Source organism: Pseudomonas sp. LB3P14 (genome assembly GCF_054898045.1).
This window is the reverse complement of the sequence record NZ_CM142714.1, coordinates 5,369,745-5,828,328: the sequence shown is the minus strand read 5'-3', so window position 1 is coordinate 5,828,328 and position 458,584 is coordinate 5,369,745. Positions and strand designations below refer to the sequence as shown.

428 protein-coding genes, 1 other RNA gene, 5 pseudogenes and 1 riboswitch (2 of these 435 only partly in view) are annotated in these 458,584 nt (G+C 59.5%); of the genes and pseudogenes, 184 read left to right on the top strand and 250 right to left on the bottom strand.

The window, feature by feature from the left end; all coding sequences use genetic code 11:
- Positions 1-25: the 3' portion of a DUF1090 domain-containing protein gene (locus tag ACYZT5_RS26670; RefSeq protein WP_462048099.1), read on the top strand. It extends 371 nt beyond the left edge of the window; 25 of the gene's 396 nt are visible here — the last part of the coding sequence; the start codon falls outside the window, past its left edge; it ends in the stop codon at positions 23-25.
- A gap of 68 nt (positions 26-93) precedes the next feature.
- Here the strand turns inward: ACYZT5_RS26670 and ACYZT5_RS26665 are convergent, their stop codons facing one another.
- Entirely contained in the window at positions 94-543 is a 450-nt protein-coding gene (locus ACYZT5_RS26665; RefSeq protein WP_462048098.1) for a c-type cytochrome, read from the bottom strand.
- 128 nt (positions 544-671) lie between these two features.
- Between ACYZT5_RS26665 and mltA the strand changes: the two genes are divergently transcribed.
- On the top strand, positions 672-1,844 hold the full coding sequence (gene mltA, locus ACYZT5_RS26660) for a murein transglycosylase A (RefSeq protein WP_462048097.1): 1,173 nt from the start codon (positions 672-674) through the stop codon (positions 1,842-1,844).
- 62 nt (positions 1,845-1,906) lie between these two features.
- On the opposite strand, the gene ACYZT5_RS26655 is transcribed toward mltA, so the two are convergent.
- The 4 genes from ACYZT5_RS26655 to ACYZT5_RS26640 all read right to left on the bottom strand — a co-directional run bounded on the left by ACYZT5_RS26655 (position 1,907) and on the right by ACYZT5_RS26640 (position 4,763).
- On the bottom strand, positions 1,907-2,293 hold the full coding sequence (locus ACYZT5_RS26655; protein ID WP_462048096.1) for an MAPEG family protein: 387 nt from the start codon (positions 2,291-2,293) through the stop codon (positions 1,907-1,909).
- A 51-nt stretch (positions 2,294-2,344) separates the two neighbouring features.
- Complete coding sequence (locus ACYZT5_RS26650; protein ID WP_462048095.1) at positions 2,345-3,178, bottom strand: EamA family transporter; 834 nt, start codon at positions 3,176-3,178, stop codon at positions 2,345-2,347.
- Positions 3,179-3,273: 95 nt separating this feature from the next.
- A complete protein-coding gene (locus tag ACYZT5_RS26645; RefSeq protein ID WP_462048094.1) occupies positions 3,274-4,161 on the bottom strand; it encodes a formate/nitrite transporter family protein in 888 nt (295 codons plus the stop codon).
- 197 nt (positions 4,162-4,358) lie between these two features.
- Positions 4,359-4,763 (bottom strand): acyl-CoA thioesterase, encoded by a 405-nt coding sequence (locus ACYZT5_RS26640; protein ID WP_462048093.1) that lies wholly within the window; start codon positions 4,761-4,763, stop codon positions 4,359-4,361.
- 197 nt (positions 4,764-4,960) lie between these two features.
- Positions 4,961-5,063, top strand: a riboswitch (S-adenosyl-L-homocysteine riboswitch).
- A gap of 23 nt (positions 5,064-5,086) precedes the next feature.
- Between ACYZT5_RS26640 and ahcY the strand changes: the two genes are divergently transcribed.
- The 5 genes from ahcY to ACYZT5_RS26615 all read left to right on the top strand — a co-directional run bounded on the left by ahcY (position 5,087) and on the right by ACYZT5_RS26615 (position 11,656).
- Entirely contained in the window at positions 5,087-6,496 is a 1,410-nt protein-coding gene (ahcY, locus tag ACYZT5_RS26635) for an adenosylhomocysteinase (RefSeq protein ID WP_077747242.1), read from the top strand.
- An 89-nt stretch (positions 6,497-6,585) separates the two neighbouring features.
- Entirely contained in the window at positions 6,586-7,431 is an 846-nt protein-coding gene (gene metF, locus ACYZT5_RS26630) for a methylenetetrahydrofolate reductase [NAD(P)H] (RefSeq protein ID WP_462048092.1), read from the top strand.
- 219 nt (positions 7,432-7,650) lie between these two features.
- Entirely contained in the window at positions 7,651-8,526 is an 876-nt protein-coding gene (locus ACYZT5_RS26625; RefSeq protein WP_462048091.1) for a hypothetical protein, read from the top strand.
- Between the two features lie 207 nt (positions 8,527-8,733).
- Entirely contained in the window at positions 8,734-9,549 is an 816-nt protein-coding gene (locus ACYZT5_RS26620) for a substrate-binding periplasmic protein (RefSeq protein ID WP_462048090.1), read from the top strand.
- Positions 9,550-9,772: 223 nt separating this feature from the next.
- Positions 9,773-11,656, top strand: a complete 1,884-nt coding sequence (locus tag ACYZT5_RS26615; protein ID WP_462048089.1) for a DEAD/DEAH box helicase — start codon at positions 9,773-9,775, stop codon at positions 11,654-11,656.
- 68 nt (positions 11,657-11,724) lie between these two features.
- On the opposite strand, the gene ACYZT5_RS26610 is transcribed toward ACYZT5_RS26615, so the two are convergent.
- The 3 genes from ACYZT5_RS26610 to ACYZT5_RS26600 form a co-directional block, all read right to left on the bottom strand.
- Positions 11,725-12,318, bottom strand: coding sequence for a YceI family protein (locus tag ACYZT5_RS26610; RefSeq protein WP_462048088.1), 594 nt, complete (start codon positions 12,316-12,318; stop codon positions 11,725-11,727).
- A 32-nt stretch (positions 12,319-12,350) separates the two neighbouring features.
- Positions 12,351-12,902 (bottom strand): cytochrome b, encoded by a 552-nt coding sequence (locus tag ACYZT5_RS26605; RefSeq protein WP_462048087.1) that lies wholly within the window; start codon positions 12,900-12,902, stop codon positions 12,351-12,353.
- Between the two features lie 262 nt (positions 12,903-13,164).
- Positions 13,165-14,925 carry a flavin monoamine oxidase family protein gene (locus tag ACYZT5_RS26600; protein ID WP_462048086.1) on the bottom strand — a complete coding sequence of 587 codons (1,761 nt, stop codon included), beginning with the start codon at positions 14,923-14,925 and terminating at the stop codon, positions 13,165-13,167.
- Between the two features lie 223 nt (positions 14,926-15,148).
- Between ACYZT5_RS26600 and ACYZT5_RS26595 the strand changes: the two genes are divergently transcribed.
- Entirely contained in the window at positions 15,149-16,555 is a 1,407-nt protein-coding gene (locus ACYZT5_RS26595; RefSeq protein ID WP_462048085.1) for an adenosylmethionine--8-amino-7-oxononanoate transaminase, read from the top strand.
- 150 nt (positions 16,556-16,705) lie between these two features.
- On the top strand, positions 16,706-17,425 hold the full coding sequence (locus ACYZT5_RS26590; RefSeq protein WP_462048084.1) for a 16S rRNA (uracil(1498)-N(3))-methyltransferase: 720 nt from the start codon (positions 16,706-16,708) through the stop codon (positions 17,423-17,425).
- A gap of 116 nt (positions 17,426-17,541) precedes the next feature.
- On the opposite strand, the gene ACYZT5_RS26585 is transcribed toward ACYZT5_RS26590, so the two are convergent.
- Together ACYZT5_RS26585 and ACYZT5_RS26580 are read right to left on the bottom strand one after the other, a co-directional pair.
- Positions 17,542-18,444 (bottom strand): transporter substrate-binding domain-containing protein, encoded by a 903-nt coding sequence (locus ACYZT5_RS26585; protein WP_462048083.1) that lies wholly within the window; start codon positions 18,442-18,444, stop codon positions 17,542-17,544.
- Between the two features lie 27 nt (positions 18,445-18,471).
- Positions 18,472-19,722, bottom strand: coding sequence for a D-amino acid dehydrogenase (locus ACYZT5_RS26580; protein ID WP_462048082.1), 1,251 nt, complete (start codon positions 19,720-19,722; stop codon positions 18,472-18,474).
- 107 nt (positions 19,723-19,829) lie between these two features.
- Here ACYZT5_RS26580 and ACYZT5_RS26575 point away from each other — a divergent pair, with 107 nt between their 5' ends.
- Positions 19,830-20,738, top strand: a complete 909-nt coding sequence (locus tag ACYZT5_RS26575) for a LysR family transcriptional regulator (RefSeq protein ID WP_462048081.1) — start codon at positions 19,830-19,832, stop codon at positions 20,736-20,738.
- Positions 20,739-20,743: 5 nt separating this feature from the next.
- On the opposite strand, the gene trhA is transcribed toward ACYZT5_RS26575, so the two are convergent.
- On the bottom strand, positions 20,744-21,361 hold the full coding sequence (trhA, locus tag ACYZT5_RS26570; protein ID WP_282483202.1) for a PAQR family membrane homeostasis protein TrhA: 618 nt from the start codon (positions 21,359-21,361) through the stop codon (positions 20,744-20,746).
- Positions 21,362-21,490: 129 nt separating this feature from the next.
- Between trhA and ACYZT5_RS26565 the strand changes: the two genes are divergently transcribed.
- Positions 21,491-22,411, top strand: a complete 921-nt coding sequence (locus tag ACYZT5_RS26565) for a LysR family transcriptional regulator (RefSeq protein WP_462048080.1) — start codon at positions 21,491-21,493, stop codon at positions 22,409-22,411.
- Between the two features lie 106 nt (positions 22,412-22,517).
- Here the strand turns inward: ACYZT5_RS26565 and madM are convergent, their stop codons facing one another.
- The 9 genes from madM to mdcA form a co-directional block, all read right to left on the bottom strand.
- Positions 22,518-23,282 carry a malonate transporter subunit MadM gene (gene madM, locus ACYZT5_RS26560; RefSeq protein ID WP_134098730.1) on the bottom strand — a complete coding sequence of 255 codons (765 nt, stop codon included), beginning with the start codon at positions 23,280-23,282 and terminating at the stop codon, positions 22,518-22,520.
- A 1-nt stretch (position 23,283) separates the two neighbouring features.
- Positions 23,284-23,700, bottom strand: a complete 417-nt coding sequence (madL, locus tag ACYZT5_RS26555; RefSeq protein ID WP_462048079.1) for a malonate transporter subunit MadL — start codon at positions 23,698-23,700, stop codon at positions 23,284-23,286.
- Positions 23,701-23,761: 61 nt separating this feature from the next.
- Positions 23,762-24,673 carry a malonate decarboxylase subunit epsilon gene (mdcH, locus tag ACYZT5_RS26550; protein WP_462048078.1) on the bottom strand — a complete coding sequence of 304 codons (912 nt, stop codon included), beginning with the start codon at positions 24,671-24,673 and terminating at the stop codon, positions 23,762-23,764.
- Positions 24,670-25,290: a malonate decarboxylase holo-ACP synthase gene (locus ACYZT5_RS26545; RefSeq protein WP_462048077.1), complete on the bottom strand. Its 621-nt coding sequence runs from the start codon at positions 25,288-25,290 to the stop codon at positions 24,670-24,672. The genes mdcH and ACYZT5_RS26545 overlap by 4 nt, the downstream gene beginning before the upstream one ends.
- Positions 25,284-26,087: a biotin-independent malonate decarboxylase subunit gamma gene (gene mdcE, locus ACYZT5_RS26540; RefSeq protein WP_462048076.1), complete on the bottom strand. Its 804-nt coding sequence runs from the start codon at positions 26,085-26,087 to the stop codon at positions 25,284-25,286. Before mdcE ends, ACYZT5_RS26545 begins: the two co-directional genes overlap by 7 nt.
- A complete protein-coding gene (locus ACYZT5_RS26535) occupies positions 26,084-26,926 on the bottom strand; it encodes a biotin-independent malonate decarboxylase subunit beta (protein ID WP_462048075.1) in 843 nt (280 codons plus the stop codon). The genes mdcE and ACYZT5_RS26535 overlap by 4 nt, the downstream gene beginning before the upstream one ends.
- Entirely contained in the window at positions 26,919-27,218 is a 300-nt protein-coding gene (locus tag ACYZT5_RS26530; protein WP_154979540.1) for a malonate decarboxylase subunit delta, read from the bottom strand. Before ACYZT5_RS26530 ends, ACYZT5_RS26535 begins: the two co-directional genes overlap by 8 nt.
- Positions 27,218-28,093, bottom strand: coding sequence for a triphosphoribosyl-dephospho-CoA synthase (locus ACYZT5_RS26525; protein WP_462048074.1), 876 nt, complete (start codon positions 28,091-28,093; stop codon positions 27,218-27,220). Before ACYZT5_RS26525 ends, ACYZT5_RS26530 begins: the two co-directional genes overlap by 1 nt.
- Positions 28,093-29,763, bottom strand: a complete 1,671-nt coding sequence (mdcA, locus tag ACYZT5_RS26520) for a malonate decarboxylase subunit alpha (protein WP_462048073.1) — start codon at positions 29,761-29,763, stop codon at positions 28,093-28,095. The genes ACYZT5_RS26525 and mdcA overlap by 1 nt, the downstream gene beginning before the upstream one ends.
- Positions 29,764-30,382: 619 nt before the next feature.
- Here mdcA and ACYZT5_RS26515 point away from each other — a divergent pair.
- Positions 30,383-30,757, top strand: a complete 375-nt coding sequence (locus tag ACYZT5_RS26515) for a DUF6124 family protein (protein WP_462048072.1) — start codon at positions 30,383-30,385, stop codon at positions 30,755-30,757.
- A gap of 127 nt (positions 30,758-30,884) precedes the next feature.
- Here the strand turns inward: ACYZT5_RS26515 and ACYZT5_RS26510 are convergent, their stop codons facing one another.
- Both ACYZT5_RS26510 and ACYZT5_RS26505 read right to left on the bottom strand, forming a co-directional pair.
- Complete coding sequence (locus ACYZT5_RS26510; RefSeq protein WP_462048071.1) at positions 30,885-31,325, bottom strand: hypothetical protein; 441 nt, start codon at positions 31,323-31,325, stop codon at positions 30,885-30,887.
- On the bottom strand, positions 31,288-31,917 hold the full coding sequence (locus ACYZT5_RS26505) for a nucleotidyltransferase domain-containing protein (protein ID WP_462048070.1): 630 nt from the start codon (positions 31,915-31,917) through the stop codon (positions 31,288-31,290). Before ACYZT5_RS26505 ends, ACYZT5_RS26510 begins: the two co-directional genes overlap by 38 nt.
- Positions 31,918-32,391: 474 nt before the next feature.
- Here ACYZT5_RS26505 and ACYZT5_RS26500 point away from each other — a divergent pair, with 474 nt between their 5' ends.
- Positions 32,392-32,772: a DUF6124 family protein gene (locus ACYZT5_RS26500; RefSeq protein WP_462048069.1), complete on the top strand. Its 381-nt coding sequence runs from the start codon at positions 32,392-32,394 to the stop codon at positions 32,770-32,772.
- Between the two features lie 115 nt (positions 32,773-32,887).
- On the opposite strand, the gene ACYZT5_RS26495 is transcribed toward ACYZT5_RS26500, so the two are convergent.
- From ACYZT5_RS26495 to pilG, 6 genes are all read right to left on the bottom strand, one after another.
- Complete coding sequence (locus ACYZT5_RS26495; RefSeq protein ID WP_462048068.1) at positions 32,888-33,343, bottom strand: chemotaxis protein CheW; 456 nt, start codon at positions 33,341-33,343, stop codon at positions 32,888-32,890.
- The gene (locus ACYZT5_RS26490; protein ID WP_462048067.1) at positions 33,336-39,245 is read right to left on the bottom strand and encodes an Hpt domain-containing protein; all 5,910 of its coding nucleotides are present in this window, start codon (positions 39,243-39,245) and stop codon (positions 33,336-33,338) included. Before ACYZT5_RS26490 ends, ACYZT5_RS26495 begins: the two co-directional genes overlap by 8 nt.
- A gap of 51 nt (positions 39,246-39,296) precedes the next feature.
- Positions 39,297-41,354 (bottom strand): methyl-accepting chemotaxis protein, encoded by a 2,058-nt coding sequence (locus ACYZT5_RS26485; RefSeq protein WP_462048066.1) that lies wholly within the window; start codon positions 41,352-41,354, stop codon positions 39,297-39,299.
- Between the two features lie 138 nt (positions 41,355-41,492).
- Positions 41,493-42,041, bottom strand: a complete 549-nt coding sequence (locus ACYZT5_RS26480) for a chemotaxis protein CheW (protein WP_462048065.1) — start codon at positions 42,039-42,041, stop codon at positions 41,493-41,495.
- 10 nt (positions 42,042-42,051) lie between these two features.
- Complete coding sequence (gene pilH / locus ACYZT5_RS26475) at positions 42,052-42,417, bottom strand: twitching motility response regulator PilH (protein ID WP_007897961.1); 366 nt, start codon at positions 42,415-42,417, stop codon at positions 42,052-42,054.
- A gap of 57 nt (positions 42,418-42,474) precedes the next feature.
- Positions 42,475-42,879, bottom strand: a complete 405-nt coding sequence (pilG, locus tag ACYZT5_RS26470) for a twitching motility response regulator PilG (protein ID WP_008152601.1) — start codon at positions 42,877-42,879, stop codon at positions 42,475-42,477.
- 234 nt (positions 42,880-43,113) lie between these two features.
- On the opposite strand from pilG, the gene gshB reads away from it, so the two are divergent.
- From gshB to ACYZT5_RS26435, 7 genes are all read left to right on the top strand, one after another.
- The gene (gene gshB / locus ACYZT5_RS26465; RefSeq protein WP_462048064.1) at positions 43,114-44,067 is read left to right on the top strand and encodes a glutathione synthase; all 954 of its coding nucleotides are present in this window, start codon (positions 43,114-43,116) and stop codon (positions 44,065-44,067) included.
- Positions 44,068-44,144: 77 nt separating this feature from the next.
- Complete coding sequence (locus tag ACYZT5_RS26460) at positions 44,145-45,044, top strand: energy transducer TonB (RefSeq protein WP_462048063.1); 900 nt, start codon at positions 44,145-44,147, stop codon at positions 45,042-45,044.
- Between the two features lie 215 nt (positions 45,045-45,259).
- On the top strand, positions 45,260-45,832 hold the full coding sequence (locus tag ACYZT5_RS26455; RefSeq protein WP_462048062.1) for a YqgE/AlgH family protein: 573 nt from the start codon (positions 45,260-45,262) through the stop codon (positions 45,830-45,832).
- Positions 45,832-46,269, top strand: coding sequence for a Holliday junction resolvase RuvX (gene ruvX / locus ACYZT5_RS26450; RefSeq protein WP_008007435.1), 438 nt, complete (start codon positions 45,832-45,834; stop codon positions 46,267-46,269). The genes ACYZT5_RS26455 and ruvX overlap by 1 nt, the downstream gene beginning before the upstream one ends.
- A 79-nt stretch (positions 46,270-46,348) precedes the next feature.
- Positions 46,349-46,852 carry a bifunctional pyr operon transcriptional regulator/uracil phosphoribosyltransferase PyrR gene (gene pyrR / locus ACYZT5_RS26445; RefSeq protein ID WP_462048061.1) on the top strand — a complete coding sequence of 168 codons (504 nt, stop codon included), beginning with the start codon at positions 46,349-46,351 and terminating at the stop codon, positions 46,850-46,852.
- Positions 46,853-46,879: 27 nt separating this feature from the next.
- The gene (locus ACYZT5_RS26440) at positions 46,880-47,884 is read left to right on the top strand and encodes an aspartate carbamoyltransferase catalytic subunit (RefSeq protein WP_007939362.1); all 1,005 of its coding nucleotides are present in this window, start codon (positions 46,880-46,882) and stop codon (positions 47,882-47,884) included.
- Positions 47,881-49,152, top strand: a complete 1,272-nt coding sequence (locus tag ACYZT5_RS26435) for a dihydroorotase (protein ID WP_462048060.1) — start codon at positions 47,881-47,883, stop codon at positions 49,150-49,152. The genes ACYZT5_RS26440 and ACYZT5_RS26435 overlap by 4 nt, the downstream gene beginning before the upstream one ends.
- A gap of 117 nt (positions 49,153-49,269) precedes the next feature.
- Here the strand turns inward: ACYZT5_RS26435 and ACYZT5_RS26430 are convergent, their stop codons facing one another.
- Positions 49,270-49,689: an NINE protein gene (locus tag ACYZT5_RS26430; protein ID WP_462048059.1), complete on the bottom strand. Its 420-nt coding sequence runs from the start codon at positions 49,687-49,689 to the stop codon at positions 49,270-49,272.
- A 249-nt stretch (positions 49,690-49,938) separates the two neighbouring features.
- On the opposite strand from ACYZT5_RS26430, the gene ACYZT5_RS26425 reads away from it, so the two are divergent.
- Positions 49,939-50,559 carry a C40 family peptidase gene (locus ACYZT5_RS26425; RefSeq protein WP_462048058.1) on the top strand — a complete coding sequence of 207 codons (621 nt, stop codon included), beginning with the start codon at positions 49,939-49,941 and terminating at the stop codon, positions 50,557-50,559.
- 42 nt (positions 50,560-50,601) lie between these two features.
- Here the strand turns inward: ACYZT5_RS26425 and ACYZT5_RS26420 are convergent, their stop codons facing one another.
- A complete protein-coding gene (locus ACYZT5_RS26420; protein ID WP_462048057.1) occupies positions 50,602-51,636 on the bottom strand; it encodes a type IV pilus twitching motility protein PilT in 1,035 nt (344 codons plus the stop codon).
- A 56-nt stretch (positions 51,637-51,692) separates the two neighbouring features.
- Here ACYZT5_RS26420 and ACYZT5_RS26415 point away from each other — a divergent pair, with 56 nt between their 5' ends.
- The 9 genes from ACYZT5_RS26415 to ACYZT5_RS26375 all read left to right on the top strand — a co-directional run bounded on the left by ACYZT5_RS26415 (position 51,693) and on the right by ACYZT5_RS26375 (position 58,416).
- Positions 51,693-52,373 (top strand): YggS family pyridoxal phosphate-dependent enzyme, encoded by a 681-nt coding sequence (locus ACYZT5_RS26415; RefSeq protein ID WP_462048056.1) that lies wholly within the window; start codon positions 51,693-51,695, stop codon positions 52,371-52,373.
- 51 nt (positions 52,374-52,424) lie between these two features.
- Positions 52,425-53,243, top strand: coding sequence for a pyrroline-5-carboxylate reductase (gene proC / locus ACYZT5_RS26410; protein WP_462048055.1), 819 nt, complete (start codon positions 52,425-52,427; stop codon positions 53,241-53,243).
- Positions 53,244-53,267: 24 nt separating this feature from the next.
- Entirely contained in the window at positions 53,268-53,855 is a 588-nt protein-coding gene (locus ACYZT5_RS26405; RefSeq protein WP_462048054.1) for a YggT family protein, read from the top strand.
- Positions 53,856-54,046: 191 nt separating this feature from the next.
- Positions 54,047-55,186, top strand: coding sequence for a homoserine O-succinyltransferase MetX (metX, locus tag ACYZT5_RS26400; RefSeq protein WP_462048053.1), 1,140 nt, complete (start codon positions 54,047-54,049; stop codon positions 55,184-55,186).
- Between the two features lie 7 nt (positions 55,187-55,193).
- Positions 55,194-55,814 carry a methionine biosynthesis protein MetW gene (metW, locus tag ACYZT5_RS26395; protein ID WP_462048052.1) on the top strand — a complete coding sequence of 207 codons (621 nt, stop codon included), beginning with the start codon at positions 55,194-55,196 and terminating at the stop codon, positions 55,812-55,814.
- Positions 55,815-55,840: 26 nt separating this feature from the next.
- Positions 55,841-56,275 (top strand): DUF4426 domain-containing protein, encoded by a 435-nt coding sequence (locus ACYZT5_RS26390; RefSeq protein WP_462048051.1) that lies wholly within the window; start codon positions 55,841-55,843, stop codon positions 56,273-56,275.
- On the top strand, positions 56,272-56,868 hold the full coding sequence (rdgB, locus tag ACYZT5_RS26385) for an RdgB/HAM1 family non-canonical purine NTP pyrophosphatase (protein ID WP_462048050.1): 597 nt from the start codon (positions 56,272-56,274) through the stop codon (positions 56,866-56,868). The genes ACYZT5_RS26390 and rdgB overlap by 4 nt, the downstream gene beginning before the upstream one ends.
- The gene (hemW, locus tag ACYZT5_RS26380; RefSeq protein WP_462048049.1) at positions 56,865-58,070 is read left to right on the top strand and encodes a radical SAM family heme chaperone HemW; all 1,206 of its coding nucleotides are present in this window, start codon (positions 56,865-56,867) and stop codon (positions 58,068-58,070) included. The genes rdgB and hemW overlap by 4 nt, the downstream gene beginning before the upstream one ends.
- A 22-nt stretch (positions 58,071-58,092) precedes the next feature.
- Positions 58,093-58,416: a DUF3392 domain-containing protein gene (locus tag ACYZT5_RS26375; protein ID WP_090178584.1), complete on the top strand. Its 324-nt coding sequence runs from the start codon at positions 58,093-58,095 to the stop codon at positions 58,414-58,416.
- Here ACYZT5_RS26375 and ACYZT5_RS26370 read toward each other — a convergent pair.
- A complete protein-coding gene (locus tag ACYZT5_RS26370) occupies positions 58,413-58,865 on the bottom strand; it encodes an Lrp/AsnC family transcriptional regulator (protein WP_462048048.1) in 453 nt (150 codons plus the stop codon). The two genes, ACYZT5_RS26375 and ACYZT5_RS26370, sit on opposite strands and share 4 nt — an antisense overlap.
- 306 nt (positions 58,866-59,171) lie before the next feature.
- On the opposite strand from ACYZT5_RS26370, the gene ACYZT5_RS26365 reads away from it, so the two are divergent.
- Positions 59,172-59,696 carry a PLP-dependent aminotransferase family protein gene (locus ACYZT5_RS26365; protein ID WP_462052314.1) on the top strand — a complete coding sequence of 175 codons (525 nt, stop codon included), beginning with the start codon at positions 59,172-59,174 and terminating at the stop codon, positions 59,694-59,696.
- Positions 59,697-59,718: 22 nt separating this feature from the next.
- Positions 59,719-60,318: a LysE family translocator gene (locus ACYZT5_RS26360; RefSeq protein WP_462048047.1), complete on the top strand. Its 600-nt coding sequence runs from the start codon at positions 59,719-59,721 to the stop codon at positions 60,316-60,318.
- A gap of 40 nt (positions 60,319-60,358) precedes the next feature.
- On the opposite strand, the gene trmB is transcribed toward ACYZT5_RS26360, so the two are convergent.
- The 4 genes from trmB to ACYZT5_RS26340 all read right to left on the bottom strand — a co-directional run bounded on the left by trmB (position 60,359) and on the right by ACYZT5_RS26340 (position 62,716).
- On the bottom strand, positions 60,359-61,084 hold the full coding sequence (gene trmB, locus ACYZT5_RS26355; protein WP_462048046.1) for a tRNA (guanosine(46)-N7)-methyltransferase TrmB: 726 nt from the start codon (positions 61,082-61,084) through the stop codon (positions 60,359-60,361).
- A gap of 9 nt (positions 61,085-61,093) precedes the next feature.
- Positions 61,094-61,888 carry a thiazole synthase gene (locus ACYZT5_RS26350; RefSeq protein ID WP_150767690.1) on the bottom strand — a complete coding sequence of 265 codons (795 nt, stop codon included), beginning with the start codon at positions 61,886-61,888 and terminating at the stop codon, positions 61,094-61,096.
- A 60-nt stretch (positions 61,889-61,948) separates the two neighbouring features.
- Positions 61,949-62,149: a sulfur carrier protein ThiS gene (thiS, locus tag ACYZT5_RS26345; RefSeq protein ID WP_007897898.1), complete on the bottom strand. Its 201-nt coding sequence runs from the start codon at positions 62,147-62,149 to the stop codon at positions 61,949-61,951.
- Positions 62,150-62,344: 195 nt separating this feature from the next.
- Positions 62,345-62,716: a DUF423 domain-containing protein gene (locus ACYZT5_RS26340; RefSeq protein ID WP_282383189.1), complete on the bottom strand. Its 372-nt coding sequence runs from the start codon at positions 62,714-62,716 to the stop codon at positions 62,345-62,347.
- 74 nt (positions 62,717-62,790) lie between these two features.
- Between ACYZT5_RS26340 and mtgA the strand changes: the two genes are divergently transcribed.
- Positions 62,791-63,513 carry a monofunctional biosynthetic peptidoglycan transglycosylase gene (gene mtgA / locus ACYZT5_RS26335; RefSeq protein WP_462048045.1) on the top strand — a complete coding sequence of 241 codons (723 nt, stop codon included), beginning with the start codon at positions 62,791-62,793 and terminating at the stop codon, positions 63,511-63,513.
- A gap of 210 nt (positions 63,514-63,723) precedes the next feature.
- On the opposite strand, the gene rpoH is transcribed toward mtgA, so the two are convergent.
- The 4 genes from rpoH to ftsY form a co-directional block, all read right to left on the bottom strand.
- On the bottom strand, positions 63,724-64,578 hold the full coding sequence (gene rpoH / locus ACYZT5_RS26330; protein WP_007897890.1) for an RNA polymerase sigma factor RpoH: 855 nt from the start codon (positions 64,576-64,578) through the stop codon (positions 63,724-63,726).
- Between the two features lie 113 nt (positions 64,579-64,691).
- On the bottom strand, positions 64,692-65,714 hold the full coding sequence (gene ftsX, locus ACYZT5_RS26325; protein WP_282383183.1) for a permease-like cell division protein FtsX: 1,023 nt from the start codon (positions 65,712-65,714) through the stop codon (positions 64,692-64,694).
- A complete protein-coding gene (ftsE, locus tag ACYZT5_RS26320) occupies positions 65,711-66,382 on the bottom strand; it encodes a cell division ATP-binding protein FtsE (RefSeq protein ID WP_008152655.1) in 672 nt (223 codons plus the stop codon). The genes ftsX and ftsE overlap by 4 nt, the downstream gene beginning before the upstream one ends.
- Entirely contained in the window at positions 66,379-67,899 is a 1,521-nt protein-coding gene (ftsY, locus tag ACYZT5_RS26315) for a signal recognition particle-docking protein FtsY (RefSeq protein WP_462048044.1), read from the bottom strand. The genes ftsE and ftsY overlap by 4 nt, the downstream gene beginning before the upstream one ends.
- A gap of 344 nt (positions 67,900-68,243) precedes the next feature.
- Here ftsY and ACYZT5_RS26310 point away from each other — a divergent pair, with 344 nt between their 5' ends.
- From ACYZT5_RS26310 to ACYZT5_RS26280, 7 genes are all read left to right on the top strand, one after another.
- Positions 68,244-69,599 carry a M16 family metallopeptidase gene (locus tag ACYZT5_RS26310; RefSeq protein ID WP_462048043.1) on the top strand — a complete coding sequence of 452 codons (1,356 nt, stop codon included), beginning with the start codon at positions 68,244-68,246 and terminating at the stop codon, positions 69,597-69,599.
- Positions 69,592-71,082: a M16 family metallopeptidase gene (locus ACYZT5_RS26305; RefSeq protein WP_462048042.1), complete on the top strand. Its 1,491-nt coding sequence runs from the start codon at positions 69,592-69,594 to the stop codon at positions 71,080-71,082. Before ACYZT5_RS26310 ends, ACYZT5_RS26305 begins: the two co-directional genes overlap by 8 nt.
- Entirely contained in the window at positions 71,082-71,681 is a 600-nt protein-coding gene (rsmD, locus tag ACYZT5_RS26300) for a 16S rRNA (guanine(966)-N(2))-methyltransferase RsmD (protein WP_462048041.1), read from the top strand. Before ACYZT5_RS26305 ends, rsmD begins: the two co-directional genes overlap by 1 nt.
- Before the next feature lie 126 nt (positions 71,682-71,807).
- Positions 71,808-73,151, top strand: a complete 1,344-nt coding sequence (locus tag ACYZT5_RS26295; protein ID WP_462048040.1) for a M16 family metallopeptidase — start codon at positions 71,808-71,810, stop codon at positions 73,149-73,151.
- Positions 73,144-74,643, top strand: coding sequence for a M16 family metallopeptidase (locus tag ACYZT5_RS26290; RefSeq protein ID WP_462048039.1), 1,500 nt, complete (start codon positions 73,144-73,146; stop codon positions 74,641-74,643). Before ACYZT5_RS26295 ends, ACYZT5_RS26290 begins: the two co-directional genes overlap by 8 nt.
- A gap of 69 nt (positions 74,644-74,712) precedes the next feature.
- On the top strand, positions 74,713-75,729 hold the full coding sequence (locus tag ACYZT5_RS26285) for a hydrolase (RefSeq protein ID WP_462048038.1): 1,017 nt from the start codon (positions 74,713-74,715) through the stop codon (positions 75,727-75,729).
- 4 nt (positions 75,730-75,733) lie between these two features.
- Positions 75,734-76,564: an AraC family transcriptional regulator gene (locus ACYZT5_RS26280; RefSeq protein ID WP_462048037.1), complete on the top strand. Its 831-nt coding sequence runs from the start codon at positions 75,734-75,736 to the stop codon at positions 76,562-76,564.
- Between the two features lie 3 nt (positions 76,565-76,567).
- On the opposite strand, the gene ACYZT5_RS26275 is transcribed toward ACYZT5_RS26280, so the two are convergent.
- Positions 76,568-77,422, bottom strand: a complete 855-nt coding sequence (locus tag ACYZT5_RS26275; RefSeq protein WP_462048036.1) for a sulfurtransferase — start codon at positions 77,420-77,422, stop codon at positions 76,568-76,570.
- Between the two features lie 45 nt (positions 77,423-77,467).
- Positions 77,468-78,139: a TetR/AcrR family transcriptional regulator gene (locus ACYZT5_RS26270; RefSeq protein WP_462048035.1), complete on the bottom strand. Its 672-nt coding sequence runs from the start codon at positions 78,137-78,139 to the stop codon at positions 77,468-77,470.
- Positions 78,140-78,285: 146 nt separating this feature from the next.
- Between ACYZT5_RS26270 and ACYZT5_RS26265 the strand changes: the two genes are divergently transcribed.
- The 5 genes from ACYZT5_RS26265 to ACYZT5_RS26245 all read left to right on the top strand — a co-directional run bounded on the left by ACYZT5_RS26265 (position 78,286) and on the right by ACYZT5_RS26245 (position 83,008).
- Positions 78,286-79,722 (top strand): coniferyl aldehyde dehydrogenase, encoded by a 1,437-nt coding sequence (locus ACYZT5_RS26265; protein WP_462048034.1) that lies wholly within the window; start codon positions 78,286-78,288, stop codon positions 79,720-79,722.
- Positions 79,723-79,747: 25 nt separating this feature from the next.
- A complete protein-coding gene (locus tag ACYZT5_RS26260; protein ID WP_462048033.1) occupies positions 79,748-80,293 on the top strand; it encodes a twin-arginine translocation pathway signal protein in 546 nt (181 codons plus the stop codon).
- Between the two features lie 150 nt (positions 80,294-80,443).
- On the top strand, positions 80,444-82,039 hold the full coding sequence (locus tag ACYZT5_RS26255; protein WP_462048032.1) for a GMC family oxidoreductase: 1,596 nt from the start codon (positions 80,444-80,446) through the stop codon (positions 82,037-82,039).
- 115 nt (positions 82,040-82,154) lie between these two features.
- Entirely contained in the window at positions 82,155-82,634 is a 480-nt protein-coding gene (gene coaD / locus ACYZT5_RS26250) for a pantetheine-phosphate adenylyltransferase (RefSeq protein ID WP_008150570.1), read from the top strand.
- 122 nt (positions 82,635-82,756) lie between these two features.
- On the top strand, positions 82,757-83,008 hold the full coding sequence (locus ACYZT5_RS26245; protein WP_449645762.1) for a YfhL family 4Fe-4S dicluster ferredoxin: 252 nt from the start codon (positions 82,757-82,759) through the stop codon (positions 83,006-83,008).
- 101 nt (positions 83,009-83,109) lie between these two features.
- On the opposite strand, the gene ACYZT5_RS26240 is transcribed toward ACYZT5_RS26245, so the two are convergent.
- The 3 genes from ACYZT5_RS26240 to ACYZT5_RS26230 are packed head-to-tail and all read right to left on the bottom strand — an operon-like array spanning position 83,110 to position 85,141.
- Complete coding sequence (locus ACYZT5_RS26240; RefSeq protein WP_461975152.1) at positions 83,110-83,433, bottom strand: multidrug transporter; 324 nt, start codon at positions 83,431-83,433, stop codon at positions 83,110-83,112.
- 51 nt (positions 83,434-83,484) lie between these two features.
- Positions 83,485-84,297: a bifunctional DNA-formamidopyrimidine glycosylase/DNA-(apurinic or apyrimidinic site) lyase gene (mutM, locus tag ACYZT5_RS26235; RefSeq protein WP_462048031.1), complete on the bottom strand. Its 813-nt coding sequence runs from the start codon at positions 84,295-84,297 to the stop codon at positions 83,485-83,487.
- Positions 84,298-84,325: 28 nt separating this feature from the next.
- Positions 84,326-85,141: an HDOD domain-containing protein gene (locus ACYZT5_RS26230; protein ID WP_462052313.1), complete on the bottom strand. Its 816-nt coding sequence runs from the start codon at positions 85,139-85,141 to the stop codon at positions 84,326-84,328.
- A 232-nt stretch (positions 85,142-85,373) separates the two neighbouring features.
- On the opposite strand from ACYZT5_RS26230, the gene ACYZT5_RS26225 reads away from it, so the two are divergent.
- The 5 genes from ACYZT5_RS26225 to ilvD all read left to right on the top strand — a co-directional run bounded on the left by ACYZT5_RS26225 (position 85,374) and on the right by ilvD (position 92,351).
- Positions 85,374-86,570, top strand: coding sequence for a class I SAM-dependent rRNA methyltransferase (locus ACYZT5_RS26225; RefSeq protein WP_282381575.1), 1,197 nt, complete (start codon positions 85,374-85,376; stop codon positions 86,568-86,570).
- Positions 86,571-86,994: 424 nt separating this feature from the next.
- A complete protein-coding gene (locus ACYZT5_RS26220) occupies positions 86,995-88,074 on the top strand; it encodes a SagB family peptide dehydrogenase (RefSeq protein WP_462048030.1) in 1,080 nt (359 codons plus the stop codon).
- Positions 88,071-89,048 carry a diiron oxygenase gene (locus ACYZT5_RS26215; RefSeq protein ID WP_462048029.1) on the top strand — a complete coding sequence of 326 codons (978 nt, stop codon included), beginning with the start codon at positions 88,071-88,073 and terminating at the stop codon, positions 89,046-89,048. The genes ACYZT5_RS26220 and ACYZT5_RS26215 overlap by 4 nt, the downstream gene beginning before the upstream one ends.
- Entirely contained in the window at positions 89,041-90,252 is a 1,212-nt protein-coding gene (locus ACYZT5_RS26210) for an MFS transporter (protein WP_462048028.1), read from the top strand. Before ACYZT5_RS26215 ends, ACYZT5_RS26210 begins: the two co-directional genes overlap by 8 nt.
- A gap of 257 nt (positions 90,253-90,509) precedes the next feature.
- Positions 90,510-92,351 carry a dihydroxy-acid dehydratase gene (gene ilvD, locus ACYZT5_RS26205; protein WP_462048027.1) on the top strand — a complete coding sequence of 614 codons (1,842 nt, stop codon included), beginning with the start codon at positions 90,510-90,512 and terminating at the stop codon, positions 92,349-92,351.
- Positions 92,352-92,513: 162 nt separating this feature from the next.
- Here the strand turns inward: ilvD and ACYZT5_RS26200 are convergent, their stop codons facing one another.
- A complete protein-coding gene (locus tag ACYZT5_RS26200) occupies positions 92,514-93,569 on the bottom strand; it encodes an HAD family hydrolase (protein WP_462048026.1) in 1,056 nt (351 codons plus the stop codon).
- A 255-nt stretch (positions 93,570-93,824) separates the two neighbouring features.
- Between ACYZT5_RS26200 and ACYZT5_RS26195 the strand changes: the two genes are divergently transcribed.
- On the top strand, positions 93,825-95,216 hold the full coding sequence (locus ACYZT5_RS26195; protein WP_462048025.1) for an L-cystine transporter: 1,392 nt from the start codon (positions 93,825-93,827) through the stop codon (positions 95,214-95,216).
- A 110-nt stretch (positions 95,217-95,326) separates the two neighbouring features.
- On the opposite strand, the gene ACYZT5_RS26190 is transcribed toward ACYZT5_RS26195, so the two are convergent.
- Entirely contained in the window at positions 95,327-95,839 is a 513-nt protein-coding gene (locus ACYZT5_RS26190; protein WP_462048024.1) for a dihydrofolate reductase, read from the bottom strand.
- Between the two features lie 85 nt (positions 95,840-95,924).
- Between ACYZT5_RS26190 and ACYZT5_RS26185 the strand changes: the two genes are divergently transcribed.
- Both ACYZT5_RS26185 and ACYZT5_RS26180 read left to right on the top strand, forming a co-directional pair.
- Entirely contained in the window at positions 95,925-97,304 is a 1,380-nt protein-coding gene (locus ACYZT5_RS26185; RefSeq protein ID WP_462048023.1) for a DUF2868 domain-containing protein, read from the top strand.
- Positions 97,297-98,673: a GTPase/DUF3482 domain-containing protein gene (locus ACYZT5_RS26180; protein WP_462048022.1), complete on the top strand. Its 1,377-nt coding sequence runs from the start codon at positions 97,297-97,299 to the stop codon at positions 98,671-98,673. Before ACYZT5_RS26185 ends, ACYZT5_RS26180 begins: the two co-directional genes overlap by 8 nt.
- Positions 98,674-98,778: 105 nt before the next feature.
- On the opposite strand, the gene ACYZT5_RS26175 is transcribed toward ACYZT5_RS26180, so the two are convergent.
- The 7 genes from ACYZT5_RS26175 to ACYZT5_RS26145 form a co-directional block, all read right to left on the bottom strand.
- The gene (locus ACYZT5_RS26175; protein WP_462048021.1) at positions 98,779-99,336 is read right to left on the bottom strand and encodes a phosphonate degradation HD-domain oxygenase; all 558 of its coding nucleotides are present in this window, start codon (positions 99,334-99,336) and stop codon (positions 98,779-98,781) included.
- Positions 99,336-100,469: a TIGR03364 family FAD-dependent oxidoreductase gene (locus ACYZT5_RS26170; RefSeq protein ID WP_462048020.1), complete on the bottom strand. Its 1,134-nt coding sequence runs from the start codon at positions 100,467-100,469 to the stop codon at positions 99,336-99,338. Before ACYZT5_RS26170 ends, ACYZT5_RS26175 begins: the two co-directional genes overlap by 1 nt.
- 119 nt (positions 100,470-100,588) lie before the next feature.
- Positions 100,589-101,614: a putative 2-aminoethylphosphonate ABC transporter substrate-binding protein gene (locus ACYZT5_RS26165; RefSeq protein WP_462048019.1), complete on the bottom strand. Its 1,026-nt coding sequence runs from the start codon at positions 101,612-101,614 to the stop codon at positions 100,589-100,591.
- Between the two features lie 53 nt (positions 101,615-101,667).
- Positions 101,668-103,392, bottom strand: a complete 1,725-nt coding sequence (locus ACYZT5_RS26160) for a putative 2-aminoethylphosphonate ABC transporter permease subunit (RefSeq protein ID WP_462048018.1) — start codon at positions 103,390-103,392, stop codon at positions 101,668-101,670.
- Positions 103,392-104,468, bottom strand: coding sequence for a putative 2-aminoethylphosphonate ABC transporter ATP-binding protein (locus ACYZT5_RS26155; protein WP_462048017.1), 1,077 nt, complete (start codon positions 104,466-104,468; stop codon positions 103,392-103,394). The genes ACYZT5_RS26160 and ACYZT5_RS26155 overlap by 1 nt, the downstream gene beginning before the upstream one ends.
- A gap of 231 nt (positions 104,469-104,699) precedes the next feature.
- Positions 104,700-105,563 (bottom strand): LysR family transcriptional regulator, encoded by an 864-nt coding sequence (locus tag ACYZT5_RS26150; RefSeq protein WP_462048016.1) that lies wholly within the window; start codon positions 105,561-105,563, stop codon positions 104,700-104,702.
- 16 nt (positions 105,564-105,579) lie between these two features.
- A complete protein-coding gene (locus ACYZT5_RS26145) occupies positions 105,580-107,841 on the bottom strand; it encodes a heavy metal translocating P-type ATPase (protein ID WP_462048015.1) in 2,262 nt (753 codons plus the stop codon).
- An 85-nt stretch (positions 107,842-107,926) separates the two neighbouring features.
- Between ACYZT5_RS26145 and cadR the strand changes: the two genes are divergently transcribed.
- Positions 107,927-108,376 carry a Cd(II)/Pb(II)-responsive transcriptional regulator gene (cadR, locus tag ACYZT5_RS26140; protein WP_046045180.1) on the top strand — a complete coding sequence of 150 codons (450 nt, stop codon included), beginning with the start codon at positions 107,927-107,929 and terminating at the stop codon, positions 108,374-108,376.
- A gap of 120 nt (positions 108,377-108,496) precedes the next feature.
- On the opposite strand, the gene ACYZT5_RS26135 is transcribed toward cadR, so the two are convergent.
- The 3 genes from ACYZT5_RS26135 to ACYZT5_RS26125 all read right to left on the bottom strand — a co-directional run bounded on the left by ACYZT5_RS26135 (position 108,497) and on the right by ACYZT5_RS26125 (position 111,189).
- Positions 108,497-109,468 (bottom strand): thymidylate synthase, encoded by a 972-nt coding sequence (locus ACYZT5_RS26135; protein ID WP_462048014.1) that lies wholly within the window; start codon positions 109,466-109,468, stop codon positions 108,497-108,499.
- Between the two features lie 48 nt (positions 109,469-109,516).
- Positions 109,517-110,323 (bottom strand): prolipoprotein diacylglyceryl transferase, encoded by an 807-nt coding sequence (lgt, locus tag ACYZT5_RS26130; RefSeq protein WP_462048013.1) that lies wholly within the window; start codon positions 110,321-110,323, stop codon positions 109,517-109,519.
- Between the two features lie 83 nt (positions 110,324-110,406).
- Positions 110,407-111,189: a sulfite exporter TauE/SafE family protein gene (locus tag ACYZT5_RS26125; RefSeq protein WP_462048012.1), complete on the bottom strand. Its 783-nt coding sequence runs from the start codon at positions 111,187-111,189 to the stop codon at positions 110,407-110,409.
- Positions 111,190-111,324: 135 nt separating this feature from the next.
- Between ACYZT5_RS26125 and ACYZT5_RS26120 the strand changes: the two genes are divergently transcribed.
- Positions 111,325-112,071 (top strand): NRDE family protein, encoded by a 747-nt coding sequence (locus ACYZT5_RS26120; protein WP_462048011.1) that lies wholly within the window; start codon positions 111,325-111,327, stop codon positions 112,069-112,071.
- A gap of 128 nt (positions 112,072-112,199) precedes the next feature.
- Here ACYZT5_RS26120 and ptsP read toward each other — a convergent pair whose 3' ends face one another.
- Positions 112,200-114,479 (bottom strand): phosphoenolpyruvate--protein phosphotransferase, encoded by a 2,280-nt coding sequence (gene ptsP, locus ACYZT5_RS26115; protein WP_462048010.1) that lies wholly within the window; start codon positions 114,477-114,479, stop codon positions 112,200-112,202.
- A 22-nt stretch (positions 114,480-114,501) separates the two neighbouring features.
- Positions 114,502-114,981 (bottom strand): RNA pyrophosphohydrolase, encoded by a 480-nt coding sequence (locus ACYZT5_RS26110; RefSeq protein WP_095083604.1) that lies wholly within the window; start codon positions 114,979-114,981, stop codon positions 114,502-114,504.
- A 143-nt stretch (positions 114,982-115,124) separates the two neighbouring features.
- Between ACYZT5_RS26110 and ACYZT5_RS26105 the strand changes: the two genes are divergently transcribed.
- Positions 115,125-115,781: a histidinol-phosphatase gene (locus ACYZT5_RS26105; RefSeq protein ID WP_462048009.1), complete on the top strand. Its 657-nt coding sequence runs from the start codon at positions 115,125-115,127 to the stop codon at positions 115,779-115,781.
- A gap of 96 nt (positions 115,782-115,877) precedes the next feature.
- Here ACYZT5_RS26105 and ACYZT5_RS26100 read toward each other — a convergent pair whose 3' ends face one another.
- A complete protein-coding gene (locus tag ACYZT5_RS26100; protein WP_462048008.1) occupies positions 115,878-116,303 on the bottom strand; it encodes a DUF2269 domain-containing protein in 426 nt (141 codons plus the stop codon).
- Positions 116,304-116,342: 39 nt separating this feature from the next.
- Positions 116,343-117,857 carry a threonine ammonia-lyase, biosynthetic gene (gene ilvA, locus ACYZT5_RS26095; protein ID WP_462048007.1) on the bottom strand — a complete coding sequence of 505 codons (1,515 nt, stop codon included), beginning with the start codon at positions 117,855-117,857 and terminating at the stop codon, positions 116,343-116,345.
- 147 nt (positions 117,858-118,004) lie between these two features.
- Here ilvA and rpiA point away from each other — a divergent pair, with 147 nt between their 5' ends.
- Positions 118,005-118,676 (top strand): ribose-5-phosphate isomerase RpiA, encoded by a 672-nt coding sequence (gene rpiA, locus ACYZT5_RS26090; RefSeq protein WP_462048006.1) that lies wholly within the window; start codon positions 118,005-118,007, stop codon positions 118,674-118,676.
- A gap of 119 nt (positions 118,677-118,795) precedes the next feature.
- Here rpiA and ACYZT5_RS26085 read toward each other — a convergent pair whose 3' ends face one another.
- The 4 genes from ACYZT5_RS26085 to ACYZT5_RS26070 all read right to left on the bottom strand — a co-directional run bounded on the left by ACYZT5_RS26085 (position 118,796) and on the right by ACYZT5_RS26070 (position 123,154).
- On the bottom strand, positions 118,796-119,713 hold the full coding sequence (locus ACYZT5_RS26085) for an SdiA-regulated domain-containing protein (protein ID WP_462048005.1): 918 nt from the start codon (positions 119,711-119,713) through the stop codon (positions 118,796-118,798).
- A 162-nt stretch (positions 119,714-119,875) separates the two neighbouring features.
- On the bottom strand, positions 119,876-120,805 hold the full coding sequence (locus tag ACYZT5_RS26080) for an SdiA-regulated domain-containing protein (protein ID WP_462048004.1): 930 nt from the start codon (positions 120,803-120,805) through the stop codon (positions 119,876-119,878).
- Between the two features lie 252 nt (positions 120,806-121,057).
- A complete protein-coding gene (locus ACYZT5_RS26075; protein ID WP_149416311.1) occupies positions 121,058-121,723 on the bottom strand; it encodes a fumarylacetoacetate hydrolase family protein in 666 nt (221 codons plus the stop codon).
- A gap of 36 nt (positions 121,724-121,759) precedes the next feature.
- Entirely contained in the window at positions 121,760-123,154 is a 1,395-nt protein-coding gene (locus tag ACYZT5_RS26070) for an FAD-binding oxidoreductase (protein ID WP_462048003.1), read from the bottom strand.
- A gap of 204 nt (positions 123,155-123,358) precedes the next feature.
- Here ACYZT5_RS26070 and serA point away from each other — a divergent pair, with 204 nt between their 5' ends.
- Positions 123,359-124,588, top strand: coding sequence for a phosphoglycerate dehydrogenase (gene serA / locus ACYZT5_RS26065; protein ID WP_462048002.1), 1,230 nt, complete (start codon positions 123,359-123,361; stop codon positions 124,586-124,588).
- Between the two features lie 63 nt (positions 124,589-124,651).
- On the opposite strand, the gene ACYZT5_RS26060 is transcribed toward serA, so the two are convergent.
- Positions 124,652-125,077, bottom strand: a complete 426-nt coding sequence (locus ACYZT5_RS26060; protein ID WP_462048001.1) for a DUF4399 domain-containing protein — start codon at positions 125,075-125,077, stop codon at positions 124,652-124,654.
- A gap of 134 nt (positions 125,078-125,211) precedes the next feature.
- On the opposite strand from ACYZT5_RS26060, the gene ACYZT5_RS26055 reads away from it, so the two are divergent.
- Entirely contained in the window at positions 125,212-125,799 is a 588-nt protein-coding gene (locus ACYZT5_RS26055; RefSeq protein WP_462048000.1) for a transporter substrate-binding domain-containing protein, read from the top strand.
- Between the two features lie 33 nt (positions 125,800-125,832).
- On the opposite strand, the gene ACYZT5_RS26050 is transcribed toward ACYZT5_RS26055, so the two are convergent.
- Together ACYZT5_RS26050 and ACYZT5_RS26045 are read right to left on the bottom strand one after the other, a co-directional pair.
- Positions 125,833-126,318: a 2-thiouracil desulfurase family protein gene (locus ACYZT5_RS26050; protein WP_462047999.1), complete on the bottom strand. Its 486-nt coding sequence runs from the start codon at positions 126,316-126,318 to the stop codon at positions 125,833-125,835.
- A gap of 2 nt (positions 126,319-126,320) precedes the next feature.
- Entirely contained in the window at positions 126,321-126,953 is a 633-nt protein-coding gene (locus ACYZT5_RS26045) for a 2OG-Fe(II) oxygenase (protein ID WP_462047998.1), read from the bottom strand.
- 108 nt (positions 126,954-127,061) lie between these two features.
- On the opposite strand from ACYZT5_RS26045, the gene ACYZT5_RS26040 reads away from it, so the two are divergent.
- The gene (locus ACYZT5_RS26040; protein ID WP_462047997.1) at positions 127,062-127,814 is read left to right on the top strand and encodes a DUF2059 domain-containing protein; all 753 of its coding nucleotides are present in this window, start codon (positions 127,062-127,064) and stop codon (positions 127,812-127,814) included.
- A gap of 106 nt (positions 127,815-127,920) precedes the next feature.
- Here the strand turns inward: ACYZT5_RS26040 and bipL are convergent, their stop codons facing one another.
- Positions 127,921-128,868: a phospholipase BipL gene (gene bipL / locus ACYZT5_RS26035; RefSeq protein WP_462047996.1), complete on the bottom strand. Its 948-nt coding sequence runs from the start codon at positions 128,866-128,868 to the stop codon at positions 127,921-127,923.
- A gap of 97 nt (positions 128,869-128,965) precedes the next feature.
- On the opposite strand from bipL, the gene ACYZT5_RS26030 reads away from it, so the two are divergent.
- A complete protein-coding gene (locus tag ACYZT5_RS26030) occupies positions 128,966-129,547 on the top strand; it encodes a DUF6436 domain-containing protein (RefSeq protein ID WP_462047995.1) in 582 nt (193 codons plus the stop codon).
- Between the two features lie 108 nt (positions 129,548-129,655).
- Positions 129,656-132,055, top strand: coding sequence for a penicillin acylase family protein (locus ACYZT5_RS26025; RefSeq protein WP_462047994.1), 2,400 nt, complete (start codon positions 129,656-129,658; stop codon positions 132,053-132,055).
- 122 nt (positions 132,056-132,177) lie between these two features.
- On the opposite strand, the gene ACYZT5_RS26020 is transcribed toward ACYZT5_RS26025, so the two are convergent.
- Positions 132,178-133,143, bottom strand: a complete 966-nt coding sequence (locus tag ACYZT5_RS26020; RefSeq protein ID WP_462047993.1) for a GlxA family transcriptional regulator — start codon at positions 133,141-133,143, stop codon at positions 132,178-132,180.
- Positions 133,144-133,360: 217 nt separating this feature from the next.
- On the opposite strand from ACYZT5_RS26020, the gene ACYZT5_RS26015 reads away from it, so the two are divergent.
- A complete protein-coding gene (locus ACYZT5_RS26015) occupies positions 133,361-134,002 on the top strand; it encodes an HD domain-containing protein (protein ID WP_462047992.1) in 642 nt (213 codons plus the stop codon).
- A gap of 116 nt (positions 134,003-134,118) precedes the next feature.
- Here ACYZT5_RS26015 and ACYZT5_RS26010 read toward each other — a convergent pair whose 3' ends face one another.
- The 8 genes from ACYZT5_RS26010 to ACYZT5_RS25975 all read right to left on the bottom strand — a co-directional run bounded on the left by ACYZT5_RS26010 (position 134,119) and on the right by ACYZT5_RS25975 (position 143,379).
- A complete protein-coding gene (locus ACYZT5_RS26010) occupies positions 134,119-135,009 on the bottom strand; it encodes an ABC transporter permease subunit (protein WP_462043749.1) in 891 nt (296 codons plus the stop codon).
- Complete coding sequence (locus ACYZT5_RS26005; RefSeq protein WP_462052312.1) at positions 135,006-135,887, bottom strand: ABC transporter permease subunit; 882 nt, start codon at positions 135,885-135,887, stop codon at positions 135,006-135,008. Before ACYZT5_RS26005 ends, ACYZT5_RS26010 begins: the two co-directional genes overlap by 4 nt.
- 35 nt (positions 135,888-135,922) lie before the next feature.
- Positions 135,923-137,065: an ABC transporter ATP-binding protein gene (locus ACYZT5_RS26000; protein ID WP_008150457.1), complete on the bottom strand. Its 1,143-nt coding sequence runs from the start codon at positions 137,063-137,065 to the stop codon at positions 135,923-135,925.
- Positions 137,066-137,135: 70 nt separating this feature from the next.
- Positions 137,136-138,233: a polyamine ABC transporter substrate-binding protein gene (locus tag ACYZT5_RS25995; protein ID WP_462047991.1), complete on the bottom strand. Its 1,098-nt coding sequence runs from the start codon at positions 138,231-138,233 to the stop codon at positions 137,136-137,138.
- 242 nt (positions 138,234-138,475) lie between these two features.
- Complete coding sequence (locus ACYZT5_RS25990; protein ID WP_462052311.1) at positions 138,476-139,573, bottom strand: polyamine ABC transporter substrate-binding protein; 1,098 nt, start codon at positions 139,571-139,573, stop codon at positions 138,476-138,478.
- Positions 139,574-139,768: 195 nt separating this feature from the next.
- The gene (locus ACYZT5_RS25985; protein ID WP_462047990.1) at positions 139,769-141,133 is read right to left on the bottom strand and encodes an aspartate aminotransferase family protein; all 1,365 of its coding nucleotides are present in this window, start codon (positions 141,131-141,133) and stop codon (positions 139,769-139,771) included.
- 58 nt (positions 141,134-141,191) lie between these two features.
- The gene (locus ACYZT5_RS25980) at positions 141,192-142,550 is read right to left on the bottom strand and encodes a glutamine synthetase family protein (protein WP_462047988.1); all 1,359 of its coding nucleotides are present in this window, start codon (positions 142,548-142,550) and stop codon (positions 141,192-141,194) included.
- Positions 142,551-142,587: 37 nt separating this feature from the next.
- On the bottom strand, positions 142,588-143,379 hold the full coding sequence (locus tag ACYZT5_RS25975; protein WP_462047987.1) for a gamma-glutamyl-gamma-aminobutyrate hydrolase family protein: 792 nt from the start codon (positions 143,377-143,379) through the stop codon (positions 142,588-142,590).
- Positions 143,380-143,657: 278 nt separating this feature from the next.
- On the opposite strand from ACYZT5_RS25975, the gene ACYZT5_RS25970 reads away from it, so the two are divergent.
- The 3 genes from ACYZT5_RS25970 to ACYZT5_RS25960 all read left to right on the top strand — a co-directional run bounded on the left by ACYZT5_RS25970 (position 143,658) and on the right by ACYZT5_RS25960 (position 146,671).
- Positions 143,658-145,034: a glutamine synthetase family protein gene (locus tag ACYZT5_RS25970; RefSeq protein ID WP_458508777.1), complete on the top strand. Its 1,377-nt coding sequence runs from the start codon at positions 143,658-143,660 to the stop codon at positions 145,032-145,034.
- A gap of 224 nt (positions 145,035-145,258) precedes the next feature.
- The gene (locus ACYZT5_RS25965) at positions 145,259-145,891 is read left to right on the top strand and encodes a TetR/AcrR family transcriptional regulator (RefSeq protein WP_462047986.1); all 633 of its coding nucleotides are present in this window, start codon (positions 145,259-145,261) and stop codon (positions 145,889-145,891) included.
- Positions 145,892-145,906: 15 nt separating this feature from the next.
- Positions 145,907-146,671 carry a hypothetical protein gene (locus tag ACYZT5_RS25960; RefSeq protein WP_462047985.1) on the top strand — a complete coding sequence of 255 codons (765 nt, stop codon included), beginning with the start codon at positions 145,907-145,909 and terminating at the stop codon, positions 146,669-146,671.
- A gap of 111 nt (positions 146,672-146,782) precedes the next feature.
- Here the strand turns inward: ACYZT5_RS25960 and ACYZT5_RS25955 are convergent, their stop codons facing one another.
- The 10 genes from ACYZT5_RS25955 to ACYZT5_RS25910 all read right to left on the bottom strand — a co-directional run bounded on the left by ACYZT5_RS25955 (position 146,783) and on the right by ACYZT5_RS25910 (position 157,234).
- On the bottom strand, positions 146,783-146,998 hold the full coding sequence (locus ACYZT5_RS25955; RefSeq protein ID WP_003229256.1) for a TOBE domain-containing protein: 216 nt from the start codon (positions 146,996-146,998) through the stop codon (positions 146,783-146,785).
- Between the two features lie 33 nt (positions 146,999-147,031).
- Positions 147,032-147,838 carry an aliphatic sulfonates ABC transporter ATP-binding protein gene (ssuB, locus tag ACYZT5_RS25950; RefSeq protein WP_462047983.1) on the bottom strand — a complete coding sequence of 269 codons (807 nt, stop codon included), beginning with the start codon at positions 147,836-147,838 and terminating at the stop codon, positions 147,032-147,034.
- Complete coding sequence (gene ssuC / locus ACYZT5_RS25945) at positions 147,835-148,617, bottom strand: aliphatic sulfonate ABC transporter permease SsuC (RefSeq protein WP_462047982.1); 783 nt, start codon at positions 148,615-148,617, stop codon at positions 147,835-147,837. The genes ssuB and ssuC overlap by 4 nt, the downstream gene beginning before the upstream one ends.
- Before the next feature lie 8 nt (positions 148,618-148,625).
- Positions 148,626-149,774 carry an FMNH2-dependent alkanesulfonate monooxygenase gene (ssuD, locus tag ACYZT5_RS25940; RefSeq protein WP_154856029.1) on the bottom strand — a complete coding sequence of 383 codons (1,149 nt, stop codon included), beginning with the start codon at positions 149,772-149,774 and terminating at the stop codon, positions 148,626-148,628.
- 24 nt (positions 149,775-149,798) lie between these two features.
- Positions 149,799-150,764: a sulfonate ABC transporter substrate-binding protein gene (locus tag ACYZT5_RS25935; RefSeq protein WP_462047981.1), complete on the bottom strand. Its 966-nt coding sequence runs from the start codon at positions 150,762-150,764 to the stop codon at positions 149,799-149,801.
- A 101-nt stretch (positions 150,765-150,865) separates the two neighbouring features.
- A complete protein-coding gene (gene ssuE, locus ACYZT5_RS25930) occupies positions 150,866-151,459 on the bottom strand; it encodes an NADPH-dependent FMN reductase (protein ID WP_462047980.1) in 594 nt (197 codons plus the stop codon).
- 282 nt (positions 151,460-151,741) lie between these two features.
- Complete coding sequence (locus tag ACYZT5_RS25925) at positions 151,742-153,103, bottom strand: IS4 family transposase (RefSeq protein WP_462047420.1); 1,362 nt, start codon at positions 153,101-153,103, stop codon at positions 151,742-151,744.
- 110 nt (positions 153,104-153,213) lie between these two features.
- Positions 153,214-153,852, bottom strand: coding sequence for a peroxiredoxin (locus ACYZT5_RS25920; RefSeq protein ID WP_462043737.1), 639 nt, complete (start codon positions 153,850-153,852; stop codon positions 153,214-153,216).
- 295 nt (positions 153,853-154,147) lie between these two features.
- Complete coding sequence (locus ACYZT5_RS25915; protein WP_462047979.1) at positions 154,148-155,530, bottom strand: OprD family porin; 1,383 nt, start codon at positions 155,528-155,530, stop codon at positions 154,148-154,150.
- 360 nt (positions 155,531-155,890) lie between these two features.
- Complete coding sequence (locus ACYZT5_RS25910) at positions 155,891-157,234, bottom strand: OprD family porin (RefSeq protein WP_462047978.1); 1,344 nt, start codon at positions 157,232-157,234, stop codon at positions 155,891-155,893.
- 363 nt (positions 157,235-157,597) lie between these two features.
- On the opposite strand from ACYZT5_RS25910, the gene tauA reads away from it, so the two are divergent.
- Positions 157,598-158,587, top strand: a complete 990-nt coding sequence (gene tauA, locus ACYZT5_RS25905) for a taurine ABC transporter substrate-binding protein (RefSeq protein ID WP_462047977.1) — start codon at positions 157,598-157,600, stop codon at positions 158,585-158,587.
- Between the two features lie 114 nt (positions 158,588-158,701).
- On the opposite strand, the gene argA is transcribed toward tauA, so the two are convergent.
- Positions 158,702-160,000, bottom strand: a complete 1,299-nt coding sequence (gene argA, locus ACYZT5_RS25900; protein WP_462047976.1) for an amino-acid N-acetyltransferase — start codon at positions 159,998-160,000, stop codon at positions 158,702-158,704.
- A 136-nt stretch (positions 160,001-160,136) separates the two neighbouring features.
- Positions 160,137-161,294 carry an acetylornithine deacetylase gene (argE, locus tag ACYZT5_RS25895; protein ID WP_462047975.1) on the bottom strand — a complete coding sequence of 386 codons (1,158 nt, stop codon included), beginning with the start codon at positions 161,292-161,294 and terminating at the stop codon, positions 160,137-160,139.
- 158 nt (positions 161,295-161,452) lie between these two features.
- On the opposite strand from argE, the gene ACYZT5_RS25890 reads away from it, so the two are divergent.
- On the top strand, positions 161,453-162,820 hold the full coding sequence (locus ACYZT5_RS25890) for a CYTH domain-containing protein (protein WP_462047974.1): 1,368 nt from the start codon (positions 161,453-161,455) through the stop codon (positions 162,818-162,820).
- Between the two features lie 126 nt (positions 162,821-162,946).
- On the opposite strand, the gene ACYZT5_RS25885 is transcribed toward ACYZT5_RS25890, so the two are convergent.
- On the bottom strand, positions 162,947-163,411 hold the full coding sequence (locus tag ACYZT5_RS25885) for an Lrp/AsnC family transcriptional regulator (protein ID WP_462047973.1): 465 nt from the start codon (positions 163,409-163,411) through the stop codon (positions 162,947-162,949).
- A 126-nt stretch (positions 163,412-163,537) separates the two neighbouring features.
- Here ACYZT5_RS25885 and ACYZT5_RS25880 point away from each other — a divergent pair, with 126 nt between their 5' ends.
- From ACYZT5_RS25880 to ACYZT5_RS25870, 3 genes are all read left to right on the top strand, one after another.
- Positions 163,538-163,876, top strand: coding sequence for a hypothetical protein (locus tag ACYZT5_RS25880; RefSeq protein WP_462047972.1), 339 nt, complete (start codon positions 163,538-163,540; stop codon positions 163,874-163,876).
- 90 nt (positions 163,877-163,966) lie between these two features.
- A complete protein-coding gene (locus ACYZT5_RS25875; protein ID WP_462047970.1) occupies positions 163,967-165,751 on the top strand; it encodes a GspE/PulE family protein in 1,785 nt (594 codons plus the stop codon).
- Positions 165,752-165,823: 72 nt separating this feature from the next.
- Entirely contained in the window at positions 165,824-166,141 is a 318-nt protein-coding gene (locus ACYZT5_RS25870) for a DUF2388 domain-containing protein (RefSeq protein WP_462047969.1), read from the top strand.
- A 178-nt stretch (positions 166,142-166,319) separates the two neighbouring features.
- Here the strand turns inward: ACYZT5_RS25870 and gcvP are convergent, their stop codons facing one another.
- The 10 genes and pseudogenes from gcvP to ACYZT5_RS25820 form a co-directional block, all read right to left on the bottom strand.
- Entirely contained in the window at positions 166,320-169,193 is a 2,874-nt protein-coding gene (gene gcvP, locus ACYZT5_RS25865; protein WP_462047968.1) for an aminomethyl-transferring glycine dehydrogenase, read from the bottom strand.
- A 193-nt stretch (positions 169,194-169,386) separates the two neighbouring features.
- Positions 169,387-169,770, bottom strand: coding sequence for a glycine cleavage system protein GcvH (gene gcvH, locus ACYZT5_RS25860; RefSeq protein ID WP_462047967.1), 384 nt, complete (start codon positions 169,768-169,770; stop codon positions 169,387-169,389).
- Positions 169,771-169,820: 50 nt separating this feature from the next.
- On the bottom strand, positions 169,821-170,903 hold the full coding sequence (gcvT, locus tag ACYZT5_RS25855; RefSeq protein WP_462047966.1) for a glycine cleavage system aminomethyltransferase GcvT: 1,083 nt from the start codon (positions 170,901-170,903) through the stop codon (positions 169,821-169,823).
- Between the two features lie 156 nt (positions 170,904-171,059).
- The gene (locus ACYZT5_RS25850; RefSeq protein WP_462047965.1) at positions 171,060-172,676 is read right to left on the bottom strand and encodes an ABC transporter permease; all 1,617 of its coding nucleotides are present in this window, start codon (positions 172,674-172,676) and stop codon (positions 171,060-171,062) included.
- Between the two features lie 137 nt (positions 172,677-172,813).
- Positions 172,814-173,818 (bottom strand): extracellular solute-binding protein, encoded by a 1,005-nt coding sequence (locus ACYZT5_RS25845; RefSeq protein WP_462047964.1) that lies wholly within the window; start codon positions 173,816-173,818, stop codon positions 172,814-172,816.
- Between the two features lie 234 nt (positions 173,819-174,052).
- Complete coding sequence (locus ACYZT5_RS25840) at positions 174,053-175,270, bottom strand: 2-octaprenyl-3-methyl-6-methoxy-1,4-benzoquinol hydroxylase (RefSeq protein WP_462052310.1); 1,218 nt, start codon at positions 175,268-175,270, stop codon at positions 174,053-174,055.
- A 9-nt stretch (positions 175,271-175,279) separates the two neighbouring features.
- Positions 175,280-175,375, bottom strand: a pseudogene (locus ACYZT5_RS25835) (tetrameric acyl-CoA thioesterase); the annotation flags it as partial.
- 4 nt (positions 175,376-175,379) lie between these two features.
- Entirely contained in the window at positions 175,380-176,567 is a 1,188-nt protein-coding gene (ubiH, locus tag ACYZT5_RS25830; protein WP_462047963.1) for a 2-octaprenyl-6-methoxyphenyl hydroxylase, read from the bottom strand.
- Positions 176,564-177,898, bottom strand: coding sequence for a Xaa-Pro aminopeptidase (gene pepP / locus ACYZT5_RS25825; protein ID WP_462047962.1), 1,335 nt, complete (start codon positions 177,896-177,898; stop codon positions 176,564-176,566). The genes ubiH and pepP overlap by 4 nt, the downstream gene beginning before the upstream one ends.
- Before the next feature lie 27 nt (positions 177,899-177,925).
- Entirely contained in the window at positions 177,926-178,486 is a 561-nt protein-coding gene (locus ACYZT5_RS25820) for a YecA/YgfB family protein (RefSeq protein WP_462047961.1), read from the bottom strand.
- A gap of 128 nt (positions 178,487-178,614) precedes the next feature.
- Between ACYZT5_RS25820 and ACYZT5_RS25815 the strand changes: the two genes are divergently transcribed.
- The 4 genes from ACYZT5_RS25815 to ACYZT5_RS25800 all read left to right on the top strand — a co-directional run bounded on the left by ACYZT5_RS25815 (position 178,615) and on the right by ACYZT5_RS25800 (position 180,038).
- A complete protein-coding gene (locus ACYZT5_RS25815) occupies positions 178,615-178,824 on the top strand; it encodes a TIGR02449 family protein (RefSeq protein ID WP_003177365.1) in 210 nt (69 codons plus the stop codon).
- Entirely contained in the window at positions 178,821-179,138 is a 318-nt protein-coding gene (locus ACYZT5_RS25810; protein WP_007942435.1) for a cell division protein ZapA, read from the top strand. Before ACYZT5_RS25815 ends, ACYZT5_RS25810 begins: the two co-directional genes overlap by 4 nt.
- Positions 179,139-179,168: 30 nt before the next feature.
- A non-coding RNA gene (gene ssrS / locus ACYZT5_RS25805) (6S RNA) lies at positions 179,169-179,347 on the top strand.
- 85 nt (positions 179,348-179,432) lie between these two features.
- Positions 179,433-180,038, top strand: coding sequence for a 5-formyltetrahydrofolate cyclo-ligase (locus ACYZT5_RS25800; protein WP_462047960.1), 606 nt, complete (start codon positions 179,433-179,435; stop codon positions 180,036-180,038).
- A 34-nt stretch (positions 180,039-180,072) separates the two neighbouring features.
- On the opposite strand, the gene ACYZT5_RS25795 is transcribed toward ACYZT5_RS25800, so the two are convergent.
- A complete protein-coding gene (locus ACYZT5_RS25795) occupies positions 180,073-180,225 on the bottom strand; it encodes a hypothetical protein (RefSeq protein ID WP_008024268.1) in 153 nt (50 codons plus the stop codon).
- Between the two features lie 201 nt (positions 180,226-180,426).
- Here ACYZT5_RS25795 and ACYZT5_RS25790 point away from each other — a divergent pair, with 201 nt between their 5' ends.
- Positions 180,427-180,876 (top strand): EVE domain-containing protein, encoded by a 450-nt coding sequence (locus ACYZT5_RS25790; RefSeq protein WP_462047959.1) that lies wholly within the window; start codon positions 180,427-180,429, stop codon positions 180,874-180,876.
- 116 nt (positions 180,877-180,992) lie between these two features.
- Here ACYZT5_RS25790 and ACYZT5_RS25785 read toward each other — a convergent pair whose 3' ends face one another.
- On the bottom strand, positions 180,993-181,403 hold the full coding sequence (locus tag ACYZT5_RS25785) for a flagellar basal body-associated protein FliL (RefSeq protein ID WP_462047958.1): 411 nt from the start codon (positions 181,401-181,403) through the stop codon (positions 180,993-180,995).
- Positions 181,404-181,553: 150 nt separating this feature from the next.
- Between ACYZT5_RS25785 and ACYZT5_RS25780 the strand changes: the two genes are divergently transcribed.
- Positions 181,554-182,531 carry an NADPH:quinone oxidoreductase family protein gene (locus ACYZT5_RS25780; protein WP_192344986.1) on the top strand — a complete coding sequence of 326 codons (978 nt, stop codon included), beginning with the start codon at positions 181,554-181,556 and terminating at the stop codon, positions 182,529-182,531.
- Positions 182,532-182,593: 62 nt separating this feature from the next.
- Here the strand turns inward: ACYZT5_RS25780 and ACYZT5_RS25775 are convergent, their stop codons facing one another.
- Complete coding sequence (locus ACYZT5_RS25775) at positions 182,594-183,208, bottom strand: energy transducer TonB (RefSeq protein WP_462047957.1); 615 nt, start codon at positions 183,206-183,208, stop codon at positions 182,594-182,596.
- Between the two features lie 326 nt (positions 183,209-183,534).
- Here ACYZT5_RS25775 and glpT point away from each other — a divergent pair, with 326 nt between their 5' ends.
- The gene (gene glpT, locus ACYZT5_RS25770; protein WP_462047956.1) at positions 183,535-184,884 is read left to right on the top strand and encodes a glycerol-3-phosphate transporter; all 1,350 of its coding nucleotides are present in this window, start codon (positions 183,535-183,537) and stop codon (positions 184,882-184,884) included.
- On the opposite strand, the gene ACYZT5_RS25765 is transcribed toward glpT, so the two are convergent.
- The 6 genes from ACYZT5_RS25765 to ACYZT5_RS25740 form a co-directional block, all read right to left on the bottom strand.
- Complete coding sequence (locus ACYZT5_RS25765; protein WP_462047955.1) at positions 184,860-185,528, bottom strand: gamma-glutamylcyclotransferase; 669 nt, start codon at positions 185,526-185,528, stop codon at positions 184,860-184,862. The two genes, glpT and ACYZT5_RS25765, sit on opposite strands and share 25 nt — an antisense overlap.
- A gap of 271 nt (positions 185,529-185,799) precedes the next feature.
- A complete protein-coding gene (locus tag ACYZT5_RS25760; protein ID WP_462047954.1) occupies positions 185,800-186,768 on the bottom strand; it encodes a CDP-6-deoxy-delta-3,4-glucoseen reductase in 969 nt (322 codons plus the stop codon).
- Complete coding sequence (gene ubiD / locus ACYZT5_RS25755) at positions 186,768-188,234, bottom strand: 4-hydroxy-3-polyprenylbenzoate decarboxylase (RefSeq protein WP_462047953.1); 1,467 nt, start codon at positions 188,232-188,234, stop codon at positions 186,768-186,770. Before ubiD ends, ACYZT5_RS25760 begins: the two co-directional genes overlap by 1 nt.
- A 140-nt stretch (positions 188,235-188,374) precedes the next feature.
- Positions 188,375-189,634: a transcription termination factor Rho gene (gene rho, locus ACYZT5_RS25750; RefSeq protein WP_007942421.1), complete on the bottom strand. Its 1,260-nt coding sequence runs from the start codon at positions 189,632-189,634 to the stop codon at positions 188,375-188,377.
- Between the two features lie 248 nt (positions 189,635-189,882).
- The gene (trxA, locus tag ACYZT5_RS25745) at positions 189,883-190,212 is read right to left on the bottom strand and encodes a thioredoxin TrxA (RefSeq protein WP_008150340.1); all 330 of its coding nucleotides are present in this window, start codon (positions 190,210-190,212) and stop codon (positions 189,883-189,885) included.
- Between the two features lie 123 nt (positions 190,213-190,335).
- Positions 190,336-191,040 (bottom strand): FadR/GntR family transcriptional regulator, encoded by a 705-nt coding sequence (locus tag ACYZT5_RS25740; RefSeq protein ID WP_462047952.1) that lies wholly within the window; start codon positions 191,038-191,040, stop codon positions 190,336-190,338.
- Between the two features lie 256 nt (positions 191,041-191,296).
- On the opposite strand from ACYZT5_RS25740, the gene ACYZT5_RS25735 reads away from it, so the two are divergent.
- The 5 genes from ACYZT5_RS25735 to ppx all read left to right on the top strand — a co-directional run bounded on the left by ACYZT5_RS25735 (position 191,297) and on the right by ppx (position 195,883).
- Positions 191,297-192,082, top strand: a complete 786-nt coding sequence (locus ACYZT5_RS25735) for a transporter substrate-binding domain-containing protein (protein WP_462047951.1) — start codon at positions 191,297-191,299, stop codon at positions 192,080-192,082.
- 21 nt (positions 192,083-192,103) lie between these two features.
- Complete coding sequence (locus tag ACYZT5_RS25730; RefSeq protein WP_462047950.1) at positions 192,104-192,775, top strand: amino acid ABC transporter permease; 672 nt, start codon at positions 192,104-192,106, stop codon at positions 192,773-192,775.
- Positions 192,772-193,422, top strand: coding sequence for an amino acid ABC transporter permease (locus ACYZT5_RS25725; RefSeq protein WP_033060645.1), 651 nt, complete (start codon positions 192,772-192,774; stop codon positions 193,420-193,422). The genes ACYZT5_RS25730 and ACYZT5_RS25725 overlap by 4 nt, the downstream gene beginning before the upstream one ends.
- A complete protein-coding gene (locus ACYZT5_RS25720) occupies positions 193,409-194,146 on the top strand; it encodes an amino acid ABC transporter ATP-binding protein (RefSeq protein WP_095126980.1) in 738 nt (245 codons plus the stop codon). The genes ACYZT5_RS25725 and ACYZT5_RS25720 overlap by 14 nt, the downstream gene beginning before the upstream one ends.
- Before the next feature lie 234 nt (positions 194,147-194,380).
- A complete protein-coding gene (ppx, locus tag ACYZT5_RS25715; protein ID WP_462047949.1) occupies positions 194,381-195,883 on the top strand; it encodes an exopolyphosphatase in 1,503 nt (500 codons plus the stop codon).
- Between the two features lie 192 nt (positions 195,884-196,075).
- On the opposite strand, the gene ppk1 is transcribed toward ppx, so the two are convergent.
- Entirely contained in the window at positions 196,076-198,298 is a 2,223-nt protein-coding gene (ppk1, locus tag ACYZT5_RS25710) for a polyphosphate kinase 1 (RefSeq protein ID WP_462047948.1), read from the bottom strand.
- 18 nt (positions 198,299-198,316) lie between these two features.
- The gene (hemB, locus tag ACYZT5_RS25705) at positions 198,317-199,330 is read right to left on the bottom strand and encodes a porphobilinogen synthase (protein ID WP_008150323.1); all 1,014 of its coding nucleotides are present in this window, start codon (positions 199,328-199,330) and stop codon (positions 198,317-198,319) included.
- Between the two features lie 208 nt (positions 199,331-199,538).
- On the opposite strand from hemB, the gene ACYZT5_RS25700 reads away from it, so the two are divergent.
- Positions 199,539-200,171 carry a DedA family protein gene (locus ACYZT5_RS25700; protein ID WP_462047947.1) on the top strand — a complete coding sequence of 211 codons (633 nt, stop codon included), beginning with the start codon at positions 199,539-199,541 and terminating at the stop codon, positions 200,169-200,171.
- Here the strand turns inward: ACYZT5_RS25700 and ACYZT5_RS25695 are convergent.
- Complete coding sequence (locus tag ACYZT5_RS25695) at positions 200,152-201,387, bottom strand: sterol desaturase family protein (protein WP_462047946.1); 1,236 nt, start codon at positions 201,385-201,387, stop codon at positions 200,152-200,154. The genes ACYZT5_RS25700 and ACYZT5_RS25695 overlap by 20 nt on opposite strands.
- A gap of 115 nt (positions 201,388-201,502) precedes the next feature.
- On the opposite strand from ACYZT5_RS25695, the gene elbB reads away from it, so the two are divergent.
- Complete coding sequence (gene elbB, locus ACYZT5_RS25690) at positions 201,503-202,171, top strand: isoprenoid biosynthesis glyoxalase ElbB (RefSeq protein ID WP_462047945.1); 669 nt, start codon at positions 201,503-201,505, stop codon at positions 202,169-202,171.
- A gap of 109 nt (positions 202,172-202,280) precedes the next feature.
- On the opposite strand, the gene ACYZT5_RS25685 is transcribed toward elbB, so the two are convergent.
- The 5 genes from ACYZT5_RS25685 to ACYZT5_RS25665 all read right to left on the bottom strand — a co-directional run bounded on the left by ACYZT5_RS25685 (position 202,281) and on the right by ACYZT5_RS25665 (position 208,053).
- The gene (locus tag ACYZT5_RS25685; protein WP_095126973.1) at positions 202,281-202,736 is read right to left on the bottom strand and encodes a YaiI/YqxD family protein; all 456 of its coding nucleotides are present in this window, start codon (positions 202,734-202,736) and stop codon (positions 202,281-202,283) included.
- Positions 202,737-202,765: 29 nt separating this feature from the next.
- Positions 202,766-204,664, bottom strand: coding sequence for an FTR1 family protein (locus ACYZT5_RS25680; RefSeq protein WP_462047944.1), 1,899 nt, complete (start codon positions 204,662-204,664; stop codon positions 202,766-202,768).
- 149 nt (positions 204,665-204,813) lie between these two features.
- The gene (locus tag ACYZT5_RS25675; RefSeq protein WP_462047943.1) at positions 204,814-205,446 is read right to left on the bottom strand and encodes a LysE family transporter; all 633 of its coding nucleotides are present in this window, start codon (positions 205,444-205,446) and stop codon (positions 204,814-204,816) included.
- 115 nt (positions 205,447-205,561) lie between these two features.
- On the bottom strand, positions 205,562-206,143 hold the full coding sequence (locus ACYZT5_RS25670; RefSeq protein ID WP_462047942.1) for a mechanosensitive ion channel domain-containing protein: 582 nt from the start codon (positions 206,141-206,143) through the stop codon (positions 205,562-205,564).
- Positions 206,143-208,053 carry an ATP-binding cassette domain-containing protein gene (locus ACYZT5_RS25665; RefSeq protein WP_462047940.1) on the bottom strand — a complete coding sequence of 637 codons (1,911 nt, stop codon included), beginning with the start codon at positions 208,051-208,053 and terminating at the stop codon, positions 206,143-206,145. The genes ACYZT5_RS25670 and ACYZT5_RS25665 overlap by 1 nt, the downstream gene beginning before the upstream one ends.
- 50 nt (positions 208,054-208,103) lie before the next feature.
- On the opposite strand from ACYZT5_RS25665, the gene ACYZT5_RS25660 reads away from it, so the two are divergent.
- Positions 208,104-208,568: a TIGR02444 family protein gene (locus ACYZT5_RS25660; protein ID WP_462047939.1), complete on the top strand. Its 465-nt coding sequence runs from the start codon at positions 208,104-208,106 to the stop codon at positions 208,566-208,568.
- Here the strand turns inward: ACYZT5_RS25660 and ACYZT5_RS25655 are convergent.
- Positions 208,565-209,692, bottom strand: a complete 1,128-nt coding sequence (locus ACYZT5_RS25655) for an AlgP family protein (protein WP_462047938.1) — start codon at positions 209,690-209,692, stop codon at positions 208,565-208,567. The two genes, ACYZT5_RS25660 and ACYZT5_RS25655, sit on opposite strands and share 4 nt — an antisense overlap.
- A 192-nt stretch (positions 209,693-209,884) precedes the next feature.
- On the opposite strand from ACYZT5_RS25655, the gene ACYZT5_RS25650 reads away from it, so the two are divergent.
- On the top strand, positions 209,885-210,550 hold the full coding sequence (locus ACYZT5_RS25650; RefSeq protein WP_462047937.1) for an FKBP-type peptidyl-prolyl cis-trans isomerase: 666 nt from the start codon (positions 209,885-209,887) through the stop codon (positions 210,548-210,550).
- 62 nt (positions 210,551-210,612) lie between these two features.
- Here the strand turns inward: ACYZT5_RS25650 and ACYZT5_RS25645 are convergent, their stop codons facing one another.
- From ACYZT5_RS25645 to ACYZT5_RS25615, 7 genes are all read right to left on the bottom strand, one after another.
- Positions 210,613-211,071, bottom strand: a complete 459-nt coding sequence (locus ACYZT5_RS25645) for an Rsd/AlgQ family anti-sigma factor (protein WP_046045098.1) — start codon at positions 211,069-211,071, stop codon at positions 210,613-210,615.
- A 176-nt stretch (positions 211,072-211,247) separates the two neighbouring features.
- Positions 211,248-211,799 carry a disulfide bond formation protein B gene (locus ACYZT5_RS25640; protein ID WP_462047936.1) on the bottom strand — a complete coding sequence of 184 codons (552 nt, stop codon included), beginning with the start codon at positions 211,797-211,799 and terminating at the stop codon, positions 211,248-211,250.
- A gap of 229 nt (positions 211,800-212,028) precedes the next feature.
- A complete protein-coding gene (locus ACYZT5_RS25635) occupies positions 212,029-213,267 on the bottom strand; it encodes a heme biosynthesis HemY N-terminal domain-containing protein (RefSeq protein WP_462047935.1) in 1,239 nt (412 codons plus the stop codon).
- The gene (locus ACYZT5_RS25630; RefSeq protein WP_462047934.1) at positions 213,264-214,418 is read right to left on the bottom strand and encodes a uroporphyrinogen-III C-methyltransferase; all 1,155 of its coding nucleotides are present in this window, start codon (positions 214,416-214,418) and stop codon (positions 213,264-213,266) included. Before ACYZT5_RS25630 ends, ACYZT5_RS25635 begins: the two co-directional genes overlap by 4 nt.
- Positions 214,419-214,434: 16 nt before the next feature.
- Positions 214,435-215,202 (bottom strand): uroporphyrinogen-III synthase, encoded by a 768-nt coding sequence (locus ACYZT5_RS25625; protein ID WP_462047933.1) that lies wholly within the window; start codon positions 215,200-215,202, stop codon positions 214,435-214,437.
- Positions 215,199-216,140, bottom strand: coding sequence for a hydroxymethylbilane synthase (gene hemC, locus ACYZT5_RS25620; protein ID WP_462047932.1), 942 nt, complete (start codon positions 216,138-216,140; stop codon positions 215,199-215,201). The genes ACYZT5_RS25625 and hemC overlap by 4 nt, the downstream gene beginning before the upstream one ends.
- Before the next feature lie 137 nt (positions 216,141-216,277).
- Positions 216,278-217,024 carry a LytR/AlgR family response regulator transcription factor gene (locus ACYZT5_RS25615; RefSeq protein WP_462047931.1) on the bottom strand — a complete coding sequence of 249 codons (747 nt, stop codon included), beginning with the start codon at positions 217,022-217,024 and terminating at the stop codon, positions 216,278-216,280.
- A 461-nt stretch (positions 217,025-217,485) separates the two neighbouring features.
- Here ACYZT5_RS25615 and argH point away from each other — a divergent pair, with 461 nt between their 5' ends.
- Positions 217,486-218,880 carry an argininosuccinate lyase gene (gene argH / locus ACYZT5_RS25610; protein ID WP_010465079.1) on the top strand — a complete coding sequence of 465 codons (1,395 nt, stop codon included), beginning with the start codon at positions 217,486-217,488 and terminating at the stop codon, positions 218,878-218,880.
- 123 nt (positions 218,881-219,003) lie between these two features.
- Here the strand turns inward: argH and ACYZT5_RS25605 are convergent, their stop codons facing one another.
- The gene (locus ACYZT5_RS25605; protein WP_462047930.1) at positions 219,004-219,663 is read right to left on the bottom strand and encodes a glutathione S-transferase family protein; all 660 of its coding nucleotides are present in this window, start codon (positions 219,661-219,663) and stop codon (positions 219,004-219,006) included.
- 126 nt (positions 219,664-219,789) lie between these two features.
- Between ACYZT5_RS25605 and ACYZT5_RS25600 the strand changes: the two genes are divergently transcribed.
- The 3 genes from ACYZT5_RS25600 (at position 219,790) to ACYZT5_RS25590 (ending at position 223,654) form a co-directional block, all read left to right on the top strand.
- Positions 219,790-220,086 (top strand): hypothetical protein, encoded by a 297-nt coding sequence (locus tag ACYZT5_RS25600; RefSeq protein ID WP_282376168.1) that lies wholly within the window; start codon positions 219,790-219,792, stop codon positions 220,084-220,086.
- A 280-nt stretch (positions 220,087-220,366) separates the two neighbouring features.
- Entirely contained in the window at positions 220,367-220,612 is a 246-nt protein-coding gene (locus ACYZT5_RS25595) for a TIGR02647 family protein (protein ID WP_008150272.1), read from the top strand.
- Between the two features lie 195 nt (positions 220,613-220,807).
- Complete coding sequence (locus ACYZT5_RS25590; RefSeq protein WP_462047929.1) at positions 220,808-223,654, top strand: class I adenylate cyclase; 2,847 nt, start codon at positions 220,808-220,810, stop codon at positions 223,652-223,654.
- A gap of 7 nt (positions 223,655-223,661) precedes the next feature.
- Here the strand turns inward: ACYZT5_RS25590 and rnk are convergent, their stop codons facing one another.
- The 3 genes from rnk to cyaY all read right to left on the bottom strand — a co-directional run bounded on the left by rnk (position 223,662) and on the right by cyaY (position 224,760).
- Complete coding sequence (gene rnk / locus ACYZT5_RS25585) at positions 223,662-224,072, bottom strand: nucleoside diphosphate kinase regulator (RefSeq protein ID WP_462047928.1); 411 nt, start codon at positions 224,070-224,072, stop codon at positions 223,662-223,664.
- A gap of 126 nt (positions 224,073-224,198) precedes the next feature.
- Entirely contained in the window at positions 224,199-224,423 is a 225-nt protein-coding gene (locus ACYZT5_RS25580; protein WP_462047927.1) for a DUF1289 domain-containing protein, read from the bottom strand.
- Positions 224,424-224,427: 4 nt separating this feature from the next.
- Positions 224,428-224,760 carry an iron donor protein CyaY gene (cyaY, locus tag ACYZT5_RS25575; protein ID WP_462047926.1) on the bottom strand — a complete coding sequence of 111 codons (333 nt, stop codon included), beginning with the start codon at positions 224,758-224,760 and terminating at the stop codon, positions 224,428-224,430.
- A gap of 239 nt (positions 224,761-224,999) precedes the next feature.
- On the opposite strand from cyaY, the gene lptM reads away from it, so the two are divergent.
- Genes lptM through ACYZT5_RS25545 form a run of 6 tightly spaced genes read left to right on the top strand, consistent with a single transcriptional unit; the run spans position 225,000 to position 229,616 of the window.
- Positions 225,000-225,182, top strand: coding sequence for an LPS translocon maturation chaperone LptM (gene lptM, locus ACYZT5_RS25570; RefSeq protein ID WP_131060735.1), 183 nt, complete (start codon positions 225,000-225,002; stop codon positions 225,180-225,182).
- 9 nt (positions 225,183-225,191) lie between these two features.
- Positions 225,192-226,439 carry a diaminopimelate decarboxylase gene (gene lysA / locus ACYZT5_RS25565; protein WP_462047925.1) on the top strand — a complete coding sequence of 416 codons (1,248 nt, stop codon included), beginning with the start codon at positions 225,192-225,194 and terminating at the stop codon, positions 226,437-226,439.
- A 4-nt stretch (positions 226,440-226,443) separates the two neighbouring features.
- Positions 226,444-227,274, top strand: a complete 831-nt coding sequence (gene dapF / locus ACYZT5_RS25560) for a diaminopimelate epimerase (protein WP_462047924.1) — start codon at positions 226,444-226,446, stop codon at positions 227,272-227,274.
- Between the two features lie 13 nt (positions 227,275-227,287).
- Complete coding sequence (locus ACYZT5_RS25555) at positions 227,288-228,013, top strand: DUF484 family protein (protein ID WP_462047923.1); 726 nt, start codon at positions 227,288-227,290, stop codon at positions 228,011-228,013.
- A gap of 2 nt (positions 228,014-228,015) precedes the next feature.
- The gene (xerC, locus tag ACYZT5_RS25550) at positions 228,016-228,915 is read left to right on the top strand and encodes a tyrosine recombinase XerC (RefSeq protein WP_462047922.1); all 900 of its coding nucleotides are present in this window, start codon (positions 228,016-228,018) and stop codon (positions 228,913-228,915) included.
- Positions 228,912-229,616 (top strand): HAD family hydrolase, encoded by a 705-nt coding sequence (locus ACYZT5_RS25545; protein ID WP_462047921.1) that lies wholly within the window; start codon positions 228,912-228,914, stop codon positions 229,614-229,616. The genes xerC and ACYZT5_RS25545 overlap by 4 nt, the downstream gene beginning before the upstream one ends.
- A gap of 200 nt (positions 229,617-229,816) precedes the next feature.
- Here the strand turns inward: ACYZT5_RS25545 and sutA are convergent, their stop codons facing one another.
- The 4 genes from sutA to glnK form a co-directional block, all read right to left on the bottom strand.
- Entirely contained in the window at positions 229,817-230,140 is a 324-nt protein-coding gene (gene sutA, locus ACYZT5_RS25540; RefSeq protein ID WP_033060690.1) for a transcriptional regulator SutA, read from the bottom strand.
- 103 nt (positions 230,141-230,243) lie between these two features.
- Entirely contained in the window at positions 230,244-230,669 is a 426-nt protein-coding gene (locus ACYZT5_RS25535) for a secondary thiamine-phosphate synthase enzyme YjbQ (protein ID WP_462036863.1), read from the bottom strand.
- A gap of 215 nt (positions 230,670-230,884) precedes the next feature.
- The gene (locus ACYZT5_RS25530) at positions 230,885-232,222 is read right to left on the bottom strand and encodes an ammonium transporter (protein ID WP_462047920.1); all 1,338 of its coding nucleotides are present in this window, start codon (positions 232,220-232,222) and stop codon (positions 230,885-230,887) included.
- A 35-nt stretch (positions 232,223-232,257) separates the two neighbouring features.
- Positions 232,258-232,596: a P-II family nitrogen regulator gene (glnK, locus tag ACYZT5_RS25525; RefSeq protein ID WP_002555808.1), complete on the bottom strand. Its 339-nt coding sequence runs from the start codon at positions 232,594-232,596 to the stop codon at positions 232,258-232,260.
- A 419-nt stretch (positions 232,597-233,015) separates the two neighbouring features.
- Here glnK and ACYZT5_RS25520 point away from each other — a divergent pair, with 419 nt between their 5' ends.
- On the top strand, positions 233,016-233,282 hold the full coding sequence (locus tag ACYZT5_RS25520; protein WP_462047919.1) for an accessory factor UbiK family protein: 267 nt from the start codon (positions 233,016-233,018) through the stop codon (positions 233,280-233,282).
- Positions 233,283-233,687: 405 nt separating this feature from the next.
- Positions 233,688-234,215, top strand: coding sequence for a BRO-N domain-containing protein (locus ACYZT5_RS25515; protein WP_462047918.1), 528 nt, complete (start codon positions 233,688-233,690; stop codon positions 234,213-234,215).
- Positions 234,216-234,267: 52 nt separating this feature from the next.
- Here the strand turns inward: ACYZT5_RS25515 and ACYZT5_RS25510 are convergent, their stop codons facing one another.
- Both ACYZT5_RS25510 and ACYZT5_RS25505 read right to left on the bottom strand, forming a co-directional pair.
- A complete protein-coding gene (locus ACYZT5_RS25510; protein WP_462052309.1) occupies positions 234,268-234,573 on the bottom strand; it encodes a HigA family addiction module antitoxin in 306 nt (101 codons plus the stop codon).
- Between the two features lie 7 nt (positions 234,574-234,580).
- On the bottom strand, positions 234,581-234,859 hold the full coding sequence (locus tag ACYZT5_RS25505; protein ID WP_462047917.1) for a type II toxin-antitoxin system RelE/ParE family toxin: 279 nt from the start codon (positions 234,857-234,859) through the stop codon (positions 234,581-234,583).
- Positions 234,860-235,108: 249 nt separating this feature from the next.
- On the opposite strand from ACYZT5_RS25505, the gene ACYZT5_RS25500 reads away from it, so the two are divergent.
- Entirely contained in the window at positions 235,109-235,291 is a 183-nt protein-coding gene (locus ACYZT5_RS25500; protein WP_462047916.1) for a hypothetical protein, read from the top strand.
- A 161-nt stretch (positions 235,292-235,452) separates the two neighbouring features.
- The gene (locus ACYZT5_RS25495) at positions 235,453-236,946 is read left to right on the top strand and encodes a YifB family Mg chelatase-like AAA ATPase (protein ID WP_462047915.1); all 1,494 of its coding nucleotides are present in this window, start codon (positions 235,453-235,455) and stop codon (positions 236,944-236,946) included.
- A 6-nt stretch (positions 236,947-236,952) separates the two neighbouring features.
- On the opposite strand, the gene ACYZT5_RS25490 is transcribed toward ACYZT5_RS25495, so the two are convergent.
- Positions 236,953-238,167, bottom strand: coding sequence for an aldose 1-epimerase family protein (locus tag ACYZT5_RS25490; protein ID WP_462047914.1), 1,215 nt, complete (start codon positions 238,165-238,167; stop codon positions 236,953-236,955).
- Between the two features lie 268 nt (positions 238,168-238,435).
- On the opposite strand from ACYZT5_RS25490, the gene ACYZT5_RS25485 reads away from it, so the two are divergent.
- Genes ACYZT5_RS25485 through ACYZT5_RS25435 form a run of 11 tightly spaced genes read left to right on the top strand, consistent with a single transcriptional unit; the run spans position 238,436 to position 254,805 of the window.
- On the top strand, positions 238,436-239,755 hold the full coding sequence (locus ACYZT5_RS25485; RefSeq protein WP_462047913.1) for an SrfA family protein: 1,320 nt from the start codon (positions 238,436-238,438) through the stop codon (positions 239,753-239,755).
- Positions 239,756-239,772: 17 nt separating this feature from the next.
- Complete coding sequence (locus tag ACYZT5_RS25480; RefSeq protein WP_462047912.1) at positions 239,773-242,838, top strand: virulence factor SrfB; 3,066 nt, start codon at positions 239,773-239,775, stop codon at positions 242,836-242,838.
- The gene (locus tag ACYZT5_RS25475) at positions 242,835-245,549 is read left to right on the top strand and encodes a putative virulence factor (protein ID WP_462047911.1); all 2,715 of its coding nucleotides are present in this window, start codon (positions 242,835-242,837) and stop codon (positions 245,547-245,549) included. Before ACYZT5_RS25480 ends, ACYZT5_RS25475 begins: the two co-directional genes overlap by 4 nt.
- A 3-nt stretch (positions 245,550-245,552) precedes the next feature.
- A complete protein-coding gene (locus tag ACYZT5_RS25470) occupies positions 245,553-246,569 on the top strand; it encodes a hypothetical protein (RefSeq protein WP_462047910.1) in 1,017 nt (338 codons plus the stop codon).
- The gene (locus tag ACYZT5_RS25465; protein WP_462052308.1) at positions 246,569-248,560 is read left to right on the top strand and encodes a vWA domain-containing protein; all 1,992 of its coding nucleotides are present in this window, start codon (positions 246,569-246,571) and stop codon (positions 248,558-248,560) included. Before ACYZT5_RS25470 ends, ACYZT5_RS25465 begins: the two co-directional genes overlap by 1 nt.
- 10 nt (positions 248,561-248,570) lie before the next feature.
- Complete coding sequence (locus tag ACYZT5_RS25460) at positions 248,571-249,293, top strand: ABC transporter ATP-binding protein (protein WP_462047909.1); 723 nt, start codon at positions 248,571-248,573, stop codon at positions 249,291-249,293.
- A complete protein-coding gene (locus ACYZT5_RS25455) occupies positions 249,277-250,500 on the top strand; it encodes an ABC transporter permease (RefSeq protein WP_462047908.1) in 1,224 nt (407 codons plus the stop codon). The genes ACYZT5_RS25460 and ACYZT5_RS25455 overlap by 17 nt, the downstream gene beginning before the upstream one ends.
- A complete protein-coding gene (locus tag ACYZT5_RS25450; RefSeq protein WP_462047907.1) occupies positions 250,490-252,034 on the top strand; it encodes an SUMF1/EgtB/PvdO family nonheme iron enzyme in 1,545 nt (514 codons plus the stop codon). The genes ACYZT5_RS25455 and ACYZT5_RS25450 overlap by 11 nt, the downstream gene beginning before the upstream one ends.
- Before the next feature lie 46 nt (positions 252,035-252,080).
- Positions 252,081-252,812, top strand: a complete 732-nt coding sequence (locus tag ACYZT5_RS25445) for a hypothetical protein (protein WP_462047906.1) — start codon at positions 252,081-252,083, stop codon at positions 252,810-252,812.
- A gap of 4 nt (positions 252,813-252,816) precedes the next feature.
- Entirely contained in the window at positions 252,817-253,323 is a 507-nt protein-coding gene (locus ACYZT5_RS25440; protein ID WP_462047905.1) for a hypothetical protein, read from the top strand.
- 57 nt (positions 253,324-253,380) lie between these two features.
- Complete coding sequence (locus tag ACYZT5_RS25435; RefSeq protein WP_462047904.1) at positions 253,381-254,805, top strand: vWA domain-containing protein; 1,425 nt, start codon at positions 253,381-253,383, stop codon at positions 254,803-254,805.
- A gap of 141 nt (positions 254,806-254,946) precedes the next feature.
- Here the strand turns inward: ACYZT5_RS25435 and ACYZT5_RS25430 are convergent, their stop codons facing one another.
- Both ACYZT5_RS25430 and ACYZT5_RS25425 read right to left on the bottom strand, forming a co-directional pair.
- Entirely contained in the window at positions 254,947-256,923 is a 1,977-nt protein-coding gene (locus tag ACYZT5_RS25430; protein WP_462047903.1) for a methyl-accepting chemotaxis protein, read from the bottom strand.
- Between the two features lie 182 nt (positions 256,924-257,105).
- A complete protein-coding gene (locus ACYZT5_RS25425) occupies positions 257,106-258,026 on the bottom strand; it encodes a LysR substrate-binding domain-containing protein (RefSeq protein ID WP_462043669.1) in 921 nt (306 codons plus the stop codon).
- A gap of 176 nt (positions 258,027-258,202) precedes the next feature.
- Between ACYZT5_RS25425 and ACYZT5_RS25420 the strand changes: the two genes are divergently transcribed.
- A complete protein-coding gene (locus ACYZT5_RS25420; protein WP_462047902.1) occupies positions 258,203-259,600 on the top strand; it encodes a NorM family multidrug efflux MATE transporter in 1,398 nt (465 codons plus the stop codon).
- Between the two features lie 126 nt (positions 259,601-259,726).
- Here ACYZT5_RS25420 and ACYZT5_RS25415 read toward each other — a convergent pair whose 3' ends face one another.
- Positions 259,727-261,400, bottom strand: a complete 1,674-nt coding sequence (locus ACYZT5_RS25415; protein ID WP_462047901.1) for a putative bifunctional diguanylate cyclase/phosphodiesterase — start codon at positions 261,398-261,400, stop codon at positions 259,727-259,729.
- Between the two features lie 286 nt (positions 261,401-261,686).
- On the opposite strand from ACYZT5_RS25415, the gene rep reads away from it, so the two are divergent.
- Both rep and ACYZT5_RS25405 read left to right on the top strand, forming a co-directional pair.
- Entirely contained in the window at positions 261,687-263,696 is a 2,010-nt protein-coding gene (rep, locus tag ACYZT5_RS25410) for a DNA helicase Rep (RefSeq protein WP_010465157.1), read from the top strand.
- A 56-nt stretch (positions 263,697-263,752) separates the two neighbouring features.
- Complete coding sequence (locus ACYZT5_RS25405) at positions 263,753-264,325, top strand: xanthine phosphoribosyltransferase (protein ID WP_020799401.1); 573 nt, start codon at positions 263,753-263,755, stop codon at positions 264,323-264,325.
- 142 nt (positions 264,326-264,467) lie between these two features.
- Here the strand turns inward: ACYZT5_RS25405 and ACYZT5_RS25400 are convergent, their stop codons facing one another.
- The 6 genes from ACYZT5_RS25400 to dadA form a co-directional block, all read right to left on the bottom strand.
- The gene (locus tag ACYZT5_RS25400; protein ID WP_462047900.1) at positions 264,468-266,393 is read right to left on the bottom strand and encodes an acetyl-CoA hydrolase/transferase C-terminal domain-containing protein; all 1,926 of its coding nucleotides are present in this window, start codon (positions 266,391-266,393) and stop codon (positions 264,468-264,470) included.
- A 135-nt stretch (positions 266,394-266,528) separates the two neighbouring features.
- Positions 266,529-266,954, bottom strand: a complete 426-nt coding sequence (locus ACYZT5_RS25395; protein ID WP_462047899.1) for a c-type cytochrome — start codon at positions 266,952-266,954, stop codon at positions 266,529-266,531.
- A 169-nt stretch (positions 266,955-267,123) separates the two neighbouring features.
- On the bottom strand, positions 267,124-267,672 hold the full coding sequence (locus ACYZT5_RS25390) for a cupin domain-containing protein (RefSeq protein WP_008150195.1): 549 nt from the start codon (positions 267,670-267,672) through the stop codon (positions 267,124-267,126).
- A gap of 127 nt (positions 267,673-267,799) precedes the next feature.
- Entirely contained in the window at positions 267,800-268,873 is a 1,074-nt protein-coding gene (gene alr / locus ACYZT5_RS25385; protein WP_462047898.1) for an alanine racemase, read from the bottom strand.
- 152 nt (positions 268,874-269,025) lie between these two features.
- Positions 269,026-269,379, bottom strand: coding sequence for a RidA family protein (locus ACYZT5_RS25380; protein WP_008150191.1), 354 nt, complete (start codon positions 269,377-269,379; stop codon positions 269,026-269,028).
- Positions 269,351-270,655: a D-amino acid dehydrogenase gene (dadA, locus tag ACYZT5_RS25375; protein ID WP_462047897.1), complete on the bottom strand. Its 1,305-nt coding sequence runs from the start codon at positions 270,653-270,655 to the stop codon at positions 269,351-269,353. Before dadA ends, ACYZT5_RS25380 begins: the two co-directional genes overlap by 29 nt.
- 157 nt (positions 270,656-270,812) lie before the next feature.
- On the opposite strand from dadA, the gene ACYZT5_RS25370 reads away from it, so the two are divergent.
- Positions 270,813-271,301: an Lrp/AsnC ligand binding domain-containing protein gene (locus ACYZT5_RS25370; RefSeq protein WP_003176896.1), complete on the top strand. Its 489-nt coding sequence runs from the start codon at positions 270,813-270,815 to the stop codon at positions 271,299-271,301.
- 118 nt (positions 271,302-271,419) lie between these two features.
- Here ACYZT5_RS25370 and ACYZT5_RS25365 read toward each other — a convergent pair whose 3' ends face one another.
- Positions 271,420-271,773: a YkgJ family cysteine cluster protein gene (locus ACYZT5_RS25365; RefSeq protein ID WP_007894729.1), complete on the bottom strand. Its 354-nt coding sequence runs from the start codon at positions 271,771-271,773 to the stop codon at positions 271,420-271,422.
- A gap of 147 nt (positions 271,774-271,920) precedes the next feature.
- On the opposite strand from ACYZT5_RS25365, the gene ACYZT5_RS25360 reads away from it, so the two are divergent.
- A complete protein-coding gene (locus tag ACYZT5_RS25360) occupies positions 271,921-273,234 on the top strand; it encodes an NAD(P)/FAD-dependent oxidoreductase (RefSeq protein WP_462047896.1) in 1,314 nt (437 codons plus the stop codon).
- 116 nt (positions 273,235-273,350) lie between these two features.
- Here the strand turns inward: ACYZT5_RS25360 and ACYZT5_RS25355 are convergent, their stop codons facing one another.
- Positions 273,351-273,596: a DUF1127 domain-containing protein gene (locus ACYZT5_RS25355; RefSeq protein ID WP_462047895.1), complete on the bottom strand. Its 246-nt coding sequence runs from the start codon at positions 273,594-273,596 to the stop codon at positions 273,351-273,353.
- A 179-nt stretch (positions 273,597-273,775) separates the two neighbouring features.
- On the opposite strand from ACYZT5_RS25355, the gene ACYZT5_RS25350 reads away from it, so the two are divergent.
- Positions 273,776-275,209, top strand: a complete 1,434-nt coding sequence (locus tag ACYZT5_RS25350) for an aminotransferase-like domain-containing protein (RefSeq protein WP_462047894.1) — start codon at positions 273,776-273,778, stop codon at positions 275,207-275,209.
- A gap of 60 nt (positions 275,210-275,269) precedes the next feature.
- Positions 275,270-276,838 (top strand): phospholipase D family protein, encoded by a 1,569-nt coding sequence (locus ACYZT5_RS25345; protein ID WP_462047893.1) that lies wholly within the window; start codon positions 275,270-275,272, stop codon positions 276,836-276,838.
- Here ACYZT5_RS25345 and ACYZT5_RS25340 read toward each other — a convergent pair.
- Both ACYZT5_RS25340 and ACYZT5_RS25335 read right to left on the bottom strand, forming a co-directional pair.
- Positions 276,835-277,980, bottom strand: coding sequence for an MFS transporter (locus ACYZT5_RS25340; protein WP_462047892.1), 1,146 nt, complete (start codon positions 277,978-277,980; stop codon positions 276,835-276,837). The genes ACYZT5_RS25345 and ACYZT5_RS25340 overlap by 4 nt on opposite strands.
- 165 nt (positions 277,981-278,145) lie before the next feature.
- Positions 278,146-279,639 (bottom strand): aldehyde dehydrogenase, encoded by a 1,494-nt coding sequence (locus ACYZT5_RS25335; RefSeq protein ID WP_462047891.1) that lies wholly within the window; start codon positions 279,637-279,639, stop codon positions 278,146-278,148.
- 250 nt (positions 279,640-279,889) lie between these two features.
- Here ACYZT5_RS25335 and ACYZT5_RS25330 point away from each other — a divergent pair, with 250 nt between their 5' ends.
- Entirely contained in the window at positions 279,890-280,252 is a 363-nt protein-coding gene (locus tag ACYZT5_RS25330) for a cupin domain-containing protein (protein WP_462047890.1), read from the top strand.
- 183 nt (positions 280,253-280,435) lie between these two features.
- Here the strand turns inward: ACYZT5_RS25330 and rpmG are convergent, their stop codons facing one another.
- Together rpmG and rpmB are read right to left on the bottom strand one after the other, a co-directional pair.
- On the bottom strand, positions 280,436-280,591 hold the full coding sequence (rpmG, locus tag ACYZT5_RS25325; protein ID WP_007894709.1) for a 50S ribosomal protein L33: 156 nt from the start codon (positions 280,589-280,591) through the stop codon (positions 280,436-280,438).
- An 11-nt stretch (positions 280,592-280,602) separates the two neighbouring features.
- Positions 280,603-280,836: a 50S ribosomal protein L28 gene (gene rpmB, locus ACYZT5_RS25320; protein ID WP_007894701.1), complete on the bottom strand. Its 234-nt coding sequence runs from the start codon at positions 280,834-280,836 to the stop codon at positions 280,603-280,605.
- A gap of 445 nt (positions 280,837-281,281) precedes the next feature.
- On the opposite strand from rpmB, the gene ACYZT5_RS25315 reads away from it, so the two are divergent.
- On the top strand, positions 281,282-282,871 hold the full coding sequence (locus tag ACYZT5_RS25315) for an ABC transporter substrate-binding protein (RefSeq protein WP_462047889.1): 1,590 nt from the start codon (positions 281,282-281,284) through the stop codon (positions 282,869-282,871).
- A 29-nt stretch (positions 282,872-282,900) separates the two neighbouring features.
- On the opposite strand, the gene radC is transcribed toward ACYZT5_RS25315, so the two are convergent.
- Complete coding sequence (gene radC, locus ACYZT5_RS25310; RefSeq protein WP_462047888.1) at positions 282,901-283,575, bottom strand: RadC family protein; 675 nt, start codon at positions 283,573-283,575, stop codon at positions 282,901-282,903.
- A gap of 135 nt (positions 283,576-283,710) precedes the next feature.
- Here radC and coaBC point away from each other — a divergent pair, with 135 nt between their 5' ends.
- The 4 genes and pseudogenes from coaBC (at position 283,711) to argB (ending at position 287,986) form a co-directional block, all read left to right on the top strand.
- Positions 283,711-284,919, top strand: coding sequence for a bifunctional phosphopantothenoylcysteine decarboxylase/phosphopantothenate--cysteine ligase CoaBC (gene coaBC / locus ACYZT5_RS25305; protein WP_462052307.1), 1,209 nt, complete (start codon positions 283,711-283,713; stop codon positions 284,917-284,919).
- A 5-nt stretch (positions 284,920-284,924) separates the two neighbouring features.
- A complete protein-coding gene (gene dut / locus ACYZT5_RS25300; protein WP_462003265.1) occupies positions 284,925-285,380 on the top strand; it encodes a dUTP diphosphatase in 456 nt (151 codons plus the stop codon).
- A 257-nt stretch (positions 285,381-285,637) separates the two neighbouring features.
- A pseudogene (locus ACYZT5_RS25295) lies at positions 285,638-287,041 on the top strand (phosphomannomutase/phosphoglucomutase); the annotation flags it as partial.
- 39 nt (positions 287,042-287,080) lie between these two features.
- A complete protein-coding gene (gene argB / locus ACYZT5_RS25290; RefSeq protein ID WP_109626724.1) occupies positions 287,081-287,986 on the top strand; it encodes an acetylglutamate kinase in 906 nt (301 codons plus the stop codon).
- A gap of 168 nt (positions 287,987-288,154) precedes the next feature.
- Here the strand turns inward: argB and pyrE are convergent, their stop codons facing one another.
- The gene (gene pyrE, locus ACYZT5_RS25285) at positions 288,155-288,799 is read right to left on the bottom strand and encodes an orotate phosphoribosyltransferase (protein WP_007894680.1); all 645 of its coding nucleotides are present in this window, start codon (positions 288,797-288,799) and stop codon (positions 288,155-288,157) included.
- An 82-nt stretch (positions 288,800-288,881) separates the two neighbouring features.
- On the opposite strand from pyrE, the gene ACYZT5_RS25280 reads away from it, so the two are divergent.
- A complete protein-coding gene (locus ACYZT5_RS25280) occupies positions 288,882-289,661 on the top strand; it encodes an exodeoxyribonuclease III (RefSeq protein WP_007934608.1) in 780 nt (259 codons plus the stop codon).
- 170 nt (positions 289,662-289,831) lie between these two features.
- Here ACYZT5_RS25280 and ACYZT5_RS25275 read toward each other — a convergent pair whose 3' ends face one another.
- Complete coding sequence (locus ACYZT5_RS25275; RefSeq protein WP_462047887.1) at positions 289,832-290,200, bottom strand: DUF4870 domain-containing protein; 369 nt, start codon at positions 290,198-290,200, stop codon at positions 289,832-289,834.
- 28 nt (positions 290,201-290,228) lie between these two features.
- A complete protein-coding gene (rph, locus tag ACYZT5_RS25270; RefSeq protein WP_010465211.1) occupies positions 290,229-290,951 on the bottom strand; it encodes a ribonuclease PH in 723 nt (240 codons plus the stop codon).
- 268 nt (positions 290,952-291,219) lie between these two features.
- Here rph and ACYZT5_RS25265 point away from each other — a divergent pair, with 268 nt between their 5' ends.
- The 6 genes from ACYZT5_RS25265 (at position 291,220) to ACYZT5_RS25240 (ending at position 296,525) form a co-directional block, all read left to right on the top strand.
- Positions 291,220-292,083, top strand: coding sequence for a YicC/YloC family endoribonuclease (locus ACYZT5_RS25265; RefSeq protein ID WP_008150145.1), 864 nt, complete (start codon positions 291,220-291,222; stop codon positions 292,081-292,083).
- Positions 292,084-292,095: 12 nt separating this feature from the next.
- Positions 292,096-292,716 carry a guanylate kinase gene (gene gmk / locus ACYZT5_RS25260; RefSeq protein WP_462047886.1) on the top strand — a complete coding sequence of 207 codons (621 nt, stop codon included), beginning with the start codon at positions 292,096-292,098 and terminating at the stop codon, positions 292,714-292,716.
- A 167-nt stretch (positions 292,717-292,883) separates the two neighbouring features.
- The gene (gene rpoZ / locus ACYZT5_RS25255) at positions 292,884-293,147 is read left to right on the top strand and encodes a DNA-directed RNA polymerase subunit omega (protein ID WP_007894670.1); all 264 of its coding nucleotides are present in this window, start codon (positions 292,884-292,886) and stop codon (positions 293,145-293,147) included.
- Between the two features lie 56 nt (positions 293,148-293,203).
- Positions 293,204-295,309, top strand: coding sequence for a bifunctional GTP diphosphokinase/guanosine-3',5'-bis pyrophosphate 3'-pyrophosphohydrolase (spoT, locus tag ACYZT5_RS25250; RefSeq protein ID WP_462047885.1), 2,106 nt, complete (start codon positions 293,204-293,206; stop codon positions 295,307-295,309).
- Between the two features lie 24 nt (positions 295,310-295,333).
- Positions 295,334-295,714 (top strand): RidA family protein, encoded by a 381-nt coding sequence (locus ACYZT5_RS25245; RefSeq protein WP_003229509.1) that lies wholly within the window; start codon positions 295,334-295,336, stop codon positions 295,712-295,714.
- A gap of 70 nt (positions 295,715-295,784) precedes the next feature.
- Complete coding sequence (locus ACYZT5_RS25240) at positions 295,785-296,525, top strand: hypothetical protein (protein WP_462047884.1); 741 nt, start codon at positions 295,785-295,787, stop codon at positions 296,523-296,525.
- Positions 296,526-296,698: 173 nt separating this feature from the next.
- Here ACYZT5_RS25240 and ACYZT5_RS25235 read toward each other — a convergent pair whose 3' ends face one another.
- Entirely contained in the window at positions 296,699-297,556 is an 858-nt protein-coding gene (locus ACYZT5_RS25235; RefSeq protein ID WP_462047883.1) for an SDR family oxidoreductase, read from the bottom strand.
- A 189-nt stretch (positions 297,557-297,745) separates the two neighbouring features.
- On the opposite strand from ACYZT5_RS25235, the gene exbB reads away from it, so the two are divergent.
- The 6 genes from exbB to ACYZT5_RS25205 all read left to right on the top strand — a co-directional run bounded on the left by exbB (position 297,746) and on the right by ACYZT5_RS25205 (position 304,597).
- Positions 297,746-298,717 carry a tonB-system energizer ExbB gene (exbB, locus tag ACYZT5_RS25230; protein WP_462047882.1) on the top strand — a complete coding sequence of 324 codons (972 nt, stop codon included), beginning with the start codon at positions 297,746-297,748 and terminating at the stop codon, positions 298,715-298,717.
- A 6-nt stretch (positions 298,718-298,723) separates the two neighbouring features.
- Complete coding sequence (exbD, locus tag ACYZT5_RS25225) at positions 298,724-299,152, top strand: TonB system transport protein ExbD (protein WP_129439980.1); 429 nt, start codon at positions 298,724-298,726, stop codon at positions 299,150-299,152.
- Positions 299,149-299,898, top strand: coding sequence for a TonB family protein (locus ACYZT5_RS25220; protein WP_462047881.1), 750 nt, complete (start codon positions 299,149-299,151; stop codon positions 299,896-299,898). The genes exbD and ACYZT5_RS25220 overlap by 4 nt, the downstream gene beginning before the upstream one ends.
- Positions 299,899-300,103: 205 nt before the next feature.
- Entirely contained in the window at positions 300,104-301,033 is a 930-nt protein-coding gene (locus tag ACYZT5_RS25215) for a LysR substrate-binding domain-containing protein (RefSeq protein WP_462047880.1), read from the top strand.
- Positions 301,034-301,042: 9 nt separating this feature from the next.
- Entirely contained in the window at positions 301,043-303,118 is a 2,076-nt protein-coding gene (gene recG, locus ACYZT5_RS25210) for an ATP-dependent DNA helicase RecG (protein WP_462047879.1), read from the top strand.
- Positions 303,119-303,196: 78 nt separating this feature from the next.
- Entirely contained in the window at positions 303,197-304,597 is a 1,401-nt protein-coding gene (locus ACYZT5_RS25205; RefSeq protein WP_462047878.1) for an aminoacyl-tRNA deacylase and HDOD domain-containing protein, read from the top strand.
- Between the two features lie 255 nt (positions 304,598-304,852).
- Here ACYZT5_RS25205 and ACYZT5_RS25200 read toward each other — a convergent pair whose 3' ends face one another.
- Positions 304,853-305,242 (bottom strand): hypothetical protein, encoded by a 390-nt coding sequence (locus ACYZT5_RS25200; protein ID WP_008150118.1) that lies wholly within the window; start codon positions 305,240-305,242, stop codon positions 304,853-304,855.
- A gap of 578 nt (positions 305,243-305,820) precedes the next feature.
- On the opposite strand from ACYZT5_RS25200, the gene ACYZT5_RS25195 reads away from it, so the two are divergent.
- Entirely contained in the window at positions 305,821-306,219 is a 399-nt protein-coding gene (locus ACYZT5_RS25195; RefSeq protein WP_134420937.1) for a DUF6124 family protein, read from the top strand.
- A gap of 50 nt (positions 306,220-306,269) precedes the next feature.
- On the opposite strand, the gene ACYZT5_RS25190 is transcribed toward ACYZT5_RS25195, so the two are convergent.
- The 27 genes from ACYZT5_RS25190 to tssA all read right to left on the bottom strand — a co-directional run bounded on the left by ACYZT5_RS25190 (position 306,270) and on the right by tssA (position 338,869).
- The gene (locus tag ACYZT5_RS25190) at positions 306,270-307,601 is read right to left on the bottom strand and encodes an IS4 family transposase (RefSeq protein WP_462046901.1); all 1,332 of its coding nucleotides are present in this window, start codon (positions 307,599-307,601) and stop codon (positions 306,270-306,272) included.
- A 129-nt stretch (positions 307,602-307,730) separates the two neighbouring features.
- A complete protein-coding gene (locus tag ACYZT5_RS25185; RefSeq protein ID WP_462047877.1) occupies positions 307,731-308,276 on the bottom strand; it encodes a hypothetical protein in 546 nt (181 codons plus the stop codon).
- A 13-nt stretch (positions 308,277-308,289) separates the two neighbouring features.
- Positions 308,290-308,844, bottom strand: a complete 555-nt coding sequence (locus ACYZT5_RS25180; protein ID WP_462052306.1) for a lysozyme inhibitor LprI family protein — start codon at positions 308,842-308,844, stop codon at positions 308,290-308,292.
- 286 nt (positions 308,845-309,130) lie between these two features.
- Positions 309,131-310,228, bottom strand: a complete 1,098-nt coding sequence (locus ACYZT5_RS25175; RefSeq protein WP_462047876.1) for a tetratricopeptide repeat protein — start codon at positions 310,226-310,228, stop codon at positions 309,131-309,133.
- Positions 310,225-313,368: a glycoside hydrolase family 19 protein gene (locus ACYZT5_RS25170; RefSeq protein WP_462047875.1), complete on the bottom strand. Its 3,144-nt coding sequence runs from the start codon at positions 313,366-313,368 to the stop codon at positions 310,225-310,227. Before ACYZT5_RS25170 ends, ACYZT5_RS25175 begins: the two co-directional genes overlap by 4 nt.
- Positions 313,365-314,333: a tetratricopeptide repeat protein gene (locus ACYZT5_RS25165; protein WP_462047874.1), complete on the bottom strand. Its 969-nt coding sequence runs from the start codon at positions 314,331-314,333 to the stop codon at positions 313,365-313,367. Before ACYZT5_RS25165 ends, ACYZT5_RS25170 begins: the two co-directional genes overlap by 4 nt.
- A gap of 74 nt (positions 314,334-314,407) precedes the next feature.
- Positions 314,408-316,456: a type VI secretion system Vgr family protein gene (locus ACYZT5_RS25160; RefSeq protein WP_462047873.1), complete on the bottom strand. Its 2,049-nt coding sequence runs from the start codon at positions 316,454-316,456 to the stop codon at positions 314,408-314,410.
- Positions 316,457-316,484: 28 nt separating this feature from the next.
- On the bottom strand, positions 316,485-317,486 hold the full coding sequence (locus ACYZT5_RS25155; RefSeq protein ID WP_462047872.1) for a serine/threonine-protein kinase: 1,002 nt from the start codon (positions 317,484-317,486) through the stop codon (positions 316,485-316,487).
- Positions 317,483-318,211 carry a PP2C family protein-serine/threonine phosphatase gene (locus ACYZT5_RS25150; RefSeq protein WP_462047871.1) on the bottom strand — a complete coding sequence of 243 codons (729 nt, stop codon included), beginning with the start codon at positions 318,209-318,211 and terminating at the stop codon, positions 317,483-317,485. The genes ACYZT5_RS25155 and ACYZT5_RS25150 overlap by 4 nt, the downstream gene beginning before the upstream one ends.
- Positions 318,211-321,735: a type VI secretion system membrane subunit TssM gene (gene tssM, locus ACYZT5_RS25145; RefSeq protein ID WP_462047870.1), complete on the bottom strand. Its 3,525-nt coding sequence runs from the start codon at positions 321,733-321,735 to the stop codon at positions 318,211-318,213. The genes ACYZT5_RS25150 and tssM overlap by 1 nt, the downstream gene beginning before the upstream one ends.
- Positions 321,736-321,748: 13 nt before the next feature.
- Entirely contained in the window at positions 321,749-322,624 is an 876-nt protein-coding gene (gene icmH, locus ACYZT5_RS25140) for a type IVB secretion system protein IcmH/DotU (RefSeq protein WP_149631550.1), read from the bottom strand.
- A 5-nt stretch (positions 322,625-322,629) separates the two neighbouring features.
- Entirely contained in the window at positions 322,630-323,961 is a 1,332-nt protein-coding gene (gene tssK, locus ACYZT5_RS25135) for a type VI secretion system baseplate subunit TssK (RefSeq protein WP_462047869.1), read from the bottom strand.
- Between the two features lie 2 nt (positions 323,962-323,963).
- The gene (gene tssJ / locus ACYZT5_RS25130; protein ID WP_462047868.1) at positions 323,964-324,464 is read right to left on the bottom strand and encodes a type VI secretion system lipoprotein TssJ; all 501 of its coding nucleotides are present in this window, start codon (positions 324,462-324,464) and stop codon (positions 323,964-323,966) included.
- A gap of 5 nt (positions 324,465-324,469) precedes the next feature.
- Entirely contained in the window at positions 324,470-325,666 is a 1,197-nt protein-coding gene (gene tagH, locus ACYZT5_RS25125) for a type VI secretion system-associated FHA domain protein TagH (RefSeq protein WP_462047867.1), read from the bottom strand.
- Positions 325,667-325,683: 17 nt separating this feature from the next.
- Positions 325,684-325,824 carry a type VI secretion protein gene (locus ACYZT5_RS25120; RefSeq protein ID WP_462047866.1) on the bottom strand — a complete coding sequence of 47 codons (141 nt, stop codon included), beginning with the start codon at positions 325,822-325,824 and terminating at the stop codon, positions 325,684-325,686.
- Positions 325,825-325,917: 93 nt separating this feature from the next.
- Positions 325,918-327,438 carry a sigma-54 interaction domain-containing protein gene (locus ACYZT5_RS25115; protein ID WP_462047865.1) on the bottom strand — a complete coding sequence of 507 codons (1,521 nt, stop codon included), beginning with the start codon at positions 327,436-327,438 and terminating at the stop codon, positions 325,918-325,920.
- A gap of 10 nt (positions 327,439-327,448) precedes the next feature.
- On the bottom strand, positions 327,449-330,103 hold the full coding sequence (gene tssH / locus ACYZT5_RS25110; protein ID WP_462047864.1) for a type VI secretion system ATPase TssH: 2,655 nt from the start codon (positions 330,101-330,103) through the stop codon (positions 327,449-327,451).
- 13 nt (positions 330,104-330,116) lie between these two features.
- The gene (gene tssG, locus ACYZT5_RS25105) at positions 330,117-331,124 is read right to left on the bottom strand and encodes a type VI secretion system baseplate subunit TssG (protein WP_462032585.1); all 1,008 of its coding nucleotides are present in this window, start codon (positions 331,122-331,124) and stop codon (positions 330,117-330,119) included.
- Positions 331,088-332,875 carry a type VI secretion system baseplate subunit TssF gene (gene tssF / locus ACYZT5_RS25100; RefSeq protein WP_462047863.1) on the bottom strand — a complete coding sequence of 596 codons (1,788 nt, stop codon included), beginning with the start codon at positions 332,873-332,875 and terminating at the stop codon, positions 331,088-331,090. The genes tssG and tssF overlap by 37 nt, the downstream gene beginning before the upstream one ends.
- 24 nt (positions 332,876-332,899) lie before the next feature.
- The gene (locus tag ACYZT5_RS25095; RefSeq protein ID WP_462047862.1) at positions 332,900-333,172 is read right to left on the bottom strand and encodes a hypothetical protein; all 273 of its coding nucleotides are present in this window, start codon (positions 333,170-333,172) and stop codon (positions 332,900-332,902) included.
- Complete coding sequence (locus tag ACYZT5_RS25090) at positions 333,169-333,513, bottom strand: hypothetical protein (protein WP_462047861.1); 345 nt, start codon at positions 333,511-333,513, stop codon at positions 333,169-333,171. The genes ACYZT5_RS25095 and ACYZT5_RS25090 overlap by 4 nt, the downstream gene beginning before the upstream one ends.
- Positions 333,503-334,327 carry a hypothetical protein gene (locus ACYZT5_RS25085; protein ID WP_462047860.1) on the bottom strand — a complete coding sequence of 275 codons (825 nt, stop codon included), beginning with the start codon at positions 334,325-334,327 and terminating at the stop codon, positions 333,503-333,505. Before ACYZT5_RS25085 ends, ACYZT5_RS25090 begins: the two co-directional genes overlap by 11 nt.
- Before the next feature lie 14 nt (positions 334,328-334,341).
- The gene (locus ACYZT5_RS25080) at positions 334,342-334,842 is read right to left on the bottom strand and encodes a PAAR domain-containing protein (protein ID WP_462047859.1); all 501 of its coding nucleotides are present in this window, start codon (positions 334,840-334,842) and stop codon (positions 334,342-334,344) included.
- Positions 334,843-334,852: 10 nt separating this feature from the next.
- Entirely contained in the window at positions 334,853-335,260 is a 408-nt protein-coding gene (gene tssE, locus ACYZT5_RS25075; protein ID WP_008150080.1) for a type VI secretion system baseplate subunit TssE, read from the bottom strand.
- Positions 335,261-335,272: 12 nt separating this feature from the next.
- Positions 335,273-336,748: a type VI secretion system contractile sheath large subunit gene (gene tssC, locus ACYZT5_RS25070; protein WP_094469955.1), complete on the bottom strand. Its 1,476-nt coding sequence runs from the start codon at positions 336,746-336,748 to the stop codon at positions 335,273-335,275.
- Between the two features lie 28 nt (positions 336,749-336,776).
- Positions 336,777-337,280 carry a type VI secretion system contractile sheath small subunit gene (tssB, locus tag ACYZT5_RS25065; protein ID WP_282376254.1) on the bottom strand — a complete coding sequence of 168 codons (504 nt, stop codon included), beginning with the start codon at positions 337,278-337,280 and terminating at the stop codon, positions 336,777-336,779.
- Between the two features lie 32 nt (positions 337,281-337,312).
- Positions 337,313-338,869 (bottom strand): type VI secretion system protein TssA, encoded by a 1,557-nt coding sequence (gene tssA / locus ACYZT5_RS25060; protein ID WP_462047858.1) that lies wholly within the window; start codon positions 338,867-338,869, stop codon positions 337,313-337,315.
- A 576-nt stretch (positions 338,870-339,445) separates the two neighbouring features.
- Between tssA and ACYZT5_RS25055 the strand changes: the two are divergent.
- The 3 genes and pseudogenes from ACYZT5_RS25055 to ACYZT5_RS25045 form a co-directional block, all read left to right on the top strand.
- A pseudogene (locus tag ACYZT5_RS25055) lies at positions 339,446-339,661 on the top strand (DUF2931 family protein); the annotation flags it as partial.
- A gap of 383 nt (positions 339,662-340,044) precedes the next feature.
- A complete protein-coding gene (locus ACYZT5_RS25050) occupies positions 340,045-340,440 on the top strand; it encodes a DUF6124 family protein (protein ID WP_462047857.1) in 396 nt (131 codons plus the stop codon).
- Positions 340,441-340,631: 191 nt separating this feature from the next.
- Positions 340,632-341,689, top strand: a pseudogene (locus ACYZT5_RS25045) (IS110 family RNA-guided transposase).
- A gap of 507 nt (positions 341,690-342,196) precedes the next feature.
- Here the strand turns inward: ACYZT5_RS25045 and ACYZT5_RS25040 are convergent.
- The 3 genes from ACYZT5_RS25040 to ACYZT5_RS25030 all read right to left on the bottom strand — a co-directional run bounded on the left by ACYZT5_RS25040 (position 342,197) and on the right by ACYZT5_RS25030 (position 344,001).
- Positions 342,197-342,472 carry an HU family DNA-binding protein gene (locus ACYZT5_RS25040; RefSeq protein ID WP_003213368.1) on the bottom strand — a complete coding sequence of 92 codons (276 nt, stop codon included), beginning with the start codon at positions 342,470-342,472 and terminating at the stop codon, positions 342,197-342,199.
- Positions 342,473-342,664: 192 nt separating this feature from the next.
- The gene (locus ACYZT5_RS25035; protein WP_462047856.1) at positions 342,665-343,813 is read right to left on the bottom strand and encodes an NAD(P)/FAD-dependent oxidoreductase; all 1,149 of its coding nucleotides are present in this window, start codon (positions 343,811-343,813) and stop codon (positions 342,665-342,667) included.
- Between the two features lie 17 nt (positions 343,814-343,830).
- A complete protein-coding gene (locus tag ACYZT5_RS25030) occupies positions 343,831-344,001 on the bottom strand; it encodes a rubredoxin (protein WP_033059298.1) in 171 nt (56 codons plus the stop codon).
- A 200-nt stretch (positions 344,002-344,201) separates the two neighbouring features.
- Between ACYZT5_RS25030 and ACYZT5_RS25025 the strand changes: the two genes are divergently transcribed.
- Both ACYZT5_RS25025 and ubiA read left to right on the top strand, forming a co-directional pair.
- Positions 344,202-344,765, top strand: a complete 564-nt coding sequence (locus ACYZT5_RS25025; protein WP_462047855.1) for a chorismate--pyruvate lyase family protein — start codon at positions 344,202-344,204, stop codon at positions 344,763-344,765.
- Positions 344,765-345,655: a 4-hydroxybenzoate octaprenyltransferase gene (gene ubiA, locus ACYZT5_RS25020; protein WP_462047854.1), complete on the top strand. Its 891-nt coding sequence runs from the start codon at positions 344,765-344,767 to the stop codon at positions 345,653-345,655. Before ACYZT5_RS25025 ends, ubiA begins: the two co-directional genes overlap by 1 nt.
- Before the next feature lie 102 nt (positions 345,656-345,757).
- On the opposite strand, the gene ACYZT5_RS25015 is transcribed toward ubiA, so the two are convergent.
- Positions 345,758-346,141 (bottom strand): COG4315 family predicted lipoprotein, encoded by a 384-nt coding sequence (locus ACYZT5_RS25015; protein ID WP_462047853.1) that lies wholly within the window; start codon positions 346,139-346,141, stop codon positions 345,758-345,760.
- Positions 346,142-346,294: 153 nt separating this feature from the next.
- Between ACYZT5_RS25015 and phoB the strand changes: the two genes are divergently transcribed.
- The 3 genes from phoB to ACYZT5_RS25000 all read left to right on the top strand — a co-directional run bounded on the left by phoB (position 346,295) and on the right by ACYZT5_RS25000 (position 349,810).
- Positions 346,295-346,984, top strand: a complete 690-nt coding sequence (gene phoB / locus ACYZT5_RS25010) for a phosphate regulon transcriptional regulator PhoB (RefSeq protein WP_008150066.1) — start codon at positions 346,295-346,297, stop codon at positions 346,982-346,984.
- Positions 346,985-347,059: 75 nt separating this feature from the next.
- Positions 347,060-348,346, top strand: a complete 1,287-nt coding sequence (gene phoR, locus ACYZT5_RS25005; RefSeq protein WP_462052305.1) for a phosphate regulon sensor histidine kinase PhoR — start codon at positions 347,060-347,062, stop codon at positions 348,344-348,346.
- A 123-nt stretch (positions 348,347-348,469) separates the two neighbouring features.
- Positions 348,470-349,810 (top strand): hemolysin family protein, encoded by a 1,341-nt coding sequence (locus ACYZT5_RS25000; RefSeq protein WP_462047852.1) that lies wholly within the window; start codon positions 348,470-348,472, stop codon positions 349,808-349,810.
- Between the two features lie 15 nt (positions 349,811-349,825).
- Here ACYZT5_RS25000 and ACYZT5_RS24995 read toward each other — a convergent pair whose 3' ends face one another.
- The 8 genes from ACYZT5_RS24995 to ACYZT5_RS24960 form a co-directional block, all read right to left on the bottom strand.
- The gene (locus ACYZT5_RS24995) at positions 349,826-350,722 is read right to left on the bottom strand and encodes a peptidoglycan DD-metalloendopeptidase family protein (protein WP_462047851.1); all 897 of its coding nucleotides are present in this window, start codon (positions 350,720-350,722) and stop codon (positions 349,826-349,828) included.
- A gap of 232 nt (positions 350,723-350,954) precedes the next feature.
- A complete protein-coding gene (locus ACYZT5_RS24990) occupies positions 350,955-351,863 on the bottom strand; it encodes a response regulator (RefSeq protein WP_462047850.1) in 909 nt (302 codons plus the stop codon).
- 167 nt (positions 351,864-352,030) lie between these two features.
- Positions 352,031-352,792, bottom strand: a complete 762-nt coding sequence (gene phoU, locus ACYZT5_RS24985) for a phosphate signaling complex protein PhoU (RefSeq protein ID WP_008150055.1) — start codon at positions 352,790-352,792, stop codon at positions 352,031-352,033.
- Between the two features lie 72 nt (positions 352,793-352,864).
- Positions 352,865-353,698, bottom strand: a complete 834-nt coding sequence (gene pstB / locus ACYZT5_RS24980; RefSeq protein ID WP_033059285.1) for a phosphate ABC transporter ATP-binding protein PstB — start codon at positions 353,696-353,698, stop codon at positions 352,865-352,867.
- A gap of 157 nt (positions 353,699-353,855) precedes the next feature.
- Positions 353,856-355,526 carry a phosphate ABC transporter permease PstA gene (gene pstA, locus ACYZT5_RS24975; RefSeq protein WP_462047849.1) on the bottom strand — a complete coding sequence of 557 codons (1,671 nt, stop codon included), beginning with the start codon at positions 355,524-355,526 and terminating at the stop codon, positions 353,856-353,858.
- A 15-nt stretch (positions 355,527-355,541) separates the two neighbouring features.
- Positions 355,542-357,575, bottom strand: coding sequence for an ABC transporter permease subunit (locus ACYZT5_RS24970; RefSeq protein WP_462052304.1), 2,034 nt, complete (start codon positions 357,573-357,575; stop codon positions 355,542-355,544).
- 480 nt (positions 357,576-358,055) lie between these two features.
- Complete coding sequence (locus tag ACYZT5_RS24965) at positions 358,056-359,057, bottom strand: phosphate ABC transporter substrate-binding protein PstS (protein ID WP_462047848.1); 1,002 nt, start codon at positions 359,055-359,057, stop codon at positions 358,056-358,058.
- Between the two features lie 213 nt (positions 359,058-359,270).
- Positions 359,271-360,569: an MFS transporter gene (locus ACYZT5_RS24960; RefSeq protein WP_462047847.1), complete on the bottom strand. Its 1,299-nt coding sequence runs from the start codon at positions 360,567-360,569 to the stop codon at positions 359,271-359,273.
- Positions 360,570-360,931: 362 nt separating this feature from the next.
- Here ACYZT5_RS24960 and ACYZT5_RS24955 point away from each other — a divergent pair, with 362 nt between their 5' ends.
- On the top strand, positions 360,932-361,336 hold the full coding sequence (locus ACYZT5_RS24955) for an acyl-CoA thioesterase (protein ID WP_003177184.1): 405 nt from the start codon (positions 360,932-360,934) through the stop codon (positions 361,334-361,336).
- Positions 361,337-361,393: 57 nt separating this feature from the next.
- Positions 361,394-362,293 carry a D-hexose-6-phosphate mutarotase gene (locus tag ACYZT5_RS24950; protein ID WP_462047846.1) on the top strand — a complete coding sequence of 300 codons (900 nt, stop codon included), beginning with the start codon at positions 361,394-361,396 and terminating at the stop codon, positions 362,291-362,293.
- Between the two features lie 84 nt (positions 362,294-362,377).
- Here ACYZT5_RS24950 and ACYZT5_RS24945 read toward each other — a convergent pair whose 3' ends face one another.
- From ACYZT5_RS24945 to ACYZT5_RS24925, 5 genes are all read right to left on the bottom strand, one after another.
- Positions 362,378-362,914 carry a DUF3299 domain-containing protein gene (locus tag ACYZT5_RS24945; protein WP_462047845.1) on the bottom strand — a complete coding sequence of 179 codons (537 nt, stop codon included), beginning with the start codon at positions 362,912-362,914 and terminating at the stop codon, positions 362,378-362,380.
- Positions 362,915-363,003: 89 nt separating this feature from the next.
- Positions 363,004-363,249: a GlsB/YeaQ/YmgE family stress response membrane protein gene (locus ACYZT5_RS24940; protein WP_027926291.1), complete on the bottom strand. Its 246-nt coding sequence runs from the start codon at positions 363,247-363,249 to the stop codon at positions 363,004-363,006.
- A 107-nt stretch (positions 363,250-363,356) separates the two neighbouring features.
- Positions 363,357-364,439: a 5-(carboxyamino)imidazole ribonucleotide synthase gene (locus ACYZT5_RS24935; protein WP_462047844.1), complete on the bottom strand. Its 1,083-nt coding sequence runs from the start codon at positions 364,437-364,439 to the stop codon at positions 363,357-363,359.
- A gap of 11 nt (positions 364,440-364,450) precedes the next feature.
- Positions 364,451-364,942: a 5-(carboxyamino)imidazole ribonucleotide mutase gene (gene purE / locus ACYZT5_RS24930; protein ID WP_019694319.1), complete on the bottom strand. Its 492-nt coding sequence runs from the start codon at positions 364,940-364,942 to the stop codon at positions 364,451-364,453.
- A gap of 354 nt (positions 364,943-365,296) precedes the next feature.
- Positions 365,297-366,211, bottom strand: a complete 915-nt coding sequence (locus ACYZT5_RS24925) for a LysR substrate-binding domain-containing protein (protein WP_462047843.1) — start codon at positions 366,209-366,211, stop codon at positions 365,297-365,299.
- Positions 366,212-366,391: 180 nt separating this feature from the next.
- On the opposite strand from ACYZT5_RS24925, the gene aspA reads away from it, so the two are divergent.
- The 6 genes from aspA (at position 366,392) to ACYZT5_RS24895 (ending at position 374,473) form a co-directional block, all read left to right on the top strand.
- Entirely contained in the window at positions 366,392-367,816 is a 1,425-nt protein-coding gene (gene aspA, locus ACYZT5_RS24920) for an aspartate ammonia-lyase (protein WP_201184599.1), read from the top strand.
- Positions 367,817-368,283: 467 nt separating this feature from the next.
- Positions 368,284-369,732 carry an alanine/glycine:cation symporter family protein gene (locus ACYZT5_RS24915; RefSeq protein ID WP_462047842.1) on the top strand — a complete coding sequence of 483 codons (1,449 nt, stop codon included), beginning with the start codon at positions 368,284-368,286 and terminating at the stop codon, positions 369,730-369,732.
- A 157-nt stretch (positions 369,733-369,889) separates the two neighbouring features.
- A complete protein-coding gene (locus tag ACYZT5_RS24910) occupies positions 369,890-370,894 on the top strand; it encodes an asparaginase (RefSeq protein ID WP_462047841.1) in 1,005 nt (334 codons plus the stop codon).
- Positions 370,895-371,066: 172 nt separating this feature from the next.
- Entirely contained in the window at positions 371,067-372,059 is a 993-nt protein-coding gene (locus ACYZT5_RS24905) for an AraC family transcriptional regulator (protein WP_462047840.1), read from the top strand.
- A 269-nt stretch (positions 372,060-372,328) separates the two neighbouring features.
- On the top strand, positions 372,329-373,360 hold the full coding sequence (locus ACYZT5_RS24900; protein WP_462047839.1) for a histone deacetylase family protein: 1,032 nt from the start codon (positions 372,329-372,331) through the stop codon (positions 373,358-373,360).
- A gap of 12 nt (positions 373,361-373,372) precedes the next feature.
- On the top strand, positions 373,373-374,473 hold the full coding sequence (locus tag ACYZT5_RS24895) for a polyamine ABC transporter substrate-binding protein (RefSeq protein WP_462047838.1): 1,101 nt from the start codon (positions 373,373-373,375) through the stop codon (positions 374,471-374,473).
- Between the two features lie 15 nt (positions 374,474-374,488).
- Here ACYZT5_RS24895 and pdxR read toward each other — a convergent pair whose 3' ends face one another.
- A complete protein-coding gene (gene pdxR, locus ACYZT5_RS24890) occupies positions 374,489-376,039 on the bottom strand; it encodes a MocR-like pyridoxine biosynthesis transcription factor PdxR (protein WP_462047837.1) in 1,551 nt (516 codons plus the stop codon).
- 90 nt (positions 376,040-376,129) lie between these two features.
- Between pdxR and ACYZT5_RS24885 the strand changes: the two genes are divergently transcribed.
- The 3 genes from ACYZT5_RS24885 to ACYZT5_RS24875 are packed head-to-tail and all read left to right on the top strand — an operon-like array spanning position 376,130 to position 377,898.
- The gene (locus ACYZT5_RS24885) at positions 376,130-376,753 is read left to right on the top strand and encodes an FMN-binding negative transcriptional regulator (RefSeq protein ID WP_462047836.1); all 624 of its coding nucleotides are present in this window, start codon (positions 376,130-376,132) and stop codon (positions 376,751-376,753) included.
- Positions 376,754-376,762: 9 nt separating this feature from the next.
- Entirely contained in the window at positions 376,763-377,209 is a 447-nt protein-coding gene (locus tag ACYZT5_RS24880) for a GNAT family N-acetyltransferase (RefSeq protein WP_462047835.1), read from the top strand.
- A 17-nt stretch (positions 377,210-377,226) separates the two neighbouring features.
- Positions 377,227-377,898: a GNAT family N-acetyltransferase gene (locus ACYZT5_RS24875; RefSeq protein WP_462047834.1), complete on the top strand. Its 672-nt coding sequence runs from the start codon at positions 377,227-377,229 to the stop codon at positions 377,896-377,898.
- Between the two features lie 114 nt (positions 377,899-378,012).
- Here the strand turns inward: ACYZT5_RS24875 and ACYZT5_RS24870 are convergent, their stop codons facing one another.
- Complete coding sequence (locus ACYZT5_RS24870) at positions 378,013-378,912, bottom strand: homocysteine S-methyltransferase family protein (protein WP_462047833.1); 900 nt, start codon at positions 378,910-378,912, stop codon at positions 378,013-378,015.
- Between the two features lie 112 nt (positions 378,913-379,024).
- Here ACYZT5_RS24870 and ACYZT5_RS24865 point away from each other — a divergent pair, with 112 nt between their 5' ends.
- From ACYZT5_RS24865 to ACYZT5_RS24855, 3 genes are all read left to right on the top strand, one after another.
- Entirely contained in the window at positions 379,025-379,846 is an 822-nt protein-coding gene (locus ACYZT5_RS24865; RefSeq protein WP_462047832.1) for an ABC transporter substrate-binding protein, read from the top strand.
- A complete protein-coding gene (locus ACYZT5_RS24860) occupies positions 379,843-380,679 on the top strand; it encodes an amino acid ABC transporter permease (RefSeq protein ID WP_462047831.1) in 837 nt (278 codons plus the stop codon). Before ACYZT5_RS24865 ends, ACYZT5_RS24860 begins: the two co-directional genes overlap by 4 nt.
- A 242-nt stretch (positions 380,680-380,921) precedes the next feature.
- Positions 380,922-383,396 (top strand): autotransporter outer membrane beta-barrel domain-containing protein, encoded by a 2,475-nt coding sequence (locus ACYZT5_RS24855; RefSeq protein WP_462047830.1) that lies wholly within the window; start codon positions 380,922-380,924, stop codon positions 383,394-383,396.
- A gap of 172 nt (positions 383,397-383,568) precedes the next feature.
- On the opposite strand, the gene oadA is transcribed toward ACYZT5_RS24855, so the two are convergent.
- The gene (gene oadA / locus ACYZT5_RS24850; protein ID WP_462047829.1) at positions 383,569-385,377 is read right to left on the bottom strand and encodes a sodium-extruding oxaloacetate decarboxylase subunit alpha; all 1,809 of its coding nucleotides are present in this window, start codon (positions 385,375-385,377) and stop codon (positions 383,569-383,571) included.
- An 11-nt stretch (positions 385,378-385,388) separates the two neighbouring features.
- Complete coding sequence (locus ACYZT5_RS24845) at positions 385,389-386,804, bottom strand: acetyl-CoA carboxylase biotin carboxylase subunit (protein ID WP_462047828.1); 1,416 nt, start codon at positions 386,802-386,804, stop codon at positions 385,389-385,391.
- 190 nt (positions 386,805-386,994) lie between these two features.
- On the opposite strand from ACYZT5_RS24845, the gene ACYZT5_RS24840 reads away from it, so the two are divergent.
- Positions 386,995-387,957, top strand: coding sequence for a LysR family transcriptional regulator (locus tag ACYZT5_RS24840; RefSeq protein WP_462047827.1), 963 nt, complete (start codon positions 386,995-386,997; stop codon positions 387,955-387,957).
- On the opposite strand, the gene ACYZT5_RS24835 is transcribed toward ACYZT5_RS24840, so the two are convergent.
- The 3 genes from ACYZT5_RS24835 to ACYZT5_RS24825 all read right to left on the bottom strand — a co-directional run bounded on the left by ACYZT5_RS24835 (position 387,899) and on the right by ACYZT5_RS24825 (position 392,212).
- A complete protein-coding gene (locus ACYZT5_RS24835) occupies positions 387,899-388,111 on the bottom strand; it encodes a PA3496 family putative envelope integrity protein (RefSeq protein WP_462047826.1) in 213 nt (70 codons plus the stop codon). The two genes, ACYZT5_RS24840 and ACYZT5_RS24835, sit on opposite strands and share 59 nt — an antisense overlap.
- Before the next feature lie 225 nt (positions 388,112-388,336).
- Positions 388,337-389,203, bottom strand: coding sequence for a transcriptional regulator HexR (gene hexR / locus ACYZT5_RS24830; protein ID WP_008156648.1), 867 nt, complete (start codon positions 389,201-389,203; stop codon positions 388,337-388,339).
- A gap of 135 nt (positions 389,204-389,338) precedes the next feature.
- Positions 389,339-392,212 carry an EAL domain-containing protein gene (locus tag ACYZT5_RS24825; protein ID WP_462047825.1) on the bottom strand — a complete coding sequence of 958 codons (2,874 nt, stop codon included), beginning with the start codon at positions 392,210-392,212 and terminating at the stop codon, positions 389,339-389,341.
- A gap of 258 nt (positions 392,213-392,470) precedes the next feature.
- Here ACYZT5_RS24825 and uvrD point away from each other — a divergent pair, with 258 nt between their 5' ends.
- The 4 genes from uvrD (at position 392,471) to ACYZT5_RS24805 (ending at position 396,813) form a co-directional block, all read left to right on the top strand.
- Complete coding sequence (gene uvrD / locus ACYZT5_RS24820; protein ID WP_462047824.1) at positions 392,471-394,654, top strand: DNA helicase II; 2,184 nt, start codon at positions 392,471-392,473, stop codon at positions 394,652-394,654.
- 125 nt (positions 394,655-394,779) lie between these two features.
- Positions 394,780-395,220, top strand: coding sequence for an EamA family transporter (locus ACYZT5_RS24815; RefSeq protein ID WP_462047823.1), 441 nt, complete (start codon positions 394,780-394,782; stop codon positions 395,218-395,220).
- 179 nt (positions 395,221-395,399) lie between these two features.
- Positions 395,400-396,269, top strand: a complete 870-nt coding sequence (locus ACYZT5_RS24810) for a Tim44 domain-containing protein (RefSeq protein WP_462047822.1) — start codon at positions 395,400-395,402, stop codon at positions 396,267-396,269.
- A 136-nt stretch (positions 396,270-396,405) separates the two neighbouring features.
- Positions 396,406-396,813, top strand: coding sequence for an SMI1/KNR4 family protein (locus ACYZT5_RS24805; RefSeq protein ID WP_008156656.1), 408 nt, complete (start codon positions 396,406-396,408; stop codon positions 396,811-396,813).
- Positions 396,814-396,834: 21 nt separating this feature from the next.
- Here the strand turns inward: ACYZT5_RS24805 and ACYZT5_RS24800 are convergent, their stop codons facing one another.
- Positions 396,835-398,598 carry a cation:proton antiporter gene (locus ACYZT5_RS24800; protein WP_462047821.1) on the bottom strand — a complete coding sequence of 588 codons (1,764 nt, stop codon included), beginning with the start codon at positions 398,596-398,598 and terminating at the stop codon, positions 396,835-396,837.
- Positions 398,599-398,884: 286 nt separating this feature from the next.
- Here ACYZT5_RS24800 and ACYZT5_RS24795 point away from each other — a divergent pair, with 286 nt between their 5' ends.
- Entirely contained in the window at positions 398,885-399,367 is a 483-nt protein-coding gene (locus ACYZT5_RS24795; protein WP_074872148.1) for an acyl-CoA thioesterase, read from the top strand.
- 57 nt (positions 399,368-399,424) lie between these two features.
- Here ACYZT5_RS24795 and pdxY read toward each other — a convergent pair whose 3' ends face one another.
- Entirely contained in the window at positions 399,425-400,297 is an 873-nt protein-coding gene (gene pdxY, locus ACYZT5_RS24790; RefSeq protein ID WP_462047820.1) for a pyridoxal kinase PdxY, read from the bottom strand.
- Positions 400,298-400,417: 120 nt separating this feature from the next.
- Between pdxY and ACYZT5_RS24785 the strand changes: the two genes are divergently transcribed.
- Positions 400,418-400,831 carry a DUF3301 domain-containing protein gene (locus tag ACYZT5_RS24785; protein ID WP_462047819.1) on the top strand — a complete coding sequence of 138 codons (414 nt, stop codon included), beginning with the start codon at positions 400,418-400,420 and terminating at the stop codon, positions 400,829-400,831.
- 1 nt (position 400,832) lies between these two features.
- Here the strand turns inward: ACYZT5_RS24785 and ACYZT5_RS24780 are convergent, their stop codons facing one another.
- Positions 400,833-401,804 carry a CobW family GTP-binding protein gene (locus ACYZT5_RS24780; RefSeq protein WP_462047818.1) on the bottom strand — a complete coding sequence of 324 codons (972 nt, stop codon included), beginning with the start codon at positions 401,802-401,804 and terminating at the stop codon, positions 400,833-400,835.
- A gap of 26 nt (positions 401,805-401,830) precedes the next feature.
- Between ACYZT5_RS24780 and ACYZT5_RS24775 the strand changes: the two genes are divergently transcribed.
- Positions 401,831-402,187 carry an NADH:ubiquinone oxidoreductase gene (locus ACYZT5_RS24775; protein ID WP_462047817.1) on the top strand — a complete coding sequence of 119 codons (357 nt, stop codon included), beginning with the start codon at positions 401,831-401,833 and terminating at the stop codon, positions 402,185-402,187.
- 4 nt (positions 402,188-402,191) lie between these two features.
- Here ACYZT5_RS24775 and ACYZT5_RS24770 read toward each other — a convergent pair whose 3' ends face one another.
- A complete protein-coding gene (locus ACYZT5_RS24770; protein ID WP_462047816.1) occupies positions 402,192-402,842 on the bottom strand; it encodes a DUF1826 domain-containing protein in 651 nt (216 codons plus the stop codon).
- Entirely contained in the window at positions 402,842-404,050 is a 1,209-nt protein-coding gene (gene zigA / locus ACYZT5_RS24765; RefSeq protein WP_462047815.1) for a zinc metallochaperone GTPase ZigA, read from the bottom strand. Before zigA ends, ACYZT5_RS24770 begins: the two co-directional genes overlap by 1 nt.
- A 144-nt stretch (positions 404,051-404,194) precedes the next feature.
- Between zigA and ACYZT5_RS24760 the strand changes: the two genes are divergently transcribed.
- Positions 404,195-404,572 (top strand): glutamine synthetase, encoded by a 378-nt coding sequence (locus tag ACYZT5_RS24760; RefSeq protein ID WP_462047814.1) that lies wholly within the window; start codon positions 404,195-404,197, stop codon positions 404,570-404,572.
- Here the strand turns inward: ACYZT5_RS24760 and ACYZT5_RS24755 are convergent.
- Positions 404,569-405,765: an N-acetylmuramoyl-L-alanine amidase gene (locus ACYZT5_RS24755; RefSeq protein WP_462047813.1), complete on the bottom strand. Its 1,197-nt coding sequence runs from the start codon at positions 405,763-405,765 to the stop codon at positions 404,569-404,571. The genes ACYZT5_RS24760 and ACYZT5_RS24755 overlap by 4 nt on opposite strands.
- Positions 405,766-405,851: 86 nt before the next feature.
- On the opposite strand from ACYZT5_RS24755, the gene folE2 reads away from it, so the two are divergent.
- The 7 genes from folE2 to ACYZT5_RS24720 are packed head-to-tail and all read left to right on the top strand — an operon-like array spanning position 405,852 to position 411,959.
- Positions 405,852-406,748, top strand: coding sequence for a GTP cyclohydrolase FolE2 (folE2, locus tag ACYZT5_RS24750; RefSeq protein ID WP_462047812.1), 897 nt, complete (start codon positions 405,852-405,854; stop codon positions 406,746-406,748).
- On the top strand, positions 406,745-407,413 hold the full coding sequence (locus ACYZT5_RS24745; protein WP_462047811.1) for a metal ABC transporter ATP-binding protein: 669 nt from the start codon (positions 406,745-406,747) through the stop codon (positions 407,411-407,413). The genes folE2 and ACYZT5_RS24745 overlap by 4 nt, the downstream gene beginning before the upstream one ends.
- Entirely contained in the window at positions 407,413-408,279 is an 867-nt protein-coding gene (locus tag ACYZT5_RS24740) for a metal ABC transporter permease (protein WP_462047809.1), read from the top strand. Before ACYZT5_RS24745 ends, ACYZT5_RS24740 begins: the two co-directional genes overlap by 1 nt.
- A gap of 11 nt (positions 408,280-408,290) precedes the next feature.
- The gene (locus tag ACYZT5_RS24735) at positions 408,291-409,166 is read left to right on the top strand and encodes a metal ABC transporter substrate-binding protein (RefSeq protein WP_462047808.1); all 876 of its coding nucleotides are present in this window, start codon (positions 408,291-408,293) and stop codon (positions 409,164-409,166) included.
- Complete coding sequence (locus tag ACYZT5_RS24730) at positions 409,163-409,723, top strand: gamma carbonic anhydrase family protein (RefSeq protein ID WP_462047807.1); 561 nt, start codon at positions 409,163-409,165, stop codon at positions 409,721-409,723. The genes ACYZT5_RS24735 and ACYZT5_RS24730 overlap by 4 nt, the downstream gene beginning before the upstream one ends.
- A 2-nt stretch (positions 409,724-409,725) precedes the next feature.
- The gene (locus ACYZT5_RS24725) at positions 409,726-411,063 is read left to right on the top strand and encodes a dihydroorotase (RefSeq protein WP_462047806.1); all 1,338 of its coding nucleotides are present in this window, start codon (positions 409,726-409,728) and stop codon (positions 411,061-411,063) included.
- Between the two features lie 17 nt (positions 411,064-411,080).
- The gene (locus ACYZT5_RS24720; protein ID WP_462047805.1) at positions 411,081-411,959 is read left to right on the top strand and encodes a His/Gly/Thr/Pro-type tRNA ligase C-terminal domain-containing protein; all 879 of its coding nucleotides are present in this window, start codon (positions 411,081-411,083) and stop codon (positions 411,957-411,959) included.
- A 39-nt stretch (positions 411,960-411,998) separates the two neighbouring features.
- Here the strand turns inward: ACYZT5_RS24720 and ACYZT5_RS24715 are convergent, their stop codons facing one another.
- Entirely contained in the window at positions 411,999-412,520 is a 522-nt protein-coding gene (locus tag ACYZT5_RS24715) for a DUF3617 domain-containing protein (protein WP_462047804.1), read from the bottom strand.
- A 132-nt stretch (positions 412,521-412,652) separates the two neighbouring features.
- Between ACYZT5_RS24715 and cls the strand changes: the two genes are divergently transcribed.
- A complete protein-coding gene (gene cls / locus ACYZT5_RS24710; protein WP_462047803.1) occupies positions 412,653-414,092 on the top strand; it encodes a cardiolipin synthase in 1,440 nt (479 codons plus the stop codon).
- 1 nt (position 414,093) lies between these two features.
- On the opposite strand, the gene cfaB is transcribed toward cls, so the two are convergent.
- From cfaB to hflK (ACYZT5_RS24670), 8 genes are all read right to left on the bottom strand, one after another.
- The gene (gene cfaB, locus ACYZT5_RS24705; RefSeq protein WP_462047802.1) at positions 414,094-415,278 is read right to left on the bottom strand and encodes a C17 cyclopropane fatty acid synthase CfaB; all 1,185 of its coding nucleotides are present in this window, start codon (positions 415,276-415,278) and stop codon (positions 414,094-414,096) included.
- Between the two features lie 84 nt (positions 415,279-415,362).
- Positions 415,363-416,151 (bottom strand): HvfC/BufC N-terminal domain-containing protein, encoded by a 789-nt coding sequence (locus ACYZT5_RS24700; protein ID WP_462047801.1) that lies wholly within the window; start codon positions 416,149-416,151, stop codon positions 415,363-415,365.
- Entirely contained in the window at positions 416,142-416,987 is an 846-nt protein-coding gene (gene bufB, locus ACYZT5_RS24695) for an MNIO family bufferin maturase (protein ID WP_462047800.1), read from the bottom strand. Before bufB ends, ACYZT5_RS24700 begins: the two co-directional genes overlap by 10 nt.
- 59 nt (positions 416,988-417,046) lie before the next feature.
- Positions 417,047-417,301 (bottom strand): BufA2 family periplasmic bufferin-type metallophore, encoded by a 255-nt coding sequence (gene bufA2 / locus ACYZT5_RS24690; RefSeq protein WP_462047799.1) that lies wholly within the window; start codon positions 417,299-417,301, stop codon positions 417,047-417,049.
- 118 nt (positions 417,302-417,419) lie between these two features.
- Positions 417,420-419,330 (bottom strand): cation-translocating P-type ATPase, encoded by a 1,911-nt coding sequence (locus ACYZT5_RS24685; RefSeq protein WP_462047798.1) that lies wholly within the window; start codon positions 419,328-419,330, stop codon positions 417,420-417,422.
- Positions 419,327-420,385: a protease modulator HflK gene (hflK, locus tag ACYZT5_RS24680; RefSeq protein ID WP_462047797.1), complete on the bottom strand. Its 1,059-nt coding sequence runs from the start codon at positions 420,383-420,385 to the stop codon at positions 419,327-419,329. The genes ACYZT5_RS24685 and hflK (ACYZT5_RS24680) overlap by 4 nt, the downstream gene beginning before the upstream one ends.
- Positions 420,382-421,416, bottom strand: a complete 1,035-nt coding sequence (hflC, locus tag ACYZT5_RS24675; RefSeq protein ID WP_462047795.1) for a protease modulator HflC — start codon at positions 421,414-421,416, stop codon at positions 420,382-420,384. The genes hflK (ACYZT5_RS24680) and hflC overlap by 4 nt, the downstream gene beginning before the upstream one ends.
- Complete coding sequence (gene hflK, locus ACYZT5_RS24670; protein ID WP_462052303.1) at positions 421,413-423,371, bottom strand: protease modulator HflK; 1,959 nt, start codon at positions 423,369-423,371, stop codon at positions 421,413-421,415. The genes hflC and hflK (ACYZT5_RS24670) overlap by 4 nt, the downstream gene beginning before the upstream one ends.
- 217 nt (positions 423,372-423,588) lie before the next feature.
- Here hflK (ACYZT5_RS24670) and lpdA point away from each other — a divergent pair, with 217 nt between their 5' ends.
- Positions 423,589-424,989, top strand: a complete 1,401-nt coding sequence (gene lpdA, locus ACYZT5_RS24665) for a dihydrolipoyl dehydrogenase (RefSeq protein ID WP_462047794.1) — start codon at positions 423,589-423,591, stop codon at positions 424,987-424,989.
- A gap of 114 nt (positions 424,990-425,103) precedes the next feature.
- On the opposite strand, the gene ACYZT5_RS24660 is transcribed toward lpdA, so the two are convergent.
- Positions 425,104-425,580 (bottom strand): Lrp/AsnC family transcriptional regulator, encoded by a 477-nt coding sequence (locus ACYZT5_RS24660; protein ID WP_074872185.1) that lies wholly within the window; start codon positions 425,578-425,580, stop codon positions 425,104-425,106.
- A gap of 145 nt (positions 425,581-425,725) precedes the next feature.
- Here ACYZT5_RS24660 and ACYZT5_RS24655 point away from each other — a divergent pair, with 145 nt between their 5' ends.
- Positions 425,726-426,355 carry a LysE family translocator gene (locus tag ACYZT5_RS24655; protein ID WP_462047793.1) on the top strand — a complete coding sequence of 210 codons (630 nt, stop codon included), beginning with the start codon at positions 425,726-425,728 and terminating at the stop codon, positions 426,353-426,355.
- On the opposite strand, the gene ACYZT5_RS24650 is transcribed toward ACYZT5_RS24655, so the two are convergent.
- The 26 genes and pseudogenes from ACYZT5_RS24650 to rpmH all read right to left on the bottom strand — a co-directional run bounded on the left by ACYZT5_RS24650 (position 426,356) and on the right by rpmH (position 453,703).
- Complete coding sequence (locus ACYZT5_RS24650; RefSeq protein ID WP_462047791.1) at positions 426,356-428,476, bottom strand: hypothetical protein; 2,121 nt, start codon at positions 428,474-428,476, stop codon at positions 426,356-426,358.
- Positions 428,463-429,655 (bottom strand): annotated as a pseudogene (locus tag ACYZT5_RS24645) (DUF3142 domain-containing protein). The gene ACYZT5_RS24650 and the pseudogene ACYZT5_RS24645 overlap by 14 nt, the downstream one beginning before the upstream one ends.
- 51 nt (positions 429,656-429,706) lie before the next feature.
- Entirely contained in the window at positions 429,707-431,737 is a 2,031-nt protein-coding gene (locus ACYZT5_RS24640) for a 2Fe-2S iron-sulfur cluster-binding protein (RefSeq protein ID WP_462047790.1), read from the bottom strand.
- A gap of 63 nt (positions 431,738-431,800) precedes the next feature.
- Positions 431,801-432,427 (bottom strand): glutathione S-transferase family protein, encoded by a 627-nt coding sequence (locus ACYZT5_RS24635; RefSeq protein WP_462047788.1) that lies wholly within the window; start codon positions 432,425-432,427, stop codon positions 431,801-431,803.
- A gap of 128 nt (positions 432,428-432,555) precedes the next feature.
- A complete protein-coding gene (locus tag ACYZT5_RS24630; protein WP_462047787.1) occupies positions 432,556-433,458 on the bottom strand; it encodes a LysR family transcriptional regulator in 903 nt (300 codons plus the stop codon).
- Between the two features lie 78 nt (positions 433,459-433,536).
- Positions 433,537-435,369, bottom strand: coding sequence for a glutamine--fructose-6-phosphate transaminase (isomerizing) (gene glmS, locus ACYZT5_RS24625; RefSeq protein ID WP_462047786.1), 1,833 nt, complete (start codon positions 435,367-435,369; stop codon positions 433,537-433,539).
- A 1-nt stretch (position 435,370) separates the two neighbouring features.
- Complete coding sequence (locus tag ACYZT5_RS24620) at positions 435,371-436,147, bottom strand: DeoR/GlpR family DNA-binding transcription regulator (protein WP_462047785.1); 777 nt, start codon at positions 436,145-436,147, stop codon at positions 435,371-435,373.
- 97 nt (positions 436,148-436,244) lie between these two features.
- Positions 436,245-437,612, bottom strand: coding sequence for a bifunctional UDP-N-acetylglucosamine diphosphorylase/glucosamine-1-phosphate N-acetyltransferase GlmU (gene glmU, locus ACYZT5_RS24615; RefSeq protein ID WP_462047784.1), 1,368 nt, complete (start codon positions 437,610-437,612; stop codon positions 436,245-436,247).
- A 116-nt stretch (positions 437,613-437,728) separates the two neighbouring features.
- Positions 437,729-438,154, bottom strand: a complete 426-nt coding sequence (locus tag ACYZT5_RS24610) for a F0F1 ATP synthase subunit epsilon (RefSeq protein ID WP_462047783.1) — start codon at positions 438,152-438,154, stop codon at positions 437,729-437,731.
- A gap of 45 nt (positions 438,155-438,199) precedes the next feature.
- The gene (gene atpD / locus ACYZT5_RS24605; RefSeq protein ID WP_462047782.1) at positions 438,200-439,579 is read right to left on the bottom strand and encodes a F0F1 ATP synthase subunit beta; all 1,380 of its coding nucleotides are present in this window, start codon (positions 439,577-439,579) and stop codon (positions 438,200-438,202) included.
- 27 nt (positions 439,580-439,606) lie between these two features.
- A complete protein-coding gene (gene atpG / locus ACYZT5_RS24600) occupies positions 439,607-440,467 on the bottom strand; it encodes a F0F1 ATP synthase subunit gamma (RefSeq protein WP_033059680.1) in 861 nt (286 codons plus the stop codon).
- Positions 440,468-440,517: 50 nt separating this feature from the next.
- Entirely contained in the window at positions 440,518-442,062 is a 1,545-nt protein-coding gene (gene atpA / locus ACYZT5_RS24595; protein WP_150711443.1) for a F0F1 ATP synthase subunit alpha, read from the bottom strand.
- A 21-nt stretch (positions 442,063-442,083) separates the two neighbouring features.
- Positions 442,084-442,620, bottom strand: a complete 537-nt coding sequence (locus tag ACYZT5_RS24590) for a F0F1 ATP synthase subunit delta (RefSeq protein ID WP_462047781.1) — start codon at positions 442,618-442,620, stop codon at positions 442,084-442,086.
- 12 nt (positions 442,621-442,632) lie between these two features.
- The gene (locus tag ACYZT5_RS24585; protein ID WP_008027535.1) at positions 442,633-443,103 is read right to left on the bottom strand and encodes a F0F1 ATP synthase subunit B; all 471 of its coding nucleotides are present in this window, start codon (positions 443,101-443,103) and stop codon (positions 442,633-442,635) included.
- Positions 443,104-443,159: 56 nt separating this feature from the next.
- Complete coding sequence (gene atpE, locus ACYZT5_RS24580) at positions 443,160-443,417, bottom strand: F0F1 ATP synthase subunit C (RefSeq protein ID WP_002555987.1); 258 nt, start codon at positions 443,415-443,417, stop codon at positions 443,160-443,162.
- A 133-nt stretch (positions 443,418-443,550) separates the two neighbouring features.
- Complete coding sequence (atpB, locus tag ACYZT5_RS24575) at positions 443,551-444,420, bottom strand: F0F1 ATP synthase subunit A (RefSeq protein ID WP_462047780.1); 870 nt, start codon at positions 444,418-444,420, stop codon at positions 443,551-443,553.
- 16 nt (positions 444,421-444,436) lie between these two features.
- Entirely contained in the window at positions 444,437-444,844 is a 408-nt protein-coding gene (locus ACYZT5_RS24570) for a F0F1 ATP synthase subunit I (RefSeq protein ID WP_007948092.1), read from the bottom strand.
- Between the two features lie 148 nt (positions 444,845-444,992).
- Entirely contained in the window at positions 444,993-445,865 is an 873-nt protein-coding gene (locus tag ACYZT5_RS24565) for a ParB/RepB/Spo0J family partition protein (RefSeq protein ID WP_462047779.1), read from the bottom strand.
- A 9-nt stretch (positions 445,866-445,874) separates the two neighbouring features.
- The gene (locus tag ACYZT5_RS24560; RefSeq protein ID WP_008155709.1) at positions 445,875-446,672 is read right to left on the bottom strand and encodes a ParA family protein; all 798 of its coding nucleotides are present in this window, start codon (positions 446,670-446,672) and stop codon (positions 445,875-445,877) included.
- Positions 446,673-446,690: 18 nt separating this feature from the next.
- Positions 446,691-447,335, bottom strand: a complete 645-nt coding sequence (gene rsmG / locus ACYZT5_RS24555; RefSeq protein WP_462047778.1) for a 16S rRNA (guanine(527)-N(7))-methyltransferase RsmG — start codon at positions 447,333-447,335, stop codon at positions 446,691-446,693.
- Positions 447,332-449,224, bottom strand: coding sequence for a tRNA uridine-5-carboxymethylaminomethyl(34) synthesis enzyme MnmG (mnmG, locus tag ACYZT5_RS24550; protein WP_462047777.1), 1,893 nt, complete (start codon positions 449,222-449,224; stop codon positions 447,332-447,334). Before mnmG ends, rsmG begins: the two co-directional genes overlap by 4 nt.
- A gap of 550 nt (positions 449,225-449,774) precedes the next feature.
- Positions 449,775-451,145 (bottom strand): tRNA uridine-5-carboxymethylaminomethyl(34) synthesis GTPase MnmE, encoded by a 1,371-nt coding sequence (gene mnmE, locus ACYZT5_RS24545; RefSeq protein ID WP_462047776.1) that lies wholly within the window; start codon positions 451,143-451,145, stop codon positions 449,775-449,777.
- 79 nt (positions 451,146-451,224) lie between these two features.
- Entirely contained in the window at positions 451,225-452,910 is a 1,686-nt protein-coding gene (gene yidC, locus ACYZT5_RS24540) for a membrane protein insertase YidC (protein WP_462047775.1), read from the bottom strand.
- Between the two features lie 2 nt (positions 452,911-452,912).
- A complete protein-coding gene (gene yidD / locus ACYZT5_RS24535; protein ID WP_201115586.1) occupies positions 452,913-453,158 on the bottom strand; it encodes a membrane protein insertion efficiency factor YidD in 246 nt (81 codons plus the stop codon).
- Complete coding sequence (gene rnpA, locus ACYZT5_RS24530) at positions 453,151-453,552, bottom strand: ribonuclease P protein component (protein WP_027926203.1); 402 nt, start codon at positions 453,550-453,552, stop codon at positions 453,151-453,153. The genes yidD and rnpA overlap by 8 nt, the downstream gene beginning before the upstream one ends.
- A 16-nt stretch (positions 453,553-453,568) precedes the next feature.
- Positions 453,569-453,703: a 50S ribosomal protein L34 gene (rpmH, locus tag ACYZT5_RS24525; RefSeq protein ID WP_003213577.1), complete on the bottom strand. Its 135-nt coding sequence runs from the start codon at positions 453,701-453,703 to the stop codon at positions 453,569-453,571.
- Positions 453,704-454,271: 568 nt separating this feature from the next.
- Between rpmH and dnaA the strand changes: the two genes are divergently transcribed.
- The 4 genes in view from dnaA to gyrB are tightly spaced (at most 39 nt apart) and all read left to right on the top strand, a layout consistent with a single transcriptional unit that may run on beyond the window.
- Positions 454,272-455,792 (top strand): chromosomal replication initiator protein DnaA, encoded by a 1,521-nt coding sequence (gene dnaA / locus ACYZT5_RS24520; RefSeq protein ID WP_462032661.1) that lies wholly within the window; start codon positions 454,272-454,274, stop codon positions 455,790-455,792.
- 39 nt (positions 455,793-455,831) lie between these two features.
- The gene (gene dnaN, locus ACYZT5_RS24515) at positions 455,832-456,935 is read left to right on the top strand and encodes a DNA polymerase III subunit beta (RefSeq protein WP_017341709.1); all 1,104 of its coding nucleotides are present in this window, start codon (positions 455,832-455,834) and stop codon (positions 456,933-456,935) included.
- Between the two features lie 20 nt (positions 456,936-456,955).
- The gene (gene recF / locus ACYZT5_RS24510) at positions 456,956-458,059 is read left to right on the top strand and encodes a DNA replication/repair protein RecF (RefSeq protein WP_008007898.1); all 1,104 of its coding nucleotides are present in this window, start codon (positions 456,956-456,958) and stop codon (positions 458,057-458,059) included.
- A gap of 5 nt (positions 458,060-458,064) precedes the next feature.
- Positions 458,065-458,584, top strand: the 5' end (the start) of a protein-coding gene (gyrB, locus tag ACYZT5_RS24505; protein ID WP_462047774.1) for a DNA topoisomerase (ATP-hydrolyzing) subunit B. The gene runs 1,898 nt beyond the window's last position; the window shows 520 of its 2,418 coding nt (coding positions 1-520); it begins with the start codon at positions 458,065-458,067; its stop codon lies beyond the right edge, outside the window.

The window sequence follows — 458,584 nt, the reverse complement described above, 5'->3', positions numbered from 1 at the left end:
CGCACTCGATCAGTTGGATAAGTAAGTCCCCGGCTGAGCGACGGAGCTGATCGTTCCCACGCTCTGCGTGGGAACGATCGATCAGTTCAGGAATCAATGATCCCGAAACTCTTTATGGCACGCACTACAGGCATCTTCGACTTTCTGCACTGCCGGGCCCAGGTTACTGGCCTTGTAAGGCTGAACCTTGCTGGCAATCACCAATTCACCGGTGGCGGCTTCAAGGGTGCGGACCATTTCCTGGAAGCGCGCCTGCTGCTGCCAAACATTGTCCTTGGCGCTGGTGTGATCTTCTTCGCGCACCGGCGGAAAATGTTTCCAGGGTTCATGGGACAACGCGTCGAGTTTCACGGCGCCATCGGCGAATTTCGGACCGTCAAAGGGAATGCGACCACGCAACATGCCACCCAGGTCTTCGCCGGTCTTGAGCATTTGCTTGAAGATTGCCTTGCGCTGACCCAGCGGCGAGTTGGGGTCGACACCACCGCAGGCGGACAGCGTCAGGCAGGCCAGCAATACAACAGAAAGTCTTTTGAGAGTCATGGTGGCTTCAGGTCACGGGAAACGGCGGCCAGTATCCTCGCGTCATCGGCAAAGACCAATAGCCCTATTATCAATACGGGTTGTTTGAGCGCATGGAGCACTCAGGCAACCGGCAAAGGAATTACTCCATGAACAGCCGTTTCAAGGCATGGCGTCACAACCTCGCTTGGACCCTTCCGATGGTGGCCGTGCTTGCGGGCTGCACCGGTGGCGACAACAACAAACCAAAAACCCACGCCCTGGCCACCTACTCCAGCGCCAAGTGGGAAGCGCTTCCGACGGTGTCCGACAACGACCTGGTCGCAGGCTTCGGCTCGTGGCGCAGCGCCTGCACCCGACTCAAAGCCGACCCAGTCTGGGGCTCGACGTGTGCGGCTGCCGCCAACGTGCCGCAAACCGCCAACGATATTCGTGGCTTCCTCAAGCAGAACCTCGACGTCTACGGCCTGCGCGCCGCCAACGACAATCCCAACGGCTTGATCACCGGTTATTACGAGCCGGTCTACCCCGGCAGCCTGACCCAGACCGAAGCGGCGAACATCCCGGTGTACGGGGTACCCGAGGACATGATCATCGTCTCCCTGGACAGCATTTACCCGGAACTCAAAGGCAAACGCCTGCGTGGACGACTCGAAGGTCGGGTGCTCAAGCCTTACGACGATGCGGCAACGATTGAAACCAAAGGGGTCAAGGCACCGGTTGTTGCCTGGCTGACCGACCCAATGAATCTGCAATTTCTGCAAATTCAGGGCTCGGGCCGCATTCGACTCGACGACGGCCGCCAATTGCGCATTGCGTATGCCGACCAGAACGGTCACCCCTATCGCCCCATCGGCCGCTGGTTGGTCGATCAGGGCGAGCTGAAAAAAGAAGAGGTGACCATGGGCGCCATCAGCAATTGGGCCAAGGCCAATCCGACGCGCATTCCGGAACTGTTGGGCAGCAACCCCAGCTACGTGTTCTTCACCCGTAACCCGGACAGCAACGAAGGGCCTCGCGGCTCGCTGAACGTACCGCTGACCGCAGGCTATAGCGCGGCGGTGGATCGCAAAGTGATTCCGCTGGGCAGTCTGTTGTGGTTATCGACGACTAAACCGGACGGTACCGCACTGGTACGCCCGGTAGCCGCTCAAGACACCGGCGGCGCCATTGCCGGCGAAGTCCGTGCGGACCTGTTCTGGGGCACGGGCGATGCGGCCGGGCAATTGGCCGGCGACATGAAACAGCAGGGGCAAATCTGGATGCTCTGGCCTAAAGGCGCAGCCCTGCCTCAAGTGCCGCAAGTGACCGACAAGCTTTAAAAAGCAAAAGACCGCAGCCTGTGTAGGAGCTGCCGCAGGCTGCGATCTTTTGATCTTTCCTTTCAGACCGACACAAAAAAGAAACTGGCAATCAGCCCCATCCCAATGGCCCACATCAGCGACCGCAAAGTCGCCCAGTCCGCCAGGTAGCAAATGATGTACAGCAGCCGGCTGGTGATAAACAACACCGATAGCACATTGACTGTCACCAGCTCCGCGTTGCCGGCCAGGTGCGCAACGATCACTGCAGCCGCAAACGCCGGGGTCACTTCGAAGCTGTTCAACTGGGCCGCATTTGCACGTCTCGCCACGCCTTCGAGTGAATCCAGAAACGCTCGCGGATCATGATTCTGTTTCAACCCGAATTTGCCATTGCTGAACTTGGCGACACCCGTGCACAGGTACGGCAGGCAGATCGCTATCAAAATGCACCACAGAGCAACCGTCATAAAGCAGTCCCTTCTTCAAGTTTTAGAGCGTCGAGTTCCATCAAGGGGCGGTCAAAACTTCATCACCAGCATGCCGATCAGCACCAGCCCACAGGCTAAGAGCCGAGGCCTGCCGAAAGGTTCTTTCAGGTAGCGCATGCCGAACAGCACCACCAGAATCACGCTGATCTCGCGCAATGCCGCCGCTTCGGCAATCGAGCCCAGCTGCATGGCCCACAGCACCAGAGCGTAGCTGAACAACACGCAAAACCCGACTGCCAACCCCAGTCGCCACTGCTCACGCCAGAACAACACGAAGGCCGGTCGCTTGCGCACCAGCGCCAGTAACGGGAACGGCCAGGCGCTGAGTAACGTGACCCACACCAGGTAATCCAGCGGATGCGACCAGCGTCGCAACGCCTGGCCGTCGATGAAGGTGTAGCAGCCGATACACAGACCGATCAACGCCACCACCGGCAGCATCGACCACGGTAAACGCGCACCGCCGCCGCCCTGCCAGAGCAGGCAAAGCATGCCGAACGGGATCAGCAAAATGCCAAAAATCTGCTGGTTCGTCAGCACTTCCCCGGCAAAAATCAGCGTCAGCGCCAGCACCACCAGTGGCGACAAGCCACGCATCAGCGGGTAGACCAACCCGAGGTCGCCGACGCGGTACGCCTGGATCAGCAGATAGCGATAGAGCAACTCGAACGCCGCCGACGCCAGAATCCACGGCCAGATTTCCATGGGCGGCCAGTTGATGAACGCAAGCATCACCGCGACAAACAACATCGCCACGCTGTCCATGCAGGCCACCACCAACAATCGTTCCGCACTGAATTTGATCAGGGTATTCCACGCCGCGTGCAACAGCGCCGCTAGTAACACCAGTGCTGTTGCAAGCACGGCACACTCCTTTATTTATTTTTGTTCCCTTCGGGAGGGCTTGGGCGAGGGGTGGCTCTTGATCTCATCACCGATTTCAGGCCGAGCATCACTGACTACTTTTTGCTCTCCTGTGGGTCGGACTCCGGACCATGATCCGCAGACTTCTTCGGCGGCCCGCTCTCGCTACGAATCTGCGCATGGCTGATCAGCGCGAAGATGAAGCTGCCGCCGATGATGTTCCCCACCAGCGTCGGCCCGGCGAACACCAGCCAGAAATCCTTCCACGGCAACTCGCCGGCGAACACCAGATACGAGACCTCGGCGGAGCCAACCACGATGTGGGTGAAATCCCCCAGCGCCATAAGGTAGGTGATGAGGATGATGATCCACATCTTGGCGCTCTCCATGGACGGAATCATCCAGACCATGGTCGCGATCATCCAGCCCGAAACGATGCCTTTGGCGAACATCTGGCTGGCGCTGTTCTCCATGATCTTGCGACCGATATCGAGGAAAGCCAGATCGGTCTTACTGTCGAAAATCGGCAGATTCAGCATCACATACGCCACCAGCAACGTCCCGCAGAGGTTGCCCACCAGCACCACCGACCACAGCCGTAGCAACCGACCGAAATTGTTCAGTGTGGGTTTGGTCATGATCGGCAACACAGCCGTCAACGTGTTCTCGGTGAACAATTGCTGACGGGCGAGAATGACCGCAAGAAACCCGGCGCAGTAACCAAAACTGGCGATCACCTTGAAGCCTTCGCCGTCCGGCAGTCGGGAATTAAGCAGTCCCATGGCCATCAGCGACAGGCCCATGGTCAGGCCGGCCGCCAACGCCGACCACCACAAGGCGGCGACGCTGCGCTCAAGCTCCTGATCGCCCTGGGTGCGGATGATTTCGTGCAGCACCGCCGCCCGTGGCGGCTGGCTCTTGTCGACGTCGTGCTGTTCTTCAGGCGAGAGGTTCGGGGTCTTGCCGTCTTTTTGCGTGTCCATAAAGCTCCTGAACCTGTGGCGTGTCATGTAGGTACGACACGCGCGGTTCGGAGCTGTTCACTGACCACCGAAACGAAACCGGTTCTGTAGGAGCGAGCGGTGCGGCGTTCCGACTTGCCCGCGAAGGGTTCGCCTCGGTTTTGGCGGTGACGCAAATGACGCCTTCGCCAGCAAGCTCGGCTCCTACAGGGCTCGCATTACTCGTTGATGCCATCATCCTTGAACTGGTCTTGGACGTACTTGATCTCGGTCCGGCCGTGCGGCGCAGGCAAGCCGTCTTCACCCAGATTGACGAAGACAATCTTGTCCACCGTCAGGATGCTTTTGCGGGTGATCTTGTTACGCACTTCGCACTTCAGGGTGATTGAGGTGCGACCGAACTCGGTGGCAGTAATGCCCAGTTCGATGATGTCGCCCTGGCGCGAGGCGCTGACGAAGTTGATCTCTGAAATGTACTTGGTCACCACACGCTGATTGCCCAACTGGACGATGGCGTAGATCGCCGCTTCTTCGTCGAGCCAGCGCAACAGGCTGCCGCCGAACAGCGTGCCGTTGGGGTTGAGGTCTTCGGGTTTTACCCATTTGCGGGTGTGGAAATTCATATTCACTCCTGAGCGTCTTGCCGAATGATGGCGGGCATCATGGCAGAGCCCGACCTAGAGCTCTATTAAGCATCGACTATGTTCTCGATTACCGTTCAGACATTGACCAACAGAAACGCTTTGGAAGTATCGCTCACACGGCTATAATCGCCACCGTTTCAAAACGGTCATCTTCAATTGATACCGTTTCCCGCCACCTGTCCGAGGGGCGCTGCAGCAGGTTCGACCTGTCAGGCTCGGATGGGGCGTTGCTTGACCGTTATCGGTCAGACACTAAACGCACAACGGCGCCCATTCGCATACATTACGAATGGAGGCTCATCATGAGCGCTGTTATCACGCCTGCAGATTTTAACGATTACAAAGTGGCCGACATGTCCCTGGCTGCCTGGGGTCGTCGCGAAACCATCATCGCTGAATCCGAAATGCCAGCCCTGATGGGTCTGCGCCGCAAGTACGCCGGTGAGCAGCCACTCAAAGGCGCCAAGATCCTCGGCTGCATCCACATGACCATTCAGACTGCCGTGCTGATCGAAACCCTGGTTGCCCTGGGTGCCGAAGTACGCTGGTCGTCCTGCAATATTTTCTCGACTCAAGACCAGGCCGCTGCTGCAATCGCTGCTGCCGGCATCGCGGTTTACGCCTGGAAAGGCGAAACCGAAGAAGAGTACGAGTGGTGCCTGGAGCAAACCATCCTCAAAGATGGCGCGCCTTGGGATGCCAACATGATCCTCGACGACGGCGGCGACCTGACCGAGCTGCTGCACAAGAAATACCCGGCGATCCTGGACCGCGTCCACGGCGTCACCGAAGAAACCACCACTGGCGTTCACCGCCTGCTGGACATGCTGGCCAAGGGCGAGCTGAAAATCCCGGCCATCAACGTCAACGACTCGGTGACCAAGAGCAAGAACGACAACAAATACGGCTGCCGTCACAGCCTGAACGACGCGATCAAGCGCGGCACCGACCACCTGCTGTCCGGCAAGCAAGCGCTGGTCATCGGTTACGGTGACGTGGGCAAGGGTTCGGCCCAGTCCCTGCGTCAGGAAGGCATGATCGTTAAAGTCTCCGAAGTCGACCCGATCTGCGCCATGCAAGCCTGCATGGACGGTTACGAGCTGGTTTCGCCGTTCATCGACGGTATCAACAACGGTACCGAAGCAAGCATCGACAAAGCGCTGCTGGGCAAGATCGACCTGATCGTGACCACCACCGGTAACGTCAATGTTTGCGACGCGAACATGCTCAAAGCCCTGAAGAAGCGCGCTGTTGTCTGCAACATCGGTCACTTTGACAACGAAATCGACACCGCTTTCATGCGCAAGAACTGGGCATGGGAAGAAGTGAAGCCACAGGTTCACAAGATCCACCGTACCGGCCCTGGCGCATTTGACGCTCAGAACGACGACTACCTGATCCTGCTGGCCGAAGGCCGTCTGGTTAACCTGGGTAACGCCACTGGCCACCCAAGCCGCATCATGGACGGTTCGTTCGCCAACCAGGTTCTGGCGCAAATCTTCCTGTTCGGCCAGAAGTACGCCGACCTGTCGCCAGCCCAGAAAGCCGAGCGTCTGACCGTTGAAGTGCTGCCGAAGAAACTCGACGAAGAAGTGGCTCTGGAAATGGTCCGCGGTTTCGGCGGCGTAGTGACTCAACTGACCAAGACTCAAGCCGACTACATCGGCGTGACCGTCGAAGGTCCGTTCAAGCCACACGCTTACCGCTACTGATTGGACCCGGCGGGCTTTGCGCCCGCCGATCCTGACCAGGCGGACCGGCCATCACCGGTCCGCCTTTTGCGATTGCAAAGGGTATTCCCATGTCCCAAGAACGTCGCTACAGCTTTGAGTTCTTCCCTACGAAGACCGACGCTGGGCATGAAAAACTGCTCGCCACTGCCCGTCAGCTGGCCACGTACAACCCCGATTTCTTCTCCTGCACTTATGGCGCTGGCGGTTCGACTCGTGATCGCACCCTCAACACCGTGTTGCAGCTCGAAAGCGAAGTCAAAGTCCCTGCCGCACCGCATTTGTCCTGCGTTGGCGACAGTAAGGACGACTTGCGCGGCCTGCTGACCCAATACAAGGCAGCCGGCATCACGCGTATCGTTGCCCTGCGCGGTGACCTGCCTTCGGGCATGGGCATGGCCAGTGGCGAAATGCGCCACGCCAATGACCTGGTTGAATTCATTCGTGAAGAAACCGGCGATCATTTCCACATCGAAGTCGCCGCTTACCCGGAAATGCATCCGCAAGCGCGCAATTTCGAAGACGATCTGACCAACTTCGTGCGCAAGGCCAACGCTGGCGCCGACAGCGCGATCACCCAGTACTTCTTCAACGCCGACAGCTACTTCTACTTCGTCGAGCGTGTACGGGCGATGGGCGTGAACATCCCGATCGTTCCGGGGATTATGCCGATCACCAACTACAGCAAGCTCGCGCGCTTCTCCGATGCCTGCGGTGCGGAAATCCCGCGCTGGATCCGCAAGCAGCTGGAAGCCTACGGCGACGACACCCAGAGCATTCAAGGCTTTGGTGAGCAAGTCATCACCGAGATGTGCGAACGCTTGTTGCAGGGTGGCGCTCCAGGGCTGCACTTCTACACGTTGAACCAGGCCGAACCGAGCCTGGCGGTGTGGAACAATCTGAAGTTGCCGCGTTAAGCGCCGCGAGAGGTAGTTCAAAGGACCGTCCGATTACGGACTGCGACTGCTTGTTATATTTCGACTATCGCTCCGACAGGAGCGATAGCTCGTTTCACGTACGCACCGCTCGTCAGGACTGTCATTTCTGACAGTAGATAAATCCCCATCAGAATTCCACGATTCCGGTGAGCCGTAATGGCTCAACTACCAAGTGGTAATTCTAAAAGGGAATTAACTATGAGCAACGTAACTGCGTCAGACCAAGTGGTGTCTTACATCAATACCTGGGACTATCCAAACTATCTTTCAATAGCACCACAAATCGTTCAAAAAACATTCCCATCGGGAGGAGACCCTCAATTCAATAACGTTGATGGGGTCGGCGGGAATTCGAGCGGCGGGCGCTATTATACGGATACGGCACAAAATAATTATGGAAAACCTGCTGGACACAACCCAAAATCCGAGCTAATTACGTTTACTTCTGGGTCAGATCGATTCGACATCCAGCTAGTCAAGAATGGAAGAAACATCACTTATAGCTCGTCACCAAACGCAACGGTTTACGCCTGGCACGTTCTTTACTCCGACGTCATAGGGGCGGTGGCCTGGAAAATTGGAAGCGCCACCCAGCGTACTATCCCAAGCCCAAAGCCTCCTGAAAAAGTAGACGATGTCTACCTCTTGCAAGAAGATACTGCCCCTACCAATGTTGTCACTAGCACTACGGGCTCACTATCGAAGACCATTCCAGCAAATGAGCTATTTTCGTTTCTAAGGAATGTCCAACTATATTTCAATGGGCCAATCTACCAATTAATCGGTGGCAATCTAGTCCTGACCGACAACATCCGCCAAGACCAGCTTGGATCTTATGGTGGCTATTTCTGCCTAACTTCAGATCTGAACAAACCTTACCCTGATGGGAAGACAGAGTTAGAAATATCCGATGGCTTTTCGCAAGCCAAAGCCACTGTTGTATTCGACCACGACACCACCAACAGTATGGTAACCATAACAATCAACCCCCACACATTCGTACTGTGCGAACTCAGAGACTTAGGTGAAGTTGGCTGGTCTCAATTCCCAAACACACTTTGCGTTGCTCTGTAGACCTGGGCCACTTCACCATCGCAGCGTTGGTGAGCACCGCCCAGTGAGACGAAGGTCTGGCTTGCGCCAGGCCTTTACCGAGTCTACCGGGCACACTTTTCAAATCAGGCCATGCCTCAGGCTGCGATCTTTTGCTTTTAACGCCCGAACCAGAGCTTCTGGATCCCGTTTCTGGCTCTTTCCGGTTTCTCGTCGTAATCTCAAGCCATGCCTTTGATCACGCAGTTACTGACCGTGTTTCTTTTTACTTGCCTGAGCTTCGCCGCTCGGGGCGAGAAGCTGCGCATTGTCACCGAGCCGTGGGCGCCTTACGTGTATGAGGAGGACGGCAAATCCCTGGGACTGGACTACGAAACTACGGCAATTGTCTTCAAACGCCTGGGGATCGAAGTCGAGTGGCAGTTTCTGCCGTGGAAACGCTGCCTGTCGATGCTCGAAACGGGCCAGGCGGATGGCGCGCTGGATATTTTTCACAGCGACGAACGCGACGCCACCCTGCTCTACCCGAGCGAACCGCTCTCGGAAGTCGAATTCGTGATGTTTTACGCCAATGAGCGGCCGCATCCGTTTCACACGCTGGACGATCTGAAAGGCCTGACCATTGGCACCTCTCCGGGTTATCTATACAGCCCGGACTTCCGCGAATCGACGCTGTTCACCCGTGAACCGGCGCCGACCCATGAAGCCAACTTCGGCAAACTGGAGCGCGGGCGAATCGACTTGCTGATCACGGACCGTCGGGTGGGTCAGCACTTGCTCGACGAATTGGGCATCCGCGACAAGATTACCGAGAACCCGACCGTCATCAGCCACCAGAGCCAGTTCCTGGCGGTGCGCCGCAACGCGGGCATGGACTTGTTGGTGCAGCGCTTCGGCGCCGAACTCAAACGCTTCAAGCGCGAGCCTGCGTACGCAGAACTGAGTGCCCGTTATGGTGCCGAGCCGGCAGCCGAGGTGAAAACCACCAGAGCCACCGCCGCCAGCGGAAAAACCGTTGAGCAGCAGGAAAGCGGCGCGCAGTGATTGCTCTGTTATACTCCGGCCTTCCCGCCAGGCTCACGCCCGGACGCTCGGACTTGTTCAAGGCATCTCGACACCGCTACAGCGCAGCTTTTCAGCCCGCGCGAGCACTCCAGACGAGCTTTCAAGGCCCAGCAGGACCGGACGGGATTGCGTTCCTCTTAAACGCCATTCGCGCCAGGCAAGACTCCCATTGGGCCAAGCCCTAACTAGAACAGGATTACTCATGTCCTTTGCTTCCCTCGGTCTCTCCGAGGCTTTAGTCCGCGCCATCGAGGCAGCGGGCTATACCGAGCCTACTCCGGTGCAACAGCGGGCCATTCCCGCCGTGTTGCAAGGTCGCGATCTGATGGTCGCGGCTCAGACAGGTACTGGTAAAACCGGCGGCTTCGCCCTTCCGATTCTGGAGCGGTTGTTCCCCAACGGTCACCCGGACAAATCCCAGCGTCACGGCCCGCGCCAACCGCGCGTACTGGTCCTGACGCCTACCCGCGAACTCGCGGCTCAAGTACACGAGAGCTTCAAGGTTTATGCCCGTGACCTGAAGTTCGTCAGTGCCTGCATCTTCGGCGGCGTCGGCATGAACCCGCAGGTTCAGGCCATGTCCCGTGGTGTTGACGTGCTGGTGGCCTGCCCCGGCCGCCTGCTCGACCTCGCCGGCCAAGGCAGCGTCGATCTGTCCCACGTGGAAATCCTCGTGCTGGACGAAGCTGATCGCATGCTCGACATGGGCTTCGTCCACGACGTGAAAAAGGTCCTCGCCCGTCTGCCGAGCAAACGCCAGAACCTGCTGTTCTCGGCCACCTTCTCCAAAGACATCACCGACCTCGCCGGCAAGCTGCTGCACAACCCGGAACGCATCGAAGTCACGCCGCCGAACACCACGGTCGAGCGTATCGAACAGCGCGTATTCCGCCTGGCTGCCAGCCACAAGCGTTCGTTGCTGGCGCACCTGATCACCGCTGGCGCCTGGGAACAGGTTCTGGTGTTCACCCGCACCAAGCACGGCGCCAACCGTCTGGCCGAGTACCTGGACAAACACGGCCTGAGCGCCGTCGCGATCCACGGTAACAAGAGCCAGAACGCCCGCACCAAAGCACTGGCCGACTTCAAGGCTGGCGAAGTGCGCATCCTGGTCGCCACCGACATCGCCGCTCGCGGCCTGGACATCGATCAGTTGCCACACGTGGTCAACTTCGAACTGCCAAACGTCGACGAAGATTACGTTCACCGTATCGGCCGTACTGGCCGTGCCGGTCGTTCGGGCGAGGCGATCTCGCTGGTGGCTCCGGACGAAGAAAAGCTGCTGAAAAGCATCGAGCGCATGACCAAGCAGAAGATTGCCGACGGCAACCTGATGGGCTTCGACTCCAGCGCTGTAGAAGCCGAGAAACCTGAAGTTCGCGAGCGTCCGGATGTGCGTAACCCGCGCAACCCACGTGGCCCGCGCGGCGACGGTCCGAACGGCACTGGCGGTGGCGGCGGTCGTAAAGACAAAGGCAAGGACAAGGGCGGCAAGGAAAAACCTGCCGCCACTGGCCGTGGTGATCGCCCGGCGCGTGAACACAAGCCACGCGAAGGCACCCCGGCTCGCGAGCAACAGCGCCCGGCTCCTCGCGCCGCTGCTGACCGTGCTCCGGATGAGTTTCTGGACGACGATATCGATAACTTCGGTAACCGCGTCGACTACGTGCCACAGGCCAAACCCGCTCAAGGCCGTGGCCGCCGTCCGGGTGCTCCGGCACAAGGCTCGGCCGCAGGCGTCGGCGCAGGTGCTCCGCGCACCGGCGGCAAGCCTCAGGGTCGCCAAAGCGGTCCGCGCAGCAGCGATGGCGCCACCACTGGCACTCCGCCGGCCAAGCGCAGCGGTCCACGCAACGGCGCTCCACGTGACGGTCAGGCCCGTCGCGAAGAGTCCCGCAACCGCCGCCCGGCCCGCACCGACGATCAGCCGCGTTCGGAACCGGCCGTGCAAAACCCGCGCGGTCCGGCACCGAAGATCATTCACAAGGAGTCGAAAACCGATCGCTTCCCGACACCTGAGCAACTCGATCAACTGCCAGGTCGCCCTCGTGGTGAAAAACCAGCGTTGCTGACTCGCAATCGCTGATTTAGCGCAGTAACAAAAAATGCCCCTGATCGCGAGATCAGGGGCATTTTTTTTATCCGCCGCGAAAGTTACTTCGCTTTGACACCTTCAAACGTAACGTACAACTCGACCGCGTCGGACTGTGGGCCCAGGTCTTTCTGCTTGCCGAAATCGGAACGCTTGATGCTGGTAGTGCCTTCGAAGCCAGCACGGTAGCCGCCCCATGGATCCTTGCCTTCACCCAGGAAGGTAGCCTTGACCACGACCGGCTTGGTCACGCCAAGAATAGTCAGGTCGCCGGTTACATCCGCAGTGTCTTTGCCAGCAGCGTTTTTGCCGGTGGATTTGACGCTGGTGGAAATAAACGTCGCTTTAGCGAATTTGCTCGCGTTCAGGAAATCACCGCTGGCGATGTGCTTGTCGCGCTCAGCGTTATTGGTGAACACGCTGGCGGTGTTCACGTTGAACTCGATCTTGCTGTCTTCTGGCTTGGTAGCGTCGAAGCTGAACTTGCCGTCGATGTCCTTGAAGGTACCGATGATATAGCTGTAGCCCAGGTGGCTGATCTTGAAGTCAACGAAGGCATGTTGGCCTTCTTTGTCGACGACATAGTCGGCTGCCATCACGTTGGCAGACAGCAGAGCAGAACCGATTGCCAGAGCGGCCAGGGTCTTTTTCAACATGCTTTCTATTCCTTTGGAGTCAAGGTTGAACTTCATGCTTTGCGGCCCAGCATTCGCATCAGGGTCGCATCACGATCGATAAAGTGGTGTTTCAATGCTGCCAACGCATGGAGGCCGGAAAAAATTACCAACACCCACGCCAGATACAGATGAATCACACCAGCGGTGTCTGCCTGGTCCGGTAGTCCGGAAACCAATGCAGGGACTTCAAACAGGCCAAACACCGGAATCCCGACACCTTCTGCGGTGGAAATCAGGTAACCGGCAATCATCACAGCGAACAGAGCGAGGTACAGGAACGAATGGCCTAACGTGGCGCCAATGCGCGTCATGCGGCTATAGCTTTCCAGTGTTGGCGGTGGCGGGCTGATAAAGCGCCACAAAACCCGTAGAACCATGACGGCTAACAGCACCAGACCCATACTTTTGTGCAAGTCCGGCGCGTCTTTGCGCCAGACGCTGTAGTAGTCGAGACCGACCATCCACAAGCCCAACGCAAACAGACCGAAGACCGCCAGCGCCACGCCCCAGTGCATGAAAACGCTGATCCAACCGTAGCGCGAAGAAGAATTACGTAGCTGCATTGCCCAATTCCTGTGAGAACTGCGACCAAGACTATCGAGTTATCTATCGAATTAAAGCGGAAAATTTCGCTTTGAAATATCGAAAAATACGATCAAGAGTCTGGAATGGATGAGTTAAGGAAAGATTAAAGACCCCTGTGTAAAAAAACGAAGTCCAACTAAAGAACACCTCCGCCATAAGGTTTATTCGATTCTTAGTATTGGTTTTCTTCGGGCATAAAAAAACGCGACATTTCTGCCGCGTTTTTTTTAATCCCAAAGCTTACTGCGCTTTGGTATCCGTTGCCGGGGTCGCGGCGGGCTTGGCCGCTGGCTTCTTGGCCGGTTCAGCTTTCTTCGCCGGTGCTTTTGCCGGAGCCTTTTTGGCCTCGGTTTTGGCAGCAGGCTTTTTCGCCGGGGCTTTTTTGGCCGGTTCGGCTTTCACCGGTGCCGCTGGTTTCGGTGCTTCGACCGGAGCTGGCGCAGGGGTCGGGACTGGCGTTGGAGCCGGTGCAGGAGCAACCGGAGCCACTGGCTCTGGCGCCTTGACCGGTTCCGGTTTGTCGTCAGAACCACCAAACAGGTTGCTGAAGAAGTTGCCTTTCTTCGCCGCCACCGCGCCGGCGGCCGCAACGGTCGTCGCCGCCGGAACAACCTTCACAGGTTCAAACGACTTGCCGGCCGCCAGGTCTTCTACCTGACTGGCTGCACGCTGACCGGTGCGAAGTGCGCCTTCCAGAGTGCCTGGGTACAACGTGTCAGTGTGTTCGCCGGCAAAGGCTACACGCTGAATCGGACGTTCCCACAGGCGCCAGTACTTGCTGATCTGGCCAGGGCCAAAGGCCAGGTAAGCGCCGCCCATTGATGGGTCGGTGCTGTAGCGGCGGATTTCATAACCGGTGAACGAACCGCGAGCCTGTGGATAAAAGGCGTGCAGACGGATCAGCACCTGATCGACCATCTGCTTGTCGCCGAAGGCCTGCATCACGCGCGCGTTGTCGCCGGACAGGTTGATCACCACGTTGGCGCCGCCCTTCAAAGCCGGCTCAACCCACAACATGCCCAGACCGGTGTTGCTGTAGATCTCACCGGTCATGCGCGCCTTGCTTTCCCATACCGGAGTCTTGAACTTCAGCATGATCTGGTCGCGCCAACCGTAGTTGGTGCCCTTGATCGCGCCCATGTGCTGGGCATCCAGCGACGGGGTCATCTGGATCTTGTTCAGTGCGCGCAATGGCACGGACACGACGACGTAGTCCGCCTGATAGCCAACGCTGCCGACTTTGACGGTGACGCCGTCCTTGTCCTGGGTGATAGCCGAGACCGGGGAGCTGGTCTTGATGGTTTTCAGCTGTTTGACGAAGGCCTGGGCCAACACCGGGCTACCGCCGAGCAGACGCGAAGCGCGCAGGTCACGGTCGGCAACGCCACGATAAACGCGGCTTTGCTGTGCGAAGTACAGCAGCGACAGGCGCGAAGGTTCGTCATAACGGGTACGAATCTGCTGATTCACCAACTGACGTGCCGTGGCCGGCAGATTCAGACGGTCGAGCCAGTTGGCCACGTTGATCTGGTCCAGGGCGAACAGTGTGCTGTTGCCCGCCGGGTTCTGCGGGTCCTCGATCGAGCGCGCCAGATCGTCCAGGGTCTTTTCGTAGCGTTTGAGCGCTTCCGCGGTGGCCGGTTGCTTGGTTGCCAGATCGGCGGCAGTGAAATACTCACCGTCAATCAGGTAGCCCGGGGTCCGCACGAACTCAGGGGCCGGCGTGGTGCCCAGCTTGAAGGTCGAAACGTACTTGTTCAGAACCGGTTGGGTCTTATCGTTGCCGATCCACTCACTGGTGGCCATGCCGGAGCGACCGCCCATGCTCGGTTTGGCTTCCAACAGAGTCACCTGCCAGCCTTTGTTTTGCAGTTCGTAAGCAGCGGTGAGGCCAGACAGCCCTCCCCCGATCACGATCGCCGTTTTATCCTTGGCCAGCGCAGACACGCTGAACAGCCCTAACATCACCAGCGCACAGGCGCGCAGCCAACCAGCAGACATTCAGCGAACTCCGGAAATACACGTAGGAAAAAACGGTTTTGCGAGCCAGACGACTCAAAGAACCGCGAAGAATACGTCAGCCATCAAAACGCCGCCAGCGACGTCTACCGACCTATACAAAGTAGCTCAATCGACACAATGGGTTGTCCCCACGCGACGCATTGCATAGGCTTGCGCGATTGTTTGCCCGCGCACCCAGCGAGCCGCCTCGAGGAGACTGAAAATGGGCCTGAATAATCAGTGGATGCAACGCGATCTCGCGGTGTTGTGGCATCCCTGCACCCAGATGAAAGACCACGAACAGCTGCCGCTGATCCCGATCAAGCGCGGTGAAGGCGTGTGGCTGGAAGACTTCGAAGGCAAACGCTACCTCGACGCCGTCAGTTCCTGGTGGGTCAACGTGTTCGGCCACGCCAACCCGCGGATCAACCAGCGCATTAAAGATCAAGTCGATCAGCTGGAGCACGTGATCCTCGCCGGTTTCAGCCATCAGCCAGTGATCGAGTTGTCCGAGCGCCTGGTGAAGATGACGCCGGAAGGTCTGACCCGGTGCTTCTACGCCGATAATGGCTCGTCCTGCATCGAAGTCGCGCTGAAAATGAGCTTTCACTATTGGCTCAACCGCGGCCAGCCGAACAAGAAGCGCTTTGTCACCCTGACCAACAGCTACCACGGCGAGACTATGGCAGCGATGTCGGTGGGCGACGTGCCGCTGTTCACCGAAACCTACAAGGCCCTGCTGCTGGACACCATCAAGGTGCCGAGCCCCGATTGCTACCTGCGCCCCGACGGCATGAGCTGGGAAGAACACTCGCGGAACATGTTCGCCGCCATGGAACAAACCCTGGCCGAGAACCACGACACCGTGGCCGCGGTGATCGTCGAGCCGCTGATCCAGGGCGCCGGCGGCATGCGCATGTACCACCCGGTGTATCTCAAACTGCTGCGCGAAGCCTGCGACCGGTACGGCGTGCATTTGATCCACGACGAAATTGCCGTCGGCTTCGGCCGCACCGGGACGATGTTCGCCTGCGAACAGGCCGGCATACGCCCGGACTTCCTCTGCCTGTCCAAGGCCCTGACCGGTGGTTACTTGCCGCTGGCGGCCTGTGTGACGACCGAAGATGTCTACAGCGCGTTCTACGACGACTACCCGACCCTGCGCGCCTTCCTGCACTCCCACAGCTACACCGGGAATCCTCTGGCGTGCGCGGCAGCCTTGGCGACGTTGGATATCTTCGAAGAAGACAACGTCATCGAGAACAACAAGGCCCTGGCCCAGCGCATGGCCAGCGCCACCGCGCACCTGGTCGATCACCCGAACGTTTCGGAAGTGCGTCAGACCGGCATGGTGCTCGCCATCGAGATGGTCAAGGACAAGGCCAGCAAAGAAGCCTATCCGTGGCAGGAACGTCGCGGCTTGAAAGTGTTCCAGCATGCGTTGGAGCGTGGTGCTTTACTTCGACCGTTGGGCAGCGTGGTGTACTTCCTGCCGCCGTACGTGATCACGCCTGAGCAGATCGACTTTCTGGCCGAAGTGGCCAGCGAAGGCATCGACATCGCGACCCGGGACAGCGTCAGCGTTTCGGTACCAAAAGACTTTCATCCGGGCTTCCGCGATCCGGGCTGATTGATTAGCGCTCGTTCCCACGTCGAGGCGTCGAACCGTCCGCGTGGGAATGCAGCCAGGGACGCTCTGCGTCCCAAAAAGCGGACGCGGAGCGTCCGGGGAGGCATTCCCACGCAGAGCGTGGGAACGATCAAACTACAGAGACCCAGCATGAGACTGTCCCGCTTCTTTATCGACGCCCCCTTGAGCACTGGCCAACACGAGTTGCCCGAGGCCCAGGCCCATTACATCAGCCGCGTGCTGCGCATGGCCGAGGGCGATGCGCTGCAACTGTTCGACGGTTCGGGCCATGAGTTTCGCGCCACGCTGGCGGAGGTCGGCAAGAAGCGCGTCGTCGTGCAGATCGATGAAAGTTTCGCCGGCCAGGTCGAGTCGCCCTTGCAGATCCATCTCGGCCAGGGCTTGTCACGTGGCGAGCGGATGGATTGGGCGATTCAGAAAGCCACCGAACTGGGCGTTACAGAAATCACCCCGATCTTCAGCGATCGCTGCGAAGTCCGGCTAAAGGACGAGCGCGCCGACAAACGCCTGATGCACTGGCGCCAAGTGGCGATCAGCGCTTGCGAGCAATGCGGGCGTTCACGGGTGCCGGTGATTCATCCACCGCTGCTGCTGGCGGACTGGTTGAAGCAGACTCAAGCAGAATTGAAGTTGGTGCTGCATCCGGTGGCCGAGCCGCTGGTGAGCCATGCCAAGCCTGAGACCTTGGCGTTTCTGATCGGGCCTGAGGGCGGGTTGTCGGAGACTGAGGTTGATCAGGCCAAGGCTGGCGGTTTTCACGCCGCCCGCCTCGGCCCTCGAGTATTACGCACCGAAACCGCTCCCGTCGTGGCATTGGCGGTGGCGCAACAGCTGTGGGGCGACTTCTGACCCATGATCGTTCCCACGCTCTGCGTGGGAATGCAGCCCGTGACGCTCCGCGTCACTGGACGCAGAGCGTCCCTAGAGGCATTCCCACGCAGAGCGTGGGAACGATCTATCAGCAACTACTTCACCGGATCACTCACCGGTTTGGCGATGATTGCTTTCAACTCGCTGGTCATCGGGAATTCCAGGTTCAGGCCCTTGGGTGGAATCGGTTGCTCGAACCAGCGTTGATAGATGCCGTAGATCTCGCCCGAGCTGTACAGATCGGCGAGGGTCGAGTTCACCAACTCGAGAAACTGCGGATCGCCTTTGCGCACCATGCAGCTGTAGATTTCCCGCGACTGCTCCTCGCCGACCACGACCCAGCTATGTGGATCGCGGGCCTTGGCGCGTTCACCGTAGAGCAGCGCGTCGTCCATATAGAACGCCGCCGCCCGACCTGACTGCAACATCTGGAAGGCTTCGCCGTGGTCCTTGGCGCTGATCACGAACATATCGATCTTATGATCGAGGTTGTAGCTCTTCAGAAACCGCTCGTTGGTGGTGCCTGCGGTGGTCACGACGTTCTTGCCGCGCAAGTCGGCGAAGGTCTTGATGCCGCTGTCCTTCGCCGTGAGCAACTGCCCCTTCACGTAGATAAACCCGTAGGAAAACGCTACTTGCTGCATGCGCTCGGCGGTCACGCCGGTGGAGCCGCACTCAAGGTCAACCGTGCCGTTCTGCACCAGTGGAATGCGCGTTTGTGAGGTCACCAGGTTGTACTTCACCTGCAGATTCGGCAGCTCAAGCTTTTGCTTGATGCGCTCGACAATCTTGCTCGCCAGATCCACCGAATAGCCCATCGGCTGCCCCGTGTGGTCACCCACGTAGGAGAACGGCACCGACGCGTCGCGATAGCCCAGCGTGATGCTCTTGGCATTGGCAACCTTGTTCAGCGTGCCGGTCAGCGGCGCTTCGTTGGCCTGGACCTGGCTGGCGAGCAGCAGGCCCAGGGTGCAGCCGATCAACGTGATTTTTTGCATTGTTATTCTCCGTTGTGGGTTAAGCGATTAGCGACGGGCGGCGACGCGAGGTGCGAGGCCGTGCATTTCAATCGACGGAGCGCGCCGGGCGATCAACTCGCTGAGCAACCGGGCGCTGCCACAGGCCAGGGTAAAACCCAGGGCGCCATGGCCGACGTTGAGCCAGAGATTGCGGTACGCCGTGGCCCCAATCAACGGCACGCCGCTGGGGGTGGCCGGGCGCATGCCGGCCCATTCAATGGCGGCGTCGTAATCGCCGGCATTGGGCAGGGTTTCCTGCGCCTGGCGCTTGATCAGCGCCAGACGTTTGGGGTCGAGCGCCGGGTCGAAGCCGACAATGTCGACCATCGCCGCCACGCGCAGTTGTTCACCAATGCGGGCATAAACGATCTTGCGGTTGTAATCGGTGATGCTCAGGTCTGGCGCGCGATGTTCGGCGCGGATAGGCAAGGTCAGGCTGTAGCCTTTGAGCGGATACAGCGGCAGGTTCACGCCCGGCAACGCGAGCGCCGGACTGCGATGACCGGCGGCAATCACCAGTTGCTCGACCAGCAGCACCTGCGAACCCATTTCTATGGCCTGCACCGCGCCGTCCGCGTGGCGAATGCCGGTGACTTTGCGGCCGAGCAAAAACTCGCAACGCCCCGACGCCTGGAGTCGAGCCAGCAATTGCTGGCAGAAACCATGGCAATCGGCGACTTCTTCGTCAGGGGTATAAATCGCGCCCACAAACGGCGCCTCGGCGAGTGCAGGCTCCAGCTGGGCGCATTCAGCCGGCGATAGCACTTGCTGCTGTCGGGGATCAGCCAGACCATGGCGAGCATGCTCGAAACTCGCGGCTTCACGAAACGTCACCAGTTTGCCGTTGCGCCGCCAGTCGAAACCGTCGAGGCGATCTTCGTCGCGCCAACCTTGCAGCGTGGACTGGCTCAGCATCGCCAGACGCAACAGGTGCGCGCCGTTGCGCTGATTCACCGAACGACGGCAGGCCGCCAGGAAGGACGCCATCCAGCGCCACTGCGCCGGGTCCAGGCGTGGACGCAGCTTCAGTGGCGAGTCACCGCGCAACATCCAGCCAAGCGCTTGCAACGGTACGCCGGCATCGGCCAGTGGTGCGACGTAACGGTAGGACAACTGGCCGCCGTTGGCGAAACTGGTCTCGCTGCCCAGCGAATCCCGGGCCTCGATCAGCGTCACGTCGATGCCCTCGCGAACCAGTGCGTAAGCCGTCGTCAGCCCGATGACGCCGCCACCGATGATGCAAACCCGCTGAGCCATGTCTGTCCTTAACCGTTGTTGAAACAGGCTTCAGGTTAGGACCAGGTGACAGACATTGAACAATGCATAAAGATGCCTGACCCATAAACAAAGGTTATGGACTTGCCATGCGACTGCGACACATCGAGATTTTCCAGGCCATTCGCCAGACCGGCTCGGTCAGTGGCGCCGCACAGTTGCTGCACGTATCGCAGCCGGCGGTGAGCAAAGTACTGCAACACGCCGAGCAGCAACTGGGCTTTGCGTTATTCCTGCGGGTGCGCGGGAAATTGCAGGCCACGCCCGAAGCCCTGGAGCTTGAGCGCGAAGTCGATAAGGTCACCGAAAGCCTGCAAGGCGTGCGACGTCTGGCCCAGAGCCTGCGTCGCGAGCCGGGTCACAGCGTTCGGATCGGCGCGATCCCGGCGCTGGCCCTGTCGCTGCTGCCGCCGGCCATCAACGAGTGGACGCAACGCTACCCGGACATCGTTTGCGAGCTGTCCAGCGCCCACAGCCGTGAGCTGATGCAGAATTTGTTGATGCGCGAAGTGGATGTCGCTCTGACCTTGCAACCGCCGGATCACCCGGGCCTGAAGGCGCAGGCCCTGGCCTGCGGAATACTGGTGGCACTGGCACCGACAGGTTACTGGGCCGACGACACTCTGGGCCAACCGCTGCCATTGATCGAATTGGCGGATGCGCCGCTGATCGGTCTGTCCAGCGCCGACCCGCTGGCGGCCAGACTCGACAGCTACCTTGAGGCGGTCGATCCGCCGCCACGGGTACGCATCGCAGTGCAGACCTATTCGCTGGCGCGGGCGATGGTTGAATCCGGTGCCGGGCTGGCGGTGATCGATCCGTTTACCGCGCTCGGCGCGTCCCCCGCCACCACGGCGATTCGACCTCTGGCACCCGCGTTACCGATCACGTTGTATGCGATCACCCGCGCCGACGAACCGCCGCCCCATACCTTGAGCGACTTGTTGCAGGTTTTCAGCCGACGGGCGCAGGCGCAACTGGATCGCTTGATCTCGTAGAGGCTTCAAAGGACATAAAACAAAATCGCCACGAAGTGCAGCAAACTCCCGGCGATCACGAACAGATGCCAGATCCCGTGGGCATGCCGCAAACGATGATCGAGGGCAAAAAAGACAATGCCCACGGTGTACAACACGCCGCCCGACGCCAGCCAGGCGAAACCTGTACTGCCCAACGCCGCCAGTAACGGCTTGACCGCCACCAGGACGATCCAGCCCATCACCGCGTAGATCACGATCGACAGAATCCGCGCTTCCGAACGCGGTTTGATCTCTTGCAGGATGCCGATCAGCGCCAGTCCCCAGACAATCCCGAACAACGTCCAGCCCCACGGCCCGCGTAGCGTCACGAGACAAAATGGCGTGTAGCTGCCGGCAATCAGCAGGTAGATCGAAAAGTGATCGACCTTCTGCATGATCGCTTTTTTGCGCCCTCGCACGCTGTGGTAAACGGTCGAGGCGCTGTAAAGCACCAGCAAGGTAAACCCGTAAATCGCCACGCTGACAATCTTCCACGGGCTGCCGTCCATGCCGGCGATCACCAGCATCCACACCACCCCGACAACCGCTGCCACCGCCCCGACCAAATGCGTCCAGGCGTTCAATCTTTCCCCGTGATACATGTGTTGCTCACCTCAACATTCGTTGCAACATCGCGCAAGGCTCAGGCCTTGAGATTAAAAGCGCAATGTTTCAGATCACAAATTCCCTCATACGTGCACAATCGAGCCATTCGAATAAGAGCTACGCCCATGCTGATCGATGAAGAGTTGACCCTAAAAAAACTCGAGGTGTTCCTGGCCTTCATGCGCACCGGCAACCTGGCCCGGGCTGCCGCCGAGTTGCAGACCAGCAACGTCAGCGTGCACCGGGCGATCCATTCCCTGGAAAGCGCCCTGCGCTGCCCGCTGTTCAAGCACGAAGGCCGCAATCTCACGCCGCTGGAAAGCGCTTATGTGCTGGAAGAACGAGCGCAGAAGTTGATTCAGGACGTGGTCGAAACCGTGCGCCTGACCCGCGAAGCCGCCGGGTTCTCCGCCGAGCGTTTCAAGCTCGGCTCGCTGTATTCGCTGACGGTGAAGACGGTGCCGCAGCTGATCATGGGCCTGAAGATCCGCCGCAGCGAGCTCAATATCGACCTGATCCTCGGCTCGAACTTCGACCTGCTGTACAAGCTCAAGAACATGGAAGTCGACGCGATCCTGGTGTCGCTGGACGAGAGCGTCAACGACCCGGACTGCGAGCAAATCCAGCTGTTTTCCGACGACATCTTTCTCGCCACACCGGCGGATTCAAAGTTTGCCCAACGGACCGAAGTCGACCTTGCCGAAGTGCGCGACGAGACATTCATTACACTGACCCAGGGCTTTGCCACGCACCAGGACGGTAATCGGGTGTTCAAGCAGGCGGGGTTCGAACCGAAGGTGGCGATGCAGGTCAACGACATCTTCACCCTGCTGAGCATGGTCAGCTCGGGCGTGGGTTATGCGTTGCTGCCGGGACGGATTGCGGCGGTGTATGAGAACCGGGTGAAGCTGATTCCGTTGCAGGAACGGTATCGGTTGCAGCAGCACATTGGGGTGGTGTTTTTGAAGGCTAAAGAGCGGGATCCGAATCTGCTGGCGCTTTTGGCTGAGTGTCGGATGTATGCCAATCGCAATGCCACCCAATGATCGTTCCCACGCGCCGCAAAGGAATGAATCAATGGACGCTCTGCGTCCGCTTTGGGACGCGGAGCGTCCCGGGCTGCATTCCCACGCGGAGCGTGGGAACGATCAGTCAGCCGACAATCCCACGAACAATGAAGTACAACAACGAAGGCCCAAGCAAACACCCAAGCCCGGTATGAAACGTCGCCGTCAACGCGCCATAAGGCACCAGCCGCCGATCCGTCGCCGCCAACCCGGCCGTCACACCGCTGACAGTGCCAGCCAACCCGCCAAACACCATTGCCGAGCGCGGGTTATCCAGCCCCATCCAGCGCGCTGCCATGGGCGTGCCGACCATCACAAAAATCGCTTTGATCAACCCGGTGGCAATCGACAACGCCACCACATCCGAACTCGCACCAATCGCCGCACCCGTCACCGGCCCGACGATGTACGTCACCGCACCCGCGCCAATGGTGGTCATGCTGATCGCATCGCGATAACCAAACGCCCAGGCCATGCTCGCGCCGACAATGAACGGCAGGATCGTGCCCAACAGCAGCGCAATCACGCCAATCAAACCGGCCTTTTTCGCTTCGGTGGCCTGCACCTCAAACGCGGTGGCGACGATGGCGAAGTCACGCAACATCGCGCCGCCCATCAGACCGATGCCGGAAAACAGCGTCAGGTCCGCCAGGCCCTTTTGCCCACCGGTCATGGTGCCGCCGACCCAGGCCAGGACAAGCCCAATGACAATGGCAATCGCCGAGCCGTGAATCCGTCCGAACGTCAGGCGCTTGGACAACACCACCGACACCCACATGATCACGCCAACGAACGCGAACGCCGTGACCAGACTGTTATTGGTCAGGCCTTTCTCGATGAGTTCCCACATATCAGCGACCTCCTACTGGCGTGCCAACCGGGGTTATTTCCGCCGGTTCATCGGGCAACGGTTCGCCCTTATGGGTCCGGCTGATCAAGGCAATCGTGCAGCCGCAAATCACTACCGAACCAATCGCCGCCAGCACCGCCACCGGGCCGCCGTGCAGAGCGGTGACGACGTTCTGTTGCGCGGCCATCGCGACCACCACCGGAATGTACATGGCGCCCCAGAAACCGACGCCCATCTCGCAATCCTTGGTCATGCCGCCACGCTTTTGCATCCACAACCGCGCGCAGATCAGCAGGATCATCGCGATCCCGACCCCGCCGACGTTTGATTTCACGCCCAGCAACACGCCGAGCATGTCTCCCAGGATCACCCCTGCCAGCGTACAAATCGCCAACAGCGCCACACCGTAAATAATCATTGTTGTCGTCCTCAAAGTGCATCGTCGAATGTTGTTTTTGTTGTTCGAAGGCCTGAGTGATCTAGAGTTGGCGGTTTCCCTCCTCACGCAACAGCGCCTGCAAGGTATCGAGCCGCGCACCGTCAAAGGCAATGACGGTGCCTTGCTCGAACACCCGGCGCGCCAGCCCGGTCAGCACCGCACCGGGCGGCAGTTCGATCTGTAGACGTACGCCGCGCTCGTAGGCGCTTTGTACCGTGCCGCGCCAATCCACCACGCGGCACATGTTGAACGCCAGGTCGTCGCGCAAGGCTTCAGTGTTGATGACGGGCCGTGCGCGACTGCCGCTCAGGTAGCCCAGTGTCGGTGTTTTCAGCTGTATCTTGGCGAAAGCTTCGGCCAGGGTTTTCGCAGGTGTGTCCAGGAGCGGGCAGTGAGACGGCACGCTGACGGCCAGACGTTTGGCCAGACCTGCACCGCGACCTTTCGCCAACTCGGCCACCGCTTTCATCGCGCTATCGCTGCCGGCAATGACCACCTGGTTATCGGCGTTGATATTGGCCAGGTAAACCGGCATATCGACACTGTGCACCTGCGCCAGCAAGCCTTCCACCGTGGCCAGGTCCAGACCGATGATCGCGGTCATGCCGTAGCCTTGTGGATAAGCCTGTTGCATCAACTCACCGCGCAGGCTCACCAGATGCAGCGCATCGCTGAAGCTCAAGGCGCCTGCGACCACCGCCGCCGGATAGGCACCAATGGACAATCCCGCCACGTAATCCGCCGTCATTAACAACTGACGTGAAGCCGCGACGCCGGCGATCAGCAGGCAGAGCTGGACGGCCCTTGTCGACTTCAACGCCTCGGCGGAGTCCAGCAGCAAAACGTCTTCCCCGAGGACATCACTTGCCTCGATCACTGTTTCCCGAGGCAAACGATGGAGCATGCCCGGCTGCTGCGCACCTTGGCCTGGGAACACCAGCAAGCTGCTCACGCTGCTTGCTCCTGCGGGTTCCAGGGATCGATCACCAGACAGGCCTCGCTGGCATTTTTCAGCAATACCCAGCGTGCAGAACCGGCCCATTCGCGCAGGGCGACGGCGCCGAAAGGTGTCTGCAATTGCATGTCCACCTTGCAGAAAGACGCATCAAACATCCTCAGCATTTCCTGTGCCTGAAAACGGTTCAGCGGTTGCGGTGTGCGCAGGATCAAGTCGAGATCACTGCCCTCGTGCAATGCCTGAAAACCGCTGGCCAATTCAAACCCGGCGCTGCCGCTGACACCCCAAACCCACTCACAGCCATCGAGCATCGGCCGCAGTTGATTGAGGGCGCGCGCTGCCGGCAAATCCCGGTCGATCGAAACATGGCAAAGCGCTTCCGGCCGCACTTGACGCTGGATCGCATCGATCGCCATCGACGTTGCATAACGCTGCTCACGCAAACGTCCACGCACGCCGACCGCGATTTGATCCGCCGCGCTCAACGCACGCCGAACCACAACCGGTTGCCCTGCACTGATCGAGTCGATCACCCACGAAGGTGCGTCCGCAGGCAACTGCTCCGGGGTCAGCCCCCAGAGCAGATCGTGGGCCAGAAACGTGTTCACCACTGTTCTCTCAACAGTTGGCGGACCTGGCTCGACGCCGCGCGGTTGCTCGCGCCCAAGCGGCTGCTCAGGTCTCGACCGCTGGCGGCGACATCGCCAATCGCCTGGTTCAGGCATTCAGCCACGCGTGTCAGATCGGCCGCCGTCGGCTGCTCGATCTGTTCCACCGACAAGGTTTCCCAGAGCAACCCAAGGCTCGCGTAGCTGTCGATGTCATACGCCATCGGCGGCACGCTGGCGGCCAAGGCTTCGAGTTCTTCAACACTGCGCAACGTCACCCGCGCGGCCGACGCCTTGCCCATCGCGTGAACCATCACGCCCGGATCGCGCAAGGCAATCAGCCGATTAGCCTGATACCCGTGAGCCAGAAACGCTCCGGACATCGCCTTGCCCACCAGCAGGCCGATCACTGCATGGCCGGCCAGTCGGGCGCGGGCATAACTGTCCGCAGCACCGGCCAATGCCTGATGAATGCCCAGCGCTTCTTCACGCCGACCGTAGGCCTGACTCGGCACGTCGACGATCGCGATCAAGGCGCGTTTCTGCGGTTTATCCAGATCGGCTGCGATGACTTCATCCACCGCTTTGGCCAGCCCCCAACCTTCCAGCAGACCGACCTCGCCATTGCGAGCGCGGACGAAGCGGTTGTCGGGATCAGCCACCACCGCGATAAACCGAACAGGTTGGTCGCCCAACACACCGTCAGCGACTTTCAACGAAGCCGGCAAACCATCGACCGGTTTGGCGCCCGAACTCAAGGCGTTGAACCAGTTCAAGCCTCTCAGGGAATACGAACTCATGAGCGCTCTCCTTGATACAGATCGCGAACCGTCGCCGGCTCGATTTGCGGCTCGGCGTCCAGACGGGCCAGCCGTTGCAGGAACAGTTCGGCCTGACGGCTGCGTTGTTGCGCAGGCAAACCTTGCTTGAGCAATTCGCCGACCTGCTGCTGAACTTGCGTCACGTCGTCAGCGACAAAACGATCCACCAAACCGCTGGCAAACCGTTGCTCGCCACCGGTCAGGCTCCAGATGAAAGGACGATCACGGGAGTCGTATTCCTCAAGCCCCGCTTCCTGTTCGATCACTTGCGGGCCGTTCAGGCCAAGCCGCGCTTCTTGAGTCACCAGCAAGTAGCTGCACAACCCGGCAGCAATCGACATCCCGCCAAAGCAGCCGACGCTGCCCGCCACCACGCCAACCACTGGCTGGTATTGGCGCAGATCGACAATCGCCGCATGAATATCGGCAATCGCCGCCAGCCCAAGGTTGGCTTCCTGCAAGCGCACGCCACCGGTTTCCAGCAGCAGCACGGCGCGAGTGGGAACACCGTTGCGGTTGTCTTCGGCGGCCAACTCCAGCGCGCCGGCAATCTTCGCCCCGCCGACTTCACCGAGACTGCCACCCTGGAACGCGCCTTCGATGGCAGCGATCACCACCGGCAATCCACCGATGCTGCCCTTGGCGATCACCACGCCGTCATCCGCTTGCGGCACCACACCCTGGCGCGACAGCCACGGCGACATGACACGTTGAAACGGGTCGAGTAATTCGCGGAAGGTGCCGGCGTCGAGCAAGGCCTTGGCACGTTGCCGGGCGCCGAGTTCGACGAAGCTATGTTTGTGCAGGAGATCAGTCATGGCCGATCTCCTCAAAGCCTTGTTCCAGACGCAAGCGCACCACGCCGGGGGTCGCGCCGAAGTCGTGGATATCGATGGCCATCGCCGGTGGGTTCTGGCCGTCGAACATCCGTGCGAACAGATGCTGCCAGCGTTGCTCGGCGCCATTGACCGAGGTCTGCACCTTGATCGTCAGTTTGCCGGCCTGACCCGGTTCGATCAGCACTTCCAGATCGCCCGAGCCGACACAACCCACCAGCGTCCGGCCGCGTGGCGGCTGCCCGGCGGGGAATTCAAAAGATAAGGTTTCCATCAGAAAGCTCCCTGGATGAGGCCGTCGCCAGACTCAATGCGGTCGATGAACAGGCAGGCGGCGAGCAAGTCGGCAGCGCCGCCGGGCGAGGCATTCAACGCGATTAATTGTTGGTCCAGCTCATGCAAGCGCCGGCGACCGGTGAGGCTGGCACTGCCACCCGCGTCAAGCACGGCTTGGGCGCCGAGTTGCATGGTCTGCAGGCCTTGTTCGCCGGCGCGGTAGAGCACGCAGGTGTCGGCCAGTTGGGTCATGATCGCCAGCAAGGCATCGAGTCGGGCGTTCTGCTCGCCATGACCGGCGACGCGGCTGCGTTTGAGGTGTGGCAGCGCGCGTTGAATGACGGCAGGGAAACCGAGTTGCGCTTCTTCGCGGGCACCGCGAACGCCATAACGCTGGGCGACTTGCGCACCGTGGCTCAGAGGACGCGGCGCGTAACGGTCGTCGAGCAAGGCCAGACGTGCAGCACGCAAAGCGATAGAGCCTGCGGCAGTGGATTCGGGTTCCAGTGCAACCGCGGCGACCAACAGACCCAAGGCCCAGATGGCTCCGCGATGAGTGTTCACGCCACCCGTGGTGGCGAGCATCGTTTGTTCACCTTCACGCCCCATCAGCCCGATGGCTTCGCGCAGCGGCAGACCGACTTCGCCAAACTCGATGGCGGCTTGCGCCATTTCCTTGAACGCTGGCCACAGGGACAGCGCCGAAGCGTGCATCAGCCCGAGGTGCAAATCGGTATGTGCACCATTGCCGCGACGGTCGACCAGCGCGGGTTTCGGCGACAGGTCCGCTTCGTCGATCAGCGCGTCCACGGCCAGATCCGCCAGCCGTTCGGCCAACGACAGTGTTTTCGGTTGCAGGTTGAATGCGTGCATTACCAGCTCCTGAACTTGGCGGGCGGGTTGTAGAGGCCACCGGACCACTCCACCAGATCGGCCACGCTTTTAGCCGCAAGCAATTCGCGGGTGGCGTCGGTGCGGCGGATGCCGAGGTCTTCGGGCAAGGCAATCAGGCCTTCGCGGCGCATGCGCGCGGTGTCTTTCGGGTTGTGGCGCAGGCCGATGGCGGTCACCCCGGCGACGGCGGCGATCATTGCCTGACGCTCTTCCAGCGAACGCGCCTTGTACAGATAGGCGATGCCTTCTTCGGTCAGCAGGTGAGTGACGTCGTCGCCGTAGATCATGATCGGCGCCAGCGGCATGCCGCTTTTCTTCGCCACTTCCACCGCGTCGAGGGTTTCGACGAAGGTCGGTTTGCCGCCCTCCTGGAAGGTCTCGACCATTTGCACCACGAGTTTCTTGCCCCGTTCCAGCAGCGCTTCGGGCGCGTCGTCGTGACGCATATCGAGCCAGGCTGGGGTGCCGTGACGACGGCCACGAGGGTCGTGACCCATGTTTGGCGCGCCACCGAAACCGGCGAGGCGTCCGCGCGTCACGGTGGAGGAATGCCCGTCGCCGTCGACTTGCAGGGTGGCGCCGATGAACAGGTCCACCGCGTATTGCCCGGCCAGCTGGCAGAACATCCGGTTGGAACGCAGAGAGCCGTCGCGCCCGGTGAAGAACACGTCAGGCCGAGCGGCGATGTAGTTTTCCATGCCCAATTCGGTGCCGAAGCAATGCACGCTTTCGACCCAGCCGCTTTCGATGGCGGGGATCAGGGTTGGATGCGGGTTGAGCGTCCAGTTGCGGCAGATCTTGCCTTTCAGGCCGAGGGATTCGCCGTAGGTCGGCAGGATCAATTCGATGGCGGCGGTGTTGAAACCGATGCCGTGGTTCAGGGACTGGACGTTGTGTTTTTCGTAGATCCCGCGGATCGCCATCATCGCCATCAACACATGCACTGGCTTGATGTGGCGTGGGTCGCGGGTGAACAACGGCTCGATGTAGAACGGCTTGTCCGCCACCACCACGAAGTCCACCCAGGATGCCGGGATGTCGACACGAGGCAAGTCGCTGACATCGTCCACCAGTTGATTGACCTGGACGATGACGATGCCGTCGCTGAAGGCGGCCGGCTCGATCAATGCCGGGGTGTCTTCGGTGCTCGGGCCGGTGTAGATGTTGCCGGCGCGGTCGGCCATGAAACCGGCCGAGAGCACGACGTTGGGAATCAGGTCCACCACCAGCCGCGCGTAGAGCTCGATGTAGGTGTGGATCGCACCGATTTCCAGCAGGCCGTCTTCCAGCAGCTGGCTGATGCGCAGGCTCTGGGTGCCGGCAAAGGAGAAATCGAGCTTGCGGGCGATGCCGCGTTCAAACAGGTCCAGGTGCTCGGAGCGACCAACGCTGGGCATGATCATGTGCAGGTCGTGAAGCTTCGCTGGGTCAGCCTTGGCCAGGGAGCGGGACAGGAAATCAGCCTGCTTCTGGTTATTGCCCTCCAGCACCACACGGTCGCCGGGCAGAATCAACGCCTCCAGCGCTGCAACGATTTTGTCGGTGGGCAGGACCACACCGTCGGCGAGACCCCGCACCAGCTCGAGACGCCGCTGCTTTTCGCTGCGCCGCCGCGTCCATCGCGAGTCGGGGGATATTGTTGTTGTCATGACCACTCCACGGGTTCGCTGTCGTGGGAGTCACATTAGGAGCGTTGGGTGGGGGCATCAATCAAGCAGAGAGACGGATCGTTACGGCTGGAGTAATGATCGTTCCCACGCTCTGCGTGGGAATGCCTCAAGGGACGCTCCGCGTTCCAGTTCTCGAATGGGACGCGGAGCGTCCCGGGCTGCATTCCTTTGCTGCGCGTGGGAACGATCAGGTCCTGTGGGAGCGGGCTTGCCCGCGAAGGCGTCCTGACAGCCGGCCTGAAATTTGTGTTTAAACATTTGTCCACAGGAGCAGCGAAAGGCTACGCAGTCTGGCGTTACTGCCTACAGCAATGCCGGAACCCGCCGACTGGTGCGGTTTTGCGTTGATCTTTATCGTTTCCGGGTCGCTGCCAATTCAGCGATCGGGTCTGGAAAACCCGAAGAACAGGATCAATGCACATGACATAATGCGGCGCTTTTTTTGCTCCGTAGTTCTAAGTTATGGCGGCTGTGCGTGGGAGACCTTCGGGTCTGCCGGGTTTGATCCTTTCTCGGTTTTTCCAGTCCGCGTACAGCTGCCACCCTTTTCGTCTGGAAAACGAAAAATGGCAGCTCCATCACTACAAGGATCTTTGCCATGTTCAAACCAACTCCCAACCCGCCGGAAACCGACACCGGTTCCGAAGCATCCCTCGAAGCCGAAAAACTCAAGGAAGCCGCCGACCGCGTCTTTTCCTACTACTTCCCACCCCATGAAAAACCGCGCAAGCGCCGCAAGCATCACCTCTTCAGCGTCTCCCCCGACATCGACACCGAAGCCCTTCTGGCCAATGCATCCGAAGACCTGCTGTCCATCAGCGCCATTGCTGCCGATCTGGCGGACGACGTGGAAGGCTCACGCCGCTCTGTAGCCTTGGCGATCAGTCGTTTGACGGACGGTGTGCAGTTATTGGTGGAGCGGGCGCTGGATCATCATGAGACGGCGCAGATGGCGGCTCAGGCCAGGGTTTAGCGCAGAAACCCTTGTCATGATCGTTCCCACGCTCTGCGTGGGAATGCAGCCCGGGACGCTCCGCGTCCCATTCAAAGCCGAACGCGGAGCGTCCGTTGAGGCATTCCTTTGCTGCGCGTGGGAACGATCAGGTCCGCGATGAACTGAAGGACGCCATCTGTTCCTGCACTCGACTCAGAAGCTGTTCAGCACTTTCCAACAACTGCGCCAACAACGCCGGATCTTCATCCATATAACCTTCGTACTCCGCCAGGTTTCGTCGCTCATGACACAGGGCGAATAGCCGAACCTGTACTTTGCCGGTATCAGCGGTATGACCCAGGCATTGGAACACCAGATATCGCTTGTCTGAACGGTAGCCACACAAGCGAAGAGCCGTCAGTGCAAGGGCATGGGCAGCGTTGTAAGCCAGGTCGAAACGACTCGCGAAGGAAAGCGAAGACGTTTGCGCGTCTTTCAATCGATCCACAGCCGAACGCATGAGCCCTTCGCATTCCTTGCGATCCGGCGGCTCGGCTTTCAGTCCACCGCTACGTAACAGGTTTTCCAGGTTCTCGTTGCTGCCCATCCTTGGACTCCAAAGGGTTTCCCCCCATCAGATTGACCTTGTCCTGCTGCGCTACCCGCACGACAAAACTATTTTCAGCCGCCAGTTTTGCGGCCCAATCGTCGGGGGTGTAGAGGGTTGGATTGAGGACGCGGCCCAGTTGTTCCTCCAGAGGCATGAGCCGCTCCATCACTTCACTGTAGTGGAGGCTTTCGCCGATCAGCATGAGATCAATGTCACTGGATGCGTTTGCCGAATCCTTGGCGATAGAGCCGTACACAAATGCCCAAGTGATCTGTTCGGCAAAGGGTTGGAGCGCCTGACGCAGAGGCTCGGCAATACCAAAGGTTTTGCGGGCGATGCCCAGCAGTTCGGCATAGATCGGGCAGTCGGGATTGGCTTGATAGTGGGTCTGGTTGCCCTGACGGGTCATCGTCAGCACGCCTGTCCGCTGCAACCGATCCAGCTCGCGCATGAGACTGCCTTTACCCACTTGAGCCCAGCGGGCGATCTCGTTGGCGTAAAAACTTCGGTCGGGTTTACCAAACAGCAGGCCGAGCACTTTTTGCTGGGTGGTGGTGAACAAGGCTTCACTCAATGACAGGTTTTTCACGGCAACGACCGATAAGTCCCAAAAAAGGAACGATAGGTCCCTTTTTGGGAATCTTCAACCCGCGCAGAAACCTTTGTGGCGACGAGGCTTGTCGGAAGGTCCGACAGCCTGAGGTTTTGTGTTTAAAAGTTTCTCCGCAGGAACGGTGTGAGGCTACGCAGTCTGGCGTCGCGGCCTACAGCAATGCCGGAACCCGCCGACTGGCAGGCTTTTGCGCTGATCTATATCGTTTGTGTGTCGCTGCCAATTCAGCGATCGGGGCTGGAAACCCCGTAAGTAACGGGGCGCAAAAGCGTCCTTCATAACGTATGCTTGCGCACCTTTATTGTGTGCACTCCGTTATGGCGGCTGTGCGCGGGAGACTTAAGTGTCTGCCGGGTTTCTCCGTTACCCCGGGTTTCCAGCCGCGTACAGCTGCCACCTCTTCGCCTGGAAACCGAATGGGCCAGCTTCAACCCTGCACGGAGACTCACAATGTTCAAAGCTACTCCCAACCCGCCGGAAACCGACACCGGTTCCGAAGCATCCCTCGAAGCCGAAAAACTCAAGGAAGCCGCCGACCGCGTCTTTTCCTACTACTTCCCACCCCATGAAAAACCGCGCAAGCGCCGCAAACATCACCTCTTCAGCGTCTCCCCCGACATCGACACCGAAGCCCTTCTGGCCAATGCATCCGAAGACCTGCTGTCCATCAGTGCCATCGCTGCCGATCTGGCGGACGACGTGGAAGGCTCACGCCGCTCTGTAGCCTTGGCGATCAGCCGTTTGACGGACGGTGTGCAGTTATTGGTGGAGCGGGTGCTGGATCACTATGAGGCGTTGCAGATGCAGTTGCGGGATCAAGCCAAGGTTTAGCCGTCAGGTTTGAGGTGAATTGACGGCCGCCTTCGCGGGCAAGCCTCGCTCCTACACGGTTTTGTGCACGCCGCAGATCCCATGTAGGAGCGAGGCTTGCCCGCGAAGGGGCCAGTCAGATCAACCCAGCACTTACGAGCAACTCCTCCAACGCCAGCAAATTCGGCACCTTCGCCACTTGCTCCCCCACCTGAACCGCCGCCTGTTCCAGCGAGCACAACGGCACATCCACATAGCTCAACTGACTATCAAGCTTGTAAGACCGCGGAATTCCCTGCACCAGCAAGGCGATGAATTTCAAATCGGGCCGCCCACCGAGAGCATTGAGAATCACAATCCGCGCCCGTTCACCGATGACGATTTTCTGCCCACACGCCGACTCAAAACTCAGCAGCGGAATCTGCCGGTTCCGCCACGTTACCCGCCCGAGATACCACGGCGGCGTGTCGAGGTCGAAAGCCCCCGGCTGATAGTCGATCAACTCAGCAACAGCGACGTTGGGCAGGATCAGGTTGCGGTCGGCCAACGGCAGCAGCAGGCCGGTGAGGTTGCTGGTGCGGTGCTCAAGCATGGGTTTTGCTCCACAGGGCAATGCTTTCGAGCAGCACCGATTCCTGGTACGGCTTGCCGAGGTAGTCGTTGACGCCGATGGCCATGGCACGGTCGCGGTGTTTCTGCCCGGTGCGGGAGGTGATCATGATGATTGGCAGGTGCTGCAGACGTTCGTCGGCGCGTACCTGGGTCGCCACCTCGAAGCCGTCCATGCGTGGCATTTCGATGTCCAGCAACATCAGGTCAGGCCTGTGTTCTTCAAGCAGCAGCATGGCGTCGACACCGTCCTTGGCGGTCAGCACGTTCATGCCGTGGCGTTCCAGCAAACGGCTGGTGACCTTGCGCACGGTCACCGAATCGTCGACCACCAGCACCAGCAGCGGTTTATGCGGCTCGACCTCCGCCTCCTGAGTCACTGACTGTTGCGGCACACGGGCCTGCATGGCGCGGATCGGCGCCAGCAAATCGAGAATCAGCACCACCCGCCCATCGCCGAGAATCGTTGCGCCGGACAACCCCTGCACCGCCGCAAATTGCGGGCCGAGGCTTTTGACCACGATCTCGCGCGTGCCGGCCATGGAGTCGACTTGCACGGCGATGTGCCGCTCGTTGCACTGCACCAGCAATACCGGCAGCGGCAGGCTCTGGCCCAGCAGTTTCGGGCGGTGGCTGGTTTTCAGCAGTTCGCCGAGGTAGCACAGTTCATAGTGTTGCCCGGCGTATTTGTAGGTCGGCGGATCGAGCCGGTAATGCCCTTCAAGTTCGTTGGGCAGCACGCGAACGATGCCGTCGATGGTGTTAAGCGGGATCGCGTACTGATCATCAAAGCACTGCACCATCAGCGCCCGGTTGACCGACACGGTGAACGGCAGGCGAATCCGGAAGTGCACGCCCTGCCCCGGCACAGAGTCGATGCTCATGCTGCCGCCGAGCTGGCGGACCTCTTCGTGAACCACATCCATGCCGACCCCACGCCCGGAAATCTGGGTGATTTTCTCGGCGGTGGAGAACCCCGGTTGCAGGATGAATTGCAGCACATCGCGGTCGCTGATGTCGCTGTCCGGGGCCAGCAACCCGCGCTTGATCGCCTTGCGCCGCACCGCGTCCAGCGGCACGCCGGCACCGTCGTCGCGGATGTCGAAAATGATGTCGCCGCCCTCTCGCGACAGATCGAGGGTGATTCGCCCCTGAGCCGGTTTACCCGCCGCTATACGCACCTCGGCCGATTCCAGCCCATGATCCACGGCGTTGCGCAGCATGTGTTCCAACGGCGCGGCCATGCGTTCAAGGACATTGCGGTCCATCTCGCCTTCGGCATTGCCGACAATGAATTCCACATCCTTGCCCAGTTCGCTGGAGACCTGACGAACGATGCGCTTCAAACGCGGCAGCATCCGCTCGAACGGCACCATGCGCGTACGCATCAGGCCTTCCTGCAATTCGGTGTTGATGCGGCCCTGCTGTTGCAGCAAGTTTTCCGCGTCCTGATTGCGTCGGTCGAGGGTTTCCTTGAGGTCGAGCAAGTCAGAGGCGGATTCGAACAGCGCGCGCGACAGTTGCTGCAACTGTGAGTGGCGGTCCATTTCCAGCGGATCAAACTCTTCGTAGCCCAGGCGTTCGGCTTCGACTTGCTGGCGGCTGAGAATCCGCCCCTGGGTTTCAGTGTCGAGACGACGCAACTGGTCGCGCATGCGCTCGATGGTGGTTTCCATCTCGCTCAGGGTCACGCGCGCATCGTTAACCTGTTGTTCAATCCGGCCACGGAAAATCGACGTTTCGCCGGCCAGGTTCACCAGATCGTCGAGCAGTTCTGCCGAGACCTTGACCATGTCCGCGCCGGCATCGGGTTGTTGCGGTGCCGGCGGCTCGACTTTCGGGGTAGCGGACACCACGACCGGTGCCGGTGTTTCGGGCACGGCCGGATGACTGAAATTCTTGATCGCGTCGATCAGTTGATCGGCGGGCGGCAATGGCTGACCGGCACGGGTCGCGTCGAGCATCTGAGCCAGTCGGTCGTGGCTGCTTTGCAACAAGTCGAACAACGCGGAGGTGGGTTGCAGCACGCCAGCCGACAGGCCTTCGTAGAGGAATTCCAGCTCATGGGCGAGGTCGCCAATCGGTGCGATTTCCACCATCCGCGCGCCACCCTTGAGGGTGTGCAGGTCACGCAGCAGGGTTTCCACTTCCTGACGATTCGAAGGCTCGGCCTGCCAGCGCACCAGCGCCGCGCCGGAGTTTTCGATGATGTCGAAACCTTCCTCGAGGAAGATATCCAGAAGCTCCGGATCATGGCCCGGCGAATCCTCGGCCCGTGCAGGTTCGACCGCTTCAACAGCGATGACATTGCCCTGGCGAAACGCGCGAATGGCCTCGATCAGCTCGTCCGGATCGCCCAATGGTTGCTGGTTCTGCAACTGATCAAGCAGCTGTGCGAGCCGTTCATGGCTTTGTTGCAGCAGTTGCGCCAACGCTTCGTTGTAGGCGTAGCGGCGGTCCACCAGACCTTCATAAAGGCTTTCCAGCTCATGGGCCAGATCACCGACCGGCTCGACCTCGGCCATCCGCGCGCCCCCCTTGAGGGTGTGTAGATCACGCTGTAACGACAACAATGGCGCGGCGTTGTCCGGGTCGCTCACCCAGCGCTGCAAGGCCTGGCCAGCACTTTCGAGGATATCCACCGCCTCCTCGAGGAAGATCGAAACGATCTCGTCGTCCAACTCAACCTGGGTCGCGTTCTGCGCCAATTCGGCCGTGGCGCTGCCCAGTTCCCGAATACTCAAGGTACGGCTGCCGTCACTGCGAATCAGCCCCATCGCCGACGGATCGAGACTCGCATCCAGCAAACCGCGCAAGGCCCGGACCCGCTCCGGTTGCGGGCTGACTTCCTGGCCCGCGGCCAGTTCGTCGAGCATGTTGATCAGCGCTTCGTGAGCACTTTGCGCCTCGTGGAAAAACGCCTCGCTGACTGCCAGGCTGCTTTCTTCTACCGCACCGTAGAGATCGAGCAACGCTTCGCAAAGCTCATCCACCGGATGCAGGTCAGCCAGGTGGGCGCCTTCGCCCAAGGTGGTCAATTCATCCAGCAGCGCGCTGAGTTCCTGACGCTCGCCGGGATGTTGCTGCCAGCGCTGCAACAGGCTTTCGGCGTCGAGCAGGATGTCCATCCCTTGCGCGAGGAAGTTATTGATCAGTTGCGGATCACGCTTGATGCGCAACCGGGTATTCGGTGCACTCAGGAGGGTTTCCAGACGCTCGGCCAGCAATGCCTGAGTTCGCTCGATCAACGAGCGGGCGCCGGGAATCTCCGCCAGTGGATCAGTCTTGAGCTGCCGTAGCCCGAGACGGAACAGTCCTTCAGCTTCGAGCAACAGTTCGACTTCGTCCAGGTCCAGGGCGATCAGGTGCGCCTTGTACTCTCGGGCCAGATGATCCAGTGGCGTCGCCAGCTCGGCAATCGGCAATACGCCGGCCATGGAGGCGCTGCCCTTGAGGGTATGCAGGGCCCGCTGCAACTCATCGCTGGCCTGCAACGGCACGTGCTCGGCGGCTTGATCGAGGAAGCGGTTGAGGCTGCCCAAGTGGGTTTCGGCTTCGTTGCGGAAGATCTCAAGCAGCAGCGGATCGAGGGCTGCGACGTCCTGTACGTCTTCATCGAGTATCGATTCATCGCCCTTGGCCAAGGCGTGGGCGCGTGAGGCCAATTGGTCGACATCGTTGCGCTGGCGCTGGGCATGGGCAGCAAACTCGGCCACCAGTTCCGGTAGCAGATGCAGCGCATCGCCCAGCAGTTGCTGCACCGCCGGCCCCGGTGGAACGCTGTGTTCCAGTACGCGGTTGAGCAGGTTTTCCATCGCCCAAGCCAGTTCGCCCAGCACCAACGCGCGGACCATCCGGCCACTGCCTTTCAACGTATGGAAGGCCCGGCGCAGTTCGCTCAGGGTCGACTTACTCTCGGGATCGGCCGACCAGCGCGGCAGGTATTCCCGGAGAATTTCCAGGACTTCATCGGTTTCTTCGAGGAAAACTTCCCGCAGCTCATCGTCCACCGGCTCTTCACCGGCGGGTGGCGGCAACAGGCTTCCCGGAGTGGTCAGGGCGGGCGGGTTGACGCAAGACACGGGGCTGGCCAAGACATCGGCCAGTGACTGGACGGTGTCAGGGTCGTCCAGTTCCTGCAGATCCTGCAAGACCTGCGCTTCACTCGGGCTGAGCACATCCTCAAGCACCGGCACCTGCTGCTCGCTGGGGAAAAAGCCGAGTGACGCCAGGCTTTTTTCCGCGACGTCGAGCAACTGTTCACCGGGCGCTTCGGGGTCGTCGCTAAGGCGCTCCAGGTAATACTCGATGCTGGTGACGACGTCGGCCAGGCTGTCCAGTTCCTGCCAGCCGGGGTGATCCGGATCCAGCAGCAGGTGCTCGCGGATGAAGTGGTTGCACGTTTCGATCAGGCTCGCCGCACGGCTCAACGGAATCATCGCCAGCGCACCGCGCACCTGGGTCAGCAAGGCCGGCAGTGGCTGCAAGTGCTGGCGGTCCCAGTCGGCGTCGATGTAGTCGACGATCATGTCCTTGGCCTGTTGCAGGCAGATGCGCGTTTCCTTGATCACGATCTGATGGATCTGTGTCAGGTCGGTGGTCGGCAGGCGGCTTTCTTCCTGGCTTTCCGGCTCGACGGTGCCGACCATGCCGGCGAGGGTTGCTTCGACGTAGAGCAAGGCACCGGCGACGTCCATGAGGATCGCGTCGTTGGGCTCACGCTGGCCTTGGGCGAGGCTCAGCACCACCGCCAGTTGATCAATGATGACCTTGCGTGGCTGGCCGAAACCGAGCACCGCCAGGGTGTCGGCGATTTGCCGCAGTGGCGCCAGCAGGCTTTCGAGGTCCGAGGTGTGTTGGCGGTCACTGCGCACGAACAGGTCCAGGCGCTCCTTGACCCGCACCAGCTCTTCACACAGCGCAGCCAGCACCGAGCGCATGGCATCGCGGTCGGGACCGGCCAGCCGTGCTCGTTCTTCGTCGACCATCGCGCTGTCAGGCAGCGCGTCGTCCAATCCGTAGCGATCTTTCATGGTCAGCATCTGCCCGGTGGGATGTTCGGCCTTGGCAATGTAGAACAGCAAACTCTTGAACAACTCCAGCGGCGCCGGCTGATTGATTCCGGGCATGCCCTGCTCGAGCAGGCGCTTCAGCTCTTTGTCGGCGTCTTTGAACAGACTGCGCAACGCCGGACTGTTGGCGATCGAGCCGCCGCGCATGCCTTCGACCAGCGCCGAGGCGACGTGCCACAACGGGCTCAGGGGTGCGTTGCCGCACAGTCCTTCGAGACGCGTAAAAACCCTGGTCAGATAATCGAGGTTGGTTTCGCCGTCCTGCTCACGCAGCAATCCGACCAGGGCCATCTGCAACATCTGCCGCAACTTGCGCAGCACGTTCGGTAAATCGGCCGGTTCCAGTAGCGCCAGCGACTCTTCGTCCAGTGGCGGCAGGTCCGGCAATTGCGGGCTGAACAGGCTGGTTTCCGACAACAGGCTTTCGCCACGGGCGCTGCGCAGATCGTTGATCAGCGGCAGCACCACCAGCGGCAGGTCGCGACGGGCGCCTTGCACCCGGTCGAGGTAAATCGGCAGCTGCCCAAGCGCTTGCAGCAACAGATGGATCGCCTCATCGCGATGACTGACGCGGCTCTGCTGCAAGGCGGTGATCAGCTGTTCTATCTCTTCGGCGAGCAGCGCCGCGCCGTAGAACTCGACCATCTGCAAACTGCCGTGAACCTGATGGACGCACGCCAGGCATTCACTGAGGGCGTGCGTCGCCTGCGGGTCATCAAGCAGGGTTTCGATGGCCTGATGAGCCACTTTCAGCGTTTCGGCAATCTCGCCTTTGACCCACTCGAGGGCCACATAGTCGTGCCGATCACCCATAACCACTCCGTTCACTGCTCTACTCAAAATAAGCAAACGCTCGCGGGCGCTTCACACTTTATCCGCAGCCTGCGCCTTGGCGGCCGGCAAGGTGAAACCGGACACCGAGCGCCGCAGCTGGCTGGCCATTTTCGCCAGGTTGCCAATGCTCTCGGCGGTGGCGGTGGAGCCGGACGAAGTCTGCGTGGTGATCTGCTGGATCACGTTCATCGTCAGGGAAATCTGACCGGCCGAGGACGTCTGTTGCTGCGCTGCGTTGGAAATACTCTGGATCAACGCTGCGAGAGTCTTCGACACGCCTTCGATTTCTTCCAGGGCCACTCCGGCATCCTGCGCCAGACGCGCGCCGCGCACCACTTCGGTGGTGGTCTGCTCCATGGAAATCACTGCTTCGTTGGTGTCGGTCTGAATCGCTCGCACCAGGGTTTCGATCTGCCGGGTGGCGGCAGACGAGCGCTCGGCCAGCCGCTGGACTTCATCGGCGACCACCGCAAAACCGCGCCCGGCATCACCGGCCATGGAGGCCTGGATCGCCGCGTTGAGCGCGAGGATGTTGGTCTGGTCGGCAATGTCATCGATCAAGCTGACAATGTCGCCGATTTCCTGAGATGACTCGCCGAGGCGCTTGATGCGCTTGGCGGTGTCCTGAATCTGCTCGCGAATATTGTCCATGCCGTGGATGGTGTTGTGCACCACCTCATTGCCCTTGTTGGCGATTTCCACCGAACGCTCGGCCACCGCTGAGGATTCGGCGGCGTTGGCCGAGACCTGGTCGATAGACTGGGCCATGTCGTTGATCGCGGTGGAGGCTTCGGCTATCTGCTGCGCCTGATGCTCCGAAGCCTGCGCCAGGTGCATGGCGGTGGCCTGGGTTTCCTGCACGGCGGCAGCAACCTGGCCAGCGGTGAGGTTGATGGTCGCCACCAGGTCGCGCAATTGGTCCACGGAATAGTTGATCGAGTCGGCGATGGTCCCGGTGAAGTCTTCGGTCACCGAGGCCGTCACGGTCAGGTCGCCGTCCGCCAAGTCTTCGATCTCGTCGAGCAGGCGCATGATTGCGTTCTGGTTGCGTTCATTTTTCTCGGCGGTTTCGCGCAACTGACGATTGGTTTCGCGAACCATCACCAAACCAATGAGGATGATCGACATCAGTGCCAGCAGGCCCAGCACGTAGCCGCCAATGGTGTCGGTGTTGCGCCCGCCGGCCAGGTTTTCGAAACCGCCGGCCAGGTGCGAGGCTTCGTCGAGCAGGGTCTGCGACAGGGTGAAAATATTGGTGGCCGATTCGCGGACCTTGAACAGCTCCGGCGAGGTTTCGAGGATTTCATCCACCGAGCCCGAAACGAATTCGAACAGCTCGGAAATTTCGGTCAACCGCGCGCGAGCGTCACGGTCTTCAACCTGGCTGACCTTCAGTGACGGATTGCCCTGGAGCATGCCGTTGAGCACCTGGCCGAATCGCGCAGCATCGCGACCGAAGGCGTCGGCGGCCTGCTGCGAATTTTCATCACCGGACAACACGGTGTTCACCGCACCGAGAATCCGTTCAGCCAGTAACGATTGACGCTGGGCCATGGCGACCTGTGCGGCCGGGGCACCGCGCTGGAGGAGAATTTCGACGACTTTTTCATACTCGACCTGCAACTGCGGCACAGTTTCGGCCAGGGTCGCGGCGACTTGGTGCAGCGACAGCACGGTCTGTTCGCTGGAGAGGATCGCGTCGGTGTTTTTCAGCAGGCGTTCCCAGTCCAGTTGCACGGCGCGCATTTCCGGGCGCACGCTGGAAGGTGCCGGCGGCAGGCCGGTGGAGGGATCGCCTTTCTTCAAATAGCCCCAGCGTTGGGCAAAGTCATTGCGCGCATCGCTCAGCAGTTTGAACGCCGCAGCCTTGCCGGCAGCGGCTTCGGTGGCGTTCTTGGCAATGCGCTGGGACAGCACGCGCAGCTCACCGGCGTGGCCGATGTACTGTTTATCGTACGTGGCCTGGGTATTGAGGTAAGCGAAGTTGGCAAACAGCAGCATGATGAAGACAATCAGCGCGATGAACAGCGCGATGATCTGCGACCGGCTGCGCGACCCTTCTGGCTTGCCTGTTTTTGCTTTTATCATCGGTCCTCGCCTGTTAACCAACCTTTAGAACCCACCGAAAATCCTTTGTGGGAGCGAGCCTGCTCGCGAAGCGGTGTGTCAGTCGACATCAATGTTGAATGAGCAACCGCTTCGCGAGCAGGCTCGCTCCCACATGGGTCATACCGCTACATACATAAAGCTCTGCGACTGCGCCAATGCAAACGGGCTGAACACCTCCCAGTTCTGCTCGCGCTGAAACCGGCCTTTGATGAACGGTGCAATCGGGCCGCTCAAGGTATCTACCGGCTCCAGACTGTCCTGGGCAAAGTGCTGGAGGCCGAAGACTTCATCGACCATCAACCCGGCAAACACGTCGTTGTGCTCTACCACCAATACTCGCCGCTGCATACGTTGAGTTGACAGTTCATGGCCAAGCTCATTACCAGAAAAGAAGCCGCATAAATCCATGATCGGCAGCAGCCGTCCGCGCAGGTTGGCAACGCCCTTGACCCAAGGTTTGACCCCCGGCAACTGGGTGAAGCGCGGCTCATGCAAGACTTCGCTGACTTCGCCCATGGGCGCGACGTACCAGTGCTCGCCCAGCCGAAAGCCGATGCCACTCCAACTGTCTTGTCGGGTCGGCTGGGACGGCAAGTCCGCCGCCAGCAGACGACAACGCTGGTCGATCTGCAGCAGCAGTTCGAAGGCAGTCAGCGACTCGGTCATGGCCGGACGATCAACCGGCCAGCACGTTGTTCAGGGTCTTGATCAGGGTGTCTTCGTCGACCGGTTTGGTCAGGTAATCCTTGGCGCCCTGGCGCGTGCCCCAGACTTTGTCGGTTTCCTGATCCTTGGTGGTGATGATGATCACCGGGATATGCCCGGTTTCCGGGTCTTTGGTCAGCTGGCGAGTCGCCTGGAAACCATTGAGGCCGGGCATGACGATGTCCATCAGCACCGCGTCGGGTTTTTCCTGACGGGCCAGCGCCACACCGTCGGCACCGTTTTCGGCTTTCAACACTTCATGACCGTGCTTTTCCAGCATGCCGGTCAGTTTGTACATTTCAGTCGGCGAATCATCGACGATCAGAATACGTGCCATGGTCTTCCCCATTCTTGTCGACGCCGGGCCCGCTGGCCGAGCGTCACTGTGCGTGTCCTACTGCGGCAAAACGGCGGCGAAGCCCGGTACATGGGCCTGGATCGCGTTCAGCAGTTCTTCCTTGCTGAAAGGCTTGGTCAAAAACTGGTCGGAGCCGACGATGCGTCCCTTGGCCTTGTCGAACAGCCCGTCCTTGGACGACAGCATAATCACTGGCGTGGACTTGAACGCACTGTTGTTCTTGATTAAAGCGCAGGTCTGATAGCCATCCAGACGCGGCATCATGATGTCGACAAAGATGATGCCGGGGTGATTGTCGGCAATCTTGGCCAGGGCATCGAAACCATCGATGGCCGTGATCACTTCACACCCCACGTTCTTCAACAACGTTTCGGCGGTGCGGCGAATCGTCTTCGAATCGTCGATCACCATGACCTTCAAGGCGCTGGAATGCTGTTCCATAAATGCTCTGCCGTCGCCTTTGCGAATCAAATTGTCCATTTCCGATAACCGGAGGCTCGAAACCCTTGATGTTCAAGGGCCGGCACGATATGGCAGCCTTTTTAGCACAGTCTCCAAATCCAATCTATCGGGCGACTGGCGCGGTGGTTTTTCCTTGACCGGGAACACACTCAGCGCCAATCTGACGCCACTTTTTCGTGTCCATTCGGACCACCCAAATTCGAGGAAAAACCCATGAGCGTTCGCGTCGGGATTGTCATGGATCCTATTGCCAGCATTTCCTATAAAAAGGATAGCTCGCTGGCCATGCTGCTGGCCGCACAGAAGCGCGGCTGGGAACTGTTCTATATGGAACAGAGTGATTTGTACCAGGCCGAAGGTGAAGCGCGTGCGCGGATGCGTCCGCTGAAAGTCTTCGCCAACCCGCAAAAATGGTTCGAACTGGAAGCCGAGACCGACGCGCTGCTGAGCGACCTGGACGTGATCCTGATGCGCAAGGATCCGCCGTTCGACATGGAGTTCGTCTACTCCACTTACCTGCTGGAGCAGGCCGAGCGTGCTGGCGTATTGGTGGTCAACAAGCCGCAAAGCCTGCGTGACTGCAACGAAAAACTGTTCGCCACGCTGTTCCCGCAGTGCACGCCGCCGACTATCGTCAGCCGTCGCCCGGACGTACTGCGTGAATTCGCCGATCACCACGGCGACGTGATCCTCAAGCCGCTGGACGGCATGGGTGGCTCATCGATTTTCCGTCACACCGCTGGCCACCCGAACCTGTCGGTGATCCTCGAAACCCTGACCCTGCATGGCAAGCAGCAGATCATGATTCAGGGTTATCTGCCGGCCATCGTTGAAGGTGACAAGCGCATCCTGATGATCGACGGCGAGCCGGTGGATTACTGCCTGGCACGAATTCCTGCCGCCGGTGAAACCCGTGGCAACCTCGCCGCCGGCGGCCGTGGCGAAGCCAGACCGCTGACCGAGAAAGATCGCTGGATCGCCGCACAAGTCGGCCCGACCCTGCGCGAGAAAGGCCTGCTGTTCGTCGGCCTGGACGTAATCGGCGAGCATCTGACGGAAATCAACGTCACCAGCCCGACCTGCATTCGCGAAATTGATAATGCGTTCGGCACCGACATCGGCGGCCTGCTGATGGATGCCATCGATCAGAAGCTCAAGGCTCGTTGATATAGAACAGCCAAGATCTAACCAACATTGCGTTATCATCCGCGGCCTGTGAAAAACGCGATGTTGGTTTTTTTGTCATGACACTCCCGTCCGATCTGCCCGCTGAACTCGCCCACCGTGGCGTGCGCCCGGCCGATCGCCTCGGTTTTACCCTGTTTCTCGCGGCGCTGATTCACCTGGCCTTGCTGTTGGGCGTCGGGTTCACCATGGTCGAACCCAAGCAAATCAGCAAAACCCTGGAAATCACCCTCGCCACCTTCAAGAGCGAAAAGAAGCCCGAAAAAGCCGATTTCCTCGCCCAGGAAAATCAGCAAGGCAGCGGCACCCTGGATAAAAAGGCGATTCCCAAGACCACCGAGGTCGCGCCTTTCCAGGACAGCAAGGTGCAGAAAGTCACCCCACCGCCGGCGGCCAAGCCCGAAGTGAAGGAAGCGGCGCCCAAGGCAGCCGTGACGACCGTCGCGCCGAAGCCGAAAAAAGCCGCGGCCAAAACCGAAGAACCCAAGCCCGTCACCAAACCCGCAGTGGCTGCGCCGACGTTCGACAGTGAACAGCTGTCCACCGACATTGCCAGCCTGGAAGCGGAACTGGCCAAAGAACAACAGTTGTATGCCAAGCGCCCGCGCATCCACCGCCTGAGCGCCGCGTCGACCATGCGCGACAAGGGCGCCTGGTACAAGGACGAGTGGCGCAAAAAGGTCGAGCGCATCGGCAACCTGAATTACCCCGACGAAGCGCGACGCCAGCAGATCTACGGCAATTTGCGCCTGATGGTTTCGATCAACCGCGACGGCTCGCTCTATGAAGTGCTGGTGCTGGAGTCATCCGGGCAACCGCTGCTGGATCAGGCCGCCCAGCGCATCGTGCGTCTGGCGGCGCCGTTTTCGCCGTTTACCGGGGATTTGTCGGATATCGATCGTCTGGAAATTATTCGGACCTGGAAGTTTGCTCGCGGGGACCGGTTGTCCAGTAATTGACCGATTGATTTGTGGTGATCGGGCCGACACCTTCGCGGGCAAGCCTCGCTCCTACAGGTCATACGCCATTTTCGCGGTACATACTAATCCCGTAGGAGCGATGCTTGCCCGCGAAGAGGCCCTCAAGCAATACCACACCAAAAAGACACCATCGAAGCCATTTCCGACGCATCCCCAGCTTGTCAGTTCGCCCCTCCAACGCCACACTAGCGCTCATGAAGAACGTCAGCCCCAGCTACCTCAAGCATCACTTCCTGATCGCCATGCCTCACATGGTCGACCCGAACTTTGCGCACACCTTGACCTACATCGTCGAGCACACGGCCAATGGTGCCATGGGGCTGGTGGTCAATCGTCCGCAAGACCTCAATCTGGCCGATATCCTCGAGCAACTGCGCCCCGACATCGAACCGCCGGTGCTCTGCCAGCATGTGCCGATCTTCATCGGCGGCCCGGTGCAGACCGATCGCGGTTTTGTGCTGCACCCCACCGGGCAGAGTTATCAGGCTACCGTTGAGCTCGATGAGCAACTGGCCCTGTCGACTTCTCAGGACGTGCTGTTCGCCATCGCCGACGGCGTCGGTCCGGCGAAAAGCCTGATCGCCCTCGGATACGCAGGCTGGGAAGCCGGGCAGCTTGAAGCCGAACTGGCCCAGAACGCCTGGCTGACCTGCCCGTTCGAAGCCGATATTTTGTTCAACACCAGCAGCGAACTGCGCCTGGAAGCAGCGGCCAAGCACCTGGGCGTCAATCTCAGCCTGCTAACCAGCCAGGCGGGGCACGCCTGATGGCCCTGCGCCTGATTTTGGGTTTCGACTACGGCACCAAACAGATCGGCGTCGCGGTTGGCCAGGTAATTACCGGCCAGGCCCGCGAGCTGTGCACCTTGAAGGCACAAAATGGTATCCCCGACTGGAATCAGGTCGAAGCCCTGATTAAAGAGTGGAAGCCTGATGCCGTGGTGGTTGGCCTGCCCCTGAACATGGACGGCACACCGAGCGACATGTGCCTGCGCGCCGAGAAGTTCGCCCGCCGCCTGAACGGCCGCTACAACCTGCCCTTCTATACCCACGATGAGCGTCTGACCACGTTCGAGGCCAAGGGCGAGCGTCTGGTCCGTGGCGGCCAGAAAGGCAGTTACCGCGACAACCCGGTGGACGCCATCGCCGCCGCCCTGCTGCTGCAAGGCTGGCTCGACGAAAACAGCGCACTGTTCGAATCCTGAAGAGCCAGACCTCGTCTCTATTAGCTACAACCCGAGCCACATCCGCCAAGACCCGGCTCGGGCCCAAGAAGGAGCAACCATGAGCCTGCCCAATCCCGCCGAACTGATCAGCCAGATGGCAATCCGTCTCAAAGCACACCTGGAACACCGTGGCATCAGCGAACCGCGTTACATCGGTATTCGTACCGGTGGCATCTGGGTCGCCCAGGCGTTGCTCGATGAACTGGGCAGCGACTCGCCCTTGGGCACCCTGGACGTCTCCTTCTACCGCGACGATTTCAGCCAGAACGGCCTGCACCCGCAAGTGCGCCCGTCCGCGCTGCCGTTCGAGATCGAAGGCCAGGACCTGGTGCTGATCGATGACGTGCTGATGAGCGGTCGGACCATCCGCGCCGCCATGAACGAACTGTTCGACTACGGCCGTCCGGCCAGCGTGACGCTGGTGTGCCTGCTGGACCTGGACGCCGGCGAGCTGCCGATCCGCCCGAATGTGGTCGGTGCGACCTTGTCGCTGGCGGCCCACGAACGCGTGAAGCTGTCCGGCCCGGAACTCAAGCTCGAACTGCAAGACCTCGCCCTTTAATTCGCCCTATTGAGAGTCCCCCTCGCGATGACGCCTCTAGAAACCAAGCGCCCGCTGCAGCTCAATGATCAGGGTCAGCTGCGCCACTTCCTCTCGCTCGACGGTTTGCGCCGCGAGCTGCTGACGGAAATCCTCGACACCGCCGACTCGTTCCTCGAAGTCGGCGCCCGGGCGGTGAAGAAAGTCCCGTTGCTGCGCGGCAAGACCGTGTGCAATGTGTTCTTCGAGAACTCCACCCGCACCCGCACCACCTTCGAACTGGCAGCCCAGCGGCTGTCGGCGGACGTGATCACGCTGAACGTGTCCACGTCGTCGGCGAGCAAGGGTGAAACCCTGCTCGACACGCTGCGCAACCTTGAAGCCATGGCCGCCGACATGTTCGTCGTGCGCCACGGTGATTCCGGCGCGGCGCACTTCATCGCCGAACATGTCTGCCCGCAAGTGGCGATCATCAACGGCGGCGACGGCCGTCACGCCCACCCGACCCAGGGCATGCTCGACATGCTCACCATCCGTCGGCACAAGGGCGGCTTCGAAAACCTCTCGGTGGCCATCGTCGGCGACATCCTGCACTCGCGGGTGGCGCGCTCGAACATGCTGGCCCTGAAAACCCTCGGTTGCCCGGACATCCGCGTCATCGCGCCGAAAACCCTGCTGCCAATCGGCATCGAGCAATACGGCGTGAAGGTCTACACCGACATGACCGAAGGCCTGAAAGACGTCGACGTGGTGATCATGCTGCGCCTGCAACGCGAGCGCATGACCGGCGGCCTGTTGCCGAGCGAAGGCGAGTTCTACCGCTTGTTCGGCCTGACCACCGCGCGCCTGGCCGGCGCCAAACCGGATGCCATCGTCATGCATCCGGGGCCGATCAACCGCGGTGTGGAGATTGAGTCGGCGGTGGCCGACGGCCCGCACTCGGTGATTCTCAACCAGGTCACCTACGGCATCGCGATTCGTATGGCTGTGTTGTCCATGGCCATGAGCGGGCAGACTGCCCAGCGCCAATTCGAGCAGGAGAACGCCCAGTGAAACTCAGCATTCTCGGCGCCCGCGTCATCGATCCGGCCAGCGGCCTGGATCAAGTGACCGATATCCACGTTGAAGCCTGCAAGATCGTCGCCCTTGGCGCTGCGCCGGCCGGTTTTGTCGCCGTCGACACGATCAACGCCAAAGGCCTGGTCGCGGCCCCTGGGCTGGTTGACCTGAACGTCGCCTTGCGCGAACCGGGTTACAGCCGTAAAGGTTCGATTGCCAGCGAAACCCGCGCCGCCGCCGCCGGTGGCGTCACCAGCCTGTGCTGCCCGCCGAAAACCAAACCGGTGCTGGACACCTCGGCCGTGGCCGAACTGATCCTCGACCGCGCCCGCGAGGCCGGCAACACCAAAGTCTTCCCGATCGGTGCCCTGAGCAAAGGCCTGGACGGCGAACAGCTTGCAGAGCTCGTTGCCCTGCGCGATGCCGGCTGCGTGGCCTTCGGCAATGGCCTGGAGAGCTTTCGCAACACCCGCACGCTGTGCCGGGCGCTGGAATACGCGGCGACATTCGACCTGACGGTGATTTTCAACTCTCAAGACCGTGACCTGGCCGAAGGTGGCCTGGCCCACGAGGGCCCGACCGCCAGCTTCCTCGGTTTGCCGGGCATTCCGGAAACCGCTGAAACCGTGGCGCTGGCCCGGGATCTGCTGCTGGTCGAGCAAAGTGGCGTGCGCGCGCACTTCAGTCAGCTCACCAGCGCTCGTGGCGTGGCCCTGATCGCTCAGGCCCAGGCTCGCGGGCTGCCGGTGACCGCCGATGTGGCCTTGTATCAGCTGATCCTGACCGACGAAGCGCTGATCGACTTCAGCAGCCTCTATCACGTCCAGCCGCCGCTGCGCACCCGCGCCGACCGCGACGGCCTGCGTGAAGCTGTGAAATCGGGTGTGGTGTCGGCGATCTCCAGTCATCACCAACCCCACGAGCGGGACGCCAAACTGGCGCCGTTCGGTGCCACCGAGCCGGGCATCAGCAGCGTTGAACTGCTGCTGCCGTTGGCGATGACACTGGTGGAAGACGGTTTGCTGGACCTGCCAACGCTGTTGGCGCGTTTGAGCACCGGACCTGCCGAGGCGTTGCGCCTGCCGGCGGGCAAACTGGCGGTGGGTGGACCGGCGGACATCGTGCTGTTCGATCCGGCGGCTTCAACCGTGGCCGGTGAGACCTGGCTGTCCAAGGGCGAAAACTGCCCGTTCATTGGCCACAGCCTGCCGGGTGTGGTGCGTTACACCCTGGTGGATGGGCGGATTAGCCATCAGGCATAAGCGCAATCTGATCGTTCCCACGCTCTGCGTGGGAACGCAGCCAGGGACGCTCCGCGTCCCAAGAGCGGACGCGGAGCGTCCGGTGAGGCATTCCCACGCAGAGCATGGGAACGATCATCAACGGCTCTGCGCATTGCGAATCGACACCTGATCATTCAGCGTCCAGAAGTCATACAGCACCCCCAGAAAGAACAACCCGCCCGTCACCAGGTACAGCAATCCGCTGATCCACTTCCCCTGATACATCCGGTGTACGCCAAATACCCCAAGAAACGTCAGCAGAATCCACGCCACGTTGTACTCGATAGGTCCGGCGGTAAAACGCAGGTCCGCTTCACGATCCATGGCCGGGATCAGAAACACGTCAATCAGCCAACCGATACCCAATAAACCGAAGGTGAAGAACCAGATCGTCCCGGTCACCGGCTTGCCGTAATAGAAGCGGTGAGCGCCGGTAAAACCCAAAATCCACAGCAGGTAACCGATCACTTTGCTGTGCGTGTCTTGATGCGGAACGGGCTGTTGATAGGTGTTCATGAAGGACCTCGATTCACACGATAGATAAATATTCTTGAATTCTTTGTGACTTTTTTACAGGTGGCCGACGTATGGCAGATGTTACCTTGTCTCCCGTCAAAGCCTTGTGCCACCTGACTTGTGTCCGACAATTGCGTCCATTTGCCGCTAATTTGGTTCCGTTGACCTCAAGTTGAATCGACCAACGGCCTCGGAAGGGACAAAAAAGCTGTTATAAAGTTGCGCGCTAACTTATATGAGCCTTGCCTAATGCGTCCATTTTTCAAGACATGGCTAACCATTTGCCTTTTGATGCCACTGGCCGCCCACGCCACCAATCGTGAGCAACGTCTTCCTAACGTTAATGGTTACACCCAAAAATCCCATGTTTCTGCTCCTTCGAGCAAAAACAAACAGAGCGTAAAACGCTCTCCCCAGCTGAGCAGCAACAAAAGCAGCCTGATACCGCCGATGGCGGCCAAGGAAAGCAGCAATGTGCTGAGCCGTGCAGTTAACGTCCTCGGTACTCCATACCGTTGGGGTGGCAGCAGCCCAAGCAAAGGGTTCGACTGCAGTGGCCTGGTGAAATACGCGTTCAACGACGCTACGTTTGACCTGCCGCGCACCTCCAACGCCATGGCCAGCGGTCATGGGGAGAAAGTCGATCGCAAGGATCTGAAGCCTGGCGACCTGATTTTCTTCAACATCAAGAGCCGTCGGGTCAATCACGTTGCCATCTACCTGGGCAACGACCGCTTCATCCACGCACCACGCCGTGGCAAGTCGGTGAGCATCGACACTCTGAAGAAACCCTACTGGGAAAGCCACTACGTGGTTGCCAAGCGGGTTATGCCTAAAGAGAAGAACGCCATACAGGTTGTTCAGCGCTAACCTGATCGTTCCCACGCAGAGCGTGGGAACGATCAACTTCTTTCAGAAGTTATCCGGCGAACGCGCCTTCTCCCGCGCTTGCTCGCGGCTGATCAACCCCTTGGTTACCAGCTCCTTCAAGCACATATCCAGCGTCTGCATTCCCAGGTTCCCCCCGGTCTGAATCGATGAGTACATCTGCGCCACCTTGTCTTCGCGGATCAGGTTACGGATCGCTGACGTGCCGAGCATGATTTCGTGGGCTGCGATCCGCCCGCCGCCGATCTTTTTGACCAGCGCCTGCGACACCACCGCCAGCAACGACTCGGAAAGCATCGAACGGACCATAGACTTCTCGTCCCCCGGAAACACATCCACCACCCGGTCGATGGTTTTTGCCGCTGAGGTCGTGTGCAGCGTGCCAAACACCAGGTGACCGGTTTCGGCGGCGGTCAACGCCAGCCGAATGGTCTCTAGATCCCGCATCTCACCGACCAGAATCACGTCCGGGTCCTCCCGCAGGGCCGAGCGTAGCGCCGTGGCGAAACTGCGAGTATCACGATGGACTTCACGCTGATTGATCAAGCATTTGCGCGACTCGTGGACGAACTCGATCGGGTCTTCGATCGTGAGGATGTGCTGATGGCGGTGGGTGTTCAGGTGATCGATCATCGCCGCCAGGGTGGTGGACTTGCCGGAACCGGTCGGGCCGGTCACCAGCACCAGCCCCCGCGGAGCTTCGGTAATCTTGCGAAACACTTCTCCCATACCAAGGTCGTCCATGCTCAGGACCTTGGACGGAATGGTCCGGAACACCGCGCCGGCACCACGATTCTGGTTGAACGCGTTAACCCGAAAGCGTGCCACGCCGGGCACTTCAAAGGAGAAATCGGTTTCCAGGTGCTTTTCGAAGTCCACCCGCTGAGTGTCGTTCATGATGTCGTAGATCAGGGCCTGAACCTGCTTGTGGTCCAGGGCCGGCAAATTGATGCGGCGCACGTCGCCGTCGACGCGGATCATTGGCGGCAAGCCGGCGGACAGGTGCAGGTCAGACGCTCCTTGTTTAGCGCTAAAGGCCAGCAGTTCAGTGATATCCATAGCGCTCCCCAATTCCAGTAGAATGCCGCCAACCTTCAGACCGCTGGCGCCTCTTGATGTCCACGATAGCAGACAACATTCTTCAGGTTAGTTCACGCATCCACGCCGCTGCCGTCGCCGCAAAGCGCGACGAAGACAGCGTCCAGTTGCTGGCCGTGAGCAAGACCAAGCCGGCCGAGGCCGTGCGTGAAGCGTATGCCGCCGGTATCCGCGACTTTGGCGAGAACTACCTGCAGGAAGCCCTGAGCAAACAGCTCGAATTGGCCGACCTGCCCTTGATCTGGCACTTCATCGGCCCCATTCAATCGAACAAGACTCGCGCTATCGCCGAGCATTTCGCCTGGGTGCATTCCGTGGATCGTTTGAAAATCGCACAACGCCTGTCCGAACAACGTCCTGCCGATTTGCCACCACTGAACATCTGCATCCAGGTCAACGTCAGCGGTGAAGCCAGCAAGTCCGGCTGCACCCCGGCCGACCTGCCAGCCTTGGCCAATGCCATCAGCGAACTGCCACGCATCAAGCTGCGCGGGTTGATGGCAATCCCCGAGCCAACTGAAGATCGTGCCGCCCAGGATGCCGCTTTTGCTGCCGTGCAGCGCCTGCAAGCCAGCCTGAACCTGCCGCTCGACACACTTTCCATGGGCATGAGCCACGACCTCGAGTCGGCCATCGCTCAAGGCGCCACCTGGGTCCGCATCGGCACAGCCCTGTTTGGCGCTCGTGGTTCTCATTAAATGCATGGTCAGCCATAACGTGGCTGACTCACCTCTCTATAAGGACCTGACATGAGCAAGACTCGTATTGCCTTTATCGGTGCCGGCAACATGGCCGCCAGCCTGATCGGTGGCCTGCGCGCCAAAGGTCTGGACGCCGCGCAGATCCGCGCCAGCGATCCGGGCGCTGAAACCCGCGCCAAAGTAAACGCTGAACACGGCATCGAAGTATTCGCCGACAACGCCGAAGCCATCCAGGGCGCCGAAGTTGTCGTACTGGCGGTCAAACCCCAAGCGATGAAAGCCGTCTGCGAAGCGATTCGCCCAAGCCTCAAGCCGAATCAACTGGTGGTCTCGATTGCTGCCGGCATCACCTGCGCCAGCATGAACAACTGGCTCGGTGCCCAACCGATCGTGCGTTGCATGCCCAACACCCCGGCGCTGCTGCGTCAGGGCGTGAGCGGTTTGTTCGCCACGGCCCAAGTGACTACTGAACAACGCCAGCAAGCTGAAGAGCTGCTGTCGGCCGTCGGCATTGCTCTGTGGCTGAACGAAGAGCAACAACTGGACGCGGTCACCGCCGTTTCCGGCTCGGGCCCGGCGTACTTCTTCCTGCTGATCGAAGCCATGACCGCCGCGGGCGTGAAACTTGGCCTGCCGCCGGAAACCGCTGCACAACTGACCCTGCAAACCGCTTTGGGCGCTGCTCACATGGCCGTGGCCAGTGACGTCGACGCTGCTGAACTGCGTCGCCGCGTGACGTCGCCTGCAGGCACGACGGAAGCGGCGATCAAGTCGTTCCAGGCCGGCGGCTTCGAAGCCCTGGTAGAAAAAGCACTCGGCGCCGCTGCGCACCGCTCGGCCGAGATGGCAGAGCAGCTCGGTCGCTAATCAGCTCTTACAAAGGAATCAATGATGCTCGGACTCAATGACGCTGCCATTTTCATCATCAAAACCCTGGGCAGCCTGTACCTGCTGATCGTGCTGCTGCGCTTCATCCTGCAACTGGTTCGGGCGAATTTTTACAATCCGCTCTGCCAGTTCATCGTGAAAGCCACTCAACCACTGCTCAAACCTCTGCGCCGGGTTATCCCGAGCATGTTCGGACTGGACATGTCGTCGCTGGTTCTGGCGCTGATTGTGCAAATGCTGCTGATAGCGGTCATCCTGCTGTTCAAAGGCTTTATGGTCGACTGGTTGCTTTTGGTGCCTTGGGCACTGATCGCACTCTTCTCGCTGTTTTTGAACATTCTGTTCTACGCGATGATCATCAGTGTGATTCTGTCCTGGGTCGCGCCAGGGAGTCACAATCCGGGCGCAGAGTTGGTCGCTCAGATCACAGAACCGGTACTCGCCCCGTTCCGCCGGCTCATTCCAAACCTGGGTGGTCTCGACATTTCGCCGATCTTCGCGTTTATCGTGATCCAGTTGCTGCAAAGCTGGCTGATCCCACGCATTGCGTACTTTGCCTTCATGCCGCAGGGGCTGCTCGGCCTGGTCTGATCCGGTGTGTGATCGTTCCCACGCTCTGCGTGGGAATGCAGCCCGGGACGCTCCGCGTCCCTTCCAAAGCCGAACGCGGAGCGTCCGTTGAGGCATTCCCACGCAGAGCGTGGGAACGATCATGGGTAGTCGCTTGCTGCTAGGGGCAGCGGTCTTTAGACTTACGCCTCATTTCAACGAGAGCAGGGTCGATGCCAGCTGCCTTCCCCCCCGATTCTGTTGGTCTGGTGACGCCGCAAGTGGCGCACTTCAGCGAACCCCTGGCCTTGGCCTGCGGCCGTTCGCTCCCAGCTTATGACCTGATCTACGAAACCTACGGCACGCTGAACGCCACGGCGAGCAACGCCGTGCTGATCTGCCACGCCTTGTCCGGGCACCACCACGCGGCCGGTTACCACAGCCCCGACGACCGCAAGCCTGGTTGGTGGGACAGCTGCATCGGCCCCGGCAAGCCGATCGACACCAACAAGTTCTTCGTGGTCAGCCTGAACAACCTCGGTGGTTGCAATGGTTCCACCGGCCCGAGCAGCGTCAATCCGGACACCGGCAAGCCGTTTGGCGCCGACTTCCCGGTACTGACCGTAGAAGACTGGGTTCACAGCCAGGCGCGCCTGGCTGATCTGCTGGGCATCAGCCAATGGGCCGCCGTGATTGGCGGCAGTCTCGGTGGCATGCAGGCCATGCAGTGGAGCATCACTTACCCTGATCGCATTCGGCACTGCCTGGCCATCGCCTCGGCACCCAAGCTGTCGGCGCAGAACATTGCCTTCAACGAAGTGGCGCGCCAGGCGATCCTCACCGACCCCGAATTCCACGGCGGTTCGTTCCAGGAAGCGGGCGTGATCCCCAAGCGCGGTTTGATGCTGGCGCGGATGGTCGGGCACATCACGTACCTGTCCGACGACTCCATGGGCGAGAAATTCGGCCGGGGCCTGAAGAGCGAAAAGCTCAACTACGACTTCCACAGCGTCGAGTTCCAGGTCGAAAGCTACCTGCGTTATCAGGGCGAAGAGTTCTCCGGTCGTTTCGACGCCAACACTTACCTGCTGATGACCAAGGCGCTGGACTACTTCGATCCGGCGGCGAACTTCGACGATGACCTGGCGAAAACCTTCGCCAATGTCCAGGCCAAGTTCTGCGTGATGTCCTTCACCACCGACTGGCGCTTCTCCCCTGCCCGCTCGCGGGAACTGGTGGACGCGCTGATGGCGGCCAAGAAAGACGTCTGCTACCTGGAGATCGACGCTCCGCAAGGCCACGACGCCTTTCTGATTCCGATCCCGCGCTACCTGCAGGCATTCAGCAACTACATGAACCGAATTACGTTGTGAGAAAGCCATGAGAGCTGATCTGGAAATCATCCAGGAATGGATCCCCGCCGGCAGCCGCGTGCTCGACCTCGGTTGCGGTGATGGCGAGTTGCTGACCTGGTTGCGCGACCACAAGCAAGTCACCGGCTATGGCCTGGAAAACGACCCGGACAACATTGCCGAATGCGTGGCCAAGGGCATCAACGTCATCGAGCAGGACCTGGACAAGGGCCTGGGCAACTTTGCCAGCAACAGCTTCGACGTCGTGGTCATGACCCAGGCACTGCAAGCCGTGCACTACCCGGACAAGATCCTCGACGAAATGCTGCGGGTCGGTCGCCAGTGCATCATCACCTTCCCCAACTTCGGTCACTGGCGCTGCCGCTGGTACCTGGCGAGCAAGGGCCGGATGCCGGTGTCCGATTTTCTCCCGTACACCTGGTACAACACACCGAACATCCACTTTTGCACCTTCGAAGACTTTGAAGCGTTGTGTCGCGAACGTGAAGCCAGGGTCATTGATCGGCTTGCCGTGGATCAACAGCACCGCCACGGGTGGGCCAGTAAGCTATGGCCTAATCTATTAGGTGAAATCGGTATTTACCGCGTCAGCAGCCCAGGGCTGCAAGACCACAAGGTCGCGGTCTAAGTCACGACACTTCGAGGAGAACGAACATGGGTCGTCTAGCGCTGTTTGTACTTACTGCCTGCCTGAGCGTCACCGCCATGGCCGCTGACGTCATCAAAGGCGAGCGCCAGGAAACCTTTGGCGACGTGACGGTGCACTACAACACCTTCAACTCCACCTTCCTGACACCGGACATCGCCAAAGCGGCCGGGCTGACGCGAAGCAAAAACCAGGGTGTGATCAACGTCTCCGTGCTCAAGGATGGCAAGCCTCTGACCGCTGAAGTCAACGGTACGGTCAAAGACCTCACCAGCCAAAGCGTCTCGTTGAAATTCAAACAGATCACCGAACAGGGCGCTGTCTACTACATCGCGCAATATCCGGTCGATCAGCAGGAAACCCGTACCTTCCAGATCAACGTGAAGAACGGCGATAAAACCAACACCATCAATTTCAACCAAGAGCTTTTCCCCGGCGAATGATGAACTTCACGCAACTCGTACTGGCCAGCCATAACGCCGGCAAACTCAAGGAGCTTCAGGCCATGCTCGGCGAATCGGTGCAACTGCGCTCGATCGGCGAGTTCAGCAGCGTCGAGCCTGAAGAAACCGGCTTGTCGTTCGTCGAGAACGCCATCCTCAAGGCCCGCAATGCCGCGCGCATCTCCGGTATGCCGGCGCTGGCCGATGATTCGGGGTTGGCGGTGGATTTCCTCGGTGGTGCGCCGGGTATCTACTCGGCCCGTTACGCCGACGGCCAGGGCGATGCGGCGAACAACGCCAAACTGCTCGATGTGTTGAAAGACGTGCCGGAAACCGAACGCGGTGCGCAGTTCGTCTGTGTGCTGGCGCTGGTGCGTCATGCCGACGATCCGTTGCCGATCCTCTGCGAAGGCCTGTGGCACGGGCGTATCCTGCCGGCGGCCAGCGGTAAGCACGGTTTTGGTTACGATCCGCTGTTCTGGGTGCCGGAGCGCGATTGCTCCAGCGCCGAACTGAGCCCGAGCGACAAGAACCTCATCAGCCACCGCGCCCGTGCAATGGATCTGCTGCGCCAGCGTCTGGGCTTGAAATGACCCATGAATCGTCCGCGTCGCCGCTGATCTTCGGCGGCGACGCACAATCGCCTCGGGCCGCACTGCCAACGCTGCCGCCCTTGGCGCTGTACATCCACATCCCGTGGTGTGTGCGCAAATGTCCTTATTGTGACTTCAATTCCCACACCGCCAGCCCGGTGCTGCCGGAAGAAGACTATGTGGACGCGCTGCTCGCCGACCTCGATCAGGACCTGCATGCGGTCTATGGCCGTGAGTTGAGTTCGATCTTCTTTGGTGGCGGCACGCCGAGCCTGTTCAGCGCCGAAGCGTTGGGCCGTTTGCTCAAAGACGTCGAGCATCGCATTCCGTTCGCCAGTGACATCGAGATCACTCTGGAAGCCAACCCGGGGACGTTCGAGCAAGAGAAGTTCGTCGCCTACCGGGCGCTGGGCATCAATCGCCTGTCGATCGGCATCCAGAGCTTTCAGGAAGAGAAACTCAAGGCCCTGGGGCGGATTCACAACGGTGACGAAGCGGTACGTGCCGCTGGCATGGCCCGTCAGGCCGGGTTCGACAACTTCAATCTGGACCTGATGCACGGTTTACCCGATCAGTCCCTGGACGACGCCCTGAGCGACCTGCGCCAGGCCATCGCCCTGAAGCCGACCCACTTGTCCTGGTATCAGCTGACCCTGGAACCGAACACGGTGTTCTGGAACCAGCCGCCAACGCTGCCGGAAGACGACACGCTGTGGGACATTCAGGAAGCCGGCCAGGCGCTGTTGGCCGAGCACGGTTACGCGCAATACGAAGTTTCTGCCTATGCCCAGCCCGATCGTCCGGCGCGGCATAACCTCAATTACTGGAGTTTCGGCGACTTCATCGGCATCGGCGCCGGGGCTCACGGCAAGCTCAGCCATCCGGACGGACGCATCGTCCGTACCTGGAAGACCCGTCTGCCGAAGGACTACCTCAACCCGGCCAAAAGCTTCAAGGCCGGGGAAAAAGCCCTGACCAATGAAGAGCTGCCATTCGAGTTCCTGATGAACGCCTTGCGCCTGACGGCAGGCGTTGAATCGCGGTTGTATCCGGAACGCACGGGGCTTGCATTGGAAAGCCTCGCCGAAGGCCGCCGGGTCGCCGAACAAAGTGGCTTGTTGCAGGTCGAACCGTCACGTCTGGCGGCCACCGAGCGCGGACAACTCTTTCTCAATGACTTGCTGCAGACATTTCTGAGCTGATTTCAGCCTTAAGGGAAAACGAATGGATTTGATACTCGACCTGCTCGCCACCGCGTCCCGCTGGAGCCGTAGCAACCTGTCGGAAATCGCTCTGGCACTGGTGGGCTGCCTGCTGGTGTTGTTTGGCGCCGATATCAAAGGCTGGGTCGACCAACGCCTGGGCAGCATCGCCGGCGCCTTGCGCGTCCCGCTGATGGCCCTGCTGTGCATGGTCGGCAGCGGCGTCGCGCTGATCTACGCCACACCGTGGATCATCAAAGGCCTGAGCCAGTTCAACAACTACAGCCTGGCGCCGGTGTTGTTGGTGGTGCTGGTGTTGATTGGCGTAGTAGCCGACCGCCGCTAAAGCGGCGGCAACTTGCGCTCCATCGCTTTGATCAATGACGTATGAGTGGCTGCCATGGGTGCAAAGCGGCTCAGCAGTTCGTCTAGATGGTCGACTGAGCGCAGATACATCACGCAGACAAAATCGTCATCCCCCGTCACCTTGTAAAAGGTGACGCACTCCCCCGTCTCCCTCAGTAGTTGCTCCACCGTTGGCATCTGACCGGGATTGGAGCGCATTCGAACAATCATCTGCAACCGATAACCGACCACCTCGGGATCGACATCAACGCAGTAACCCTTGATAGCCGTTTTCTCCAGATGCCTGAGTCGCTCCCCGCAACTGGGTGCAGAAAGGCCAACCTGCCGGCTCAATGCCTTTACCGACAGCCTGGCATTGCCGCTCAGCACCGTGATGATGATCTTGTCGAGTGGGTCAAGCACCGACTCTTTTTTAATAAGGTTTTTCAAACTGATGGCCTCTCGAAAACGGGTCTATGAAGGTGCACTCGTTAATCTTGTCGCATGCCAATCAAACTCATAGCACGTCGACAGTTCAACTCATACACTCAACAAACCGCCACGCAGTGTTATAGAAAAATACTACACAAAACTCAGAATGAGATGACGAGGTATCAAAATGAAACTTGAGCCCGACGAGAATCTGTTTGCCTGCTATCTTTCAAATCTATTTCCCGAGCATCGGGCATCTACACTTAGAAACAACTTTGCCAGAGATGGCCTTATTAAACTTAATGATATTGTCGACGCAGAACGATTTATCTTAGCCTCTTCCCGACGCTTACTGGCAGCCACCAAATCAATCGGGTTGCCGCGTTGGCGGTGGCAACAACCGAGATAATCGAGTTTGGCAGGGCTTATATGGCCCAAGTGGTAAAAAATGCGCAACGATTGGGCATGGAGTTAAGAAAGCGCGGGTTGAATGTTCTATTTCACGAGCGTAATTATACCGCCACTCACCAGATTGTTTTTCAATCGACTTATCTGGATAGCGCAGCTTATGAAGTAAGACTCTTAGAATCAGCAAATATCATATGCAATAAAACACCACTTAGTTGGGGATTGCCGAAAGACGGCCCTGAAAATCAGAGTGCGATAAGGCTAGGCACCACCGAAATCACACGACGGGGAATGAAGGAGCACCACATGGCGTGGATTGCAGAAAAAATAACCGAAGTCTTGCAACACTCACGCAGCCCTGCCTTGATTGCTCAAGAAGTAGTCGAATTCATGAAAGATTTCAGAACACTCTATTTCTGCCACGACAGCGGTACTCATTGAAACTCCCTTTAAGGTTTCTCCTATGAGCATTCTGACAACTTCGACATTTTCTTTTTTGATAGCAGCCTCCGCGCTACTTGCAAGTCCTGGCCCTGCGACAATGGCTCTGGCGGCTAGCGGCGCGGTTTACGGACTCAAGCGATCGCTCATGTTCTTTTTCGGAATCATGGCGGGTCTCGCAATTTCAATTAGCTTGGTGGCGTCAGGTATCTTCCTACTGATCCAGAAGATTCCGATACTTGCAGCAGGGCTGGGACTGATATCGGCGGCTTACATAGTACTGCTCGCGTGGTCGATTGCTCGAACTCCACCTATCAACAGTGCAACAACGATTGCTGCACCACGATGGGACGCCGGATTTATTATTGGCGTTACCAATATAAAAGCTTATGCCGTCTTTGCGGCATTGCTGGGGGGATTCCCGCTGGGGCTGCCACAATCATGGGACTTGGTATTCAAGATTGCTAGCTGTATGGGGATCTGCATTACGTTTGATTTTCTTTGGCTTTGTTCCGGTAATCACTTAAGACGCTTTTTTATCCGACCACGCTGGAATCGAACACTCAACATTAGCTTTGCTATGTTGATGATATCCAGCGTCGCCTGGTCGCTATTGCTCTGAGATTCAAACTGCACCGGAGCGGACCAGCCGCTCCCGAACATTACGCCAGTTTCTCGAACTTCAAATCCCAAACCCCATGCCCAAGTCGTTCGCCGCGGCGTTCGAACTTGGTGATCGGGCGCTCGGCCGGACGCGGGACGCACTGGCCGTCTTCGGCCAGGTTGCGGTAACCCGGCGCAACGTTCATCACTTCCAGCATGTACTCAGCGTACGGTTCCCAGTCGGTGGCCATGTGCAGCACACCGCCGACCTTCAACTTGCTGCGCACCAGTTCAGCGAACGACGCCTGCACGATACGACGCTTGTGGTGACGGCTCTTGTGCCATGGGTCCGGGAAAAACAGCATCAGGCGATCGAGGCTGTTGTCGGCCACGCAGCGGTTGAGCACTTCGATCGCATCGCAATCGTAGACCCGCAGGTTGGTCAGGCCCTGAGTGAGCACGCCATTGAGTAGCGCGCCAACACCCGGACGGTGCACTTCCACGCCGATAAAATCCTGTTCCGGCGAGGCCGCGGCCATTTCCAGCAGCGAATGGCCCATGCCGAAACCGATTTCCAGGGAGCGCGGCGCCGAACGGCCGAACACCTGATCGAAGTCCACCGGCGCATCGGCCAGGGGCAGCACGAACAGCGGCGTGCCCTGCTCCAGGCCTTTTTGCTGGCCTTCGGTCATGCGCCCGGCGCGCATCACGAAACTCTTGATGCGGCGGTGTTGGCGCTCTTCGCCTTCTTCCGTCTGGATAGGCGTGTCGTTTGATTCAGTCATCAATGGCTCTTACTTGATCAGACCATCCAGCGGCGAGGAGGCGCTGGCATAGAGTTTTTTCGGCATGCGGCCGGCGAGGTAGGCCAAACGACCTGCCACGATGGCGTGTTTCATGGCTTCAGCCATCATGACCGGCTGCTGGGCATGGGCGATGGCCGAGTTCATCAGCACCGCTTCGCAACCCAGTTCCATGGCGATGGTGGCGTCGGAAGCGGTACCGACACCGGCATCCACCAGCACCGGAATCTTGGCTTCTTCAAGGATGATCTGCAGGTTGTACGGGTTGCAGATCCCAAGGCCCGTGCCGATCAGACCGGCCAGCGGCATCACCGCGATGCAGCCGATTTCCGCCAGTTGACGGGCAATGATCGGGTCATCGCTGGTGTAAACCATCACGTCGAAACCTTCCTTGACCAGCACTTCGGCGGCCTTGAGGGTTTCGATCACGTTAGGGAACAGGGTTTTCTGGTCCGCCAGCACTTCCAGCTTCACCAGATTGTGGCCGCCGAGCAGCTCACGGGCCAAGCGACAGGTGCGCACAGCCTCGGTAGCGTCGAAGCAACCGGCGGTGTTAGGCAGGAAGGTGTAGCGATCCGGCGACAGGACTTCGAGCAGGTTCGGTTCGCCCGGGTTCTGGCCGAGGTTGGTGCGGCGCACGGCGAATGTGACGATCTCGGCACCCGAGGCTTCGATGGCCAGGCGGGTTTCTTCCATGTCGCGGTACTTGCCGGTACCTACCAGCAAACGCGACTGGTAAGTACGACCGGCCAGGACGAAGGGCTTGTCGCTACGAACGATGCTCATGGGAAATCCTCTGTTGGGGTGAGGTTCTTGCAGAATTCTGTGCCCTTATGGGCCGGGCGACTAGCCGCCGCCGATAGCGTGAACGACTTCGACTGAATCGCCGTCATTCAGCGTGGTTTCAGCGTGCTGGCTGCGCGGGACGATATCCAGATTGAGTTCGACCGCCACCCGGCGTCCGGTCAATTCCAGACGGGTCAGCAGGGCCGCAACGGTTTCACCGTCGGGCAGTTCAAGGGATTCGCCGTTCAACTGAATGCGCATACCGAATGCCGCCATCATTTTTAGGGGCTGGCATTCTAGCCCGATCAGTCTTAGTGACCCAAGCCATTCGTCTTGTAACACGATCCCGTAGGAGCGAGTGGGCGGCAATCCGACTTGCCCGCGAAGGCGTCGTGTCAGTCGCTGATGATGGTGACTGACACGACGCCTTCGCGGGCAAGCCTCGCTCCTACAGGGTCAGCTCAACCGCCAGGCGGCTAGCCCCAGGCAGAACCAGCCCACCAGAAATGCCAGCCCACCGAAGGGGGTGATGATCCCGAGCTTACTGACGCCGGTCATGGTCAACAGGTACAGACTGCCGGAGAACAGCAGTATGCCGATGACAAACGATGCACCCGCCCACGTGATCAGGCGACCGGGAATCTGTGTGGCCAGCAGTGCCACGCCCAGCAAGGCCAAGGTGTGCACCAATTGGTAGGTCACACCGGTGTGGAAAATCGCCAGGTATTCGGGCGTCAGACGGTTTTTCAAGCCATGGGCGGCGAACGCGCCAAGGGCAACGCCGGTGAAGCCGAAAAAAGCGGCCAGCATCAGAAAGCCACGCAGCATGAAGAACTCCAGTCAGACTCGATTCACAGGGTCTGTATAATGGCCCGCTCAACGGGTTCGGCCAAGCCATCTCTATGCTGCGTTTATTTTTGCGACGATTCACGAAGGCCCTGCTCTGGTTCGCGGGTGGCAGCGTATTGCTGGTGCTGATTTTTCGCGTGGTACCGCCACCGGGAACGGCCTTGATGGTCGAGCGCAAGGTCGAATCCTGGCTCGACGGCGAACCCATCGACCTGCAACGCACCTGGAAACCCTGGGATGAAATCTCCGATGACCTGAAAGTCGCGGTGATTGCCGGTGAGGATCAGAAATTCCCGGAGCATTGGGGTTTTGACTTTGGCGCGATCCAGGCCGCACTGGCCCACAACGAGCTCGGCGGATCGATTCGCGGCGCCAGCACCCTGAGTCAGCAGGTCTCGAAGAATCTGTTTCTGTGGTCCGGCCGCAGCTGGCTACGCAAAGGCCTGGAAGCCTGGTTTACCGGGCTGATCGAAGTGCTCTGGCCCAAGCAGCGAATTCTCGAGGTGTACCTCAACAGCGTTGAGTGGGATGACGGTGTGTTTGGCGCCGAAGCAGCGGCCAGGCATCACTTTGGCGTCGGCGCTCGCTCGCTGTCCCGGCAGCAGGCCAGTTTGCTGGCTGCGGTGCTGCCTAACCCGCGGGTGTGGAGCGCCGGTCATCCAACCAACTATGTCGCACGGCGAGCGGGATGGATTCGACAGCAGATGAGTCAGCTCGGTGGTGATAGCTACCTTGCAGGGCTCAATGATTCACGCCGCGCACCTTGGGCACAGTAGCCGATCTCACTCTCATGAACACTGAAAATCCCCTGTGGGAGCGAGCCTGCTCGCGATAGCGTCAGGTCAGTCGCTAAAAGTGTTGAATGATCAACTGCTATCGCGAGCAGGCTCGCTCCCACATTAGTTTTGTAGTGATTCAGTAAAAGAGGACACAAACAAAAACGCCCCGATCAATGATCGGGGCGTTTTTTATTGCCGGTTCGCAGTTTATGCAGCAATCGACAACTTGAGCTTGTTCATCGCGCTCTTCTCGAGCTGACGAATACGCTCGGCCGACACGTTGTACTTCTGCGCCAGGTCGTGCAGCGTGGCTTTTTCTTCTGCCAGCCAGCGCTGGTAGAGGATGTCACGGCTGCGATCGTCCAGCACTTCAAGCGCTTCGTGCAGGTTGTGGTTCGAGTTGTCGCTCCAGTCAGCATCTTCCAGTTGACGGGCCGGGTCGTACCGGTGGTCTTCCAGATAGTTGGCCGGCGATTGGAAAGCGCTGTCGTCGTCCGCTTCCGCGGCCGGGTCGAAGGCCATGTCATGGCCGGTCAGGCGACTTTCCATCTCGCGCACTTCCCGAGGCTCTACACCGAGGCTTTCCGCCACACGGTGGACTTCCTCGTTGTTCAGCCACGCCAGACGTTTCTTCTGGCTGCGCAGGTTAAAAAACAGCTTGCGCTGAGCCTTGGTGGTCGCGACTTTCACAATGCGCCAGTTGCGCAGGATGAACTCGTGGATTTCCGCCTTGATCCAGTGCACGGCAAAGGACACCAGGCGTACACCCATTTCCGGGTTGAAACGCTTCACGGCCTTCATCAGGCCGACGTTGCCTTCCTGGATCAGGTCAGCCTGAGCCAGACCGTAGCCGGAATAGCTACGGGCGATATGTACAACAAAACGCAGGTGGGCGAGCACCATCTGCCGAGCCGCCCCCAAATCCTGCTCATAATAGAGACTCTCGGCCAGTTCACGCTCCTGCTCCGGCGTCAGCAATGGAATGCTGTTCACCGTGTGCACATAGGCCTCCAGGTTCGCACCCGGGACCAGAGCATATGCAGGTTGCAAAGAATTGGTCATACGAAAAAACCTCCGACTTACCTAACTCGTGCAGTTCAGCACTGCGAAAATTGACCGGAAACCGAAAGACAAGTTCCCATAAACGCTGAAAGGTCAATACGAGCAAAATGATATTACTTAGGCGCAAGCTCCCTCAGGTGGCGTGCGACTGCAATCCATGCACCGATATACCCCAACAGCACCGCGCCAAGCAAGAGCGACAGACCGTCGGCAACTGGCACTCCGGCCAGCGCGAAATCACTGCCGTACAAACCGGCCAGCCCCACCACCGCGTCGTTCAGCCAATCAAGGCCAAACGCCAATACGCCCCAGGAAAGAATCCCCGCACCAAAGCCATAAAGCGCACCCATATACAGAAAGGGCCTGCGCACATAGCTGTCAGTGCCGCCGACGAGTTTAATCACTTCTATCTCTGTGCGGCGGTTTTCAATATGAAGACGAATGGTATTGCCTATCACCAAAAGTAATGCAGAAACCAAAAGCACGGTCAGACCGAAGACAAAACGGTCGCCCAGCTTGAGGATCGCTGCCAGACGCTCGACCCAGACTAGATCAAGTTGCGCCTGTTGTACCTTGGGCAACTCGGATAGTTTTTGTCGTAATGCTTCAAGGGCCGGCTTGTCGACTTCATTCGGCGTCACCAGAACCACGCCTGGCAGCGGGTTCTCCGGCAGTTCCTTGAGCGCCTCGCCCAGACCGGACTGCTGCTGAAACTCTTCCAGCGCTTGATCGCGGCCGACATATTCAGCATCGGCGACGCCGGGCATCCCCTTGATCTGCTCACGCAGCGACTCACCCTCAGCGGGGCTGGCCTCGATTTGCAGGTACAGGGAAATCTGCGCCGCACGCTGCCAGGAACCGCCGAGGCGTTCGACGTTACTTAGCAAAAGTGACAGCCCCATCGGCAAACTCAGAGCAACCGCCATCACCATGCAGGTAAAGAAGCTACCGATTGGCTGCTTGCCCAAACGACGCAAGCTATCGAGCAGGCTGGCGCGATGACTCTCGACCCAGGCGCGAAACAGCGTAGCGAAGTCCGGACCGTCATCATCGTCGCGTTTTTTCTTCTGCGGCTGCGGATCGGCGGCCTTGGGGGCCACGCGCTCGGAAACCTTGGGGCTGCGTGTCGCACTCATACGCCAGCCTCCCCGTCGCCGATCAATCGGCCGCGCTGCAGGGTCAGCATGCGGTGACGCATACGGGCGATCAGTGCCAGGTCGTGACTGGCAATCAGCACGCTGGTGCCCAGACGGTTGATGTCTTCGAACACGCCCATGATTTCTGCCGCCAGACGTGGATCGAGGTTACCGGTCGGTTCATCTGCCAGCAGCAAGGCCGGGCGGTGAACGATGGCACGGGCGATGCCGACGCGCTGTTGCTGACCGGTGGACAAGTCGCCGGGGTACAGATCGGTCTTGTCCGAGAGCGCTACGCGCTCCAGGGCCGAATCCACGCGCTTGGCGATCTCGGCCTTGGACAGACCAAGGATCTGCAAGGGCAGCGCGATATTGTTGAACACCGTGCGATCGAACAGTAACTGGTGGTTCTGGAACACCACGCCGATCTGCCGGCGCAAGTACGGGATCTGCGCATTGCTGATGGTGCTCAGGTCTTGACCGGCCAACAGCAATTTGCCGGTAGTCGGACGCTCCATTGCCAGCAGCAGGCGCAATAAGGTGCTTTTACCGGCGCCGGAGTGGCCGGTCACAAACAAAAACTCGCCCCGACGGACTCGAAAGCTCAGCTCATGCAAGCCGACGTGACCGTTCGGGTAGCGCTTACCGACCTGTTCGAAACGAATCATGAACGCTCCCGCTCGGCAAACAGTGCCTGGACAAAGGGTTCTGCTTCAAAAGTGCGTAAATCATCGATGCCTTCACCGACGCCGATGTAGCGAATCGGCAGGCCAAACTGCTTGGCCAGGGCGAAAATCACCCCGCCCTTGGCGGTGCCGTCGAGCTTGGTCAGCGCCAGGCCGGTCAGTTCGACGGTCTGGTTGAATTGCTTGGCCTGGTTGATCGCGTTCTGACCAGTGCCGGCATCGAGCACCAACAGCACTTCGTGCGGCGCGTCGGCGTCGAGCTTGCTGATAACCCGGCGAACCTTCTTCAGCTCTTCCATCAAATTGTCTTTGGTGTGCAGACGACCGGCGGTGTCGGCGATCAGCACGTCGATGCCACGGGCCTTGGCCGCTTGCACGGCATCGAAGATAACCGAAGCCGAGTCAGCACCGGTGTGCTGGGCGATGACCGGGATCTTGTTGCGCTCGCCCCAGACCTGCAATTGCTCGACGGCGGCGGCGCGGAAGGTATCGCCGGCCGCGAGCATGACTTTCTTACCTTCAAGTTGCAGCTTTTTCGCCAGTTTGCCGATGGTGGTGGTCTTGCCGGCGCCGTTGACGCCGACGACCAGAATCACGAACGGCTTGCTCTGCGAAGCGATTTTCAGCGGTTGCTCGACCGGCTTGAGCATCGCCGCCAGTTCCGCTTGCAGGGATTTGTACAGCGCATCGGCATCGGCCAGTTCTTTACGGGCGACTTTCTGCGTCAGATGCTGAATGATCACCGACGTCGCCTCGACGCCAACGTCAGCGGTCAGCAAGCGGGTTTCGATGTCCTCGAGCAGCTCGTCATCGATGATCTTCCTGCCCAGGAACAGGCTGGCCATGCCTTCGCCGATGCTGGCGCTGGTCTTGGACAAGCCTTGTTTCAGGCGGGCGAAGAAACCGGCTTTGGTTTCTTCGGTACGCGCAGGCTCGGCAGGCGTTTCGACGGGAGCGACAGGTGCGGCGGCAACGGGAGCGACAACCGGTGTGGGCGCGGGCGCTGGAGCTGCCGGAGCAACCGGAGCAATAAATGCAGGGGCGACAGGCTCCGGGACCGCGGGCGCAGGCTCGGCCATCACAACTGGCGCGACAACCGGCTCAACCACTGGCGTTTGAACGGGCTCAGGAGCAAACGCAGTCGGCGCCGGAATCGGCGGCGTTACGTGGGGCGCCAGCTCATCTACGACCAATGCCACCGGCTCTTCCGCCACTGGCAACGTCAGCCACGGCTCGGCAATGGGTGTCAGCGGCACCTGGGCCACGACTTCGGCGACCACATCAGGCTCAGGCTCGGTGACCGGTTGCAGCACCGGCTCGGCAATCGGCAAGACAACCGGGGCGGGCTCTTCTTCTATGGCCGGCGCAGGCGTTGGCTCAGGAAGTGGTTGTGGCTGTTCGACGACGGGTTCCTGCGGCTTTTTGCGCAGCCATCCGAACAGGCTTTTCTTCTCACCAGCCTCAGCTGGGGCTTTCTTGTCGTCGTTGGAACCAAACATGGAGGACGGCTATCTCACGGTAGCGACGCGCCAAAGGGCGCCTCGGCAAATAAATATTCGATGCAGAACAGACTGCGATTGATCCAGCTTGTTCACGCGCAACATTTTGTCGAGGTGCAAACAACACCTCAAAGGTCGACTAATACGAAGGACTGGAACGGCATCGTCGGCGAAAACGCAGAGTTTAGCTGACAAACTCAAAGCTTTAGCCGTAAACCTAAACAACCTGCTGACCGATCAAAGGCCTGATAGGCGTGGCCGCCAGTAAAACGGATCAGTATCCTAGCACCCTCTCGCCCGCCGACGCTAAGACCAAGCGGGCAGCCCCAAAGGTTTAAAAACGAATGAATGCTCTAGCCCGCCGCGCTGCAGGCCTGCTGCTCAGCACAGTTTGTCTGCCCCTCTCGGCCCTGGCTGCCGATCCACAACCCACCCACGAATTCACCCTCGATAACGGCCTGAAGGTCGTCGTGCGCGAAGACCATCGTGCGCCGGTGGTGGTTTCCCAAGTCTGGTACAAGGTCGGCTCAAGCTACGAGACCCCGGGTCAGACCGGTTTGTCCCACGCCCTGGAACACATGATGTTCAAGGGCAGCGAAAAAGTCGGCCCCGGGGAAGCTTCACTGATCCTGCGCGACCTCGGCGCCGAAGAGAACGCGTTCACTAGCGACGACTTCACCGCTTATTACCAGGTGCTGGCCCGCGACCGCCTGGGCGTGGCCTTCGAGCTGGAAGCCGACCGCATGGCCAGCCTGCGTCTGCCGGCCGACGAGTTCGCCCGCGAGATTGAAGTCATTAAAGAAGAACGTCGCCTGCGCACCGACGACAAGCCAATGTCCAAGGCCTATGAACGCTTCAAGGCCATGGCCTACCCGGCCAGCGGTTACCACACGCCGACCATCGGCTGGATGGCTGACCTCGACCGCATGAAAGTCGAGGAGCTGCGCCACTGGTACCAATCCTGGTACGTGCCGAACAACGCCACGCTGGTAGTGGTCGGCGACGTGACCCCGGACGAGGTCAAAACCCTGGCCCAGCGCTACTTCGGCCCGATCGCCAAACGTGATGTGCCACCGGCGAAAATCCCCCTGGAACTGGCCGAACCTGGCGAGCGGCAGATCACCCTGCACGTGCAGACCCAACTGCCAAGCCTGATGCTGGGTTTCAACGTACCCAGCATCGCCACCGCCGAAGACAAACGCTCGGTCAACGCCTTGCGCCTGATCTCGGCCCTGCTCGACGGCGGCTACAGCGGACGTATCCCGACGCAACTGGAGCGTGGCGAAGAGCTGGTGTCCGGCGGTTCGTCGAGTTACGACGCCTACACCCGTGGCGACAGCCTGTTCACCCTGTCGGCAACGCCGAACACCCAGAAAAACAAAACCATGGCCCAGGCCGAAGCCGGTTTGTGGAAGCTGCTTGAACAGCTGAAAACCACCGCGCCGTCCGCTGAAGAGCTGGAACGCGTCCGCGCACAGGTCATCGCAGGTTTGGTCTACGAGCGTGACTCGATCACCAGCCAGGCCACCGCCATTGGCCAATTGGAAACTGTTGGCCTGTCATGGAAGCTGATGGACACCGAACTCGCCGACCTGGAAAGCGTAACCCCGGAAGACATCCAGAAAGCCGCCAAGCTGTATTTCACCCGCGAACGTCTCAGCGTCGCCCATGTACTGCCAGAGGAGACGACTCATGAGTGAGCGTAAAAAACCGCGCCTGGCCCTGATTGGCCTGATCGCTGTCGCATTGATCGGGTCTGCAGCTTTTTACTTCTCAAAGACCGACGAATCCAACGCCAGCGAAGCCCTCGACAAGGCCAAGGCCAGCCAGAAGCTGCAATCGCTGGCAGAACTTGACGGCAAGGCGCCAAGCCACCGCACCCTGGACGTGCAGACCTGGAAAACCGCCGAGGGCGCCAAGGTGCTGTTTGTCGAAGCCCGGGAGCTGCCGATGTTCGACATGCGCCTGATCTTCGCCGCCGGCAGCAGCCAGGATGGCAACGCACCGGGTCTCTCCGTGCTGACCAACGCCATGCTCAACGAAGGTGTAGCCGGCAAAGACGTTGGCGCCATCGCTCAGGGCTTCGAGGGCCTGGGCGCTGACTTTGGCAACGGCGCGTTTAAAGACATGGCCCTGGCGTCCCTGCGCAGCCTCAGCGCCGTGGACAAACGCGAACCGGCCCTGAAGTTGTTCTCTGAAGTCGTCGGCAAACCGACCTTCCCTGCCGATTCCTTTGCGCGCATCAAGAACCAGATGCTCGCCGGTTTCGAATACCAGAAGCAGAACCCCGGCAAACTGGCGAGCCTGGAGCTGATGAACCGTCTGTACGGCGATCACCCGTATGCGCATTCCAGCGACGGCACGGCGAAAACCGTTCCGGCAATTACCGTGGCGCAACTGCGCGCGTTCCATGAGAAGGCCTATGCGGCTGGCAACGTGGTGATTGCGCTGGTGGGCGACCTGTCTCGTGCCGAGGCGCAGGCGATTGCTTCGCAAGTCTCCAGCACGCTGCCGAAAGGTCCTGAACTGGCGAAAATCGCGCAACCGGAGGAACCGAAAGCCAGCATCGGTCACATCGAATTCCCGTCCAAGCAGACCAACCTGATGCTCGCGCAACTGGGCATCGACCGTGACGATCCGGACTACGCAGCACTGTCCATGGGCAACCAGATTCTGGGTGGCGGTGGTTTCGGCACCCGGTTGATGAGCGAAGTGCGCGAGAAGCGTGGGCTGGCTTACGGCGTCTATTCGGGCTTCACCCCGATGCAGGCTCGCGGCCCGTTCATGATCAACCTGCAAACCCGCGCCGAGATGAGCGAAGGCACGCTGAAACTGGTGCAAGACGTGCTCGCCGACTACCTTAAAACCGGCCCGACCCAGAAAGAACTCGATGACGCCAAGCGTGAACTGGCCGGCAGCTTCCCGCTGTCCACCGCCAGCAACGCCGATATCGTCGGCCAACTCGGCGCCATGGGTTTTTACAACCTGCCGCTGAGTTATCTGGATGACTTTATGCGTGAGTCCCAGAGCCTGACGGTCGAACAGGTCAAAACCGCACTGAATAAACACTTGAGCACGGACAAAATGGTCATCGTCAGCGCTGGCCCGACCGTGCCGCAAAAGCCGTTGCCGGCCCCTACTGATAAACCTGCCGAGCAACCGCTCGGGGTCCCGGAGCATTAATGGCCACTCGTCCTAAAAAACCCGTTCACAACGTGCACAACGGCGTGAACCAACTGCGCATCATCGGCGGCGAATGGGGCAGCCGAAAGCTGAGCTTCCCGGATGCCCCGGGCTTGCGCCCGACCCCGGACCGGGTGCGTGAAACCCTGTTCAACTGGCTCGCGCCGTACGTTGCCGGGGCCAAAGTGTTTGATCCGTTCGCCGGCAGCGGCGCGTTGTTCCTCGAAGCCTTGTCCCGTGGCGCGGCCATGGGCCAGGCGCTGGACGCCAGCAACATCGCGGTCGCCAGCATCAAGGAGCATCTGGGCACGCTGCGCTGCACCACTGGCCAGATTCAGACCGCCGACGCCCTGCGCTACCTGGAAACCCAGACAGCGACCGCGTACGACGTGGTGTTCCTCGATCCGCCGTTCAACCAGAACCTGTTGCCGACCGTCTGCACGCTGCTTGAAGAGCGTCAATGGCTGGCCGATGACGCCTGGGTGTATACCGAAAGCGAAAATGCGCCCTCGACGCTGGGATTACCGGCGAACTGGCGCCTTCACCGCGAGCAGAAATCCGGGCGGGTTTACTACGCGCTGTGGCAGCGCACCCTGTAACGCCTCCGCGGCACACTCTATCCAGATGAATGCCCGCTGTGCGGTAACTATCTACCGCACAAAGGCGCATCAAAATCCTCACAGTGGATTACGTAATCTTCGTAAACCACTGAGGACAACACACCCATGGACAACTACCGCAGCAGGATGCTGCTTTTTCTATGCCTGGCCCCGCTGGCGGCACTCGCCGCTCCATCACCCACACACGAATTTGTACTGGACAATGGCCTGAAGGTCATCGTGCAAGAGGATCACCGAGCCCCAGTAGTGACCTCTCAACTCTGGTTCAAGGTCGGATCCATCGACGAAGCACCGGGGCAGACCGGCCTGTCCCATGCTCTGGAACACATGCTCTACAAAGGCAGCAGCAAGACCTGTCCAGGAGAAGCGGCGGCAATTCTTGAATCGCTGGGCGCCGAGGAAAACGCTGCTACCAGCAAACATGTGACCGGTTACTACCAGACGTTGGCCACCCCCTACCTGGACGTCGCGTTCGAGTTGATGGCCGATCTCATGTCGACAGCGCTCTTGAGGACTGAAGACCTGACTCCCGAAATGGCGGTGATTCGGGAAGAGCGTCGCTATCGCGTTGAAGACAGCCCTTATGCGACTGCACTCGAACGCCTCACGACGTTGGCTTATCCCTCCAGCAGCTACCGGACACCAATCATTGGCTGGATGGACGACCTGCACCGCTTGAACGCCGCCGACCTACGCGACTGGTATGAGTCACGCTACGCACCCGGCAATGCCACGCTGGTGATCGTCGGTGACGTCACGCTTGATCAGGTCAAGCCTCTGGCGCAGCGCTACTTCGGCGCGCTCGCCAGACGCCCCGTCCCTCCTGTACTGAAGCCGCTGGAGCTGCCGGAGCCAGGCGAACGGAAACTCACCCTCCATCAACCTGTCCACGCCCCAGAGCTGATCATGGCGTTCAATGTGCCCGGTTTGGCAACGGCAGAGGCACGCCAAACCGTACACGCCCTGCGCTTGATCGAGATGCTGCTGGCGGGCTCCCAAAGCGCGCGACTGCAAAAGCGCCTGAGGCACCAGGAGCCGCTGTTCGCCCATGTCGGTTCCAGCTATGACGTCTACGCCCGCGGCGACAGTCTTCTGGTATTGAGCGCCCGACTCGACGATACGCACTCCGCCAGCCTCGACGAGGCGCAAACGCGAATCTGGCAATTGCTCGACGAACTGCGCACCACACCACCCTCTATCGATGAACTGGAGCGGGCAAGGACTCAGCTGATCTCCCGGCAAATTTATGAACGGGATTCTATCGAGTACACGGCCCAGCACCTGGCCGCCCTGGAGAGCGTCGGTCTGTCCTGGCAATTGATGGATCAAGATGCAGCCGAGTTAAAGAAAGTGACGCCCGAGGACATCCGCCAGGCCGCCGAAACCTACCTGATCCGTGAACGCCTGAGCACGGCCCACGTCCTTGTGGAGAAGAAAAACCATGAATGAATCTACGCACGGTCCTCGGGCTGCAATATTCTGCCTCGCACTGATCTGCCTGCCTGTCAGTCTGATGGCAGCCGATACCCCACCACCCGCGCCAACCGGCTTTCCTGCGTCAGTGCTGCAATCGCTGTTGGAAATCGACACGACCCAATCAACGCCACGCCCATTGACCATCAAGGGCTGGAAAACCAGAGCAGACACCAAAACGCTGTTCATACGCACCTCGGAACTGCCGATGTTCGATATTCATGTCAGCTTCCCCGCCGGCAGTGCCCTTGAAAACGATAAGCCCGGCCTCGCCGGGATGACGTTCAGCCTGCTGAATGAAGGTGTGGAGGGCAAAACTGACCACGCCGCCATCAGCGAAACCTTCGATGGCCTGGGTGCGAAACTCGGGCTGAAACTGGATCAAGAGCGTGCCACCTATTCCTTGCGCAGTCTCAGCGACCCCGAGAAAAGCGCGCCAGCGCTGCATCTGTTTTCACAAATCCTTGGTCAGCCATCCCTGTCCGATGAAGCGTTGGCCAGGGTCAAAAGCGAGCTTCGCGGATTGCTTCAATCACGACAGCAACAGCCAGAGGAGATTGCCTCTTTGCGCCTCCAAGAGCTTCTGGCCCCCGAAACCCCGTACGCGCGTTCGATCTATGGAACCGACGCAGGTCTGGCAACCATCACCCGACAAGCCGTTCAGGACTTTCACCGGCAAGCCTACTCGGCGCGCCAGGCACAAATTACACTGGTGGGTGACTTGACGGTGGAACAGGCTCAGACCATCAGCCTGCAAATCGCCAACGCGCTGCCCGACACACCCGTCAACACCTCCCCAGCCGAACCTTTCAAACCGACCGGCACGGATATGACCAGCCATATCGAGCGTCCGCAGGAGCAAATCCACGTGCTGTTCGGACAGCCCAGCGTGTCGCGCCAACATGAGGACTTCGTTGCGCTGTACGCAACGACGCTGATTTTTGGCAACGGGAGGAACTCCCGTCTGATCACTGAACTGCGGCATAAGCGCGGACTGGTGTACGGCGCCAGCGTTCAGAGCAGAGACTGGGCGGGGAGCGGACTGATGACGATCTCTCTGGATACCAGTCCGCAATTCGCTGACGGCACGGTGGCGCTGGTGAGAACGATGTTCAGCGATTATCTGCGTGACGGCCCCACCCAGGAGGAGCTCGATCATCTCAAGCGCCGATTGGCCAACATGAGCGTTATTGGCAGCGCCAGCAACGAGCAGATCCTTGAGCGTCTGGTCGAGATCAACCGCCATCACTTGCCGCTCGATCTGGAGTTCTTCGTACAGCAAGTGCAGAGACTGACGCTCAAGCAAATCAAGGCCGCATTGAACAAGCACCTGACTGACGATCAGTGGCGAGTGGTCACCGTGGGCCCCACGGTGGAGCAACTGCCACTTGCGCAACCTGCCATTGCGCCAGCCGACACTCCGTCCCAGAGCACGTGTCGCGCTGACGCGAGCTTTGTGGCAAGTTAGGTTTTCATTGAATGCGGCAGCCGCACCTTCGCGCCTGCCGCTTCATGCATCACTCTTTTGAGATTTGCCGTGCGCGCATTATTGCCTCCCACCGGATCCCGTTTTCAATTCACGCCAGCCTTCGGCCTCGGCAATCCGCACTTGCAAACCTTGTGGGGACCGCTGTGGCGCAAAACCACGCACATCGAGCGCCAACGCGAACGCCTGTGGCTTGAAGATGGTGACTTTCTCGATCTCGACTGGCACGGCCCGCACAGCGCCGATGCGCCGCTGGTGCTGGTGTTGCACGGTCTGACCGGTTCTTCCAATTCGCCTTACGTGGCCGGCGTGCAAAAGGCGCTGGGCGCGCAAGGCTGGGCCAGCGTCGCGCTGAACTGGCGCGGCTGCTCAGGCGAGCCGAATCTGTTGCCGCGCAGTTACCACTCCGGCGCCAGCGAAGACCTGGCCGAAACCATCAAACACCTGCGGGCCAAACGGCCGCTCGCGCCGTTGTACGCGGTCGGTTATTCGCTGGGTGGCAATGTCTTGCTCAAACACTTGGGCGAGACCGGCAGCGACAGTGGCGTACTCGGCGCGGTGGCGGTGTCGGTGCCGTTTCGGCTCGATCAGTGCGCCGACCGTATCGGCCAGGGTTTTTCGAAGGTTTATCAGGCGCACTTCATGCGCGAGATGGTGGCCTACATCAAGAACAAACAGCGACAGTTCCAGCATGACGGGCGCGAGGATGGACTAGCGGCATTGGCTGCGCTGGGCTCGCTGGAGAACATGCGCACGTTCTGGGATTTCGATGGCCGGGTCACGGCGCCGCTGAATGGTTTTGCCGATGCCGAGGATTACTATCGCCGCGCCTCGAGTCGTTATTTCCTTGGCGAGATTCGTACGCCGACCCTGATCATTCAAGCGGCCGATGACCCGTTCGTATTTCCTCATAGCTTGCCGCAAGCCGAGGAATTGTCCGCCTGCACTCAATTCGAACTACAACCCAAGGGTGGGCATGTCGGTTTCGTCGATGGCTCGTTCAGGCAACCGGGTTACTACCTGGAACGACGCATCCCGCAGTGGCTGACCGCCGTGGGTCGCGAGTAAGGCCATGGACGTCGATCAGGGCGAATCGATCCGATTCTGGCAAACGGCGCCGTTGGCCGGCGTCGAATTATTGTCCGCGCGCTACATCGAACACCGTTTCGCGCCCCATGTGCATGACGGTTACGTGATCGGCATGATCATGGCTGGCGCCCAGCGCTATCGTTATCGCGGTGCCGAACACCTGGCGGGCAGCGGCACGCTGGTGCTGATCAATCCGGACGAACTGCACACCGGCCATAAAGGCACGGAGGATGGTTGGTTGTATCGGGCGTTCTATCCGGACAGCGGTCAGATTCTGTCGCTGTTGGCCGAGCTGGAACTGCCGACCAACAACTTGCCGGCATTCGGCGCGACGCTGTATCGCGATACGGATCTGGTGAAGGGTTTCTGCCAACTGCATCGTCTACTGGAGAGTCCGTCCACGGCCCTGCAACAACAAACGGTCTGGCGGGAAATGATGCTGTCGCTGCTGCAACGGCACGCGGCCGTGCCGATTGCTGGCAAGCCGGGCAAGGAACATCGGGCGGTGACGCTGGCCAAGGATCTGCTGCAAGCACAATTGGCGACGCCGCCTTCGCTGGATGAACTGGCAGCGGCGGTCAATCTTTCACCCTTCCACTTCGCCCGGGTGTTCCGCCGCGCCACCGGCATGCCGCCGCACACCTGGCTGATGCAGCAGCGCATCGCTCGGGCACGGGCGCTGTTACAGAACGGTTGTTTGCCGCTGGAAGTGGCGACGCAGTTGGGGTTTGCTGACCAGAGCCATCTGAGTCGGCAATTCAAGCAGGTTTACGGCGTTGGGCCGGGAGCGTATCGCAGCGCCCGGCTGTCTTGAGGTTCACTCGCCCTTGGCGATGCCATGCGCAGGATCGTTGATCCACTCACTCCACGACCCGGCATACAACGACCCCAACGGATACCCCGCCAGACACAACGCAAACAGGTTGTGGCACGCCGTCACGCCAGAACCGCAGTACGCCACCAGATCGGTCGGCGAACGATTACCGAGTTTGTCGGCAAAACGCTGCTTGAGCTGATCCGCCGGCAGAAAACGCCCATCGCTGCCCAGGTTGTCAGTGAACGCTGCACATTGCGCGCCGGGAATGTGCCCGGCAATCGGGTCGATCGGTTCGACTTCGCCCTTGAAGCGCGGCAAGGCACGGGCATCGAGCAAGGTCAGCGCGGGCTGGCCGAGACGTTGCTGGAGCTGTTCGGCGCTCAAGATCAGCGCATTGTCCGGCGCCCCCGTGAAGGTGCCACGCTCAATCTCCGGCGCATCAAGACTCAGGGGCAAACCGGCCGCGTGCCAGGCCTTGAGCCCGCCATCGAGGATGAACACGCCGTCACGTTTACCCAGCCAGGCCAGCAACCACCAGGCCCGCGCCGCGTAGGCACCCGGACCGTCATCGTACAAAATCACATCGCTGTCGGCATTGATGCCCCAGGTTTGCAGGCGTTCAATCAAGTCTTCAGGTTCAGGCAACGGATGGCGCCCGGTCACACCCTTGACCACGGTCCCGCTCAAATCACGCTCAAGATCGGCAAAGCTCGACCCGGCGATATGCCCCTCGGCATAACTGCGCTGACCGTAATCCGGGTCTTCGAGGGCAAAACGACAATCCAGAATCACCAGCCCCGGCTGTTCCTTTTTCAGGTCCAACGCTTGTGGGCTGATCAGTTGCGCAATGGGCATAACGGGCTCCTGTGATTAAGGCGGTGCTTGATCCTACTGCACTTTCTATCCCACTTCTTCCAGCGCTTGGGCCAGCGGCACGTAAAACTCCTCGAACAGCGCATTCACCGCGGCGCGAGACTGATCCGTGACAAAACCGGCCTCAAGCACCAGCACCTGATACACGCCGCGTTTAATGGCCTGCTCGCTCAGGTGATTGGAATTTTCACGCGTGGTGCACAGAAAACGCACCCAGGACGTCAGGATGATCCAGGCATTGAGCGTCAGGGATTCAATCTGAACCTTGTCCATTTGCAGGATGCCGGCCTCGACGAAGCCCGCGTAGATGTGCGTGCCATGGATCAGACAGCGTTGGGAAAAACGCCGATAACGGGCGGCCAGCTCCGGATCGCTGTCGAGCAAATGCTCCAGATCGCGGTGCAAAAACCGGTAGCGCCACATGGCAGCCAGCAACTCTTGGAGGTAGACGCGCTTGTCGTCAACCGTAGCGGCGCGGCCCTGGGGCGGGCGCAGGAAGCTGTCCACCAGGCTTTCGTACTCACTGAACAGCACGGCGATGATCGCCTGCTTGTTGGGGAAGTGGTAGTACAGGTTGCCCGGGGAAATTTCCATGTGGGCAGCAATGTGGTTGGTGCTGATACTGCGCTCACCTTGCTGATTGAACAGCTCCAGGCTGTTCTGCACGATGCGCTCGCTGGTTTTGATCCGAGGGGCCATGGCTTGGGCTTTAATTCAGAGGGCGTTGACGGGCATCTTACGACCTATCCGCGAGTGGATAAAACAATGCTGCGTCAGGATGTCATTTGACTTTCTAGAGCATGGACTCTAAAAAGTCTCTTATTACAATAAAACCGGAGCCGCCCATGACTGCTGACATCACCTACCTGCAGAACCTTCAGCAGCCCCTGGAAGAGCTCCAGACCCTGTTCGACGCCCAACGCGCGGCATATGCAGCCAACCCGATGCCGCCCGCTGCCCAGCGCCAGCAATGGCTGAAAGCCCTGCGAGATCTGTTGAGCAATGAGCGTCAGGCCCTGATCGATGCCATCAGCCAGGATTTTAGTCATCGCAGCGCCGATGAAACCCTGCTCGCCGAACTGATGCCCAGCCTGCATGGCATTCACTACGCCAATCAGCACCTCAAAGGGTGGATGAAGGCGTCGAAGCGCAAGGTCGGGATTGCTTTTCAACCCGCGGCAGCCAAAGTCGTTTATCAACCTTTGGGTGTGGTCGGGGTGATCGTGCCGTGGAACTATCCACTGTATCTGGCCATCGGGCCATTGGTCGGTGCGTTGTCGGCAGGCAATCGGGTGATGCTCAAACTCAGTGAGTCGACCCCGGTCTTCGGTTTATTGCTCAAGGAACTGCTGGGCCGAATCTTCCCGCAAGACCTGGTCTGCGTGGTGCTGGGCGAAGCCGATATCGGCGTAGCGTTCTCCAAATTGCGTTTCGATCACCTGCTGTTCACCGGCGCCACCAGCGTTGGCAAACACGTGATGCGTGCGGCGGCCGAGAACCTGACCCCGGTGACCCTCGAACTCGGCGGCAAATCCCCGGCCATCGTGTCTCGCGACGTGCCGCTCAAGGACGCTGCCGAACGCATCGCCTTCGGCAAGACGCTCAACGCCGGGCAGACCTGCGTGGCCCCGGACTATGTCCTGGTGCCGGAAGATCGCATCGGTGCTTTCATCGAAGCTTATCGTCAGGCGGTTCGCGGGTTTTATCCGACCCTGACCGACAACCCGGACTACACCGCAATCATCAATGACCGACAATTGGCGCGCCTTAACGGCTACATCAGCGACGCCACCAGCAAGGGTGCGCTGCTGATTCCGCTGTTCGACCAGGGCCAGGGCCAGGGGCGCCGCATGAGCCACAGCCTGCTGCTCAATGTCAGCAACGACATGATGGTGATGCAGGACGAAATCTTCGGCCCGCTGTTACCGATCGTTCCGTACAAGGATCTGGATCAAGCCTTTGCCTACATCAACCAACGACCTCGTCCGCTGGCCCTGTATTACTTCGGCTACGACAAGCGTGAGCAAAACCGCGTACTCCACGAAACCCATTCCGGCGGCGTGTGCCTGAACGACACCCTGCTGCACGTCGCTCAGGACGACATGCCATTCGGTGGTATCGGCGCCTCGGGCATGGGCCATTACCACGGCCACGAAGGTTTCCTGACCTTCAGCAAAGCCAAAGGTGTGCTGATCAAACAGCGGTTCAATGCGGCGAAATTGATCTACCCGCCGTACGGCAAATCCATTCAAAAGCTGATTCAGAAGCTGTTTATCCGCTAACGATCACCACCGGGTAATAACAATAATGAGCCCAAGTCTGTCCGATACACCCGCGCTGTCACGGCGCGGCTTGCTTAAATTCAGCCTGGGTGCCAGCGCCTTTCTCGCCACCGCCGGTTTGGGAGCGAGCCTCAGCGGCTGCTCGTCGAGCATTCCGGCCAGTGGTTTCGCGATTCTGCGCAGCGGTGACTTGCTGTTTCTGCGGGCACTGATTCCGGTGATGCTCGACGGCGCCGTGGCCGTCGAGAAAATGCCGGCGGCCGTCGATGGCACCCTGCACTGCCTGGATAACAGCCTGAATCACTTGTCGCCGCAAATGCTCAAGCTGACCCAGCAGTTATTCGATGTGCTGGGAATGGCCGTGACTCGCGGGCCACTGACCGGGATCTGGGGCAGCTGGGAAAACGCCAGCAGCGAGGAGATCCGGCACTTTCTCGATCGCTGGGAAAACAGCTCGTTAAGTCTGCTGCGCATGGGCCACAGCTCGCTGCAACAGCTGGTGATGATGGCGTGGTACAGCCGGGCGGAGTCGTGGGCGCATTGCGGGTATCCCGGGCCGCCAACCGTCTGAAACCGTGGAGCCCCCTTCGCGGGCAAGCCTCGCTCCTACAGGACCGCGTATGCCCTTGTAGGAGCGAGCGGTGCGGCGATCCGACTTGCCCGCGAAGGCGTCCTCATGAACACCACTGCATACAAACCATAACAACAAGAGAACCTGAACATGCCCGTACCCGATCCGTTCCGCGAAGGCCTGGCCCGAGGCTGGAAAACCTATAACGGTTCGCAACTGACCCAGGACCTGATCCTCGAAGCGGACGTGGCGATTATCGGCAGCGGCGCTGGCGGCGGCACCACCGCCGAAATCCTCAGTGCCGCGGGCTACAAGGTGTTGCTGATCGAGGAAGGTCCACTCAAGACCAGCAGCGACTTCAACCTGCTCGAAGACCAGGCCTACACCAGCCTCTACCAGGAAGGCATCGGCCGCATGAGCAAGGACGGCGCAATTACCATCCTTCAGGGCCGGGCGGTGGGCGGTACCACGCTGATCAACTGGACCTCAAGCTTTCGCACGCCGGAGCCGACCCTCGACCACTGGGCCAAAGAACACGACGTCAAAGGCCACACGCCGGCCGAGATGGCGCCGTGGTTCGAGAAAATGGAACAACGTCTGGGCGTCGCTCCCTGGATGATCCCACCCAACGCCAACAACGACGTGATCCGCAAAGGCTGCGAAAAACTCGGCTACACCTGGCATGTGATCCCGCGCAACGTGCGTGGCTGCTGGAACCTCGGGTACTGCGGCATGGGCTGCCCGACCAACGCCAAGCAATCGATGCTGGTCACGACCATCCCGGCGACCCTGGAAAAAGGGGGTGAGTTGCTCTATCTGGCGCGCGCCGAAAAACTCTTGATCTCCGGCGACAAGGTCACAGGCTTGCAATGCGTAGCGATGGACGATCGTTGCGTCGCTCCCATGGGCAAGACAATCACGGTCAAGGCCCGGCATTACGTGCTGGCTGGCGGCGGGATCAACAGCCCGGCGCTGCTCATGCGCTCCGAGGTGCCCGATCCGCACAAACGGCTGGGTAAAAGAACTTTTCTACACCTGGTGAACATGTCGGCCGGGCTGTTCGACGAGGTGATCAACCCATTCTATGGCGCGCCACAGTCGATCTATTCCGACCATTTCCAATGGCAGGACGGCACCACCGGAAAAATGTCTTACAAACTCGAAGTGCCGCCGCTGCACCCGGCGCTGGCAAGCACGCTGCTCGGTGGCTTCGGTAAGGAAAACGCCCGGCACATGGAAAACCTGCCTCATACCCACGCCATGTTGGCGTTGCTGCGGGACGGTTTCCACCCGGACAGCCCCGGCGGTCGCGTCGAGTTGCGCGGTGACGGCACGCCGGTGCTCGACTATCAGGTCTCTCCCTATGCCTGGGACGGGTTGCGCCGGGCGTTCCACAGCATGGCCGAGATCCAGTTCGCTGGCGGTGCCAATGCGGTGATGCCAATGCACGTCGACGCTCGCTACGTAAAAACCCTCGCCGAAGCGCGCACGCTGATCGACGGCCTGAGCCTTGAGCTGTATCGCACACGCCTTGGCAGTGCCCATGTGATGGGCGGTTGTGCCATGGGTGAAGAGCCGAAAAACGCCGTGACCGACAGCCTCGGCCGGCATCATCAGCTAGGCAACCTGTCGATTCATGATGGCTCGCTGTTCCCCACCAGCATTGGCGCAAACCCGCAATTGTCGATCTACGGGCTGACGGCGCAACTGGCAACTTCTTTGGCCGAACGTTTGAAAAACCCATGAAAATGGAGAATATTCCTATCGTCTATAGTGCTTTCTTACCCAAAAGGCGACTTGGCCGACCGGGAAGGCTGCGATACCATCCGACTCCCCAACGGACTCCCGCCAGGACGACGCGATGAACCGAGTGTTGTACCCAGGTACCTTCGACCCTATTACCAAGGGCCATGGCGATCTGGTCGAACGCGCCGCGCGCCTGTTCGATCATGTGATCATCGCCGTCGCCGCCAGCCCGAAGAAAAACCCGTTGTTTCCCCTGGAACAGCGTGTGGCGCTGGCCCGCGAGGTCACTAAACATCTGCCCAACGTTGAAGTCGTCGGCTTCTCGACGTTGCTGGCGCATTTCGCCAAAGAGAAGAACGCCAACGTGTTCCTGCGTGGTTTGCGTGCGGTGTCGGACTTCGAATACGAATTTCAGCTGGCCAACATGAACCGTCAGCTGGCGCCGGATGTGGAAAGTCTGTTTCTTACCCCGTCCGAGCGTTATTCGTACATTTCCTCGACGCTGGTTCGTGAAATTGCAGCCCTGGGAGGCGATATCACCAAGTTCGTCCACCCTGCAGTGGCGGACGCCCTGAACGAACGCTTTAAAAAGTAGGAGCTGCCGCAGGCTGCGATCTTTTCCCTTGATCGCGCCCGCGTGCACTGCGGGCGCCAATGCGGCACAATTGTGCGCATTGGTTTATTGCGCCCGGGCCTTGCGCCCTGGCTGGAGTTAGCATGTCCCTGATCATCACCGACGATTGCATCAACTGCGACGTCTGCGAACCCGAGTGCCCGAACGCCGCCATTTCTCAAGGCGAAGAGATCTACGTGATCGACCCAAACCTGTGCACACAGTGTGTGGGCCACTACGACGAACCTCAGTGCCAGCAAGTGTGCCCGGTGGATTGCATCCCGCTGGACGAGGCGCATCCAGAGACTGAAGAGCAGTTGATGGCGAAGTATCTGGTGATTACGGGTAAGGCTTGATTCATTTGGTGCCTGTAAGGGCGCCTTCGCGGGCAAGCCTCGCTCCTACAGGTTTACACGATCCTGTAGGAGCGAGGCTTGCCCGCGAAGCTTTTAAGGCTTCACTCCCGCTGCTCAAACCCTTCCCCGATACACCCCAGACACCGCACGAACGCCGCTTTAGCCGGGTCGACCACCAACGCCTGCCCCGCATCGCCAACGCCGCCACCCAACGCGGTAAACGGCAACGACACCACAAACGCCCCTGCACCGATCACTGTTGCCACGACCAGCAAGGGTCGGGCGATCAGCAAATCGCCGAGCATGGCGTACGCCGGGGGATTCTGGATGGTGTAACGCGGGTCGCCGCTGCCGGTGTTTGCCGCCAGCACTGGCGCGCCGACACTCAGCAGCAACGCGACGACAAGGGTTCGAAACAGGTTCATGACACGGTCCTTCGCTAGGCAGTGAGCACTGACTATAGACCGTATGAGGTATCAGCTCTGACAGCGCGGGCAAAAGACGCTGGCGCGCTGCCCAAGCTTCACCTCCCGCAGCTCCGTCCCGCAGACCTTGCACGGCTCACCGCCGCGGCCATACACAAACAGTTCCTGCTGGAAATAACCCGGCTGACCGTCACCGCCGATAAAGTCGCGCAGTGTGGTGCCGCCACGTTCGATAGCGGCAGCCAGGATGCGTTTGATCTCGATCGCCAACTTCAGATAACGCGCCCGAGAGATGCTCTTGGCCTCACGACGCGGGTCGATACCTGCCGCGAACAACGCTTCGGTTGCGTAGATATTACCCACGCCGACCACCACCGCGTTGTCCATGATGAACGGTTTGACCGCCATGGATCGACTGCGGGACTGCTGGAACAAGCGCTCACCGTCGAACAGGTCGGTCAACGGCTCCGGCCCCAGGCGAATCAGCAATTCGTGGTTAAGCGGGTCGAGGCTCCAGAGCATCGCGCCAAACCGTCGCGGGTCGGTGTAACGCAAGGCCAGGCCGGATTCCAGCTCGATGTCCACATGCTCATGCTTGGCCACCGGCGTGCCAACTTCCACCAGACGCAGATTTCCCGACATGCCTAAATGGCTGATCAGCGTGCCGACTTCGGCATTGATCAGCAGGTACTTCGCGCGTCTTTCCACCAGTACGATGCGCTGACCCGACAGCCGCACATCCAGGTCTTCGGGAATCGGCCAGCGCAAGCGGCGGTCACGCACGATCACCCGACTGACGCGCTGGCCTTCAAGGTGCGGCGCAATTCCGCGGCGAGTGGTTTCGACTTCAGGCAGTTCCGGCATGGTGCTCTCGAATCAGGCTGTGCAACGCTCAGCGGTGAGTGCCAAGGTCGCGAATCGTTTGTTTGAGGGTCTCGAAGTCGTAGTCCGAGAGGCCGACATAATCGAGAACCAAAGGCCCGATGCTGCTCCATTCATGGTCCTCGGTCTGATTGCCCAGTACTCGATAGGACGCACAAATGTGCTCGGCCATCTTCAGGATCGCCAGCAGATTTTTCAGCTGGCTGTTGCGCGACGACTCATCGCTGAAGATCGCCAACGCATTGTGGTGATTGGCGATGGCGGCGGTTACATGCTCCGGCAGTCGCCAGGATTTGGCAGTGTAATAACCCACCACCGCGTGGTTGGTATTGAACACCCGATTCTCAGTGTCCACCACCCGGCATTCAGCGCTGGCGCTGGCATAGGCCTCTTCCAGAACAGTCATGTAGTTGGGAAAGCGCTGGAGCATCAGTGGCACGCCGCAGTCATGGAACAGACCCAGAGCGTACGCTTCATCGCCGGCCTGGGCGCCAATGCGCTTGGCCAGGGTCAGGCAGGTCATCGCCACGTCCTGAGCGGTGTCCCAGAAACGATTCAAGGTGACGATGGTGTCGTCGTTCATCTCGCCCTTGATCGACTGCGCGTTGATCAGGTTGATGATCGAACGGCTGCCCAGCAGATTCACCGCACGCTGAATCGAAGCGATCTTGTTGGTCAAGCCGTAATACGGCGAGTTGACGATTTTCAACAAGGCGCCCGAGAGGCCCGGGTCCTGGGAGATCAGCTTCGCGATCACCTCCAGATCCGGATCGGGCATGTACTGTTCCATCTGCAAATCCACCATGATCTGCGGCTGGGCCGGCACGCTGATGCCTTGCAGGGACTGTTGAATCTGTTCGGAAGTCAGCTCTTGGGCCATAAGTACACACTCTGGGACAGGCGGCGATTCTAACCCTTATAAAGTTGGATCCGACACCTAGGCCGGTGCATCGCCTGAAGTTTCATCAAAGCCCGGCGTTCCTCACCGCATGTCCATCCGCCAAACCGTGGCCTTGCGCAACACGCTATACTCCCGCTCTTTTTTCCGGAGCGACGTCATGTCCCTGCCTAGCCTGCGCCTCAAAGCCAACGCCGACCGTCGCCTGCGAAATGGCCATTTGTGGGTCTACAGCAACGAAATCGATGTAGCCGCTACTCCTTTGCACGGTTTCAAGGCCGGCGACCAGGCGATCCTCGAAGCTGCCGGCGGCAAGCCGCTGGGCATCGTTGCCATGAGCCCGAACAACCTGATCTGCGCCCGTCTGCTGTCGCGCGACATCAAGTTGCCGCTGGACAAGTCGCTGCTGGTGCATCGCCTGAACGTTGCCCTGTCCCTGCGCGATCGTCTGTTCGACAAGCCGTTCTATCGCCTGGTCTACGGCGACTCCGACCTGTTGCCAGGCCTGGTGGTTGACCGTTTCGGCGACATTCTGGTGGTACAGATCGCCTCGGCAACCATGGAAGCTCATAAAGAAGACGTGATCGCGGCCCTGACCCAAGTGCTCAAGCCAAGCGGCATTCTGTTCAAGAACGACTCTGCTGCACGTGATGCCGAAGGCCTCAATCGCTACGTCGAAACCGTGTTCGGCCTGGTGCCGGAGTGGGTCGCGCTGGAAGAAAACGGCGTGAAATTCGAAGCGCCAGTCATCCAGGGACAGAAAACCGGCTGGTTCTACGACCACCGCATGAATCGCGCGCGTCTGGCACCTTATGCCAAAGGCAAACGCGTGCTGGACCTGTATAGCTACATCGGTGGCTGGGGCGTGCAAGCGGCTGCTTTCGGCGCCAGTGAAGTGTTCTGCGTCGACGCGTCGGCCTTCGCCCTCGACGGCGTCGAGCGCAACGCCGCGCTGAACGGTTTCGCCGACAAAATGACCTGCATCGAAGGCGACGTGTTCGAAGCCCTGAAAGAACTTAAAGCCAGCGAAGAACGTTTCGACGTGATCGTTGCCGACCCGCCGGCATTCATCAAACGCAAGAAAGACATGAAGAACGGTGAAGGCGCCTACCGTCGCCTGAACGAGCAAGCCATGCGCCTGCTCAGCAAGGACGGCATTCTGGTCAGCGCTTCGTGCTCGATGCACCTGCCGGAAGACGATCTGCAAAACATCCTGCTGACCAGCGCCCGTCACCTGGACCGCAACATCCAGATCCTGGAGCGCGGCGGTCAGGGCCCGGATCACCCGGTTCACCCAGCCATCGCCGAAACCCGCTACATCAAGAGCATCACCTGCCGTCTGCTGCCAAACAGCTGATTACGCCGGTTTGACGGGGAGCCAACCGGCTCCCCGTTCTATTATCTGTTATTGAACTCTCCAACTTCCTACTCCCGCAGTCTTACTGACTTGCAGGACGTTTCGCGCTGTCTTTTATTTTAGCGGACAGAACTTACAAGATTCATCCAGCCCCAAGATCGATCCGACAAAACTACTAGAACATTCCTACCCAATATCCCCTTGATAAGAACTCATTACAAACTATGATTAAGTTGTCACAAAGGAGTGACGCTCACTATCAATGACAAGGAGTTCAAAACATGAAAGCAATTACTCTGGAAGCCAACAAAATCGCCAACCTGTCTTTTCTGGTTGCTCCAAAAGCCCGCTAAGTAAATAAGACGCTGGGGAGTGCCGGCTACCCAGCGTTTTCTAGAGCACGAACCAGAGTGAGTCGCCGAACATGCAGATCAACCCTTATATATTCATACTTCCTCGCTCGCCGGGCCAAATAGTCTGGGATTACAAAAACCACAAACAGTTCGTATTGAATCTCGAGTATTCAACTCGTCTCGCGCACCTTATCGACAACCCCGAAAAATTCGATAACAACAATACAATAGATATTCAATTCCTTAACGCAGGAATACTCACAACCTCAATACAAGACACTATTGAATGGGGCTGGGATGAACTGTCGAAAATATTTCATATCGGCACCAAAAACATCCCGTGCGAATATGTCCCTCAAGATATTAATGAATGGTCGAGACACTATCTGGACCATTGCGCCGAAGTACTGGCCACCCCTGCCCCAGAGATCAGACTCTCGGAGCTTCCGACAAGCGAGCGGATTACCCTGCCCCAACCTTCCTGCCTGCCGGAAAGCGCACTTGCAAAGACGCTGATCGACCGAAAGACCTGTCGCTCCTTCAAGGGTGACGAGGTTTCTCTCGGCGATGTGAGTACTCTTCTTTATTTGGCCCTTGGCTATCTGCGTGAGCGCGAAAACGATATCGACGAAACCATCGCAGAAGGTCTCGGCGCCCGGCGTAGCAGTCCCTCCGGTGGCGGGCTGAATGCCTGCGAAGGCTTTCTTCATGTTCAAAACGTCAGCGGCCTGAATCCGGGGCTCTACGCCTACCACTCCACCGAACATGCATTGAGCTTCGTCAATCCGGTGCCTGACTCGCCCTTGGGCCAATTGTTGTGTGGGCAGCATTTCATCAACAACCTTCCAGTCGGCCTGTTCATCACCGCCCGCTTCGACAAACTTTGGTGGAAATATGAACACTCACGGGCATACCGAATGGCTTACGTCGAGGCAGGCCATATTTCCCAGACCTTTCAACTGGTGGCCACCGCACTTGGGTTGAGCACCTGGCTGACCGGTGCGTTGGCGGACGATCAGGTCGAAACGTTGCTGGGGATCGAGGACAGCGCCGAACAACCGTTGTTTTTTGTTGGCTGTGGCCAGAGTGACGGACAAGCAATGTGCAAAGAATTGAAAGCGCTGCTGAGCAGCCAAGGCTCACACCAATGACCGAGCCCCGCACAGATGACCTGTCCCTTCCCGACGCCTGGGCCCAGCGCTTCACCCTCGGCGACTGGAACACCCGAGCCTCGGTACGAACCAGCGAGCACACCTATCAATTGCCACCAGATCTGGAACGGCAACTGGAAACACGACACTGGTTCCCGCCGGCCTTCATCCCCTACCTGAATCACCCGGTAATCGAAGCAGCAGGCAGCGCGATCACCCATCGACTATCGGCCAACCATCTGGTGTATTTCCTCGACTACACCACCCGGCTCGAACATCGGATCGTCAACCGCTCCGTAGAAACCATTGTCCACGATGAGCTCGGTGCTTCCATCCCCCGACGAATGAAAACGGCCGCCCTCCAGCTCTATACCGATGAGGGTTATCACGCCCTGTTCTCCAATAGTCTCGCCGAGCAGATAGCCGACCTCTACGGCATGACCCAACGCCCCGTGATGCCGCACCGCATTACCCGACTGAACACCCTGATCGACCACACCCCCGACAGGCATAAGGCGCTGGCCTGGTTTCTCGTCGGCTTCGTGTCCGAGACCATCATTGCCAGGGAACTGCTCGAAGTTTGCCGCAACGTGCTGGTTTCCAGCGTCCAGGAAATGCTCAGGGACCACCTCACCGACGAGGCCCGACACAGTCGTTATTTTTCCGAAGTGTTCCATTACCTGTGGCTGACCCTGAACAGCAGCCAACGCACGTTCGCCGCAAAGCTGCTGGTGGACGTCATCCTGATCTTCTTTGAGCTCGATGAGCGATGGCTGAAGGAAAGCCTGAACAGTGTGGACCTCGGCGAGAATTGCGTCGCAGAAATCCTCAGTGCCTTGACCGGCCCGCAAGCCTGCCTTCAGCGTGCCCGATCGGGTGCAGGCGCGACGCTTCAGGCAATGGAAAAGGCAGGTTTTTTCGACCTGCCTTCCAACCAGCAGCTCTTCGTAAAGGCAGGACTTGTCGATGGATGAAGGAAAATCCGCAGTCAGTGTCAAAAACCGCCGGGCCACGGTCATTTTGTTGATGACCATGACGCTGCTCGGCGTCTTCCCCCTCGATGTGGTGCTCCCGTCCTTCCCCGCTCTTTCTGACTACTTTCAGACCTCACCGTCCGATATTGCCCTGTCCGTCAGCGTGTTCGCCATCAGTCTGGCACTGTCCGTGATATTGGTCGGGCCATTGTCGGATGTGTGGGGACGCAAGAAGCTGCTGTTGGGAGGCATTGTTATCGCGGCAATTGGAGCGGCTGGTTGCATGCTCGCCAGCGACTACCGCTGGTTTCTGGGGTTTCGCATGGTTCAGGCGATTGGTTGCGGCTCATTTTCATTGTCGCAGGCGCTGATACAGGATCTATTCGTCGGTCGTGAACGGGAGCGCATCAGGATCTGGATGGTGACGGGGGGCGGGGTGTTCATTTCAATTTCGCCGCTGCTGGGAACCTGGCTGCAATCGTGCCTTGGCTGGCAAGGCAGTTTTTATGTCTTCATTGCACTGGCGATTGTTGCCTGGCTCGGTGCCTACCGGTTACTCAAGGAAGTCTCGCCTGTCCGCAGCGCAGCACACATGGGGTTTTTCAGTGCTTATTGGCGCTTATGTTCGGATGTACGCTTCATGGGTTACTGGTTGATTTCAGCCCTGGCCTTCGCCTGCCATTTTTCGTTCATCGTTTCTTCGCCCATCATTTTCATGGAGCGTCTGGCGCTCTCGCCGTATGAATTCGCCTGGGCGTTGCTGCTGTATGGCGTGGCATATGTATTCGGCGGAGTATTAGCCAGCGTGCTGCATCGATACCTGCAAGCCAACACCCAGATCATTATCGGCCTGGGCCTGATCGCCGTTTCAGGCGGGGTCATGCTGTGGCTGACTCGCCAGTTCGGTCTTTCTGCGGCGACGGTGTTGATCTCCATGCTGGTTTGCACCATCGGCACCACCATTGCCAGGCCAATCGTCAACTCCAAAGCGATGAGTCTTCACCCGGAGAATGCCGGGGCCTCCACCTCGGTCGGGGCCATGCTGATTTTCATGTTCGGCGGTGTGATCAGCTCGGTGATCAATCTGACGCCCGAAAACCTGACCACGACTCTGGCCCTTGGCTTCCTGACACTGAGTGTTGCAGGACTTGGGGTGAACGCAATGATCAACCACAAGACTCAACAGGCACTCAATACCGGGTGATACGTACCAGTCGTCATTCCGTCCACTCCGTCAGCACTGGATCAACACTTCCCGGCATTCCCTCCTGACGCCAGCCGTGTAGAATCGCGACATTCATCGCCAGTCATCCCCCGGCGGGTTTATGAGCTCAAGCTGAAGCGCGCGGCGATCCCGCAAAGTTATCGGCAACTTCCGGACACACGGCCATTTCTGAGTGTTCCAGACGTCAATAGAAGCTCACTTCCCTTTTGATACCTGTTAGCCGCCCGGAGTGCTTCATGCCTGATTACCGCTCGAAAACATCCACCCATGGCCGCAACATGGCCGGCGCCCGCGCACTGTGGCGTGCCACGGGGATGAAAGATGACGACTTCAAAAAGCCGATCATCGCCATTGCCAACTCCTTCACCCAGTTCGTACCGGGCCACGTCCACCTCAAGGACCTGGGCCAACTGGTCGCCCGCGAAATCGAACGCGCCGGCGGTGTAGCGAAAGAATTCAACACTATTGCCGTGGATGACGGCATCGCCATGGGTCACGACGGCATGCTTTATTCGCTGCCGAGCCGCGAGATCATCGCCGACTCCGTCGAATACATGGTCAACGCCCACTGCGCCGATGCGATCGTCTGCATTTCCAACTGCGACAAGATCACCCCCGGCATGCTGATGGCGTCTCTGCGCCTGAACATCCCGGTGATCTTCGTTTCCGGTGGCCCGATGGAAGCCGGCAAGACCAAACTGGCAAGCCACGGCCTCGACCTCGTCGACGCCATGGTGATCGCCGCCGACTCCAGCGCTTCTGACGAGAAAGTCGCTGAGTACGAGCGTAGCGCCTGCCCGACGTGCGGCTCGTGCTCCGGCATGTTCACCGCCAACTCGATGAACTGCCTGGTCGAAGCCCTCGGCCTGGCATTGCCGGGCAACGGTTCGACCCTGGCCACCCACAGCGACCGCGAGCAGCTGTTCCTGCAGGCCGGTCGCACCATCGTCGAGCTGTGCAAGCGTTACTACGGCGAGAACGACGAGTCGGTGTTGCCGCGCAACATCGCCAACTTCAAGGCGTTCGAAAACGCTATGACCCTGGACATCGCCATGGGCGGTTCCACTAACACCATCCTGCACTTGCTGGCCGCGGCCCAGGAAGCCGAGATCGATTTCGACCTGCGCGACATCGACCGTCTCTCCCGCCACGTGCCGCAGCTGTGCAAAGTTGCGCCCAACATCCAGAAGTACCACATGGAAGACGTGCACCGTGCCGGCGGTATCTTCAGCATCCTCGGCTCGCTGGCCCGCGGCGGTCTGCTGCACACTGACCTGCCGACCGTGCACAGCAAAACCCTGGCCGAAGGCATCGCCAAGTGGGACATCACCCAGACCAGCGACGAAGCAGTGCATCACTTCTTCAAGGCCGGCCCTGCGGGCATCCCGACGCAAACCGCGTTCAGCCAGTCGACCCGTTGGGAAACCCTGGACGACGACCGTGAAAACGGCTGCATCCGCAGTGTCGAACACGCCTATTCGAAAGAAGGCGGCCTGGCCGTTCTCTACGGCAACATCGCGCTGGACGGCTGCGTGGTGAAAACCGCCGGCGTCGACGAATCGATCCACGTCTTCGAAGGCAACGCGAAGATCTTCGAAAGCCAGGACAGCGCCGTACGCGGCATCCTCGCTGACGAAGTGAAGGCCGGCGACATCGTGATCATTCGTTACGAAGGCCCTAAAGGCGGCCCGGGCATGCAGGAAATGCTGTACCCGACGTCCTACCTGAAATCCAAAGGCCTGGGCAAAGCTTGCGCCCTGCTCACCGATGGTCGCTTTTCCGGCGGCACCTCGGGCCTGTCCATCGGCCACGCTTCGCCAGAAGCGGCTGCCGGCGGCGCAATTGGTCTGGTGCAGGACGGCGACAAAGTGCTGATCGACATTCCGAACCGCTCGATCAACCTGTTGATCAGCGACGAAGAAATGGCTGGGCGCCGTGTCGAGCAAGATCAGAAAGGCTGGAAACCAGTGGAAAAACGTCCACGTAAAGTGACCACCGCACTGAAAGCCTACGCCCTGCTGGCGACCAGCGCCGACAAGGGTGCTGTGCGTAACAAGGCAATGCTCGACGGGCTGTAAAACTTAACCGTCGAACACAAAAAACCCCGCCAAGTGCGGGGTTTTTTACTGATCGTTCCCACGCTCTGCGTGGGAATGCAGCCCGTGACGCTCCGCGTCACTGGACGCGGAGCGTCCCTAGAGGCATTCCCACGCAGAGCGTGGGAACGATCATCGTAGCGCTTACTGAATCTCTTCAGGCTTGACGATCACCCAGTTCTTGTCCGCAGTGACCTGCAACCCTTCCTTGGCCTGAGCCGCCGCGTGCTTGGCCATCATGCCGTTAATCTGGGTCATGTATTTGTCTTTGCGGTTGACCCACAAGTGGATGCCACCCTTGGCCACGTCAACATCGTGGAACAGCATGTAACCGTCGCTGCTCGGCGTATCGCCGCCCACGAGCACCGGTTTTTTCCACTCGTCGATGTAGGTCAGGATCGCCGCGTGCTTGCCGGCCATCCAGGTCGCCGGAGTCCACAGGTACGGGGTCAGTTCGAGGCCGAGGTTGGCCTTTTCATCATACTTGCCTGCGGTGATCTGCTTGCGTGCCGTGGTCAATTCGCCGGACTTCGGGTCCTTGAGCAGCAGGCTTACGCCAATGACGTTCTGCGGCTTCACGTTGTAGCCGTACTTCGGATCGGCGGCGACCATCCGCACCAATTCTTCGGAGGCGGCGGTCATCACGTAGACCTCGATGCCGTTCTCCATCAACTTGTTGTAGAGCTCTTTCTGGCCGGTGAAGATTTTCGGCGGGTTGACGTCGAGGTTCTTGACCACGTCGCCTTCGTAATAAGTCGCCGGCACCGGTTTGCCGGAAGCCATCAACTCGTCGACATAGCCCTTGAGCTCCTGGAGAGTGAAGCCTGCGAACACTTGGGCGACCCATGGGTAGCAAACCATGTCGTCGATCTCGCAAAGGCGATAGTAGTAGCTGAACAGGCTTTCCTTGTGGTCGGCGGTGTCTTTGAACGGCATCAGTTTCAGGGAAGGGTCGAGTTTCTCGCGGGTGATCAGGCCTTTGTTTTCCATGTACGGCAGCAACGACTCTTCGAGGTCGTAGCGGTAACTGGTGTTGTCCATGTCGAACACCGCGTAGTTACCTTTGTTGGCGTTGGCCGCAATCATTGCGTCCAGCGCCTTGGCCTGATCGGCTGGCCAATGCTTCAGATCCGTGGCGAATACCTGGCCGGCGAGGCCCAAGCAGAGTGCAGCGACCAGAAATTTCGGTGCGAGCTTCATCGGCATGCTTTCCTTATTAAAAGACCCTGATTCAAAGAGATCGACGCTAACAAATTAATGTGACAGTGCTCGCCTGCCCGCGACCGCTTGCGTCCCTATTGCGCCAGCTGCATCTCTATCAGCGACACTCGCTTATTCCAAAAACGACAGTAATCAGATGTTTTTGATATTAATTCATTAGATATCAAGCTGTTAGGCTTGCCGGTTCGCGGCTGCCCCGGAAGGTAGCCGGTACAAGTCTCTATCGGAGTTCCAATGAATCTGCCGCTGATCCTCAATCTGCTGGTGTTCCTCGCCTTGCTCTTTGGCCTGGCGCAAACCCGTCACACCACGTGGAGCCTGGCCAAAAAAGTCCTGCTCGCGTTGGTGCTGGGCGTGGTGATCGGTGTAGCTCTGCACACCGTTTACGGTGCCGGCAACCCGGTACTGAAAGCCTCGATCGGCTGGTTCGATCTGGTGGGCAACGGTTATGTGCAGTTGCTGCAAATGATCGTGATCCCGCTGGTGTTCGCCTCGATCCTCAGCGCCGTGGCCCGTCTGCACAACGCCTCGTCGCTGGGCAAGATCAGCTTCCTGACCATTGGCACGCTGCTGTTCACCACCGCCATCGCGGCGCTGATCGGCATCGGCCTGACCAACCTCTTCGGCCTGACCGCCGAAGGCCTGGTAGCCGGCACTCAGGAAATGGCCCGTCTGCAAACCATCCAGACCGACTACGCAGGCAAGGTTGCTGACCTGAATGTGCCGCAGTTGCTGCTGTCGTTCATTCCGCAAAACCCGTTCGCCGACCTCGCTCGGGCGAAGCCGACCTCGATCATCAGCGTGGTGATTTTCGCTGCATTCCTCGGCGTCGCTGCGCTGCAACTGCTGAAGGATGATGTCGAAAAAGGTCAGAAAGTGATCAACGCTATCGACACCCTGCAAGCCTGGGTGATGCGTCTGGTGCGTCTGGTGATGAAGCTGACCCCGTACGGTGTATTGGCGCTGATGACCAAAGTGGTCGCCGGCTCCAACCTGCAAGACATCATCAAACTCGGCAGCTTCGTGGTGGTGTCCTACATCGGGCTGGGCCTGATGTTTGTAGTCCATGGCCTGCTGGTGTCGGCGGCCGGGATCAACCCGCTGCGTTTCTTCCGCAAGATCTGGCCGGTGCTGACGTTTGCCTTCACCAGCCGCTCCAGCGCCGCGACGATTCCGCTGAGCATCGAAGCCCAGACCAGCCGTTTGGGTATTCCACAGTCCATCGCCAGTTTCGCCGCGTCGTTCGGCGCGACCATTGGCCAGAATGGCTGTGCCGGTCTGTACCCGGCGATGCTGGCAGTGATGGTCGCGCCGACCGTGGGCATCAACCCGCTGGACCCGTTGTGGATCGCGACGTTGGTGGCGATTGTGACGCTGAGCTCGGCCGGTGTGGCCGGCGTTGGCGGTGGCGCGACGTTTGCCGCGTTGATCGTGTTGCCGGCGATGGGGTTGCCGGTGTCACTGGTGGCGTTGCTGATTTCGGTTGAGCCGCTGATTGATATGGGTCGTACGGCGTTGAACGTCAGTGGTTCGATTACGGCGGGGGCGATTACCAGCAGGATGATGCAGCAGACCGATAAAGAACTGCTGGATGCGGATGAGCATGCGGAGTTGGCTCACGCTTAACCCACTCTGATCGTTCCCACGCTCCCGCGTGGGAATGCAGCCCGTGACGCTCCGCGTCACTGGACGCGGAGCGTCCCTTGAGGCATTCCCACGCAGAGCGTGGGAACGATCTATGCGCGCTCCCAAACCTCGAAGTTGTACGCTGGCTTGTCGCCTTCCGCCGCATTCGGAACATCGGACACCAACTTCCACGCCTTCAAATCAAACTCCGGAAACCACGCATCCCCTTCCGGGCTCAGCGCCACGCGCGTCAAATACAGCCGATCAGCCTGCGCCAACCCCTGCGCATATAACTGCGCCCCGCCAATCAGCATCAGCTCATCGACGCCCTGCTCGTTCGCCCATTCCTGCGCCCGAACCACCGCCGCTTCAAGCGACGGATAAACCTCCGCACCTTCGAGCTGCAGATCCGCCTGACGGCTGACCACGATGTTCAACCGGCCCGGCAACGGGCGACCGAGGGAATCCCAGGTCTTGCGACCCATGATGATCGGCTTGCCGAGGGTGGTGGCCTTGAAGTATTTGAAGTCCCCCGGCAGGTGCCAGGGCATGCTGTTGTCGACGCCGATCACACGGTTTTCACCGAGGGCTGCGATCAGGCTGAGGGGGAGTGATTTAGTCATGCCGGCGAGGATACCAGAGCCTCCCGTAACCCGATAAGCGCCACAGCGGTTATGCTCACCGTTCAATTGAGCGACGGGATGCCGCGTGACGGAACTGACTCCACTGCAAAACCTCTGGCTGACCGAGACGGTGCGCCTGCGCGAAGAACACGCCGGCCCCCTGGATGATCTGGAAGCCAACCGACTGGCCCGCAGCGCGGGCGGCGATCTGCCGACACGCATTCAGCGCCGCGCCCTGTGGCTGGCCGACCGCGATGGACTGAGCAGCGCCCTCAAACATTGGATGCAAGGTGCGCGACTGGCACTGTTGGTACTGGCTGTTCTCGCCGTCGCCAGCGGCGCCGGCCTGGCGTTTGCCGCGCTGGGCGACGGACAAACCCCGGTCAATGTGTTCTGGGCCTTGGGCAGTTTGCTCGGACTGAACCTGATTCTGTTGCTGAGCTGGGCATTGGGCCTGATCTTCGCCGGCGAACACGGCGCCACCCTCGGACGCTTATGGTTGTGGCTCAGCGAAAAATTCGCCCGCGATGCCAAAGCCGCGCAACTGGCCCCGGCCCTGCTGCTACTGCTGCAACGACAAAAACTCAATCGCTGGACAATCGGCGTGCTGGTCAACGGCGTGTGGTTGCTGGCGATGCTCAGCGCCCTGGTGATCCTGTTGATGCTGATGGCGACCCGGCGTTATGGCTTCGTCTGGGAAACCACCCTCCTCAGCGGCGACACCTTCGTCGTCATGACTCAAGCCCTCGGCGCCCTGCCGGCCTTGCTGGGTTTCAATGTTCCGACCGTGGAAATGATCCGCGCCAGCGGTGACGCCGCATTGAACATTGAAAGCGCCCGTCAGGCCTGGGCAACCTGGCTGGTCGGCGTGGTGGTGGTCTACGGTGTTTTGCCACGGCTGTTGCTGGCGCTGTTTTGCCTGTGGCGCTGGAAAACTGGCCAAGCGGCATTGCACCTGGATTTGAACCTGCCCGGTTACGCCCAACTGCGCGAACGGCTGATGCCTACCAGTGAACGCCTGGGCATCAGCGACGCTGCGCCAGAGCAACTGCATCGTATTGAAAAGGGTGTCAGCGACCTGCCAAGCGATGGCGCGCTGCTGGTGGCCATCGAGCTGGACGATCAACGCCCGTGGCCGCCGCCACTGCCGAAAACCGTGAACAACGCCGGCATCCTCGACAGTCGCGAATCGCGGCACAAACTCCTCGAACAGCTGAGCCGCTTCCCTCCTGCCCGACTGGCAATCGCCTGCGATCCGCGACGTTCGCCGGACCGCGGCAGTCTGGCACTGATCGCCGAACTGGCTCGCAGCGCCAGCGCCACCCGCGTCTGGTTGCTGCAAGCACCGCCGGGGGAAGCGCTGGATGCCGAAAGGCTGGGTGACTGGCACGTGGCGCTGCAGCAGCTGGACCTGCCGTTCGCCGATTGCGCGCCGTTGAACTGGCTGGAGACCGGTCATGACTAATCCGTGGACACCGCCCTTGAAACTCGCCGTGGTCGGCCACACCAACGTCGGCAAAACCTCGTTGCTGCGCACCCTGACCCGCGATGTCGGTTTCGGTGAGGTGTCTCATCGCCCCAGCACCACACGACACGTCGAAGGCGCGCGGTTGTCGGTGGACGGCGAGCCTTTGCTCGATCTCTACGACACCCCCGGCCTGGAAGACGCCATCGCTTTGCTCGACTACCTCGAGCGTCTGGAACGGCCGGGTGAACGCCTCGACGGCCCGGCGCGTCTGGCGCGGTTTCTTGAGGGCAGCGAAGCCCGGCAGCGGTTCGAACAGGAAGCCAAGGTGCTGCGGCAACTGCTGACCTGCGACGCCGGTCTCTACGTGATCGACGCCCGGGAACCGGTGCTGGCCAAGTACCGCGATGAACTGGAAGTGTTGGCCAGCTGCGGCAAACCGCTGCTGCCGGTACTGAATTTCGTCAGCAGCGCCAACCACCGCGAACCGGATTGGCGCGAAGCGTTGGCACGCCTCGGTTTGCATGCGCTGGTGCGTTTCGACAGCGTCGCACCGCCGGAGGACGGCGAACGTCGACTCTATGAAAGCCTCGCGCTGCTGCTGGAAAACGCCCGCCCACAACTGGAACGCCTGATCGCCGATCAGCAAGCCCAACGCCAGGCCCGGCAACAGAGCGCGGCGCGGCTGATTGCTGAATTATTGATCGACTGTGCCGCCTGTCGACGCAGCGTAGTCAGCAATGCCGAGCAAGAACAGCAGGCCATCAACGAACTGCGCAAAGCCGTTCGACAACGGGAACAGCGCTGCGTCGAAGCGCTGCTCAAGCTTTACGCCTTCCGTCCACAGGACGCGGCGGCCAGTGATCTGCCGCTGCTCGATGGCCGCTGGGGTGACGACCTGTTCAACCCGGAAACCCTGAAACAGCTGGGCGTGCGAGTCGGTGGCGGCATCGCTGCCGGCGCGGCAGCCGGGGCCGGTGTCGACCTGTTGGTGGGCGGGCTGACCCTTGGCGCAGCGGCATTGGCCGGGGCGATCGCTGGCGGCGCCCTGCAAACCGCCCGCAGTTATGGCAGCCGCTTGCTGGGCAAGATCAAAGGCCAGCGAGAGCTGACCGTCGATGACAGCGTGCTACGGCTATTGGCATTGCGTCAGCGGCAGCTGCTGCAAGCGCTCAATGCGCGTGGGCATGCTGCGATGGACAGCATTCAGGTGGCCACGCCCCAGGACAAAACCTGGCGCGAAGGCAAACTGCCCGAGGCACTGAACAAGGCGCGGGCGCATCCGCAGTGGTCGTCGCTTAATCCGCATCCGAGGCTGAGTCAGGCGGAGCGGCAGGAGCAGGTTGAAGTGTTGGCGCAGCAACTCTGAATCAGATCGTTCCCACGCTCCCGCGTGGGAATGCAGCCCGTGACGCTCCGCGTCACTGGACGCGGAGCGTCCCTTGAGGCATTCCCACGCAGAGCGTGGGAACGATCATGCAGCCAGCAGGCGCAACGCCTTTTCTTTCAAGAGACCAAGATCAATCACCGGCACCGCCATTTCCTTGGCCTGTTCATCCCATTGCCTCATCCGCAAACTGACCGCACACAACGGGTCCTGCTCGAAGGCTTCAGCCTCTTCAGCGCTCATCACCCCGCCCTGATACTCCAGAGTCCGTTGACTGGCTTCGCTCAATCGCTCGTAATACCCAGGCTCTTTGAGCGTCAGGTAACGCTTGGCCTGAACGTGGTATTCCACAAGCCGCGCCATGCGCTCGCTAAAACCTGCGCGGCGTAAATAATCCGCGCCCAACTGCTCGTGACTGACCACGCCAAAGCCGCCCATGTTCTCAGCACTCTCAGCGCAGATATGTCCGATGTCATGGAAGAACGCCGCCAACACCACTTCATCATCGAAACCCTCGGCCATCGCCCGTTCGGCCGCCTGTGACATATGCTCGATCTGCGACACCGGCTCGCCGATGTAATCGCTGTCGCCAAAGCGCTCGTACAGCGCGAACACCTCGGCGATCACTTGCTCATTGCGGTCCATCAGAGGTCTCCCAATAAAGTCGCGACGTTACGTTCAGCCATCGCCGGCCCCACGCTCATGCCGACACCCGTGTGCATCAGAGCCACACTCACACCCGGCATCGGCCGCAGAAACGAAAACGGTCCTGGCCCCCGTGAACCATAGACACCCTGCCAACGCTCGACCACTTGCACCTTGCAGCCCAAAGTCTGCTCGGCCAGTTCGATCATCCAGTCGTCCACTTGCTCGACGTTGAATGGCGAGGGGTCGCTGCCGTAGTGGTGAGAGTCACCGATGATCAACTCACCGTGAGGTGTCGGGCTGATCAGCAGGTGAATGCCGTTTTCATGCAGATGCGGTTCCTCTCGCAGGATTTGCGCCTGCACTGCGGCGGCTTCCGGCAGATCGGCGAAGGCGCCGTAGTGCACGCAGCTCAAACCGGTGAGCAAGGCGTGTTGCAGATTGAGGTTGATTTGCGGTCGGGCGCGGAGCATTTGCAGGCGACAGATTTGCGGGTTGAGTTCGGCGATCGGCTCGGCCAGCAGCGTCTGATAATCGTGACCGGAACAGACGATGATCTGTTCGGCGCTGAAGGTTCCGGCGGTGCTGTGCAGGCGGCCCGGCTCGATGTCGCGCACCAGGGTGGAGAAGTGAAACGCGACGCCAAGCTCGCGGTGCAGGTAGTCGATCAACGCCGGAATCGCTTCGCGCGAATACAACTGCTGATCGTCCATGCCGTGCAACGCCGCGCGATGATGGCTGAACTGACCGCCGTACACATCGCGTAACGCAGCGCCGCGCAGCAGGTCGACGCGGTAACCGTGTTCCACGGCGCGACCGGCGCAGAAGGCTTCCAGCAGGTGTTCTTCGGCTTCGGTGCGGGCGAACAGGTATGAGCCGTTGCGCTTGAGTTGCAGGCCGGCGAGTTGTGCCCATTGGCCCCAGATTCCGCGGCTGGTTTTGGCCAGTTCGAGCATCGGGCCCGGTGGTTGGCCGGTGACCAGTGCCTGGCCGAAGTTGCGTACCGAGGCACCCAAAGGCGTTTCGCTGCGCTCGAAAACAGTGACTTTCAAACCGCGCTTGGCGGCAGCATAGGCGTGGGACAGACCGAGAATGCCAGCGCCGACGATCAGCATGTTGTTGTGTTGTGTCATGGGGTTTTGTCCTGAATTCGAAGCCGCCTTCGCGGGCAAGCCTCGCTCCTACAGGGGAACGCGTATGCCTGTAGGAGCGAGGCTTGCCCGCGAAGGGGCCCTGTCAGCCGATGAAGATCTTACTTGGCAACCACTTTCTCGGACTTGCCGTCATAACGCTTGCGCCATTCGGTCAGGATTTCGTCGCGATTCTTCGAAGCCCAGGCGAAGTCGTTCTTGATCAAACGCTGCTCATAATCCGCCGGCAATTCGGTCTGCGGCTTGGCAATACCCGGCTGAGCGAGCACGGCGAAGTTCTCTTTATAAAGCTCCATCGCCGCCGGACTGGCGGAGAAGTCAGCCAGCTTCTTCGCCGCGTCTTCGTGCGGTGTACCTTTGATCACGGCAGTCGCTTCGATCTCCCAACCCAGGCCTTCTTTCGGCAGGATGATGTCCAGCGGTGCGCCTTGGCGTTTCAGCTGAACGGCCGGGTACTCGAAGGAAATACCGATCGGAAATTCACCCGCCGCCGCCAGTTTGCAAGGCTTGGAACCGGAATGAACGTACTGGCCGATGTTCTGGTGCAGGTCGTCCATGTACTGCCAGCCCTGCTTCTCGCCGAAGGTTTGCAGCCAGGCGCTGACGTCGAGGAAACCGGTGCCGGACGAGGCCGGGCTGGGCATCACGATCTTGCCTTTGTACTCAGGCTTGGTCAGGTCTTGCCAGCTTACGGGTTTGCTCAAACCCTGCTTCTCGGCTTCGACGGTGTTGAAGCAAATGGTCGCGGCCCAGACGTCCATGCCGACCCAGGCTGGCGGGTTGGCGGCGTCGCGGTAGTTGCCGCCGATCTTGCCGAGGTCCTTCGGCGCATAGCTTTGCAGCATGCCTTGCTGATCGAGAATCGCCAGGCTCGAGGCCGCCAGGCCCCAGACCGCGTCAGCTTGCGGGCGGGCTTTTTCGGCCAGCAGCTTGGCGGTGATGATGCCGGTGGAATCGCGCACCCACTTGATCTCGACATCCGGGTTGGCCTTTTCGAAGGCTTCCTTATAGGTCTTCAGTTGTTCGGCTTCGAGGGCGGTGTACACCGTCAACTCGGTTTGCGCCGCGAAAGCGTTCAGGCTGAAAGCGGTGAGGACAGCAGCGGCCAGGGCCATAGGCTTGAACATGTCTTTTTCCTTTTGTTTACCGGCAGTTGAGTTCAGGTTTGCGGGATTGGAAATCAGTGGCCGGGCGCGGTCTGCCGCCAGGCCTGGGAGCGGCGCAGCAAACCGCGCGACGCCCAGGCCAGCAGCAGGGACACGCCCGCCGAGGTGAACAGAATCAGGGTCGACATCGCCGCCGCGCCGCCGACGTTGCCGGCGTCGTCCATGTTCAGCACCGCCACCGCCGCGAGGAGGGTGTCGGGGCTGTAGAGGAAGATCGCCGCCGAGACGGTGGTCATGGCCGAGACGAACAGGTAGCGCACGATGTCCAGCAGCGCCGGCAGGCAGATCGGCACAGTGACGCGCAGGTAATGCCGATACAGCGGCGCCTTGAGCGACAGCGCGGCGGCTTCGAACTCGGCGTCGAGTTGGCGCAGCGCCGTGGTCGCGGTCATTTGCGCGGTGGTCAAATAGTGAGCAATGGTGCAGACCACCAGCAGGGTCATGGTCCCGTAGAGCACATGCAGCGGGTTGCCGCTGAGGTTGAAGAAGAAGACGTAACCCAGGCCCAGCACCAGACCCGGCACCGCCATCGGTACGAAACTGAGCATGCGCAGTGTCAGATTCAGTCCGCGCTGTCCCTTGGTTTTTTCCATCAGGTACGCGCCAGTAAAGATCAGCACACTGCCGATCAATGCCGTACACAGCGCCATCTTCACGCTGTTGCCATAGGCCAGCCAGCCACCGCCCGCGGTGTCGTTGAACTGGTAATGGTTGAGCGACAGCGACAGGTTGTACGGCCAGAATTTCACCAGTGACGAATACACCGCCATGCCGAACACCAGCAGCAACACTGCGCAGATCAGCAACACGATGGCCAGGTAGCAACCGTCCCGCAGTTTCGACGGCGCCGGTTGAAAGACCTGTGCCCGACCGCTCATGGAGTCGCCGTGACGCCGACGCAGCCAGGCGTCGACACCGAAGCTGAACAGCGCCGGCAGCAGCAGAACCATGCCAATCAACGCGCCGCGACCGAATTGTTGCTGGCCGACCACGGCTTTGTAGGCTTCCAGCGCCAGCACCTGATAATCGCCACCGACCACCACAGGCACGCCGAAGTCGGTGATGGTCAGGGTGAACACCAGGCAGAATGCCGCGAACACAGCCTGACGCGTTGCCGGCCAGGTGATGCTACGGAAAGCTTTCGCCGGACTGGCGCCCATGCTGGAGGCCGCATCGAAGAGTCGCGCATCCGCCAGGGACAACGCTGACAGCAAAATCATCAACGCGTGTGGGAAGGTGTAGATGACCTCGCCAAGAACGATGCCCCAAAAGCCGTAGATGTTGTCCGAGAGCAAACCGCGCAGCATGCCCTGGTTGCCGAACAGATAGACCAGCGCAATCCCCGGCAGCATCGACGGCGCCATCAGCGGCAATAGCGACATCCCACGCCAGATGCCTTTGCCCGGAATCAATGTGCGTTGCAGCGCGTAGGCAAACAGGTAAGCCAGCGGCACGACAATCGCCGCGACGCTGAGGGAAACTTTCAGGCTATTGCCCAACAGCCAGTGGAAATTCGCACTGGTGACCAGTTCTCGTGCAGCGACCAGGCCACCGCCCTGCCCGGCTTCAGAACTGAAACCACGCCAGAAGATCGCCAGCAACGGCATCAACACCGCGACGCCGAGTAACACCAGCAAAAGAACTTTGCCGCCGACCACGAACACCCGGTCGCCGATCTCGGCACGGGAGATCTGCCGAGCCTGCTTGTGCGGTATCGGCAGCGCGATGTTCGCGCTCATCAGGCAAACACCTGCAGGCTGCGCGGTGGCAAGGCAACCATGATCTGCTGGGCGCCGAGGCGCGGCATGGCTTCCGGCGCCAGTTCCGCCAGCAATGCGTGGCCCGGCAGTTGATCGAGTTCGAAGCTCATGCGGCAGCGGTTGCCGAGGAAGGTGATCTCGCGAACCTTGGCTGGAAACAGGTTTTCTTCATGCACGGGCGGGTTGACGTTGATTGCCTCGGGGCGACAGAACAAGCGGCCCGACGTTGTTTTAGCGCTGCCGTCAGCCAGGCGCATGCTCATCCCGCCGACCTGGGCATGGCTGTCGCTGCTGCGGCTGAACGGCAGCCAGTTGCCTTGGCCGACAAACTCCGCCACGAACGGTGTCGCCGGACGGTCGTAGATTTCCTGCGGCGTGGCGTACTGCTCAACCTTGCCGTTGTTCATCACGGCGATGCGGTCGGCCATCAACATGGCCTCGTCCTGATTGTGCGTGACCATCAGGGTGGTGACGCCGAGGTTGCGCTGCAGTTGGCGCAGTTCGGTGCACAGATGCTCGCGGACCCGCGCATCGAGGGCCGACATCGGTTCGTCGAGCAACAGCAACGAAGGCGCCGGTGCCAATGCCCGAGCCAGTGCGACGCGCTGCTGTTGACCGCCAGACAATTGGCCGGGGTACTTTTTCTCACTGCCGGTCAGGCCGACCAGTTCCAGCATCTGACCGACGCGCTTGCGCACTTCATCGCGACCACTGCCAGCGAGGCCGTAGGCGATGTTCGCTTCGACGGTGAGATTGGGGAACAGCGCGTAGGACTGAAACAGAATGCCGTAATCCCGAGCCTGGGGCGCCAGGTGGGAAACGTCGCGAGCGCCGAGGTACAACTCGCCGCTGTCCTGTTTTTCAAGACCCGCGATGCAGCGCAATAAGGTGGTTTTTCCACAGCCCGACGGACCGAGCAAACACACCAGTTCACCGGCCGCCACGTCGAGGGAAACGTTATCCAGCGCAGTAAACGCGCCGAAGCGTTTCTGCACGCCGCGCACTTTCATCGGGGCGCCGGGGTTGGTCAGGGCAGTTGCGATCGAGTGGTTCATGGACAGGCCTCATCAAGCAGATGAAGGCCATCCTAGATTTGTAATGCGTCCGTCATGTGGCAGTGAGGCAAAAACGGCTGATAGTGGTATTCAAGGATTTTAGTTCAAGGGTTCAAGCCGCCGATCGTTCCCACGCTCCGCGTGGGAACGCAGCCCGGGACGCTCTGCGTCCCAAGAGCCGAACGCGGAGCGTCCGTTGAGGCATTCCCACGCAGAGCGTGGGAACGATCATTACGCGGGGGCCATTTCCTGCGCCAACCCCAGAAACGCCGCCGGCAGCCGCGCGCCTTTCCGCTCCTTGAGGCAGTACAAATACTCCGGAATCTGCGGCGCATTCTCGATGGTCAGCACGCGCAATTGCGGATCATGCGGCACTTCCTGCCGGGCAATGATGCTGATGCCGATGTTGCGCAGCACCGCCTCACGGATCGACTCACGGCTGCCAATCTCCAGCAAAGGCCCGAAACTCACCCCGGCGCTGGCCAACAATTCCTCGGTCAGGCGGCGAGTGGTCGAGCCCGTCTCCCGCATCAATAACGTATGCCCGGCCAGCGCACTGAGCGGTACATGGTCGTGGACCGCCAGCGGATGATTGCGATGCACCGCCAGCACCAACGGATCACTGCCGAGTACGCGGCGGATCAGCCGTGCATCGTCGAGCAACTGCGACGACGCCGCGACGTCCACACGGTAGTCCTCCAGTGCCTCCAGCACTTGCTGAGAGTTGCCGATTTCTACCGACACCTCTACTTGCGGCAAGCGCTCACGAAAGGTCTTCACCAGATCAAGGATGTAATACGGCGCCGTGGCCGCAATGCGCAACGTGCCCTGGACCTGGCCGCTGTTACGCAGGAAAAACTCGATGTCGGCTTCCTGCTGCAGCAACGCCTTGACCATCGGCAGCAACCGCGCGCCTTCATCGCTGACGCTGAGGCGGCGGCCGCCACGGTAGAACAACTCAACCGAGTACTGACTCTCCAGATGTCGAATCTGGGTCGTCACCGTGGGTTGGCTCAGGCCGAGTTTTTTTGCCGCCAGGGTAATGCTGCCCAGGCGGGCAACCATGTAAAACGCCTTCAGCTCGGCACTCAGCACACCCTTCCCTCATCGTCTATTTGCGCAGCAGGCGCAAACCGTTAAACACCACCAACAGGCTCACGCCCATGTCGGCGAACACCGCCATCCACATGGTGGCGATCCCGGCGAAGGTTACCCCAAGAAAGATTGCTTTGATGACCAATGCCAGCGCGATGTTCTGTTTGAGGATGCTTGAGGTTTGCCGTGACAGGCGGATAAAAGTCGGGATCTTGCGCAGATCGTCGTCCATCAGGGCCACATCGGCGGTCTCGATGGCGGTATCGGTGCCCGCCGCCGCCATGGCAAAACCGATCTCGGCTCGCGCCAGCGCCGGGGCGTCGTTGATGCCGTCGCCGACCATGCCGACGATATGGCCCTGTGCATAAAGGGCTTCGATGGCTTGCAGCTTGTCGGTCGGCAACAGATCGCCCTTGGCCTCGTCGATGCCAACTTGCGCGGCAATCGCCTGAGCGGTGTGGACGTTGTCGCCGGTCAACATCAGGGTTTTGATGCCCAGAGCGTGCAGTTGCTGGATCGCCTCGCGGCTTGACTCTTTGACCGTATCGGCCACGGCGAACAGCGCCAGCGGGCCGGACTTGTCGAGCAGCAGCACCACGGACTTGCCCTGTTTCTCCAGGGCAAAGAGCTTCTCCTCCAGCGCTGGTGAGCACAGGCCCAGTTCTTCCACCAGGCGGTGGTTACCCAAGTGATACGTCTGACCGTTGATCTCACCGCGCACACCGCGACCGGCCAAGGCTTCGAAGTTACCCACAACCTGCGGCGCCAATTGTTTATCCACAGCCGCATTGGCGATGGCCAACGACACCGGGTGATCCGAGCGACCGGCCAGCGCCGCTGCAATTGCCGGGGCGGTTTTGTCAGCGGTTGGATCAAGTGACAAATAGTCGGTCTGCACCGGTTTGCCGTGGGTGATCGTGCCGGTCTTGTCCAAGGCCAGGTAATCGAGCTTGTAACCCCCCTCCAGATAAACGCCGCCCTTCACCAGAATGCCTTTGCGCGCCGCCGCCGCGAGGCCGCTGACGATGGTCACCGGGGTGGAAATGACCAGCGCGCATGGGCAGGCGACCACCAGCAACACCAACGCCCGGTAAATCCAGTCGAACCATGCGGCGCCCATGAACAGTGGCGCAATCACTGCAACGGCGAGGGCCAGGATGAACACCGCCGGTGTGTAGATTTTCGAGAAACTGTCGACGAAACGTTGGGTGGGTGCCCGCGCGCCCTGGGCCTGTTCCACCGCGTGGATGATTCGCGCCAGTGTCGAATGGTTGGCCGCCGCGGTCACGGCGTATTCCAGGGAACCGGCCTGGTTGATGGTGCCGGCAAATACTTTGTCGCCGAGCGTTTTCTCAACCGGCAGGCTTTCACCGGTGATCGACGCCTGATCGATGGTCGAACTGCCCGAAACCACCTCACCGTCCAGACCAATCCGCTCACCGGGACGCACCCGCACCCGCTCGCCCAGTTCGATGGTTTTGACGTCCCGCTCGATCCAGCTGCCATCAGCCTGCCGCACCGTGGCCGTTTCCGGCGTCATCTGCATCAAACCGCCGATGGCATTGCGCGCCCGGTCCAGCGACTTGGCTTCGATCAACTCGGCCACGGTGAACAGGAACATCACCATCGCCGCTTCCGGCCACTGACCGATCAGGATCGCGCCGGTCACCGCGATGCTCATCAGCGCGTTGATGTTCAGGTTGAGGTTCTTGAGCGCGATCCAGCCTTTCTTATAAGTGGTGAGGCCGCCACTGAGGATCGAAATCAGCGCGATGATTGCCACCACCCAAATCGGTGCGGCGTTGGTGAAGTGGATAACTTCTGCAGCCAGCGCGCCCACGCCGGACAGCGCCAAGGGCCACCAGTGTTTTTTCTCGGGGATTGGCGCTGGCGGTTCAGCGCCCTGCTCCAGCGGCTCGGCCTGCATGCCGAGGGACTTGATCGCCTCGATGATCGGCGCGGTGCTCGGCAGGTCGTGAGTCACGCCCAACACGCGGTTGATCAGGTTGAATTCCAGTTGCTGCACGCCCACGAGTTTGCCGAGTTTGTTCTCGATCAGCGTCTGCTCGGTCGGGCAATCCATGGCGTCGATGCGGAAACTGCTCAGCCGCGCGCTGGCGGTCGGTGTTTCGCTCAACAAGATCCGCGAAGGGGCCGCGGCTTTGGTGGAACAACACGAGTCCCCGTGACCACCATGGTCATGCTTCTGCACAGGCTGCAGCTTATGGCTGTGCTCGTGCTCATCCTCGGGTTTGTGCGTGTGAAGGGAATCGCTCATTGGGTCGCGTCCAGAAAGGTGCCTGTTGCCAAGTAAAGACCCTGTAGCCACTATAGGGTCAAGCACCCTTTTGGAGATCGCCGTCATGAAGATCGGAGAACTGGCCAAACTCACCGACTGCGCCGTGGAAACCATTCGCTACTACGAGCGCGAAAACCTGCTGCCGGAGCCAGCCCGCAGCGACGGCAATTACCGCGTCTACACCCAGGCCCACGCCGAGCGCCTGACCTTCATCCGCAACTGCCGCACCCTCGACATGACCCTGGAAGAAATCCGCAGCTTGCTGGCCCTGCGCGACAGTCCGCAGGATCAGTGTGAAAGCGTGAATGCGTTGATCGACGAGCACATCCACCATGTGAAGGCTCGAATCGACGGCTTGCTGGCCTTGCAGACGCAACTGCTCGACCTGCGCCAACGCTGCAGCGAAGGGCCGGATATCGATCAGTGCGGGATTTTGCAGCGGCTTGAAGTGAGCGGCGGGGTTGTGGCGACGGAGGTTGAGCATTCTCATGTCGGGAGAAGTCATGGGCATTAGCGGCCCATGATCGTTCCCACGCTCTGCGTGGGAATGTATCCCGTGACGCTCTGCGTCACAGTGGACGCGGAGCGTCCATGGCGGCATTCCCACGCAGAGCGTGGGAACGATCAGATTGAGTTAAACCGCCATCGGCGCGGTCATTGGGGCGTGGTGCTCATAGCCTTCCAGCGAGAAATCGCTCGGCTCAATCAACTCCAGCCACTCCGGCTGATAAACACCGGTCTTGGCAAACTCTGGCACACGATCACTGATCACCAGCTTCGGCATCGGGAACGGCTCGCGCTTGAGCTGCTCGTTGAGCATGTCCAAGTGATTTTCGTAGACGTGGGCATCACCGATGAAATAGGTGAACCAGCGCGGCGTGTAGCCGGTCAGGCGACCGATCAGGCTCAGCAGCGCGGCGCCTTCAGTGAGGTTGAACGGCGTGCCCAGGCCCAGATCGTTGGAGCGGATGTAGAGGGTCAAAGAAATCTCTTTGGTCTCGACGTTCGGGTGGAACTGGTACAGCAGATGGCACGGCGGCAAAGCCATCTCATCGAGCTGGGCGACGTTCCAGCCGTGGAACAGGATGCGGCGGCTGCCCGGGTCTTTGATGATGGTGTCGACGCACTGGCGGATCTGGTCGATCGCCTTGTACAGAACGACGTAGGCCTGACCGTCCTCTTCGCCTTCGGCAATCTGACGATAGCCTTGGCTCAGGGTCTGCGCGATGGCGGCCTTGTTGCTGACCGGGATCTGCTTGTACGCCGGCCATTTGCGCCATTGCACGCCGTAGATCTCGCCGAGGTCGTCTTCGCCCTGACGGAACGGATTGGCCAGCCACTGGGCGTTTTCGTTGGCGTTCTGATCCCAGACCTTGCAGCCCAGCGCACGGAATTCGGCGGCGTTGTTCACCCCGCGCAGAAAACCACACATCTCGCCGATGGCCGATTTGAAAGCCATCTTGCGCGTGGTGATCGCCGGGAAACCTTCCTTCAGGTCATAACGCAGCATCGCGCCAGGGAAACTGATGGTGTTCACGCCGGTGCGGTTGGCCTGTTTGGTGCCGTTCTTGATGACGTGGGCGACCAGTTCGAGATATTGCTTCATGAGTTACCTGTGTCCTTGAACCCGGGACCGTCGCCCCGGGGTTCGAATTTATACAGCCGCCGCTGGAGCCGCCGGTGCACGGTGATACGCCAGCCAGATCAGGAACAGACCGCCGACGATCATCGGTACGCACAGTACCTGACCCATGGTCAGCCAGTTCCAGGCCAGATAGCCCAGTTGCGCGTCCGGCACGCGGACGAATTCGACGATGAAACGGAAGATGCCATAGAACAGCGCGAACATCCCGGACACCGCCATGGTCGGCCGCGGCTTGCGCGAGAACAACCAGAGAATGGCAAACAGCGCCACGCCTTCGAGCGCGAACTGATACAGCTGCGACGGGTGACGCGCCAGTTGCGCCGGATCGGTAGGGAAGATCATCGCCCACGGCACGTCGGTCGCCTTGCCCCACAACTCGGCGTTGATGAAGTTACCGATGCGCCCGGCACCCAGACCGATCGGCACCATCGGTGCGACGAAGTCCATCAGCTGGAAGAACGACTTGTCGTTCTTTTTACCGAACCACAACGCTGCCAGCATTACGCCGATAAAGCCGCCGTGGAACGACATGCCGCCCTTCCACACCTCAAAGATCAGCATCGGGTTGGCGAGATAAGCGTGCAGGTCGTAGAACAGCACATAGCCCAACCGGCCGCCGACAATGACCCCCATCGACATCCAGAACACCATGTCGGAGAGTTTCTCTTTACTCCAGGTCGGGTCGAAGCGGTTCAACCGGCGCGACGCCAGCAGCCAGGCGCCGCCGATGCCGATCAGGTACATCAAGCCGTACCAGTGGATTTTCAGCGGACCGATGGCCAAGGCCACCGGGTCGATCTGCGGGTAAGGCAGCATTGCGACTCCTCGTTAGAGTTGAAACCTTCAAAATTCCCGGGCGACGCTGCCACCTCAGGATTAAGCCAGGATTGCGCTGTGCGTCAGAGCAGAAAACTCAGGCCCACGCAGAACAGCAAAGTGGCGAACAGTCTTTTCAGCAAGCGCGGCGACAGGTTATGGGCCAGTCGTGCGCCGAAGCGGGCGAAAACCATGCTAGTCAGGGCGATCCCCAGCAGCGCCGGCAAATAAATAAAACCGAGACTATGGGCCGGCAACAATGGATCGTGCCAGCCCAGAATCATGAAACTTAGTGCACTGGCCAAGGCGATCGGCAGACCACACGCCGACGAAGTTGCCACCGCTTGCTGCATCGGCACGCTGCGCCAGGTCAAAAACGGCACAGTCAACGAGCCGCCGCCAATCCCGAAAATCGCCGACGCCCAGCCAATCACACTGCCGGCCACGGTCAGACCGACTTTACCGGGCACCGTTCGGCTGGCCTTTGGTCTGAAGTCCAAGGCGAGCTGAACGGCGATGATCAGTGCAAATACGCCGATGATTTTCTGCAAGTTTGGCCCGGAGATCGCCTCGGCAGTCAACGCGCCGAAACCGGCACCGATGAGAATGCCGAGCGTCATCCAGGCAAAAATTGGCCAACGCACGGCGCCGCGGCGGTGATGTTCGCGGACCGCATTGACCGAGGTAAAGATGATCGTCGCCAGGGATGTGCCGACCGCCAGGTGGGTCAGGATCGACGCATCGAAGCCCTGCAAGGTGAAACTGTACACCAGCACCGGAACGATAATGATCCCGCCCCCGACCCCAAACAGCCCGGCCAGCACACCTGCACAGGCGCCGAGCGCCAGATAGAGCAGAAATTCCATGGCCTTCCTTATTCGCTTCTCAAAAAAAGCACCGGCATGGTAACGGATGCGGGCCCTAAGGCTCCACTGTGGATGGCGATGGATCGACAGGCGACGACTGAGTAGAGTGGGCAGAAAACACACAAGGACCACCTTATGTGCCTGATTGTTTTTGCCTGGCGACCGGGCCACGCCCAGCCGCTGATCGTGGCGGCCAACCGCGACGAGTTCTATGCCCGGCCCAGCCTGCCTCTGGCGCAATGGCCCGAAGCGCCGCACGTTCATGCCGGTCGCGATCTCGAGGCCGGCGGCACCTGGCTCGGTGTTGGCGCCAATGGACGCTTCGCCGCGCTGACCAATATCCGCGATCCGCATCAGCCACCCGCACGCAAGTCACGAGGAGAGCTGGTGGCGCGATTTCTTAGCGGGGATCTGCCGATAGATGACTATTTGAGCGACGTTGTCGCACGTTCGCTGGAATATGCCGGATTTAATCTGCTGATCGGTAATGCCAACGAACTGTGGCACTTCAATGCCCGGGAGACTGAGGCGGTGATGCTGCCACCGGGGGTTTATGGGTTGTCGAACGCGGGACTGGATACGCCGTGGCCGAAACTGCTCAAGGCCCGGACAGCGCTGCAGGAAGTGCTGGAAGATCCGCAGCCCCAGGCGCTACTGGCGTTGCTGAATGATCCGCAGGCGGCGCCGTTTGCCGAACTGCCGGATACCGGAGTCGGGTTAGCCACCGAGACGTTGCTGTCGAGTGTGTTTATTGCCAGTCCGACTTATGGGACCCGGGCGAGTACGGCGTTGATTGTTCAGGCGGATGGGACGCGGTGGATGGTTGAACGGAGTTTCGGGCCGTATGGGGGGCATTTGGGGGAAGTGGAGGTCAGGGTTTAGATTTTTGGCGCATTTAAGGACGCCTTCGCGGGCAAGCCTTGCTCCTACAGGGTTCGGTTGTACGCAACATCCGCGAACGACGTGTATCCGTAGGAGCAAGGCTTGCCTGCGATGAGGCCATCCGCGTTTTAGAGAGTCTTGGCCGAAGCCGGATTAATCATCCGCGCCAACCCAAGGTTCTTCAGCGCCAATTGCAGCGAGCTGTGGATAACTTGCGGGTTGTCGATGGTCATCAGCTCGGCCAGCAATTCCTTAGCCTTGCTCAGGTTGATCTGACGCAGCATCCACTTCACTTTCGGCAAGTTGGTGGCGTTCATCGACAGGCTGTCGAAACCCATCGCCATCAACAGCACCGCCGCCGCCGGATCGCCGGCCATCTCACCGCAGATACTCACGGGCTTGCCTTCGGCATGAGCGTCGCGCACCACGCTCTGAAGGGCTTGCAGCACCGCTGGGTGCAGGTAGTCGTAGAGGTCGGCGACACGCGGGTTGTTTCGGTCCACCGCCAACAGGTACTGGGTCAGGTCGTTGGAGCCGACCGACAGGAAGTCCACTTGCCGCGCCAGTTCCTTGGTCTGATAAACCGCCGCCGGAATTTCGATCATCACGCCGATCGGCGGCATAGGCACGTCGCAGCCTTCGTCGCGAACTTCGCCCCACGCCCGGTGAATCAGGTGCAGGGCTTCTTCCAGCTCGTGGGTGCCGGAGATCATTGGCAGCAGAATCCGCAGGTTGTTCAAGCCTTCGCTAGCCTTGAGCATGGCGCGGGTCTGGACCAGAAAGATTTCCGGGTGGTCGAGCGTGACGCGAATGCCGCGCCAGCCGAGGAACGGGTTGTCTTCCTTGATCGGGAAGTACGACAGCGACTTGTCACCGCCGATGTCCAGGCTACGCATCGTCACGGGTTGCGGGTGGAACGCGGCGAGTTGCTCGCGATAGATCGCCAGTTGCTCTTTTTCGCTCGGGAAGCGCTGGTTGATCATGAACGGTACTTCGGTGCGGTACAGACCGACACCCTCAGCGCCACGCTTCTGCGCCCGCGCCACATCCGCCAGCAGGCCGGTGTTGACCCACAGCGGCATGCGGTGGCCATCGAGGGTCACGCACGGCAAGTCCCGCAGTGCGTCCAGCCCAAGGGCCAGTTGCTTCTCTTCCTCGACCACTTCGGCGAACTGCTTGCGCAGCACTTCGCTGGGGTTGGTGTAGACCTCGCCGTGGTAGCCGTCGACGATCATCTGGATGCCGTCGACCTTGGAATACGGCAGATCGACCAGGCCCATCACCGTCGGGATACCCATGGCGCGCGCCAGGATCGCCACGTGGGAGTTGCCGGAACCGAGTACCGAGACCAGACCGACCAGCTTGCCTTCCGGCACCTCGCCGAGCATCGCCGGCGTCAGTTCTTCGCTGATCAGAATGGTGTTGTCGGGGTAAACCAGGGTCTGTTGACGCTCTTCCTGCAAGTAAGCCAACAAACGGCGACCGAGGTCTTTGACGTCCGACGCGCGCTCACGCAGGTAGGCGTCGTCCATCAATTCGAAGCGGTTGACGTGTTCGGTGACCACCTGACGCAACGCGCCCTGGGCCCACTGACCAGTCTTGATCACGGTGGTGATTTCGCTGCCGAGCGAGGCATCGTCGAGCATCATCAGGTAGACATCGAACAGCGCGCGCTCTTCCGGGCGCAACTGGTTCGCCAGCTTGGCGGACAAGGCGCGCATGTCGGCGCGCACACCTTCGATAGCCGTCTTGAACAGCCCGAGTTCTGCGGCGATGTCGGTGATGGTCTTGTCCGGCACCACATCCAGATCGGCCGGCGGCAGCATGACCACCGCGGTACCGACCGCCGCACCCGGCGAACCCGGTACACCGATGAACTTGGCTTCCTGAATGCCCTTGCCCTGACGGCCCAGACCGCGGATCGAACCGGTGGCTTCGGCGTGGGCGATAACGCCGGCGAGCTGTGCGCTCATGGTCACGAGGAAGGCTTCTTCACCTTCATCGAACTGGCGACGTTCTTTTTGCTGAATGACCAACACGCCAACGACGCGACGGTGGTGAATGATCGGCGCCCCGAGGAATGAGGCGAAGCGCTCTTCACCGGTCTCGGCGAAGTAGCGGTAGCGCGGGTGGTCCGCAGCATTTTCGAGGTTCAGGGGTTCTTCGCGCGTGCCGACCAGGCCGACCAGACCTTCGTTGGGTGCCATGCTGACTTTGCCGATCGAGCGCTTGTTCAAGCCCTCGGTGGCCATCAGCACGAAGCGGTTGGTCTCAGGGTCAAGCAGGTAGACCGAGCAGACCTGGCTGCCCATGGCCTCTTTGACGCGCAACACAATAATCCCCAACGCCGCCTTGAGATCCTTGGCGGAGTTTACTTCCTGGACGATCTTGCGCAGCGTATTGAGCATGGCTCGGGGTCGAACTCCGTCGTCAGTCGCGCGTTAAAAGGCGCGGGGCAAGCTCTTTGAGAGCGCGTCGATACACCTCGCGCTTGAATGTCACCACCTGGCCCAACGGATACCAATAGCTGACCCAGCGCCAGCCATCGAATTCCGGTTTACCGGTCAAATCCATCCGCACCCGCTGCTCGTTGGAGACCAGGCGCAGGAGAAACCATTTCTGTTTCTGGCCGATGCACAGCGGTTGGCTGTGTGTCCTGACCAGACGTTGCGGCAAACGATAGCGCAACCAGCCCCGGGTGCAGGCGAGAATTTCAACATCTTCGCGCTCAAGACCCACTTCTTCGTTCAGCTCGCGGTACAAGGCGTCTTCCGGCGTCTCCTGGGGGTTGATCCCGCCCTGTGGAAACTGCCAGGCGTCTTGATTGATACGGCGAGCCCATAGCACCTGTCCGGCATCATTCGTGAGAATGATCCCGACATTGGGGCGGAAACCATCGGGGTCGATCACGGCAACAACCTCGCAAACGCATGTCGCCGCATTGTTCCACAAAGGTTGTGATAGCAGCAACGAGCCGGCCTACCTTATGTGCACTCTTGTGAAAAGTCCGTATTCTGGACGCCTTTCTACAGACTTTTCAGCGAGTAACTGCAATGCGGCTGGCTTTATTCGACTTGGACAACACGCTCTTGGGCGGTGACAGTGACCACGCCTGGGGCGATTACCTGTGCGAACGCGGCTTCCTCGACGCCGTCGCCTACAAGGCACGCAACGACGAGTTCTATCAGGATTACCTGGCCGGCAAGCTGGATAACGATGCCTACCTGAACTTCTGCCTGGAAGTCCTCGGCCGCACCGAAATGGCCACGCTGGATCAATGGCACCGCGATTACATGCGCGACTGCATCGAACCGATCGTGCTGCCCAAGTCCATCGAACTGCTGGCCAAGCACCGTGACGCCGGCGACAAACTGGTGATCATCACCGCCACCAACCGTTTTGTTACCGGACCGATTGCCGAGCGCTTGGGTGTCGAAACCCTGATCGCCACCGAATGCGAAATGATCGACGGCCGCTATACCGGGCGCAGCACCGACGTGCCGTGCTTTCGCGAAGGCAAGGTCACAAGAATGAATCGTTGGCTGGAAGAGACCGGCTATTCGCTGGAAGACAGCTATTTCTACAGCGACTCGATGAATGATTTGCCGTTGCTGGAGCAGGTGACGCATCCGATCGCTGTCGACCCGGACCCGAATCTGCGTGCTGAAGCCGAGAAGCGGGGCTGGCCGGTCATTACTCTGCGCGACTGACATCGTCTTCGCGGGCAAGCCTCGCTCCTACAGTAGGCCGCATGTTTCCTGTAGGAGCGAGGCTTGCCCGCGAAGGGGTCGACTGGGTCTGACGCCTTAAACCGGCTTAGCGCCCATCAACCCGGCAATCGCGATAAAACAAACAAAGCTGAACAGTGCAAGGGCGAAGGTGAACTTGCCATTGCCTCCCGGAACAGTGCGCAACTTGTTAAGCCGCACCAACAACCAGAACCAGCCCAACGCCGCCACGGTGTAAAGCACACTGGACGCCAGCAACCAGGTCTGCCCCAGCGGCCAGCCCACCAGATGCACCATCCACCAGCCGGTAAGCGGCATGCTCAGCAGCGCCAGCCCCATCACCAGCCAGATAAACACTCGCGGCCGTTGCAACGTGCGCGCGTGAGCCGTCGCATCACCGCTACGGCGCGTACGCCAGACCCAGATCGCCAGCCCCAACGCGCTGATCAACAGCAGCACCGTTGCCACGATGTGAGCCACTTTCAGGGCGGTTAACGTTTCCATTGTTCGATTTCCTTATGGCTTGCCCATCAGCGTAGCCGCTCAGCCGAGAAACAGCTGGTAGGCCGGGTTGTCGCTTTCGTCCCAGTACGGGTAGCCGATTTCTTCCAGCGCAGCGGGCACCAGATGGCGTTCATCGTGAGGTACTTGCAGGCCCGCGACCACACGGCCATCCGCCGCGCCATGGTTGCGGTAGTGGAACATCGAGATGTTCCAGCGCCCGCCGAGCTTGTTGAGGAAGTTGAACAGCGCGCCAGGACGCTCCGGGAATTCAAAGCGCAGCACCACTTCATCGACCACATGGACGGCACGCCCGCCGACCATGTGACGGATGTGCAACTTGGCCAATTCGTTGTCGGTCAGATCGAGCACCGGGAAACCCTGCTCGGTCAGGCTGGCAAGCAGCGCACTGCGCGGATCGTTTTCCGGATGCGTCTGCACGCCAACGAAGATGTGCGCTTCGCTGCCCGTGTTGTAGCGGTAGTTGAATTCGGTGATCTGACGTTTGCCGATGGCTTCGCAGAACGCCTTGAAGCTGCCCGGTTTCTCGGGGATGGTCACGGCGATGATGGCCTCGCGACCTTCGCCCAGTTCGGCGCGTTCAGCGACGTGGCGCAGGCGGTCGAAGTTGACGTTGGCGCCAGAGTCGATGGCCACAAAGGTGTGACCGGTGACGCCGCGTTGCTCGACGTATTTCTTGATCCCGGCCACACCCAAGGCGCCAGCAGGTTCGGTGATCGAGCGGGTATCGTCGTAGATGTCCTTGATCGCCGCGCAGATTTCATCGGTGCTGACGGTGATCACTTCATCGACATAGTCTTTGCAGATATCGAAGGTGTGCTGACCAATCTGCGCCACAGCAACGCCATCGGCGAAGAGGCCCACGGTCGGCAGGATCACGCGCTCGCCAGCGGCCATGGCGGCTTGCAGGCAGTTGGAATCGTCCGGTTCGACGCCGATGATTTTGATTTCAGGCCGCAAGTACTTCACGTACGCCGCGATCCCGGCGATCAGCCCGCCGCCGCCGACCGGAACGAAAATCGCGTCCAGACGCCCAGGGTGCTGACGCAGAATCTCCATCGCCACCGTGCCCTGCCCGGCAATGGTGTGGGGATCGTCGTAAGGGTGGATGTAGACGTAGCCTTTTTCGTCGACCAGTTTTAGCGAGTAGGCCAGGGCTTCCGGGAACGAATCCCCGTGCAGCACCACTCTGCCGCCGCGTGAACGCACGCCTTCGACTTTGATTTCCGGAGTGGTCTTGGGCATCACGATGGTCGCTTTCACGCCCAACACCTTTGCCGCCAAGGCCAGGCCTTGTGCATGGTTGCCAGCCGACGCGGTCACAACACCGCGAGCGCGCTCTTCATCGCTTAGCTGGGTCAGCTTGTTGTAGGCGCCGCGAATCTTGAACGAGAACACAGGCTGCAAGTCTTCGCGCTTGAGCAAAATACTGTTGCCCAGCCGCTCGGAGAGCTGGCGGGCAGTCTGCAATGGGGTTTCTACGGCAACGTCATAAACGCGCGAGGTGAGGATCTTTTTGACGTACTGTTCGAGCATCGGAAAGCATCACTGAGCGGGTTGGGCAGGGTCAAGGAGTCTAACCCGGCTTTTGCCTAAGCGACCACACGAATCAAGAGGTTTTAGCCCGGCATGGGGCTATAATGCCGGCCTTTCCGTTCTCCCCTTGCCCGCTTCGGAGCCCGCATGACCCAGGATCAACTCAAACAGGCAGTGGCTCAGGCCGCCGTCGACTTCATCCTCCCGAAACTCGACGACAAGAGCATCGTCGGGGTCGGCACCGGCTCCACCGCCAACTGCTTCATCGACGCACTGGCCCAGCACAAGGGCGCATTCGACGGCGCGGTCGCCAGTTCCGAAGCCACCGCCGCCCGCCTCAAGGGCCACGGCATTCCGGTGTATGAGCTGAACACCGTCAGCGACCTGGAGTTCTACGTCGACGGGGCCGATGAAAGCGACGAGCACCTGAACCTGATCAAGGGCGGCGGCGCAGCCCTGACCCGCGAGAAGATTGTGGCGGCCGTGGCCAAGACCTTCATCTGCATCGCCGACGCCAGCAAACTGGTGCCGGTGCTCGGTGCGTTCCCGCTGCCGGTCGAAGTCATCCCGATGGCCCGCAGCCACGTGGCCCGCGAGCTGGTGAAGCTCGGCGGCGACCCGGTCTACCGTGAAGGCGTGCTGACCGATAACGGCAACATCATCCTCGACGTGTTCAACATGCAGATCACCCACCCGGTGGAACTGGAGACGCAGATCAATGCCATCGTCGGCGTGGTCACCAACGGTTTGTTCGCGGCACGTCCTGCGGATCTGTTGCTGCTGGGCACCAGCGAAGGCGTGAAAACCCTCAAGGCCTGAACCCCGCCCCTGTAGGAGCAGAGCTTGCTCGCGAAGAGGCCGTAACAGTCGACAGAGATGTTGAATGTTACGGCCTCTTCGCGAGCAAGCTCTGCTCCTACAGGGATTTGTGGTGTTATTTAGGGTTGTGGTGGTTTTTTGAAGGTGTAGAACAGGTTCGGTTCACTGACGAGGTACAAGGTGCCGTCGTCATCCATGGCGATCCCTTCCGCTTGCGGCACCGTCTTCTGCAACCCCTGACGGCCCTTGCTCAGTGATAGGGTGCTCAGCGGTCGCCCGTCCACATCCAGTTCCAGAATCAGTCGCGATTCATCCGACAACGCCAGCAGATGGCCGCTGCGCTCGTCGTATTGCAGGCTCGACAGGTCCGTCACGAACATCCCGGCATCGCGCTTGGGGTTGTTCACGACGTGCACCGCGTAGGATTTTTCCGGGTTGTAATGCGGAAAGCCCTGCACTTCATAGATCAGCATCGGGTCGCGCTCCTTGGCGACAAACAACCGCTTGCCCACCGAATCGTAAGCCAGACCTTCGAAGCCCTTATTGCCGCTCATGTGCACGCCAAGGGTCATCTGCTCGGCATCCGCTGCGTCGAGGAACGTCGTGTCCTTCTCCAGATGAATCTTGATTAGCCGCTGCTGACGCTCGTCGGTGATCACGTAAGTGTCGGCGCTGATGAATTCCACGGCTTCCGGATCGCCAAACCCGACCAGCGCAATGCGTCGAATAATCTGGCCGTCCAGAGACAGCTCGATCAGCTCGGCGTTTTTGTTGGTGACGGTGAACAGGCTTTTGCGCACCGGATCGAAGGTCAGCGCCGAAACATCGTCGTCCAGCCCATCGATGACCCGGGCTTCGACCGTCACCTGATAGTGATCCAGAGCGATGGACTGTTCGTTCGTCGGCTGCCAAAGCGTTTGCAGATTGAACCAGGCGCGCTCGAACAGGCGCAGGTACTGGCCGACCGCGATCAGCGCGATCAGGGCAATCACCGACAGGATCAAAATCAGGGGTTTGGGGCGGACAAATCGACGCATTCAGGCAAGCTCGAGAACAGAACAGGCGGATGAAATACCACGCCAGTCTGAATTGAAGCTTAATGGCGTAGGAGCTGCCGAAGGCTGCGATCTTTTGATCTTTAACAATTTTGCCTACGCCAAAAGATCAAAAGATCAAAAGATCGCAGCCTTCGGCAGCTCCTACCGTTGTTTTTCGAAACGGTAGAACAGGTTCGGTTCGCTCACCATGTACAGCGTCCCCGCATCATCCATGGTCACACCTTCGGCGCGAGGGATGGTTTTCTTCAGACCATTGAAGCCACCCAGCAAGGTTATGAAGCTGACCTGCTCGCCCTTCTCGTCCAGTTCCAGCAGCAAGTGGGAGTCGGCAGATAACACCAGGGTATGACCGGTGCGCGGGTCGATGGCCAGGGCCGAGAGGTTGCGGATGTCCAGTTCGTCATTGGCGAGTTTCTGCTTGTCGCCGGTGAGTGTCTGGCCATCGTTGCTTTTCCAGGTGAACAACGCCGGTGGACGCTCTTCACCCAGCAACATTTGCTGATTGCGCGAGTCCCAGACGATGGCTTCGAAGGCCTTGTTCTGGTCTTTCGAAGGGCCGAGGTCGTATTTCGGGAAGTTGGCGATATTCAGCTCGCGGGTGTCGGCGTCAACCTTGACGATGGAGAGCATGTGATCGCGTTCATCGACGATGGCCAGCAGACCGTTACCCATCACGGTCACCCCTTCTGGGTTGCTCCAGCCAGCCAGCGGCATCTTGCGCAGGACGTCGCCCTGCAATGTCAGCTCAACGAGGAACGGATTTTTGCCCATGACTGAAAACAGGGTTTTGGTTTGTGGGTCGTAGGCCAGGTCCGAAGCTTCGTCCTTCTCCATGCCCGGTAGCAGTTTGGCGTCGATCACCGCCCGGTAGTCCGGCAGCCAGATACTTTTCTGACGCTCGGCCGGGCTTTCAAAACGCTCCCGTACCCAGAGCACACCACGGTCATCCCAGTGCATCGCAAACGCGAGGCCATACGCGGCGGCGACCACCAGCAAAAGCCAGGAATACCAACGCATCACAAAGCGCGAGCGGCGGGCAGTTTTAAGCTTGGACAGTGGTTGCGTGACCATCAAGGATGCGTTCCAGAAATTCAGGCTAAGGGTAATAGCACAATTGGGACCGGCTCAGACGCCGCAAGTCCCGGAATTATCCGGACGAGATGTGAAAAAAACGGGAAATGGCGGGAAAGCCCTGCACCTGATCGTTCCCACGCTCTGCGTGGGAATGCCGCCATGGACGCTCTGCGTCCGCCTTGGGATGTGACGCGGAGCGTCACGGGATGCATTCCCACGCAGAGCGTGGGAACGATCATTTCGCGTGGACTAGCGAACGCTGCTGGTGAAGCTGCTGGCGCCTGGCAATTCCAGCACCAGTTCATCACCGACATTCAGCGGACCGACGCCAACCGGCGTACCCGTCAGGATCACGTCACCGGCCTGCAGCGAGAAGCAGCCAGCCATGTGCTGGATCATCGGCACGATCGGGTTGAGCATCGCGCTGCTGTTGCCGTCCTGGCGGACTTCACCATTGATGGTCAGGCGGATGCCGATGTCGGTCAGGTCAGCGAACGTGCTGCCGGACACGAATGGCGCAATCACCGCCGCACCGTCGAAGGACTTGGCGATTTCCCACGGCAGGCCCTTGGATTTCAGCTCGGCCTGCTTGTCGCGCAGCGTCAGGTCCAGGGCCGGAGCGAAGCCGGAGATAGCATCGAGCACTTCTTCACGGCTCGGTTTGGTCGACAAAGGTTTGCCGATCAACACCGCGATTTCCGCTTCGTAATGCACCGAACCCCGTTCGGTCGGAATGCTGAAACCGCCTTCCAGTGGCACTACGCAACTGCCCGGCTTAATGAACAGCAGCGGCTCTGTAGGCACCGGGTTGTCCAGTTCCTTGGCGTGTTCGGCGTAGTTACGGCCGATGCACACCACCTTCCCGAGCGGAAAGTGGATACGCGTACCGTCGACATACTGGTGCTGATAGCTCATTACCGACTCCTGTTTCGTAGCTCTTAAATTCAAAAGTCAAACAGCGAAAATCTTGCCCGGGTTCATGATGCCGTTCGGGTCGAACACCGCTTTGACGGCTTTCATGTACTCGATCTCAACCTTTGATCTGCTGTAGGTCAAGTAGTCACGCTTGGTCATGCCCACGCCGTGTTCGGCGGAAATCGAGCCGTTGTACTTCTCAACGGTTTCGAACACCCACTTGTTGACGGTCGCGCACTTGGCGAAGAACTCGTCCTTGCTCAGGTTCTCCGGCTTGAGGATGTTCAAGTGCAGGTTGCCGTCGCCGATGTGGCCGAACCAGACGATTTCGAAATCCGGGTAGTGTTCGCCGACGATCGCGTCGATTTCCTTCAGGAATGCCGGGACTTTCGACACAGTGACCGAAATGTCGTTCTTGTACGGCGTCCAGTGCGAGATGGTCTCGGAAATGTATTCACGCAACTTCCAGAGGTTCTGCAGCTGGGTTTCACTCTGGCTCATCACGCCGTCCAGCACCCAGCCCTGCTCGACGCAGTGCTCGAAAGTTTCCAGGGCGTGGTTGGCCACTTCTTCGGTGGTCGCTTCGAATTCCAGCAGCGCGTAGAACGGGCAATCTGTTTCGAATGGCGCTGGTACGTCGCCCCGGCCCATGACCTTGGCCAAGGCTTTGTCGGAGAAAAATTCGAACGCGGTCAGGTCGAGCTTGCTCTGGAACGCGTGCAACACCGGCATGATCGAGTCGAAATCGGCCGTGCCGAGGACCATGGCGGTGAGGTTTTTCGGCGCGCGGTCCAGACGCATGGTGGCTTCGACTACAAAACCAAGGGTGCCTTCAGCGCCGATGAACAACTGACGCAGGTCGTAACCCGTGGCGTTCTTGATCAGGTCTTTGTTCAGCTCCAGCAGATCGCCTTTGCCGGTGACGACTTTCATGCCCGCGACCCAGTTACGGGTCATGCCGTAGCGAATCACCTTGATCCCGCCGGCATTGGTGCCGATATTGCCGCCAATCTGGCTGGAACCTGCCGAAGCGAAGTCCACCGGGTAGTACAGGCCTTTTTCTTCGGCGACGTTCTGCAGGTGTTCGGTGACCACGCCTGGCTGGCAGACCGCAGTGCGGTCGGTCATGTTCACGTCGAGGATCTGGTTCATGTAGTCAAAGGACACGACGACTTCGCCATTGGCCGCCACGGCAGCAGCGGACAGACCGGTGCGACCGCCGGACGGCACCAACGCAACGTTGTGCTCATTGGCCCAACGAACAATGGCCTGAACCTGCTCGGTGGTCTTGGGGAACACGATGGCGGTTGGAGCCGGGGCGAAATGCTTGGTCCAATCCTTACCGTAAGCATTTAGGGAGTCGGCATCGGTCAGCACCTTGCCAGGCTCAACCAGGGTCTTCAGCTCTTCAATCAGGGCAGGATTGGTCATCGACAGAACTCTCGAACAATTCATGGTCATCCTGAGGACGCTTCACGTCGCAGGAATGAGTGTTTAGCGGGGTGCATATGCTAGCATACCGACCCCGCAGGATAGTGCCCAACGGCTATTCTGTGGCGACGGCTTTCCTGCCGTCCGGGTCAGCGTCTGCTGGCTATTTCCTGCCATTTTTCTCCGGGATACAGGTTTACGCAGATGAGCAAGACTTCTCTCGATAAGAGCAAGATCAAGTTCCTTCTTCTCGAAGGCGTCCACCAATCGGCTGTCGACGTCCTCAAGTCGGCGGGCTACACCAGCATCGAGTACCTCACGGGTTCTCTGCCGGAAGCCCAGCTGAAGGAAAAGATCGCTGATGCTCACTTCATCGGCATTCGCTCCCGCACTCAACTGACCGAAGAGATCTTCGATCAGGCGAAGAAACTGGTGGCTGTCGGCTGTTTCTGCATCGGCACCAACCAGGTCGACCTCAACGCTGCTCGCGAACGCGGCATCGCGGTGTTCAACGCACCGTACTCCAACACTCGCTCCGTAGCGGAGCTGGTGCTGGCAGAGGCGATCCTGTTGTTGCGCGGCATTCCTGAGAAGAACGCTTCCTGCCACCGTGGCGGCTGGATCAAGAGCGCAGCCAACTCCTTCGAAATCCGTGGCAAGAAACTGGGTATCGTGGGTTACGGTTCGATCGGTACTCAACTGTCGGTCCTGGCGGAAGGCTTAGGGATGCAGGTGTACTTCTACGACACCGTGACCAAGCTGCCATTGGGCAACGCAACGCAAGTTGCCAGCCTGACCGAGCTGCTGGGCATGTCCGACATCGTCACCCTGCACGTTCCGGAAACCGCTGCGACCCAGTGGATGATCGGCGAGAAGGAAATCCGTGCCATCAAGAAGGGCGGCATCCTGATCAACGCGGCTCGCGGCACTGTAGTTGAACTGCAAGCTCTGGCGGACGCGATCAAGGACAAGCACCTGATCGGCGCAGCCATCGACGTATTCCCGGTGGAGCCTCGCTCCAACGATGAAGAGTTCGCAAGCCCGCTGCGTGGCCTGGACAACGTGATCCTGACCCCGCACATCGGCGGTTCCACCGCTGAGGCGCAGGCCAACATCGGTCTGGAAGTGGCAGAGAAGCTGGTCAAGTACAGCGACAACGGTACGTCGGTATCGTCGGTGAACTTCCCGGAAGTAGCGCTGCCGGCTCACCCTGGCAAGCACCGTCTGCTGCACATCCACGAGAACATTCCGGGTGTGATGAGCGAGATCAACAAGGTCTTCGCCGAAAACGGCATCAACATTTCCGGTCAGTTCCTGCAGACCAACGAGAAAGTCGGCTACGTCGTGATCGACGTCGACGCCGAGTACTCGGAAATGGCGCAAGAGAAGCTGCAGCACATCAACGGCACCATTCGTTGCCGTGTGTTGTTCTGATAGCGATTTAAGCGACAAAAAAAGGAGACCTTCGGGTCTCCTTTTTCATGGGCGCTACTAAGGTTACTTAATGTTGACGGTGATCTTCTCCGACACGATCGGTGGATCAAACGGCATATGGGTGCTATCGCCCAGCTCGAGCTGCAAGGTGTGCTTGCCTGGCGTCAGTTTAACTTCAGCCTGGGTCTGCGCCTTGCCGAAGTGCATGTGGTTGGCATCTTGCGGAATGGGAGAGCCGGCGGCAGGAAGCTTGTCGACATCGATCAGCAAATGGTGATGGCCGGTGTTTTTGGTGACATCACCCGCTGGCGCCAGCGCGATGTTCTCGACGGCGAACTTGACGATGACGGTTTGCGGAACCGTGGCACCGTCCGCAGGAGAAACGATGGACACTTCTGCACCCTTGGGGGCCGGTGTGGCAGCGTTTGCCAGCATCGAAGCACCCAGCAACAGGCCTGCCAATGCTGCTCGTGACATAAAGGTTTTCATTCTCTTCTCCAGTTTTTTCGTAAAATCCGCGTGACCATGACAACTTCACGGCCATTCGTTGTCGAAGGCTATCGACAACCATAGCAAAGCGAGCCTGAACCAGAGCATCGCGATAATGAATTCAAGGAGTGACCATGCGTTTTTTGCCTGGCCTGATCTGCCTGCTACCCCTTTTGAGCCCTTTGGCTCATGCCGAACTGATTGACGATGTAAACGACCGTGGCGAATTGCGCATTGCTCTTGAGGCTAATACACCGCCGTTCAATTTCAAGGACGATGGCAATCTGACGGGCTTCGAGGTCGAATTGGGCCAACTGCTGGCCAACGAACTGGATGTACGGGCCGACTTCGTTGTTACCGATTCCAGCGATCTGCTGCAAGGTGTTGAAACCGGCAAGTACGACGTCGCCATCAACCACATAGCAGTGACCCCGGACCTCAAGGATCGTTTCGACTTCAGCGAACCTTATAGCTACGCCAATGCGCAATTGATCGCGCAGAAGGAAGAGCAACCGCGCTCGATGCTGCTGGTGCAAGCCTTGACGGAAGAGAAGCCGAAAGTCGGCCCGACCGTGAGCCTGGCGATTCCGTTTCAGAAGGGTAACCCGGCGTTTCATGCCAGCCTTGAAAACGCGCTGCAGCGGATCAAGGCGGATGGGCGACTGGAGGCGTTGTCGCAGAAGTGGTTGGGGGCGGATACGAGTGTGGCGCCGAAGCCCTGATTTCAGGCTCCCACAGTGGTTTTGTGCAGGTTTTTAGTTGAGTGTTGCCAAAGCCACCGCTGCTTCAACCAACTCCAACTCGCTGAAGACCTGAACGCCATTGCGCTTGAGCAGCGCCGCAGTAACCCCCTCGCCACTGACCTTCACACCACTAAACGTCCCGTCATAGGTCAACAAATTCCCGCAAGACGGGCTGTTGGCCTTGAGCACGGCGATCCTGATGCCGTGCTTTTGCACCAGTTCCAACGCCTGATAAGCCCCCGAGAGAAATTCGGCGCTGACGTCCTCGCCCTCGGTGGTGATCACTGAGGCGTGGCCATCAAGCACTTCACTCCCCTGCCCGCCCGGAATCTCCGCCGCCGCCCGTGGTGTCGGCAAGCCACCGGCAACCTCCGGACACAACGACACCACCCGACCTTCATCAAGCCACTGCTGAAGTTGATCGAAAGGCCCGCTGGCCCCGCCGTCGTAACGTACGCGGTGGCCCAGCAGACAGCGGCTAACCAGAATTTTCTGCATGATCAGAACGGCTCGTTGCCACGACGCCGGAACCAGCCGGTCAACGACAGGCGATCCCGGGTCGCGGGCAAAACTTCGTGGGGCACCTCGCCCGACAGGAACACCACCAGGCATCCGCCGGTAGGTACTACATCGTATTCGACGCCTTCATCGAGGTACATGCGCAACTGGCCGCCGTGCTCGGGCAGCCAAGCGTCATTGAGGTAAACCACCGCCGACACCATGCGCCGGTCATCGTCACGAAAACGGTCGACATGCTTGAGGTAGAAAGCGCCGGGCGGGTACAGGGCGAAATGGCTTTCGAAATCTTCCAGTCCCAGAAACAAACTGCGATTCATCGCCTCGCGCAGGCTGTTCATCAATTCCAGATAGCTGTCGCAAGCATCGGCCTGGCCGGGTTCGATCCACTGGATATGGTCGCCGCGAATCCCCTCGCGAATTTCGCTTGTCGGCCCGCGCCCCACGGCGGCAGGGGCCAGTTCACCCTCGGCAGCACGTTTACGGCACTCAGCCGCCAGTTCCAGGGTCAGAGCCTTGGGCAGGAAAATATTCTGCTGCGACCAGCCGTGTTCAGCCAGGTCGTTGACGATACGTAACAGCAGCGGGTGATCAGAGGGTATTGGCATGGCGCGCATAGTATTCCTGTGCCCGAAAATCCGACAGAGCCGCGCAGCGGCTTGATACGAATTCTCGACAAGGACGAATGCCACACGGAGAATAGTCGCCTGCTGACAGGAGTCCCTATGCGCCGTTTGCTTTTCTCAATGCTGATGCTCTGCGTTATGCCCGCTTGGGCAGACGGCCACGACCAGTTGTACAAGGTCGCCGGTTGGCCAGAACAACGCGCGCATTTCAACGACGCTCTCTCGGCCGCTCAGCAGCGGTATCAGAACAGCCTGCCACCGGCCGTTTTCCAGGCGTTGGTGAATAACAGCAATCAGCGCTTTGCCCCCCAGGCCGTGGACCAGCGCGCCGAAGCACAATTGCGCAAGACCCTTGCCGATCCGAAACCCGCGCTGGCGTTCTTTCAGTCACCCTTGGGCAAGAAAATCGTCGCCGCCGAATTGCTCGCGACCCGTCGTGATCAGCTGGCAAAAAACGCCAAGGGTTTACCCAAGATCCAGGCCAGCGACAGTCGCATGTTGATCATCGGCCATCTGGCTCAGGCCCTGCCCGCTCGCGAGGCCGGCGCTGAAGTCAGCCTGGCGATTGCCGGTGTCGCGGCCGACAGCCTCAGTTCGATGATCCCCGGCCTGCTCGGCGGTGGTCAGGCTCAAGGCATGTTGAACGGTCAGCGTCAGCGCTTGATGGACCAGATTGGCAGCGACCTGAACAACACGCTGTTGTATGTCTATCGCGACCTGTCGGATAACGAACTGGAAGAGTTCGCCACGTTTGCCGAGTCTGACGAAGGCAAGGCTTACTATCAGGCAGCACTGGCCGCGATTCGCGCGGGGCTGGCGGTGGGGCAGAGTACGCCGAGCCTCAGCCAGTAATCTGCAGCGCCTTTGAGATTGCCTTCGCGGGCAAGCCTCGCTCCTACAGGGAAATGTATTCCAATTGTAGGAGCGAGGCTTGCCCGCGAAGAGGCCATCACTGCCGCTATAGATTCCGCCCCTTGATCCGCTTGCTCAAAAACCCGAAATACTCCCGCCGTAACGCCAGCGTCTCATTCGCCAGGTGATGCCGCGCCTCAGGCAACATCAGCACCTGCGGCCGATCGAACTTGCCCCGCAATACTTCAAGGTTGTGCTCCCAATCCACGGTCATGTCCGCCTGCCCCTGCACGATCAGCGGCCGCCGCGTGCTGTCCGGTGCGGCTTCGATGCGTTTGATCCAGCGCGCCAACGCACCGACCCAGGCGGTCGGCAAGCGTAGCGGCTGCAACGGATCGGTTTGCAGGAAGGGCAAAAAATCCGGGTCGTTGGAGTTTTCGCTGAAGCGCCGGGCGATGGCTTTGACGAAAGGCTTTAGCAGGTAATAGCTGAGCTGTGACCAACCCCAGGACCGCGGCCTCACCAGTGGTGACAACAGGATAACCTGGCCCTGGGCCGGACTGCTGGCGCCCTGATTGAGCACATGATCGATCACGATCGCGCCGCCAGTGCTTTGCCCGCACAGGTGCCACGGTTGCGGCAGATCGAGGGATTGCGCCTCGGTGAACAATCTTTGCAGTGTGTCCTGATACTCGGCGAAATCCTTGATGCTCGCCCGCTCACCGCTGGACAATCCGTGCCCCGGCAGGTCGCAGGCAATCACCGCAAAATCCTGATCCAGCGCCCACTCGATCACATGCCGGTAAAGTCCGGTGTGATCGTAAAAGCCGTGGAGCAAAAACAGCGTCGCCTTCGCCCGCTCGGGCCACCAGACCTGGCTGACCACTTCATAACCATCGACCTCGAAACGCCCAAGGCTACTGCGCACATCACGCCCGGCAAAATCCAGCCCGTAGAAGCGCTGGTAAGCCAGCGCTTCTACCGACAGCGGCTGCCTGTCGGCCAATGGCCGCAGGCTGGCACGCAGATGATCGGGGTCGAAAGTGGCAGACATGAGCAATTCCAGAACGCGAAACGGACTTTATGGGCCTGCGATATTCATCTGTCGCGGCAAGCATGGCAAGCTAGCGGACCTTCGAGGACTGAAATCCATGCGCTCGCCCTCCCGCGCCACACTGCTTGTCAGCCTGTTCGCCCTCGTGTGTGCCGGCGTGTTGTGGGTTGCTTACGACTGGTTTCAGGGCCGCTACCTGCGAGCGTTCAGCGAGCACACCGCAGTGTTCTCCGGTGACCCGCTGCGCCTGCCCGACAACCTCGCCGGTCCCGGCGCCATCCGCCTCGTGCACTTCTGGGACCCGGCCTGCCCGTGCAATGTCGGAAACCAACAACACCTGAGCGAACTGGTTGAGCACTATGTACCGCAAGGCGTGGAGTTTTATGCGGTACAAAAGCCTGGCAGCCACGGTCAGTTGCCGAGCACTTTAAGCCGACTGAAAAGCATCGCCGTCCTCCCGGGTTCCGAACAGATCCCCGCCAGCCCGGCCGTGGCGATCTGGGATCGCAGCGGCAAACTGGCGTATTTCGGCCCGTACAGCGAGGGCCTGACCTGCAATTCGAGTAACAGCTTTATTGAACCGATTCTGCAAGCGTTGAATGAAGGCCGCGCGGTGAATGCCACGCACACACTGGCAGTGGGTTGTTACTGCCCGTGGCCCGTCGACACACCGAAGTAAGACTGATAGGAGACGCGAATCCCTCCTAAGTGCGATGGCCCTATCGCCACGCCGTGTTAAACAGTGCCGCCAGGGAACTGCTGCCACTTATAACAACAAGGAATCACCATGAAACGTAGCTTGACCGTTCTCGCCCTGCTGATTGTCGTGCTCGCCGCAGGGGCCGGCGGGTACATCTACAGCAAGCAACCGTCACGCCAGGGTATGGTGGAGCTGCAACACCTGCAAGGTTCGGTCACCGTGCGCTACGACGAGCGCGGCATCCCGCACTTCCGCGCCGAGAACGAAACCGACCTGTACCGCGCCCTCGGGTACGTGCACGCCCAGGACCGGCTGTTTCAGATGGAAGTCCTGCGCCGCCTCGCCCGTGGAGAGCTGGCCGAGGTACTGGGCCCGAAACTGCTCGATACCGACAAACTGATGCGCAGCCTGCGCATTCGCGAACGCGCCGACACCTACCTGACGAATATGGACAAACAGTCGCCGGCCTTTATCGCCATGCAAGCCTATCTGGATGGCATCAACCAGTATCAGGACAGCCATGCAAAACCCGCAGAGTTTGATGTGCTGGGCATCCCCAAACGCCCGTTCACGGCTCAGGACACCATCAGCATCGCCGGATACATGGCCTACAGTTTTGCCGCGGCGTTTCGCACCGAACCGTTGCTGACCTACGTGCGCGATCAGCTGGGCGCCAACTACCTGAACATCTTCGATCTCGACTGGCAGCCCAAAGGTGTGCTCAACGGCAGCATGCCACCCCTCGCCAGTACCGACTGGAAAGACCTCAACGCCCTCGCCCGCCTTAGCGAACAGGCACTCGCCGACAACGGTTTGCCGCAGTTCGAGGGGAGCAACGCCTGGGTCGTCTCCGGAGGCCGAACCAAAAGCGGCAAACCGCTGTTGGCCGGCGACCCGCACATCCGCTTTTCCGCGCCGTCGGTGTGGTATGAAGCGCAGCTCTCGGCGCCGGGCTTCGAACTCTACGGCCACTATCAGGCGTTGATGCCGTTCGCCTCCCTCGGGATGAACCGCGATTTCGGCTGGAGCATCACCATGTTTCAGAACGACGACCTCGATCTGATCGCCGAGAAGGTCAACCCGGACAACCCCAATCAGGTCTGGTATCGCGGCAAGTGGGTGGACATGGTGACCAGCGAACAGCAGAACGCGGTCAAGGGCCAGGCGCCGGTAACACTGGTGCTGCGCCAGTCGCCCCACGGTCCGATCGTCAACGATGCGCTCGGCAGCGGCGTCGGCAAAACACCGATCGCCATGTGGTGGGGTTTTCTCGAAAGCCAGAATCCGATCCTTGAAGGCTTCTACCAGCTCAACCGCGCCGACACCCTGGCCAAGGCGCGCAGTGCCTCGGCGAAGATTCAGGCGCCGGGTCTGAACATCGTCTGGGCCAACGCCAAGGGCGACATCGGCTGGTGGGCAGCAGCGCAATTGCCAAAACGTCCGGCGGGTGTGCGTCCCGGGTTCATCCTCGACGGCAGCACCGCCGAAGCGGACAAGGAAGGTTTCTACCCGTTCAGCGCCAACCCACAGGAAGAGAACCCGGCACGCGGCTACATCGTCTCGGCCAACTTCCAGCCGGTGTCGCCGACCGGCATGGAGATTCCCGGTTACTACAACCTGGCCGATCGCGGTCAGCAGCTCAATCGCCAGCTCAGCGACAAAACCATCAAGTGGGATCTGGACGCCAGCCAGAAGCTCCAACTGGGCACCACCACTGCCTACGGCCCGCGCCTGCTGGCGCCACTGCTGCCGGTATTGCGTGAAGGGGTGAGCGACCCCGCCGAGCTCAAACTGGTTGAGCAACTGGCGCAATGGAAGGGCGACTACCCGCTCGACTCCACCAGCGCCACGTTGTTCAACCAGTTGCTGTTCAACCTGGCTGACGCGACGATGCACGATGAGCTGGGAAATGACTTCTTCGAAACATTGCTGTCGACCCGGGTGATTGATGCGGCATTACCGCGACTGGCCGCGACCGCCGATTCGCCGTGGTGGGACAACCGCAACACCCTCGGCAAGGAAACCCGCGCCGATACGGTAAAGGTTGCGTGGCAAGCGAGCATCGCTCATCTCAAAACCACCCTCGGCGCCGATTTCGCACAATGGCAGTGGGGCAAGGCGCACACGCTGACACATGGCCATCCGCTGGGGCAGCAAAAGCCGCTGGACCGTCTCTTCAATGTCGGCCCGTTCGCGGCGCCAGGCACTCACGAAGTGCCGAACAACCTTTCGGCGAAAATCGGCCCAGCACCGTGGCCAGTGACTTACGGTCCGTCGACCCGCCGCCTGATCGACTTCGCCGACCCGGCCCACAGCTTGACCATCAACCCGGTCGGCCAGAGTGGCGTGCCGTTCGACAGCCACTATGACGACCAGGCTGAGGCGTTTATTGAAGGGATCTACTACCAGGCGCATCTCAATGATGAAGAAGTCACGGCCAATACGCGGAGCACTTTGAAGCTGTTGCCGGCGCGGGCTGCGCAATAGTTGATCGTTCCCACGCGCAGCAAAGGAATGCAGCCCGGGACGCTCTGCGTCCCTTAGAGAGCCGAACGCGGAGCGTCCGTGGAGGCATTCCTTTGCTGCGCGTGGGAACGATCGATCAGCGTTTAAACCATCGCCGCAAAGTTCAGCCTGAACTGCTGCGGCGTCACCCCCAGCCTGCGGTTGAACACACTGCGCATGTGCTGGGCATCGCGAAATCCACACTGATAGGCCACGGTCTTCAGCGGCGAATTTGTGCTTTCAAGCAGCACCCGCGCCGCGTCCACCCTGGCCCGTTCGACGAATTCCGCCGGGGGGATTTTCGCCTCTTTGGTAAACACCCTGGAAAAGTTGCGGGTACTCATGTTGGCGGCGTTGGCCAGGTCGGCAATCGTCAAATCGCCCGTCAGGTTGGCCAACACGTAGAGCTGCACCAGTGCCACGGCAGAAGTGGGTTCGGCGTGTGGCGTGAGGAATGGGCTGAACTGTGACTGCCCGCCGGAGCGCTGAGTGAACACCACCAATCGTTTTGCCACACTCAATGCGACTTCCGGCCCGTGATCCCTGGCCAACAAGTACAGCGACAGATCAATCCCCGCCGTGACACCCGCCGAGGTGTAGAGCTCGCCGTCCTGCACGTAAAGACGATCAGCATCAACCTGAGTCGACGGGCACAACTGCGCCAGCGCCGCGGCGTCGCCCCAGTGGGTGGTCACCGTTCGTCCTTCCAGCAATCCGGCCCGGGCGAGCATGAAGGCGCCGTTGCAGATCGAGCCAAAGCGTTGCGCCAGCGCGCAGGCATCACGCAGCCAGGCATCGAATGCCGCACCGAAACTCATGAACGGCAACTGCGGCCCACCGGCCACCAACAGCAAGTCATAGGCCTCCAGCGCTTCGCTGAAATGCCGATGGGCATTGAGTGACAAACCGTTGGAACACGGCATCACCCCGCGCTCCACGCCGATCACCTCCAGTCGATAGTGATCTTGCGGCTCGAGGAAACGATTGGCTTCTGAAAACACATCCATGGGACCGGTGACGTCCAGGGACTGAACGCCTGAGAACACCACGATGGCAACGGTTTTACTCATGGCATGAATCGCCTTCTATAGCACTGGACTGAATATCAGCTGTGCAACCCGGATTATCCGGTTTAACCCTAGCCAATCCTCGCGCAACAAGCGAGGTTGGCGCGATATGCATGTTCATTGGCAAGGATCGCAGCCATGGATCGATTGTCCGGTTTCGGGTGCGCGCACAGACTGAACCCATCAGCGCCGCCACGGCGTTCCCCACGAGGAAAGCACCATGAGCAGCACCATCGCCGGTATCAAAATCCCCGACAGCGCGTTGGCCAAGGCCACCACGGAATACATTCGCGACGTCGAATCAGACCTGCTGTATCACCACTCGCGTCGCGTGTTTCTGTTCGGTGCCTTGAGCGGTGAACGCAAGCAACTGGCCTACAACCCCGAACTGTTGTACGTCGGCGCGATGTTCCATGACTTGGGTCTGGTGGAAGGTCATCGCACTGACGACGAGCGCTTCGAAGTTGACAGCGCCAACGCTGCCAAAGCGTTCCTCAAACCCTACGGCTTGTCCGACGACGATATCGAACAGGTCTGGTTGTCGATTGCTCTGCACACCACACCGGGCGTGCCGCAACACCTGCGGCCTAACGTAGCGCTGGTCACCGCCGGCGTCGAGATGGATGTGCTGGGCATCGATTACGCGGCGTTTCCCAGCGCGCAACGCGAAGAAGTGGTGCATGCCCACCCGCGTGGCGAAGGATTCAAGGAGTGCATCCTGTGTGCGTTCGCCAACGGCTTCAAACACCGGCCGGACACCACGTTCGGCACTGTAAACGCTGATGTGCTGGTCGACAGCGAGCCAGGCTTCAAGCCGATGAACTTCGTCGAGATCATCCGCAAGTCCCCTTGGATTTCCTGACCTGATCGTTCCCACGCTCCGCGTGGGAATGCAGCCCGTGACGCTCCGCGTCACAGTGGACGCAGAGCGTCCATAGAGGCATTCCCACGCGGAGCGTGGGAACGATCAGGTGTGGATCAAGCCGCTTCCGGCGCCGGGGCGCGACGCACGTCCGGTTGTTTCCAGGAGTCGGCAGCACCTTCTTCGATCGCTTGCTGAATCGCACGTTTGCGACTTTCTTCGGCACGACGGCTGAAGAACCAGACCAGGAACGTCATCAGCGATACCGCCAGCAGAATCAGGCTGGCCACGGCGTTGATCTCGGGTTTCACGCCCAGACGCACTGCCGAGAACACTTCCATCGGCAGGGTCGTCGAACCCGGGCCGGACACGAAGCTCGCCAACACCAGGTCATCCAGGGACAGGGCGAAAGACATCATGCCGCCGGCACCCAAGGATGGCGCGATCATCGGGATGGTGATCAGGAAGAACACCTTCCAAGGCCGCGCACCGAGGTCCATGGCCGCTTCTTCGATGGACAGGTCCAGCTCACGCAAGCGCGCCGACACCACCACCGCCACATACGCCGCACAGAACGTGGTGTGGGCGATCCAGATGGTGATGATGCCCCGCTCCTGTGGCCAACCAATCATCTGCGCCATGGCCACGAACAGCAGCAACAGCGACAGACCGGTGATCACTTCGGGCATCACCAGCGGCGCGGTGACCAGGCCACCGAACAGCGTGCGACCCTTGAAGTGGGTGATACGGGTCAGCACGAACGCCGCCAACGTGCCCAGCGCCACCGCCGCCACCGCCGTGTAGCAGGCGATTTCCAGCGAACGCACCACCGAGCCCATCAGTTGGGTGTTGTCCATCAAACCGACGTACCACTTGATCGACCAGCCGCCCCACACCGTCACCAGTTTGGAGGCGTTGAACGAGTAGATCACCAGGATCAGCATCGGCGCGTAGATGAACAGCAGACCCAGCACCAGCATCAAGCTTGAGAAACGAAAGCGCTTCATTCTTTGCCCTCCATTTCTTTGGCCTGACTACGGTTGAACAGGATGATCGGCACAATCAGGATCGCCAGCATCACCACCGCCAGGGCAGACGCCACCGGCCAGTCACGGTTGTTGAAGAACTCTTGCCAGAGCACTTTACCGATCATCAGGGTTTCCGGGCCGCCGAGCAGTTCCGGGATCACGAACTCACCCACGACCGGGATGAACACCAGCATGCAACCGGCGACGATGCCGTTCTTGGACAGCGGAATGGTGATCTTCCAGAAGCTGTTGAAGGTGCTCGAACCCAGGTCGGAGGCGGCTTCCAGCAAGCTGTTGTCGTGCTTCACCAGGTTGGCGTAGAGCGGCAGGATCATGAACGGCAGGTACGAATACACCACGCCGATATAGACCGCGAGGTTGGTATTGAGGATCTGCAGCGGTTCGTCGATCCAGCCCATGGTCATCAGGAAACCATTGAGTAGACCGTTGTTGCTGAGGATGCCCATCCACGCATAAACGCGGATCAGGATCGCGGTCCAGGTCGGCATCATGATCAGCAGCACCAGCACCGTTTGCAGTTCCTTGCGGGCACTGGCAATGGCATAAGCCATCGGGTAGCCGATCAGCAAACAGAGGACGGTGCTGATCAGCGCCATCTTCAACGAGCCGAGATAGGCGGCGATGTACAACTCGTCGCCGGCCAGCATTGCGTAGTTGCTCAGGTTAAGCAGCAACTGCACTTTTTGGTCGAGGTAGCTATAGATCTCGGTGTACGGCGGAATGGCCACGTCGGCTTCGGCGAAGCTGATCTTCAAGACGATGAAGAACGGCAGCATGAAGAACAGGAACAGCCAGATGAACGGAACCCCGATGACCATCTGACGGCCACCGGGAATTATTCGATTGAGTCGGCGTTTGAATTTGCGCATGTTCATGAGCGAAGTACCACGCCGCTGTCGTCTTCCCAGTACACGTAAACCTGGTCACCCCAGGTTGGGCGCTGACCGCGGCGCTCGGCGTTGGCGACGAAAGACTGGACGATCTTGCCGCTCGGCAGTTCGACGTAGAACACCGAGTGGCCACCAAGGTAGGCGATGTCGTGCACCTTACCGCTGGACCAGTTGTATTCGCAGGTCGGCATGGTCGGCGTCACCAGCAGTTTTTCCGGACGGATCGCGTAGGTCACGGATTTGTCCTGCACCGACGTGCTGATCCCGTGGCCCACGTAAATCTGGCGGTCCAGGTCCTTGCAGGTGATGGTCGCGTGGCCTTCGGCGTCGTCGATCACTTCACCGTCGAAGATGTTGACGTTGCCGATGAACTCGCAGACCAGACGGCTGGTCGGGGTTTCGTAGATGTCGATCGGGCTGCCGATCTGGGCGATCCAGCCCAGGTGCATGATCGCTATGCGCTCGGCCATGGTCATGGCCTCTTCCTGGTCGTGGGTCACCATGACGCAGGTTACGCCGACCCGCTCGATGATCTCGACAAGCTCAAGCTGCATTTGCGAACGCAGCTTCTTGTCCAGAGCACCCATCGGTTCGTCGAGCAGCAACAGCTTCGGTCGCTTGGCCAACGAACGCGCCAGGGCCACACGTTGACGCTGACCACCGGACAACTGATGCGGCTTGCGCTTGGCGTACTGCGTCATCTGAACCAGCTTGAGCATGTCGGCTACGCGAGCATCGACTTCAGCTGCGGGGATTTTGTCCTGCTTGAGGCCGAAGGCGATGTTCTGCGCCACGGTCATGTGCGGGAACAAGGCGTAGGACTGGAACATCATGTTGATCGGCCGCTCGTATGGCGGCATGTCTGTGATGTCGACGCCATCGAGGAAAATGCGCCCCTCCGTGGGCCGTTCGAAGCCTGCGAGCATGCGCAGCAACGTGGATTTGCCCGATCCCGAACCGCCGAGCAGGGCGAAAATCTCGCCTTTCTTGATTTCCAGGGACACATCGTCCACGGCAATCGTCTCGTCGAACTTCTTCGTGACCCGGTCGATTTTGACCAGCACCTGTTTAGGTGACTGGTCGCCCTCGAGGGCTTTCTTATAGGCGCCGGAGGCAACTGCCATTTACGAAACTCCCAACAAAATTTGCAGTTCGCCCGAGGCGAGCGAACCTTGGATAGTTTGAGCCTTGCAGCTATTTACCCGACTTGACCTTGGTCCAGCTGCGGGTCATCAAACGTTGAATGTTTGGTGGTAACTCGATAGACACGTAAGTCTTGTCGAGGACTGCTTGCGGTGGATACACCGATTCGTCGGTGCGAATGGACTGCTCCATCAATGTGTCCGACCCGGGGTTAGGATTGGCGTAACCCACGTAATCGCTGACCTGGGCGATCACCTCAGGTTTCAGCAAATAGTTGATGAAGGCGTGGGCTTCCTTGACGTTGGCCGCATCCTTGGGGATCGCCAGCATGTCGAACCAAAGCGCACCGCCCTCTTTCGGAATCGAGTAGGCGATGTTCATGCCTTTGCCGGCCTCAGCCGCGCGGGCCTTGGCCTGGAACATGTCGCCGGAAAAACCGATCGCCACGCAGATATCGCCGTTGGCGAGGTCCGCGATGTATTTGGACGAGTGGAAATAGGTCACGTAAGGCCGCACCGCCAGCAACTTGGCTTCGGCCTTTTTGTAGTCTTCGGGGTTGGTGCTGTTGGCGTTGAGGCCCATGTAGTTGAGGACCGTGGGCATCATTTCATCGGCGGAATCGAGAAACGCCACGCCACAGGCATGCAGTTTCTTGATGTTCTCCGGCTCGAACACCACATCCCAGGAATCGATCTTGTCGAGGCCCAACACAGCCTTGACCTTATCGACGTTGTAACCGATGCCGTTGGTGCCCCACAAATACGGCACGGCGTACAGGTTACCCGGATCGTTTTGCTCCAGGCGCTTGAGCAGCACCGGGTCGAGGTTGGAATAGTGGGTCAACTTGGACTTGTCGAGCTTCTGGAAAGCACCCGCCTTGATCTGTTTGCCAAGGAAGTGATTAGACGGCACGACCACGTCGTAACCGGTACGCCCGGCCAGCAACTTGCCTTCCAGGGTTTCGTTGGAATCGAAGACGTCATACACCGGCTTGATGCCGGTCTCTTTCTGGAAGTCCGCCAGGGTGGTCGAACCGATGTAGTCCGACCAGTTATAAATATGCACAGTGCCGGCGGCCTGGACACTAACGGCAAGCGTCAGCCCCGCGCCGACCAGCAGTGCATTGCGCAACAAAGAAAAAATAGGCACGTGGAGGTCCTCTAAAATTAGTTGGGCCCAAGTTGCCCCGCGTTACATGACAGCCATGGCTGCCTGGCAACAAAACCGGCGCGCAACTTACCCTCGAAAAACCGTTCCAGCAAAACTTTTATGCAGATACCTGTAGCAGCTGCCGAAGGCTGCGTTAAGGTCCGAAGGACCTTCCCGCGTTTTCAACAGCACAACTGCTTCGCAGTTGGACGCAGCCTGCGGTAGCTGCTACAGGGTTTTACTTATTTACCCGATTTGATCTTGGTCCAACTACGCGTCAGGATCCGCTGGGTCGCGGCCGGCAAGTCGGCAATCGCGTACAGCTTGGCCAGCACGTCCGCTGGCGGGTAGATGCCTGGGTCGGCGGTGATTTCTTTATCGACTAATGCGGTGGCTGCCGCGTTACCGTTCGGAAAGCGTACGGCGTTGGTGATTTCAGCCATGATTTCCGGCTTCTGCAGGAAGGTCATGAACTTGTAGGCGCCCTCGACGTTTTCGGCATCTTTAGGGATGGCGACCATGTCGTAGAAGCTGCCGGCACCTTCTTTCGGAATGTTGTAGCTGACTTTGACCTTGTCACCGGCTTCAGCGGCGCGGGTCTTGGCTTGGTAAACGTCACCCGAGTAACCGATGGCCACGCAGATGTTGCCGTTGGCCAGGTCGGAGATGTACTTGGACGAGTGGAAGTAGCCAATCGAAGGACGGACCTTCAGGAACAGCGCTTCGGCTTCGGCCAGTTGTTTTTTGTCCTGGCTGTCGGTTGGATAGCCCAGGTAGTGCAACGCCACCGGAATCATCTCGGTTGGCGAATCAAGGACGCTGATACCGCACGACTTCAACTTCGCGGCGTTTTCAGGTTTGAAAATCAGGTCCCAGGAATTGGTGGGTGCATCGGCGCCCAGTGCAGCCTTGACCTTCTCGGCATTGAAGCCGATACCGATCGAACCCCACATGTAAGGGAACGCGTGTTCGTTGCCCGGGTCGCTCACCGAAACTGCTTTAAGCAGGTCAGTGTTCAGGTTCTTCCAGTTAGGCAGCTTGGACTTGTCCAGCTTCTGGTAAACACCGGCCTTGATTTGCTTGGCCAGGAAGTTGTTCGACGGTACGACGATGTCGTAGCCGGACTTGCCTGCCAGCAACTTGGCTTCCAGGGTTTCGTTACTGTCGAATACGTCGTAAACAACCTTGATCCCCGACTCGGCTTCGAACTTCTTGACGGTATCCGGTGCGATGTAATCGGACCAGTTGTACACGTGAAGAACCTTGTCGTCTGCCTGAACTGCGCCCGCCATCACGCCCATCAGGGACATGGCGAGGAGGGTCTTGCCAGCTATCTTCATACCTAATGCCTTCATGGGTAATGCTCCAATTTTTCTTTTTAACCACGTTCTTGTTAACCAAGAGCCAGCGGCCTATTCCTGGGCAACAAACAACCGGTAGTCTGGCAAGATCCAAGGCAGGCTTTCAAGGAAAGACCCATCCTTTGTTTGCGCTGAGCGAAATGCAAACTTCACACCCCGCTCAGAGCCTAGCACTTAGCCCTGCAATGCACTCAGGGTCAGGTCCAGACACTTGCGTGCCTTGGTCACCAACTCATCGATTTCTGCCGGTGTAATCACCAGTGGCGGAGCGATGATCATGGTGTCGCCGACGGCGCGCATGATCAGGCCGTTTTCGAAGCAGAACGTGCGGCAGATCATGCCGACGCCCTTGCCTTCGTAACGCTTGCGAGTGGCCTTGTCCTGCACCAGTTCGATCGCCCCCAGCAGCCCTACCCCACGCACTTCACCCACCAGGGGATGATCGTTCAGTTCTCGTAGGCGACTCTGCAAATAGGGTGCCGTTTCTGCATGAACGCGCTCGATAATTTTTTCTTCGCGCAGGATGCGGATGTTTTCCAGTGCCACCGCGGCGGCCACCGGGTGCCCGGAATAGGTGAAGCCGTGGTTGAAATCGCCACCTTCGTTGAGCACCGCCACCACTTCGTCACGCACGATCAGGCCACCCATAGGGATGTAGCCGGACGTCAGGCCTTTGGCGATGGTCATCATGTCGGGTTTGAGGTCGTAGAAATCGCTACCGAACCACTCACCGGTACGGCCGAAACCACAGATCACTTCATCGGCCACGAACAGGATGTCGTACTTGGCGAGGATTTCCTTGATGCGCGGCCAGTAGGTGTCTGGCGGAATGATCACGCCGCCGGCACCCTGGATCGGCTCGGCAATAAAGGCACCGACGTTGTCCACGCCGACTTCCAGAATCTTCTCTTCCAGCTGATTGGCCGCCCAGATACCGAACTCTTCCGGTGTCATCTTGCCGCCTTCAGCGAACCAGTACGGCTGCGCGATGTGGACGATGCCCGGGATCGGCAAGTCGCCTTGTTCGTGCATGTACGTCATGCCACCCAGGCTCGCGCCGGCCACGGTGGAACCGTGATAACCGTTCTTGCGGCTGATGATGACTTTCTTCTTCGGCTGGCCCTTGATCGCCCAGTAGTGACGAACCATACGCAGCATGGTGTCGTTGCCTTCGGAGCCGGAACCGGTGAAGAACACGTGGTTCATACCTTGCGGCGCGATGTCGGCGATGGCCTTGGCCAATTCCAGCACCGGCGGGTGAGCCGTCTGGAAGAACAGGTTGTAGTAAGGCAGTTCGCGCATTTGTTTGCTGGCGGCATCGGCCAGTTCATCGCGACCGTAGCCGATCGCCACGCACCACAGGCCGGCCATGCCGTCGAGGATCTTGTTGCCTTCGCTGTCCCAGAGGTAAACGCCCTTGGCACTGGTGATGATCCGCGGGCCTTTCTCTTTCAGCTGCTTGAAGTCGCTGAACGGGGCCAGGTGGTGATCGTTGCTCAGGGTTTGCCATTCACGGGTTTGCGGGTTGTTGCTGGTCATGCGAATTCTCCTAAGGTTGCAGTGAAAGGCGCGGCGATTTCCGGCCGCGCCCGGCGCATCAGACGGCGAAGAGCAGGAATTCCCGCTCCCACGAACTGATCACGCGCTTGAAGTTTTCATGCTCGGCCCGCTTGACCGCGACGTAGCCAGTGATGAATTTCTTGCCCAGGTACTTCTCGATAGTCACGCTGTGTTCCATGCGTTCCAGCGCGTCTTCGATGGTCAGTGGCAGGCGCAGGTTGCGGCGTTCATAACCACGCCCCACCACCGGCGCACTCGGGTTCAAGCCTTCGACCATGCCGATGTAACCGCAGAGCAGGCTCGCGGCAATCGCCAGGTACGGGTTGGCATCGGCGCCCGGCAGGCGGTTTTCCACCCGACGGTTTTGCGGCCCGGCATCCGGAACCCGCAGGCCCACGGTGCGGTTCTCCTCGCCCCACTCCACGTTCACCGGTGCCGAGGTGTCCGGCAGGAAGCGGCGGAACGAGTTGACGTTAGGCGCGAACAACGGCAACAGCTCGGGGATCAGTTTCTGCAAACCACCGATGTGGTTCAGGAACAGCTGGCTCATGGTCCCGTCTTCATTGGAGAACACGTTCTTGCCGGTTTCGATGTCGATGATGCTCTGGTGCAAGTGCATCGCACTGCCCGGCTCGCCGGTCATGGGCTTGGCCATGAACGTCGCCGCCACGTTGTGCTTGAGCGCGGCTTCGCGCATGGTGCGCTTGAACACCAGGATCTGGTCGGCCAGGGACAAGGCATCGCCGTGACGGAAGTTGATTTCCATCTGCGCCGTGCCGTCCTCGTGGATCAGCGTGTCGAGGTCCAGCTCCTGCAATTCGCACCAGTCGTAGACGTCTTCGAACAACGGATCGAATTCGTTCGCCGCTTCAATCGAGAAGGACTGGCGACCGGTTTCCGGGCGACCTGAGCGGCCAACCGGCGGTTGCAGCGGGAAGTCCGGGTCCTCGCAGCGCTTGGTCAGGTAGAACTCCATTTCTGGCGCCACGATCGGCTGCCAGCCCCTGTCGGAATAGAGTTTCAGAACCTTTTTCAGCACGTTGCGCGGCGACAGCTCGATCGGGTTGCCTTGCTTGTCGTAGGTGTCGTGGATCACCTGAGCGGTAGGCTCGATAGCCCAGGGCACCAGGAACACCGCGTTCTGGTCGGGACGGCAGATCATGTCGATGTCGGCCGGGTCGAGCAGTTCGTAATAGATGTCGTCTTCGACATAGTCGCCGGTCACGGTCTGCAACAGAACGCTCTCGGGCAGGCGCATGCCTTTTTCGGCAATGAACTTGTTGGTCGGCGATATCTTGCCCCGGGTGATCCCGGTCAAGTCGGCGATCATGCATTCGACTTCTGTGATCTTGTGGTCTTTCAACCAATCGGTGAGCTGGTCGAGGTTGTTACTCATAAATGCCTCTTAGGCTTGGTTTCCTGACTCTTATAAGTCAGGCGTTGTTTGACGCATCGGCGTCGCGTTGTAATGCGCGCTTGCGGCAGGCATCGCCAAATGCCTGGAAGATCGCAAGGTAATCCGGGTTTGAGCTTACCTGCCATTCGGGATGCCATTGCACCCCCAAAGCAAAAGCCCTGCCGCCGTTAATTGGCTCTCCACCAACAGAGAACGCCTCAATCAACCCGTCGGGAGCCAGAGCTTCTACGCGAAGGCCCGGCGCCAGGCGTTCAACGCCCTGACCATGAATCGAATTGACGGGTATCTCGCTCGCCAGGCCCAGACCTGCGAGTACACCACCCGGTTGAATGTGCACCGGGTGACTTGGCGCATACTGTCCTTCAAGCGGTAGGCTATCGTCTTCACGGTGATCGATGAATGGACCGGCTTCGTGGACTTTTTGATGCAGGCTGCCGCCAAACGCCACGTTCATTTCCTGGAAACCGCGGCAAATACCGAGCACGGGAATACCGGCCTCGACAGCGGCGCGGATCAACGGGAGCGTGGTGGCATCGCGTGCAGAATCATGAGCGGTGCCCGACGCGCTGGCTGGGCCGCTATAGTGAAACGGTTCTATATTGGAAGGAGAGCCCGTAAAGAGAATGCCATCCAGACCGTCCAGAATATCGGACGGTGCCAGCAAATCAGCCAGGGACGGAAGAATCACCGGCAGGCCCTTGGCCGCTGAGGCCACGGCGCGGACGTACTTGTCGCCACTGATGTGATAAGCATGCAGACCGATCTGCTTAGAGCAGGCGGTCACGCCGATTAACGGCAGGCGAGACATGAAGCACCCCGGTATTATTGGTGTTATGGGTTTGAATCGAGCTTAGCCTTGTTCATTTTTTTACACAACACCCCCGTAAAAAATACAACACGGCCCGCTCAAGCCCGCAGGCGCTAAAGCGCTCAAAGGCATAAAAACGCCCCAAAGTGCCTCAAAAATGCCCCATGGGCGCTTTTTTAGGGCAAAAAAGGCCTCGCTTGACTTCGGCATGCCGTTCGGGTTGACTGAAACCCGAAGAGATCAATGATTGATATTTTTAACAACAAAGGTGTTGCATCATGTCGGTACCCCCGCGTGCCGTTCAGCTTAACGAAGCGAACGCGTTCCTTAAGGAACATCCTGAGGTTCTGTACGTTGACCTTCTGATTGCGGATATGAATGGTGTGGTGCGCGGCAAGCGCATTGAACGCACCAGCCTCCACAAGGTTTACGAGAAAGGCATCAACCTGCCGGCCTCTCTATTTGCTCTGGATATCAATGGCTCGACGGTCGAAAGCACCGGCCTGGGCCTGGACATCGGCGATGCTGACCGAATCTGCTATCCAATCCCTGACACCCTGTGCAACGAGCCTTGGCAGAAGCGCCCTACCGCGCAACTGTTAATGACCATGCACGAACTCGAAGGTGAACCTTTCTTCGCGGATCCCCGTGAAGTCTTGCGTCAAGTTGTTACCAAGTTCGACGAGATGGGCCTGACCATCTGCGCTGCGTTCGAACTGGAGTTCTACCTGATTGACCAGGAGAACGTGAACGGTCGCCCACAACCGCCTCGCTCACCGATCTCCGGCAAGCGCCCGCATTCGACACAGGTTTACCTGATCGACGACCTCGACGAATACGTCGACTGCCTCCAGGACATTCTGGAAGGTGCGAAAGAGCAAGGCATCCCTGCCGACGCGATCGTCAAGGAAAGTGCCCCGGCGCAGTTCGAAGTGAACTTGCACCACGTGGCCGACCCGATCAAGGCCTGCGACTATGCAGTTCTGCTCAAGCGTCTGATCAAAAACATCGCCTACGACCATGAGATGGACACGACCTTCATGGCCAAGCCTTACCCGGGCCAGGCGGGTAACGGTCTGCACGTCCACATCTCGATTCTTGATAAAGATGGCAAAAACATTTTTGCCAGTGAGGATCCCGAGCAGAACGCCGCACTGCGTCACGCGATCGGCGGTGTGCTCGAGACCCTACCGGCGCAGATGGCTTTTCTCTGCCCGAACGTCAACTCCTACCGTCGTTTCGGCGCACAGTTCTATGTGCCGAATGCACCGTGCTGGGGTCTGGACAACCGTACTGTTGCGGTGCGTGTGCCGACTGGTTCCGCCGACGCGGTCCGTCTGGAACACCGCGTTGCCGGCGCCGATGCCAACCCGTACCTGCTGATGGCTTCGGTCCTGGCAGGCGTGCACCACGGTCTGACCAACAAGATCGAGCCAGGCGCACCCGTGGAAGGCAACTCCTACGAGCAGAACGAGCAAAGCCTGCCGAACAACCTGCGCGATGCATTGCGCGAGCTGGACGACAGCGAAGTCATGGCCAAGTACATCGATCCGAAATACATCGATATCTTCGTCGCGTGTAAAGAGAGCGAGCTGGAGGAGTTCGAACACTCCATCTCTGACCTCGAATACAACTGGTACCTGCATACCGTGTAAGCGGTTGCAGTAAAAACAACGCCGCAGGCTGAAAAAGCCTGCGGCGTTTTTTTATGGCCGCCTGCGGCGGTTCGCGGGCAAGCCTCGCTCCTACGGGTTCGTGTCGAACCCAAAATCCCGTGATCGTCGCGATCCCGTAGGAGCGAGGCTTGCCCGCGAAGGCGGCCGAGAAGACAACACACAACTCGACTCGTACAATGCCCGCTGCCCCGCAGGAGACACCAATGACCCGACTCGCCACCCCACGCAAACCCCGCGCACGCAGCCAGGCCCGGATCGATTCGATACTCGATGCCGCCCGCACGCTGCTGGCTGCCGAGGGCGTGGCCAGCCTGTCGATCTACAGCGTCGCCGAACGCGCGGAGATCCCGCCCTCCTCCGTCTACCACTTCTTTGCCAGCGTCCCGGCGCTGCTCGAAGCCCTGACGGCCGACGTCCACGCGGCGTTCCGTGCCTGCCTGCAAGCACCCATCGACCACGACGCCCTGAACGGCTGGCGCGATCTGTCGCGACTGGTGGAGCAACGCATGCTCGCGATCTACAGCGAGGACGCCGCCGCCCGCCAGCTCATTCTTGCCCAGCACGGGTTGACTGAGGTCACCCAGGCCGACCGTCAGCACGACATCGAACTCGGCGACCTGATGCACAAACTCTTCGACCATCACTTCGAACTGCCGAGGCTGCCGATGGACGTCGATGTGTTTGCGTTGGCCATGGAGCTCGGCGACCGCGTCTATGCGCGCTCGGTGCAACAACACGGACAGATCACCCCGCGCATGGCCGAAGAAGGCATGCGGGTATTCGATGCCTATTTGGGCCTGTACTTGCCGCCCTATCTGCCCAAGCGTGGCGCGTAACGCAACGAGGTGTTCATGGCGAACGTTCCAGACAACTACCTAGGCGTGTGGCAACGACGCCTGATCAAATTCCAGTCGGGGCGCGTCGACAGCGAAACGGCCGTGTACTGGCTGCAAACCCCGCGTTTGTTTGCCGACCTGCGCATCCCGCCTGCAGCGCTTCCGGCCTTACCGCTGGAACAACTGAATCACGCTGACCTGCTGACCCTGAGCGAGCAAAAAGGCTTCGCCGGCGTGACCCAGGTCAACGGTGACATTTGCCAGTGGCATCGCAAACTCGACTATCAGCCGGTCAGCGCCGAGGAAGACATCGGGCGCATGCACTTTGAAACCAGTGAGCGCCTGATCGAAACCGCCCTGGACGATAGCTACTACGAGATCTGGGAGCGGCTGCCGGACTCTCGCGGCACCTGTCGTGGTCAGTGGTTGCAAGCGGTCGATGATCCGGCGCGATTTGCCGGCCTGGTGCTGGCCGGCGACTACTTTCTGTTCGCCGTCAGCCGCGCCGTCGCGCTGACACCCGGCGGTCATTTGCGTGAACACATCGACTCGGCCACCGCACAGGCGCGGCTCGCCTGCGAACTGTCCTTCGGTCGTCACCACGGCGGGCAAACGCCGTGGCAGATCGACTACTCCACACTTCCCATGCAGAACGGACAGCCACTATTGCCGGCTGACATCGATCCGCTTTCACGCGAGCTGTTCAGCGACCCACGCCTGCTGTCTTCACTCGGCACCTATGCACCTGCCGCCGGTTGGCGCTGCGCGCCCGAGCCCTGAACACACGCCTGACTATAGAGCCGAACGCAGAGCGTCCGTAGAGGCATTCCCACGCAGAGCGTGGGAACGATCAGGGCTAAAACCCTTCGGGGTTGTTGTTTGCACACGCGCTTACAACTTGGCGATCGACACCTCCGTGGATTTCACAAACGCGATCACTTCGCTGCCGACCACCAGCTCGAGCTCTTTCACCGAGCGAGTGGTGATCACCGAGGTGACGATGCCGGACGCGGTCTGTACGTCGATTTCCGACAGCACGTCACCGAGTACGATTTCCTTGATGGAGCCTTTGAACTGGTTACGAACGTTGATGGCTTTGATAGTCATGATGTTGATTCCTGTCGTTGGATAAGGCTTGAGTTATTGAGCCCAACGCAATTGCGTGGGCAATGGTGAAACAGGTTCCGGCGCCGGCGGTTCGCCGGGTAACGCCAGCACGCGATTGAGGACCTCGGTTTCCAGCGCCGCCAGCCGATGGGAGCCGCGAACCCGAGGGCGCGGCAACTCGACGTGCAGGTCGAGGCCGACTTCGCCCTCTTCGATCAGGATCACCCGATCGGCAATCGCCACCGCTTCACTGACGTCGTGGGTGACCAGCAACACGGTGAAACCGTGCTTCTGCCAGAGCCGCTCGATCAACTGCTGCATTTCAATTCGGGTCAGCGCATCCAGCGCGCCCAGCGGTTCGTCCAGCAACAGCAAACGCGGTTGATGGATCAGCGCGCGGGCCAGGGCCACACGCTGCTTTTGCCCGCCGGACAAGGCGGCCGGCCATTCATTGGCGCGGTCTGCCAGACCGACCGATTCCAAGGCTTCCAGCGCTTGTGGCCGCCAGTTGCCCTTGAGCCCGAGGCCGACGTTGTCGATGACCTTTTTCCATGGCAGCAAACGCGCTTCCTGGAACATCAGGCGGGTGTCTTCTCGTGCATCACTCAGCGGCGCGGAACCGGCCAGCAGTTCACCGCCCGTGGGTTTGTCGAGGCCGGCGAGCAAGCGCAGCAAGGTACTTTTGCCGCAACCGCTACGCCCGACCACGGCCACAAACTGACCGGCCGGAATGTGCAGATCGATCTCACGCAGCACCTGCCGCGAGCCGAAGGTTTTTTGCAGCTTGCGCACTGCCAGCGGAATCCCGCGCAGCAGGCGTGGAGGTTGTTGAGCCGTCATGCTGCACCTCCCTTGGTAACCTGATAGGCCGGGTGCCAGCGCAACCACACGCGTTCAAGCCCACGGGCCGCGAGGTCGGCGAGTTTGCCGAGCACGGCGTACAAGAGAATCGCCAGCACCACCACGTCGGTCTGCAAGAACTCCCGGGCATTCATCGCCAGGTAGCCAATGCCGGAGCTCGCAGAAATGGTTTCCGCCACGATCAGGGTCAACCACATGAAACCGAGGGCGAAGCGCACACCGACCAGAATCGAAGGCAGCGCGCCCGGCAGGATCACCTGACGGAACAGGCTGAAACCGGACAAGCCATAACTGCGGGACATTTCCACCAGCGCCGGATCGACGTTGCGGATGCCGTGATAGGTGTTGAGGTAGATCGGGAACAACGTGCCCAACGCCACCAGGAAAATCTTCGCCGACTCATCAATGCCGAACCACAGAATCACCAACGGAATCAGCGCCAGGTGTGGCACGTTACGGATCATCTGCACCGAACTGTCGAGCAGGCGCTCGCCCCATTTCGACAGGCCGGTGATGAAACCCAGCGTCAGACCGATGCTGCCGCCGATGGCGAAGCCCAGCGCTGCGCGCCAGCCGCTGATCGCCAGGTGAGTCCAGATTTCACCGCTGCGCACCAGACTGACGCCGGCTTCGATGACCGCAATCGGTGCCGGCAGAATCCGTGTCGACAACCAGCCCGCCGACACCGACAACTGCCACACCGCCAGCAGCAAAACAGGTAACGCCCAGGGCGCAAGACTGTGGATAAGTTTCTTCATGGCGCGCCTCAGCTCTGCGACGCGGCTTTGGGGAGGATGTCGTTGGCGACCATCTCACCAAACGGGCTGACGTAACCGGCGCTTTTTGGCAACTCTGGACGTTCGATGTCCAGGTGCGGGAACAGCAACTCGGCAACGCGGTAAGACTCTTCCAGGTGTGGATAACCGGAGAAGATAAACGTGTCGATGCCCAGGTCCGCGTATTCCTTCACGCGGGCGGCCACGGTTGGACCGTCGCCCACCAGCGCCGTGCCAGCACCGCCGCGCACCAGGCCGACACCGGCCCACAGGTTGGGGCTGACTTCCAGATTGTCGCGGCTGCCGCCGTGCAATGCGGCCATGCGTTGCTGACCGACCGAGTCGAAGCGCGCCAGAGAGGCCTGGGCACGAGCGATGGTTTCATCGTCGAGGTGAGAGATCAGTCGATCCGCCGCTTGCCAGGCTTCAGCATTGGTTTCGCGAACGATCACGTGCAAACGAATGCCGAAGCGCACGGTGCGGCCGAGCTTCGCGGCTTTGGCACGCACTTGTTCGATCTTCTCGGCAACGGCTGCGGGCGGTTCGCCCCAGGTCAGCACCATTTCCACTTGTTCAGCAGCCAGGTCTTGCGCCGCTTCCGAAGATCCACCGAAGTACAGCGGTGGACGCGGTTGCTGGATCGGCGGATAGAGCAACTTCGCCCCCTTCACGCTGATGTGCTGACCGTCGTAATCGACGGTTTCGCCTTCCAGCACGCGGCGCCAGATACGGGTGAACTCCACCGAGGCTTGATAACGTTCTTCGTGAGTCAGGAACAAACCGTCGCCGGCCAATTCTTCCGGATCACCGCCGGTTACCAGGTTGAACAACGCACGACCGCCGGACAGGCGATCCAGCGTCGCGGCCTGACGCGCTGCGACCGTCGGGGAAATGATCCCGGGGCGCAGGGCGACGAGGAATTTCAAACGCTGGGTCACCGGGATCAGCGACGCCGCTACCAGCCACGAGTCTTCGCACGAGCGACCGGTAGGAATCAGCACCCCGCCGAAGCCCAGACGATCCGCCGCTTGCGCGACTTGTTGCAGATAACCGTGGTCGACGGCGCGAGCGCCTTCGGCGGTGCCAAGGTAATGGCCGTCGCCGTGGGTAGGCAGGAACCAGAAGATATTGAGGCTCATGGAGTGGTCTCCTTAGGAATCGAATTACTGAGCTTTGGCAACGGCCGCCGGTGGCGTCCAGATCACGTCTTTGATGCTCAGCGGCTTTGGAATCAGCTTGAGCTGATAGAAGCTGTCGGCGATTTTCTGTTGGGCGGCGACCACTTCAGGCGTGAGGAACAGCGCGCCGTAACCCTGGCGTTTCATCGAAGTCAGGGTGATGTCCGCCGGCAGACCGAGCAGCGGTGAGACTTGTTTAGTCACGTCCTCGGGATTGGCCTTGGACCATTCGCCGACCGCGCGCACCTCTTCCACCAAGGTCTTGATCACCTCAGGATTTTTCTGCGCATAAGGCTTGGTCGCGAGGTAGAACTGATGGTTGTCGACGATGCCTTGGCCATCACGCAGGGTGCGTGCTTGAAGTTGCTGTTCGGCGGCAGCCTGGTACGGGTCCCAGATCACCCAGGCATCGACGCTGCCACGCTCGAACGCGGCGCGGGCATCGGCGGGCGGCAGGAATACGGTTTGGATGTCGGTGTATTTGAGACCGGCATCTTCCAGAGCACGGACCAGCAAGTAGTGAACGTTGGAGCCTTTGTTCAGGACAACTTTCTTGCCCTTGAGGTCCTGCACCGATTTGATCGCCGAGTCCTTCGGCACCAGGATCGCTTCGCTGTGAGGCGCAGGCGGTTCGTAAGCGACGTAGAGCAGATCGGCGCCGGCGGCTTGAGCGAATACGGGTGGCGTTTCACCGGTAACGCCGAAGTCGATGGAGCCGACGTTCAGGCCTTCAAGCAGTTGTGGGCCGCCAGGGAATTCAGTCCATTGCACTTCCACACCTTGGGCGGCGAGGCGTTTTTCAAGTGTGCCTTTGGCTTTGAGCAGTACCAACGTGCCGTACTTTTGATAACCGATTCTTAGCGTCTCGGCCTGAGCTTGAGAAATAACGCCGAAGGACACAGCCGCAGCAAACAGAGCGACCAGACCACGACGCAAAATGACAGTGCGCATAGCGCTCTCCTTTTTGCAGTTGGGTTTTGGCTGCACCTGCTAAGCCGTTAGCGGCTGAGTAAGGTGAGTGGATCAAATTCAGGTGTGGCTTAAGTGCTGGCTTAAATGCTCCAGCGAGCACTCAATAAACGTTCATTCAACAGGTTCGGATCGATCGGCTTGGGCCGTCGGGCCATGGCGCTGAAAAACAGCTCCAGCGATTCATTCAATCGTTGTTCCAGCTCGGGTACCAACTGCGCCTGGGCGCTGCCTTCGCCGTAAGCGATCTGGCTGTCCACGGCGAAAATCCCGTGGAGCATTTCCTGGGCTTTCAACGCCGACAGCACCGGCTTCAGCGCGTAATCCACCGCGAGCATGTGGGCGATGCTGCCGCCGGTGGCCATTGGCAAAACCACCTTGTGGGCCAGGGCGCGCTCGGGCAGCAGGTCCAGCACGGTTTTCAATGCGCCGGAGAACGAGGCCTTGTACACCGGTGTAGCGATCAGCAGGCCATCGGCGTTTTCAATCTGCTGCAACAGGTCAATCACCTTCGGACTGTCGAAGCGTGCATGCAGCAAGTCTTCGGCCGGGAAGTCCCGTACCTGGTAACTCACCACTTCCACACCTTGCTCCTGCAACCAGCGTTGGGAGCGCTCCAGCAGCACCCCGGAACGGGAGCGTTGGCTGGGACTGCCACCGAGTGAGACGACCAGCATTCAGACGATTCCTTGAACGGTGTTGGCGATTCGCGGTTTGCGATCTCGCTTTGGTGGAGCGACCTTAACAGGTGATTGTTATATCCATAAATCATATTTGTTCATTTGGTTATGCTTTGTAGATCTATGTGAAACAGCTTAGTCCAGGCAAAAAAATGGGCCGTAGGAACGGCCCGAAATCCCCTGCTGATCGTTCCCACGCTCTGCGTGGGAATGCATCCATGGACGCTCCGCGTCCAAAGTGACGCGGAGCGTCACGGGCGGCGTTCCCACGCGGAGCACTCATCGTTCTACACAACTCTCGATGAGCGCACGCTGGGCGTCTAATGCGATAACAAACTCACGTATTCGTTGCATCCCTATCCACATGGCCTTGGGGCCGGGAGGTCCGTCATTTTTACGCCCCAAGTAGCCTCCCAGGCTCGTGACCAGTAAAACCATTTCTCCTAAAGAAGGGGGCGCAGTGGGCGGTTGGCACCGTTTGACCACGATATAGGCTGCTTTCCACTCCGAAGCCTCAAACACCATCTCGCAGCTTAGATCGGGACAAGCACGTCCCAGCATCAGGCTGTACAGCACACGCCAGGTCGTGATCAGGTACAAACCAATGCAGGGCAACAACCGTTCCTCGGTCTCCAGCTGCAATCGACTGACCTGACAACCATTCTTCAGCACATTGAAAAACACTTCGATAGACCAGCGTACCCCGTACCACTCAACCACGGTGCTCGCCTGCTCCAGGCTAGTGACCGGCAGACTGGTCAGCAGCAGCCACTCCAGAGGTTCAACACCGTCTATGGCGTTTTCTTCACGGGCCAACACAGCATTGATCGAGACGCTGGGCAATTTATAACCCGGCCTGTCGGGGGCACGCAGGGTCACGGTTGCCGCGCGCAAGGTGACATCAGCCAGTCGGGCGGGGCGCTGGGGACGAGCTTTGACTTCAACCTTGAGTGTTCCCAAGGACGGTGCCTGATCCAGTGCCGACCACAACTTCCCGTTGTCAGCCCCCAGCAAGCGCCTGTCTTGAGCCGCCCGCACGATCCATTGGGCCCGGGTGTCTGGACTGAACTCTTGATGATCAACAAACCATTCGTACAGATCGCCCTCAGCATCGGCGAGGTTGACCACCAGGGTCTGCGGTAGCTGCCCCTGAATCGCGCAACTGGTTTGATAACTGTCAATCCAGCGCTGACTCTCTTTCTCATCAATCCCTTTATCTCGGCGCTCATGGCGGGGGCTCGGTTTATCGCGGCTCCACCACTGAGCATCGACGACGCCCAGACAAATACGTTCGGGGGTAAAGGCAATGGTTGGGTGCAGACGTCGAGAAAACTTCTTCTGCGCCTTGATCGTGCCCATCCCTTTGGGACCGAGATTGACCCATTTGTCCATCTCGGTCGTGTCTTGCGCCAACAGCACCACGGGACTGCTTTGCATCCGTTGCAGGGTCGCGTCCTGATGGGGCCGCAACACCTTCTGGAACGTGACTTTCTCATTATCAAGAAATCGATAGGCCGCCGTGGTTTCTGCCAGCCCTCGACAAGCGGTCGGGATGCTGTTGCCGGGATGATCGGCTAGGCGTCCTAAAAAGCTGGCGAGCCTGGCATTTAAACGGCCATCACCCAAGTCGGCGGTTTTCATTTCGTCCTGTGCCCAATTCAATCTTCGTTCTCCATTTCTTCGAGTTTCAAAAATACTTGAAAACAGAGTTATGTAGAACGATGAGCGCGGAGCATGGGAACGATCGATATTCAACGATTCGGCTGTGGCGTCAGACGCAGGTACGGCTTCACCGCGCGATAGCCCTTGGGAAAACGTTTCTGGATTTCGTCTTCATCCTTGAGCGATGGCACGATCACCACTTCATCACCGTCCTGCCAGTTGGCCGGTGTGGCCACCTTGTAGTTGTCGGTGAGTTGCAGCGAGTCGATCACTCGCAGAATTTCATGGAAGTTACGGCCGGTGCTCGCCGGGTAGGTGATGGTCAGTCGAACCTTTTTGTTCGGGTCGATCACGAACAGCGAGCGCACGGTCAGGGTGTCGTTGGCGTTCGGATGGATCAGGTCGTAAAGGTCCGACACCTTGCGGTCGGCGTCGGCGAGGATCGGGAAGTTGACGAGGGTGTTCTGGGTTTCGTTGATGTCCTCGATCCACTTGTGGTGCGAGTCCACCGGGTCCACGGACAGGGCAATGGCTTTCACACCGCGCTGGGCAAATTCGTCCTTGAGCTTGGCAGTGAAGCCCAACTCAGTGGTGCACACCGGGGTGAAGTCCGCCGGGTGGGAAAACAGCACGCCCCAGCTATCGCCCAACCATTCGTGGAAACGGAGGGTGCCGGCGCTGGAATCCTGTTCGAAGTCGGGGGCGATATCGCCCAGTCTGAGGCTCATGGTGCTGCTCCTGGTGAGTGCTTGTTGAGGCCAACTGTGCCTGCATTTCTTATTCATTAAAAAGAATAAATATCGATTTATTTAGATCGTAAATGAATATTAAAAATGTGTTCATTGGACCTCGGCGACGATCAGGACGACTATCGCCCACAAGGTTCGAGAAGGCCTTGAGTTGCTGCACAAAGAGGGAAATTTCGAGGAGGGTTTACGGGGGTGAGCCTGACTTGAAAACGCAAAAGCCCCGCCCGGCGTGATGCCGGGCGGGGCTTTTTTTACTTCAGTGTCGCGAGCGCTATTACAACAGCGGGATCGAGTAGCTGACGATCAGACGGTTCTCGTCCTGGTCGCGTTGGCCTGGGACGTCGTTGCGCCACATGGCGTTTTTCCACGTGAAGCCCAGGTTTTTCAGTGCGCCTTCCTGGACTACGTACGCCAGGGTCAGGTCGCGTTCCCATTCGGAACGGCCGGTAGCGTTGACGTTAGCCTGAGCAACACCCACTTTACCGGTGGTGTCGATGTTATCGCCACGCAGGTAAACGATGCCGGCAGTAGCGCCTGGCAGGCCAAGCTTGGCGAAGTCATACGAGTAGCGAGCTTGCCAGGTACGTTCGCCGGCACGGGCGAACTTGGCGATCTGCATGTCGGTAGTGAGGTAAGCCGACGAGCCGTCACCCTGGTTCAGCCAAGGGAAGTCGCTGTTACCGTTGCTGACCTGGTAACCGCCACCGAAGGTGTGACCGGCAACCGAGTACAGGAACAGGCCGCTATACAGGTTGTTGTCGACTTTGCCTTTGGTGATGCCCGTACCGTAGTCACCCGTGGTGAAATAGGCGGAGTCATGGCCGTTGGCGCCATCGTCGCGGCTGTTGAAGTAACGGAAGTCAGACTTCAGTACACCCGGACCGATCGACCAGTTGTGAACCAGACCCAGGAAGTGCTGCTTGTAGAAATCTTCCAGGTTGCCGTAGTAGTACTGGGCAGTCAGGTCTTTGGTGATTTTGTAGTCGCCACCACCGTAGATGAACTTGTTGCTGTCACGACCAGCAGCCGTGTGAGCGTTGGAGCCAGCAATCGACAACTCTTCGTTGTTGCTGGAGTTACGACCCTTGGCGTGCTCGATCTGACCACCGACCAGTGTCAGGTCCTTGATCTCGTTCGAGGTGATTTGACCACCTTGAAAGGTTTGCGGCAGCAGACGGCCATCGTTGGTCACGATAACCGGCAGTTTTGGCTGCAGAGTGCCCAACTTCAGTTCGGTCTGGGAGATCTTGGCTTTGGCAGTCAGGCCCAGGCTGGAGAAGTTATCAACCGCTTCGCCGTTGGACTTGCTTGGGAAAACTGTGCCGCCGTAAGAAGTGGAGGTAGCGCCGTTTGTGCCGCCGCCCGAATCCAGACGCACGCCCAGCAGGCCGATAGCATCAATACCGAAGCCAACGGTGCCTTGGGTGTAGCCGGAGATGAAGCGCAGGTCGAAGCCTTGACCCCATTCTTCAGCCTTGCTTTGAACGCCAGCGGCCTTGGCCCTGGCGGTACCTGCATCGGAGTCACGGTTATCGTTGTTGATGTAGAAGTTACGCAGCCCCAAAGTAGCCTTGCTGTCTTCGATGAAACCGGCGGCGCCTGCCTGCTGCGCCAAAACCCCTACGGCCACAGCCAGGGCCAAGGTGGACTTGTTCATTTGTTTCGCTCCTATCGTTTCTAATTCTGTGGTCCTGGGTCGAATGCCCTGGATCCTGAAATGCGTGGTGAGAGCCAGACCGCACCGTGCGCGTCTACGGTCGTGGACTACCCACATAATTTGGGCCCGCATGTTAAACCTAAAAAAAATTATTTCATCATTTTTCATGCCATTCAGGAATATAGCGTCGTGCTACTACTCCGCGTCGGGACACAGGGTATCGGCGCACAAGCCACCCACTTTAGGCGTTTGGGTTAAAAGCTAAAAAGAATAAAAAATTACTATCTAAGCTCAATTTGGAATATTAGAAAAAACACAAAAAAAACCTCGCCAACGGGCGAGGCTTTTCTCTGGTGGCTATTACAGGAAGCTGTAGGTGTAGTTGAAGATCAGACGGGTCTGATCAACATCGGGGTTGTTGGAGACTTCACTGCCACGGTAGACGCCATTACGCAACGTCACGCCGAAACCTTTGAGGGCACCCTGCTGGACGGTGTAGTCGATCCGCATGTCGCGTTCCCACTCGGATGCATCAGGGCCATTGCCGGTCGTGGCTTTGATATCGTCGCCATGCAGGTAGGCGACCGACGCTTTCAGACCTGGTACACCCAGGCTGGCGAAGTCGTAGCTGTACTGACCGAAGGTGGTGTTTTCACCGGCACGGATAAAGCTGTTAACCATGGAGTCGGTGAACAGATAGAAGCTGGTGCCCCCGTTCCCTTCTGGACGGTTATTGCCATCAACCACGTTGCCCTGGTTCAGCATGACGAAGCCGCCGTCATCGTTGACGCGCTGGTGGCCGACCAGGAAGGCGTTGCCACCCAGGGTGTAGGTGAACATGGCGCTCCAGGTCTTGTTATCGACCTCGCCCGGGTTCTTGGCGAAACCGTTGTTGTTGTTGAAGCGGTAGCCCACGTCGCCGTTCTTGCCGTCGGAGCTGCTGTCGAAATAACGGATATCGGTTTTGAACGACTGGTTCGGGGCGATCTGGTACACGTGCACCAGGCCGAGGAAGCTCTGCTTGTAGTAGTCTTCCAGGTTCGCGTAGTAGTACTGCAGCATGAGGTCTTTGGTGACCTTCCAGTCAGCACCGGCGTAACGGAACTGGTTGCTGTCCTGAGTACCGCCCGCCACTGCCAGGCCGGTGGAGTTGGACGATGCACGACCGGCCGAGTGTTCCAGCTGACCTGCGTTGAAGGTCACGTTGTCGATTTCTTTCGAGGTGATGGTGCCACCGTCAAAGGTCTGTGGCAGCAGACGGCTGTCGTTCGATAAAAGGATCGGCAACTGGGGTGCCAGAGCGCCACCCAGGTGGGCCTCGGTCTTCGAGAAGCGGGCCTTGACGTTGGCCGCCGCACGGCTCCACTCGTCCACGGCCGAACCATCGCTATCGCTTGGGAAGAAGCTGTTGCTATCCGGATGATGCCCCTTGCCGCCGTCCAGATGGATGCCGACCATCGCCTGAGCGTCGATACCAAAACCAACGGTACCTTGGGTGAAACCAGACAGGTAATCGAACTTGAGACCTTCGGCGGTTTCTCGCTGGCTGTTAGCAGGAGTATTGGCACCTTCCCGGAAATCGTTGTTGTAATACATCGTGCGAGAACTGACGGAAGCCTTGCTGTCTTCCAGGAAACCCGCAGCGCCTGCCTGCTGCGCCAAAACCCCAACAGCCACGGCCAGAGCCAAGGTGGACTTGTTCATTGTTTCACTCCTCTCGTTTCTAATTCTTGTGTTCCTGGCCCTGGGTCGAATGCCCTGGATCCTAAGATGCGCGATTAGCGCCAGACCGTGACTCACAAGTCAATCGTAACTATGTGTGTCTACGACCATAGTCTAATCCCCGGTTATTTGGTCCTTGCGGGGTCATGAATTCGTCATAAACCCAAAAAGAATTGGTTAATTCTTTTTTTCATACCTTTTAGGAATACAGCTCACCCCACTCATCGACCCGGAATAGAGCAGCCGACCCATAAGCTAATTCCTAAATGGTATTTGTTCGTAACTTTTTAGATCGATTAGCTTTGACGCAATTCGGAAACATTCCCCCTCCCGAAAGGCGAAGCCATGACGACCAAACGCGCACTATCCAGTCCATTTGTTACAGTTTGTGTATCGCTCGCATTTTCTCTTTCCGCCCATGCAGCGAACCTCACGGTCGGTTATCAAACCGGTATCGACCCCAGCAAAGTCCCCCAGGCAGATGGACTGTACGAGCAAGCCATTGGCCAGAAAATTGACTGGCGTCGCTTCAATAGCGGCCCGGAAGTGGTTACAGCCATTGCTTCCGGCGACGTGCAGATCGGCAACCTCGGCTCAAGCCCGTTGGCCGCCGCCGCATCGCGCAATCTGCCGATTGTCGCGTTCATCGTTTCCGCCCAAATCAATGCCGCCGAAGCACTCGTGGTGCGCAACGGCAGCGGCATCGATAAACCGGAAGATCTGATCGGCAAGACCATCGCCACACCCTTCGTTTCAACCTCCCATTACAGTCTGCTCGGCGCGTTGAAGCACTGGGGCCTGGATGCCTCGAAAGTCAAAGTGGTGAATTTGCAACCAGCGGAAATCGCGGCGGCGTGGAAGCGTGGTGACATTGATGGTGCGTTTGTCTGGTCACCTGCGCTGGGGGAAATTCGCAAGACCGGCAAGACCTTGACCGACGCCGCACAGGTCGGCCAATGGGGTGCACCGACCTTCGAAGTCTGGGTCGCGCGCAAGGATTACGCCGAGAAGCATCCAGAAGTTGTGGCCAAATTCGCCAAGGTCACTCTGGATGCGTTTGCCGACTATGCCGCGCATAAAGACAGCTGGACCGCTGACTCGGTACCGGTACAGAAAATCGCCAAACTGACCGGTGCCAACGCCGCCGATGTGCCGCAATTGCTGGCCGGCTCAGCCTTCCCGGATGCCAAGGCTCAACAGACCACCGCGCTGCTGGACGGCGGCACGGCCAAGGCCATTGGCGAAACGGCGAAGTTCTTGAAGGAACAAGGGAAGGTCGAGACGGTGCTGCCGGATTATTCGCCGTATGTCAGCGCGAAGTTTGTAGCGGAGTGATGATCGTTCCCACGCTCTGCGTGGGAATGCCTCTACGGACGCTCCGCGTTCGGCATTTGTGGGACGCGGAGCGTCCCGGGCTGCATTCCCACGCAGAGCGTGGGAACGATCAGGTCAGAGGGTCTTTTCGAAGATCTTCGAATTACGCTGATAGTTGTACAGCGATGCCCGCGCCGACGGCAGGCGTTCGACGCTGCTCGGCACGAAACCACGCTCACGGAACCAGTGCGCAGTGCGGGTCGTCAGTACGAACAGGGTTTTCAACCCTTGCGCCCGGGCGCGGGTTTCGATGCGCTCCAGCAGCTCATCACCACGACCGCCATGGCGGTATTCCGGGTTCACCGCCAGACACGCCAACTCCCCCGCATCCGAATCAGCAATCTGATACAGCGCCGCACAGGCGATGATCATGCCTTCGCGTTCGACCACACTGAACTGCTCGATCTCACGCTCCAGCACCTCACGGGAACGCCGCACCAGAATCCCCTGCTCTTCCAGCGGGCTGATCAAATCCAGCAAGCCGCCGACGTCTTCGATGGCCGCTTCACGCACAATCTCGAATTGCTCCTGGGCCACCAACGTACCGCCACCGTCACGGGTGAACAGTTCAGTCAGCAGCGCGCCGTCTTCGGCGTAGCTGACGATATGACTGCGTGCCACGCCGCCACGGCAGGCCTCAGCGGCCGCATCCAACAGCTCAGCCTGATAGTTGCTGCCCAGGCGCAGCAGATGCGCCGGCACTTGTTGCGGACGCAACTCACGAACCAGACGACCGTGTTCATCGATCAGACCCAGGTCGGCGCCGAACAACAGCAACTTGTCCGCCCCCAGATCGATGGCCGCGCGCGTGGCGACGTCTTCACAGGCGAGGTTGAAAATCTCACCGGTCGGCGAGTAACCCAGTGGCGACAACAGCACGATGGAGCGTTCATCCAGCAGACGATTGATGCCCTTGCGGTCGACCCGACGCACTTCGCCGGTGTGGTGATAGTCGACGCCTTCAAGCACGCCGATCGGCCGCGCCGTCACCAGATTGCCGCTGGCCACCCGCAGACGCGAGCCCTGCATGGGTGATGAAGCCATGTCCATGGACAGTCGCGCTTCGATGGCGATGCGCAGTTGGCCGACCGCATCAATCACGCACTCAAGGGTCGCGGCATCGGTGATGCGCATGCCGTGGTGGTAATGCGGGGTCAGGCCGCGCGTAGCGAGGCGGGTTTCAATTTGCGGACGGGAACCGTGAACCAGCACCAGTCGCACGCCCAGGCTGTGCAACAGCACCAGGTCGTGGACGATATTGCCGAAGTTCGGGTGCTCCACGCCGTCGCCGGGCAGCATGACGACGAAGGTGCAATCGCGGTGGGCGTTGATGTAAGGCGAAGCGTGACGAAGCCAATTAACGTATTCGGGCATGAACCTGGGCCTGTAATAAATAGCAGCCAAAAAATGGGCGAAACAGAAAAACGCACAGCGGGCTGATGGTTATCGTCGGAACAGGCTTGGCGACACGCGCGCTCTCCTCATGAATACGGGTTGGGATGTTGGCAATTTATACGGCTTGGGCCGGTGTGAGGCAGTAATGTTCAATCAGTTGTCGTAATAGATGCACCGTAGGCTGCAAACGTGACATTTCGAGGTATTCCCCCGGTTGGTGCGCACAGGCGATATCGCCAGGACCCAGCACCAGTGTTTCGCAGCCAAGACGCTGAAGATAAGGCGCTTCCGTGCCGAACGCCACTGCTTCGGCGCGATGGCCGGTGGCCTTTTCCGCGACCCGGACCAATTCCGAGTCCTCGGCTTGCTCAAACGGCGGCACTTCGGGGAACAGCGGCGCGTAATCGATCTTCACCTGATGCCACTCGGCAATGGGCTTGAGCTTCTGCAGAATCTCCGCGCGCAGAACATTGGGGTCCATGCCTGGCAATGGACGCAGATCAAACTCCAGCGAACACTGGCCGCAAATGCGGTTGGGGTTATCGCCACCATGGATGCAGCCGAAATTCAGGGTCGGCGTCGGTACACCGAACTGCGGATTGCGATATTCGCGCTGCCACAGCAGGCGCAAACCGCGCAGTTCACCGATGGCGTCGTGCATGGCTTCGAGGGCACTGTGGCCCAGACGCGGGTCCGAGGAATGGCCGCTCTGACCGAGGATGTCGATGCGCTCCATCATGATGCCTTTGTGCATGCGGATCGGCTTTAGCCCGGTCGGCTCGCCGATGACAGCGGCACGGCCCAATGGCCTCCCGGCTTCGGCCAGTGCGCGAGCGCCGGACATCGAGCTTTCTTCATCACAGGTCGCGAGGATCAGCAGCGGTTGTTTGAACGGTTGGTCGAGCAGAGGAATGACGGCTTCGATGGCCAGGGCGAAAAAACCCTTCATGTCGCAACTGCCCAGCCCGATCCAGCGGCCATCGACTTCGGTCAGCTTCAGCGGATCGGTCTGCCACAAGGCGCCGTCGAACGGCACAGTGTCACTGTGACCGGCCAGCACCAGGCCTCCGGGGCCAGAACCGAAACTGGCCAGCAGGTTGAATTTGCCGGGGCTGACCTGCTGAATGTCGCAGGCAAAACCAAGGTCACCGAGCCAACTCGCCAGCAGGTCAATCACCGGGCGGTTGGATTGATCGAGGCTGGGTTGGGTGCAGCTGACGGACGGCGTAGCGATCAGCGCAGCGAACTGATCTTTCATGGACGGCAAAGGCATCGCTGACTCCCAACTCCCGAATTGAAGTCCATCATAGAGCCATCCGGCGACAGGAATAAACCGCCGCGGCGCGTAGTGCCGGTCAGTCCTGTACACTGCACGGCCTTGGCAGCCACACATTCCCCCCGGCTGCGCTCCCGATCCTGGATTTTCCGGCCATGCAGAAAGAAACCGAAATCAAACTCCGCGTCAGCCGCGAAACCCTCGCCGCGCTGCGCGAGCACCCGCTCCTGAAAAAACGCAACAAAAGTGGCTGGGAACGCCGTGAGTTGATGAACCAGTACTTCGACACACCTGAGCGCGACCTGGCCCGCGCCAAGGTTGCCCTACGCCTGCGCCGCGATGGCGAAGAAGTGATTCAGACCCTCAAGACCCGTGGCCAGAGCGTCGCCGGACTGTCCGAGCGTAACGAATACGACTGGAACCTGCCCAAAGCCAAGCTCGACGTGAAGAAACTCGACGGCGAATGCTGGCCCGAAGAACTCGCCGAGCTGGACAAGAAAACCCTGAAGGCGATCTTCACCACCGATTTCGTCCGCGAACGCGCTGAAATCGCTTGGGGCCGTGGCAAGACCAAAGTGGTCATCGAAGCCGCGCTCGACCTGGGCCACGTGGTGGTCGGCAAGCAGAAAGAAGAAATCTGCGAACTGGAACTGGAACTGCGCGAAGGCGAGCCGGCCGCTTTGCTGGAACTGGCCGCCGAACTGGCCGCGACCCTGGCCCTGATGCCATGTGACATCAGCAAGGCTGAGCGCGGTTATCGCTTGTACGACGCCAACAGCTATTCGTTGAGCCTGCCGGCGCCGCAGATCACCGCCGAAACGCCGCTGGACGACGCTTTCGCCGCGCTGAGCTGGCACTTGCTGAGTAGCAGCCAGCGTCTGGCCGAGCAGTATCGCTTCAACGGCCACTGGCGCCTGCTGCAGGACTGGGTCGAAAACCTGGCTGAATTGCGCGCGCTGCTCAGCAGCCTGGGTCAAGCCGCACCGCGTCAGTCGACGCACGATCTGCGCGTCGCGCTGGATGCCTTGCTCGAAGACTGGCGTCCGCTGGTGCAAGCCGGTGTCGACGACGAAGACGTGCGTAAAGCCGCGCCGGAGCAGTTCCTCGAAGAACTGGAAGACCCGCGTTGGGGCCTGTTCTCGTTGAACACTTCGCGCTGGTTGCTCGCCCGCACCTGGGCGGCCGATCGCAACGTCCGTGGCAATCGTCAGGGCGCTGCGCAATTGGGTAGCTGGTTACCGCGCCTGCTGGGTGAAGAAGCGACGTCCCTGCAACTGCAGCGTTACCAGCAACAGCCGGAAGACCTGGCCGAACAACTGCCGCGCATCGAGCGCATCCAGGCCTGGCTGCACCACGCCCGCAGCGTGCTGGACATCCCGGAAATGGATCGCCTGTATGGTGAGCTGAAACAGCTTGCTCTGTTAGCGAACGAGCCGATCACCGATGAATCGCTGGATGCGCGCAAGCAGCAGGCGATTGCGGTTTATCAGAATCGTGCCTGGAAGATGCTTCTGCGCATGTAATCCTGTGATGATGATCGTTCCCACGCTCCCGCGTGGTAATGCAGCCGGTGACGCTCCGCGTCACCTGGACGCGGAGCGTCCCTTGAGGCATTCCCACGCAGAGCGTGGGAACGATCACGCAAAGCTTCAGACCGGCAAACTCGTCGTGGACTTTATCTCGGATAAAGCCACGATCGAGTTGACCTCCTGAATCCCCGGCACCATCGACAGTTTCTCGAAGAAGAATCGCTCATACGCTTCGATGTCCGCCGTGACGATGCGCAGCAAGAAATCCACCGACCCCATCAGCACATAACACTCCAGCACTTGCGGAAAGCCGCGAATCGCCTCGGTGAACTCGGTGAAGTTCGAACGCCCGTGAGCGTTGAGTTTGATTTCAGCGAAGATCTGCGTGTTCAGGCCGATTTTCTTCCGATCGAGCAAGGTCACCTGCCCGCGAATGATCCCCTCTTCCTTCATCCGTTGAATCCGTCGCCAGCACGGCGACTGCGAGAGTCCTACCTGTTCAGCGATCTGCGCACTGGAGAGTGAAGCGTCCTCTTGCAGCAACGCGAGAATCCTGCGGTCGTAGCCATCCAGCTCGCTGTGCATAAAAAAACCTTTGATTGATAACTTACCGAATCAAGCAATTCATATAATCGCCAATAAGCCCAATCATAGATAAGAAATGCCCGGTACCGAATGTAAAAATTCCTCCAGTGATTTTGGAGACCGACCATGCCGCATCTAGAAGCCGTGAACACCCCGCACACCCGCGCCGATGTCTGGAACGTCAGCAACGCCCTCTGCCGCGTTCACTATCAATTGCTGGCCGAGGCCGAACCGGATCTGCTGTGCCGGGCGCTCAACCTGTTCGCCTTGCAGTGCCTGACACCTGTGCAGGTCAACGTGCAGCGCAGGGACGACCTGCTGTCGATCGACATCGTGATGGACGGTCTGAGCTGGCATCGCGCCCAAGTGATCGCGGAAAAATTACGTAACCTGATCAGCGTCTGTTCGGTTGACCTGCAAGCGGCTGATTGCACGTGGGATGAACCGGCTCAGGCGGCGGGCTGAAAAAACTCGACACGGCTTCGTCGGGTAGTGGCCCAACGGTCTGCGGGTCCGCGACTATCCTTTGCGAACTGTTGTTCATGAGGAGCCCGCATGTCCGTTCAACTTGCCATTCAGGACCGCTGGCTGGATCTCAATGATTTGCTGCGTGAACTGGTCGCCCAAGGCTTTATCAGCCAGGACTCGGCCGAGCACGCGCTCAATGCCCGCCGCCGCCACGCCGCCAATGGCCAAATGCACCCGCTGGAATTCATCGCCAGCCAACACCTGGACGACCTCAGCCGTCCCGGTAAACACCTCGATCTGGAAAGCCTGACGCTTTGGCTATCGCAGCAGGCCGGCCAGCCTTATCTGCGTATCGATCCGCTGAAAATCAACGTTGCGGCGATTACGCCGCTGATGTCCTACGCCTTCGCCCAGCGCCACAAGATTCTCGCGGTCTCCATCGACCGCGACGCGGTGACCGTGGCCAGCGCCCAGCCCTACGTCACCGGCTGGGAAGCTGACCTGACCCACGTGCTGAAACTGCCGATCAAGCGTGTGGTGGCCAACCCAGTCGACATCCAGCGCTTCAGCGTGGAGTTCTTCCGCCTGGCCAAGTCGGTCAGCGGCGCGACCAACGCCGATCAGCAGATGAACACCCTGGGCAACTTCGAGCAGCTACTGAACCTCGGTGCCAGCGACCAGGAACCGGACGCCAACGACGCGCACATCGTCAACATCGTCGACTGGTTGTTCCAGTACGCGTTCCAGCAACGAGCCAGCGACATCCACATCGAACCCCGTCGCGAGCAAGGCACGGTGCGCTTTCGCATCGACGGCGTGCTGCACAACGTCTATCAATTTCCGCCACAAGTGACCATGGCCATCGTCAGCCGCCTGAAAAGCCTCGGGCGGATGAACGTCGCGGAAAAACGCAAACCCCAGGACGGCCGGGTCAAGACCAAAACCCCGGGCGGTGGCGAAGTCGAACTGCGGCTGTCGACATTGCCTACCGCATTCGGCGAAAAAATGGTCATGCGGATCTTCGACCCGGAGGTACTGCTCAAGGACTTTGATCAGCTGGGCTTCTCCGCCGATGACTTGCGCCGCTGGCAGGACATGACGAGCCAGCCCAACGGCATCATTTTGGTCACCGGGCCGACCGGTTCCGGCAAGACCACCACGCTGTACACCACCCTGAAGAAACTGGCGACGCCAGAGGTCAACCTCTGCACCATCGAAGACCCGATCGAAATGGTCGAGCCGGCGTTCAATCAGATGCAGGTCCAACACAATATCGACCTGACCTTCGCCGCCGGGGTGCGCGCACTGATGCGACAGGATCCGGACATCATCATGATCGGTGAGATCCGTGATCTGGAAACCGCTGAAATGGCGATCCAGGCCGCGCTCACTGGCCACTTGGTGCTGTCGACGCTGCACACCAACGATGCGCCGAGCGCGATCAGCCGCTTGCTGGAGCTGGGCGTGCCGCATTACCTGATCAAAGCCACGGTGCTCGGCGTCATGGCCCAGCGCCTGGTCCGCACCTTGTGCCCGCATTGCAAGGCGCCGCTGACGCTGGGTGAAGAAGACTGGCAAACCTTGACCCGCCCCTGGCAGGCACCGTTGCCGAACAACGCACATCGCGCCATTGGTTGCCTGGAATGCCGCGATACCGGTTACCGCGGCCGCGCCGGGGTCTACGAAATCATGCAGCTGACAGACGGCGTCAAAGCGCTGATCAACCCCGACACCGATTTGCTGGCCGTGCGGCGTCAGGCGTTCAAGGAAGGCATGCGCAGTTTGCGGTTGTCGGGGGCGCAGAAAGTGGCCGCCGGTTTGACGACGATCGAGGAAGTGTTGCGAGTGACGCCGCAGAGCGAACAAAAGTAGGCGCGGCCGTCATGGAACTCGATTGGGGGAATAGCAATCAAACCCGGTAGTTAACCAGTGGAGTCACCCATCATGCGTTTCAAACTTGCTGTCGCTACCATCGCCTTGTTGTCCCTTCCAGTCGGTTCGGCGATGGCCGATAGCTTTTGGCGTAACGTCATCTCGTCCGGTGCGACCACCGGCTCGACCTACCTGACCTTCAAGGATCACAAGCTGATCATTGCCGCCCAGGACGACGCCGGCAGTTTTGTTGCCAGTGACGGCGGCATTCGCGGCCCCTACCTGGAAGCCGCGATGCAGAAAGTCCGCGCCGACAACCCTGGCCTGCAGGCCACGGACATGGAACTGGCGAATGCGATCCTGGCGAAGAATGCCGTTGCTTCGGAATAAGGTTTACTGCTGAACAAAAATGCCGCTCACATGAGCGGCATTTTTTATGGCCCAACACACCCCCCTGTGGGAGCGAGCCTGCTCGCGATAGCGGTAGATCAGTCGACATCATCTGTGACTGTCACACCGCTATCGCGAGCAGGCTCGCTCCCACATTGGGTTGGTGTTTCCCTGTAGGTCAGCGGTAATCATCCACCGGTACGCAAGCACAAAACAGATTGCGGTCGCCGTAAACGTTATCGACACGGTTCACCACCGGCCAATATTTATGCGCCTTGGTATGAGCATCCGGCGTCACCGCCTGCTCGATGGTGTAAGGCCGCTCCCAAACCCCGGTGATGTCCGCCAGGGTATGCGGCGAACGTTTCAGCGGGTTGTCATCGGCCGGCCAGTTGCCGTTCTGCACCTCGGTGATTTCCGCGCGGATACTCAGCATCGCGCCAATAAACCGGTCCAGCTCTGCCTTCGATTCACTTTCGGTCGGTTCCACCATCAACGTCCCCGGCACCGGAAATGACATGGTCGGCGCATGGAAGCCATAGTCCATCAACCGCTTGGCAACGTCCTCCTCGCTGATCCCGGTCAGCGCCTTGAGTGGCCGCAGGTCAAGAATGCACTCGTGAGCCACCCGTTCGTTACGCCCGGTGTAAAGCACCGGAAACGCCCCGGACAAGTGCTGCGCCAGGTAATTCGCGGCAAGAATCGCCACCTCACTGGCATCCGCCAGTTGCGGCCCCATCATCGCGATGTACATCCAGCTGATCGGCAGAATGCTTGCACTGCCCCAAGGCGCCGCACTGACTGCGCCGTTTTGCACCAGTGGCCCGTCGATCGGCACCACCGGGTGATTGGCAACGAACGGCGCCAGATGCGCCCGCACACCAATCGGCCCCATGCCCGGCCCGCCGCCGCCATGTGGAATGCAGAAGGTCTTGTGCAAGTTCATGTGGGACACGTCGGCGCCTATGTCCGCCGGGCGCGCCAGCCCGACCTGGGCGTTGAGGTTGGCGCCATCCATGTACACCTGGCCGCCGTGACTGTGGATAACTTCGCAGATTTCGCTGATGCCTTCCTCGTATACCCCGTGGGTAGAAGGATACGTCGCCATCAGGCAGGCAAGTTTGTCGCCCGCCTCAGTGGCTTTGCCTTTCAGGTCATCCAGATCAACGTTGCCCGCCTCGTCGCACTCGACGATCACCACCCGCATGCCGGCCATTTGCGCCGAAGCCGGGTTGGTGCCGTGGGCCGAGGAGGGAATCAGGCAAATATCCCGTGCGCCCTGATGGCGGCTCTCGTGATATTTGCGGATCGCCAGCAACCCGGCGTACTCGCCTTGGGCGCCGGAGTTGGGTTGCATACAGATCGCGTCAAAACCGGTAATCGCGCAGAGCCAGCGCTCCAGTTCTTCGATCATCAGTGAATAACCGACCGCCTGCTCTTTCGGCGCAAACGGGTGCAGGTTGGCGAACTGCGGCCAGGTGATGGGAATCATCTCGCTGGTGGCATTGAGCTTCATGGTGCAGGAGCCCAGCGGGATCATCGATTGATTGAGCGCCAGGTCCTTGTTCTCCAGTTGCTTGAGGTAACGCAACATTTCGGTTTCGCTGTGATGGGCACTGAACACCGGGTGACGCAGATAAGGCGAAGTACGCAGCAGACCTGTGGGAATGCCGGAAACAAGGGCTTCAGCGTCCAGTTCGTCGATGTTGAGCCCGTGATCGGAACCGAGGAACACATCAAACAACTTCGCGACGGTGGATTCGTCAGAGGTTTCGTCGAGGCTCAGCCCCAACTGCCCACGCCCGAGAATGCGCAAATTGATCTGTGCGGCCTGGGCGCTTTCGATGATTGCGGTCTGAGTACCACCGACTTCCAGGGTCAGGGTGTCGAAAAAGTGTTTGTTGAGGCGGGTGATGCCGTGGCGCTCAAGGCCGGCGGCGAGGATGCAGGTCAGCCGATGGACGCGTTGGGCAATGCGTTTGAGCCCTTCCGGACCGTGATAGACCGCATAGAAACTGGCAATGTTGGCCAGCAGCACTTGAGCCGTGCAGATGTTTGAGTTGGCCTTCTCCCGGCGGATATGTTGCTCGCGGGTTTGCAGGGCCATGCGCAAGGCGACATTGCCGCGAGCATCTTTCGACACGCCGATGATCCGCCCGGGAATCGCCCGTTTGTACTCATCGCGACTGGCAAAAAACGCCGCGTGAGGCCCGCCGTAACCCATGGGCACGCCGAAACGCTGGGATGAACCGAACACCACGTCGGCGCCCAACTCCCCCGGCGGCGTCAGTAACAACAGACTCAGCAAGTCGGTGGCGACACACGCCAAGGCTTGCTGTGCATGCAGATGATCGATCAATGGACGAAGATCGCGGATCTCGCCGTGGGTATCGGGATATTGCAGGAGCGCGCCGAACACCTGGTGCTGTTTCAAGTTATCCACAGTGTCGATGATCAGCTCGAAGCCGAACCCTTCTGCTCGGGTCTGCACCACGGAAATGGTCTGCGGATGACAGTTTTCGTCGACGAAGAACAGATTGCTTCTGGACTTGGCAACACGCTTGGCCAGTGCCATGGCTTCCGCCGCCGCCGTGGCTTCATCCAGCAGCGAGGCGTTGGCCAGCTCCAGGCCGGTGAGGTCGATGGTCAATTGCTGGAAGTTCAGCAGCGCTTCGAGCCGCCCTTGGGCGATCTCTGGTTGATACGGCGTGTACGCGGTGTACCAACCGGGATTTTCCAGCACGTTGCGCACAATGACGGTCGGCGTGAGGGTGCCGTGGTAGCCCATGCCGATCAGGCTGGTCCAGACCTGGTTTTGCTCGGCGTAACCGCGCAGTTTCGCCAGCGCGGCTTCTTCGTCGAGGGCGGGTGGCAGGTCGAGCGGCCTGTTCAGGCGGATTCCCGGCGGCACCGTCTGCTCGATCAACTCGACACGGCTGCCGAGGCCGAGGCTGTCGAGCATAGCCTGTTGCTCGGCGGCATCGGGCCCGAGGTGGCGGCGAAGGAAGGCATTGGGGTCGCGTAACTGGCTCAAGGACGGCAACTGGGACATGACGGGCTCTCTCTTGACTGGCGCTCAACGTCGATGCAACACGGTCAAACCAGCATAGCAGTCGATGCCACAGAGCCCTTGAAGAAGGCGTCATACACGAGCGGTGTAGGAGCTGCCGAAGGCTGCGATCTTTTGATCTTGTGTGTAGAAGATCAAAAGATCGCAGCCTTCGGCAGCTCCTACGGGGCGAGCATTACTCGCCGATGGCGGCCTTGTAGCCAGCTGCATCGAGCAGCTTTTCCAGATCGGCCGTGTTGCCTGGTTTGAGCTTGAAGATCCAGGCACCGTACGGGTCGGAGTTGAGCAGTTCCGGGTTAGCGCTCAGTTCTTCGTTGATGGCAATCACTTCACCGGCAACCGGGGAGTAGATGTCCGAAGCGGCTTTAACCGATTCAACTACACCGGATTGATCACCGGCAGCGAAGACTGTTCCGACTTCGGTCAGCTCAACGAACACCACATCGCCCAAGGCTTCCTGAGCGTGATCGCTGATGCCCACGGTGACGGTGCCATCGGCTTCGAGACGGGCCCATTCGTGACTTTCGGCAAAACGCAGGTCGGCAGGAATATCGCTCATGTTCTGTGTCCTCAAGAGAATTGTCAGCGGTCGTTGCCCGCCAGAAAAGATTAGATCAAGGTTTTGCCATGGCGTACGAAGGTCGGTTTGACCACTCGGACCGGGTACCACTTGCCACGGATTTCCACTTCTGCGCGGTCGGCTGTCGCCATTGGCACGCGCGCCAGTGCTATCGACTTGCTTAGCGTAGGAGAGAAACTACCACTGGTGATCTCCCCTTCGCCAACATTGGCGATGCGGACCACTTGATGAGCGCGCAAAACCCCACGCTCCTCAAGGACCAGACCGACCAGTTTGTGCTGCACGCCACCCGCCCGTTCGGCTTCCAGAGCACTGCGACCAATGAACTGGCGAGTGGCCGGTTCCCAGGCAATGCTCCAGGCCATGTTGGAGGCCAGCGGTGAAACGTCTTGGTGAATGTCCTGACCGTAGAGGTTCATGCCGGCTTCGACCCGCAAGGTATCTCGGGCCCCGAGGCCGATCGGCGAGATGCCCGCGCCCACCAGGTCGTTGAAAAATCCCGGGGCTTGATTGGCCGGCAGAACGATTTCCAAGCCATCTTCGCCGGTGTAACCCGTGCGCGCGATGAACCAGTCACCATCGGGCTGGCCTTCGAAGGGCTTGAGCATCTGAATCAGGTTGCCGCGGGACTGGGTCACCAGTTCGGTGATTTTGTGCCGGGCCTGAGGCCCTTGAATGGCCAGCATCGCCAACTCGGAGCGCTCGATGAGCCGCACATCGAAACCATCGAGATGGGCCTCCATCCAGACGAGGTCCTGATTGCGGGTGGAGGCGTTGACCACCAGCCGATAACCGTCCTCGAGACGGTAGACGATCATGTCGTCGACGATGCCGCCACGCTCGTTGAGCATGGTGCTGTACAAGGCACGGCCGGGGCGGTGCAGGCGTTCGACGTCATTGGCCAGCAAATGCTGGAGCCAGGCCTTGGCCTGAGGGCCGCTGACATCGATTACGGTCATGTGGGATACATCGAAAACCCCGCAATCGCGGCGCACCTGATGGTGTTCCTCGACCTGCGAGCCGTAATGCAAAGGCATATCCCAACCGCCAAAATCGACCATCTTCGCGCCGAGGGCGAGATGAAGGTCATACAGAGGCGTACGCTGTCCCATGGGTTTCTCCTTCCGGGCGTGGCGAAGGTGCGGGCAGGTGCTGCACGGGGTGAAAGCCTTGAAATATATGGCTTTCAGCCGATTTCAGCTACCTGGTCTGTAGGACGGACCGCACCGAATGCCGCGCATTGTAGCCTCAAGGTGTAGGACTGACACCTAGCCGTTTCGATGCGCCGAACGTCGAATCAATCCGATGACCGGTAACAGCCCGACCAAAACCAGGGTCAGGGCCGGCAGCGAGGCCCTCGCCCACTCGCCTTCGCTGGTCATTTCGAAGATCCGCACCGCCAGCGTATCCCAGCCAAACGGGCGCATCAGAAGGGTCGCGGGCATTTCCTTGAGCACATCGACGAACACCAGCAACGCAGCGCTTAACGTTCCTGGCAGCAACAACGGCAGATACACTTTGAAAAACAGTCGTGGCCCACTGACACCAAGGCTACGTGCTGCTTCGGGCAAAGATGGCCGTATTCGCGCCAGACTGCTTTCCAGCGGCCCATAAGCCACCGCGAGAAAACGCACCAGATAGGCCAGCAATAACGCCGACAGACTGCCCAGCAGCAATGGCTTGCCGGCGCCCCCCAGCCAACCCGATAACGGAATCACCAGTTCGCGGTCCAGGTAACTGAACGCCAGCATGATCGACACCGCCAGCACCGAACCCGGCAAGGCGTAGCCGAGATTGGCCAGACTAACGCCGGAGCGGATTGCTCGGGTTGGCGCCAGGCGTCGGGCAAACGCCAGCACTAAAGCAACACTGACAGTGATCAGCGCCGCCATGCCGCCCAGGTACAAGGTATGGACGATCAGCCCCGCGTAACGCTCATCCAGGTCGAAGCGCCCGCGCTGCCAAAACCACACCATCAGTTGCAGCATCGGAATGACGAAGGCACAAGCAAACACCAGACCGCACCAACTCATCGCTGCGAGCGCTTTGAAACCGCGCAGGTGATACAGCGCCTTGACCCGCGGTCGTTCGTTGCTCGCCCGGTTGGCCCCGCGAGCACGGCGCTCGCCGTACAGCACGACCATCACCACCAGCAGCAACAGGCTGGCCAGTTGCGCGGCGGTGGAGAGACTGAAAAAGCCGTACCAGGTCTTGTAGATAGCGGTGGTGAACGTATCGAAATTGAACACCGACACCGCGCCGAAATCCGCCAGGGTCTCCATCAACGCAAGTGCCACGCCAGCACCGATGGCCGGGCGCGCCATGGGCAAGGCGACTCGCCAGAACGCCTGCCACGGGGATTGCCCCAAGACTCGCGCCGCTTCCATCAGGCCTTTGCCCTGCGCCAGGAACGCGGTTCGCGCCAACAGGTAAACGTAGGGATAGAAGACGAGCACCAGGACCAGAATCACACCGCCGGTGGAGCGCACCCGCGGCAACCTCAAGCCCGTGCCGAACCATTCGCGTAACAGGGTTTGCACGGGGCCGGCGAAATCCAACAGACCGACGAAGACGAATGCCAGCACATAAGCCGGTATCGCAAAAGGCAGCATCAGCGCCCAGTCCAGCCAACGCCGACCCGGGAATTCACAGAGACTGGTCAGCCAGGCCAGGCTCACACCCAGGACCGTCACGCCGATACCGACGCCGAGTACCAGGGTCAGGGTGTTGCCCAGCAGGCGCGGCATCTGCGTATCCCAGAGGTGGGACCAGATTTGATGATCGATGGTTTGCCATGACAACAGCAAAACGCTAAGTGGCAGCAGGACCAGCGCAGCGATGGCGAAGACCAGGGGATACCAGCGGCGTTGGGCGGGGTGGGCCAATGAAAGTTCTCGTTTAATTGATTGTGCCCACGTCGAGGCGTCGAACCGTCTGCGTGGGCACACATCTTGTGACGCTCTGCGTCACGCTTCGACGCGGAGCGTCGGTGGATGCATTCCCACGCAGAGCGTGGGAACGATCAGTTCCAGCCAGCGCGATCCATCATGCGAATCGCTTCAGCCTGACGCTTGCCGGCAATTTCCACAGGCAACGTATCAGCCACAAACTTGCCCCAGCTCGCCACTTCTGCGGAGGGTTGAACCGCAGGGTTGGCCGGGAATTCCTGGTTCACGTCAGCAAAGATCTTCTGCGCTTCAGGCGTGGTCATCCATTCAACCAAGGCTTTGGCCGCTTCTGGGTGCGGGGCGTGTTGGGTCAGGCCGATGCCCGACAGGTTCACGTGCACGCCACGGTCGCCCTGGTTCGGCCAGAACAGCTTCACCGCCAGATCAGGCTTCTGCTTGTGCAGACGACCGTAGTAATAGGTGTTGACGATGCCGACGTCGCATTGACCCGCGTTGATGGCCTCCAGCACCGCGATGTCATCCGAGAACACATCGGTGGACAGGTTATTCACCCAGCCCTTGAGAATCTTCTCGGTTTTGTCGGCGCCATGGACTTCGATCAGGGTGGCGGTGAGGGACTGGTTATAGACCTTCTTCGCGGTACGCAGGCACAAGCGGCCTTCCCAGTTCTTGTCGGCCAGACCTTCGTAGGTGGTCAGCTCACCGGGTTTCACCCGATCGGTGGAGTAAGCGATGGTCCGCGCCCGCAGGCTCAGTCCGGTCCAGGCATGGGCGGAGGAGCGGTACTGCAGCGGGATGTTGGCGTCGATCACCTTGGAGGTGAACGGTTGCAGGATGCCCATTTGCTCAGCCTGCCAGAGGTTGCCGGCATCGACGGTCAGCAGCAGGTCAGCGGTGGCGTTCTCGCCCTCGGCCTTGATCCGCTGCATCAGCGGCGCTTCCTTGTCAGTGATGAACTTCACCTGCACACCGGTTTTCGCGGTGTAGGCATCGAAGACCGGTTTGATCAGCTCGTCGATCCGCGAGGAGTAAACCACCACCTCGTCAGCAGCCTGGGCGGCGGTACTGCCAATCAGGGTCAGGGCGAGTGCGGTCAGTAGACGCTTCGGTACCAACATGGGAGCGATCTCTCGATTGAAAAAGTGAAGCCAAATGATATGGACTCACATTTACCTTCTCAATCGAACAGTTCGCGGAGGCGTTACCAGATGTTGCACAGTTTGGGATTTGTGGTGAATGTACCGACGCTTCGCGGGCAAGTCGGATCACCGCCCGCTCGCTCCTACAGAATCACCGCGTACATGTAGGAGCGAGGCTTGCCCGCGAAGAGGCCGTCAGCCCCAACGAAGATCTCAGGCCTTGGCCAGCGCCGGCAGATCCCCGATCAACCCCAGCGCCTCTCGCACAAACAACGCCTTGGCTTCAGGCATCTGGTCGACCATCTTCAACCCGGTATTGCGCAACCAGCGAATCGGCAACGGATCAGCCTGGAACAGGCGCTCGAAACCCTCCATCGCCGCCATCAATGCCAGGTTGTGAGGCATGCGCCGACGCTCATAACGGCTGAGCACTTTCACATCCGCCAAACGCTCGCCACGCGCGGCCGCTTGCAACAGCACTTCGGCCAGCACGGCGGCATCAAGGAAACCAAGGTTCACGCCCTGCCCGGCCAACGGGTGAATGGTGTGGGCCGCGTCGCCGATCAATGCCAAACCTTCAGCCACGTAACGCTTGGCATGGCGCTGACGCAGGGGCACGCACAGGCGCGAATCGGCGCTGAGCACCGTGCCGAGCCGGCCTTCGAAGGCTCGCTCCAGCGCTTTGCAGAAACTTTCGTCGTCCAGCGCCATCAGGCGTTCGGCTTCGCTCGGGGTGGTCGACCAGACGATCGAACACCAATCCTGCTGACCCTCACGCTCCAGCGGCAGAAACGCCAATGGACCGTTGTCGGTGAAACGCTGCCAGGCGGTCAGTTGATGAGGTTTTGAGCTGCGCACGCTGGTGACGATCGCGTGGTGCAGATAATCCCACTCGCGAGTCGCCACCCCGGTCAACCGCCGCACTGCGGAGTTGGCGCCATCCGCCGCAATCACCAGCGGTGCGCGCAGCGTGCGCCCATCGGCCAGGGTTAGCAGCCATTCGTCGCCGGAGCGACGCATTTGCTCCAGACGCGCATTGGCCAGCATGCCCAGATCACAGTCATGCAAACGGTCGAGCAAGGCATCCTGAACCACGCGGTTCTCGACGATATGCCCCAGCACGTCGGCATGCACACTGGTCGCCGAAAAATGAATTTGCCCAGTGCCGCTGCCGTCCCAGACGTGCATGTCGGTATACGGGCTGCTGCGCCGATTGGCGATACCGTCCCAGACACCGAGGCGTTCGAGAATCCGTTGGCTGGCCGTCGACAAGGCGCTCACTCGCGGCTCGAACGGCGATTGCTCGTCGAAGGGCTTGACGCTCATCGGGCTGCCGTCCAGCAGCAGGACTTCCAGGCCGCTGTCCTGCAACGCCAGCGCCAGGGCGCTACCGACCATTCCGGCCCCGACAATCAGCAGATCTGCGCGCATTTCCATGCTTTAAGCCTGTCTCGCTTGCGGCTTGAGCCGCACGTAAAGGGTTTTTCCGACCCGCGCCACCCAGTTGCCGGCGCCGTCATGAAAATTGATCTGCAAACACTTAAACATCAGGACGCGTACCCAGCCCCATGGCTTGCCGGGCGAACCAGCGTTTGGCCGGTGGCAGCAGATCGAGACCGAGCAGACCGATGTTACGGCCCAGGGAAACCAGCGGTTGAGTGCTGCCGAACAAACGGGTGACCTGATCGGAGAATCCCACGGTCAGGTTCTGATCCAGACGCTGACGTTCGCGGTAAGCCTGCAAGGTCGCAAAGTCGCCGGGAGATGTTTCGCTCGCCAGCAACGCATCAGCCAGAGCTTGAGCATCACGCAGGGACAGGTTGAAACCTTGGCCGGCAATCGGGTGCAGGCTGTGAGCAGCGTTGCCGAGAATCGCCAGATGCGGACGCACTTGTTCTTCAGCTTCGATCAGCGTCAGCGGGTAAAGATGCCGCACACCCACCTGTTTCAAAGTACCAAGGCGATAACCGAACACGCCCTGCAACTCGCCGAGAAAGCTGCGCTCATCCAGAGCCGCGAGCCGTTGCGCGTCCATTCCCAATCGAGTCCAGACCAGTGCACAGCGGTTTTCCGGCAGCGGCAACAACGCCATCGGGCCGTCATCAGTGAAACGCTCGAAGGCCATGCCGTTGTGCGCTTCGCTCGGGGAGATGTTGGCAATCAGCGCGCTCTGGTTGTACGGGCGCTTTTTGATGCCAATCCCCAGTTGTTCGCGCAGGCCGGAACGGCCGCCATCCGCGAGCACCGCAAGGTCGCATTCCAGGGTGGTTTCATCGTTGAGGGTCAGGCGATAGCCGTCGGTCAGTGGCTCCATGCGTGTGACTTCCGCCGGGCAACGCCATGTGACCACGTCCTTATCCAGACCTTGCCAGAGGCATTGGCCGAGCCAGGCGTTTTCCACCACGTAACCCAGCGCCGGAACGCCCTCTTCCATCGCCGACAATCGCGCGGTGGAGAAACGTCCACGGTCGGAGACATGAATCTGCTTGATCGGCTCGGCGCGGCGGGAGATTTCCTGCCACACGCCCAACCGTTGATAAATCTGCTTGGCGCCGTAGGACAACGCCGAAGAACGGGCGTCGTAGCTCGGTTGATAGGTGTGGCCGGGGGCAAAGGGTTCGATCAACACGATCTTCCAGCCACGAGCCTTGGCCCCTGCCTGCAACGCTAACGCCAGGCTGGCGCCGACCAGACCACCACCGATGATTGCCAGATTGACTCGACTCATGCCGCTTGTGCCCGCGCGGCGGCCATCAAGGCCTCGATCTCGGCGACCGTTTTCGGCACGCCTTTGGTCAGGATTTCACAGCCGGTTTTGGTGACCACTACGTCGTCCTCGATGCGCACGCCAATGCCGCGCCATTTCTTCGCCACATTCTGGTTGGCCGGGGCAATGTAAATACCCGGTTCCACGGTCAGCGCCATGCCGACTTCCAGCACGCGCCATTCGCCGCCGACCTTGTATTCGCCGACATCATGCACATCCATGCCCAGCCAGTGCCCGGCGCGGTGCATGTAAAACGCTTTATAGGCTTCGCTGGCAATCAACTCGTCGACGTCGCCCTGCAACAGGCCCAACGTCACCAACCCGGCAGTAATCACCCGGACTGTGGCTTCGTGGGCCTGATTCCAATGTTTATTCGGGGCGATTTCGGCAAAAGCGGCTTCTTGCGACGCCAGCACCAACTCGTAGATCGCCTTTTGCTCTGCTGAATACTTGCCGTTGACCGGCCAGGTGCGGGTGATGTCACTGGCGTAGCAGTCGATCTCGCACCCGGCATCGATCAACACCAGATCGCCGTCCTTGAGCACTGCGTCATTCTGCTGGTAATGCAGGATGCAGCTGTTGCCCCCAGCGGCGACGATCGAACCGTAGGCCGGCATTTTCGCCCCGCCCTTGCGGAACTCGTAGTCGAGTTCGGCTTCGAGGCTGAATTCATGCAGCCCGGCCCGGCTGGCCTGCATCGCGCGGATATGCGCTTGGGCAGAAATCCGTGCGGCTTCGCGCATCACCTTCACTTCTGCCGCCGATTTATACAGGCGCATGTCGTGAAGCAGATGATCCAGGGCAACGAATTCGTTCGGCGGCTGGGCGCCGAGGTGCGCTTTAGAGCGGATCACGTTGATCCAGTCCATCAGGTGCCGGTCGAATTCCGGGTTACTGCCCATGGCCGAATACACCCGGTCGCGGCCTTCGATCAGGCCCGGCAGGATGTCGTCGATGTCAGTGATGGGGAAGGCGTCGTCGGCGCCAAAGTCGCGAATCGCGCCTTCCTGCCCGGCGCGCAGGCCGTCCCACAATTCTCGCTCGGCGTTGCGTTCACGGCAGAACAGTATGTATTCGCCATGTAAACGCCCAGGCATCAAAACGATGACCGCCTGAGGCTCGGGAAAACCGCTGAGGTACTGGAAGTCGCTGTCCTGACGGTAGACGTGCTCGACGTCGCGGTTGCGGATGGCAACGGCGGCGGCGGGCAGGATGGCGATGCTGTTGGGTTCCATCTGCGCCATCAGGGCCTTGCGGCGACGGCTGTATTCCGATTTCGGGATATGAATCATGGGCAGATGGCTTTCCCTGGCACGCGATTAATGCAACGACGGTTTGGCGGCAGCCGGCGCATCGGCTTTTTTTGTTTCGGAGAACAGTAGCAACGGCGCAACGCGCAGGTACTCCATGACTTCCATATAGTCGCTTTCGCCGTCTTCGGACTCTTCCAGGGCGTCTTGCACCTGAGAAATGGCGGCCAGATCCTGCAGAACTTCAGTGGCCTCAGTGCTCAGCATGCTGCTGTCACGGCAGTTCAGGCCAAAACCGCTGAGGAAGCCCTGGCACCATTGGCCCAATGCGGCGGCGCGGTCAGCCAGTGGCTCGTCATCGGTCGGCAGCAGCAGAACGACGGTCACGTCGTCGCCGGTGAGCTCGCCCTTGACCATCTCCTGCAAGCCGATCAAGGCGTTGCGGACGTTGTCCTGCGGCTCGCTTTCGAGCAGTTCGGCGGCATCGACCAGCCAACCTTCGGCATCAAAGCCGGCACCGGCGCAACTGCGACCGAGCAACAGGCCATGCAGTTCGGCAGGCGAGACATTATGACCGCTGGAAGTCAGCAGTTTGGCGAAGGCTTGATACGGGGAATTCTGAATGGGCATGGGCAGCTAGGCGCCAGACGGCGCTATGTCTAGAATGAAGGCCTTGTATCCTACATCGACAGACTCGCCAAGACTATTAAAGGCTGTCCGCCAGCTACCACACACTAGACACAATCTCAGTGGACACAATGGAAGACACAGACCTGCAAGCGCTGATGGCGAGACTCGAGTTGCTAATTGACCGAGTCGAGCAACTAAAGAGTCAAAACGGACTCCTATTAGCTCAGGAAAAGACCTGGCGCGAGGAACGCGCTCACCTCATTGAAAAGAACGAAATCGCCCGGCGTAAGGTCGAATCGATGATTTCGCGCCTCAAGGCCCTGGAGCAAGACTCATGAGTTCAAGCAATAGCGTTACCGTGCAGATCCTCGATAAAGAGTATTCGATCATTTGCCCCCAGGAAGAGCGCAGCAACCTGGTGAGCGCCGCCCGTTACCTGGACGGCAAGATGCGCGAAATCCGCAGCAGCGGCAAAGTCATTGGCGCCGATCGCATCGCCGTGATGGCCGCGCTGAACATCACGCACGATCTTCTGCACAAGGAAGAACGCCCGGATGTACAGGCCAGCGGCTCGACCCGTGAGCAGGTTCGCGACCTGCTGGATCGCGTCGATCTGGTGCTCGCAACCGATCCGGACGTCACCAAGGGCTGAAACGCGAAACCGCTTGGGGTATACTCGCATCACTCCCTGGGGTGCTTGCCAGTTGGCGATGTCCCTGAGCCGATTTGCTATACCCTGGAGGTTGCACGTTGGGCTGGTGTGCATGTCCGCTAGACGGAAAGCCTTAAAGCCTACTGCATCTTCCACCTTGAACTTTCGGGTTCAAGGGCTAAGTCGACAGCGGTACATCCGGGGAGCCTGATTCCAGTCCGATGCCGGTTTAAATACCGGCATCGGCTTTTTTACGGGTACGCTTTACGTACTCGTCCTGCCGAAATCGAATTCATGACCGAGCCTGCGCTGCTACCCCGCCCGCAACTTCGACGCATGCTGCGCAAGGCCCGCCGCGCATTGACTCCCAGTCAGCAGCGCCAGGCTGCTCGCGGGTTGTACAAGCAATTGGCCCAGCAGCCGCTGTTTCGCCGCGCAAAACATATCTCTCTGTATCTGCCCACTGACGGTGAAATCGATCCGCGTGTTTTGTTGCGTGCCGCTCAACGTCGGGGCAAGGCGACTTATCTGCCGGTGCTCAGCGCCTGGCCACGAACCAAAATGGTGTTCCAGCGAATTCGCCCCGGTGAAAAACTGAAACCCAACCGTTTCCGTATTCTCGAACCCCGGCACAACCTCGCCCGGCAACGCAAAGTCTGGGCGCTCGATCTGGTGCTGTTGCCCTTGGTGGGATTTGACGATGTCGGCGGACGCCTGGGCATGGGCGGTGGTTTCTATGATCGAAGCCTGGCGTACCTGGCACGACGTAAAAACTGGCGCAAGCCGACGCTATTGGGGCTGGCCCATGAATGTCAGAAGGTCGAGCGATTGGCTCAAGCGAGCTGGGATGTGCCGTTACAGGGAACGGTGACAGACAAGGCGTGTTATTTCGCAGGCTAGACGCCGCAGGAATCAGCGGCGTCCGAAGACAGATTCAGCGTTTGAACGCCGACGGCTGCTGTTGCTGCGCGATTTCGATCGGAGCATCGGTTTTGTTGCTCCACAGGCTTTGGGCATAGCCAGTGGTCACGACGCCTAGGCCGAACAAAATAACCAAAATCCATAGTAAATCCGGTTTGCGTTTCATCGATAGCCCCCCAAAGGCACATCAACACGATGACAGCAGCGGTTTCCGTTGTAGGTGTAGGCCGTGCAGCAGCGTCAAGCTTAGAAGGCCGGCATTCTGCGACAACGTGAACCGACACGCAAACGCTGGCGTCAACCGACCGTCGGTTTGTCATAAAATTGCCTGACAACTTGCCCACTCACCTCGCAAGGAGCAAAAACCATGGCTTATTGGCTGATGAAATCCGAGCCAGACGAGCTCTCGATCAAGGGCCTGGAGACGCTTGGCAAAGCGCGCTGGGACGGGGTTCGCAACTACCAGGCGCGTAATTTTCTGCGGGCCATGGCCGTAGGCGACGAGTTTTTCTTCTATCACTCCAGCTGCCCCGAACCGGGCATTGCCGGGATCGGAAAGATTATCGAAGCCGCGTATCCGGACCCGACGGCACTGGCGCCGGAGAGCGTTTACTTCGATCCGAAATCTTCACCCGAGAAAAACGCCTGGAGCGCGATCGATGTCGCTCACGTCGAGACGTTCCCCAAGGTGCTTAAGCTGGATTATCTGAAACAGCAGGCGGCGCTGGCCGAGATGCCGCTGGTGCAGAAAGGCTCGCGACTGTCGGTGATGCCGGTGACGGCGGAGCAGTGGGCGGCGGTGATTGCGCTACGTTGAAATGTTTTTTGAATGGGTGTGGCTTGCTGGTGGGCTTTTGTAGGAGCACGGCTTGCCGGCGATGGCGGTCTTGAAATCGCTATCGCTGGCAAGCCATGCTCCTACAGGATCCAGCATTACTGGATAATGAGGTTGTTGAACAACAGATCCTCAACCACCGGCTTACCGGTTTCGTCGTTCATGATTTGCCGGGTCTGCTTCAGCGCTTCCTGACGCAGCTTTTCCTTGGCCTCGACGTTGTTCATCGCCTCGGTCGTCTGCTGGGCAAACAACGCGACCAGTTGATTACGAATCAACGGCTCATTGGCTTTCACCAGTTTGGTCGCCTCCTCACCCGTCACTCTCAACGCCACATCAGCCTTGTAAACCTTGAGCTTCGGCGTACCGTCCAGCCCGTAATTGCCCACGAACGGCGGGCTCAGGGTGATGTAATTGACCTTCGGAGCTTCTTTGGCTTCTTTGGCTTCTTCGGCCATCGCTGCCACGGGCAGAGACAGGGCCAGTAACAACATGATCCACGCTTTCACAATTCGCTCCTTATCCGGTTTGCGGCCTAGCATAACGACCCGTCACACAAGCACAAGCTTATGGCTGACTATCAGGGCCGGGCATGCTCGTTGACCCATCGACTCACACACCTACACTTATCGGCCATCACTCCCAAAGGAATAGCCCTGATGAAAGCCGTGCTGTGCAAAGCCTTCGGCCCTGCCGAATCGCTGGTGCTGGAAGACGTCGCCAGTCCTGTTGCGAAGAAGAATGAAATCCTGCTGGACGTGCACGCCGCCGGGGTGAATTTCCCGGACACGCTGATCATCGAGGGCAAATACCAGTTCAAGCCGCCCTTCCCGTTTTCCCCGGGTGGCGAAGCCGCCGGCGTGGTCAGCGCGGTGGGTGAAAAGGTCAGTCACCTCAAGGTCGGTGATCGGGTCATGGCCCTGACCGGCTGGGGCAGTTTCGCCGAACAGGTCGCGGTGCCAGGCTACAACGTGTTGCCAATCCCGCCATCAATGGACTTCAACACCGCCGCCGCTTTCAGCATGACCTACGGCACGTCGATGCACGCGCTCAAGCAACGAGGCAATCTGCAACCCGGTGAAACCCTGCTGGTGCTCGGCGCTTCCGGTGGCGTCGGCCTGGCTGCGGTGGAAATCGGCAAAGCCATGGGCGCCCGCGTGATCGCCGCCGCCAGCAGCGCCGAAAAACTCGCGGTGGCCAAGGCTGCCGGCGCCGATGAGCTGATCAACTACAGCGAAACCAGCCTCAAGGACGAAATCAAACGCCTGACCGATGGCCAGGGCGCCGACGTGATCTACGACCCGGTGGGTGGCGACCTGTTCGACCAGGCCATCCGCGCTATTGCCTGGAACGGCCGCCTGCTGGTGGTTGGCTTTGCCAGCGGTCGCATTCCGGAATTACCAGTGAACCTGGCACTGCTCAAAGGTGCGGCAGTGGTCGGCGTGTTCTGGGGCTCCTTTGCCCAGCGTCAGCCACAGGACAACGCGGCGAACTTCCAGCAATTGTTTGGCTGGTTTGCCGAGGGCAAGTTGAAGCCGCTGGTGTCGCAGGTGTATCCGCTGAGTAATGCGGCGCAGGCTATTAATGATCTGGGCCAGCGCAAAGCAGTCGGGAAAGTGGTGGTTCAGATTCGCTGAGCCGAATGAAGCGGTCTGGACTTCAAATGAAGATGTTCAGACTGCTTTTTTATTGTCCGGGACTAAAGCAACTTGCGGATTTCCTCCGGCAGGAGACTCATGTATTTGCGAACAGGGCTGTTCCGGCACTCCCTGACAATGATTGGCACACGCTTATTGAGTTTGGCGATCCATTCCAGACGCCTCTCGTTCGGCAACTGAGTCACGTGAAACACGTTCGACAGATAAGCACGGGTGTAATCAAACACTTTTGAATCAACCCACGCGTACTCCGGAAAATCGACCAACGCCTCATTGAGATCGCGACACCTCAACGCTTTTAGCCACTGGTTGGTGTGAATGGGCGTGTCCAGATCCAGTCTAAAAACCATCGGCGCAGTCACTTCCTGTTCGGCGGGTTTGTCGCCTCCTGCCGTCCACGGTTTAAAGCGCCATTGCGCTATCGCCTTCCTGGTCGCTTCGGCCAGATCAGGATGGTCGCTTTCCAGAATGCTCACCTTACTGACCGAACCGTCGGCATTAGCAGTGAACCTGACCCGAACCTCACCCGTTATCCCAGCCCTGAAAAGCGCCCTGGGGTAAAGCGGCTTGGGATTGTTTTCCGGGATCAGCAACACGTCCTCGGCCCGAACACCGACCGACACAACCAGCAAAAGCACACACGCAAACCACCGCATAACCCTCCCCTTCACGACTGATAGGCCAGACCCGGCATCAGCACAAAGGTTAAAGCTCGGCGACTTGGAACAGAACGTCGCGACTTCCCATTCAAACGAAGGACATTTCCCAAAGCCTCGTCCTACCCTGGACCGAAATGCGGCATGAAGACCTGCAAGTAACGTTTCCCACAACGCCCTACATTTATACCTGAGCGACATGTTCATAAAAGAACATGCAATCTCCAACATTTCCGCTATTTGGCCGATGCGAACCGGTGCTATTTTCGGTAACGAAACTGTAACATTCGCATCCGCAGTCAAAACAAGAAATCTGGAGCTCTTGAATGTTTGCTTTTTTTCGTCCTGCCGCGCATCAGGCTCCATTGCCTGAAGAAAAAATAGACAGCACCTACCGACGCCTTCGCTGGCAGATCTTCGCCGGGATTTTCTTTGGCTATGCGGGTTATTACTTGCTGCGCAAGAACTTCTCCCTGGCCATGCCGTACTTGATCGACGAGGGTTACACCCGTGGTCAGCTGGGGTTGGCGATGTCGGCAATCGCGATTGCCTATGGACTGTCGAAGTTCCTCATGGGCCTGGTGTCCGACCGCTCCAACCCGCGTTACTTCCTGCCCTTCGGCCTGCTGGTATCGGCCGGGGTGATGTTCATTTTCGGTTTCGCACCTTGGGCGACGTCCAGCGTCACCATGATGTTCATCCTGCTCTTCATCAATGGCTGGGCTCAGGGCATGGGCTGGCCACCGAGTGGCCGGACCATGGTGCACTGGTGGTCGCAGAAGGAGCGCGGTGGCGTGGTGTCCGTGTGGAACGTGGCGCACAACGTCGGCGGCGGCTTGATCGGCCCGCTGTTCCTGCTCGGCATGGGCTTGTTCAATGACTGGCACGCGGCGTTCTACGTGCCGGCGGCGGTGGCTCTGGCGGTGGCGGTTTTCGCCTTCATGACCATGCGCGACACCCCGCAATCGGTTGGCCTGCCGCCGATCGAGAAGTACAAGAACGATTACCCGGAAGGCTACGACGCCAGCCACGAAGAAGAATTCAGCGCCAAGGAAATCTTCGTCAAATACGTGCTGCGCAACAAAATGCTCTGGTACATCGCCATGGCCAACGTCTTCGTCTACCTGCTGCGCTACGGCGTATTGGACTGGGCACCGACTTACCTGAAGGAAGCCAAAGGCTTCAACGTGGATAAGACCTCGTGGGCGTACTTCTTCTACGAGTGGGCAGGTATTCCGGGCACGCTGCTGTGTGGCTGGATGTCGGACAAGATCTTCCGTGGCAACCGTGGCCTGACCGGCATGGTGTTCATGGCATTGGTGACCGTGGCGACCCTGGTGTACTGGCTCAACCCGGCCGGCAACCCGACCGTGGACATGATCGCGCTGGTCTCGATCGGCTTCCTGATTTACGGCCCGGTGATGCTGATCGGCCTGCAAGCGCTGGAATTGGCACCGAAGAAAGCCGCCGGTACTGCGGCGGGCTTCACGGGTCTGTTCGGTTATCTGGGTGGCTCGGTCGCGGCCAGTGCAGCGATGGGCTACACCGTGGACCATTTCGGTTGGGATGGTGGTTTTGTGCTGCTGATCGGTGCATGCCTGCTGGCGATGGCCTTCCTGGCTCCGACGCTGCGGCACAAGCAAGTCGCCAGTCAGAGTCGCGAAGCAATCGCCTGATCGGCCTTTGATTTGCAGCGCTTGAGCCGCGCCTCCAGATTCCGGTCTGGCATGGCGTGGCTACGCAGGGCGTGGGCGGTCTGCTCGACATAATCGCGAGTAGTGCCGTAACGCCCGCTGGCGTTTTCGAACACGTGGCTTAGCACATGATCCGGCAAGTTGCCGGCATAGCTGGGCAGGTGTCGCTCCAATACAAATCCCAATGCCTGAACCTGACTGCCGTCTTCAAGACGGCAGTTGAGCCAGTGTGGACGATAGGATGGAAATGGCATTTCGCGCTGCCACAAGGCGTAGAGCGAAGCGTCGAGTTGTGCTTCGGGTAAGCGGTAAGCGAAACCGCTGCAAGAGCCGCCGCGATCCAGACCAAACACCAGGCCAGGCACTTCCGGCGTGCCGCGATGTTCGTGGGACCACAGGTACAAACCGCGATGGTAGCCATGCACCCGACCCCGCACACGTTCCACCGCCGGGCATTCAGGCCGCCAGATCAGCGAGCCATAAGCGAACAGCCACACCGGCCCGCCCTTGTGGCGCGCCATGGTCGACTGCATCGAGCTGAGCAATTGTTCGTGCGTGAGCTGCGGCCCCAGATCGAGCCGCGGAGGGTAAGCCAGATTCAAAAAAGCAGATTCAATGGCGCTCATGGCGAATAGCGTTCAGCTCCCCGCGAATAAAGAATTACTTAATAGAACGCACCGCTGTAACAATAAGGCACATATGTTTCGAGGCAATTTAAGTGCCATGGCACAATTTTTAACTAATTGCCTGAATGAGATATAACCTACCGGCATTTATATAATTTTATAAATACCGATCGGCTATATAGGGAGTTATAACGATTAGCTCGGGATCAAGATCGCGGATCAAGATCGCGGATCAAGATCGAGGATCAAGATCGAGGATCAAGATCGAGGATCAAGATCGAGGAGCGTACGCAAATACATCCGCGCGCATCTGATGAGCATCCATACCGGCTTCGACCAAGGCATCGAGCGTACCGTAGACCATCGCCGGCGAGCCGCTGGCATAGACATGCAAGGATTTCAGATCAGGGAAGTCCTCACACACTGCTTCATGCAACATGCCGCACCGCCCCTGCCAGACGCACTGATCGCTGACGACTTTATGCAGGAACAGATTGGGCAGCTTTAGCCATTCATCCCAATGTTCAATGTCATAAAAGTCTTCGGGACGACGCACGCCCCAATACAGGTGCACCGGATGCTTGAAGCCCGTCGCCCGGCAATGTTCGATCAGGCTATGAATCTGGCCCATGCCGGTGCCTGCGGCGATCAGCACCAACGGACCGTCCGGCAGTTCCGCCAGATGAGTGTCGCCGAAGGGCATTTCGAGCCGCACCATCGGGTTGCGCTGAAGTTGCTCGATCAGGTTCAGCGCACTGCTTTCGCGCGCCAGCACATGGATTTCCAGATCGCGCCCGCCATGTGGCGCCGAGGCCAGGGAGAACGCGGATTTCTCGCCGTTCTCGCGCTCGATCATCAAGTACTGACCGGCGTGATAGCGCGGCGGCTTGCCGGCCGGCGCTCGCAGTCGCACACGCCAGGTATCGCCGCCGACATCCCTGCATTCAATGACCTGACACGACAAGCTGCGCACCGGCAGTTCTCCCAGCGCGAGCACGCCATCCCACAGCACGATGCAGTCTTCCAGCGGCTCTGCAATGCAAGTGTAGAACTCGCCATGGTCGCGCACACCGCCTTCCTGTTCGACCCGCCCTTCCACCAGCAGCGCGCCACACACGTGACAATTGCCGTTTCGGCAGCTTTGCGGGCATTCGTAGCCCAGACGCCGCGCGCCATCGAGAATCCGCTCGCCGGGCAGAATCTGTAGCACTGCTCCGGAGGGCTGCAAGGTTACACGCATCAATCTATTCCTAACTGATTCCAGATGGCATCGATCCGTTGGGTCACGGCTTCATCCTTGACGATCACCCGACCCCACTCGCGAGTGGTTTCGCCCGGCCATTTATGCGTGGCATCGAGCCCCATCTTCGAACCCAGGCCGGAGACCGGCGAGGCGAAGTCCAGGTAGTCGATCGGCGTGTTATCGATCATCACCGTGTCGCGCTTGGGGTCCATGCGCGTGGTGATGGCCCAGATCACGTCGTTCCAGTCGCGTGCGTTGATATCGTCGTCTGTGACGATAACGAACTTGGTGTACATGAACTGTCGCAAAAACGACCAGACACCGAGCATTACCCGCTTGGCATGGCCGGGATACGACTTCTTCATGGTCACGATGGCCATGCGGTACGAGCAGCCTTCGGGCGGCAGGTAGAAGTCGGTGATCTCCGGGAACTGCTTCTGCAGGATCGGCACAAACACTTCGTTCAGCGCCACGCCGAGAATCGCCGGCTCATCCGGCGGACGGCCGGTGTAGGTACTGTGATAAATCGGTTTGATCCGGTGGGTGATGCGTTCGACGGTGAACACCGGAAAGCTGTCGACTTCGTTGTAGTAGCCGGTGTGGTCGCCATACGGGCCTTCATCGGCCATTTCGCCCGGATGGATCACGCCTTCAAGGATGATCTCGACGGTCGCCGGGACTTGCAGGTCGTTACCGCGGCATTTCACCAGTTCGGTGCGGTTGCCGCGCAACAAGCCAGCGAAAGCATATTCGGAAAGGCTGTCCGGTACCGGCGTTACAGCGCCAAGAATGGTCGCAGGGTCGGCGCCCAGTGCCACGGACACCGGGAACGGTTGGCCAGGATGCTTCTCGCACCACTCACGGTAATCCAGCGCGCCGCCACGGTGGCTCAGCCAGCGCATGATGACCTTGTTGCGGCCGATCACTTGCTGACGGTAGATGCCGAGGTTCTGGCGATCCTTGTTCGGACCTTTGGTGACGGTCAGGCCCCAGGTAATCAGCGGGCCGACGTCGCCCGGCCAGCAGGTCTGCACCGGCAGCATCGCGAGGTCGACGTCGTCGCCTTCGATGACCACTTCCTGGCAGACCGCGTCTTTGACCACCTTCGGTGCCATGGCGATGATCTTGCGGAAGATCGGCAGCTTGGACCAGGCATCTTTCAGGCCTTTCGGCGGCTCGGGTTCCTTGAGGAACGCCAGCAGTTTGCCGATCTCGCGCAATTCGCTGACCGCCTCTGCGCCCATGCCCAGCGCCACGCGCTCAGGGGTGCCGAACAGGTTGCCGAGCACCGGGATGTCATAACCCGTGGGCTTTTCGAAAAGCAGAGCCGGACCTTTGGCACGCAAGGTGCGGTCGCAGACCTCGGTCATTTCGAGCACTGGGGACACCGGAACCTGGATGCGCTTGAGTTCGCCGCGCTTTTCCAGGCCGCTGATAAAGTCGCGCAAGTCGCGATACTGCATGCGTGAGCCTCGTGTTGGCCGTGGCGTTCGGGGGTGGCAGTTTAGCGCCGAACCCCTCTATTCAGAACCACGAACTGCCGGTTCATCAAAAATCAGATAGCAAAAAGCCGGGTTTCCCCGGCTTCTGCTGGTCTATCGACTTACTTGCGTTTCATCGACAGGAAGAACTCATCATTGGTCTTGGTCGTTTTCAGCTTGTCGACCAGGAACTCGATGGCAGCGATTTCGTCCATCGGGTGCAGCAGCTTGCGAAGGATCCACATGCGTTGCAACTCGTCGTCGGCCGTCAGCAACTCTTCGCGGCGGGTGCCGGAACGGTTGATGTTGATGGCCGGGAAGACGCGTTTTTCAGCGATTCGGCGATCCAGAGGCAGCTCCATGTTGCCCGTACCTTTGAATTCTTCGTAGATCACTTCGTCCATCTTCGAGCCGGTTTCAACCAGCGCGGTGGCGATGATGGTCAGCGAACCGCCTTCTTCGATGTTTCGCGCGGCGCCGAAGAAACGTTTCGGTTTCTCCAGGGCGTGGGCATCGACACCACCGGTGAGTACTTTGCCGGAGCTCGGGATCACGGTGTTGTAGGCGCGAGCCAGACGGGTGATGGAGTCGAGCAGAATCACCACGTCCTTTTTGTGTTCGACCAGGCGCTTGGCCTTCTCGATCACCATTTCGGCAACCTGCACGTGGCGGGTTGGCGGCTCGTCGAACGTCGAGGCAACCACTTCGCCGCGCACGGTGCGCTGCATTTCGGTGACTTCTTCCGGACGTTCGTCGATCAGCAATACGATCAGATGAACTTCAGGATTGTTACGAGCGATGTTGGCTGCGATGTTCTGCAGCATGATCGTTTTACCGGCTTTCGGCGGTGCAACGATCAGACCGCGCTGGCCTTTGCCGATCGGGGCGCACAGGTCGATGACACGACCGGTCAAGTCTTCGGTGGAACCGTTGCCGGCTTCCATCTTCATGCGCACAGTCGGGAACAGCGGGGTCAGGTTCTCGAAGAGAATCTTGTTTTTCGCGTTCTCGGGACGATCGTAGTTGATCGTGTCGACCTTGAGCAGCGCGAAATAACGCTCGCCTTCCTTTGGAGGACGGATCTTGCCAACGATGGTGTCACCGGTGCGCAAGTTGAAGCGACGGATCTGGCTCGGCGAGACGTAGATATCGTCCGGACCGGCGAGATAGGAAGCGTCAGCGGAGCGGAGGAAGCCGAAGCCGTCCTGGAGAATCTCCAGCACGCCATCACCGGAGATTTCCTCGCCGCTTTTAGCGTGCTTTTTGAGCAGGGAGAAAATCACGTCCTGCTTGCGCGAACGGGCCATATTTTCTATGCCCATCTGTTCGGCCAATTCGAGCAGTTCGGTAATCGGCTTTTGCTTGAGTTCAGTCAGATTCATATAGGAATGACGTAATCATTTATGGAGGGGGGGAAATTAAGCTTTTGGCTTAATGAGGCCGCGCCGCAGAGAAGGCGACATGATCGCGTACTTATTCGAAAAGGAGTGCGTCGGCGACGGCTAGTAGGGGGCAGTGGAGAAACCAGTGCGGGGCCGAATGTACCACCTGAGTTTCGGAGCGTCTAGCCCTCAATAACGAAAAGGCCCCGCAATATGCGGGGCCTTTTTGATGACGCTTTAAACGACGCTTAGATGTTGGCGTCGAGGAAAGCAGCCAGTTGCGACTTCGACAGAGCGCCGACCTTGGTCGCTTCAACGTTGCCGTTCTTGAACAGCATCAGCGTCGGGATACCACGCACGCCATGCTTGGCCGGAGTTTCCTGGTTTTCGTCGATGTTCAGTTTGGCAACGGTCAGTTTGCCTTTGTAGGTTTCAGCAATTTCGTCCAGAACAGGAGCGATCATTTTGCAAGGGCCGCACCATTCAGCCCAGTAGTCGACCAGTACAGCGCCTTCGGCCTTGAGGACGTCGACGTCGAAGCTAGCGTCGGTGACGTGTTTAATAAGATCGCTGCTCATGGAAGTCTCCAGGTTGTAAGCAAAAAAATGTGGCCCATCATAGCCGCCCTTCCCTCGTTCAGGAAGGTGCAGATGATTGAGTCTCGCTATGGTGCCGCATGAGTTTGGGTATAGCTCAAGTCATCAGGTGGCGGGAGCGACGAAGGCAATTGCGGTGCGCAGGGCGGCGTTGCGTACATGTTCGTGCATGGCCTTCTGCGCCGCGCCGGACGCCCGCCGGGCCAGTGCGCGGAGGATTTTGCGGTGTTCCTGCCAGGTTTCCATGGCCCGCTCGGGCCGGATGAACGGTAGTTTTTGGCTCTCTAGAAAAATGTCGGCGCTGGCCGTAAGGATGCTCAGCATCGCCTGATTACCGCTGGCCAGCAGGATGCGTCGGTGAAACTCGAAATCCAGTCGCGCCGCCGCCTCGAAGTCGCCGGCCTTCAATTCGATGCGCATGGCGGCGACGTTATCTTCCAGAGCATCGAGCTCATGAGTACTCAGGGTCACCGCGGCCAAACCGGCGGCAAAGCCTTCCAGGGCATAGCGCAACTGGAAGATGTCCAGCGGCGAGGCCTGGGCCGCGAATGGCCAACTCAGCGCCGCCTCACCTCCCGTCAAATCAATCGGCGACTGCACGAACACGCCCTTGCCTGGCTGGATGCTGATCACCCCCAGCGCGCTCAATGACGACAACGCTTCGCGCAGCGACGCCCGACTGACCCCCAATTGCACCGCGAGGTCCCGTTGCGAGGGCAAGGCATCGCCCGGCCCGAAACCTTGCTCGGTGATCAGTTTGCGGATGGCTTGCAGCGCCACTTCAGGTACGGCGCGGGAGATCGAATTCATGGTTTTCCAAGCTAACCAGGCCAATGAGCGGTTAGTTGTAAAGCTATTCGCGACGCCCGGCAAGTCGTGCCCCATGGGGGTTCGGGGACTTTCATGGATGCGCTATCGGGGTGCGAAACGTCGCCCGACTGTTCAGACCAGTAAGACCGAGAAAGGCCAGCAAAACCGTGGCCTCGCGCGCCCAAAACCCGATGTTGGCATGGCCCGTGCTCTGTCGATCCGCAGAAATCACTTCTCGCCGATTCGGAGATTTGCCATGACCCAGCGTTACAGCACCCTCCTCGCAGCCCTGTTTGCCAGCCTGATGCTGAGCCAGGCGCCCGCCCATGCCGACGGTCTGGAGGATGTGGTCAAGCGCGGCGTCCTCAAGGTTGCCGTGCCTCAAGACTTTCCGCCCTTCGGCTCGGTCGGCCCGGACATGAAACCGCGCGGCCTGGACATCGATACTGCAAAACTGCTGGCCGACCAACTCAAGGTCAAACTCGAGCTGACCCCGGTCAACAGCACCAACCGCATTCCGTTCTTGACCACCGGCAAGGTGGACCTGGTGATCTCCAGCCTCGGCAAGAACCCCGAGCGCGAGAAGGTCATCGACTTCTCCCGTGCCTACGCGCCGTTCTACCTCGCCGTGTTCGGCCCGCCGGATGCCGACATCAAAGGCCTGGACGACCTCAAGGGCAAAACCATCAGCGTCACCCGCGGCGCCATCGAAGACATCGAGTTGACCAACGTCGCGCCCGAAGGCGTGACCATCAAGCGCTTCGAAGACAACAACTCGACCATCGCCGCTTACCTCGCAGGCCAGGTCGACCTGATCGCCAGCGGCAACGTGGTGATGGTGACCATCAGCGAGCGCAACCCGAAACGCATTCCGGCGCTGAAAGTGAAGCTCAAGGATTCGCCGGTCTACGTCGGCGTGAACAAAAACGAGCCGGCGCTGCTGGACAAGGTCAACCAGATCCTCGCCACCGCCAAGACCGACGGCGCGCTGGAGAAGAACTCCCGGACCTGGCTCAAAGAGCCGTTGCCGGCCGATCTCTGATCGCCTGCCGGGAGACTCAATATGGCTTATCAGTTCGACTTTCTACCGGTGGTGAACAACACCGACCTGCTGCTGCTGCGCGGTGCGCTGTTCACCCTTGAACTGACGGCCATCGGCGCAGTGCTCGGGGTGGGTCTGGGCATCGTCGGGGCGCTGGTGCGGGCGTGGAACATCCGCCCGTTCGCCGGCATTTTTGGGGTTTACGTGGAGTTGATCCGCAACACGCCGTTTCTGGTGCAGTTGTTTTTCATTTTCTTCGGCCTGCCGTCACTGGGCGTGCAGATTTCCGAGTGGCAGGCAGCGGTGCTGGCGATGGTGATCAACCTCGGCGCCTATTCCACCGAGATCATCCGCGCCGGCATTCAAGCGATTCCCCGAGGACAGCTGGAAGCAGCCGCCGCGTTGGCGATGACTCGTTTCGAAGCGTTCCGCCACGTGATCCTGCTGCCGGCGCTGGGCAAGGTTTGGCCGGCGCTGAGCAGCCAGATCATCATCGTCATGCTCGGCTCGGCGGTCTGCTCTCAGATCGCCACCGAAGAGCTGAGCTTCGCCGCCAACTTCATTCAGTCGCGCAACTTCCGCGCCTTTGAAACCTACGCGCTGACCACACTGCTCTACCTGTGCATGGCGCTGCTGATTCGCCAGTTGCTGAACTGGATCGGCCGCCGATTCATAGCAAGGAGCAGCCAATGAGCGATTTCACGTTCTGGGACGTCGTACGCAACCTGCTCACCGGCCTGCAATGGACCCTGGCGCTGTCGCTGGTGGCGTTTATCGGGGGTGGACTGATCGGCTTGCTGATCATGGTCATGCGGATCTCGAAAAAATCCCTGCCCCGCAGCTTCGCCCGCACCTACATCGAGCTGTTCCAGGGCACGCCGCTGTTGATGCAGTTGTTTCTGGTGTTCTTCGGCGTGGCGCTGGCCGGCGTGGAAATTTCGCCGTGGATGGCGGCGGCGATTGCCCTGACGCTGTTCACCAGCGCCTACCTGGCAGAGATCTGGCGCGGGTGCGTCGAGTCGATCCCCAACGGCCAGTGGGAAGCCTCGTCGAGCCTGGCGCTGAACCCGCTGGAGCAGCTGCGCTACGTGATCCTGCCGCAAGCACTGCGGATCGCCGTGGCACCGACCGTGGGCTTCTCGGTGCAAGTGGTCAAAGGCACCGCCGTCACCTCGATCATCGGCTTCACCGAACTGACCAAGACCGGCGGCATGCTCGCCAACGCGACCTTCGAACCGTTCATGGTCTACGGCCTCGTGGCCCTCGGCTATTTCCTGCTCTGCTACCCCTTGTCCCTCAGTGCGCGCTACTTGGAAAGGAGACTGCATGCCTCTGCTTAGAATTTCCGCCCTGCATAAATATTACGGCGACCACCATGTGCTCAAAGGCATCGACCTGAGCGTCGAGGAAGGCCAGGTGGTAGCGATCATCGGCCGCAGCGGCTCGGGCAAATCCACGTTGTTGCGCACCCTTAATGGCCTGGAATCGATCAACGACGGCGTGATCGAAGTCGACGGCGAATACCTCGACGCCGCCCGTGCCGATCTGCGCAGCTTGCGACAGAAAGTCGGGATGGTGTTCCAGCAGTTCAACCTGTTCCCGCACCTGACCGTCGGCGAGAACGTGATGCTCGCGCCGCAAGTGGTGCAGAAAGTGCCGAAGGCCAAAGCCGCCGAACTCGCGCGGGAAATGCTGGAGCGGGTCGGGCTGGGGGAGAAATTCGATGCCTTCCCGGATCGGCTGTCTGGCGGGCAGCAACAGCGGGTGGCGATTGCGCGGGCGCTGGCAATGTCGCCGAAGGTCTTGCTGTGCGATGAGATTACCTCGGCGCTGGATCCGGAACTGGTCAACGAAGTGCTGAGCGTGGTTCGGCAACTGGCGAAGGAAGGGATGACGTTGATTATGGTCACCCATGAGATGCGCTTTGCCCGAGAGGTTGGGGATAAGTTGGTGTTTATGCACCAGGGCAAGGTGCATGAGGTGGGGGATCCGAAGATTTTGTTTGCCAACCCGCAGACGGCGGAGCTGGCGAATTTTATCGGGACGGTTGAAGCGGCGGGCTGAAAGATCTGCGGTGCCAGTGATTCCGCCTTCGCGGGCAAGCCCGCTCCCACAGGATCTGCGCTGGAATACGATTGTGTGTTCGACCCAAAAACCTGTGGGAGCGGGCTTGCCCGCGATTGGGCGCGCAGCGGTCACTGGCTTTCCTGCGAAGGATCAATGCTTTGAACACTGCGCGTTGGCGGCAGCGTTTGATCGTGGCACGATGTCGAGGTTATCGACCGAGACCCCCTGACCATGCCGCAATCTCAAGCCAAGAATCTGTCCCTGATCGCCGCAATCGACTTGGGCTCCAACAGCTTTCACATGGTCGTGGCCAAGGCCCAGAACGGCGAAATCCGTATTCTCGAACGTCTCGGGGAGAAGGTTCAGCTGGCCGCCGGCATCGACGATGAGCGCCAGCTCAGTGAAGAATCCATGCAACGCGGGCTCGATTGCCTGAAGCGTTTTGCCCAACTGATCAGCGGTATGCCGCCAGGCGCCGTGCGGATCGTTGGCACCAACGCCCTGCGTGAAGCCCGTAACCGTGGCGAATTTATCCGCCGCGCTGAAGAAATTCTCGGCCACCCGGTGGAAGTCATCTCCGGCCGTGAAGAAGCGCGTCTGATCTACCTCGGTGTTTCCCACACCCTCGCCGACACCCCGGGCAAGCGCCTGGTGGCCGACATTGGCGGTGGCAGTACCGAGTTCATTATCGGCCAGCGCTTCGAACCGCTGCTGCGCGAAAGCTTGCAAATGGGCTGCGTCAGCTATACCCAGCGCTATTTCAAGGACGGCAAGATCACCCCGGCTCGCTACGCCCAGGCGTACACGGCGGCGCGGCTGGAGATCATGAGCATCGAACACGCGCTGCACCGCCTGACCTGGGATGAAGCCATCGGCTCCTCGGGCACCATTCGCGCCATCGGCCTGGCGCTGAAGGCCGGCGGTCATGGCACGGGCGAGGTTAACGCCCAAGGTTTGGCCTGGCTCAAGCGCAAGCTGATCAAGCTCGGCGACGTCGAGAAGATCGACTTCGAAGGCATCAAGCCTGACCGCCGGGCGATCTTCCCTGCCGGCCTGGCGATTCTCGAAGCGATCTTCGACGCACTCGAACTGCAACGCATGGACCACTGTGAAGGCGCCCTGCGCGAAGGCGTGCTCTATGACCTGTTGGGCCGTCATCATCACGAAGACGTCCGTGAGCGCACACTCAGCTCGTTGATGGAGCGTTATCACGTCGATCTGGAACAAGCGGCGCGCGTTGAGCGCAAGGCGTTGCATGCCTTCGATCAAGTGGCTGAGGATTGGGACCTGGATGACGGCGTCTGGCGCGAATTGCTCGGCTGGGCCGCCAAGGTCCATGAAGTGGGCCTGGACATCGCTCACTATCAGTATCACAAGCACGGCTCCTACCTGATCGAGCACTCGGACCTGGCCGGGTTCTCCCGCGAAGACCAACTGATGCTCGCGCTATTGGTGCGTGGTCACCGCCGCAATATTCCCCGGGACAGGTTTGCCGATTTTGGTGATGACGGCATCAAGCTGATTCGCCTGTGCGTGCTGCTGCGCTTTGCGATCCTGTTCCATCACATCCGCGGCACTCAGGAAATGCCTCAGGTCGTGCTGCACGCCAACGGCGACAGCCTGGAGGTGTTGTTCCCGGAAAACTGGCTGGACGAAAACCAATTGACCCAAGCCGACTTCGCCCTCGAAGCGGAATGGCTGACCCGCGTGAGCTTCGTGCTTAACGTTCGCTGAAACACGCTCCTGTAGGAGCACGGCTTGCCGGCGATGGCGATCTCACGGGCGCCATCGCTGTAGGAGCACGGCTTGCCGGCGAAGGCGATCTCACGGGCGCCATCGCCAGCAAGCTGTGCTCCTACAGGGGACGGCGGTGAAAACAAAAATGGCGATCCGCAGGATCGCCATTTTTATTAGCCGATGTTTGCGTTATCGAACCGCAAGAATCGGGCTACCCAAGCGCTCAAGCAGTGTGGCCTGGGCACTGCGCGGGTTCTGGTTGCCGGTCGGCGTGTTGCGGATGTAACGGCCGTCCGCCTGCAAGCTCCAGCTGTGAGTGTTATCGGTGAGATAAAGCTCCAGCTCTTTCTTGACCCGCATGATCAGCTTCTTGCCCTCGACCGGGAAGCACGTCTCGACGCGCTTGTCGAGGTTGCGCTCCATCCAGTCGGCACTGGACAGGAACATTTGCTCGTCCCCGCCATTGAGGAAGTAGAAGACCCGGGTGTGCTCCAGGAAGCGACCGATGATCGAACGCACGTGGATGTTGTGCGAAACCCCGGCGATGCCCGGACGCAGGCAGCACATGCCGCGCACCACCAGATCGATACGCACCCCGGACTGACTGGCCTTGTACAGCGCGCGGATGATCTTCGGATCAGTGAGCGAGTTGAACTTGGCGATGATGTGCGCCGGTTTGCCGTCGAGGGCGAACTGGGTTTCGCGGGCAATCATGTCGAGCATGCCCTTCTTCAACGTGAACGGCGCGTGCAGCAGCTTCTTCATGCGCAGGGTTTTACCCATGCCGATCAGCTGGCTGAACAGTTTGCCGACGTCTTCGCACAAGGCGTCGTCGGAGGTCAGCAAGCTGTAGTCGGTGTACAGACGGGCGTTGGCCGCGTGGTAGTTGCCCGTACCCAAGTGGGCGTAACGCACGATCTCGCCGGCCTCGCGACGCAGAATCAGCATCATCTTGGCGTGGGTCTTGAAGCCGACCACGCCGTAGATCACCACCGCACCGGCCGCTTGCAGACGGCTGGCCAGTTGCAGGTTGGACTCTTCATCGAACCGCGCGCGCAATTCGATTACCGCGGTGACTTCCTTGCCGTTACGCGCAGCATCGACCAGCGCATCGACGATTTCCGAGTTGGCGCCGGAGCGGTACAGGGTCTGGCGGACCGCCAATACATGCGGGTCCTTGGCAGCCTGGCGCAGCAGGTCGACTACCGGCGTGAATGACTCGAACGGGTGCAGCAGCAGGATGTCCTGCTTGCTGATCACGCTGAAGATGTTCTCGCTGTTCTGCAGCAGTTTCGGGATCTGCGGGGTGAACGGCATGTATTGCAGCTCACGCTGACTGTCCAGGCCGGTGATGCTGAACAGGCGGGTCAGGTTGACCGGACCGTTGACCTGATACAACTCGGTCTCGTGCAGGTTGAACTGCTTGAGCAAGTAGTCGGACAACTGTTTCGGGCAGGTGTCGGCGACTTCCAGACGCACCGCGTCACCGTAGCGACGGGAGAACAACTCGCCGCGCAGGGCGCGGGCCAGGTCTTCTACATCTTCGGTGTCGACGGAAAGGTCGGCGTTACGGGTCAGACGGAACTGGTAGCAGCCCTTGACCTTCATGCCCTGGAACAAGTCATCGGCGTGAGCGTGGATCATCGACGACAGGAACACATAGTTGTCGCCAGAGCCGCCAACCTCTTCCGGCAACTTGATGACGCGCGGCAGCAGACGTGGTGCAGGGATGATCGCCAGACCGGAATCGCGGCCGAAGGCGTCGATACCTTCGAGCTCGACGATGAAGTTCAGGCTCTTGTTCACCAGCAACGGGAACGGATGCGTCGGGTCGAGGCCGATCGGGGTAATGATCGGCGCGATCTCGTCGCGGAAATAGCGGCGCACCCAGGTTTTGATCTTGGTGGTCCAGTGACGCCGGCGGATGAAGCGGACCTGATGTTTCTCCAGTTCCGGCAACAGAATGTCGTTGAGAATCGCGTACTGGCGGTCGACGTGACCGTGTACCAGCTCGCTGATGCGGGCCAGGGCCTGATGCGGTTGCAGGCCATCGGCGCCAGCCTGTTCACGGGCGAAGGTGATCTGCTTCTTCAGGCCGGCCACACGAATCTCGAAGAACTCGTCCAGGTTGCTGGAGAAGATCAGCAGAAACTTCAGCCGCTCCAGCAACGGGTAGGACTCGTCCAGCGCCTGCTCCAGCACGCGGATGTTGAACTGCAGTTGCGAGAGCTCGCGATGGATGTAGAGGCTGCTGTCATCCAGGCCGGGAATGGCAATCGCCGGCGCCGCCGCAGAAGGCTCGGCCACCGCCGCGGGTGGAGCAGGCTCTAGTTCCGGCGGGGTTTCGGCGATTTGCTCCACTACAGGTTGAGCGTCTTTTACGGCAACTTCAGTGAGCACTTCGGTATTCATCGAATGTTCCTGGGAGGGCTATTTTTGCTCTCGTAACAATTGAGCAGCACGGACGGCAAAGTAAGTCAGGATGCCATCGGCGCCTGCACGTTTAAAAGCGGTCAGGGATTCGAGGATAACCCCTTCGCTCAACCAGCCATTCTGGATCGCCGCCATGTGCATGGCGTATTCACCGCTGACCTGATAAACAAAGGTCGGCACTTTAAATTCTTCTTTGACCCGGTAAAGGATGTCCAGATACGGCATGCCTGGCTTGACCATGACCATGTCCGCGCCTTCTGACAAGTCCGCCGCCACTTCATGCAGGGCTTCGTTGCTGTTGGCCGGGTCCATCTGATACGAGGCCTTGTTGGCCTTGCCCAGGTTCAGCGCCGAACCGACCGCATCGCGGAACGGGCCGTAATAGGCGCTGGCGTACTTCGCCGAGTAGGCCATGATCCGCACGTTGACGTGATCGGCCAGTTCAAGCGCTTCGCGGATCGCCTGGATGCGACCGTCCATCATGTCCGACGGGGCCACCACCTGAGCGCCGGCTTCGGCGTGGGACAGCGCCTGCTTGACCAGTGCGTCGACGGTGATGTCGTTCTGCACGTAGCCTTCTTCGTCGAGGATACCGTCCTGACCATGGGTGGTGAACGGGTCCAGAGCGACGTCGGTGATTACGCCCAGTTCCGGGAACTGCGCACGCAACGCGCGGGTGGCGCGCTGGGCGATCCCGTTGGGGTTCCAGGCTTCGGCGGCGTCCAGCGATTTGAGCTCCGGCGGCGTCACCGGGAACAATGCCAATGCCGGAATCCCCAGCTCGACCCACTTGGCCGCTTCTTCAAGCAACAGATCGATGGTCAGGCGCTCGACGCCTGGCATCGACGCCACCGCTTCGCGACGGTTTTCACCGTCCAGCACGAACACCGGCAGGATCAGGTCGTCGACGGTCAGAACGTTTTCACGAACCAGTCGGCGCGAGAAATCATCTCGACGGTTGCGACGCAGGCGGGTTGCTGGAAACAAACGGTTGGCGGGGGTAAAGCTCACGGCAGACTCCTGAGCCCGCGCTGGCGGGCGAGCGTGACAGTTATAAGCGGCCATTATGACGAACAGATGACAGTTGTGCTTAGCGCTGTGACACGTAGCCGCATTCCATTGTCCTTGTAGGAAATGTTCACGTCGAGACACATTTGGACACTTTCATGAATGTTGCCGAAGGGTTAGGCTGCGCGTTCATTTCGCCAGCATCCAGACAATGCTCCAACAATTTCTTCAGGAATTCGGCTACTTCGCCCTCTTTCTCGGCACGTTTTTCGAAGGCGAAACCATTCTGGTGCTCGCAGGCTTCCTCGCGTTCCGCGGATACATGGACCTCAAGGTGGTCATGATCGTGGCGTTCCTCGGCAGTTATGCCGGCGATCAGCTGTGGTATTTCCTGGGGCGCAAGCACGGCCGCAAGTTGCTGGCGCGCAAACCGCGCTGGCAATTGATGGGCGACCGGGCGCTGGAACATATCCGCAGGCACCCGGACATCTGGGTGCTGAGCTTCCGCTTTGTCTATGGCCTGCGCACAGTGATGCCGGTGGCGATCGGCCTGTCGGGCTATCCGCCGGGACGTTATCTGCTACTGAACGGAATTGGTGCAGCGATCTGGGCCGCCGCACTGGCTGCTGCCGCTTATCACTTCGGCGCGGTGCTCGAAGGCCTGCTCGGCAGCGTCAAGAAGTACGAGCTGTGGGTGCTTGGCGCCCTGCTGATACTGGGTTTTTGCCTGTGGTTGCGCCGACGCTTCAAGAACGCCCGCCTGGCGAAGAAGATCTACGCCGACGAGCAGGCCTTGAAAGCTGAACAAGCCAACACCAACAAACCTACGACGCCAGTCGAGTGAAACGGCCCCTGCAACAGTAGAGACCGATACCACTGAGCAGGCTGTAACTGAGCAAGCCGACCCAGCCCACCGCGCTGGCCGGCCACAGTCCAACGACCGGTGCCAGCCACACCAGCGGCACATTCGACGCCAGGCGCAGCAGTTCCAGCTTCAGCGCCCACGGGCGATTCTCCAGGGCCACGCCCAACGTAAACAAACCCAGCGCCACTGCACTCCAGCCGAGTACCAGCGCGGCTGTCGGCAAACGCTGCTCCAGGTTCATCAAGTAGCTGCCCAGCGCGATGTAGATGCAAAACTGCAACACGACGTAAAGCTGCTGACGCCCGTCCAGTGGCACCTCGAATTTACGGAACTGAGTCAGGTCGGGCTTGTTCATCGGGTACCTGGCCGCCACGTCCGCCGGCCGCCAACCGGTGCGCATGAACCAGATGCGCAACTTGTCCCATTTACTTTGCGCACGCCGCGCGTCATCCCACAGCTGCGCGTAGAACTGCACGTTCGCCCACAACGGATTCCAGCTCGCCAGCGGCGTGGTCACGCCGAAAATCACCGGTTCGTTATCGTCCTCTTCCTGGAACGAGCCAAATAGGCGGTCCCAAATAATGAACACCCCGCCGTAGTTGCGATCCATGTAGAGAGCGTTCTGTGCATGATGAGCCCGATGATTGGACGGCGTGACAAAGAACCACTCGAACCAGCCGAGCTTGGGAATGTGTTTGGTATGCACCCAGAATTGGTACAGCAAGTTCAGCGCGGCGACGCTGACGAACACCAGCAGCGGCACGCCGAGCACGGCCATCGGCAGGTAGAAGATCCAGCTCAACAGGAAGCCAGTACTGGTCTGGCGCAGCGCTGTGGAAAGGTTGTAGTCCTCGCTCTGGTGATGCACCGAATGCGCCGCCCAGAGGATGTTGCGTTCGTGGCCCATGCGATGCAGCCAGTAGTAGCAGAAGTCGTAGAGGGCAAAGGCAAATACCCAGACCCAAACGCTGTCGGCCGAGAGTTTGAAAAGCGCCAGATGCTCAAGTGCAAAGCCATAGGTCACCAGCCCGACGCCTTTGGTCAACAGGCCGGTGGTGGTCGACAGCACGCCGGTACTCATGCTGTTGATCGCGTCCGCCACGCGATAATTGCTCACTCCGCGCCAACGGTCGGCCAGCAGTTCGACGGCAATCAGCACAAAGAAAAACGGCACCGCATACAGAATGAAGTCCATGACGCGCCCTGATCGGAATCTTGAGGACAGATGCTAGGTGTAGCCGCGAATTAACCCTATGGCAACGAGTGACAAATTAGTGGACATTTAACGCCATGAATCTGGAGAAAAGCCCATGAGCAAAAAAATTGCAGTGATCCTATCCGGCTGTGGCGTGTACGACGGCGCCGAGATCCACGAAAGCGTGATCACCCTGCTGCGTCTGGACCAGCGGGGTGCTCAGGTGCAGTGTTTCGCACCGAACATCGCGCAGTTACAGGTGATCAACCATTTGACCGGCGAAGAAATGCCCGAGTCGCGCAACGTACTGGTGGAATCGGCGCGGATCGCAAGGGGCAACATCAAGGATATCCGTGAAGCGAACGCCGAAGACTTCGATGCGTTAATCGTGCCCGGTGGTTTCGGGGCGGCCAAGAACCTGTCGAACTTTGCCATCGAGGGCGCCGGCTGCATCGTGCAACCGGAAGTCCTGGCCCTGGCCGAAGCGTTCGCCGAAGCGGGCAAACCCGTCGGTTTGATCTGCATTTCGCCGGCACTGGCGGCGAAGATCTATGGACCGGGCGTGACCTGCACCATCGGCAACGACGCCGACACAGCAGCCGCCATGAACAAGATGGGCGCAACACACACAGACTGCGCGGTAACTGACATCGTTGAAGACAAGGCACGCAAACTGGTCAGCACCCCGGGGTACATGCTGGCGCAGAGCATCAGTGAAGCGGCTTCGGGTATCAACAAACTGGTCGACCGCGTTCTCGAATTGACCCACGAAAACGACGCCTGACACATGATCGTTCCCACGCTCCGCGTGGGAATGCAGCCCGGGACGCTCCGCGTCCCAAAGCGGACGCAGAGCGTCCGGTGAGGCATTCCTTTGCTGCGCGTGGGAATGATCAATGGGAACGGGATAACCGCGTGAGGATCCGGTCCAGCGCATTGGCAAATGCTTGCTTCTCGCGCTCGCCAAACGGCGCTGGCCCGCCGCTCATCTGCCCCTGTTCACGTAGATCGGTGAACAGGTTACGCACCGCCAATCGATCGCCCATGTTCTGCGCATCGAACTCTTTGCCCCGTGGATCCAGCGCCGCAACGCCCTTTTTCACCAGACGGTCGGCCAGCGGCACATCGCTGCAGATCACCAATTCGCCGGGTACCGCGTATTCCACCAGGTAGTCGTCGGCGGCATCCGGACCGCTTGGCACCACGATCAGCTTCACCAGGGCCAAACCCGGCTTGATCTGCGGCTGTCCAGCCACCAACACCACTTCGAACTGGCGCTTGAGAGCGAACTTCACCACCAGATCCTTGGCCGCCCGAGGGCAGGCGTCGGCATCGATCCAGACACGCATTGTGTTTTTCCTTTTAAAGGATCACTCGGTCAGGAAGCCGGCACCCGCCGCTTCTCAGCCGACCGACTACGGCTATACAGCACGATGATCGCGATAATCGCCACTGTCTGCGCACTCAGCGAATACGCATCAGCGTGGATGCCCAGCCAGTCGAAGTCAAAGAATGGCACCGGCCGGGTGCCGAAAATCCCGGCTTCCTGCAACGCCTTCACGCCGTGCCCGGCAAACACCACCGACAGCGCACACAGCAATCCAGCGTTGATGCTGAAAAACAGCGACAGCGGCAACTTCGCCGAGCCACGCAGAATCACCCAAGCCAGACCGACCAGCAACACCAACGCCGTCGCACCACCCGCCAACACCGCGTTATGGCCCGCCGGACCGGCCTGCAGCCACAAGGTCTCGTAGAACAGAATCACTTCAAACAGCTCGCGATACACCGAGAAGAACGCCAGCGTCGCAAACCCGAAACGCCCACCGCCGCCCACCAGGCTGCTCTTGATGTAATCCTGCCAGGCCGCTGCGTGACGACGATCGTGCATCCACACGCCGAGCCAGAGCACCATGACAGCGGCAAACAACGCTGTCGCACCTTCCAGCAATTCGCGCTGCGAACCGCTGACATCGATCACGTACGCCGCCAGCGCCCAGGTCGCCAGACCCGCCAGCAGCGCCAGCCCCCAACCGACGTTGACGCTGCGTACCGCCGATTGCTGGCCGGTATTGCGCAGGAACGCGAGGATGGCTGCCAGCACCAGAATCGCTTCCAGGCCTTCGCGCAGCAGAATCAACAAACCGGAGATGTAGCTCAGGGACCAACTCAAACTATCGCTGCCCAGCAGGCCGGCGGATTCCTTCAACTTGGCCTTGGCCGCGTCCAGACGCTGTTGGGCCTGGGCCACCGGCAAACCATCCTGCAACGACTGACGGTACGCCATCAGCGATTTTTCAGTGTCTTTGCGGACGTTGGCGTCGACGTTATCCAGAGAGCTTTCGACCAGTTCGAAACCCTCCAGATAAGCCGCGACCGACAGGTCATAGGCCTGATCGTGATCGCCGGCACGGTAGGCCGCCATGCTCTTGTCCAGGGTCGCGGCGGTGTAGTCGAGCAACTGCGCCGGGCCACGCTTGACCTGCGGCGGTTGCGCCCGCTGCGCACGGAAGGTCGCCGCCGCTTGCGGCCCCTCGGCGGCCTGCACTTCTGCGGGGGTCTGACGGGCCAGGTCGGCGATGTTGTAGGTCTTTTCGGATTTTGCGGCAGCCGGGTCGGCGCTGAAGCTGGCGATGTAGGTCGCCAGATCCCAACGCTGACGATCGTCCAACTGATCGGCGAAGGCTGGCATGTCGGTGCCTTCGACTCCGAGGCCCAAGGTGCTGTAGATCGCGTAGAGGCTCAGGTGGTCCAGCCGCGCCGCATCACGCAGATTGGACGGCGGTGGCGTCAGACCGACACCCGCCGGACCATCCCCCGCACCCGCGTCGCCGTGGCAAACCGAACAATGCTGAGCGTACAGCGGCGCACCACGGGTCGGATCCGGCGTAATGATCGGCGCCTGGCTGACCTCATAGGCCACGGCCAGCCTGGCGCCGAGTTGCCGTGCCTGGCGGCCGACGTCTGCGCCGTCCTGACGCGCAACGATCGCGTTGCGCAGCGTGCTGACGCCCTGCTCCAGTCCGGCTTTTTCAGGTTTGGCCGGCATCGCGGCGATCAAGCCTTGCAGTGCCTTGATGGATGCCAGCAGCTCTTGGTATTCGGACTTATTAATGACCTTGCCCGCTTGCACCGTTTCCGGGTAATCCGCGCCGATGTAATCGAGCAAATGCAGCGCTTGCGGCGCGCCTTCCACGGTGTCGGCCAGCAGGTTGAAACTGCACAGGGCAAACAGCGGCAATACCAGCCAGGCCAGGAAACGGGACGGGGCAGTCATGAATGAATCTCAATTGGAAATACGAAGTAACACATTGTTCACTTCGAATGCGTTTCGCTCAAGCTTTGTTAGCAAGTACCGGCGATTTGCGCGGGTTCGGGCCATGAAAAAGGCGACCTCGAAGGTCGCCTTTTTTGTACCTGAGCGTTTTACACCACCGCTTTGCGAAGGGTCGCCATGAACGCCGCCGCACCAATGAACAGCCCGGCAAAGGTGCGGTTCATGCGTTTTTGCTGCTTGGGCGTGCGCAACAGGCGCAACACCTTGGAAGCCAGCCCGGTGTAACCGGCCATGACGATCAGGTCGACGCAGATCATGGTCACACCGAGGATCAGGTACTGCGCCACCAGCGGTGCATGCGGATCAATGAATTGCGGTAGCACCGCGAGCATGAATACTAACGCCTTTGGGTTGCTGACGTTCACCAGGAAACCACGGAACACCAGCGCCATCGGCTTGCCGATTTGCCGGACTGCCGCGTCGTCGCTCATGTCATTGGGCAGCGCGCGCCATTGTTTGACCGCCAGGTAAACCAGATAGGCCACGCCAAACCATTTGATCGCATAGAAAGCGCTGGCCGACGCCGCGAGGATCGCACCGACACCGGCGGCGACAATAGCAATCTGTAACGCCAGACCCAGTTGCAGGCCCAGGGCGTTCCAATAACCGCGCCAGAAACCGTATCGCAGACCGCTGGACATCGACGCAATGGCGCCGGCACCGGGAGACAGACTGATCACCCAGCAGGCGGCAAAAAACGCCAGCCATGTTTGAAGCACCATCGCACACCTCGACTCAGACTCGTGACAGACGTCTAAGCTAATGCGGCTTTGGGCCGATGACTACCGATTTTTTGCAGGACAGTACAGCTGCCGACCAGCGTGGTCGGCATTTCGGCTACTTTTCGAAACTGCTGGAAGGGAATACATCGCTGCCGCGCCAGCGTCGAACCGAGCGCTGGAAGAACAGGCTGTTGGGCACTTGCACCATCGCGCTGCCGGTGCCGAGTTCTTCGGCTTCGATCAGCGTGGTGTAGAGCAGATTGATCGCCACTACCCGGCCTTTGACGCCAGGCTTGTCGGTGGTGTCCACCAACTCGACCACGTCACCGAGGCGGAACGGGCCGACGGTGAAGATCAGGATCGCGCACAGCAGATTGGAGAGCACGCTCCACATCGCGAAGAACGCCACCGCCGCTACCGCGACAAACCCGGACAACGCGGTCCAGAGCACCGTCGCCGACACCCCCAGGCGTTCCAGTACGAAGATCAGCGCACTGCCCATGATCAGCCAGCGCAGACCACCGCGCAGCGGCATCAGCAATTGCGGTGGAAACGGATACCGCTCACCCAGGCGAGTCAGGCACTTGGCGACGCAGCGCTGGGCGACATATCCCGCCAACAGGATCAGCAAGATTTGCACGAAGAGCCAGATCGGCTCAATCCACACGGCAGGCAATGGCAGCTTGAAGGCTTCCATCAGGACAACGCCTCCAGCTCCGCCTGCATGCTTTCGAGCAACTCCAGCGCTTCCATCCAGGCTTCTTCCAGTTCGGCTTCACGTACCTTCAGCTTGGCCTGTTCGGCTAGCAGATCACGCAATTCGTTTTTGCGCGCCGGTTCGTAAATGTCGCTGTCGCCGAGGCTGGTATCGATCTTCGCCAGTTTCTCGTGCAGCTTGCCCAGCTCGGCTTCGAGCTTGTCAGCCTCGCGCTTGTGCGGCGCCAGTTGTTGACGCAACGCAGCAGCGGCCTGGCGCTGGGCCTTCTTGTCGGTCTTGTCCGGATTGACCGGGGTGTTGCTGACCGGGGCGTTGCGCTGACGGTAGTCCACCAGCCAACGGGTGTAGTCTTCCAGGTCGCCGTCGAACTCCTCGACCTTGCCGTCCGCCACCAGGTAGAAATTGTCGGTAGTGCTTTTAAGCAAATGGCGATCGTGGGAGACCACCAGTACCGCGCCACTGAATTCCTGAAGGGCCATGGTCAGCGCCAGACGCATTTCCAGGTCCAGGTGGTTGGTCGGTTCGTCGAGCAGCAGCAAATTCGGCCGGCCCCAGGCGATTAACGCCAGCGCCAGGCGAGCCTTCTCGCCACCGGAGAAATTCAGCACCGGCTCATCGATCCGCGCGCCACGGAAGTCGAAACCACCGAGGAAGTCGCGCAGGGTCTGCTCGCGCTCGGTCGGCGCCAGGCGCTGCATATGCAGCAACGGGCTGGCCTTGGAGTCGAGTGAATCCAGCTGATGCTGGGCGAAGTAACCGACGACGGTGTTCTCGCCACGGGTCAATCGACCGGACAACGGCTCGAGTTCACCGGCGAGGTTTTTGATCAGGGTCGATTTACCGGCGCCGTTCGGGCCGAGCAAACCGATCCGTGCACCGGGGGTCAGTTGTAGCTTGACCTTTTCCAGCACGGCTTTGTCGCCATAACCCAGACGAGCATCAGACAGGTCAATCAGCGGGCTGGAGATCTTCACCGATTCGCGGAAGACGAAATCGAACGGCGAATCGACGTGGGCGGCGGACAGTTCTTCCATCCGCTCCAAGGCCTTGATCCGGCTCTGGGCCTGACGGGCCTTGGTGGCCTGGGCCTTGAAGCGGGCGATGTAGCTTTCCATGTGCGCACGTTGCACCTGTTGCTTCTCGTAGGCCTGCTGTTGCTGGGCCAGACGTTCGGCACGGGCGCGTTCGAAGGCGCTGTAACCACCGCGATACAGGGTGATCTTGCGCTGATCGACGTGAGCCACGTGATCGACCACGGCATCGAGAAAGTCCCGGTCGTGAGAAATCAGCATCAAGGTGCCGGGATAGCTTTTGAGCCATTCTTCGAGCCAGATGATGGCGTCGAGGTCCAAGTGGTTGGTCGGTTCGTCGAGTAGCAGAAGGTCCGAGGGGCACATCAAAGCCTGCGCCAAGTTCAGACGCATCCGCCAACCACCAGAGAAATCTCCTACCTGGCGATCCATTTGCTCGTTGGTGAACCCAAGCCCTGCCAGCAACTTGCGCGCTCGGGCGTCGGCGGTGTAACCATCGGCGCTGTCGAGCTCGGAGTGCAGGCGGGCCTGAGCGGCACCGTCATGGGCCGCTTCGGCTGCGGCGAGGTCGCGTTGCACCTCGCGCAGGCGCAGGTCGCCATCGAGCACATAGTCGACCGCCACGCGATCGAGAGTATCGATCTCCTGGCGCATGTGGGCGATGCGCCAGTCCGTCGGCAAGAAGCAATCACCCGAGTCCGGGTGCAGGTCACCCAGAAGCAAGGCGAACAGGCTCGATTTGCCGGCGCCGTTGGCACCGATGAGGCCGGCTTTGTGGCCGGCGTGCAGGGTCAGCTCGGCGTCTTCTAGCAGACGTTGCGGGCCACGCTGTAAAGTCAGGTTCTGAAGTCGAATCATAATGGCGGCGGAGTCTACCAGCTTCGCTCGCAACTGGCGCGAGTAGCACTATGTCCTCTGACCTGTGGAGCTTTTCCCTTAGTACTTACGCCCGTCCCGGCGTTGAACACACCTGCCTGCGATTACAGTCGGCGGGCGTGAATGTGTGCTTGCTGCTCGGTGGATTGTGGCTGGCACAGCGGGGCGTTGCCTGTAACGAGCAGCGATTGCAGCTACTTCGCAATGTGGCCGAACCCTGGGATACCGATGTCGTGCAACCGCTGCGAGCATTGCGCATGCAATGGAAAGCCGCCGCGACTGAGGATGCCGAGCTGACTACGTTGCGCGAAAAAGTGAAGGCACTGGAGCTCGATGCCGAGCGACATCTGTTGGTGCGACTGGAACGATCGGCGTTGAGTTGGCCACAAGGTGAGGCGACCGATCTATCGGCCTGGCTGGAAGGTGTGACGGCAGGCGCCGCCCACCTGGACCGCGACGCGCTGCATCAGCTGCGCGTCGCGGTAACCGGCACTTAGGAAGCGCTGGTTGGGGTGGTTGCTGCGATCGATGCGGCGGCCGGCGTTGGCGCTGGCGTGGCTGTCGAGGTGGCTGCTGCTAAAGCAGACGTTGCTGCCGGAGCCGGGTTGGCTGGCCTGGCAACTGGCGCGGCGGCCGGCTTGGCGGCAACCGGTTTTTTCACTGCTGGTTTTGCAGCTGGCTTCGCCGCCGCTGGCTTGGCAGCGGGTTTGGCGGTGGCCAGTTTGGCAGCAGCGGCAGGTTTAGCCGCAGCAGGTTTGGCTGCCGGTTTAGCGGCTGGTTTAGCGGCCGGCTTGGCCGCTGCTTTTACAGCGGGTTTGGCCGCGGTTCTCGCAGCAGGTTTTGCAGCGGTTTTAGCCGCGACAGATTTGGCGGCCGGCTTCGCAGCAGGTTTCGCTGCTGCAGTTTTGGCTGCTGGTCTTGCTGCGGGTTTAGCGGCCGTTTTTGCAGCTGGTTTTGCAGCCGCGGTTTTCGCCACGGCGGGTTTGGCAGCAGCAGTTCTTGCACTAGATTTGGCTGCGGCAGGCTTGGCAGCCGTCGTTTTAGCAGCCGGTTTCGCAGCGCTGGCAGCGACTGGTTTTCTCGCTGCAGGTTTAGCGGCAGGTTTTGCTGCGGCTTTCACCGGTGCTCTGGCGGCCGGTTTGGTGGCAGGCTTGACCGGTGCTTTTGCAGCAGCCGGTTTGGCAGCGGCTTTCTTGGCAGGAGCCGCAGCAGGCTTGGCCGAACGCAGGGACAACGCCTTGCCGACAGCCTCTTGTACACGACCGACGCCCTGGGCCAATTTCAGGCTTTCTTGAGCATCGCGCTTGAGTTGCAGAATGTAGCTACGAGTTTCCGATTGACGATCCTTGAGGGCATCGAGCAGGTCCTCAAGCTCCTTCGCCGCGTCCTTGGCTTTGGCTTGTGCCTTGGCCTTGCCGGCCGCCGCAGCGTCCTGCAATTTGGTACGGGACTTGTGCAACTTTTCCTGCGCTTTTCCGCGCTGCTTTTCCAGTTTGGCGAGCAGTTTTTCAGCATCAGCCAAGGCTTGGGAACAAGCGTTTTCCAGATGCTCGAGCAAGCTGCCCGAGAGTTGTTGGAGTAAGTGCAACGGAGTATTTACTGGCTTCTTGGTGGCCGACATGATTTACCTCCTGGCTGACGTGGGTGCGGCTCATACTAGACCTCTGCTGCTACCGCCGCTAGGGCATGTTGACAGTATCCAAAGCGCTGCGTTGCAACGGATTGAAATTCTTCTTCGCCTGCGCAAAACCAGTTCACCGTTGAGCGCATTCACACTGGCATAATCCTTCGCATCTCAGGTCGGAGAGTGCCCATGTCGCGCTACCTTTTTTTATCACTGTTCGTGTTTTTTTCCGTGGCTCAGGCCGCCGAAAAAACCAAAGGAAATGACACTCACGATCTCTCTTACAGCCTGGGCGCCAGCCTCGGCGAACGCCTGCGCCAGGAGGTTCCCGATCTGCAGCTTCAGGCGCTGATCGAAGGTTTGCAACAAGCCTATCAAGGCAAACCCCTGGCGCTGAAAGATGAGCAGATCGAACAGATTCTTGCCGAGCACGAAGCCCAGGTCGCCTTGCAACCAACCATGGGGCAAAGCGAAATCGCTCTCCAAAAAGAGCGGGCGTTTCTCGACGAGGAAAAAGCCAAACCGGGCGTTCGTGAGCTGACCGATGGAATATTGCTAACGGAGTTGGTACCGGGCGCTGGTGCCAAAGCCGGCCCCAACGGCAAAGTCCAGGTGCTGTATATCGGTCGCCTTCCCGACGGCACAGTGTTCGATCAGAACAGTCAGCCGCAGTGGTTCAGTCTCGACAGCGTGATCAGCGGATGGCGCAGCGCGTTGCAACAAATGCCGGTCGGCGCGAAATGGCGCCTGGTGATTCCATCGGCCGAAGCCTATGGCGCCGAGGGTGCCGGCGACCTGATTGCGCCGTTTACACCGCTGGTATTCGAAGTCGAATTGCGCGGTGCCACAAGCTGAATACCGGAAATGAAAAACGGCGCGCATAGCGCACCGTTTTTTAAGGTCTTGCAGGAAGGGATTCAGGCCTGAACCGAATCTTCTTCCTTGTGAGCGGTGTGCAGCACTTCGATCAGGCAGTCTTCCAGTTCGAAGCGTTCGTGCAACAGGCCACCCAGCTCTTTGAATTTCTCTGCCACGCATTGACCTGCATCACACAGGTCGTTGAACGCGAGCAGCTTCTCGGTGATGACGTCGATGCGAGGGTAAATCGTCTCGGCCAGCTCCAGCCCGCGAGTGTCACCAAACGCCTTGGCTTCGCCGGTCAGCTGTTCGTAGATCTCGAAATGCCCGGCAGACACGTAGTCGACCAGCACTCCGCAAAACTCCTGCAAAGGCTTTCGGTTTTCGCCCAAAGCCTCTGGCTTGGCACCGAGAGCATCGTAGGCCCGAACCAGTTCGTGACGCTCCTGCAACCAGCGATCGATCAGCAGATGCACTCCACCCCAACGTTCTTGAGCATTCTGACAACTTTCGAGCATGGTGATCTCTCTTCCCTTGTGGGTCATGCTGCCCTACACCTGTCGCAGACTTGAAATCAAGAATCGGCCAGGCAGAGCGTCATCGAGCAACATAATTCCAATGACACGTGCGGGCCAGATTATGCCCGCGCGACAATGGCTTCAAGGTACGCAGGAGATAAAGTTCATACAAGTGTTTAATCACCCGCCAGCGCCCGGTGTGACAACTCGCCGCTGAGCGGTCGCTGACAGGCTTTCCAGACAAGACGCAGCACCTGATAAATACCTAAAACCGTCATCGCCATGAAGAGCAGCAGACTCCACTCAGGAATGCTCAGATCGAACAGTGTCCAGGAAATTTCCGCGCACTCTGCCTCCCCTTTAAACATGTGCGTCACCTGGCACAACCAAGGCAGGTCCTCGTACTGAACAGCCAGATTGGGCGAGCACGTCAATAGCTGATGCGTTGGATCGCTCTGCAGCAATACCTGCCGCCATGCCGTGACCGTTCCCGCCAGACTGCAAAGCAGACCGAGCATCCAATACAGAAAAGACCCGAAGCGGCCCGGCCCATGCACCGAAGCCATCAGGCAGATACCCGTGAGTAACGCGAGGGAAAACCGCTGCAACAGGCACAACCCGCAAGGCTTGAGGCCGACCGCATATTCCAGGTAATAGGACACGCCCAGGGCCAGGGCACCTGCAATGAAAGCCATGAAAAACAAGGAGCGTGAGCAGGCCAAAGACATGGCATTTCCGTAACAGTAGAGACAGGCGGTTACGGTAGAGGAAAGCGCGCCAGCCTTTCAAGGCAGGCCAGCGGGGACACTTCAACAGAAGTGTAGGGAATTCCCGACAGGAACGAGAGGATTAGGTGTAGTCCTCTGTAGGACTCTGCCGATGACGGACTACAAAGGTAAAATCCCGGCAGATTGCAGCCGACTGGATCGCCCGTTCGAGCGACCCGTCATTCACTCATCAAGCGTGAACAGGAACTGGCAACGGTGCCGCCAGCAAGCGCTCATCCAACAAGCCCAAGCCCTCCTGGAACAACTGATTGCTGCGCTCGGTGTCACCCAGCTGCGCCAGGAGCCGCGCCAGTTCCGCGCAGGCTTCCGGATTGCGCTGCATGCGCAAGCTGCTCTCCAGATAGTCCCGGGCCTTGCCCCAAAGGCTGCTTTGCAGACACAAGCGCCCCAAGGTCAGCAGCAGGCTCGGGTCGGCCGGATGGTCTTTGAGCCAGCTCTCGGCGGCGTGCAGTTGACGTGCCGGATCACTGCCGCGAACGAGGCCATAGAGGCGTGCAAGATGACTGTCGTAGTTGCGCTTGAGCGCCGCTCGCAGGATCTCTTCGGCTTCGACCTGAGCACCCAGTTGCCGAAGTTGCTCGGCATAAGCGAGCACCAGTTGCGGCTCCTGACGCTGAGCTGAAGTCAATTGCTGCCAGGCGCGATTGAGCGACTGCAAGCCGACCGTCCCGTCTTCTTCCTGATGCGCCGCCAGGGACAGGTTCTCACCCCAGGCCCGGCGTTCCAGTTCGACCAGCTCGGCCGGTGGCAGGACCTTGTCCTTGCGTAGCTCCGGCAGCAGGCGAATCACGGCCGACCAGTCGCCCCGCTGTTGATGCAAGCGCTGCAACTGACGCAAGGTCTGGACGTTATGAGGATGACGCTCGTGCATGGCTTGCAAGGTCACCAGGGCGCCTTCGGTATCGCCGCGGTCGGTCTGTAATTGGGCGTGGCTGAGGGCAATTGCCAACTCTGCCTGAGGCTGTCGCTCAAGAGCGCGCTCCAGTAAGTTGTCGCTTTCCTCGTAATGACCTTGTTCGTTCGCGGCCCGGGCAGCGCCGAGGTAATAAAGCAACGGCTGGCGCTCGGCTTCCGCGGCCCGGTGCAGATGACGCTGTGCACTGGCCCAGCGACCTTCGGCCAGATCCAGCTGACCGTGTTCAATCGCCACCTGCACCCGGCGACTACGGTTGCGTCGCGACCAGGGATTGACCACACCGCCGGAGGTTGTCACCAGTTCGATTAGCGCCTTGATGCCCCAGAACACCAGCCACAGCACGGCGACCAACGCCAGGGTTGCCCACAGGCTCGATTCGTAACGGAAGCTTTTGTAGGCGATCAGCACGTAACCGGAATGCTCGGCAATCGCCAACCCCAACGCGGCAGCAGCGGCGATCACCAGGAACACGATCACATAGAGGCGTTTCATGGTGTCGCCTCCTGAGCGGTGTTCGCGGCAGGTTTGGCCATCGGCTTGATCGAGTCCTCGGCGTTGACATTACGCCGTTCCAGATACCCCTGAACCGCGCTCAGCGTGCCGGTCAGGTCTGGCGTGACGACGGTGACCGGCTGCTTGCTCAACTCGCCAACCTGCTCAAGCATCACTTTGCTCTGAGGGTTGTCCGGATTGAAGTTGCCTTTGAGCACGTCCCGCGCCTCCGCCAGCGCCTGGGTGTAAACGGCTGCCTGGCCATTGAGCGCGGCCCATTGCGCCTGCTCCAGTGCCAGGCTCAGGGCCAGGCGCACCTGGCTCAGGCTCTGCCCGGCCAGCAATGGACGCACATTCTTGTCGGCGTTGAAGTCGATGCGGATGTAGCGCGAGACCTGATCCCACCATTGCGCCCAGCGACTCGCGCCGTCGCCATCGGCGGTGAGACCCAGCAGGGATTCACCACGATCCTTGTACTCCGGTGCCAGCTCGGTGAGGCTGATGACCTGGTCGCGCAGCGCCCCCAGTCGCAGGAACAGCCCGGTGCGATCCGGCTGCTCGGTGCTACGCAATGCCACCAGCGTTTTGGCCACTTGCTCGCGAGCGGCAAAGGAACCCGGGTCGTTCTGTTCGCGCAGAATTTCATCGGCGCCCTGCACCAGGGCCTGGGCACTGCTGATGTCCTGCAACGCGGAAAGACGCAGGCTGGCCAGGCGCAGCAGGTGCTCGGCCTCGGCCAGACGCCAGTCCTTGCGGCTGGCGCCGAGAACCGTTTCCAGACGCTGATTCAAACGTTGCTGATCGCCTTGAAGTTGGGTGACCAAACGACTGCGCGCGTCGAGCTCTTCGGCGGCAGGCATTTGTTCCAGGCGAGCAGTCAGGCGTTGTTCATTGAGTTTCAGGTCCTGCGCCTGATCGTTCAATGCCTGGACCTGACTCAACTGTTGTTGAGTATTGGCTTGCAGGTGACGCACCTGCCAGACTCCCCAACCGCCCACGGCGACACCGGCAGCGCCCAGCAACAGCGCGACGATTGCCAGCCCATTGCCTCGGCGCTGCACTGCAGCAGGTGGCCCGGTTTCAACCGGTGCTTCAACCGGTGCATCGAGCACTGGCTGGACGTCATCTTTAGGCAAGGCTGTTTCGCTCACGTATCCATCCTTTGCATTAGAGAACGGGCACGGGGTGCTCCCGTAACGCCGTCAGCAAAGCCGCGGCACTGGCGCCGCGACAATCCACAACTGTTTGGGCCCCGGCGGCACGTGCCAGCTCGGCGACCCTTGGGCTTGGAACAAACAACGGCAACTGCGCCAATTGCGGCCAGGCATCGCCGGCCAATTGATGCAGGTGCTCAAAACCCTGTCCACTGCTGACCACCAGCCCGTTCAAGCGTTCCGCCCGGATCCGCTCAGGCAGGGCTGCTGACGGGTACTGCGGCAGGCCGCGACGGTACAACTCCAGATACTCGACACTAGCACCTAGCTCGCGCAAACGCTCAGCCAGCAACTCGCGTCCACCCTCCCCGCGCATGATCAGCACGCGTGGACCGGGTCGTGCGATCGCCTCGCGCAACGAGGGAAGTTCAAGCAACGCTTCACTGTCATCGCCATCCACCGGAAAGCTGACGTCGAACCCGTGATCCTCAAGGATCTGCGCGGTGGCTGCGCCCACGCTGAACCACTTCAGAGCGGGTGGTTGCGGCCAATGCTGGTTGACCAGATCGACGCCGATTCTGGCGGCCGGCTTGCTGACTACGATCACCGCGCAATAGCGATCCAGACCCTGAATCAACTCGCGCATTGTGTCAGAGACAGGAATCGGCTCTATCTCCAAAAGCGGCAAACTGCTGCTGAAAATCCCCTTTTCGGTCAAAAGACTGCTCAGCGCCGCCGACTCATCCGCGGGACGCGTCAGCAGCAGGCGCCAGCCCGTCACTCGTGACCTGCCTCGCCGTAGACCGCTTTCAGAATGTCGTTGGCGCCTTGACTCAGCAGGTCTTCAGCCACTTGCACGCCCAGGGCTTCGGCGTCACTGCGTGGTGCACGAGCCTCGGCGCTGAGCAGCAGACCACCGTTCGGATCACCGACAAGACCACGCAACCAGATCTGCTCACCTTCGAGCACGGCGTAGCAAGCGATTGGCACTTGGCAGCCGCCATTCAAATGTTTGTTGAGAGCACGTTCGGCGGTCACGCGGGTGGCGGTGTCCTGATGGTGCAGCGGCGCCAACAGCGCGTGAATTTCGCTGTCGACGCTACGGCATTCGATACCCACCGCACCTTGGCCACCGGCCGGCAGACTGTCGTCGACGCTGATGGCCGAGCTAATCCGATCTTCAAAGCCGAGACGAATCAGGCCGGCAGCCGCGAGGATAATGGCGTCGTATTCGCCGGCATCGAGCTTGGCCAGGCGCGTGTTGACGTTACCGCGCAGGAAGCGGATCTCAAGGTCCGGACGCCGGGTCAGCAATTGAGCCTGGCGGCGCAGACTGGAGGTGCCGACGATACTGCCTTGCGGCAACTCATCCAGGCTGGCGTAGGTGTTGGAGACGAATGCATCGCGCGGGTCTTCGCGCTCGCAGATGCAGAACAGACCGAGGCCTTCAGGGAAGTCCATCGGCACGTCTTTCATGGAGTGCACAGCGATGTCGGCTTCGTTTTCCAGCAGCGCGGTTTCCAGCTCTTTGACGAACAGGCCCTTGCCGCCGATTTTCGACAGTGGCGAGTCGAGCAACTTGTCACCGCGACTGACCATGGGCACCAACGTCACGAGCAGACCCGGATGGGCCTCTTCCAGACGAGCTTTGACGTATTCGGCCTGCCACAGGGCGAGAGCACTTTTACGGGTGGCGATGCGGATTTCGCGAGAGGACATGGATCAATCCGTACTGAATAGATACGGCGGATAATAACAGCTCAGCCAAATCCACTTTGACTTGTATCAGGAACCGCATGGCCTCCCTGGCCTCAGACACCCAGCAATGGGGATAAAACCCGCCCGTAAACGGCGGATTAAAGCTGCTGCATCATCTTGCGCACGCCGGCCACATGCCGTCGGCTGACGATCAGGGCATCGCCGTTCAAGCCTTTGAGGAACAGCTGAAAATGCCCCAGAGGCGTACGTTGCAGTCGTTCGATGCGTTCGCGGGCGACCAGCGCGTTGCGGTGGATGCGCACGAAGCGGTCGCCAAATTCATCTTCAAGGGCCTTGAGCGGCTCATCCAGCAGTACTTCGCCGCTCTCGTGGCGCAAGGTCACGTATTTGTGATCCGCAATGAAGTAGACCACCTGATCCAGCGGGATCAGTTCGATACCTTTACGGGTACGGGCGCTGATGTGACTGCGTGGGCCACTGCCACTTTCGGCGGCGGGACGGGTCAGGGCCGCGAGCTGGACGCGATTGGGCCGCTCGGCTTTCTTTAACGCTTCATTCAATTGTTCTGTACGCACAGGTTTCACCAGATAGCCTACGGCGCTGGCCAGTAAGGCTTCCACGGCAAATTCATCGGGCCCTGCGCAGAACACCACGGCGGGTGGGGTTTCGCGTTCGCACAATCGTGCAGCCACTTGCAGGCCATCGAGGCCCGGCATGCGGATATCGAGCAGCACGATATCCGGTTTGTGGCTGTCGATCAGTGCCAACGCCTCTTCGCCGTTCGTGGCGCTAGGCTCCAGGACACTGTATCCCTCGAGTTCGCCAACCATTCGGCTCAGGCGCTCGCGGGCCAGGGGTTCGTCATCAACGATCAGGACATTCATATTGCGCTGGATTCCTGCGTGAGTCTCGCACAAGGATAGCGTAGACAGGTGAAGTGACGTCCGTCACCGCGATCCACGCTAAGACTAGCGCGAAGGCCAAAAAGTGCCGCGCGACAGACGGCTAAATTTTCATCTGTATGGCGATTGGCGGCACGGGCCCGCGTTGGCGAGGCATCGCCGTAGGGTTTGTTGATACACAATATGAACACCCCCTCTTCTTATAGTCCGCTGCAGCGCCTGGAAGTGCGCTGATCCTACTGTCCAACTGTAGACGGTTGCCGGCACGATAGTGCTCAATTGAAAAATATCGTTGCGCAATTCCCCCGCGGCGTTGGCCCGAGTATGGACCGCCGCATGAGAAAAAAAACGTATCGACCAGCGTCAGCGACAGGATTGGCAACCCTGTTATTATCCGCACCAGCTTTCAACGCCATCTTTTTCCAGCCGATACGAGCGAATTCATGAGCACTGACAAGACCAATCAGTCCTGGGGCGGCCGCTTCAGTGAACCCGTCGACGCCTTCGTCGCCCGCTTCACCGCCTCCGTCACTTTCGACCAGCGCCTGTATCGCCACGACATCATGGGCTCGATCGCCCACGCCACGATGCTGGCCAAGGTCGGCGTGCTGACCGATGCCGAGCGCGACAGCATCACCGATGGCCTGAAGACCATCCAGGGTGAAATCGAGGCCGGTCAGTTCGACTGGCGCATCGACCTCGAAGACGTGCACATGAACATCGAGGCACGTCTGACCGACCGCATCGGCGTGACCGGTAAGAAGCTGCACACCGGCCGCAGCCGCAACGACCAGGTCGCCACCGACATCCGCCTGTGGCTGCGTGACGAGATCGACCTGATCCTGAGCGAAATCACCCGTCTGCAAAAAGGCTTGCTGGAGCAGGCCGAGCGCGAAGCTGGCAGCATCATGCCGGGCTTCACTCACCTGCAAACCGCGCAGCCGGTGACCTTCGGGCACCACATGCTGGCCTGGTTCGAAATGCTCAGCCGCGACTACGAGCGCCTGGTCGATTGCCGCAAACGTACCAATCGCATGCCACTGGGCAGCGCCGCACTGGCGGGCACCACCTACCCGATCGACCGCGAATTCACCGCCCAACTGTTGGGCTTCGACGCTGTTGGCGGTAACTCGCTGGACAACGTTTCCGATCGTGACTTCGCTATCGAATTCTGCTCGGCCGCGAGCATCGCGATGATGCACTTGTCGCGCTTCTCTGAAGAGCTGGTGCTGTGGACCAGCGCCCAGTTCCAGTTCATCGATCTGCCAGACCGTTTCTGCACCGGCAGCTCGATCATGCCGCAAAAGAAAAACCCGGACGTGCCAGAGCTGGTGCGTGGCAAGACCGGTCGCGTATTCGGTGCACTGATGGGCCTGCTGACCCTGATGAAAGGCCAGCCACTGGCCTACAACAAGGACAACCAGGAAGACAAGGAGCCGCTGTTCGACGCCGCCGACACGTTGCGCGACTCGCTGCGGGCCTTTGCCGACATGATCCCGGCGATCAAACCCAAGCACGCGATGATGCGCGAAGCGGCACTGCGCGGTTTCTCCACCGCCACCGACCTGGCCGACTACCTGGTTCGTCGTGGCCTGCCGTTCCGTGACTGCCACGAAATCGTTGGCCATGCCGTGAAGTACGGCGTGGAAAGCGGTAAAGACCTGGCGGAAATGAGCCTGGAAGAGCTGCGCAAGTTCAGCGACCAGATCGATCAGGATGTGTTCGCCGTGTTGACGCTGGAAGGCTCGGTGAATGCCCGTGACCATATCGGCGGGACTGCGCCGGCGCAGGTCAAGAAGGCCGTGGCTCGCGGTCAGGCGCTACTCGCCAGCCGCTAAAAAAGCATCGCGGGCAAGCCCGCTCCCACAATGATCTCTGAGTTGCCATGGATTGATAGCAAACAGAGAGACCTGTGGGAGCGGGCTTGCCCGCGATGACCTTCGCAGGAACGCTACAAAAACCTACTTCTTGGACGCGACCATTGCCATAAACGCTGGCATCGCCGCTTCCTTGTCCGCCGCAATCCGCTGCACATTCGGATTTTTCCCCAGACGCTCCAGCAGCGCCTTGGCCGCTGGCATCTCGGCCAGCAAATCCAGATCAAACAGCTTCTGCGCTACCGCACAAGCCAGCGGCACGCTGTAGAGGAAATACAAATCTGCAATGCTCAGGCTGTCACCTGCCACGTAAGGGGCGAATTTGCCGTGCCTGCCCAATGAGGCAAACCCCAGCAGCAACTCGGCTTTGGTCTTGTCCTTGATCGCCTCCGGCACGGTCATGCCGAAAAATGCTTCGGTGTAGCAGGCGCGCCCCGGCAGTTCGATGTACAGCTCGATTTCCTTGGCCAGTGCCAAAGCCCGCGACCGCTCAAAGGGATCGCTCGGCAACAGCGGCGTGCCTTTCTGGCTGTGTTCGAGGTATTCGAGAATCACGCTGGTTTCATTGACGAAACCCTGTTCGACGCCCAGCACCGGAATCTTCCCGCGCGGGCTGATGGCTAATGCCTCGGCGCTCGGCCCTGGGTAAAACAGTACTTCTTCAAACGGCAGTCCCTTCTCCAGCAGCGCCAGCTTGACCATGTTGTAGTAGTTGCTGACGGAAAATCCATAAAGCTTGAGCATCACATAGCCTCCAGGCCGTGCAAGGGGTTGGCAGTGCCTGTTTATAGAACGCAATGGCAATTCTTGCCAGCAGCATCACAGCGCTGAATGCAGGTAAACTGGCCGCCTTTCCTTAAGGAGCCTGCCATGAGTGAGCCAACCCCCGATAACAACCAAGACGACATCGACGAAGAAGAGTTCGCCGAAAACACCCTGATCGAAGCCATCGAAAACCAGATTGAAAGCGACAACCCGCCGGCCGCCAAGGCGACCTTCAACAAGCTGACATTGGTGGGTTACGAGCGTGAAGAAATCCTCAATCTGATGGCCCACGTTCTGGCCGTGGAAATCGACGCAATCCTCGAAGAAGACCGCGCGTTCAACACTGAATGGTATGAAACTGCGTTGCGTGCACTGCCAGAGTTGCCGCCCGAAAAGAAGTAAGCGCTACTTGCTCGACGCAGGCTTCTGTGGCGAGGGGGCCTGCCCCCTCGCCACAAACGGCCACTCCCTCGCCACAAAACCCGCTCCTACACAGAATGTCACCAATCATTCCTGCCTTCCCCCAGTCCCTGTCTACACTGGTAACCACCCCGCTGCCGCACCACCCACCGGGGAATGCTTCCCGAGGCGAAAAAACCCTGTCGCGAGCACTGGACATGCCGCCCGAGTGAGATCACCTTAGGGGCGCTGTCGTCCAATTCCTAGAAAGTCTGGAGTCCTTATGTCGCTTACCCCTGAGTTGGTTGCCGAACTGGAAATCCTCGCACTCTTCAACCTGGACAGTTCCCAGGAAGGTTTGAAAATTCATCAGACCGCTGCCCCGAAAGCCATTGCCGCCGCCCAAAGACTGTTCGACAAAGAACTGATCACCCAGCCAGATGGTGGTTATCTGACCAGTCTGGGTCGTGACGCCGCGCAAAATGTGCAAACCGTTCTGACCATTCTCAACGTACGGGAAACTGCCTGAGCATTACCGCAGCGCCCACGGAAACCCCTGCTACGGGATTTCCGCGGGCACACTCTGTTACCTGCCGTCGCCCCGCGATAAAAATCTGACGCCAGAAAAACAAAATCAGCTTAAAAGTCCCAGGGCCGAAGCGCTAAACTGCCCCTCATCCTGAGACCTCCCACGTCCGAGCCCCGCAAGCCGGTTTGAGCTGACATGACCCGCACCCATGAAATCCGCCCCGATCTGGACGAGGGAATCGACCGCAAGGTTCTCAGCCAACTGCGCGCACGTTTTCTGAAGCTCAACGAAGGCCGTATGGCTCGCGCCATGGAAGGATTGTCGACCCGTCAGCAAGCGGTGCTGACCCTGTTGCCGCTGTTTTTCCACGTCAATCACCCGCTATTGCCAGGATACGTTTCGGGCGGTACGCCGACCGGGCTGTCGAATTACGAACCCGACGCCAACGCCCTTGCCGAAGCCCAACGCCTGACTCGCTCGTTTTCCTATAAACCCCGCCATGGCAGCAATCCGCCGCGACCGATTCACGGCCTGTTCCTGATGGGCAGTCTCGGCACCCTGGCCCAGGCCGACCAGAGCGACATGGACGTGTGGGTCTGTCACGGGCCGGACTTGAGCGAAAACGAGCTCACTGAGCTGCAAAAAAAATGCCAGCTCCTCGAAATCTGGGCTGCCAGCCAAGGCGCCGAGGCGCACTTTTTCCTGATCGACCCGACGCGTTTCGTACGCGGCGATCGTGATATGCAACTGAGCTCTGAGAATTGCGGCTCCACCCAGCACTTTCTGCTGCTGGATGAGTTTTATCGCACCGCGATCTGGCTGGCCGGCCGCACACCCATCTGGTGGCTGGTGCCAGTCTACGAAGAGGCAAGCTACGACCGGTACACCCACACGCTGATGTCCAAGCGCTTCATCCGTGCCGACGAAACGCTGGACCTGGGGCATCTGGCCCATATCCCACCCGGCGAGTTCATCGGTGCCGGGCTCTGGCAGTTGTTCAAGGGCATCGAATCGCCGTACAAATCGGTGCTCAAACTGCTGCTGACCGAGGTCTATGCCAGCGAACACCCCAAGGTCCATTGCCTGAGCCTGCGCTTCAAGCAAGCGGTGTTTGCCAATCGGCTCGACCTTGATGAGCTGGACCCGTACGTCGTGGTCTACCGGCGCATCGAGGAATACCTCACCGCCCGTGGCGAGCCGCAACGGCTGGAGCTGGTACGCCGGGCGTTGTACCTGAAGGTCAATCGCAAACTCACCGGCAGCAGCAGTCGCATTCAGAGCTGGCAGCGTTCGTTGCTCAAACGCCTGGCCCACGAATGGCACTGGGATCAGCGTCAACTGGCCCTGCTCGACAGCCGCAGCCAGTGGAAAGTCCGTCAGGTCAGCTCTGAACGCAGGGCCTTGGTCAACGAGCTCAATTACAGCTACCGCTTCCTGACCCAGTTCGCCCGTAACGAACAGACGGTCAGCCTGATCAACAAACGCGACCTCAACGTGCTGGGTCGACGGCTGTACGCGGCGTTCGAGCGCAAGGCCGACAAGGTCGAGTTCATCAACCCTGGCATCGCTTCGGATCTGGCCGAAGACACCCTCACGCTGGTGCAAGCGCCGAACAAAAAAGAATCGGGTCAACCTCAGTGGGGCTTGTACAACGGCAGCCTGACGGCCCTCGAGTGGGAGCATTTCGCACCGATCAAGCGCAGCCGCCAATTGCTGGAACTGCTGACCTGGTGTCACCGCAATGGCGTGATCGACAGCAGCACTCGCCTGGCCTTGCATCCCGGCAGCAGCGACCTGAGCGAGTTCGAACTGTTCAACCTGCTCGGCAGCCTGCAACAGAGCATCGTCCTGCCGCTGACAACCGTCGCCGAAGAACCGTTATTGCGCGCCAGCGTGCCGAGTGAAGTGCTGATTCTGGTGAACGTCGGCGTCGATCCACTCAAGCACCACCGCGACCTGAACATCCTGATGACCACCGAGCGCACCGATTCCCTGAGCTACGCTGGCGTTCGGGAAAACCTGGTGCTGACCCTGGATCAGGTCACGCTCAATAGCTGGAACGAAGTGCTGGTCAGCCGCTACGACGGCCCCCACGCGCTGCTCGACTGCGTGCGCAATTACCTCAACAACCTGCCCAGCGGGCTACAACAACCCACGTTGCGGGTTCGTTGCTTCTGCCACAACCGCGCACAGTTCATCGCCCAGCGGGTTGAAGAAATCCTCGACACCGCGCAGAACCTGCTGTTGAGCAAACTCAATCATCGCTACCTGATTCAGGTCCAGCAGCATTACCACGTGCTGGAACTAGTACCCGGCCAGGTCAATCATGTCGCCCTCGCCACGCTGCCGGCGCTGGTCGATTACCTGGGCGAAGAACTGGCAAGCTACAGCCCGCTGCACCTGGACCCGATGGCCCTGGAAGATCACGACCTGGCGCTGGTCCTGCCAATGGGCCAGCCCGATTGCATTCAGGTGTTCTACCGGATCAACGATTACCGCGCCGACCTGTACGTACTGGATGAACTCAATGCCCTGTGGCAGCAGCGTTTGCCCTATCACGACGAGCAAAGCCTGCTGGTGCCATTACAACGGTTTCTGCAATCGCTCCAATACCGGCGCGACGCAGTGCTGCCGATGGATATCGCCCAGCCGCTGAGCCTGGACACCTTGTATTACCAACTGCTGCCCTCCGGCCCCGTACGGGCACGTCGGGTCGAAGCTCGGCCAGCGCCGCAAACCCCGGTCAACAAACCGTTCTACGACGTGCAGGCGATTGTCGGCAAAGCCGCACCGGGACAGGTGCAGGTCACGTTGTATTGCAATCAGCGGGAGTTTTCAGAGCTGGAGCATGGCGACCAACTGTTCAGCGTGGTCGCCCGGGAAATCGTCGAGCAACGCCGTGAAACCGAACGCTATCGCTGCTACATCACCGACCTGGACCTGTCGGGCCTGCTCGGTGATGGGCAGAACTCAAGCAATCTGTATTTACGCTACAAGGCCGACCTGGAACGCGCACTGAACGAGGCGCTCGAGCAGGTCTGAGGGGACGTCATTCCGGGAAGGAGCCGCCATTGGCTGGCTGCGATTCGACTTCCAGCAGAGTCAGTTTGAGGGTCTTGCCGCCCGGAGCCGGCCAGTCGATGTGCTGGCCAACCTTCAGGCCGAGCAAGGCACTGCCCACTGGCGCCAGAATGGAAATCTTGCCTTCGTCGGCATTGGCATCCTTCGGGTAAACCAGCGTCAGGTGATAGTCCTTGCCGCTGATTTCTTCACGGCAATGCACACGGGAGTTCATGGTCACGACATCGGCTGGCACATCTTCGTGACCGACCAGGGTATCGGCGCGGTCCAGTTCGGTTTGCAGCGCGATAACGCCCGGCAGCGTGTCATCCAGGCTGTCGATCAGGCGTTCCAGACGTTGAACGTCCAGACGGGTAAGGGTGATTGAAGGTGCGGTCATGATTTGGGCAGACTCCTTTCTTCTGCACAGAAAAAGCAAAACCCCGCCAGAAAAAGGCGGGGTTTTCACGAGCCTCGATGGGTTGAGGCGTTTCTCGACACTATCACAGCTCAATAAATATACAAGTCAGGCTCCGCAGACCTGTTTGCGCAGTGCGGCCTGCGTGCAGATGACCCGACGCCGATCGTCATCGGCCGAGCGCCATTCGCGGATGTCTTCGACATGGCGAAAACACCCATGGCAGACCTTCTGCTCATCCAGCCGACACACACCGCTGCACGGCGAAGGGACCGCCGGGCTGACATTGCTGTAGAGCGGTTTGGGCGGACGAACGGGCGCAGGCTGGGTCACGGTCTCACAGACCTTCGAAATCGAGTTCGACGCCAGCTTGCTGCTTGACGATGCGCTCAAGCATCTCGCCCAATTGCTCTTCGCTCTTGTCGCACATCCAGTGCTCGCTCTCTTCGTCGTAATCGAAGTGGAACCCGCCGGACACCGCCGCCAGCCACAACTGCCGCAGCGGCTCCTGACGGCTGAAGATCAACTGGCTGCCGTTTTCGAACTTGACGGTGAGCACACCGGCCGAGCTCTCCAGATCAATATCCAGGTCACTTTCGTCAAAAACATCCTCCAGCGTCTGCTGCGTGGCATCGACCAGATCGTGGAAACGGGCTTCAGTCAAACTCATTGCGGGAACCTCAAAAAGTGTCTACTCACGCTCAAGCGCCGCAAGATACGGGCGAGCCCCGGTGATTGCAAAGGATAACGACCAAGCGCCCGACAGCGTTACGAAATATCCGTGTACGGTGCAGGACAAGTTACCGCGCTACGGTCCAAGCCCCGCCGGACGGGAGCCCCGTCGCATAGGCAAGCTGCCGGGTGGCCGGTATACTCCGGCGCAATTAATGCATTTTCAAGGATTTCGCCATGAAGCGCCTGATCTCTTCCCTTGCTGCGCTCGCTTCGCTCGTCGCTTTTGCCAGCTTATTATCGGCCTGTGGTCAAAAAGGCCCGCTGTACCTGCCCGACGATTCCCAGGACCCTGCCGAGCAGGCCCAGTCCTCGCAAAAGCAGCCGTCGAAAGCACACAAGCACGACGTCTACCAATAAGGGAACGCCATGGACGCTTTTAACTACCGTGACGGCGAGCTGTTCGCGGAAGGTGTTGCCCTGTCCGCCATCGCCGAACGCTTTGGCACACCGACTTACGTCTACTCCCGTGCGCACATCGAAGCCCAGTACCTGGCTTATGCCGATGCACTGGCCGGCATGCCGCACCTGGTCTGCTTTGCGGTCAAGGCCAACTCCAACCTGGGTGTACTGAATGTCCTGGCGCGTCTGGGCGCCGGTTTCGACATCGTCTCCCGTGGCGAGCTGGAACGTGTACTGGCCGCTGGTGGCAGCGCCGACAAGATCGTCTTCTCCGGTGTCGGCAAGACCCGTGACGACATGCGTCGTGCCCTGGAAGTCGGCGTGCACTGCTTCAACGTCGAATCCACCGATGAGTTGGAACGTCTGCAAGTCGTCGCCGCCGAGCTGGGCGTTCGCGCGCCGATCTCGTTGCGCGTTAACCCGGATGTCGACGCCGGTACCCACCCGTACATTTCCACCGGTCTTAAAGAGAACAAGTTCGGCATCGCCATCGCCGACGCCGAAGACGTGTACATCCGTGCCGCCCAGCTGCCTAACCTGGAAGTGGTCGGCGTCGATTGCCACATCGGTTCGCAACTGACCACCCTGCCGCCGTTCATCGATGCCCTCGACCGCCTGCTGGGCCTGGTCGACCGCCTCGGCGATTGCGGCATTTACCTGTGCCATATCGATCTCGGTGGTGGCCTGGGCGTGCGTTATCGCGATGAAGAGCCGCCATTGGCTGCCGACTACATCAAAGCCGTGCGCGAGCGTCTCGACGGTCGTGACCTGGCGCTGGTGTTCGAGCCGGGCCGCTTTATCGTCGCCAACGCCGGCGTGCTGCTGACCCAGGTCGAGTACCTCAAGCACACCGAACACAAAGACTTCGCCATCGTCGACGCGGCCATGAACGACTTGATCCGCCCGGCGCTGTACCAGGCCTGGATGGACGTCACCGCCGTGCGCCCGCGCACTACCGCGGCCCGTGCCTACGACATCGTCGGGCCGATCTGCGAGACCGGCGACTTTCTGGCCAAGGACCGTCAGCTGGCCCTGGAAGAAGGCGATCTGCTGGCCGTGCATTCGGCCGGTGCCTACGGGTTTGTCATGAGTTCCAACTACAACACCCGCGGCCGTGCCGCTGAAGTGTTGGTGGACGGTGATCAGGCATTTGAAGTGCGTCGCCGTGAGACGGTAGCCGAGTTGTTTGCTGGCGAAAGCCTGCTGCCGGAGTAAAACCATGCTGCTGCGTTTTACCAAGATGCACGGCCTGGGCAATGACTTCATGGTCCTCGACCTGGTCAGCCAGCATGCGCACATCCTGCCCAAACACGCCAAGCAATGGGGCGATCGGCATACGGGTATCGGTTTCGACCAGTTGCTGATCGTCGAAGCGCCAAGCAACCCGGACGTGGATTTCCGCTATCGGATCTTCAACGCCGACGGCTCCGAAGTGGAACAGTGCGGCAACGGTGCGCGCTGCTTCGCGCGCTTCGTGCTCGACAAACGCCTGACCGCGAAACGGCTGATCCGCGTCGAGACTAAAAGCGGCATCATCGAACTGGATATCCGCAGCGACGGGCAGATCGGTGTCAACATGGGCGCACCGCGCCTGGTACCGGCCGACATTCCGTTCGACGCGCCGGAACAGGCCCTGAGTTATCAGGTTGACGTCGACGGCACTGCGGTCGACCTGGCCGCCGTGTCCATGGGCAACCCCCATGCCGTGCTGCGGGTCAGCGACATCAATAATGCACCGGTGCATGAACTGGGGCCAAAAATCGAAAACCATCCGCGCTTTCCGGCGCGGGTCAATGTCGGTTTTCTCCAGGTCATCGACCGCAACCGTGCGCAGCTGCGCGTCTGGGAACGCGGGGCCGGGGAAACCCAGGCGTGCGGAACCGGCGCTTGCGCTGCCGCAGTGGCCGCGATCAGCCAGGGGTGGATGGATTCGCCGCTATTGATCGACCTGCCCGGCGGGCGTTTGTCCATTGAATGGGCAGGCCCTGGCCAACCGGTCATGATGACCGGCCCGGCAGTGCGCGTTTATGAAGGACAAGTGCGTCTTTGAGAGAGTCGAATCCATGAAAGATAAACCCCAGGTTCCCGCCCGACAGCCCGACGAATCCCCTTCCGAAAGCCTTGAGGCGGCGGCGATTGCCGCGTACCTGGAGGCTCATCCGGATTTCTTCGTCGAGCATGAAGAACTGCTCGCAACCTTGCGCATTCCGCACCAGCGCGGCGACACCATTTCGCTGGTCGAACGCCAGATGACCATTCTGCGCGACCGCAATATCGAGTTGCGTCATCGCCTCTCGCACTTGATGGACGTGGCCCGCGACAACGATCGCCTCTTCGACAAGACCCGCCGCCTGATTCTCGCGCTGATGGACGCCACCAGCCTGGAAGATGTGGTGATCAGCGTCGAAGACAGTCTGCGCCAGGACTTCCAGGTGCCCTTCGTCAGCCTGATTCTGCTGGGTGACAACCCCATGCCGGTGGGCCGCTGGGTGACCCATGCCGACGCGCAAACGGCCATCGGCGGCTTGCTCTCGGAAGACAAAAGCGTCAGCGGCAGCCTGCGTGAACACGAACTGGACTTCCTGTTTGGCGAAGAACAGCGCAAGCAGATTGGTTCCACCGCCGTCGTCGCCATCAGCTACCAAGGCATCCACGGCGTCCTGGCCATCGCCAGCCGCGACCCGCAGCACTACAAGAGTTCGGTGGGCACGCTGTTTCTCAGCTACATCGCCGAAGTGATGGGCCGCGTGCTGCCGCGGGTCAACAGCTCCCTGCGCTCGGTACGCTGACCATGGAACAGCAACTGGACGCTTACTGCGAACACTTGCGCAGTGAGCGGCAGGTGTCGCCCCATACGCTGTACGCCTACCGCCGCGACCTCGACAAAGTGCTGGGCTGGTGCGTCAAACAGAACATCAGCAGTTGGGCGGCCCTGGACATCCAGCGCCTGCGCAGCCTGATCGCACGCCTGCATGCCCAGGGTCAATCGTCCCGCAGCCTGGCGCGGCTGTTGTCGGCAGTGCGTGGGCTCTATCACTACCTCAACCGCGAAGGCCTTTGCGATCACGACCCGGCCAACGGCCTGGCGCCGCCAAAGGGCGAACGACGGCTGCCGAAAACCCTCGACACCGACCGCGCGCTGCAACTGCTTGAGGGCGCGGTGGAAGATGATTTCCTGGCGCGTCGGGATCAGGCGATTCTGGAGTTGTTCTATTCCTCGGGTTTGCGGCTTTCGGAACTGACCGGGCTCAATCTTGATCAGCTGGACCTGGCCGATGGCATGGTTCAAGTGCTCGGCAAGGGCAGCAAGACCCGACTGCTGCCGGTCGGCAAGAAAGCACGTGAAGCGCTGGAGTTGTGGCTGCCGCTACGGGCCATGACCAACCCGGCGGACGACGCGGTGTTTGTCAGCCAGCAAGGCCGGCGCCTCGGCCCACGGGCGATTCAGGTGCGGGTTAAAGCCGCTGGCGAGCGCGAGCTGGGACAGAACTTGCATCCGCACATGCTGCGGCACTCCTTCGCCAGCCATTTGCTGGAGTCCTCCCAGGACTTGCGGGCGGTTCAGGAATTGCTCGGCCACTCGGACATCAAAACCACCCAGATCTACACCCACCTGGACTTCCAGCACCTGGCGACGGTTTACGACAGCGCCCATCCAAGGGCCAAACGCATCAAAGGCGATGAGTCATGAGAATCCAATTGATCACCTTCGACCTCGACGACACCCTGTGGGACACCGCCCCGGTGATCGTCAGCGCCGAAGCCGTATTGCGTGAATGGCTGACCGAGCATGCACCGAATCTGGGCGCCGTGCCGGTGGAGCATTTGTGGGCGATTCGCGAGCGGATCCTGAGCAGCGAACCAAGCCTCAAGCACCGCATCAGCGCCCTGCGCCGCCGAGTCTTGTTCCACGCGCTGGAAGAGGCCGGTTACGACCAGGATCAGTCCTCAGACCTGGCCGATCAGAGTTTTGAGGTGTTTCTGCATGCCCGGCATCAACTGGAAATCTTCCCGGAGGTACAACCGACCCTGGAGACTCTGGCCAATCACTACGCCCTCGGCGTCGTCACCAACGGCAATGCCGATGTGCGCCGGTTAGGGCTGGCGGATTACTTCAAATTTGCCTTGTGCGCCGAAGACATCGGCATCGGCAAGCCGGATGCGCGACTGTTTCATGAGGCGTTGCAACGGGGTGGTGCGACGCCTGAGACGGCCGTGCATATCGGCGATCATCCGGGTGACGACATTGCCGGCGCCCAGCAGGCGGGATTGCGGGCGATCTGGTTTAACCCGGCGGGCAAGGTGTGGGAAGCGCAGAAGACGCCGGATGCCGAGATTCGCAGTTTGACCGAGTTGCCAGCGTTGTTGGCCCGTTGGAATGCCCAACCCTGACCCTGAATTCACACTGCCCCCTGTAGGAGCTGAGCTTGCTCGCGATGGCGGCAGAACATTCAGAATTTATATCGACTGACACGCCGCCATCGCGAGCAAGCTCAGCTTCTACAGGGATTGCGTCAACCTGAACCTTTTATTTCACCCATGAAAAAGCCCGCAGCGACGGCGGGCTTTTTCAGCAAGCAAGGTGCAGGCGCTTAGATAGGCCGGCTGCCGTACTTGTTATCAGGCTTCTTGGGAGGATCGGCGACCACATTGGCCTCCACTTCCTGCACCTTGCCGCCCTTGGCCAGGAACTCTTCCATGGCCCGCGCCAGAGCATCACGCTCCTTGTTTTTCGCTTCGACGCTCGGCAGCTCATCGACCGATACCGCTGCCTTGGCTTTGCCTTTGGCGGTCGGAACGGGCGCTTCACCGCCATCGTCTTCAGCGACGTCGTCCGTCGCTGCTTCCAGACCTTCTTCGGTTTCGTCGTCGTCGCCTACTTCGAGGTCGTCGTTTTCCAGATCATCGTCGCTCATGTTCTACCTCATGACTTGCGAAAAGCAGATTAGTTATAGCCCAGCTTCGCCGTCTGTCGAAGGCCGCTGGAAAAAATTCTACAAACCGCTGGTAATCAACGGTTTATGCCCCTTCACCGTATACGGTGGCGAGGACTTTACGGGCACCGCCATTATCACGGTGCTCGCCCAGATAAACGCCTTGCCAGGTTCCCAGCGCCAGTCGGCCTGCCGAAATCGGCAAACTGAGCTGACAGCCAAGTACGCTGGCCTTGAAGTGCGCCGGGAGGTCGTCCAGGCCTTCGTCGTTATGCTCATAGCCGTCTGTTCCTTGTGGGATCAGACGATTGAAAAATCGTTCGAAGTCGCGACGTACCGCCGGATCGGCGTTCTCGTTGATGGTCAACGACGCCGAGGTATGCTGCAGCCACAAATGCAAAAGACCAACCCGACATGCCTTGAGTTCAGGCAGGCCGGCGAGTAACTCGTCCGTTACCAGATGAAAGCCCCGGGGCCTCGCCCGCAGGGTAATCAGAGTCTGTTGCCACATACAGTTCTCCGCACGTTCGGGGCGCATTCTAGCGCGCTCTGGGAAAAAACAAAGGCCCTAATATTCCTTCAATCATGTAAGCCATTGGCCGCAGAAAAACGCTCGTCGTAAACGCCACTAAACGTGTACGAAAAAACCTTTCAGCAGTTCCTTCACTGACAAACTCCAGACAAAAAAATGCCCGGCAAGCCGGGCAAGTTTTTTTGTGCGCGTACTTACAAGTTGTAGCCGCGTTCGTTGTGGAGTGCCAGATCGATGCCGACAGCCTCTTCTTCTTCCGTGATACGCAGACCCATGACGGCGTCCAGGACCTTGAGAATGATGAAGGTGACGATCGCGGTGTAGATCACCGTGAAGCCCACGCCTTTGCACTGAATCCAGACTTGTGCGGCGATGTCGGTGACGGTGCCGAAGCCGCCCAGCGACGGTGCAGCGAAGACACCGGTCAGGATCGCGCCGAGGATACCGCCGATACCGTGCACACCGAAGGCGTCCAGGGAGTCGTCATAGCCGAGTTTGCGTTTCAGGGTGGTGGCGCAGAAGAAGCACACCACGCCTGCTGCCAGACCGATGACCAGAGCGCCCATCGGGCCCACGGTGCCAGCGGCTGGCGTGATTGCAACCAGACCGGCCACAACACCCGAAGCGATACCCAGAGCACTTGGTTTGCCGTGAGTGATCCACTCGGCGAACATCCAGCCCAATGCAGCGGCGGCGGTTGCGATCTGGGTCACCAGCATTGCCATGCCGGCAGTGCCGTTGGCCGCAGCAGCGGAACCGGCGTTGAAGCCGAACCAGCCAACCCACAGCATTGCAGCACCCATCAGGGTGTAACCGAGGTTGTGCGGCGCCATCGGGGTCGTCGGGAAGCCTTTGCGCTTGCCCAGTACCAGGCAGGCAATCAGACCGGCCACACCGGCGTTGATGTGCACCACGGTGCCCCCGGCGAAGTCCAGCACGCCCCAGTCCCACAACAGGCCGCCGTTACCGGACCAGACCATGTGCGCGATGGGTGCGTAAACCAGGGTGAACCAGACGCCCATGAAGATCAGCATGGCGGAGAACTTCATCCGCTCGGCGAAGGCACCGACGATCAGCGCAGGGGTGATGATGGCGAACGTCATCTGGAAGGTGATGAACACCGCTTCAGGGAACAGCGCCGCAGGGCCGGTCAGGCTCGCTGGCGTGACACCGGCGAGGAAAGCCTTGCCCATGCCACCGAAGAACGAGTTGAAGTTGATGACGCCCTGTTCCATGCCGGTGGTGTCGAACGCGATGCTGTAGCCATAAATGACCCACAGAATGCTGATCAGACCGGTAATGGCAAAGCACTGCATCATCACGGAAAGAATGTTTTTGGAACGAACCATGCCGCCGTAGAACAGCGCGAGGCCGGGAATGGTCATGAACAGCACGAGGGCTGTCGAAGTCATCATCCAGGCAGTATCGCCGGAATTGAGGACTGGGGCCGCCACTTCGTCTGCCGCCATAGCCAGGCTGGGCATTACGAGGGACAACAGGGCTCCTAGCCCTGCGAATTTACGCAGAGTCATATTGTTTTCTCCTGGGGCGTTGGGTTTGTGGCGGCTTAGATTGCGTCGGTATCGGTTTCGCCGGTACGGATGCGAATCGCCTGTTCCAGATTGACCACGAAGATCTTGCCGTCACCGATCTTACCGGTGTTGGCAGCCTTGGTTATCGCCTCGATAACCCGGTCAAGATCCTTGTCGTCAATGGCGACGTCGATCTTCACCTTTGGCAGGAAATCGACCACGTATTCCGCGCCGCGATACAGCTCGGTGTGACCCTTCTGCCGACCGAAGCCTTTGACTTCAGTAACGGTAATGCCCTGCACGCCGATCTCGGACAGCGACTCGCGTACGTCGTCCAGTTTGAACGGCTTGATGATGGCAGTGACTAGCTTCATGAAAACTCTCTCCCGAATTAGTGGACTTGCCCCAGGAAAACAAACCCGACTCAAGTCTAAGCGCAGTGCCTGGCTTTGTAACGCATCGTCGGCCTTACCTGCCCGTCCGACGCCTGCTAACCACTCCGCACGAAACACTTCCCCCGTTCCGCTTGGCGCACTGCATTCGTCACAGCGACTGCATCAGTGCATGGGTCACTACCGACTAAGCAGAAAGCTTGCCATCTCGCCAAAACCCACTGATTTCAAGCCCTTGGCCGCTGCGGCAAGCCGCTTCGCTCCCATGGCCCGACGGATACGCACAACAACAGTGCGCGGCCGCCCGTCCGCATGCGCGAAAAGCGTGCACCCCCTGACTGCGAGATTGACTATAGACACTGCGTGATACACTGCCCGCCATTGTTGACAGGACATTTCCCATGCTCGCACCCAAAGACTTCCTCGATGCCCTGAGCGGCACCGCCTCCCGCCTCTTCAGCGGCGACAACCCGCTGCCGAAAAGCGAAATCGAAAGCCAGTTCAAGGCTCTGTTGCAGAGCGGCTTCAGCAAGCTGGATCTGGTGAGCCGGGAAGAATTCGATAGCCAGATGGTTGTGCTGGCACGGACGCGGGCACGATTGGAGAGTCTTGAGGCGAAGGTGGCGGAGTTGGAAGCGAAGCTGAATCCACCTGCTGAATCCGAGTAACCTGATCGTTCCCACGCTCTGCGTGGGAATGCCGCCAGGGACGCTCCGCGTTCCGCTTCAGGATGTGACGCAGAGCGTCACGAGATGCATTCCCACGCGGAGCGTGGGAACGATCATTCAGCGCTAATTCCAGGCTGAGTCCTACAAAGATCACATCCGTCGTCCGATTGCGCCGCAAAGCCCCCGTTCCTAAGCTCACCCTCTGCTGAATGTTCAGCACTGGGTTTGGCGACCCGGAAGCTTAAGGCGCACGACGACCATCTACTTGAGTCATGGCGGTTGTGCGTGGGAGACCTTCGGGTCTGCCGGGTTCCTTTTGCTCCGGTTCGCCAACCCGCGTACAGCTGCCACCCATTCGTTTGGCGACGATTACTGGCAGCACCTTGAAGCAAAAGGAGCTGTTCAATGAATTGCGATGACGCGTACCTGATTCCCCACGTCTTCACCCGCCACAAACTCCACCTCCACGCCCTCCTCCTTGAAAACCAAGCCTGGTTCAGCGCCCGCGACCTCGGCCGATTGCTTCGCCTTTACCTCGAAGAACGCGCCGTCCGCAAACTCGACGCCGATCAACATCAAACCTCACGGGTGCTCATCCACGGCACCATCGAAAACACCCTGCTGATCAGCGAATCCGGCGTCTATGCATTGCTGGTCTACCACTACTGCCCCGAATACCGAGGCCTGCGCGAATGGCTGACCCACGACGTGGTCCCCGCCCTCAGAGACGCCCAGCAACCGCCTTCAAGCGAACGCCCGATTCTGAGCCTGCTGAACTGGCCGGAGATGTCATTGAGTTTGCTGCACTGGAATAACCAGCCGTGGATTCGGCTGCAGGATGTTCCGCATATGTTGCCGAGTGGCGAACGCCCGCGAGGTGCGGTCAATACACCTTGGTGGAAGCGAGCATCGAAGATGCTCCAAACATTCTGATCCTCAAAAAAGACCCCCACGTCGTTAACGTGGGGTTCGATTAATCCGAAGATCAGGCGCAGTGTGGAAGACGCTCGACCTGATCGCGGATCGTGGCACCCCGTTCAATTTCGGCTTTACGCAAATCGTATGTCGATTGCAGGTTCAGCCAAAACTCAGGGGTCGTATCCAGGCAGATAGAAAGCCTGAGCGCCATGTCTGCACTGACACCCCGACGCTGGAGCACGATGTCATTCACCGTCGGTGTCGAGACACTCAATGCTCTAGCCAAAGCCGCAGCCGTTAGGCTCAGAGGCTCCAGGTATTCCTCTTTGAGGATTTCGCCGGGATGAACCGGGCGCATACCATTCTTAGTCATACTCACCTCAGTGATAATCGACAATTTCGACATTTTCTGGTCCGTTAAGGCCCCAGATAAAGCAAATTCGCCATTGAGCATTGATACGGATGCTGTGTTGTCCTTTGCGATTCCCTCCCAATCCCTCCAAGCGATTGCCCGGCGGTGATCGAAGATCTAGCAACACAGCTGCAGCATCAAGCATCGTCAGCTTTCGTTCCACGACACTCAAAATGGCTGACCACACACGGGTTCTACCGTTGCGAAACAAGTACTCGGTCTCAGAACACTTAAAGCTAACGATCATAATTTAAAGCTTAACGTTATGCATTAATCTTGAGTGTATAACCTGAATTCACCAATGCAAACGCGGTTTTGCGATTCTTGGCCTTCCTTTCAAAACTTTAGGAAAAGGACTACCTGCGCCCTTCAGAAGGCTTTCGAAATCCAGCCGAGTCCTACAAAAACAAGCGCCAATTCTCATTGCATCACAACCGTGCTCACCTCTTAAGCTGACCGACCTAAAAAGCAATCTTCCAATCCAAAACAGGTCTCCATGAACCGTAAAAAACAAAAAGCCAAAACGTTATTCGTCGCTGAATATCAAGCTGAGGCGCTCCGACTAGCCGGGAACGTATCAGCCAATCAACGTCGCTTTTTGGAGGTCGCTGCTGCTCACGGCAAAGAACTCGAGCCGAGTGGCTGGCTCGCAGGCACGTGCCTGACTAAGCTCCAATGAGACCGCCTGACTGGCGGTTTTTTTTCGCATCCGAATTAGCTCACCAACGCTCGCAACATCCTGCGAAGGTTTGGCACCTTCACAACCACGCTAAATCACCACCTCCCAACTACCCTTCAAAAACCCGCAGGAAGCGGTCCCCGTCAGCTCAAGGAATAATCATGTCTCTGGCCATCGTCCACAGTCGCGCCCAGATTGGCGTGGAGGCGCCCGTCGTCACCGTAGAGGTTCATCTGGCCAACGGCTTGCCGTCGCTAACGATGGTCGGTTTACCTGAAGCGGCAGTTAAGGAAAGCAAGGATCGAGTACGCAGTGCGATCATCAACTCGGGCCTGCAATTTCCGGCACGCCGCATCACGCTGAATCTCGCACCCGCCGACTTACCAAAAGACGGCGGACGCTTCGATCTGGCGATTGCCCTTGGGATTCTGGCGGCCAGCGTGCAGGTGCCGACGTTGACGCTGGATGATGTGGAGTGTCTGGGAGAGCTGGCGTTGTCAGGCGCGGTGCGGGCGGTTCGTGGTGTGTTGCCGGCGGCACTCGCGGCGCGCAAGGCCGGGCGCTCGCTGATGGTGCCGCGGGCGAATGCCGAGGAAGCGTGCCTGGCGTCAGGGTTGAAGGTGATTGCGGTGGACCACCTGTTGCAGGCTGTTGCGCATTTCAACGGTCATACGCCCGTCGAACCCTATGTTTCCAATGGATTGCTCTACGCCAGCAAACCCTATCCCGATTTGAATGAAGTGCAGGGCCAACTCGCGGCCAAGCGTGCGTTGCTGATTGCGGCGGCTGGAGCTCATAACTTGCTCTTCAGTGGGCCGCCGGGTACGGGAAAAACTCTACTGGCGAGCAGGCTGCCGGGGCTGTTGCCGCCATTGGCCGAGAACGAAGCGCTGGAAGTTGCGGCGATTCAATCGGTCGCCAGCTGCGTGCCGCTGAGCCATTGGCCGCAGCGACCGTTTCGCCAGCCCCACCACTCCGCCTCAGGTGCGGCGCTGGTAGGCGGCGGTTCGAAACCGCAGCCCGGCGAAATCACCCTCGCCCACCATGGCGTTCTATTCCTGGATGAGCTGCCGGAGTTTGATCGCAAAGTATTGGAGGTTTTAAGGGAGCCACTGGAGTCCGGGCACATCGTGATTGCCCGTGCCCGTGACCGCGTACGATTCCCGGCGCGATTCCAATTGGTTGCCGCGATGAATCCCTGCCCCTGTGGATATCTTGGCGAGCCCAGCGGCAAATGTAGTTGTACACCGGACATGGTCCAGCGTTACCGCAACAAACTGTCGGGGCCGCTGCTGGACCGAATCGACCTGCACCTGACCGTCGCTCGGGAAGCCACGGCGTTGAACCCTGCGCTGAAACCCGGTGACGACACCGCCACAGCCGCAGTGCTGGTTGCCGACGCACGAGAGCGACAACAAAAACGCCAGGGCTGCGCAAACGCCTTCCTTGATCTTCCGGGTCTGCGCAAACACTGCAAGTTATCCACAACCGACGAAACCTGGCTGGAAACTGCCTGTGAGCGACTGACGTTGTCGCTGAGATCAGCCCATCGACTGCTCAAAGTGGCGCGCACTCTGGCGGACCTTGAGCAAGTCGATGGCATCACCCGCGAACACTTGGCCGAGGCGCTGCAATACCGGCCGACAGCACATTAATCGCGGTCAATTCTTGGAGAGGTCCACCAACGGCGCCTGCCGAATCTCAGTCTCGCGCCCACCCTGAATCTCACTCACGGTCTTCAACGCCTTATCCACAGCCCCCTTATCCGCCAACAGGTTGTAACTGATCTGGAACTGCTTCTGCTCCTTGGCCGCAATCGTCGGCACCAGATTCAGTGGCCGTTGATACCGGCGGTTGTAGGAAAAGCTCGTCCCTGGCTCAAGACCCGTGACATAGCCCTGCCCTTGGGTGTCAGTGTTTTTCCACAGGGAGAACACCGGTAACTGTTGAGTATTGAAACCCACCGAAACCCCTAGGCTGCCCGCCTTGTTATGCAACACGGTCAACGTGTCACCCTTGGCATCGCCATAAGGCACGACGTTGTAAACCGTCTCGTCGTAGTCCTTGGTCGGCGCGCGATAGGTCTGCCAGTCCGGCAAATCCCCTTTTGCCTTGTCATTGAATGGCGAAACCTGCTTCACAGGCGCAGCAAAACGGGCGCCCTGCTCCAGGAATGGAGTACTGAAGTTGCTGTGGTACAGCGCCTGGTATTCCTTTGGATAATCGCCGTTGTTGGTGAGGGTGTCGTTGAGGGCGAACGCTGCGCTACCGGGTTCGGTGACCAGTTCGGTCATCACCGAGAAGTCGACTTTCTTGAACGCCTGCTCTTTAAGCTCGCCGCGCAGGCTGATGGCGTAAGGCGCTTTTTCATCGATGTGCAAAGTGACTTTGCCGGCCGGAATGTTGGCGGCACGACCGTGGAGAGTTAGCAGTTCACCGTTGTCCATGCCTGGGTGACCGACCCACTCGTAGCCACAGCGAGCGACCAGTTCATTAAAGCCCTCGAGCCAGCCCAGTCCTCCACGGCCGTTGAGTTCGATGAAGGACGGATTGACCACGTCCTTGACCGGCGAATCCCAACCCATGCGCACATTACCGACCGACGCCTGCAGGACGTTCATCCCGCGGGTCGGCACCACCGAAAGCTTCAGGGTGCCGTTATCGATATCGACGATGCTGACACCCTCCTGCCGACCACCGTGCAAGGTGCGCAGGGTTACCGAGAAGGGTTTGTCAGTTTTGATGCCGAGCTGCTGACTGGTGATCTGCCAGTTCTGGGCAGCCTTGTCGGTGTCGAGCAGCACGTAATCCCAGGCCATGGCGTGGGAGGCAGTGGTGAGTGCGCCGAGGGCAACGACGAGTTTTAGCGGGGTCATGGGAAGCGCCTTTCTTGGAGTTGTGCATTTTTTATAACGCTGATGAAACGATTCAGCAAGATTAAAAAACGCACACACCCAAGCCTTCCCCGGCCATTCCACATCGACCTCAAGCAGCGTCTGCTTTCTTGAGCTAGTCTCAAGCGGTTTTGGACGATCGGCAGATTGACGGCGACATCATAATGACATTAAGGTCGCCAGCTAAATGCAGGAGCATGAACAGGCAATTCCGTCTGTCATTTTTCGCGAATGATCATATGGAGTTTGGATGCGCGGGGCACTATTACGCAGCGGTAAGAGCGGGTCATTCACTGCCCTCGGCGAAACGGGTCAACCGGTCTACCGGGCTGCCCTGCAATTGCGCGAAGCCATTCGCCGCAAAAACCCCGACATGGTCGATCACCTGGCCATTCCTCAAAGCGACGAACTCGGTAACCAGATCGATTGGTACAGCGGTCTCGACGGCGATGTGATCCCGTGGAGCAGTGCGACCGAAGAAGAGCGCGCACCCGCCCGCCGCCAACTTGAAGCCCTGAAAGTCGCACTTGATGAGTTGAGTCAGCGTTTTCTGGGGACAGAGCCAGCCGAGCAACAGGGCGACAAAGCCGTGTTCGGCAAGTTGCTCAAACGCGTCATTCATTTCCCTGACGAAACCTTCGTCTACCTGGTTCAAGGCAAACCGGTGCTGACCTTTTGGGGTTTCGAGCACGCCGGTGCCGATCACAATCGCGATCCCCTGCATTGCCTCTATCAAGCGCCACCCGTGATTGCTCCGCCGCCAGTGGTCGAAGCGCCAGTTGTTGCGCCGATCGTGCCGGCGGTGGTTCGCCCGTGGTGGCGTCGCTGGTGGTGGTGGCTGTTGCTGCTACCGTTCTTGCTGCTGCTTTTGTGGCTGTTGCTCGGCCTGCGCGGTTGTGTCCCGATTCCATTGGTGGCGGTGAATCTACTCCCCGAGGGCATCATGCCGGTGGAAAAAACACTGGAAGAGCCGCAGCTGACGGGCAACGCGGCTACGCTCAATGGAGTGCCGGTGACCGGCGCCGTCGTCGGTTCCACCACAGGCACAGCCGTGACCGGCACTCATGGAGTAGAAGCTCCGGCAGATTTGGCTAAAGATCCGGCCGCCGAATCCCCCGTCACGCCACCCGATGCCAAAAACGAACCGCCTGCTGCAACACCGCCCGACGCGGAAAAATCCGCAGCAGCAAAACCAGGCCCGGCCCTGAGCATTCCACCTGATGCCGCCGACGGTGCCGCTGATTTCCTCGACGGTCAGTACCGCGCCGGTGCCGGTATCCAGGATCGCCGGACCGGCAAACCGCTGCGCCTGGAATACCAGTTCAAGGACGGTAAAGGCGAAGTCACCGTGCACCAGGCCGACGGCTCGAAATGCAGCGGCCCGGTCACCGCCGCCATGAAGGGCGGCAGCCTGGCCATCGACAGCCAGGGCCAGGCCGTGTGCGCCGATGGCAGCACTTACGACATGCCCAAGGTCAACTGCCGCAAAGGGGCGACCACGGTCGCGGACTGCACCGGCGGTTACGGAAAAGATCAATTCCCCATGTCCATGCGGCAGATGGGCGAATAAGAACGGAATAACCCGACATGTTGCCTGAAGTCACCCAATTCGAAGACACCGTCACGCTCGTCAGCGATACCGGCATCCAGTTCATGGATTTCGCGCTGCGCCTGGATCCTCGCAAGGAACCGGCGGGCGAGTTTGCACCGATGATCAGCGGGCTGATCTGCCGCCTGATGTACAACGAAGAGAAAGACTTCTACTTCTACGAACCCGAACCGGAGAAGGTCGAGAAGGCCAAACCGGCGTTCAGCGTCGACATGAAAAGCAGCCTGGATCTGCTGGACGGTGTCTGGCTGCCGACGCCGTTTTTCCGTTTCATGCCGCCGCACCGCTTCGACGAAGGCCCGAGCAACTGGTCGCGCATGCGCCTGGTGAAACTGGCCACGCCCGACATCGACGGCAACACCCACCGCCTGACGATGGCTTTCGACAGCCGCGTCATGCCCAAGCGTGACGGCACCGCTTACCTGGCGCCGAACGAAGAAGACATCAGCTCCGGCGTGTCCTTCAAACTGGCGACCAAGGCCAGCGAAACCCGTTGGTTCCTGGCGCAGCCATGGGTCAACGAATGGCTGCTCGAAGTGTTCAACGAAGGTAATACCCACCGTTCGCGCGAAGAGCTGGACATCGACATCCGCGCCAACCATCACCTGGCGCACTACCTCAACCTGTTGAGTCTGTTGAGCACGCCATCGGCCGCCCAGCAATCAACCGCCCGGCCCAAGGTAGAAATCCCTGAACTGAAAGTGGTCGCCAACGACAGCAATGGCCTGGTCAAACCGATTCCGGTGGACCTGGTGCTGGACGTCGGCAACTCGCGCACCTGCGGCATTCTGATCGAGAACCACGGTCAGGCCGGCTCCGGGTTGAAGCAGAATTACGTGCTGGAACTGCGCGACCTGATCACCCCCGAGCACACCTACAACCTGCCGTTCGAAAGCCGCGTGGAGTTCGCCCAGGCGTATTTCGGCAAGGACCACTGCTCGGTCAAGAGCGGCCGTCACGATGCGTTCCAGTGGGCGACGATTGCCCGCGTCGGTAATGAGGCCAGCCGCCTGGCCAGCCGTCGTCGCGGCACCGAAGGCTCCACTGGCCTGTCCAGCCCGAAACGTTATTTGTGGGATGAAAACGCCTACGGCCATGGCTGGCGTTTCAACTGCTCGTACATCAAGACTGACAACGAGCCGTACGCCACCGCCGCGCCGTTCTCGCACCTGATCAACGAAACCGGCGAGGCGCTTTACAGCCTCGAAGAAGACGATCGTCTGCCAGTGTTCATGCCGCGTTACTCGCGCAGCTCGCTGATGACCTTCATGCTCGCCGAAGTGCTGGCGCAGGCGCTGTCGCAAATCAACAGCCCGGCTCAACGCTCGCGCCAGGGCCACACCCGCGTGCCGCGTCAGCTCAACAGCATCACCCTGACCGTGCCGCCGGGCATGCCGCAGGCCGAGCGCAGCATCCTCAACGAACGCATGCTGCAAGCCATCGGCCTGGTGTGGAAAAGCCTCGGCTGGCATGCCGGCGAGGAGGACCCGCATCAGGATCAGGCCGTCAGCCCGCGCACGCCGATCCCGAGCATCCGCGTCGAATGGGACGAAGCTTCTTGCGGCCAATTGGTGTACCTGTACACCGAGGTCAATGAGAACTTCGCCGGTCACCCGGAAGAGTTTTTCGACACCATCGCCCGGCCCGACAAGACTGATCGCGAACGCATCACATTGGCGACCATCGACATCGGCGGTGGCACCACGGACTTAGTGATCACCGACTATCGCCTGGACCGCGCCGGCAACACCGGCAGCGGCAGCAACGTGCACATCGTGCCCGAGCAGCGCTTCCGTGACGGTTTCAAAGTGGCTGGCGACGACATCCTGCTGGACGTGATTCAGGACTTCATCCTGCCGAGCTTCGAGAAGGCGTTGCAGAACGCCGGCGTCAAAGCCCCGAATTCACTGATGTCGCGGTTGTGTGGCGATGAATCGGTCAGCGCGCAGGACATGATCCTGCGCCAGCAACTGAACCTGCAGGTTTTCGCACCATTAGGCCTGGCATTGCTCAAGGCTTACGAGCATTACGACCCGCAAATCCCGCAGGAAGTCAGCCCGCAAAGTTACCGCCAGTTGCTGGGCGACAACGCGATCAGTCAGACCGTACTCGACTACGTCAACGCCGCCGTGCGCCGCGATGTCGGTGGCCAGAGCGGTTTCGACTTGTACGAATCGCTGATCGGCTTCGACCTGCAAAAACTCCACGCCGCGTTTCTCAACGATCAGATCAACATCACCAAGATCCTCGGCGCGCTCTGTGAAGTGGTCGCGCACTACCCGTGCGATGTCTTGCTGCTGACCGGCCGCCCTTCGCGACTGCCCGGCATTCAGGCGTTCATTCGCAAGGTGCTGCCGCTGCCACCGGGGCGCATTCTGGCGCTGCAGAATTACCGCACCGGCGGCTGGTATCCGTTCCACAAGAATGGCCGGATCGACGACCCGAAAAGTACCGCTTCGGTCGGTGCGATGCTCTGCCTGTTGTGCGCCAACCACAGCGTGCCGAACTTCTACTTCCGCTCTTCGGCGCTCAAGCCGTATTCGACGGTCAAGCACATCGGCGTCATCGACCTGAACAACGTGATCAAGGATGCCGACGTGCTGTACCGCGACATCCAGTCCGAAGACTACAAAATCAAACTGCCGGAAATCGGTGTGGGCGATGACGCCGACACGCCGCAGCTGGAAATGCGCGGCGACCTGCGCCTCGGTTTCCGTCAGTTGGCCGCCGATCGCTGGGCCGCCTCGCCGCTGTACACCTTGCGTTTCACCAAGGCCGGTCGGGAAAAGTTTTCCCGCGCGATCGGTGAAAACGGTGGTGCGCCACTGCTCAAGGTGCGCTTCGAGGTCAAACCGGCCGACAAATACACGCGCAAGCAGGATCTGGTCAGCGACCGCCTCTCGGTACGCGACATCGAATCCAACAGTAACAACGTCAACTTCAACCCGCGCAGCGACCTCGAGCTGGAACTCAACACCATGCTCGACGCCGGCCTGAGCGAGACCAAGTACTGGCTCGACAGTGGAAGTGTGAAACGCAAATGAATGATCTGACCCCCGATCAACATCAGCTCTCTGCCAGTTGGGCCGCTGTTTATGAAGGTGCCGGTCAGGCGCTGGAATGGATTGGCCAGACGCGCGGTAACGCACCGCGTCTGGACAGCGAAGCCGACAACCTGAACATCCGCCTGCACCGCGCCCGCAACCTGGCTAACAGCCTGGGTCGCGTGGCCTGCACGCCGATGACCATTGGCTTTTTCGGCTTGTCTCAGGCCGGCAAGTCCTACCTGATTTCGGCGCTCGCGGCCGGCCAGAACGGCAAACTGGAAACCGATTTCGGTGGCCAGCGCCTGGACTTCATCAAGCACATCAACCCGGTGGGTGGCGGCAAGGAGGCCACCGGCCTGGTGACGCGCTTCAGCCGCCGCGCCACGCCGAGCCAGGACTCGCAGTTCCCGGTCGAGCTGACGTTGTTCAAGGAAATCGAGCTGGCGAAGATTCTCGCCAACTCCTGGTTCAAGGATTTCGACCTTGAGCGGATCTCCTACGAGATCGACGAAGAGCGCATCCAGCGTGTGCTGAAACCGTTCGAAGGTCGCGAAACCGGGCCGATGCAACCGGGTGTCAGCGCCGACGATCTGGTGTCGCTGTGGGACTACCTGCGGGACAACTTCCGCAATTCGGTGAAGAAGCTTGAGCACCTGTATTGGCCCACGGCGTTGCAACTGGCGCCACGGCTGAATTTCCAGGAACGTGCCGAGCTGTTTTCCATCCTTTGGGGTGAGCAAAGCGAGCTGACGCGCGTGTACCAGCAACTGGCCGGCGCGCTGCACAAGCTGGGCCTGCCCGAGACCGTATTCGCGCCATTAAAGGCCTTGGTGAGTTTCGAAAACGACACCTACAGCCAGCGCGACAGCATCATGAACGTCGACATCCTCGAGCGCTTCGGCAGCCCGCGAGATTTGCCGATCGACGTACGGCCTCAGGTCGACGGACGCCTGCAAAACAGTCAGGGCATTCCTGTTGCGCAACTGGCGGCCCTGACCGCCGAGATGACCTTCTTTCTGATCGAAGCCCCGGCCGATGACATCGTCAACCAGGTCGACTTGCTGGACTTCCCCGGTTATCGCGGACGTAAAAAGCTGCACGAGATTGCCAACTCCAACGATCCGGAATCCAGCACCAAGGACAATTCCGTCTCGCAGCTGATTCTGCGTGGCAAGGTCGCTTACCTGTTCGAACGCTACACCGACAACCAGGAAATGAACGCGCTGGTGGTCTGCACCGGCTCGACCAAACAGAGCGACGTCAACGACGTCGGCCCAGTACTGACCCGCTGGATCGAAAAGACCCAAGGCGCCGACGCTGCGGCTCGCAGCAAACGCGACACCGGCCTGATCTGGGCGCTGACCATGCTCGACCTGCGCATCACCAACTCCCTGAGCCTGACACCTGATCAGTATGACGAGAGCTGGAATGGCATGGTCAAGCTGACCATGCTTGAGCGCTTCGGCAGCCTGAGCTGGATGAGCGACTGGGCCGGTACGCCGTTCCAGAACACCTTCCTGGTGCGCAAACCGCGTATGGATGCGGCGTTCATCGGGCAAGACGCCAGCGGAGCCGAAACCGGCATCAACGCCAGCTACCAGGAACGCGTCGATGCGCTGGGCACAAGTTTTGCCAGCAACGATTTGGTGTGTAAACACATTCATAATCCCGCGAACGCCTGGAAGGAAATGCTGCGCAACGATGACGGTGGCATCAGCCACTTCAGCGGCAGTTTCACCGGTGTGGCCAACATCGAGTTCAAGTTGCAGCGCATCCGCGAGCAGTTGAACGAGTGCCTCGAAGGCCTGACCACTCACGGCCTGAGCACCTGGTATCAAGCCGACGGTGACGGCGCCACAGCGGCCAAGAAAGCCCAGGCGCAGATGATTCTGTCAGGCCTGGGCCGTCGCCCGGCCGTGCTCGGCGAGCTCATCGATCAGCTCGACATGCCGAGCGAAGAGGTACGCGACCTGTACCTCAGCGGCGTGTACGAAACCGATGACGCGCCCGCCGCCAGCGATGAGCCGCTCGCCCCGGCGCCGAGCCAGAGCCTGTACGGAAACGACGCCGGTTTCGATTTTGATTTCGGCGACGACCTGAGCCACGACAGCACGCCGGCCACCCACAAAACCAGCACCCCGGCGCCGGAACTGCAAAGCAACGAACACCGTTTTGCCAAAGCCGCTTTCAAGGCCTGGATTGCGCACCTGCGCGAGCTGACCACCCGTCAAAGCCTGCTCAACCTGTTGGGTCTGGAAAAGGCATTGCTCGAAGCGGTGGTCGATGAATTGATCACGGCCGGCTATCGCCAGGACTTGCCGGGGCAACTGAGCCGTGCGGTCCTCAAGCGTGCGCAAAGCGGTGCGAGGCGCGATCAACTGGTCGAGCGCCAAGTGCTGGAAGTGCAACGGGTATTGCGCGATTTCGTGTCCTGGTTCGGCTACATCCAGAAACCGGTCAACGAGCGCCCGAGCAGCCGTGCCGGTGCCAAAGCCCCATTGTTCTCGTTCTACACCGACATCGGTCCGGGACAAGTACCGGTGCTGCCACCGCAACCGGCGAACCAGGCGCAGCTGTTTCTCGGCGACTGGCTCTCGGGCCTGGCCTACATCACGCTGGACAACGCCGGCCATGGCGCCGGTCGCGAAATCACCACTGAACAGAACGAACGGCTGGGCCAAGTGCTCACAGCCTTCACAGCGAGATAAGCAATGCCAATTCGTGTCGACCTGCTCGCCTTAGAACCCAACGTGCCTGGCCAGGCGTGCCTCACTGTGAAGAAATGGCAGGGTGATCATGAGCGCCTGGAGTTTTCCATTCAGCGTAATCAGGACGCCTTCTACCTGCAGGATCACAAAGCGTGGAGCAACAACCCGTTCTGGTTCAAGGTCACGCATTTCAGCGTCGGTGCCAGCGGTGAAGCGCTGGAAACCCTGATCGGCCCTGAAGTGGTTGACCCGCTGCTGGAAGGCAGCGCCAGCTCACAATTCCAGATCGAACTGCGTGAGCAAGGCCTCGGGCATACCGATAAAGGCGTGGTTCGTCCGGGCGTAGGGCTGTTGCCTTCCACCGCCGGTGGTCAGACGCGCTCCACCTACGACGCTGCCAACCTGGCGACGCCGAATCCGATTGCCGCGCCGGAACCAGAGATTCCAGAGCTGCCAGCACTGTTTCTGCCAACGGCCGAGCCAGAAGTTGAGCCGGTGCCCACCGAGTCCGTCTACACGCCACCTCCGGCACCGGTGAAGAAGAGCAACAAAGGCCTCATTGGCCTGGCGATTGTGGTGTTGCTGCTGGCAGCAGCCGGCGGGTTCTGGTTCTTCAAACGTGCCCCGGCACCCGCCCCGGCTATCGCTGCCGCTGCACCGGCCAGTGCCGACGCACAAGCCTGCACCCTCGAGAGCATGAACAGCCTGCCCGAGCTGACCTTCGTTCAGACCTGCATCAAGGCTGCGCCGGACAGCGCCAAGTTGCTGGAGATCATCAACGAGGCCAAGGCCGGCAAACACTGCGGCGTCGCCCAGCGTCTGTACGCCAACCGTGCCCAGGCCGGCGACGCTCTTATCGCCAACGCCTATGCCCGCGAGTACGACCCGAAATACCTGAAGGCCAGTGAGTGCTTCCCGGTCGCGGACAACGCTACTGCCGCCTACTGGTATGAAACCATCCTGACTCAGGACCCGAACAACGCCGAAGCCAAGCAGCGTTTCGAGGAGTTGCAGAAGTGATGCGTTCGTCCGTGAGTCGTGTCCTGCTGAGCGGCGCCGCGCTGTTGGCGTTGTGCATTAGTCCGTTGTCCCAGGCCGATAACAAACCGCTGATTCAGGCCGGTAAGAAAACCCTGTTCCAGCGCGTACTGACCACGCCGGGCTGCAAAATCAGCCCGACGGCGGGCGGTGCCGCAGGTGATGCGCAACCGGTCTTCAGCCGTTTCTATGTGTACGAACGCGCGCAGGCGGCCAATGCCGAGTGGCTGAAAGTCGGCCCCGACAGTTACGGCAAAACCATCGGCTGGTTGCCGGCGAGTTGCACCACCGACTGGAAAATGCAGCTGACCCTGGCCTTCACCAACCCGGCCAACCGCGACCGGCTGCTGTTCTTCAAGGAACGCGCCACCGTCGAAGGCATCCTCGATGCGCCGGACCCGGTCAGCAAAGTCGCCCCGTTGCGAGCCACGCTGAAGAAAGGCAAGCAAGCCCCCGGCGTGCTGGCCGAAGAGCCTGAGTACTTCGTCGACCTGCAAAAGCAGTTCTACCTGCTGCCGGTATTGAGCGGCGAAGAAGTGATGACCGAGGGCGGTTTCCGCACGCGCCTGCTCAACGTCGCGTCGGTCAGCAAGCCGGATGACAAGAACACCAAGGGCGGTGCTGCCAGCAGCGCGGCCGGCGGCAAGGAAGCCGAGGACAAAGCGGCCAGCCAACTGAAGGCATTCAGCGCGGCGGTGGTGTTTGTTATCGACTCGACGATTTCGATGGATCCGTACATCGACCGCACTCGCGAAGCGATCCGCAAGGTCTATCAGCAGATCGAATCGCAGAACCTCGGCAAGCAGGTCAAGTTCGGTCTGGTGGCGTTCCGCTCCAACACCCAAGCGGTGCCGGGACTGGAATACACCACCAAGATGTACGCCGACCCGACTCAGGTGAAGGACAGCTCCGACTTCCTCGCCAAAGTCGCCGACCTCAAGCAGGCCAAGGTCTCGAGCAGCAGTTACGACGAAGATTCCTTCGCGGGTGTCATGGAGAGCATCGACAAGGTCGACTGGAGCCAGTTCGGCGCGCGCTACGTGGTGCTGATCACCGACGCTGGCGCCATCGAAGGCGATGACAAATTGTCGAAGACCGGTTTGAGCGCTTCCCAGGTTCGCCTCGAAGCCGCGAATCCTGGCGTGGCGATTTACACCTTGCACCTGAAAACCCCGGCCGGGATCAAGGACCACGCCAAGGCCGAGGCGCAGTACCAGAATCTGTCGACCTACCCAGGCACCAACACCTCGCTGTACTACCCGGTGAACGCGGGCGACATTCAGGAGTTCGGCCGTAAGGTCGATGCACTGGCCACCGCGATCACCTCACAGGTGAAGGCCGCCTACATGGGCGAAGACGCCATCGGTAGCGCGGTGAACGCCAAGCAGGACCCGGCCGAGAAGAAAATGCTCGAGGACGCGGCGCTGATCGGCCACGCCATGCAGCTCGCCTATTTGGGTGAGAAGACCAACAGCAAGGCGCCACCGGTGTTCAAGGCGTGGATCACCGACCGTGACCTGATCAAGCAGAACATCCCGACCACCGACGTGCGGGTGCTGCTGACCAAGTCCCAGCTCAGTGACTTGAGCGACGTGATGAAGCAGATCCTCGACGCCGCCAACGAAGGCCTGATCTCGCCGACGGAAATGTTCGACCGCCTGCGCTCGGTGGCCGCGACCATGGGCGCCGATCCCAATCAGCTCAAGCAGAATGGCAACGCCAAACTGGCGGACATGGGCGTGCTCGGCGAGTACCTCGAAGACCTGCCGTATCAGAGCGAAGTACTGAACCTGGACGAAGAAACCTGGAAGAGCTGGGATGGCCTGGCACAGGAGAAATTTATCCGCACGCTCAATACCAAACTGCGGCACTACCAGCGTTACAACGCTGACGTCGACCGTTGGGTCGCTTTAGCAAAGGACAGTGATGCGCGAGACAACGTGTACCCCGTGCCGCTGGAAATGATGCCTTAACGAGACGCCCATGCTCGAGATCAAGAACCTGCTGGTGCGCCGTGGCGAAGGAGCGCTGGCCCATCACGTGCGTCTGCCGCACTTGCAGGTCGGGCCTGCGCAAATCCTCGCCATCACCGGCGAGAGCGGCAGCGGAAAAAGCACGTTGCTCGAAGCCATCGGCCTGTTGCTGGCGCCGGTGGAACTCGAGCGCTTTCGGCTGGGCCCGGCGCGGTCCGGGACGCAAGCGGCGCAGGTTCAGGACATCGCCCAACTGCTTGCCAGCGATGACCAGTCAACCTTGGCGGCTGTGCGCTCGCGGCACTTGGGGTTCATTTTGCAGAGTGGCGGGCTGCTGCCGTTTCTAAGCGTGCGCGATAACATCAGCTTGCCGCGCCGCTTGCTGGGTATGCCTGTAAAGAGCACGCACATCGACCACGCAGTTGAGGTGTTACGCCTGCAAGGGTTGCTGGATAAACAACCGCAAGCGTTGTCGATCGGCGAACGTCAGCGCGTTGCCTGCGTTCGGGCGATTGCCCATGAACCGTTGCTGCTGTTGGCCGACGAGCCCACCGCCGCGCTTGATCCCCACAGCGCCCGGCGTTTGTTCGAGTTGCTGTTGAGTCTGGTGTCGAGCATGGGCCTGAGTGCGCTCGTTGTGTCCCATGACTGGGCCTTGCTGAAGGATTTCGGCTTGCCGCGACTCGGCGCTATCAGCCGCCAGGGAGAGACATCGTTTGAACCGATGGACTGACCGACTGCGCCTGCTGGGCTCACTGGCACTGCAAGACCTCTGGCACGACCGCAAAGTGTCGTTGTGCATCGCCGCGTCGCTGGTGGCGGTGATCGCGCCTTTGTTGCTGCTGTTCGGCCTCAAGCACGGCGTGGTCAGCCAGTTGCAGGACGAATTGCTGCGCGACCCGCGCAACCTTGAAGTGAAGATGCTCAGCAACGGTAACTATGACAGCGCCTGGATCGAGCGTGTGCGCCAGCGTCCCGAGACCGGTTTTGCCCTCGGCCAGACCCGCTCGCTCAACGCCCAGGCGGACTTGCTGATCGGCATGCAACGGTTTGTCGAAGGTGCGGAAATCATCGCCACCGAACCCGGCGACCCGCAGCTGAACCTGCCGCAACGGAGCCCCACCGGCCATCAAGTGATCCTCAGCGCCCGCGCCGCGCAGCGCTTGCAGGCCAAGGTCGGCGACAGCGTGCAGCTGCGTGCGTTGCGCCGTCTGGAAGGCGTCAATGAGCGCGGCGAGATAACGCTGACGGTGCTGGCAGTGCTCGACGGCGCCCGTTTCGGCCGCGCCGCCGGGTTTGTCGCCCCGCCCCTGCTGCTGAGCCTGGAGCGCTTTCGCGACGGTTATCAGGTCAGCGCATTCGGCATCGAAACCGGCAAGCCTCTGGGCGATCTGCAACCGCTGTATGCCCGCGCCCGCCTCTATGCCCGTGACATCGATCAAGTCGCGCCGCTGGAACGCTGGCTGAACGGTCAACACATCGAAACGTCAAGCCGACTGGCTGACATCGACAATGTAAAAGCCATCAACCATGTGCTGGGGCTGATCTTCGGGGTTATCGCCCTAGCGGCTCTGATCGGTTGTGTGGCGTCGATGGTCGGCGCGTTTCTGGCCAACATCGACCGCAAACGCAAAAGCCTCGCGGTCCTGCGTCTGCTGGGTTTCAAGCGCACGGCGGTCGCCGGTTTCGTGGTCCTGCAAGCGCTGTTGCTGAGCCTGGCCGGTTACCTCGGAGGCCTGGGGTTTTATGCCGTCGGCAGCCATTTGTTCGACAATTTGCTCGGTAGCAGCCAGGCCACCGGCAGCTTCGTTTGCCACATCACTGTTTGGCATGGCCTCGGCGCTCTGCTCCTGACCTTTCTGGTCGCTGCACTGGTGGCCGTGATCGGCGCCGTGCGAGCCATCAACATCGAACCTGCGGAGAGTCTGCGTGAGCTATAAACGTTTCGGCTTGCTGTTGCCCCTGAGCCTTGGCTACCTGCTCGATGCCTCGGCTGCGGGCTGGGAAGAGAAATATTACAACCCGATGCCCGAGGCCAGTGACGTCGTACTGCCGATGCCTTGCGAAGGCTCGATGGTGTTTCGCAAGGTATTCATTCCGGTCGCCGGGCCGCTTGATGACTACCCGATCAACATCGGTCAGGACGGCGCGGAATACGGCTACGTCGAACAGACCCGGCCCACCTTCATCGCAGGCAGTTTCACCGGAGCGAAAAACGATAAATCCCGCTACTACTTGATGGCCAAGTACGAGATGAGTCAGCTCCAATACGCGGCATTGACCGAAGAAACCTGCCCCACCGCCGCCACCAAAATGCGCCTGCCGCAAGTGGCCGTGAGTTGGGTGCAAGCCGTCGAAGCGGCCGACAAGTACAATCTTTGGCTGCGCAAAAACGCCGCCGACAAGTTGCCCAAAGAAGACGGCGCGCTGGGCTTCCTGCGCCTGCCGACTGAAGTCGAGTGGGAGTTTGCCGCGCGCGGTGGCCTGGAAGTCGGTGCCGCCGAGTTTCGTGACACGCACTACCCGATGACTGAAGGTATCAATGCCTACGAGTGGTTCGCCGGGGCGCAGTCGTCCAACGGCAAACTGCAATTGTCCGGCCTGCAAAAGCCCAATCCGCTGGGCTTGCACGACATGCTCGGTAACGTCGACGAGATGATGTTCGAGCCGTTTCGCCTGAACAAACTCGACCGCCAGCACGGCCAGGCCGGCGGCTACGTGGTCCGAGGCGGCAACTACCTGACCGCTCAAGCCGACCTGCGCACCGCGTTGCGCAAGGAAGAGCCGTACTACAACGCCGAAGGCCAGGTGAAAAACAAAACCACTGGCCTGCGTCTGGTGCTGGTCTCGCCGACCCTGACCTCCCGCGAGCGTGTCGCCAGTATCGAAAGCAGCTGGAAGAAACTCGGTACCGGTAGCAAGGAAACCGAATCGGCCGACAAAGGCACGGTTCAATCCCTGAACACCCTGGCCTCGGGCGTCGAAGACAAAGCACTCAAGGAAAAGCTTCAGGCTCTGGAAAATCAACTGCGCGCCAGCAACCAGCAGCAGGAAGAAACCCGCGACCAGGCGATTCGCGCCAGCCTCAATCTGGGTGCGTTCCTGTGCACCAAGATGCTCGACGACGGCCAGTACGTGGACTTCCTGCAAAAGAACTACAAGCTCAATTGTGAAGCAGCGGACAAAGACGCCAGCTGCGACATGCGCAAAGGCAAGCTCGACGAGCAAAAGGATCGCCTGCACAAACTCAGCCGTTATTACGCCAGCAGCCTGGTGGAATCGGCGACTTTGTACGGCCAGCCGCTGCTTGAAGCGCAGGTGCCGGTGATGGAAGAAATCATCACACGCAACAAACAGCTTCAAGAACTCAAACCCTATTTGCGCACCCACTGGGCCAATCAGAAGACCTTCCTGCAAAAGCAGAAGATCGACACTGACGCCTGGCTGAGCAGCTGCAAAACCGTCACTCAATAACTCACCTCAACAACAACAGCCAACACCGTCACCAAGGAGTTTCCCCATGTCGCGCAGCCTTTGGACTCGCTTCAAGCTACAGATCGCTTTCGTTGTCACCGGCAGCCTGCTGCTGACTGGTTGTGCCAACACTGGCAGCTCGATGCTCGGTGGCAGTGAGGGTGCTGACCCGCGCCTGACTCAGGGCAATGACGCACAGTTCTTCAGCAAGTCCGGCTACCAGGCCTGCGCTGTCGGCGCCGGTGTCGGTATCCTTGGTTGCGCACTGTCCAACAGCAGCAACAAGGGTGTCTGCGCCATCGCCGCCGGTATTACCGCGTGTGGTGTGGCCATGGGCGCGAACTACTACCTGGATCAACGTCGCAGCGAATACTCCGACACCACCACCCGTTTGGCGAAGATGAACAGCGACGTCGAGCAAGACACGCAGAACGTCATCGCCCGTACCGCGACCGCTCAGCAAGTGATCAAGGATGACCAGGCGCGCCTCGCCCAGATCAAACAAGACATAGCCCGCAAGAAGCTCGACAAGACCAAGGCCCAGACTGAAGTCGCCGAAATCGACCAGAACATCGCGCGTCTGCGCAAGGACCTCGGCAACATGCGCATCAAAGTGACTGAGTACACCAAAGTGGCCGATGCCGAGCGTGCGCAAGGCTCCAGCGCCGAGATCAAGAAGGTGGACGTGAGCATCCTGAAAATGAACGAGAAAGTCGCCGCCCTGCAGAAGGAAGTCGACGGTCTGTACAGCCAGCGTTCCGCGATCACTCTGGGCTAAGCACATGACTCTACGACAGTTGGCGGTCCTCACCGCCGTCCTGGCTTTGAGCGGTTGCGCGACAAAGCCCGGCGAATGCGACGCGACCAATCGCGACAGCAGCATGTTGACCAAGATGAACTGTGACTACTCCGGTGGTTACAGCGATCAGGTCAAGCAGAAGGAACTGGCCCTGACCGCATCCCGTCAGGAAAACGCGATGTTCCGCCAGGTGTACGAGAACATTCAGGCCCAGCAGTTGAGCACCAAAACCGACTTGGCCAGCCAACAGAAAGCCCAGGCGGCGCTGAACCAGTCGCTGAGCCAGTTGCTGACCTCGCTCAAGGCCCGGCATGGCAATGAAAGCCAGGTGCAGAAGCAGATTGCCGGGCTCGAGCAGCAGCTCAAGGCCTCGCAGGCAACGCCCGCGACCAAGGCCTCACCCGCGACGCTGGCAGCCAAGCAGGAACAACTGAAGGCGTTGCAGAAGAAAGTTAATCAGCTGCAATTCAGCCTCGGTTACGAAGAGTAACTTTTCGCCCCGCAGGCATCCCGATGGATGCCTGCACCCTTTTCAGGAATCGTCGTCATGCAGCGGGTCATCAGGGATGCGCAAGCCACACCAGAGGGGATGAGTGCGCTGCAAGCGAAAGTCGCCCTCATCCAGAAACACTTTCCGCCAACCGTCGCCAGCCTCTTCGCCATCCCGCGGATGGGCAGCGGCGAGGTGCTGGAATGGTGGACCGAACTGGGTGGCCAACCCACGCCCTATGCCGCCCTCAACGAGGACGCACAACGACGCTTGCTGGAAACCTATGAAGTGCGTCAGACGTCCCTCGGACAGCTGGCGGACGAACTGCAAAAGCGCGGTCAGCCCACGGTAGCGGATGACCTGCGCAGCCTGCTCGGCACGCCTGAGCTGGACAAACTCTACAGCCTCAATGGTGAACCGCTGGTGGTGCGCTGGAACCAGCGTCCGCCAAAACCAATCGTGCCGCCGGTTGTTCCAATGGTGCCGGTCGTACCGCCGTCGCGCCGTGGCTGGTGGATTGCGGCGGCATTGCTTGCGCTGCTGTTGCTGCTCTTGGCGCTCTGGGCTTATTGGTGGTTCCTGCACCGGGAAAAAGTTGTCCCGGTCGAGCCAGTGGCGCCGGTGGTTACGCCGATTGAGAAACCGGTTGAACCTGTTCCCGAGCCTGTCGTGGTACCGGAACCGGAGCCAGAACCGGTTCCGGTTCCGGTTCCGGTTCCCGCACCAGCACCAGAACCCGTGCCGAAACCCAAGCCAGTCCCGCCGCCAAAACCTGTGGTCGTCGCCCCGCCACCGGCACCGACGCTGGACAACTTTGCTTGCCGCAAAAAAGCGCCGAACGCAGTGATCCCTCAATTTGTCGTGGTGCTCGATACCTCAGGCTCGATGGATTTGAACATCAAGTCAGTGAAAGCCGACGAGGACTGGTTTTATGCCAACGAGCTCAACAAGTTCCTGGATGCGAACCGCACCATGCGGATCTTTGCCAAACCCAGCCGCATGGACGTAGCCAAGGACTCGCTAGCCGGCATGATCAACGGGCTGGACCCGAAGATCGACACGCGCCTCATCACGTTCGCCGGCTGCAACAGCACACCGGACCGGGGCGTGTTCAAGTTTGGCGACCGCCAGCGGCTGATCAACGGGATTCGAGGTCTGGTTCCCGACGACGGCACACCGCTGGCCGACAGCCTGGCTCACGCTGCGAGCACCGTCGACGGGCGCAATAACGATGCAGTGATTGTTATGTTCGTCGACGGTGAGGACGGTTGCCAGAAGGACGTCTGCGCCGTGTCCCGCCAAATCGCCAGAGAACAACCGCGCCTGCGGGTCAACGTGGTGAAGATCGGTGCCGGTGGACCGTCGCGCTGTATCGCCGAAAACACTGGTGGCCGGGTTTACAACAGCACCGATGCCGCGGAGCTGGGCAAGCAGTTGAAACTGGCGAGCAAGGAAGTGTCGAGCAACGCCAAGTGCGACTGACTAGGTAGTCTGAACACTGAGGTGACCCCAATCGCGAGCAGGCTCGCTCCCACATTAGTCCTGCGGTGAACACAATACTTGTGAACACCCTGGATTCAATGTGGGAGCGAGCTTGCTCGCGAAGGCGATATCAGCAGCTACTCAACGAAACCGGTCAACCTCATGCCGCAAATCCGCCGCCAGCTTCTCCAGCTCTTTGGCGGTGATCGCCAGATTGGACACCACTTCGCGCTGCTCACTGTTCGCCAGGGCAATGCTTTGCAGGTTACTGCTCAGCAAGGTTGCGGTACTGCTCTGCTCTTGAGTCGCGGTGGTGATCGCTGCGAATTGCTGACCGGCAGAACGGCTTTGCTCATCGATACGTGCCAGGGCACTGGCGACGTTGGCGTTGCGCGACAGGCCTTCCTGCATCAACGCGTTGCCCTGTTCCATGGTGCTGATGGCGTTGCCTGTTTCCTGCTGAATGCTTTGGATCATGCCGGAAATTTCGTCAGTGGCCTGACGCGTACGCGAAGCCAGATTACGCACCTCATCGGCGACCACCGCAAAACCACGCCCCTGCTCACCGGCACGGGCCGCTTCGATGGCCGCGTTCAGCGCCAGCAGGTTGGTTTGATCGGCGATCGAGGTAATCACCCCGACGATGCCGCCGATTTCCTGGGAGCGCTGACCCAAGGTATTAATCACTGTTGCTGTGCTGTTCAACGCGCCGGCGATTTGCTCCAGCGATGAGGACGCTTCGTCCATCGACGTACGACCGATCTGGGTTTGTTGTGCGTTTTCCTGCGCCAGACGCTGGGTGTTGCCCATGTTGTCGGCGATGTTCAGCGAAGTCGCACTGAACTCTTCCACGGCGCCAGCCATGCTGGTGATTTCGCCCGACTGCTGCTCCATCCCTTCATAGGCACCACCGGACAGACCGGACAAGGCCTGGGCACGGCTGTTGACCTCGCCCGAAGCCTTGCGGATGTGCTCGACCATGGTCGACAAGGCTTGGCTCATCTGGTTGAAAGCGCGGGCCAGCTGACCGATCTCGTCGTTGCTCGACACATTCAGGCGCACGCTCAAATCACCGGCACCCAAGGCTTCAGCCTGACGCACCAAATCACCCAGCGGCGCGAGCTTGCTGCGCAACAGCCAGACTGCCGAGCCCACAGCGATCAACATCGCCAGCAGACTGCCAATCGCCAATTGAATACCGACACTCCAGGTCACGGCACGGATTTCGGTTTTCGGCATGCTCGCCACGACCGACCATGGGCCGCCTTCAAACGGCACGGCAATGCTGTAGAAATCTTCAGACTTGTCGCTCCAGAACTCGCCCTTGCCCGGCGTCTTCGCCAAGCCAACGATGCTCGGAGTCGCCTGATCCAGCGCTTGTACACCCGCTATCGGTACCAGCCATTTGCTCTGTTCATCCAGCAGCGCCAGGGAACCGGTCTGGCCGATACGGAAGCGCTTGAGGTTGGCGAACTGTGCGTTCTGCGCGTCGGTGTAGTCGAATCCTACGAACAGGACGGCAATCACCTTACCGCTGCTGTCGCGTACGGGGGTGTACTGAGTCATGTAGGAACGCTCGAAAAGCAAAGCGCGCCCGACATAACTCTGCCCCGCCATCAGCCGTGCATAGGCCGGGTTAGCGTGATCGAGCAGCGTGCCGATGGCCCGGTTGCCGTCCTGTTTGCTCAGTGAGGTGCTGACCCGAATAAAGTCTTCGCCGCTGCGCACGAACACCGTGGCGACACCCGCCGTCATTTGCTTGAACTCGTCGACTTCCTTGAAGTTGTTGTTCAAGACTTCGCTGCCCAGATGCAGGCCCGGAGTCTGAGCGCCCGCCACGACTACCGGTTCGTCCGGATGCACGCTCAGCCCCGCACTGAAGCGCTTCTCGAACAGGCCGGCCAAGCGCTGGGTGCTTTCACGCAATGTGCCGTGAAAGGTGCTCAACTGATCGGCCAGCAACCGGGCTTCACTGGCCAGGTGCTCTTCGCGGGTGGCAAGGTTGGCGGTGTCCAGCGAGCGCAGGGCGAACACGGTACTGCCGCTGATGACAATCGCCAGTATCACAGCAAGCGCAAGACCAAGCTGTGAGGCGATCCGGGCACGAGGTTGAGACATGACAGCTCCTGGCCGAGTGACCGGATCATCCTGATCACGACGCACACTCAGCAAAATTTCAAATGGGAATTACGTCGAACCTGCACGAAGGTTCCATCTGCAGACTTTCGGCGGCAAACCTGAATACTTGAGTAATTAGCCGGGATATGGCTCAAGGCCGCCATTGCGGCGGCTCTATCGATTCAGCTCAAGTGCTGGACGTCCGGTAACTCCATGGCGCGAACTTCGCCTTGGAGGAAATCGCTGAGCCTGCGCAAACGTTCACCTCCGGGGCGTGTTTTCGGCCAGACGAGGTAATAATTCTCACCGCTGGCGACGGCAGTCGGCCACGGCAAACTCAGACGTCCCTGAGCCACATCCTCCGCCACCATCAGCAGATCGCCCATGGACACCCCATAGCCTCGCGCGGCGGCGATCATGCCGAGCTCCAGCGTGTCGAACACCTGCCCGCCCTTGAGTGACACCTGGTCCGTCAGCCCCATGCGTTCCAGCCAGCTGCGCCAGTCGCGACGATCCGGCGTCGGGTGCAGCAGTTCGGCATTGGCCAGCCGCGCGACATCCCACGGTTGATCCTGCAGAAGATTCGGCGCGCCGACTGGAATCAGCTCTTCCGGGAACAGGAAACTCGCCTCCCAGTCCGGCTGAAAATGCCCGTTGCTGAGGATGACGGCGCAGTCGAACGGTTCATGGTTGAAATCCACCGAGTCGACGTCCATCCAGGCGCTGGTCAATTGCACCTCATTGCCGGGTTGCAGGTGTCGAAAGCGGCTGAGCCTTGCCAGCAGCCAACGCATGGTCAGGGTCGACGGCGCTTTCATGCGCAGGATGTCATCCTCGGCGCGCAAGGTATTGCAGGCCCGCTCCAGAGCGGTGAAGCCTTCACGAATGCCAGGCAGGATCAGCCGCGCCGATTCGGTCAATTGCAGATTGCGCCCGCTGCGGTGAAACAGCCGACAGGCAAAATGGTCTTCGAGCGTACGAATATGCCGGCTGACCGCACTTTGGGTGATCGATAATTCTTCGGCCGCACGGGTAAACGAGCTGTGCCGCGCCGCCGCTTCGAATGCGCGAAGGGCATACAAGGGAGGAAGACGACGAGACATCAGGAAAGCTCCTATAGCGGGATTCCGTCAACTTATCAGAAACTCCCCCGCATGAGTTTTAATCATGCCACCCATCCTTTTTATCCCTTTGTGCAAACCTTGCAGAGCGCCGAGAATCGACGCTTCCAGTTCTCTTTGGGCTTTCCTTTTTCTCTTAATAGCCGAGCGTGATGATCATGAAGCATCCAGCACGTACCGAACTCTGGGCCATCCTGCGGCTGGCGGGGCCGTTGATTGCCTCGCAGTTGGCGCACATGCTGATGGTCCTCACCGACACCTTGATGATGGCGCGCCTGAGTCCCGAAGCGCTGGCCGGGGGTGGCCTGGGCGCGGCGACTTACTCGTTCGTGTCGATCTTCTGCATTGGCGTGATCGCCGCGGTCGGCACCCTCGTGGCAATCCGTCAGGGTGCCGGCGACATCGTCGGTGCCGCCAGGCTGACTCAGGCCGGGCTATGGCTGGCGTGGTTGATGGCGCTGGTGGCCGGGCTGCTGCTGTGGAACCTCAAACCGGTATTGCTGCTATTCGGCCAGACCGAAACCAACGTCCATGCGGCAGGACAGTTCCTGCTGATCCTGCCGTTCGCCCTGCCCGGCTACCTGAGTTTCATGGCCCTGCGCGGCTTCACCAGTGCCATCGGCCGGGCGACGCCGGTGATGGTCATCAGCCTCGGCGGCACCGTGGCCAATTTCCTGCTCAATTACGCGCTGATTACCGGCATGTTCGGTCTGCCGAAACTGGGGCTGATGGGCATCGGGCTGGTCACGGCCATCGTCGCCAACTGCATGGCTTTTGCACTGGCCTGGCACATCCGTCGGCATCCGGCCTACGACGCTTATCCCTTGCGTCAGGGCCTGTCGCGGCCCAACCGTCAGTACCTTAAGGAACTGTGGCGCCTGGGCCTGCCGATTGGTGGCACCTACGCGGTGGAAGTCGGATTGTTTGCGTTCGCCGCGCTGTGCATGGGCACCATGGGCAGTACGCAACTGGGCGCGCACCAGATCGCGCTGCAGATCGTCTCGGTGGCGTTCATGGTTCCGGCGGGGATTTCCTATGCGATCACCATGCGCATCGGTCAGCACTACGGCGCTGGGCAACTGTTGGATGCACGGCTGGCCGGACGGGTCGGGATTGCCTTTGGCGCGGCAGCGATGCTGGGCTTCGCAATGGTCTTCTGGTTGCTGCCGAATCAGTTGATCGGTTTGTTCCTGGACCACAATGACCCGGCGTTTCGCGAAGTCATCAACCTGGCCGTGAGCCTGTTGGCGGTCGCCGCGTGGTTCGAGCTGTTCGACGGCACGCAAACCATCGCCATGGGCTGCATCCGCGGGCTCAAGGATGCCAAGACCACATTTCTGGTGGGCTTGGGGTGCTATTGGCTGATTGGCGCGCCAGCCGCCTGGTGGATGGCCTTCCATTTGAATTGGGGGCCAACGGGCGTCTGGTGGGGATTGGCGCTGGGGTTGGCGTGCGCGGCGGTGAGTTTGACGCTGGCGTTTGAGCGGAAGATGACGCGGATGATTCGGCGGGAGCCTTCGCCACAGCAGCGTTTCGAAGTCCCTCAACCTGACTGAGATCCCCTGTAGGAGCGAGCGGTGCGGCGATCCGACTTGCCCGCGAAGGCGTCGTGTCAGTCGACATCTCTGTTAACTGACACGCCGCCTTCGCGGGCAAGCCTCGCTCCTACAGGTTCGGCGCCGTTAAACCACAACTTCCAGTGCGGGCTGCTGGCTGCTGCCAAAGGTCAAATACTCAACCAACTCCGCCAACGGCAATGGCTTGCTGATCAGGTAACCCTGCACCTGATCGCAACCAAACCCGCGCAACAAATCCAGTTGCTCCAGGGTTTCCACGCCTTCCGCCACCACTTCGAGGTTGAGGTTATGCGCCAGATTGATCATCGCGTGGACCAGTTTGCGATTCTCTTCGCGCTGTTCCATGCCGCCGACAAAGCTCTTGTCGATCTTCAGCAAGGTAATGGGCAAGCTGTTGAGGTGCACAAACGAAGAGAAACCGGTACCGAAGTCGTCCAGGGAAAAGCGCACACCCAGACGCCCCAGGGCATCCATGGTCTGTTTCACCAGATCGCTGCGGCGCATCACCGCGGTTTCAGTCAGTTCGAACTCCAGCCATTGCGCCTCGACGCCGCGCTCGGCAATCAACCGACTCAGCGTCGACAGTAACTGGCTGTCCTGAAACTGCCGGAACGAGAGGTTGATCGCCATGTGCAACGCCGGCAAACCCCGTTCACGCAACGCCTGCATATCGCGCAGGGCCCGGGAAATCACCCAGTAACCCAACGGCACGATCAAACCGCTCTGCTCGGCCAGCGGCACGAATTCGCTGGGTGGCAGCAAACCCCGTTCGGCGTGACGCCAGCGCACCAAAGCTTCGAGGCCGACGATCTGCCCGTCCTCAAGGTTCAGGCGTGGCTGGTAATGCAGTTCCAATTCATCCCGACGCAACGCCCGGCGCAGCTCGCTTTCGAGGTCAGCCATGCTGCGGGCATTGCGATTGATGCGTTCGTTGAAGATGTGAAAGGTACAGCCCTGAGTGCTTTTGGCTTGTTGCATGGCGATGTGTGCGTGCCACATCAGCGGGTCGGCGCCCGCCTGGGCCCGGGCGTAGGCAATACCGAGGCTGGAGCCGATCAACAGGCTTTCGCCGTCGACCCAGTAAGGCTCCGCCAACGCTTCGGTAATGCGTTCGGCCATCCATTCGGCGCGCTGAGGCGCGCGACGAGTGTCGATCAGCAGAGCAAATTCATCGCTGCCCAACCGCGCCAGTTGATCGCCGGCCTCAAGCTGGCTTTTCAGCCGCGCGACCACTTGCAGAATCAGCCGGTCACCGGCCTGATGGCCCAGGGCGTCGTTGGCGTGACGAAAGTTATCGAGGTCGAGATGACCGAGGGCCAGGCCGCGGCCGTCGTTTTCCGCCAGGCGTGCCGCCAGCAAGGTCTGGAAACCCTGGCGGTTGGCGATGCCGGTCAGCGGGTCTTGCTCGGCCAGGCGCTGCAGTGTGTTTTCCAGCACGCCGCGCTCACGCACATGGCGCAGGCAACGGCGCAACATGCCGGGATCGAGCAGATCGCGCACCAACCAGTCACTCACACCATCGGGCGGCGACAGCGGCTCATGGTCGAGCAGCAACACCGTCGGCAGGCTGCAACGGCCAGGTAAAGGCTGAAGTGCCGGGATCGTCAATAACACCGCGTTGCGGTTGTCATCAAACAGACTGCTGACCGACTCCCAGCTCGGCGCGCTGATCAGCACGGCCGAGCCCCCCATCGGAGCCAGACACTCGCGCAACAACGCTGCCCACGCTGGCTCTTCGGCCAGTAGCAGCAAACGCAAGGGTTCGACAGGCGTAGACAAGCTAGCTCCCTAGACTTTGCAAAGATGTAGGCGACGGGCATTATGCAGCGCCGGTAACCAATGACCAAATGACATCGGTTATCAACCGTTGCTTTGTATCTTGAATGACGAACAGTAGACATCTTGAATGACGAACAGTAGACGCAAACTCATCGCGCATCCTGCGTGAAAGTATCAAAACCGGCAAATATAGATAGCGTGCTGCGTCACAAGTCGGAGAGAGCAGCACAATTCGCTGAGCCTGTTAAAATGCCGGCCCATTTCGCAAACGACTCCCTGATTTCGTATGTCCCGACTCAATCCCCGGCAGCAAGAAGCCGTGAGCTACGTCGGCGGCCCTCTTTTGGTGCTCGCCGGTGCAGGCTCCGGCAAGACCAGCGTGATCACGCGCAAAATTGCGCATCTGATCCAGAACTGCGGCATCCGCGCCCAGTACATCGTTGCCATGACCTTTACCAACAAGGCTGCGCGCGAGATGAAGGAACGGGTCGGCACCCTGCTCAAGGGCGGCGAAGGCCGCGGCCTGACCGTCTGCACCTTCCACAACCTGGGCCTGAACATCATCCGCAAGGAACACGTGCGGCTGGGCTACAAACCGGGTTTCTCGATCTTCGACGAGACCGACGTCAAAGCCCTGATGACCGACATCATGCAGAAGGAATACTCGGGCGACGACGGCGTCGACGAGATCAAGAACATGATCGGCTCGTGGAAGAACGACCTGATCCTGCCGCCCGAAGCCCTGGAAAACGCACGCAACCCCAAGGAGCAGACCGCCGCCATCGTCTACACCCACTATCAGCGCACGCTCAAGGCGTTCAACGCGGTGGACTTCGACGACCTGATCCTGCTGCCGGTGAAGCTGTTCCAGGAACACGCCGACATCCTCGAAAAATGGCAGAACAAAGTCCGCTACCTGCTGGTGGACGAATACCAGGACACCAACGCCAGCCAGTATTTGCTGGTGAAGTTGCTGATCGGCACGCGCAACCAGTTCACCGTGGTCGGTGACGACGACCAGTCGATTTATGCCTGGCGCGGCGCGCGGCCGGAAAACCTGATGCTGCTCAAGGACGATTACCCGTCCCTGAAAGTGGTGATGCTGGAGCAAAACTATCGCTCCACCAGCCGCATCCTGCGGTGCGCCAACGTGCTGATCTCGAACAACCCGCACGAATTCGAAAAGCAGCTGTGGAGCGAGATGGGCCACGGCGACGAGATCCGCGTGATCCGCTGTCGCAACGAAGACGCCGAAGCCGAACGGGTGGCCGTCGAACTGCTGACCCTGCACTTGCGCACGGATCGGCCGTACAGCGATTTCGCGATTCTCTATCGCGGTAACTACCAGGCGAAGCTGATCGAGCTGAAGCTGCAACACCACCAGATTCCGTATCGCCTGTCCGGTGGCAACAGCTTTTTCGGACGTCAGGAAGTAAAAGACCTGATGGCCTACTTCCGCCTGATCGTGAACCCGGACGACGACAATGCCTTCCTGCGGGTGATCAACGTCCCACGCCGGGAAATCGGTTCGACCACACTGGAAAAGCTTGGCAACTACGCCACCGAACGCAAAATCTCGATGTACGCCGCCACCGACGAAATCGGTCTGGGCGAGCATCTGGATGCCCGCTTCACCGATCGCCTGTCGCGCTTCAAGCGTTTCATGGACAAGGTCCGCGAGCAGTGCGCCGGCGAAGACCCGATCTCGGCGCTGCGCAGCATGGTCATGGACATCGACTACGAGAATTGGCTGCGCACCAACAGTTCCAGCGACAAGGCCGCCGATTACCGCATGGGTAACGTTTGGTTTCTGATCGAGGCGTTGAAGAACACGCTCGAAAAAGACGAAGAAGGCGAGATGACCGTCGAAGACGCCATCGGCAAACTCGTCCTGCGCGACATGCTGGAACGTCAGCAGGAAGAGGAAGACGGCGCCGAAGGTGTGCAAATGATGACCCTGCACGCCTCCAAAGGCCTGGAGTTTCCTTACGTGTTCATCATGGGCATGGAAGAGGAAATCCTCCCGCACCGCTCCAGTATCGAAGCCGACACCATCGAAGAAGAACGCCGGCTGGCCTACGTCGGCATTACCCGCGCGCGTCAGACACTGGCCTTCACCTTCGCCGCCAAGCGTAAGCAATACGGCGAGATCATCGACTGCGCGCCTAGCCGCTTCCTCGATGAGCTGCCGCCGGACGACCTGGCCTGGGAAGGCAACGACGACACACCGGTTGAAGTCAAAGCTGTTCGCGGTAATACCGCATTGGCGGATATACGCGCGATGTTAAAGCGCTAGAATCGACTACTTTTTAACCAGCCTTAGACGCACAGGCGTCATTAGAGGAAAGCTTCATGGAAGCACTGCACAAGAAAATTCGCGAAGAAGGCATCGTGCTTTCCGACCAGGTCCTGAAAGTCGACGCCTTTCTGAACCACCAGATCGACCCGGCCCTGATGAAGCTGATTGGCGACGAATTCGCCACGCTGTTCAAGGATTCGGGCATCACCAAGATCGTCACCATCGAAGCCTCTGGCATTGCCCCGGCGATCATGACCGGTCTGAACCTCGGCGTGCCGGTGATTTTCGCCCGCAAGCATCAGTCCCTGACCTTGACCGAAAACCTGCTGTCGGCGACCGTTTACTCGTTCACCAAGCAGACCGAAAGCACCGTGGCGATCTCCCCACGCCACCTGACCAGCAGCGACCGCGTGCTGATCATCGATGACTTTTTGGCCAACGGTAAGGCGTCACAAGCGCTGATCTCGATCATCAAACAGGCCGGCGCTACGGTTGCTGGTTTGGGTATCGTGATTGAGAAGTCCTTCCAGGGCGGCCGTGCGGAACTGGATGCGCAGGGTTATCGCGTTGAATCGTTGGCTCGGGTTCAGTCGCTGGCTGGCGGCGTTGTGACCTTCATCGAATAACTCCCCCGCAATGATCGTTCCCACGCTCCGCGTGGGAATGCCTCAAGGGACGCTCCGCGTTCCAGCTTTCGAATGGGACGCAGAGCGTCCCGGGCTGCATTCCCACGCGGAGCGTGGGAACGATCAGTCAGCGTGGGAACGATCAGACCTGTGCGGTGGCTTTGAGGCCGGTGAGCAATAGCCGCTGAAACAAATCCTCTTTCAGCCCTTCCGGGTTGGTCAGCTGCATCCGCTCCAGATGTTCGGGAAACTCCGTCGGCTCCGGCGCGTCCAGCGCGGCCTTGCCCAGTTCCAGAATCTCCGTGAGCTTGAACTTGCTCTTCAACCAGTTCAGCGCCCGCAACAGGTCCCGCTCTTCAGCGGTGAAATCACACCCCAGCGGATACTCCGGAAACAAATTCGGATGCAGCGCCTGAATCGCCTGCAAACGTTGCGGGCTGTTATCGGTGAACCGTGGATCAATGCGGAAGTTCTTCGGCAATTTACCAACGTTCTGCGCCTGCTCGATCAACCCCGGCTGGAAACGTGAATCGCTGATGTTCAGCAACGCCTCGATCACTGCCGCATCGGTCTTGCCCCGCAGATCGGCGATGCCGTACTCGGTGACCACGATATCCCGCAAATGCCGCGGGATCGTGCAATGGCCGTACTCCCAAACGATGTTCGAACTCACCTCACCGCCCGACTCGCGCCAGCTGCGCAGGAGCAACACCGAACGCGCCCCTTCCAGCGCATGGCCCTGGACGACGAAGTTGTATTGGCCGCCGACACCGCTGAGTACTCGCCCGTCTTCGAGCTGATCGGCCACGCCTGCGCCCAGCAAGGTCATGGTGAACACGGTGTTGATGAAGCGCGCATCGAGGCGCTGCAAGCGTTTGAGTTCTTCCTGACCGTAGAGCTCGTTGATGTAGCTGATACGGGTCATGTTGAATTCGAGCCGCTTGCTTTGCGGCAGCTCGCGCAGGCGCTCATAGAAACTGCGCGGCCCGAGGAAAAACCCGCCATGCACCGAGATGCCGTCAGTCTGCGCGGCTTCGTCCAGCGTGCCGGCATTCGCTTGTTGCTGGGTCGGCACATCGGGGTAGACCTTGCGCCGCACAATCCCGGCATCGGCCAGCACCAGCAAACCGTTGACGAACATTTCGCTGCAACCGTAAAGGCCTTTGGCGAAGGGTTCGACGCCGCCTTCGCGGTCGATGAGTTGCGCCCACTGGCTGAGATTCACGTCCGCCAGCAACGCCTTGTAACCGTCATTGTCAGCCTGCCGCGCTAGCAACGCCGCAGTCAGGGCATCACCCATGGCGCCGATGCCGATCTGCAAGGTGCCGCCGTCGCGCACCAGCGTGCTGGCGTGCAGCCCGATGAAGTGATCCTGGAAACCCACCGGCATGTTTGGCGTGGAGAACAGCGTGGTGCTGTCCTTCTCGTCGATCAGCAGGTCGAACGTGTCGATACCAATTTCGGCATCGCCGGGCATGTAGGGCAAATCGTTGTGCACCTGGCCCACCAGCAGGATTGTCTCCCCCGCCGCCCGACGCTTGGCGATCATGGGGAACAGGTCGAGGGTGATGTCCGGGTTGCAGCTCAGGCTCAAGCGGTCGGGATGTTCGCTGTGGCTGGCCACCAATTGCGCCACCAGGTTCAACCCGGCGGTGTTGATGTCTCGAGCGGCGTGGCTGTAATTGCTGCTGACGTAATTCTGCTGGGCCTGTTCGCTGTCGAGCAGGCTGCCGGGCTGCATGAAGAATTGCTGAACATGGATGTTGGACGGCAGGCTGTCGCGATGCAGCTCTGCAAGGAAATCCAGTTCCGGATAATCGCCGAAAACCCGTTCGATAAAGGGTTCGAGAAAACGCTTTTGCAAACCGTCGCCCAAGGCGGGACGACCCAGGCACAGGGCGGTGTAGATCGTCAGCTGCCGTTCGGGCAACTGCGCAATGCGTTGGAACAGCGCGTTGACGAAGTGGTTGGGTTTGCCCAGACCGAGGGGCAGGCCCATGTGGATATGCGCCGGCAACCGTGCCAAGACGTCATCGACCGCTTGCTCGATAGAACACAGCTGCACCATCTGATCCTCCCTTACATTCCGTGAACTGGGGTTGGACCGAGCTTGCCGGGTCTTTGCTGCAATGAACAGTCTAAGGCGTAAATCGCGGGCACAAAAAAGCCGCTCGTAAGCGGCTTTTTTGCTAAAAATGCAGGCTTATTTCAGGCCGGACATCTTCTGGATCGCGCCTTTGAGCTCGGCGTCTGCGCAATCGGCGCAGGTACCTTTTGGCGGCATGGAGTTGATGCCGGAGATCGCCTTGGCGAGCAAACCGTCAACACCCCCTTCTTTCTTGGAGCGCTCGCCCCAAGCGGCGGCATCACCGATTTTCGGCGCGCCCAACAGGCCGGTGCCGTGGCAAGCGTTGCAATGTTTTGCAATCACTTCGTCAGGAGTTTTAGCACCACCGCCGCCAGCAGCAGCGGCCACTTCCATCCCCTTGCACTCTTTACCCTGAACACAGACCTGGCCGACTGGCTCAAGGCGTTTAGCAATATCGTCGTTGGTCGCAGCTTGTGCGCTGACTGCCCATAGGGCCAATACGGTTGCTGGTACGGCCAGCATTTTCATAATTAGATTCACGCGTTCACCCTCAATGGTGGCTAGTCACGCCCACGGCCACGGTTCGCAGGCGGGCGCAAGTATAACGGTAAGCCCGCCACACTGAAACAACCCCAAAGTCGAAGGGGTCTTATGCGTGGCGGAAAAACAACTCGGGCAACTCCGCAGTGCTGGCGGGACGCCTCTTTTCTTAGAAATTTGCTGGAGTAGCTGCGCTGATTAGTCGCGCCGGCGCATCGAACGGATTACGGAAACGGTGCGGTTTAGTACTTTCAAAGTAGTAGCTGTCGCCGGCTTCGAGCACAAAAGTTTCAAGCCCCACCACCAGTTCAAGTCGACCTTCGAGCAAAATCCCGGTTTCCTCGCCCTCATGGGTGAGCATCTCGTCACCGGTGTCGGCGCCTGGCGGGTAGATTTCGTTGAGGAACGCGATGGCCCGGCTCGGATGAGCCCTGCCGACCAATTTCATGGTCACTGCGCCATCGGAAATATCGATCAGCTCGTTGGCTTTGTAGACGATCTGAGTCGGTTTTTCCTGCAGGATCTCTTCGGAAAAGAACTCGACCATGGACATGGGAATCCCGCCCAGTACCTTCCTCAGCGAACTGATCGAGGGGCTGACGCTGTTCTTCTCGATCATCGAAATGGTGCTGTTGGTGACGCCCGCGCGTTTGGCGAGTTCACGCTGGGAAAGTCCTTTGAGCTTACGGATGGATTGCAGTCGTTCACCGACGTCCAAAGCTTGCGCCTCCAGGGATTCAGGTTGTTGGAATATTGAGCGTTATCATGGCGACAGCGTTCAGTATTTACAACACTTGGACCTGAATCCTGTTCGGCGAAGCGACTTTCGGTCGGCGCGCTCTGCCTCAAGCCCCGGAATAGAGCATTGGCACCCGGCGCAGGTTGCAGAAGATCTGGTAAGGAATCGTGCCCGCGGCCACAGCCACGTCACTGGCGAGGATATTTTTGCCCCACAACTCGACGGTCGAACCGAGACCGGCTTGCGGCACATCGGTCAGGTCGATGCAGAGCATGTCCATCGACACCCGGCCAATCAACTGGCTGCGCTGCCCGGCAACCATCACTGGCGTACCGGTCGGTGCCTGACGTGGGTAGCCGTCGGCGTAACCCATGGCCACCACGCCCACGCGCATCGGTTTCTGGGTGATGAATTTGGCGCCGTAACCGATCGGCTCGCCGGCCGGCAGTTCACGCACGCAAATCACTTTCGATTCGAGGGTCATCACTGGTTGCAGGCGCGACGCCACGGCATTGGCCTCTTCGAATGGCGTAGCGCCGTAGAGCATGATGCCCGGGCGAACCCAGTCACTGGGAATCTGCGGCCAACCGAGCACAGCCGGCGAGTTGCGCAGGCTGACCTCGGCCGACAAGCCCTGACGCGCCGCTTCGAATACTGCGACCTGTTCGGCACTGGCCTGACTGTGCAGTTCATCGGCCCGGGCGAAGTGGCTCATCAAAACAATCTTCGCAACCTTGCCGCTGGCCAGCAGCCGTTGATAGGCCGACTGATAATCCTTTGGATGCAAGCCAACCCGATGCATACCCGAGTCGAGCTTGAGCCAGACTGTGATCGGCTTGCTCAGTGCAGCGTTCTCGATGTCTTCGAGCTGCCACAGCGAATGCACCACGCACCAGAAGTCATGCTCGACGATCAGCGACAGCTCATCGGCCTCGAAAAAACCCTCCAGCAACAACACCGGAGCACGAATGCCCGCGGCTCGCAGCTCCAGGGCCTCCTCAATGCAAGCCACGGCAAATCCGTCCGCGCAGGCTTCCAGCGCCTGGGCGCAACGCACCGCGCCATGGCCATAGGCGTCGGCCTTGATCACCGCGAGGGCCTTGGCCCCCGTGACTTCACGGGCGATTTGATAGTTGTGACGCAGGGCTTGAAGGTCGATCAGGGCACGGGCTGGACGCATGGCGGCAGACTTCTAGGCGGTCATGGGAATAAAAACCGGCGCTGGCTGACGGCGCGAACCGCCAGTAGCACCGGGAGAGGGATCTTTCTGAACTACTTATGTCAGTGCAGTTATGTCAGTGCAGTTATGTCAGTGCAGTTATGTCAGTGCAGTTATGGCAGAGCGGCGACAACCGACAGCTCAACCAGTATTTCCGGTTCGCACAACTTCGATTCAACCGTGGCACGGGCCGGTGCGACGCCTTTTGGCAGCCACTTGTCCCAGACCGCGTTCATGCCTTCAAAGTGCGCATCGATGTCTTTCAAGTAAATCGTCACCGACAACAAACGGCTCTTGTCGGTCCCGGCCAGATCCAGCAAACGCTCGATGTTGGCAAGCGTTTCACGGGTCTGTTGTTCAATCCCGGCGTTCATATCGTCGCCGACCTGCCCTGCCAGATACACGGTACCGCTGTGAACTACGATCTGGCTCATACGCTCATTGGTGAGCTGGCGCTGGATTGACATGTTTTGCTGACTCCTGAATTTTTTTGCCGTAACGGGAAATATCGAGGCCTTCGGTGCTGATTTGCGGCGTTTTCTTCGCCATCAGATCAGCCAGGAAGCGACCGGAACCGCACGCCATGGTCCAACCAAGCGTGCCGTGACCCGTGTTCAAAAACAGATTGCTAAACGGCGTAGCACCCACGATCGGCGTACCGTCCGGGGTGGTCGGACGCAGACCGGTCCAGAAACTTGCCTGGGCCAGATCGCCGCCCTGAGGATAAAGGTCGTTGACGATCATCTCCAGGGTTTCGCGCCGGCGCGGGTTCAGCGACAGGTCAAAACCGGCTATTTCAGCCATGCCGCCAACGCGGATGCGGTTGTCAAAACGGGTGATCGCGACCTTGTAGGTCTCATCGAGGATAGTCGAAGTCGGGGCCATCGCCGGGTTGGTGATCGGCACAGTCAGGGAGTAACCCTTGAGCGGATACACCGGAGCCCTGATACCCAGAGGCTTGAGCAACTGCGGCGAATAGCTGCCCAGCGCCAATACGTAGCGGTCAGCGGTTTCCAGCTTGCCGTCGATCCATACGCCGTTGATGCGATCACCGGCGTAGTCGAGGCGCTGAATGTCCTGACCGAAGCGGAATTCCACACCGAGCTTCACAGCCATTTCGGCCAAGTGGGTGGTGAAGATCTGGCAGTCGCCAGTCTGGTCATTCGGCAGGCGCAGGGCACCGGCGAGGATGTCGGTAACGCTGGCCAGGGCCGGCTCAACGCGGGCAATGCCAGCGCGGTCGAGCAGTTCGAACGGCACGCCGGACTCTTTCAGGACGGCGATGTCTTTCGCGGCGCCGTCGAGTTGAGCCTGGGTGCGGAACAGTTGGGTCGTACCGAGGCTGCGGCCTTCGTAGGCAATGCCGGTTTCGGCGCGCAATTCGTCGAGGCAGTCACGGCTGTACTCGGACAGACGGACCATGCGCTCCTTGTTTACCGCATAACGGCTGGCGGTGCAGTTGCGCAGCATTTGCGCCATCCACAGGTACTGGTCGATGTCGGCGGTGGCCTTGATTGCCAGCGGCGCGTGGCGCTGCAACAGCCACTTGATGGCTTTGAGCGGAACACCCGGCGCGGCCCATGGCGAGGCATAACCCGGCGACACCTGGCCGGCGTTGGCGAAACTGGTCTCCATGGCAGGGGCTGGCTGACGGTCCACGACCACCACTTCAAACCCGGCCCGAGCCAGATAATAAGCACTGGCGGTACCGATGACGCCGCTACCCAAGACCATAACGCGCATTTTCATATCCCTCATCGCGGCTTGCCGCTGACGTTCGTAGTTGTCGAGCATTGATGTGCGCAGTGTAAAAAAGATTAGGCAGTGCTTTTCACTATATAAGTGCCTATATTTGGCGAGAATTCTCGGCAAAATCCCTTTTCACGGAGGTGCATCCCCTATGCGTACCAACACTCAAACCAAACGTGAGCTGGACAAGATCGACCGCAACATCTTGCGGATCCTGCAAACGGACGGGCGCATCTCCTTCACCGAGCTGGGGGAAAAGGTCGGGCTCTCGACCACGCCGTGTACCGAGCGGGTCCGGCGTCTGGAGCGCGAAGGGATCATCATGGGCTACAACGCCCGGCTCAATCCGCAGCACCTCAAGGGTAGTCTTCTGGTGTTCGTCGAAATCAGCCTCGACTACAAATCCGGTGATACTTTCGAAGAGTTCCGACGCGCTGTCCTGAAGCTCCCCCACGTGCTGGAGTGCCATTTGGTGTCAGGGGATTTCGACTATCTGGTGAAGGCGCGAATTTCCGAGATGGCCTCGTACCGCAAACTGCTGGGCGACATCCTGCTCAAGCTGCCGCATGTGCGCGAATCCAAGAGCTATATCGTGATGGAAGAGGTGAAAGAGAGCCTGAATCTGCCGATTCCGGATTGAGCCCACAGAGATCGTTCCCACGCTCTGCGTGGGAATGCAGCCCGGGACGCTCTGCGTCCCATCTAAAGCCGAACGCGGAGCGTCCGTTGAGGCATTCCTTTGCTGCGCGTGGGAACGATCACACGAGGACTTGGCGAGTAGATGCCATGTACTCATGAATCTGCTTCTCGACCCGCGGATGAATCAACTCCACCGGTCTCCGCCCGTTAGGGCACGGCAAAGTCTTTGTGGTGCCGAACAGCCGACAGATCAGCGGCCGCTCGTCATACACGGTGCAGCCATTAGGCCCAAGGTGGACGCAATTGAGTTCATCCATCGCCGCGTCCTGCTCGGCCCGGGTCTTGCGCGGCAGGCGGGACATTTCTTCCGGCGAGGTGGTCACCGGCCCGCAGCAGTCATGGCAGCCGGGCACGCACTCGAACGAGGGAATCTGCTGCCGTAGCGTGCGAATTTTCTGACTGTTGCAGCTCATCGAAGCGGTGGCCAAAAGCGGAATAGAGCGCGATTCTGACGTAAAAGCCCCGATCCAGACAGCACCGACCGACCAGTGTTGCCCGTGTCCGAAGGTCCGGCTTATGCTCCGTCAAATTTTCTAAACACAAGAATCAGGAACACGCACATGAATGCCCGTGCTCAGCAACCTGCCCCGAACCACCAGCACATTGCCTCTTATTACGCCGCCAGCAGCCTGTCGCAGCCCGATCATCCGCTGCTCACAGGCCATCTGATGGCGGACGTGTGCGTGGTGGGTGGTGGTTTCTCGGGGTTGAACACGGCGCTCGAACTGGCCGAACGCGGCCTCAGCGTGATCCTGCTCGAAGCCCACAAAATCGGTTGGGGCGCCAGTGGACGCAACGGCGGGCAGTTGATTCGTGGCGTCGGTCATGGCCTCGATCAGTTCGCCAACGTGGTCGGTGCGGACGGCGTGCGTCAGATGAAACTCATGGGCCTGGAAGCAGTGGAAATCGTCCGACAGCGGGTCGAGCGTTTTCAGATTCCTTGCGACCTGACTTGGGGCTACTGCGACCTGGCCAACAAGCCCCGCGATCTCGAAGGCTTTGCCGAAGACGCCGAAGAGCTGCGCAGCCTCGGTTACCGTTACGAAACCCGTCTGCTGCAAGCCAACGAAATGCATTCCGTGGTGGGTTCGGACCGCTACGTCGGCGGCTTGATCGACATGGGCTCGGGGCATCTGCATCCGCTGAACCTGGCACTGGGCGAAGCGGCCGCCGCCCAGCAGTTGGGGGTGAAGCTGTTTGAACAATCGGCGGTCACCCGCATCGATTATGGCCCCGAGGTCAAGGTCCATACCGCCCAGGGCTCGGTTCGCGCCAAGACGCTGGTGCTGGGCTGCAACGCCTACCTCAATGAACTCAACCCCGAGCTCAGCGGCAAAGTGCTGCCCGCCGGCAGCTACATCATCGCCACCGAACCCTTGAGTGAAGCGCTGGCTCACTCGTTACTGCCACAGAATATGGCGGTCTGCGATCAACGGGTGGCGCTGGATTACTACCGACTCTCGGCGGACCGACGCTTGCTGTTTGGCGGCGCCTGCCATTATTCAGGTCGCGACCCGAAGGACATCGCCGCGTACATGCGGCCGAAGATGCTGGAGGTTTTCCCGCAACTGGGTGGGGTGAACATCGACTATCAATGGGGCGGAATGATCGGTATTGGCGCCAATCGCCTGCCGCAGATCGGGCGGCTCAAGGATCAGCCGAATGTGTATTACGCCCAGGCTTATTCCGGTCATGGCGTGAATGCCACGCACCTCGCGGGGAAACTGTTGGCTGAGGCTATCAGTGGTCAGCACAGTGGAGGTTTCGATCTTTTTGCCAAGGTGCCGCACATTACCTTCCCTGGCGGCAAACATTTGCGCTCGCCGTTGCTGGCGCTGGGGATGCTTTGGCATCGGCTTAAAGAGTTGGTCTGAGGGAGATGATCGTTCCCACGCTCCTGCGTGGGGATGCATCCAGTGACGCTCTGCGTCACAGCGGACGCGGAGCGTCCGGGGCGGCATTCCTTTGCTGCGCGTGGGAACGATCATTACTAGATCCGCCAAAAGGGTTTAAGCCCCTCCTCCCGCGCCTGCTCCCGACTCAACCCGACATCCTTGAGCTGCTCCGGCGTCAGCCCCAACAATGCCTTGCGCGTGTGCAGACGATGCCAGAACAGACCCCAGCGACTCAGGCCGGACGGTGCATTGCGCATGACCGCCTCGCGTGCGCCGTGGTTTTGCCCTGCCGCCAGTTCCTGACTGTGTAACGTCAGCCGCACATCGCTCAAGCCGTTCATTTTGATTGCTCCTGTTTACTTGGGTAGCCAGAGCTTTCATGATGCGTGGACGGCAAAAAGCGTTACAGATTCAATGCAGCTGTATTAATTCCATACAGATTTACGGTCTTGACCTCTGAATCGCTAATTTTTGCCTCATCTGTACTGGTAAGCCCAACCACCCCTACCGAGACTGCACCATGACCCTTTACGTCAACCTCGCCGAATTGCTCGGAACGCGTATCGAACAGGGCTTCTATCGCCCCGGTGACCGGTTGCCGTCGGTGCGGGCGTTGAGTGTCGAACACGGCGTCAGTCTGAGCACAGTGCAGCAGGCCTATCGAGTGCTGGAAGACAGCGGCCTGGCGATGCCGAAACCCAAGTCCGGCTACTTTGTACCGGTGAGTCGAGCGCTGCCGGAGCTGCCAGCGATTGGCCGCCCGGCGCAGCGGCCGGTGGATATTTCCCAATGGGATCAGGTGCTGGAGCTGATCCGCGCGGTGCCACGCAAGGATGTTGTGCAACTGGGTCGCGGCATGCCGGACATCACCACGCCGACCATGAAGCCGCTGCTGCGTGGTCTGGCGCGAATCAGCCGTCGGCAAGACATGCCAGGTCTGTATTACGACAACATCCATGGCACCCTCGAACTGCGCGAACAGATCGCCCGCCTGATGCTCGATTCCGGTTGCCAATTGAGCGCCAGCGACCTGGTGGTCACCACGGGTTGTCACGAGGCGCTGTCCACCAGCATCCGCTCGATCTGCGAGCCGGGCGACATTGTGGCCGTGGACTCGCCAAGCTTTCACGGTGCCATGCAGACCCTCAAGGGCCTGGGCATGAAAGCCCTGGAAATTCCCACCGACCCACTCACCGGCATCAGTCTCGATGCGCTCGAACTGGCCTTGGAACAATGGCCGATCAAGGCCATACAGTTGACCCCCAACTGCAACAACCCTCTGGGCTACATCATGCCGGAGTCGCGCAAACGCGCGCTGTTGACGCTCGCACAGCGCTTCGACGTGGCGATCATCGAGGACGATGTGTATGGCGAACTGGCCTACACCTACCCACGTCCGCGCACGATCAAATCCTTCGACGAAGACGGACGCGTCCTGCTTTGCAGTTCATTTTCCAAGACCCTGGCGCCAGGGCTGCGTATCGGCTGGGTGGCACCGGGACGGTATCTGGAACGGGTGCTGCACATGAAATACATCAGCACCGGCTCTACGGCGCCGCAACCGCAGATCGCGATTGCCGCATTCCTCAAGTCCGGGCACTTCGAACCGCATTTGCGGCGGATGCGCACCCAATACCAGCGCAATCGCGACGTGATGATCGATTGGGTCAGCCGCTATTTTCCGGCCGGTACCCGCGCCAGTCGTCCCCAGGGCAGCTTCATGCTCTGGGTTGAGCTGCCGGAGGGCTTCGACACCTTGAAACTGAATCGTGCACTGCACGATCAAGGCGTACAGATCGCCGTCGGCAGCATCTTTTCCGCCTCGGGCAAATACCGCAATTGCCTGCGCATGAACTACGCTGCCAAGCCAACACCGCAGATCGAAGACGCGGTGCGCAAGGTCGGCGCTGCGGCAATCAAACTGCTCGCGGAAACCGACGGCATCACCGACTGACCTTTATCCGGAATCCAGCGTCCATATGCCGATACCTGCCGCCAATCGGAACGATCCCACGTGAGAGTCAGACAGCCCCTGCTCGCTCTTCTGTTACTTGCCTCGTTCCTCGGCGGCTGTGCGACGTTCAACGCTCCGCGTGAACCAAGCCAGGCGCTGCCCGCCAGCGACTCCGCATTCGGCCGATCAATCCAGGCTCAGGTCGCGCCCCATGAGGGGCAATCCGGCTTTCGCCTGCTGTCCGACAGCACCGAAGCCTTCACCGCCCGTGCCGAGCTGATCCGCAACGCCCGAAGCAGTCTCGATTTGCAGTACTACATCGTCCACGACGGCATCAGCACACGGATGCTGGTGGACGAACTGCTCAAGGCTGCCGATCGCGGCGTGCGCGTGCGCATTCTGCTCGACGACACCACCAGCGATGGCCTGGATTGGATTATTGCCACTCTGGCGGCGCATCCGCAGATCCAGATCCGTGTGTTCAACCCATTGCACCTGGGCCGCAGCACCGGCGTGACACGAACGGCAGGACGGTTGCTCAACCTCTCGCAGCAGCACCGACGCATGCACAACAAGCTTTGGCTGGCCGACAACAGCATGGCCATCGTCGGAGGACGCAATCTGGGGGACGAGTATTTCGATGCCGAACCCAATCTGAATTTCACTGACATCGACATGCTCAGCGTCGGCCCGGTCGCCGAACAGCTGGGGCACAGCTTCGACCAATACTGGAACAGTGCGCTGAGCAAGCCGATCGACGAGTTCCTCTCGAGCAAACCGACGGCCAAGGACCTGGAGAACACCCGGACCCGACTGGAAGAATCGCTTGAGGAAACGCGCAAACAGAATCACGCGCTCTACCAGCAACTGATGACCTACACCACCCACCCGCGACTGGACATCTGGCGGCGGGAGTTGATCTGGGCCTGGAACCAGGCGCTGTGGGACGCACCGAGTAAAGTGCTGGCCGACGGTGAGCCCGACCCGCAGTTGCTGCTGACCACGCAGCTGGCGCCCGAGCTCAATGGCGTCAGCAAAGAGCTGATCATGATGTCGGCCTACTTCGTACCCGGTCAACCGGGGCTGGTGTACCTGACCGGGCGCGCCGATGCCGGGGTGTCGGTGAAATTGCTGACCAACTCACTGGAAGCCACTGACGTGCCGGCGGTGCATGGCGGTTACGCGCCGTATCGCAAGGCACTGCTGGAGCATGGCGTGCAGCTGTTCGAATTGCGTCGCCAGCCCGGCGAAGGCGGCGGCAGCGGACCCCATCTGTTCTACAGCAAGTCCTACCGCGGTTCCGACTCCAGCCTGCACAGCAAGGCGATGATCTTCGACCAGCAGAAGTCTTTTATCGGTTCGTTCAATTTCGACCCACGCTCGGTGCTGTGGAATACCGAAGTCGGGGTGCTGGTAGACAGCCCGGAACTCGCCGCGCGCGTCCGCGAATTGGCGATGCAGGGCATGGCGCCACCCCTGAGTTATCAGGCCAAGCTTGAGAATGGCCAGATTGTCTGGGTGACTGAAGATGACGGCAAACTGCACACCCTGACCAAGGAACCCGGAAGCTGGTGGCGGCGCTTCAATGCGTGGATGAGCACCACTGTCGGCCTGGAGCGGATGCTCTAGGCCGGTTCGGCCGCCGCGCCAAACGCGCCTTGGCGCGACAGCAGAATCACCAATCCCAGCGCGCCTGCCGCCATCAGCAGCGGCAACGCATGCCCGCTGATCCACTGACTGCCAGCACCGGCCGCCAGCGGTCCGATCAGGCAACCGATACCCCACAGCTGCGCGATATGCGCATTGGCGCGCACCAGTGCATCGTCGCGATAACGCTCGCCGATCAGGATCAGTGACAAGGTGAACAAACCGCCGGCACTGGCACCGAACAACACCCACAACGGCCAAATCAGCAACGTGTCGATCAACAACGGGATGGCCAGGCTCGAAATCAGCAGGACCACCGCACACCCGGTGAACAATGTACGTCGTGACAAGCGATCAGCCAGCGCGCCAATCGGCAATTGCAGCAAGGCATCACCCACCACCACCGTGCTAACCATCGCCAAGGCGATTTCCGTCGTGAAGCCCTGACGCAGGCAATAGATCGGCAACAACGTCAGGATCATCGCTTCGAAGGCCGCGAACAGCGACACCGCCCAGGCAATCGCCGGCAGCCCACGGCAGAAGGTCAGCAAGTCACCGAAGGTCACGCCGCTGGCTTCACTGGTGGGCGCGCCGCTGCGACCCAGCAACACGAACGGTGCCGCCGTCAGCAAACCGACGCCGACCCAGAATCCATAATCGTGTTCGGTGCCCACAACGCCCAGCAGCAACGGCCCGGCCAGCTGACTCAGTGCATAGCTGCTGCCATACAGCGCCACCAATCGCCCGCGCCACTGCTCGACCACCAGTTGATTGATCCAGCTTTCACCGAGGATGAAGACCAGCGTCAGGATCACCCCGATCATCAGCCGCAATACCAGCCAGATCGGATAGCTCGGCAACAGCGCCAGCAAACCGATGGACAACGCCCCGGCCCACAGGCACAGGCGCATGAGGTTGGCCGTGCCCAGACGCGCGGCCAGATGGCTGGAGATCTTGGCCCCCAGCAATACGCCAATGGCGGGCATCGCCGCCATCACGCCGATGGCGAAAGAGCCGTAACCCCAGCTTTCCAGGCGAAACGACACCAGCGGCATACTGACGCCCAGGGCCAGGCCGACACTCAAGACAGACGCCAACACGGCGAAATAAGTCGCCCAACGCATTTTCCACGCTCCTGTGGATATTATTTTTCTGGCACGGCACAAAACAATGTGGGAGCGAGCCTGCTCGCGAAGAGGCCAGCACATTCAACATCAATGTTGACTGTTACACCGTCTTCGCGAGCAGGCTCGCTCCCACAAGGGATCTACGTCGTTAAAAAAACCGACTTACAACTTGATCCAGGTCGCCTTCAGCTCGGTGTACTTGTCGAACGCGTGCAGCGACTTGTCGCGACCGTTGCCGGACTGCTTGAAGCCACCGAACGGGGCCGTCATGTCACCGCCGTCGTACTGGTTGACCCACACGCTACCGGCGCGCAGCGCCTTGGCGGTCAGGTGAGCCTTGGAAATATCCTTGGTCCACACCGCTGCGGCCAGGCCGTATGGCGTGTCGTTGGCAATCGCGATGGCTTCTTCGGCGGTATCGAAAGCGATCACCGACAGCACTGGGCCGAAGATTTCTTCCTGAGCGATTTTCATCGCGTTGCTGACGCCGTCGAAAATCGTCGGTTCAACATAGGTGCCACCGGTTTCCTGAAGAATGCGCTTGCCGCCCGCCACCAGTTTGGCGCCGTCGGTGTGACCGGACTCGATATAGGACAGCACGGTGTTCATCTGCTGGGTATCCACCAGCGCGCCGACGTTGGTCGCCGGGTCCAGCGGGTTGCCCGGTTTCCAGGTTTTGAGGGCCTCGATCACCAGCGGCAGGAATGTATCCTTGATCGAACGCTCCACCAGCAGGCGCGAGCCGGCGGTGCAGACTTCGCCCTGGTTGAAGGCGATGGCGCCAGCAGCCGATTCAGCGGCAGCTTGCAGGTCCGGAGCATCGGCGAACACGATGTTCGGGCTCTTGCCACCGGCTTCGAGCCAGACGCGTTTCATGTTCGACTCGCCGGAGTAGATCAGCAATTGCTTGGCGATCTTGGTCGAACCGGTGAACACCAGGGTATCCACGTCGTTGTGCAAGGCCAGGGCCTTGCCGACGGTGTGACCGTAACCTGGCAGGACGTTCAGCACGCCCTTCGGGATACCGGCTTCAACGGCCAGGGCAGCGATGCGGATGGCGGTCAGTGGGGATTTTTCGGACGGTTTGAGGATCACCGAGTTACCGGTGGACAGCGCCGGACCGAGTTTCCAGCAGGCCATCATCAGCGGGAAGTTCCACGGCACGATGGCGCCGACAACGCCGACGGGTTCACGAGTCACCAAACCCAGTTGGTCATGGGGAGTCGCGGCCACTTCGTCGTAGATCTTGTCGATGGCTTCACCGCTCCAGCTCAGGGCTTGCGCCGCGCCTGGAACGTCGATGTACAGGGAATCGCTGATGGGCTTGCCCATGTCCAGGGTTTCAAGCAGGGCCAGCTCTTCGGCGTGCTGTTTCAGCAGGCCGGCGAAACGAATCATGGTGGCTTTGCGTTTGGTCGGCGCCAAGCGCGACCAGACGCCGGAATTGAAGGTGGCGCGGGCGTTTTCAACAGCGCGCTGGGCATCGGCGGCGTCACAGCTGGCAATCTTGCCCAGCAGACGGCCATCGACCGGGCTGATGCACTCGAAGGTCTCGGCGGAGACAGCATCGGTGTATTCGCCATTGATGTAGGCGCGGCCTTCGATCTTCAGATCGCGAGCCCGTTGTTCCCAATCGGCACGAGTCAGGGTGGTCATACGAGTGTCCTCCTCTTGTTGAATACGAGCGCGCCGCGTTCTTCGCGGGCGTCCTCAGGAATTCTGCCCGGCCAGCCTGCTTTTTTCGGCCCAAGGCAACCGTCACCCTAAACCAGTGGCCGGGGTTGTTTCAATATATTTGACATAAGGTCGGCAAACGGCCTTGCAGTGTTCATTTTAATAAACATAGACTTTGGACCTTCCAGCAGCTTTCCAGCCACTCGCGCCGCAATCACGGGGGATTACAAGAATGAGCATCCAGGACATCGTCGACTTCAACCAGGCCACCACCCTGCCAGATCGCTATCGACCAGACCCGGCGAAAGTCCTCAAGGGCGACCCCGAACAAGCAGTGTACAACCACTACAACAGCCCTTGCGGCCAGATGAGTGCCGGGGTCTGGGAAGGCGCCGTCGGCCAGTGGCATGTAAATTACACCGAGCATGAATATTGCGAGATTGTTCAGGGCGTTTCAGTGCTGCGCGACAACGACGGCAATGGCAAGACCCTGCGCGTAGGCGATCGCTTCGTGATCCCGGCCGGGTTCAGAGGCACTTGGGAAGTGCTGGAGGCGTGCCGCAAGATCTACGTGGTGTTTGAACAGAAGGCCTGAGGACTTGTGTTAGCTGGGCCGGCCTCTTCGCGGGCAAGCCTCGCTCCTACAGTGAATCGCGTCCGTCCCGTAGGAGCGAGGCTTGCCCGCGAAGGCTGCCTGACAGACAACACAAAACAGTCAGGCAACAAAAAAGGCCCGTATCTCGCGATACGGGCCTTTTTCGTAAGAGGGAAAAATCAATTACTTGATTTTGCCTTCTTTGTAGATCACGTGCTTGCGAACAACCGGATCAAATTTCTTGATCTCGATTTTGTCCGGAGTAGTGCGCTTGTTCTTGTCGGTAGTGTAGAAGTGACCAGTACCGGCGCTCGAAATCAAACGAATCAATTCACGCATGATTAGCTCCCTTAGATCTTGCCAGCTTTGCGGATTTCGGCCAGCACGACAGTGATGCCACGCTTGTCGATGATACGCATGCCTTTGGCAGATACGCGCAGACGCACGAAACGTTTCTCTTCTTCAACCCAGAAGCGGTGATGCTGCAGGTTCGGCAGGAAACGACGACGGGTTTTGTTGTTTGCGTGGGAAATGTTATTCCCAGTCACCGGACCCTTACCGGTAACTTGACATACTCTCGACATGCCTCAGCCCTCTAAAACCACATGCCCAACCCGGCATGGGTTGGCCGCTTAATCTCTCAGTCATTTGGCGCCAGGCGCCGCGTTTCTTTAGAGGTCTTACCGGCTACACCTACAGTGAAGGAACCGGGCCCCTAGAAAAGAGCGCTGCTTTATACCAGAAAGACTGGAGAGCAACAACATTCCGTGTGCACGGACTTGATAAAAACCCCGTTTTTCGGGCTGCGAGCGCCTTGGATAAAGGCTGTCATGGATAGAGACCGCTCGTCGCAGAGAATCGGCCAACCGACCGACTCCGGGTTTTCCTCGGCCCGCTTCACCGAAAACAAGCGCACATAGTCCCCTTAAAATGAAAAAGGGGATAGTCATTTGCAAAAGAGCCCACTAGGGTAAGCCTTTTCCAGACTGCACTTGCAGATGGGCCTTCGATCTGTAAAGGAATCCGACCATGCGCCTCGCTGCCCTACCGCTGTTGCTCGCCCCTCTTCTGCTGAGCCCATTGGCCCATGCCGCCGCGCTGAGCGTCTGCACCGAGGCAAGCCCGGAAGGGTTCGACGTGGTGCAATACAACTCGCTGACCACCACCAATGCCTCGGCCGACGCGCTGATGAACCGTCTGGTGGACTTCGATACCGCCAGTGGCAAAGTGGTCGCCAGCCTCGCGGACAGCTGGGAAATCACGCCAGATGGCCTGACCTACGCCTTCAAATTGCATCCGCAGGTGAAGTTCCACCGCACCGAGTACTTCAGCCCGACACGCGACCTGACCGCCGAAGACGTGAAGTTCAGCTTCGACCGCATGCTCGACCCGGCAAACCCATGGCACAAAGTCGCCCAGAGCGGCTTCCCGCACGCCCAGTCGATGCAGTTGCCCGCACTGATCAAGAAGATCGACGCCCTGGACCCGCTGACCGTGCGCTTCACCCTCGATCACCCGGACTCGACCTTCCTCGCGACCCTGAGCATGGGCTTCGCCTCGATTTACTCGGCCGAGTACGCCGACAAACTGATGAAGGCCGGCACCCCGGAGAAGCTCAACAGCCAGCCGATCGGCAGCGGTCCGTTCATCTTCACGCGCTTCCAGAAAGATGCCTCGATTCGCTACAAGGCCAACCCGGATTACTTCCGCGGCAAGCCGTCGGTGGACCCGTTGATCTTCGCCATCACGCCGGATGCCAACGTGCGTTTGCAGAAGTTGCGCCGCAACGAGTGCCAGATCGCCCTGTCACCCAAGCCTCTGGACGTACAGGCAGCGCTGAAAGAACCGACCCTGAAAGTCGAAAAGACTGACGCCTTCATGACCGCGTTCGTCGGCATCAACAGCCAACATCCGCCGTTGGACAAGCCTGAAGTGCGTCAGGCGATCAACCTCGCGTTCGACAAGGCCAACTACGTCAAAGCCGTGTTCGAAGACACCGCCGAGCCCGCGAACGGCCCGTACCCGCCCAACACCTGGAGCTACGCCAAAGGCTTGCCGGGCTACCCGCATGACGTCGAAAAGGCTCGGGCATTGATGGCCAAGGCCGGGCTCAAGGACGGTTTCCAGACCACCATCTGGACCCGACCTTCCGGCAGCCTGCTCAACCCGAACCCGAGCCTCAGCGCTCAAATGCTCCAATCCGACCTCGCGGAGATCGGTATTCAGGCCGAGATTCGGGTAATCGAATGGGGCGAACTGATTCGCCGCGCCAAGGCCGGTGAACATGACCTGCTGTTCATGGGCTGGGCCGGCGACAACGGTGACCCGGACAACTTCCTCACGCCACAGTTTTCCTGCGCCGCGGTCAAGTCCGGCACCAACTTCGCCCGCTACTGCAACCAGGATCTGGATAAGCTGATCAGCGCCGGCAAGACCACCGGCGAGCAAGGTGTGCGTACCAAGCTCTACGAACAGGCCCAGGCGCAGATCCAGCAGCAGGCACTGTGGCTGCCGCTGGCCCACCCGACCGCCTTCGCGCTGACGCGCAAAGACGTCGAGGGTTACTCGGTCAGCCCGTTTGGCCGCCAGGATTACTCCAAGGTAATCCTCAAGCCATAAGCCCCACAGGAGTTTTGCATTCGCCCTCCCTACATCCACCCATACTCGGCCATGGACAGCGGATCGCCGTCACCGATGATGAAATGGTCGAGTACCCGCACATCGATCAGCTCCAGCGCCTCTTGCAGGCGCTTGGTCAGCGTGCGGTCGGCTTGACTGGGGTTGGTGTTGCCCGACGGATGGTTGTGGCAGAGGATCAACGCTGCAGCGTTGTGGGCAAGGGCACGCTTGACCACCTGCCTTGGATGGACACTCGTGCTGTCGATAGAGCCGCGAAACAACGCTTCAAAGGCCAGCACTTGATGCTTGGAATCCAAAAACAGACACCCGAACACCTCGTGAGGCTCGTGGCGCAGCATCGACTTCAGGTAATCACGAACTGCCTGCGGATTTTCCAGTGCCGATTTTTGGCGCGCACGTTCGGCTAAATGCCGTCTGCCCATTTCCTGTGCCGCTTGCAACTGAGCGAATTTCGCTGGTCCGAGCCCCAATTGCCTGCTGAATGCTTCCTGATCGGCCTCGAGCAGTGCGCGCAGGCTGCCAAACTGATTCAACAGGTGTCGCGCCAGATCTACCGCACTTTTACCCGACACGCCGGTTCGTAAAAAAATAGCCAGCAGTTCGGCGTCCGAAAGACTCCCAGAGCCCAACTCAAGTAACCTCTCCCGCGGTCGCTCGGCCGCCGGCCAATCACGAATACTCATAGCACCTCCCTGTGTGTGGGCGCCGCTGTTCCGTAGCGGTCGCTGTGATATCGTAGCCCATCTTTTTTGCGGGCGAGTTCATCCCTGGGGAGGGGGTATCGCCATGCAGTCATCAACGAAATGAAAGGCAGACCTATGCAGCGGCTGTATCGGAAACGCATCGTTCTGGGCGTCGGCGGCGGTATCGCTGCCTACAAAAGCGCCGATCTGGTTCGCCGACTGATCGACCAGGGCGCGGAAGTGCGCGTGGTCATGACCCGTGGCGGCAGCGAGTTCATCACCCCGTTGACCATGCAGGCCTTGTCCGGGCACCCGGTCCACCTCGACCTGCTGGACCCGGCGGCTGAAGCTGCGATGGGCCACATCGAGCTGGCCAAGTGGGCCGATATGGTGCTGATCGCCCCCGCCACCGCGGACCTGATCGCCCGTCTGGCCCAAGGCATTGCCAATGACCTGCTGACCACCCTGGTGCTGGCCACCGACGCTGTGGTCGCCGTTGCCCCGGCGATGAACCAGGCCATGTGGCGCGATCCCGCGACCCAGGCCAACCTGCAAATCCTCGAAAGCCGCAGCCTGAAAGTCTTCGGCCCGGCCTCCGGCAGCCAGGCCTGTGGCGACGTCGGCATGGGCCGCATGCTCGAAGCCACCGACCTCGCGCAGTGCGCTGCGGACTGCTTCCAGCGTCACGCGCTGACCGGCAAACACGTGCTGATCACCGCCGGGCCGACTCAGGAAAACATCGACCCGGTGCGCTACATCACCAACCACAGCTCCGGGAAAATGGGCTTTGCCCTGGCCGAAGCTGCGGTGGAAGCCGGTGCCCGCGTGACGCTGATCACCGGCCCGGTGCATCTGCCAACGCCAGATCGCGTCACCCGCATCGACGTGGTCAGCGCTCGCGACATGCTCGCCGCGTGTGAAGCCGCGATCCCTTGCGACCTTTTCATCGCTTCTGCGGCAGTCGCGGACTACCGCCCGGAAGTCGTCGCCCCACAGAAACTCAAGAAAGACCCTACGAACGGCGACGGCTTGTTGCTACAGATGGTGCGCAACCCGGACATTCTGGCCACCATCGCCACGCGCCCTGACCGTCCGTTCAGTGTCGGTTTCGCCGCTGAAACCGAACACCTGCTCGACTACGCTGCACGCAAGCTGAAAGACAAGAACCTCGATTTGATCGTCGCCAACGACGTCGCCAACCCGAGCATTGGCTTCAACAGCGAAGAAAACGCCTGCAGCGTGATCGACCGCCAGCTACACGCCACACTTTTCGCCCAGACCAGCAAGAGCAAGATTGCCCGCCAGCTGATCACTTTTATCGCCGAACGTCTGAACCAGGTTTAATTTACATGCACACTTTGCAAGCCAAGATCCTCGACCCCCGCATCGGTACCGACTTCCCGCTGCCGCAGTACGCCACACCAGGCTCCGCCGGCCTCGACCTGCGCGCCATGCTGGAAAAAGATACCGTCATCAAGCCGGGCGAAACCCTGCTGATTCCAACCGGCCTGTCGGTGTACATCGGCGATCCGGGCCTGGCGGCGCTGATTCTGCCGCGCTCCGGCCTGGGTCATAAGCACGGCATCGTGCTGGGCAACCTGGTCGGCCTGATCGACTCCGATTACCAGGGCCCGTTGATGGTGTCGTGCTGGAACCGTGGCCAGACCGACTTCAACATGGTGGTGGGCGAGCGTTTGGCCCAGCTGGTTTTGGTGCCGGTCGTTCAAGCACACTTCGAGATGGTCGAAGAGTTCGTTGAAACCGAGCGCGGCGCTGGTGGTTTCGGGCATTCCGGCAGCCATTAATCACCGGGTCTCAGGCTGGGCCCCCTGCCCGGCCTGACACCAGGGTTTTGCATGTCAGGATGAAAATTGCACAGGCCTCATCTGGAAGGTTTACCGCCAAAAATCAAGGCATTGGCCAGCCAATCGCTCGCTAATATTAGGGTCATGGCCTTTGCACACCACGAACTCTCAGTGGAAAACACCGTCATACCCTTCAGTTTGAGCCTGTCGACGAGTTCTTCGCAGCAGGTCCAGCCACCCTTCGAGATGGAGCATTTCCAGTAATGAGCAGCCCAGCCCAAGTCGCACCCAAGTTCCCCGACAGCATCTTCCGCGCCTACGACATTCGCGGCACCGTCCCGGAATTCTTGAACGCTGAAACCGCTTATTGGCTAGGTCGCGCCATCGGCTCCCAGAGCCTGGCCCAGGACGAACCGAACGTTTCCGTTGGCCGTGACGGTCGCCTGTCCGGCCCGGAATTGGTCGAGCAACTGATCAAAGGCCTCGCCGACAGCGGTTGCCACGTCAGCGACGTCGGCCTGGTGCCAACGCCGGCGCTGTACTACGCCGCCAACGTGCTGGCTGGCAAATCCGGCGTGATGCTCACCGGCAGCCACAACCCGTCGAACTACAACGGCTTCAAGATCGTCATCGCTGGTGACACCCTGGCCAACGAACAGATCCAGGCCCTGCACGAACGCCTCAAGACCAACAACCTGAGCAGTGGCAAGGGCAGCATCACTCAGGTCGAAATCCTCGACCGCTACAACACCGAAATCGTCCAGGACATCAAGCTCGCCCGCCGCCTGAAGGTGGTGGTCGATTGCGGTAACGGCGCCGCCGGCGTGATCGCCCCGCAACTGATCGAAGCCCTGAACTGCGAAGTCATCCCGCTGTTCTGCGACGTCGACGGCAACTTCCCGAACCACCACCCGGATCCGGGCAAGCCTGAAAACCTCGTCGACCTGATCGCCAAGGTCAAGGAAACCAACGCTGACCTGGGCCTGGCCTTCGACGGCGATGGCGACCGCGTCGGCGTAGTGACCAACACCGGCAGCATCGTCTTCCCGGACCGCCTGCTGATGCTGTTCGCCCGTGACGTGCTGGCGCGCAACGCTGACGCGGAAATCATCTTCGACGTCAAATGCACCCGTCGCCTGACGCCGCTGATCAAGGAATACGGCGGCCGTCCGCTCATGTGGAAGACCGGTCACTCGTTGATCAAAAAGAAAATGAAACAAACCGGCGCCCTGCTGGCTGGCGAAATGAGCGGGCACATCTTCTTCAAGGAACGCTGGTTCGGTTTCGACGACGGCATTTACAGCGCCGCGCGTCTGCTGGAGATCCTCAGCAAAGAAAAATCCACCGCGGAAGAGCTGTTTGCGACCTTCCCGAACGATATTTCTACGCCGGAAATCAATATCCATGTGACCGAAGAGAGCAAATTCAGCATCATTGATGCACTGCACGACGCGAAATGGGGCGAAGGCGCTGACCTGACCACCATTGACGGCGTGCGAGTCGACTACGCCAAAGGCTGGGGCCTGGTTCGCGCGTCCAACACCACACCGGTGCTGGTGCTGCGCTTCGAGGCCGATGACGAGGCGGAATTGCAGCGCATCAAGGACGTTTTCCACGCCCAACTGAAGCGTGTTGCACCTGATCTCCAACTACCGTTTTGACCTTCTGAAGCGCCCTTATTTGAAGTGCCGGAGCCCTGAATGACCCTCGAACGCGAAGCCGCCGCCAACACCGCCAAGGTCCTGTCCGAAGCGCTGCCTTACATTCGCCGCTATGTCGGCAAGACGCTGGTGATCAAATACGGCGGCAACGCGATGGAAAGCGAGGAACTGAAAACCGGCTTCGCTCGCGACATCGTGCTGATGAAAGCTGTCGGCATTAACCCGGTGGTGGTTCACGGCGGCGGCCCGCAAATCGGCGACCTGCTCAAGCGTCTGTCGATCGAGAGCCACTTCATCGATGGCATGCGCGTGACTGACGCGCAAACCATGGACGTGGTGGAAATGGTCCTCGGCGGCCAGGTGAACAAGGACATCGTCAACCTGATCAACCGTCACGGCGGCAGCGCCATCGGCCTGACCGGTAAAGACGCCGAGCTGATTCGTGCGAAGAAGCTCACCGTGACCCGCCAGACGCCGGAGATGACCCAACCGGAAATCATCGATATCGGCCAAGTGGGCGAAGTAGTCGGCATCAACACCGACCTGCTGAACCTGCTGGTCAAAGGCGATTTCATTCCGGTGATCGCGCCGATCGGTGTCGGTGCCAACGGCGAGTCGTACAACATCAACGCCGACCTGGTGGCCGGTAAAGTCGCCGAGGCGCTGAAAGCTGAAAAGCTGATGTTGCTGACCAACATCGCCGGCCTGATGGACAAGTCGGGCACGGTCCTGACCGGCCTGACCACCCAACAGGTCGACGACTTGATCGCTGACGGCACCATCTACGGCGGCATGCTGCCGAAGATCCGTTGCGCGCTGGAAGCGGTGCAAGGCGGCGTGGGCAGCTCGCTGATCATCGATGGCCGGGTTCCGAATGCCATTCTGCTTGAGATCTTCACCGATACCGGTGTGGGCACCTTGATCAGCAATCGCAAGCGTCCCTAAGCGATAACACATACAAAAAGACCCCGCTCAGCCTGGCTGAGCGGGGTCTTTTTTTGTCCGCGATCCCTGTAGGAGCGAGGCTTGCCCGCGAAAACGACCTGACAGTCCCATCATTGCTGAATGTGACGACGCCTTCGCGGGCAAGCCTCGCTCCTACACAGGTCGGCGTTAGACGCCGAATTGGGCGCGGTAGGCTTCAACCGCCGGCAGGTGTTGCTTGAGTTGCGGATCGTCAGCCAGGAATTCGAGCACCTGATTCAGCGAAACAATGCTGATCACTGGAATGCCAAAGTCACGCTCCACTTCCTGGATCGCCGACAACTCGCCGTTGCCACGCTCCTGACGGTTCAGGGCGATGAGCACGCCCGCAGCCTTGGCACCGTCCTGGGAAGCAATGATCTGCATCACCTCACGGATTGCAGTACCTGCGGTGATGACGTCGTCGATGATCAGCACGTCGCCGGTCAACGGTGCGCCGACCAGGCTGCCGCCTTCGCCGTGAGCCTTGGCTTCCTTGCGGTTGAAGCACCATGGCAGATCACGGCCATGATGTTCGGCCAGGGCGACTGCAGTGGTCGCCGCCAAAGGGATGCCTTTGTAGGCTGGACCGAAGAGTACGTCGAACGAAATACCGCTCTCGACGATGGCTGCCGCGTAGAAACGACCCAACTGCGCAAGGGCCGATCCCGAGTTGAAAAGGCCGGCATTAAAGAAGTAAGGACTGGTGCGCCCGGACTTCAGGGTGAACTCGCCGAAGCGCAAAACGCCGCGATCGATGGCAAAACGAATAAAATCGCGCTGATACGCTTGCATGAAAAAAACCCCAAATACCACGGATTTAGCTAATTAGGTTGACGCCGTGTATCATACACGCACGCGATTTTTGGGGCCATTTATGCGGATCATCAGTGTGAACGTCAATGGTATTCAGGCTGCAGTGGAGCGAGGTTTGCTCAGTTGGCTGCAAGCACAGAATGCCGACGTCATCTGCCTGCAGGACACCCGCGCCTCCGCCTTTGAACTGGACGATCCAGCCTTCCAACTGGATGGCTACTTCCTTTATGCCTGCGAAGCCGAAGTTCCCGCCCAAGGTGGCGTGGCTTTGTATTCGCGGCTGCAACCGAAGGCAGTCATCAGCGGTCTCGGGTTCGAGACGGCCGACCGCTACGGGCGCTACCTGCAAGCCGATTTCGACAAGGTCAGCATCGCGACCTTACTGCTCCCTTCGGGGCAGAACGGCGATGAAGACTTGAACCAGAAGTTCAAGCTAATGGACGATTTCGCCCGTTATCTGGATAAACAGCGACGCAAACGTCGCGAGTACATTTACTGTGGCTCGCTGTACGTGGCGCAACAGAAGCTGGATATCAAGAACTGGCGCGACAGCCAGCAATCCCCGGGCTTCCTGGCACCTGAACGTGCCTGGATGGACGAGATTGTCGGCAACATGGGTTATGTCGATGCCCTGCGCGAAGTCAGCCGTGAAGGTGACCAGTACAGCTGGTGGCCGGATAACGAACAGGCTGAAATGCTCAACCTCGGTTGGCGTTTCGACTATCAGTTGCTGACGCCGGGTCTGCGCCGCTTCGTACGTAGCGCGCGCCTGCCTCGCCAGCCACGGTTCTCGCAGCACGCGCCGCTGATCGTGGACTACGACTGGACGCTGACCATCTAAAGCGTCTTTTCGCACCCACAAAAAAGCCGACATCAGTGTCGGCTTTTTTGTGCGCGCCTCATTCCTGTAGGAGCGAGGCTTGCCCGCGAAGGCGATTTAACAGCCAACATGTGTATTGGATGTGCCGACCTCTTCGCGGGCAAGCCTCGCTCCTACAGAAGAAGCGGTAATTACTTCACCAACCGCCAGGTGAAGGGATAGCGATAAGGCACCCCGTCATTGGCCTTGAGCCCGGCAATGATGGACAGCACCATCGCCCCGATCAGTACCAGCGGCAGCAGCGCAAAACCGATCAACACCAGCATAAGCAGGTAACAGATACCCGAGACCAGGGCCACGGTGATCTGAAAGTTCAGCGCCTCCTTGCCCTGAGCATCGATGTACGGGTCGGTCTCGCGCTTCAATTGCCAGACAATCAGCGGCCCAAGCAGGTGACCGAACGGAAACCAGACCCCGAGAAACGCCGACAAGTGACAAAACATCGCCCACTGCCGAACCTCCGGGCTCGGGGTGGGAAGCAGCTGTTGTTCATCACTCATGGCGCTCTCCTTTGCGCAACAAACGTAATCAGTCGGCCAGTGCAGCCTTTTGCAGCTCGAAGATTTCGGTCATGCCTTTCTTCGCCAGTTCCAGCATAGCGTTCAGCTCTTCAGGCTGGAACGGTGCGCCTTCGGCAGTGCCCTGAACTTCGATGAAGCCGCCAGTGCTGGTCATCACCACGTTCAGGTCAGTCTCGGCAGCCGAGTCTTCCAGGTAGTCGAGGTCGAGTACAGGCTCGCCCTGGTACATGCCCACAGAAACGGCAGCGATCATTTGCTTGAGCGGGTCGCCGCCTTTCAGGCCGCCGCGCTTCTTGATCACTTTCAACGCGTCGACCAGTGCAACCATGGCACCGGTGATGGACGCGGTGCGAGTGCCGCCGTCAGCCTGGATCACGTCGCAGTCGACGTACAAAGTGACGTCGCCAAGCTTGGACATGTCCAGCGAAGCACGCAGGGAACGGCCGATCAGACGCTGGATTTCCAGGGTGCGGCCGCCTTGCTTGCCGCGGCTCGCTTCACGCTGGTTACGCTCGCCAGTGGCGCGCGGCAGCATGCCGTATTCGGCGGTCAACCAGCCTTGGCCCTGACCTTTGAGGAAACGCGGCACGCCGTTCTCGACGCTGACGGTGCAGATGACTTTGGTATCACCGAACTCGACCAGTACAGATCCCTCGGCGTGTTTGGTGTAGTTGCGGGTAATGCGGATCGAGCGGAGCTGATCGGCAGCGCGACCACTTGGACGTTTCATAGGGAATACCTGTACGGGGGACGGAAAACTGCGGAGCATTATAGAGCCGCAGGGCCACGAGTGGGCACTTCTAAAAAATCCCCCGACGACTGAAGGCCCTGAACAGCGCTTTACCGACGGCCTGCAGCCCTTTGTCACACCGTGTGTTTGGGCGCATCCGCCCCACTGCGCTACAATCCTGCGCCTTTGCTGCCTCTCGGCTTAAATTCATATAGATCAGGTCTGCGAAACCTTTGGTAACGCATGACCTGCATTGCGAGGTTCCTCCATGGTGCACAGCATGACCGCCTTCGCCCGCGTCGAAAAAGCCGGCGCCCAAGGCACCCTTAGCTGGGAACTGCGCTCGGTCAACAGCCGCTACCTGGAGCCGCACTTGCGTCTGCCGGAGTCCTTTCGCGACCTCGAAGGCGCGGTCCGCGAAGCCCTGCGCCAGGGAATCTCCCGGGGCAAGCTCGAATGCACCTTGCGCTTCACCGAAGAAAATACCGACAAACCACTGCAAGTGGACCGCGAGCGCGCCGCACAACTGGTCGCTGCCGCCGAGACCATTGCCGGCCTGATCAAGAATCCGGCCGCGCTGAACCCGCTGGAAGTCCTGGCCTGGCCCGGCGTGCTGGTGGGCGATGCGACCGACCCGCAAGCCTTGAATGCCGAAGCACTGGCGCTGTTCAACGAAGGTCTGAAAGAACTCAAGGCCGGCCGCGAGCGCGAAGGCGCGGAGCTGGCACGGTTGATCAATGATCGCCTGACCTCTATTGAAGAAGACGTGGTGACCCTGCGTGAGCTGGTCCCGCAGATGCTCGCCACCCAGCGCCAGAAAGTGCTCGACCGCTTTGCCGACATGAAGGCCGAGATGGACCCGCAGCGGCTGGAGCAGGAAATGGTCATGCTCGCGCAAAAGAGCGACGTCGCCGAAGAACTGGATCGCCTGAGCACTCACATCATCGAAGTTCGCCGGGTGCTCAAATCCGGTGGCGCTGCCGGTCGGCGCCTGGACTTCCTGATGCAGGAGCTCAACCGCGAAGCCAACACACTGGGCTCCAAAGCCTTCGACCCGCGCAGCACCCAGGCAGCGGTCAACCTCAAAGTGTTGATCGAGCAGATGCGCGAACAAGTGCAGAATATTGAGTAAGGCAAACCCGACATGACCCACAGCACCGGCACCCTGTACATCATCTCCGCCCCTTCGGGCGCGGGCAAGAGCAGCCTGGTCAAGGCCCTGACCGACGCTGATCCGGAGATCCGCGTTTCGGTCTCCCACACCACCCGCGCCATGCGCCCCGGTGAAGTGAACGGCGTGAACTACAACTTCGTCTCGCGCGAAGCGTTCGTGAAGATGATCGAACACGGCGACTTCCTCGAGCGCGCCGAAGTCTTCGGCAACCTCTACGGCACCTCGCAAAGCCACTTGCAGCAGACCCTGGACGAAGGCCACGACCTGATTCTGGAAATCGACTGGCAGGGTGCAGAGCAAGTGCGCAAGTTGATGCCCCAGGCCCGTTCGATCTTCATTCTGCCGCCGTCTCTGCAAGCCTTGCACCAGCGCCTGACCAATCGCGGCCAGGACAGCGACGAGATCATCGAAGGCCGGATGCGCGAAGCCGTCAGCGAAATGAGCCACTACGTCGATTACGACTACCTGATCATCAACGATGATTTCGCCCTCGCACTGAAGGATTTGCAGGCGATTTTCCGCGCTAATCAGCTGCATCAGAAGCGTCAGCAGCAGCGTAACGGAAAACTTCTGGCCGAATTGCTCGGCTAAACAGCACTTCCCAAAACCGCTGCAAGGGCTTTACATTGGCACTTGCAGCGCGTTGAAGGGCTTGATCAAAAAATCAGCGCTTCCCTAATCGCTGGTGATTTTTTAAACTGTCGAGTCCGCTCGCCCAACCGGGCAGCGCGCATATTGCATTCGCTCCGAGGAATACCATGGCCCGCGTAACCGTTGAAGATTGCCTAAACCACGTGGAAAACCGCTTTGAGCTGGTCATGCTGTCTACCAAGCGTGCCCGTCAACTGGCCACCGGCGGCAAAGAGCCACTGGTCCAGTGGGAAAACGACAAGCCTACCGTTGTAGCCTTGCGTGAAATCGCTGAAGGCCTGATGAGCTACGAGTTCATCGCCAACGCTGAAATCGTCGAAGACGAACCGCTGTTCGCAGCGTTCGAGGACGAGTCCAACGAGGCAGTCTAAGCCATGCCTGGTCGACGTAGCACGGCGCGGGGTCACAGCGAACGGCAGGATTCATCATGCCGAGCATAGACGCCCTCGCCAATCGCTTATCGACCTACCTCGGCAAGGACCAGGTCAACCTGGTCCGCCGAGCGTACTTCTACGCCGAACAAGCCCACGACGGCCAACGCCGCCGTAGCGGTGAGGCGTACGTCACGCACCCACTCGCGGTTGCGAATATTCTTGCCGACATGCACATGGACCATCAGAGCCTGATGGCTGCGATGCTACATGACGTGATCGAAGACACCGGTATCGCCAAGGAAGCGCTGCAAGCGCAGTTCGGCGAAACAGTGGCCGAACTGGTCGACGGGGTCAGCAAACTGACCCAGATGAACTTCGAGACCAAAGCCGAAGCCCAGGCCGAAAACTTCCAGAAAATGGCCATGGCCATGGCCCGCGACATTCGCGTGATCCTGGTCAAGCTGGCTGACCGCCTGCACAACATGCGGACGCTGGAAGTCCTGTCTGGCGAAAAACGCCGACGGATTGCCAAGGAAACCCTGGAAATCTATGCGCCCATCGCCAACCGGCTGGGCATGCACGCCATCCGCATAGAATTCGAAGACCTCGGCTTCAAGGCGATGCACCCAATGCGTTCCGCACGGATCAACCAGGCGGTCAAACGCGCCCGGGGCAACCGTAAGGAAATCGTCAACAAGATCGAAGAATCACTCAGCCACTGCCTGGCCATCGACGGCATTCAGGGCGAGGTCAGCGGTCGTCAGAAACACCTCTACGGCATCTACAAGAAAATGCGCGGCAAGCGTCGAGCCTTCAACGAGATCATGGACGTCTATGCGTTCCGGATCATCGTCGACAAGGTCGATACCTGCTACCGCGTGCTGGGTGCTGTGCATAATTTGTACAAACCGTTGCCGGGGCGCTTCAAGGATTACATCGCGATCCCCAAGGCGAACGGCTACCAGTCGCTGCACACCACATTGTTCGGCATGCACGGTGTTCCGATCGAGATCCAGATCCGCACCCGTGAAATGGAAGAGATGGCCAACAACGGCATCGCCGCCCATTGGCTGTACAAATCCAGCGGCGACGAGCAGCCAAAAGGCACTCACGCCCGCGCCCGTCAGTGGGTCAAAGGCGTGCTGGAGATGCAGCAACGGGCCGGCAACTCGCTGGAATTCATCGAGAGCGTGAAGATCGACCTGTTCCCGGACGAGGTCTACGTGTTCACGCCCAAAGGCCGGATCATGGAGCTGCCCAAAGGCTCCACGGCGGTCGACTTCGCTTACGCGGTGCACACCGACGTGGGCAACAGCTGCATTGCTTGTCGGATCAATCGTCGTCTCGCACCGCTGTCCGAACCGCTGCAAAGCGGCTCCACGGTCGAGATCGTCAGCGCCCCCGGCGCGCGGCCGAACCCGGCGTGGCTCAACTTCGTCGTCACCGGCAAGGCGCGGACCCACATCCGCCATGCACTGAAACTGCAACGCCGCTCCGAATCCATCAGCCTCGGCGAACGCCTGCTGAACAAAGTGCTGAATGGCTTCGACAGCTCACTGGAGAAAGTCGCGGCCGAGCGCGTCAAAGCGATGCTCACCGAGTACCGTCTCGAACTGATCGAAGACTTGCTCGAAGACATCGGCCTGGGCAATCGCATGGCTTACGTGGTCGCCCGTCGACTGCTTGGCGAAGGCGAACAGCTGCCAAGCGCGGAAGGCCCGCTGGCGATTCGTGGCACGGAAGGCCTGGTGCTCAGTTACGCCAAGTGCTGCACACCGATCCCGGGCGACCCGATTGTCGGCCACCTGTCCGCGGGCAAAGGCATGGTCGTGCACCTGGACAACTGCCGCAACATCAGCGAAATCCGCCACAACCCGGAAAAATGCATCCAGCTCTCGTGGGCCAAGGATGTCACCGGCGAATTCAATGTCGAGCTGCGCGTCGAACTGGAACACCAGCGCGGCCTGATCGCTCTGCTGGCCAGCAGCGTCAACGCGGCCGACGGCAATATCGAAAAAATCAGCATGGATGAACGCGATGGTCGCATCAGCGTGGTCCAACTGGTGGTCAGCGTGCACGACCGCGTGCACCTGGCCCGCGTGATCAAGAAATTGCGCGCCCTCACCGGGGTGATCCGCATCACCCGCATGCGTGCGTAAGCCACTCATTACAAGGAGTCATTCATGACCAAAACAGTTATCACCAGCGACAAGGCCCCGGCCGCCATCGGCACTTACTCCCAGGCGATCAAGGCTGGCAACACCGTTTACATGTCGGGTCAAATTCCTCTGGACCCAAAAACCATGGAACTGGTTGAAGGCTTCGAAGCCCAGACCGTCCAGGTGTTCGAGAACCTCAAAGCCGTGGCCGAAGCAGCCGGCGGTTCGTTTAAGGACATCGTCAAACTGAACATTTTCCTCACCGACCTGAGCCACTTCGCCAAGGTCAACGAGATCATGGGCAAGTACTTTGACCAGCCTTACCCTGCCCGCGCCGCCATCGGTGTAGCAGCCCTGCCAAAGGGTTCGCAGGTTGAAATGGATGCCATTCTGGTCATCGAGTAATGCGTCCGGCGCAACCCCAAGGGTTGCGCCGCTGCCGTATGTATAAAAAGCGTTTTGAAAGGATTCCACCATGCGCCAAGCGCTTATTCTCTCGCTGCTCGCCCTATTCCTGGGCGGTTGTGCCAGCAACCCTGCCGACCGTGATATCAGCGGAACCTGGATCAATCAGGTGGCGATCGATGCTGCGTCCAAAGGCGGCCCCCTGCGTGAAGCGCTCCAGGCCTATGGCCCGAACCTGGAATGGGACGTCAACACCAAGGCCGGTCAGGCCCGCTACACCAATGGTTTTGAAAACGTCGACGGCAAGCTGCTGGGCGAAGAGTCCGGGGCCTGGCAGATCGACTTTTATGGCAGCTCCGCCAGCGAGCTGAAGCGTGACGGCAAGCAACTGAGCCAGGCCGCCAACGACAATGAGCCGGAGCAAGTCTTCGACCGCGCGCAGGTTCAGGTGCCAGACGGCGCACCAATCGGCGCCAGCTTCGAGCGCGCGCTGTATTCGGCCTACATGGGCGGCAGCTGGAAAGTCGTCAGCGGTCCCGGCGAAGGCAATACCGTGCAATTCCAGGCTGACGGCCAGGTTGCCGGCCTGCCGGGTGCGGATCGCTATGCCTTGTGTCTGGCCGGTGATTGCGCTTCGATGAGCAGCGGTAACGACAACATGTGGCTGCAAGTGAATGGCCAGGGCAACACCTGGATCTTTGCGCGCAAGGGCAAAGAACTGGAGATCCTCCAGGCCGTAAACACGGCTCAGGCAGACGAGATGCCTTCGTTCACGCCGGGTGAGCGCAAGTGGTTGCTGGAAAAGCAGTAACCCGGCCATAAGGCCAACGCAAAACCAAATGTAGGAGCGAGCGGTGCGGCGATCCGACTTGCCCGCGAAGGCGATGTAACAGCCGACATAGATGTTGGTAGTTATGACGCCTTCGCGGGCAAGTCGGATCGCCGCACCGCTCGCTCCTACAGTTGTTATGTGGCGACTGGGAGTCAGCTGCGGCCTTCGAGAATCGCGGCATAACCTTCGCGATAGCTTGGATACTTTGGCGTCCAGCCCAAGGCCTTCGCCCGAGCATTACTGCACTGCTTGCTGCCCGTGCGCCGCACGCTCGCATCCTCCGCCCATTCGGTCACGCCCAGATACTCTCGCAACCAACCCACCACTTCCGCCAGCGGTGCAGGCGCATCGTCGACACCTATATAGACGTCATCCAGCGTCACCCCACGTCGATCCGCCTCAAGCAGAAACGCCATCAACCCCGCCGCGTCATCGGCGTGAATGCGGTTACCGTACAACGGTGGATCGATCGCCACGCGATAACCCCGACGAACCTGCGTCAGCAGCCATTCGCGGCCCGGGCCGTAAATACCGGTCAAGCGCACGATGCTGGCCGGGATGCCGCTTTGGAGTGCCACTTGCTCAGCCTCCAGCATCAATCGACCTGAATAGCCTGCTGCAATGGTCGGCGAAGTCTCGTCGACCCACTCGCCATCCTGCTGGCCATACACACTGCTGCTGGAAGCAAACAGCAGGCGATTAGGCACCTGACCGTAGTCGTTCAGCCAGTCCAGCACATGCTGCAAGCCCTGCACATAAGCAGCGCGATAACCGGCTTCATCGTGAGCGGTGGCGGCCGCGCAATACACCAGGTAATCCACCGCACCCACTGGCCAAGTCGCCGGGCAGTCTTCATTGAACAAGTCGCCGGCAACGCCAATGACTCCCTTGGGCAGCCGCGAGACGTCACGCCTCAGGCCATGAACCTCCCACCCAGAAGCCACCAATTGCGTGGCCAGACGGCTGCCGACATCACCGCAGCCGGCGATCAAAACAGAGGGTGCGGACATCAGAAAACTCCCATCAGAAAGATACAGACTAGCGCCGGCAAAGGACAAGCGGCTAGCAATGAAGGAAAAAAAGAGACTCTATTACTTTTGTTAACAAGAATTACTTGCAATAATGCCGGCCACTTTTGTTCTCGGCCTCACGAGGCCTGGAAGAGCATCTACCCTTTTTCTTTCTCAGGTCCGGCCAGCATGACACGCAATCATTTCCCCGCTTCGCCAACCAAACGACCTCGCGCCTGGGGCGCGGTGGCCGCCCTGCTGCTCAGCCTGATGCTGGCGCCGACCGCCGCCTTCGCTGACGCACAAGCGCCAGCCGCCCCGACTGCCACTGCTGCTCAAGCGCCAGCGAATCACGCCGCACCGGCCGTTACCCCGGCTGCGACCGACCCGGCCCAAGCCGTAGACACCGCCGCCGAAGACGTTCCTGAAGTCCTCGAAGCCGACAACTCCCTGGGCATGGCCCACGACCTGTCGCCATGGGGCATGTACCAGAACGCCGACATCATCGTGAAGATCGTGATGATTGGCCTGGCCATCGCGTCGATCATCACCTGGACCATCTGGATCGCCAAGGGTTTCGAGCTGATGGGCGCCAAGCGTCGTCTGCGCACTGAAATCGTCCACCTGAAAAAAGCCACCACCCTTAAAGAAGCCAGCGCTTCGGCAACCAAGGCCGGCACCCTCGCCAACCTGCTGGTGCACGATGCGCTGGAAGAAATGCGCCTGTCGGCCAACAGCCGCGAGAAAGAAGGCATCAAGGAACGCGTCAGCTTCCGCCTCGAACGCCTGGTTGCGGCTTGCGGTCGCACCATGAGCAGCGGCACCGGCGTGCTTGCCACCATCGGTTCCACCGCGCCGTTCGTCGGCCTGTTCGGTACCGTGTGGGGCATCATGAACAGCTTCATCGGCATCGCCAAAACCCAGACCACCAACCTCGCCGTCGTGGCTCCCGGCATCGCCGAAGCATTGCTGGCAACTGCACTGGGTCTGGTTGCCGCGATTCCGGCCGTTGTGATCTACAACGTCTTTGCCCGCTCCATCGCCGGTTACAAGGCGCAGGTGTCCGACGCTTCGGCAGAAGTCCTGCTGCTGGTCAGCCGCGACCTCGACCACCTGCCGCCCGAGCGCAGCTCGCAACCGCACATGGTGAAAGTGGGGTAATCGGCCATGGGCCTGCATTTGAAAGAAGGCGCAGACGACGATCTGGCCGAGAACCACGAAATCAACGTCACACCGTTTATCGACGTGATGTTGGTGCTGTTGATCATCTTCATGGTGGCGGCCCCGCTCGCCACCGTGGACATCAAGGTCGACCTGCCCGCCTCGAGTGCCAAACCGGCGCCACGGCCAGAGAAACCGGTGTTCCTCAGCGTCAAGGCTGACCAACGCCTGTTCCTCGGCGAAGACGAAGTGAAGGCCGAAGCACTCGGCGCCACTCTGGACGCCAAGACCAAGGGCAAGAAAGACACGACAATCTTCTTCCAGGCTGATAAAGGCGTGGACTACGGCGACCTGATGAGCGTGATGGACAACCTGCGCTCCGCCGGGTACCTGAAGGTGGGCCTGGTCGGACTCGAGACGGCAGTCAAGAAATGATCACGACGCGCCAAAAGCTGACGCGTTACAGCGCGAGCCTGGCCGTGGTGCTGGGCGTCCATGCGCTGGCCATTGCGCTGGCGCTTAACTGGACGTCGCGCCCACCGATCGAGCTGCTGCCGCAGGCGATGATGGTCGAGTTGGCGCCGGTTCCTGCACCGCCACCGCCGGCACCGCCGAAGGTCATCACGCCGCCACAGCCACCCGCCCCGGTGGAAGAACTGCCGATACCGAAACTGGCTGAAGTGCCGAAGGCCGAAATTGCCGTGCCGAAACCGGTCAAACCCAAGCCCAAGCCTCAACCGCCCAAGCCTGTGGAGAAAAAGCCGGAACCGCCAAAAGAGAAGCCGTCCGAGGAAAAACCAAGCGACGCGCAACCCACTCAGGCGCCAACGGAGAAATCCGCACAACCGGCACCGGGCCCATCGCCCGCGCAGCAAGCGGCCAAAGCCAGCTGGCAAGGGACGCTGCTCGCTCACCTGCAAAAATACAAGAGTTACCCGGCCAGTGCGCGGGCACGGGGCAAGGAAGGCGTGAACCGTCTGCGCTTCGTGGTGGATGCCGAAGGCAACGTATTGTCGTATGCACTGGAGGGTGGCTCCGGCACTGCCGATCTGGACCGGGCTACCCTGGAAATGATTCGCAAGGCCCAACCGCTGCCAAAGCCTCCGGCCGACATGCTGACCAACGGCGCCATCGAAATCGTTGCTCCGTTTGTTTACTCGCTGGAAAAACGCCGGCGTTAAAACAACCTTTGTAATTGGATGGCGCAGCCTGCGTTCGGCTGCTACGGGGATATGCGTACAGCTCGAGAGGCACCGAAAGGTGCCTTTTGCCTATCTGTCAGCGGCAAACGTGCTTGCCCGGTGTCACTCAACGCACTCAGTCTGATAACGTGCGTCTATCGATTGCAGCCGGTATGCTTGGCTCGCAACTTCATGGACGCTTGCTATGACTCTTACAGAATTACGCTACATCGTTACCCTCGCCCAAGAGCAGCACTTCGGCCATGCGGCCGAGCGTTGCCATGTCAGCCAGCCGACCCTGTCGGTGGGCGTGAAAAAGCTTGAAGACGAACTCGGTGTGCTGATTTTCGAGCGCAGCAAGAGTGCCGTGCGCCTGACCCCGGTCGGCGAAGGCATTGTCGCCCAGGCGCAGAAAGTCCTGGAGCAAGCCCAAGGCATCCGCGAACTGGCCCAGGCCGGCAAGAACCAGCTGACCGCCCCGCTGAAAGTCGGCGCCATCTACACCGTCGGCCCGTACCTGTTTCCGCACCTGATTCCACAACTGCACCGGGTCGCCCCGCAGATGCCGTTGTACATCGAAGAAAACTTCACCCACGTGCTGCGCGACAAACTGCGCAACGGCGAGCTCGACGCGATCATCATCGCCCTGCCGTTCAACGAAGCCGACGTGCTGACCCTGCAACTCTACGACGAGCCGTTCTACGTCCTGATGCCGGCCCAACACCCGTGGACCCAAAAAGAATCCATCGACGCCGCCCTGCTCAACGACAAGAGCCTGCTGCTGCTCGGCGAAGGCCATTGTTTCCGTGATCAAGTACTGGAAGCGTGCCCGACGCTGGCCAAAGGCAATGACGGCGCCAAGCACACCACAGTGGAATCCAGTTCCCTGGAAACCATCCGCCACATGGTTGCGTCCGGCCTGGGCATCTCGATTCTGCCGCTCTCGGCCGTCGACAGCCATCACTACGCCCCCGGCGTGATCGAAGTGCGCCCATTGTCGCCTCCGGTGCCGTTCCGCACCGTGGCCATCGCCTGGCGCGCGAGCTTCCCACGGCCGAAGGCGATTGAAATCCTTGCTGACTCCATTCGCCTGTGCTCGGTGGCCAAGCCGCAAGCACCGGTCGTTGCGGCCTAAGTCGCTGCCATGAGCGAGTTGTCGCAAGTGTCGGTGACGGCACTCAAGGGTGTCGGCGAAGCCATGGCCGAGAAATTGGCCAAGGTCGGCCTGGAGAATCTCCAGGACGTGCTATTCCACCTGCCGCTGCGTTATCAGGACCGCACTCGCGTGGTCCCGATCGGCCATTTGCGACCGGGCCAGGACGCCGTGATCGAAGGCACCGTCAGCGGCGCCGACGTGGTCATGGGCCGCCGCCGAAGCCTGGTGGTGCGCCTGCAGGACGGCACCGGCGGGCTCAGCCTGCGTTTCTACCATTTCAGCAACGCCCAGAAAGAAGGCCTCAAGCGTGGCACGCGCATTCGCTGCTACGGCGAAGCACGGCCCGGTGCGTCGGGGCTGGAGATCTATCACCCGGAATACCGCGCCATCACCGGCGACGAGCCGCCGCCGGTGGATGAAACCCTGACCCCGGTCTACCCGCTCACCGAAGGCCTGACCCAACAGCGCTTGCGTCAGTTGTGCATGCAGACCTTGACGATGCTCGGCCCGACCAGCCTGCCCGACTGGCTGCCGACCGAACTGGCCCGTGACTATCAACTGGCGCCGCTGGCCGATGCGATCCGCTATCTGCATCACCCGCCCGCCGATGCCGATGTCGACGAACTCGCCCTCGGTCATCACTGGGCGCAACACCGTCTGGCCTTCGAAGAACTACTGACGCATCAACTGTCCCAGCAGCGCCTGCGCGAGAGCATGCGCTCCCTACGCGCGCCGGCGATGCCAAATGCCACCCGGCTGCCGGCCCAGTATCTGGCCAATCTTGGCTTCACTCCGACCGGTGCTCAGCAACGGGTCGGCAACGAAATCGCTTACGACCTCAATCAGCACGAGCCCATGTTGCGGCTGATTCAGGGCGACGTGGGCGCCGGTAAAACCGTGGTCGCTGCCCTCGCCGCCCTCCAGGCCTTGGAGGCCGGCTATCAAGTGGCACTCATGGCGCCCACCGAAATCCTCGCCGAGCAGCATTTCATCACCTTCAAACGCTGGCTCGAACCGCTAGGCATTGAAGTCGCGTGGCTGGCCGGCAAGCTCAAAGGCAAGAACCGCGTGGCCGCTCTGGAACAAATCGCCAGCGGCACGCCGATGGTGGTCGGCACTCACGCGCTGTTCCAGGACGAGGTGCAATTCAAGAACCTGGCCTTGGTGATCATCGACGAACAGCACCGCTTCGGCGTGCAGCAGCGCCTGGCGTTGCGGCAGAAAGGTGTTGGTGGGCGGATGTGTCCGCACCAGCTGATCATGACCGCGACACCGATCCCGCGGACGCTGGCCATGAGCGCCTACGCCGACCTCGACACCTCGATCCTCGACGAACTGCCGCCCGGTCGAACCCCGGTGAACACCGTGCTGATCACCGATACCCGGCGCGTCGAAGTCATCGAGCGGGTGCGCGGTGCCTGCGCCGAAGGACGTCAGGCCTATTGGGTGTGCACGCTGATTGAAGAATCGGAAGAGCTGACCTGTCAGGCCGCCGAAACCACTTACGAAGACCTCACCGCCGCTCTCGGCGAGCTGAAGGTCGGGCTGATCCACGGCCGCATGAAGCCCGTCGAGAAAGCCGCGGTCATGGCCGAATTCAAGGCCGGCAACCTGCAACTGCTGGTCGCAACCACGGTGATCGAAGTCGGCGTCGACGTGCCCAACGCCAGCCTGATGATCATCGAAAACCCTGAACGCCTCGGGCTCGCGCAGTTGCACCAGTTGCGCGGTCGCGTCGGTCGAGGCAGCGCCGCCAGCCATTGCGTGCTGCTTTACCATCCGCCGCTGTCACAGATCGGTCGTCAGCGACTGGGCATCATGCGCGAAACCAACGACGGTTTTGTCATCGCCGAAAAAGACCTCGAGCTGCGCGGCCCCGGCGAAATGCTCGGTACGCGCCAGACCGGCCTGCTGCAATTCAAGGTCGCCGACCTGATGCGCGACGCCGATCTGCTGCCCGCCGTTCGCGACGCCGCCCAGGCGCTGCTGGAGCGCTGGCCGGATCATGTCAGCCCACTGCTCGACCGCTGGCTACGTCATGGGCAGCAATACGGCCAAGTGTGAGCACCGCCGCAGTTTCTGATCCATCGTTCTGAGCAAGCTGGTTATACTCCTGCAATTGTTTAAAACCGGATACAGACCATGACCGAAGTTGCCCTCGCACCCGCCTCCCCGCACGCTCCGTCGGTTATTCGGCTGATGCTGGGCAAACTGGGTATCGCCTACGAAGAAGTCCTCGACCATCACGGCCTGAACGCCGCACGCAAAGTGCAGGCTGTTCTGCTTGATGACGCCGTGGGCACGCTCATGGTGCTGTTCCCGCAGAGCCAATTACTGGACCTCAATAGCCTCGCCGAATTGACGGGCCGCCGCCTCACCGCCGTGCCCACCGAACGCCTGGTAAAAATGCTCGGCAAACACAACCTGAGCCTGCTGCCCGGCATGCCGGCGCTCACCAGCTCACCGTGTCTGTATGAAGAAAGCCTGCTGCGCGAACCGAAGTTGCTGATCAACTCGGGCGAGCCGGGCGTGTTGCTGGAAGTCACCAGCGAAGACTTCAAGACCATGCTGACCAAGGCCAGCGCCGCCAACTTCGGCGAAGCGCTGACCAGCATTCGCCCGAACCTCGACCGCCCTCACGATGACCGTGAGGAAATCACCCAGGCCGTTCAAGTGTTCACCGCGCGGCGCATCCAGCAGCGTCTGGAAGAGACCATCGAAATTCCGCCGCTGGCCGAGACCGCGCAGAAAATCATCAAACTGCGTGTCGACCCCAACGCCACCATCGACGACATCACCGGCGTCGTCGAAACCGACCCGGCCCTGGCCGCACAGGTTGTGAGCTGGGCGGCGTCGCCGTACTACGCCTCGCCGGGCAAAATTCGTTCAGTGGAAGACGCGATCGTCCGGGTGCTGGGTTTCGACCTGGTGATCAACCTGGCGCTGGGCCTGGCCCTGGGCAAAACCCTGAGCCTGCCCAAGGACCATCCGCAACACACCACGCCGTACTGGCAGCAGTCGATCTACACCGCTGCCGTCATCGAAGGCCTGACCCGCGCCATGCCGCGCGCCCAGCGCCCGGAAGCCGGCCTGACCTACCTCGCCGGCCTGCTGCACAACTTCGGCTACTTGCTGCTGGCCCACGTCTTCCCGCCGCACTTCTCGCTGATCTGCCGCCACCTGGAGGTCAACCCGCACCTGTGCCACAGCTACGTCGAGCAACACTTGCTCGGCATCAGCCGCGAACAGATCGGCTCGTGGCTGATGCGCTACTGGGACATGCCCGAAGAACTGGCCACTGCCCTGCGCTTCCAGCACGACCCGGGCTACGACGGCGATTACGCCGAGTACCCAAACCTCGTGTGCCTGGCGGTGCGCTTGCTGCGTAGCCGCGGGATTGGCTCCGGCCCCGACGAAGACATCCCCGACGCGCTGCTAGAGCGCGTAGGCCTGACCCGCGACAAAGCCAACGACGTCGTCAGCAAAGTGCTTGAGGCTGAAGTCCTGCTGCGCGAACTGGCTTCGCAATTCACCCAGCCATAAAAGCATCGCGGGCAAGCCACGCTCCCACAGGATTTAGGTAATCCCTGTAGGAGCGAGGCTTGCCCGCGATGAATCCACCTCGGTATAACTGATTCACCACAACCCCTGTGGTGAGGGGATTTATCCCCGTTCGGCTGCGCAGCAGTCGCAACCCAGCCAACGCAGTGTGTCAGATACAACCGAGGTCTCAGGCTTTAGGGCCGCTCCGCAGCCCAACGGGAGCAAGCTCCCTCGCCACAGGGTTAATCATCGACCTCAAGCCTTGGCTTTTGCCTTCGCCTTCCTAGGCTTCAAATACTTGGTCAACCCCTGAAACCAGATCACCAGCGCCGGGTTGCCCTTGATCTGAATCGACTTATCCTGAATCCCCGTCATAAACGCCAGCTGCTTGTTCTTCGCCTGCATCGTGGCAAAGCCATACGCCGCGTCTTTAAAGGCAATCGCAAACGCCGGCTCGGCATACACGCCCGATTTACTGGTAATTCGCTGATCCTTCACAAAGAAATGCCGCGCCACTTTCCCGTCCAGGGTCTGTAGCTGGAACACCAATTCCTTGTCACCCAACTGCTGCTGAAACGCAGGATTAGTCCGACTGGCCTTACCCATCAACAAACCCAGCATCCACAGAAGAAAACGAAATTTCATGCGCACAGCCTCAAAAGGAAAATGAACGGCCGGCGCAGTGTAGCGGCTTCATGCAAGAACGCCACTGTCTGGTTGCGTTAGAAGAAGATGCAGGTCTTTTTGACGCCAATGACTACCAAGTCATGCCAACCTGATCGTTCCCACGCGCAGCAAAGGAATGCATCCCGTGACGCTCCGCGTCACCTCCCGGCAACGCCCCTACACCTGAAGAAACACAATCCTGTAGGAGCTGCCGAAGGCTGCGATCTTTTGATCTTGATCCCCTCAAACCTCTCGGACATTTCCTTCAACACGCCGGGCTGTTCGTGAACTAGGCAGTCTTCGGTATCACCGATAGTCTCTGGTGGTCGCCGCAAAATCGGTGACACGGACGTGCAAGTCCGAATCCAGGTGCGCAATTGCTTATGGCTATTCGTCGAGCGTTTTCCTATGCTCGCGGATCGTTATGGCGGCTGTGCGTCGGAGACCTTCGGGTCTGCCGGTTCCTGGATCGGTCTTGCACACCAACGCACAGCTGCCACCTCTTTCGAAGTGCAAAGCGAAACGGTGTCGGTCTCTTAATTCCAGGAGATACATCTATGATCAAGCCAACACCCAATCCCCCCGAACACGAAGACACATCCCCCTACGAATCCTTCGATTCCAAAAAACTCCACGAAGCTGCCGAACGCGCCCTCGATCTTCACCTCGGCACACCCGCGGATAAAAAACCTAAACGTCGCAATGGCGACCTCTTCAGCGTTTGCCCCGACATCAACACAGAAACCCTCCTCGCAAACGCCTCGGAAGACCTCTTGTCCATCAGTGCCATCGCCGCCGGCCTCGCCGACGGTGTGGACGGCTCACGCCGCTCCGTAGCCCTGGCGCTCAGCCGTATGGCCGACGGGGTGCATTTGCTGGTTGAACGAGCGCTGGATCATTTGAATGAGCCGGAAATGGCGGCGATTTTCGCTAAGCAACAAAGCCGAGTCAGCTGACCTGTAGGAACCGGCAGTTGTAAAAAAGGGGACCTCGAGTCTAATGCCAGTCAGTTAAGCTGACTGGCATTTTTATTTTTGATCGGATACTTCGGGGATTTGAGCCTAATAGCCCGAGGATAAATGCGTTCCTCCCGCCGATGAGGCAGGACGTAATGCATGGCTGAGGCATGAAGCTCGGCCAGGTACTTGGGGATGTTCCCGGAACGGTCGGCGGAGACGCTGTTGATAAACCCGAGAATCGCCCAGGTGCACGCGCTAAAGCTCATTTCGCATGGGTAAATTCCTGGACAGTGACGACTCATTTCCACCATCTGATAGCGCAACAAGTTGTAGCCCAGCAGTACTCCCCACAGCTCCTGCTCGATCATCTCCGGCGTCTTGCTGCGCAGCGTGTAACTGCTGTTGAGCAAAGTCTGTTTCATCTCCCGAAATCCTAATTCGATCTCCCATCGCTGGCTGTACAGGTCGACGATTTCGTCGGGCGGAAAGCGCAGCGGATCGGCCATCGACGTCAGGATCTGACACACCTTGCCCTTGACCGTTTTGCTCAGGAGCCGCGCGGTCAGGCGCTCCGGCAGCCCCGGCCATTGCTTGCGGGCCTGCGGCGAAGTGCTTAATGAGACAACCGCATCCTGGCGCCCCAAACGCTGAAGCACTTCGTACTGCGAGCCTTTTTTCAGCGGCATCAGCCAGTGACGCTCGATCCCTGCCTGCTGCCATTGATGCAGTAAACCTAACGAATAAAAACCACGATCAAACAGCGTCAGCGAGTGATCAGGGGTGGTTTCGATCAACTGCTCCGCCAGTTTCATCTCGTTGCTGCGATAGCCGTCAAACGCACTGCCGATGAGCAAATGGCTGGTCAACTCCATTTGGCAGACCATGCGTACCTGAGGAAAACCGGTGTCGCCATGCTGGTTGCTGGCGGAGTCGTAACGCGCACGGTTTTCCAGCGTATCGGGCGTTCGCCAGACAACGCCATCGACCCCCAGTAAACGTAAACCGGCCCAAGTTGGATGAGAGGCCGCTTCATGCCAACTTTTCTGAGTCAGATGGAAGACTTGTCGTACAGCCTCGCGGCCCAATCTCTGACGGGCTTGAACCACGGCGCTGGGTGCCACCAGCGGGCGCTGGCCCGGCAGCATGATATTCATGCGGCTGACCACATCCCACGCCGACATGCGCCGAAAGAACGCCATGGAGATCACGCACCAAAGCATCATTTCCAACGGCAAGCGCCGCTTGCGCAGGGTCGCTACGCCTGCCTGTTCAAGTGCTTGCTCGACCAAAGAAGGGTCGAGCAAGGAGTCCAATCCCTCGATTGAGTTTGGAGTGGAGACGATGGTGTGGGTCAGTTCCAGTGCCCGAGCGAGACGCATAAAAAAATCCGATGCCAGTACAGGCATCGGATTTTGATTTCTTGCGGCCAAAGGTCAAGCGAAAGGGCTTAACTGATCGGCATTAGACCTCGAGTCCCCTTTTTGAAAATCCGAAATTTCGTTTCATCACTACCCGCTAACCGCGTTAACCCCAATGGCACATCGGCCATCCTGAAGATCAGGGCTAAGATTTCTATTCCCTGACTGATACCAGGCAGCAAGGGATTCGCTTTCGCAGAAAGCGTCTTTCTGAGCCTCGTAATAAAACGCCACTGCATGGTTCACCATAGCACCCCGATTCGGTAGAAAAACCTCCAACTCAAATACGACATCGGGCACCGGCCCCTTCCTGTCATCCATCATTTTTGGTGGCCCTCGAAACGTACAAGGTACTCCGGCAAACGCGGAGCTCAGCAAGCCCCTCTGGTAAGAGTAGATGGCACAGTTCGGTATTGAATCTTCAAACACCACCCCTCCAATAACGCTGCCCTTCCAACTTAACGCTCCGTGAGGGACTGGATGAACGTCCGTCGTACGTATCTCATTCTCCGCAGCGATGGCAGCAATTACAGCGACAGGCAACGATTGCTCTGCTTTCAACACGATGGATGCCGCGTGCGCATTGAGTGGGCAGACGAGCGACAGCGCAATAAAAAACGAAGACAAAATCTTCAAACCTATCGTTCCTCTAGCGGTTCATAGGTAACTGAAAGCGCATTCGTACAGCGCAGTAAGCCAGGTCTTCACGGAACAGACGGAAATTTATGGCGCACTGCCCGTCCGCATATTGCTTCCAAACCGAATCGTCGAATTCACCCCCTCCCAGCAAATTGATCGAGGCCTTCAAGCCGTTTTCGCGATCCTGTCCTGCCATCAAAGAAGCAGCTTTGTAAAAGCCATCATTCGGCAACCCTGTCTGTAGATAAATGAGCTCCCCCAACCGGGCATTGGTTGTCTGCGCCAAACACGCAAGGTTCTCGATAGGCGCTTCGGCTCCAGGCAAAGCGGACTGGTAGAGATCCTCGCAATACGATTCTTTAAAGCGCACCCACTTTCTTTGCACATCGGTCAGTTGCTTCTTGTCTGCGGGAGACAAACTGGCCATTGCTTTCTTGTATTGCTCATTCAAGACGGCATCGACTTTCTCGAGGCTTTGCTGACCGCAATTGATCAAATCGGGATTGGCGAAGCTGTCGTGGTTGCAGGCTTCCTGGGCATAAGCCGACACCACCGGAGGATGCATTTCCTCGACAGTTTGCTGGTTTTTGGCCAACGCCGATTGAGTCGGAAAGACGATTACTGATCCGAGTAAGCACGCGCAAGCCAGAGGTAAAAGTAAAAGAACTCTTGGCATGGGCCGAATGAAAAAGCGGTTCATCCAATCATCCTTAATCAAGCAGCGGCGATTACAACTCTTTGATCGTCAGCAACCGAAACTCGTTGTCCAGTGAGATCGCAGTATAAGGGGCGAGTTTATTTATAGAGCACATTTAGAGCTATAAATAAATCTGTCCCCTTCTCGATACTTCTCAGCTTCGTTCAATTACCCGTTTTGGAATTTTTTCAGTTTTTCCAGACTGAACCATAAGCGAGTGATATTTTTTGTAGCTTTCCGCGGCCAACTCCTTGCTGCCAAGCCCCCAATAACTATCAGCCAAATTTAAATAAGCGACCATCCTATCTGGATTGTTTACAACGACATAATTCAGCAGCTCAACCGCCTCACCATAATGACCTGACTGTTCAAATAAAAATCCGAGATCATTCGACCATCCTGGATTTTTTGAAAAATAGTATTTGCCTACCACGTAGGTCTCAGGCGCGCATATAGAGTCTTCGCTACCACCAGCAATAAAGTAACCCATCAACTCATTAAATTGCTCTTTATTACCTTGCTTATAAGCCGCAAGCGCCTTATCAAAGTTATTGCTAACATCGACCGGCATAAGCTTTTCGCGACTGTCTTTTCCAGACTGACTTTCTATGTGCAGCGTTTTCAAGTACTCGAAGGCATCAGCACCATTAAATTCATCTAACGACTTCGAGCTAAAACGACCTAGTGGTAGCGCGTATACGCCTAACAGCGACCGGTCACACGCCTCGTTATTTGTCACAAGAAGCAAATTTTTAAGAACCATTTTTTTTGCTTGAAGATCGTATTTAAACTGTAAATTAAAGTTGTATTTTGTATTATCTTCCTCAGTTGTTTTTAGATACAGATATTCTCCTGGGCTTACAGACGCGTATTTCAACGAAACAGTTTCACCTTGTACATCCACAACATTGATAACATTTTTCGCTGCGGTAGAAGTACCAACATCAAACCCATCGTAGCTAGCGGGAGAATATGTATTTTTTATTTTTGGCAACGCTAATTTTGACTCCACTATCACAGACGGTTTAGTCCCATCAGCGATTACAAGTAGCTGTTGTGTTTCATCACCTGGCTCCGCTTTCAGGACCAAAAGCTTTTGATCCTTCAACCCTTCTATCAAATTCACATTTAAGGATTTGAGAATTTTAGAACTGGCAGGCACCCCATTACTTTCTCCCGCCCAAGCAACCGGAACTGCCGCAAGCAAGATAGTTGATGCAATTAGCGTAACGTAATCAGATTTACGAATCATTGGGAGAACACCTGATAAATTTCAGTAAAATGTGTGCGACGTTCTGCATAGCTCTCAGTTTTCAAATTCACAATCTTAGTAATATTGTCAGTACTCTCCACGTTTGGAGCAACTTTATTATTAAGATGTTGCCACTCCCAAAAACCCATCGCCGACAACAAACCTGTTTTTGTATCAAGCAACTGGTCAGGATTGGCAACAATGTCAATCGTTTCTTCAGGCAACTTGGCTTTTAGAACATCTTCGACCGCCTTGTAGTTTGCCTTCCATGTAAGCTGAATGAACCCTTTCCCCTTATAACTCAACCCTTCAGCACAGCCTCCAGAAGTCAACACAAAGTTTCCAGAGGCTGAACAACAGCAATATACACGCTTAGCAATTTCATCTGGCTTGGGCAACTGAGAGTATGCCTTCCCCCCATTTAATGTATAAGCACTTTTCGCTGCTGGGCTTAGAGCATTGTACTGAGCCATTTCAATCCGCTTATACCCTAGCTGCTCCGCTTCGGCAGGATAAGTATCGAAATATCTTTTGAATAAACTTTTCAGTGCCGGCACTGAATACCAAAGGCTTTCTGATTTACCTACCAAGGCTGCCCCGACCTCAGTCTTAACTTGTGCAAAAAACTGTGAGATCCTTGCAGGCGTATTAATCTCAAAACGCTCTGCATATTTATTAAAGAGCCCTCTTACTTCTTCACGCTTACTTTCAGAAGAGGTTGGAAACATGCTTTTCATTTGATCTTTTGATATCAGCTCTGACGACACCGAAGAAAAGTTTCGGATTATTTCTATCGGATGAAAATGCCAGACCATCCCATCAGCAGGAACTTCCGCTCTACCAGAAAGCTTGCTCCAAAACACAAACTTATCAATTCGCGCACTCTCATGCTTAAGTGATTTAGGTGAATTTTCCAGAATTTGCGCCAAACGGCTCCACTTCGGCTCTTCGGATTTATCCTTCCACTCAGTCGGGTGATAGGCGATCAACTTTGACCAATGGTCTCTCATCTCGATATTTTTCAAGGCCTCAGGAAAGTCTTCCGGCGTGACTTTACCATCGTGATTCCCCAGCCTATCCAGATCGTTGTACAAGGCTTTGAACAAATCAGGCATGTCATCTGGATCAAGGAAGCCGTCTGCACCAGCACTCGACTCCTTCACTATGCGGAAGCCGAGCTTTTCCCAGTCGTGCTGAGTGATTACCTGCGCATCTGCTTTTTTTATCAGGCCTGTTTTGCTCTGACCATCCTCATCAACTTTGAGCTCGTACCATTCAGCAGGATCTTTGAATATTGGGGCTTTGCTGAGCTCAACGACATGCTCCTTCAATAACTGGACTGTTCCCGTCTGAGGAGCTTTTTTGTTCAGGACTGTACCCGCAGGCAAACGCAAAAACTGCTTCCCAATCTTCAGTCCAGCCAGGTTCTGAAGGAAGCCTTCGACTTTTGTATCCGCCGTAAAAATCTCAACATGGACCTGATGCTTACGAGTTACATCACCACCTTCCCCCGAAACGTTCTCCATCAACCCCAAGTACCCGATCGGGTCGCCTGCCTTGATACCGGTACTCGTGAGGGTGACTTCGTCAAAAGCCACGTCAGCGGGCGTTACCGTCTCCCATCGCATCGTGGGCTCTGGTAGTTCATTTTCAACACTAGCCCAAAACGTTGGAGGAACCGTCCCAGCCCCCGCCAATCCACCGCTTACGAGTGTGCACTCAGCCATACGCCGAAGTTTCCCTGCGATGTTGAGATTGACCACCTTTTCACTATCGAACTCAACAACACTGCTGACCGTTAGCGCCATCGAGCCGATAGGAGCACCTGCGTTTTGTCCATTGCCAGGTGATGCCGGAGCACCGAAAAGAGGTAACGCTCGCGGACCAACCCTCGCCTTCACTTTACCCTGCCAGTAATTCGGCGTACCTCGTTGCGGAGGTAGAATCTCGGACCAACTGGCACCACCTGAGGATCGGGGATACACCTCGCCATTTTTTTTGTAGGCGAACCAAACCTCTTGGCCTACGGAACGGCCAACCACATTGCCCTTGAGGATTTTGCCCTTGGCATAAATCTCGTCAGTCCCCTTTTTGTCGAGAATCTCAAACTCGGTACCGGCCGCAATTGCACCGTAGGACTGGCAACCCGGCTCCCCCTTGGCGTCGCTACGTGCGGTAAAGCCTCCGGCGAGCATCTTGATTTTTTGATTAGGTGTTTCTTCAGGCGACAATGGGTACCGTGCAAACGGTAGTAAATGCATATAAAGACTGTAGAAAGTCAGAGTATTTTGCTTGCCCTTGTTCGCGCCCTCTTCCGGATTTGGCGGTGACTTATATTCGTGGCGTACCAAGCAGAACGAATTGGTGTATTTCGCAAATTTAGCGCCAACTCCCTCGCCGAAAGTGGACGTCAAGTAGTCTTTGTTCAGCCGATAAGCCACCACCTCACCATCAGCCATACAGCGTACCGGCTGATGAAGAACACATTGCGGAGCACTCAAGTCACTGATATGGATGCCGCCATGCCAGAACTTATTGCTGCCCAGCAAGTAGTGTCCCGATGTTTCACCTTCGAGTGCTTTGTAGACTTCTTCCGCGTCAGTGAACTGCTTCCCGTCAGCCTTCCTGAATGGATACTGGAAATTCATCAGAGGTGCAGGCCCTGCCGGGGCAGGTGCTGGAGCAGGAGCAGCCGCTGGCGCCGGTTGCGCCCCCGTCTTGTATTGAGCTTTCGGACGCAAAAACTTTTCTGGCATCGGCCAGTAACCGCTCTGGTGCCCATACTTAGCGGATTTCGGCCCAGTAGAAGATTGCGAGCCGAAAAAATTCCCCGCGGTCCGTACTGCGTTGATGTCCTCGACTACCCCCGTATGCCCGTGGAAATTGATCCAGAGTGCAATATCACCGGGCTCGACGCTCGCGAGCGGGATGACGTCGAAATGGGTTACGTCAACGGTTAACTGCCCCGTAGTCAGGTATGGGATTGAATATCCCGCATCCTTCAACATTCGGTACAACAGCCCTGAGCAATCGATTTCCTTGCGACCGTCGGCGTCGGCGTCGGCGTACCCTTTCGCAGGGCCGTATTCATATTGGCTATGTGGGTAGTTAGCCCGCTGTTCAAGTAGTCCGGTACTCATCGGAAGCTTCCTGCTTTAAGACATTGAGTTGAGTTATCAGCGACGACGCCCTGGGCCGCTAAGTGGTCAACACCTCGCGTACCTGACTCACTATCCATTTTCTGAACCTCCAGATAACAAGCCATTGCTCTGGGCAGATCAGCAGGGACGACAGTGCCGACTTCATACACCTCCCCTAGTTGGATAAGTGCATCAACTGAGCCTCGGCGCGCGGCGCTTTCCAATGCGGCCATTGACTGTTGCGGATTGATACAGACGTGCTTGTCGTCGTACTCACCCTCATCGCAGTAAAAATTTGCAAGCGTCACGCCTGCGCCGGGAATGCTTTTTGAAGCAGCAACCAAAAGATCCACAATCTTGGTGTTATCCAAGCGCGGAGCTTGCCCAGAAAGACTGATTCCCGCAGCAGATAATGCAGCCTGCGGCGAACCTTGTTGCGCTCCGGCTAAATAGCTATCCAGTGCTGCGGCGTACAGGTAAACACCGGATTCGGGCGAAGCATGATTAGCCAATCGGTCAAACCACACACCTTTCTTCAACTCTCGCTCACCGGGCGATAGTTTTTCCGTTCGAGCCACACCCTCTAAAACGTTTTCAAGCGACCAATCTTCGACACGACTGAGAACCCAGCAGTTGTCGTTTTTGAAGACGAAAATTTTCAGGAATCCGCCCACCTGGTCACGGACGATCACCTTGTTAGGTAATTCGACCTTAATGGTGAGATTCGACTCACCAGCTTTTTCTGGAATGAGAACGCTCAATTCAGTAGCGTCCAGGGTTTTGAGTTTACGTTTGACTACCTTCGGCTTGTCGCCATCAAAAACCACTCGAATCTCTTCAACGGGAGAGGCGATAAAGGCCTTCTGTATCTCAGGCTGGGAGGCGAAAACTTTAACGAACTCTGCAAAGTCGTCGCTCGGACATTGAGCATCAATGGACGACGAGGCAAAGGCACCGGTGTGCATACCTAAGGTCAGCAGTACGAGGGAGCACCACTTCAATTGCCTTACACTTTTGTTTGTTCTAATCACGAATTTCATCACTCAGAAAATACAAAAAAAGCCTTCGGTTTAACCTTCTCAGGCGGCGCATTCCCCAACGCCTGATCCATCAAACTCCCCGCCTTATCCTTATCCGCAGCCCCCGACAGCACCGGCGGTTTAATCCCAATCCCCGTCCCACTCCCAGCAGACCCACCGGCATTAATTTTCACCACCGGCCCAACAACTGTGATGCCGCCGGCATCGAGCTTGATGAAGCTACCACCTGCTTTTACTGTCAGCTCCATCCCGGCTTCGATGACAATCTTGTCCCCAGCCTTCAGATGAATCTCTTTCCCAACGCTAGTCAGCTGCGCAGTTCCCAGCTTCACATGCTGGTTCTGCCCAATCGTCAGGTGGTCATCCATCCGCGCTTCAGTCTTGCGATCCGCAATCGTGGTGCGATGCTCTTCAGCTTTGAGCTCGGTGTAAGTGTTCTTCTCGACGGTGTCATGCCGCTCATTCCCAACCCGAATCTTCTGATCATGCTCAACGTTTTCATCCCAATCCCGCTGGGCATGAATGAAAATCTGCTCCGCCCCTTTCTTGTCTTCAATGCGCAGTTCATTGAACCCGCCGCCGCCCGGTGAGCTGAGGGTTTTGAACACGCTGCGGGTTTTGTTCGCCGGCAGGTCGTAGGGGACGAGGTTTTCCTTGTGGTACAGGCAACCGGTCACCAGTGGTTGATCGGGGTCGCCTTCGAGGAAGGTGACGAGCACTTCCATGCCGATGCGCGGGATGGCGATGGCGCCGTAGCGGTCGCCGGCCCAGCTCGATGAGACGCGCATCCAGCAGCTGGTTTTGTCGTCGGCCAGGCCTTCGCGGTCCCAGTGGAATTGCACTTTGATGCGGCCGTATGGGTCGCAGTGGATTTCTTCGCCTTTGGGGCCGGTGACCATGGCGGTCTGGCTGCCGAGGACGCGGGGTTTCGGGTGTTGCAGGGCCGGGCGGTAGAACACGTCCCACGGCGTGGCGAGGAAGCGGTTGCGGTAGCCCTGGTGGAAGTCGTCCTTTTTGTCGGTGGTGTCGCTGGTCACCGACTCTTCGAGGACTTGCGGCTGTTTGCCTTCGTGGACGATTTCGGTGAGCAGCCAGAGGTCGTTCCACTCGGTGCGCGGGTGGTCGGACATTTCCAGGAAGTGGCCGCTGACGAGGGTGGTCTGGTCGCCATGGCCTTCGGCTTGCTGGTAGTCGGCGCGGTCGCGTTCGAGGGCGCGCTGGCTAAGGAATTTGCCGCGCGCACGGTCGAGGAAGCGGCCGGGATAGTCGTAGTCTTCGAGGTCTGGCTCGGTGCTCTCGCCGTCGGGTTTGTAGGCGGCTTCGAGTTGCAGGCGCGGTTTTTCGAAGTCGTAGTCGCGGCGGGTGACACGGCCGGTGCGGGTTTCGAGGCGCAGTTTGAAGCCTTTGATCACCGGTTCATCGGCGACCATGCCGCTGCCTTGGACGTAGGCGGTGGGCTGGCCGAGTTTCGGAAACACTGTCTGGTCATCGCCGAATACCAAAAGATGACCTTTGGAACTGTGCTGAAAGTGGTAGTGAATGCCTTCTTCTTCGCACAGGCGCTGGACGAAATGCAGGTCAGTTTCGTCGTACTGCACGCAGTAGTCGCGATCCGGGCACGGTTGGCTCAACTGGAATTTGTAGGCGTTGCCCTTGATGCCGTGCTCGTCGAGGATCAGCGTGATGATTTTTGGCGCGGACATCTGCTGGTAGATGCGCTGGTTGGTGCGGTGGTGCAGGTATTGCAGTTGCGGCACCAGGGAGATTTTGTAGCGGGTCAGGCGCTTGCCGGCATCGCCTTGGGCGACGCGGTAGATCTGGCCGTGGATGCCGCTGCCTTGCGGATCGAACGCGAGGAATGCCTGTTTGTGCAGGAGTTTTTCCAGGTCCAGGTCGGGGTTTTCGCTGACCAGTTCCAGGTCGAAGCGATACGGCTGGCTGATGCCTTCGGTGCCGGTGAACGACAGCACTTGCAGGTCGCCGACCTGATCGCCTTGAGAGCCGTCAACGGTCAGGCTGAAGTGGGTTTCGTTAGCGGGGTTGAACATTGCTTGCTCCCTGTTCGGTAGTCATCCGTTACGCCCGACGTCGCAGGCGTTGCAGCCAAGTCGATGTGGCGCCCATAGCGTCACGCAGTTGGGCGGCAGTGATCATTCGATCTGCCGCATCGAAAGCCAGCGCCGTTCTCAGGGCTGGCCAGCAGTGTTTCGGGAGATTCCTGGGGGCGTGCAGCTCGCGTTCGAGGTGGCCGTCGCGGGCCTCGGTCGAGGGCAAGCGGCGGAACGGGTGCTTGCCACCCGCCAATTCGTACAACACGCAGGCCACGCCATAGACATCTGCACTGGCCGACAGCGATTGGCCTTCGAGCAGTTCGGGGGCGGCGTAGCCGGGAGTCCAGGCGTTGAAGCGGCTGCGGCTCAGGTGTGGCAGGCCGGGCAAGATGCCCTCCTCGGCCTGGCCCAGACCGAAGTCGAACAGGCGCACGCCTTCTTCGCTGAGCATGACGTTGCTCGGTTTCATGTCACCGTGCAGCACGCCGCGAGCGTGGGCGAAGGCCAGCGCGTCGAGCAGCGGCAGCGCGATGTCGCGCAGTTCTTTCCACGGTAGGCCCAGCGGCCGCTCGCAGAGTAATTTGTCCAGGGTCAGCCCACGCATGAGTTCCATGGTGATGAAGGCGCGCTGGCAGTCGGTGTCCACTTCAAAGCTGTGCAAACGCAGCACGTTGTCGTGGCGCAGTCGTCGGGTCAGGGCGAACTCGCTGTAGAGCAAGGCACTGGCGTCCGGCGATTCGGCAAATTCTTCGCTGAGGATTTTCAGCGCGATGTAAGGGTCGGGATCGCCGAACTGCTCGCTCAACAGATCCCGTGCACGGTAAACCGCGCCCATGCCGCCGGCACCGAGCAGGCGCTCGATGCGGTAACGGCCTGCGAGTACGTCCGGCATTTCGCCGACGCTGGCCTTGGTCGGCGCCAGCGCAAGTTCAGCCTGATGGGATTTGGCGAATGCAAAGTAAGTCAGGTTACTGGCCTCCTCGTCGGTCACCAGCAGGTCGTCGAGCGGCGGCATGAGTTGAGTCATTGTCGGATCACCACAGCAGTCAAGTTGTCCCGGGCCGAGCCACGCAGAGCGCCGTCGAACAGACGCTCCAGCGCAACATGCGGCGCGGTCAGGCTCAGGGCGTTGCCCAAGGCATCGGTGCTCAGCCCCTGGTACAAACCATCGCTGCACAACAGAAACGCATCGCCGGGGTACACCTCGAGTTCGAGCACATCCAGCGTCAACTGCTCGGCAGCGCCGACCGCTCGGGTCAGCGCGTGAGCGGAAGGATGCGCACGAGCGTCTTCGACGCTCATGTGTTGCTCGTCGATGAGTTGCTGTTGCAGCGAATGGTCCTTGGACAGCTGATACAAACGCTGGCCACGCCACAGGTAGCAACGGCTGTCGCCGGCCCAGATGCAAGCCGCACGATTGCCTTCCACCAGCAGCGCCACCACGGTGCTGCCCATGATGCTGTCGTGGCGCCCGGCAGTGACGGTCAACTCCTGACCCAGACGGCGGTTCAGCCAGTGCAAGCACTGGCGGATGCCTTTGAGTCGTTCGTCGAAGTCGTCTTGCACCGGCAATTCCGCCAGGCTAGCGACGATCAACTGGCTGGCGATGTCGCCACCCTGATGACCGCCCATGCCGTCCGCGACCACCCACAGCCCCTGCTGTGGACAGTCCAGAAAAGCATCTTCGTTGCGCGCCCGAACCTTGCCCGGATCGGTACGCGCAGCGCTGCGCCAGGGACTGGCAACCAGCATCAGAGCTGCACCGGCATACGGAAGGTACGCAGCACGCCCATGTCGAACGGGTTCGGTGTGCGCTGGCTCGACAGCAAGTAGTTGGCGCGCAGGCCGCCCACGTCAGCTTTGAGCACCAGTACATCGCGACCGCTCAGGTACTCGGTCTGCATCAGGTCGAACAGACGGAACAGCGACCATGGGCCGGTGTTCTTCTCGATGCCGATCGGGCGGCCGGCCATTTTGTCGAGGACCAGGCTGGTGCGACCGTCTTCAGTGTCGGTCGGCCATTTGAATGACACCGGCACGATCGGGCCGTGGCGGTATTCGATGGTCTTGTCGCCAAATTTGAACTCGGAACGGCTGACCGCCGGGTCGAGGGTGTACGGCTCCAGTTTGAACTGCACTTGTGGCTCGGCCGGATTGATCGAAAAGAAGCTCTGGCGAATCACTTGTGCCGCGGCCATTTGGTCGAGGTAGACCTTGGAGATCGGCATGCTGTGGCCGTCGATGCTGCGCAGACGGTAGTTGCCTGGATCGCCACTCACGAACGGACGCATGTAGTTCTCGAAGAAGCGGTCGGCGATGCCCTGGGCCTTGAAGAACTCGCGGAAGTCGCTGATCGCAACGTCGCTGGTGCTGTGGGCGCTGAACGGATACCGCTTGTTGATCGCCTTGCCGTAGAAGCTGTACAGCTCGCTCTGGTAACGCTGGTTCAGGTACTGGTAGGAATCGTTCAGCACCAGACGCCAGGTGTCTTCGGCCAGGACGTTGAACCACACGCTGACCGGACGCGGCAGACGGTTCGAGGCATTTCGCAAGTTGCTCAGCGCATCACGCTGGCCGCTCATGCGGGTCTTGGCCATTTCGAACGCAGCCTGTTCCGGCGCACTGGCACGCGCCAGGCTCGCCAGTTGCAGTTGCAGGTCGTTGAGCGCCGTCAGCGCCGGGGTCAAATCAGCGGCCGGGCCGTTGTTGTCATCCAGCAAACGGTGCAGCGGTTCGAAGCGACGTTGCAGGGATTTCTTCGCGGTGTCGGGCAGGTTCTTGGTCATGTCTGCGGCTTTGTCAGCCGCGGCCGCCGCAAGTTTGCCGAGTTTGCCGCCCTTCTCGCCCAGTTTGTCCGCGGCCTCGGCAGCTTCATCAGCGCTGTCGGCGATCACCGGGAAACGGGTGTTCTCACGCACTTCCACCAGCAGTTGCAGCACTGGGGAGTTGGCAGAAGTCAGGCCAGCCAGTTGTTCGGCGCCTTCACCGGCGTCGTTGATCGGTGGCAAGGCAACCTGGCCGACCGCTTCACTCCAGAAGTTGGCGTAGTCGCGGAAGTACAGTTGCTCCAGTTCGACCATCAGGCGACGCAAGTCCATGCCGCTGATGCCCGAGCCTTCGCCCAGCACCCAGTTGTCACGCAGGATATCGGTGACCAGCGCAGAGCCCTGAACCGAGAAGTACTGCTGATAACCCTGTTGGGTGTAGAAACCCGGGATCACGTATTCGGTGCCGACAAACAGCGCACCCTGTGGGCCCAAGTGTTGGCTCAAACGGTATTCCGGCAGGTTACGGGCCTGCTCGCGCAGCATCCGGTAAACCACGTTGGCCAACGACTCGCTGCGCAGCACCTGACGCGCTTGCGCTACCAGTTGATCGTTCAGCGGGTAGATAAACGGCTGCTTGAGCAAACGTTCGAAGTGCGTGTTCAAACCGTTCTGCACTGCGGTGTTGCCGGCGTAACGCTGGGACCATTCGGTGGCAACCCAATCCTTGAGCCACGGGCCGTCGCGACGGTCTTTCATGTTCAACATCAGGTACGCACGCAGGCTGTTGAGCAGGCGTTCGCGGTCTTTCATGTTGGCGCGGATCTGCCCTTCCAGCAGCGTCGCGACCTTCGGCAGCAGTTGCGCTTCGAGCTCACGCTCGTAGGCGTCCTTGACCACTGGATTGACGTCTTCACCTTGGTACAGACCGCCACGCTCGTGGTACGACACGTCACCTTTTTTCGGGAAGACCTGAGTCGCCGCATAGCGGGTGTCGAGGGTCTTGAGCACCGCCATGGAGTCATCACGCGCGGTCAGGGCCGAGCGCTGTTGAGTCCAGTTTTGTGCCAGGTTACGCAGGTTTTCCAAGCGCTCGTAGTTGGCCGAGAATCCGCCCGCCCACAGCATGCCGAACAGCGCCAGTGCCGCCAGTGCGCCCACGTACAGGGCACGTTGACCCCAATGGATGCGGCTGCGTTCGCGCTTGTCCAGACCGGCCAGATCGGCCTCAGGGAAAATCACCCGGCTGAGCAAGTGGTGAATGAAGCGCGAACGGCCGCTGCGCAAGGTCGGCAGCACGCCGGCGTTCATGCCCAGATTGGCGCCGATGCCGGCGGTGGTCTGGTCCATTTCTTGAGTCAGGTGCGGTGCGCTGGTCAGGTAGAAACCGCGCAACTGGCTGACACGCTGGTAGCGGTTGCCGGTGAACGCCATGTCGACGAACAGGCACAAGCGCTCGCCGATCTGCCCCAGTTGATGCGGGAAGTCGAGGATGCGACCACGGCGCTGGGTGTCGCGCTCCTGGTGCATGCGCATGATCACTTGGCTGTTCAGGCGACGCAGCAGCTCTTCGAACTCGGCGCGCAGGACGGCGACGTCGGTGCCGCTCTGCTCTTTGCGGAAGCTGGTGCCGAGCACCTGATCGCTTTCTTCGCGGGTCAGCTGATCGAAGAACTCGTCGAAACCGAGCAGCTTGTCGGCCTTGCTCAGGACCAGATAAATCGGCACGTCAACGTGGAGTTTTTGATGCACGTCTTGCAGACGGGCACGCACCTGGCGGGCCAGGGTATCGAGGTCTTGCTCGGTGTTGCCCAGCAGCATTTCTACTGGAATGGTCACCAGCACGCCGTTCAACGGACGGTTGCGGCGACGCTTGCGCAGCAGGTCGAGCAAGGTGCTCCAGGCGCTGCCATCGACTTCGGCATCCGGCTGGGTCAGGTAACGCCCGGCGGTGTCGATCAGTACGCCGTGGTCGGCGAAGTACCAGTCGCAATGACGGGTGCCGAGGGTGTCGCGGGTCAGCTTGCGGTCGATCTTGTTGATCGGAAACTCAAGGCCCGAGAAGTCCAGCAAACTGGTCTTGCCGCTGCCCTGAGGACCGATCAGCAAGTACCAGGGCAAATCGCTGCGCCAGCGCTCGCTGCGACCGCGATAGAGGCTCGAGGTCTTCAGGGTTTTCAACGCATCCTTGAAGCGTACGCGAAGCTCTTTCTGCTCTTCGTCGATCAGCTCTTCACGGCGGATACGATCCTGGCCGTCTTCGGTGTCTTCGATGGCTTTCTTGCGTACGCCAGCGCGCCAGCTGACGAAGACCATGGTCAGGCCCCAGATCAGGAACAGCACACTGATGGTCAGCAGGCGGGAGGTCGAACCTTCCCAGAACTTGTAGTCATCGACTGCCAACAGCGGCCCGACGAACCACACCAACAGCGCGACGAACAGCACCACCAGCAAGGTCCAGACCCAGGTCTTGCGCAAGAATGCGCCGACTTTCTTGAAAAACTTTTTCATCACACGTCCCTGTTTACGGCTGCGACTGCGGCTGGACCGCGGCCGGATCTAGCTGCTGATAAGGTTGCAGAACGGTTTCGCGTTGCTCGCCCAATACCCAGGCGAAGCCCGAATACATCACCACCAGGCACACCACGGTGAACAGCACCACCATCCACGCCGGCACGATGCGCACCAGGCTGCGGCGCTGATCGTTCAAGCCTTCCCAATGCGGCGACAGTTCGCGCGGCACGTCGCCGCGCAGTTGGCGAATCTGACGATACAAGGCGTCGCGGATGCCTTCGAGTTCGAGCATGCCGCGAGCTTGCACGCGGTACTTGCCCTCGAAGCCCAGCGACAGGCACAGGTACATCAGTTCCAGCATCGGCAGGTGCTTGACCGGGTTTTTCGACAGGCGATCCAGCAGCTGGAAAAACTTCTCGCCACCGAAGGTTTCGTTGTGGAAGCTGCTGAGCAGGCTCATCTGCGACCATTCGCTTTCGTTGCCCCACGGCGTGGTCACGACAGCTTCATCGACCACGGTGCAGAGCACGTAACGCGCGGCCATCACCTGGCTGCTTTCGGCGCCGTTGTGCAGTGCACGCACTTCAAACAGTTTCAACCCGGCCGTCAGTCGCTCGTTGAGCGCGTACATGTCTTCGCGGGTGTCGCTGTGCTTGAGTCGCACCACTTCCGACAACAGGTCGGACGCTGCGGCTACCAGCGAGTTGAGGCTGATGTTGAAGGCTTCGGCCGGACGCAGGCGCGCGGCGTAAATCATCCGTTCTTCGAGCTGTTCGAAACGCGGTGGTGCAGCGAAATCTGTCAGCGGACTTTGCGCCGGGCCGTGGCCCTGGCGGTCGAGCAGGACGGTTTTATCGTCCTGGTTGTGTTCCATGTCCTTGATCATGTCGGTCAGTTCCTGATGGCCCAGAATTTCAGTTCAAGCTCGGCAAATTCGCCGGACACGTGGAACGCGAAGCCGCCGGAGCGCTCGAGTTGTGCCAGGTCTTCGGAACTGAGTTCGAGAATGAAATAGGTTTTGTTGGAGTGGAACGCGATCTGCCGCGGGGCCACCGGCAACGGTTTGACCTTGATGCCCGGCAGATGCAGGTTGACCAGTTGGCGGATGCGCTCCACCGGGCCGACCTTGAGGTGCGCCGGCAAGCGATGGCGCAGTTCTTCGGAGTCGCAGTTGGCACTGGCGGCGAGCACGAACGAGGCCGAGCCGAGCAGTTTGTGGTCGTGCAACGGCGAGACGATGATCCCGTACTGACGTGCTTGCAGGACCAGTTCGATGGCGTGCTGTTCGAGCACCATCGACAGCACCTGACGAATCGCTTCCATCAGTTTGCGGAAGCTCGCGCCCTGGTCGCTGTGCTGGTAACGGCTGTCCAGACGCGGGCGTTTGCTGTCGCTGGAGAAAGTCGCCAGATCGCCGAGCATGGTCAACAGCGTGCGGTACAACTCTTCCGGGTGAACCTGTTCCAGGCCGAGGTAGTGGCGCAACAACAGTTCGGTGCGGTTGATCAGTTGCAGCATCATGAAGTCACCGACTTCCGCGCCACCCACCTTGCCGTTGGAACGGATGCGCTCGGCGATGGTGTCGCCCCGGTGGCCGAGCATGCTGATGACTTCCTTGAGGCACGACAGCAGGTAGCTGGACGAATGCGCCTGCAGGAAGGTCGGGACGAAGTCCGGGTCGAGGCTGATCACGCCGTCGGGCGTGGTGTCGAGCACTTCGCAGATCTTCAGTTTCACGTAGGCCTGGTCGCTTTGCTGCTCGCCGAGCAACAGCTTGAAGTCCGGACGGCCGCAGCTGACCTGGCTGGCAGAGTCGTCGCCGGCGTTGGAGTCGGCCACTTCCGCTTCGTACGCGGTGTAGCGCGCCAGCACGTCGGATTGCTCCGGACGGCGCGACTCGATGTGGTTGCCGGTGACCAATGGCAGCGCCAGGTAGATCGGCGTATGACCGGTGTTCGGCGGCACGTCGAGGGCCAGCGGCTCGGTGTTACCGCCGAGTTCGAACAGGCTGCCGTCCGGCAGAATCCCCGAGGCCTGGCTTATCACCAGTTTGCCCATGTTGAGGAACTGCAAGTCGATGTCCAGGTTCAGGAAGCCCCAGGTGTAGCTGCCCAGCAACTGAGTGCGGGTCTTCATCTGGTGGTCGTAGTAGCGATCGTTATGCTGGAAGTGCTGCGGGCGCAGCAGCATGCCTTCCTGCCAAATCACTTTATGGGATTTCATGATCAGTCATCCGCCTTGGCGAGCGTTTCGTTGCTGTTGCGAATCCCAGCCTGGTCGAGGGTCAGATCAGCGTCGGTGACTTCCACCGGGGTGACTTGCACCGTGTAGCGCCATTTGGTTTCCGGCAGATCGCGGTAGGCGGCGAGGATGCCGACGTAACGACTGCCCTCCTCCACGCTGAGTTTCATCTCCACGGTTTCACCCGGACGCAGCTCGATTTCTTCGCTGGCCACCAGGTCCGGGGCCAGGGATTCCTTGGCGCGCTCGTACAGGCTGAAGAAGTCAGCGTTCTCGAACGTCACCGGATGCTTGAGCTCAAACAGACGCACAACGATCGGCGACGGACGCCCGTTGAGGTCCGGGTTCAGCTGATCGCTGGCGGTCAGCTTCAGGTTGAGTTTGGTGACGTGGGAATACGGCGACAGCGACGAGCAGCCGGCCAGAAGCACCAGGGCGGTGAGCGCAGTCAGCATCTTGAAAAAAGCGGTCGAGCAGCGAGACATGCGCATCATCCTTGGTGGTCGGTGTGAAGGGTGGAAATCAGGCGGATCTGTTCTTCGTAGGCTTGGGCGAAGTCGCGGGCCAGCAGGCGCTCGCTCCAGTCATCGTCCTGACGCAGGGCCTGGTGATAACGACCGTAAGCTCTCCAGCGGCTGCCGGACGTGGCGAGTAACGGCTTGTTGTCGCGCTCGAATCGCAGGGTCAATTGCTGTGGCGAGAAGTGCTCCAGCGTGCCGCGAACGGCAGCGCGGCTAGCGGTCAACAGGGCGACCTGGTGCGCCTGCAAATCGCGGAACGCACGGGAGATCGCCTGCTCGGCCGGCAACTGACCCGGTTTGTTCGGCTGCAACAGAATGCCCAGCGCTTCACCGGCATCGACGGCAAATTTCAGCGGGTTTTTGTGGGTGCCTTGCACGGTAGTCTGGGCCAGGCGCAGTTCGTTTTTCAGTTCGCTGCGGGTGCGCAGGCTTTGCTGCAAACCGCCGACGCTTTGCTTGAGCAGGCGTGCAGCGTTCAGCGCCAGGGCTTCGCGGGCGTCGTGGTCGATGCCTTTGAGGTCCACGCCCAATGCCGCACCGAAGTGCTCCCAGAAACCGTCGCTCTGACGCTCGACCGCTTTCGGCGGTGGCGCGGGGACTGGCTCTGCCGGGGCGTTGATCAACTCCGGCACCATCAGGCTTTCCATGTCGATGCGCGCATAGTCGGCGCGCTGACGGGTGTCCTCGATGGTTGTGCTCGGGGAGATCAGTTCGTCGATTTCCGAATACACGCGCTCCTGCTGATCGAGGGCATTCAGCGGATCGAGGTCCAGAAACGCATCGTCCGGAATGATGCTGCCCGCCGCTTGCGGACGGCCGACTTCTACGTCGAAGGTCGCTGGGTCGCAAACCAGTCGCGCACGGATCTCGAAGTCACCCAGCACATAGACGCTGCCGTGCTCGATGCGCATCGCTTCGCCCTTGCGCAGGCGCGCGCCGCTTTCGCTGTCCTGGATACCGTTGCTGCTGGTATCGGTCAGGAAAAACGTGCCTTCGCGGTAGCTGATCAACGCGTGGTGGTTGGACAGGTGACGCTTGCGATCCGGAATGATCCAGTCGCAATCCTCGCCCCGGCCGATCACGCCGCCGGCCTGTTTGAAGGTCTTCTGGCACAAATCCGTGGGCACGAACTGCTTGGTGTTCAGCATTTCGAAAACCAGTTCCATGGTGAGACTCCTTGCGGTCACTTGCCGCGATTGACCGCCTGCGGATCACCCAATGGGCGATAGTTGTTGTCGTTGAATTTGTAATTACCGCTACAGCCGCCGAGGCCGCATAGAACGACGAGGGTCAGCAGGACGGCTTGCCAGTGACGAACAGACATCAGAGGGTCTCCAGGGGTAGACAAAGTACAAAGCGCCGACCCGTTTGGGCGGCGCTATCAAAAGCGGATGAGGTGAAGTCGACGGTCATTTGCCTAGCCATCGAAATCACCGAGATTGATATTCAGGCGCCCGAGGCGGTACAGCAGCGTGCGGCGTGGCAGCCCGAGTTCGCGGGCGGCGAGGGTCTGGTTGCCGTCGTTTTTGCGCAGGCAATCGAGCAGCAGACTGCGTTCGACCTGTTCCAGGCGTTCGCGCAGGTTCAGGCCGCTGCTGTCTTCCGGCATGGCTTCCATGCGCAGAGAGAAATGCTCGGCCAGTAACTTACCGCCCTCGCACAGCAACACCGCGCGTTCGACCAGGCCTTTGAGTTCACGCACGTTGCCGGGGAAGGCGTAACCGGACAGGTGATCCAGCGCCGCATCGGACCAGCACACCGCATCGCGCTGCAAGAACGAGCAGGCCTTGTCGGCGAAGTGCCGGGCCAGGTCGAGGATGTCGCCTTCGCGCTGACGCAGGGCCGGCAACTCGATCGGGAATTGCGCGAGGCGGTAGTACAAGTCCTCGCGGAATTTGCCTTCACTGACCAGCACCGACAAATCCCGATGCGTCGCGGCGATGATGCGCACGTCGATCTTGTGGGTGTCGTTGGAGCCCAGCGGACGGATCTCGCCTTCCTGCAACACGCGCAACAACTTGGCTTGCAGGGACAACGGCATGTCGCCGATTTCATCCAGCAGCAAGGTGCCGCCGTTGGCCGCGTCGAACAGCCCGGCACGGTCGCGATCTGCACCGGTGAAGGCACCTTTGCGGTAGCCGAACAGTTCGCTTTCCAGCAGGTTCTCGGGGAACGCCGCGCAGTTCTGCACGATGAACGCCTGGGAGCGTCGCGGGCCACAATCGTGAATCGCTCGCGCAACCACTTCCTTGCCGGTGCCGGTTTCGCCGCGCAGCAGCACGGTATACGGGCTGTGCAGGACTTTACTGATCAGCGAATAGGTCTGGCGCATGGCCGAACTCTTGCCGATCAAACCGTATCCGCTGGCACTCGGGACGCTGACCTTCGCCGGTCGTGCATCACCGGTCGGCTGACGCAAACGCTGCAGCAAATGCAGTTGGCCAAGGACGAACGAGCCCAGTTGACCGAGGGAATCGGCGAAACCTTGCAGGTCGATGTGCCGGCGACTGGCACACAGCAGCAAGCCTTCGACGGCCTTCTGCTGATTGACCAGCGGCACACACAACAGCGACTGCCAAGGCGTGGCCTGAGGCGGCAGAAAACTGGTTTCGTGCAGGCTGCCGCTCAGCTCGCTGAGGCACACCGCACGGTTCTGGCACAGGGCGAATTGCAACAGTTGTTCACCGTTGTAATCCGCCGGCAGGCTCGCCGCTTCCCGGGGTTGCAGAATCCCGTCCAAGCACTCGGCGTTCATCCCCAGGCACGTGTGGGTCGCGTCCAGCAAGTACAGCTGCGTCAGCTCGCAACCGCTGAGCTCGGCCAACCCGCGCACGAAGTCACCCAACAGCGCAGCACCGTCCGCCGCCCGCGACAAGCTGGCGAACTGCGCCAGCAAGGCTTCGGCATACACCAGCGGCTGCGGCACTTGAGTGAACATCACACCCACCTCAGGCGAACTCGCAGGTCACGCTGGCGTTGCCGTCGAGCGTCGCGTGGACACGCTTGAGGCTTTCACCGGTGGCCATCGCATCAAGCAAACGGTCGGCTACCAGCGGCAGCACGTGCAGGTCGAGCAAATGGTCGATCAGGCGCGCGCCGCTGTCGCTTTGGGTGCAGCGTTCGGCCAAGTGATCGACGAGGTCCTGCGAGTAGGTGAAATCCAGCTGACGACGGTTCAGGCGCTCGCCCAAACGACCGAGTTTGATTTCGATCAGCTCGCGCAGCACCGGGCCACCCACCGGGTAGTAAGGCACCACACGCATCCGTGCCAGCAGCGCCGGTTTGAAGTGCTTGCTGAGGACCGGGCGAATGGTTTCTTCGAGGACTTCGGCCGATGGGCGCGCGCCGTTTTCGCAGAGTTCGCTGATGCGGTCGCTGCCCAGGTTCGAGGTCATCAGGATCAGCGTGTTGCGGAAGTCGATCTCGCGCCCTTCGCCGTCGTTGGCCACGCCTTTGTCGAAGATTTGGTAGAACAGGTTGAGCACGTCCGGGTCGGCTTTCTCGACTTCATCGAGCAGGATGACGGAGTAAGGCTTTTGGCGCACCGCTTCGGTGAGCATGCCGCCCTCGCCGTAACCCACGTAGCCCGGCGGTGCACCGATCAGGCGCGAGACGGTGTGCTTTTCCTGGAACTCGGACATGTTGATGGTGGTGATGAAACGATCACCGCCGTACAGCAAATCAGCGAGCGCCAGCGCGGTTTCGGTCTTGCCGACGCCGCTCGGGCCAACCAGCAGGAATACGCCGACCGGTGCATCAGGTTTGTTCAAGCCGGCAGCGGTAGCGCGCATCGAGCGATCCAATGCGTGAACCGCTTGTTCCTGACCACGGATGCGCGTGCGCAGGTCGGTGGCGAAACTCGCGACCTTGGCGTTGTGCTCACGGGCCAATTGCGCCAATGGCACACCGGTCCAGGCGCTGATCACTTCGGCCACCAGACGCGGGCAGACTTCGAAGCTCACCAGACGTTCTTTGAGCTGAAGCTCGGTCAGGGTTTTGTGAGTTTCGTTGAGCGAGGCTTCCAGGGACTCGACGCTTTGCGCTTCGTCCATTGGCACTTCGAGGGTTTCGATCACGGTGCCTTCGGCGTCCTCTTCAACCGTGACGGTTGGTTCGACGGCAGCAGCTTCGCGCGCCTTGGCCAGTTGCTGACGCAGGTCCAGCAGGCGCTCGGCCAGTTCTTTCTGTTCGGTCCAGAGCGTTTCCAGCGCGACCCTCTCATCTTCGGCTTCGGCCAGACGATCTTCCAAAGCGTCCAGCGCTTCGTGATCGATCAACAGACCGGCCTCGGCATCGCGACGCAGAGCCTGACGCTGACGGCCGCCTTCAGCCAGTTCGCCACGCAGGCGCTCAAGGCTTTCCGGGGCGGCAGCGAGGCTGATACGTACGCGGGCGCAGGCAGTGTCGAGCACATCGACGGCTTTGTCCGGCAGCTGACGGCCCGCGAGGTAGCGAGCGGACAACTCGGTCGCCGCAACCACGGCGTCATCGCGCAAGTAGATGCCGTGGCTCTTCTCGTAAACCTGAGCCAGGCCACGGAGGATGGTCACCGCTTCGCTGACGGTCGGTTCGTGCAGTTGCACCGGTTGGAAGCGACGGGCCAGGGCCGGGTCTTTTTCGAAGTACTTCTTGTACTCCGCCCACGTGGTGGCGGCGATGGTGCGCAACTCGCCACGGGCCAGGGCTGGCTTGAGCAGGTTGGCCGCGTCGGAACCGCCAGCGTTGCCGCCCGCGCCGATCAGCGTGTGGGCTTCGTCGATGAAGATGATGATCGGTTTCGGCGAGGCTTTGACTTCGTCGATCACGCCTTTGAGGCGACGCTCGAACTCACCTTTGACGCTGGCGCCCGCCTGCAACAGGCCCATGTCCAGCGACAGCAGCTCGACGCCTTTCAAGACTTGCGGCACTTCACCGGCCGCAATGCGCGAGGCCAGGCCTTCGACGATCGCGGTTTTACCGACGCCGGCTTCACCGACCACGATCGGGTTGTTTTTGCGGCGGCGGGCAAGGATGTCGACCATCTGCCGGATCGCGCCATCGCGGCACAACACCGGGTCGAGTTTGCCGTCGCGGGCCTGTTGGGTCAGGTTGTGGGTGAAGCGCTGCAGCAGCGATTCGCCCGGCACGGAAGGTTTACCGGTGGCCGGTTGCTCTTTTTGCGACAGGGCGAATTCTTTCAGGCGTTCGATGTTCAGCTTGGCCAGCAACGACTGATAGCGGCTGCCAGCGTAGCGCATCGGATTGCGCAGCAACGCAAGGATCAAAGCGGCTTGCTCGACCTGGCTTTGGCCCAGTTCAAGGTTGGCCACCAGCAACGCGTCTTGCAGCCACTGCACCAGTTCCGGAGCAAACACCGGGTTACGCGAAGCGCTGTGCTCGACCCGCGATTGCAACGCGGCGCTCAGTTCACCGGCATCGACGTCGGCGTCTTGCAGCGCGCGTGCGAGCAGGCCTTGCGGGCGCTCCAGCAAGCCCAGCAACAAGTCTTCGACGAGGATCTTGCTGCCGCCACGGGCGACGCAGCGTTCGGCCGAACTTTCCAGGTCACGACGGGTTTCGGCGTCCAGCGCCTGGATAAGTTGTTGCAGGTCTACGTTGATCATAGGTCTCACGTCCTTAATGAATTTTGCTGCCCAGGGTCACCACGCCGTCCGCTTTTTCGCGGCCGAGCCAGCTGGTCCATCCCAGGCGACAGGCGTTCTGCTCACCGATGCGCAGTTCGCGGATTTCTTCCTGTCGCAGGACCAGGCGAATGTCGTAATCGAGCGGGTCACGCAAGGTGAACCGCACCAGCGCGCAGAGCGGCTGGTAGCCGAAACCGATCGGCAGGAATTCGTGGAAGCGTTGCCAGTCGAGTTCACGGATGTGAATGCGGAATTTGCCGCTGCGGTCGCGCACGTGTTCGCCCAGCACCAGGTCTTCGCCGAGCAGGCTGTTGGCGCGACCCAAGCGATTGCGCTGCTCGTCGAGAATTTCGACGCGACGCTCGATGCACTGCTCGATGGTCAGCTCGGCGTGTTTGAAGTAGTAACGCAGCACCGCTTCGATCAGTGCCGCCGAGTGCGCCCGCAAGCTGAGCAAACCGAGGTACGGCAGCAGGCGTTTCCAGTTCAGCTCCTGGGCCTTGCGGATCTCCTCGCCACCGAGGCCGATCAACGCAAACAGTTGCGAAGAAAACGGGTCAAGGGCGCCGCTCTGGAAGCTCGCGCGGTAGCGGTACTTGCGCCAGATCGGCAGCATCAGCCGTTGCAGGCGATGGTGGAACAGGTCGAGAAAGTGGCGGGTCGGGTTGCCGTCTTCGCTATCGCCCAAGGCCTGCTCGCCGTAGAACGCCGGCAACGGCGAACCGGAACCGACCAGGCCGATCAGGTTGAAACGCAAACGCGCACGCATCTGCCCGTGCTCTTCGAAAAACTCCACGCGATCGACATCACTGCCGGGGAAACCCAGGCTCGGATTGGCCTGGAATTCCAGCTGGTCGTACAGATCGTCTTCGCTCAGGTACGGGTGCGCCTCGCGCAGCCGGTCAACCACCAGCAGCACGGCCTGAAACAGCGAGTACTCGCGTATTACCCGGGTCAGCCCGCTTAAAGCAGGGGTTGCAGACCCATACGTGGTGTCCATTGGTACACCTCTCCCTGTGTGCTTTTTACTCGCAGCTCGTGGTACGAATTGAGACTGGCGTAAAGCGCGAAAAACTCGTTAAGAACCGAAGCGAAAACGAACAGGTCGCCCTCTCCGATATACCCTTCCGGGTCGATGGTCAGTTCGGTACGCAAACCGCGTACCGGCAACCCTCGGTGCAATCGGTCGACGTGTTGGTGTTTGATCGACTTGAGCCCGCCCAGCAGGCGTTTACTGACTTTTTCCGCGTGTTGGTCGTAGTAGCGCGGCAGGTCGTAGGTTTCGAGAATCACCTTCAACGCATTGACGTCGGCCAGCGACAGATAGTTGAGCGACATGTTGCTGATCAGCTTCCAGAGGAAGTCACGGTTCAGCGGCGGCGCATAGCTTGGAGTGGCTGGGGTGATGTTGCGGAAACTCAGGAACTCCGGCGTGTCTTCACAGGCCATGCTGATGTCGCCGAGCTTGAGCTTGCGCGGCAGGTTCTGGTTGGTGCACATCAGCTCGATCGACAGGGTTTCGTGGGCTTCGGTGTGGCGAATGCCGAAGCTCAGGTAAGTGTCGAGGCCGTCGTGCAACGAGGACGAACGCTGGCGGATGCTGTAATGCGGACGGCTGTTGGGCACGTCGAAACTCGGGTCGTGCTCGAACGATTCGAACGGCACGTACTCTTGATAACCAAGGCCGCCGGGCTTCCAGCCGGTGACGGTTTCCACGGAAAACACGCCGCAGTTTTCCAGGCCGAATTCGGCCGGCAACAGCAGGTATTCGTCCTGCTTGCCATCGAGGCGGATCGGCAACGCATCGTGCTTGAACAGATTGACGATCGGCGTGCAGTAGAGTTTCACGTTGTCCAGGGTCGGACGCATACGCATGATGCCGCTCTTGCGAATATCGAAGCGCAATTCGAGGCCGCGCACCTGCTTGAGGGTGTCTTCCGGCAGCGCTTTGAGCAGGTCCAGACCGTTAATATCGACGAACAGGAATTTGTCCTGGAAGGCGAAATACTCTTGCAGGTAGCGGTAGCCGCGGAAGGTGTTCAGCGGATACGGGATCAACGCTTCTTCTTCGGCAAAACCCACCGGTTGCACGCGGTCGCCGGGCATCTTGAACGCCATCGGCGTGCCGTTGGCGCCGTTGATGGGTTTGCCGGCGCCGTCCAGCGGGACCAGTTCGATACCTTCCAGGTTGCGCAACAAGCTCAGGTACAGCATCTGGCTGATGTAGCGCTCGCCGGCAAAGTGCAAACGCAGACGGCTCAGCTCCAGTTCGCCAAGGTGACCGTCAGCGCTCATTTCCAGACGCAGACTCAACAGCGAACCGTCGCCTTTCACCGAGTAATTCAGCGCGGCCAGATCCAGCGGCAACACCTCGGTCGGGTAGCAGGTGCGGAAACGGCAACGCACGTCATCGATCGGCACACTCTCGACCGGCGTGTCGCGCTCGACCATCAACGCAGGACCCGAACGCTTCAACGGATCGAACTGCAAAATGCTGAACGCCGGCAGCGGCCGCATGTAGTTGGGCCACAGCAGGTGCATCAGCGAGTGGCTCAGTTCCGGCAACTCGTCGTCGAGCTTCTGGCGCAGGCGGCCAGTCAGAAAGGCAAAGCCCTCCAGCAACCGCTCCACATCCGGATCCCGCCCGGCCTGCCCCAGGAAAGGCGCCAACGCCGGGCTACGCTCGGCGAATCGACGACCTAACTGGCGAAGTGCGGTGAGTTCGCTTTGGTAGTAGTGGTTAAAGGACACGGGTTACCTGCCTGGTAGTGGATCTCATGAAAAAACTGTCCTGTAGAGCGCGACCGTCAGACCGGAAACCACGTAGCCTGCGATGAGCAGGTACGGTAAAAAGGCCAACCAGCCGAACATCATCGGGAACCCGGCAAGGTTCCCCAGTAGTACAAGCGCCAGCCCGCAAATCACCCAAGGGACGGCGTAAAAAGGAATGAACGTCAGCGGCGCGTACCTACTTCCCGCGAATTTGTTCGACACGGAGTAAGGCACGCCAAAACCAGTGGATATTAACCAAACCGAAAACTCGATCACTTCTCACCGCCCGGTTTCGCCGTGCACCATGTTTTGAAGTTCAGCCGATCAAAGCCCTGACAATCATTAGACTTTGAAATAAATATATAAGGTGCCGTCGCCTCATAAGAAAAATAATAATAGTTATCGCGATCCTGACCATAGATCCAATAAGAGGAAGATCCTTGATTTATCTCATACGGCTCGAAAGAGAAAATTGAAGATTCCGCAGGAATGAAATTAACGCGATCCATTGCCAACATCAGCGCATTGGAAAAAAAGTTAGTCCACATGACGCCCCCCAAGACTAAAACACCGGCTGCCAACACGAAAATGGTAGGTCCCGAGATTTTATTTTTCATAGAAATACAACCATGCAGTGCCTGCTTTTGCATTTTCTAACAACCTCATTGCATCGCTTGAATACCTTTCGGCAAGCGGACCTGAACCGTTATAAGACGCAATGACTTTCTTCAGCAGCCCTGGTGTCAGTGACCCGGAATGACAGCGGGCCCCTGTGGCTCGGTCGATGAGTTCACGCAGATGGCCCGCGGCATAATAGAGATCTGCTTTCCAGTCATCACCGGGGATTCGAGTGTCCTGGTTCCAGCCAAAAATCCGGTACTGAACATCTTCGGGTAATGGCTTTTTACAGTAATAATTCTCGGTGTATTTAACGGAGTTCTGCAACGTAGCCCGACTCATATTGGCAAAACCACTGGAACCACCGGCCAACTTATCAGGAACGGCGTCAAAAGCCATATTGTCAACAATGGCCAGCAGAGTCGTTAACGATCGCTCGCCGAATTGCATTGTCTGAAGAAACTTACTGCCTTTAGGTCCATTTTCTTGCTGCAGAATGACCGCCAGCAGAATATGAGGAATGCCATAATATTCGGCTGCCTGCTTTACCCAGACACGTATCTCAGTGTCGGAAAAACTTGCTTTGAGCAGTTCTTTGGTTTTGGGTACATACCACATTATTTGTAGAGGAGAAGGCAGCTCTCCGGAGTAACTCGGAACACTGTCGTACCCGCTTAACGTAGTGACTTCTTTTCCATGACAACGACACACTTTTAACTCGATGGGTGTAACCTCAGAGGTCTTAGTGCTTGGAGCAGCGCCAGCAGGCACATATTCCTGTCCATCTTTATTGATTTTTTCAGGCTCTGCCATGAACGACTACTCCCTTAGCTCTCAATAAAGACTTCGATTTTTTCGGAGCTCTTATGCGCAGCTACCCGATGAGTCAAACCCAACTCATTGGTGATTCCGCTTTCGAGCGAACCATCCTGACGACGGATCAAATATTTGGTATCCGCCAACGGATTGCCCAAACCATTCTTCAGTTGGAGTTGCGCATCGAATCCCGGGATCACCAATGGAATTGGGGGAACAAACGGCACCGGCGAATGCGAATTCCCGATAATCACCGTCCCGGACCCAGCCGTAACCTTGTTGCCATGCGTCCCAACGGAATCAACCGTCGCAGCCGGTTTGCCGTTAATCAAAACCGTCGTCGCCAACCCGCCCGACATCGCACCACCACACGCCGAGGCATCGCCTTGGCGGGCGGCCGCGAGGCCGTCGAAGAAGACGTCGCCGGAACCGGCGGCGATCGGGTTGGTGCCGTGGCCGGGGAGCGGGCAAGCGGTGGGGTCGGTGACGCGCGCTGCGGGTTTGCCGGACATACGAATCTCCTTAGTTGACCTTGACTTGACCGCTGCCATCCAGGCGCGCGGCGAAACTGACCTGACGCTTGAAACCATCAACTTCCAGCAAGCCTTCGATGCTGAAGGACAGGCGAAGCTGATCGTGGTCACGCGGCAGGGAAATGACACGCACATTGCTCAGGCGTGGCTCGTAGGCTTCGATGAAATTTTCGATGGCCAAACGGGCCTGACTCAGGGAGTCGTGCAGGCTCAGACGCATGTCATTGAGATCGGGTAGCCCGTAATCGGACAGCGTTTGCACGCTGCCCGCACGGGTGCTGAGCATCTTGGCCAGATGGGCAGCCACGGACGCCATGGCGGAGACCTCGCGGCTCCAGCCGACGCGTTTGTCCGCGTCGCCACCCAGGCGTTCGAAAAGGCTGCCGTATCCAGTCATGAGTCGCTCCGCTTACTCTTTGTCCAGCTTGCCAACCAGCGACAGGGTGAAATCGGCACCCATGTACTTGAAGTGCGGGCGCACGTTCAGGCTGACGCGGTACCAGCCAGGCTCGCCTTCAACATCGCTGACGATGATCTGGGCAGCGCGCAGTGGACGACGGCCACGCACTTCGGCACTTGGGTTTTCCTGGTCGGCCACGTACTGGCGGATCCACTTGTTGAGTTCCAGCTCGAGGTCGGTACGTTCTTTCCACGAACCGAGTTGCTCGCGCTGCAGCACTTTCAAGTAGTGAGCCAGGCGGTTGACGATCATCATGTACGGCAGTTGGGTGCCGAGCTTGTAGTTCAGCTCTGCAGCCTTGCCTTCAGCGCTGATGCCGAAGAATTTCGGCTTCTGCACCGAGCTGGCGGAGAAGAACGCCGCGTTATCGCTGCCCTTGCGCATGGTCAGGGAGATGAAGCCTTCCTCGGCCAGTTCGTATTCACGACGGTCGCTAACCAGCACCTCGGTCGGAATCTTGGTTTCGATTTCGCCCATGCTTTCGAAGTGGTGCAACGGCAGGTCTTCAACCGCGCCACCGCTCTGCGGGCCGATGATGTTCGGGCACCAGCGGAATTTGGCGAAGCTGTCGGTCAGCTTGGTGCCGAACGCGTAGGCGGTGTTGCCCCACAGGTAATGCTCGTGGCTGTTGGCGACGGTTTCTTTGTACACGAACGATTTGACCGGGTTTTCTTCCGGGTCGTACGGGTTACGCAGCAGGAAACGCGGCACGGTCAGGCCAACGTAACGGGAGTCTTCCGACTGGCGGAAGCTCTGCCATTTGGCGAATTGCGGGCCTTCGAAGTGATCTTTCAGATCCTTCAGGTCCGGCAGACCGGTGAAGCTTTCCAGGCCGAAGAATTTCGGGCCGGCAGCCGCGATGAACGGCGCGTGGGACATGCAGGCAACGCTGGAGACGTACTGCATCAGTTTCACGTCCGGCGAGCTTGGGGACATGAAGTAGTTGGCGATAATTGCGCCAACCGGCTGACCACCGAACTGGCCGTATTCAGCGGTGTAGATGTGCTTGTACAGGCCAGACTGCATCACTTCTGGCGAATCGTCGAAATCGTCCAGCAGGTCTTCTTTGGAGACGTTGAGGATTTCAATCTTGATGTTTTCGCGGAAGTTGGTGCGATCAACCAGCAACTGCAGACCACGCCACGACGATTCCAGGGACTGGAAGGCCGGGTGGTGCAGGATTTCGTCCATCTGGCGGCTGAGCTTGGCATCGATCTCGGCGATCATGCGGTCAACCATAGCTTTCTTGACCGGCTCACCGTTGTTTTGCGGCTTGAGCAGTTCTTCGATGAAGGCCGACACACCACGCTTGGCGATGTCGTAGGCTTCGTCGTCCGGCGTCAGGCGGGTCTCGGCGATGATGCTGTCGAGAATGCTGTATTCGCCGTTCTCTTTGCTCTTTTGCTGTGCTGCGCTAGTGCTCATTGTGTTGGCTTCCTTGGCTGATGGAGACTCAGGCGTCCTGGGCTGCGGCGTTCAGGCCCAGCTCACCCAGTACGCGACCGCGGGATTCGTCGTCGGCGAGAACGCCTTCGATGGCTTTGCGGAACGCAGGCGCGTTACCCAGCGGGCCTTTGAGGGCCACCAGCGCGTCGCGCAGTTCCATCAGTTTTTTCAACTCAGGCACTTGCTCGACCAGGCTGGCCGGGTTGAAGTCCTTCATCGAGTTGACGCGCAGTTGCACGCCCAGCTCTTCAGTACTGCCCTCTTCCTGAAGGCGGTTCGGCACGTTCAACGTCAGGCTCAGCTCTTGCTTGGCCAGCACTTCGTCGAAGGTCATTTTGTCGATGCTGATCGGCTTGCGATCTTCGACTTTGCGTTCGTCCTTGCGGTGGGTGTAGTCACCGATTGCCAGTAGTTTCAACGGCAGTTCAATCTCTTCCTGTGCACCACCGGTGGCAGGTTTGAAAGTGACGTTGATGCGTTCCTTGGGGGCTACCGAGCCTTCTTTGGCCATGGCTTTTCTCCGTGCGGTTGTGGCCCTGGGGCCTATTCGAGTACCACTTCGAGATCGAGGTGGCACAGCCTGCGATAAATCTCTTCCTTGCGTTCACGTACGGCATGGTTCTGCGGCAACAACTCGCAGCAGCTATGCAGTAAATGCAGCACTTCCAGCGCAAGATCGGGCTCCCAGGCGTGCAGGCCTGAGTCCTGTAATGTTTGGTCCAGTGTTTCGAGTTGGGTCTTGGCCAGTTCGTATTTCTTGGCCATGAAGCACAGCCGCGCGAGGGCGAACTGCCAGAAGAATCTGACGCGTCCGCCGTGGGCGCTTTGCAGGCCTTGCTTGAGGATCTGCACGGCGGCCTTGAGGCCGTCCTTGCGCAGGATCGGCAGGACTTCTTCCAGGGCCACTTCCCAGGCCGGCTGGCTGTCAGCGACTTCGACCTTGCGGGGCGAACTGGCGCTTTGCAGGTGCGGCATGACGTGGGCGCTGACCCAGGCGCGGGTGGCGGGATCAGCAAACGGCGCGCCGTCGTGGAAACGCAATTCGATGATGCCGGGCAGGCGCTGAATCAAAAGCGCGAAGTGGATTTCCACTTCGCGCATTGCCATCTCTGCGTTGAGCCCCTGGAGGCATTCCCAGACCATTCGCTGGCCATCGAACCAGAACGGCGCCTTCGCCAGGCTCGCCTCCAGTTCCACCAGCAGGTCAGCGTATTTGGCCTGGTCGTAACGGTCCTGATAGGCCTTGAGCTTGTCGGCTGGCAAGCCGCGCAGAGCGGTGATTTGCTCGGCATTGCGCTCGGGCACCGCGTCGATGGGCAACCACAACAGTGTGCGATTGAGGCGCAAGGCGCGCAGGTCGGTGGCTTTCTGCTTGAGCCACCAGGCACACAGCGGACGGGCGTTTTCTTGCTGGGCGCGCAGGGCCTTGTGGGCTTCTTTCTCGTTGTCGATCGGCGCGCCGGGAGTGAACAGTTGCGTGGCGGCCTGCTTGACTTGGGCCACGGCGGCCCCTACCACACCGGGCTCCGGCTGATTGTCAGCGGCGCGCTGGACCATGTTTTTCAGGCGACGGGAGATCGGCAACAGCAACGGCGCATCGTCGCCCAGGTGTTCGGTGCAGGCAGCATCGAGGCCTTCCAGATGTTCCACCAGACGGCGGAACAGCGGCAACTGCTCTTTGATCGCGATGTTTTCGGTCAGCACCTGCTCAAGACGCGGCACCAGCCAACTGATCGCAGCGGCGCGGGTGCGTGCCTTGCTTGGGTGGACTTCGGCCCAGTGACTTTCACAGAGGTAATGCAACAAACCGAGGCCAGCGAGCAACCCTTGAAAGGATTCGCGCTGGTACAGAGCCCAAGTCAGCCAGGCAGCGACCCGCAAATCCTTGGACTGGGTGCGCAGCAGGTTTTCGCTGTTTTCATGGATTTTGAGCCAGTCGATCTGACCACTTTCGTGCATGGATGAGGCTTTGGCCAGCTCGCTTTCCAATGCCTCATATTCGCTCGAAAAGCGAACATCCTCGCCCGCGAAATTCTCTTTGGAAACAGAGGCTTTTGCGAGTTCAAGGTAATGAGCGGAAAGTTTGCTTGAGTAGGACATCCATGGCCTTTAATTAGGATTACAGTCATACGCCTATTGGAGTTCCAACGACGCGAGACAGAATCAAAGAGCTGCGATGAGTCTCATCCAATTGAGATCGTGCTCTTTCAAGTCGCGCATCGTACTCACGATGATGGCCACTAGCAAGCATCTGATTAAACAATAAGACGAAGCGAGTTTTTATCTCGTAGGAGATGTCCCCATATGTAGCAAGGGAATCCCTGAGATCGGTTTAATATTTAATTTTCTGGCCAGTCGACCTGAAACCATTGAGATAGAGCCATCCTCTTGACCCAGCATAATCACCGCCATATGCATTCCGGTTCACTCCCTGAGGCAGGCGTGAAGCATGCCAAAAATAAAAAATTATGAATGTAGGACCATTCTGAAAGGTTCCGACATCAATGAATAAAACGACGCGCGACAACAGCCAATAAAAAAAGTGCCATCACGATAGTGGCACTTTGCATTAAATCCAAAGTTCCAAAATGGAACTATCGGTATCGCGGAAATTTCATTCCGCACTTCCGGATCCTCCTAGATCAATCCTTTGGATGCCTTGTTAGCGTGCACGGCGATCACCGTGACGACATTGGCGTTGGTCTGGCGCCGGGCGGTATAGCCAAAGTCTGGCTGGGCGGCCCCTGCCTGAGTCGGTCGAGATCGTTCGGGTAGTGGGAACCGTCAATAAACAAGGATCCTCTCAGGGGAAAAATGACGGCCGCTCTGCTTTTGTCGCCGGAGTCCAAAGACTACCTCGACAAGTTCGGCATTCCTTATGGGAGCTGGTAAGGCGTGCCAATATTTCCGCTAATTAAACACCACTCGACAGCACTTGTTTAACCACCCTCAAGGTTACTTCCTGAAAGCTACAACACCTTGTGCCGTTGCCTACAGTTACGCCAGAATCCGCCGGCTTGTGCGCCTTGGGGGCGGTCGGTAACTTGGTTTCTGTCACTGCTCATCAGTGATCGGGTTTAGTCGCCCGGCTAGTCATCTACGGTTGCACAAGTGTCATCCAGTCAGGTGTTCGCCTGCACTTAATGGTGGCTGTGCGCATGGCGCCCTCGGGCGCGCCGGGTTTTGGTGGCTTTACCGGTCGACTAACTTGCGCACAGCCGCCTCCCTTTCGTTTAGTCGCGAGATGGTCACGGCCCTACTATAGGAAAGTTACCATGTTCAAAGTCACACCAAACCCGCCAGACACCGACCCGGTCTCCCCCTACGAAAGCCCCGATTCAAACAAACTCAACGACGCCGCCGAGCGCGCCCTCGACCATCACTTCCCGCCAGCCGAACCGAAGCCGCCGAAACGCAACGGCCAACTCTTCAGCGTCTGCCCCGACATCAACACGGAAACCCTGCTCGCCAACGCCTCGGAAGATCTACTTTCCATCAGCGCCATCGCCGCCAACCTCGCCGACGGTGTGGACGGTTCACGCCGCTCCGTAGCCTTGGCGCTCAGCCGCATGGCCGACGGGGTTCATTTGTTGGTGGAGCGCGCGCTGGATCATCTGGATGAACCGGAAATGGCGGCGATTTTCGCCAAGCAACAAAGCCGAGTCAGCTGATCCGCCAAGCAGAAACAAATTCGATTGGCGTTAATGCCGGTCAGTTGAGCCATGACGCGGTCGGTAATTGGATGGACTCGCCCAAGCCGAGGCGTCAATGCGCCACGATGGCAGTCTAAACAGCCAACGACAGCGAGGGCGAGTCCATGAAAAAGCATACTTCGATTGATCAATCCCTGTCTTCTTCCGATTTGTCGGCCTGCACAACCGTGGCGGTCGATCTGGCCAAGCAGGTCTTTCAGGTCGCCGGTGAAGACGTCCTCGGCCAGGTGCACTACGAGCAACGGATCAAGTCGCGCGAGGCGTTTTATGAGTTTCTACGCCAGTTGCCGCCTCATGTCGTGGTTCTGATGGAGACCGGTCCGGGTGCTCAAGCCTGGGCCCGGCAGCTGCAAGACCAAGGCAATCTGGCGCGGATTCTTCCAGCCGGTTTGGTGGCCACACATCGCAGCGGGCCTAAAAATGATCGCAACGATGCGCTGGCGATTCTGCGGGCTGGTCGCGATGAAAAGATCTACGCAGTGCCGGTCAAAAGCGTTGCGGCGCTGGCAATGCAGGCGTTGCATCGCGCCCGCCAAGGCTATGTGCGTCGACGCACGGCGGTGAGTAATCAGATGCGCGGCCTGCTGCTCGAGCATGGCGTGGCCTTGGCGCAGGGCGATGTTGCGATCAGCCAGAAAATTCCGCGGGTACTGGAAGATGCCACCCAGCCGGTGCCGGGCCTGCTGCGTGAACTGATCGACGAACTGTTGGCCGAGTGGCGCCATTTGGGCGAACGCATCAGCGTGCTGACGGGGCGCCTGGAAGTGGCCGCCAACGCCGACATGACGGCGAAGCGACTGATGACTGTGCGCGGCATCGGCCCAGTCACTGCCACGGCACTGGTGGCCAAGGAAACCAAGCCTGAGCGATTTCCCAATGCCCGCAAGTTTGCCGCGTACTTTGGCATGGTGCCTGACCAGCACAGCAGCGGGCAGACGGTCGGCTGGGGGACATGACCAAGCGCGGCGATGTTTATTTACGCAGCCTGATGATCCAGGGAGCCCATGCGGTACTGCAACAACTACGACCTGATTCCCAGCAACCCGATGACCGCCGCTTGTTGCGCTGGATGAGCCGACTGGGCCGTAAGGAGGCTGCGGTCAGGTTAGCCAACCGCAACCTGCGAATCGTCTGGGTGCTTCTACAGAATGACCAGACTTATCGTCGCCAGGCTGGTGATGGCCAGCAAGCGACGATGAGCCACTGAGCGACAGAGTTCTGCCACCGAGGTACTAACTGTCCGGCCCTTTGCTGAAAAAAAATTGACCCCAGGTAAGACCGGCGTGGATTGATGCCTTAGCTGCTACTGGCCTTCGAGGCCTGACTGTAATCGGCAAACCACGAGCTCTTCCAATTTTGGCCAGAAGCCGAAGACGGCTTCCTCGAATAGGCCTAATACATAGATGCAACGGGGCGGCGGTTTTTCAAAAGCGGGTAGACAGTGAGGGCGAGTCCATACATAGCAGCTGGCGAAGCCTGCGTTCGGCTGCGCAGCAGTCGTAAACCCGGAGTGCACGGTGAGCCTGACGCACCGCATTTTCTGATTTTACGACTGCTGTGCAGCCGAACGCAGGCTTCGCCAACTGCTACACGGATCGCGTTTTGGCTTAACTGATGGGCATTACCCTCGCCACCATAAAAAAATGGGCACCCAACCAAGTTGGCGTGCCCATTCTTTATTCCGCTCCCCCGCTATGCGGGATATGGACGCGGATTACGGATTAACGCTGTCTTTCAACGACTTGCCCGGCTTGAACGCAACGGTGTTGCTGGCCTTGATCTTAACTGGCTCACCGGTTTGCGGGTTTTTGCCGGTGCGGGCACCGCGGTGGCGTTGCAGGAAGGTACCGAAGCCCACCAGCGTAACGCTGTCCTTGCGGTGCAGAGCGCCGGTGATTTCTTCGAGAACAGCGTTGAGAACGCGGTTGGCCTGCTCTTTGGTGAGGTCTGCTTTTTCAGCAATTGCAGCGGCGAGTTCTGGTTTACGCATTAGTGAAGCCCCTTTGAAGGTTTTTTGTTGTTATGTCCGTGCTGTTCTCGTTGGAACAGCGCCCAAAGCGCCGCAGATGCTCTACTCTGCGGCAGACGGGAGTGAGGATGGCACGCACCGAAGAGCCGCGCCAGTCTCGGCGCGACCTTTGTAGCGGCAAAAGGGGGGTGATTCCGACAGAACGACCGGTATTTACGCCAGCAGCGGCGGAAGCTCTTTGTTCAGGGCCAGTTTTTCCATCACCGCCGCGCCTGTCAGGGCATAACCGAGCAGTTTTCCGGCCGCATCGCGGCATAAAACCTTGATGTCCGCACCCTGCCCTTCGACCGTCCAGACGCCCTCCGAACCCCGTGGCGGCGGTGAAACCACCAATGGGCAAACCGGGGTTTTCACGGTGATGGGCATCGGGCCATAACTCACCGCCGTAGGGTTTCCGGCGAGGGTCTGAGCCAGCGCTCTCGCACAGCTCATGAGGGGCATCACGTACAACAGATTCAGCCCGTCGACTTCGGCACAGTCGCCCAAGGCATAGATATTGGCGTGGGAGGTTTTCAGGTGTCGATCGACCACCACCCCGCGATTGACCTGCACACCAGCGGCAGCCGCCAGGTCGATGCGCGGACGCAGACCAATGGCCGAAACAACCACGTCGCAAGGAATCACCTGACCGTCAGAGAGATGCGCTTCGAGGCCGTCGGCCACGCGCTGCAAGCGGTTGAGCACCGGCCCGAGGTGGAAGCGTGCGCCGAGGCTTTCCAGCCCGGCCTGAACCGCAGCGGCCGCCGCCGGGTGCAGCAGGGTCGGCATGACCTGCTCGCACGGTGCAACCAGTTGCACCTCGTAGCCGCCGAGGATCAGATCGTTGGCGAACTCGCAGCCGATCAGACCGGCGCCGAGCAACAACACCCGACGTTTGCCGGCCGCCGCTGCGCGAAAGCGTGCGTAATCTTCCAGGTCGTTGATCGGGAAAACGGCGTCAGCCGTATCGCCTTCGATCGGCACCCGCACGGTTTCCGCGCCCCAGGCGAGGATCAGGTCACGGTAAATCACCGATTCCTCACCGATCCACAAGCGTTTGTGGCCCGGATCAATACCGCTGATGCGCGTGTGCGTGCGCACTTCGGCCTTCAATTGCTCGGCCATGGCGCCCGGTTCGGCCATGCTCAGGCCATCGGCGTCTTTGTTTTTGCCAAAGCCAGTGGAAAGCATCGGCTTGGAGTAGGAGCGTCCGTCATCTGCAGTAATCAGTAGCAGCGGGGTTTCGCCATCAAGTTTGCGAAACTCTCGGGCCAGGTTGTAGCCAGCCAGCCCGGTGCCGACGATCACGACAGGTGCGTTCATTCCTTACTCCTCAGTTTTTAAGCGGCGATTTCGATCATTTCAAAATCCAACTTGCCCACACCGCAGTCCGGGCACAGCCAGTCTGCCGGTACGTCTTCCCAGCGGGTGCCCGGCGCAATGCCGTCATCCGGCCAGCCGTCGGCTTCGTTGTAGATCAGGCCGCAGACCACACATTGCCACTTTTTCATTCAGGTACTTCCTCAGGGTTCAGGCTTTTGCCGGCGCGAACGGTCGATGGTTGCAGCGCTGCCATCCGGCTCAGTGCGTTTTGTACTGATGGGGCCGGGCAGTTGCAAGCCTGTTCGGCGCAACGGGCAGCCAGATCACTCAAATTTATTAGCTGACATGGTAAGCTCGCCGCCTCATTTGCTGCCAATAATGACTCACTGTGCCGCACTCAAAATCCCCCACCGCGACCCCGCTCTGGCTCCCTGAAAGCCAACTGACGCCCCTCCCCGACACGTCTACCCTCGACTGGCTGTTCGACGAAGGCTCTCTGACCCGACGGCTGATCCGTTTGTCGAATGACGGCTTCAGTGTCACGCCCCTCTTCGAAGGCTGGCAGCCACTGCGCGCCGACGAATGTGCCGCACTGGATATGGCCGAAGGGAGCGAGGGCTGGGTTCGCGAGGTGTATCTGCGCGGCCACGGCGAGGCCTGGGTGTTTGCACGCAGCGTGGCGGCGCGCAGCGCGTTGCAGGGCGACGGTTTGCACATGGACGAATTGGGCAGCCGCTCCCTGGGCGAATTGCTATTTTGCGATCAAGCGTTCCAACGCCGTGCTATCGAGGTTTGTCACTATCCTCAACAGTGGCTGCCGATGGAGTCCCGGGCACCTGAACTCTGGGGCCGGCGCTCGCGTTTCGACCGCGGCGCCTTGAGCGTGCTGGTGGCCGAAATTTTCTTGCCGACCCTGTGGAACGCCACCCGCGCCCATCCGGAGAATTGCTGATGTACCAGAGCCTGCTCAAGTCCATGAATCGCTTGAACCCTCGGGCCTGGGATTTCATTCAGCTGACGCGCATGGACAAGCCGATCGGCATTTATCTGCTGCTGTGGCCGACGCTGTGGGCATTGTGGATTGCCGGTAAAGGCTCGCCATCATTGGCCAACATCGTGATTTTCGTCCTTGGCGTGGTGCTGACCCGCGCCGGCGGCTGCGTGATCAATGACTGGGCGGACCGCAAGGTCGACGGCCACGTGAAGCGCACCGAACAGCGGCCAATGGCAAGTGGCAAGATCAGTTCCAAAGAAGCCCTGGTGTTCTTCGCGCTGCTGATGGGCGTGAGCTTTTTGCTGGTGCTGTGCACCAATGCCACGACGGTCTGGCTGTCGTTCGGTGGTTTGGCGCTGGCCTTCAGTTACCCGTTCATGAAGCGCTACACCTATTACCCGCAAGTGGTGCTGGGCGCGGCGTTCTCTTGGGGCATGCCAATGGCGTTCACCGCCGAGACCGGGGAACTGCCGGCGGCGGCGTGGCTGCTGTGGATCGCCAACCTGCTGTGGACGGTGGGCTACGACACCTATTACGCCATGACCGACCGCGATGACGATCTGAAGATCGGCGTGAAATCCACGGCGATTCTGTTTGGCGAGGCGGACCGGGTGATCATCCTGACCCTGCAAGGGCTGGCGTTGGGTTGCCTGCTGCTGGCCGGGTCAAAATTCGAGCTCAGTGGCTGGTTCCACTTGGGATTGCTGGCGGCTGCGGGCTGTTTTGCGTGGGAGTTCTGGTACACCCGTGGCAAGGACCGGATGCGCTGCTTCAAGGCGTTTTTGCACAACCATTGGGCCGGGTTGGCGATTTTTGTCGGGATTGTGTTGGACTATGGGTTGCGTTGACATAGCGAAAAGATCGCAGCCTGCGGCAGCTCCTACATGGAACGGTATTCCAACGTAGGAGCTGCCGCAGGCTGCGATCTTTTTACGGCTTCAGCGAATCACTTACTTATGCTCGCGCATGACGTGCCAGACGTCCTTCATATTGTCGCCTACCATGTCACCGGGTTTTTTGTCTTTCTGGAAGGTGTAAAGCGGCTTGCCGTCATAGGCCCACTGCATCTTACCGTCGTCACGCTTGATCGTGCTCCACTTGCCATCGGCCTTGGCGCCCGCCGGCGCCATCATTGGCGGCCAGTATTCAGCGCACTCGCCGTTGCACATCGACTTGCCGCCCGCGTCCTTGTCGTACGTGTACACCGTCATGCCCTTGTGATCGACCATCATCCCGTCTTTCATCATCGCCGGCTCGGCGGCGAAGGCCAGTGTCGGCAGCGTTAGCGCAGCCGTGACCAGCAGAGCCTTCCAGGATTGAGCAATGTTCTTCATGGAAACCTTCCTTTTGTGGTTGTCAGGATTCGGAATTAGAGCTTAGTTCAGGATCACGACAATCGCAGGGCGACTAAAATACTGTCACACGACTGCAATAATTCCGTTATCTAATGCGGCGCAAGACAGTTAAATGACAAGAGGATTAAAGGCATGGTTGGCAGGAGCATTCTGATCGTCGACGACGAAGCGCCCATTCGCGAAATGATCGCCGTTGCGTTGGAAATGGCCGGCTATGACTGCCTGGAGGCTGAGAACTCGCAGCAGGCCCACGCCATCATCGTTGACCGTAAACCGGACCTGATCCTGCTCGACTGGATGCTGCCCGGCACTTCCGGCATCGAGCTGGCCCGGCGCCTCAAGCGCGATGAGCTGACCGGGGACATCCCGATCATCATGCTCACCGCCAAGGGCGAAGAGGACAACAAGATCCAGGGTCTGGAAGTCGGCGCCGATGACTACATCACCAAGCCTTTTTCCCCACGTGAGCTGGTGGCGCGCCTGAAGGCTGTGCTGCGCCGTGCCGGTCCTACCGATGGCGAGACGCCGATCGAAGTCGGCGGCTTGCTGCTGGACCCGATCAGCCACCGCGTGACCATCGACGGCAAACCCGCCGAGATGGGCCCGACCGAATACCGTCTGCTGCAATTTTTCATGACCCACCAGGAGCGTGCCTATACCCGTGGCCAGTTGCTGGATCAGGTCTGGGGCGGCAACGTTTATGTCGAAGAGCGCACTGTCGACGTGCACATCCGTCGCCTGCGCAAAGCCCTCGGCGACGCCTACGAAAACCTGGTACAAACCGTGCGCGGCACCGGCTACCGGTTTTCCACCAAAGCCTGAGCTGACCGCCAGACTCGCTGACAAGGACGCATATTTTCCGTGAACCAAAACTGGCATGGCATCCTGATTCGCCACATGCTGTTGCTGGTCACCGCCTGCCTGGTGATCGGCCTGATTTCCGGCTACTACGGCTGGAGCCTTGCCGCGGGCCTGGGCCTTTACCTGGCCTGGACGCTCAAGCAACTGCTGCGTCTGCACGAGTGGCTGCGCCTGCACAAATCCGATGAAGCACCGCCCGATGGCTATGGCCTGTGGGGTGAAGTGTTCGACAGCATCTACCACCTGCAACGCCGCGACCAACGGGTGCGCGGGCGTCTGCAAGCGGTGATCGACCGGGTCCAGGAATCCACCGCCGCGCTGAAAGACGCGGTGATCATGCTCGACAGCGACGGCAACCTCGAATGGTGGAACCGCGCCGCCGAAACCCTGCTCGGCCTCAAGACGCCGCAAGACAGCGGTCAGCCGGTGACCAACCTCGTACGCCATCCGAGCTTCAAAGAATACTTCGAGCAGAACAGCTACGCCGAGCCGCTGGAAATCCCTTCACCGACCAATGATCGCTTGCGCATTCAGCTGTACATCACCCGCTACGGCAACAACGAACACTTGATGCTGGTGCGCGACGTGACACGTATCCATCAGCTGGAGCAAATGCGCAAAGACTTCATCGCCAACGTCTCCCATGAACTGCGCACGCCGTTGACGGTGATCTGCGGTTATCTGGAAACCCTGCTCGACAACGTCGAAGAGGTGAACCCGCGCTGGACCCGTGCCTTGCAGCAGATGCAGCAGCAAGGCGGACGCATGCAAACCTTGCTCAACGATTTACTGCTGTTGGCCAAACTGGAAGCCACCGATTACCCGTCGGACAACCAGCCGGTGGCCATCGACGGCTTGCTGCAATCAATCAAGAGTGACGCTCAGCAGTTGTCTGCTCAGCGCAATCAGAAGATCACGCTGGAAGCCGATCCGACGATTCTGCTCAAGGGCAGCGAAGCCGAATTGCGCAGCGCGTTTTCCAATCTGGTGTTCAACGCGGTGAAATACACACCGGCCGAAGGCAATATCCGCATTCGCTGGTGGGGTGATGAGCAAGGCGCACACCTGAGCGTGCAGGACTCCGGCATCGGCATCGACAGCAAACACCTGCCCCGCCTGACCGAACGCTTCTACCGTGTCGATTCCAGTCGCAACTCCAACACCGGTGGCACGGGGCTCGGGCTGGCGATCGTCAAACACGTGCTGCTGCGCCACCGCGCGCGGATGGAAATCAGCAGTGTGCCGGGCCACGGCAGCACCTTTACCTGCCACTTTTCGCCAGCCCAAGTCACAAAATCCCGGGTCATCAGCGCCGCCGACTGATACCGGCCAGCACTAGCCACTAGGCAATCGCCCGGTCAGCCGCTACATTGGCTGACTTGCGCCTGCCCTTCAGGCGCACTTTTTTCTTTCCTTTCGAATACACGGAACCCGCAAAACTCCATCATGGACCCTTCCCCTGGCTTGACCCTCGCGACACTCTTCGCCGATTTCGGCATGATTCTTTTTGCTCTGATCCTGGTATTGCTCAACGGCTTTTTCGTTGCGGCAGAATTTGCCATGGTCAAATTGCGCTCGACCCGGGTCGAAGCCATCGCTGATAAAAACGGCTGGCGCGGACACATCTTGCGCACCGTTCACAGTCAGCTCGATGCTTACCTGTCGGCCTGCCAATTGGGTATCACCCTCGCCTCCCTGGGCCTTGGCTGGGTCGGTGAACCGGCGTTCGCGCACATCCTCGAACCGCTGCTTGAAGCCGTCGGCGTGCAGTCGGCCGAAGTGGTCAAAGGCGTGTCGTTCTTCGCCGCGTTTTTTGTCATCTCGTACCTGCACATCGTGGTCGGCGAGTTGGCCCCGAAATCCTGGGCCATCCGCAAACCCGAACTGCTGTCGCTCTGGACCGCCGTGCCGCTGTACCTGTTCTACTGGGCGATGTACCCGGCCATTTACCTGCTCAATGCCAGTGCCAACACGATTCTGCGGATCGCCGGCCAAGGTGAACCCGGCCCTCATCACGAGCACCATTACAGCCGTGAAGAACTGAAACTGATCCTGCACTCCAGCCGTGGCCAGGACCCGAGCGACCAAGGCATGCGCGTATTGGCCTCGGCGGTGGAAATGGGCGAGCTGGAAGTGGTCGACTGGGCCAACTCCCGGGAAGACCTGGTGACGTTGGAGTTCAACGCGCCGCTGAAGGAAATCCTGGCGATGTTCCGTCGCCATAAGTTCAGCCGTTATCCGGTGTACGACAGCGATCGTCAGGAGTTCGTCGGCCTGCTGCACATCAAGGATCTGCTGCTGGAACTGGCGGCCCTGGACCACATTCCCGAGTCGTTCAACCTCGCCGAACTGACCCGTCCGCTGGAGCGCGTCTCTCGTCACATGCCGCTGTCGCAGCTGCTGGAACAGTTTCGCAAGGGCGGCTCGCACTTCGCCGTGGTTGAGGAAGCTGATGGCAACATCATCGGCTACCTGACCATGGAAGACGTGCTGGAAGTGCTGGTCGGCGATATTCAGGACGAACACCGCAAAGCTGAGCGCGGGATCCTCGCGTACCAGCCGGGCAAGCTGCTCGTGCGTGGTGATACGCCGCTGTTCAAGGTCGAACGCCTGCTGGGCATCGACCTGGACCACATCGAAGCCGAAACCCTCGCCGGGCTGGTCTACGAAACCCTGAAACGGGTGCCGGAAGAGGAAGAAGTGCTGGAAGTCGAAGGCTTGCGGATCATCATCAAGAAGATGAAAGGGCCAAAGATTATTCTGGCCAAGGTGTTGATGCTCGATTGAGCATCAACCTTTGACTCACTGCTTGCCCAACGCAAAGTTGGGCAACGCGCCTACCGGTTGATTGAACTGGTACGGAATCGACACCAGCCCCAACCCGGTATTGCGCTGCACCACGAAATGCAGGTGCGGCCCGCTGCTGTTGCCGGTATTGCCCGACAACGCCAACGCACTGCCCACCGACACCCGTTGTCCCTCGCGAACACTCACCGAACCTTGCTTGAGGTGCAGGTACACGCCCATGGTTCCGTCATCGTGCAGCACCCGCACGAAATTGCCCGACGGATCGGTGCCGCGCCCGGTCTGGCCATTCTCGGTTTTCACCACCACCCCGCCTCGCGCCGCGATGATCGGCGTGCCCTCGGGCATGGCGATGTCCATGGCGTAGCGATTTTTTGGACCGAAGTGGCTGTATTGACCGTTGGCGCCCTGACTCAGCCGAAACGGTCCGCCGCGCCAGGGCAGCGGGTATCGATAGGCCATGGCGGCGCCTGAGGGATCGCCCAGGGAGTATTCAAATTTTGGGGTATACGCGAGCGCCCTTTCGGGTTGCGTGGCCGTGAGCAGCGCCAGACGAATGCTGCTGCGTGCCGGCATGACCCGGCGAATCGGTCGGCTCGGCGCACCGCTGACGTTCTTCAGCCCGCCGAAGCTCAATTCGATCTCTACCGGCGCATACAGGTCATTGCGCACGTAAACGCTGTCCACGCCCTTCTTCTTCGTGATGACGAGGTACACCTGACGCTCAAGATTCTCAACCATGCGATCACGAAAAACGAACACCTTGGAGCCCGTCGTGGGGTGGTCGCTGTAGGAGACCACGCCATTGGCGTCAGTGGACTTGTAGATCGTCATGGCCACCGCCGAGGTGCAGGCCATGAAAAGACCACAGAAAAACAGCAGGCGCGCGAGCATGGGCAAGATTCTGTCGAGTAAGGTCTGGGTAGGAGACTAGCAGCTGCAATGGACCCGGGTAGTCGGCAGATGTTTCAAAATGGGCAGCTCAGCGGATGTGTGGTGGATCTGATGGCCCCTTCGCGGGCAAGCCACGCTCCCACAGGATTTCGGTTGTTGTCGATGACATGAACGACACAAAACCTGTGGGAGCGTGGCTTGCCCGCGAAGACGGACTGTCTGGCGACGAAGATTACGCGCCGGGTATGAAATGCTTCTGCGCGGTGCCGCGGGCAATCAGGCGGGAGATGTAGTCGAGCTTCTGTGCATCCTGATCAACGAAGCGGAAGGTCAGTTGCAGCCACTCGCTGTCGGGCTTTTGCTCGTGGGCGACGATGGCGTGCAGGTAGCCGTTCAGACGGGCGGTTTCGGCGTTGTCACCCTGCTCCATGTCGAGCACGGCGCTGTCGAGTACTTGCGGCAGCGCATCGGTGCGCTTCACGACCAGCAGCGCTTCCTTGAGGCTCAAGGCCTTGATCATGCATGGCTGAATGCCGTTCGGCAGGCGCAGTTGACCTTGTCCACGACCGCCGGAGGCTGTCGCTGCGGTAACCGGAGCCTTGACTGGCGGACTGTTGAGCAGACCACGAGATGGCGCAGCAACCGGGGCGGGGGCCGCCGCGACCACTTCCGCCTTGCCGCCGGTCAACGCGCTCAAAGAATCGTTGCCGAACGCCGAGTTCATTTTGGTCGGCGCGCTGTTCATCAAGGTGTCGAGCTTGCCGACCTTGTTCAGGGCATGCTTGACCTTGGTCAGCAGTTGCTCGTTGGTGAATGGCTTGCTGACGTAGCCGGAAACCCCGGCCTGGATCGCCTGGACCACGTTCTCTTTATCGCCCCGGCTGGTCACCATCACGAACGGCATGGTCTTGAGGTTGTCCTGCTCGCGGCACCAGGTCAGCAGCTCCAGCCCGGACATTTCCGGCATTTCCCAGTCGCACAGGACCAGGTCGAACGCTTCCCGAGCCAGCAGGGACTGAGCCTTCTTGCCGTTGACCGCGTCTTCGATCCGGATCCCCGGGAAGTAGTTGCGCAAACACTTCTTCACCAGGTCACGAATGAACGACGCGTCGTCCACGACCAACACACTGACCTTACTCATCCATCACCCCTTTAAAAAATCCCGGCAAGCATACCGCTTTGCTGATGGCACATTGCCAAAAACCTCCAGTCACGCCGGGACTTTTCGTTCGCGGGTGCTGCTTTCGAATTCATAAACCACAAACAAAAACGCCCGGCCAGAAGGCCGGGCGCTTTTCTCAGGCAATCTTACTTATCGTCAGCTTTACCCGGAACATTAGCGGTTTCGCCACTTGTGCCTTCAACTTCTTCCTTCATGCGCTTGAGACCCAAGTGACGCACGTCGGTGCCACGCACCAGGTAAATCACCAGTTCAGAGATATTGCGTGCGTGGTCGCCGATCCGTTCCAGCGAACGCAGCACCCAGATAATGCTCAGAACCCGCGAAATAGAGCGCGGGTCTTCCATCATGTAGGTGGCCAGCTCGCGCAGCGCGGTTTTGTATTCGCGGTCGATGATCTTGTCGTACTGCGCCACCGACAACGCCAGGTCGGCGTCGAAGCGGGCAAAGGCGTCCAGCGCATCGCGAACCATGTTGCGGACCTGGTCGCCAATATGGCGAACCTCGACGTAACCCCGTGGGGCTTCGCCTTCTTCGCACAGCTGGATGGCGCGGCGGGCGATCTTGGTCGCTTCGTCGCCGATGCGCTCAAGGTCGATCACCGACTTGGAGATGCTGATGATCAGACGCAAGTCAGACGCGGCCGGCTGACGACGGGCCAGAATGCGCAGGCATTCTTCGTCGATGTTACGTTCCATCTGATTGATCTGGTCGTCGATCTCGCGGACCTGCTGGGCCAGGCCGGAGTCGGCCTCGATCAGCGCCGTCACCGCGTCGTTGACCTGCTTTTCCACCAGCCCGCCCATGGCCAGGAGGTGGCTGCGCACTTCCTCGAGCTCGGCGTTGAACTGCGCGGAGATGTGATGGGTAAGGCCTTCTTTACTAATCATGTTGGCGTCCTTGGAGCGTCCGGTAAGGTGCGGTGGGCCGCAGCGTCAGTTCAGTGAGCAACCACAGGCTTCCTAGCCGTAACGACCGGTGATGTAGTCTTCGGTCTGCTTCTTCGCCGGATTGGTGAACAGGGTATCGGTGTCGCCGAATTCCACCAGTTTGCCCATGTACATGAACGCCGTGTAGTCGGAAACCCGCGCGGCCTGTTGCATGTTGTGGGTCACGATGACGATGGTGAATTTCGATTTCAGTTCGTAGATCAGCTCTTCGACTTTCAGCGTCGAGATCGGGTCGAGTGCCGAGCACGGTTCGTCGAGCAGCAGCACTTCTGGCTCCACGGCGATGGTACGAGCGATTACCAGACGTTGTTGTTGACCACCGGACAGGCCGAGTGCCGATTCATGCAGACGGTCTTTGACTTCGTCCCACAGCGCCGCGCCTTTCAACGCCCACTCGACGGCTTCGTCGAGGATGCGTTTCTTGTTGATGCCCTGGATGCGCAGGCCGTAAACCACGTTCTCGTAGATGGTTTTCGGGAACGGGTTCGGCTTCTGGAACACCATGCCAACGCGACGACGCAGCTCGGCCACGTCTTCGCCCTTGCGGTAGATGTTGTTGCCGTACAGGTTGATTTCGCCTTCCACGCGGCAGCCGTCAACCAGGTCGTTCATGCGGTTGAAGGTGCGCAGCAGCGTGGACTTACCGCAGCCGGACGGGCCGATGAAGGCGGTCACGCGCTGTTTCGGGATGTTCATGCTGACGTCGTACAGCGCTTGTTTGTCGCCGTAGAACAGGCTCAGGCCTGGCACTTCGATGGCGACGGTTTCCTGCTCGAGGCTCAAGCTCTGTTTATCGCGGCCCAAGGCAGACATGTTGATGCCGTGGGTGTGTGCTTCGTGCTGCATGGGAGGCTCCCTGTGCTAACAAATTCGGTTCGGTTGGCCGCTGGCCTCACAAAATGGGCCAGCGGTATTGCCGTCCTGTAGGAGCGAGGCTTGCCCGCGAATGCGTCCTTGAAATCGCCTTCGCCGGCAAGCCTGGCTCCTACAGGAGCGGCGGTAATCAGCTGTCCAGCGCTTTGTATTTTTCGCGCAGGTGGTTACGGATATAAACGGCCGAGAGGTTGAGCGTAGCGATCACCAGCACCAGCAGCAGCGCCGTGGCGTACACCAGCGGCCGCGCGGCTTCAACGTTCGGGCTCTGGAAGCCGACGTCATAAATGTGGAAGCCCAAGTGCATGATCTTCTGGTCAAGGTGCAGGTACGGGTAGTTGCCATCCACCGGCAGCGATGGCGCCAGTTTCACCACACCCACCAGCATCAGCGGCGCCACTTCACCGGCGGCGCGAGCCACGGCGAGGATCATGCCGGTCATCATCGCCGGGCTGGCCATTGGCAGCACGATCTTCCACAAGGTTTCAGCCTTGGTTGCGCCGAGGGCCAACGAGCCTTCACGCACGGTGCGAGGAATCCGCGCCAGGCCTTCTTCGGTGGCCACGATCACCACGGGCACCGCCAGCAGCGCCAGGGTCAGGGACGCCCAGAGCAGACCCGGCGTACCGAAGGTCGGCGCCGGCAGTGCTTCAGGGAAGAACAACCGGTCAACCGAACCGCCCAGCACATAGACGAAGAAGCCCAGACCGAACACGCCGTAAACGATGGCCGGAACGCCCGCCAGGTTGTTCACCGCGATGCGGATAACACGAGTCAGCACGTTCTGCTTGGCATATTCGCGCAGATAAACCGCTGCCAATACGCCGAACGGCGTCACGATCATCGCCATGATCAGGGTCATCATCACCGTGCCGAAAATCGCCGGGAAGATCCCGCCTTCGGTGTTCGCTTCACGCGGGTCGTCACTGAGGAATTCCCACATCTTGCTGAAGTAGAAACCGATCTTGGTGAAGGTGCCCATCGCGTTCGGCTGATAAGCGTGAACCACTTTACCGATGCCGATTTCAATCTCTTTGCCGTTCGCATCGCGGGCCGTCAGGCTGTCGCGATTGAACTGGGCGTGCAGGTCGTTGAGGCGGGCTTCGATGTCTTGATAACGAGCGTTGAGCTCGGCGCGCTCGGATTCCATGTCCGCTTGTGCGGTGGCATCGAGTTGGCCAGCCAGTTCCAGTTTACGGCCGTGCAGACGGACGCGTTCAAGACCGGCGTTGATCGCGCCGATGTCGGTTTTTTCCAGGCTCTTGAGCTGTGCCGCGAGTTTGTTGACGCGATCGACACGGGCCTGCAACTCAGGCCACGCCGCCTCGCCTTCAGCGATGACCTTGCCGTCCTGCTTGACGTTGACCAGGTAGCCGTAGAAGTTGCCCCACTCGCGACGCTCAATGGTCATCAGCTCGGGCGGGGTTTTCTGGTTGGTCAGCCACTCGCCGACAATCCAGGTGAAGTCGGTACCGTTCAGATCACGGTTGCCGACCTTGATCAGCTCACGGGTCATGAACTCCGGGCCTTGGTCGGGCACCGGCAGGCCAGCACTTTTCAGGCGCTCGCGCGGCACTTCTTCTTTCTGCACCACTTCGCCGATGACGAGGTGGTTGGCCAGGCCCGGTACGTCGTAACTGGCGTGCATCAGGTCCGCCGGCCAGAAGTGGCCCAGACCGCGCACGGCAATCACTGCCAGCAAGCCAATGGTCATGATGACCGCGATGGACACCGCGCCACCGCTGATCCAGACGCCGGGGGCGCCGCTCTTGAACCATCCATTCAGGGAGTTCTGTTTCACAGACTTCTACCTTTCTTAAAGCGACGAGTATTTCTTGCGCAGACGCTGACGAATCAGTTCCGCGAGGGTGTTCATGACGAAGGTGAACAGCAGCAGCACCAGCGCCGAGAGGAATAGCACGCGGTAGTGGCTGCCGCCGACTTCCGATTCGGGCATTTCCACTGCGACGTTGGCGGCCAGGGTGCGCAGGCCTTCGAACAGGTTCATTTCCATGACCGGGGTGTTACCGGTAGCCATCAGCACGATCATGGTTTCACCGACCGCACGGCCCATGCCGATCATCAACGCCGAGAAGATGCCCGGGCTGGCGGTGAGGATCACCACCCGCGTCATGGTCTGCCACGGCGTGGCACCGAGGGCCAGGGAACCGAGGGTCAAACCGCGAGGCACGCTGAACACGGCGTCTTCGGCGATGGAGTAGATGTTCGGGATCACCGCGAAGCCCATGGCCAGGCCGACCACCAGTGCGTTGCGCTGGTCGTAGGTGATGCCCAGGTCGTGGGAGATCCACATGCGCATGTCGCCGCCGAAGAACCAGGTTTCCATGTACGGGCTCATGTACAGCGACAGCCAGCCCACGAACAGGATCACCGGAATCAGAATCGCGCTTTCCCAACCGTCTGGCACTTTCAGGCGGATGGACTCAGGCAGGCGGCTGAAGACGAAACCGGCCACCAGAATGCCAATCGGCAGGAGCATCAGCAGGCTGAAGATGCCCGGCAAATGTCCTTCCACATACGGTGCGAGGAACAGGCCGGCGAAGAAGCCGAGAATGACCGTCGGCATCGCTTCCATCAATTCGATGACCGGTTTGACCTTGCGGCGCATGCCCGGGGCCATGAAGTACGCGGTATAAATCGCAGCAGCGACGGCCAGTGGTGCGGCCAGCAGCATGGCGTAGAACGCAGCTTTCAGGGTGCCGAAGGTCAGCGGAGACAGGCTCAGCTTGGGTTCGAAGTCGGTGTTGGCGGCGGTCGACTGCCAGACGTATTTAGGCTCGTCGTAGTTCTCGTACCAGACCTTGCTCCATAACGCGCTCCAGGAAACTTCCGGGTGCGGGTTGTCGAGCAGCAGCGGTTGAATCTTGCCGCCCGCCTCCACGATCACGCGGTTGGCCCGTGGCGACAGGCCGAAAATGCCTTGGCCATCGACCACCTGATCCACCAGCAAGGTGCGGTGGGCGGTGCTGTGGAACACGCCGAGCTTGCCGGAGGCGTCGAGGGCGATAAAGCCTTTGCGACGCTCTTCGGCGGTAATTTCAACGATCGGCGTTGTGCCCATCTGGAAGGTACGGATCTGCTTCAGACGCAGTTCGCCATCGTGGTCGCGGGCCATGAACCATTGGGCCAGACCACCTTTGGAGTCGCCGAGGATCAGCGAGATACCGCCCACCAGTTGAGTACTGGCAGTGATCTGGGCTTCACCGTCTTCAAGCAGTTTGTAGCGACCGTTGAGGCTCTTGTCGCGCAGGCTGAACACGTCGGCCTGGGCGCGACCATTAATCACGTACAGCCATTGCTGGCGCGGGTCGACAAAGATGTTCTTCACCGGCTCGGTCATCTGCGGCAGATCGATGCGCTTCTGCTCGTTGGTGACTTCGCCGGTCATCATGTTTTCTTCGCTGGTCAGCGACAAGACATTGAGTTGCGAACCGGTGGAACCGACCAGCATCAGCGTCGTATCGGTCGCGTTGAGGCTGACGTGCTCAAGCGCACCGCCCACCTCGTTCAGCGCAATCGGCGTTTCGCCGTACGGGTACTCGACGGCCGGCGAGATGGTTTTCTTGCCATCCGGGTAGCTGACTTTATAGGTATGACGGAACACCAGCGCCTGACCATTGGACAGACCTACCGCCACCAGCGGATGGCCCGGCTGGTCTTCGCCGATGGAGGTCACGGTGGTGCCGGCCGGGATCGGCAGATCGACGCGCTTGAGTTCAGCGCCACTGTCGATGTCGAAGAACAGCGCCTGGCCCTTGTCGGAAACCCGCATGGCGACCTGGTTCTGTTCTTCCAGGGAGATCATCAGCGGCTTGCCGGCGTCTTGTATCCAGGCGGGCGTGATGGCGTCCTTGGCGGTCAGGTCGGCGCCCTGAAACAGGGGCGCGACGACGTAAGCGAGGAAGAAGAAGATCAACGTGATCGCGCCGAGAACGGCGAGACCGCCAACGAGGACGTACCAGCGGGTCAGGCGATCTTTGAGCGCGCGTATACGGCGCTTGCGTTGCAGCTCAGGCGTATTGAAGTCAATTCGCTTGGGGGGATTGGTAGTCATGGTGGAATTGGCCAGATCAGTCATGCGCACACCCTAGCGATCCTGTATGACAGAAAGATGACAATGCAGTGACGCAACAAATCCGCCGCCAGCGGGAACTGGCAGTGGATCAAAAATTTGGGGGGGTGTAGGAGCTGTCGAGGGAACCGAGGCTGCGATCTTTTGATCTTGCAGTTGGAAGCCAGATCAAAAGATCGCAGCCTCGTTTCACTCGACAGCTCCTACAGGTCCGGGGTTTACCCCGGACCTAGGGTTTTACTTTTTTGCGACTTCAGCGCCACCTTCCGCCAGACCCAGGTCAGCCAGTGCTTTTGCAGCAACCTTGGCCGGCAGTGGGATGTAACCGTCTTTCACTACAACTTCCTGGCCCTGTTTAGACAGAACCAGTTTCACGAACTCAGCTTCCAGCGGGGCCAGAGGCTTGTTCGGGGCTTTGTTGACGTAAACGTAGAGGAAACGCGACAGCGGGTACTTACCGTTCAGGGCGTTTTCTTCGGTGTCTTCGATGAAGTCAGTGCTGCCTTTCTTGGCCAGTGCCACTGTCTTCACGCTAGCGGTTTTGTAGCCAATGCCCGAATAACCGATGCCGTTCAGCGAGGAGCTGATCGACTGCACGACCGAAGCCGAGCCTGGTTGCTCGTTGACGTTTGGCTTGTAGTCGCCTTTGCACAAGGCTTCTTCTTTGAAGTAGCCGTAGGTGCCGGATACCGAGTTACGGCCGAACAGTTGAACCGGCTTGTTGGCCAGGTCGCCGGTCACACCCAGGTCACCCCAGGTTTTAACGTCGGCTTTGGCGCCGCACAGACGAGTCGAGGAGAAGATCGCGTCGACTTGTTCCATGGTCAGGTGCTGGATCGGGTTGTCTTTGTGGACGAAGACAGCCAGGGCGTCCACGGCAACCGGGATAGCGGTTGGCTTGTAGCCGTACTTCTGCTCGAAGGCAGCCAGTTCGGTGTCCTTCATCTTGCGGCTCATCGGGCCCAGGTTAGAGGTGCCTTCAGTCAGCGCAGGTGGCGCAGTGGCGGAGCCAGCGGCCTGAATCTGGATGTTTACGTTCGGGTATTCTTTTTTGTAGTTCTCAGCCCACAGGGTCATGAGGTTGGCCAGGGTATCGGAGCCGACGCTGGACAGGTTGCCCGACACACCAGTGGTCTTGGTGTAGCTCGGGATCGACGGGTCAACAGCGGCGAACGCGTTGGCAGTCGCAACGCCAGCAGCGACAAAAGTCATTGCCGCCATCAAACGCTTCAGTTTCATGCCTTACTCCTAGCAGATAGGGTGTGTTAAGTCGGGGCCAAGTATCAGCAGGCCGTGTGAACACTCTATGGCTGAAATATGACAATTGGATGAAAGGCCAGCATCTAGCGTTTTTGAAGGGATACCGCGTTAACGTTCTTCGCGGGCAAGCCTCGCTCCTACAGGATTTGCGCTGACCTGTAGGAGCGAGGCTTGCCCGCGAAGGCGTCAGTCTTAGCGCCCCTTCTTCCAAAGATAAGCACCCACCAGAATCCCGACACCACAAATGATCGCTACGTAGTAGGCAGGCCCCATCGGGCTTTCCTTGAGCAGCAAAGTGACGACCATCGGGGTCAATCCGCCGAATATCGCGTAGGCCAGGTTGTAGGAAAACGACAGCCCGCTGAAGCGCACCACCGCCGGGAAGGCTTTGACCATCACGTACGGCACCGCACCGATGGTGCCGACCAGGAAGCCGGTCAAGGCGTACATCGGGAACAGCCAGTCAGGGTGGTTGAACAGGCTGTGGTAGAAGGTCCACGAGCTGATCAGCAGCAGGGCACTGCCGAACACAAATACCCGGCCGGCACCCAATCGGTCAGCCAGTGCACCGGAGGCGACGCAGCCCAGGCTCAGAAACACGATCGCCAGGCTGTTGGCCTGCAACGCGGTGGTTGGCGAGAAGTGGTAGACGGTCTGCAGCACGGTCGGGGTCATCAGAATGACCACGATGATGCCGGCGGACAGCAGCCAGGTCAGCAGCATGGAAATCAGGATCGCCCCGCGATGGTCACGCAACACGGCGCGCAGCGGCACTTCTTCAGCCAGGGCCTTGCGCAGTTGCAGCTCGGCGAACACCGGCGTCTCGTGCAACCAGCGGCGCAGGTAAACCGAGAACAGGCCGAACACGCCACCCAGCAGGAACGGAATCCGCCAGGCGTAATCCGACACTTCCACCGGGGTGTAAATGCTGTTGATCGCGGTGGCGACCAGCGACCCCAGCAGGATGCCAGCCGTCAGACCGCTGGTCAGGGTGCCGCAGGCGTAGCCGATATGACGCTGCGGTACGTGTTCGGAAACGAATACCCACGCGCCCGGCACTTCACCGCCAATCGCCGCGCCCTGAATCACCCGCATCAGCAGCAACAGGATCGGCGCCCACATGCCGATCTGCGCATAAGTCGGCAGCAAACCCATGATCAGGGTCGGCACCGCCATCATGAAAATGCTCAGGGTGAACATCTTCTTGCGTCCCAGCAGGTCGCCGAAGTGCGCCATGACGATGCCACCCAGTGGCCGCGCCAGGTAGCCGGCGGCAAAGATCCCGAAAGTCTGCATCAAGCGCAGCCACTCGGGCATATCGGCCGGGAAGAACAGCTTGCCCACCACCGTGGCGAAGAACACGAAAATGATGAAGTCGTAAAACTCCAGCGCGCCGCCCAGGGCGGACAGCGATAAAGTCTTGTAGTCGTTGCGGGTCAGCGGACGTGCAGACTGGGTGGGCTGCGCGATGCTTGAGGGCGCGGTGGTCATGGCAAGGCTTCTCTTATAGTCGGATCTGCAACCCCAACAACGCTGGCGGAGGCTTGGGCAGGTCCGGCACGATAGCAAATTGTTCGAAAAAGCACATAGAGGTGCGTATTTGACGGTCAAAATGAGAACCGGACGGTCGTCTCGGAGTCTACCGACCGATATACTCGCAATCCTGCACCTGCTTGTAAGGGGTTGCTGTGCGAAAACGTCGTTGGCACACGTCAGCCGATTTCGCAGAGTTTCCCTTTAGGCGCCTTACGAAAAACGTGACGAACGTAGTATGTTCGGGGCTGAATCGTTTTTCCAGGACGGCTATTCACCCGCAACACACTGAAGAGTCACGGGTCAGAGGCACCCCCGGCATGATAGAGCTCGAACAAGAAGATCCAATCCCGCAAGGCGACCTTGCCCTGCAAATTACCGCGCTCCCTCGCGAAACCAACGGCTTTGGCGATATTTTCGGCGGTTGGCTGGTGTCGCAGATGGATTTGGCCGGCACCGCAATGGCCAGCAAAGTCGCGGGGGGTCGCGTGGCCACGGTTGCGATCGATCGCATGGCGTTTCTGGTTCCGGTAGCGGTGGGCGCCCAGCTCTCCTTCTATACCCAGGCGCTGGAAATCGGCCGCAGCTCGATTCAGATGATGGTCGAAGTCTGGAGTGACGATCCGCTGTCCAGCGAATGGCGTAAAGTCACCGAAGCCGTGTTTGTGTTCGTCGCCATCGATGGCAGCGGCCGCACCCGTTCGGTTCCGCCACGCGCGCGTTAAACACTGCGACCTTTTTGTGGTCCATAGCAGTCATTGTTCCTGATCGAGAGTTGCCCCATGAGCACGCCCAACGTTGAAGCCGTGAAACTGGATGAACTGAACTGCTGGCGCATCCGCCACGGTCAGGCCGAATTGCTGGTCGCCCAGCAAGGCGCGCACATCCTCAGTTATCAATTGGCCGGTCAACCGCCGCTGATCTGGCTCAACGACGAGGCCGTGTTCAAGACCGGCAAGAGCATCCGCGCTGGCGTGCCCGTGTGCTGGCCGTGGTTCGGAAATTTCCCGCGCAACCCGCAAAGCGTCCAGGCGATGCGCGTCAGCAACGAACCGCCGACCGCCCACGGTTTTGTACGGGCGATGGATTGGGAACTGGGCGGTATCGAAACCGAGGGCGAAAGCCTGAAGGTGGAATTCGTCCTGCCCTACCCCGAAGGCGGCTTCCCTGGCTGGCCGCATCAGGTGGACTTGAAGCTGAGCATTCGTCTGGATGAGCAACTGCACATCAGCCTGACCAGCCACAACCAAGGCACTGACAACGTCACCATCAGCCAGGCGCTGCACAGCTATTTCGCGGTCAGCGATGTACGCAATGTGCATGTCGAAGGGCTGGATGGCTTGAGTTACATCGAAACCCTGGACGACTGGAAAACCGTCACTCAGATCGGCGATCTGCGTTTTGTCGGCGAGACCGATCGTATCTATCTCAATACCCCGGCGAAGCTGAGCATTGTCGATCCGGCCTGGGAACGGCGCATCGAGCTGACCAGCAGCGGCTCACGCTCGGCGGTGATCTGGAATCCGTGGATTGAACGCGCTGCGGCGTTCAGCGACATGGCCGACGATGGCTGGCAGCGCATGCTTTGCATTGAAACGGCGAATGTGATGGATGATGTGGTGACGCTGGCGCCGGGTGCGAGTCATACCCTGGGTGTCAGCATCGGCAGCAAGTCGCTTTAAAAGCTTCGCGGGCAAGCCTCGCTCCTACAGGACGGTGAATAATTGTAGGAGCGAGGCTTGCCCGCGATTGGTTTTATCTGACGCTTACAAATCCGACTCTTTGACCACCCGCACTTTCGCCGCATCCAGCGCATACGCAGCATCCGCAAGGTCGTTGTTGACCTTCTCGATCTTCAGCGTGCCGGTCACCCACAGCGGCGTGTAGATATCATTCAGCTTCAAGCCTTTTGGATAACGCACCAACACCAGTTGATTAGGCGGTGGTGGCGGCACGTGGATGCAGGCGCCCGGATACGGCACGAGGAAGAACAGCGTGCTGCGGCCCTTGGCGTCGGACTCCAGCGGCACCGGATAGCCACCGATGCGGATGTTCTTGTTGTTCATCGACGGCACGGTTTTGGTCGAATACATCACCGCCGGCAAGCCCTTGCTCTGCTTCATGCCACCCTTTTGGGTAAAGGTGCCATTGGCTTCGGGGGAGTTGTGGTCGATTTCGGGCATGGCTTCGAGGGCTTTCTGGTCCGACTTGGGCATCAATTCGAGCCAGTCGGTTTCCGGCAGTTCGCCGGCGTGGGCAAGGCCCGTACCCAGTAAAAGAAGAGTGAATAGAAGACGGCGCATGGAGGTGCTCGGCAAAGGAGAGGACAGTGCAACGCCGAGCATTCTAGCCCTCTCTGCGTGCGACGCAGAGGGGGCTTTGTCGCTTTGAATCAGTTCTTTTTGATCAAGCCGTAGATCACCAGCAATACCACCGCGCCGACCAGCGCACCGATGAAGCCTGCGCCTTCGCCCGCGTGGTAGATGCCCAGAGCCTGGCCGCCGTAAGTGGCCGCCAGCGAACCGCCGATACCGAGCAGGATGGTCATGATCCAGCCCATGCTGTCATCGCCCGGTTTCAGGAACCGAGCCAGCAGGCCGACGATCAAGCCGATAAAGATGGTTCCAATAATTCCCATGGCATTTCCCTCTGATTGGTTTGGCTATGCGAAAGCCTAGTCAGACTTTGGCATCCTGCCATCAGAGAACGGCGGACCTTGAATGGTTCCGCCGCTGCCACATGAAACTATTCGGCGATGAGCGCTTCGACCTTGAGGATCTGCTGCTCCAGCGTGGCCTTGTCGGCGCAGCGCAGATTGGCGTGACCGACCTTGCGACCGACCTTGAACGCCTTGCCATAGTGATGCAGGTGGCAATCGGCAATGGCCAGGACTTTCTCGGTGTCCGGCACTTTACCGATGAAGTTGAGCATTGCGCTTTCACCGACCTTGGCCGTCGAACCCAGTGGCAGACCGGCAACGGCCCGCAGGTGGTTTTCGAACTGGCTGCACTCGGCGCCTTCAGTGGTCCAGTGACCCGAGTTGTGGACCCGCGGGGCAATCTCGTTGGCCTTGAGGCCACCGTCGACTTCGAAGAACTCGAACGCCATCACGCCAACGTAATTCAGCTGCTTGAGCACGCGACTGGAATAGTCTTGCGCCAAGGCTTGCAGCGGATGGTCGGTGCTGGCCACGGACAGCTTGAGGATGCCGCTGTCGTGGGTGTTGTGAACCAGCGGATAAAACTTGGTCTCACCATCGCGAGCGCGCACGGCGATCAACGAGACTTCGCCGGTGAACGGCACGAAACCTTCCAGCAGGCAGGCCACGCTGCCCAGTTCGGCGAACGTGCCGGCCACGTCTTCAGGCTTGCGCAGAACCTTCTGGCCCTTGCCGTCGTAACCCAGGGTGCGGGTTTTCAGCACGGCCGGCAGACCGATGGAAGCAACCGCAGCGTCCAGATCGGCTTGCGATTGAATATCGGCGAACGCCGGGGTGGGAATCCCCAGGTCCTTGAACATGCTTTTTTCGAACCAGCGATCACGGGCGATGCGCAGGGCTTCGGCGCTCGGGTAGACCGGGACGAATTGTGACAGGAAGGCCACGGTTTCGGCCGGGACGCTCTCGAACTCGAAGGTCACCAGATCGACTTCATCGGCCAGCTGACGCAGGTGGTCCTGATCGCCGTAATCGGCCCGCAGGTGCTCGCCCAACGCGGCTGCGCAAGCATCCGGTGCCGGGTCCAGGAAAGCGAAGTTCATGCCCAGCGGAGTGCCCGCCAGGGCCAACATGCGACCCAACTGGCCGCCACCGATTACACCGATCTTCATCGTCAACAACCTCAGGCGATGCGTGGGTCTGGATTGTCCAGGACGCTGTCTGTCTGCTCAGCACGGAAAGTTTTCAGCACCGCGTGGAACTGCGGGTGCTTGGCGCCGAGGATACTCGCCGAGAGCAACGCTGCGTTGATCGCGCCAGCCTTGCCGATGGCCAGGGTGGCGACCGGGATGCCCGCGGGCATCTGCACGATAGACAGCAGCGAATCGACGCCCGACAGCATCGACGACTGCACCGGTACGCCCAGTACCGGCAGGTGGGTCTTGGCCGCACACATACCTGGCAAGTGGGCTGCGCCGCCGGCACCGGCGATGATCACCTCGATGCCACGCGCCTCAGCCTCTTCGGCATACTGGAAGAGCAGGTCCGGGGTGCGGTGGGCAGAGACCACTTTCACCTCGTAAGGGATGCCGAGCTTTTCCAGCATATCGGCGGTGTGGCTAAGGGTGGACCAATCGGACTTGGAGCCCATGATCACGCCAACCAGTGCACTCATCGTCGTGCCTCTTCTCTCTGGGCGCCCGCAGGCGCGTCAAAAAACAACAAGCCACGCAAAATGCGTGGCTTGATTGTACGAATTATGGCCGGGCGAACCGGCCGAAGGCCGCGCAGTATACCTCAATGAAGCAGATAAACAGCCCCCCATACGACCATCTGTCATACGGCGCAAAGTGCCGGTTTTATTGACTTGAAGGTCAGCGAAAACCTGTCACGGAGGTCGATCGTTCCCCACGCTCTGCGTGGGAATGCAGCCCGGGACGCTCCGCGTCCCAAAAAGCGTGACGCAGAGCATCACAGGAGGCGTTACCACGCAGAGCGTGGGAACGATCAAAAACCTACGCAGACATCATTAACTTGTCGGGGTTTGCGCGGCGCCCCCCTCAAGCTTGCGCCACAACAACCGCACATTGGCCTTTCGCACCAGCGCGCAACGATATAGACGAATCTCCAGCGGCACATGCCATTGCGGGCCGCCGCAGACCACCAGCTCTCCCCGAGCCAGTTCGGCGCGCACGCTGAGCTGCGGCACCCAGGCAATGCCCAAACCTTCCAGTGCCATGCTTTTAAGGCTGTCGGCCATGGCAGTCTCATAGATAGTGGTGAAGCGTAGCGCACGCTGGCGCAGCAGCATGTTCACCGAGCGCCCGAGAAACGCACCGGCGCTGTAGGCCAGCAGCGGCACGCTGGCCTCGCCTTCCAGGTCGAACAGAGGCTTGCCGTCCGCGTCGGCCGCGCAGACCGGGAGCATCTCGGTGTGGCCGAGGTGCAGGGACGGAAAGATTTCCGGGTCCATCTGCATCGCGGCATCCGGGTCGTAGAACGCCAGCATCAGATCGCAACCACCTTCACGCAGCGCATGCACCGCATCACCGACGTTGGTTGCCACCAGGCGCGTCGCGATGTTCAGGCCTTCATTACGCAATTGCGCGATCCAGCGCGGAAAGAAACCCAAGGCTAGCGAGTGAGCCGCAGCGACTTGCATCACCTCGCCCTGCCCGCCTTCCAGGTGATGAAGGTGACGCAATACTTCACCGAGCTGCTCGACCACCGTCCGCGCGGTAACCAGAAACAGCTGCCCCGCCGCCGTCAGCTCGATCGGTGTGCGCGAGCGATTGACCAGTTGCAGCCCCAGCGCGGCTTCAAGGCTGCGGATTCGCCGACTGAACGCCGGCTGCGTTACGAAGCGTCTTTCGGCAGCCTGGGAGAAGCTGCGGGTGGCAGCCAGAGCACTAAAGTCCTCAAGCCATTTACTTTCAAGGTTCATCACGGCCTCCCGGACACGCACCAATTTAGGTCACACGCTCGCCGCAGACACGGCGTCACACCGGCATTATGCCGAATGTGCATAGGCTAGTGTTTAACAGCATTGGCCCAAAATTCTCCACAAGCCTAGCATTTGCAGTGTTCCGGCACAGACCGGGTCCCTATCGAGATGATTTCTATCATGTCCTCCGCTGCATCTTTCCGCACAGAAAAAGACCTGCTTGGCGTACTCGAAGTACCTGCTCAAGCGTATTACGGCATCCAGACCCTGCGAGCGGTGAACAACTTCCGTCTCTCCGGCGTTCCGATTTCGCATTACCCGAAGCTGGTTGTCGGCCTGGCAATGGTCAAGCAGGCCGCCGCTGACGCCAACCGCGAACTGGGTCACCTGAGCGAAGCCAAGCACGCTGCCATCAGCGAAGCCTGTGCACGTTTGATCCGCGGCGATTTCCACGAAGAGTTCGTGGTGGACATGATTCAAGGCGGCGCTGGCACTTCAACCAACATGAATGCCAACGAAGTCATCGCCAACATCGCGCTGGAGGCCATGGGTCACCAGAAGGGCGAATACCAATACTTGCACCCGAACAACGACGTGAACATGGCGCAGTCGACCAACGACGCCTACCCGACCGCGATCCGTCTGGGTCTGCTGTTGGGTCACGATGCGTTGCTGGCCAGCCTCGACAGCCTGATCCAGGCGTTCGCCGCCAAGGGCCAGGAATTCAGCCACGTATTGAAGATGGGCCGTACCCAACTGCAAGACGCCGTGCCGATGACCCTGGGTCAAGAATTCCGCGCCTTCGCCACGACCCTGAGCGAAGACCTGGCACGCCTCAAAACGCTGGCACCTGAACTGCTGACCGAAGTAAACCTGGGCGGCACCGCGATCGGCACCGGCATCAACGCCGACCCGCGTTACCAGCACCTGGCCGTTCAGCGCCTGGCTCTGATCAGCGGTCAACCGCTGGTTCCAGCTGCCGACCTGATCGAAGCCACCTCGGACATGGGCGCTTTCGTACTGTTCTCCGGCATGCTCAAGCGCACCGCGGTCAAGCTGTCGAAGATCTGCAACGACCTGCGCCTGCTCTCCAGCGGCCCACGCACCGGCATCAACGAAATCAACCTGCCGGCACGTCAGCCAGGCAGCTCGATCATGCCAGGCAAGGTCAACCCGGTCATCCCGGAAGCGGTTAACCAAGTGGCGTTCCAGATCATCGGCAACGACCTGGCCCTGACCATCGCGGCCGAAGGCGGCCAATTGCAACTGAACGTGATGGAGCCGCTGATCGCGTTCAAGATCTTCGACTCGATCCGCTTGCTGCAACGCGCCATGGACATGCTGCGCGAGCATTGCATCGTCGGCATCACCGCCAACGAAGAGCGCTGCCGCGAACTGGTCGAACACTCGATCGGTCTGGTCACTGCGCTGAACCCGTACATCGGCTATGAAAACGCCACCCGCATTGCCCGTATCGCGCTGGAAAGCGGCCGCGGCGTGCTGGAACTGGTGCGCGAAGAAGGCTTGCTCGACGACGAAATGCTCGCCGACATCCTGCGCCCGGAAAATATGATTGCTCCGCGTCTGGTGCCCCTGAAGGCTTAACCGAACGCAACGCCGGCGCTTGCTCTTTTAACGAAGAGCACGAAGCGCCACGCTCACCAGGTCGAGGGACTAGACACCTCTCACCTTTTGAGGGCTTGGGGATTTATTCCCCAAGCCCTTTTTTTTAACTCACGGGCAGGAAAAAAGACTTCTGTGGAAATGGGGCTCTCCCCCTCCCACACGAGCCTGACTTCAAAAAAGTCAGGTGTTTCAAAGGCTTCGATTCGTCGCTTGCACCACAACCGTGCAGACGGACGGCACGCTCATAGGTATAGTGCCGCCCCTCTTCGCGTGAGCGGTCGTCGGTAACGAGGCCCAAACCCATGCGAAACCCGAACTAATAACAACCCGCGATATGGAACCGGGACGAACCTTCGCCTCACCTGTTGTGCCACACGCAAGCCGGTGTAACGCGATGTTTCTGACCTCCAGCATTTGCCTACACAAAAAACAGCGAGGAAAAATCCATGCTCGAAGTCATCAACGACTTCCTCTCAGGGAAAGTACTGATCGTGCTCATTGTCGGGCTCGGTAGCTACTTCACGATCCGCTCGCGTTTCGTTCAATTGCGCCACTTCTTCCACATGTTCGCGGTGTTCCGCGACAGCCTGAAAAGCAGCGCCGGTCAACTCAGTTCGTTCCAGGCCTTGATGCTCAGCCTCGCCGGTCGCGTCGGTGCGGGTAACATCGCCGGTGTCGGTATCGCCGTGACCCTGGGTGGTCCGGGTGCGGTGTTCTGGATGTGGGTGACCGCGTTGGTCGGCATGTCCAGCAGCTTCTTCGAATGCTCCCTCGGCCAGCTCTACAAGCGCTGCGATTCCGACGGCACGTACCGTGGCGGCCCGTCCTATTACATCCAGCACGGCCTGCAAAAACGCTGGCTGGGCATGATCATGGCGTTCCTGTTGCTGATCACCTTCGGGTTTGCCTTCAACGGCCTGCAATCCCATGCCGTGACCCACTCGCTGAAAAACGCTTTCGACCTCGACCCCACCTGGACCGGCCTGGCCCTGGCGGTATTGTTGGGTCTGGTGTTCATCGGCGGGATCAAGCGCATTGCCAAGGTCGCTGACCTGTTGGTGCCGGTGAAAACCCTGGTGTACATCGGCGTGACCCTCTACGTGATCGTGCTGCAGTTCGATCACGTTCCAGCCATGCTGATAACCATCGTCAAAAGTGCCTTCGGTCTCGACCAGGCCTTTGGTGGCCTGATCGGCAGCGCCATCGTCATGGGCGTGAAGCGCGGCGTGTTCGCCAACGAAGCAGGCCTGGGCAGTGCGCCGAACGTGGCCGCAGTGGCGTCGGTCGAGCACCCGGTGGCACAAGGCGTGGTTCAGGCGTTCAGCGTGTTCCTCGACACCTTTGTGATCTGCACCTGCACCGCGTTGCTGATCCTGCTCTCGGGCTTCTACACCCCGGGCTTCGAAGGCGACGGCATTGCCCTGACCCAGAACTCGCTCGCTGCCGTAGTCGGTGACTGGGGCCGGAGCTTCATCTCCGTGGCCCTGTCGTTGTTCGTGTTCACCTCGATTCTCTACAACTACTACCTGGGCGAGAGCAACCTGCGCTTCCTGATCGGTGAAAACCGCAAGGCGCTGATCGGCTACCGCGCGCTGGTACTGGTGTTGATCTTCTGGGGTGCTATCGAAAACCTCGGCACGGTGTTCGCGTTCGCCGACATCACCATGACCCTGCTGGCGTTCGTGAACCTGATCGCGCTGTTCCTGCTGTTCAAAGTCGGCATGCGCATCCTGCGTGACTACGATGACCAACGCGCTGCCGGCATCAAGACGCCAGTGTTCGATTCGAGCAAGTTCCCGGATCTGGACCTGGACTTGAAAGCCTGGCCAGCCAATCCGCCCGCCGCCGCCAAGGCTGAAGCTGAGCCGCAAGGCGTACCCGCAGCGCAACGCTGATCGGTTAAAGTGCGCACAATCCCATGTGGGAGCGAGCCTGCTCGCGAAAGCAGTGTGTCAGTCGACATCAATGTTGAATGATCAACCGCATTCGTCGGAACGCCGCCCGGAGCCGGCTCGCTCCCACAGGGGAAGTCATTGATCTCGGAGAGTCTCCATGAATTCCTCGACCTATCCTGCCGCCCAGCACGTCATGGTGCTCTACACCGGTGGCACCATCGGCATGCAAGCCAGCGCTCACGGCCTGGCCCCGGCGTCCGGTTTCGAAGCGCGGATGCGCGAATATCTGCACAGCCAGCCTGACCTTGTCGTGCCGCAGTGGCGCTTTCGCGAGATGAGCCCGCTGATCGACAGCGCCAACATGAGCCCGGCTTACTGGCAGCAACTGCGTGAAGCAGTGGTTGACGCTGTCGATGTCCAGAGTTGCGACAGCGTGCTGATCCTGCACGGCACCGACACCCTCGCCTACAGCGCCGCCGCCATGAGCTTTCAGTTGCTCGACCTGCATGCACGTGTTGTGTTCACCGGCTCCATGCTGCCGGCCGGCGTAGCCGACAGCGATGCCTGGGAAAACCTCAGCGGTGCGCTGGTTGCTCTGGGCCAAGGCCTTGCGCCGGGCGTTCATTTGTACTTCCACGGCGAGCTGCTGGACCCGACTCGTTGCGCGAAGGTTCGCAGTTTCGGTCGTCATCCGTTCAAGCGACTGGAGCGTCAGGGCGGCGGCGTGAAAGCGACTTCGCTACCCGCGCAACTGAGCTACAACCAACAAAAACAATTGGCGAAAGTCGCTGTGCTGCCGTTGTTTCCTGGAATCGGCGCCGAGCTGCTCGATGGCGTGTTGAACAGCGGCATTCAGGGGTTGGTGCTGGAGTGCTACGGCAGCGGTACCGGGCCGAGCGATAACCCCGAGTTTCTCGCCAGCCTGGAACGGGCGCGGGACGAGGGTGTTGTGGTGGTCGCGGTTACGCAGTGCCATGAAGGCGGTGTTGAGCTGGATGTTTACGAGGCTGGCAGTCGCTTGCGTGGGGTTGGTGTGCTTTCGGGTGGCGGCATGACCCGTGAAGCGGCTTTCGGCAAGTTGCATGGGTTGCTCGGGGCCGGACTCGATACCGCTGAAGTGCGGCGCCTTGTAGAACTCGACCTCTGCGGCGAACTGAGCTGACACCCGATGATCGTTCCCACGCTCCCGCGTGGGAATGCAGCCCGTGACGCTCCGCGTCACTGGACGCGGAGCGTCCCTTGAGGCATTCCCACGCAGAGCGTGGGAACGATCATGATCAACAGCCTCGGCACATAACTTGCTCTTCTTCCAGCATTCAATGGCTGGAACACCCATGCTCCATTCCCACCTCACCACCCTCAACGCCGTCTCTCTGGTGCTCAACACCTTCAAGGCCGAAGGCCTGTCCAGCGAAGCACTGCTCGCGGGAAGCGGCATCAGTGCGGCGGATCTGAGCCGGGCGGACACGCGCATCACCACGAACCAGGAGATGCAGGTCTGCGCCAATGCCGTCGCCCTCAAACGCGATATCGGCCTGGAACTGGGCCGGCGGATGCACGTTTCGTCCTACGGCATGCTCGGTTATGCGCTGCTCACCAGTGCCACCTTCGGTGACGCTTTACGTCTGGCGATGCACTATCCGGCGCTGTTAGGAACACTTTTCGAACTGAGCCTTGTAGATGACGGCGAGCGTATCTGGTTCGTCGCCGCTGATTACCGGGAGAATCCGGCGCTGGCGGTATTCAATGCCGAGTTCTGTCTGGTGTCGTTGAAAGTCATCTGCGACGACCTGCTCGGCCATCCTCTGCCGTTGCTGGCGGCTCGCTTCGAACATGCCGCACCCGACTATGAGGCGACCTACGCCGAGCACTTCGACTGCCCGCTGCACTTCGATGCGCGGGACAATGCCTTCGCCTTCGATAAACGCTGGCTCGACCAACCGTTGCCACTGGCCGACGTCATCACCCATCAGGCCATAACTGAACGCTGTCGCAAGCAGAACACCGAGTTCACTGGCCGCCAGGCCTGGCTGGGGCGGATTCGCCAACTGCTCAGTACGCAATTGAATGCAGCGCCCGGCCTCGAAGGGTTGGCTGAACAGATGAATTGTTCGGCGCGAACCCTGCGCCGGCACCTCAAGGACCTGGGTTGCAGCTATCAGGAATTGCTCGATGAACTGAGGTTTGAGCAGGCCAAACAAATGTTGTGTGAAGACCAAATGCCTATCTACCGGATCGCCGAAGCGCTCGGCTTCAGCGAGACCGCGAGTTTCCGCCATGCGTTTGTGCGCTGGAGTGGCGTGGCACCCAGCCAATTCCGCCCCTGACTGATCGTTCCCACGCTCTGCGTGGGAATGCAGCCAGTGACGCTCTGCGTCACCGGGACGCAGAGCGTCCCAAGAGGCATTCCCACGCGGAGCATGGGAACGATCGGCTTGGGTACGCCCTACGCCGAGGCACCTTCGCGCCAATAAGGGGCGAATTTCGGTCAGATCTTTTGGCCATATCAATCCCCTTTTGGCCTTTCCTGCCGTTCTCCGAAACACCTCCTGCCGCAAGACTGTGTTCAACCGAATCAGCCTGCGGAGAACAAGAAATGCTGACGATCTACTCGGACGATCACCACCTGCACCACGGCCGTTGTGAATTGATAGACGGGCAACTCAAACCCTGCTTCGAAATGCCATCTCGGGCCGACCATGTGCTGCAACGCGTGCAGTACCGCGACCTCGGACCGGTCGAGGCGCCACAGGATTTCGGCCTCGACCCGATTGCGCGCATCCACAGCCGCGACTACCTCGACTTCTTCAAAGGCGCCTGGGCGCGCTGGACCGAATTCAATACCGATGGCGATTTGCTGCCCTACACCTGGCCGGCTCGCACGCTGCGCCGAATCATGCCCACCAGCCTGCACGGCCAGCTCGGCTTTTACAGCTTCGATGGCGGCGCACCGATTACCGCCGGCACCTGGCAGGCGGCGTACAGCGCGGCGCAAGTCGCGTTGACCGCACAAGCCGTCATTCAACGCGGCGCCCGCAGTGCCTTCGCTTTATGCCGTCCACCGGGACACCACGCGGCCAGCGATTTGATGGGCGGTTATTGCTACCTCAACAACGCCGCCATCGCCGCCCAGGCCTTCCTCGACCAGGGCCACAAGAAGGTCGCGATCCTCGACGTCGACTACCACCACGGCAACGGTACCCAATCGATTTTCTATGAGCGCAGCGACGTGCTGTTCACCTCGATCCACGGTCATCCGGAAGCCGAGTTCCCATTCTTCCTCGGCTATGACGATGAGCTCGGCGAGGGGGCCGGCGAAGGCTTCAACTTCAACTACCCTTTGCCGGCTGGCAGCGGCTGGGACAGTTGGAGCGCTGCGCTGGAACAAGCCTGCAAAGAGATCGAAAAATACGGCGCCGATATCATCGTCGTCTCCCTGGGCGTCGATACGTTCAAGGACGATCCCATCTCCCAATTCAAGCTCGACAGCCCGGATTACCTGGCAATGGGCGCGCGCATCGCGGGCCTCGGCAAGCCGACGCTCTTCGTGATGGAAGGCGGCTACGCGGTTGAAGAAATCGGCATCAATGCCGTGAACGTTCTCGAAGGTTTTGAAAGCGCCCAATGAGGAATTAGAAGAATGAACAGACTCAAGCGTTTTATCGTTCCAGCCCTGAGTGCCATGGTGCTCAGTGGAGCTGCACACGCTGAAGAGCGAACGTTGCGCGTCTACAACTGGTTCGACTACATCACCCCCAAAGCGCTGGAAGACTTCAAGGCCCAGAACACCCAGACCAAACTGGTCTACGACATCTTCGACACTAACGAAGCGCTGGAGGCCAAGTTGCTGACCGGCAACTCCGGCTACGACGTGGTCGTGCCGTCCAACGTGTTCCTCGCCAAACAGATCGAGGCCGGCGTGTTCCAGCCGCTTGATCGCAGCAAGCTGCCGAACTGGAACCACCTCGATCCCAAGCTGATGAAGCTGATCGAAGCCAACGATCCAGGCAACAAATTTGCCGTGCCGTACATGTACGGGACCATCCTGATCGGCTTCAACCCCGACAAGATCAAGGCCGCATTGGGTGACAACGCACCGGTGGACAGCTGGGACCTGATCTTCAAGGAGGAGAACATCAGCAAGCTCAAGCAGTGCGGCGTGGCCCTGCTCGACTCGCCTTCGGAGATTCTGCCTCTGGCCCTGCAACACCTCGGCCTGGACCCCAACAGCAAGAAGCCTGCGGATTACGAAAAGGCAGAAGCGCTGTTGATGAAGATTCGTCCGTACGTCACCTACTTCCATTCTTCGAAGTACATGGCCGACATCGCCAACGGTGACATCTGCGTCGCCGTCGGTTACTCCGGCAGCTTCTCCCAGGCCGCCAACCGCGCCAAGGAAGCCAAGAACGGCGTGATCGTCGACATGCGCCTGCCGAAAGAAGGCGCGCCAATCTGGTTCGACATGCTCTCGATCCCCAAAGGCGCGAAGAATCCGGAAGACGCCTACACCTTCATCAACTACTTGCTGCAGCCCCAGGTGATCGCGCCGGTCAGCGACTTCGTCGGCTACCCGAACCCGAACAAGGACGCCACGGAAATGGTCGATCCGGCGATTCGCAACAACCCGAACCTGTACCCGACCGAAACGGCGATGGGCACGCTCTACACCCTGCAACCGCTGCCGCGCGATGCTGAACGTGCGCGGACCAGGGCCTGGACCAAGATCAAGTCCGGGACCTGACACCTGTCCTTGACCTCAGGGACGCCAAGCCTTTTGCAATCGCCCGAGCGCTGCGATGATCGCCGCCTCGGGCACCGCCGCGAAGCCCAGCACCAGCCCGGCGCGTTGATCCACAGTGTTTCTCGAATCCGGTAGCCAGTAACCGCTCAGGCCATTGATCTCGACATCGACGCTGGCGGCGGCTTCGATCAGTTCGCGTTCGCGGGCCTCAGTATCGACCGCCACCGTCAGGTGCAGCCCTGCCGCCACGCTCGGCAAGCTGCCAACCCCGGGAATGTCCGAGGGCCAGTTGGCCAGAAGCGTATTGCGACGACTCAACGCGGCGCGGCGCATGCGGCGGATGTGTCGCTGAAAATGCCCGGCCGCCATGAACTCGGCCATGACGGCCTGGGTGCTCACCTCGGAGTGGCGCACATCGACCGCACGACGCTGGGCGAAAGCGTCTACCAATGCCGGTGGCAGCACCAGATAGCCCAGACGCAATGCCGGGAATGCCACTTTGCCGAAAGTGCCGACATACAAGACCCGTCCGTGACGATCGAGCGCCGCCAACGGTGCCAGCGGCGCGCCGCTGTAACGATATTCGCCATCGTAATCATCCTCGACGATCCAACCCTCGGTGCGCTCGGCCCAGGCCAACAACTCCAGCCGCCGTGCCAGACTCATCACCACGCCGGTCGGGTACTGATGCGAGGGTGTGACATACGCCAGATGACAATCGTTGAGCGCATTCAATGCGGTGCAGTCGATACCCTCACTGTCCACCGCTACCCCATGCAATTGGGCACCCGCCACGGCGAACGCATGTCCCGCCGCGCGGTAACCGGGATTCTCGATCGCCACCCCATCGCCCGGCTCCACCAGCAGCTGTGCACAAAGGCTGATTCCCTGTTGCGCGCCACTGGTGATCACTATTTGTTCAGCGGTGCATTGCATGCCTCGCGAACTGCGCAAATACGCGGCTATCAGATCGCGTAATCGCGCATCGCCTGCTGGATCGCCGTAACACAACTGTTGGAGATCCGGTTTACGCCAGAAAGCCGCATTCAGCTTGGCCCAGACCTCGAACGGGAACAGATCGAAAGCCGGAACACCCACCCGAAATGCGCGGGGCGGACCGACGGGAGGCAGGGCTAAATGGTTCCTTTCAACGCGCCCCAATGCACCGCTGTGGATAACTTTGCTGGATAAAATCACAGGTAAATTCAGCCAATTTGTGGATAAGGCTGTGGGTAACCCTGTTGACAACCCTGTGGATACTTTTGTGGATAGTTTTTTCGCCACCAACGCCGCTTGAGGCAATTGCGCGACATACGTCCCATCACCGACACGCCCTTCAATAAAGCCCTCGGCGTAGAGCTGATCGTAGGCACGGACCACGCTGTTTCGGGAAATTGACAACGCCGCCGCCAGATCGCGACTGGCGGGTAATCGCGTACCGCTGGCCAGCCTTCCGTCGAGCACTCGCACTCGTAGCGCTTGATAGAGCTGACGACTCAAACCCTGGCGGCGATCGAGTTCGATACCCGCAGGGTTGAATGACAAGGACAGTGGCTCGCTGGTCATGGCAATGGACCTATGAAATTGGTCGTTAATGGCTCTTACAACAGACCAATAGCCTGCCTAGGATGCAGACATTCGCCAAGGAAAATCTCCATGTACACGCCAAGCAGCTTTGCTATAGATGATTTGCATGAACTGCACCAGCAGATACTTGGCACCCGCCTCGCTATGTTGGTCACACACGGGGAACAAGGTCTGCAAGCCAGCCATTTACCCTTGCTGTTGAGTTCAGACCAGGGCCCGAATGGCACCCTTTACGGTCACTTTGCCAAGGCCAATCCACAGTGGAAGGCATTGCAGAACGGCGCCGAAGCCCTGGTGATTTTTGCTGGTGCCGACGCTTACGTCAGCCCGGGGTTTTACCCAAGCAAAGCCGAGCACGGCAAAGTGGTGCCGACCTGGAACTACGTCGCCGTGCACGCGTATGGCACGGCCGAAGTGTTCACTGACGCGGATCGCTTGCGCAATCTGGTCAGCGCCCTGACTGATCGTCATGAAGCAGGTCGCGCCAGTCCATGGAAAGTCGCCGATGCCCCCGCCGACTACATTGATGGGATGCTCAAGGCCATCGTCGGTTTTGCCTTGCCGATCCAGCGCCTGGAAGGCAAACGCAAGCTCAGCCAGAACCGTAACGCTGCAGACATCGCCGGTGTGCGCGAGGGGCTTGCCGCCAGCCCTGATGTGCACGACCAGGCCCTCGCCCACTTGATGCGTTAAGGAACGAACATGAGTCAGATCGACATCCGCCAGGTCACCGCCGACGACCACACCGCCTGGTTGCCTTTGTGGCAAGCGTACCTGCGCTTCTACAACACCGAACTGCCTGAGGCCGTCACCCACAGCACCTGGCAGCGCCTGCTCGACCCGAGCGAACCGACCCATGCCGCACTGGCCTGGGCCGACGGCCAAGCGGTGGGCATGGTGCACTTCATCTACCATCGTTCGAACTGGAGCATCGAAAACTCCTGCTACCTGCAAGACTTGCTGGTAGTGCCGGAAACTCGCGGCACCGGCGTCGGCCGACAGCTGATCGAATTCGTCTACGCCACCGCCAAAGAGGACGGTTGCTGCAAGGTCCACTGGCTGACCCACGAAACCAATGCCACTGCGATTCAGCTTTATGAGCGCATCGCCGAACGCCCAGGTTTCATCCAGTTTCGAAAAGCCATTTAAGGTTCAAGGAGAACAACATGTTGACTTCACTCGCCGACTGGAAAGGCGTCCCGGCACCGTCGGTGCAAACCCTCGAAGGGCGCTTCATCCGCCTGGAGAAACTTGACCCGACGCGTCATGCCGACGGTTTGTGGAAGGCCCTGCAAGGACCGGGTTCCGACCCGAAACTCTGGGACTATTTGCCTTACGGTCCTTTTCCGGAGCGCAGCGCGTTCAACGATTGGCTGAACAATCATGCGGCCAATAGCGACCCGTATTTCTTCAGCGTGATCGACCGAGCCAGCGGCGATGTGCAGGGCATCCTCAGTTTGATGTCGATCGTCCCTTCACAAGGCCGGATCGAAATCGGCCATGTCACGTTCGGTGCGCCGATGCAGCGCTCGCCGAAAAGCACCGAGGCGATTTATCTGCTCGCCAAAGAGTCGTTTGCCTTGGGTTACCGGCGTCTGGAGTGGAAGTGCAACAACGGCAACGCCCGCTCCAAGTACGCAGCCGAACGACTGGGGTTCAGTTTTGAAGGCGTGTTCCGCCAGCACATGGTGGTCAAGGGTCAGAACCGGGATACGGCGTGGTATTCGATTCTGGATTCGGAATGGCCGGCGATTGGGGCAGGGTTTCAGCGCTGGCTGTCCGATGAGAACCAGACGGATTCGGGGCAGGTGAAAACCCTGACCGAGTGCCGCACCTGACGATCGTTCCCACGCTCTGCGTGGGAATGCCGCCATGGACGCTCCGCGTCCGCCACGGAATGCGACGCAGAGCGTCGCGGGATGCATTCCCACGCGGAGCGTGGGAACGATCTTTTAGGCGAGTTTCTGGGCCAACACGGCGATGTGCTCCGGCCCGATACCGCAGCAACCACCCAAATGACTGGCGCCGCGTTCTTTCCAATCAGCCGCCCACTGCAAATAACCCGGCGGATCAAGGTCTTCACGCAACGGGTCCAGACCGTCATTGGCCGTGGCCTCTTTCGGTTGCGGCGGGAAGGCATTGGCGTAGGCGCCGATGTGAATTTTCACACCCAAACGTTCGAAGGTTTCCCGCGCGGCATCAATCGCAGCACCGATCACTTCCGGCTGGCTGCAGTTGAACAGCAACGTCTCGACGCCCAGCTCAGCCGCCACGGCTGCGGCGTCAGCCACCGGCTCACCCGAACGCAAGCGCGGCACTTCGTCCGTGTCCTCATCCTTCAAAGTAAACGACAGCCAGAACGGTTTTCCATCCTTCGGCAGACCTGCATGGATCGCCCGTGCCTCAACGATCGAGCTCTGGGTTTCCGCCAGCCATAGATCGACATGAGGTGCCAGACCCTTCACCAGCGGCGCCAACAATTCAGTCGCCCGAGCAGCGTCGAAAAGGTCCGGACGGTAGGAACCAAACAGCGGCGGCAATGAACCGGCCACACGCACAGCTTTGCCCGAAGCCTCTACAGCGCGCCGAGCCAGCTCACCGGCCAACGTCGCGAGCGCCTGCCCTTCTGCCGCAAAACGTTCTTCGCCAATGTGAAACGGCACCACCGCGTAACTGTTGCTGGTGATCACGTTCGCACCGCTTTCGATATAAGCAACGTGCACCGCCTCTACCGCTTGCGGCGCTTCGCTCAAGGCCAGAGCCGACCACTCGGGCTGTCTGAACGGCGCGCCTCGGCGTTGCAGCTCACGACCCATCCCACCATCCAGAATTACTGTGCTTGCTGCGCCCATATGCTTTTCACTCATAAGCTTATGAAAATAACTCACTACCAGAGTCGTTCTTATAACTATTTAATACGCACCATCCGGTTAATAACAACCTCTTTTTTATCAGGGATCGACTGTGAAATTCCAACCACTACTGGCCCTGGGCCTGACGATTCTGGCTGCCTCTACCCAAGCCTTTGGCGGCGCCACGCTGGATCGCGTCGAAAAAAAGAAAGAGCTCGTGGGCGTGTTGATGGAAAGCTATCCACCCTTCTCGTTCCTCAATGATCAGAACCAGCTCGATGGATTCGACGTCGACGTGGCCAAGGCCGTGGCAGACAAACTGGGCGTCAAACTGCGCCTTGAAACCCCGTCCTGGGACGTGATCGCCGCCGGCCGCTGGAGTGGGCGCTACGACATCTGCATCTGCTCCATGACCCCGAGCAAGGCCCGCGCCGAGGTCTTCGACTTCCCGGTCGAGTACTACGCCTCGCCAGCGGTGATCGTGGTCAACGCCAAGGACGACAGCATCCACAGCGCCAAAGACCTGAGCGGCAAGAAAGTCGGCCTCACCAGCGCCTCCAGCTATGAAAGCTACCTGAACAAGAACCTGGTGATCGAAGGCGCCGAAGACACTCAATTGCAGTACCCGTTCGAAGACGTGCAGATCGCGCCGTATGACACCGACAATGTCGCCTTCCAGGACCTCGGCCTGGGCGCTGGCGTTCGACTGGACGCGATCCTCACCAATCTTGTCACCGCCCAACCGCGCCTGACCGAAGACAAACGCTTCAAGCTCGCCGGCGAGCCGCTGTACTCGGAGCCAAACTCGGTGGCCATTGAAAAAGGCGACGCCCAGTGGGACGCCAAAGTGCGTGACGTCTTCGCTCAGCTGAAACAGGACGGCACCCTGAGCAAGCTTTCGCAAAAATGGATCGGTGCCGACATCAGTCAATGACTTCTTTCCCAAAACCTCCCCAGCCGCCGCAACCGGTGGCTGAGTCGCGACTGCAACGGATCTTCGGTTTCCGCACGCGGCTGTACCTGACCTGGGCAGCGATGCTCGGATTGTTCGCCAGTTTCTTCCTGAGCTTCGACCTGAAGTTCTCGATCATCCTCGACAAACTGCCGAACCTGATCGGTCTGCACCTGAAGCCCAACGGCTTCCTGCAGGGCGCGGCGCTGACGCTGTTTCTGTGCCTGTGTTCGATCGTGACCTCCTCGCTGCTGGGCTTCATCACCGCCCTGGCGCGGCTGTCGAAAAGCGCCGTCGCCTTCGGAATTGCGAGCTTCTATGCCTCGTTCTTTCGTGGCACACCGCTACTGATCCAGATCCTGCTGATCTACCTCGGCCTGCCACAACTCGGCATCGTGCCCGGCGCCATCGCCGCCGGCATCATTGCCCTGTCGCTGAACTACGGCGCTTACCTCAGCGAAATTTTCCGAGCCGGCATCCTTGGCGTCCCCCACGGCCAACGCGAAGCGTCCCTGGCCCTGGGTATGCGCGAAACAGTGATCTTCTGGCGCGTCACCCTGCCCCAGGCCATGCGCACCATCATCCCGCCGACCACCAACCAGTTCATCTCGATGCTCAAAGACTCGTCGCTGATCTCGGTGATGGGGGTTTGGGAGGTTATGTTTTTGGCGCAATCGTATGGGCGCTCGAGCTATCGCTACATCGAGATGCTGACGACGGCAGCGGTGATTTATTGGGTGATGTCGATTGGGTTGGAGCTGATTCAGGCGAGGATGGAGCGGCATTATGGGAAGGCGTATTTACAACGCAGCTAGGGCCTACGGCCGGTTGATGGGGCAGTGGCAGATGAGTTTCTGGTTTTGCGATAGCCGGCGGTGTCTCGACTAGTTGTAAGAAAGCTCGTCAGCTCGAGCGGCTAAAAACCGCTGCACTCAAGCGGGTGGCGATTTTCTACACGACGATATGACACCGCCTGCAAACCTGCCGGAACCGGCTGACATCGGCACTGAAGTGCTCTCTTTAGAGTTTGGCCTCTTGTTTACAGAGGCTGAACTCGATGTCCATTCAACATACATTTCGCCCACAACACTTGACGTTGGCCATTGCGCTTGCGCTCGGCTGCAATGAATTTACCAACGCCCAACAACTTCCAGATCAAGATGAGACGATGAGCCTTGCCGAGGAAACCCGGCAGTCTGATTCTGTGCTGGACCCACTTATCCGGCTTCGAACGTTCAACGACGCGGCCAGTACTTTCAAGAGGGAGATCGATACGCCTCAGCCCGCACTACGGGGCGTTTCTGTGAAACCAGATGACAGTGATGACCTCATCATCGTCAAGAATGGTGGCAGCTTCGAAGGTCGAGTCGAGGGCGGCAAAGGAACCAACGTCATACACCTTATTGGCACTGATGGCGGCAAGTTGGGGAATACCCGTAACTTCGACGGCCTGTACGTTTCGCAGGGATCGTGGACGCTGACCAGTACCGGAGACTTCAAAGAGGGGGTGGCTGTTTTGAATAACGGCATCCTGACCAATGACGGCAAAATCAAAGGCGGGGCAATTGCAGCCGGGAAGCTCTTCAACAATGGCGACATAAAGGGGATTGTCACCGTTGAGGATGGCGGCACTTTTGCGGGCAAAGGCACTGTCGGTGGGCTGAATGTTATGGGCCAGCTCAGCGTCGATAGATTGCAAGGTGCCCCAAGGGTCAAAGGCAACTTGAACCTTTCCAGCACTGGCGTACTTGCCTACGAGGTCTCCCCCGATGGCCGTGGAGAGACGATCAAGGTCGACGGCACAGCCAGCATCGGAGAGGCAACACTGAAAGTTATTTCGGCGCCGGGAGATTATCCGCAAAGCAGTGAGTACACGATCATCGAGGCCAAAGAGGTGAAAGGCGAGTTTGGCAAAATCGTCAACGAGCTGGCATTCATGACAGCTACGCCCCATTACGGCAAAAAAACCGTCGGGCTGACCTATGCACGTAACGACGTACCTCTCGATGACGCCGCAATCAGCGAAAACGGACGGGAACTCGCCCAAAGCATCGAAGAGCCGAAGGACATACCGCAAGCACAGACTCCATCTGGCAATACGCCCCCCGTCGCTGAAGCTCTGACTCCGCCAGCAAGCACTGACACAGCTGCTGCAGCGGCGATGCCGACAACTGATGCCGAGGCCCCCTTGACGGCCTCAACTCCATCCAACACCGCAGAACCCTTGGCTGCACAAGCAAGCACCGACGCAGCCGCTGTAGCGGTTATGCCAACAACTGATGCCGATGCACCCTCGACGGCCTCAACTCCATCCAACACCGCCGAAGCTTTGACTCCACCAGCAAGCGCCGACACAGCCGTCACGCCGACAAATATCGCCGAAATACCCTCGACAACCACGACGCCCACCGTAGTCGCTGATACGGCAGTCACCGCCTCAGCTCCAGCAACAGCAGCAAATCCGCCCCCCTCGCCAGCAACCCCCTCCACACCCACAAACGCCGCCATCGCCGCCCTCCTTGGTGCCGATAAACAAACTGCATCTCATGCAATCGAGCAACTGGCCGGCAGCAACAACGCCAACCTCGCGAAGGCAACCCTCAACAGCGACAGTCCAATCAGCGCAACCATGCTATCGGCCATGCGCCAACTGGACAGCGCAGCAGGCTTCGGCAATCAGAAAAATGCGCCACGTGTGGCCGCCGGCAGCGAACAAAACAGCAGAGTCTGGCTGCAAGCACTGGGTCACGGCGGAACACTGGATCGCGATTACGACGCCCTCAAGTATTCCACCCAAGGATTGGTTCTGGGCGCAGATTGGGGCCTCGATGAGGAATGGCACATCGGCGTGGTGGGCGGTAAATCCGACACTCGTCTGGACAGCCGCGGCCTCGATGGCGACCTCGACAGCTGGCACTTGGGCGCCTATGCCCTGCGTCAGAATGGGCCAATGTCGTTGCGACTGGGCGCGACCTACAGCAGTCACGACGGCAGCACTAAACGCCGGGTTGCCTTCAATGGTTTCAGCGACCGCCCCGAAGGCCGTTACGATGCCAACACCCAGCAGGCCTTTGCGGAATTGGGTTACAACCTGGGCCGGGCGAACGTCAGCATCGAACCGTTTGCCAGCCTGGGCTACCAACGCTATCAGCGCGACAGTTACACGGAAAAAGGTGGCGCTGCGGCGCTGAAGGTACACAGTCAAACGCAGAACAATTTGAACAGCACATTCGGCCTGCGGGTGGCGAAGCTCAACACTCTGGATAACGGCATGCAACTGACGCCACGGTTCAGTGCCGGCTGGAAACACACTTACGGGGACGTCTACAGCGATACCCGCCAACGATTGGTTACGGGCGGAAAAAACTTCACCGTTTCCGGTGCGCCGCTGGATCGTGACAGTCTGCTGGTCGATGCAGGGCTGGACCTTGGATTGTCAGCAAAACACACCCTGGGCGTCGGTCTCACTGGCGAGATCGGCACCGACAGCCGAAACCATGGCGTAACGGGTCAATGGCGGATGGCGTTCTGATGAACCCACGCCAATCTCACTGACTCGACTCGATACCTGTGGGATCGCCGCACCGCCGCTCCCACATTTGATCGGAGGCGTTTTCAGGGAAGCGTTTCACCCTGAATTCCGGGCAAAAAAAAGGGGAGCACATGCCCCCCGAGGTTTAAAGCGGTATATCGAGGCTGTTAACTCAGCCTTCGATCTCGATCAGGATTTCGCCCGGGTTCACCCGGTCGCCCTTGGCCACGTGGATGGCGGTGACTTTGCCGGCGATGGCCGATTGGACTTCGGTTTCCATCTTCATCGCTTCGGTGATCAGCACGGCCTGGCCGGCTTTCACGGTGTCGCCTTCCTTGACCAGCACGTCGACGATGTTGCCCGGCATGGTGGTGCTGACGTGGCCCGGCGCAGTGGCTTGCTTGCGCTTGCTGCTACCGCCGCTGACGAATTCGTTGAGCGGTTCGAACACCACTTCTTCCGGCATGCCGTCGATAGACAGGTAGAAGTGACGCTTGCCTTCAGCCTTGACACCGACACCCGTGATGTCGACGCGGTAGGTTTCGCCGTGGACGTCGATGACGAACTCGGTCGGCACGCCTTCGCCACCGGCTGAGGCCACACCGCCCGCCTCAGGAATCGGCAGCAGCACTTCTGGAGTCAGGGTGCCGGCGGCGCGTTCTTCGAGGAACTTGCGACCAATGTCCGGGAACATGGCGTAGGTCAACACGTCTTCTTCAGACTTGGCCACCGTGCCGATTTCGCCACGCAGTTTGGTCATTTCCGGCTTGAGCAGGTCGGCCGGACGCACGTCGATCACTTCTTCGCTGCCGATAGCCTGGCGACGCAGTTTTTCGTTCACGGTACCCGGCGCCTTGCCGTAGCCGCCCTGCAAGTAAAGCTTCACTTCGTTGGTGATGGTCTTGTAGCGCTCGCCGGCCAGCACGTTGAAGAACGCCTGGGTGCCGACGATCTGCGAGGTCGGGGTCACCAGCGGAGGGAAGCCGAGGTCTTCACGAACGCGCGGAATTTCGGCCAGCACTTCGGCCATGCGGTTCAGAGCGCCCTGCTCTTTCAGCTGGTTGGCCAGGTTGGAAATCATCCCGCCCGGGACCTGGTTGACTTGAACGCGGGTGTCGACGGCGGTGAACTCGCTTTCGAACTGGTGGTACTTCTTGCGCACGGCGTAGAAGTACAGGCCGATCTCTTGCAGCAGTTCCAGGTTCAGGCCGGTATCGAACTCGCTGCCTTTAAGGGCAGCGACCATCGATTCGGTGCCTGGGTGGCTGGTACCCGAGGCGAAGCTGGAGATCGCGGTGTCGATGTGGTCGGCACCGTTTTCGATGGCCTTGAGTTGGCACATGGTGGCCATGCCAGCGGTGTCGTGCGAGTGAATAAACACCGGCAGGGACTGCTCGGCTTTCAATGCCTTGACCAGTTCGCCAGTGGCGTACGGCGTCAGCAGACCGGCCATGTCCTTGATCGCCACCGAGTCGCAACCCATGGCTTCCATTTGCCTGGCTTGCGCCACGAACGCATCGATGGTGTGCACCGGGCTGGTGGTGTAGGCGATGGTGCCCTGGGCGTGTTTGCCAGCAGCTTTCACCGCTTCGATGGCCACTCGCAGGTTTCGCACGTCGTTCATGGCGTCGAAGATGCGGAACACATCGATGCCATTGACGGCGGCTTTGGCGACGAAGGCTTTGACCACGTCATCGCTGTAGTGGCGGTAGCCCAGCAGGTTCTGGCCACGCAGGAGCATCTGCAGGCGAGTGTTAGGCAACGCGGCGCGCAGTTGGCGCAGGCGCTCCCACGGGTCTTCTTTGAGGAAGCGTACGCAGGCGTCGAAGGTCGCGCCGCCCCAGACTTCCAGTGACCAGTAGCCGACTTTGTCGAGTTTGTCGCAGATCGGCAGCATGTCTTCGGTGCGCATGCGGGTCGCGAGCAGCGATTGGTGGGCGTCGCGCAGGATTGTGTCGGTAACGTAGATTTGTTTGCTCATTGTTCTATTCCTCACAGGCCTGCGTGGGCGGCGATGGCGGCGGCGATGGCCAGGGCCAGCTCTTCGGGTTTGCGCTTGATCGAGTAGTTGGTCAGTTCAGGGTGGCTTTCAACGAAGCTGGTGTTGAACTGGCCGCTACGGAATTCCGGGTTACGCAGGATTTCCTGGTAGTACGCGGCGGTGGTCTTGACCCCTTGCAGACGCATGTCGTCGAGGGCGCGCAAGCCACGGTCCATCGCCTCTTCCCAAGTCAACGCCCAGACCACCAGTTTCAGGCACATGGAGTCGTAGTACGGCGGAATGGTGTAGCCGGTGTAGATCGCCGTGTCGGTGCGCACGCCGGGGCCGCCGGGCGCGTAATAACGGGTGATCTTGCCAAAGCTCGGCAGGAAGTTGTTTTTCGGGTCTTCGGCGTTGATCCGGAATTGCAGCGCGAAACCGCGGTGCTGGATGTCTTCCTGTTTCACCGAAAGCGGCAAGCCGGACGCGATGCGGATCTGCTCACGCACAATGTCGATGCCGGTGATTTCTTCGGTGATGGTGTGTTCCACCTGCACCCGGGTGTTCATCTCCATGAAGTACACCTCGCCCTCGGCGAGCAAGAACTCCACGGTGCCGGCGTTCTCGTAACCCACGGCCTTGGCCGCACGCACCGACAGGTCGCCGATGTAGGCGCGCTGTTCCGGGGTCAGTTGCGGGCTCGGGGCAATTTCGATGAGCTTCTGGTTACGGCGCTGGATCGAGCAGTCACGCTCGAACAGGTGCACCACGTTGCCAAAGCTGTCACCGAGGATCTGCGCTTCGATGTGTTTCGGATTGACGATGCATTTTTCCAGGAACACTTCCGCGGAACCGAAGGCCTTGGTGGCTTCGGAAATCACCCGTGGGAAGGCTTGTTCGAGTTCTTCGCGGCTGTTGCAGCGACGAATACCACGGCCGCCGCCACCGGAAGTGGCCTTGAGCATCACCGGGTAACCGATGCGCTCGCCTTCGGTCAGGGCCTCTTCGATACCCGACACGTTGCCTTCGGTGCCCGGGGTGACTGGCACGCCTGCCTTGATCATGCTGCGGCGAGCTTCGGTCTTGTCGCCCATGCGGCGAATCACTTCAGCCGATGGACCAATGAATTTGATGCCACGTTCAGCGCAGATGTCTGCCAGCTCGGCGTTTTCCGAGAGGAAGCCGTAACCGGGGTGCAGCGCATCGCAACCGGTTTCCACGGCCAGGTTCACCAGCTTGCGCGGGTTCAGGTAGCCGGCCAGTGGCTCGGCACCGATGCTGTGGGCCTCGTCCGCGCGTTTCACATGCAAGGCATGGCGGTCGGCGTCGGAATAGATCGCGACCGAGCGAATGCCCATCTCGGCGCAGGCACGCACGATTCGTACGGCAATCTCACCACGGTTGGCGATCAGGATCTTTTTTATCACTTGGAGGTTCCCTTGAGCCGGTGGTACCCACGACCTGTTAGACCAGGTCGACGCGTGACCAAATGTTTCAATTCAGTCGCAGCCCCACACTAGCCCCCACAAGGGATTAACAAAAATGAATAATTATTGGGTCAGGCATAAGCAAAGACTTATAGTTGACTCATCAGCCTGCGGCCAGAGTCTTTAGAAAATGCGTAAGTCCTTGATGCGTATGACATTGCGTCAATTACAGATCTTCAATGAGGTCTGTGATTTGAGGTCCTACAGCCGCGCGGCTGATGAAATGTCGCTCACACAACCTGCCGTGAGCCTGCAGATTCGTCAACTTGAGGAGCTGATTGGTCAACCTTTGTTCGATTACGTCGGCAAAAAGCTCTACATGACCGAGGCAGCTGAAGCCCTTCAGCGCGCCAGCCGGGACATTTTCGGACGCCTGGAAAACCTCGACATGCAGCTTTCGGACATGCAGGGATCGCTGCAAGGTCAGCTGAAACTGGCGGTCGAATCCAGCGCCAAGTATTTCGTGCCGCATCTGTTTGCCGCGTTCAAACGCCAGCATCCGGAAGTGAACCTGCACCTGACCGTAGTTAACCGCGGGCAAGTGATTCGACGCCTTTCGGACAACCGCGATGATTTGGTGATCATGTCGATGGTGCCGCAAGACATGGGGCTGGAGTTTTTGCCGTTTCTCAACAATCCAATCGTCGCCGTGGCGCCGCCGGATCACCCGCTGTCCCATATGGGGCCACTGCGCTTGCAGGATCTTGAGCCCTACACACTGCTACTGCGCGAACCGGGCTCCGGTACGCGGCTGGCTTGCGAGGAGTATTTCAAGGAAAAGCGCGTGCACTTCACGCAGACCCAGGAGGTGGCGTCGGCCGAAGCCCAGCGTGAATGCGTACTGGCGGGTCTGGGCCTGGCGCTATTGACGCGCCACGCCCTGAACCTCGAGTTGGCGACCGGCGCACTCATAGAGCTGCCGGTCGAAGAGCTGCCGTTGTACCGCAGCTGGTGCCTGGTGCAGGCCAAGGCGAAACGGCTGTCACCGGTGGCGCACGCGTTCCTTGCGTTTATTCGCAGCGAGCGGGTGCAGATCAGCGCGCTGGTTGAGCGTTTCGACGGGAAGTTGCCGGTGCGGCCTGCCAGTAGTTGAGCTCCAGATCGCCAGGAAAATCGCCGATCTCGGCCAGCAGCTGGCGGCGTTCGCAGCGATCTTCGATAGCGCGGCGAAATTCCATGCGGCGCTGGTCTTCCTGCTGACGACGGGTTCTGACGGCGCTGTTGCGTTCTTCGTAGGGCTGGGCCATTTCGAGTCTCCCAAGGCGATTACGGGAGTTTCAAGATAGGCGCGAGGGATGACGGTTTGGCGGCGGGCGGGTTACAGGGATGTGAATTTTCGGTGCTTTCCAGGACGCTTTCGCGAGCAGGCTCGCTCCCACAGGAGAACGCAGTTAAATGTGGGAGCGACGGTGCGGCGATCCGACCTGCTCGCGATAAGGTCGGAACGACCTTCCAGCCATTTCAGATCAAGCTCAATCGTCCAGCGCTTTTACCGATTTGGGCGACAGCCGCAAGCTGCGAAGGCTGCGCTTGACGCTCTTGAGGTGATTGACCAGGCTCGGCCCGCGCGCCATGGCCACGCCCATGGCCAACACGTCGATTACCACCAGGTGGGCGATACGCGAGGTCAGCGGCGTATAGATCTCAGTGTCTTCGTGCACATCGATCGCCAGGTTGACGGTCGACAGCTCCGCCAGCGGCGTCTGGCTCGGGCACAAGGTGATCAGCGAAGCGCCGCTTTCGCGCACCAGATTGGCGGTAATCAACAAATCTTTGGAACGCCCGGACTGGGAAATACAGATCGCCACGTCGGTCGGTTTCAACGTGACCGCCGACATCGCCTGCATGTGCGGGTCGGAATACGCCGCCGCCGTCAGCAACAAACGGAAGAACTTGTGCTGGGCATCGGCCGCCACTGCACCCGAAGCACCAAAGCCATAAAACTCGACCCGCTGGGCCTGAGACATGAGCGACACAGCCCGCTGCAACTCGACCGGATCGAGCTTCTCGCGAACTTCCATCAGAGTGTGCAAGGTAGTGTCGAAGATTTTCAGGCTGTAGTCAGCGACCGAATCGTCTTCATGAATTGCGAACTGCCCGAAGCTCGCGCCGGCAGCAAGACTCTGCGCCAGCTTCAGTTTCAAATCCTGGAAACCGGAGCAACCGATGGCGCGGCAGAAGCGCACGATGGTCGGTTCGCTGATGCCCACGTTGTGGGCCAGGTCGGCCATGGAGCTGTGCATCACCGCCGCAGGATCAAGCAGCACGTGGTCGGCGACCTTGAGCTCCGACTTGCGTAAGAGATGGCGTGACTGGGCGATGTGTTGCAGCAGATTCAAAGGGCTGGACTCTTTGTTATGGGCAGGTGCCGGGGATGTAGCGCGCTTGTAGTTATACTACATGAATCGGCTTTTTGCCCGCTCAATGCGTAACTCGATGTCCCCATTTCACGCCACATGCACTCCATGTAGCCCCTACAAGGGTTTTGCGTCCGCACGCAACAGCTCGGCCAGGCCATCGGCCTCGACCGGGCGACTGATCAAATAGCCCTGCACTTCATCGCAGTGCTCGGTTTTCAAAAACTCAAGCTGCTCCGGCCGCTCCACCCCTTCAGCCACTACTTTCAACGACAAGCCGTGCGCCATGGCAATGATCGCCCGGGTGATCGCCGCATCCTCGCTGCCCTCCCCCAGACCGCGGATAAACGCCTGATCGATCTTCACGTAATCCACCGGGATGCGCTTGAGGTAGCTCAGGGACGAATACCCGGTGCCAAAGTCATCTATCGCCAACTTAACCCCCAAATCCCGCAATTGCTGGAAGGTCGCGATGATGTGCTCGACGCTGTCGAGCAACTGACTCTCGGTGAGTTCCAGCTCGAGGTAGTGCGGCGCCAGGCCGGTTTCTTCCAGCACCTGACGGACAAGGCTGACCAGTTTGCCCTGGCGCAGTTGATGCACCGACAGATTGACCGACACCCGAATCGGCGCAAGCCCCTGACGCTGCCACTCACAGGCTTGCCAGCAGGCCTGACGCAACACGAACTCGCCGATCGGACCGATCAACCCCGTCTCCTCGGCCAGGCCGATGAAGTCCCCCGGCGGCACGCGTCCCATGGTCGGGTGATCCCAGCGCACCAGCGCCTCGGCGGCATTCAGCCGGCCCGTGGCGAGGCACAGTTTCGGTTGGTAAAACACCTTCAACTGCTTCTCTTCGATGGCTTTACGCAGCTGATTTTCCAGCTGCAAGCGCTCCAACGTACTGGTTTGCAGGCTGTCGGTGTAGAACTGGAAGTTATTTCCGCCCAGGTGCTTGGCGTGCTGCATGGCCATATTCGACTGACTGACCAGCGCGGAGATTTCTCGCGCGTTGTCCGGCAACAGGCTGATGCCCATGGACGCGCTGACCACCAATTCATGGCCGTCGACAGTGATCGGCAAACGCAGCTTGGTCGACAGTCGGGTCGCCACCCGCGCCAGACTCGACAGATTGCCGTAGGCATTGAACAACACGGCAAATTCATCGCCGGATAAGCGAGCGATGGTGTCCGCCTCAGGCAACGCATTGATCAGCCGCCGGGCCATTTTCTGCAAGAGTTGGTCGGCGATTTCATGGCCAAGGCTGTCGTTGAGCAGCTTGAAACGATCCAGATTGATATGCAGCAACGCCAGGTTGCGGTGGCCGCCCTGGCGCACCCGCTGATGGGCCTCGCTTAGCCGTTCGCGGAACAGAGAACGGTTAGCCAGACCCGTCAATTCGTCGTAATGAGTCAGGTAACGCATGCGTTCTTCGGATTCGCGGCGAGCTGATAGATCGGCGAAGAAGCCCACGATATGACTCACATTTCCCCGAGCATCGCGCACAGCGTTGAGTTGCAACCATTGCGGATACAACTCGCCATTCTTGCGGGTTTCTACCAGCTCGCCCTGCCAACTGCCGTGCTGCTCCAGCGCTTGATGAATCGCCGCGTAGTGCCGGCGCGCATCGCGACTGCATGGCAAATCGACGACGTTGCGTCCGATCATGTCTTCAATGTCGTAGCCGGTGACTCGGCTGAAGGCCTGATTGACCGCGATCAGCGCGTAATTCGGATCGAAAATCACAATGCCTTCGCTGGCGGCCTCGAACACCGTCGCGGCCAATTGCCGCTGCTCTTCCAGACCTTTGCTGACGCTGATGTCGCGACGGGTGCCGACCATGCGGATCACTCGGCCATTTTCGCCACGCTCAACGGCTCGTCCTCGGTCCTCGATCCAGACCCAATGGCCGTCGCCGTGGCGCACGCGGTACTCGATTTGGTAATCCTCGCTGCGGCCCTTCAAATGCTCGACCAGCGCGCGCTTCAGTGACGGCAAGTCATCAGGGTGCAGGCGAGGCTTGAGGTGGCGGAGCATCGCCGTCACGAATTCCGGCTCCAGGCCAAACAGCTCCTGAAGCTGAGTGTGATGGACTTCGTCGGTTTGCAGGTTCCAGTCCCACAAGCCCAACTCACTGGCCTTCAACGCCAGCGCCAGACGCGCTTCACTCTTGCTCAGGGCCTGGTTGGCGGCGTCCAGCTCCAGGCTGCGCTGGGCGACGCGGCTTTCCAGCTCGATCTGAATTTGCCGCAGTTCGTCTTCGGCACGACGGCGCTGGTCGATTTCCTTGGCCAGCTTGTTATTAAGCTGGTCGCTGCAACTTTGGGCCTGCTGCAAGTGCTCGATCAATGCCTGATTCTGGAAGCGCCGCAACAGCCCGCTATCGATGAGCCGATTGACCTGCCAGGCGACCACACTCAGCGCGCCCAGTAAAATCAGCCCGAACCAGCCCCATCCCTGACCTTGTTCATCGCCGCCCCAGAACAGATAGCCGATGGCCGGCAACAAACAGGGCAAGGTAAAGGACAGGAACCCCGGCAGGCTGACCGCGTAGGCAACGCTGGCCGAAAGGGCCGCTGCGCCGATCAGGCCGAACACCCAGGCTTGCTGCATGAAATTGTCAGCGGGTACCAGGGCAATGCCGGCGCCGGCCAGGGTCAGGCCGGTCATGGCCGACCCCAGCAAAAACATACGGCGCCAGATCGGATGGGCCTGACGGTTGGGTATCGCCGAATCGAAGGCCGCGACTTGAATCACCCGCAACGCCACCAGCGACAACAGCCACACCAGCCAGACGCTGACCAGGAAGTAGCGCTGCGGACTCCAAAGCAAGCCAGCGCAGACCAGACCATTGATCAACATGAATAACGTGGGCAGCAACGAGCCCTGATAAAGCAGACGCGTGCGTTCGACCGCCATTTCCATGGCGTACTGTTTGCGGATAACCCGGGGCTCCACAACGGGGCCCGACAGGTCGGTGCTGAGGGTCATAGGCAATGTTCTTGTTCTTATAATGATGAGCATGAGCCCGAAACGTCGACGGAGCATACACAAGCAAGGGCCCGGACCAAACTGCCCCAGATCACAAAATCGACAAAAACTGCACCCCTCCTTACCCGCTGAAAAGGCTTGGAGCGAGCCCCGCCAACGCCTGCAGCCAGTGACCGACCGGTCGTCATCCGTGCTTCTTTCATCGGCTAATGCAAAGCTCGGTTTGCCCGGTGTGACGGCGCACCCTAGAATGCTCCGATGCGCGATGATCTCTCCCTTCTGCTGAACTCCCTCAACGATGCCCAACGCCAGGCCGTAGCTGCCTCCGTGGGTCGTCAGTTGGTCCTGGCCGGTGCTGGTTCCGGTAAAACCCGAGTGCTGGTGCACCGTATCGCCTGGTTGATCCAGGTCGAAAACGCCTCGCCCCACTCGATCCTGTCGGTGACCTTCACCAATAAGGCCGCTGCCGAGATGCGTCATCGCATCGAGCAGCTGATGGGTATCAACCCGGCCGGCATGTGGGTCGGCACCTTCCACGGCCTGGCGCACCGCTTGTTGCGGGCGCACTGGCAGGAAGCCGGCCTGAGCCAGACTTTCCAGATTCTCGACAGCGACGACCAGCAACGGCTGGTCAAGCGGGTGATCCGCGAGCTGGGTCTGGATGAACAACGCTGGCCGGCCCGTCAGGCCCAATGGTTCATCAACGGGCAGAAAGACGAAGGTCTGCGTCCACAGCACATTCAAGCCAGCGGCGACCTGTTCCTGGCCACCATGCGCAGCATTTATGAAGCCTATGAGGCCGCGTGCCTGCGCGCCGGCGTGATCGACTTCTCCGAACTGCTGCTGCGCGCCCTCGATCTGTGGCGCGATCATCCGGGTCTGCTGGCGCACTATCAAAAGCGCTTCCGGCACATTCTGGTGGACGAGTTCCAGGACACCAACGCCGTGCAGTACGCCTGGTTGCGTTTGCTGGCCAAGGGCGGCGACAGCTTGATGGTGGTCGGCGACGACGACCAGTCGATTTACGGCTGGCGTGGCGCGAAAATCGAGAACATCTATCAGTACTCCGACGACTTCCCGGACGCCGAAACCATTCGTCTGGAGCAGAACTACCGCTCCACCGCCGGGATCCTCAAGGCCGCCAACGCCCTGATCGCCAACAACACCGGACGCATGGGCAAAGAGCTGTGGACCGATGGCGGTGAAGGCGAAGCGATCAACCTGTACGCCGCGTTCAACGAACACGATGAAGCACGCTACGTGGTGGAAACCATCGAAGGTGCGCTGAAAACCGGCTTGGCCCGCAGCGACATCGCGATTTTGTACCGCTCCAACGCCCAATCGCGCGTTTTGGAAGAAGCCTTGCTGCGCGAGCGCATTCCGTACCGCATCTATGGCGGTCAGCGCTTCTTCGAACGGGCAGAAATCAAGAACGCCATGGCTTACCTGCGTTTGCTCGAAGGCCGCGGCAACGATGCAGCGCTGGAGCGAGTGATTAACGTTCCGGCCCGGGGTATCGGCGAGAAAACCGTCGAAGCGATTCGCGACCATGCCCGTCACAGCGATGTGTCGATGTGGGAAGCCATGCGTCTGCTGGTTGCCAATAAAGGCCTGACCGGCCGCGCCGCCGGCGCGCTCGGGGCGTTTATCGAGCTGATCGAGAACCTCGCCGCCAAGTGCATGGAAATGCCGCTGCACCTGATGACCCAGACCGTCATCGAGCAGTCGGGGCTGATCGCCTACCACGAAGCGGAAAAAGGCGAAAAAGGCCAGGCCCGGGTAGAAAACCTTGAGGAATTGGTCAGCGCTGCACGCAACTTTGAAAACGCAGAAGAAGACGAAGACCTGACGCCACTGTCAGCGTTCCTCGGCCATGCGTCGCTGGAAGCCGGCGACACTCAGGCCGACGAGCACGAAGACAGCATTCAGTTGATGACCCTGCACAGCGCCAAAGGCCTGGAATTCCCTTACGTGTTCCTGGTGGGCATGGAAGAAGGCCTGTTCCCGCACAAGATGAGCCTCGAAGAACCTGGCCGCCTTGAAGAGGAACGCCGTCTGGCCTACGTCGGCATCACCCGGGCCATGCAGAACCTGGTGATGACCTATGCTGAAACCCGACGCCTGTACGGTAGTGAAACCTACAACAAGGTGTCGCGTTTCGTACGTGAAGTACCGAAAGGCCTGATCCAGGAAGTGCGGCTGTCCAATAGCATCAGCCGTCCGTTCGGCGGCGGCCAGCAGCAGAGCTCCAGCAGCCTGTTCGGCGGCAGCGAAATTCCGGATACGGGTTTCAGCCTCGGCCAAGCGGTACGGCATTCGGTGTTCGGCGATGGCGTGATTCTGAATTTCGAAGGTGCCGGTGCACAGGCCCGGGTGCAGGTGAACTTCGGTGAAGGCAGCAAGTGGCTGATGCTCGGTTACGCGAAGCTGGAAGCTATTTAGTTCTGATCGTTCCCACGCTCTGCGTGGGAATGCATCCCGTGACGCTCCGCGTCACAATGGACGCAGAGCGACCATGGCGGCGTTACCACGCAGAGCGTGGGAACGATCTACGCAGAGGAATATGCATGGGCTCAGGCTTCTTTTCTTCCTGGACATTCTGGGCCCTGTTGTCGGCGGCATTCGCGGCCATGACCGCCATCTTCGCCAAGATCGGCATCGAAAACGTCAATTCTGACTTCGCCACTCTCCTGCGCACTGTCGTGGTATTGGTCAGCCTGGCCTTGATTTTGTACACCACGGACCAATATCAGTCATTAGGATCGATCTCCGCCAAGAGCTACCTGTTCCTGCTGCTGTCGGGACTGGCGACTGGTGCGTCATGGATTTGCTACTTCCGTGCACTGAAACTCGGCCCTGCCTCTCTGGTCGCTCCAGTAGACAAACTCAGCGTGGTGCTGGTGGCGGTGCTCGGCGTTATCCTGCTGGGTGAAAAACTCGACCTGCGCCAATGGGGCGGAATCGGCCTGATTACGGCCGGTGTAGTCATGCTGGCGCTGCGACGCTAGGCACCCTTCCTACAGAACTTATCCACTCGTCCTACAGACCAAAGTTAACAGGCCTTATTGCGCTGACTGAAGCTGAACGCAACCTGTCAGGCAAAAGCCCGAAACACTCTGCCGCTAGCCAGTAACACTTCAGCTGTGCAACATGGCGCGCGTGCCATCCACAAATGGGAATTCCCTTTATGAAACGTTTTCTTAGCATCGCCATGGCGTTGTGCATCGGCCTGACGATGAGCCTCGACGCCAACGCCAAGCGCTTTGGTGGCGGCAAAAGCGTCGGTTCCGCGCCGACCCACCAGACCAGCCAAATGGCTCCTTCTTCTGCTGCAGGTGGCGCTGCAGCCACTGCCGGTGCGGCCGGAGCCGCGGGCGCTGCCGCCAAGGCCGGTGGTGCTTCGCGCTGGCTCGGCCCTCTGGCCGGTATCGCGGCTGGCGGCCTGCTGGCCTCCATGTTCATGGGCGGCGGCTTCCAGGGCATGCAGATCTTCGACATCCTGATCATGGCCGTCATCGCCTTCCTGGTCTTCCGCTTCATCGCCGCTCGTCGTCGCAAGCAACAGGAGCATCTGGCTCCAGCTGGCGCGCCGATGCAGCGTGAAGTGTTCGAACACAAGCCAGCAGGCGGTTCGATCTTCGGCGGCTCGGCAGCACCGGCTGCCGCTCGTCCGGTGATCAATGCTCCGGCCTGGTTCAATGAAAACAACTTTATTGAAGCAGCCCGCAACCACTTCCAGTCCCTGCAACAGCACTGGGACGCCAACGAAATGGACAAGATCGCCGAGTTCGTGACCCCGCAGATGCTGGAGTTCCTCAAGCGCGAACGTGCCGACCTGGGCGACGGTTTCCAGTCCACCTACATTGATAACCTCAATGTACAACTGGACGGCGTGGATGATCGCGCCGACAAGACCATCGCCACCCTGACCTTCAGCGGTGTGTCGAAGACCTCGCGCTTTGACCAGGGCGAAGTGTTCAGCGAAAGCTGGAACATGGAACGTCCGCAGGGCGAAAACCAGCCTTGGCTGGTCGCCGGTATCCGCCAGAACGGCTGATCACTTCTGCGTTAAGCATGCTGTAATAAAAACCCCAGCCTCGGCTGGGGTTTTCTATTTCGCGGTTGCATCTATAGCGAGCTACTGTATAAACCGCCCCAACTAAACCGCGCCATCAAGCAAGAGGATCCCGGACGTGGAAGAAATCATCGAACAACTGCGTGAAGCCAACGAACCGGTACCGGTCCCCTTGGAGTTGCCCGACGAAGATCAATTGGTGGAAATCGAAGAACAGCTGTTCATCGACATTCCGTTTGTCTTCAGAGAATTTTTGCTGACCGTCAGCGACGTCGTCTACGGCAGCCTGGAGCCGGTGACCGTTACCGACCCGCAATCCCACACCTACCTGCCGGACGTTGCCGCCAACGCCTGGGATGCGGGTGTTGATCGCAGCATGATTCCGATCTGCCAGGACGGTGACAACTACTACCTGGTCGAAGAAGACGGCACCGTGGTGCTGTGGCTGGCCGAAGAAGAGCTGATCGCCGAAGAAACCTGGGAATCGGTGTGGCACTGGGCGCGGGACGTCTGGCTGGAAAGCTGATCCACCTGACGCCCCGCGTGGTCAATGCCCGGACGAATCCTTGTGGTTGTCCAGGGTTTCCAGCAAGGCCACCTGCATGCGCGTGTGAACGCGGATGAACCAGCGCCAGAGCAGCGCCGCTACAGCGGCCGCGACGACGACGATCAGCACCAGCAACTTGTTGGTCGGCAGAATACTGGCCGACAAGGCTGCCAGCAGCAGGAAAATCACCAGCAGCGAGAGGATCGGGATCACTTCGGCGATCACCCGGCGCACTCGCTGCGTGTGGCGGCCGGCCATCTCCGGCTTCACGCCCATCTCCGCCAACAGCATCGAGAGCGCCTTGAGCTTGCGATAGGCGGCGATCAGGAACGGTAGCGACAACAGCAACGCCCCACCCCAGATCAACGCTTTCTGCCAGCTCGGATCGCTGATCCAGTCTTGCAAGTAAGCAGACATGTGTTCGGCAAAGAAGGCGCCTGAAAAGAAGATCGCAATCACCAGTGCCAGATTGACCCCCACTTGCAACAGAATCCGCCGAATCATCGATGCCAGCAGCGCGCCCTCGCCCTGAGGCTGGATGCTGCGCAGCCATTCGCCGTACATCCCCAATACCCTGCCCAGTCGCTGCGGCATCACCGCGGCAAGCTTGATCGACAGCGGATCAGCCGCGCGGATCAGGTAGGGCGTCAGCAACGTGGTGATCACCGAGACGGCAACGGCGACCGGGTAAAGGAAGTTGCTGGTGACCTGCAGCGTCATGCCCAGCGCGGCGATGATGAAAGAGAATTCGCCAATCTGCGAAAGCCCCATCCCGACTCGAAGTGAGGTGCGTCCATCATTGCCAGCGATAAAGGCGCCCAGGCCGCAAGACAACATCTTGCCCAGCACCACGGCCACGGTGATCACCGCAATCGGCCACGCGTATTGCAGCAGGATCATCGGATCGAGCATCAACCCGATGGCAACAAAGAAGATCGCGCTGAACAGGTCGCGAACCGGTTCGATCAAGCGCTCGATCTTCAGCAATTGGCGGGATTCAGCCATGATCGCGCCAATCAGGAAGGCGCCGAGCACCATGCTGTACTCAAGTTTGACCACCAGCAAACAGAAGCCGAAACACAGACCCAACACCGTGATCAGCAGCATTTCATTGCTGTCGAACTTCGCCACGTAGGCCAGCAATCGCGGCACCAGCAGGATGCCAATGACCAGTGCGACGATCATGAACAGCGAGAGCTTGCCGACCGTGGAAAACACTTCGCCGGAACTGACCGTGCCGCTGACCGCGATGCTCGATAGCAAAGCGATGATGCCGATGCCAAGGATATCCTCGACGATCAGCACGCCGAAGATCAGCTGCGCAAAACGTTCGTTCTTCATCTTCAGGTCATTGAGCGCCTTGACGATGATGGTGGTCGAGGAAATCGCCAGGATCGCGCCGAGGAACAGCGAGTCCATGGTGTTCCAGTCGAACCAGCGGCCGATCTCGTAGCCGATCCAGATCATCAGCACGATTTCCAGAAACGCCGCAATGAACGCCGTGGCGCCGACCTTGAACAGCTTGCGCAGGCTGAATTCCAGGCCCAGGCAGAACATCAGGAAAATCACCCCGAGTTCGGCGAGGGTCTTGATGGATTGTTCATCGTGAATCAGGCTGAACGGCGGGGTGTGCGGGCCGATGATGAACCCGGCGACGATGTAGCCAAGCACCACCGGTTGTTTGAAGCGATGAAACAGCACGGTCACCACACCCGCGATCAACATGATCACTGCCAGGTCCTGAATAAAACTGATGGCGTGCATGGTGTGGGGCTCCTTGGGTGAGATTGCTCAATCCAGACGTGGGAAAGGTCTGATAGAGCAGAGTAAAAATCCGCGTTCCGAGTAGGAATTGCCCTTGAGACGGGCTTTTGAAGGGTAACACCGCGACTTCCGGCAGAAAGACGGTGCAATATATGGAAACAGATCGATCCGAGCGTGACGGCAGCCACTCGCCCGGCGTCCCGATAACTGTTGGTTTGAAAAAGCTGACGAGGCACCCGCAGAGGTGCCGCCCTCCTGAAATTCTGCCTTGAACCGTGAGAACGCTATGGAACCCGGAAACGCACAACTGTCGATGACGGTATTGATGACCCCCGACATGGCCAACTTCTCTGGCAATGTCCACGGCGGTACCTTGCTCAAATACCTCGACGAAGTGGCCTACGCCTGCGCCAGCCGTTATGCCGGCCGTTACGTGGTGACCCTATCGGTGGACCAGGTGATTTTCCGCGAGCCGATTCATGTCGGCGAACTGGTGACCTTTCTGGCCTCGGTCAATTACACCGGCAACACCTCCATGGAGGTGGGCATCAAGGTGGTGACCGAGAACATCCGTGAGCGCTCGGTGCGCCACACCAACAGCTGCTTCTTCACCATGGTCGCGGTGGATGACGACCGCAAACCGGCTGCTGTCCCGCCACTGCAACCGCAGAACAGCGAAGACAAGCGCCGTTTCATGCAGGCCCAGCAACGTCGGCAGATTCGTCAGGAACTGGAAAAGCGCTATCAGGACATCAAGGGCGACGCCTGATAGGGCAAAGACTGCAGCCTCTGCAGAGGCTGCGATTTTTTTCTGCCCGCGACGCTGTTACAAGCTGATCGCCGTCGCTTCGAACCGCACCCGTGGATGGGCAATCCGGTCCTGGGCCCGCACCAATTCCAGCTCATAGCTGGCGCAGGCCTGGGTTTCCAACAGCACTTCATGCACCGCCGACGCTGCAAATTCGAAAGCCGCCACCAGGCTATCGCCCAACAGCACGCGCGCCAGAAACAGCCCGGATGTCAGATCGCCAACGCCCACTGGCTGACGCGGAAATGCCAGCATTGGACGACGCAGGTGCCAACTACCTTCGGCCGTCACCAGCAGCATCTCGAAAACATCCGCCGGCTTACCGGGATAGTCCAGATGCTTGACCAGCACAGCCTTCGGACCGCGCGCCAACAGCGCTCGCGCCATGGCCAGGCAATCGAACAACGATTGCGGCCTGCGCCCCAAAAAACTGTCCAGTTCCAGCTGGTTCGGGCACATGAAGTCCGCCACCGCAGCCGCTTCCTCCAGCAGGAAATCGCTGACTTCCGCGGGCACGCTGCAACCCTTCTCCGGGTGGCCCATCACCGGGTCACACAGATACAGCGCCTTGGGATTCATCGACTTGATCAGCGCAACACCCGTCAGGATCGCCCGGCCCTGGGCCGCACTGCCGAGATACCCGGACAACACGGCGTCGCAGTTGCCCAGCTCGCCAATCGCCGCGATGCCTTCGACCAGCTCGGGAATCTGATGCGGCGCCAGCACTTCACCGGCCCACTGGCCATACTGGGTGTGGTTGGAGAATTGCACGGTATTGAGCGGCCAGACATTCACCCCGACCCGCTGCATCGGGAAAACCGCGGCGCTGTTGCCAGCGTGGCCGTACACCACGTGGGACTGGATGGCGAGCAGATGGGGTGTACGTTTCATGCGGTGAGTTTTCCGTAAAACGATTGAAATTCAAGCCGCGCAGTATGCGACTAAACGCAGCCTGTACGACAGACCGGCCACGCAGTTAAGCTGACACTATCTTGTTGGAGCAACTAGTTAATGCTGACTCTAGGAAATATCTTCGTCCTGATGCTGCTTGCCACCGGTGGCGCGTGGTTGTGGCACAACCATGGCCTGCGCGAGCGTGCACTGGAGCGGGTCACGCAGCATTGCGCAAAGCTTGGAATCGAGCTGCTGGACGGCAACGTAGCATTGAAAAAGATCGCGTTCATCAAAGATGCCAACGACCGACGGCGTCTCGCTCGAGTGTATAACTTCGAATTCACCGTGACCGGTGAAACCCGTCACAACGGCACCATCACCCAGTTCGGCGCCCACAGTGCGCAGATTGAGCTGGCGCCCTACCCGATTCCGTTCGACGACACGCCTGCGGTGGCCGATGTCGTGAAGCCGCGCGCTGAGGTGATCGAGCTGAGCCAGTGGCGGCAAGAACACACTAAATGGCGTCCTTGATTTAAGTCGGGCGCAATCGGCAGTCGGCTAGATCTCTTTGCAATGATTCAATATCCTGCGGTTCACTGAAAATCAGCTCCATTCGCGAGTCACGCCGCCATTCGCTGGGCTGCCAGTCCAGTACCGAGTTTTCCAGTGCATTCGCCGAAACCCAACCGTCGACGCTGTGGATAACCAGCTTCGCCCGCCGCCAGACAAGGCTTTCAAGCCACTGGCCAACGCGCGCCGAATCGAATGTCTGACTCGGATGCCAACGCCAGCCGACGCTCCAGCCGCCCTCCTGTTCCTGACTCAAGCAAATTGGAAGCGTAGCATCGGTCCAGATAGCCGGCAGTTGTGCCAACCCTTTGGGCGCGATGAAGTTATCCACACCCGCTACAGCCTGAATCCCAAGCCCTGGTAACTCACTCAATGGCAACGCGGCTTGCTGCGTCCAGTACAGCGGACGTGCTGGCAACTGTGCGGCGATTCGCTGACGATCAGCGTCGTCGATATTTTCGGCTTTATTCATCAACAACAACCCGGCGCTCTTGAGCGCTTCCTGTTGCGCCACCGGCAGCGGTTTGCCGGCAGCAAGTGCCTGGGCGTCCAGCACCAGCACGCAGGGTTGAACAGCCAACACGCCTTGCCACGGCGCCTCACTCAATTGCCTGAGCAATTGCGCCGGATGCCCCAGCCCGGAGGGCTCGATGAACAGCCGATCCGGCCGCGCCTTGCGCAGCAAACGTCCGAGGCCGATTTGAAACGGCGCACCATTCACGCAACACAAACAGCCCCCGGCCACTTCACCCAGTGCGATACCATCGGCGTCCCGGGTCAGCAACGCAGCGTCGAGGCCGATCTGGCCGAACTCGTTGATCAGCACCGCCCAACGCTCATTCGCCGGCCGCTGCGTTAGCAAGTGCTTGATCAGGCTGGTCTTGCCGGCACCCAATGGGCCAGCAATGACGTGAGTGGGAATGTTCTGCAACATGGTCGAAAGTTTCTGAGGAGGTAAGGATGCGATTGATGGGATTGTCGTTGCTTCTGGCGCTCACTTCAGGTGAGGCGCTGGCGCAGGCATGCGTGGTACATAGCACGGCTGCGCGACTCGACGTCAAAGTCTGCCAGCAGAACCGCAACATCCCGCAAAAGCTGTTCGCCGATGGTTTCTGCCAGCCGAATCTTCCTGGTCAAAAAGTCGAGGTGCAGTACGTCGACCAATGCCCCGCCGGCGCATTCGGCGTGTGCAGCAACGCCCAAGTCGCCAATATGCCTTACCGGCAGGATATTCACTATTACGGCGTAGCCACGGATGCGGCGTATTTGAAGCCGTTTTGCGAAGCCCAGAGCCAGGGAACCTGGCTCAAGCCTTGAAGTGCTAGCCTAGCCAGTCGAGCGTCAGAATCAACCGCCGCTCGCCGGACGCAAGCTGTGGCGACCGGTGAATAAGGCCGAAGCCTTCGTTGCCGTGCCATTTCTCGCCTTTGAGCAGCGCGACGTCGCCGCTGGCGATCTGCTCGATCAGCGGACCGTCCTGAGGCTCGGCCTCTGGCTTGCTCAATTGACGGCGATCCATCACGCCTTCTTTCAACCACTGACTGCCAATCCCGGCGTAGGTGGTAATCAACCGCACCGGCACATGATCGACGTGGAAACGCGGGCACATGGCCTTGTCCAGGACCCGCAGGCGCAGGCCGATACGCTTGGCACCCAGCAAACAGGCGAAAGCACTGACCAACCAGGAGACGTCGGCGACGAAACCTTCGTAACCTTCGAGATCGCTGAAACCTGCGGCCAATCCGTGAAGATTGGGCTCAGTGTCATCGCTGGGCAGGTCCAGAACCAGCGACTCGGCCAACGGCTCGTTCAGGGACAGCAGCAAACTCCCGAAATCAAAGAGGTGTGCCGGCAGTTGGCGCTGCCAAACGGCGAGGTTTACGCCGTCATCCAGTATTCGGGTTAGCGCTTGCGGCGTCTCACCTTGAACCTGATGAATGATCGGCCGTAGTGTCAAGCGGGGTGCCAACATCAGGCTGCCACCTCTTCATGCCACGGGCCGAAGGGATCTGGCAGTAATCGCCAGCCCTCGACACCCAACGCCATTTCATCGTCGGTCAGCAGGCAATTGTCGAGTTCGGTGGTGAGTTGCGCGAAGTCGATGTTCTGGCCAATGAACACCAGTTCCTGACGGCAATCGCCGGTGGCTGCGGTCCAGTTTTCCATGATCCCGGCCGTGCTTTCTTCGTCCTGCGGCCACTGCGGTTTCGGCACGAAACGCCACCAGCGTCCGGCGAAACCATGGCGCATCAAACCGCCGGCCTGGGACCAGCTACCGGCGTCCATGTGTTTGCTGGCCAGCCAGAAAAACCCTTTGGAGCGCAGCAGTTTGCCGTTCACCCACGGGCGATCGATAAAACTGAAAAAGCGCTGAGGATGAAACGGCCGGCGTGCTCGGTAGGCCGTCGAAGCGATGCCGTATTCGTCGGTTTCGGGCACATGTTCGCCACGTAATTCCTGTAACCAGCCCGGCGCCTGAGCGGCCTTGTCGAAGTCGAAACGACCGGTATTCAGGATCTTCTCCAAGGGAATTTTGCCCATGACCATCGGGATGATTTCTGCCTGGGCATTAAGCCGCTCAAGGATCGCGATCAACTCCTGGCGTTCACTGCTGCTGATCAAGTCGATCTTGCTGATCAGAATCACGTCGGCAAATTCGATCTGCTCAATTAACAGGTCAGTGATCGAGCGTTCGTCCTCCTCACCCAGCGTTTCGCCACGAGAGGCGAGGCTTTCGGCGGCCTGATAGTCGAGCAGGAAATTCATGCCATCAACTACCGTGACCATGGTGTCGAGCCGGGCGATGTCCGCCAGGCACTGCTCTTCTTCATCCCGGAAGGTGAAGGTTTCCGCCACGGGCAGCGGCTCGGAAATGCCAGTGGATTCGATCAACAAATAATCAAAGCGACCTTCCTTGGCGAGTTTGCTCACCTCTTCCAGCAAGTCTTCGCGCAAGGTGCAGCAGATGCAGCCATTGCTCATCTCCACCAGTTTTTCTTGCGCACGATTCAGGGTGACATTGCGCTGGACGTCGCTGCCATCGATGTTGATTTCGCTCATATCATTGACGATCACGGCAACGCGCAGATTGTCGCGATTGCGCAGCACGTAGTTGAGCAGCGTGCTTTTGCCAGCGCCGAGAAAGCCTGACAGGACGGTCACGGGGAGACGATTGGGCATCAGGTATTCCTCACAGGGGATGCCCGGTCGCAGTGTCGGGCTTAACTTGATGTTATAGTATAACGATGCAATTGAGCCACTCTCCTCTTGCCTACGACGATAAAGGGCACGATGCTGAAGCCCGTCCGCTCCGTGAGAAACCCCATGCGTATTGCCCTGAAAATAACGCTGATGAGCTTTTCGCTGCTAGTCGCCGTCGACGCCTGGGCGCAAATCCCGAGCCTGGCCAAATGCACCCGAAGCGCCAACCTGCTGGCCTGCGTGGATGGCGACGGCAACGCCTATAGCGTCAACACCGTCGGTAGTACGATCTATTTGCGGGGCTTCGAAGCGGCCGGAAAACGCCACTGGGCGCAGACCAACAGTCGTTACGGACTACTCACTTTTTTCACTGGGCTCGCTTCCGATGGCGAGGCCTGGGTCGGCTACAACCGTCGCGTCGGCTGGACCACCATCAATCGGTTTTCCAGCTCTGGTGGCAGCAGCGGCAAGTTCACTTGTAGCCGAATTGCAGGGTGTTAGGCCTGGGACTTTTTCTGCTCCTGCAGCCAAGCGATGTAAGTGTTTACCGGCGGATTTTTCTGGAAGTAGCGCTGTAATCCTTCGAACAAGCCATCGGCTACGGCCTGCTGGTGGCGCGCGGTGACCAGTCGCTGACTGTCGCGAGCGTTGGAGATAAAGCCGGTTTCCACCAGGATCGACGGCACATCCGGCGACTTCAGCACCGCAAATCCCGCTTGTTCCACGCGCTTCTGATGCAGTGTGGTGATGCCCGCCAAGCTGCCAAGCACCGTGCTGCCCAACTGCAAACTGGCGGCGATGGTCGCGTTCATCGACATGTCGAGAATCACCCCGGCGAGCATCGGGTCCTTGTCTTTGAGATTGAGCAAGCTGGTGGCGCCCAACAGGTCCGCGCCGTTCTCCCGTTGCGCCATGAAGCGCGCCGTGGCGGAAGTCGCGCCACCTTCAGACAAGCAATACACAGAGGCGCCTGACGCGGTAAGACGCGGCGCCGCGTCCGCGTGCACCGAGATGAACATGTCGGCGTTGTGCTTGCGGGCAATCTCCACGCGTTTCCGCAGCGGGACGAAGAAGTCGTCGTTGCGCACCAGTTTCACGTCGAAGCCCTTCTCGCGCTTCAGCCGCTTGGCCAACAACTGGGCGATGGACAGCACCACGTCTTTCTCACGCTCACCTTTGGCGCCGACCGCGCCGGGGTCTTTGCCACCGTGACCAGGGTCGACCACCACGATGATGTCGCGCTTGGGGTGAGCCTTGTCGATGACCGCCGCGGGAACAGCCGCCATTTGTATCGGCGCAGCAGTCTTCAGATCGAGTACCAGTCGATGACCCTGACCGTCCTGTGGCGGCAACAAAAAACTGGCGAGCTGCACCGGGCCGCTGAGGTCGAGGACGATTCGTGTATCGCCAACGCCAAATTGTCCGGAGCGGATAGAGCGAATCACAGTGTTGCTGAGCACCAACTGACTGAAATCGCCACTGAGGTTGGCGCCACTCAGATCGATGATCAGCCGTTCGGGAGTGCTCAGGGAAAACGTCTTGTATTGCACCGGGCCGCTCAGATCGAACACCAATCGCAGCTTGTCATCCGAACGCCAGAGCCGCGCATTGCGAATCTGTGTGGCCGAGACGCCAAACGGTAAAGCGAAGGCCGCGCTGGCCAGGATCAGGTTGAGCAGGTGACGTCTGTGCATGATGAAAGCCCGTTCATAAAAAAGGCATGGTTGATTTTAATGTAATAACATAACATATGAAATCGACTCCCACGATGGACCTGCTCATGAATGCGCTGACTCTGCCGGATATTGCCGCGCAGGCCTCACGCCAAGCCCTGCCACTCGACTGGGTGGGCATGTGCGGCATTGCTCTTCCTGTTTTATTCGATGGCCAACGACTGAGTGCAAAGGCCGACGCCGGCGTCAGCCTTGATGATGGAGAGGCGCGCGGGATTCATATGTCGCGGCTGTATTTGGCGCTGGAGATGCTTGAGCAAAAAGACTTGACGCCCGCCTTGTTGCGGCGAGTTTTGCAACGTTTTCTCGACACTCATGAAGGACTGTCCACTAGCGCGTACTTAAAAATTCACACCGATTTACTGCTCAAAAGACCGGCGCTAATCAGTCCATTGGCCGGCTGGAAAACGTATCCAGTGAGCATCGAAGCCTGTTTGAAAAACGCGATGTTCCACGTGGAACTAAAAATCGACGTGCCTTATTCCTCGACCTGTCCGTGTTCCGCAGCGCTTTCCCGACAGTTGATTCAGCAGCAATTCGTCGATGACTTCGCCAACAAGTCGCTGCAACACGCCGATGTATTGACTTGGCTCGGCTCGACAAAAGGCATCATCGCAACGCCTCACAGCCAACGGAGCAATGCAAAATTGCGGCTTCGACTGGATGACCATCTGGATGACTTACCGCTGATCGCGATCATCAACGACGCCGAAGCGGCCCTCGGCACCGCCGTACAAACCGCCGTAAAACGCGCCGATGAACAAGCCTTTGCCTTGGCCAACGGTCAAAACCTGATGTTCTGCGAAGACGCCGCACGACGTTTGAACCTGGCCCTGAAACGCTCCCCCGGCATCAACGCCTTCCACCTACGAGTCATCCACGCCGAAAGCCTCCACGCACATGACGCGGTCGCCGAAACCCGCTGGAATTGGGAGGCCGCATGATTCATTGCCAAGCCTTGCGATGGGGCGCGCCGGGGCAACCGCTCACGCCACCCGTAGATTTCGAATTGACCAAGGGCAGCCTGACCGCTGTGATCGGCGCCAATGGCTCGGGTAAAAGCAGCCTGCTAAAAGTTATCGCGGGTTTACAAAAACCGCTGATCGGCAAAGTGGTACTGGATGTTCCACGCAAGGGCGGCCTCTCGTTCCTTCCACAGCAACAACACCTGGATCGCCAATTCCCGATCAGCTTGCGAGAGTTAGTGGCCTCCGGTTTCTGGGGTAGCACGCAGTCTCCAGAAATTCGCAGCCAACGCCTCAAAGCCGTGCTGGAAAACTGGTGCCTGACCGGGCTGGAGCAGCGCCCATTAATGGCCTTGTCCGGCGGCGAATTACAGCGTGCCCTGCTCGCCCGTTTGAGCCTCGCGAAAGCGCCATTGCTGTTGCTCGACGAACCCCTCGCAGCCCTCGACGAACTCGGTCAGGTGCTGCTCTGGAAACACATCCACGCCTGGCATGCCGAAGGCCGAACCCAGGTGATCGTGTGCCATGACCTGGCCGCCGTACGCCAACACATTCCTCAAACGTTGCTTATCAAAAGCACCGGCTGCGTCCTCGGGTCGAGCGTTGATCTGATCCATCAACAACCGCAAACGCGGGTGGCCTGATGCTCGCTGCCGTTCATCTTTGGCAGCCGTTCCACGAGTTCGTGTTCATGCGCCGAGCGCTTCTTGGTGGATTGGTCCTGGCGTGCAGCACGGCACCGCTCGGTGTGTTTCTGATCCTGCGACGCATGAGCCTGATCGGTGATGCGGTGGCTCACGGCATCCTGCCGGGGGCCGCATTGGGCTTCTGGTTCGCAGGTTTGAGTCTCCCCGCGCTGACCATCGGCGGGCTCGGCGCAGGCCTCAGCATGGCCGGACTCGCCGCCTGGATCACCCGTCGAACCGGCCTGCGGGAAGACGCGAGCCTCGCCGCGATCTACCCGATTTCACTGGCCAGTGGCGTGCTGATCCTCGGCATCGCCGGCAAACGCCTGGACCTGCTTCACCTGTTGTTTGGCTCGGCCCTGGCGGTCGATGGACCGACGTTGACGGGCATGCTCTGGGTCTCCGGCTTCAGCCTGATCGCCATGGCCTTCATCTACAAACCCCTATTGCTGGACACCCTCGACCCACTCTTTCTACAAACCGTCAGCCGCCTCGGACCGCTGGCCCACGGTGTGTTTCTGATGTTGGTGGTGCTGAACCTGGTGATCGGTTTCCAGGCCATTGGCGCGCTGATGGTGGTCGGCTTGATGATGTTGCCCGCCGCCGCTTCTCGCTTCTGGAGTCGTCGCTTGCCGATGTTAATGGCCATCGCCGCCCTGCTCGGCTGCCTCTCGGTGTGGCTCGGCTTATTGCTGTCGTTCTACTACTCGCTGCCCAGCGGCCCGGCGATCGTGCTGGTGGCCGGCGGGTTCTATCTGCTGTCCGTAGTGTTCGGACCGGTGCACGGGTTACTGCGCCGCCCGCCTTTGCTCACGTCCCAATGAGGTGTTACCCGATGCGCGCTTTACTCGTGCTGTTCAGTTTGATGCTATCGATGTCGCTGTCTGCTGCGGAAAAACTTCAGGTAGTCACCAGTTTCAGCATCCTCGCCGACATGACCCATCAAGTCGGCGGCGACCATATCCAGATCACCAACATGGTCGGCCCGGACGCCGATGCTCACACTTACGAGCCGACGCCTGACGACGCCAAGGCGTTGCTCAAAGCCAAGTTGATCATCAAAAACGGCCTGGGTTTCGAGCCATGGCTGGACCGTCTGGTGACCAGTACCGAGACCAAAGCGCCAGTGATCAGCGCGAGTCACGGCGTCATTCCGCGCTCCCTGGATGAGGATGGCGAGACGGTTCCCGACCCACACGCTTGGCACAACCTGGCGAACACTGAGTTGTACATCAGCAACATCACCAAGGCACTGATCGCGGCCGACCCGACCCACAAAGCCGACTACGAACGCAACAGTCAGGCCTACCTGAAGCAGATCTACGCGCTGCTTGCCGAAGCCAAGGCAAAACTCGGCTCGCTACCACCGGGTAATCGCAAAATCGTGACGTCCCATGACGCCTTCGGTTATCTCGGTCAGGCTTATGGCATCGACTTCATGGCGCCTCAAGGCCTGTCCACTGAACGCGAACCCTCCGCCGCCGAAGTCGCTGCTCTGATCACACAGATACGCCAGACCAAGGTCAAAGCGGTGTTCATGGAAAACATCAAAGATGCACGCCTGCTCAAGCAGATTGCCGATGAAAGCGGCGCGCACATCGGTGGCACGTTGTACTCCGATGCCCTCGCGGCTGCCGGTCCAGCCAGCACCTTTGTCGGGTTGTTTGAATACAACCTCAACACCCTGTACGACGCGTTGAGCCAGCCATGATCCGCAAGAACCCTTCGGGTGATTTGCCAGTGATAGCGGAGTCCGCCTACGTCGATAAAACCGCAATCATCTGCGGCAAAGTGGTGATCGGCGAAAACGTCTTCGTCGGCCCCTACGCGGTGATTCGGGCCGACGAGGTGGATGCCTCGGGCGAGATGCAGCCGATCACCATCGGCGCCAACTCGAACATCCAGGATGGCGTGGTGATCCATTCCAAGTCCGGCGCGGCAGTGACCATCGGCGAGTTCAGTTCGATCGCTCACCGCTCCATCGTTCATGGTCCGTGCAAGGTTGGCGACCGGGTGTTTATCGGGTTCAACAGCGTGCTGTTCAACTGCGCAGTCGGTGACGGCTGCGTGGTGCGGCACAACTCGGTGGTCGACGGTCGCGATTTGCCTGAGGACTTCTATGTGCCCTCCACCACCCGCATCGGCCCGCAGACAGATCTATCGCAGTTCCCACCGGTGAGCGTCAGCGCCTCGGAGTTTTCCGAGGACGTGGCGCGTACCAACGTCGACCTGGTACGCGGCTACAAAGCCCTGCAGAACGAGTTCTGACCATGAGCAGCGTGCTAATTCGCAATGCCCGGCTGGTGAATGAAGGTCACGAGTTTGACGGTGATCTGTTGGTGAGCAACGGTCGAATCGTGAAGATCGCCAGCAGCATCCACGGTGAAAATGCCGACGTGGAAATCGATGCACAAGGACAATGGCTGCTGCCCGGCATGATCGACGACCAAGTGCACTTCCGCGACCCAGGCTCGCCGGACAAGGGCAGTTTCTACACCGAATCCCGGGCTGCGGTCGCCGGCGGCATCACCAGCTTCATGGACATGCCCAACACCCATCCGGCGACCCTGACCCTCAGCGCACTGGCTGACAAAAAACGGCGAGCGGCGATCAACTCTGTCGCCAATTACGCCTTTCATTTCGGCGTGAGCAACGACAATCTCGACACCGTCGCCAGGCTCAATCCCTGTGAAGTAGCTGGCGTCAAAGTGTTCATGGGCGCTTCCACCGGCAACATGCTGGTCGATGACCCACACATTCTTGAGCGGCTATTCGCCGAGGTGCCCACCCTTTTGTTGGCCCACTGCGAACACACGCCCAGCATTGACGCCCACGCCGCGAACCTGCGTGAATTGTTCGGCGAACACATTCCTGCTGCAGCCCACCCGCTGATCCGCAACGCCGAGGCCTGCTTTCGCTCCTCCTCAATGGCCGTGGACCTGGCCAGGCGACACGGCACCCGACTGCATGTTCTGCACCTGACTACCGCCCGCGAACTGGCGTTGTTCGAAGACAAGCCGCTGGCCCAGAAACGCATCACCGCCGAAGTCTGCCTGCATCACCTGCTGTTCGATGATCGGGACTACGCGAGCCTCGGCAACCTGATCAAGTGCAACCCGGCGATCAAAACCCCGGCCGACCGCGATGCCTTGCGCGAAGCATTGCTGAGCCATCGACTCGACGTGATCGGCAGTGATCACGCGCCACACACCTGGGCCGAAAAACTGCGGCCGTACAGCCAGGCGCCTGCCGGCTTGCCGTTGGTGCAACACGCCCTGCCCGCGCTGCTGGAATTGGTCGCGGATGAAGTTCTGCCGATCACCACGCTCGTGGCCAAGACCAGTCATCGCGTCGCCGATCTGTTCGCCATTCCCGACCGCGGTTATCTGCGCGAAGGCTATTGGGCCGACCTCGTTCTGATCAAACCCGAACCCGAAGGTGTCGCCGTTTCCCAGCAGCCAATACTGTCTCAATGCGGCTGGACACCTTTTGCCCGACAGCGTTTTCGCCACAGCGTCGGTACCACGATTGTGTCGGGGCAAATTGCCTGGCACGACAAACGTCTTAATGACAGCTGCCAGGGTTTTCCTCTACGGTTTATGCGCTAGCACTTGAGAGCACCGACATGATTCACATCACCCTGAGCGATGGTTCATTGCGTGAATACGACCAGCCATTGTCGGTGTACGAGCTCGCCGCGAGTATCGGACCCGGACTGGCAAAAGCAGCAGTCGCAGGTCGAGTGGACGGTGTCTTGGTGGACTGTGAGTTCATGATCGAGGCCGATGCCCGTGTCAGCATCGTCACACCTCAAGAGCCCGATGGGCTGGAGATCCTGCGACGCTCCTGTGCACTGATGCTGGCCATGGCCCTCAAACAACTCCATCCACAGGTGCAGTTGCACGCAGGCACGGCGCTGGGCGACGGGTTCTTTCATGCGTTTTCTGGCGAGCGATCCTTGACGCAGACAGACCTGCCACTGATCGAAGCGCGTATGCAGGCTCTGGCGGCGACCAATCATTCGATCCGCCGTCACGGAAAGACGCTGTACCGAATGGGGAATTTCGAATCTTCGACCGTTGGCCCGCATGTCCCCGCGACCAAGGTGCTGCAAGCATTCACCCTCGACCACATCAGCGGGACGTTGCAGCAACGGATTTATGGTACGTGCTGGTCTTGCCAACAGGAGCTGGAAACCTGGCGGACGCCGCCACACGTCATCATTGTCAGCATGGACGAACGTCAGGCGGATTATGCGCAATCGGTGACCGAAGCCCTGCGCCGAGGTGGCGTGCGCGCCCGCGCGGATCTGCGTCACGAGAAAGTCCGCCAAAAAATTCGCGAGCACAGTCAGCATGCGCCGTATCTGGTGGTGATCGGGGAGAAAGAAAAGGATGGCGGGTTTGTCAGCGTGCGGAGTCGCACCGGGGAGAATTTCGGCAGGATGGCGATTGAGGCCATGTGTGAATGGTTGAATCAAGCCCGCTCCTACACAATCCTGTAGGAGCGAGCGGTGCGGCGATCCGACTTGCCCGCGAAGCTTTTAGGCTCTCGGCTTAACGGTCCCGCAATCCTGCCCCAACCAAACGGCGCGGCTTTCGAGGCTGCCCTTCTGCTGAATGCCGGTGGCATTGAAGGTGCCGTTAACCTTGGTGGTGAACTCACGATCACTGAGGAAAGTGGCGACACCGGCGCCCTGCGCTTTCGGACAACTGAAGCGGAACTTCCACTGGTTGCCGGTGCGATCAGTGACTTCCTGCTTGCAGCCCGATTGCGGATCGGTCAGAGGAATGTCGTCGGTCTTCACCTGTTCTGGAGTCAGGCACGCGCGAATCCCTTTGCCGCCCATGGTGATGCCCTGTTTCTCCAGCTGCGCGCGCTGTTCAGGGGTTATCTGGCTCTGTATTTGGCCGAGGATCAGCTGCAAGTCCGGGAGATTCTGGTCATCGACCTTCATGTTGCTTGTGGTCAATTCCCACAAGCCGGGCTGCAGCATCTGCGCCTGAACGGCCACAGGAAGTGACAAACCAACAGCCATGGCCAAACCCAGAAGACGAACGTTCATCGAGTAACTCCTGATCAGTAGTGGCCGTTAGACGTCAGCCAGTGGCTTCGGTTCATGGGCCAATTAAATAGCGACATTCTGCACGGAACATGGTCTGTTAAGCATTGAATCTTCAGGAGCAAGGCTGCCCCCATGGATTACTTTGGACCGCATATTTTCGGCTACACGATTGCACTGCTACACACGCTGGGCCTGATCGCTGCCATCCACGCCGTGCTCACCGTCCGGACCGCCCAGGGATCGATCGCCTGGGCCCTGTCGTTGCTGTTTATTCCCTACCTCACGCTCATCCCGTATCTGGTCTTCGGCCGCAGTACCTTCGATGGCTACATCAAGGCTCGGCGCCAGGCTAACGAAGAAATGCGTAAGGCTATCTCCGAGCTGAACTGGCGCCCTTGGGTAGAAGAGGCGCTGACCGCTCGCGCCTCGAATGCTTACGCGTCCTTGAGGGCGATGCCGAAACTTGGGCGCATGCCCTGTTTGGCGAACAACGAAGTGCGCTTGCTGATTAACGGCCAGGCCACCTTCGACGCCATTTTTGAAGCCATCAGCAACGCGAGGGAAGCGGTGCTGATTCAGTTTTTCATTATCCACGACGATCGTCTCGGTCAACGCCTGCAAACCTTGCTGCTGAAGAAAGCTGCCGAAGGCGTGGCGGTTTATTTATTGTACGACCGCATTGGCAGCCACTCCCTGCCTCACAATTACGTGCAACCGTTGCGCGATGCCGGCGTCGAGGTCAAAGCCTTTGCGACCCGTAGCGGTTGGCTCAACCGCTTCCAGGTCAACTTCCGCAACCACCGCAAGATTGTGGTGGTCGATGGAATACTGGGCTTCGTCGGTGGACACAACGTTGGCGACGAATACATGGGCGAGAAGCCACCCCTGGCGCCGTGGCGCGATACCCATGTGCAAGTACGCGGGCCGGTGGTGGCCTGCATGCAAGAGTCTTTCGCCGAGGACTGGTTCTGGGCAGCGCGATCGCTACCACCGCTGATCCTGCCGGACGTTTATCCGGACGACGGTGTGCTCTGCCAATTGCTTGCGAGCGGCCCGGCAGATTCCTACGAAACCTGTTCGTTATTCTTCGTCGAAGCCATACATGCGGCGACCGAACGGGTGTGGATCACCAGCCCTTATTTCATCCCCGACGAAGCCGTGTTCGCTGCGTTAAGGCTGGCGGCTCTGCGTGGCGTAGATGTGCGGCTGCTGCTGCCCTCACGACCGGACCACCGGATCGTCTACGCCGCCTCCAGCCTTTATGCCTTCGAGGCCGTGCGCGCCGGCGTGCGGGTGTTCCGCTACGAGCCTGGATTTCTGCATCAGAAAGTGGTGTTGATCGACAGCGAAATCAGCGCCATTGGCAGTGCCAATCTGGACAACCGCTCGTTCCGGCTGAATTTTGAAGTGATGTTGTTGACGGTCGACAGCGCGTTTGCCGCCGAAGTAGAACAGATGCTCAATGATGACTTCGCGCAAGCCCACGAGATCGCCAAAGAAGAAAGCCGGGAGACCCACCGCCTGCAACAGGTCGGCATGCGGATCGCCCGGCTTATTTCACCGATTCTTTAATTTAAGGGTTATAGATATCGTCGCGAGTCCACGGCAGTTCATGGCTGCCATCGGGGTGGGCTTTCACCGCGAGAATCTGGTGCAGATTGATCCAGCCCTTGGCGAACGCGTAAGCGCATCCCGCCAGGTACAGCCGCCAGATCCGTAAGGCCTGCTCTGGCACCAGCCGGGAAGCAGCTTCCAGATTGTCTTCCAGGCGCTCGCTCCAGTGGTCCAGGGTACGCGCGTAGTGCAGGCGTAGACTCTCGACGTCGACGATCTCCAGCCCTGCTTCGCTGATCTCGGCAGAGATCATCGACAGATGCGGCAGCTCGCCATTGGGGAACACATACTTCTCGATGAATTCGCCGACACCGCGCCCCACCGGACGGCCATCGGTGTGCTTGGCGGTGATCCCGTGGTTCATCACCAGGCCACCCTCTTTCACCGCACCGAACAAGGTCTTGCAGTACTCGGCCAGATTGGCGTGACCAACGTGTTCGAACATGCCGACACTGACCACTTTGTCGAAGCGACCGTCCTGAGGCAGGTCGCGGTAGTCGAGCAGTTGCAGTTCGACCAGATCGTCCAGGCCTTCGGCCGTCACGCGTTCACGGGCAAGTTCCAGTTGCTCTTTACTGAGTGTGATCCCGAACACCTTCGCGCCAAACTCCCGGGCGGCATACCGTGCCAGCCCGCCCCAACCGCAACCGACATCCAGCAGGTATTCGCCAGGTTGCAGCCGCAGTTTGCGGCACAGGTGGCGGAATTTGGCTTGTTGGGCTTGCTCCAGAGTTTCGCTGCCGGTCTCGAAATAGGCGCAGGAATACGCCATGTCGCTGTCGAGCCACAGCTGATAAAACGCGTTGGAAAGGTCGTAGTGGTAGGAAATCGCCTTGGCGTCGGTCTCCTTGTCGTGAGCGGTGCGCACTGGCTGACTATCCTGGTCTCCGAGCAACGCCTGGCTCCATTCATCACAGACGCGAATCACCTCGCTGATGGAGCCTTCCAGCTCAAGTTTGCCTTCGACAAACGCCGCTCCGAGCGCGTCCAGGCTTGGATGAGTGAACTGGGTAACCATTTGCGGGTCCTTGACCACAATTGTGACGCTGGGCGTCGGCCCCAGATTGAATTCATGGCCGTCCCAGAGTCGCAGGCGTAACGGTAACTGCAGATTCTGTAAGGCCGGTGGAAGGTGCGCGAGCATGGAGAGCCCCTCTTGTTTCAGACGTCTGATGTGAGGGTAGACCATCCTGGAAAAATAGCTGGCTATCGATTTAATAGCCGTTTTCTATAGCTCGCGACGCTCCAACCAGCCGTCGTGAATCCACTGCTTCAGCCATGTAACAGCTTGAAGTGGTGCGCCCTCTCCATAGAGGACTGCTAAATCAGAACACAGTTCAGCAAAATTCAAGCCACCCTGAAACAGGCTGTTTAGAGCAGTCGCTTCCGCGGGTTCCAGACTTCGATAATGGCAAACCAGCTCGGTGCGCCAAATCACCACGAATTGGTTTGTACCTAATGCCGCACTGTCGGGGAATCCGCTTTCATCTTTCACTGCGCGCCATAGCGCAATGCTGTTGAAAGCACACTCAAGCCATTGCACGGTGGGGCTGGGACTGACCCGAAGTATTGGCCAGTCTTCAGGTGGCAGGACGGCCATCTCCTGCATTGTCAGCGGCGTTCCTTCAGGTGCGTCAAACGCCAGGGTGAATGCCCACTCAAGTGCTGCCAACTCAGCGAGCGGTGCACTTTGCTGCGGCACCAAATGCTGACGGATGAACGATTTGAACCCTTTGCCAAGCCAACGAAGGCTGTAATGGGCGGATGGATATTGGCGGATGTAGGCGGCGGCCAGCTGTTCGAATTCTTCGTCACCCAACCAATGCCAGATCGCCGGAAAGTCGCCGCGCAACACTTCCTGAAGCCGCGCTTGGTAGGCGTTGTGATAGATCGCCAGGCCAGTATTCACATCCAGTGTCGGTCCACCCGTCAGGCTCGCCCCCAGCGCAGAAGGTGCCGTCGATTGCTCCCCCAACAGATAGTCTTCAAAGGTCCGTTGCCAGTCATTCAGGCGCATTTCTGCCTCCGGGCCAGCACGCTGTCGCCCAGCTCGCGAGCCTTTTGCAATTCGGTGAGCAATTCTTCAAGAGGCGGGAGATGGTCATCACGTTCCAGCAGTGTGGCGACCGGCCCGAGATGTTCCAGGGTTTGTTGATAGAGCGCCCAGACCGGATCGCTCACCGGGTGGTCATGGGTGTCGATCACGTAATCGCCGTAATCGCTGTGGCCAGCCAAGTGCAGTTGGCGAACCTTGTTCGCCGGCAAGCCTTTAATAAACGTCCACGGATCGAAGCCATGATTGCGCGAGCTGACATAAACGTTGTTGACGTCCAGTAACAGCTCGCAGTCGCTCAGCCGGCTGAGGGCTTCAAGAAAGGCCCACTCGCTGAAATCGTCGTCAGCGTTGCGCACATAACTGGAGACGTTCTCCAACACCAACGGCCGCTGCAAGACGTCCTGAACCTGACGCACTCGGCCAGCCACGTAATAAAGACTTTCCTCGGTGTAAGGCAACGGCAGCAAATCATGAAGCTGATGAGCGTTACCACGGCTCCAGCACAGGTGATCAGAGATCCACACTGGCTGTACTCGCTCTGACAACTGCTTGAGTTGTTTCAGGTACTGCCGATCGAGGGCATGCGGGCCACCGATGGAAAGCGACACGCCATGCATCACCACGGGATAACGTTCGGCGATGGCGTCCAGGTAATAGAGAGCCTTGCCGCCCTGGACCATGAAATTTTCGGAGACGACTTCGAACCAGTCCACGGCGGGCGACTGTTCGAGAATCTGTTGGTAGTAGGCACTGCGCAGGCCCAGGCCGTAGCCCAGACAAGGAAGGGATGCAGACATTTGCGGACTCCTCGCAAAGTGACCGCAGCGGCGTGAACCGCTGCGGCGGCGGTGCTCGGTTATTCGCCGACCTTGCCACCTGCTTTCACGCATTCAGTTTGAGTCATTGCCTTGAAACCCTGGCCCTTGCAAACACCCTGACCCTTGCAGGCGTTGTCTGCAGTCTTGCAGTCATTCATGCCTTTGCACGAGGTCACGTTGTAGCAGTGAACCTGAGCAACGTCGGCGGCCTGGGCCTGAGTCGCAACACCGGCAAACAGCGTGGCGGCGGCGAAGGCGAGAGCAGCACCGGCAGTGGCGTTTTTGAAGTTCATTTTTTACATCCTCGGTAATCATCAGGGGTGTCGGCTGAACGGTTGTGCAGTTCCAACACAGCACTAGAGAGCGCTGCCCCAAAGGCGTTACAGAGCTGTAAAAAAGTTTTCGCCCGGCTTAAAGATCATCCTTCAGTTTGAGCAATGGCTCCTGAAACCGCAGTAGACGCCCGGCGTTACCGAGTACCAGCAATGTGCTGAGGTTGTGCAGTAATGCAGCAATCATCGCCCCCGCAGCGCCAAGCCAGCCAAATGCAGCGAAGGCTACAATCGCCAACGTCCAGCCCAAACCAATGATCACGTTAACCTGCAACGTCTGCCGACATTGGCGACTCAACCGAACACATGTGCCGAGCCGACGCAGATCGCTGCCGATCAACACGATGTCGGCCGAGGCCAGCGCGATGTCCGCCCCGCCCGCCCCCATCGCCACGCCGACCACACCGGCTTTGAGCGCCAATGAATCGTTAATGCCATCGCCCACCACCATCGGCCGGAAACCACTGCCGATTTCCTTCAGTACGCGATTGAGTTTGTCCTCGGGCAGGGCCTGAGCTTCGACATCGCTGATCCCGACATCGCGGGCCAGCGTGTGCGCAACGCTTTGCCGATCCCCCGTGAGCAGCAACTGCCTCCCCATCCCCAGTTCACGCAGCTCGCTCAACGCAAATCGAGCCTCGGGTTTGACGCTGTCGGCCAGCAACAGCCAGGCGAGGAATTCACCGTTGAGCGCCAGCCCGGCAATCGGGCCATCGTGGTCGGGGATACTTGAAGTGGCGATACCCAATTGCGCGAACAGCTCCGGACGACCGAGCGCCGCCTCACCCTGCTCGGTCATCGCGACCACGCCCAGTCCCTGACGCTCGTGGATATCCGAGAGCAGCAGAAAATGCTCCTGAGTAACCAACCCGGCGAGCGCGCGGCTGACCGGGTGACTGCTGGCGGAGCCAAGGCTGGCGGCAAGTTTGAGAACGTGACCGCGATCCTCCAGAGGACTGTCGATGGATTGCAAACGCAAGGTGCCGAAGGTCAGGGTCCCAGTCTTGTCGACCACCAGTGAGGTCAGGTCCGCCAACTCTTCGAGGAACGCGGAGCTGCGAATCAGAATCCCGTGACGAGCTGCCACCGCCACCCCGGCAATCGCCGTGGCCGGTGCCGACAACACCAACGCGCAAGGACAGGCCGCCACCAACACTGCAAGCATTGCCTGGGCATCGTTCGTGATGAACCAGGTCACGGCGGCCAGCAACAACACCAGCACCATGTAGCTGCCGGCGTAGCGTTCCAGCAAACGCGTAATCGGCGGTTTGGAACGCTCAGCGCTTTGCATCAGTGCGATGACTTTGCCGAGGGTCGACTCATTGCCGGTGCGGGTCACTTCGATGCGCAGCAGCCCATCGAGGTTGATCGCGCCGCCGAAGACTTGCATACCGATGGCCGCCTCCATTGGCACCGATTCACCGGTAATCGAAGCGGTGTCCAGGCTCGCCTGACCGGACAACACCCGACCATCCGCCGGCACTCGGTCACCCGCGCGCACCTCGACGAGGTCGCCGGCCTTGAGCGTGCCGTTATCGACTTCGACGATGGAGCCATCGGCCTGAACCTTGCGCGCGTGGCTGCGAGTCAGTTTGCCGAGGGCTCGAATCGCCTCCTGGGAGCCGATCACGCTGCGCTCTTCCAGCACGTGGCCGAAGATCATGATGATCGGCAGCAACGCCGCGGTCAGCAGATCACCCGTGGCCCACGCCCCCAGCATGGCCAGGGCGATCAATTGATCAGTGATCCCGTGCAGGCTCGGATAACGCAGGCTGTACCAGGCTGAACGCATCACGGGCACGGCCACCAATAACGAAGCAAAACCCAGCAGCAATTGACTCACGCCCGTCTGCTCCGGCGACAACCAGCGCCAGCTCAAACCAAGCGCGAGCAGGCCAAGTGCGAGCATGGCCAGGGTCAATTGCCGGGCGGCGCTGCGTTGTTCAGCCGAAGACAACATGCTCGGGGCAGCGGCGGTTTGGGTAGTCATTGTGCAGCTCCCTGAATGATCAGGCGGGAATCGTCTTTCGGGTTGACCGTGGTCACCGAGCCGGCCTGACCGAGAATCTTTGGCACCCGCTCGCGGTAGATACGCAGCAGCATTTGCGGGTCGGTGCCCTGTTGCTGCGCCTTGGCCAGACTCAACACGGTGGCCGTGTCAGCCGAGGCTTTGGCTAGCCGTTCACTCGCTTGGGCATGGGCGACTTGCAGCGTGCGATCGGCTTGTTCGTTGGCGGTCTGAGTCAGTTTCTCGGCTTCAGTGCGAGCGTTGGCCACGACTTTGTCGGCTTGCTGACTGGCGGTCAGAACAGCGTTGAAGGCGTTGACCGCTGGGCCGGGCAGACTCGATTGCACATCGACCCGCGCCACTTCTATGCCTAACCCCTGCCCGGTCGCGGTCAGTTCTGCCAGGCGCTGATTGATGCCTTGCACCAGATCACCGCGCAACCGTTCGCGGCGTTCGGCAGCCTGACTATCGGCGCCCATCAGCTCCGGTCGAGCGACCAGAATAGTGTCCAGATCGCGTGCGGCAGTGAGGGCCACCGCGCTGCGAGTGACCAATCGATCCAACGCCGGCAGCACATGTTCGCCTTGAAGAACGAAAGCATACGGCTCGGTGACTTTGTAGAAAACCCGCACATCCAGTTGCACCACGCCCGCGTCACCAGTGAGCAAGTAACCGGAGCCGGCGAGTGCATCACTGATCGGTGTGGCGAAACTCGCCACTCGGTCTGCCTGCAACGCGGCATCGGTGCGCAGCAGGTTTTCCACCCGACGCTCGATCACCCGATCTGCTGCGGGCAACAAAATCACCTGTTCAAACGGACGGGGCCAGGCCAATAAAAGGCCAGCATTCTGAATTCGATCCAACGCGCCAAAGTGCAAAACCACAGCGCGATTTTGCGGATCGATCTGCCGCACATTGGAAAACGCCCACGCCAAAGCGGCGAGCACTGTAACGGCGTAAAGCGCCAAAAAAGCCAATCGTCCCGCCTGAATCCAGGGACTGCTTAACTCATTTGTTCCACGTGGAACTAATTTCATGGCTGCGACCCGGACTTGTTATCGAGGGTCGGCGGACCGTCAACCAACACCCGGAACGGCGCAGCATCGGTGCGCAGAATCAGTTTTGTGCCGGGCGTGACGATCGTGCCCAACGTGTCGAGGGAACGCAGCAGGTTATAGAGCTGCGGCGAACCGGCGTAGGCGCGGCCGTAAATTTGCGCGGCTTCGACGCGCGATTGTGCTTCGATATCGGCAGCTTTCACCGTGGCGTCGGCCTGCACGATTCGCGCGTCACGCTCGGCAGCGGAACGGATTTGCGCCGCTTCACGCTTGCCAATGGCCGTGCGTTCGGTGGCGATTGTTTCACGCTCGGCACGCATTCGATCGACCGTAGCGGTGAGGGTCACCGACGGCAAAGTCAGACGCTCGATGCCGACTTGCAGCACTCGCACACCATAAGTCGTGAGCAACTGCTGATCGATTTGCTGACGCAGTTGCGCTTCAAAATCAGCGATGTGAACTTGGTTGGCGTCGGTGTTCACCAGGTTAGCCAGGTCAAAGCTGCTGGCCGTGGTTTCCAAAGCAGAGCCAACAAACGTACGAATCTGCCGCGCCGCTTCGTCTGGCTGATTCTGTACGGCACGCATGAAGCGTTGCACGTTGTCCGGATCGCCCTGAACCTGCCAGGCCACGTAAGCTTGAACGATGATGCGCAAACCATCCCGCGTACCCACGTCCTGCAAACCGCTGGACGTGGTGCGCAGCCGCAGATCGACAGGTATCGCCGCTTCAAAAGGAGCAGGCCAACGCCAGCCAAGACCCGGCTCCAGCAATACTCGCGAAGGATTACCGAAACGCGTAATCACCGTGGCCTCCCCCGAACGCACTTGTACCAGGCTCGCTGCCGCGATGGCGAACGCCACCAGCAACGCCGCCCAGCCCATTCGCCGCCACGGGAACGGGCCCGCTTCTTGTGGATCACCGTGGTGGTGATGTCCGTGGTGATGCCCACCATGGCCGTGACCGTGGCCAGTGTGGTCATCGTGATCGTGAGTGTGCGACTGGCTCAATTGGCAGCTCCTGGCTGAGCGGTCTTACGCGGCGGCGCAGGGTCAGCCGGCAGCGTGAATGTACGGAGGTCGATGGTCGGCGCGTTACTGCTGCCGCCCAGACGATGATCGAGCACCAGCAACTTGGCATTGGCCAAACCCTGGGACAGTTGGCTGAAGTACTGCTCCAGCACGAAGGCTTGGCCGGCGCTGGCGTAAGCCTTTTGCTCGGCGCCGAATCTCAGATCCGCCGCTTGCGCGGTGGCGTTGATTTCACGAGCGCTGGCCGTCGCTTGATCGCGGGCGATACTGGCCTGCAATTGCGCCTGATTGGTGGCCTCCGCCGCTGCACCGCGCTCGCGGGAAATCAATGCTTGGGCGCCGATCTGCGCAGCCTGGACGCCGTGATAGGCATTGGCGGCACCGGCCGGTGGGTGAATCGCCTCGACCACCGTGGCGAGAATTTCCACGCCGCTGTCGAGATTCTGCAAGTCAGCCTGCACCGCCCGGCCAATCTCTTCGGCGAGCCCTATCCTGTCCTCGCCAAGCAACCCGTCGAGGGTTCGCGAAGCGAAGTCATGAACCAGAATCCGGCTGGCGGTGCTTCGGATCAGCGTCGGGACGTCGGCGCTGTTGTAGGTCGCAGCCAACGCCGCTTGATCGCTCAGACCGATGCGATAGACGAAACGTACGTCCATGTTGACGATCTGGAAGCTCTGCTTGTCGGCTCGGCTGCTGGCAATGACCTGGGATTTGTCGTTCACATGGCTGGCGTCCCACAAGCGATTGGCAATGGCGGGCGCCGGGCCTTCGGCGGGGTCGGCCACGACCGGCGCCGGTGTTTCGCCAACACTGGTGGCCAACTCGTGGACCACACCGTTCTCGACGCTCAATACTCGGCCCAGAGGCCAGGGCAAACCCGCATGCAGACCAGGACCGAACACCTCCACCGGTTTGCCGAAACGCTCGTAGATGCCCCGCCCTTGCAGCGGTATTTCGTGAATGCCGGTCAGCGACCAGCCCACAATCATGACCACGGCCAGCACCGGTAGAAATGCCCGACGCATGTAGGTGAAGGCCCAGATCTGCCGCAGGTCGATGCCGAAGCGGTTGTGCAATTCGTGCTGCAACGCCAGCAAAGGTTGCGGCGGCCAGCGCAGCATGTCGGCGACGAAGCTTCGCGCCAGCAAGGCAGGTTCGAGTTGTTCGCGTTGCGGACTGAACAACGACAGCATGGCGCGCAACAGTAGTTCGGCGGCGACGAGCCCCGGCAGCAGGCCGATCAGTACTGCCAGACGCGCCGGCCATACCGAGGTTTCGCTACCCAACAGCAGGCACAAAGCGCCAAGCACCAGGCAAATGATCGCCACCCGAGTCAGCTGCGCCAGCGGCCCCGCTTCGGGCCATTGGGCGATGTTTTCCTGGGCCAGTTGACGCTCCAGCACCAGCAAACCGAAGGCTAGCAACAACGATAGCGCTGCACCGACACTGGCCGACAATCCCAGTGCAGTCGGCGGCAGTGCCAGGTTCCAGACGTGTTCGATGGTGAATAGCGTCAACAGCGACCAGCCGCCAAGCCACAGTGTCGGCGGGCCAATCTGCACCAGCATTCGCAACCATCGCTGACTGATCCGATCGAGCAGACGTTCGTACCAGCCAACCGGGGCGACGACTTCATCTGCAGCGAGCACCTGCACCACGGGGTTCATCGCCCGCGCACGCCACTGCGTCACCCACCAGGCCGATTGCAAACCGGCGACCAGCACCAGCAAACCGGCGCTCTGATTCACCAGCAACGCTGGCCAGAGCGACTGCGGCGCAAACAGCCCGACAAAAAACGCCAGCAGCCAACCTGTCGCCGCAAGCGCGCCCAGACCGATTGCGAACTGACGCAAACGTCGCCCTTGAAAAACCGCCTGCTGGAAACGCGGCAGCCCGGCTACTTGCGTCCCATCGACATCGAGATCGACTTGCATACCACCCCAGTGTTTATCGTTGCTCATATCTCAATTCGTTACGATATAACGAAAGCCGTGAAATTTCCGTTCTTAAATGCCCTATCTAAAGGCGCTCAACCTGTCTCTTCGCTGAAGCCTTGACCGAAATACCGCGGAACGCACATATTACGCTCGTAATTTTATTCAGGAACTACGTTTACCCATCCCTATCCCCTTTCATTCCAGGAGTACAGCCATGAACATCTATGACGTCGTGATTCTGGGCGGAGGCCCCGGCGGTTATAACGCAGCGATCCGCGCCGGTCAGTTGGGCCTCAGAGCGGTTTGCGTAGAAGGACGCGCCACCCTCGGCGGCACCTGCCTGAACGTCGGCTGCATGCCGTCAAAGGCGCTGCTGCACGCCTCCGAACTCTACGACGCCGCCATGGGTGCGGAATTCGCCAACCTGGGGATTGAAGTAAAGCCCACCCTCAACCTCGCGCAGATGATGAAGCAAAAGGATGAAAGCGTTACCGGGCTGACCAAAGGCATCGAGTTTCTGTTTCGCAAAAACAAAGTCCACTGGATCAAGGGCTGGGGCCACATCGACGGGCCCGGCAAAGTGACAGTGACTGACAGCCAGGGCGGCAAGACTGAATTGAACGCCAAGAACATCATCATCGCCACCGGCTCCGAGCCCACTCCCCTGCCCGGTGTCGACATTGATAACAAACGCATCCTCGATTCAACGGGCGCGTTGTCGCTGGCCGAAGTGCCCAAGCATCTGGTGGTGATCGGCGCCGGGGTGATCGGTCTGGAGCTGGGTTCGGTGTGGCGGCGTTTGGGTGCTCAGGTGACCGTCGTTGAGTTTCTCGACCGGATCTGCCCTGGTGTAGATGATGAAGCGGGCAAAACCTTGCAACGCTCGTTGAGTAAACAGGGCATCAGCTTCAAATTGAGTTCCAAAGTCACCAGCGCCACGACCTCGGCAACCGGCGTTCAGCTCAGCGTCGAGCCCGCGGCGGGCGGCACCGCCGAACTGCTTGAAGCGGATTACGTGCTGGTCTCCATTGGACGCCGGCCTTACACCCAAGGCCTGGGGCTGGAAAACATCGGTCTCGCCACGGACAAGCGCGGCATGCTCGCCAACAAAGGTCATCGCACCGAAGCCGCTGGTATCTGGGTAATCGGTGACGTCACCTCCGGGCCGATGCTCGCCCACAAGGCCGAAGACGAAGCCATGGCCTGCATCGAACAGATTGTCGGCAAGGCTGGCGAGGTCAATTACGACCTGATCCCCAACGTGATCTACACCAAACCGGAGCTGGCCAGCGTCGGCAAGACCGAAGAACAACTGAAGGCCGAAGGTCGCGCCTACAAGGTCGGCAAATTTCCCTTCACCGCCAACAGCCGGGCAAAGATCAATCACGAGACCGAAGGCTTCGCCAAAGTGCTGGCCGATGAACAGACCGACGAGGTTCTCGGCGTGCACCTTGTGGGTCCAAGCGTCAGTGAAATGATTGGCGAATATTGCGTGGCCATGGAGTTCAGCGCCTCTGCCGAAGACATTGCCCTGACCTGCCATCCACACCCGACCCGCTCCGAGGCTTTACGCCAGGCGGCGATGAATGTGGGGGGGATGGCGACGCAGATGTAAACCTGGAGATGATCGTTCCCACGCTCTGCGTGGGAATGCCTCAACGGACGTTCGGCTCTGGATGTGACGCGGAGCGTCACGGGCTGCATTCCCACGCAGAGCGTGGGAACGATCTTAGTTCGCTGGTAAATGCTCCAGCGGCAACGCCCCCGGCGTCTTCACCGTATGAATCGCAAAGTTGCTGCGAATGTCGCTCACACCCGGCAATTTCAGCAAACGCCCCGTGAGAAAACGGTCATAGGCACGCAGGTCCGGCACCACCACTTGCAGCAGAAAATCAGATTCCCCTGACACCAGAAAGGCCGAAATCACTTCGGGTAACGCCGTCACGGCCAAGCGAAAGGCTTCGGCCTGCTCATCGTTGTGCCGTTCGACCTTGACCCCGACAAACACCGTCAGCCCCAGCCCTACTTCATCGCGATCCAGATTGGCCTGGTAACCGCGTATCACCCCGGCTTCTTCAAGCATCCGTACCCGGCGCAAACAAGGCGAAGCGGACAGGCCGATCTCGTCAGCCAGTTGTACATTGCTCAGGCGACCGTCCCGCTGCAGGGCTGCGAGAATCTTGCGGTCGTAGGCGTCCAGTTTCATGGTTTGGCAGATCCCGATGGTTTACGTGCAAGTCAGTGGCAGGTTATGCCAACTCGAAGCAGTTTAGAAGCGAACTACGCAACCACCTGCCCTGTCCTTCAGCCCTAGACTGGCTGTACCGAATCGACAACGAATGGGGTGCAACGTGGCAGGACTCTGGGTGTTTTTCATGGCGCTGGCGGTGGTCTATCTGTTGCCGGGCCCGGACATGATCCTGCTGTTGCAGACCGGTGCCCGTCAGGGAAAAGGCGCGGCGCTGGCCACTGCGGTGGGTCTGGGCATTGCCCGGGGATGTCATGTGGCCTTGGCAGCGTTGGGGCTGGCGGCACTGTTCAAGGCTGCGCCCTGGACGTTCGACGTGGTTCGCCTGGCCGGGGCGGCTTACTTGCTGTGGATCGGCATTCAATGCCTGCGAACCACATTGCTGCCGAGTTTGAACGGAGTAGACGCCACCACCGAGAAACCTCGCTGGCGTGCAGCGATCCAGCGCGGTTTGCTGACCAACCTGCTCAACCCCAAAGCGCTGCTGTTCTGCTCGGTGCTGCTGCCGCAGTTCATCGATCCACACGCCGGGCCGGTGCTCGCGCAATTTGCGACCCTGGGCGTGGTGCTGGTCAGTGTCGGTTTGCTGTTCGACTGCGCTTACGCACTGACCGGCGAAGCGCTGGGCCGTTGGCTGCAACGCAGTCCCTCGGCCCAGCGCCTGCAGCAATGGCTGTTTGGCAGCCTGTTGATCGGCTTTGCCGTGCGGCTGACCTTTGTGCAACAGGCATGATTACGTCAGCGCTTTGCGCTTGCGGCGATTGATCAGCACCAGCGCTACCGCTGTAAACACCACGACGCCGCCCACTTGCAGCCATTTTTTGTAAGGTCGCAAGGCCGAGCGAACAGGGTCCAATGCCTGGGTTACGTAACGTTTGTCAGCGTTCGGGAAATCCGGGTAAGGACATCGGCGACCGAAGTTCACCGCCCAATCCACGTACGGTCCTTCTTTGACATAGCGTTGATAGAAGGCGCTTTCTTCTTCGAGGCTGCTGTTCCACCCCGCCGCCGCACACAGCACTGCCGCAAAGGCCGCACTGGTAGGCGGCAAATTGTCCGCTGCGCGACTGGCTAATGCGGTGGCGACAAAACGGTAGTGGTAGCGCTGATCGGGCTGGGCTGCGCTTGCCTGCTGACGTTTGACTTCACCTTCAGCCACTAATGAACCGACCTTGAGTTCGCTGCTTTCGAGGCTGTAGTTGCCGCCAAAGGTCGCGAAATCCGGAGACATCTCGTAGCCCAACAGCTCCATTCCGTCGAAACGGGCCAGTGTCGCGGCATGGTAGTAAGCGAATGCCCGTTTGGTCGGCCACCATTTTGATTCAGCGTCGTGGCGCAACTGCCCATACCACGTAGCCTTATGTTGCAACTCGACGCTGGCGAAGTACGCCGGTGCTTCGTCGTAACGTTCCTCGCGCAACAAACGCCGCCCAAGCAAATTGCGCAATTTCGCCGCCACCGGCAACTGCACATAGTTGTCGCGATCCTCCTGAGTTAGAGATGGCGGTGCTGGCACTTGAGTGTCGACGTAATGCTTGAGTTCATCGAGGGTCAGTACGCGCTCGGCGACGGTGGCTGCGTCGAACCAATAGATATCTTTACTGCGATAAAGCTGATCGAACGCTTGCAGGTAATCCCCACGTTGAAGGGCGAGGATCGCGCTTTCACCCTCAACCCGGCACTTGGGCTGAAGCGTTTCGAAGTCCCAGTCCGGCGTGCGCCGCTCACCCCACGATTCATTCTGTGGGAAGGCCTGGGCAGCTTTCGCATACGCCGCGGCAGCCGCGTTTTTATCACCATCGCGCACTGCCAATTTGGCCCGCAGCCACCACGCCAGTCCGCCATCACCAGCGTGTTCGAGGAAGGCCTTGGCGCTGGCGTAATCACCCTGCTGATAATTCACCGCCGCCAGCCGATCAGCGTTGTCGAGGCTACCGCGGGTGCTGTTTTGCAGCAGTTTGATCAGTTTCAATTCGTTCGGCGGTTGATCGCCGAATGACCAGCCCAGTCGGCTGATCAAGGACGCCGTGACCAGTTGCTGCACCGGTTTGCCCGTGAGCAACACCGCCAGTTGATCCTCCGGCAGCGCCGCCAGATCGGCCATCAACAGCTTCAGAGAGGTGTAACCCACCGCCGAACCCTGGAGGTTTTGCGTGGCGTAGAGTTCGATGACGCTGTTCCAGTCGCCGGCCGTGCGGGCGACGCGGGCCTCTTCGCCAAGACTGGCGACGCCCAGTTCCAGTGGGTCACTGAAGCCGTCGATGCTTAGCTGACGGGTCTGCTCGAAGGCCTTTCGAGACTGGGCTAACAGGTCGGGGCCAGCGTCCGCTTCCGAGCTCATGGCAAACAGCGCCCGACCTAACGAATAAGCAGCCCAGGTGCTGCGCAACGCCCGTTGATCCGCCGGCAATGCCAGCACCTTCTGGAAGTACTCGGCTGCCAGCCCATAATCACCGGCATTGAATGCCACAGCGCCGGCCAGATAAAGATTGAGCTCAGCCGGCAGGCTCGCGCCCTCAATTTCGACCTGATGCGCATCGGTCAGGCTGCGTAACTGTTTCACGAGCACCTGCTGTTCAGCCGTCAAACCGGATTGTTCAGCCTTATCCCGCTGTTCTGTGTAGTCGGGCGCATCCATGCTATTGGCGGATTCGGTGACGTTCTTCAGCCCGGCGACCGCATGCCCGAGGCGACTGATTTCAAACCTGAAGTTACCTTCCGGCAGCTCCGCCAGCGACTGGCCGCGGTTGTCCAGCAGACGCATCGGGAAGTCCGGCCCGCAGGCCAGCGCCGAACCCAGCGGCAAACTGAGGCTCAGGCACAGCAGATGACGGGGCCAGTTACGGGTCAACATTCGAACCTCCTTGATCAATATGTGCGCAACGAGCCCAACCAATGGCGCGCCGCTCGCCGGCCGGTATTCGACCGTCGCGCAGGCGGGTGAAGGTAAGCAGATCCGGACGCTGTTGCAACGCATAACCGGCCAACGCATCGGCGCCATCACAGCCCTGCACCGCGAGTGTCAGGCGTTCGGGCCAGGCGCTGTCGAGGTTGCCCTGATTGCTGAGGCTGATGTCATACAGGCCTTCTTGCTCAGAGAGTTTCAGCGCGAGGTGACTGTCGAGGGCATCGCCACGAGCTACGGCGCCCAGGGTCGTCAGGCTCCAGGCCCGGCGGTCGTTGGCCAGCGGCAGACGAAACCAGATCAGGCCCGCCGATGAGCCGGTGGATCATTGCGCAATTCGCTCCCGAGCCTGCTCAGTTGCTGCGGATCGGCGAGCAATTCCCGGCGTTTTCCGCTCCGTTCGATGGGCACTTCGCTTTCCACTACCGGCGCACCGCCGCCCGGCAACAACGCCACACCATAGGCTGGCAGCGCCAGATAGAAAGGTTTCGAAGTGATGCGGCTCCAGGCCTCGGTCCATTTACGAGCCTGATCCGGGTCGAACAAGCCGAGACGCGGATCGCTCACCGCGTGCACCTGCACCACGCTGCTGTCGACTGCGGATAACAGCGCCGGCAATTCGGGACTGTCGAGCCAGGCCGGCAATGCTGTGATGCTCAACGGCATAGTGGCCGGCAGAATCGTGCGCAAATGCGCGAGGAATTCCCGATAGGCCGCAAGCCGGGCATTGCCCGCATCGTGGTCGATTTCCACGCCGGAGAGGGTCAGCCCCTGCCCTTGCCAATCGCCGAGCACCTGCTGGATCTGCGTGGTGACTTCGTCCCGATCCAGCGACTTGAGTTGGCCATCAAGACGAATCACCGCGATCAGCGGCCGACCATCACGTCTGAGCAGCGTCGGGTCAATCCGCGCCCGGCTCCAACCCGCCTCAGGGAATGCCTGCAAAGCCAGCACCCGCAGGGTAGAAAAGTCAGCGCGGCTGTCCCTCAGCGCCGCTTCGTGGGCCGGTGTCCATTGTCGTTGCCAGACGTAGAGTTGCTGATCGAGCGGTGGCGCGTCCTGTCGTTCGCAACCGTTGAGCAACGCCACCGCGACAATCAAGGCCGACAGACGAGCGAAAAAATACATAACTGAATCTGATCCTTTGTCGCAGCGGCCAGACGCTGCGTTCGGCAGATGCTACAGGTCGAGGACTAAAGGCTGCGACCCCTGCGCTGGAATCGCACAACAAATCAGCACCTGTCCGTCGTCCGGCACTTCTGCCGGCGGCTGTGGATAATTCACCTGGCCACTGATCAGGCGTGTCTTGCAGGTCCCGCAGGAACCGCCACGGCAGCTGAATTCCGGGCGCAACCCACGGCTTTCCGCCAACTCCAGCAAACTGCCACCGTCGGGTTGCCAGCGGGCCTCTTTCGCCGAACGCTGAAACACCACCGGCACCGAGGTCGTAGCCGCGGGCTGTTGCTCGATGACCACCGCGTCGGGGTCCGGCACCCTGCGCAAAGTCGAGGGGCCGAAGGTTTCGGCGTGAATCCTTGCATCGCGGATGTCCAGTTCCCGCAGGCTGTCGTACAACCCCTGGGTAAAACTGCCCGGACCACAGAGGACGAAATCCAGCTGATCGTAGTCCTCCACTTCAAGAATGGTCTTGAGCAACGCGGTGTCGATCCGCCCTGTCAGGTCGAAGTCTTCCCCCTCTCGGGCCTCTGCCTCCGGCTGACTTAGCAGGCGCAACACCCTGACCGCATCACCTGCGCCATCGAGCAAGCGATCCAGTTCAGGACGAAACGCTTGATCGGCCAGCGTGCGCGAACTCTGGAAGAACCAGGTCGGCCGGATGCGGCGGGTGCGCAGGCCTTGATAAACCACCTCGCGCAGCATCGACAGCAGCGGCGTGATTCCCACCCCGGCAGCCAGAAGCACCAGCGGCCGACGTTCATTAGGCGCCACGGTGAAATGCCCCTGAGGCGCGCGGGCCTCCAAAAGATCACCGACGCGCACCTGTTCATGCAGGTGCGAAGACACCAAACCTTCTCGCTTCACGCTGATGCGGAAAAAATCATCGGACGGCGCGCTCGACAGGCTGTACGTACGGATATGGACATCACCGGCAATGTTGAAGCGCAGGGGCAAATGCTGCCCGGCCTGGAACACTGGCAACCCCGCGCCATCGGCAGGCTCCAGATAGATTGAGCGGATGTTGTGGCTTTGCGCCTCGATGCGCACCACCCGCAACGGCCGCCAGCAATCCCCCAAGGCCTGGGCCTGCAGACGGGCGTTGGCCTGCGCCCAGGTGCCGGTCAGCAAACTGGTGGGTGACACGCCGTCGAAGCGCCACCGCAGAGCCAGCGCGGCGGGACGACGCACCACGCTTTCCACTTCAAATGTCCACAAGCGCTCGGCCCCTTGAAACGCCTCGACCTGTGGGCCTTCAAGAATGACTTCGGTGCGACCGCTGAGGTGCAGCAGGTCTCCCGAATTGAAGTCGATAAACAGCAAACCGGCCCGAGGATTGAGCAGCAAGTTGCCCAAGGTGTTGAAAAACAGGTTGCCGGCGAAATCCGGAATGGTCAGGCGATTACCTTCGACCTGTACGAAACCGGCCTGGCCGCCGCGGTGAGAAACGTCCACCGAACGTTGGCCATCGACGTCCACGTAACTAGCGACAAAGAACGTATCGGCTCCCGCGATCAGGGTTTTGGCCGCATCATCCAGCCCATTGAGGTGTTGCGCGATGCGAGTCGACGGATCCGCCAACGGCACCGAGCGAAACTGCCGCAATTGAATGTATTGCGGGCAATTGCCGTAGGACTGCTCCACCGCCACATCGAAGCCGCTCGCCGTCATCGCGCCGACTCGGCCGTTGAGGCGGTTGCGGCGACGGGTGTGCAGCTCGATCCCCAGCAGGCCGATCGCCGCGCCCTCGGTCAATCGCGCAGGATCATCCGCGCCCGGCAGGCTGCGAAATTGCAGCGCACCCGGCTCGGGCGAGTGAGCAAAGCCCGGTTGCCCTTCAAGGATACTGGCCCAAGGATTACCGTCGGCATCCACCGCGCCGTACAGCATGAACGGCAGTTGCTCATAGAATTTGCGGTGCTGGTCCGGCATCTCGCTGCGAATCACCTTACGACCGAGTACCTCCATTCGCTCGGCAATGCCCACATAAGCCTGCAATTGTTTCTCGCCGGCGTGCCAGGGTGAACGGTCCATAACGACTTCTCCCCTGCGCCATCGGCGCAGTGTGAACGACCCGACAGTGTCAGGCCGCAAGCATCAGGCAGTTTTTTGCAGACCGGCAACAGTGCGCGGCATGCCGACAAAACCTGGCAAGGCTTCGATCCGCGCCAGCCAGGCGCGGATGTTGGCGTAGTCTTCCAGCGACACATTGCCTTCTGGCGCATGGGCGATGTAGCTGTAGGCCGAAACGTCGGCAATGGTTGGCTCGGCGCCAGCCAGATAGGGTGTTGCTGCCAGTTCCTGATCGATCACTTTGAGCACGGTGTGGGAATAGGCGATCACCTCTTCAGCGTTGTAAGCCGCACCAAACACTGTGATCAACCTGGCTCTGGCAGGGCCAAAGGCAATCGGCCCAGCGGCAATCGACAACCAACGCTGAACCTTGGCCGCACCAACCGGATCGGCTGGCAGCCAGCGGCCGTTACCGTACTTTTGCGCCAGATAAACCAGGATCGCGTTGGAATCGGCCAGTACCACGCCTTGATCATCGATGACCGGCACCTGACCAAAAGCGTTGAGCGCCAGGAAATCCGGCTGTTTGTGCGCGCCCTTGACCAGATCGACGAAAATCAGCTCGGTCGGTAGTTGCAGCAGGGACAGCATCAGCTCTACACGGTGAGCGTGGCCAGAACGAGGGAAGTTGTAGAGCTTGATGGCTTGCATGGTTGACTCCGTTGGGGTGGCGCGGTTCAGGAGGGATCAGCGCCGACGACCGCTATCTTCCACCCTCAACGAAACCAACAGAATAACCACCAAACGCAATCCATTATTTCAGTCGGCGCAATAACCCTTTAGCCGAGCAAGGCCGGATGTTCGCGCAGGGTCTTCACCGCGAAGTCCACAAAACTACGGACCCGCACCGGGGCCTTGCGCCCACCTTGGTAGACCACATGAATGGGTAATGGAGGTAATTCGAAGTCAGCCAAAACGATTTCCAGCTCACCGGTAGCGACTTTACTCGCCACTTGATACGACAGAACCCGGGTCAGTCCCAGACCCATGCATGCGGCGGTGATTGCAGCCTGATTGGCGGTGACAACAAGACGCGGTTCCGGACGAACGCTGATCAGCTCTCCCGCGTCAAGAAACGGCCAGCTTCTGAGCTGACCAATGGACGAGGTGGCGATGATCGGGGCTCCGCTCAAATCTGCAGGATGTTGAGGCTGACCACGGTCAGTCAGAAATCCAGGAGAAGCGCAAATCACCCGCCGCACTTCACCCACTCGAATTGCATGCTGATTGCTGTCAGGCAACTCACCGATACGCACCGCCACATCGATGCCCTCCTCGACCATGCTCACCACCCGGTCCACCAGTAAAGCGTTGATGCAGACTTCAGGAAATTGCGTCAGATAATCCACCATCACCGACGTGACAAATAACTCACCGAACAACACCGGCGCCGTGATCGTCAGTTGCCCACGAGGTTGAGCGTGACTGCCAGCTGCCGAATCCTCGGCTTCCTGCACCTCGGCGAGAATCCTCCGACAGTCTTCCAGGTAACGCTGACCCGCCTCGCTCAAATGAACACTGCGGGTGGTGCGTGTCAGCAGCAACGTGCCGATGCGTTTCTCCAACGCCGCCACGGCGCGAGTGACACTGGCTGCCGACAGGCCCAAACGCCTTGCCGCCGCCGAGAAGCCTTGGTCCTGGGCGACGGCGGCGAAGACCTGCATTTCCTGAAAACGGTCCATGGCCGTGTCCTCAATTCAGATAAAAAAAATCGCAACCGTAGGCTGCGATTTTTAATGTTTGCATCACCTGTGGATAACTTATTCCACAGTCACCGACTTCGCCAGGTTACGCGGCTGGTCAACGTCGGTGCCCTTCAGCACGGCCACGTAATACGAGAGCAACTGCAACGGAATGGTGTAGAGGATCGGCGACAGGGTGTCGTGGATGTGTGGCATCTGTACAACATGAGTGCCTTCACCATTGGTCATGCCGGCCTGCTCGTCTGCAAAGACGATCAGCTGACCACCACGGGCGCGGACTTCCTGGAGGTTGGATTTCAACTTCTCCAGCAGCTCGTTGTTCGGTGCCACGGTGACCACTGGCATGTCGTTATCCACAAGCGCCAACGGGCCATGTTTCAGCTCGCCGGCCGGATAGGCTTCGGCGTGGATGTAGGAAATTTCCTTGAGCTTGAGAGCCCCTTCCATCGCTACCGGGAATTGCGCACCACGACCGAGGAACAGGGTGTGGTTTTTCTCGGCGAACAGCTCGGCGATTTTCTCCACGGTGGTGTCCATGGCCAGGGCTTCGCCGAGGCGGGTCGGCAGGCGACGCAGCTCTTCAACCAACGTGGCTTCGACGCCTTTGGCCAACGTGCCGCGAACCTGGCCCAGGGACAAGGTCAGCAGCAACAGGCCGACCAATTGAGTAGTGAAGGCTTTGGTCGAGGCCACGCCAATTTCACGACCGGCCTGGGTCAGCAGTGTCAGGTCGGACTCACGCACCAGTGAGCTGATGCCGACATTGCAGATCGCCAGGCTGGCGAGGAAACCCAGTTCCTTGGCGTTGCGCAGGGCAGCCAGGGTGTCAGCGGTTTCGCCGGACTGGGAGATGGTCACGAACAGCGTGTCGGGCTGCACCACGACCTTGCGGTAGCGGAATTCGCTGGCGACTTCGACCTGGCAAGGGATGCCGGCCAGTTCTTCGAGCCAGTAACGGGCAACCATGCCGGCGTGGTAACTGGTACCACACGCGACGATCTGCACGTTACGCACTTTGGCGAACAACTCGGCAGCCTGTGGACCGAACGCTTGCACCAACACACCGTTCGGACTCAGGCGACCTTCCAGGGTGCGCTGCACCACAGCCGGTTGCTCGTGGATTTCCTTGAGCATGAAGTGGCGGAATTTGCCCTTGTCGGCGGCTTCGGCGCCATCTCGGTACTGCACGGATTCGCGTTTGACAACGTGGCCGCTTACGTCCCAAATCTGCACGCTGTCGCGGCGAATTTCGGCGATATCGCCTTCTTCCAGGTACATGAAGCGGTCAGTGACCTGGCGCAGGGCCAACTGATCGGAAGCCAGGAAGTTTTCACCCAGGCCCAGACCGATGACCAGTGGGCTACCGCTGCGGGCGGCGACCAGACGATCCGGTTGCTGAGCGCTGATGACCGCCAAACCGTAAGCACCGTGCAGCTCTTTGACAGTAGCCTTCAGGGCCACGGTCAGATCACGCAGATCCTTGAGTTTGTGGTTCAACAGGTGAGCAATCACTTCAGTGTCGGTGTCCGAGGTGAACACGTAACCTAAGGCTTTCAGTTGCTCGCGCAGGGCTTCGTGGTTCTCGATGATGCCGTTGTGCACCACCGCCAGATCACCGGAGAAATGCGGGTGAGCGTTACGCTCGCACGGCGCACCGTGAGTGGCCCAGCGGGTGTGGGCGATACCCAGGCGGCCGACCAGCGGTGTTTCGGCCAGCGCCAGTTCCAATTCACTGACCTTGCCCGGGCGGCGCAGGCGCTCAAGCTTTTCGTCATTGGTGTAGACCGCTACACCGGCACTGTCATAGCCACGGTATTCCAGGCGCTTCAGGCCTTCGAGCAGGATGGCAGTGATGTTACGTTCTGCAACTGCGCCAACAATTCCACACATGCTATTTCTCCTGATTGACAGCCGCGAGGATCAAGTTGATTCCGCGGGCCTGAATCTGATCCCGTGCCTCTAGCGGCAGGCGATCATCGGTAATGAGGGTATGGACACTGCTCCAGGGCAGCTCCAGGTTGGGAATCTTGCGGCCGATCTTGTCGGCCTCGACCATGACAACCACTTCGCGGGCGACTTCAGCCATGACCCGGCTCAGTCCCAGCAATTCGTTGAAGGTGGTTGTGCCGCGGATCAAATCGATGCCATCGGCACCGATGAACAACTGATCAAAGTCGTAAGAGCGTAGTACCTGCTCGGCCACCTGCCCCTGAAAGGACTCCGAATGCGGGTCCCAGGTGCCGCCGGTCATCAACAGCACCGGCTCATGCTCGAGCTCGCTCAAGGCGTTGGCGACATGCAGGGAATTGGTCATTACCACCAGACCCGGTTGTGCGCCGAGTTCCGGAATCATCGCCGCCGTGGTGCTGCCGCTATCGACGATGATCCGCGCATGCTCGCGAATCCGCGTCACGGCGGCGCGGGCAATAGCCTGCTTGTATTTGGACACCGGCTGACCAATGTCGGCCACCAGCTCTTGCGGCATGGTGATCGCTCCGCCATAACGGCGCAGCAGCAAGCCGTTGCTCTCAAGCGCCGCGAGGTCCTTACGGATCGTAACTTCCGACGTTTCGAAGCGCTTGGCCAGCTCATCCACACTGACTTCGCCCTGCTCATTGAGCAAGGCGAGGATATTGTGACGGCGTTGAGGTGTATTGCGTTTCGACATGACTTTGTAAGTTTCGATTCGAAAGATAACGGAAGCAATCAAAACCTATCGGCGAAACTTCGTCAAGCGTGAGGCGATAAAAAGAGCTGTGGATAACTCAGCTCTTCTTGATCTTCTCCGGCCGCTTCCAGCCGTCGATGTTCTTCTGACGTGCCCGACCTACCGCCAACTGAGCGTTATCCACATTTTGGGTAATCGTCGAACCCGCCGCAGTCGTTGCACCCGCAGAGATATCCACAGGCGCAACCAACGAGTTGTTGGAGCCGATGAACACATCTTCACCCAGCACCGTTTTCCACTTGTTCGCGCCGTCGTAATTGCAGGTGATGGTGCCAGCCCCGATGTTGGTACGCGCACCAATCTCCGCATCCCCCAGGTAAGTCAGGTGACCGGCCTTGGCGCCCTCGCCCAAATGAGCGTTTTTCAACTCAACGAAGTTACCCACATGTGCTCGTGCTTCCAGCACTGTGCCTGGGCGCAAACGAGCGAACGGACCGGCATCGCTGCCTTCGCCGAGAATCGCGCCTTCGATGTGGCTGTTGGCCTTGATCACCACCCCTTTGCGCAAGGTGCTGTCCTTGATCACACAGTTCGGGCCGATGATCACGTCGTCCTCAATAACGACCTTGCCTTCGAGGATCACGTTGATGTCGATCAGCACGTCGCGACCGACGGTGACTTCACCACGCACATCAAAACGAGCCGGGTCACGCAGGGTCACGCCCTGAGCCATCAAACGACGACCGGCGCGCAGCTGATAGTGACGCTCAAGCTCGGAAAGCTGCTTGCGGTCGTTAGCACCCTGCACTTCCATCGCGTCGTGGGGTTGCTCGGTGGCCACCACCAGTCCGTCGCTGACCGCCATGGCGATCACATCGGTCAGGTAATACTCGCCTTGGGCATTGTTGTTGGAGAGTCGGCTCATCCAGTCGCCGAGACCTTCGAAAGGCAGCGCCAGAATGCCGGTATTGCCCTCGGTGATTGCGCGTTCAGCTTCGTTGGCGTCTTTCTGCTCGACGATAGCGGTGACCTTACCAGCCGCGTCACGGACGATGCGGCCGTAGCCGGTTGGGTCGTCCAGTTCAACGGTGAGCAAACCCAGTTGTTTCGGCGCCACTTTCTTCAGCAAACGTTGCAGGGTTTCGACTTCAATCAGCGGCACGTCACCGTAGAGAATCAGCACAGTGTCGGACTTGATGAACGGCGCAGCCTGCGCCACCGCATGACCGGTCCCCAGCTGTTTGTCCTGCAAGACGAAATTCAGATCATCCGCCGCCAGACGCTCGCGCACGGCATCGGCGCCATGGCCGATCACTACGTGGATGCGCTGTGGATCAAGTTGCCGGGCGCTGTGGATAACATGGCCAAGCATCGAGTTGCCGGCAATCGGGTGCAGAACTTTCGGCAACGCAGAACGCATGCGAGTGCCTTGGCCAGCAGCGAGAATAACGATTTCTAAAGACATGACTGGCTACCAAATCCTGGGTGGTCAGCGGCTGCGACCAGGTTATGAATGTCGGAAAAGAAAAAAGGGTAGCCGAGGCTACCCTTTTTAATCAATCGCACAACAAGTGAGGCCTATTAGTGGCCGAACTTCTTGCGGATCTGCTGGACGGTGCGCAGCTGAGCTGCAGCCTCGGCCAGACGTGCGGCGGCAGAACCGTAATCGAATTCTGCACCACGGTCATGCAAGGCCTTCTCGGCAGCCTTAACGGCTTCCTGAGCGGAGGCTTCGTCCAGGTCGGCAGCGCGTTGCACAGTGTCGGCAAGCACCTTGACCATGTTCGGCTGAACCTCGAGGAAACCGCCGGAGATGTAAAACACCTCCTCTTCCCCGCCCTGCTTGATCAGGCGGATCGGGCCCGGCTTGAGATTAGTGATCAGCGGCGCGTGACCCAGGGCGATACCAAGATCACCCAGTGCACCGTGCGCAACCACCATCTCGACCAGGCCGGAAAAGATTTCCCCTTCCGCGCTGACGATATCGCAATGGACTGTCATAGCCATCTGATTGCCTCAACCTAAATTAGCGCCCGTTGCCGGGCGCCGGGATTACAGTTTCTTGGCTTTCTCGATCGCTTCTTCGATGCCGCCGACCATGTAGAACGCTTGTTCTGGCAGGTGGTCGTAGTCACCGTTGAGGATGCCTTTGAAGCCAGCAATGGTGTCTTTCAGGGAAACGTATTTACCCGAAGCACCGGTGAAGACTTCAGCCACGAAGAACGGCTGCGACAAGAAACGCTGGATCTTACGAGCACGGTTTACCAACTGCTTGTCGGCTTCCGACAGCTCGTCCATACCCAGGATCGCAATGATGTCCTTCAGTTCTTTGTAACGTTGCAGAACATACTGTACGCCGCGAGCGGTGTCGTAGTGGTCCTGACCGATCACGTTCGGGTCCAGCTGACGCGAAGTCGAGTCCAGTGGATCGACCGCTGGGTAGATACCCAGGGAAGCGATGTCACGGGACAGAACGACAGTGGCGTCCAAGTGGGCGAAGGTGGTCGCTGGCGACGGGTCAGTCAAGTCATCCGCCGGTACGTATACCGCCTGGATCGAGGTGATCGAACCGTTTTTGGTCGAAGTGATACGCTCTTGCAGAGTACCCATCTCTTCGGCCAGGGTCGGCTGGTAACCTACTGCGGAAGGCATACGGCCCAGCAGTGCGGATACTTCAGTACCGGCCAGGGTGTAACGATAGATGTTGTCGACGAACAGCAGAACGTCGTTACCTTCGTCACGGAACTTCTCGGCCATGGTCAGGCCGGTCAGTGCTACGCGCAGACGGTTACCCGGCGGCTCGTTCATCTGACCGTAAACCAGTGCCACTTTGTCCAGAACGTTGGAATCCTTCATCTCGTGGTAGAAGTCGTTACCCTCACGAGTACGCTCACCCACACCGGCGAACACGGAATAACCGCTGTGCTCGATGGCGATGTTACGGATCAGTTCCATCATGTTTACGGTTTTGCCTACACCGGCACCACCGAACAGACCGACTTTACCACCCTTGGCGAACGGGCAAACCAGGTCGATAACCTTGATGCCGGTTTCCAGCAGGTCGTTGCCGCCAGCTTGTTCAGCGAAGGTTGGCGCAGGACGGTGAATGCCCCAGCGCTCTTCGGTGTCGATCGGGCCAGCTTCGTCGATCGGGTTGCCCAGTACGTCCATGATCCGGCCCAGGGTCGCTTTACCGACCGGTACGGAGATGGCTGCGCCGGAGTCTTTGACTTCCAGACCGCGCTTCAAGCCTTCGGTGGAACCCATCGCAATGGTACGAACCACGCCGTCGCCCAGCTGTTGCTGAACTTCCAGGGTGGTTTCAGCCGCGCTCACTACTTTCAGCGCGTTGTAGATGCTCGGTACGCTGTCGCGTGGGAATTCCACGTCGATAACGGCGCCGATGATTTGAACGATACGTCCGCTACTCATAGCTGGATCCTCTGAATATTTGAACCGTTAAACCGCGGCAGCGCCGCCGACGATTTCCGAGATCTCTTGGGTGATCGCAGCCTGACGCGCCTTGTTGTAGACCAGCTGCAAATCGCTGATCAAATCACCGGCGTTGTCGGTAGCGTTCTTCATCGCGATCATCCGCGCAGCTTGTTCAGCCGCGTTGTTCTCGACCACCGCCTGGTAGACCTGCGACTCAACGTAGCGGACCATCAAGCCGTCAAGCAGCTCTTTGGCATCCGGTTCGTAGAGATAGTCCCAGTGGTGCTTGAGCGATTGATCCGGGGTGGCCTCCAGTGGAATCAACTGCTCCACAGTAGGCTGTTGCGTCATGGTGTTGATGAACTTGTTGGACACCACGGACAGGCGATCAATACGGCCGTCCAGGTAGGCATCCAGCATCACCTTGACGCTGCCAATCAGATCATTGATCGACGGCTCTTCACCCAGGTGGCTGATAGCTGCAACGACGTTACCGCCGAAGTTGCGGAAGAAAGCCGCACCCTTGCTACCAACAACACACAGATCGATCTCGACGCCGTTTTCGCGGTTTACCGCCATGTCCTTGACCAGGGCCTTGAACAGGTTGGTGTTCAAGCCACCACACAGACCACGGTCACTGCTCACTACGACATAACCGACGCGCTTGATTTCACGCTCGATCATGAAGGGGTGGCGATATTCCGGGTTAGCGTTGGCCAAATGACCAATAACCTGGCGGATGCGCTCCGCGTAAGGACGGCTAGCAGCCATGCGCATTTGTGCCTTGCGCATTTTACTGACCGCCACTTTTTCCATGGCGCTGGTAATCTTTTGCGTGCTTTTGATGCTCGCAATCTTACTGCGAATCTCTTTTGCGCCTGCCATGTAACACCTATCAGGTTAGCAAGCGGGAGCCTTGCGGCTCCCGCTGCGGCTTACCAGGTTTGGGTGGCCTTGAACTTCTCGATACCGGCTTTCAGGCCAGCGTCGATTTCGTCATTGAAGTCACCCTTCACGTTGATCTTCGCCATCAAATCGGCGTGATCGCGGTTGAAGAAAGCAATCAGCGCTTGTTCGAAGCTGCCGATCTTGGCGATTTCAACGTCAGTCAGGAACCCACGCTCAGCGGCATACAGCGACAGCGCCATGTCAGCGATCGACATTGGCGCGTATTGCTTCTGCTTCATCAGCTCGGTAACGCGCTGACCATGCTCAAGTTGCTTACGGGTCGCTTCGTCCAGGTCAGAAGCGAACTGGGCGAATGCCGCCAGTTCACGGTACTGAGCCAGAGCGGTACGGATACCACCGGAGAGCTTCTTGATGATCTTGGTCTGAGCGGCACCACCCACACGGGATACCGAAACACCGGCGTTCACAGCAGGACGGATCCCGGAGTTGAACATGGCCGATTCCAGGAAGATCTGACCGTCGGTGATGGAAATCACGTTGGTCGGAACGAACGCGGAAACGTCGCCAGCCTGGGTTTCGATGATCGGCAATGCGGTCAGGGAACCGGTTTTGCCGGTTACTGCGCCGTTGGTGAACTTCTCTACGTATTCTTCCGAAACGCGGGATGCGCGCTCCAGCAGACGGGAGTGGAGATAGAACACGTCGCCTGGGTAAGCTTCACGGCCTGGTGGACGGCGCAGCAGCAGGGAAATCTGGCGGTAAGCCACTGCTTGCTTGGACAGATCGTCATAAACGATCAACGCGTCTTCACCGCGGTCGCGGAAGAATTCACCCATGGTGCAACCGGAGTACGGTGCCAGGAATTGCAGTGCTGCAGATTCCGAAGCGCTCGCAGCCACGACGATGGTGTTAGCCAGTGCGCCGTTTTCTTCCAGCTTGCGAACAACGTTAGCAATGGTCGATTGTTTCTGACCGATAGCTACGTAGACGCAGAAAATGCCGCTGTTTTTCTGGTTGATGATCGCGTCGATCGCCAGAGCGGTTTTACCGATCTGACGGTCACCGATGATCAGCTCACGCTGGCCACGGCCGACAGGGATCATGGCATCGACAGCCTTGTAGCCAGTCTGTACAGGCTGGTCTACCGACTTACGCCAGATCACGCCTGGAGCAACTTTCTCGACCGCATCGGTCTCGGTGTTGTTCAGCGGACCTTTGCCGTCAACTGGGTTACCCAGTGCGTCGACTACGCGACCCAGCAGTTCCTTACCAACCGGAACTTCGAGGATGCGGCCAGTGCACTTGGCGCTCATGCCTTCAGCCAGAGACTGGTAAGAGCCCAATACAACGGCACCTACAGAGTCTTGCTCCAGGTTGAGAGCCATACCGAAGACGCCGCCCGGAAACTCGATCATCTCGCCGTACATTACGTCGGCCAGACCGTGAATCCGCACGATACCGTCAGATACGCTGACGACAGTGCCTTCGTTACGGGCTTGGGAGGTCACATCGAGCTTGTCGATGCGGCCCTTGATAATTTCACTTATTTCGGAAGGATTGAGTTGCTGCATTGCTCTGCTGCCCCTTCAAACTCAAGATTTCAATGCTTCGGCAAGGTTCGCGAGTTTGCCGCGAACCGAGCCATCGATTACCAGGTCGCCGGCGCGGATGACAATGCCCCCAATAAGGGATTTGTCTTCCTCGACTTGCAGGCGCACTTCCCGGTTGAGTCGTGCACTGAGAACCTTGGCGAGTTTGTCTTGCTGTTCTTGGTTCAATGCAAAAGCACTGGTGACTTCAACGTCTACCGATTTCTCTTGTTCGGCCTTGTACAGGTCAAACAGAGCGGCGATCTCCGGCAACAGCGGGAGACGGTCGTTTTCGGCAACGACGTTAATGAAGTTCTGTGCCTTCACATCAAACTTGTCGCCGCACACGTCAATAAACGTGGCGGCCTTGTTTGCGCTCGTCAGTCGCGGGGCCTTGAGCACGCGCTGCATGGTGTCGTCTTGCGACACTGCTGCAGCCAGGCCGAGCATGGCTGACCAAGAGGCCAGTTGCTGGTGGGCCTGGGCGTGCTCGAAGGCTGCCTTAGCGTAAGGTCGGGCCAACGTGGTCAATTCTGCCATGATCGCCCTCGCTTAAATTTCAGCAGCCAGTTTGTTTACCAGCTCCGCGTGCGCGTTTTGATCGATTGTGGCACCCAGGATCTTCTCGGCGCCGCCAACGGCCAGAGCACCCAATTGGGCACGCAGCGCGTCTTTGACACTGTTCAGTTCCTGCTCGATCTCGGCCTGAGCCTGAACCTTCACACGGTCAGCGTCGATACGGGCTTTTTCAACAGCCTCTTCGACGATCTGATTACCGCGTTTCTTGGCTTGCTCAATGATTTCGGCTGCCTGAGCTTTTGCTTCGCGCAGTTGTTGACCCGCTTTATCTTGGGCCAACTCCAGGTCGCGAGCTGCTCGGGCGGCAGCGTCCAGTCCATCCGCGATCTTCTTCTGACGTTCGTGCAAAGCCGCGATGACCGGAGGCCACACGAACTTCATGCAAAACAGTACAAAAATGAAGAACGCAACGGACTGGCCAATCAGGGTTGCATTAATGTTCACGCCAACACCTCGCTCGTTCGTTGCACATCACACCAATTACTCGAAGGTTCGAGTAATTAGCCAGCGAGTTGACCAACGAATGGGTTCGCGAAGGTGAAGAACAGAGCGATACCAACACCGATCATGGTGACGGCGTCGAGCAGACCGGCAACGATGAACATTTTAACTTGCAGCATTGGAACCATCTCTGGCTGACGCGCTGCGCCTTCCAGGAACTTGCCACCCAACAGGCCGAAACCAATTGCGGTACCCAGTGCGCCCAGGCCGATCAACAGTGCAACAGCGATAGCGGTTAGACCAACTACAGTTTCCATCTTTCCTCCCGACTTTTACGTCGTATGGTTTAGGTTTTTTAGATTTTAAAGCGGTAAAACAAATCGTTTCATAGCCCTGTTCGGGCACCCACTCGTTTGACCGAGTGGGACATCAGACTAGTCGAGACTGGTCTTAATGGTTCTCTTCGTGCGCCATCGACAGGTAAACGATGGACAGCATCATGAAGATAAACGCCTGCAGGGTGATGATCAGGATGTGGAACACAGCCCACGCCCACTGCAGAACTACGCCAAGGCCGCTAAGCCAGAGCAGACCGCTGCCGAACATCACAGCAATCAGAATGAAGACCAGCTCGCCGGCGTACATGTTGCCGAACAGACGCAGTGCCAGGGAGATTGGCTTGGCAACCAGCGTCACGAACTCCAGCAGGAAGTTCACCGGAATCAGCAGGGCTTGAACGAAGATGTTCTTGCTGCCGAACGGGTGCAGGGTCAGTTCGCCGATGAAGCCGCCGATGCCCTTGACCTTGATGCTGTAGAAAATGATCAACGCGAATACCGACAGGGACATACCCAGGGTCGCATTCGGGTCAGTAGTAGAAACAGCACGGAAGACCAGGTGCGGGTCGCCAGTAATGAAGGCAGCCAGCTTCGGAATCCAGTCAACCGGTACCAGGTCGACGGCGTTCATCAGGAACACCCAGACAAAAATCGTCAGAGCCAATGGCGCGATCAATGGATTACGGCCGTGAAAGGTATCTTTCACGCTGCTGTCGACGAACTCGATCAGAACCTCGACGAAGTTCTGCAGGCCGCCAGGCTGACCGGAAGTCGCCTTCTTCGCCGCCATGCGGAAAAGAAAAACGAAGATCAGACCCAACGCGACCGACCAGCCGAGAGTATCGACATGGAAAGCCCAGAAGCCCATTTCTTTGGCTTCTGCTGCGGTGTGGGCAAAACCCCACCCGCCAGTTGGGTGCTGACCGAAGGTCAGGTTCTGCAAGTGGTGCTGGATATAGCCCGAAGCGGTTGTCTCTGCCATGGTTGCCTCAAACGCCCTAAGGTCTCGAAAGTCTTGTTCTCATCAGCAGGGGCGCGAACCAGCTGACCAGTTGGGTCAACACGAAGACGCCGAATACAGCTAGCGGCGCCAATGGCTTCACACCTGCAAACGTCAATGCAAAGAGCACTGCCGTCAAAATTAGTTTGCCCGCCTCGCCAGCATAAAAAGACCGGACGATGGCTTGAGCTGCTCGGGCGCCGGAAAACCGAAATGCCCTGTGAGCGAAATAAACATTGGGCAGCAAGGCTATCAGGCCTCCGCAAAGTCCTGAGTACCCGGCTACGACTCCATGCCAGTACCAAAGCGCCAACGCGGCCAGTACCAAAACGACAAATTGAGCCAGTAATACCGGAAAAACTGCCAGGCGATGGAACGGCAAGCGGTTTGGCGTGCGGCTTTCCATCGTTTTTGCTCCCCAATGATCGGCTGCCAGAATTCAATAACTTGGCATAATTTGTGCCGACAAAATGCGCGCAGAGTATAGGGGCGGTTGTGCCCCTATTCAACTGTCAGGTAGTGATTTCCGACTGCACGCTACATGAGGAAATGTTTCAGCGGATGTGTGCAAGTACACCTTGAAGCTCATCCAGGGAGTTGTAACCGATCACCAACTGCCCCTTGCCCTTTTTCCCGTGGCGAATCTGCACCGCAGAGCCTAGGCGCTCAGCCAGACGCTGTTCGAGTCGAGCAATATCCGGGTCCGGCTTTACCGGTTCAGCAGGTTCGTGTTTACCACTCAACCACTGGCGAACCAGTGCTTCAGTCTGGCGTACAGTCAGCCCCCGTGCGACAACGTGTCGCGCCCCTTCAACCTGTTGATTCTCCGGCAAACCGAGCAAAGCACGGGCATGACCCATTTCCAGGTCGCCGTGGGACAGCATGGTTTTGATGACTTCCGGCAACGCGATCAAGCGTAGCAGGTTGGCCACGGTCACGCGGGATTTGCCCACCGCTTCGGCCACTTGTTGCTGAGTCAGCTGAAATTCCTGCTGCAAACGCTGCAAAGCCACCGCTTCTTCGATCGGATTGAGGTCTTCGCGCTGGATGTTTTCGATCAGTGCCATCGCGATCGCGGTTTCATCCGGCACATCGCGAACCATTGCTGGGATGGTTTCCTGACCAGCCTGCTGGCTGGCGCGCCAACGGCGTTCGCCGGCGATGATTTCGAAGCGACCGCTGCCGATCGGACGAACCACGATCGGCTGCATCACGCCCTGAGCCTTGATCGACTGTGCCAGCTCTTCCAGCGCCTGTGGGTCCATGTCCCGACGCGGCTGGTATTTGCCGCGCTGGAGCAGGTCCAGCGGCAGATGCTGTAACTCACGCTGATCGGCCTGGACAGCCTGTTCTTCCAGCGAACTGATGGTCGGACCACTCAGCAGTGCATCCAGTCCACGTCCGAGACCTCTTTTCTTGACGGCCATGGGGATTCCTTAAGTTGCCTGAGCAGCGGCGGTGCGTGAGTTTTTGCGTTGACGGCGAACCATCTCGCCGGCCAATGCCAGATAGGCAATGGCGCCCCGCGATGATTTGTCGTACGCCAGCGCTGGCATGCCATAGCTTGGCGCTTCGGCCAGGCGGATGTTGCGCGGAATCACCGTGTCGTAGAGCTGCTCGCCGAAGTGTTCCTTGAGCTGCGCCGAAACATCGTTCATCAGGCTCAGGCGCGGGTCATACATGGTCCGCAACAGGCCTTCGACTTTCAGGTTCGGATTCAGCAGTTCTGCGATGCGCTTGATGTTATCCACAAGGTCGCTCAAGCCTTCGAGCGCGAAGTACTCGCACTGCATGGGGATAATCACCCCGTCAGCCGCAACCAGTGCGTTAAGCGTGAGCATCGACAGCGACGGCGGACAGTCGATCAAAATGTAATCGTAGTTTTCACGGATCGGCGCCAACGCACTGCGCAGGCGGCTTTCCTTCATCTGCATTTCCAGCAGAACCACTTCGGCCGCGGTCAAGTCACGGTTGGCCGGCAGCAGTTGGTAACCACCGTGCTCGGAGTAGTGCATGGCCTGGGCCAGATCGCATTCGCCGATCAGCAGGTCGTAGACCGAGTTTTCCAGGCCGTGTTTATCCACACCGCTACCCATGGTGGCGTTGCCCTGTGGATCGAGATCGATCAACAGCACCCGACGCTTGGTAGCGACCAGGGAAGCTGCGAGGTTGATGCAGGTGGTGGTCTTGCCCACACCACCCTTTTGGTTCGCTATCGCGAATACCTTAGCCATTCTTGCTTGTGTTCCCAATCATGCCGTGCGGCGCAGTATCAGCAGATGGCGTTGGCCTTGGCAACCGGGTACGGCCAGGGCGTGTTCGCTATCGAGGTGGAAGTCTGCCGGCAATGCTACCAGCTCATCGGCTGGATGAACGCCCTTCATTGCCAGCCAACGTGTATCGGTGTCGCCGAGGTGGCGAGTCCAGTTGCTGAAGTTCTCCATGCTGCTGAATGCCCGGGAAATGATCCCGTTGAATGGCAGTGCAGGCTGAAAGGCTTCGACGCGACTGTGGATAACTTGAAGGTTATCCAGTTTGAGTTCGAGTTTGACCTGAGTCAGGAAGCGGGTTTTCTTGCCGTTACTGTCCAGGCAGGTCACTTGGGACTCTGGAAACAGGATGGCCAACGGAATACCCGGCATACCGCCACCGCTGCCAACGTCAAGCCAGCGACCGTTTTCGACGAACGACATCACGCTCAAACTATCGAGCAAGTGACGGGAAACCATTTCATCCGGATCGCGTACGGCGGTCAGGTTGTATGCCTTGTTCCATTTGATCAACAGGGCCAGATAACCCAGCAGCTGAGCATGCTGGTTTTCTGTCAGCGTGACACCTAGCTGGCGAGCACCTGTGGATAACTCTTCTGCGTGTTGCGAGGTGACCAACGAACTCAAGCGCTTTGCTCCAACTGACGGCCCGCGCCGCGTTTTTTCAAATGAATCATCAACAGCGAAATCGCTGCCGGCGTCACGCCCGGGATACGCGACGCCTGGCCCAAGGTCTCTGGACGGGTCGCACCGAGCTTGCTCTGGATCTCTTTGGAGAGACCGGAAATATTCGTGTAATCGATATCCACAGGCAGTTTTGTGTCTTCGCTGGCCCGCAGCCGTGCGATTTCATCCTGCTGGCGATCGATGTAACCGGCGTATTTGGTCTTGATTTCGACCTGCTCGGCGACTTGCGGGTCTTCTGCCCCCCCACCGGTCACGGCGATCAGACCAGCGTAGTCGATTTCCGGACGGCTCAGCAGATTGAGCAAGTTATATTCGTGGGTCAGCGGCGTACCGAACTTCTCGGAAATCGCATCGCCCTGTTCGGTGCCCGGGCGAACCCAAGTACTTTTCAGGCGTTGCTCTTCCAGCGTGATGCTTTCGCGTTTGGTGCAGAACGCAGCCCAACGCGCGTCGTCCACCAGACCCAATTCGCGACCTTTTTCGGTCAAGCGCAGATCGGCGTTGTCTTCGCGCAGGATCAGTCTGTACTCGGCACGGGAAGTGAACATCCGATACGGCTCCTGGGTACCCAAGGTAATCAGGTCATCGACCAACACGCCGATGTACGCCTCATCGCGACGCGGGCACCAGGCCTCTTTGCCCTGAGCACGCAGTGCGGCGTTGGCCCCGGCCAGCAAACCCTGGGCGCCGGCTTCTTCGTAACCGGTGGTGCCGTTGATTTGCCCGGCGAAGAACAGACCGCCGATGACTTTGGTTTCCAGGTTGTACTTCAGGTCACGCGGGTCGAAGTAGTCGTACTCGATGGCGTAACCCGGACGAACGATGTGCGCGTTTTCCATGCCGCGGATCGATTGCACGATCTGCAGTTGCACGTCGAACGGCAGGGATGTGGATATCCCGTTCGGGTACAGCTCGTTGGTCGTCAGGCCTTCCGGTTCGATGAAGACCTGATGGCTTTCCTTGTCGGCAAAGCGATGGATCTTGTCTTCGATCGACGGGCAGTAACGCGGGCCGATACCTTCGATCACACCGGAATACATCGGCGAGCGATCAAGGTTGGCGGCAATGATTTCGTGGGTGCGGGCGTTGGTGTGGGTAATCCAGCAACTGACCTGTTTCGGATGCTGCTCTTTGGAACCCATGAACGACATCACCGGGATCGGAGTATCGCCGGCTTGCTCGGTCATCACCGAGAAATCCACAGAACGACCGTCGATACGCGGTGGAGTGCCGGTTTTCAGGCGACCAACGCGCAGTGGCAATTCACGCAATCGGTGAGCCAGGGCGATCGACGGCGGATCACCGGCACGGCCACCGGAAAAATTCTGCATGCCGATGTGGATAAGTCCACCGAGGAAGGTGCCAGTGGTCAACACCACGGAGTCCGCGAAGAAACGCAGGCCCATTTGGGTGACAACACCGCGCACTTGTTCCTGCTCGACGATCAGGTCGTCGGCAGCCTGTTGAAATATCCACAGGTTCGGCTGGTTTTCGAGGATTTCGCGGACAGCGGCCTTGTACAGAACCCGATCAGCCTGAGCGCGGGTTGCACGCACGGCCGGGCCTTTGCGGCTGTTCAATACGCGAAATTGAATACCACCTTTATCGGTGGCGATGGCCATCGCGCCGCCAAGGGCATCGATTTCCTTGACCAGATGGCTTTTGCCGATTCCACCGATAGCGGGGTTGCAACTCATGGCACCGAGGGTTTCCACGTTATGCGTCAGCAACAGGGTTTTTGCACCCATACGTGCTGAGGCCAGTGCTGCCTCGGTACCGGCATGACCGCCGCCGATGACGATCACTTCAAAACGGGAAGGGAAATCCACCACGCACCTCGTGCCTGCTTCAGTTAGGTAATCAGGAATAGTTTGAGCTCAGGTTTTTGGACCTGGGCGGCAAGTATAGGGACTTCGCCCTTCCTAAAGAACCCTTTGCACAAAATTTAACCAGCTGTGGAGAAGTCGCGGTTATAGAAATTAAAAAGAGAGAAATCTATTAAATCTTTGTTTTTATGTTTATTTCTACTGAGCCACCTTTCTGTGGATAGATTGATACAGCCCTTTATTTTCAATGTGTACAGAGATTCAAAACCCTGTGGTCATGTGCCAAGGAGGCCCTTGGATAACCGGTTTAAGCCTGTGGATGAAAGGGGTTGTTATCCACAGAGGCGGTTATCTTCAGTTTTGAGGCACTGTTATCAACTGCCCTTAGTGGCAGTTATTCACAGGGCTTAATCCACAGAAAAACGCAGAATAGGCAAATCCTGGACACGGAAAATCCACACGAGCAGAAAGAATCTGCCTGGCACTGGAGGAGAATTTAAGAAAAGGAGGGAACAGACAGGCACGAATGGCCTGTCTGTGGACAACGGAAGGATTATTTACCGATACAGAAGCTGGAAAAGATTCGTCCCAACAGGTCATCGGAGCTGAATGCACCGGTGATTTCACCCAAAGAGTGCTGAGCCTGGCGCAAATCTTCGGCCAGCAGTTCACCGGCACCGGCCAGGGTCAGCTGCGCACGGCCGTGCTCCAGGGAAGCACTGGCATGACGTAACGCGTCAAGGTGACGCCTGCGAGCGCTGAAGCTGCTCTCCGAGGTCTGTTCGTAGCCCATGCAGGCCTTGAGGTGGTCGCGCAGCAATTCCAGCCCTTCACCTGCAGACTTGGCGCTCAGGCTAATGGTGACGTGGCCATCCTCGCTGATTTCCAGGGCAATGGCTTCGCCAGTGAGGTCAGCCTTGTTACGGATCAGCGTGACTTTCGCCGGATCCGGACGGACTTCCAGGAATTCCGGCCATAACGCGAACGGATCACGTGCCTCAGGAGCGGTAGCATCTACCACCAACAGGACTCGATCAGCCTCGCCGATCGCTTTCAACGCTCGTTCGACGCCGATTTTTTCCACCTGGTCTTCGGTATCTCGCAGACCTGCGGTGTCGACCACGTGCAGCGGCATGCCATCGATGTGGATATGTTCACGAAGAATATCCCGGGTGGTACCGGCTATCTCGGTCACGATCGCTGCTTCTCGTCCGGCCAGGGCATTCAGCAAACTGGATTTACCGGCATTCGGCCGGCCAGCGATCACCACGGTCATCCCGTCACGTAGCAAGGCACCCTGCCCGGCTTCTCGGAGTACGGTGGATAACTCGTCACGCACTTTGTCGAGCATGCTCAGTACGTGGCCATCGGCGAGGAAGTCGATTTCTTCTTCCGGGAAGTCGATAGCCGCTTCGACATAGATGCGCAGGCCAATCAGTTGCTCGGTGAGGTTATGCACACGCTCGGAAAATGCGCCCTGCAAGGAACGCAGGGCATTTCGTGCAGCCTGTGCAGAACTCGCTTCGATCAAGTCGGCAATTGCTTCGGCCTGAGCCAGGTCGAGTTTGTCGTTGAGGAACGCGCGCTCGCTGAATTCACCTGGCCGTGCCAACCGACAGCCGAGTTCCAGGCAACGTTGAAGCAACATATCCAGAACTACCGGACCGCCATGGCCCTGGAGTTCCAGCACATCTTCACCGGTGAAAGAGTTCGGGCCCGGAAAATACAGGGCGATGCCTTGATCCAGAACCTCATCGTTTTCACTGAGAAATGGGCCGTAGTGGGCGAATCGCGGCTTGAGTTCACGACCGCTGAAGGCTTTGGCCGCAACGCTCGCCAACGGCCCGGAGATACGGACGATGCCTACACCGCCGCGACCTTGAGCGGTTGCGACGGCTGCAATGGTTTCACGAGGAACGCTCATAAACCGTTATCCAGACAAAAGTGACAGATAGCAAAACGCCCCACTAGGGGGCGTTTTGAGTGGTTATCCACAGTGTAAGTCAGGCAGCTGCTTTGGTAGCTGCTTCGATCTTACGAGTGATGTACCACTGTTGGGCGATCGACAGGCAGTTGTTCACTACCCAGTACAGCACCAGACCAGCCGGGAACCACAGGAAGAAGAAGGTGAAGATGATTGGCATCAACTTCATCACCTTGGCCTGCATCGGATCCGGAGGAGTCGGGTTCAACTGCTGCTGGATGAACATGGTTGCACCCATGATGATCGGCAGAATGAAGAACGGATCCTTGATCGACAGGTCAGTAATCCACAGCATGAACGGCGCTTGGCGCATTTCAACGCTTTCCAGCAGAACCCAGTACAGCGAAAGGAAAACCGGCATCTGCACGAGGATTGGCAAGCAACCACCCAGCGGATTGATCTTCTCTTTCTTGTACAGCTCCATCATGGATTGCGACATTTTCTGCCGGTCGTCGCCATGTTGCTCTTTCAGCGCGGCCAGTTTTGGTGCCACTGCACGCATGCGCGCCATGGATTTGTAGCTGGCAGCCGACAGCGGGAAAAAGATCCCTTTGATCAGCATGGTCAGGAAGATAATCGACCAGCCCCAGTTACCGATCAGCGCGTGGATGTGTTGCAGCAACCAAAAAATTGGCTGGGCAATGAACCACAGAATGCCGTAGTCGACGGTCAGTTCCAGACCTGGGGACAACTCTTTCAGCACAGCCTGGCTTTTCGGACCGGCGTACAGAACGGCGCTGGTCTCGGCTTTTGCACCTGGCGCGACAGTCATTGCCGGGGCGGTGTAGCCGATGATGTAGTTGCCTTTGCTGTCCTTACGGGTCTGGACGACGTTGTTTTCGCCTTTCGCCGGAATCCACGCGGTCACGAAGTAGTGCTGCAACCATGCAACCCAACCACCGTTAACGGTTTCTTTCAGCTGAGCCTTGTCCATATCTTTCATGGACACTTTCTTGTATGGCTCGTTACTTGTCCACAGGGCGGCGCCCAGGTAAGTCGCGGTGCCGGTGGCAGTGCTGGAAGAAGGATCGGAGCTGGCGTCACGCTTCAACTGCGCGAACATCGCACCGGACCAGGGCTGAGCGCTCTGGTTATCGATCAGGTAGGAAACGGTTACGTCATACAGGCCACGTTTCAGGGTGAAACGCTTGATGTAGTTGACGCCATCCTTGCTGAACTTCAGGTCTACGACCAATTGGTCCTGACCGTCAGCCAACTGGTAAACCTTCTTCTCCGACGAGTAAACCGGACGACCGGCAGGACTTGCGTCCGGTCCGTTGGAGCCGATCAAACCGCTCTGGGCCAGATAAGTCCGTTCGTTGCCGTTATCGAACAACTGGAATGGAATGTCCGGATGGTCCTGGCGACGTGGATACAGCGGCAGCGTCAACTGGGCAACATCGCCACCTTGTGGATCGATAGCCAGGTTGAGCACATCCGTTTTGATCTGGATGAGGTCTTTGCTTGCAGCCACTGGCGTTTCAGCAGGTGCAGTTGCACTGGTATCGCTTGCGGCGCGTGGAATGTCGTCACTGACAGAAGCATTATTGCCAGTCGCCGTATCCGGTAGACCCGGTGCGGTAGTACTGGAAGCAACATTCTGAGTCGGCAGGGCAGCCTGGCCATAGTCCTGGTTCCATTTAAGAACCATAACGTAGGACACGATTGCCAGGGCGACGATCAGGATCGTGCGTTTGATATCCATGATTACTCGGCCATCGAAGAAGAACGGGAGGTAGGGATAGATGGAACCGGGTCATAACCACCGGGATTCCACGGATGACAGCGACCTAAACGACGAAAGGCCAGCCAGCCACCGCGCAGAAGACCATGATTTTCAATGGCCTCTAACGCGTAGCAGGAACAACTGGGGTAGAAGCGACAGTGGTTGGCCATCAGAGGACTAATGGCATAGCGATAAAACTGGATCGGAACGAGTGCCAGTTTACGCATCGGGACTGTCTACCCCTACAGTTTCGGTTTTGACTGCTGGTACTGGCGTGCTGCGTGCCAGACGCTTCCAGAGTTTGCCGAAATGCTGAATCAATTCGGGGTTTTCTACGTCCCCCAAACCTTTGCGCGCGACGATAACAATGTCCCAGCCGACCAGTGAATCCTGGTGCAGACGGAACGATTCGCGCATCAGACGTTTGAGGCGATTGCGCTCGACGGAGAGCTTTACGCTCTTTTTCCCGATAACCAGCCCGAGACGGGGGTGATCAAGATCGTTGTTGCGCGCAAGGAGCAGGAGATTTTTCCCCGGAACCTTGCCGGTAGGGGAGTCAAAGACTGCCTTGAAATGCCGGGGAGTAAGCAGGCGCTTTTCCCGACTGAAGTCCTGACTCACCTCCAGTGCCGGATTATCAAACTGCCAGACGCGCACGACCTTTGGCGCGACGACGCGACAGGACGGCACGACCGTTTTTGGTAGCCATGCGAGCACGGAAACCGTGGGTACGAGCGCGTTTGATAGTGCTTGGTTGGAAAGTACGTTTCATTGTCGTGTTACCTGGTTCGTCCACAACGGGCCGGAATGGCCCCCGTTTTAAGAGACCGGGGATTCTAGAGAAAGCAAGCCTCTAGGTCAATTTCCAACCAGCGTTTCCTTATAAATAGATCTCCAGACATTTTTCGTACCGGGGGTCCTTCGCTAGATATAGAAATTAAGAAGGAAAGTATTTAAAGCTTTTCTGTAAAGCTTATAAAAGCTAGGGACACAATCATCTGTGGATAACTGCCATTAGCCCTTTTAAACCGTGATGTACAGAGAATGACAACTACGGTGGAAAACGGTGTTCAGCCTGTGCTGCGCTGTCGGATAAGCTGTGTGTGAAAGGGGTACTTATCCACAGGGTGGTTATCCACCGAGTTTCACCCCCACTTGTACAACGACCTTAGACCCGGTTATCCACAGGGCTTATGCACAGACCACTGGTCGTCTTTTTTTCGTGTAACGCACTGAGTCTTCTTGGGCAGTGAACAACCTTCGTGTGGATAAGTCGGCGTCTGGTCGGCTACAATGGCGGCTTGTTTTTGCCTCACCGGCTTTCAACTTAGGGGATATCCGTGTCAGTGGAACTTTGGCAGCAGTGCGTGGAGCTTTTGCGCGATGAGCTGCCTGCCCAACAATTCAACACTTGGATCCGTCCACTACAGGTCGAAGCCGAAGGCGACGAGTTGCGTGTTTACGCACCGAATCGTTTTGTTCTCGACTGGGTCAACGAAAAGTACCTGGGCCGCGTCCTTGAACTGCTGGATGAGCATGGCAACGGCACGGCGCCGGCGCTTTCCTTATTAATAGGCAGCAAACGCAGTTCGGCACCGCGTGCCGCCCCGAATGCTCCGTTGGCCGCCGCTGCCTCGCAGGCTCAGGCCGCTCAAGCACCTGTCAGCGCTCCGGCGCCATCCTCGGTAGCTGCCCCGGCCAAGCGTTCGACGCAAAAAATTGCCGAGGTTAATGAAGAGCCTTCGCGTGACAGCTTCGACCCGATGGCCGGTGCCAGTTCGCAACAGGCACCGATTCGCGCCGAACAGCGCACGGTGCAGGTCGAAGGCGCGCTCAAGCACACCAGCTACCTGAACCGCACCTTCACCTTCGAAAACTTCGTCGAGGGCAAGTCCAACCAACTGGCACGGGCTGCGGCCTGGCAAGTGGCGGACAACCCCAAGCACGGTTACAACCCGCTCTTCCTTTATGGTGGCGTCGGCTTGGGTAAAACCCACTTGATGCACGCTGTGGGTAACCACCTATTAAAGAAGAATCCGAATGCCAAGGTCGTGTACCTGCATTCCGAAAGGTTCGTGGCGGACATGGTCAAGGCCCTGCAGCTGAACGCGATCAACGAGTTCAAGCGCTTCTACCGTTCGGTGGACGCCCTGCTCATCGATGACATTCAGTTCTTTGCCCGCAAGGAACGTTCCCAGGAAGAGTTTTTCCACACCTTCAACGCCCTGCTTGAAGGTGGCCAGCAGGTCATTCTTACCAGTGACCGCTACCCGAAAGAAATCGAAGGCCTCGAAGAGCGTCTCAAATCCCGTTTCGGTTGGGGCCTGACGGTAGCCGTCGAGCCGCCGGAGCTGGAAACCCGCGTGGCGATCCTGATGAAAAAGGCCGATCAGGCCAAAGTCGATCTACCCCATGACGCGGCGTTCTTCATCGCCCAGCGTATTCGTTCCAACGTCCGTGAGCTGGAAGGCGCGCTCAAACGCGTGATCGCCCACTCGCACTTCATGGGCCGCGATATCACCATCGAGTTGATTCGCGAATCCCTGAAAGATCTGTTGGCACTGCAAGACAAACTGGTCTCTGTGGATAACATTCAGCGCACAGTCGCTGAGTACTACAAGATCAAGATCTCCGACTTGTTGTCCAAACGTCGTTCGCGCTCGGTAGCCCGTCCGCGTCAGGTCGCCATGGCTTTGTCCAAAGAACTGACCAACCACAGCCTGCCGGAAATCGGCGACGTGTTTGGCGGCCGAGACCACACGACTGTTTTGCACGCCTGCCGCAAGATCAACGAACTTAAGGAATCCGACGCGGACATCCGCGAGGACTACAAGAACCTGCTGCGTACACTGACCACTTGATGAACACCAGCGCAGCTTATTAAGGCAAGGGACTAGACCATGCATTTCACCATTCAACGCGAAGCCCTGTTGAAACCCCTGCAACTGGTCGCAGGCGTCGTCGAGCGCCGACAGACCTTGCCGGTGCTCTCCAACGTGCTGCTGGTTGTCGAAGGCCAGCAACTGTCGCTGACCGGTACCGACCTGGAAGTCGAGCTGGTCGGTCGTGTACAACTCGAAGAGCCTGCGGATCCAGGTTCCATCACTGTGCCTGCGCGCAAGCTGATGGACATCTGCAAGAGCTTGCCGAACGACGCGCTGATCGACATCAAGGTCGATGAGCAGAAGCTCGTGGTGAAGGCCGGCCGTAGCCGCTTCACCCTGTCGACCCTGCCGGCCAATGACTTCCCGACTGTGGAAGAAGGCCCAGGCTCGCTGACGTGCAGCCTTGAGCAAAGCAAACTGCGTCGTCTGATCGAACGCACCAGCTTCGCGATGGCCCAGCAGGACGTGCGTTACTACCTTAACGGCATGTTGCTGGAAGTCTCGGCTGGCATCATCCGCGCCGTGGCCACTGACGGTCACCGCCTGGCCATGTGCTCAATGCAGGCGGATATCGGTCAGCCGGATCGTCATCAGGTCATCGTTCCACGCAAAGGTATTCTTGAGCTGGCGCGCCTGCTGACCGAACCGGACGGCATCGTCAGCATCGTGCTGGGTCAACACCACATCCGCGCCACCACTGGCGAATTCACTTTCACCTCGAAACTGGTCGACGGTAAATTCCCTGACTACGAGCGCGTCCTGCCTAAGGGCGGCGACAAACTGGTACTCGGCGACCGCCAGGCCCTGCGTGAAGCCTTCAGCCGTACCGCGATTCTGTCCAACGAGAAGTACCGCGGTATTCGTCTGCAACTGGCTAACGGCCAGCTGAAGATTCAGGCGAACAACCCGGAGCAAGAAGAAGCGGAAGAAGAAGTGGGCGTTGAATACAACGGCGGCAATCTGGAAATCGGCTTCAACGTGAGCTATCTGCTCGACGTGCTGGGTGTGATGACCACCGAGCAGGTTCGCCTGATCCTGTCCGACTCCAACAGCAGTGCGCTGGTGCAAGAGTCCGACAACGACGATTCGGCCTACGTTGTCATGCCGATGCGTCTGTAATCATGCTCAGCAGAAGCTAGATGTCCTTAAGTCGCGTCTCGGTCACCGCGGTGCGCAATCTGCACCCGGTGACCTTCTCCCCCTCCCCCCGAATCAACATTCTTTACGGCGCCAACGGCAGCGGCAAAACCAGTGTTCTGGAAGCCATTCATCTGCTGGGGCTTGCCCGTTCGTTTCGTAGCAGCCGTCTTCTGCCGGTCATTCAGTACGAGCAATTGGCGTGCACGGTGTTTGGCCAGGTTGAATTGGCCGAGGGCGGGCACAGCGCCTTGGGAATCTCCCGCGACCGCCAAGGGGAGTTCCAGATCCGCATCGACGGGCAGAACGCCCGCAGCGCAGCGCAACTGGCGGAAATCCTTCCACTGCAGTTGATCAACCCTGACAGCTTCCGCTTGCTGGAAGGCGCGCCGAAGATTCGCCGGCAGTTTCTCGACTGGGGCGTGTTCCACGTGGAACCACGATTCATGTCCACCTGGCAGCGCTTGCAGAAGGCCCTGCGCCAGAGAAACTCTTGGCTGCGGCATGGTACACTTGACGCCGTTTCGCAAGCGGTTTGGGACAGGGAACTGTGCCAAGCCAGCGCTGAAATTGATGAATACCGCCGCGCTTATATCAAAGCCTTGAAACCTGTCTTTGAACAGACCTTGAGCGAACTGGTTGAGCTCGAGGGCTTGACGCTCAGCTATTACCGAGGTTGGGACAAAGACCGCGAACTGAGTGCAGTGCTCGCCGGGTCCCTTCAGCGGGATCAGCAAATGGGTCATACCCAGGCCGGACCACAGCGTGCTGATTTGCGTCTTAGATTGGGCGCACACAATGCCGCGGACATCTTGTCCCGCGGTCAGCAGAAGCTGGTGGTCTGTGCTTTGCGGATTGCCCAAGGGCACTTGGTCAGCCAGGCCCGACGCGGCCAGTGTATTTATCTGGTGGATGACCTGCCGTCCGAACTGGACGAGCACCACCGTCGCGCGCTTTGCCGCTTGCTGGAAGACTTACGCTGCCAGGTGTTTATCACCTGTGTAGATCACGAATTATTGAGGGAAGGCTGGCAGACGGAAACGCCAGTCGCTCTGTTCCACGTGGAACAGGGCCGTATCACCCAGACCCACGACCATCGGGAGTGAAGGCATTGAGCGAAGAAAATACGTACGACTCAACGAGCATTAAAGTGCTGAAAGGCCTGGATGCCGTACGCAAACGTCCCGGTATGTACATTGGTGACACCGACGATGGCAGCGGTCTGCACCACATGGTGTTCGAAGTGGTCGATAACTCGATCGACGAAGCTCTCGCCGGCCACTGCGACGACATCAGCATCATCATCCACCCGGACGAATCCATCACCGTTCGCGACAACGGTCGTGGCATCCCGGTAGACGTGCACAAAGAGGAAGGCGTTTCGGCAGCCGAGGTCATCATGACCGTGCTGCACGCCGGCGGTAAGTTCGACGACAACTCCTACAAAGTATCCGGCGGTCTGCACGGTGTAGGTGTGTCGGTGGTGAACGCCCTGTCCGAAGAGCTGGTCCTGACCGTTCGCCGCAGTGGCAAGATCTGGGAACAGACCTACATTCACGGTGTTCCAAAAGAACCGATGAAGATCGTCGGTGAAAGCGAAACCACTGGCACCCAGATTCACTTCAAGCCGT

Coding starts and splice junctions, on each gene's coding strand:
- ACYZT5_RS26665 (WP_462048098.1), bottom strand. CDS start 543: ATGACTCTCAAAAGACTTTCTGTTGTATTGCTGGCCTGCCTGACGCTG.
- mltA (WP_462048097.1), top strand. CDS start 672: ATGAACAGCCGTTTCAAGGCATGGCGTCACAACCTCGCTTGGACCCTT.
- ACYZT5_RS26655 (WP_462048096.1), bottom strand. CDS start 2,293: ATGACGGTTGCTCTGTGGTGCATTTTGATAGCGATCTGCCTGCCGTAC.
- ACYZT5_RS26645 (WP_462048094.1), bottom strand. CDS start 4,161: ATGGACACGCAAAAAGACGGCAAGACCCCGAACCTCTCGCCTGAAGAA.
- ACYZT5_RS26640 (WP_462048093.1), bottom strand. CDS start 4,763: ATGAATTTCCACACCCGCAAATGGGTAAAACCCGAAGACCTCAACCCC.
- ahcY (WP_077747242.1), top strand. CDS start 5,087: ATGAGCGCTGTTATCACGCCTGCAGATTTTAACGATTACAAAGTGGCC.
- metF (WP_462048092.1), top strand. CDS start 6,586: ATGTCCCAAGAACGTCGCTACAGCTTTGAGTTCTTCCCTACGAAGACC.
- ACYZT5_RS26625 (WP_462048091.1), top strand. CDS start 7,651: ATGAGCAACGTAACTGCGTCAGACCAAGTGGTGTCTTACATCAATACC.
- ACYZT5_RS26620 (WP_462048090.1), top strand. CDS start 8,734: ATGCCTTTGATCACGCAGTTACTGACCGTGTTTCTTTTTACTTGCCTG.
- ACYZT5_RS26615 (WP_462048089.1), top strand. CDS start 9,773: ATGTCCTTTGCTTCCCTCGGTCTCTCCGAGGCTTTAGTCCGCGCCATC.
- ACYZT5_RS26610 (WP_462048088.1), bottom strand. CDS start 12,318: ATGTTGAAAAAGACCCTGGCCGCTCTGGCAATCGGTTCTGCTCTGCTG.
- ACYZT5_RS26605 (WP_462048087.1), bottom strand. CDS start 12,902: ATGCAGCTACGTAATTCTTCTTCGCGCTACGGTTGGATCAGCGTTTTC.
- ACYZT5_RS26600 (WP_462048086.1), bottom strand. CDS start 14,925: ATGTCTGCTGGTTGGCTGCGCGCCTGTGCGCTGGTGATGTTAGGGCTG.
- ACYZT5_RS26595 (WP_462048085.1), top strand. CDS start 15,149: ATGGGCCTGAATAATCAGTGGATGCAACGCGATCTCGCGGTGTTGTGG.
- ACYZT5_RS26590 (WP_462048084.1), top strand. CDS start 16,706: ATGAGACTGTCCCGCTTCTTTATCGACGCCCCCTTGAGCACTGGCCAA.
- ACYZT5_RS26585 (WP_462048083.1), bottom strand. CDS start 18,444: ATGCAAAAAATCACGTTGATCGGCTGCACCCTGGGCCTGCTGCTCGCC.
- ACYZT5_RS26580 (WP_462048082.1), bottom strand. CDS start 19,722: ATGGCTCAGCGGGTTTGCATCATCGGTGGCGGCGTCATCGGGCTGACG.
- ACYZT5_RS26575 (WP_462048081.1), top strand. CDS start 19,830: ATGCGACTGCGACACATCGAGATTTTCCAGGCCATTCGCCAGACCGGC.
- trhA (WP_282483202.1), bottom strand. CDS start 21,361: ATGTATCACGGGGAAAGATTGAACGCCTGGACGCATTTGGTCGGGGCG.
- ACYZT5_RS26565 (WP_462048080.1), top strand. CDS start 21,491: ATGCTGATCGATGAAGAGTTGACCCTAAAAAAACTCGAGGTGTTCCTG.
- madM (WP_134098730.1), bottom strand. CDS start 23,282: ATGTGGGAACTCATCGAGAAAGGCCTGACCAATAACAGTCTGGTCACG.
- madL (WP_462048079.1), bottom strand. CDS start 23,700: ATGATTATTTACGGTGTGGCGCTGTTGGCGATTTGTACGCTGGCAGGG.
- mdcE (WP_462048076.1), bottom strand. CDS start 26,087: ATGAGTTCGTATTCCCTGAGAGGCTTGAACTGGTTCAACGCCTTGAGT.
- ACYZT5_RS26535 (WP_462048075.1), bottom strand. CDS start 26,926: ATGACTGATCTCCTGCACAAACATAGCTTCGTCGAACTCGGCGCCCGG.
- ACYZT5_RS26530 (WP_154979540.1), bottom strand. CDS start 27,218: ATGGAAACCTTATCTTTTGAATTCCCCGCCGGGCAGCCGCCACGCGGC.
- ACYZT5_RS26525 (WP_462048074.1), bottom strand. CDS start 28,093: ATGCACGCATTCAACCTGCAACCGAAAACACTGTCGTTGGCCGAACGG.
- mdcA (WP_462048073.1), bottom strand. CDS start 29,763: ATGACAACAACAATATCCCCCGACTCGCGATGGACGCGGCGGCGCAGC.
- ACYZT5_RS26515 (WP_462048072.1), top strand. CDS start 30,383: ATGTTCAAACCAACTCCCAACCCGCCGGAAACCGACACCGGTTCCGAA.
- ACYZT5_RS26510 (WP_462048071.1), bottom strand. CDS start 31,325: ATGGGCAGCAACGAGAACCTGGAAAACCTGTTACGTAGCGGTGGACTG.
- ACYZT5_RS26500 (WP_462048069.1), top strand. CDS start 32,392: ATGTTCAAAGCTACTCCCAACCCGCCGGAAACCGACACCGGTTCCGAA.
- ACYZT5_RS26495 (WP_462048068.1), bottom strand. CDS start 33,343: ATGCTTGAGCACCGCACCAGCAACCTCACCGGCCTGCTGCTGCCGTTG.
- ACYZT5_RS26490 (WP_462048067.1), bottom strand. CDS start 39,245: ATGGGTGATCGGCACGACTATGTGGCCCTCGAGTGGGTCAAAGGCGAG.
- ACYZT5_RS26485 (WP_462048066.1), bottom strand. CDS start 41,354: ATGATAAAAGCAAAAACAGGCAAGCCAGAAGGGTCGCGCAGCCGGTCG.
- ACYZT5_RS26480 (WP_462048065.1), bottom strand. CDS start 42,041: ATGACCGAGTCGCTGACTGCCTTCGAACTGCTGCTGCAGATCGACCAG.
- pilH (WP_007897961.1), bottom strand. CDS start 42,417: ATGGCACGTATTCTGATCGTCGATGATTCGCCGACTGAAATGTACAAA.
- pilG (WP_008152601.1), bottom strand. CDS start 42,879: ATGGAACAGCATTCCAGCGCCTTGAAGGTCATGGTGATCGACGATTCG.
- gshB (WP_462048064.1), top strand. CDS start 43,114: ATGAGCGTTCGCGTCGGGATTGTCATGGATCCTATTGCCAGCATTTCC.
- ACYZT5_RS26460 (WP_462048063.1), top strand. CDS start 44,145: ATGACACTCCCGTCCGATCTGCCCGCTGAACTCGCCCACCGTGGCGTG.
- ACYZT5_RS26455 (WP_462048062.1), top strand. CDS start 45,260: ATGAAGAACGTCAGCCCCAGCTACCTCAAGCATCACTTCCTGATCGCC.
- ruvX (WP_008007435.1), top strand. CDS start 45,832: ATGGCCCTGCGCCTGATTTTGGGTTTCGACTACGGCACCAAACAGATC.
- pyrR (WP_462048061.1), top strand. CDS start 46,349: ATGAGCCTGCCCAATCCCGCCGAACTGATCAGCCAGATGGCAATCCGT.
- ACYZT5_RS26440 (WP_007939362.1), top strand. CDS start 46,880: ATGACGCCTCTAGAAACCAAGCGCCCGCTGCAGCTCAATGATCAGGGT.
- ACYZT5_RS26430 (WP_462048059.1), bottom strand. CDS start 49,689: ATGAACACCTATCAACAGCCCGTTCCGCATCAAGACACGCACAGCAAA.
- ACYZT5_RS26425 (WP_462048058.1), top strand. CDS start 49,939: ATGCGTCCATTTTTCAAGACATGGCTAACCATTTGCCTTTTGATGCCA.
- ACYZT5_RS26420 (WP_462048057.1), bottom strand. CDS start 51,636: ATGGATATCACTGAACTGCTGGCCTTTAGCGCTAAACAAGGAGCGTCT.
- ACYZT5_RS26415 (WP_462048056.1), top strand. CDS start 51,693: ATGTCCACGATAGCAGACAACATTCTTCAGGTTAGTTCACGCATCCAC.
- proC (WP_462048055.1), top strand. CDS start 52,425: ATGAGCAAGACTCGTATTGCCTTTATCGGTGCCGGCAACATGGCCGCC.
- ACYZT5_RS26405 (WP_462048054.1), top strand. CDS start 53,268: ATGCTCGGACTCAATGACGCTGCCATTTTCATCATCAAAACCCTGGGC.
- metX (WP_462048053.1), top strand. CDS start 54,047: ATGCCAGCTGCCTTCCCCCCCGATTCTGTTGGTCTGGTGACGCCGCAA.
- metW (WP_462048052.1), top strand. CDS start 55,194: ATGAGAGCTGATCTGGAAATCATCCAGGAATGGATCCCCGCCGGCAGC.
- ACYZT5_RS26390 (WP_462048051.1), top strand. CDS start 55,841: ATGGGTCGTCTAGCGCTGTTTGTACTTACTGCCTGCCTGAGCGTCACC.
- rdgB (WP_462048050.1), top strand. CDS start 56,272: ATGATGAACTTCACGCAACTCGTACTGGCCAGCCATAACGCCGGCAAA.
- hemW (WP_462048049.1), top strand. CDS start 56,865: ATGACCCATGAATCGTCCGCGTCGCCGCTGATCTTCGGCGGCGACGCA.
- ACYZT5_RS26375 (WP_090178584.1), top strand. CDS start 58,093: ATGGATTTGATACTCGACCTGCTCGCCACCGCGTCCCGCTGGAGCCGT.
- ACYZT5_RS26360 (WP_462048047.1), top strand. CDS start 59,719: ATGAGCATTCTGACAACTTCGACATTTTCTTTTTTGATAGCAGCCTCC.
- trmB (WP_462048046.1), bottom strand. CDS start 61,084: ATGACTGAATCAAACGACACGCCTATCCAGACGGAAGAAGGCGAAGAG.
- ACYZT5_RS26350 (WP_150767690.1), bottom strand. CDS start 61,888: ATGAGCATCGTTCGTAGCGACAAGCCCTTCGTCCTGGCCGGTCGTACT.
- thiS (WP_007897898.1), bottom strand. CDS start 62,149: ATGCGCATTCAGTTGAACGGCGAATCCCTTGAACTGCCCGACGGTGAA.
- ACYZT5_RS26340 (WP_282383189.1), bottom strand. CDS start 62,716: ATGCTGCGTGGCTTTCTGATGCTGGCCGCTTTTTTCGGCTTCACCGGC.
- mtgA (WP_462048045.1), top strand. CDS start 62,791: ATGCTGCGTTTATTTTTGCGACGATTCACGAAGGCCCTGCTCTGGTTC.
- rpoH (WP_007897890.1), bottom strand. CDS start 64,578: ATGACCAATTCTTTGCAACCTGCATATGCTCTGGTCCCGGGTGCGAAC.
- ftsX (WP_282383183.1), bottom strand. CDS start 65,714: ATGAGTGCGACACGCAGCCCCAAGGTTTCCGAGCGCGTGGCCCCCAAG.
- ftsE (WP_008152655.1), bottom strand. CDS start 66,382: ATGATTCGTTTCGAACAGGTCGGTAAGCGCTACCCGAACGGTCACGTC.
- ftsY (WP_462048044.1), bottom strand. CDS start 67,899: ATGTTTGGTTCCAACGACGACAAGAAAGCCCCAGCTGAGGCTGGTGAG.
- ACYZT5_RS26310 (WP_462048043.1), top strand. CDS start 68,244: ATGAATGCTCTAGCCCGCCGCGCTGCAGGCCTGCTGCTCAGCACAGTT.
- ACYZT5_RS26305 (WP_462048042.1), top strand. CDS start 69,592: ATGAGTGAGCGTAAAAAACCGCGCCTGGCCCTGATTGGCCTGATCGCT.
- rsmD (WP_462048041.1), top strand. CDS start 71,082: ATGGCCACTCGTCCTAAAAAACCCGTTCACAACGTGCACAACGGCGTG.
- ACYZT5_RS26295 (WP_462048040.1), top strand. CDS start 71,808: ATGGACAACTACCGCAGCAGGATGCTGCTTTTTCTATGCCTGGCCCCG.
- ACYZT5_RS26290 (WP_462048039.1), top strand. CDS start 73,144: ATGAATGAATCTACGCACGGTCCTCGGGCTGCAATATTCTGCCTCGCA.
- ACYZT5_RS26280 (WP_462048037.1), top strand. CDS start 75,734: ATGGACGTCGATCAGGGCGAATCGATCCGATTCTGGCAAACGGCGCCG.
- ACYZT5_RS26275 (WP_462048036.1), bottom strand. CDS start 77,422: ATGCCCATTGCGCAACTGATCAGCCCACAAGCGTTGGACCTGAAAAAG.
- ACYZT5_RS26270 (WP_462048035.1), bottom strand. CDS start 78,139: ATGGCCCCTCGGATCAAAACCAGCGAGCGCATCGTGCAGAACAGCCTG.
- ACYZT5_RS26265 (WP_462048034.1), top strand. CDS start 78,286: ATGACTGCTGACATCACCTACCTGCAGAACCTTCAGCAGCCCCTGGAA.
- ACYZT5_RS26260 (WP_462048033.1), top strand. CDS start 79,748: ATGAGCCCAAGTCTGTCCGATACACCCGCGCTGTCACGGCGCGGCTTG.
- ACYZT5_RS26255 (WP_462048032.1), top strand. CDS start 80,444: ATGCCCGTACCCGATCCGTTCCGCGAAGGCCTGGCCCGAGGCTGGAAA.
- coaD (WP_008150570.1), top strand. CDS start 82,155: ATGAACCGAGTGTTGTACCCAGGTACCTTCGACCCTATTACCAAGGGC.
- ACYZT5_RS26245 (WP_449645762.1), top strand. CDS start 82,757: ATGTCCCTGATCATCACCGACGATTGCATCAACTGCGACGTCTGCGAA.
- ACYZT5_RS26240 (WP_461975152.1), bottom strand. CDS start 83,433: ATGAACCTGTTTCGAACCCTTGTCGTCGCGTTGCTGCTGAGTGTCGGC.
- mutM (WP_462048031.1), bottom strand. CDS start 84,297: ATGCCGGAACTGCCTGAAGTCGAAACCACTCGCCGCGGAATTGCGCCG.
- ACYZT5_RS26225 (WP_282381575.1), top strand. CDS start 85,374: ATGTCCCTGCCTAGCCTGCGCCTCAAAGCCAACGCCGACCGTCGCCTG.
- ACYZT5_RS26220 (WP_462048030.1), top strand. CDS start 86,995: ATGCAGATCAACCCTTATATATTCATACTTCCTCGCTCGCCGGGCCAA.
- ACYZT5_RS26215 (WP_462048029.1), top strand. CDS start 88,071: ATGACCGAGCCCCGCACAGATGACCTGTCCCTTCCCGACGCCTGGGCC.
- ACYZT5_RS26210 (WP_462048028.1), top strand. CDS start 89,041: ATGGATGAAGGAAAATCCGCAGTCAGTGTCAAAAACCGCCGGGCCACG.
- ilvD (WP_462048027.1), top strand. CDS start 90,510: ATGCCTGATTACCGCTCGAAAACATCCACCCATGGCCGCAACATGGCC.
- ACYZT5_RS26200 (WP_462048026.1), bottom strand. CDS start 93,569: ATGAAGCTCGCACCGAAATTTCTGGTCGCTGCACTCTGCTTGGGCCTC.
- ACYZT5_RS26195 (WP_462048025.1), top strand. CDS start 93,825: ATGAATCTGCCGCTGATCCTCAATCTGCTGGTGTTCCTCGCCTTGCTC.
- ACYZT5_RS26190 (WP_462048024.1), bottom strand. CDS start 95,839: ATGACTAAATCACTCCCCCTCAGCCTGATCGCAGCCCTCGGTGAAAAC.
- ACYZT5_RS26180 (WP_462048022.1), top strand. CDS start 97,297: ATGACTAATCCGTGGACACCGCCCTTGAAACTCGCCGTGGTCGGCCAC.
- ACYZT5_RS26175 (WP_462048021.1), bottom strand. CDS start 99,336: ATGGACCGCAATGAGCAAGTGATCGCCGAGGTGTTCGCGCTGTACGAG.
- ACYZT5_RS26170 (WP_462048020.1), bottom strand. CDS start 100,469: ATGACACAACACAACAACATGCTGATCGTCGGCGCTGGCATTCTCGGT.
- ACYZT5_RS26165 (WP_462048019.1), bottom strand. CDS start 101,614: ATGTTCAAGCCTATGGCCCTGGCCGCTGCTGTCCTCACCGCTTTCAGC.
- ACYZT5_RS26160 (WP_462048018.1), bottom strand. CDS start 103,392: ATGAGCGCGAACATCGCGCTGCCGATACCGCACAAGCAGGCTCGGCAG.
- ACYZT5_RS26155 (WP_462048017.1), bottom strand. CDS start 104,468: ATGAACCACTCGATCGCAACTGCCCTGACCAACCCCGGCGCCCCGATG.
- ACYZT5_RS26145 (WP_462048015.1), bottom strand. CDS start 107,841: ATGAGCGATTCCCTTCACACGCACAAACCCGAGGATGAGCACGAGCAC.
- cadR (WP_046045180.1), top strand. CDS start 107,927: ATGAAGATCGGAGAACTGGCCAAACTCACCGACTGCGCCGTGGAAACC.
- ACYZT5_RS26135 (WP_462048014.1), bottom strand. CDS start 109,468: ATGAAGCAATATCTCGAACTGGTCGCCCACGTCATCAAGAACGGCACC.
- lgt (WP_462048013.1), bottom strand. CDS start 110,323: ATGCTGCCTTACCCGCAGATCGACCCGGTGGCCTTGGCCATCGGTCCG.
- ACYZT5_RS26125 (WP_462048012.1), bottom strand. CDS start 111,189: ATGGAATTTCTGCTCTATCTGGCGCTCGGCGCCTGTGCAGGTGTGCTG.
- ACYZT5_RS26120 (WP_462048011.1), top strand. CDS start 111,325: ATGTGCCTGATTGTTTTTGCCTGGCGACCGGGCCACGCCCAGCCGCTG.
- ptsP (WP_462048010.1), bottom strand. CDS start 114,479: ATGCTCAATACGCTGCGCAAGATCGTCCAGGAAGTAAACTCCGCCAAG.
- ACYZT5_RS26105 (WP_462048009.1), top strand. CDS start 115,125: ATGCGGCTGGCTTTATTCGACTTGGACAACACGCTCTTGGGCGGTGAC.
- ACYZT5_RS26100 (WP_462048008.1), bottom strand. CDS start 116,303: ATGGAAACGTTAACCGCCCTGAAAGTGGCTCACATCGTGGCAACGGTG.
- ilvA (WP_462048007.1), bottom strand. CDS start 117,857: ATGCTCGAACAGTACGTCAAAAAGATCCTCACCTCGCGCGTTTATGAC.
- rpiA (WP_462048006.1), top strand. CDS start 118,005: ATGACCCAGGATCAACTCAAACAGGCAGTGGCTCAGGCCGCCGTCGAC.
- ACYZT5_RS26085 (WP_462048005.1), bottom strand. CDS start 119,713: ATGCGTCGATTTGTCCGCCCCAAACCCCTGATTTTGATCCTGTCGGTG.
- ACYZT5_RS26080 (WP_462048004.1), bottom strand. CDS start 120,805: ATGGTCACGCAACCACTGTCCAAGCTTAAAACTGCCCGCCGCTCGCGC.
- ACYZT5_RS26075 (WP_149416311.1), bottom strand. CDS start 121,723: ATGAGCTATCAGCACCAGTATGTCGACGGTACGCGTATCCACTTTCCG.
- ACYZT5_RS26070 (WP_462048003.1), bottom strand. CDS start 123,154: ATGACCAATCCTGCCCTGATTGAAGAGCTGAAGACCCTGGTTGAGCCT.
- serA (WP_462048002.1), top strand. CDS start 123,359: ATGAGCAAGACTTCTCTCGATAAGAGCAAGATCAAGTTCCTTCTTCTC.
- ACYZT5_RS26060 (WP_462048001.1), bottom strand. CDS start 125,077: ATGAAAACCTTTATGTCACGAGCAGCATTGGCAGGCCTGTTGCTGGGT.
- ACYZT5_RS26055 (WP_462048000.1), top strand. CDS start 125,212: ATGCGTTTTTTGCCTGGCCTGATCTGCCTGCTACCCCTTTTGAGCCCT.
- ACYZT5_RS26050 (WP_462047999.1), bottom strand. CDS start 126,318: ATGCAGAAAATTCTGGTTAGCCGCTGTCTGCTGGGCCACCGCGTACGT.
- ACYZT5_RS26045 (WP_462047998.1), bottom strand. CDS start 126,953: ATGCGCGCCATGCCAATACCCTCTGATCACCCGCTGCTGTTACGTATC.
- ACYZT5_RS26040 (WP_462047997.1), top strand. CDS start 127,062: ATGCGCCGTTTGCTTTTCTCAATGCTGATGCTCTGCGTTATGCCCGCT.
- bipL (WP_462047996.1), bottom strand. CDS start 128,868: ATGTCTGCCACTTTCGACCCCGATCATCTGCGTGCCAGCCTGCGGCCA.
- ACYZT5_RS26030 (WP_462047995.1), top strand. CDS start 128,966: ATGCGCTCGCCCTCCCGCGCCACACTGCTTGTCAGCCTGTTCGCCCTC.
- ACYZT5_RS26025 (WP_462047994.1), top strand. CDS start 129,656: ATGAAACGTAGCTTGACCGTTCTCGCCCTGCTGATTGTCGTGCTCGCC.
- ACYZT5_RS26020 (WP_462047993.1), bottom strand. CDS start 133,143: ATGAGTAAAACCGTTGCCATCGTGGTGTTCTCAGGCGTTCAGTCCCTG.
- ACYZT5_RS26015 (WP_462047992.1), top strand. CDS start 133,361: ATGAGCAGCACCATCGCCGGTATCAAAATCCCCGACAGCGCGTTGGCC.
- ACYZT5_RS26010 (WP_462043749.1), bottom strand. CDS start 135,009: ATGAAGCGCTTTCGTTTCTCAAGCTTGATGCTGGTGCTGGGTCTGCTG.
- ACYZT5_RS26000 (WP_008150457.1), bottom strand. CDS start 137,065: ATGGCAGTTGCCTCCGGCGCCTATAAGAAAGCCCTCGAGGGCGACCAG.
- ACYZT5_RS25990 (WP_462052311.1), bottom strand. CDS start 139,573: ATGAAGATAGCTGGCAAGACCCTCCTCGCCATGTCCCTGATGGGCGTG.
- ACYZT5_RS25985 (WP_462047990.1), bottom strand. CDS start 141,133: ATGACCAGCAACAACCCGCAAACCCGTGAATGGCAAACCCTGAGCAAC.
- ACYZT5_RS25980 (WP_462047988.1), bottom strand. CDS start 142,550: ATGAGTAACAACCTCGACCAGCTCACCGATTGGTTGAAAGACCACAAG.
- ACYZT5_RS25975 (WP_462047987.1), bottom strand. CDS start 143,379: ATGTCTCGCCTGCCGTTAATCGGCGTGACCGCCTGCTCTAAGCAGATC.
- ACYZT5_RS25970 (WP_458508777.1), top strand. CDS start 143,658: ATGTCGGTACCCCCGCGTGCCGTTCAGCTTAACGAAGCGAACGCGTTC.
- ACYZT5_RS25965 (WP_462047986.1), top strand. CDS start 145,259: ATGACCCGACTCGCCACCCCACGCAAACCCCGCGCACGCAGCCAGGCC.
- ACYZT5_RS25960 (WP_462047985.1), top strand. CDS start 145,907: ATGGCGAACGTTCCAGACAACTACCTAGGCGTGTGGCAACGACGCCTG.
- ACYZT5_RS25955 (WP_003229256.1), bottom strand. CDS start 146,998: ATGACTATCAAAGCCATCAACGTTCGTAACCAGTTCAAAGGCTCCATC.
- ssuB (WP_462047983.1), bottom strand. CDS start 147,838: ATGACGGCTCAACAACCTCCACGCCTGCTGCGCGGGATTCCGCTGGCA.
- ssuC (WP_462047982.1), bottom strand. CDS start 148,617: ATGAAGAAACTTATCCACAGTCTTGCGCCCTGGGCGTTACCTGTTTTG.
- ssuD (WP_154856029.1), bottom strand. CDS start 149,774: ATGAGCCTCAATATCTTCTGGTTCCTGCCTACCCACGGCGACGGCCAT.
- ACYZT5_RS25935 (WP_462047981.1), bottom strand. CDS start 150,764: ATGCGCACTGTCATTTTGCGTCGTGGTCTGGTCGCTCTGTTTGCTGCG.
- ssuE (WP_462047980.1), bottom strand. CDS start 151,459: ATGCTGGTCGTCTCACTCGGTGGCAGTCCCAGCCAACGCTCCCGTTCC.
- ACYZT5_RS25925 (WP_462047420.1), bottom strand. CDS start 153,103: ATGAAAACCGCCGACTTGGGTGATGGCCGTTTAAATGCCAGGCTCGCC.
- ACYZT5_RS25920 (WP_462043737.1), bottom strand. CDS start 153,852: ATGAGCCTCAGACTGGGCGATATCGCCCCCGACTTCGAACAGGATTCC.
- ACYZT5_RS25915 (WP_462047979.1), bottom strand. CDS start 155,530: ATGAACAAGTCCACCTTGGCCCTGGCTGTGGCCGTAGGGGTTTTGGCG.
- ACYZT5_RS25910 (WP_462047978.1), bottom strand. CDS start 157,234: ATGAACAAGTCCACCTTGGCTCTGGCCGTGGCTGTTGGGGTTTTGGCG.
- tauA (WP_462047977.1), top strand. CDS start 157,598: ATGACGACCAAACGCGCACTATCCAGTCCATTTGTTACAGTTTGTGTA.
- argA (WP_462047976.1), bottom strand. CDS start 160,000: ATGCCCGAATACGTTAATTGGCTTCGTCACGCTTCGCCTTACATCAAC.
- argE (WP_462047975.1), bottom strand. CDS start 161,294: ATGCCTTTGCCGTCCATGAAAGATCAGTTCGCTGCGCTGATCGCTACG.
- ACYZT5_RS25890 (WP_462047974.1), top strand. CDS start 161,453: ATGCAGAAAGAAACCGAAATCAAACTCCGCGTCAGCCGCGAAACCCTC.
- ACYZT5_RS25885 (WP_462047973.1), bottom strand. CDS start 163,411: ATGCACAGCGAGCTGGATGGCTACGACCGCAGGATTCTCGCGTTGCTG.
- ACYZT5_RS25880 (WP_462047972.1), top strand. CDS start 163,538: ATGCCGCATCTAGAAGCCGTGAACACCCCGCACACCCGCGCCGATGTC.
- ACYZT5_RS25875 (WP_462047970.1), top strand. CDS start 163,967: ATGTCCGTTCAACTTGCCATTCAGGACCGCTGGCTGGATCTCAATGAT.
- ACYZT5_RS25870 (WP_462047969.1), top strand. CDS start 165,824: ATGCGTTTCAAACTTGCTGTCGCTACCATCGCCTTGTTGTCCCTTCCA.
- gcvP (WP_462047968.1), bottom strand. CDS start 169,193: ATGTCCCAGTTGCCGTCCTTGAGCCAGTTACGCGACCCCAATGCCTTC.
- gcvH (WP_462047967.1), bottom strand. CDS start 169,770: ATGAGCGATATTCCTGCCGACCTGCGTTTTGCCGAAAGTCACGAATGG.
- gcvT (WP_462047966.1), bottom strand. CDS start 170,903: ATGGGACAGCGTACGCCTCTGTATGACCTTCATCTCGCCCTCGGCGCG.
- ACYZT5_RS25845 (WP_462047964.1), bottom strand. CDS start 173,818: ATGTTGGTACCGAAGCGTCTACTGACCGCACTCGCCCTGACCCTGATT.
- ACYZT5_RS25840 (WP_462052310.1), bottom strand. CDS start 175,270: ATGCGCGCAGATCTGCTGATTGTCGGGGCCGGAATGGTCGGTAGCGCC.
- ubiH (WP_462047963.1), bottom strand. CDS start 176,567: ATGAGTCGAGTCAATCTGGCAATCATCGGTGGTGGTCTGGTCGGCGCC.
- pepP (WP_462047962.1), bottom strand. CDS start 177,898: ATGATTCATATCCCGAAATCGGAATACAGCCGTCGCCGCAAGGCCCTG.
- ACYZT5_RS25820 (WP_462047961.1), bottom strand. CDS start 178,486: ATGCCCATTCAGAATTCCCCGTATCAAGCCTTCGCCAAACTGCTGACT.
- ACYZT5_RS25815 (WP_003177365.1), top strand. CDS start 178,615: ATGGAAGACACAGACCTGCAAGCGCTGATGGCGAGACTCGAGTTGCTA.
- ACYZT5_RS25810 (WP_007942435.1), top strand. CDS start 178,821: ATGAGTTCAAGCAATAGCGTTACCGTGCAGATCCTCGATAAAGAGTAT.
- ACYZT5_RS25800 (WP_462047960.1), top strand. CDS start 179,433: ATGACCGAGCCTGCGCTGCTACCCCGCCCGCAACTTCGACGCATGCTG.
- ACYZT5_RS25795 (WP_008024268.1), bottom strand. CDS start 180,225: ATGAAACGCAAACCGGATTTACTATGGATTTTGGTTATTTTGTTCGGC.
- ACYZT5_RS25790 (WP_462047959.1), top strand. CDS start 180,427: ATGGCTTATTGGCTGATGAAATCCGAGCCAGACGAGCTCTCGATCAAG.
- ACYZT5_RS25780 (WP_192344986.1), top strand. CDS start 181,554: ATGAAAGCCGTGCTGTGCAAAGCCTTCGGCCCTGCCGAATCGCTGGTG.
- ACYZT5_RS25775 (WP_462047957.1), bottom strand. CDS start 183,208: ATGCGGTGGTTTGCGTGTGTGCTTTTGCTGGTTGTGTCGGTCGGTGTT.
- glpT (WP_462047956.1), top strand. CDS start 183,535: ATGTTTGCTTTTTTTCGTCCTGCCGCGCATCAGGCTCCATTGCCTGAA.
- ACYZT5_RS25765 (WP_462047955.1), bottom strand. CDS start 185,528: ATGAGCGCCATTGAATCTGCTTTTTTGAATCTGGCTTACCCTCCGCGG.
- ACYZT5_RS25760 (WP_462047954.1), bottom strand. CDS start 186,768: ATGCGTGTAACCTTGCAGCCCTCCGGAGCAGTGCTACAGATTCTGCCC.
- ubiD (WP_462047953.1), bottom strand. CDS start 188,234: ATGCAGTATCGCGACTTGCGCGACTTTATCAGCGGCCTGGAAAAGCGC.
- rho (WP_007942421.1), bottom strand. CDS start 189,634: ATGAATCTGACTGAACTCAAGCAAAAGCCGATTACCGAACTGCTCGAA.
- trxA (WP_008150340.1), bottom strand. CDS start 190,212: ATGAGCAGCGATCTTATTAAACACGTCACCGACGCTAGCTTCGACGTC.
- ACYZT5_RS25740 (WP_462047952.1), bottom strand. CDS start 191,040: ATGAATTCGATCTCCCGCGCCGTACCTGAAGTGGCGCTGCAAGCCATC.
- ACYZT5_RS25735 (WP_462047951.1), top strand. CDS start 191,297: ATGACCCAGCGTTACAGCACCCTCCTCGCAGCCCTGTTTGCCAGCCTG.
- ACYZT5_RS25730 (WP_462047950.1), top strand. CDS start 192,104: ATGGCTTATCAGTTCGACTTTCTACCGGTGGTGAACAACACCGACCTG.
- ACYZT5_RS25725 (WP_033060645.1), top strand. CDS start 192,772: ATGAGCGATTTCACGTTCTGGGACGTCGTACGCAACCTGCTCACCGGC.
- ACYZT5_RS25720 (WP_095126980.1), top strand. CDS start 193,409: ATGCCTCTGCTTAGAATTTCCGCCCTGCATAAATATTACGGCGACCAC.
- ppx (WP_462047949.1), top strand. CDS start 194,381: ATGCCGCAATCTCAAGCCAAGAATCTGTCCCTGATCGCCGCAATCGAC.
- ppk1 (WP_462047948.1), bottom strand. CDS start 198,298: ATGAATACCGAAGTGCTCACTGAAGTTGCCGTAAAAGACGCTCAACCT.
- ACYZT5_RS25700 (WP_462047947.1), top strand. CDS start 199,539: ATGCTCCAACAATTTCTTCAGGAATTCGGCTACTTCGCCCTCTTTCTC.
- ACYZT5_RS25695 (WP_462047946.1), bottom strand. CDS start 201,387: ATGGACTTCATTCTGTATGCGGTGCCGTTTTTCTTTGTGCTGATTGCC.
- elbB (WP_462047945.1), top strand. CDS start 201,503: ATGAGCAAAAAAATTGCAGTGATCCTATCCGGCTGTGGCGTGTACGAC.
- ACYZT5_RS25685 (WP_095126973.1), bottom strand. CDS start 202,736: ATGCGTGTCTGGATCGATGCCGACGCCTGCCCTCGGGCGGCCAAGGAT.
- ACYZT5_RS25680 (WP_462047944.1), bottom strand. CDS start 204,664: ATGACTGCCCCGTCCCGTTTCCTGGCCTGGCTGGTATTGCCGCTGTTT.
- ACYZT5_RS25675 (WP_462047943.1), bottom strand. CDS start 205,446: ATGGTGCTTCAAACATGGCTGGCGTTTTTTGCCGCCTGCTGGGTGATC.
- ACYZT5_RS25670 (WP_462047942.1), bottom strand. CDS start 206,143: ATGGAAGCCTTCAAGCTGCCATTGCCTGCCGTGTGGATTGAGCCGATC.
- ACYZT5_RS25665 (WP_462047940.1), bottom strand. CDS start 208,053: ATGATTCGACTTCAGAACCTGACTTTACAGCGTGGCCCGCAACGTCTG.
- ACYZT5_RS25660 (WP_462047939.1), top strand. CDS start 208,104: ATGTCCTCTGACCTGTGGAGCTTTTCCCTTAGTACTTACGCCCGTCCC.
- ACYZT5_RS25655 (WP_462047938.1), bottom strand. CDS start 209,692: ATGTCGGCCACCAAGAAGCCAGTAAATACTCCGTTGCACTTACTCCAA.
- ACYZT5_RS25650 (WP_462047937.1), top strand. CDS start 209,885: ATGTCGCGCTACCTTTTTTTATCACTGTTCGTGTTTTTTTCCGTGGCT.
- ACYZT5_RS25645 (WP_046045098.1), bottom strand. CDS start 211,071: ATGCTCGAAAGTTGTCAGAATGCTCAAGAACGTTGGGGTGGAGTGCAT.
- ACYZT5_RS25640 (WP_462047936.1), bottom strand. CDS start 211,799: ATGTCTTTGGCCTGCTCACGCTCCTTGTTTTTCATGGCTTTCATTGCA.
- ACYZT5_RS25635 (WP_462047935.1), bottom strand. CDS start 213,267: ATGAAACGCCTCTATGTGATCGTGTTCCTGGTGATCGCCGCTGCTGCC.
- hemC (WP_462047932.1), bottom strand. CDS start 216,140: ATGTCCTCTCGCGAAATCCGCATCGCCACCCGTAAAAGTGCTCTCGCC.
- ACYZT5_RS25615 (WP_462047931.1), bottom strand. CDS start 217,024: ATGAATGTCCTGATCGTTGATGACGAACCCCTGGCCCGCGAGCGCCTG.
- argH (WP_010465079.1), top strand. CDS start 217,486: ATGAGCACTGACAAGACCAATCAGTCCTGGGGCGGCCGCTTCAGTGAA.
- ACYZT5_RS25605 (WP_462047930.1), bottom strand. CDS start 219,663: ATGCTCAAGCTTTATGGATTTTCCGTCAGCAACTACTACAACATGGTC.
- ACYZT5_RS25600 (WP_282376168.1), top strand. CDS start 219,790: ATGAGTGAGCCAACCCCCGATAACAACCAAGACGACATCGACGAAGAA.
- ACYZT5_RS25595 (WP_008150272.1), top strand. CDS start 220,367: ATGTCGCTTACCCCTGAGTTGGTTGCCGAACTGGAAATCCTCGCACTC.
- ACYZT5_RS25590 (WP_462047929.1), top strand. CDS start 220,808: ATGACCCGCACCCATGAAATCCGCCCCGATCTGGACGAGGGAATCGAC.
- rnk (WP_462047928.1), bottom strand. CDS start 224,072: ATGACCGCACCTTCAATCACCCTTACCCGTCTGGACGTTCAACGTCTG.
- cyaY (WP_462047926.1), bottom strand. CDS start 224,760: ATGAGTTTGACTGAAGCCCGTTTCCACGATCTGGTCGATGCCACGCAG.
- lptM (WP_131060735.1), top strand. CDS start 225,000: ATGAAGCGCCTGATCTCTTCCCTTGCTGCGCTCGCTTCGCTCGTCGCT.
- lysA (WP_462047925.1), top strand. CDS start 225,192: ATGGACGCTTTTAACTACCGTGACGGCGAGCTGTTCGCGGAAGGTGTT.
- dapF (WP_462047924.1), top strand. CDS start 226,444: ATGCTGCTGCGTTTTACCAAGATGCACGGCCTGGGCAATGACTTCATG.
- ACYZT5_RS25555 (WP_462047923.1), top strand. CDS start 227,288: ATGAAAGATAAACCCCAGGTTCCCGCCCGACAGCCCGACGAATCCCCT.
- xerC (WP_462047922.1), top strand. CDS start 228,016: ATGGAACAGCAACTGGACGCTTACTGCGAACACTTGCGCAGTGAGCGG.
- ACYZT5_RS25545 (WP_462047921.1), top strand. CDS start 228,912: ATGAGAATCCAATTGATCACCTTCGACCTCGACGACACCCTGTGGGAC.
- sutA (WP_033060690.1), bottom strand. CDS start 230,140: ATGAGCGACGATGATCTGGAAAACGACGACCTCGAAGTAGGCGACGAC.
- ACYZT5_RS25535 (WP_462036863.1), bottom strand. CDS start 230,669: ATGTGGCAACAGACTCTGATTACCCTGCGGGCGAGGCCCCGGGGCTTT.
- ACYZT5_RS25530 (WP_462047920.1), bottom strand. CDS start 232,222: ATGACTCTGCGTAAATTCGCAGGGCTAGGAGCCCTGTTGTCCCTCGTA.
- glnK (WP_002555808.1), bottom strand. CDS start 232,596: ATGAAGCTAGTCACTGCCATCATCAAGCCGTTCAAACTGGACGACGTA.
- ACYZT5_RS25520 (WP_462047919.1), top strand. CDS start 233,016: ATGCTCGCACCCAAAGACTTCCTCGATGCCCTGAGCGGCACCGCCTCC.
- ACYZT5_RS25515 (WP_462047918.1), top strand. CDS start 233,688: ATGAATTGCGATGACGCGTACCTGATTCCCCACGTCTTCACCCGCCAC.
- ACYZT5_RS25510 (WP_462052309.1), bottom strand. CDS start 234,573: ATGACTAAGAATGGTATGCGCCCGGTTCATCCCGGCGAAATCCTCAAA.
- ACYZT5_RS25505 (WP_462047917.1), bottom strand. CDS start 234,859: ATGATCGTTAGCTTTAAGTGTTCTGAGACCGAGTACTTGTTTCGCAAC.
- ACYZT5_RS25500 (WP_462047916.1), top strand. CDS start 235,109: ATGAACCGTAAAAAACAAAAAGCCAAAACGTTATTCGTCGCTGAATAT.
- ACYZT5_RS25495 (WP_462047915.1), top strand. CDS start 235,453: ATGTCTCTGGCCATCGTCCACAGTCGCGCCCAGATTGGCGTGGAGGCG.
- ACYZT5_RS25490 (WP_462047914.1), bottom strand. CDS start 238,167: ATGACCCCGCTAAAACTCGTCGTTGCCCTCGGCGCACTCACCACTGCC.
- ACYZT5_RS25485 (WP_462047913.1), top strand. CDS start 238,436: ATGCGCGGGGCACTATTACGCAGCGGTAAGAGCGGGTCATTCACTGCC.
- ACYZT5_RS25480 (WP_462047912.1), top strand. CDS start 239,773: ATGTTGCCTGAAGTCACCCAATTCGAAGACACCGTCACGCTCGTCAGC.
- ACYZT5_RS25475 (WP_462047911.1), top strand. CDS start 242,835: ATGAATGATCTGACCCCCGATCAACATCAGCTCTCTGCCAGTTGGGCC.
- ACYZT5_RS25470 (WP_462047910.1), top strand. CDS start 245,553: ATGCCAATTCGTGTCGACCTGCTCGCCTTAGAACCCAACGTGCCTGGC.
- ACYZT5_RS25465 (WP_462052308.1), top strand. CDS start 246,569: ATGCGTTCGTCCGTGAGTCGTGTCCTGCTGAGCGGCGCCGCGCTGTTG.
- ACYZT5_RS25460 (WP_462047909.1), top strand. CDS start 248,571: ATGCTCGAGATCAAGAACCTGCTGGTGCGCCGTGGCGAAGGAGCGCTG.
- ACYZT5_RS25445 (WP_462047906.1), top strand. CDS start 252,081: ATGTCGCGCAGCCTTTGGACTCGCTTCAAGCTACAGATCGCTTTCGTT.
- ACYZT5_RS25440 (WP_462047905.1), top strand. CDS start 252,817: ATGACTCTACGACAGTTGGCGGTCCTCACCGCCGTCCTGGCTTTGAGC.
- ACYZT5_RS25435 (WP_462047904.1), top strand. CDS start 253,381: ATGCAGCGGGTCATCAGGGATGCGCAAGCCACACCAGAGGGGATGAGT.
- ACYZT5_RS25430 (WP_462047903.1), bottom strand. CDS start 256,923: ATGTCTCAACCTCGTGCCCGGATCGCCTCACAGCTTGGTCTTGCGCTT.
- ACYZT5_RS25425 (WP_462043669.1), bottom strand. CDS start 258,026: ATGTCTCGTCGTCTTCCTCCCTTGTATGCCCTTCGCGCATTCGAAGCG.
- ACYZT5_RS25420 (WP_462047902.1), top strand. CDS start 258,203: ATGAAGCATCCAGCACGTACCGAACTCTGGGCCATCCTGCGGCTGGCG.
- rep (WP_010465157.1), top strand. CDS start 261,687: ATGTCCCGACTCAATCCCCGGCAGCAAGAAGCCGTGAGCTACGTCGGC.
- ACYZT5_RS25405 (WP_020799401.1), top strand. CDS start 263,753: ATGGAAGCACTGCACAAGAAAATTCGCGAAGAAGGCATCGTGCTTTCC.
- ACYZT5_RS25400 (WP_462047900.1), bottom strand. CDS start 266,393: ATGGTGCAGCTGTGTTCTATCGAGCAAGCGGTCGATGACGTCTTGGCA.
- alr (WP_462047898.1), bottom strand. CDS start 268,873: ATGCGTCCAGCCCGTGCCCTGATCGACCTTCAAGCCCTGCGTCACAAC.
- ACYZT5_RS25380 (WP_008150191.1), bottom strand. CDS start 269,379: ATGTCAATCCAGCGCCAGCTCACCAATGAGCGTATGAGCCAGATCGTA.
- dadA (WP_462047897.1), bottom strand. CDS start 270,655: ATGCGCGTTATGGTCTTGGGTAGCGGCGTCATCGGTACCGCCAGTGCT.
- ACYZT5_RS25370 (WP_003176896.1), top strand. CDS start 270,813: ATGCGTACCAACACTCAAACCAAACGTGAGCTGGACAAGATCGACCGC.
- ACYZT5_RS25365 (WP_007894729.1), bottom strand. CDS start 271,773: ATGAGCTGCAACAGTCAGAAAATTCGCACGCTACGGCAGCAGATTCCC.
- ACYZT5_RS25360 (WP_462047896.1), top strand. CDS start 271,921: ATGAATGCCCGTGCTCAGCAACCTGCCCCGAACCACCAGCACATTGCC.
- ACYZT5_RS25355 (WP_462047895.1), bottom strand. CDS start 273,596: ATGAACGGCTTGAGCGATGTGCGGCTGACGTTACACAGTCAGGAACTG.
- ACYZT5_RS25350 (WP_462047894.1), top strand. CDS start 273,776: ATGACCCTTTACGTCAACCTCGCCGAATTGCTCGGAACGCGTATCGAA.
- ACYZT5_RS25340 (WP_462047892.1), bottom strand. CDS start 277,980: ATGCGTTGGGCGACTTATTTCGCCGTGTTGGCGTCTGTCTTGAGTGTC.
- ACYZT5_RS25335 (WP_462047891.1), bottom strand. CDS start 279,639: ATGACCACCCTGACTCGTGCCGATTGGGAACAACGGGCTCGCGATCTG.
- ACYZT5_RS25330 (WP_462047890.1), top strand. CDS start 279,890: ATGAGCATCCAGGACATCGTCGACTTCAACCAGGCCACCACCCTGCCA.
- rpmG (WP_007894709.1), bottom strand. CDS start 280,591: ATGCGTGAATTGATTCGTTTGATTTCGAGCGCCGGTACTGGTCACTTC.
- rpmB (WP_007894701.1), bottom strand. CDS start 280,836: ATGTCGAGAGTATGTCAAGTTACCGGTAAGGGTCCGGTGACTGGGAAT.
- ACYZT5_RS25315 (WP_462047889.1), top strand. CDS start 281,282: ATGCGCCTCGCTGCCCTACCGCTGTTGCTCGCCCCTCTTCTGCTGAGC.
- radC (WP_462047888.1), bottom strand. CDS start 283,575: ATGAGTATTCGTGATTGGCCGGCGGCCGAGCGACCGCGGGAGAGGTTA.
- coaBC (WP_462052307.1), top strand. CDS start 283,711: ATGCAGCGGCTGTATCGGAAACGCATCGTTCTGGGCGTCGGCGGCGGT.
- dut (WP_462003265.1), top strand. CDS start 284,925: ATGCACACTTTGCAAGCCAAGATCCTCGACCCCCGCATCGGTACCGAC.
- argB (WP_109626724.1), top strand. CDS start 287,081: ATGACCCTCGAACGCGAAGCCGCCGCCAACACCGCCAAGGTCCTGTCC.
- pyrE (WP_007894680.1), bottom strand. CDS start 288,799: ATGCAAGCGTATCAGCGCGATTTTATTCGTTTTGCCATCGATCGCGGC.
- ACYZT5_RS25280 (WP_007934608.1), top strand. CDS start 288,882: ATGCGGATCATCAGTGTGAACGTCAATGGTATTCAGGCTGCAGTGGAG.
- ACYZT5_RS25275 (WP_462047887.1), bottom strand. CDS start 290,200: ATGAGTGATGAACAACAGCTGCTTCCCACCCCGAGCCCGGAGGTTCGG.
- rph (WP_010465211.1), bottom strand. CDS start 290,951: ATGAAACGTCCAAGTGGTCGCGCTGCCGATCAGCTCCGCTCGATCCGC.
- ACYZT5_RS25265 (WP_008150145.1), top strand. CDS start 291,220: ATGGTGCACAGCATGACCGCCTTCGCCCGCGTCGAAAAAGCCGGCGCC.
- gmk (WP_462047886.1), top strand. CDS start 292,096: ATGACCCACAGCACCGGCACCCTGTACATCATCTCCGCCCCTTCGGGC.
- rpoZ (WP_007894670.1), top strand. CDS start 292,884: ATGGCCCGCGTAACCGTTGAAGATTGCCTAAACCACGTGGAAAACCGC.
- spoT (WP_462047885.1), top strand. CDS start 293,204: ATGCCGAGCATAGACGCCCTCGCCAATCGCTTATCGACCTACCTCGGC.
- ACYZT5_RS25245 (WP_003229509.1), top strand. CDS start 295,334: ATGACCAAAACAGTTATCACCAGCGACAAGGCCCCGGCCGCCATCGGC.
- ACYZT5_RS25240 (WP_462047884.1), top strand. CDS start 295,785: ATGCGCCAAGCGCTTATTCTCTCGCTGCTCGCCCTATTCCTGGGCGGT.
- ACYZT5_RS25235 (WP_462047883.1), bottom strand. CDS start 297,556: ATGTCCGCACCCTCTGTTTTGATCGCCGGCTGCGGTGATGTCGGCAGC.
- exbB (WP_462047882.1), top strand. CDS start 297,746: ATGACACGCAATCATTTCCCCGCTTCGCCAACCAAACGACCTCGCGCC.
- exbD (WP_129439980.1), top strand. CDS start 298,724: ATGGGCCTGCATTTGAAAGAAGGCGCAGACGACGATCTGGCCGAGAAC.
- ACYZT5_RS25220 (WP_462047881.1), top strand. CDS start 299,149: ATGATCACGACGCGCCAAAAGCTGACGCGTTACAGCGCGAGCCTGGCC.
- ACYZT5_RS25215 (WP_462047880.1), top strand. CDS start 300,104: ATGACTCTTACAGAATTACGCTACATCGTTACCCTCGCCCAAGAGCAG.
- recG (WP_462047879.1), top strand. CDS start 301,043: ATGAGCGAGTTGTCGCAAGTGTCGGTGACGGCACTCAAGGGTGTCGGC.
- ACYZT5_RS25205 (WP_462047878.1), top strand. CDS start 303,197: ATGACCGAAGTTGCCCTCGCACCCGCCTCCCCGCACGCTCCGTCGGTT.
- ACYZT5_RS25200 (WP_008150118.1), bottom strand. CDS start 305,242: ATGAAATTTCGTTTTCTTCTGTGGATGCTGGGTTTGTTGATGGGTAAG.
- ACYZT5_RS25195 (WP_134420937.1), top strand. CDS start 305,821: ATGATCAAGCCAACACCCAATCCCCCCGAACACGAAGACACATCCCCC.
- ACYZT5_RS25190 (WP_462046901.1), bottom strand. CDS start 307,601: ATGCGTCTCGCTCGGGCACTGGAACTGACCCACACCATCGTCTCCACT.
- ACYZT5_RS25180 (WP_462052306.1), bottom strand. CDS start 308,844: ATGCATCCTCCGGTGGTGTCGGCTTATGCCCAGGAAGCCTGCAACCAC.
- ACYZT5_RS25175 (WP_462047876.1), bottom strand. CDS start 310,228: ATGATTCGTAAATCTGATTACGTTACGCTAATTGCATCAACTATCTTG.
- ACYZT5_RS25170 (WP_462047875.1), bottom strand. CDS start 313,368: ATGAGTACCGGACTACTTGAACAGCGGGCTAACTACCCACATAGCCAA.
- ACYZT5_RS25165 (WP_462047874.1), bottom strand. CDS start 314,333: ATGCACACCGGTGCCTTTGCCTCGTCGTCCATTGATGCTCAATGTCCG.
- ACYZT5_RS25160 (WP_462047873.1), bottom strand. CDS start 316,456: ATGTTCAACCCCGCTAACGAAACCCACTTCAGCCTGACCGTTGACGGC.
- ACYZT5_RS25155 (WP_462047872.1), bottom strand. CDS start 317,486: ATGACTCAACTCATGCCGCCGCTCGACGACCTGCTGGTGACCGACGAG.
- ACYZT5_RS25150 (WP_462047871.1), bottom strand. CDS start 318,211: ATGCTGGTTGCCAGTCCCTGGCGCAGCGCTGCGCGTACCGATCCGGGC.
- tssM (WP_462047870.1), bottom strand. CDS start 321,735: ATGAAAAAGTTTTTCAAGAAAGTCGGCGCATTCTTGCGCAAGACCTGG.
- icmH (WP_149631550.1), bottom strand. CDS start 322,624: ATGATCAAGGACATGGAACACAACCAGGACGATAAAACCGTCCTGCTC.
- tssK (WP_462047869.1), bottom strand. CDS start 323,961: ATGAAATCCCATAAAGTGATTTGGCAGGAAGGCATGCTGCTGCGCCCG.
- tssJ (WP_462047868.1), bottom strand. CDS start 324,464: ATGTCTCGCTGCTCGACCGCTTTTTTCAAGATGCTGACTGCGCTCACC.
- tagH (WP_462047867.1), bottom strand. CDS start 325,666: ATGGAACTGGTTTTCGAAATGCTGAACACCAAGCAGTTCGTGCCCACG.
- ACYZT5_RS25120 (WP_462047866.1), bottom strand. CDS start 325,824: ATGTCTGTTCGTCACTGGCAAGCCGTCCTGCTGACCCTCGTCGTTCTA.
- ACYZT5_RS25115 (WP_462047865.1), bottom strand. CDS start 327,438: ATGTTCACTCAAGTGCCGCAGCCGCTGGTGTATGCCGAAGCCTTGCTG.
- tssH (WP_462047864.1), bottom strand. CDS start 330,103: ATGATCAACGTAGACCTGCAACAACTTATCCAGGCGCTGGACGCCGAA.
- tssG (WP_462032585.1), bottom strand. CDS start 331,124: ATGGACACCACGTATGGGTCTGCAACCCCTGCTTTAAGCGGGCTGACC.
- ACYZT5_RS25090 (WP_462047861.1), bottom strand. CDS start 333,513: ATGAAAAATAAAATCTCGGGACCTACCATTTTCGTGTTGGCAGCCGGT.
- ACYZT5_RS25085 (WP_462047860.1), bottom strand. CDS start 334,327: ATGGCAGAGCCTGAAAAAATCAATAAAGATGGACAGGAATATGTGCCT.
- ACYZT5_RS25080 (WP_462047859.1), bottom strand. CDS start 334,842: ATGTCCGGCAAACCCGCAGCGCGCGTCACCGACCCCACCGCTTGCCCG.
- tssE (WP_008150080.1), bottom strand. CDS start 335,260: ATGACTGGATACGGCAGCCTTTTCGAACGCCTGGGTGGCGACGCGGAC.
- tssC (WP_094469955.1), bottom strand. CDS start 336,748: ATGAGCACTAGCGCAGCACAGCAAAAGAGCAAAGAGAACGGCGAATAC.
- tssB (WP_282376254.1), bottom strand. CDS start 337,280: ATGGCCAAAGAAGGCTCGGTAGCCCCCAAGGAACGCATCAACGTCACT.
- tssA (WP_462047858.1), bottom strand. CDS start 338,869: ATGTCCTACTCAAGCAAACTTTCCGCTCATTACCTTGAACTCGCAAAA.
- ACYZT5_RS25050 (WP_462047857.1), top strand. CDS start 340,045: ATGTTCAAAGTCACACCAAACCCGCCAGACACCGACCCGGTCTCCCCC.
- ACYZT5_RS25040 (WP_003213368.1), bottom strand. CDS start 342,472: ATGCGTAAACCAGAACTCGCCGCTGCAATTGCTGAAAAAGCAGACCTC.
- ACYZT5_RS25035 (WP_462047856.1), bottom strand. CDS start 343,813: ATGAACGCACCTGTCGTGATCGTCGGCACCGGGCTGGCTGGCTACAAC.
- ACYZT5_RS25030 (WP_033059298.1), bottom strand. CDS start 344,001: ATGAAAAAGTGGCAATGTGTGGTCTGCGGCCTGATCTACAACGAAGCC.
- ubiA (WP_462047854.1), top strand. CDS start 344,765: ATGTACCAGAGCCTGCTCAAGTCCATGAATCGCTTGAACCCTCGGGCC.
- ACYZT5_RS25015 (WP_462047853.1), bottom strand. CDS start 346,141: ATGAAGAACATTGCTCAATCCTGGAAGGCTCTGCTGGTCACGGCTGCG.
- phoB (WP_008150066.1), top strand. CDS start 346,295: ATGGTTGGCAGGAGCATTCTGATCGTCGACGACGAAGCGCCCATTCGC.
- phoR (WP_462052305.1), top strand. CDS start 347,060: ATGCTGTTGCTGGTCACCGCCTGCCTGGTGATCGGCCTGATTTCCGGC.
- ACYZT5_RS25000 (WP_462047852.1), top strand. CDS start 348,470: ATGGACCCTTCCCCTGGCTTGACCCTCGCGACACTCTTCGCCGATTTC.
- ACYZT5_RS24995 (WP_462047851.1), bottom strand. CDS start 350,722: ATGCTCGCGCGCCTGCTGTTTTTCTGTGGTCTTTTCATGGCCTGCACC.
- ACYZT5_RS24990 (WP_462047850.1), bottom strand. CDS start 351,863: ATGAGTAAGGTCAGTGTGTTGGTCGTGGACGACGCGTCGTTCATTCGT.
- phoU (WP_008150055.1), bottom strand. CDS start 352,792: ATGATTAGTAAAGAAGGCCTTACCCATCACATCTCCGCGCAGTTCAAC.
- pstB (WP_033059285.1), bottom strand. CDS start 353,698: ATGCAGCACGAAGCACACACCCACGGCATCAACATGTCTGCCTTGGGC.
- ACYZT5_RS24965 (WP_462047848.1), bottom strand. CDS start 359,057: ATGAAACTGAAGCGTTTGATGGCGGCAATGACTTTTGTCGCTGCTGGC.
- ACYZT5_RS24960 (WP_462047847.1), bottom strand. CDS start 360,569: ATGACCACCGCGCCCTCAAGCATCGCGCAGCCCACCCAGTCTGCACGT.
- ACYZT5_RS24955 (WP_003177184.1), top strand. CDS start 360,932: ATGATAGAGCTCGAACAAGAAGATCCAATCCCGCAAGGCGACCTTGCC.
- ACYZT5_RS24950 (WP_462047846.1), top strand. CDS start 361,394: ATGAGCACGCCCAACGTTGAAGCCGTGAAACTGGATGAACTGAACTGC.
- ACYZT5_RS24945 (WP_462047845.1), bottom strand. CDS start 362,914: ATGCGCCGTCTTCTATTCACTCTTCTTTTACTGGGTACGGGCCTTGCC.
- ACYZT5_RS24940 (WP_027926291.1), bottom strand. CDS start 363,249: ATGGGAATTATTGGAACCATCTTTATCGGCTTGATCGTCGGCCTGCTG.
- ACYZT5_RS24935 (WP_462047844.1), bottom strand. CDS start 364,439: ATGAAGATCGGTGTAATCGGTGGCGGCCAGTTGGGTCGCATGTTGGCC.
- purE (WP_019694319.1), bottom strand. CDS start 364,942: ATGAGTGCACTGGTTGGCGTGATCATGGGCTCCAAGTCCGATTGGTCC.
- ACYZT5_RS24925 (WP_462047843.1), bottom strand. CDS start 366,211: ATGAACCTTGAAAGTAAATGGCTTGAGGACTTTAGTGCTCTGGCTGCC.
- aspA (WP_201184599.1), top strand. CDS start 366,392: ATGTCCTCCGCTGCATCTTTCCGCACAGAAAAAGACCTGCTTGGCGTA.
- ACYZT5_RS24915 (WP_462047842.1), top strand. CDS start 368,284: ATGCTCGAAGTCATCAACGACTTCCTCTCAGGGAAAGTACTGATCGTG.
- ACYZT5_RS24910 (WP_462047841.1), top strand. CDS start 369,890: ATGAATTCCTCGACCTATCCTGCCGCCCAGCACGTCATGGTGCTCTAC.
- ACYZT5_RS24905 (WP_462047840.1), top strand. CDS start 371,067: ATGCTCCATTCCCACCTCACCACCCTCAACGCCGTCTCTCTGGTGCTC.
- ACYZT5_RS24900 (WP_462047839.1), top strand. CDS start 372,329: ATGCTGACGATCTACTCGGACGATCACCACCTGCACCACGGCCGTTGT.
- ACYZT5_RS24895 (WP_462047838.1), top strand. CDS start 373,373: ATGAACAGACTCAAGCGTTTTATCGTTCCAGCCCTGAGTGCCATGGTG.
- pdxR (WP_462047837.1), bottom strand. CDS start 376,039: ATGACCAGCGAGCCACTGTCCTTGTCATTCAACCCTGCGGGTATCGAA.
- ACYZT5_RS24885 (WP_462047836.1), top strand. CDS start 376,130: ATGTACACGCCAAGCAGCTTTGCTATAGATGATTTGCATGAACTGCAC.
- ACYZT5_RS24880 (WP_462047835.1), top strand. CDS start 376,763: ATGAGTCAGATCGACATCCGCCAGGTCACCGCCGACGACCACACCGCC.
- ACYZT5_RS24875 (WP_462047834.1), top strand. CDS start 377,227: ATGTTGACTTCACTCGCCGACTGGAAAGGCGTCCCGGCACCGTCGGTG.
- ACYZT5_RS24870 (WP_462047833.1), bottom strand. CDS start 378,912: ATGGGCGCAGCAAGCACAGTAATTCTGGATGGTGGGATGGGTCGTGAG.
- ACYZT5_RS24860 (WP_462047831.1), top strand. CDS start 379,843: ATGACTTCTTTCCCAAAACCTCCCCAGCCGCCGCAACCGGTGGCTGAG.
- ACYZT5_RS24855 (WP_462047830.1), top strand. CDS start 380,922: ATGTCCATTCAACATACATTTCGCCCACAACACTTGACGTTGGCCATT.
- oadA (WP_462047829.1), bottom strand. CDS start 385,377: ATGAGCAAACAAATCTACGTTACCGACACAATCCTGCGCGACGCCCAC.
- ACYZT5_RS24840 (WP_462047827.1), top strand. CDS start 386,995: ATGCGTAAGTCCTTGATGCGTATGACATTGCGTCAATTACAGATCTTC.
- ACYZT5_RS24835 (WP_462047826.1), bottom strand. CDS start 388,111: ATGGCCCAGCCCTACGAAGAACGCAACAGCGCCGTCAGAACCCGTCGT.
- ACYZT5_RS24825 (WP_462047825.1), bottom strand. CDS start 392,212: ATGACCCTCAGCACCGACCTGTCGGGCCCCGTTGTGGAGCCCCGGGTT.
- uvrD (WP_462047824.1), top strand. CDS start 392,471: ATGCGCGATGATCTCTCCCTTCTGCTGAACTCCCTCAACGATGCCCAA.
- ACYZT5_RS24815 (WP_462047823.1), top strand. CDS start 394,780: ATGGGCTCAGGCTTCTTTTCTTCCTGGACATTCTGGGCCCTGTTGTCG.
- ACYZT5_RS24810 (WP_462047822.1), top strand. CDS start 395,400: ATGAAACGTTTTCTTAGCATCGCCATGGCGTTGTGCATCGGCCTGACG.
- ACYZT5_RS24800 (WP_462047821.1), bottom strand. CDS start 398,598: ATGCACGCCATCAGTTTTATTCAGGACCTGGCAGTGATCATGTTGATC.
- ACYZT5_RS24795 (WP_074872148.1), top strand. CDS start 398,885: ATGGAACCCGGAAACGCACAACTGTCGATGACGGTATTGATGACCCCC.
- pdxY (WP_462047820.1), bottom strand. CDS start 400,297: ATGAAACGTACACCCCATCTGCTCGCCATCCAGTCCCACGTGGTGTAC.
- ACYZT5_RS24785 (WP_462047819.1), top strand. CDS start 400,418: ATGCTGACTCTAGGAAATATCTTCGTCCTGATGCTGCTTGCCACCGGT.
- ACYZT5_RS24780 (WP_462047818.1), bottom strand. CDS start 401,804: ATGTTGCAGAACATTCCCACTCACGTCATTGCTGGCCCATTGGGTGCC.
- ACYZT5_RS24775 (WP_462047817.1), top strand. CDS start 401,831: ATGCGATTGATGGGATTGTCGTTGCTTCTGGCGCTCACTTCAGGTGAG.
- ACYZT5_RS24770 (WP_462047816.1), bottom strand. CDS start 402,842: ATGTTGGCACCCCGCTTGACACTACGGCCGATCATTCATCAGGTTCAA.
- zigA (WP_462047815.1), bottom strand. CDS start 404,050: ATGCCCAATCGTCTCCCCGTGACCGTCCTGTCAGGCTTTCTCGGCGCT.
- ACYZT5_RS24760 (WP_462047814.1), top strand. CDS start 404,195: ATGCGTATTGCCCTGAAAATAACGCTGATGAGCTTTTCGCTGCTAGTC.
- ACYZT5_RS24755 (WP_462047813.1), bottom strand. CDS start 405,765: ATGCACAGACGTCACCTGCTCAACCTGATCCTGGCCAGCGCGGCCTTC.
- folE2 (WP_462047812.1), top strand. CDS start 405,852: ATGAATGCGCTGACTCTGCCGGATATTGCCGCGCAGGCCTCACGCCAA.
- ACYZT5_RS24745 (WP_462047811.1), top strand. CDS start 406,745: ATGATTCATTGCCAAGCCTTGCGATGGGGCGCGCCGGGGCAACCGCTC.
- ACYZT5_RS24740 (WP_462047809.1), top strand. CDS start 407,413: ATGCTCGCTGCCGTTCATCTTTGGCAGCCGTTCCACGAGTTCGTGTTC.
- ACYZT5_RS24735 (WP_462047808.1), top strand. CDS start 408,291: ATGCGCGCTTTACTCGTGCTGTTCAGTTTGATGCTATCGATGTCGCTG.
- ACYZT5_RS24730 (WP_462047807.1), top strand. CDS start 409,163: ATGATCCGCAAGAACCCTTCGGGTGATTTGCCAGTGATAGCGGAGTCC.
- ACYZT5_RS24725 (WP_462047806.1), top strand. CDS start 409,726: ATGAGCAGCGTGCTAATTCGCAATGCCCGGCTGGTGAATGAAGGTCAC.
- ACYZT5_RS24720 (WP_462047805.1), top strand. CDS start 411,081: ATGATTCACATCACCCTGAGCGATGGTTCATTGCGTGAATACGACCAG.
- ACYZT5_RS24715 (WP_462047804.1), bottom strand. CDS start 412,520: ATGAACGTTCGTCTTCTGGGTTTGGCCATGGCTGTTGGTTTGTCACTT.
- cls (WP_462047803.1), top strand. CDS start 412,653: ATGGATTACTTTGGACCGCATATTTTCGGCTACACGATTGCACTGCTA.
- cfaB (WP_462047802.1), bottom strand. CDS start 415,278: ATGCTCGCGCACCTTCCACCGGCCTTACAGAATCTGCAGTTACCGTTA.
- ACYZT5_RS24700 (WP_462047801.1), bottom strand. CDS start 416,151: ATGCGCCTGAATGACTGGCAACGGACCTTTGAAGACTATCTGTTGGGG.
- bufB (WP_462047800.1), bottom strand. CDS start 416,987: ATGTCTGCATCCCTTCCTTGTCTGGGCTACGGCCTGGGCCTGCGCAGT.
- bufA2 (WP_462047799.1), bottom strand. CDS start 417,301: ATGAACTTCAAAAACGCCACTGCCGGTGCTGCTCTCGCCTTCGCCGCC.
- ACYZT5_RS24685 (WP_462047798.1), bottom strand. CDS start 419,330: ATGACTACCCAAACCGCCGCTGCCCCGAGCATGTTGTCTTCGGCTGAA.
- hflK (WP_462047797.1), bottom strand. CDS start 420,385: ATGAAATTAGTTCCACGTGGAACAAATGAGTTAAGCAGTCCCTGGATT.
- hflK (WP_462052303.1), bottom strand. CDS start 423,371: ATGCAAGTCGATCTCGATGTCGATGGGACGCAAGTAGCCGGGCTGCCG.
- lpdA (WP_462047794.1), top strand. CDS start 423,589: ATGAACATCTATGACGTCGTGATTCTGGGCGGAGGCCCCGGCGGTTAT.
- ACYZT5_RS24660 (WP_074872185.1), bottom strand. CDS start 425,580: ATGAAACTGGACGCCTACGACCGCAAGATTCTCGCAGCCCTGCAGCGG.
- ACYZT5_RS24650 (WP_462047791.1), bottom strand. CDS start 428,476: ATGTTGACCCGTAACTGGCCCCGTCATCTGCTGTGCCTGAGCCTCAGT.
- ACYZT5_RS24640 (WP_462047790.1), bottom strand. CDS start 431,737: ATGGACCGTTCACCCTGGCACGCCGGCGAGAAACAATTGCAGGCTTAT.
- ACYZT5_RS24635 (WP_462047788.1), bottom strand. CDS start 432,427: ATGCAAGCCATCAAGCTCTACAACTTCCCTCGTTCTGGCCACGCTCAC.
- ACYZT5_RS24630 (WP_462047787.1), bottom strand. CDS start 433,458: ATGGACCGTTTTCAGGAAATGCAGGTCTTCGCCGCCGTCGCCCAGGAC.
- glmS (WP_462047786.1), bottom strand. CDS start 435,369: ATGTGTGGAATTGTTGGCGCAGTTGCAGAACGTAACATCACTGCCATC.
- ACYZT5_RS24620 (WP_462047785.1), bottom strand. CDS start 436,147: ATGTCGAAACGCAATACACCTCAACGCCGTCACAATATCCTCGCCTTG.
- glmU (WP_462047784.1), bottom strand. CDS start 437,612: ATGTCTTTAGAAATCGTTATTCTCGCTGCTGGCCAAGGCACTCGCATG.
- ACYZT5_RS24610 (WP_462047783.1), bottom strand. CDS start 438,154: ATGGCTATGACAGTCCATTGCGATATCGTCAGCGCGGAAGGGGAAATC.
- atpD (WP_462047782.1), bottom strand. CDS start 439,579: ATGAGTAGCGGACGTATCGTTCAAATCATCGGCGCCGTTATCGACGTG.
- atpG (WP_033059680.1), bottom strand. CDS start 440,467: ATGGCAGGCGCAAAAGAGATTCGCAGTAAGATTGCGAGCATCAAAAGC.
- atpA (WP_150711443.1), bottom strand. CDS start 442,062: ATGCAGCAACTCAATCCTTCCGAAATAAGTGAAATTATCAAGGGCCGC.
- ACYZT5_RS24590 (WP_462047781.1), bottom strand. CDS start 442,620: ATGGCAGAATTGACCACGTTGGCCCGACCTTACGCTAAGGCAGCCTTC.
- atpE (WP_002555987.1), bottom strand. CDS start 443,417: ATGGAAACTGTAGTTGGTCTAACCGCTATCGCTGTTGCACTGTTGATC.
- atpB (WP_462047780.1), bottom strand. CDS start 444,420: ATGGCAGAGACAACCGCTTCGGGCTATATCCAGCACCACTTGCAGAAC.
- ACYZT5_RS24570 (WP_007948092.1), bottom strand. CDS start 444,844: ATGGAAAGCCGCACGCCAAACCGCTTGCCGTTCCATCGCCTGGCAGTT.
- ACYZT5_RS24565 (WP_462047779.1), bottom strand. CDS start 445,865: ATGGCCGTCAAGAAAAGAGGTCTCGGACGTGGACTGGATGCACTGCTG.
- ACYZT5_RS24560 (WP_008155709.1), bottom strand. CDS start 446,672: ATGGCTAAGGTATTCGCGATAGCGAACCAAAAGGGTGGTGTGGGCAAG.
- mnmE (WP_462047776.1), bottom strand. CDS start 451,145: ATGAGCGTTCCTCGTGAAACCATTGCAGCCGTCGCAACCGCTCAAGGT.
- yidC (WP_462047775.1), bottom strand. CDS start 452,910: ATGGATATCAAACGCACGATCCTGATCGTCGCCCTGGCAATCGTGTCC.
- yidD (WP_201115586.1), bottom strand. CDS start 453,158: ATGCGTAAACTGGCACTCGTTCCGATCCAGTTTTATCGCTATGCCATT.
- rpmH (WP_003213577.1), bottom strand. CDS start 453,703: ATGAAACGTACTTTCCAACCAAGCACTATCAAACGCGCTCGTACCCAC.
- dnaN (WP_017341709.1), top strand. CDS start 455,832: ATGCATTTCACCATTCAACGCGAAGCCCTGTTGAAACCCCTGCAACTG.
- recF (WP_008007898.1), top strand. CDS start 456,956: ATGTCCTTAAGTCGCGTCTCGGTCACCGCGGTGCGCAATCTGCACCCG.